Annotated in this window: 401 protein-coding genes, 2 tRNA genes, 1 other RNA gene and 8 pseudogenes (1 of these 412 only partly in view); 251 read left to right on the top strand and 161 right to left on the bottom strand. The window is 65.4% G+C overall.

Annotated features, from left to right (window positions below):
- Positions 1-41: 41 nt before the first annotated feature.
- The 4 genes from P0M04_RS04365 (at position 42) to P0M04_RS04350 (ending at position 4,773) form a co-directional block, all read left to right on the top strand.
- The gene (locus P0M04_RS04365; RefSeq protein ID WP_259448578.1) at positions 42-455 is read left to right on the top strand and encodes a bactofilin family protein; all 414 of its coding nucleotides are present in this window, start codon (positions 42-44) and stop codon (positions 453-455) included.
- Between the two features lie 54 nt (positions 456-509).
- Positions 510-881 (top strand): iron-sulfur cluster insertion protein ErpA, encoded by a 372-nt coding sequence (gene erpA, locus P0M04_RS04360; protein ID WP_056122323.1) that lies wholly within the window; start codon positions 510-512, stop codon positions 879-881.
- A gap of 195 nt (positions 882-1,076) precedes the next feature.
- Positions 1,077-2,528, top strand: a complete 1,452-nt coding sequence (locus P0M04_RS04355) for a family 8 glycosyl hydrolase (RefSeq protein ID WP_259448579.1) — start codon at positions 1,077-1,079, stop codon at positions 2,526-2,528.
- 13 nt (positions 2,529-2,541) lie between these two features.
- Positions 2,542-4,773 carry a beta-glucosidase family protein gene (locus P0M04_RS04350; RefSeq protein ID WP_259448580.1) on the top strand — a complete coding sequence of 744 codons (2,232 nt, stop codon included), beginning with the start codon at positions 2,542-2,544 and terminating at the stop codon, positions 4,771-4,773.
- 8 nt (positions 4,774-4,781) lie between these two features.
- Here the strand turns inward: P0M04_RS04350 and P0M04_RS04345 are convergent, their stop codons facing one another.
- From P0M04_RS04345 to P0M04_RS04330, 4 genes are all read right to left on the bottom strand, one after another.
- Positions 4,782-5,093, bottom strand: a complete 312-nt coding sequence (locus P0M04_RS04345) for a Dabb family protein (RefSeq protein ID WP_259448581.1) — start codon at positions 5,091-5,093, stop codon at positions 4,782-4,784.
- 50 nt (positions 5,094-5,143) lie between these two features.
- Positions 5,144-6,043: a DUF2145 domain-containing protein gene (locus P0M04_RS04340; protein WP_259448582.1), complete on the bottom strand. Its 900-nt coding sequence runs from the start codon at positions 6,041-6,043 to the stop codon at positions 5,144-5,146.
- The gene (locus tag P0M04_RS04335; protein WP_259448583.1) at positions 6,043-6,504 is read right to left on the bottom strand and encodes a hypothetical protein; all 462 of its coding nucleotides are present in this window, start codon (positions 6,502-6,504) and stop codon (positions 6,043-6,045) included. Before P0M04_RS04335 ends, P0M04_RS04340 begins: the two co-directional genes overlap by 1 nt.
- A gap of 104 nt (positions 6,505-6,608) precedes the next feature.
- Complete coding sequence (locus P0M04_RS04330; protein WP_259448584.1) at positions 6,609-7,244, bottom strand: NAD(P)H-dependent oxidoreductase; 636 nt, start codon at positions 7,242-7,244, stop codon at positions 6,609-6,611.
- 98 nt (positions 7,245-7,342) lie between these two features.
- On the opposite strand from P0M04_RS04330, the gene P0M04_RS04325 reads away from it, so the two are divergent.
- Positions 7,343-8,245 carry a LysR family transcriptional regulator gene (locus P0M04_RS04325; protein WP_259448585.1) on the top strand — a complete coding sequence of 301 codons (903 nt, stop codon included), beginning with the start codon at positions 7,343-7,345 and terminating at the stop codon, positions 8,243-8,245.
- A 3-nt stretch (positions 8,246-8,248) separates the two neighbouring features.
- On the opposite strand, the gene P0M04_RS04320 is transcribed toward P0M04_RS04325, so the two are convergent.
- Together P0M04_RS04320 and P0M04_RS04315 are read right to left on the bottom strand one after the other, a co-directional pair.
- A complete protein-coding gene (locus P0M04_RS04320) occupies positions 8,249-9,340 on the bottom strand; it encodes an anhydro-N-acetylmuramic acid kinase (RefSeq protein ID WP_259448586.1) in 1,092 nt (363 codons plus the stop codon).
- Between the two features lie 71 nt (positions 9,341-9,411).
- The gene (locus tag P0M04_RS04315; protein WP_259448587.1) at positions 9,412-10,770 is read right to left on the bottom strand and encodes a peptidoglycan DD-metalloendopeptidase family protein; all 1,359 of its coding nucleotides are present in this window, start codon (positions 10,768-10,770) and stop codon (positions 9,412-9,414) included.
- A 170-nt stretch (positions 10,771-10,940) separates the two neighbouring features.
- Between P0M04_RS04315 and tyrS the strand changes: the two genes are divergently transcribed.
- From tyrS to ruvB, 10 genes are all read left to right on the top strand, one after another.
- The gene (tyrS, locus tag P0M04_RS04310; protein ID WP_259448588.1) at positions 10,941-12,215 is read left to right on the top strand and encodes a tyrosine--tRNA ligase; all 1,275 of its coding nucleotides are present in this window, start codon (positions 10,941-10,943) and stop codon (positions 12,213-12,215) included.
- A complete protein-coding gene (dtd, locus tag P0M04_RS04305) occupies positions 12,212-12,670 on the top strand; it encodes a D-aminoacyl-tRNA deacylase (RefSeq protein WP_259448589.1) in 459 nt (152 codons plus the stop codon). The genes tyrS and dtd overlap by 4 nt, the downstream gene beginning before the upstream one ends.
- A 58-nt stretch (positions 12,671-12,728) precedes the next feature.
- Positions 12,729-13,403, top strand: coding sequence for a YbhB/YbcL family Raf kinase inhibitor-like protein (locus tag P0M04_RS04300; RefSeq protein ID WP_259448590.1), 675 nt, complete (start codon positions 12,729-12,731; stop codon positions 13,401-13,403).
- A gap of 58 nt (positions 13,404-13,461) precedes the next feature.
- Entirely contained in the window at positions 13,462-14,136 is a 675-nt protein-coding gene (locus P0M04_RS04295) for a histidine phosphatase family protein (protein WP_259448591.1), read from the top strand.
- Between the two features lie 131 nt (positions 14,137-14,267).
- Positions 14,268-15,293: a tRNA dihydrouridine synthase DusB gene (dusB, locus tag P0M04_RS04290; protein ID WP_259448592.1), complete on the top strand. Its 1,026-nt coding sequence runs from the start codon at positions 14,268-14,270 to the stop codon at positions 15,291-15,293.
- Positions 15,294-15,372: 79 nt separating this feature from the next.
- The gene (locus P0M04_RS04285) at positions 15,373-15,606 is read left to right on the top strand and encodes a helix-turn-helix domain-containing protein (RefSeq protein ID WP_056447956.1); all 234 of its coding nucleotides are present in this window, start codon (positions 15,373-15,375) and stop codon (positions 15,604-15,606) included.
- A gap of 94 nt (positions 15,607-15,700) precedes the next feature.
- The gene (purH, locus tag P0M04_RS04280; RefSeq protein WP_259448593.1) at positions 15,701-17,287 is read left to right on the top strand and encodes a bifunctional phosphoribosylaminoimidazolecarboxamide formyltransferase/IMP cyclohydrolase; all 1,587 of its coding nucleotides are present in this window, start codon (positions 15,701-15,703) and stop codon (positions 17,285-17,287) included.
- Positions 17,288-17,382: 95 nt separating this feature from the next.
- Complete coding sequence (gene ruvC / locus P0M04_RS04275; RefSeq protein WP_259448594.1) at positions 17,383-17,928, top strand: crossover junction endodeoxyribonuclease RuvC; 546 nt, start codon at positions 17,383-17,385, stop codon at positions 17,926-17,928.
- A gap of 16 nt (positions 17,929-17,944) precedes the next feature.
- Positions 17,945-18,523 carry a Holliday junction branch migration protein RuvA gene (gene ruvA, locus P0M04_RS04270; RefSeq protein WP_036235449.1) on the top strand — a complete coding sequence of 193 codons (579 nt, stop codon included), beginning with the start codon at positions 17,945-17,947 and terminating at the stop codon, positions 18,521-18,523.
- Between the two features lie 48 nt (positions 18,524-18,571).
- The gene (ruvB, locus tag P0M04_RS04265; RefSeq protein ID WP_259448595.1) at positions 18,572-19,639 is read left to right on the top strand and encodes a Holliday junction branch migration DNA helicase RuvB; all 1,068 of its coding nucleotides are present in this window, start codon (positions 18,572-18,574) and stop codon (positions 19,637-19,639) included.
- 5 nt (positions 19,640-19,644) lie between these two features.
- Here the strand turns inward: ruvB and P0M04_RS04260 are convergent, their stop codons facing one another.
- The 6 genes from P0M04_RS04260 to P0M04_RS04235 all read right to left on the bottom strand — a co-directional run bounded on the left by P0M04_RS04260 (position 19,645) and on the right by P0M04_RS04235 (position 26,270).
- Positions 19,645-20,052 (bottom strand): hypothetical protein, encoded by a 408-nt coding sequence (locus P0M04_RS04260; RefSeq protein WP_259448596.1) that lies wholly within the window; start codon positions 20,050-20,052, stop codon positions 19,645-19,647.
- Positions 20,053-20,150: 98 nt separating this feature from the next.
- Entirely contained in the window at positions 20,151-20,594 is a 444-nt protein-coding gene (locus tag P0M04_RS04255) for a DUF2147 domain-containing protein (RefSeq protein ID WP_259448597.1), read from the bottom strand.
- A gap of 81 nt (positions 20,595-20,675) precedes the next feature.
- Entirely contained in the window at positions 20,676-21,107 is a 432-nt protein-coding gene (locus P0M04_RS04250; protein ID WP_259448598.1) for a hypothetical protein, read from the bottom strand.
- Between the two features lie 67 nt (positions 21,108-21,174).
- Positions 21,175-21,708, bottom strand: a complete 534-nt coding sequence (locus tag P0M04_RS04245; protein ID WP_259448599.1) for a DinB family protein — start codon at positions 21,706-21,708, stop codon at positions 21,175-21,177.
- 70 nt (positions 21,709-21,778) lie between these two features.
- Positions 21,779-24,577 (bottom strand): valine--tRNA ligase, encoded by a 2,799-nt coding sequence (locus P0M04_RS04240; RefSeq protein ID WP_259448600.1) that lies wholly within the window; start codon positions 24,575-24,577, stop codon positions 21,779-21,781.
- A gap of 121 nt (positions 24,578-24,698) precedes the next feature.
- Entirely contained in the window at positions 24,699-26,270 is a 1,572-nt protein-coding gene (locus tag P0M04_RS04235) for a S8 family serine peptidase (protein WP_259448601.1), read from the bottom strand.
- 291 nt (positions 26,271-26,561) lie between these two features.
- Here P0M04_RS04235 and P0M04_RS04230 point away from each other — a divergent pair, with 291 nt between their 5' ends.
- The 3 genes from P0M04_RS04230 to P0M04_RS04220 all read left to right on the top strand — a co-directional run bounded on the left by P0M04_RS04230 (position 26,562) and on the right by P0M04_RS04220 (position 29,258).
- Positions 26,562-27,200 (top strand): ANTAR domain-containing response regulator, encoded by a 639-nt coding sequence (locus tag P0M04_RS04230; RefSeq protein ID WP_259448602.1) that lies wholly within the window; start codon positions 26,562-26,564, stop codon positions 27,198-27,200.
- Between the two features lie 61 nt (positions 27,201-27,261).
- Positions 27,262-28,368 (top strand): S-(hydroxymethyl)glutathione dehydrogenase/class III alcohol dehydrogenase, encoded by a 1,107-nt coding sequence (locus P0M04_RS04225; protein ID WP_259448603.1) that lies wholly within the window; start codon positions 27,262-27,264, stop codon positions 28,366-28,368.
- A gap of 116 nt (positions 28,369-28,484) precedes the next feature.
- Complete coding sequence (locus tag P0M04_RS04220; protein ID WP_259448604.1) at positions 28,485-29,258, top strand: hypothetical protein; 774 nt, start codon at positions 28,485-28,487, stop codon at positions 29,256-29,258.
- A 4-nt stretch (positions 29,259-29,262) separates the two neighbouring features.
- Here P0M04_RS04220 and P0M04_RS04215 read toward each other — a convergent pair whose 3' ends face one another.
- Entirely contained in the window at positions 29,263-30,867 is a 1,605-nt protein-coding gene (locus P0M04_RS04215) for an alpha-amylase family glycosyl hydrolase (protein ID WP_259448605.1), read from the bottom strand.
- Between the two features lie 148 nt (positions 30,868-31,015).
- Here P0M04_RS04215 and P0M04_RS04210 point away from each other — a divergent pair, with 148 nt between their 5' ends.
- The 5 genes from P0M04_RS04210 (at position 31,016) to P0M04_RS04190 (ending at position 35,832) form a co-directional block, all read left to right on the top strand.
- Positions 31,016-31,597, top strand: a complete 582-nt coding sequence (locus P0M04_RS04210) for an RNA polymerase sigma factor (protein ID WP_259448606.1) — start codon at positions 31,016-31,018, stop codon at positions 31,595-31,597.
- Positions 31,594-32,088 (top strand): hypothetical protein, encoded by a 495-nt coding sequence (locus tag P0M04_RS04205; protein ID WP_259448607.1) that lies wholly within the window; start codon positions 31,594-31,596, stop codon positions 32,086-32,088. Before P0M04_RS04210 ends, P0M04_RS04205 begins: the two co-directional genes overlap by 4 nt.
- 20 nt (positions 32,089-32,108) lie before the next feature.
- Complete coding sequence (locus P0M04_RS04200; protein WP_259448608.1) at positions 32,109-32,900, top strand: hypothetical protein; 792 nt, start codon at positions 32,109-32,111, stop codon at positions 32,898-32,900.
- A gap of 24 nt (positions 32,901-32,924) precedes the next feature.
- Complete coding sequence (locus tag P0M04_RS04195) at positions 32,925-33,677, top strand: hypothetical protein (RefSeq protein ID WP_259448609.1); 753 nt, start codon at positions 32,925-32,927, stop codon at positions 33,675-33,677.
- 82 nt (positions 33,678-33,759) lie between these two features.
- Positions 33,760-35,832 (top strand): M13 family metallopeptidase, encoded by a 2,073-nt coding sequence (locus tag P0M04_RS04190; RefSeq protein WP_259448610.1) that lies wholly within the window; start codon positions 33,760-33,762, stop codon positions 35,830-35,832.
- 98 nt (positions 35,833-35,930) lie between these two features.
- Here P0M04_RS04190 and P0M04_RS04185 read toward each other — a convergent pair whose 3' ends face one another.
- Together P0M04_RS04185 and P0M04_RS04180 are read right to left on the bottom strand one after the other, a co-directional pair.
- Positions 35,931-36,443: a hemerythrin domain-containing protein gene (locus P0M04_RS04185; protein ID WP_259448611.1), complete on the bottom strand. Its 513-nt coding sequence runs from the start codon at positions 36,441-36,443 to the stop codon at positions 35,931-35,933.
- A gap of 171 nt (positions 36,444-36,614) precedes the next feature.
- On the bottom strand, positions 36,615-37,157 hold the full coding sequence (locus P0M04_RS04180) for an SRPBCC family protein (RefSeq protein ID WP_259448612.1): 543 nt from the start codon (positions 37,155-37,157) through the stop codon (positions 36,615-36,617).
- A 235-nt stretch (positions 37,158-37,392) separates the two neighbouring features.
- On the opposite strand from P0M04_RS04180, the gene P0M04_RS04175 reads away from it, so the two are divergent.
- Complete coding sequence (locus P0M04_RS04175; RefSeq protein WP_259448613.1) at positions 37,393-39,711, top strand: UvrD-helicase domain-containing protein; 2,319 nt, start codon at positions 37,393-37,395, stop codon at positions 39,709-39,711.
- 9 nt (positions 39,712-39,720) lie between these two features.
- Here P0M04_RS04175 and P0M04_RS04170 read toward each other — a convergent pair whose 3' ends face one another.
- From P0M04_RS04170 to P0M04_RS04160, 3 genes are read right to left on the bottom strand one after another with little or no spacing between them, the layout of a single operon-like run.
- Positions 39,721-40,488 carry a BPSS1780 family membrane protein gene (locus P0M04_RS04170; protein WP_259448614.1) on the bottom strand — a complete coding sequence of 256 codons (768 nt, stop codon included), beginning with the start codon at positions 40,486-40,488 and terminating at the stop codon, positions 39,721-39,723.
- Positions 40,485-41,444, bottom strand: a complete 960-nt coding sequence (locus P0M04_RS04165; RefSeq protein ID WP_259448615.1) for a homoserine kinase — start codon at positions 41,442-41,444, stop codon at positions 40,485-40,487. Before P0M04_RS04165 ends, P0M04_RS04170 begins: the two co-directional genes overlap by 4 nt.
- Positions 41,445-41,504: 60 nt before the next feature.
- Entirely contained in the window at positions 41,505-41,948 is a 444-nt protein-coding gene (locus P0M04_RS04160; RefSeq protein WP_259448616.1) for a DUF2782 domain-containing protein, read from the bottom strand.
- A 175-nt stretch (positions 41,949-42,123) separates the two neighbouring features.
- On the opposite strand from P0M04_RS04160, the gene polA reads away from it, so the two are divergent.
- Positions 42,124-44,883 (top strand): DNA polymerase I, encoded by a 2,760-nt coding sequence (gene polA, locus P0M04_RS04155; protein ID WP_259448617.1) that lies wholly within the window; start codon positions 42,124-42,126, stop codon positions 44,881-44,883.
- Here the strand turns inward: polA and P0M04_RS04150 are convergent.
- Positions 44,877-45,656 (bottom strand): alpha/beta fold hydrolase, encoded by a 780-nt coding sequence (locus tag P0M04_RS04150; protein ID WP_259448618.1) that lies wholly within the window; start codon positions 45,654-45,656, stop codon positions 44,877-44,879. The genes polA and P0M04_RS04150 overlap by 7 nt on opposite strands.
- 211 nt (positions 45,657-45,867) lie before the next feature.
- On the opposite strand from P0M04_RS04150, the gene P0M04_RS04145 reads away from it, so the two are divergent.
- The 5 genes from P0M04_RS04145 (at position 45,868) to P0M04_RS04125 (ending at position 49,505) form a co-directional block, all read left to right on the top strand.
- On the top strand, positions 45,868-47,073 hold the full coding sequence (locus P0M04_RS04145; protein WP_259448619.1) for a DUF4382 domain-containing protein: 1,206 nt from the start codon (positions 45,868-45,870) through the stop codon (positions 47,071-47,073).
- Positions 47,074-47,137: 64 nt separating this feature from the next.
- Positions 47,138-47,953, top strand: coding sequence for a dienelactone hydrolase family protein (locus P0M04_RS04140; RefSeq protein ID WP_259448620.1), 816 nt, complete (start codon positions 47,138-47,140; stop codon positions 47,951-47,953).
- Between the two features lie 159 nt (positions 47,954-48,112).
- On the top strand, positions 48,113-48,814 hold the full coding sequence (locus P0M04_RS04135) for a ZIP family metal transporter (RefSeq protein ID WP_259449137.1): 702 nt from the start codon (positions 48,113-48,115) through the stop codon (positions 48,812-48,814).
- 101 nt (positions 48,815-48,915) lie between these two features.
- On the top strand, positions 48,916-49,047 hold the full coding sequence (locus P0M04_RS04130) for a hypothetical protein (protein WP_259448621.1): 132 nt from the start codon (positions 48,916-48,918) through the stop codon (positions 49,045-49,047).
- Positions 49,047-49,505: a hypothetical protein gene (locus P0M04_RS04125; RefSeq protein ID WP_259448622.1), complete on the top strand. Its 459-nt coding sequence runs from the start codon at positions 49,047-49,049 to the stop codon at positions 49,503-49,505. Before P0M04_RS04130 ends, P0M04_RS04125 begins: the two co-directional genes overlap by 1 nt.
- Positions 49,506-49,513: 8 nt before the next feature.
- Here the strand turns inward: P0M04_RS04125 and P0M04_RS04120 are convergent, their stop codons facing one another.
- The 3 genes from P0M04_RS04120 to P0M04_RS04110 are packed head-to-tail and all read right to left on the bottom strand — an operon-like array spanning position 49,514 to position 52,427.
- Complete coding sequence (locus tag P0M04_RS04120) at positions 49,514-50,377, bottom strand: sulfurtransferase (protein ID WP_259448623.1); 864 nt, start codon at positions 50,375-50,377, stop codon at positions 49,514-49,516.
- Between the two features lie 9 nt (positions 50,378-50,386).
- Positions 50,387-51,298, bottom strand: a complete 912-nt coding sequence (locus P0M04_RS04115) for a DMT family transporter (protein ID WP_259448624.1) — start codon at positions 51,296-51,298, stop codon at positions 50,387-50,389.
- Positions 51,299-51,311: 13 nt separating this feature from the next.
- The gene (locus P0M04_RS04110) at positions 51,312-52,427 is read right to left on the bottom strand and encodes an aromatic ring-hydroxylating oxygenase subunit alpha (RefSeq protein ID WP_259448625.1); all 1,116 of its coding nucleotides are present in this window, start codon (positions 52,425-52,427) and stop codon (positions 51,312-51,314) included.
- 466 nt (positions 52,428-52,893) lie between these two features.
- Here P0M04_RS04110 and P0M04_RS04105 point away from each other — a divergent pair, with 466 nt between their 5' ends.
- The 4 genes from P0M04_RS04105 (at position 52,894) to P0M04_RS04090 (ending at position 57,976) form a co-directional block, all read left to right on the top strand.
- Positions 52,894-53,166, top strand: a complete 273-nt coding sequence (locus P0M04_RS04105) for an exodeoxyribonuclease VII small subunit (RefSeq protein ID WP_259448626.1) — start codon at positions 52,894-52,896, stop codon at positions 53,164-53,166.
- A complete protein-coding gene (locus P0M04_RS04100) occupies positions 53,163-54,059 on the top strand; it encodes a polyprenyl synthetase family protein (RefSeq protein WP_259448627.1) in 897 nt (298 codons plus the stop codon). The genes P0M04_RS04105 and P0M04_RS04100 overlap by 4 nt, the downstream gene beginning before the upstream one ends.
- Complete coding sequence (gene dxs / locus P0M04_RS04095; protein ID WP_259448628.1) at positions 54,060-55,928, top strand: 1-deoxy-D-xylulose-5-phosphate synthase; 1,869 nt, start codon at positions 54,060-54,062, stop codon at positions 55,926-55,928.
- Between the two features lie 131 nt (positions 55,929-56,059).
- Complete coding sequence (locus P0M04_RS04090; RefSeq protein ID WP_259448629.1) at positions 56,060-57,976, top strand: PAS domain-containing hybrid sensor histidine kinase/response regulator; 1,917 nt, start codon at positions 56,060-56,062, stop codon at positions 57,974-57,976.
- Here the strand turns inward: P0M04_RS04090 and P0M04_RS04085 are convergent.
- Genes P0M04_RS04085 through P0M04_RS04075 form a run of 3 tightly spaced genes read right to left on the bottom strand, consistent with a single transcriptional unit; the run spans position 57,969 to position 60,272 of the window.
- Positions 57,969-58,664, bottom strand: coding sequence for a 2OG-Fe(II) oxygenase (locus P0M04_RS04085; protein ID WP_259448630.1), 696 nt, complete (start codon positions 58,662-58,664; stop codon positions 57,969-57,971). The two genes, P0M04_RS04090 and P0M04_RS04085, sit on opposite strands and share 8 nt — an antisense overlap.
- Positions 58,661-59,707 carry a rhomboid family intramembrane serine protease gene (locus P0M04_RS04080; protein WP_259448631.1) on the bottom strand — a complete coding sequence of 349 codons (1,047 nt, stop codon included), beginning with the start codon at positions 59,705-59,707 and terminating at the stop codon, positions 58,661-58,663. The genes P0M04_RS04085 and P0M04_RS04080 overlap by 4 nt, the downstream gene beginning before the upstream one ends.
- Positions 59,708-59,717: 10 nt before the next feature.
- The gene (locus tag P0M04_RS04075) at positions 59,718-60,272 is read right to left on the bottom strand and encodes a cob(I)yrinic acid a,c-diamide adenosyltransferase (protein ID WP_259448632.1); all 555 of its coding nucleotides are present in this window, start codon (positions 60,270-60,272) and stop codon (positions 59,718-59,720) included.
- 74 nt (positions 60,273-60,346) lie between these two features.
- On the opposite strand from P0M04_RS04075, the gene P0M04_RS04070 reads away from it, so the two are divergent.
- From P0M04_RS04070 to P0M04_RS04035, 8 genes are all read left to right on the top strand, one after another.
- Positions 60,347-61,828, top strand: a complete 1,482-nt coding sequence (locus P0M04_RS04070; RefSeq protein ID WP_259448633.1) for an FAD-linked oxidase C-terminal domain-containing protein — start codon at positions 60,347-60,349, stop codon at positions 61,826-61,828.
- Between the two features lie 2 nt (positions 61,829-61,830).
- On the top strand, positions 61,831-62,874 hold the full coding sequence (gene glcE, locus P0M04_RS04065; protein WP_259448634.1) for a glycolate oxidase subunit GlcE: 1,044 nt from the start codon (positions 61,831-61,833) through the stop codon (positions 62,872-62,874).
- 7 nt (positions 62,875-62,881) lie between these two features.
- Positions 62,882-64,114 carry a glycolate oxidase subunit GlcF gene (gene glcF / locus P0M04_RS04060; protein ID WP_259448635.1) on the top strand — a complete coding sequence of 411 codons (1,233 nt, stop codon included), beginning with the start codon at positions 62,882-62,884 and terminating at the stop codon, positions 64,112-64,114.
- A gap of 73 nt (positions 64,115-64,187) precedes the next feature.
- Complete coding sequence (locus P0M04_RS04055) at positions 64,188-65,702, top strand: ATPase domain-containing protein (protein ID WP_259448636.1); 1,515 nt, start codon at positions 64,188-64,190, stop codon at positions 65,700-65,702.
- Positions 65,695-67,344, top strand: a complete 1,650-nt coding sequence (locus P0M04_RS04050; protein ID WP_259448637.1) for an ATP-binding protein — start codon at positions 65,695-65,697, stop codon at positions 67,342-67,344. Before P0M04_RS04055 ends, P0M04_RS04050 begins: the two co-directional genes overlap by 8 nt.
- Before the next feature lie 97 nt (positions 67,345-67,441).
- Positions 67,442-68,254, top strand: coding sequence for an STAS domain-containing protein (locus P0M04_RS04045; RefSeq protein ID WP_259448638.1), 813 nt, complete (start codon positions 67,442-67,444; stop codon positions 68,252-68,254).
- Positions 68,255-68,310: 56 nt separating this feature from the next.
- Positions 68,311-68,625, top strand: coding sequence for a hypothetical protein (locus tag P0M04_RS04040; protein ID WP_259448639.1), 315 nt, complete (start codon positions 68,311-68,313; stop codon positions 68,623-68,625).
- A 4-nt stretch (positions 68,626-68,629) separates the two neighbouring features.
- Entirely contained in the window at positions 68,630-69,319 is a 690-nt protein-coding gene (locus P0M04_RS04035) for a pentapeptide repeat-containing protein (RefSeq protein ID WP_259448640.1), read from the top strand.
- On the opposite strand, the gene P0M04_RS04030 is transcribed toward P0M04_RS04035, so the two are convergent.
- From P0M04_RS04030 to P0M04_RS04020, 3 genes are read right to left on the bottom strand one after another with little or no spacing between them, the layout of a single operon-like run.
- The gene (locus P0M04_RS04030; RefSeq protein WP_259448641.1) at positions 69,316-69,627 is read right to left on the bottom strand and encodes a hypothetical protein; all 312 of its coding nucleotides are present in this window, start codon (positions 69,625-69,627) and stop codon (positions 69,316-69,318) included. The genes P0M04_RS04035 and P0M04_RS04030 overlap by 4 nt on opposite strands.
- Before the next feature lie 26 nt (positions 69,628-69,653).
- The gene (locus P0M04_RS04025; RefSeq protein WP_259448642.1) at positions 69,654-69,890 is read right to left on the bottom strand and encodes a hypothetical protein; all 237 of its coding nucleotides are present in this window, start codon (positions 69,888-69,890) and stop codon (positions 69,654-69,656) included.
- Between the two features lie 8 nt (positions 69,891-69,898).
- Positions 69,899-70,786: an NmrA family NAD(P)-binding protein gene (locus tag P0M04_RS04020; protein ID WP_259448643.1), complete on the bottom strand. Its 888-nt coding sequence runs from the start codon at positions 70,784-70,786 to the stop codon at positions 69,899-69,901.
- On the opposite strand from P0M04_RS04020, the gene P0M04_RS04015 reads away from it, so the two are divergent.
- From P0M04_RS04015 to P0M04_RS03995, 5 genes are all read left to right on the top strand, one after another.
- Complete coding sequence (locus P0M04_RS04015) at positions 70,785-71,771, top strand: LysR family transcriptional regulator (RefSeq protein ID WP_259448644.1); 987 nt, start codon at positions 70,785-70,787, stop codon at positions 71,769-71,771. The two genes, P0M04_RS04020 and P0M04_RS04015, sit on opposite strands and share 2 nt — an antisense overlap.
- Positions 71,772-71,876: 105 nt before the next feature.
- Positions 71,877-73,388: a DUF4331 domain-containing protein gene (locus P0M04_RS04010; protein ID WP_259448645.1), complete on the top strand. Its 1,512-nt coding sequence runs from the start codon at positions 71,877-71,879 to the stop codon at positions 73,386-73,388.
- 18 nt (positions 73,389-73,406) lie between these two features.
- Entirely contained in the window at positions 73,407-73,667 is a 261-nt protein-coding gene (locus tag P0M04_RS04005; protein WP_259448646.1) for a hypothetical protein, read from the top strand.
- Positions 73,664-74,839 carry a tetratricopeptide repeat protein gene (locus tag P0M04_RS04000; RefSeq protein ID WP_259448647.1) on the top strand — a complete coding sequence of 392 codons (1,176 nt, stop codon included), beginning with the start codon at positions 73,664-73,666 and terminating at the stop codon, positions 74,837-74,839. Before P0M04_RS04005 ends, P0M04_RS04000 begins: the two co-directional genes overlap by 4 nt.
- Positions 74,836-75,939: a HupE/UreJ family protein gene (locus P0M04_RS03995; RefSeq protein ID WP_259448648.1), complete on the top strand. Its 1,104-nt coding sequence runs from the start codon at positions 74,836-74,838 to the stop codon at positions 75,937-75,939. Before P0M04_RS04000 ends, P0M04_RS03995 begins: the two co-directional genes overlap by 4 nt.
- Before the next feature lie 3 nt (positions 75,940-75,942).
- Here P0M04_RS03995 and P0M04_RS03990 read toward each other — a convergent pair whose 3' ends face one another.
- Entirely contained in the window at positions 75,943-76,641 is a 699-nt protein-coding gene (locus tag P0M04_RS03990; RefSeq protein ID WP_259448649.1) for an anti-sigma factor, read from the bottom strand.
- Complete coding sequence (locus P0M04_RS03985; protein ID WP_259448650.1) at positions 76,638-77,222, bottom strand: sigma-70 family RNA polymerase sigma factor; 585 nt, start codon at positions 77,220-77,222, stop codon at positions 76,638-76,640. The genes P0M04_RS03990 and P0M04_RS03985 overlap by 4 nt, the downstream gene beginning before the upstream one ends.
- Positions 77,223-77,363: 141 nt before the next feature.
- Between P0M04_RS03985 and P0M04_RS03980 the strand changes: the two genes are divergently transcribed.
- From P0M04_RS03980 to P0M04_RS03970, 3 genes are all read left to right on the top strand, one after another.
- Entirely contained in the window at positions 77,364-79,370 is a 2,007-nt protein-coding gene (locus P0M04_RS03980) for a TonB-dependent receptor (RefSeq protein ID WP_259448651.1), read from the top strand.
- An 86-nt stretch (positions 79,371-79,456) separates the two neighbouring features.
- Positions 79,457-81,499, top strand: a complete 2,043-nt coding sequence (locus P0M04_RS03975; RefSeq protein ID WP_259448652.1) for a glycoside hydrolase family 97 protein — start codon at positions 79,457-79,459, stop codon at positions 81,497-81,499.
- A gap of 46 nt (positions 81,500-81,545) precedes the next feature.
- Complete coding sequence (locus P0M04_RS03970) at positions 81,546-82,556, top strand: alpha/beta hydrolase family protein (protein WP_259448653.1); 1,011 nt, start codon at positions 81,546-81,548, stop codon at positions 82,554-82,556.
- Between the two features lie 10 nt (positions 82,557-82,566).
- Here P0M04_RS03970 and P0M04_RS03965 read toward each other — a convergent pair whose 3' ends face one another.
- Positions 82,567-83,049: a glutathione peroxidase gene (locus P0M04_RS03965; protein ID WP_259448654.1), complete on the bottom strand. Its 483-nt coding sequence runs from the start codon at positions 83,047-83,049 to the stop codon at positions 82,567-82,569.
- 61 nt (positions 83,050-83,110) lie between these two features.
- On the opposite strand from P0M04_RS03965, the gene P0M04_RS03960 reads away from it, so the two are divergent.
- Positions 83,111-83,542, top strand: coding sequence for a hypothetical protein (locus P0M04_RS03960; protein ID WP_259448655.1), 432 nt, complete (start codon positions 83,111-83,113; stop codon positions 83,540-83,542).
- A gap of 110 nt (positions 83,543-83,652) precedes the next feature.
- On the opposite strand, the gene P0M04_RS03955 is transcribed toward P0M04_RS03960, so the two are convergent.
- The 3 genes from P0M04_RS03955 to P0M04_RS03945 form a co-directional block, all read right to left on the bottom strand.
- A complete protein-coding gene (locus P0M04_RS03955) occupies positions 83,653-86,526 on the bottom strand; it encodes a TonB-dependent receptor (protein ID WP_259448656.1) in 2,874 nt (957 codons plus the stop codon).
- 248 nt (positions 86,527-86,774) lie between these two features.
- Positions 86,775-87,911 (bottom strand): PilT/PilU family type 4a pilus ATPase, encoded by a 1,137-nt coding sequence (locus P0M04_RS03950; protein WP_259448657.1) that lies wholly within the window; start codon positions 87,909-87,911, stop codon positions 86,775-86,777.
- Positions 87,912-87,920: 9 nt separating this feature from the next.
- Positions 87,921-88,964, bottom strand: a complete 1,044-nt coding sequence (locus tag P0M04_RS03945; RefSeq protein WP_259448658.1) for a type IV pilus twitching motility protein PilT — start codon at positions 88,962-88,964, stop codon at positions 87,921-87,923.
- A gap of 63 nt (positions 88,965-89,027) precedes the next feature.
- Between P0M04_RS03945 and P0M04_RS03940 the strand changes: the two genes are divergently transcribed.
- Genes P0M04_RS03940 through P0M04_RS03930 form a run of 3 tightly spaced genes read left to right on the top strand, consistent with a single transcriptional unit; the run spans position 89,028 to position 91,059 of the window.
- Positions 89,028-89,729, top strand: a complete 702-nt coding sequence (locus tag P0M04_RS03940; protein ID WP_259448659.1) for a YggS family pyridoxal phosphate-dependent enzyme — start codon at positions 89,028-89,030, stop codon at positions 89,727-89,729.
- Positions 89,730-89,736: 7 nt separating this feature from the next.
- Positions 89,737-90,555 carry a pyrroline-5-carboxylate reductase gene (gene proC / locus P0M04_RS03935; RefSeq protein WP_259448660.1) on the top strand — a complete coding sequence of 273 codons (819 nt, stop codon included), beginning with the start codon at positions 89,737-89,739 and terminating at the stop codon, positions 90,553-90,555.
- Positions 90,556-90,564: 9 nt separating this feature from the next.
- On the top strand, positions 90,565-91,059 hold the full coding sequence (locus P0M04_RS03930) for a hypothetical protein (RefSeq protein ID WP_259448661.1): 495 nt from the start codon (positions 90,565-90,567) through the stop codon (positions 91,057-91,059).
- A gap of 86 nt (positions 91,060-91,145) precedes the next feature.
- Here P0M04_RS03930 and P0M04_RS03925 read toward each other — a convergent pair whose 3' ends face one another.
- Positions 91,146-92,147: a family 43 glycosylhydrolase gene (locus tag P0M04_RS03925; protein ID WP_259448662.1), complete on the bottom strand. Its 1,002-nt coding sequence runs from the start codon at positions 92,145-92,147 to the stop codon at positions 91,146-91,148.
- 18 nt (positions 92,148-92,165) lie between these two features.
- Positions 92,166-95,063: a glycoside hydrolase family 31 protein gene (locus P0M04_RS03920; RefSeq protein WP_259448663.1), complete on the bottom strand. Its 2,898-nt coding sequence runs from the start codon at positions 95,061-95,063 to the stop codon at positions 92,166-92,168.
- A gap of 173 nt (positions 95,064-95,236) precedes the next feature.
- Here P0M04_RS03920 and P0M04_RS03915 point away from each other — a divergent pair, with 173 nt between their 5' ends.
- Positions 95,237-96,127, top strand: coding sequence for an alpha/beta hydrolase (locus P0M04_RS03915; protein WP_259448664.1), 891 nt, complete (start codon positions 95,237-95,239; stop codon positions 96,125-96,127).
- Between the two features lie 8 nt (positions 96,128-96,135).
- Here the strand turns inward: P0M04_RS03915 and P0M04_RS03910 are convergent, their stop codons facing one another.
- On the bottom strand, positions 96,136-96,519 hold the full coding sequence (locus P0M04_RS03910; RefSeq protein ID WP_259448665.1) for a type II toxin-antitoxin system PemK/MazF family toxin: 384 nt from the start codon (positions 96,517-96,519) through the stop codon (positions 96,136-96,138).
- A 136-nt stretch (positions 96,520-96,655) separates the two neighbouring features.
- On the opposite strand from P0M04_RS03910, the gene P0M04_RS03905 reads away from it, so the two are divergent.
- The 10 genes from P0M04_RS03905 (at position 96,656) to P0M04_RS03860 (ending at position 111,028) form a co-directional block, all read left to right on the top strand.
- Positions 96,656-97,708: a LacI family DNA-binding transcriptional regulator gene (locus tag P0M04_RS03905; protein ID WP_259448666.1), complete on the top strand. Its 1,053-nt coding sequence runs from the start codon at positions 96,656-96,658 to the stop codon at positions 97,706-97,708.
- 1 nt (position 97,709) lies between these two features.
- Entirely contained in the window at positions 97,710-98,621 is a 912-nt protein-coding gene (locus tag P0M04_RS03900; protein WP_259448667.1) for an ABC transporter permease, read from the top strand.
- A 4-nt stretch (positions 98,622-98,625) separates the two neighbouring features.
- Positions 98,626-99,549 carry a carbohydrate ABC transporter permease gene (locus P0M04_RS03895; protein WP_259448668.1) on the top strand — a complete coding sequence of 308 codons (924 nt, stop codon included), beginning with the start codon at positions 98,626-98,628 and terminating at the stop codon, positions 99,547-99,549.
- Positions 99,546-101,159 (top strand): extracellular solute-binding protein, encoded by a 1,614-nt coding sequence (locus P0M04_RS03890; RefSeq protein ID WP_259448669.1) that lies wholly within the window; start codon positions 99,546-99,548, stop codon positions 101,157-101,159. Before P0M04_RS03895 ends, P0M04_RS03890 begins: the two co-directional genes overlap by 4 nt.
- Positions 101,160-101,209: 50 nt before the next feature.
- Positions 101,210-102,379, top strand: a complete 1,170-nt coding sequence (locus P0M04_RS03885) for a glycoside hydrolase family 88 protein (protein WP_259448670.1) — start codon at positions 101,210-101,212, stop codon at positions 102,377-102,379.
- Between the two features lie 92 nt (positions 102,380-102,471).
- Positions 102,472-105,327, top strand: coding sequence for a TonB-dependent receptor (locus tag P0M04_RS03880; protein ID WP_259448671.1), 2,856 nt, complete (start codon positions 102,472-102,474; stop codon positions 105,325-105,327).
- 10 nt (positions 105,328-105,337) lie between these two features.
- A complete protein-coding gene (locus tag P0M04_RS03875) occupies positions 105,338-107,092 on the top strand; it encodes a glycoside hydrolase family 35 protein (protein WP_259448672.1) in 1,755 nt (584 codons plus the stop codon).
- The gene (locus tag P0M04_RS03870) at positions 107,089-109,125 is read left to right on the top strand and encodes a phosphocholine-specific phospholipase C (protein WP_259448673.1); all 2,037 of its coding nucleotides are present in this window, start codon (positions 107,089-107,091) and stop codon (positions 109,123-109,125) included. The genes P0M04_RS03875 and P0M04_RS03870 overlap by 4 nt, the downstream gene beginning before the upstream one ends.
- An 11-nt stretch (positions 109,126-109,136) precedes the next feature.
- Positions 109,137-110,216, top strand: a complete 1,080-nt coding sequence (locus P0M04_RS03865; protein WP_259448674.1) for an ABC transporter ATP-binding protein — start codon at positions 109,137-109,139, stop codon at positions 110,214-110,216.
- Entirely contained in the window at positions 110,213-111,028 is an 816-nt protein-coding gene (locus P0M04_RS03860) for an NHL repeat-containing protein (protein WP_259448675.1), read from the top strand. The genes P0M04_RS03865 and P0M04_RS03860 overlap by 4 nt, the downstream gene beginning before the upstream one ends.
- Here the strand turns inward: P0M04_RS03860 and P0M04_RS03855 are convergent, their stop codons facing one another.
- The gene (locus P0M04_RS03855; RefSeq protein ID WP_259448676.1) at positions 111,029-113,965 is read right to left on the bottom strand and encodes a polysaccharide lyase family 8 super-sandwich domain-containing protein; all 2,937 of its coding nucleotides are present in this window, start codon (positions 113,963-113,965) and stop codon (positions 111,029-111,031) included.
- A gap of 165 nt (positions 113,966-114,130) precedes the next feature.
- On the opposite strand from P0M04_RS03855, the gene P0M04_RS03850 reads away from it, so the two are divergent.
- The gene (locus P0M04_RS03850) at positions 114,131-114,358 is read left to right on the top strand and encodes a hypothetical protein (protein ID WP_259448677.1); all 228 of its coding nucleotides are present in this window, start codon (positions 114,131-114,133) and stop codon (positions 114,356-114,358) included.
- A complete protein-coding gene (locus P0M04_RS03845; protein ID WP_259448678.1) occupies positions 114,358-115,695 on the top strand; it encodes an MBL fold metallo-hydrolase in 1,338 nt (445 codons plus the stop codon). The genes P0M04_RS03850 and P0M04_RS03845 overlap by 1 nt, the downstream gene beginning before the upstream one ends.
- Here P0M04_RS03845 and P0M04_RS03840 read toward each other — a convergent pair.
- Positions 115,692-116,243: a DUF488 domain-containing protein gene (locus P0M04_RS03840; RefSeq protein WP_259448679.1), complete on the bottom strand. Its 552-nt coding sequence runs from the start codon at positions 116,241-116,243 to the stop codon at positions 115,692-115,694. The two genes, P0M04_RS03845 and P0M04_RS03840, sit on opposite strands and share 4 nt — an antisense overlap.
- 137 nt (positions 116,244-116,380) lie before the next feature.
- Here P0M04_RS03840 and P0M04_RS03835 point away from each other — a divergent pair, with 137 nt between their 5' ends.
- Together P0M04_RS03835 and P0M04_RS03830 are read left to right on the top strand one after the other, a co-directional pair.
- A complete protein-coding gene (locus P0M04_RS03835; protein ID WP_259448680.1) occupies positions 116,381-116,800 on the top strand; it encodes a DnaJ-like protein C-terminal domain-containing protein in 420 nt (139 codons plus the stop codon).
- Positions 116,801-116,901: 101 nt separating this feature from the next.
- Positions 116,902-117,435 (top strand): hypothetical protein, encoded by a 534-nt coding sequence (locus tag P0M04_RS03830; protein WP_259448681.1) that lies wholly within the window; start codon positions 116,902-116,904, stop codon positions 117,433-117,435.
- Here P0M04_RS03830 and P0M04_RS03825 read toward each other — a convergent pair.
- Positions 117,432-118,193, bottom strand: coding sequence for a DeoR/GlpR family DNA-binding transcription regulator (locus P0M04_RS03825; RefSeq protein WP_259448682.1), 762 nt, complete (start codon positions 118,191-118,193; stop codon positions 117,432-117,434). The two genes, P0M04_RS03830 and P0M04_RS03825, sit on opposite strands and share 4 nt — an antisense overlap.
- A 73-nt stretch (positions 118,194-118,266) precedes the next feature.
- Between P0M04_RS03825 and P0M04_RS03820 the strand changes: the two are divergent.
- Together P0M04_RS03820 and P0M04_RS03815 are read left to right on the top strand one after the other, a co-directional pair.
- Positions 118,267-118,836: pseudogene (locus P0M04_RS03820) on the top strand (NUDIX domain-containing protein); the annotation flags it as partial.
- 371 nt (positions 118,837-119,207) lie between these two features.
- Positions 119,208-119,843, top strand: coding sequence for an SEN1982 family lipoprotein (locus P0M04_RS03815; RefSeq protein ID WP_259448683.1), 636 nt, complete (start codon positions 119,208-119,210; stop codon positions 119,841-119,843).
- A gap of 8 nt (positions 119,844-119,851) precedes the next feature.
- Here the strand turns inward: P0M04_RS03815 and P0M04_RS03810 are convergent, their stop codons facing one another.
- Genes P0M04_RS03810 through ubiA form a run of 5 tightly spaced genes read right to left on the bottom strand, consistent with a single transcriptional unit; the run spans position 119,852 to position 122,125 of the window.
- Positions 119,852-120,229 (bottom strand): hypothetical protein, encoded by a 378-nt coding sequence (locus P0M04_RS03810; protein ID WP_259448684.1) that lies wholly within the window; start codon positions 120,227-120,229, stop codon positions 119,852-119,854.
- A gap of 1 nt (position 120,230) precedes the next feature.
- Entirely contained in the window at positions 120,231-120,524 is a 294-nt protein-coding gene (locus tag P0M04_RS03805; protein ID WP_259448685.1) for a hypothetical protein, read from the bottom strand.
- The gene (locus tag P0M04_RS03800) at positions 120,511-120,912 is read right to left on the bottom strand and encodes a phage holin family protein (protein ID WP_259448686.1); all 402 of its coding nucleotides are present in this window, start codon (positions 120,910-120,912) and stop codon (positions 120,511-120,513) included. The genes P0M04_RS03805 and P0M04_RS03800 overlap by 14 nt, the downstream gene beginning before the upstream one ends.
- Positions 120,912-121,232 carry an ElaB/YgaM/YqjD family protein gene (locus P0M04_RS03795; protein ID WP_036230048.1) on the bottom strand — a complete coding sequence of 107 codons (321 nt, stop codon included), beginning with the start codon at positions 121,230-121,232 and terminating at the stop codon, positions 120,912-120,914. The genes P0M04_RS03800 and P0M04_RS03795 overlap by 1 nt, the downstream gene beginning before the upstream one ends.
- A 38-nt stretch (positions 121,233-121,270) precedes the next feature.
- Positions 121,271-122,125 carry a 4-hydroxybenzoate octaprenyltransferase gene (gene ubiA, locus P0M04_RS03790; RefSeq protein ID WP_259448687.1) on the bottom strand — a complete coding sequence of 285 codons (855 nt, stop codon included), beginning with the start codon at positions 122,123-122,125 and terminating at the stop codon, positions 121,271-121,273.
- Positions 122,126-122,292: 167 nt separating this feature from the next.
- Here ubiA and P0M04_RS03785 point away from each other — a divergent pair, with 167 nt between their 5' ends.
- Entirely contained in the window at positions 122,293-122,814 is a 522-nt protein-coding gene (locus P0M04_RS03785) for a hypothetical protein (protein WP_259448688.1), read from the top strand.
- On the opposite strand, the gene P0M04_RS03780 is transcribed toward P0M04_RS03785, so the two are convergent.
- Complete coding sequence (locus tag P0M04_RS03780) at positions 122,792-123,736, bottom strand: hydrogen peroxide-inducible genes activator (protein WP_259448689.1); 945 nt, start codon at positions 123,734-123,736, stop codon at positions 122,792-122,794. The two genes, P0M04_RS03785 and P0M04_RS03780, sit on opposite strands and share 23 nt — an antisense overlap.
- Before the next feature lie 142 nt (positions 123,737-123,878).
- Between P0M04_RS03780 and P0M04_RS03775 the strand changes: the two genes are divergently transcribed.
- Positions 123,879-125,069, top strand: coding sequence for a PilT/PilU family type 4a pilus ATPase (locus tag P0M04_RS03775; RefSeq protein ID WP_281042373.1), 1,191 nt, complete (start codon positions 123,879-123,881; stop codon positions 125,067-125,069).
- A gap of 10 nt (positions 125,070-125,079) precedes the next feature.
- Complete coding sequence (gene rfaE2 / locus P0M04_RS03770) at positions 125,080-125,559, top strand: D-glycero-beta-D-manno-heptose 1-phosphate adenylyltransferase (RefSeq protein ID WP_259448690.1); 480 nt, start codon at positions 125,080-125,082, stop codon at positions 125,557-125,559.
- A gap of 272 nt (positions 125,560-125,831) precedes the next feature.
- On the opposite strand, the pseudogene P0M04_RS03765 reads toward rfaE2, so the two are convergent.
- Positions 125,832-125,942 (bottom strand): annotated as a pseudogene (locus P0M04_RS03765) (tRNA (uridine(34)/cytosine(34)/5-carboxymethylaminomethyluridine(34)-2'-O)-methyltransferase TrmL); the annotation flags it as partial.
- Positions 125,943-127,044: 1,102 nt separating this feature from the next.
- Here P0M04_RS03765 and P0M04_RS03760 point away from each other — a divergent pair.
- The 4 genes from P0M04_RS03760 to P0M04_RS03745 are packed head-to-tail and all read left to right on the top strand — an operon-like array spanning position 127,045 to position 132,949.
- Positions 127,045-129,849 carry a type VI secretion system Vgr family protein gene (locus tag P0M04_RS03760; protein WP_259448691.1) on the top strand — a complete coding sequence of 935 codons (2,805 nt, stop codon included), beginning with the start codon at positions 127,045-127,047 and terminating at the stop codon, positions 129,847-129,849.
- A gap of 41 nt (positions 129,850-129,890) precedes the next feature.
- Positions 129,891-131,519, top strand: coding sequence for a hypothetical protein (locus tag P0M04_RS03755; RefSeq protein WP_259448692.1), 1,629 nt, complete (start codon positions 129,891-129,893; stop codon positions 131,517-131,519).
- Positions 131,516-132,640 (top strand): hypothetical protein, encoded by a 1,125-nt coding sequence (locus P0M04_RS03750; RefSeq protein ID WP_259448693.1) that lies wholly within the window; start codon positions 131,516-131,518, stop codon positions 132,638-132,640. The genes P0M04_RS03755 and P0M04_RS03750 overlap by 4 nt, the downstream gene beginning before the upstream one ends.
- Positions 132,641-132,685: 45 nt before the next feature.
- The gene (locus P0M04_RS03745) at positions 132,686-132,949 is read left to right on the top strand and encodes a PAAR domain-containing protein (RefSeq protein WP_259448694.1); all 264 of its coding nucleotides are present in this window, start codon (positions 132,686-132,688) and stop codon (positions 132,947-132,949) included.
- A gap of 10 nt (positions 132,950-132,959) precedes the next feature.
- Here the strand turns inward: P0M04_RS03745 and trmL are convergent, their stop codons facing one another.
- Both trmL and P0M04_RS03735 read right to left on the bottom strand, forming a co-directional pair.
- A complete protein-coding gene (trmL, locus tag P0M04_RS03740; protein WP_105380363.1) occupies positions 132,960-133,430 on the bottom strand; it encodes a tRNA (uridine(34)/cytosine(34)/5-carboxymethylaminomethyluridine(34)-2'-O)-methyltransferase TrmL in 471 nt (156 codons plus the stop codon).
- A 46-nt stretch (positions 133,431-133,476) separates the two neighbouring features.
- Positions 133,477-134,070, bottom strand: coding sequence for a ComF family protein (locus P0M04_RS03735; protein WP_281042372.1), 594 nt, complete (start codon positions 134,068-134,070; stop codon positions 133,477-133,479).
- Between the two features lie 297 nt (positions 134,071-134,367).
- Between P0M04_RS03735 and P0M04_RS03730 the strand changes: the two are divergent.
- From P0M04_RS03730 to P0M04_RS03700, 7 genes and pseudogenes are all read left to right on the top strand, one after another.
- Positions 134,368-135,251 (top strand): annotated as a pseudogene (locus tag P0M04_RS03730) (methyltransferase domain-containing protein).
- Positions 135,252-135,654: 403 nt separating this feature from the next.
- Positions 135,655-136,848: a cytochrome c oxidase subunit II gene (gene coxB / locus P0M04_RS03725; RefSeq protein WP_259448697.1), complete on the top strand. Its 1,194-nt coding sequence runs from the start codon at positions 135,655-135,657 to the stop codon at positions 136,846-136,848.
- A 95-nt stretch (positions 136,849-136,943) separates the two neighbouring features.
- Positions 136,944-138,539 (top strand): cytochrome c oxidase subunit I, encoded by a 1,596-nt coding sequence (ctaD, locus tag P0M04_RS03720; RefSeq protein WP_259448698.1) that lies wholly within the window; start codon positions 136,944-136,946, stop codon positions 138,537-138,539.
- A 7-nt stretch (positions 138,540-138,546) separates the two neighbouring features.
- The gene (locus P0M04_RS03715; protein WP_229481793.1) at positions 138,547-138,666 is read left to right on the top strand and encodes a cytochrome oxidase small assembly protein; all 120 of its coding nucleotides are present in this window, start codon (positions 138,547-138,549) and stop codon (positions 138,664-138,666) included.
- Positions 138,667-138,673: 7 nt separating this feature from the next.
- The gene (locus P0M04_RS03710; RefSeq protein ID WP_259448699.1) at positions 138,674-139,252 is read left to right on the top strand and encodes a cytochrome c oxidase assembly protein; all 579 of its coding nucleotides are present in this window, start codon (positions 138,674-138,676) and stop codon (positions 139,250-139,252) included.
- Between the two features lies 1 nt (position 139,253).
- Positions 139,254-139,475: a DUF2970 domain-containing protein gene (locus tag P0M04_RS03705; protein ID WP_259448700.1), complete on the top strand. Its 222-nt coding sequence runs from the start codon at positions 139,254-139,256 to the stop codon at positions 139,473-139,475.
- A gap of 73 nt (positions 139,476-139,548) precedes the next feature.
- Entirely contained in the window at positions 139,549-140,406 is an 858-nt protein-coding gene (locus P0M04_RS03700) for a cytochrome c oxidase subunit 3 (RefSeq protein ID WP_259448701.1), read from the top strand.
- Positions 140,407-140,467: 61 nt separating this feature from the next.
- On the opposite strand, the gene P0M04_RS03695 is transcribed toward P0M04_RS03700, so the two are convergent.
- Positions 140,468-140,668: a twin transmembrane helix small protein gene (locus P0M04_RS03695; protein ID WP_105380371.1), complete on the bottom strand. Its 201-nt coding sequence runs from the start codon at positions 140,666-140,668 to the stop codon at positions 140,468-140,470.
- A gap of 40 nt (positions 140,669-140,708) precedes the next feature.
- Between P0M04_RS03695 and P0M04_RS03690 the strand changes: the two genes are divergently transcribed.
- Genes P0M04_RS03690 through P0M04_RS03665 form a run of 6 tightly spaced genes read left to right on the top strand, consistent with a single transcriptional unit; the run spans position 140,709 to position 145,805 of the window.
- On the top strand, positions 140,709-141,431 hold the full coding sequence (locus P0M04_RS03690) for an SURF1 family protein (RefSeq protein WP_259448702.1): 723 nt from the start codon (positions 140,709-140,711) through the stop codon (positions 141,429-141,431).
- On the top strand, positions 141,409-142,038 hold the full coding sequence (locus P0M04_RS03685) for an SCO family protein (RefSeq protein ID WP_371877272.1): 630 nt from the start codon (positions 141,409-141,411) through the stop codon (positions 142,036-142,038). The genes P0M04_RS03690 and P0M04_RS03685 overlap by 23 nt, the downstream gene beginning before the upstream one ends.
- 6 nt (positions 142,039-142,044) lie before the next feature.
- Entirely contained in the window at positions 142,045-143,202 is a 1,158-nt protein-coding gene (locus P0M04_RS03680) for a COX15/CtaA family protein (protein ID WP_259448703.1), read from the top strand.
- Positions 143,199-144,104 carry a heme o synthase gene (gene cyoE, locus P0M04_RS03675; protein WP_259448704.1) on the top strand — a complete coding sequence of 302 codons (906 nt, stop codon included), beginning with the start codon at positions 143,199-143,201 and terminating at the stop codon, positions 144,102-144,104. Before P0M04_RS03680 ends, cyoE begins: the two co-directional genes overlap by 4 nt.
- 2 nt (positions 144,105-144,106) lie before the next feature.
- Positions 144,107-144,706 carry an SCO family protein gene (locus P0M04_RS03670; protein ID WP_259449141.1) on the top strand — a complete coding sequence of 200 codons (600 nt, stop codon included), beginning with the start codon at positions 144,107-144,109 and terminating at the stop codon, positions 144,704-144,706.
- 28 nt (positions 144,707-144,734) lie between these two features.
- Positions 144,735-145,805 (top strand): AI-2E family transporter, encoded by a 1,071-nt coding sequence (locus tag P0M04_RS03665; protein WP_259448705.1) that lies wholly within the window; start codon positions 144,735-144,737, stop codon positions 145,803-145,805.
- Here P0M04_RS03665 and P0M04_RS03660 read toward each other — a convergent pair.
- Both P0M04_RS03660 and P0M04_RS03655 read right to left on the bottom strand, forming a co-directional pair.
- Positions 145,802-147,358: a hypothetical protein gene (locus P0M04_RS03660; protein ID WP_259448706.1), complete on the bottom strand. Its 1,557-nt coding sequence runs from the start codon at positions 147,356-147,358 to the stop codon at positions 145,802-145,804. The two genes, P0M04_RS03665 and P0M04_RS03660, sit on opposite strands and share 4 nt — an antisense overlap.
- Positions 147,355-148,221 carry an ABC transporter ATP-binding protein gene (locus tag P0M04_RS03655; protein WP_259448707.1) on the bottom strand — a complete coding sequence of 289 codons (867 nt, stop codon included), beginning with the start codon at positions 148,219-148,221 and terminating at the stop codon, positions 147,355-147,357. Before P0M04_RS03655 ends, P0M04_RS03660 begins: the two co-directional genes overlap by 4 nt.
- A 147-nt stretch (positions 148,222-148,368) precedes the next feature.
- Between P0M04_RS03655 and P0M04_RS03650 the strand changes: the two genes are divergently transcribed.
- Positions 148,369-149,313 carry a LysR family transcriptional regulator gene (locus P0M04_RS03650; protein ID WP_259448708.1) on the top strand — a complete coding sequence of 315 codons (945 nt, stop codon included), beginning with the start codon at positions 148,369-148,371 and terminating at the stop codon, positions 149,311-149,313.
- Here the strand turns inward: P0M04_RS03650 and P0M04_RS03645 are convergent.
- From P0M04_RS03645 to pdxR, 7 genes are all read right to left on the bottom strand, one after another.
- Complete coding sequence (locus tag P0M04_RS03645; protein WP_259448709.1) at positions 149,243-149,908, bottom strand: peroxiredoxin-like family protein; 666 nt, start codon at positions 149,906-149,908, stop codon at positions 149,243-149,245. The genes P0M04_RS03650 and P0M04_RS03645 overlap by 71 nt on opposite strands.
- Before the next feature lie 14 nt (positions 149,909-149,922).
- Positions 149,923-150,456, bottom strand: coding sequence for a carboxymuconolactone decarboxylase family protein (locus tag P0M04_RS03640; protein ID WP_259448710.1), 534 nt, complete (start codon positions 150,454-150,456; stop codon positions 149,923-149,925).
- An 89-nt stretch (positions 150,457-150,545) separates the two neighbouring features.
- The gene (locus P0M04_RS03635; RefSeq protein WP_259448711.1) at positions 150,546-151,661 is read right to left on the bottom strand and encodes an acyltransferase family protein; all 1,116 of its coding nucleotides are present in this window, start codon (positions 151,659-151,661) and stop codon (positions 150,546-150,548) included.
- 11 nt (positions 151,662-151,672) lie between these two features.
- Entirely contained in the window at positions 151,673-152,401 is a 729-nt protein-coding gene (locus P0M04_RS03630; RefSeq protein WP_259448712.1) for a LytR/AlgR family response regulator transcription factor, read from the bottom strand.
- Positions 152,398-153,423 carry a sensor histidine kinase gene (locus P0M04_RS03625; RefSeq protein WP_259448713.1) on the bottom strand — a complete coding sequence of 342 codons (1,026 nt, stop codon included), beginning with the start codon at positions 153,421-153,423 and terminating at the stop codon, positions 152,398-152,400. The genes P0M04_RS03630 and P0M04_RS03625 overlap by 4 nt, the downstream gene beginning before the upstream one ends.
- Positions 153,424-153,464: 41 nt before the next feature.
- Positions 153,465-153,935: a nuclear transport factor 2 family protein gene (locus P0M04_RS03620; RefSeq protein WP_259448714.1), complete on the bottom strand. Its 471-nt coding sequence runs from the start codon at positions 153,933-153,935 to the stop codon at positions 153,465-153,467.
- Between the two features lie 102 nt (positions 153,936-154,037).
- Complete coding sequence (pdxR, locus tag P0M04_RS03615; protein ID WP_259448715.1) at positions 154,038-155,423, bottom strand: MocR-like pyridoxine biosynthesis transcription factor PdxR; 1,386 nt, start codon at positions 155,421-155,423, stop codon at positions 154,038-154,040.
- A gap of 65 nt (positions 155,424-155,488) precedes the next feature.
- Between pdxR and P0M04_RS03610 the strand changes: the two genes are divergently transcribed.
- Positions 155,489-156,517, top strand: a complete 1,029-nt coding sequence (locus P0M04_RS03610) for a redoxin family protein (RefSeq protein WP_259448716.1) — start codon at positions 155,489-155,491, stop codon at positions 156,515-156,517.
- A complete protein-coding gene (locus P0M04_RS03605) occupies positions 156,514-157,443 on the top strand; it encodes a DMT family transporter (RefSeq protein WP_259448717.1) in 930 nt (309 codons plus the stop codon). The genes P0M04_RS03610 and P0M04_RS03605 overlap by 4 nt, the downstream gene beginning before the upstream one ends.
- Here P0M04_RS03605 and P0M04_RS03600 read toward each other — a convergent pair.
- Entirely contained in the window at positions 157,376-157,993 is a 618-nt protein-coding gene (locus tag P0M04_RS03600; protein WP_259448718.1) for a glutathione S-transferase family protein, read from the bottom strand. The two genes, P0M04_RS03605 and P0M04_RS03600, sit on opposite strands and share 68 nt — an antisense overlap.
- An 85-nt stretch (positions 157,994-158,078) precedes the next feature.
- On the opposite strand from P0M04_RS03600, the gene P0M04_RS03595 reads away from it, so the two are divergent.
- Positions 158,079-158,918, top strand: coding sequence for a helix-turn-helix domain-containing protein (locus tag P0M04_RS03595; protein ID WP_259448719.1), 840 nt, complete (start codon positions 158,079-158,081; stop codon positions 158,916-158,918).
- A complete protein-coding gene (locus P0M04_RS03590; protein ID WP_259448720.1) occupies positions 158,915-159,178 on the top strand; it encodes a TfoX/Sxy family protein in 264 nt (87 codons plus the stop codon). Before P0M04_RS03595 ends, P0M04_RS03590 begins: the two co-directional genes overlap by 4 nt.
- Before the next feature lie 19 nt (positions 159,179-159,197).
- Here the strand turns inward: P0M04_RS03590 and P0M04_RS03585 are convergent, their stop codons facing one another.
- Together P0M04_RS03585 and P0M04_RS03580 are read right to left on the bottom strand one after the other, a co-directional pair.
- Positions 159,198-160,544, bottom strand: a complete 1,347-nt coding sequence (locus P0M04_RS03585; RefSeq protein ID WP_259448721.1) for a hemolysin family protein — start codon at positions 160,542-160,544, stop codon at positions 159,198-159,200.
- 48 nt (positions 160,545-160,592) lie between these two features.
- On the bottom strand, positions 160,593-161,504 hold the full coding sequence (locus tag P0M04_RS03580) for a LysR family transcriptional regulator (RefSeq protein ID WP_259448722.1): 912 nt from the start codon (positions 161,502-161,504) through the stop codon (positions 160,593-160,595).
- Between the two features lie 122 nt (positions 161,505-161,626).
- Between P0M04_RS03580 and P0M04_RS03575 the strand changes: the two genes are divergently transcribed.
- The 5 genes and pseudogenes from P0M04_RS03575 to P0M04_RS03555 all read left to right on the top strand — a co-directional run bounded on the left by P0M04_RS03575 (position 161,627) and on the right by P0M04_RS03555 (position 165,178).
- Entirely contained in the window at positions 161,627-162,697 is a 1,071-nt protein-coding gene (locus tag P0M04_RS03575; protein WP_259448723.1) for a DUF475 domain-containing protein, read from the top strand.
- Between the two features lie 35 nt (positions 162,698-162,732).
- Positions 162,733-163,307: pseudogene (locus tag P0M04_RS03570) on the top strand (TerD family protein).
- Between the two features lie 29 nt (positions 163,308-163,336).
- Positions 163,337-164,032, top strand: coding sequence for a TIGR00266 family protein (locus P0M04_RS03565; RefSeq protein WP_259448725.1), 696 nt, complete (start codon positions 163,337-163,339; stop codon positions 164,030-164,032).
- Positions 164,033-164,052: 20 nt separating this feature from the next.
- Entirely contained in the window at positions 164,053-164,634 is a 582-nt protein-coding gene (locus P0M04_RS03560; RefSeq protein ID WP_259448726.1) for a TerD family protein, read from the top strand.
- A gap of 259 nt (positions 164,635-164,893) precedes the next feature.
- A complete protein-coding gene (locus P0M04_RS03555; protein ID WP_259448727.1) occupies positions 164,894-165,178 on the top strand; it encodes a hypothetical protein in 285 nt (94 codons plus the stop codon).
- Between the two features lie 142 nt (positions 165,179-165,320).
- Here P0M04_RS03555 and P0M04_RS03550 read toward each other — a convergent pair whose 3' ends face one another.
- The 3 genes from P0M04_RS03550 to P0M04_RS03540 all read right to left on the bottom strand — a co-directional run bounded on the left by P0M04_RS03550 (position 165,321) and on the right by P0M04_RS03540 (position 169,064).
- Positions 165,321-166,295 carry an AbiTii domain-containing protein gene (locus P0M04_RS03550; protein WP_259448728.1) on the bottom strand — a complete coding sequence of 325 codons (975 nt, stop codon included), beginning with the start codon at positions 166,293-166,295 and terminating at the stop codon, positions 165,321-165,323.
- Positions 166,296-166,434: 139 nt separating this feature from the next.
- The gene (locus P0M04_RS03545) at positions 166,435-167,247 is read right to left on the bottom strand and encodes a hypothetical protein (RefSeq protein WP_259448729.1); all 813 of its coding nucleotides are present in this window, start codon (positions 167,245-167,247) and stop codon (positions 166,435-166,437) included.
- A gap of 1,037 nt (positions 167,248-168,284) precedes the next feature.
- The gene (locus P0M04_RS03540) at positions 168,285-169,064 is read right to left on the bottom strand and encodes a hypothetical protein (RefSeq protein ID WP_259448730.1); all 780 of its coding nucleotides are present in this window, start codon (positions 169,062-169,064) and stop codon (positions 168,285-168,287) included.
- Positions 169,065-169,760: 696 nt separating this feature from the next.
- On the opposite strand from P0M04_RS03540, the gene P0M04_RS03535 reads away from it, so the two are divergent.
- A complete protein-coding gene (locus P0M04_RS03535) occupies positions 169,761-171,131 on the top strand; it encodes a hypothetical protein (RefSeq protein WP_259448731.1) in 1,371 nt (456 codons plus the stop codon).
- A gap of 12 nt (positions 171,132-171,143) precedes the next feature.
- On the opposite strand, the gene ggt is transcribed toward P0M04_RS03535, so the two are convergent.
- The 3 genes from ggt to P0M04_RS03520 form a co-directional block, all read right to left on the bottom strand.
- A complete protein-coding gene (gene ggt / locus P0M04_RS03530) occupies positions 171,144-172,898 on the bottom strand; it encodes a gamma-glutamyltransferase (RefSeq protein WP_259448732.1) in 1,755 nt (584 codons plus the stop codon).
- Positions 172,895-173,299, bottom strand: coding sequence for a YajG family lipoprotein (locus tag P0M04_RS03525; protein WP_259448733.1), 405 nt, complete (start codon positions 173,297-173,299; stop codon positions 172,895-172,897). Before P0M04_RS03525 ends, ggt begins: the two co-directional genes overlap by 4 nt.
- Positions 173,300-173,368: 69 nt before the next feature.
- On the bottom strand, positions 173,369-173,965 hold the full coding sequence (locus P0M04_RS03520) for a glutathione S-transferase (protein ID WP_259448734.1): 597 nt from the start codon (positions 173,963-173,965) through the stop codon (positions 173,369-173,371).
- A gap of 139 nt (positions 173,966-174,104) precedes the next feature.
- Here P0M04_RS03520 and P0M04_RS03515 point away from each other — a divergent pair, with 139 nt between their 5' ends.
- Together P0M04_RS03515 and P0M04_RS03510 are read left to right on the top strand one after the other, a co-directional pair.
- Complete coding sequence (locus tag P0M04_RS03515) at positions 174,105-175,253, top strand: acyltransferase family protein (protein ID WP_259448735.1); 1,149 nt, start codon at positions 174,105-174,107, stop codon at positions 175,251-175,253.
- Positions 175,254-175,294: 41 nt separating this feature from the next.
- Positions 175,295-176,179 carry a dienelactone hydrolase family protein gene (locus P0M04_RS03510; protein ID WP_259448736.1) on the top strand — a complete coding sequence of 295 codons (885 nt, stop codon included), beginning with the start codon at positions 175,295-175,297 and terminating at the stop codon, positions 176,177-176,179.
- Positions 176,180-176,305: 126 nt separating this feature from the next.
- Here P0M04_RS03510 and rpoH read toward each other — a convergent pair whose 3' ends face one another.
- From rpoH to ftsY, 4 genes are all read right to left on the bottom strand, one after another.
- Positions 176,306-177,196 carry an RNA polymerase sigma factor RpoH gene (gene rpoH / locus P0M04_RS03505; RefSeq protein WP_259448737.1) on the bottom strand — a complete coding sequence of 297 codons (891 nt, stop codon included), beginning with the start codon at positions 177,194-177,196 and terminating at the stop codon, positions 176,306-176,308.
- A gap of 443 nt (positions 177,197-177,639) precedes the next feature.
- Positions 177,640-178,560 (bottom strand): permease-like cell division protein FtsX, encoded by a 921-nt coding sequence (ftsX, locus tag P0M04_RS03500; protein ID WP_259448738.1) that lies wholly within the window; start codon positions 178,558-178,560, stop codon positions 177,640-177,642.
- Positions 178,557-179,222, bottom strand: a complete 666-nt coding sequence (locus P0M04_RS03495; protein WP_259448739.1) for a cell division ATP-binding protein FtsE — start codon at positions 179,220-179,222, stop codon at positions 178,557-178,559. Before P0M04_RS03495 ends, ftsX begins: the two co-directional genes overlap by 4 nt.
- Positions 179,223-179,230: 8 nt before the next feature.
- Positions 179,231-180,403: a signal recognition particle-docking protein FtsY gene (gene ftsY, locus P0M04_RS03490; RefSeq protein ID WP_259448740.1), complete on the bottom strand. Its 1,173-nt coding sequence runs from the start codon at positions 180,401-180,403 to the stop codon at positions 179,231-179,233.
- A gap of 167 nt (positions 180,404-180,570) precedes the next feature.
- Between ftsY and P0M04_RS03485 the strand changes: the two genes are divergently transcribed.
- Positions 180,571-180,816 carry a hypothetical protein gene (locus P0M04_RS03485; protein ID WP_259448741.1) on the top strand — a complete coding sequence of 82 codons (246 nt, stop codon included), beginning with the start codon at positions 180,571-180,573 and terminating at the stop codon, positions 180,814-180,816.
- A gap of 54 nt (positions 180,817-180,870) precedes the next feature.
- Complete coding sequence (locus P0M04_RS03480) at positions 180,871-181,572, top strand: YjjG family noncanonical pyrimidine nucleotidase (RefSeq protein WP_259448742.1); 702 nt, start codon at positions 180,871-180,873, stop codon at positions 181,570-181,572.
- Positions 181,573-181,576: 4 nt separating this feature from the next.
- Here P0M04_RS03480 and P0M04_RS03475 read toward each other — a convergent pair whose 3' ends face one another.
- Positions 181,577-183,277 (bottom strand): thiamine pyrophosphate-binding protein, encoded by a 1,701-nt coding sequence (locus tag P0M04_RS03475; RefSeq protein ID WP_259448743.1) that lies wholly within the window; start codon positions 183,275-183,277, stop codon positions 181,577-181,579.
- Positions 183,278-183,401: 124 nt separating this feature from the next.
- Here P0M04_RS03475 and rnpB point away from each other — a divergent pair.
- The 3 genes from rnpB to P0M04_RS03460 all read left to right on the top strand — a co-directional run bounded on the left by rnpB (position 183,402) and on the right by P0M04_RS03460 (position 185,850).
- Positions 183,402-183,741: RNase P RNA component class A (rnpB, locus tag P0M04_RS03470), an RNA gene on the top strand.
- A 31-nt stretch (positions 183,742-183,772) separates the two neighbouring features.
- Positions 183,773-185,266, top strand: a complete 1,494-nt coding sequence (gene glpK / locus P0M04_RS03465; RefSeq protein WP_259448744.1) for a glycerol kinase GlpK — start codon at positions 183,773-183,775, stop codon at positions 185,264-185,266.
- Between the two features lie 80 nt (positions 185,267-185,346).
- The gene (locus tag P0M04_RS03460; RefSeq protein ID WP_259448745.1) at positions 185,347-185,850 is read left to right on the top strand and encodes a hypothetical protein; all 504 of its coding nucleotides are present in this window, start codon (positions 185,347-185,349) and stop codon (positions 185,848-185,850) included.
- Between the two features lie 3 nt (positions 185,851-185,853).
- Here P0M04_RS03460 and P0M04_RS03455 read toward each other — a convergent pair whose 3' ends face one another.
- Entirely contained in the window at positions 185,854-186,090 is a 237-nt protein-coding gene (locus P0M04_RS03455) for a hypothetical protein (protein WP_259448746.1), read from the bottom strand.
- A 194-nt stretch (positions 186,091-186,284) separates the two neighbouring features.
- Here P0M04_RS03455 and P0M04_RS03450 point away from each other — a divergent pair, with 194 nt between their 5' ends.
- Both P0M04_RS03450 and P0M04_RS03445 read left to right on the top strand, forming a co-directional pair.
- Positions 186,285-186,704: a hypothetical protein gene (locus tag P0M04_RS03450; protein ID WP_259448747.1), complete on the top strand. Its 420-nt coding sequence runs from the start codon at positions 186,285-186,287 to the stop codon at positions 186,702-186,704.
- A 76-nt stretch (positions 186,705-186,780) separates the two neighbouring features.
- Positions 186,781-188,496 carry a methyl-accepting chemotaxis protein gene (locus P0M04_RS03445; RefSeq protein ID WP_259448748.1) on the top strand — a complete coding sequence of 572 codons (1,716 nt, stop codon included), beginning with the start codon at positions 186,781-186,783 and terminating at the stop codon, positions 188,494-188,496.
- 8 nt (positions 188,497-188,504) lie between these two features.
- Here P0M04_RS03445 and P0M04_RS03440 read toward each other — a convergent pair whose 3' ends face one another.
- Together P0M04_RS03440 and P0M04_RS03435 are read right to left on the bottom strand one after the other, a co-directional pair.
- The gene (locus P0M04_RS03440) at positions 188,505-189,494 is read right to left on the bottom strand and encodes an SLAC1 anion channel family protein (RefSeq protein ID WP_259448749.1); all 990 of its coding nucleotides are present in this window, start codon (positions 189,492-189,494) and stop codon (positions 188,505-188,507) included.
- A gap of 20 nt (positions 189,495-189,514) precedes the next feature.
- Entirely contained in the window at positions 189,515-189,751 is a 237-nt protein-coding gene (locus P0M04_RS03435; RefSeq protein ID WP_307734330.1) for a DUF2783 domain-containing protein, read from the bottom strand.
- Positions 189,752-189,853: 102 nt separating this feature from the next.
- On the opposite strand from P0M04_RS03435, the gene P0M04_RS03430 reads away from it, so the two are divergent.
- Positions 189,854-190,759, top strand: a complete 906-nt coding sequence (locus tag P0M04_RS03430; protein ID WP_259448750.1) for a LysR family transcriptional regulator — start codon at positions 189,854-189,856, stop codon at positions 190,757-190,759.
- Here the strand turns inward: P0M04_RS03430 and P0M04_RS03425 are convergent.
- Positions 190,756-191,706, bottom strand: coding sequence for an AAA family ATPase (locus P0M04_RS03425; protein ID WP_259448751.1), 951 nt, complete (start codon positions 191,704-191,706; stop codon positions 190,756-190,758). The genes P0M04_RS03430 and P0M04_RS03425 overlap by 4 nt on opposite strands.
- Positions 191,707-192,183: 477 nt before the next feature.
- Here P0M04_RS03425 and mraZ point away from each other — a divergent pair, with 477 nt between their 5' ends.
- From mraZ to lpxC, 19 genes are all read left to right on the top strand, one after another.
- The gene (mraZ, locus tag P0M04_RS03420) at positions 192,184-192,612 is read left to right on the top strand and encodes a division/cell wall cluster transcriptional repressor MraZ (RefSeq protein WP_036229930.1); all 429 of its coding nucleotides are present in this window, start codon (positions 192,184-192,186) and stop codon (positions 192,610-192,612) included.
- A gap of 8 nt (positions 192,613-192,620) precedes the next feature.
- Entirely contained in the window at positions 192,621-193,580 is a 960-nt protein-coding gene (rsmH, locus tag P0M04_RS03415) for a 16S rRNA (cytosine(1402)-N(4))-methyltransferase RsmH (RefSeq protein WP_259448752.1), read from the top strand.
- Entirely contained in the window at positions 193,577-193,849 is a 273-nt protein-coding gene (gene ftsL, locus P0M04_RS03410; protein WP_259448753.1) for a cell division protein FtsL, read from the top strand. Before rsmH ends, ftsL begins: the two co-directional genes overlap by 4 nt.
- Positions 193,846-195,615 (top strand): peptidoglycan D,D-transpeptidase FtsI family protein, encoded by a 1,770-nt coding sequence (locus P0M04_RS03405; protein WP_259448754.1) that lies wholly within the window; start codon positions 193,846-193,848, stop codon positions 195,613-195,615. The genes ftsL and P0M04_RS03405 overlap by 4 nt, the downstream gene beginning before the upstream one ends.
- A complete protein-coding gene (locus P0M04_RS03400) occupies positions 195,615-197,147 on the top strand; it encodes a UDP-N-acetylmuramoyl-L-alanyl-D-glutamate--2,6-diaminopimelate ligase (RefSeq protein WP_259448755.1) in 1,533 nt (510 codons plus the stop codon). The genes P0M04_RS03405 and P0M04_RS03400 overlap by 1 nt, the downstream gene beginning before the upstream one ends.
- 2 nt (positions 197,148-197,149) lie before the next feature.
- Positions 197,150-198,520, top strand: a complete 1,371-nt coding sequence (locus P0M04_RS03395) for a UDP-N-acetylmuramoyl-tripeptide--D-alanyl-D-alanine ligase (RefSeq protein ID WP_259449143.1) — start codon at positions 197,150-197,152, stop codon at positions 198,518-198,520.
- 4 nt (positions 198,521-198,524) lie between these two features.
- The gene (mraY, locus tag P0M04_RS03390; RefSeq protein WP_259448756.1) at positions 198,525-199,694 is read left to right on the top strand and encodes a phospho-N-acetylmuramoyl-pentapeptide-transferase; all 1,170 of its coding nucleotides are present in this window, start codon (positions 198,525-198,527) and stop codon (positions 199,692-199,694) included.
- A gap of 1 nt (position 199,695) precedes the next feature.
- Entirely contained in the window at positions 199,696-201,192 is a 1,497-nt protein-coding gene (murD, locus tag P0M04_RS03385) for a UDP-N-acetylmuramoyl-L-alanine--D-glutamate ligase (protein ID WP_259448757.1), read from the top strand.
- The gene (gene ftsW, locus P0M04_RS03380) at positions 201,192-202,409 is read left to right on the top strand and encodes a putative lipid II flippase FtsW (protein ID WP_259448758.1); all 1,218 of its coding nucleotides are present in this window, start codon (positions 201,192-201,194) and stop codon (positions 202,407-202,409) included. The genes murD and ftsW overlap by 1 nt, the downstream gene beginning before the upstream one ends.
- Positions 202,406-203,488 (top strand): undecaprenyldiphospho-muramoylpentapeptide beta-N-acetylglucosaminyltransferase, encoded by a 1,083-nt coding sequence (gene murG / locus P0M04_RS03375; RefSeq protein WP_259448759.1) that lies wholly within the window; start codon positions 202,406-202,408, stop codon positions 203,486-203,488. The genes ftsW and murG overlap by 4 nt, the downstream gene beginning before the upstream one ends.
- The gene (gene murC, locus P0M04_RS03370; RefSeq protein WP_259448760.1) at positions 203,485-204,882 is read left to right on the top strand and encodes a UDP-N-acetylmuramate--L-alanine ligase; all 1,398 of its coding nucleotides are present in this window, start codon (positions 203,485-203,487) and stop codon (positions 204,880-204,882) included. The genes murG and murC overlap by 4 nt, the downstream gene beginning before the upstream one ends.
- Positions 204,879-205,853 carry a D-alanine--D-alanine ligase gene (locus tag P0M04_RS03365; RefSeq protein WP_259448761.1) on the top strand — a complete coding sequence of 325 codons (975 nt, stop codon included), beginning with the start codon at positions 204,879-204,881 and terminating at the stop codon, positions 205,851-205,853. Before murC ends, P0M04_RS03365 begins: the two co-directional genes overlap by 4 nt.
- Before the next feature lie 10 nt (positions 205,854-205,863).
- On the top strand, positions 205,864-206,685 hold the full coding sequence (locus tag P0M04_RS03360) for a cell division protein FtsQ/DivIB (protein ID WP_259448762.1): 822 nt from the start codon (positions 205,864-205,866) through the stop codon (positions 206,683-206,685).
- A 21-nt stretch (positions 206,686-206,706) separates the two neighbouring features.
- Positions 206,707-207,939 carry a cell division protein FtsA gene (gene ftsA / locus P0M04_RS03355; protein ID WP_105380921.1) on the top strand — a complete coding sequence of 411 codons (1,233 nt, stop codon included), beginning with the start codon at positions 206,707-206,709 and terminating at the stop codon, positions 207,937-207,939.
- Positions 207,940-208,155: 216 nt separating this feature from the next.
- Positions 208,156-209,358, top strand: coding sequence for a cell division protein FtsZ (gene ftsZ, locus P0M04_RS03350; protein WP_259448763.1), 1,203 nt, complete (start codon positions 208,156-208,158; stop codon positions 209,356-209,358).
- Between the two features lie 211 nt (positions 209,359-209,569).
- The gene (locus tag P0M04_RS03345) at positions 209,570-210,073 is read left to right on the top strand and encodes a peroxiredoxin (RefSeq protein WP_259448764.1); all 504 of its coding nucleotides are present in this window, start codon (positions 209,570-209,572) and stop codon (positions 210,071-210,073) included.
- 7 nt (positions 210,074-210,080) lie between these two features.
- On the top strand, positions 210,081-210,530 hold the full coding sequence (locus tag P0M04_RS03340; RefSeq protein ID WP_259448765.1) for a GNAT family N-acetyltransferase: 450 nt from the start codon (positions 210,081-210,083) through the stop codon (positions 210,528-210,530).
- Between the two features lie 50 nt (positions 210,531-210,580).
- Positions 210,581-211,423, top strand: a complete 843-nt coding sequence (locus tag P0M04_RS03335; protein WP_259449144.1) for a DMT family transporter — start codon at positions 210,581-210,583, stop codon at positions 211,421-211,423.
- A 72-nt stretch (positions 211,424-211,495) separates the two neighbouring features.
- Positions 211,496-212,431 (top strand): UDP-3-O-acyl-N-acetylglucosamine deacetylase, encoded by a 936-nt coding sequence (lpxC, locus tag P0M04_RS03330; RefSeq protein ID WP_259448766.1) that lies wholly within the window; start codon positions 211,496-211,498, stop codon positions 212,429-212,431.
- Between the two features lie 78 nt (positions 212,432-212,509).
- Here the strand turns inward: lpxC and P0M04_RS03325 are convergent, their stop codons facing one another.
- Positions 212,510-213,007: a DciA family protein gene (locus P0M04_RS03325; RefSeq protein ID WP_259448767.1), complete on the bottom strand. Its 498-nt coding sequence runs from the start codon at positions 213,005-213,007 to the stop codon at positions 212,510-212,512.
- Between the two features lie 245 nt (positions 213,008-213,252).
- Between P0M04_RS03325 and secA the strand changes: the two are divergent.
- Positions 213,253-216,035 (top strand): annotated as a pseudogene (gene secA / locus P0M04_RS03320) (preprotein translocase subunit SecA).
- A gap of 114 nt (positions 216,036-216,149) precedes the next feature.
- Here secA and P0M04_RS03315 read toward each other — a convergent pair.
- Together P0M04_RS03315 and P0M04_RS03310 are read right to left on the bottom strand one after the other, a co-directional pair.
- Positions 216,150-217,160, bottom strand: coding sequence for a MerR family transcriptional regulator (locus tag P0M04_RS03315; protein ID WP_259448769.1), 1,011 nt, complete (start codon positions 217,158-217,160; stop codon positions 216,150-216,152).
- 40 nt (positions 217,161-217,200) lie between these two features.
- Positions 217,201-218,277 (bottom strand): AI-2E family transporter, encoded by a 1,077-nt coding sequence (locus P0M04_RS03310; protein ID WP_259448770.1) that lies wholly within the window; start codon positions 218,275-218,277, stop codon positions 217,201-217,203.
- Positions 218,278-218,545: 268 nt separating this feature from the next.
- On the opposite strand from P0M04_RS03310, the gene argJ reads away from it, so the two are divergent.
- The 3 genes from argJ to P0M04_RS03295 are packed head-to-tail and all read left to right on the top strand — an operon-like array spanning position 218,546 to position 221,100.
- The gene (argJ, locus tag P0M04_RS03305) at positions 218,546-219,784 is read left to right on the top strand and encodes a bifunctional glutamate N-acetyltransferase/amino-acid acetyltransferase ArgJ (protein WP_259448771.1); all 1,239 of its coding nucleotides are present in this window, start codon (positions 218,546-218,548) and stop codon (positions 219,782-219,784) included.
- Positions 219,785-219,788: 4 nt separating this feature from the next.
- Positions 219,789-220,694: an ATP-binding protein gene (locus P0M04_RS03300; protein WP_259448772.1), complete on the top strand. Its 906-nt coding sequence runs from the start codon at positions 219,789-219,791 to the stop codon at positions 220,692-220,694.
- Positions 220,687-221,100, top strand: a complete 414-nt coding sequence (locus P0M04_RS03295) for an NUDIX domain-containing protein (protein ID WP_259448773.1) — start codon at positions 220,687-220,689, stop codon at positions 221,098-221,100. Before P0M04_RS03300 ends, P0M04_RS03295 begins: the two co-directional genes overlap by 8 nt.
- Here the strand turns inward: P0M04_RS03295 and yidD are convergent.
- The 6 genes from yidD to P0M04_RS03265 all read right to left on the bottom strand — a co-directional run bounded on the left by yidD (position 221,021) and on the right by P0M04_RS03265 (position 224,554).
- Positions 221,021-221,581, bottom strand: a complete 561-nt coding sequence (gene yidD, locus P0M04_RS03290; RefSeq protein WP_259448774.1) for a membrane protein insertion efficiency factor YidD — start codon at positions 221,579-221,581, stop codon at positions 221,021-221,023. The two genes, P0M04_RS03295 and yidD, sit on opposite strands and share 80 nt — an antisense overlap.
- The gene (locus tag P0M04_RS03285; RefSeq protein WP_259448775.1) at positions 221,578-221,958 is read right to left on the bottom strand and encodes a tautomerase family protein; all 381 of its coding nucleotides are present in this window, start codon (positions 221,956-221,958) and stop codon (positions 221,578-221,580) included. Before P0M04_RS03285 ends, yidD begins: the two co-directional genes overlap by 4 nt.
- A gap of 20 nt (positions 221,959-221,978) precedes the next feature.
- Positions 221,979-222,161: a DNA gyrase inhibitor YacG gene (gene yacG, locus P0M04_RS03280; RefSeq protein ID WP_259448776.1), complete on the bottom strand. Its 183-nt coding sequence runs from the start codon at positions 222,159-222,161 to the stop codon at positions 221,979-221,981.
- Between the two features lie 9 nt (positions 222,162-222,170).
- Positions 222,171-222,926: a cell division protein ZapD gene (zapD, locus tag P0M04_RS03275; RefSeq protein ID WP_259448777.1), complete on the bottom strand. Its 756-nt coding sequence runs from the start codon at positions 222,924-222,926 to the stop codon at positions 222,171-222,173.
- Between the two features lie 73 nt (positions 222,927-222,999).
- Positions 223,000-223,665 (bottom strand): dephospho-CoA kinase, encoded by a 666-nt coding sequence (coaE, locus tag P0M04_RS03270; protein WP_259448778.1) that lies wholly within the window; start codon positions 223,663-223,665, stop codon positions 223,000-223,002.
- Positions 223,666-223,690: 25 nt separating this feature from the next.
- On the bottom strand, positions 223,691-224,554 hold the full coding sequence (locus tag P0M04_RS03265; RefSeq protein WP_259448779.1) for a prepilin peptidase: 864 nt from the start codon (positions 224,552-224,554) through the stop codon (positions 223,691-223,693).
- Between the two features lie 197 nt (positions 224,555-224,751).
- Between P0M04_RS03265 and P0M04_RS03260 the strand changes: the two genes are divergently transcribed.
- The gene (locus P0M04_RS03260) at positions 224,752-225,210 is read left to right on the top strand and encodes a RidA family protein (protein WP_259448780.1); all 459 of its coding nucleotides are present in this window, start codon (positions 224,752-224,754) and stop codon (positions 225,208-225,210) included.
- 21 nt (positions 225,211-225,231) lie between these two features.
- Here P0M04_RS03260 and P0M04_RS03255 read toward each other — a convergent pair whose 3' ends face one another.
- Both P0M04_RS03255 and P0M04_RS03250 read right to left on the bottom strand, forming a co-directional pair.
- Entirely contained in the window at positions 225,232-227,718 is a 2,487-nt protein-coding gene (locus P0M04_RS03255; RefSeq protein ID WP_259448781.1) for a chemotaxis protein CheW, read from the bottom strand.
- The gene (locus P0M04_RS03250; protein ID WP_259448782.1) at positions 227,711-229,978 is read right to left on the bottom strand and encodes a putative bifunctional diguanylate cyclase/phosphodiesterase; all 2,268 of its coding nucleotides are present in this window, start codon (positions 229,976-229,978) and stop codon (positions 227,711-227,713) included. The genes P0M04_RS03255 and P0M04_RS03250 overlap by 8 nt, the downstream gene beginning before the upstream one ends.
- 240 nt (positions 229,979-230,218) lie before the next feature.
- Here P0M04_RS03250 and P0M04_RS32850 point away from each other — a divergent pair, with 240 nt between their 5' ends.
- The gene (locus tag P0M04_RS32850) at positions 230,219-230,524 is read left to right on the top strand and encodes a hypothetical protein (protein ID WP_371877276.1); all 306 of its coding nucleotides are present in this window, start codon (positions 230,219-230,221) and stop codon (positions 230,522-230,524) included.
- Between the two features lie 24 nt (positions 230,525-230,548).
- On the opposite strand, the gene P0M04_RS03240 is transcribed toward P0M04_RS32850, so the two are convergent.
- Complete coding sequence (locus tag P0M04_RS03240; RefSeq protein WP_259448783.1) at positions 230,549-231,730, bottom strand: SGNH/GDSL hydrolase family protein; 1,182 nt, start codon at positions 231,728-231,730, stop codon at positions 230,549-230,551.
- Positions 231,731-231,823: 93 nt separating this feature from the next.
- On the opposite strand from P0M04_RS03240, the gene P0M04_RS03235 reads away from it, so the two are divergent.
- The 5 genes from P0M04_RS03235 to P0M04_RS03220 all read left to right on the top strand — a co-directional run bounded on the left by P0M04_RS03235 (position 231,824) and on the right by P0M04_RS03220 (position 238,851).
- Positions 231,824-232,621, top strand: a complete 798-nt coding sequence (locus P0M04_RS03235; protein ID WP_307727103.1) for a LysR family transcriptional regulator — start codon at positions 231,824-231,826, stop codon at positions 232,619-232,621.
- Positions 232,525-232,731, top strand: coding sequence for a LysR substrate-binding domain-containing protein (locus P0M04_RS32765; RefSeq protein ID WP_307734422.1), 207 nt, complete (start codon positions 232,525-232,527; stop codon positions 232,729-232,731). The genes P0M04_RS03235 and P0M04_RS32765 overlap by 97 nt, the downstream gene beginning before the upstream one ends.
- A 383-nt stretch (positions 232,732-233,114) precedes the next feature.
- The gene (locus P0M04_RS03230; protein WP_281042370.1) at positions 233,115-234,926 is read left to right on the top strand and encodes a sacsin N-terminal ATP-binding-like domain-containing protein; all 1,812 of its coding nucleotides are present in this window, start codon (positions 233,115-233,117) and stop codon (positions 234,924-234,926) included.
- A gap of 62 nt (positions 234,927-234,988) precedes the next feature.
- Positions 234,989-237,628 (top strand): protein NO VEIN domain-containing protein, encoded by a 2,640-nt coding sequence (locus P0M04_RS03225; protein WP_281042369.1) that lies wholly within the window; start codon positions 234,989-234,991, stop codon positions 237,626-237,628.
- Between the two features lie 35 nt (positions 237,629-237,663).
- Complete coding sequence (locus P0M04_RS03220; protein ID WP_259448785.1) at positions 237,664-238,851, top strand: phospholipase D-like domain-containing protein; 1,188 nt, start codon at positions 237,664-237,666, stop codon at positions 238,849-238,851.
- A 106-nt stretch (positions 238,852-238,957) separates the two neighbouring features.
- Here the strand turns inward: P0M04_RS03220 and P0M04_RS03215 are convergent, their stop codons facing one another.
- The 10 genes from P0M04_RS03215 to P0M04_RS03170 form a co-directional block, all read right to left on the bottom strand.
- Positions 238,958-239,830, bottom strand: coding sequence for a GIY-YIG nuclease family protein (locus tag P0M04_RS03215; RefSeq protein ID WP_259448786.1), 873 nt, complete (start codon positions 239,828-239,830; stop codon positions 238,958-238,960).
- A 70-nt stretch (positions 239,831-239,900) separates the two neighbouring features.
- Positions 239,901-240,185, bottom strand: coding sequence for a hypothetical protein (locus P0M04_RS03210; RefSeq protein ID WP_259448787.1), 285 nt, complete (start codon positions 240,183-240,185; stop codon positions 239,901-239,903).
- A 552-nt stretch (positions 240,186-240,737) separates the two neighbouring features.
- On the bottom strand, positions 240,738-241,976 hold the full coding sequence (locus tag P0M04_RS03205; protein WP_259448788.1) for a type II secretion system F family protein: 1,239 nt from the start codon (positions 241,974-241,976) through the stop codon (positions 240,738-240,740).
- 9 nt (positions 241,977-241,985) lie between these two features.
- Positions 241,986-243,719, bottom strand: coding sequence for a type IV-A pilus assembly ATPase PilB (pilB, locus tag P0M04_RS03200; protein WP_259448789.1), 1,734 nt, complete (start codon positions 243,717-243,719; stop codon positions 241,986-241,988).
- 246 nt (positions 243,720-243,965) lie between these two features.
- A complete protein-coding gene (locus P0M04_RS03195) occupies positions 243,966-245,273 on the bottom strand; it encodes an HlyC/CorC family transporter (RefSeq protein WP_259448790.1) in 1,308 nt (435 codons plus the stop codon).
- Between the two features lie 123 nt (positions 245,274-245,396).
- Entirely contained in the window at positions 245,397-246,080 is a 684-nt protein-coding gene (locus P0M04_RS03190) for a hypothetical protein (RefSeq protein WP_259448791.1), read from the bottom strand.
- A gap of 186 nt (positions 246,081-246,266) precedes the next feature.
- Positions 246,267-247,838 carry a methyl-accepting chemotaxis protein gene (locus tag P0M04_RS03185; protein WP_281042368.1) on the bottom strand — a complete coding sequence of 524 codons (1,572 nt, stop codon included), beginning with the start codon at positions 247,836-247,838 and terminating at the stop codon, positions 246,267-246,269.
- Positions 247,839-247,906: 68 nt separating this feature from the next.
- Positions 247,907-248,308, bottom strand: a complete 402-nt coding sequence (locus P0M04_RS03180) for a type 2 periplasmic-binding domain-containing protein (protein WP_259448792.1) — start codon at positions 248,306-248,308, stop codon at positions 247,907-247,909.
- 10 nt (positions 248,309-248,318) lie between these two features.
- Positions 248,319-249,560, bottom strand: a complete 1,242-nt coding sequence (locus tag P0M04_RS03175; RefSeq protein ID WP_259448793.1) for a hypothetical protein — start codon at positions 249,558-249,560, stop codon at positions 248,319-248,321.
- A 216-nt stretch (positions 249,561-249,776) separates the two neighbouring features.
- The gene (locus P0M04_RS03170; protein ID WP_281042367.1) at positions 249,777-250,262 is read right to left on the bottom strand and encodes an ATP-dependent Clp protease proteolytic subunit; all 486 of its coding nucleotides are present in this window, start codon (positions 250,260-250,262) and stop codon (positions 249,777-249,779) included.
- A gap of 242 nt (positions 250,263-250,504) precedes the next feature.
- On the opposite strand from P0M04_RS03170, the gene xdhA reads away from it, so the two are divergent.
- From xdhA to P0M04_RS03125, 9 genes are all read left to right on the top strand, one after another.
- A complete protein-coding gene (gene xdhA / locus P0M04_RS03165; RefSeq protein ID WP_259448795.1) occupies positions 250,505-251,983 on the top strand; it encodes a xanthine dehydrogenase small subunit in 1,479 nt (492 codons plus the stop codon).
- An 11-nt stretch (positions 251,984-251,994) separates the two neighbouring features.
- Positions 251,995-254,340, top strand: coding sequence for a xanthine dehydrogenase molybdopterin binding subunit (xdhB, locus tag P0M04_RS03160; RefSeq protein WP_259448796.1), 2,346 nt, complete (start codon positions 251,995-251,997; stop codon positions 254,338-254,340).
- Between the two features lies 1 nt (position 254,341).
- The gene (gene xdhC / locus P0M04_RS03155; protein WP_259448797.1) at positions 254,342-255,352 is read left to right on the top strand and encodes a xanthine dehydrogenase accessory protein XdhC; all 1,011 of its coding nucleotides are present in this window, start codon (positions 254,342-254,344) and stop codon (positions 255,350-255,352) included.
- 1 nt (position 255,353) lies between these two features.
- Positions 255,354-256,664, top strand: coding sequence for a guanine deaminase (gene guaD, locus P0M04_RS03150; RefSeq protein WP_259448798.1), 1,311 nt, complete (start codon positions 255,354-255,356; stop codon positions 256,662-256,664).
- Positions 256,665-256,819: 155 nt separating this feature from the next.
- Entirely contained in the window at positions 256,820-258,310 is a 1,491-nt protein-coding gene (locus P0M04_RS03145; RefSeq protein WP_259448799.1) for an adenosine deaminase family protein, read from the top strand.
- Between the two features lie 577 nt (positions 258,311-258,887).
- Complete coding sequence (locus tag P0M04_RS03140; RefSeq protein ID WP_259448800.1) at positions 258,888-262,301, top strand: TonB-dependent receptor; 3,414 nt, start codon at positions 258,888-258,890, stop codon at positions 262,299-262,301.
- Between the two features lie 131 nt (positions 262,302-262,432).
- Positions 262,433-264,088, top strand: a complete 1,656-nt coding sequence (locus P0M04_RS03135; protein ID WP_259448801.1) for a bifunctional metallophosphatase/5'-nucleotidase — start codon at positions 262,433-262,435, stop codon at positions 264,086-264,088.
- 30 nt (positions 264,089-264,118) lie between these two features.
- Positions 264,119-265,171, top strand: a complete 1,053-nt coding sequence (locus P0M04_RS03130) for a S1/P1 nuclease (protein ID WP_259448802.1) — start codon at positions 264,119-264,121, stop codon at positions 265,169-265,171.
- 98 nt (positions 265,172-265,269) lie between these two features.
- Positions 265,270-266,106, top strand: a complete 837-nt coding sequence (locus P0M04_RS03125) for a MipA/OmpV family protein (RefSeq protein WP_259448803.1) — start codon at positions 265,270-265,272, stop codon at positions 266,104-266,106.
- A gap of 14 nt (positions 266,107-266,120) precedes the next feature.
- Here P0M04_RS03125 and P0M04_RS03120 read toward each other — a convergent pair whose 3' ends face one another.
- The 5 genes from P0M04_RS03120 to P0M04_RS03100 all read right to left on the bottom strand — a co-directional run bounded on the left by P0M04_RS03120 (position 266,121) and on the right by P0M04_RS03100 (position 271,911).
- The gene (locus P0M04_RS03120; RefSeq protein WP_259448804.1) at positions 266,121-267,086 is read right to left on the bottom strand and encodes an ABC transporter permease; all 966 of its coding nucleotides are present in this window, start codon (positions 267,084-267,086) and stop codon (positions 266,121-266,123) included.
- Positions 267,087-268,181 (bottom strand): ABC transporter permease, encoded by a 1,095-nt coding sequence (locus tag P0M04_RS03115; RefSeq protein ID WP_259448805.1) that lies wholly within the window; start codon positions 268,179-268,181, stop codon positions 267,087-267,089. It lies immediately after the preceding gene.
- Positions 268,182-268,185: 4 nt separating this feature from the next.
- On the bottom strand, positions 268,186-269,715 hold the full coding sequence (locus tag P0M04_RS03110) for an ABC transporter ATP-binding protein (RefSeq protein WP_259448806.1): 1,530 nt from the start codon (positions 269,713-269,715) through the stop codon (positions 268,186-268,188).
- 103 nt (positions 269,716-269,818) lie between these two features.
- The gene (locus P0M04_RS03105) at positions 269,819-270,823 is read right to left on the bottom strand and encodes a BMP family lipoprotein (protein WP_259448807.1); all 1,005 of its coding nucleotides are present in this window, start codon (positions 270,821-270,823) and stop codon (positions 269,819-269,821) included.
- Positions 270,824-270,969: 146 nt separating this feature from the next.
- On the bottom strand, positions 270,970-271,911 hold the full coding sequence (locus tag P0M04_RS03100) for an alpha/beta hydrolase (protein WP_259448808.1): 942 nt from the start codon (positions 271,909-271,911) through the stop codon (positions 270,970-270,972).
- A gap of 207 nt (positions 271,912-272,118) precedes the next feature.
- On the opposite strand from P0M04_RS03100, the gene P0M04_RS03095 reads away from it, so the two are divergent.
- Together P0M04_RS03095 and P0M04_RS03090 are read left to right on the top strand one after the other, a co-directional pair.
- Positions 272,119-272,991: a hypothetical protein gene (locus P0M04_RS03095; RefSeq protein WP_259448809.1), complete on the top strand. Its 873-nt coding sequence runs from the start codon at positions 272,119-272,121 to the stop codon at positions 272,989-272,991.
- 57 nt (positions 272,992-273,048) lie between these two features.
- Positions 273,049-276,444: an arabinofuranosidase catalytic domain-containing protein gene (locus P0M04_RS03090; protein WP_259448810.1), complete on the top strand. Its 3,396-nt coding sequence runs from the start codon at positions 273,049-273,051 to the stop codon at positions 276,442-276,444.
- Here the strand turns inward: P0M04_RS03090 and P0M04_RS03085 are convergent.
- The 4 genes from P0M04_RS03085 to P0M04_RS03070 all read right to left on the bottom strand — a co-directional run bounded on the left by P0M04_RS03085 (position 276,441) and on the right by P0M04_RS03070 (position 278,811).
- Complete coding sequence (locus P0M04_RS03085; protein ID WP_259448811.1) at positions 276,441-276,983, bottom strand: DUF2231 domain-containing protein; 543 nt, start codon at positions 276,981-276,983, stop codon at positions 276,441-276,443. The genes P0M04_RS03090 and P0M04_RS03085 overlap by 4 nt on opposite strands.
- Before the next feature lie 109 nt (positions 276,984-277,092).
- Positions 277,093-277,425 carry a hypothetical protein gene (locus tag P0M04_RS03080; protein WP_259448812.1) on the bottom strand — a complete coding sequence of 111 codons (333 nt, stop codon included), beginning with the start codon at positions 277,423-277,425 and terminating at the stop codon, positions 277,093-277,095.
- A gap of 74 nt (positions 277,426-277,499) precedes the next feature.
- Positions 277,500-278,282 carry a hypothetical protein gene (locus P0M04_RS03075; protein ID WP_259448813.1) on the bottom strand — a complete coding sequence of 261 codons (783 nt, stop codon included), beginning with the start codon at positions 278,280-278,282 and terminating at the stop codon, positions 277,500-277,502.
- On the bottom strand, positions 278,272-278,811 hold the full coding sequence (locus P0M04_RS03070) for a PAAR domain-containing protein (RefSeq protein ID WP_259448814.1): 540 nt from the start codon (positions 278,809-278,811) through the stop codon (positions 278,272-278,274). The genes P0M04_RS03075 and P0M04_RS03070 overlap by 11 nt, the downstream gene beginning before the upstream one ends.
- 115 nt (positions 278,812-278,926) lie before the next feature.
- On the opposite strand from P0M04_RS03070, the gene P0M04_RS03065 reads away from it, so the two are divergent.
- The gene (locus P0M04_RS03065) at positions 278,927-279,229 is read left to right on the top strand and encodes a YciI-like protein (RefSeq protein ID WP_259448815.1); all 303 of its coding nucleotides are present in this window, start codon (positions 278,927-278,929) and stop codon (positions 279,227-279,229) included.
- On the opposite strand, the gene P0M04_RS03060 is transcribed toward P0M04_RS03065, so the two are convergent.
- Complete coding sequence (locus tag P0M04_RS03060) at positions 279,230-280,393, bottom strand: NHL repeat-containing protein (protein WP_259448816.1); 1,164 nt, start codon at positions 280,391-280,393, stop codon at positions 279,230-279,232.
- A gap of 205 nt (positions 280,394-280,598) precedes the next feature.
- Here P0M04_RS03060 and P0M04_RS03055 point away from each other — a divergent pair, with 205 nt between their 5' ends.
- From P0M04_RS03055 to pcp, 3 genes are read left to right on the top strand one after another with little or no spacing between them, the layout of a single operon-like run.
- Positions 280,599-281,288 carry a DUF969 domain-containing protein gene (locus P0M04_RS03055; protein WP_259448817.1) on the top strand — a complete coding sequence of 230 codons (690 nt, stop codon included), beginning with the start codon at positions 280,599-280,601 and terminating at the stop codon, positions 281,286-281,288.
- Positions 281,285-282,241 (top strand): DUF979 domain-containing protein, encoded by a 957-nt coding sequence (locus tag P0M04_RS03050; RefSeq protein ID WP_259448818.1) that lies wholly within the window; start codon positions 281,285-281,287, stop codon positions 282,239-282,241. The genes P0M04_RS03055 and P0M04_RS03050 overlap by 4 nt, the downstream gene beginning before the upstream one ends.
- Positions 282,242-282,248: 7 nt before the next feature.
- Positions 282,249-282,920, top strand: a complete 672-nt coding sequence (pcp, locus tag P0M04_RS03045; protein ID WP_259448819.1) for a pyroglutamyl-peptidase I — start codon at positions 282,249-282,251, stop codon at positions 282,918-282,920.
- A 3-nt stretch (positions 282,921-282,923) separates the two neighbouring features.
- Here pcp and P0M04_RS03040 read toward each other — a convergent pair whose 3' ends face one another.
- Genes P0M04_RS03040 through P0M04_RS03030 form a run of 3 tightly spaced genes read right to left on the bottom strand, consistent with a single transcriptional unit; the run spans position 282,924 to position 285,875 of the window.
- Positions 282,924-283,826 carry a LysR family transcriptional regulator gene (locus P0M04_RS03040; RefSeq protein WP_259448820.1) on the bottom strand — a complete coding sequence of 301 codons (903 nt, stop codon included), beginning with the start codon at positions 283,824-283,826 and terminating at the stop codon, positions 282,924-282,926.
- 7 nt (positions 283,827-283,833) lie between these two features.
- On the bottom strand, positions 283,834-284,754 hold the full coding sequence (locus tag P0M04_RS03035; RefSeq protein ID WP_259448821.1) for a pseudouridine-5'-phosphate glycosidase: 921 nt from the start codon (positions 284,752-284,754) through the stop codon (positions 283,834-283,836).
- A gap of 2 nt (positions 284,755-284,756) precedes the next feature.
- The gene (locus P0M04_RS03030; protein WP_259448822.1) at positions 284,757-285,875 is read right to left on the bottom strand and encodes a carbohydrate kinase; all 1,119 of its coding nucleotides are present in this window, start codon (positions 285,873-285,875) and stop codon (positions 284,757-284,759) included.
- Between the two features lie 212 nt (positions 285,876-286,087).
- Between P0M04_RS03030 and xapA the strand changes: the two genes are divergently transcribed.
- The 7 genes from xapA (at position 286,088) to P0M04_RS02995 (ending at position 294,314) form a co-directional block, all read left to right on the top strand.
- Positions 286,088-286,930, top strand: coding sequence for a xanthosine phosphorylase (gene xapA / locus P0M04_RS03025; RefSeq protein ID WP_259448823.1), 843 nt, complete (start codon positions 286,088-286,090; stop codon positions 286,928-286,930).
- Between the two features lie 29 nt (positions 286,931-286,959).
- On the top strand, positions 286,960-288,153 hold the full coding sequence (locus tag P0M04_RS03020) for a phosphopentomutase (protein WP_259448824.1): 1,194 nt from the start codon (positions 286,960-286,962) through the stop codon (positions 288,151-288,153).
- A complete protein-coding gene (deoC, locus tag P0M04_RS03015) occupies positions 288,150-289,106 on the top strand; it encodes a deoxyribose-phosphate aldolase (protein ID WP_259448825.1) in 957 nt (318 codons plus the stop codon). Before P0M04_RS03020 ends, deoC begins: the two co-directional genes overlap by 4 nt.
- 11 nt (positions 289,107-289,117) lie before the next feature.
- A complete protein-coding gene (locus P0M04_RS03010) occupies positions 289,118-291,496 on the top strand; it encodes an aldehyde dehydrogenase family protein (protein ID WP_371877277.1) in 2,379 nt (792 codons plus the stop codon).
- A gap of 147 nt (positions 291,497-291,643) precedes the next feature.
- Positions 291,644-292,948: a thymidine phosphorylase gene (gene deoA, locus P0M04_RS03005; RefSeq protein ID WP_281042446.1), complete on the top strand. Its 1,305-nt coding sequence runs from the start codon at positions 291,644-291,646 to the stop codon at positions 292,946-292,948.
- A 115-nt stretch (positions 292,949-293,063) separates the two neighbouring features.
- Positions 293,064-293,468 (top strand): cytidine deaminase, encoded by a 405-nt coding sequence (locus P0M04_RS03000; protein ID WP_259448827.1) that lies wholly within the window; start codon positions 293,064-293,066, stop codon positions 293,466-293,468.
- Positions 293,469-293,582: 114 nt separating this feature from the next.
- A complete protein-coding gene (locus tag P0M04_RS02995) occupies positions 293,583-294,314 on the top strand; it encodes a DUF2076 domain-containing protein (RefSeq protein ID WP_259448828.1) in 732 nt (243 codons plus the stop codon).
- Here P0M04_RS02995 and P0M04_RS02990 read toward each other — a convergent pair whose 3' ends face one another.
- Genes P0M04_RS02990 through P0M04_RS02975 form a run of 4 tightly spaced genes read right to left on the bottom strand, consistent with a single transcriptional unit; the run spans position 294,315 to position 296,755 of the window.
- Positions 294,315-294,749: a VOC family protein gene (locus P0M04_RS02990; protein ID WP_259448829.1), complete on the bottom strand. Its 435-nt coding sequence runs from the start codon at positions 294,747-294,749 to the stop codon at positions 294,315-294,317.
- Between the two features lie 50 nt (positions 294,750-294,799).
- On the bottom strand, positions 294,800-295,588 hold the full coding sequence (locus P0M04_RS02985) for a LytR/AlgR family response regulator transcription factor (protein WP_259448830.1): 789 nt from the start codon (positions 295,586-295,588) through the stop codon (positions 294,800-294,802).
- On the bottom strand, positions 295,585-296,475 hold the full coding sequence (locus tag P0M04_RS02980) for a sensor histidine kinase (protein ID WP_259448831.1): 891 nt from the start codon (positions 296,473-296,475) through the stop codon (positions 295,585-295,587). The genes P0M04_RS02985 and P0M04_RS02980 overlap by 4 nt, the downstream gene beginning before the upstream one ends.
- Before the next feature lie 13 nt (positions 296,476-296,488).
- Complete coding sequence (locus P0M04_RS02975) at positions 296,489-296,755, bottom strand: hypothetical protein (RefSeq protein WP_259448832.1); 267 nt, start codon at positions 296,753-296,755, stop codon at positions 296,489-296,491.
- 180 nt (positions 296,756-296,935) lie between these two features.
- Here P0M04_RS02975 and P0M04_RS02970 point away from each other — a divergent pair, with 180 nt between their 5' ends.
- The 3 genes from P0M04_RS02970 to P0M04_RS02960 all read left to right on the top strand — a co-directional run bounded on the left by P0M04_RS02970 (position 296,936) and on the right by P0M04_RS02960 (position 298,722).
- The gene (locus P0M04_RS02970) at positions 296,936-297,637 is read left to right on the top strand and encodes a helix-turn-helix transcriptional regulator (protein ID WP_307727104.1); all 702 of its coding nucleotides are present in this window, start codon (positions 296,936-296,938) and stop codon (positions 297,635-297,637) included.
- 61 nt (positions 297,638-297,698) lie between these two features.
- Positions 297,699-298,043: a glutathione S-transferase family protein gene (locus P0M04_RS02965; protein ID WP_259448833.1), complete on the top strand. Its 345-nt coding sequence runs from the start codon at positions 297,699-297,701 to the stop codon at positions 298,041-298,043.
- A 61-nt stretch (positions 298,044-298,104) separates the two neighbouring features.
- Positions 298,105-298,722 carry a glutathione S-transferase family protein gene (locus P0M04_RS02960; RefSeq protein WP_259448834.1) on the top strand — a complete coding sequence of 206 codons (618 nt, stop codon included), beginning with the start codon at positions 298,105-298,107 and terminating at the stop codon, positions 298,720-298,722.
- Positions 298,723-298,729: 7 nt separating this feature from the next.
- Here the strand turns inward: P0M04_RS02960 and P0M04_RS02955 are convergent, their stop codons facing one another.
- Genes P0M04_RS02955 through P0M04_RS02945 form a run of 3 tightly spaced genes read right to left on the bottom strand, consistent with a single transcriptional unit; the run spans position 298,730 to position 301,367 of the window.
- Positions 298,730-299,281: a GNAT family N-acetyltransferase gene (locus P0M04_RS02955; protein ID WP_259448835.1), complete on the bottom strand. Its 552-nt coding sequence runs from the start codon at positions 299,279-299,281 to the stop codon at positions 298,730-298,732.
- The gene (locus P0M04_RS02950) at positions 299,269-299,919 is read right to left on the bottom strand and encodes a TetR/AcrR family transcriptional regulator (RefSeq protein ID WP_259448836.1); all 651 of its coding nucleotides are present in this window, start codon (positions 299,917-299,919) and stop codon (positions 299,269-299,271) included. Before P0M04_RS02950 ends, P0M04_RS02955 begins: the two co-directional genes overlap by 13 nt.
- A complete protein-coding gene (locus P0M04_RS02945; protein WP_259448837.1) occupies positions 299,916-301,367 on the bottom strand; it encodes an aminotransferase-like domain-containing protein in 1,452 nt (483 codons plus the stop codon). The genes P0M04_RS02950 and P0M04_RS02945 overlap by 4 nt, the downstream gene beginning before the upstream one ends.
- 207 nt (positions 301,368-301,574) lie before the next feature.
- On the opposite strand from P0M04_RS02945, the gene aptA reads away from it, so the two are divergent.
- The 8 genes from aptA (at position 301,575) to P0M04_RS02905 (ending at position 313,635) form a co-directional block, all read left to right on the top strand.
- Positions 301,575-302,891 carry an omega-aminotransferase AptA gene (gene aptA / locus P0M04_RS02940; protein WP_259448838.1) on the top strand — a complete coding sequence of 439 codons (1,317 nt, stop codon included), beginning with the start codon at positions 301,575-301,577 and terminating at the stop codon, positions 302,889-302,891.
- A gap of 8 nt (positions 302,892-302,899) precedes the next feature.
- Positions 302,900-304,393 (top strand): CoA-acylating methylmalonate-semialdehyde dehydrogenase, encoded by a 1,494-nt coding sequence (locus tag P0M04_RS02935; protein WP_259448839.1) that lies wholly within the window; start codon positions 302,900-302,902, stop codon positions 304,391-304,393.
- 142 nt (positions 304,394-304,535) lie between these two features.
- The gene (locus P0M04_RS02930; RefSeq protein ID WP_259448840.1) at positions 304,536-305,912 is read left to right on the top strand and encodes an NAD(P)-dependent oxidoreductase; all 1,377 of its coding nucleotides are present in this window, start codon (positions 304,536-304,538) and stop codon (positions 305,910-305,912) included.
- Positions 305,912-307,186 carry an NAD-dependent dihydropyrimidine dehydrogenase subunit PreA gene (gene preA / locus P0M04_RS02925; protein ID WP_259448841.1) on the top strand — a complete coding sequence of 425 codons (1,275 nt, stop codon included), beginning with the start codon at positions 305,912-305,914 and terminating at the stop codon, positions 307,184-307,186. The genes P0M04_RS02930 and preA overlap by 1 nt, the downstream gene beginning before the upstream one ends.
- Before the next feature lie 92 nt (positions 307,187-307,278).
- Positions 307,279-308,766, top strand: coding sequence for an NCS1 family nucleobase:cation symporter-1 (locus P0M04_RS02920; protein WP_259448842.1), 1,488 nt, complete (start codon positions 307,279-307,281; stop codon positions 308,764-308,766).
- Between the two features lie 14 nt (positions 308,767-308,780).
- A complete protein-coding gene (gene hydA / locus P0M04_RS02915; RefSeq protein WP_259448843.1) occupies positions 308,781-310,169 on the top strand; it encodes a dihydropyrimidinase in 1,389 nt (462 codons plus the stop codon).
- Between the two features lie 126 nt (positions 310,170-310,295).
- Positions 310,296-311,567, top strand: coding sequence for a Zn-dependent hydrolase (locus P0M04_RS02910; protein WP_259448844.1), 1,272 nt, complete (start codon positions 310,296-310,298; stop codon positions 311,565-311,567).
- Between the two features lie 55 nt (positions 311,568-311,622).
- The gene (locus P0M04_RS02905) at positions 311,623-313,635 is read left to right on the top strand and encodes an MHYT domain-containing protein (RefSeq protein WP_259448845.1); all 2,013 of its coding nucleotides are present in this window, start codon (positions 311,623-311,625) and stop codon (positions 313,633-313,635) included.
- On the opposite strand, the gene P0M04_RS02900 is transcribed toward P0M04_RS02905, so the two are convergent.
- Entirely contained in the window at positions 313,636-314,841 is a 1,206-nt protein-coding gene (locus tag P0M04_RS02900) for an ammonium transporter (RefSeq protein WP_259448846.1), read from the bottom strand.
- Positions 314,842-315,061: 220 nt separating this feature from the next.
- Here P0M04_RS02900 and P0M04_RS02895 point away from each other — a divergent pair, with 220 nt between their 5' ends.
- Positions 315,062-316,873 (top strand): DUF885 domain-containing protein, encoded by a 1,812-nt coding sequence (locus P0M04_RS02895; protein ID WP_259448847.1) that lies wholly within the window; start codon positions 315,062-315,064, stop codon positions 316,871-316,873.
- A 75-nt stretch (positions 316,874-316,948) separates the two neighbouring features.
- Positions 316,949-318,238 (top strand): NRAMP family divalent metal transporter, encoded by a 1,290-nt coding sequence (locus P0M04_RS02890; protein ID WP_259448848.1) that lies wholly within the window; start codon positions 316,949-316,951, stop codon positions 318,236-318,238.
- Positions 318,239-318,242: 4 nt separating this feature from the next.
- Here the strand turns inward: P0M04_RS02890 and P0M04_RS02885 are convergent, their stop codons facing one another.
- The 5 genes from P0M04_RS02885 to P0M04_RS02865 form a co-directional block, all read right to left on the bottom strand.
- The gene (locus tag P0M04_RS02885; protein WP_259448849.1) at positions 318,243-319,340 is read right to left on the bottom strand and encodes a TIGR03118 family protein; all 1,098 of its coding nucleotides are present in this window, start codon (positions 319,338-319,340) and stop codon (positions 318,243-318,245) included.
- A gap of 71 nt (positions 319,341-319,411) precedes the next feature.
- Positions 319,412-320,122, bottom strand: a complete 711-nt coding sequence (locus P0M04_RS02880) for a TorF family putative porin (protein ID WP_259448850.1) — start codon at positions 320,120-320,122, stop codon at positions 319,412-319,414.
- Entirely contained in the window at positions 320,071-321,387 is a 1,317-nt protein-coding gene (locus tag P0M04_RS02875; protein ID WP_281042366.1) for a S8 family peptidase, read from the bottom strand. Before P0M04_RS02875 ends, P0M04_RS02880 begins: the two co-directional genes overlap by 52 nt.
- A complete protein-coding gene (locus P0M04_RS02870) occupies positions 321,384-322,016 on the bottom strand; it encodes a zf-HC2 domain-containing protein (RefSeq protein ID WP_259448851.1) in 633 nt (210 codons plus the stop codon). The genes P0M04_RS02875 and P0M04_RS02870 overlap by 4 nt, the downstream gene beginning before the upstream one ends.
- Complete coding sequence (locus P0M04_RS02865; protein ID WP_259448852.1) at positions 322,013-322,537, bottom strand: RNA polymerase sigma factor; 525 nt, start codon at positions 322,535-322,537, stop codon at positions 322,013-322,015. Before P0M04_RS02865 ends, P0M04_RS02870 begins: the two co-directional genes overlap by 4 nt.
- A gap of 205 nt (positions 322,538-322,742) precedes the next feature.
- Here P0M04_RS02865 and P0M04_RS02860 point away from each other — a divergent pair, with 205 nt between their 5' ends.
- Positions 322,743-323,168: a hypothetical protein gene (locus tag P0M04_RS02860; RefSeq protein WP_259448853.1), complete on the top strand. Its 426-nt coding sequence runs from the start codon at positions 322,743-322,745 to the stop codon at positions 323,166-323,168.
- Here P0M04_RS02860 and P0M04_RS02855 read toward each other — a convergent pair whose 3' ends face one another.
- Complete coding sequence (locus P0M04_RS02855) at positions 323,169-324,107, bottom strand: LysR substrate-binding domain-containing protein (RefSeq protein ID WP_105379922.1); 939 nt, start codon at positions 324,105-324,107, stop codon at positions 323,169-323,171.
- Between the two features lie 118 nt (positions 324,108-324,225).
- Here P0M04_RS02855 and P0M04_RS02850 point away from each other — a divergent pair, with 118 nt between their 5' ends.
- From P0M04_RS02850 to P0M04_RS02840, 3 genes are all read left to right on the top strand, one after another.
- The gene (locus P0M04_RS02850; RefSeq protein ID WP_259448854.1) at positions 324,226-325,428 is read left to right on the top strand and encodes a urate hydroxylase PuuD; all 1,203 of its coding nucleotides are present in this window, start codon (positions 324,226-324,228) and stop codon (positions 325,426-325,428) included.
- A 155-nt stretch (positions 325,429-325,583) separates the two neighbouring features.
- Positions 325,584-326,621: an acyltransferase family protein gene (locus P0M04_RS02845; protein ID WP_281042365.1), complete on the top strand. Its 1,038-nt coding sequence runs from the start codon at positions 325,584-325,586 to the stop codon at positions 326,619-326,621.
- 127 nt (positions 326,622-326,748) lie between these two features.
- Complete coding sequence (locus tag P0M04_RS02840; protein ID WP_259448856.1) at positions 326,749-327,924, top strand: acyltransferase family protein; 1,176 nt, start codon at positions 326,749-326,751, stop codon at positions 327,922-327,924.
- Positions 327,925-327,963: 39 nt separating this feature from the next.
- Here P0M04_RS02840 and P0M04_RS02835 read toward each other — a convergent pair whose 3' ends face one another.
- The 3 genes from P0M04_RS02835 to P0M04_RS02825 form a co-directional block, all read right to left on the bottom strand.
- On the bottom strand, positions 327,964-330,327 hold the full coding sequence (locus tag P0M04_RS02835) for a S9 family peptidase (protein ID WP_259449147.1): 2,364 nt from the start codon (positions 330,325-330,327) through the stop codon (positions 327,964-327,966).
- Between the two features lie 217 nt (positions 330,328-330,544).
- Entirely contained in the window at positions 330,545-330,715 is a 171-nt protein-coding gene (locus P0M04_RS02830) for a hypothetical protein (RefSeq protein WP_259448857.1), read from the bottom strand.
- A 20-nt stretch (positions 330,716-330,735) separates the two neighbouring features.
- The gene (locus P0M04_RS02825) at positions 330,736-330,993 is read right to left on the bottom strand and encodes a hypothetical protein (protein ID WP_259448858.1); all 258 of its coding nucleotides are present in this window, start codon (positions 330,991-330,993) and stop codon (positions 330,736-330,738) included.
- A gap of 196 nt (positions 330,994-331,189) precedes the next feature.
- On the opposite strand from P0M04_RS02825, the gene P0M04_RS02820 reads away from it, so the two are divergent.
- From P0M04_RS02820 to P0M04_RS02790, 7 genes are all read left to right on the top strand, one after another.
- Positions 331,190-331,831, top strand: a complete 642-nt coding sequence (locus P0M04_RS02820; RefSeq protein ID WP_259448859.1) for an ANTAR domain-containing response regulator — start codon at positions 331,190-331,192, stop codon at positions 331,829-331,831.
- Between the two features lie 12 nt (positions 331,832-331,843).
- Entirely contained in the window at positions 331,844-333,022 is a 1,179-nt protein-coding gene (locus tag P0M04_RS02815) for a CmpA/NrtA family ABC transporter substrate-binding protein (RefSeq protein ID WP_259448860.1), read from the top strand.
- Between the two features lie 272 nt (positions 333,023-333,294).
- A complete protein-coding gene (locus P0M04_RS02810; RefSeq protein ID WP_259448861.1) occupies positions 333,295-334,590 on the top strand; it encodes an MFS transporter in 1,296 nt (431 codons plus the stop codon).
- Positions 334,591-334,626: 36 nt separating this feature from the next.
- Positions 334,627-337,164, top strand: coding sequence for a nitrite reductase large subunit NirB (nirB, locus tag P0M04_RS02805; protein ID WP_259448862.1), 2,538 nt, complete (start codon positions 334,627-334,629; stop codon positions 337,162-337,164).
- Positions 337,165-337,191: 27 nt separating this feature from the next.
- Positions 337,192-337,539 (top strand): nitrite reductase small subunit NirD, encoded by a 348-nt coding sequence (gene nirD / locus P0M04_RS02800; protein ID WP_075794842.1) that lies wholly within the window; start codon positions 337,192-337,194, stop codon positions 337,537-337,539.
- Complete coding sequence (locus tag P0M04_RS02795; protein ID WP_259448863.1) at positions 337,540-338,745, top strand: NAD(P)/FAD-dependent oxidoreductase; 1,206 nt, start codon at positions 337,540-337,542, stop codon at positions 338,743-338,745.
- Between the two features lie 13 nt (positions 338,746-338,758).
- Positions 338,759-341,455 carry a nitrate reductase gene (locus tag P0M04_RS02790; protein WP_259448864.1) on the top strand — a complete coding sequence of 899 codons (2,697 nt, stop codon included), beginning with the start codon at positions 338,759-338,761 and terminating at the stop codon, positions 341,453-341,455.
- 99 nt (positions 341,456-341,554) lie between these two features.
- Here the strand turns inward: P0M04_RS02790 and P0M04_RS02785 are convergent, their stop codons facing one another.
- Complete coding sequence (locus P0M04_RS02785; RefSeq protein WP_259448865.1) at positions 341,555-342,505, bottom strand: LysR family transcriptional regulator; 951 nt, start codon at positions 342,503-342,505, stop codon at positions 341,555-341,557.
- Positions 342,506-342,604: 99 nt separating this feature from the next.
- Here P0M04_RS02785 and P0M04_RS02780 point away from each other — a divergent pair, with 99 nt between their 5' ends.
- Positions 342,605-343,819, top strand: a complete 1,215-nt coding sequence (locus tag P0M04_RS02780; RefSeq protein ID WP_259448866.1) for an MFS transporter — start codon at positions 342,605-342,607, stop codon at positions 343,817-343,819.
- A gap of 122 nt (positions 343,820-343,941) precedes the next feature.
- On the opposite strand, the gene P0M04_RS02775 is transcribed toward P0M04_RS02780, so the two are convergent.
- Positions 343,942-344,841, bottom strand: coding sequence for a LysR family transcriptional regulator (locus P0M04_RS02775; RefSeq protein ID WP_259448867.1), 900 nt, complete (start codon positions 344,839-344,841; stop codon positions 343,942-343,944).
- A 77-nt stretch (positions 344,842-344,918) separates the two neighbouring features.
- Between P0M04_RS02775 and P0M04_RS02770 the strand changes: the two genes are divergently transcribed.
- The gene (locus P0M04_RS02770; protein WP_259448868.1) at positions 344,919-345,578 is read left to right on the top strand and encodes a glutathione S-transferase family protein; all 660 of its coding nucleotides are present in this window, start codon (positions 344,919-344,921) and stop codon (positions 345,576-345,578) included.
- On the opposite strand, the gene aroQ is transcribed toward P0M04_RS02770, so the two are convergent.
- The 5 genes and pseudogenes from aroQ to ispB all read right to left on the bottom strand — a co-directional run bounded on the left by aroQ (position 345,579) and on the right by ispB (position 348,143).
- Positions 345,579-345,995, bottom strand: a complete 417-nt coding sequence (gene aroQ / locus P0M04_RS32845) for a gamma subclass chorismate mutase AroQ (protein WP_259449148.1) — start codon at positions 345,993-345,995, stop codon at positions 345,579-345,581.
- 54 nt (positions 345,996-346,049) lie between these two features.
- A pseudogene (locus P0M04_RS32840) lies at positions 346,050-346,817 on the bottom strand (transporter substrate-binding domain-containing protein); the annotation flags it as partial.
- A 96-nt stretch (positions 346,818-346,913) separates the two neighbouring features.
- Positions 346,914-346,990, bottom strand: a tRNA-Pro gene (locus P0M04_RS02760).
- Between the two features lie 34 nt (positions 346,991-347,024).
- Positions 347,025-347,101, bottom strand: a tRNA-Pro gene (locus P0M04_RS02755).
- A 52-nt stretch (positions 347,102-347,153) separates the two neighbouring features.
- On the bottom strand, positions 347,154-348,143 hold the full coding sequence (gene ispB, locus P0M04_RS02750; protein ID WP_307727105.1) for an octaprenyl diphosphate synthase: 990 nt from the start codon (positions 348,141-348,143) through the stop codon (positions 347,154-347,156).
- A gap of 241 nt (positions 348,144-348,384) precedes the next feature.
- Here ispB and rplU point away from each other — a divergent pair, with 241 nt between their 5' ends.
- From rplU to proB, 5 genes are all read left to right on the top strand, one after another.
- Entirely contained in the window at positions 348,385-348,696 is a 312-nt protein-coding gene (rplU, locus tag P0M04_RS02745) for a 50S ribosomal protein L21 (protein WP_036230184.1), read from the top strand.
- 39 nt (positions 348,697-348,735) lie between these two features.
- The gene (gene rpmA / locus P0M04_RS02740) at positions 348,736-349,008 is read left to right on the top strand and encodes a 50S ribosomal protein L27 (RefSeq protein ID WP_259448869.1); all 273 of its coding nucleotides are present in this window, start codon (positions 348,736-348,738) and stop codon (positions 349,006-349,008) included.
- Between the two features lie 201 nt (positions 349,009-349,209).
- Positions 349,210-350,322 carry an Obg family GTPase CgtA gene (cgtA, locus tag P0M04_RS02735; RefSeq protein WP_259448870.1) on the top strand — a complete coding sequence of 371 codons (1,113 nt, stop codon included), beginning with the start codon at positions 349,210-349,212 and terminating at the stop codon, positions 350,320-350,322.
- A 4-nt stretch (positions 350,323-350,326) separates the two neighbouring features.
- Entirely contained in the window at positions 350,327-350,767 is a 441-nt protein-coding gene (locus P0M04_RS02730; protein ID WP_259448871.1) for a hypothetical protein, read from the top strand.
- On the top strand, positions 350,764-351,882 hold the full coding sequence (gene proB / locus P0M04_RS02725) for a glutamate 5-kinase (protein WP_259448872.1): 1,119 nt from the start codon (positions 350,764-350,766) through the stop codon (positions 351,880-351,882). Before P0M04_RS02730 ends, proB begins: the two co-directional genes overlap by 4 nt.
- 182 nt (positions 351,883-352,064) lie before the next feature.
- On the opposite strand, the gene P0M04_RS02720 is transcribed toward proB, so the two are convergent.
- Positions 352,065-352,457 carry a VOC family protein gene (locus tag P0M04_RS02720; protein ID WP_259448873.1) on the bottom strand — a complete coding sequence of 131 codons (393 nt, stop codon included), beginning with the start codon at positions 352,455-352,457 and terminating at the stop codon, positions 352,065-352,067.
- Between the two features lie 142 nt (positions 352,458-352,599).
- Between P0M04_RS02720 and P0M04_RS02715 the strand changes: the two genes are divergently transcribed.
- From P0M04_RS02715 to P0M04_RS02665, 11 genes are all read left to right on the top strand, one after another.
- Entirely contained in the window at positions 352,600-354,066 is a 1,467-nt protein-coding gene (locus P0M04_RS02715) for a UbiA family prenyltransferase (protein WP_259448874.1), read from the top strand.
- The gene (locus P0M04_RS02710) at positions 354,060-355,355 is read left to right on the top strand and encodes an FAD-binding oxidoreductase (protein WP_259448875.1); all 1,296 of its coding nucleotides are present in this window, start codon (positions 354,060-354,062) and stop codon (positions 355,353-355,355) included. The genes P0M04_RS02715 and P0M04_RS02710 overlap by 7 nt, the downstream gene beginning before the upstream one ends.
- A 1-nt stretch (position 355,356) precedes the next feature.
- Entirely contained in the window at positions 355,357-356,118 is a 762-nt protein-coding gene (locus P0M04_RS02705) for an SDR family NAD(P)-dependent oxidoreductase (RefSeq protein WP_259448876.1), read from the top strand.
- Positions 356,119-356,122: 4 nt separating this feature from the next.
- Entirely contained in the window at positions 356,123-357,700 is a 1,578-nt protein-coding gene (locus P0M04_RS02700) for a hypothetical protein (protein ID WP_259448877.1), read from the top strand.
- Between the two features lies 1 nt (position 357,701).
- On the top strand, positions 357,702-359,699 hold the full coding sequence (locus P0M04_RS02695; protein ID WP_259448878.1) for a hypothetical protein: 1,998 nt from the start codon (positions 357,702-357,704) through the stop codon (positions 359,697-359,699).
- Positions 359,700-359,708: 9 nt separating this feature from the next.
- On the top strand, positions 359,709-360,653 hold the full coding sequence (locus P0M04_RS02690) for an NAD-dependent epimerase/dehydratase family protein (RefSeq protein WP_371877279.1): 945 nt from the start codon (positions 359,709-359,711) through the stop codon (positions 360,651-360,653).
- The gene (locus P0M04_RS02685; protein ID WP_259448879.1) at positions 360,654-361,943 is read left to right on the top strand and encodes an NAD(P)/FAD-dependent oxidoreductase; all 1,290 of its coding nucleotides are present in this window, start codon (positions 360,654-360,656) and stop codon (positions 361,941-361,943) included.
- Positions 361,940-362,350: a GtrA family protein gene (locus P0M04_RS02680; RefSeq protein ID WP_259448880.1), complete on the top strand. Its 411-nt coding sequence runs from the start codon at positions 361,940-361,942 to the stop codon at positions 362,348-362,350. The genes P0M04_RS02685 and P0M04_RS02680 overlap by 4 nt, the downstream gene beginning before the upstream one ends.
- 174 nt (positions 362,351-362,524) lie before the next feature.
- Entirely contained in the window at positions 362,525-363,226 is a 702-nt protein-coding gene (locus P0M04_RS02675; protein ID WP_259448881.1) for a MotA/TolQ/ExbB proton channel family protein, read from the top strand.
- A complete protein-coding gene (locus tag P0M04_RS02670) occupies positions 363,216-363,635 on the top strand; it encodes an ExbD/TolR family protein (RefSeq protein ID WP_259448882.1) in 420 nt (139 codons plus the stop codon). The genes P0M04_RS02675 and P0M04_RS02670 overlap by 11 nt, the downstream gene beginning before the upstream one ends.
- A gap of 2 nt (positions 363,636-363,637) precedes the next feature.
- A complete protein-coding gene (locus tag P0M04_RS02665) occupies positions 363,638-365,059 on the top strand; it encodes a cell envelope integrity TolA family protein (protein WP_259448883.1) in 1,422 nt (473 codons plus the stop codon).
- On the opposite strand, the gene P0M04_RS02660 is transcribed toward P0M04_RS02665, so the two are convergent.
- Complete coding sequence (locus P0M04_RS02660; RefSeq protein WP_259448884.1) at positions 365,049-365,858, bottom strand: AraC family transcriptional regulator; 810 nt, start codon at positions 365,856-365,858, stop codon at positions 365,049-365,051. The genes P0M04_RS02665 and P0M04_RS02660 overlap by 11 nt on opposite strands.
- A gap of 64 nt (positions 365,859-365,922) precedes the next feature.
- On the opposite strand from P0M04_RS02660, the gene P0M04_RS02655 reads away from it, so the two are divergent.
- The gene (locus tag P0M04_RS02655; protein ID WP_259448885.1) at positions 365,923-366,279 is read left to right on the top strand and encodes a cupin domain-containing protein; all 357 of its coding nucleotides are present in this window, start codon (positions 365,923-365,925) and stop codon (positions 366,277-366,279) included.
- 18 nt (positions 366,280-366,297) lie between these two features.
- Here the strand turns inward: P0M04_RS02655 and nth are convergent, their stop codons facing one another.
- Together nth and rsxB are read right to left on the bottom strand one after the other, a co-directional pair.
- Positions 366,298-366,945, bottom strand: a complete 648-nt coding sequence (gene nth / locus P0M04_RS02650) for an endonuclease III (protein WP_259448886.1) — start codon at positions 366,943-366,945, stop codon at positions 366,298-366,300.
- 7 nt (positions 366,946-366,952) lie between these two features.
- Entirely contained in the window at positions 366,953-367,639 is a 687-nt protein-coding gene (gene rsxB, locus P0M04_RS02645; protein WP_259448887.1) for an electron transport complex subunit RsxB, read from the bottom strand.
- A gap of 168 nt (positions 367,640-367,807) precedes the next feature.
- On the opposite strand from rsxB, the gene P0M04_RS02640 reads away from it, so the two are divergent.
- Together P0M04_RS02640 and P0M04_RS02635 are read left to right on the top strand one after the other, a co-directional pair.
- The gene (locus P0M04_RS02640) at positions 367,808-367,975 is read left to right on the top strand and encodes a hypothetical protein (protein ID WP_259448888.1); all 168 of its coding nucleotides are present in this window, start codon (positions 367,808-367,810) and stop codon (positions 367,973-367,975) included.
- A 200-nt stretch (positions 367,976-368,175) separates the two neighbouring features.
- Positions 368,176-368,589: a VOC family protein gene (locus tag P0M04_RS02635; protein ID WP_259448889.1), complete on the top strand. Its 414-nt coding sequence runs from the start codon at positions 368,176-368,178 to the stop codon at positions 368,587-368,589.
- Positions 368,590-368,642: 53 nt separating this feature from the next.
- On the opposite strand, the gene P0M04_RS02630 is transcribed toward P0M04_RS02635, so the two are convergent.
- The 4 genes from P0M04_RS02630 to P0M04_RS02615 form a co-directional block, all read right to left on the bottom strand.
- The gene (locus tag P0M04_RS02630; protein WP_259448890.1) at positions 368,643-369,878 is read right to left on the bottom strand and encodes a polyhydroxyalkanoate depolymerase; all 1,236 of its coding nucleotides are present in this window, start codon (positions 369,876-369,878) and stop codon (positions 368,643-368,645) included.
- Positions 369,879-370,113: 235 nt separating this feature from the next.
- Positions 370,114-371,205, bottom strand: coding sequence for an NAD(P)/FAD-dependent oxidoreductase (locus P0M04_RS02625; RefSeq protein WP_166860886.1), 1,092 nt, complete (start codon positions 371,203-371,205; stop codon positions 370,114-370,116).
- A 153-nt stretch (positions 371,206-371,358) separates the two neighbouring features.
- The gene (gene fdxA / locus P0M04_RS02620; protein ID WP_259448891.1) at positions 371,359-371,682 is read right to left on the bottom strand and encodes a ferredoxin FdxA; all 324 of its coding nucleotides are present in this window, start codon (positions 371,680-371,682) and stop codon (positions 371,359-371,361) included.
- Positions 371,683-371,854: 172 nt separating this feature from the next.
- Entirely contained in the window at positions 371,855-373,381 is a 1,527-nt protein-coding gene (locus P0M04_RS02615; RefSeq protein WP_259448892.1) for a gluzincin family metallopeptidase, read from the bottom strand.
- A 155-nt stretch (positions 373,382-373,536) separates the two neighbouring features.
- Here P0M04_RS02615 and P0M04_RS02610 point away from each other — a divergent pair, with 155 nt between their 5' ends.
- Entirely contained in the window at positions 373,537-373,815 is a 279-nt protein-coding gene (locus P0M04_RS02610; RefSeq protein ID WP_259448893.1) for a polyhydroxyalkanoic acid system family protein, read from the top strand.
- Between the two features lie 12 nt (positions 373,816-373,827).
- Here the strand turns inward: P0M04_RS02610 and P0M04_RS02605 are convergent, their stop codons facing one another.
- Positions 373,828-374,079, bottom strand: coding sequence for an acyl-CoA-binding protein (locus P0M04_RS02605; RefSeq protein ID WP_105379962.1), 252 nt, complete (start codon positions 374,077-374,079; stop codon positions 373,828-373,830).
- Between the two features lie 84 nt (positions 374,080-374,163).
- On the bottom strand, positions 374,164-374,520 hold the full coding sequence (locus P0M04_RS02600; RefSeq protein ID WP_036235195.1) for an FKBP-type peptidyl-prolyl cis-trans isomerase: 357 nt from the start codon (positions 374,518-374,520) through the stop codon (positions 374,164-374,166).
- Positions 374,521-374,706: 186 nt separating this feature from the next.
- Between P0M04_RS02600 and P0M04_RS02595 the strand changes: the two genes are divergently transcribed.
- From P0M04_RS02595 to P0M04_RS02580, 4 genes and pseudogenes are all read left to right on the top strand, one after another.
- On the top strand, positions 374,707-375,678 hold the full coding sequence (locus P0M04_RS02595) for a YVTN family beta-propeller repeat protein (RefSeq protein WP_259448894.1): 972 nt from the start codon (positions 374,707-374,709) through the stop codon (positions 375,676-375,678).
- The gene (locus P0M04_RS02590) at positions 375,678-376,436 is read left to right on the top strand and encodes a polysaccharide deacetylase family protein (RefSeq protein ID WP_259448895.1); all 759 of its coding nucleotides are present in this window, start codon (positions 375,678-375,680) and stop codon (positions 376,434-376,436) included. The genes P0M04_RS02595 and P0M04_RS02590 overlap by 1 nt, the downstream gene beginning before the upstream one ends.
- A 4-nt stretch (positions 376,437-376,440) precedes the next feature.
- Positions 376,441-377,435: pseudogene (locus P0M04_RS02585) on the top strand (sterol desaturase family protein).
- Complete coding sequence (locus tag P0M04_RS02580) at positions 377,432-378,250, top strand: EI24 domain-containing protein (protein WP_307727106.1); 819 nt, start codon at positions 377,432-377,434, stop codon at positions 378,248-378,250. Before P0M04_RS02585 ends, P0M04_RS02580 begins: the two are co-directional and overlap by 4 nt.
- A 20-nt stretch (positions 378,251-378,270) precedes the next feature.
- Here P0M04_RS02580 and P0M04_RS02575 read toward each other — a convergent pair whose 3' ends face one another.
- Complete coding sequence (locus P0M04_RS02575) at positions 378,271-379,503, bottom strand: WD40/YVTN/BNR-like repeat-containing protein (protein ID WP_259448897.1); 1,233 nt, start codon at positions 379,501-379,503, stop codon at positions 378,271-378,273.
- A gap of 177 nt (positions 379,504-379,680) precedes the next feature.
- Between P0M04_RS02575 and P0M04_RS02570 the strand changes: the two genes are divergently transcribed.
- From P0M04_RS02570 to P0M04_RS02560, 3 genes are all read left to right on the top strand, one after another.
- Positions 379,681-380,493, top strand: a complete 813-nt coding sequence (locus P0M04_RS02570; protein WP_259448898.1) for a competence/damage-inducible protein A — start codon at positions 379,681-379,683, stop codon at positions 380,491-380,493.
- Positions 380,494-380,982: 489 nt separating this feature from the next.
- Positions 380,983-384,375: a transglycosylase domain-containing protein gene (locus P0M04_RS02565; protein ID WP_259449152.1), complete on the top strand. Its 3,393-nt coding sequence runs from the start codon at positions 380,983-380,985 to the stop codon at positions 384,373-384,375.
- A 10-nt stretch (positions 384,376-384,385) separates the two neighbouring features.
- Positions 384,386-385,744: a TAXI family TRAP transporter solute-binding subunit gene (locus tag P0M04_RS02560; protein ID WP_259448899.1), complete on the top strand. Its 1,359-nt coding sequence runs from the start codon at positions 384,386-384,388 to the stop codon at positions 385,742-385,744.
- On the opposite strand, the gene P0M04_RS02555 is transcribed toward P0M04_RS02560, so the two are convergent.
- Together P0M04_RS02555 and P0M04_RS02550 are read right to left on the bottom strand one after the other, a co-directional pair.
- Positions 385,745-386,848: an NHL domain-containing protein gene (locus P0M04_RS02555; protein ID WP_259448900.1), complete on the bottom strand. Its 1,104-nt coding sequence runs from the start codon at positions 386,846-386,848 to the stop codon at positions 385,745-385,747.
- A 100-nt stretch (positions 386,849-386,948) separates the two neighbouring features.
- Entirely contained in the window at positions 386,949-387,407 is a 459-nt protein-coding gene (locus P0M04_RS02550) for a rhodanese-like domain-containing protein (protein WP_259448901.1), read from the bottom strand.
- Positions 387,408-387,724: 317 nt separating this feature from the next.
- Between P0M04_RS02550 and glnA the strand changes: the two genes are divergently transcribed.
- The 5 genes from glnA (at position 387,725) to corA (ending at position 393,564) form a co-directional block, all read left to right on the top strand.
- Positions 387,725-389,140, top strand: a complete 1,416-nt coding sequence (gene glnA / locus P0M04_RS02545) for a type I glutamate--ammonia ligase (protein ID WP_259448902.1) — start codon at positions 387,725-387,727, stop codon at positions 389,138-389,140.
- 267 nt (positions 389,141-389,407) lie between these two features.
- Positions 389,408-389,818 carry a DUF4124 domain-containing protein gene (locus P0M04_RS02540; RefSeq protein WP_371877280.1) on the top strand — a complete coding sequence of 137 codons (411 nt, stop codon included), beginning with the start codon at positions 389,408-389,410 and terminating at the stop codon, positions 389,816-389,818.
- A 4-nt stretch (positions 389,819-389,822) separates the two neighbouring features.
- The gene (gene glnL / locus P0M04_RS02535) at positions 389,823-390,908 is read left to right on the top strand and encodes a nitrogen regulation protein NR(II) (RefSeq protein ID WP_371877281.1); all 1,086 of its coding nucleotides are present in this window, start codon (positions 389,823-389,825) and stop codon (positions 390,906-390,908) included.
- A gap of 64 nt (positions 390,909-390,972) precedes the next feature.
- Entirely contained in the window at positions 390,973-392,481 is a 1,509-nt protein-coding gene (gene ntrC / locus P0M04_RS02530; RefSeq protein ID WP_259448903.1) for a nitrogen regulation protein NR(I), read from the top strand.
- 114 nt (positions 392,482-392,595) lie between these two features.
- Positions 392,596-393,564 carry a magnesium/cobalt transporter CorA gene (corA, locus tag P0M04_RS02525; protein ID WP_259448904.1) on the top strand — a complete coding sequence of 323 codons (969 nt, stop codon included), beginning with the start codon at positions 392,596-392,598 and terminating at the stop codon, positions 393,562-393,564.
- 57 nt (positions 393,565-393,621) lie between these two features.
- Here the strand turns inward: corA and P0M04_RS02520 are convergent, their stop codons facing one another.
- A complete protein-coding gene (locus P0M04_RS02520) occupies positions 393,622-396,291 on the bottom strand; it encodes a TonB-dependent receptor (protein WP_259448905.1) in 2,670 nt (889 codons plus the stop codon).
- A gap of 313 nt (positions 396,292-396,604) precedes the next feature.
- Positions 396,605-398,221 (bottom strand): NAD(P)/FAD-dependent oxidoreductase, encoded by a 1,617-nt coding sequence (locus tag P0M04_RS02515; RefSeq protein WP_259448906.1) that lies wholly within the window; start codon positions 398,219-398,221, stop codon positions 396,605-396,607.
- 805 nt (positions 398,222-399,026) lie between these two features.
- Here P0M04_RS02515 and P0M04_RS02510 point away from each other — a divergent pair.
- Positions 399,027-401,852, top strand: a complete 2,826-nt coding sequence (locus P0M04_RS02510; protein WP_259448907.1) for a TonB-dependent receptor domain-containing protein — start codon at positions 399,027-399,029, stop codon at positions 401,850-401,852.
- A 67-nt stretch (positions 401,853-401,919) separates the two neighbouring features.
- Here P0M04_RS02510 and P0M04_RS02505 read toward each other — a convergent pair whose 3' ends face one another.
- Positions 401,920-402,657: a 16S rRNA (uracil(1498)-N(3))-methyltransferase gene (locus tag P0M04_RS02505; protein ID WP_259448908.1), complete on the bottom strand. Its 738-nt coding sequence runs from the start codon at positions 402,655-402,657 to the stop codon at positions 401,920-401,922.
- A 122-nt stretch (positions 402,658-402,779) separates the two neighbouring features.
- Here P0M04_RS02505 and tkt point away from each other — a divergent pair, with 122 nt between their 5' ends.
- Positions 402,780-404,777: a transketolase gene (gene tkt / locus P0M04_RS02500; protein ID WP_259448909.1), complete on the top strand. Its 1,998-nt coding sequence runs from the start codon at positions 402,780-402,782 to the stop codon at positions 404,775-404,777.
- A gap of 90 nt (positions 404,778-404,867) precedes the next feature.
- Positions 404,868-405,878, top strand: a complete 1,011-nt coding sequence (gene gap / locus P0M04_RS02495; RefSeq protein ID WP_259448910.1) for a type I glyceraldehyde-3-phosphate dehydrogenase — start codon at positions 404,868-404,870, stop codon at positions 405,876-405,878.
- A 45-nt stretch (positions 405,879-405,923) separates the two neighbouring features.
- Here the strand turns inward: gap and map are convergent, their stop codons facing one another.
- From map to glnE, 4 genes are all read right to left on the bottom strand, one after another.
- A complete protein-coding gene (map, locus tag P0M04_RS02490; protein WP_259448911.1) occupies positions 405,924-406,691 on the bottom strand; it encodes a type I methionyl aminopeptidase in 768 nt (255 codons plus the stop codon).
- Between the two features lie 100 nt (positions 406,692-406,791).
- Positions 406,792-409,659 carry a TonB-dependent receptor plug domain-containing protein gene (locus tag P0M04_RS02485; RefSeq protein ID WP_259448912.1) on the bottom strand — a complete coding sequence of 956 codons (2,868 nt, stop codon included), beginning with the start codon at positions 409,657-409,659 and terminating at the stop codon, positions 406,792-406,794.
- A 410-nt stretch (positions 409,660-410,069) separates the two neighbouring features.
- Positions 410,070-412,925, bottom strand: coding sequence for a TonB-dependent receptor plug domain-containing protein (locus P0M04_RS02480; protein ID WP_259448913.1), 2,856 nt, complete (start codon positions 412,923-412,925; stop codon positions 410,070-410,072).
- Between the two features lie 103 nt (positions 412,926-413,028).
- The gene (glnE, locus tag P0M04_RS02475) at positions 413,029-415,770 is read right to left on the bottom strand and encodes a bifunctional [glutamate--ammonia ligase]-adenylyl-L-tyrosine phosphorylase/[glutamate--ammonia-ligase] adenylyltransferase (RefSeq protein WP_259448914.1); all 2,742 of its coding nucleotides are present in this window, start codon (positions 415,768-415,770) and stop codon (positions 413,029-413,031) included.
- A 165-nt stretch (positions 415,771-415,935) separates the two neighbouring features.
- Here glnE and P0M04_RS02470 point away from each other — a divergent pair, with 165 nt between their 5' ends.
- From P0M04_RS02470 to P0M04_RS02450, 5 genes are read left to right on the top strand one after another with little or no spacing between them, the layout of a single operon-like run.
- The gene (locus P0M04_RS02470; protein WP_259448915.1) at positions 415,936-420,183 is read left to right on the top strand and encodes a YhdP family protein; all 4,248 of its coding nucleotides are present in this window, start codon (positions 415,936-415,938) and stop codon (positions 420,181-420,183) included.
- Positions 420,180-420,980, top strand: coding sequence for a carbon-nitrogen hydrolase family protein (locus tag P0M04_RS02465; RefSeq protein WP_259448916.1), 801 nt, complete (start codon positions 420,180-420,182; stop codon positions 420,978-420,980). Before P0M04_RS02470 ends, P0M04_RS02465 begins: the two co-directional genes overlap by 4 nt.
- Before the next feature lie 43 nt (positions 420,981-421,023).
- Complete coding sequence (gene tldD / locus P0M04_RS02460; RefSeq protein WP_259448917.1) at positions 421,024-422,484, top strand: metalloprotease TldD; 1,461 nt, start codon at positions 421,024-421,026, stop codon at positions 422,482-422,484.
- A 17-nt stretch (positions 422,485-422,501) separates the two neighbouring features.
- On the top strand, positions 422,502-423,299 hold the full coding sequence (locus P0M04_RS02455) for a hypothetical protein (RefSeq protein WP_259448918.1): 798 nt from the start codon (positions 422,502-422,504) through the stop codon (positions 423,297-423,299).
- A gap of 41 nt (positions 423,300-423,340) precedes the next feature.
- A complete protein-coding gene (locus tag P0M04_RS02450; protein ID WP_259448919.1) occupies positions 423,341-423,562 on the top strand; it encodes a hypothetical protein in 222 nt (73 codons plus the stop codon).
- Positions 423,563-423,610: 48 nt separating this feature from the next.
- Here P0M04_RS02450 and P0M04_RS02445 read toward each other — a convergent pair whose 3' ends face one another.
- Positions 423,611-426,475 (bottom strand): TonB-dependent receptor, encoded by a 2,865-nt coding sequence (locus P0M04_RS02445; protein WP_259448920.1) that lies wholly within the window; start codon positions 426,473-426,475, stop codon positions 423,611-423,613.
- A gap of 439 nt (positions 426,476-426,914) precedes the next feature.
- On the opposite strand from P0M04_RS02445, the gene aroG reads away from it, so the two are divergent.
- Positions 426,915-427,976: a 3-deoxy-7-phosphoheptulonate synthase AroG gene (gene aroG / locus P0M04_RS02440; protein WP_259448921.1), complete on the top strand. Its 1,062-nt coding sequence runs from the start codon at positions 426,915-426,917 to the stop codon at positions 427,974-427,976.
- Between the two features lie 79 nt (positions 427,977-428,055).
- Positions 428,056-429,342, top strand: coding sequence for an aspartyl/asparaginyl beta-hydroxylase domain-containing protein (locus P0M04_RS02435; RefSeq protein WP_259448922.1), 1,287 nt, complete (start codon positions 428,056-428,058; stop codon positions 429,340-429,342).
- 106 nt (positions 429,343-429,448) lie between these two features.
- Here the strand turns inward: P0M04_RS02435 and P0M04_RS02430 are convergent, their stop codons facing one another.
- Positions 429,449-432,304, bottom strand: coding sequence for a TonB-dependent receptor domain-containing protein (locus tag P0M04_RS02430; RefSeq protein WP_259448923.1), 2,856 nt, complete (start codon positions 432,302-432,304; stop codon positions 429,449-429,451).
- Between the two features lie 429 nt (positions 432,305-432,733).
- A complete protein-coding gene (locus P0M04_RS02425) occupies positions 432,734-435,505 on the bottom strand; it encodes a TonB-dependent receptor (protein WP_259448924.1) in 2,772 nt (923 codons plus the stop codon).
- A 321-nt stretch (positions 435,506-435,826) separates the two neighbouring features.
- Between P0M04_RS02425 and P0M04_RS02420 the strand changes: the two genes are divergently transcribed.
- The 17 genes and pseudogenes from P0M04_RS02420 to P0M04_RS02340 all read left to right on the top strand — a co-directional run bounded on the left by P0M04_RS02420 (position 435,827) and on the right by P0M04_RS02340 (position 456,749).
- Positions 435,827-436,765, top strand: coding sequence for an ABC transporter permease (locus tag P0M04_RS02420; RefSeq protein WP_259448925.1), 939 nt, complete (start codon positions 435,827-435,829; stop codon positions 436,763-436,765).
- A complete protein-coding gene (locus tag P0M04_RS02415; RefSeq protein ID WP_371877283.1) occupies positions 436,762-437,772 on the top strand; it encodes an ABC transporter permease in 1,011 nt (336 codons plus the stop codon). Before P0M04_RS02420 ends, P0M04_RS02415 begins: the two co-directional genes overlap by 4 nt.
- On the top strand, positions 437,769-439,448 hold the full coding sequence (locus P0M04_RS02410) for an ABC transporter ATP-binding protein (protein ID WP_259448926.1): 1,680 nt from the start codon (positions 437,769-437,771) through the stop codon (positions 439,446-439,448). Before P0M04_RS02415 ends, P0M04_RS02410 begins: the two co-directional genes overlap by 4 nt.
- Positions 439,449-439,519: 71 nt before the next feature.
- Entirely contained in the window at positions 439,520-440,473 is a 954-nt protein-coding gene (locus P0M04_RS02405; protein ID WP_259448927.1) for a VTT domain-containing protein, read from the top strand.
- 210 nt (positions 440,474-440,683) lie between these two features.
- Complete coding sequence (locus tag P0M04_RS02400; protein WP_259448928.1) at positions 440,684-441,736, top strand: glucokinase; 1,053 nt, start codon at positions 440,684-440,686, stop codon at positions 441,734-441,736.
- Positions 441,737-442,123: 387 nt separating this feature from the next.
- Positions 442,124-442,717, top strand: a pseudogene (gene scpB / locus P0M04_RS02395) (SMC-Scp complex subunit ScpB); the annotation flags it as partial.
- A 99-nt stretch (positions 442,718-442,816) separates the two neighbouring features.
- On the top strand, positions 442,817-444,883 hold the full coding sequence (rluB, locus tag P0M04_RS02390; protein ID WP_259449156.1) for a 23S rRNA pseudouridine(2605) synthase RluB: 2,067 nt from the start codon (positions 442,817-442,819) through the stop codon (positions 444,881-444,883).
- Between the two features lie 270 nt (positions 444,884-445,153).
- A complete protein-coding gene (rimP, locus tag P0M04_RS02385; protein ID WP_259449157.1) occupies positions 445,154-445,642 on the top strand; it encodes a ribosome maturation factor RimP in 489 nt (162 codons plus the stop codon).
- A complete protein-coding gene (gene nusA, locus P0M04_RS02380) occupies positions 445,639-447,204 on the top strand; it encodes a transcription termination factor NusA (protein WP_259448930.1) in 1,566 nt (521 codons plus the stop codon). Before rimP ends, nusA begins: the two co-directional genes overlap by 4 nt.
- Positions 447,205-447,305: 101 nt before the next feature.
- Positions 447,306-450,194: a translation initiation factor IF-2 gene (gene infB / locus P0M04_RS02375; protein ID WP_259448931.1), complete on the top strand. Its 2,889-nt coding sequence runs from the start codon at positions 447,306-447,308 to the stop codon at positions 450,192-450,194.
- A 95-nt stretch (positions 450,195-450,289) separates the two neighbouring features.
- Complete coding sequence (gene rbfA, locus P0M04_RS02370) at positions 450,290-450,739, top strand: 30S ribosome-binding factor RbfA (protein ID WP_259448932.1); 450 nt, start codon at positions 450,290-450,292, stop codon at positions 450,737-450,739.
- Entirely contained in the window at positions 450,736-451,659 is a 924-nt protein-coding gene (truB, locus tag P0M04_RS02365; RefSeq protein ID WP_259448933.1) for a tRNA pseudouridine(55) synthase TruB, read from the top strand. Before rbfA ends, truB begins: the two co-directional genes overlap by 4 nt.
- 323 nt (positions 451,660-451,982) lie before the next feature.
- Positions 451,983-453,821 carry a translational GTPase TypA gene (gene typA / locus P0M04_RS02360; protein ID WP_056123327.1) on the top strand — a complete coding sequence of 613 codons (1,839 nt, stop codon included), beginning with the start codon at positions 451,983-451,985 and terminating at the stop codon, positions 453,819-453,821.
- Positions 453,822-454,089: 268 nt separating this feature from the next.
- The gene (locus P0M04_RS02355; RefSeq protein ID WP_105380713.1) at positions 454,090-454,599 is read left to right on the top strand and encodes a DUF6160 family protein; all 510 of its coding nucleotides are present in this window, start codon (positions 454,090-454,092) and stop codon (positions 454,597-454,599) included.
- Positions 454,600-454,678: 79 nt separating this feature from the next.
- The gene (locus P0M04_RS02350; RefSeq protein WP_259448934.1) at positions 454,679-455,446 is read left to right on the top strand and encodes a hypothetical protein; all 768 of its coding nucleotides are present in this window, start codon (positions 454,679-454,681) and stop codon (positions 455,444-455,446) included.
- A complete protein-coding gene (locus tag P0M04_RS02345) occupies positions 455,446-456,285 on the top strand; it encodes a hypothetical protein (protein ID WP_259448935.1) in 840 nt (279 codons plus the stop codon). Before P0M04_RS02350 ends, P0M04_RS02345 begins: the two co-directional genes overlap by 1 nt.
- Entirely contained in the window at positions 456,282-456,749 is a 468-nt protein-coding gene (locus P0M04_RS02340) for a hypothetical protein (protein WP_259448936.1), read from the top strand. The genes P0M04_RS02345 and P0M04_RS02340 overlap by 4 nt, the downstream gene beginning before the upstream one ends.
- Here the strand turns inward: P0M04_RS02340 and P0M04_RS02335 are convergent.
- Together P0M04_RS02335 and P0M04_RS02330 are read right to left on the bottom strand one after the other, a co-directional pair.
- Positions 456,694-457,851, bottom strand: coding sequence for an AraC family transcriptional regulator (locus P0M04_RS02335; RefSeq protein WP_259448937.1), 1,158 nt, complete (start codon positions 457,849-457,851; stop codon positions 456,694-456,696). The two genes, P0M04_RS02340 and P0M04_RS02335, sit on opposite strands and share 56 nt — an antisense overlap.
- Before the next feature lie 163 nt (positions 457,852-458,014).
- The gene (locus P0M04_RS02330) at positions 458,015-458,866 is read right to left on the bottom strand and encodes a helix-turn-helix domain-containing protein (protein ID WP_259448938.1); all 852 of its coding nucleotides are present in this window, start codon (positions 458,864-458,866) and stop codon (positions 458,015-458,017) included.
- A 209-nt stretch (positions 458,867-459,075) separates the two neighbouring features.
- Here P0M04_RS02330 and P0M04_RS02325 point away from each other — a divergent pair, with 209 nt between their 5' ends.
- Positions 459,076-459,837, top strand: coding sequence for a C39 family peptidase (locus tag P0M04_RS02325; protein ID WP_259448939.1), 762 nt, complete (start codon positions 459,076-459,078; stop codon positions 459,835-459,837).
- A 20-nt stretch (positions 459,838-459,857) separates the two neighbouring features.
- Positions 459,858-460,220, top strand: partial view of a transporter gene (locus P0M04_RS02320; RefSeq protein ID WP_259448940.1) — the 5' end (the start) only. 693 nt of this gene lie beyond the right edge of the window; 363 of the gene's 1,056 nt are visible here — the first part of the coding sequence; it begins with the start codon at positions 459,858-459,860; the stop codon falls past the right edge of the window.

Raw genomic sequence — 460,220 nt, 5'->3', positions numbered from 1 at the left:
TGACCGTTGGACAGAACCAACGCCAAGCACAGGGGACAATCATGTTCGGTCGTAACGCAAAAAGCGAAATCGATAGCCTGATCGGCATTTCGGCACGCATCGAAGGGGATCTCGTATTCACCGGCGGGCTGCGCATCGACGGCGAGGTGCACGGCAACGTGGTGGCTGCGGACGGCAACGACAGCGTGCTGATCGTTTCCGAACACGCGCGCATCGAAGGCGAGGTGCGCTGTTCCAACCTGGTCGTCAACGGGTATATCGCGGGGACGGTGTATTCGTCCGAACTCCTTGAATTGCAGCCGAAAGGCCGCATACATGGGGATGTCCATTACCGCCTGCTGGAAATGCACGGCGGCGCCCTCGTCACCGGCAAGCTGACCCACCATGCCGAGGCGGTGGCGGCCGCCGAACCCGTCTTCCACCTCGGCGTGGCGGCCGAAGGGGCTTCAGCATGACTGGCGCCAACGGTCTATAATGGACGAAATCCGAATCCAATCAGGAGTTTATCCATGAATGCAGTCGCCGAAGTGCAAAACGCACAAGACACGATCCCCACGCCCATCAATTTCACCGACAGCGCTGCCCAGAAGGTTGCTCAACTGATCGAGGAAGAAGGCAATCCCGACCTGAAACTGCGCGTGTTCGTGCAGGGCGGCGGTTGCTCGGGCTTCCAGTACGGCTTCACGTTCGACGAAATCGTGAACGAAGACGACACGACGATGGAAAAGAACGGCGTTCAGCTGTTGATCGACTCGATGAGCTACCAGTACCTGGTCGGCGCCGAGATCGACTACAAGGACGACCTCGAAGGCGCCCAGTTCGTCATCAAGAACCCGAATGCCCAGTCGACCTGCGGTTGCGGTTCGTCGTTCTCGATGTAAGCGATACCAGCCTCGACATCGAAACCGCCTCGGCATTGCCGGGGCGGTTTTTTTTCGCCTATACGAAGTGTTGGATGCCGCCGTAATGACAAGCCATTAACAATTGCTAACAGTCACGTGCGTAGTACACTGATCCACGCCGTGCTGATGTGGCGGCAAGGAGACATACAAACCCAATAAATCGAGAGAAAAACAATGTCGAGGGCACCAACTCTACTTTGCGGTGTTACCGCTATCATTCTCGCCTGGGCCGGTGCCGCCCAAGCGCAAGCACCATCCACCAACAAAGCTGCCACCACCACGGCGGCGACCGACGACGGCACCGGTGCCTACCGCACGCAGCGCTACCGCAACCTGTTCGCCGAACGCCTGGGCCGCAGCTCGCAAGAGACGCACGCGAAGATCGAGCAAGCCTTCCAGCGGCTGTTCCACGGCGACGGCCAGGAGGAGCGCGTCTATTTCGAAACGGGCGCCAACGCCAACGGCACGCTCGCGTACATCACCGACTGGGCCAACAACGACGCCCGCACGGAAGGCATGAGCTACGGCATGATGATCGCCGTCCAGCTCGGCAAGAAGCGCGAGTTCGACGCGTTGTGGAACTGGTCGAAGACGTACATGCTGACGACCGATCCCGCCAATCCGTCGCGCGGCTATTTCGCGTGGTCGATGGGGACCGACGGCACGCCGCGCGCCACCGGGGCCGCGCCGGACGGCGAGGAATACTATGCGATGGCGCTGTACTTCGCGGCACGGCGCTGGGGCAACGGGAAGGGCATCTACGATTACCAGAAGGAAGCGGATACCATCCTACGCGGCATGCGGCACCACCCCGTCGTGACGGCCACGCCGCCGTTCCGCATCCATCCCGGCGACAAACCGTTCGTCGAGCCGGACACGCCCTGGCCCAGCCCCAATAACCGTCACGAACAGGAACAGGCGCAGAAGGCCGGCAAGCCGTGGCCGCCGCAGCGTCCGCACCGCGAGCCGCGCGCCGTCACCGTGGGGCCGATGGTGGACGAGGCCCATGCGATGGTCCGCTTCGTGCCCGAGACGTTCATCCCCGGCACCGACCCGTCCTACCACCTGCCCGCGTTCTACGAACTGTGGGCGCGCTGGGGCCCGCGCGAAGACCGCGCGTTCTGGGCGCGAGCCGCCGCCGTCAGCCGCGACTTTTTCGTGAAGACGGCCGACCCCGCGACGGGCCTTGGTCCCGACCGCGCCGACTTCGACGGCACGCCGCTGAAGAACTGGGACGGCAGCCCGGGCTCGTTCAGCTACGACAGCTGGCGCACGATCAGCAACTGGTCCGTCGACCGCAGCTGGTGGAACAAGGACCCGCGCCAGCAGGCACTTTCCGACCGCGTCCAGACCTTCCTCGCGGGCCAGGGCATCGATCGTTTCGCCGACCGCTACACGCTGGACGGCAAGCCGCTGTCCGACCGCCACTCGACCGGCATGCTGGCGGCGGCCGCCGTCGGCAGTCTGGCGGCCACGCCGGGGCAGGTATCCGACGATTTCCTGCGCGCGCTGTGGGACACGCCCGTGCCCAGCGGCGAACAGCGCTACTTCGACGGCATGTTGTACTTGATGAGCATGATGCACGTGGGCGGCGAGTTCCGCGTGATCGACGCAAAGAACAAATAACAAGGAGACCAGCATGATGAAACAGACGACCGTTGCCGTCCTTCTCGCCTGCGCGGCGCTGGGCGCACAGGCGCAGGAGCGCGCGTGGCTCGACAAATCGAAATCCGCCGACGAGCGCGCCCGCGCCGCCGTCGCCGCCATGACGCTCGACGAAAAGCTGCTGCTGATCGTCAGCTACACGGACAAGAAAGACCTGGCGAAGCAGCCGGACGACATCGTGCCGCCGGCGGTCAAGGCCGACGTCGCGGCACACCATATCGAGGGCTCGGCCGGCTACGTGCCCGGTATTCCGCGCCTGGGGATCCCGCCGCAGTGGCAGACCGACGCGTCCATCGGCGTGCGCGTGGGCGGCATGGAGCGCACGGCGTTGCCGTCCTCGCTGGCGACGGCGGCGAGCTTCGATCCGGCCGTCTCCGAGGCAGGCGGCCGCATGATCGCGGACGAGGCGCGCGCATCCGGCTTCAACACGTTCCTGGCCGGCGGCGCGAACCTCGCACGCGAGCCGCGCAACGGCCGCAATTTCGAATACGTGGGCGAGGATCCGCTGCTGGCCGGCCGCATGGCCGCGGGCCTGATCAACGGCATCCAGGCGCGCCACGTGGTCTCGACGATGAAGCACTTCGCCGTCAACGACCACGAAAGCCAGCGCACGACGGTCGACGTCACGATCTCGCCCGAGGCGATGCGCCAGTCGGACCTGCTCGCGTTCGAGTTCGTCGACGAGCTGTCGAAGCCGGGCTCCGTCATGTGCTCGTACAACCTCGTGAACGGCCGCTGGGCGTGCGAGAACGAGTACCTGCTGAACAAGACCCTGAAGCAGGACTGGAAGTTCAAGGGTTATGTGATGGCCGACTGGGGCGCCGTCCACTCGACGGCGGACGCCGCCAACTATGGCCTCGACCAGTTCACCGGCTACCCGTGCTGCAACCACCACGGCCCGTTCTACTCGGCCAAGAACTTCAAGGAGGCGATGAACAAGGGCGACGTTTCCATGCGCCGCCTCGACGACATGGCGCAGCGCATCCTGTGGCCGCTGTTCCAGACCGGCGTGTTCGACGATCCGCCGAAGGTCGGCAAGATCGACTTCGCGGCGAACGCGAACATCGCGCAGCGCGCCGCCGAGGAATCGCTCGTGCTGCTGAAGAACGAGGGCAACCTGCTGCCGCTCGCGAACGTGAAGTCGGTGGCCGTCATCGGCGGCCATGCGGACAAGGGCGTGCTGGCGGGCGGCGGTTCGTCCGGTGTGACGCCGGTCGGCGGCAACGCGGTGCCGAACCTGGAGCCGACCAAGTGGCCCGGCCCCGTCATCTACATGCCATCCTCGCCGCTGGCTGCATTGAAAGCCGAGCTGCCGAAATCGAAGATCGGCTACGCGAGCGGCAAGGACATCGACGCCGCCGTCGCGCTGGCGAAGCAGTCCGAGGTCGCCGTCGTGTTCGTGACGCAGTGGATGGGCGAAGGCTTCGACGGCAGGCTGGAACTGGACGGCAACCAGGATGCGCTGGTCGCCGCCGTCGCGCGCGCGAATCCGAAGACAATCGTCGTCGTGGAATCGGGCGGGGCGATCCTGATGCCGTGGCTGCCGCAGGTGCCGGCCGTGCTGGAAGCGTTCTATCCGGGCATCCGCGGCGGCCAGGCGATCGCGCGCATCCTGACCGGTAAAGTGAATCCGTCGGGCCACCTGCCGATCAGCTTCCCCGCGTCGAATCTACAACTTGCCCATGCGCAGATTCCAGGCTTCGGCAAGCCGGACGGCATCCCTGTCCACATCACGTACCACGAAGGCGCCGCGATCGGCTACAAGTGGTACGACGCGAAAGGGTATAAACCGTTATTCGCGTTCGGCCATGGCCTCAGTTATACGAGCTTCGCCGTCGCCGACCCGAAGGCGAGCGTCGCGAATGGCGCGCTGACGGTCGGTGCCGCGCTGCGCAACACGGGCAAGCTGGCGGGCAAAGGTGTCGTGCAGGTGTACGTCGCGCCGGCGGACCTGAAGGCATCGGGCTGGGAAGCGCCGAAGCGCCTCGTCGCCTTCCACAAGCTCGATCTGCAGGCGGGGAACGCCAACGCGTTCACGCAGGCTGTCGATCCGCGCCTGCTGGCGACGTACGAGGTCGCGGACAACAGCTGGCGCGTCCGCGCGGGCACGTACCGCGTGCTGTTCGGGCAGGCGGCGGACGACCTGCCGCTTTCGGTGGACGTGACGCTGCCGGACATGACGTGGAGCGCCGTCCACAAGGAGTAAAGCCCTCGTTACTTCGCCCAGTAGTCCAGCACCAGCGATTTGGCGAGACTCGGCTTGAGCATCTCGACGAAGCGCTGGTGCGCCGGATGCACGAGGTAGGCGTCGCGGTCTTCGGCTTCAGCGAACGTCAGCGTAAAACAGTGCGTGAAGCCGTCGTTCAGGCCTTCCGGGCTCACGTTCGTGCCCCATTCGTAGGCCGTGATGCCGGGGATGGCCGAGGGCAGGGCGGCGAAGCCGGTCACGATGGCGTCGACGTCGTCGTACGAAGCGTCGTCCTTGAACGAGAACAGGACGACGTGGCGGAGCAGTTGGTTGGACATGGGACGGTCGGTGTAAGTTGGCGAGACGTCATCTTACACGGCCGCCGGATTCAAGGCGCGAGGGCGATCACGTCGTCGCCGGGCAGCGGTTCGCAGCCCGGCCCGAGCAGTTCCCAGCCGCGGTGCACGACGATGTGGCGCTCGTCGTGGCACAGTTCCACGCGGCGCGTTTGCGGCGCTTCTCTCCGCACGAACGACTCGATCGTCGTGGGCACGCTGATGTGCAGCGCGAGCGCGTGGATGTCGTCGAGCGGATGGTCGCCCACGTGCACGAGCGGCACGAACTGGCCCGCGAACATCAGCCAGTGCGACGGGATGCGGACGGGCGTGTCCGCGTAGCCTTGCGCGCGCAACCACGCCTGCGCACGGGCGCGCGCGGGATCGGCCGGATCGAGCCGGCCCCACGCGAATGCGATCAGCTCCGCCACCCATTGATTGCAGTTCTGGTAGCGGGTGCCGAAGGCGTAGGCGTTGGCGCTGTATGTTGTGCCCAGCAGGGCGAGGGCCAGCGGTTTGTCGAGCGCCGCCTGTTCCAGCAGCGCGCTGTCCTGCTCGGGTGGGAACAGCAGGGCGACGTGGCCGTGCGTGGGGGCGTCGGCGCCGAGCACGAAGCCGGACATGCCCTGGTCGAACAGGCGCGGACGCGATTCGTCGCACGCGTAGTACAACTGGCGCACGGCCCACGGGCCGCCGGGATTGTTTTTCAGCGCGATGCCCGCGTGCGAATACAGCAGGCCGAAGCGGGAGAGGTCCAGGCCCGCGCGCGCGACGAGGGCGAGATTGCTGCCCGAGCGCGCCAGCTCGTCCTTGACGGCGGCGGCGAAGCGCAGCACGCGGTCCTGGTCCGCGGCCGTGACCTTGTCGGCACGGTCGCAGAAGGTCGGGATGCCGGCGGATGCCCCCGCGCTCGCGCACAGCAGCAGCGCGGCCGCGAGGAACCGCTGCAGCATCAGATCGTCACTTTGCGCGACGCGAGGTCGCGGTACCAGTCGTCCTGCAGCGCGAGGAAGAACGGCTTCTTGGTGTCGCCGTACGCGAATTCGTAGCCGTACACGCGCTCGTTCACCTGCACGACTTCATTCCTGGTGACGTGGCGGTCGGCCAGCGCGCGGTCGGGGACGTCGATCCAGAACTCGGTAGCCGCATTGCCCGCGACGGCGCGCAGCGTGATGCGCGTGACACCTGCCTTGGCCGGCGCCTGGGCAACGTCCATCACGCGGTACGGGCCGGTCTCCGCGCGCTTGTTGTCGCCGCTCGAGCTGTTGCTGGAACCGCCGATCGAATCGGAAATGCTGCCCGACGACGCGGAACCCGCGCTGGAGGCCGAGGAGGCGAAGCTGTCGGCGTGGGCGGGCAGGGTGGATGCGGCGGCGGCCAGCGCAACGGCGAGCGCGAAGGTCTTGAAGGTCATTGCGAAATCTTTCTTAAGCGTATCGGATAACGCAATGGTACAAGTGCCGCGTGCCGCTGAGAAGGCCAACGTGGTTTTGTTACAAACGGCCCGCCGCCGCGGGATCAGTTGACTTCGGTGACGAACTGGTCGAGCGGACGGCGCACCTTCGGCAGGTTGACCAGCCAGTCCTGCTCGGCCTTGCGGTAGCCCAGCGGCAGCATGACGACACTGCGCAGGTTCTGTTCGCGCAGCTTCAGGATGGCGTCGACGGCGGCCGGGTCGAAGCCTTCCATCGGGGTCGCGTCGACTTCCTCGAACGCGGCCGCGATGACGGCCGCACCGAAGCCGATATAGGCCTGGCGTGCGGCATGCTCGAAGTTCACCTGCGCGCCGCGGCCCGGATACGTCGACAGCAGCTGCTGGCGGTACGCTTCCCAGCCTTCGTTGCGGAAGCCGCGCACCTCATTGGTCAGGTCGAACATGTGGTTGATGCGTTCCGGCGTGTAGTCGTCCCAGGCGGCGAACACCAGCAGGTGCGACGCATCCGTGACCTGTGCCTGGTTCCACGCCACTTCACGGATCTGCGCGCGCAGTGCCGGATTCTTCACGACCAGGATCTCGTACGGCTGCAGGCCGGACGAGGTCGGCGCCAGGCGGGCGGCCTCGATGATGCGGTCGATCTTGTCCTGTGCGACCGGACGGGTCGGATCCATTGCCTTGGTGGCGTAGCGCCATTGCAGTTTATTCAGTAAGTCCATGAGTGACCTTATGTGTGGTGGATGGGTCACATTGTATTTTCTCCTCGCCGTGCAATAAACTAGGCGATCAGCAAATGATTTGTTCCTGAAAGGTGAAGATGGCCCGCAAGTTCGACCACTTGTCGGATGTGGAAGTGTTGCTCAGCGTGATCGAACACGGGTCGTTCAGCGCGGCGGCCGTGGTGCTGTCGACCACGGCGTCGGTGCTGAGCCGTGCCATTTCGCGGCTGGAAACCCGCCTGGGTGCGCAGTTACTGCGGCGCAGCACGCGCAGCCTGAGCCTCACCGATGCCGGACGCCGCTACGCCGAGGAGGTGCGCGGCGCGTTTGCACAGATCGAGCAGGCGGAACGCACGATCCGCAGCACGACGGTGCAACTGAGCGGCAAGGTCCGCATGAGCGTGCCCACCAGCTATGGCCGGCAACGCCTGCCCGCGCTGCTGGCCGCCTATGCGCGTGCCTATCCGCTGGTCGAGCTCGAAGTCGACATCAGCAATCGCAACGTGGACCTCGTGGCGGAAGGTTTTGATCTTGCCATCCGGTCCGGCCCGATCCCGAGCAGCAGCATGGTGGCGCGTCCGCTCGAAGTGTCGCCGCTGTGCCTGGTCGCCGCGCCGGATTACCTGGAGGCGGCGGGACCGCTATGCGGCCTGGCCGACCTGGCACGCCAGCGTTGCATCGCCTTCATCCGTCCCAGCACCGGCCGCGTGATCCCCTGGCACTTGCGCGACGACGGGCGCGACATCGACTGGGTGCCGCCAGCCGCCGTCACCGTGTCGACGGATGTCATGGGTGTCATCTGGCTGGCGGAGCAGGGAATGGGCATTGCGCTGTGCCCGCGCATCTTCGCCGAAGAGAGCCTGGATGCGGGCCGCCTGACGGAGATACTGCCCGGCCTGGGCGGGCGCACGCGCACGTTTTCCGTGATCTACCCGGCCCACCGCAACCTGTCGGCCGCGTCGCGCGCGCTGATCGAGATACTGGTGGCGGGCGCCGCCTGAGGTTCAGGCCGGATACAGCGCGCCGAGGATGCGCGGCCCTGCGGCCCCCGTCACGGCCGGCAGATTGCCCGGCTGGCGGCGCAGGAAGCGGTAGCCCAGCCACGCGAAGGCGAGGGCCTCGACGCGGTTCGGCGCGACACCCAGCGTGTCCGTCGACGCGACCGGAATGTTGCCGCCGAGCGCGTCGGCGAGGTCGCGCAGCAGCATGCCGTTGTAGGCGCCGCCGCCGCACACGTAGACGGCTTGCGCATTTGCCTCCGCCTGGATGGCGCGGGCGATCGTCACGGCCGTCAGCCGTGTCAGGGTCGCCTGCACGTCGGCCGGATCGAGGCCCGGGTGCTGCGCCAGCTTCGCATCGAGCCAGTCCGCGTGGAACAGGTCGCGGCCCGTGCTCTTGGGCGGCGGCTGGCGGAAATACGGTTCGTCGAGCATGAGGTCGAGCAGGGATGCGTCGACGGTGCCCGTGGCCGCCCAGGCACCGTCCTCGTCGTACGCCTGGCCCTGGTGGCGCGCGATCCACAGATCCATCAGCACGTTGCCGGGGCCGGTGTCGTAGCCGCTCACGCGGCCGTCGCCATACAGCACGCTGATGTTGCCGATGCCGCCGATATTGACGACGACGCGCACCTGGTTCCGCTTGCCGAAGCGGGCTTCGTGGAACGCGGGGACGAGCGGGGCGCCCTGGCCGCCGGCGGCGACGTCGCGGCTGCGGAAGTCGGCGATGACGTCGATGCCGGTCAGCTCGGCCAGCAGCGCCGGATTATTGGTCTGACGCGTAAAACCCAGTTCGGGGCGGTGGCGGATGGTCTGGCCGTGCACGGCGACGGCGCGGACCGGGCCCGGCGCCGCGGTGGCCAGCGTCTTGACGCACTCGGCGTAGCAGCGCGCCAGCGCGTTGGCGGCCAGCGCTTCGCGTTCCAGCTCGTTGGCGCTGGCGGCCTGCAGGGCCATCAGTTCGGCGCGCAGGCCGGCGGGGAAGGGCGTGAACGCGGCCTCCAGCGTGCGGATGCCGCGGCCGGAAAAGTCGGCCAGCACGCCGTCGACGCCGTCCAGGCTGGTGCCGGACATCAGGCCGATGTACAAAGTGGATGCCATTATTGATTCCTAAAAGCAAAACGCCTTGCAGGCAAGCCGTGCAAGGCGTTCATATCAGCGACGCTGAAGGATCAGCGTGCAGCCATCGCGTTACCGGCCGGCGACAGCAGCGAGAAGCGGTGCGACATCTCGGCCGCGGCCATCCTGAAGCGGGTCATTTCGCCCGCCGTCAGCGGCTGCTGCTGCAGGTTCTTCAGTGCCATCGGGTCGGTGGCGTGGCCGCCGATGCGGAATTCGTAGTGCAGGTGCGGGCCCGTTGCCCAGCCCGTCGTCCCCACGTAGCCGATCACGTCGCCCTGGGACACTTTCTGGCCGCGGCGCAGGCCGCTGGCGAAGCGGCTCATGTGGCCGTACGCGGTGCTGTAGTTGGACCAGTGCTTGAGCACGACAAAGTTGCCGTAGCCGTTCTGGGTGCCGACGAAGTCGACGACGCCGTCGCCCGATGCCTTGATCGGGGTGCCCAGCGGCGCGGCCATGTCGACGCCTTCGTGCTTCTTCCAGGTGCCGAACACCGGATGCACGCGCATCGAGAAGCCCGACGAGATGCGGTTGAACGCCACCGGCGACTTCAGGAATGCCTTCTTCAGCGACTTGCCGTCCAGGCTGTAGTAACCGCCCTGGTGGGTGACCGGGTCTTCGTACCAGACGGACTGGTAGGCGACGCCACGGTTGACGAATTCGCCGGCCAGGATGCGGCCCGTGCGCACCATCTCGCCATCCAGCCAGAAGGTTTCGTAGACGACGTTGAAACGGTCGCCGCGCTTCAGGTCCGCGCGGAAGTCGATGCTCGTCGAGAACATCTCGATGATCTGGTTGACGACGGAATCCGGGATCTGGCTGCCATCGACGGCATCGTCGGTGGCGGCGTACAGCGAGCTGTTGATGTTGCGCGAACGCATCTCGACACGGCGCTCGAGTTGGGCCGGTGCCGCGTTCGACACGAATTTGTCGCCCTTGCGGGTGATGGTGACGGTCTTGAACTGGTCCTTGTCGGCGATCGTCGCGTGCAGGGTCAGCAGCAGGCCGTTCTCGTCCGTCTCGGCCTGGATGCGCTTGCCGGTCTTGAGGGAGAGGATGGAGCGGGCGGTCTTGTCGCTGCGGACGAAGGCTTGCGCTTGCTGGTCTTCGATGCCGAGGCGGTTGAACACGGAACCCAGCGAGTCACCCGGACGGATGCGTTCTTCGTGGATGAATTGCTGCTGGTCTTGCTGGAGGGCGGCGATCTGGTCTGCCAGGTTCGGCAGTTGCAGGTCTTGCGCGACTGATTTGACCGGCATGTCCGAAGCGTCCGGAGCGATCGGGGCGACTGCGGTGGCGCCGAAGGCGCACAGTGCCAGGGCTGCAGTACCCCCGGCTACGATGCGGGTTTTGCGGCTCGTTTCAGCCAGACCAAACCAGCGCTTGCCGGCGATTTTCTGTAATGGGTTCATGCAATCAGTTAAAATTTACCGCTTGAACAGCCCAAGACACCGTGATTTTTTTGTCGTTGTTATTACTTGTTGTCGTTGAAACTTTTCGTGCGGCAAGATTGACGGGATCGCGAATTATATCAAAATACCGGGTCTTACAACCGCTTTAGTCCTTTTCCTACAAATTTTTTATGACTTCTCCAGAAATTTCTGGTAATGCAAAAATTGCAACGCCAGCGGCCGGTCCGGCTTCTCTCCCTCTGAGCGACGCCGTCCAGGAAGCCCTTGCCATCACCAAGCGCGGTGTGGACGAGCTGCTGATCGAGAGCGAATTTGCCCAGAAACTGGCCCGTTCGGAACAGAGCGGCACGCCGCTGCGCATCAAGCTGGGCCTGGACCCGACGGCGCCCGACCTGCACCTGGGCCACACCGTGGTGCTGAACAAGCTGCGCCAGCTGCAGGACCTGGGTCACCAGGTGATCTTCCTGATCGGCGATTTCACGTCGATGATCGGCGACCCGTCGGGCCGCAACGCGACCCGTCCGCCGCTGACCCGCGAGCAGATCGAAGCGAACGCCACGACCTATTTCAAGCAGGCGTCGCTCGTGCTCGACCCGGCGCGCACGGAAATCCGCTACAACTCCGAATGGTGCGACGCCCTGGGCGCGCGCGGCATGATCCAGCTCGCCTCGCGCTACACGGTGGCCCGCATGATGGAGCGCGACGACTTTACCAAGCGCTACAAGAATGGGACTCCCATTTCCGTCCACGAGTTCCTCTATCCGTTAATGCAGGGCTACGATTCGGTCGCTTTGAAAGCGGATCTTGAGCTAGGTGGAACGGACCAGAAATTTAATCTGCTGGTTGGCCGTGAACTGCAGAAAGATTACGGCCAGGAACCGCAGTGCATTCTGACGATGCCGCTGCTGGAAGGCCTGGACGGCGTCGAGAAGATGTCCAAGTCCAAGAACAACTATATCGGCATCACGGAACCGGCGAACACGATGTTCGGCAAGCTGATGAGCATCTCGGACGTGATGATGTGGAAGTACTACGAGCTGCTGTCGTTCCGTTCGATCCAGGACCTGGCCGCTTTGAAAGCGGAGGTCGAAGGCGGCCGCAACCCGCGCGATGCGAAGGTGGCGCTGGCCCAGGAAATCGTCGCCCGCTTCCATTCGCAGCAGGCGGCCGAGGATGCGCTGGCCGACTTCGTCAACCGCTCCAAGGGCGGCATCCCGGACGACGTGCCGGAAGTGGCAGTGACCGGTGCGCCGCTGGGCCTGCCGCAACTGCTGCGCCAGACGGCCTTGTGCGCCTCCAGCTCGGAAGCCATGCGCATGATCGACCAGGGCGGCGTGCGCATCGACGGTACCGTCGTCTCCGACAAGGCCTTGCAGGTCCAGGCCGGTACGTTCGTGCTGCAGGTCGGCAAGCGCAAGTTCGCCCGCGTGACCCTCACGGCATGATCGGCCTGCTGCAACGGGTCAGCGAAGCCAGCGTCACGGTCGACGGCGACGTCACGGGTGCCATCGGCCGCGGCCTGATGGTGCTCGTGTGCGCGGAAAAGGGCGACACGGAGCGGGAAGCCGACGCGCTGCTCGCCAAGCTGCTGACCTACCGCGTCTTCTCGGACGACGCCGGCAAGATGAACCGCAGCGTGACGGACGTGGCGGGCGGCCTGCTGCTCGTGCCGCAGTTCACGCTGGCGGCGGACACCCGCTCCGGCACGCGCCCGTCGTTTTCGCCCGCCGCCCCGCCCGAGGACGGGCGTCGGCTGTTCGACCATGTCGTGCGCCGGGCGCGCGAGCGTCACGGTATCGTCGAAACGGGTCGCTTCGGTGCCGACATGAAGGTGATGCTGATCAATGATGGACCCGTGACGTTCTGGCTGCATATTGATCCACCCCGTATCGCCGCTTGAAAGTGGAAACCGCGCGCCACGGCGAGAGTCAGAGGGTAAGGATGCAGGGAGAGAGAACATGAAGATCTGGAGCGATTCCTTTATCGAGGGCGACATGATCCCGCCCAAATGCGCGTTCGCTGAGATGGATCCCGGCGACCACATCAAGCTGTCGACCAACCGCAGCCCGCACATCGCCTGGGACGACGTGCCGGCCGGGACGCAGTCGCTGGTCCTGCTCGTGCACGACATCGACGTGCCGACGGATGGCACGGACGTGAACAAGGAGGGCCGGACGGTACCCGATACGCTGCCACGTACGGATTTCTACCACTGGTCCCTCGTCGACATTCCCGTGTGTTTGAAATCCTTCGCCGAAGGCAAGTTTTCCGACATGGTCACGCCGGGCGGCAAGAGCGGGCCGCTGGTGCCGTTCACCATCAAGAACGGCACGGAACACCAGTTGCGCCACGGCATCAACGATTACACGGGCTGGTTCGCGAACGATCCCGACATGGCCGGCGAATACTACGGCTACGACGGCCCGTGCCCGCCCTGGAACGACGAACGCGTGCATACCTACGTCTTTACGCTGTATGCCCTCGACATTCCGCGCCTGCCGCTGGCAGGAAGGTTCACCGGCAAGGAAGTGCGCCTGGCCATCACGGGGCATATCCTGGACGAGGCGAAGATCTTCGGCGTGTATTCGCTGAATCCGGACGTGACGGGCAACCTGATCGGCCAGCCTTCCTGATTTTTTTGACAAGCTACGCCTTGAACGATCGCCCCGCGGTGCGGGGCGGCGCACCCGCATGACGACAACGAACGCATCCGCAGCACCTACCGATATCCTCCTCATCCGCCACGGCGAAACGGCCTGGAACGCCGAACGCCGCCTGCAAGGCCACCTGGACATTCCACTGAACGACGAAGGCGAGCGCCAGGCCGCGCTGCTGGCGGGTGCGCTCGCGGGCGAGCCCCTCGACCTCATCATCGCGAGCGACCTGCGCCGGGCCCATCAGACGGCGCAGGCCGTCGCCGACCGCCGCGGACTGACGGTGGCCATCGACCCGGCGCTGCGCGAGCGCGGCTATGGCGGCTTCGAAGGCTTGCTGTACAGCGAGATCGAGGAGCGTTTCCCGCGCGAATTCGCCGCCTGGCAGGCGCGCGATGTCGATGCGCAACTGCCGCCGGGCCGCAACGTGGGCGAAAGTTTTCGGTCGTTCTTCGACCGCGCCACCGGCGCCATCCTCGCGCTGGCGGTGGAGAATCCAGGCAAGACGATCGCCCTCGTTGCCCATGGCGGCGTGCTGGAGTGCGCCTACCGGCTCGCGCGCGGGCTGCCGCTGGAGACGCCGCGCGACTTCAAGGTCTATAACGCCAGCATCAACCGTTTCCGCTTCGACCCGGCCGATCGCAGCCTCGTCCTGGGCAGCTGGGGCGAGGTCGACCACCTGCGTCCGGCCGTGCTCGACGAGCTTCCTTAAAAGGCATGCTGGTGGGATTGGCAAGCCTTTTCTGGCGTGTGCGCAACAATCCCGTAAAAAAATGTGCTGATAAATTGAGCAGCGCTTCGGGTAAAATAGCGAGTTCCCATCGCTTCCCGTGATTTTCTGCCGTGCAAATTGGTCCATATACGCTGCGTAACAATGTCTTCGTCGCCCCGATGGCCGGGGTGACCGACCGTCCGTTCCGCCAGTTGTGCAAGAAGCTGGGAGCAGGCTATGCGGTGTCCGAGATGGCAGCGTCGAATCCGCGCCTGTGGGCCAGCGAGAAATCGTCGCGGCGCACGGATCACGCGGGCGAAATGGAGCCGAAAGCCGTGCAGATCGCCGGCGCCGACCCGCACGACCTGGCTGAATGCGCCAAGTTCAACGTCGAGCGCGGCGCCCAGATCATCGACATCAATATGGGGTGCCCGGTCAAGAAGGTGTGCAACAACTGGTGCGGCTCGGCGCTGCTGCAGCACGAAGACCTCGTGCAGCGCATCCTGGACGCCGTCGTGAACGCCGTCGACGTGCCCGTCACGCTGAAATTCCGCACCGGCTGGGATCGCCAAAACAAGAATGCGCTGACGATCGCGCGCATGGCCGAGGAAGCCGGCATCGCGATGCTGACCCTGCACGGCCGCACCCGCGCCGACGGCTACAAGGGCGACGCCGAGTACGACACCATCGCCGCCGTCAAGGCCGCCGTCAGGATTCCCGTTGTGGCCAACGGCGACATCACGACGCCGGACAAGGCGAAGTTCGTGCTCGACTACACGGGCGCCGATGCGGTAATGATCGGCCGCGCCGCCCAGGGCCGTCCCTGGATCTGTCGCGAAATCGATTACTTCCTGCGCACCGGGGAATACCTGCCGCCGCCGCTGGTCGAAGAAGTGCGCGAACTGATGAACGAGCACCTGCCGGCCCATTACGCCTTCTATGGCGAATACCTGGGCGTGCGCACGGCGCGCAAGCACATCGGCTGGTATGTCGAAGACCTGCCCGGCGGCGAGGAATTCCGCCAGGACATGAACCGTTTGGAATCGACGGCCGAGCAATTGGCTGCCGTCGATGCGTTCTTTAAATCACAACACCGGTATGGCGACCGGTTACAATACCGGCCCGCGCATCCTGACGATGACGCGATTGCCGCCTAAGTAATAGAAGAAAAATAACAAGAACGTCGGAGACAAACGCTGCCAAAAGCAGCATTTAACCAGGATGAAGCTGTAAACCATGAGCAAAGAAAGTATCCAGGAAGTCGTTCAAAAAAGCCTCGAAGACTATTTCAACGACCTGGGCGAGCAGAAACCGTCGAACATCTACGACATGATGCTCCTGACCGTCGAAAAACCGATCCTGCAAGTGGTGATGACGCGGGCGGAGGGTAATCAGTCGCATGCCGCCCAGATGCTGGGTATTAATCGCAATACATTGCGCAAGAAGTTGCAGGAGCACGGGCTGCTGTAAGCGCCGGCGGAGGGGGCCGGGCGTGCAGGCGTGCGTCGGGCCCTCTGTCCGGCGTGCGCGAGCCCGTCCAGATTTTTTTCAACAGGCCACTCCCATGATCAAACAAGCACTCATCTCCGTTTCCGACAAAACCGGCGTCCTCGATTTCGCACGTGCGCTGTCCGCCCTCGGCGTGAACATCCTGTCCACCGGCGGCACCGCCAAACTGCTGCAGGACAATGGCGTGCCGGTCACCGAAGTCGCCGACTACACCGGCTTCCCGGAAATGCTCGATGGCCGCGTCAAGACGCTGCATCCGAAGGTCCACGGCGGCATCCTGGCCCGCCGCGACTTCCCGGAACACGTTGCCAAGCTGGAAGAGCACGGCATTCCGCAGATCGACATGGTGGTGGTCAACCTGTACCCGTTCCAGGCCACCGTCGCCAAGGAGCAATGCTCGCTGGAAGATGCGATCGAGAACATCGACATCGGCGGCCCGACCATGCTGCGCTCGGCGGCCAAGAACCACCGCGACGTCGTCGTCATCGTCGACCCGGCCGACTACGGTCCTGTGCTGGCCGAGATGAAAGGTACCGGCGAAGCGGCCGGCAGCGTCGGTTACGAGACGAAATTCCGCCTGGCGAAGAAAGTGTTCGCGCACACGGCGCAATACGACGCCGCCATTACGAACTACCTGACGAGCCTCGGCCCGGACAAGGACCACACCAACCGCGCCGCTTACCCGCAGACGCTGAACCTGCACTTCGAAAAAGTCCAGGACATGCGCTACGGCGAAAACCCGCACCAGACGGCCGCGTTCTACCGCGACCTGGTGCCGGCCGCTGGCAGCCTGGCCAACTACCGCCAGCTGCAGGGCAAGGAACTGTCGTACAACAATATCGCTGATGCGGACGCGGCCTGGGAGTGCGTCAAGTCGATGAAAGGCTTCGACATGCCGGCCGGCTGCGTGATCATCAAGCACGCGAACCCGTGCGGCGTCGCGATCGGCGCCGACGCGCTGGACGCCTACCAGCGCGCCCTCAAGACGGACCCGACCTCGGCCTTCGGCGGCATCATTGCCTTCAACGTGCCGGTCGACGGCCCGGCGGCGGAAGCCATCGCCAAGCTGTTCGTGGAAGTCGTGATCGCACCGGCATTCACGGCCGAAGCGCTGCAGATCATGTCGGCCAAGCAGAACGTGCGCCTGCTGGAAATCGCGCTCGGCGACGGCCAGAACGTGTATGACGTCAAGCGCGTGGGCGGCGGCCTGCTCGTGCAATCGCCGGACGCGAAGAACGTGGGTCTCGGCGACCTGCGCGTCGTGTCGAAAAAACAGCCGACCCCGCAACAGATGCAGGACCTGATGTTCGCGTGGCGCGTGGCCAAGTACGTGAAATCGAACGCGATCGTGTTCTGCGCCGGCGGCATGACCCTCGGCGTGGGCGCGGGCCAGATGAGCCGCATCGACTCCGCGCGCATCGCGTCGATCAAGGCGCAGAACGCCGGCCTGTCGCTGGTGGGCTCGGCCGTGGCGTCGGATGCGTTCTTCCCGTTCCGTGACGGCCTCGACGTCGTCGTCGACGCGGGCGCGACCTGCGTCATCCACCCGGGCGGCTCGATGCGCGACCAGGAAGTGATCGACGCGGCGGATGAACGCGGCGTGGTCATGCTGTACACTGGCACGCGTCACTTCCGTCACTGATCGGGGGTGAAGGTCGTGGTGACAAAGTCGCCACGACCTGTGTTTTTGCACAGTATTTTTCCCACGAAACACCCGCGCCGGTATAACATTCGATAATGATTATTCTCGGCATCGACCCGGGCCTGCGTACGACAGGGTTCGGCGTCATTGAAAAGCAAGGCAACCGGTTGCGCTACATCGCGTCCGGCACCATCAAGACGGGCTCTGAAGGCGCGCTGCCACCGCGGCTGAAAGTCATCCTGACCGGCGTCAGCGAGATCGTCGCCACCTACCAGCCGGCCTGTGCGGCCATCGAAAAAGTCTTCGTCAACGTCAATCCGCAGTCGACCCTGCTGCTCGGCCAGGCGCGCGGCGCCGCGATCACGGCCCTCGTCGGCGCCGACCTCGATGTGGCGGAATACACGCCCACGCAAGTGAAACAGGCCGTCGTCGGCACCGGCAAGGCCGTCAAGGCGCAGGTGCAGGACATGGTCGCGCGCCTGCTCAAGCTGCCGGGCCTGCCCGGCACGGACGCGGCCGATGCGCTCGGCATTGCCATCTGCCACGCCAACAGCCAGGATGCGCTGGCATTGATCGGCACGCTCGCACCGACCAATCCGAAAAAGCCGACGCTGCACATGAAGCGCGGCCGCCTCGTCTAATTATTGAAAGGTCACCATGATCGGTCGTCTCTCCGGAGTCCTGCTGGAAAAGAACCCGCCGCAAGTGCTCGTCGATTGCCAGGGCGTCGGCTATGAAGTGGACGTGCCGATGAGCACGTTCTACAACCTGCCGCACACGGGCGAAAAGGTTACCCTGTTCACGCACTACGTCGTGCGCGAGGATGCCCACCTGCTGTTCGGCTTCGGGTCGGCGAACGAGCGCGCCGTGTTCCGCCAGCTGATCAAGATCACCGGCGTCGGCGCGCGCACGGCATTGTCCATCCTGTCCGGCATGACTGTGAACGACCTCGCCCAGGCCGTGACGTTGCAGGAAGCGGGGCGCCTGGTCAAGGTGCCGGGAATCGGCAAGAAGACGGCCGAGCGCCTGCTGCTGGAACTGAAGGGCAAACTGGGCGCGGACATCGGCGTCGCGGCCGGCACGCCGCACGACGATGCGCAGGCAGACGTGCTCAATGCGCTGCTGGCTTTGGGGTATTCTGACAAGGAAGCCCTCATCGCCATCAAGAACATGCCGGCCGGGACCAGTGTGTCCGATGGCATCAAGCTGGCGCTGAAGGCGTTGTCCAAGGCGTAATTTGTAGGGTGGGCACCCCGTGCCCACGCGGACATTCAAGATAATGTAATGAGCATCCAGACCGACAATTTCACCGAGCAGCGCATTATCGATGCCGCGCCGGCCTCGCCCAACGAGGAGGCGATCGAGCGCGCGTTGCGCCCCAAGCATCTGGACGAATACGTCGGCCAGGAAAAGATCCGCGACCAGCTCGAAATCTTCATCCACGCGGCCAGGAAGCGCCGCGAAGCGCTCGACCACACGCTGCTGTTCGGCCCGCCGGGCCTGGGCAAGACGACGCTCGCGCACATCATCGCGCGCGAGATGGGCGTGAACCTGCGCCAGACGTCCGGTCCCGTGCTGGAGCGCCCCGGCGACCTGGCCGCGTTGCTCACGAACCTGGAAGCGAACGACGTCCTGTTCATCGACGAGATCCACCGTTTGTCGCCGGTCGTCGAGGAGATCCTGTACCCGGCGCTGGAAGACTACCAGATCGACATCATGATCGGCGAAGGCCCGGCCGCGCGTTCCGTGAAGCTCGACCTGCAGCCGTTCACGCTCGTCGGCGCCACCACGCGCGCCGGCATGCTGACGAATCCGCTGCGCGACCGTTTCGGCATCGTCGCCCGGCTGGAGTTCTACAACGTCGAGGAATTGACGAAGATCGTCGCGCGCAGCGCCGCGCTGCTGGAAGCGCCGATCGACGAGGAGGGCGCGCGCGAAGTCGCCAGGCGCGCCCGCGGCACGCCCCGTATCGCCAACCGCCTGCTGCGCCGCGTGCGCGATTATGCGGAAGTGAAGGGGAATGGCGAGATCACGAAGGAGATGGCCGACCGCGCGCTGCGCATGCTGGATGTCGATACGGTCGGCTTCGACGTGATGGACAGGAAGCTGCTGGAAGCGGTGCTGTTCAAGTTCGCCGGCGGCCCGGTCGGCATCGGCAACCTGGCCGCCGCCATCGGCGAAGCGGCGGACACCATCGAGGACGTGCTGGAACCGTTCCTGATCCAGCAGGGTTATCTGCAGCGCACGCCGCGCGGGCGCATTGCCACGCCGCTGGCCTACCGGCATTTCGGCGTCGCCGCGCCGCGCATCAGCCCGACCGGCGACCTGTGGGACAACCTCCCGCCTGCCTAGTTCATTCAGGACAGCGCCGGCTCCTGCCGCTCGCGCTTGCGCATGGGGCGCTGGCGCCCGTCGGGGATACCGGGGAAGACGAAGCTGATGAACATCAGCACGGACACCGCGAGCAGCAGGCCGCTGGCCCACAACATTTCTTCCTGGTCGCGCGTCCACAACACGGCCAGGCTGGCGGCCATCGGCAGCAGCAACACCACACCACCCAGGACGCGCAGGATGATGGACCGGCGCATGCGCGGCGCCAGCAGGGCGATGTACAGGAAGCTGCCGGAGACGAGGCTCATGCCGAACAGCCCGCCCAGTACGGGCCAGCCGGGCATGCCGCGGGTGCTGACGTCGGACAGCACGAGCGGCAACGCCATCGGAATGCCGATGCCGATCAGGAACGACAGGAGCCGTAAGAAGATCATATGAATGCCGTATATGGTGAGTGCAACACTCGCCAGATTAGCATAGCGGCCCCACCGATGTCGCGCACGGCGCGCAAATTTTGTATTTACGAGAGTCGTTATTCCTGGCGCAACCAGACCTGCGACCGCCCGAACATCGGCACGCCGACATAACCCCGCACTTCGAGCTTCCTGCCGCCTTCGTGGACGCTCAGCTTGCTCTTGTAAACTTTACCGTTCTTCGGGTCGAGGATCTCGCCGCCCGTGTACTCGTCGCCGTTCTTGCGCAGGCCCGAGACGATGGTCATGCCGACGATCGGCTGGTCCTTGCGCGCGCCCTGGCACAGTGCGCATTTCGGATTCTGGTCTTCGTCCGGCGTGCGGAACAGTTTTTCGATCCTGCCCTGCAGTTCGCCCTGGTTGTCCGTAATGCGGATCAGGGCGGACGGCTTGCCGGAGGCGTCGTCGATGGTTTTCCACAGCCCGACCGGCGAGGCGTCCTGGGCCCAGGCGAGTGGGGCGGCGAGGGTGGCGGCGAGAGTGAGGATGGCGAGAGGGCGCATGGGGTCTCCTGTTGGATTTATAAGGGCGTGTCCGGCCAGTGTAGCAAATTGCACGGTCGTTCAGTAAACGCCAGGCTGGCCTCAGGAGCCGTTCTGCTGTGCTTTCAGGCCTGCGATCGTCGACGTGGCTTCGGCCGGCAAGGTCGCGCCGAGGCGGTGCAGGACGAACGGCGTCTTGTCCGGACCCGTGCACGTGAAGGCGGGCGCGGCAGCGTCGTAGCGGCAGGTCATGGCGACGTTTTCCACCGGTGCGCCGTTCGGCAGGGATGGCCGCAGCAGCAGCGTGTCGCCGTCCAGCGTCGCGTGGACCGGAAAGCCGATGATGGGGCGCGCGTTGTCTGCCTCATTGGCCGGCGGTGCGGAACCGGCCATCAGGCCATCGCCGTCGGCCTGCAGGTACATGACGGTTTGCGCCGAGCCCCAGCTGCCGGCAACGTGGGCGGGGAGGGGGCCGGCCGCGTGGGCAGCCAGGTGGCATGCGCCGGCAAGCAGCAGCGGGATCAGGCGTTTCATAGGTTCTCTCGTTGGATGAAGTCCGGACGAGTATAGCGAAGCGCCCCTACTGTATTTACTCACATTGTCACGCGACCTCGGGCAGCAACAGCAGCAGATCCGTCGGCCCGACGTCGACGCCCAGTTGCGAGAACAGGGTCGTCGCCTGGCCCCGGTGATGCGTCTGGTGGTTGAACACGTGCAGCAGGACGTCGCCCAGCCGCTTGGTGCTGGCGATGCCTTTCATGGAGGTCCACGTGAACGCGCCGTCAAGCTGGGCGGGCTGCACCTCGGCGCTGAAGGCGAGGATAACTGCGTCCAGCTTCAGACGCAGCGCGTCCAGCTCGGGCAGCGTCGCGCACAGGCGTTGGTCCAGGGACGCCGGCCGGGGCAGCTCGTCCAGGCACTGCAGCGATGCGAGGCCGGGCACCCCTGCGGCGATGCGCTTGAACCAGATGAGGTCCGCGATCACGAGGTGGTTGAGCGTGCCGAAGATCGACCCGAAGAACGCGCCCCGGTCCTCGTGCAGGCGCTCCGCCGGCAGCGCGGCGGCCGCGCCGTACAGCTTCCGGTTCATCCATTCGTTGTAGGCGGCCAGGTGTGCGAAGTGGGAAGTCGTCATGAATGTGATCCGATAAAAAAAAACGCGCCGGTGTCGAGCCGGCGCGTCGTTCATGGGAGAACGTGCGGCATCAGGCCGGCGGCAGCTTGGCGAACTGCTCGTTCAGCTTGGCCAGGGTGGCGCTGAAGTTGTCCAGGCGCTCGCGTTCCTGCGCGACGACGGCCGCCGGTGCACGGGCGACGAAGCTTTCGCTCGACAGCTTGCCGTTCGCCTTGGCGATCTCGCCTTCGATGCGGGCGATCTCCTTCTTGAGGCGCTCGCGCTCGGCGGCGACGTCGATCTCGACCTTCAGCATCAGCTTGGTCGTGCCGACGATGGCGACGGCGGCCGGCGAATCCGGCAGCGCGTCGACGATCTGCACTTCCGACAGCTTGGCCAGCAGCGCGACGTACGGCGCGAAGCCCTGGGCGGCCGCGCGGTCGGCGTCGTTCGCCGGCTCGACGATCAGCGGCACGCGCACGGACGGCGACAGCTTCATTTCGCCGCGCAGGTTGCGGGTCGCGTCGGTCACCTTCTTGAACTGGTCCATCCACGCTTCCGCATCCGCGTCGATCAGCGACTCGTTGGCGATCGGGTACGGCTGCAGCATGATGGTGTCACCGGTCTTGCCGGCCAGCGGCGCGACGGCCTGCCACAGCGCTTCGGTGACGAACGGGATGATCGGATGCGCGAGGCGCAGCACGACTTCCAGCACGCGCAGCAGGGTGTGGCGGGTGGCGCGCTGCTGCGCTTCCGTGCCTTGCTGGACCTGGACCTTCGCGAGTTCCAGGTACCAGTCGCAGTACTCGTCCCACACGAAGCTGTAGATGCTGTTCGCGATGTTGTCGAAGCGGTAGTCCTCGAAACCCTTCGCCACGTCCAGCTCGACGCGGTTCAGGCGCGAGATGATCCAGCGGTCGGCTTGCGAATAGTCGGCGGCGTCCGGCTTGCCGCAATCCTTACCCTCCGTGTTCATCAGCACGAAGCGGGTGGCGTTCCACAGCTTGTTGCAGAAGTTGCGGTAGCCTTCGCAACGGCCCAGGTCGAAGTTGATGTTGCGGCCGAGGGACGCGTAGCTCGCCATCGTGAAGCGCACGGCGTCCGTGCCGAATGCCGGGATCCCGTCCGGGAATTCCTTGCGCGTCGCCTTGGCGATTTTTTCCGCGGCCTTCGGATTCATCAGGCCCGTCGTGCGCTTGGCGACGAGCGATTCCACGTCGATGCCGTCGATCAGGTCGATCGGGTCGAGCGTGTTGCCCTTCGATTTCGACATCTTCTGGCCCGACGAATCGCGCACGAGGCCGTGCACGTACACGGTCTTGAACGGGACCTTGCCGGTGAAGTGCGCCGTCATCATGACCATGCGCGCGACCCAGAAGAAGATGATGTCGAAGCCGGTGACGAGCACGGAGGAGGGCAGGAACATCTCCATGTCCTTCGTCTGCTCCGGCCAGCCGACCGTCGAGAACGGGACGAGCGCGGACGAGAACCACGTGTCGAGCACGTCGTCGTCGCGCTTCAGTTCACCCGTGATGCCAGCGGCCGCCGCCTTCTGCTGCGCTTCCTCGTCGGTGCGGGCCACGACGACTTCGCCGTTCGGACCGTACCAGGCCGGGATGCGGTGGCCCCACCACAGCTGGCGCGAGATGCACCAGTCCTGGATGTTGTTCAGCCACTGGTTGTACGTGGTCGTCCAGTTCTCCGGGACGAACTTGATTTCGCCGCTCGCGACTTTTTCCAGCGCCACGTCGGTGATCGACTTGCCCGGATTGTGCGTGCCTTCCGGCGCCGCCTTGCTCATCGCGACGAACCACTGGTCCGTCAGCATCGGCTCGATGACGACGCCCGTGCGGTCGCCGCGCGGCACCTGCAGCTTGTGCGGTTTGACTTGTTCCAGCAGGCCTTGCGCTTCCAGGTCGGCGACGATCTTCTTGCGCGCCTCGAAGCGGTCGAGGCCGCGGTAGGCTTCCGGCGCGTCGTCCGTGATCTTCGCGTCGAGCGTCATGATCGACGGCATCGGCAGGTTGTGGCGCTGGCCGACCGCGTAGTCGTTGAAGTCGTGCGCCGGCGTGATCTTCACGCAGCCGGTGCCGAACGCCTTGTCGACATAGCTGTCGGCGATGACCGGGATCTCGCGGCCGACGAGCGGCAGCTTCAGCATCTTGCCATGCAGGTGCGTGTAGCGTTCGTCGGTCGGGTCGACGGCGACGGCGACGTCGCCCAGCATCGTTTCCGGACGCGTCGTCGCGACGGTCAGGTGGCCGCTGCCGTCGGCCAGCGGGTACTGGATGTACCACATCGAACCGTCTTCTTCTTCCGACACCACTTCGAGGTCGGAGACGGCCGTGCCCAGCACCGGGTCCCAGTTGACGAGGCGCTTGCCGCGGTAGATCAGGCCCTGTTCGAACAGGCGCACGAACACTTCGGTGACGGTCTTCGAGCGCGGCTCGTCCATCGTGAAGTATTCGCGGTTCCAGTCGGCCGAGGCGCCCAGGCGGCGCATCTGGCCCGTGATCGTGCTGCCCGATTTTTCCTTCCACTCCCAGACCTTCTCGACGAAGGCTTCGCGGCCCAGGTCGTGGCGCGAGATCTTCTGCGCGTCGAGCTGGCGCTCCACGACGATCTGGGTGGCGATGCCGGCGTGGTCGGTGCCCGGGATCCACGCGGTGTTAAAGCCACGCATGCGGTAGTAGCGGGTCAGGCCATCCATGACGGTCTGGTTGAAGGCGTGCCCCATGTGCAGGGTGCCCGTCACGTTCGGCGGCGGCAGCTGGATGCTGAACGACGGCTTGCCGTCGTCCATCGACGCGGCGAAGTAACCGCGCTGTTCCCATTCCGTGCGCCAGAATTGTTCGATGTCGACTGGCTCGAAAGACTTGGCTAATTCCATGATGTGGCTGTGGTGGCTGTATTGGCTGAGATTCGAAAACGACCATTATAGATGGATTACGCGGCCGTAAATGAAAAAGGGGCGCTCGTGGCGCCCCTTTGTCGTGCCGTTAAGCGACGGATTATTTACCGCAGCCCAGCGCCTTGATGCGATCGTACGCCGCCTTGGCCTGCACCAGACCGTAGCCGTACTTGGTGTCGCGGCCGGCCGTGCCCAGGTCGAGCGCGCTGTTGTCCAGCGACGTACGGATCTGGGCGCCCGTGCAGGTCGGGAAGTAGCTCCACACGAGCGCGGCGACGGCCGACACGTGCGGCGTGGCCATCGAGGTGCCGTCGAAGTAGGCGTAGTTCGATGCCGTCACGGCCACCGTCGCGCTCTGGCCCAGCTGGGTCTTCATCGCGGCGCCGTCCGTGTCGGATGCGGTCAGCGACGGGATCGAGGTGACGGTCGTGCCCAGCGTGCCGCCGAAGCCGCCGGCCACGTTGTTGTACACGATCGCGCCCACGCCGCCGCTGCTCTGGCAGTTGGAGACCTTCGTGGCGAAGTCGATGGTGCCGCGCTGGATCAGGCAGACCTTGCCGGAGACGGCCGTGTTGACCTTGTCGCCGATGCCGAAATCGGCCAGCGGCGCGGTGGCGGTCTTGACGGGCGAGCCTTCCATCGCCGACGACGCGTAGTTCGTCGAGCCGACGGTGAGCGCGGTGTCGACGCCGGTGCCCATCGGGACGGTCGACAGCACGGCCACGCCCGGACCGGCGATCTCGACGTCCTTGTTGTATTGCGAGAACGAGGCGACGACCTTGTTTTCATCCACGGCCGCCACCGACATCACGCTGGCGTAACCGGCCGGGTAGGACGTCGTCGAATTGCCGTCGTTGCCCGCTGCCGCGATCGACAGGACGCCCTTGGTCTGCAGGTTGTCGAAGACGCGCTGTTCGGTGACGCTGCGCGCGCCGCCGCCCAGCGACATCGTGATGACGTTCGCGCCCGCGGCATCGCACTTGTTGGCCGCGTTGGCCAGGGTCGACGAATAGGTCCACGCGCCATCCTTGCCGAACACCTTCACGATGTGCAGCTTGAGCTGCTTGTTCGGGTTCACGCCGACGACGCCCAGGCCGTTGTTGACGGCCGCGATGGAGCCGAACACGTGGGTGCCGTGGTGGGTCTCGTCCGTGTACCACCAGCCGGTGCCGGAATCGTATTCGCCGGTGACGTTGGTGCCGTTGTCCTTCAGGTCTTCATGGCTGAAATCGACGCCCGAGTCGATGATGCAGATCTTGCGGTTGCTCGTGTTCGCATCCGACAGCTGGTCGGCCTGCACTTGCTTGATGCCGTACGGCACCACCTGGGCGGTCGACGATGCGCCAATCGAGGCCTGCTTCAGCGCGAACGGTTTGCGGACCACGTCTTCCTCGACGTACTCGACGTTCGGATTGCGCTGCAGGCCCTGCAGTGCGGCCGTCGGTACTTCGATAGCCATCGCGTTCGTATTGAAGATTTCCAGCTTGACCGTGCCCCTTGCGGCCGCGACGGCAGACTTGATGTTGGCTGCCGAGCCCGGTTTGAAGGCGACGATCACGCGGGTCGTGTCGGGCGCGGCCGACACACTGCCCGAGAACGCGACGGCCAGGGCCGCCACGCACAGCCCGAGGGCCGGGACCATCTTCGATGCGCGAGTGTATTTCTGATTCATCGGTGTTTTCTCCGTCTAAGAAATATCGTTATGGCAGCCGGCCTTGTGGACCGCATGCTTATTGGTTGTCCGCTACCCGTATTGGGCAGCGAAAATCAGTTTATTTTGAGAAGTTATACATATGCAACCGGATTTCAATCGTGCGCAACAGTTGTTGCGTAAGCGCAGACATTGTGAATTTCTTTGACGAGAGCGCTTGTCAACGTGCTATATTTTTGGCGCGCCGCAGGCGCCCATGCGACCGCGCGCCGCAACGGTCGCGTGCAACCTCACGCTGCGAGAACCATAACAATGAGCGCGTCCGCACCTTCCCGCCGACTGATCCTGCTGGTCGACGACGATCCCCTCCTGCTCGACTACCTGAAGACCGTACTGGACCATTCCGGTTACGACACGATGACGGCCGCATCCGCCGCCGAAGCGCTGCAGCGCGTGGCCGAACGCGAAGCCGACATCGCCCTGGCGTTGCTCGACATCAGCATGCCCGGCATGTCCGGCCTCGACCTGGCGCGCCGCCTGAAGGACCACACGTCAGTCGCGTTCATGTTCCTGTCGTCGGTGGACGATGCCGAGACGGCCCGCCAGGCCGCCAGCCATGGCGCCGTCGGCTTCGTCGTCAAGCCGGTCGACGCCGCGCGGCTCATGCCCGCGTTCGAATCCGCGCTCGCCCGCGCCGACGAGATCCGCCAGCTGCGCCGCACCGAAGCGAACCTGAACGCCGCGCTGGCGGCGGGCCGCGAGACGAGCCTGGCCGTGGGCCTCTTGATGGCGCGCTACCAGACGGACCGCAATACGGCGTTCGAAGTGCTGCGCGACCATGCGCGCTCGAGCCGGCGCAAGATCAACGAAGTGGCCGAGCAGCTTGTGTCGGCTGAGGAATTACTAAACAGCTTGCACGGGGCGTTCGCGGGACGGTTGAAGGGTAAGTAGGTTTTTTGCCGGCTTGGTATCATGCCGAACTTTCTTTCATCATCTTCCAGGGACCGTAAACATGAAAACCAGGGCCGCGATTGCATGGCAGGCAGGGAAACCGCTGACGATCGAAGAGGTCGAGCTCGAAGGCCCGAAGGCGGGCGAGGTGCTCGTCGAGGTCAAGGCGACTGGCATCTGTCATACCGACTACTACACGCTGTCCGGGGCCGACCCGGAAGGCATCTTTCCGGCGATCCTGGGCCATGAAGGCGCCGGTGTCGTCGTCGACGTCGGCCCCGGTGTGACGAGCCTGCGCAAGGACGACCACGTCATCCCGCTGTACACGCCGGAATGCCGCCAGTGCAAATTCTGCCTGTCGCAGAAGACCAACCTGTGCCAGGCGATCCGCTCGACGCAGGGCCGCGGCCTGATGCCGGATGCGACGTCGCGCTTCTCGCTGGACGGCAAGCCGATCTACCACTACATGGGCACGTCCACCTTCTCGAACTACATCGTGGTGCCGGAAATCGCGCTGGCGAAAGTCCGTTCGGACGCGCCGTTCGACAAGATCTGCTACATCGGCTGCGGCGTCACGACCGGCATCGGTGCCGTGATCTTCACGGCGAAGGTCGAGGCGGGCGCGAACGTCGTCGTGTTCGGCCTGGGCGGCATCGGCCTGAACGTGATCCAGGCGGCCAAGATGGTCGGCGCGGATAAGATCATCGGCGTGGACATCAACCCGGGCCGCGAAGAGATGGCGCGCAAGTTCGGCATGACCCACTTCGTCAACCCGAAGGAAGTCGAGAACGTCGTCGACACCATCGTCCAGCTGACGGACGGCGGCGCGGACTACTCGTTCGAATGCATCGGCAACGTCACGACGATGCGCCAGGCGCTGGAGTGCTGCCACAAGGGCTGGGGCCAGTCGATCATCATCGGCGTGGCGGAAGCGGGCAAGGAAATCGCGACGCGTCCGTTCCAGCTCGTCACGGGCCGCGTATGGAAGGGTTCCGCGTTCGGCGGCGCGCGCGGCCGTACGGACGTGCCGAAGATCGTCGACTGGTACATGGAGAACAAGATCAACATCGACGATCTCATCACCCACCACCTGACGCTCGACCAGATCAACGATGGCTTCGACCTCATGAAGAAGGGCGAGTCGATCCGTTCCGTCGTGGTGTTTTAACAGGCTTTTCCTCCGTCTGTTCCGCGTTTCGTGCAGTTCATCGCACGCACGTCGCGGCGCAGCGTCCCCGACGCTATCGTGCTGTCATCGCAACGCGCGTCCACACGGAGGAAAACATGTCTCGTATTAAGCATCTCGTCGCGGTCGCCGGCCTGGCGCTGGCAGCCGCACTTCCCACCCACGCCGCCGACCGCGGCGAGCCCTATGCACTCGTGCGCGACGGCGAACGCGGCACAAGCATGACAGGCGACAGCGCCGACTGGTCCAGCGTCAAGCGCTTGCGCAAGCAGATCAGCGGCGACTTCTTATGGTTCCGCGACGGCGGCAAGCAGTACGTCGTGCAGGATCCGACCGTGCTGGCGCGGGCGCGCGCGGCATGGGAACCCGTCGACAAGCTCGGCAAGGAGATGGACGTCTACGGCCGCGAGATGGACAAGCACGGCAAGGTGATGGACGCCCTCGGCAAGGACATGGAACGCGCTGGCGCGGGCATGAAGCCGGACGAGTCGAAGATCCGCTCGATCGAGCGCCGCATGAACGACGTCGGCGGCAAGATGGGCGACGTCGGCAGCCGCATGGCCGGCGCCGACGAAGCCGGCCAGGCGCGCCTGAACCGCGAGATGGCCGACCTGAACCGGCAGATGGCGGACCTGAACCGGCAGATGGCCGCGGCGACGCAATCCGACAGCCAGCGCGCCGCGCAGCATTCGATGGACGACATCGGCCGCCGCATGAACGATGCCGGCAAACCGATGGATGCGCTGGGCAAGCAGATGGATGCCCTCGGCAAGCGCATGGATGCGGAAAGCCGCTCGGCCGACAAGACCGTGCGCGCCCTGATCCGCGAAGCGCTGGACAAGGGCCTGGCGCGGCCCGCGCCGCAAGCGTAAAACGTCAGCGCAGCGGCGCGACGAGGCAGCCGTGGGCATCCAGGCTGCCCGCGTCCTGGTCCCAGCCGCGGGCATACAGCGGCACACCCATCCCGTCCGGCAGGGTTGCCGTCGTCGCCAGGTTCGCGTAGACCGCGATGCGCTCGCCGTCCAGGCTGCGCACCATCCCGATCACGCCGTCCGGCAAGCCGTCGATGAAGGCGGTCGCGCCGCGGCGCAGGGCAGGGTGGCGTGCGCGCAGCTTGATCAGGGCGCTGAAGTGGGCGAATGCGGCGTGGTCGAACCTCGACCAGTCGAGGCGCCAGTCGTCGAACAGCACGGTCCAGTCGCGCCAGCCGGACTCGTCGAATTCCTGGCCCATCAGGATGTGCGGCACGCCATCCATCGTCAGCAGCACGGCCGCTGCAGCCAGGTGCGCGTCGTGGCCGAACACGGCATCGGCGCGCGGTTGCTCCTTCTCTTCCAGCCAGCGCAGGCGCAGCGCGTCGCGCGGGAAGCTGTACGTCGATTCGTTCCAGTACTGCGCGAACTCGCGCGCGCCCGCTTCCCCGTGCGCCACGCGGCGCAGCATCTCGCGCGTGCCCCCTTCGTAGGTGAGGTCGCAGGCGGCGAGGTGGTGGAACTCGTCGTAGGCCTGCGAGATCAGCGCGATGTCGGGATTGACCGCCGCCAGCGCCGCGCGGATCTCGTCGAGGAAATCCGTCGGCGTGATGTCGGAATCGTCGAAGCGCATGCCGTCCAGGCCGAAGCGTTCGACCCAGCGGCACATCGCATCGACCAGGTAGCGGCGCAGGTCACGGTTGCTGAAATCGAAGCCGGCGAAATACTCGCGCCGCGGCACCGCGTACATCACGTTGCCTTCCCGGTCGCGCTGGAACCACTCGGGGTGCGTTACCGTCAGCGGATGGTCGACGCTGCTGCGGTTGAGCGTCCAGTCGAACACGATGCGCATGCCGCGCGCGTGGACCGCATCCACCAGCCGCCGCAGGCCGTCTTCGTCGCCCAGGGCCGGGTCGATGGCTTCGAAGTCGCGCACCGCGTACGGGTCGCCCAATGTCCCGCGCCGGCCGGCCACGCCGATAGGGTGGATCGGCATCATCCAGATCGTGTTCACGCCCAGGTCGGCGAGGTGACCGAGGCGGGCGCGCACGCCGTCGAAGTCGCCGCCGAACGCGCGCACGGACAGCTGGTAAACCACGGCGTCGCGCAGCCATTCCGGACTCGGCAACGCCTGGTGATCGCGGTACAGCGCGCCCGGTGCGTCCGCGCACAGGCCGCGCCGGCGCAGGAATACGGTGCCGTCCTGGCAGACGGTGAGGCAGGAATTGCCCTGGCCATCTTCGGACATCCACGGGTTGGCCGGATCGGCGATCCAGTCGGTGTCGTCGAGCACGAACTTGTACAGGTGGCGGCCGGGCGGCAGCGGCAGGGTGCAGGTCCAGCGGGTCGGCGTCACGCGCTCGAGCATGCAGGCATTGCCCACCCAGCTGTTGAACGTGCCGGCCAGCGCGACGGTGCGCAGGCTTTCCGGGCCGTCGAAGACGAAGCGCACGCCGCCGGCGGCGAGGTGGGGGAGCAGGAGGGGATCGGCGTCGCGGGCGATGTGCATCGGATGTCCTTGAGTGATATCGATGTTATTAAACTACAAATTTATCGCTAGGTAAACCGTAGCAATACTACATCTGCATTTCCCGTAAATATTCTGGAACTTTTCAGCTACCCCGTTCAAATAAGTAAAAAGAACGAACGAATTCATCGTGAACGAGACCGACGACAACGAACTGCTGCGCGCGATCCGACAGGGAGACCAGGCCGCATTCCAGACCCTGTACCGGCGCCACCGCAGCGGCTTGTACGGCTTCGCGCTGCTGCACAGCGGCGCGCCGGACGTGGCGGCGGACGTCGTGCAGGACGTGTTCATGGGCCTCCTGAACGACAGTTACGGCTTCGATCCGTTGAAGGGCATGCTCGCCAACTTCCTGTACGGCGTGGCCCGCAACCTCGTGCTGGGGCATGCGCGCCAGAACAGCCGCTGGGTGCAGCCCGCCGGCGACGACGACGGGGAGGACGGGCTGGAACTGGTCGATCCGGCGGCGGAACCGCTGGCCAGGATGCTGGATGAGGAAGCGGTCGAGTATCTGCGGCGCGCGCTCGCCGTCCTGGCGCCGCATTACCGCGACGTGGTGATTCTGTTCGAGCTGCACGAAAAAACGTATCAGGAAATTGCCCAGATCTGCCAGCTGGAGATCGGCACCGTGCGGTCGCGCCTGGCGCGCGGCCGCGCCGCCCTGGCACAGGCGCTCGCGCCGTACCGGGCCATTGCAAAGGACAACGCATGAACAGGTTTGATGGCGACGACGATCACGGCACCGGCCCGGCCCCGGAATGGCAGGCCGCGCGCCGCGCCCTTGCGCAGGCGGCCCCGCCCGACCGCGTGGAAGAGGCACTGCTGCGCGCGTTCGCGCAACGTCACGCGCCGCGGCCGTGGTATCGCCGCTGGAGTGCCGATGCGATCGCGTCCTGGGCCGGTATCGGCGCGGTGGCGTGTGCGCTGGCCATTGCCGGCATGAGCCTGCTGCCCGCGGCGGCGCCGTCGCCCCGCGTGGAGCGTGTGCTGGCGGCGGCCGACGTCGGGTTCGTGCCGCTCGTGCCCCAGGAGCGCATGGCGGCCGCGCCGAATCCGCAACTGCGGCAGGCGGACCTGTCGCGCGCTGCCCTCGTGCAGATGGGTATCCCGATCGTGGCGGATGCGCCGCATGAACTGGTCCACGCCGAACTGCTGGTGGCGGCAACAGGCGAATCGCTGGCGATACGGCTTGCCGTGAATTGATGTTTTTCGAAGGAGGAGTGATGAGACGGATTGTCCTGTCCGCCGGCCTCGCCTTGCTGGCGCTGGCCCCCGTGGCCCATGCGCAGCAGGGCGGGGCGGCAAATGACACGCTGGAAGTGATGCTGTTGCGGATCAGCGCCTCGACCCATTGTACCGAGGGCTGCGCGGTGCGCGGTTTGCCGTATTCCGCCGAACGCGTGACGGAATCGGTCAAGGTGCTGGCCGACGGCAACCGCATCGTCCAGCGCAATACGGAAAAGCTGTACCGCGATGGCGATGGGCGCACCCGGGTGGAATCGGAATGGAAGGGCAAGCCGCTCGTGCAGATCCAGGATCCCGACGCGGGCATGAGTTATCGCCTGTATCCGGACACGAAGACGGGCTACCGGATGGCCATTACGGCACCGAGGCCCGCCGGGACGTCCGGCGCGGCACCGGCCGGTCCGGCGGCGCCCGTGCCGGGTGCTGCGAAGGTCGCCGAGCAGCTGGCGCCGGCACTGGCCGGCGACGCCACGGCGGCGGTAACCCAGTCGCGTTCGCTCGGCACGAAACAGATCGAGGGCGTGACGGCCGAGGGGACACAAACGACCGTGACCGTCCCGGCGGGGGCGGCCGGCAACGTCAAGCCGATGGTCAGCACGACTGAAATGTGGCTGGCGCGCGACCTGTCGATTCCCCTCGAGATGAGGATGACCAACCCGTTCATGGGCGAGAGCGTGATGCGCATGCGGAACCTCTCCCGCCTCGAACCGCCGACGGCCCTGTTTGCCGTGCCGGCCGACTACACGGTGCGCGAAATCGTGCGCCGCTGAATTCATCAAACGAAAGGGAAGACCATGAAAGTTTCCGCAATCCTGTTCAGCCTGCTGCTCGCGTGCCAGGTCCTGCCGGTGACGATGCGCACCGCCGCTGCCCAGGCCGACACGACCGGCATAGCCCGGGCGGATTTTGCCGACCAGTTCGGTCCCGAGCGCCTGCGCACCGACTACCAGGCTGCCGTCGCGAGGCTCAGGATGCTCGAAGGCAAGCGGCTGGCGTACACCTACGATTACGTGACGAATGTGGCCCTGGCCCTCACCGGCGCGAACACGGTCAAAACCCAAAGCACGATCTCGTATGCCTACGACGAGAAGGGCCGCGCGCGCATCGCCTCGTCGGCGTCCGGTCTGGAGCGCATCGTCATCGCCGATCCGACGAAACAGGCTGTCTACCTCGTCTGCCCGGAGCGCAAGGAAATCCTGCGCTTGAAGGGCGCGGCGCTGGAATCGCGGTCGGCACCGAAGTTCCCAGACAAGTCCGGCGCAAAGACCGAACTCGGGGAAAAGCTGATCGCCGGCGTCAAGGCCAGCGGCACCCGGTCGGAAACCACCATTCCTGCCGGCGCCCAGGGCAACGAGAAGCCGTTGGTGCACACGTCGGAAACATGGTATGCCCCCGATCTGGCCACCATCGTCTACATGCAAATGTCCATGCCGGAACTTGGAGACTTCGTCATGCACGTGGAGAACCTCAAGTTCGGCGACGTCCCGGCATCCACGTTTGCCTTGCCGGAGGGTTACGCGATTCGCGATATCGCATTGCATGAATGACCACAGCATGGCAGCATGACGGGCCGCGCACGAGGCCGAGCACGACCCGGCCCGTTTTCTGCCATTCTTACCAGGAATATTCATGCGATTGTCTCTTCGTCTTGCCGTCTGCGCCGTCCTGGCCGGATGCGCCGCCATCGCCACCGCCCAGACGCCGGCCGAGCGTCCTGCCACGTCGTTCCCGTACACGCCGGGCCTGGACGTAAACTCGATGGACCGCAACGCCGACCCCTGCGTCGACTTTTACCAGTACGCGTGCGGCGGCTGGATCAAGAACAATCCGATCCCGGCCGACCAGGCGCGCTGGTCGGTGTACGGCAAGCTGGCGCTGGACAATCGCCGCTACCTGTGGGGCATCCTCGAAGACCTCGCGCGGCGCCAGGACGGCCGTAACGCCAACCAGCAAAAGATCGGCGATTACTTCGGCGCCTGCATGGACGAGAAGGCCATCGAAGCGCGCGGCGCCGCGCCGCTGACGCCGTACTTCGACGAGATCGCGAAGATCCAGTCGAACCGCGACCTGCCGCGCGTGCTCGCGCGCCTGCAACTGGCGCTCGCGGATCCCGGCCTGTTCTTCGGCTTCTCGTCGAGCCAGGATTTCGCGGATTCCTCGCGCGTGATCGCATTCGCCGTCGCGGGCGGCCTGGGCCTGCCGGACCGCGATTCGTACTTCAAGACGGACGCCAGGTCGAAGGAGATCCGCGCCAAATACGTCGCGCACATCGCGAACACGTTCAAGCTGCTGGGCGATGCGCCGGCCGTGGCGCAGCGCAACGCGGCACGCGTGATGCAGATGGAGACGACGCTGGCGAAGGCGTCGCTGTCGACCGTCGACAAGCGCGACCCGTATAAACTGTTCCACAAGGTCGATGCGAAGGGCCTGCAGGCGTTGACGCCGGGCTTCGACTGGCACGCTTACCTCGATGAGCTGGGCGAGGGCAGCCTGGGCACGTTCAACGTCACCGAACCCGCGTTCTTCAAGGCGCTCGGCAAGATGTGGAAGACGAACGGCCCGGAGGCCACCCGCACGTATCTGCGCTGGCACGTGGCGCGCAACCTGTCGCCGGTGCTGGCGTCGAACTTCGACAACGAGCACTTCGATTTCTTCAGCAGGACGCTGCGCGGCGTGCAGCAGCAGCAACCGCGCTGGAAGCGCTGCGTGGCGCTCGTCGACCATCAGCTGGGCGAAGCGCTGGGGCAGGAATTCGTTGGCCGCGCGTTCTCGCCCGAGCTGAAGGACAAGGCGCTGCACATGACGCGCCAGATCGAGGACGCGATGAAGAAGGATATCGACGAGCTCGACTGGATGAGCGCGGAGACGAAGCAGCAGGCGCAGAAAAAACTGGCCGCCATCGTCAACAAGATCGGCTACCCGGACAAGTGGCGCGACTACGGCGCCTACGTCGTCAAGGCGGGCGACTTCGCCGGCAACGTCGAGCGCGGCAACCGGTTCGAGGCACGCCGTCAGCTGGCCAAGATCGGCAAGCCGCTCGACCGCACCGAGTGGGGCATGACGCCGCCGACGGTGAACGCCTACTTCGATCCGCAGATGAACGACATCAACTTCCCGGCCGGCGTGCTGCAGCCGCCGCTGTTCGATCCGAAGATGGATGACGCGCCCAATTACGGCAACACGGGCGGCACCATCGGCCACGAACTGACCCACGCGTTCGACGACGAAGGCCGCCAGTTCGACGTCAACGGCAACCTGAAGGACTGGTGGACGAAGAAGGATGCCAAGGCGTTCGAGGAGCGCGCCCAGTGCATCGTCGACCAGTACGCGCAGTACACGGTCGTGGACGACATCAAGATCAACAGCAAGCTGACGCTGGGCGAGGACGTCGCCGACCTGGGTGGCCTGATCCTCGGCTGGATGGCGTGGCAGGCGGAGATAGCGGCGATGCCGCAGAAGGCGCAACCTCAGCCGTTGCGTGACGGCCTGACGCCCGAACAGCGTTTCTTCGTCGGCTACGCGCAGTGGGCCTGCGAAAACGATCGCCCGGAAAACCTGCGCGTGAGCGCGATGACGGACCCGCACTCGCCCGGGCGTTATCGCGTCAACGGGTTGATGGTGAACATGCCGCAGTTCCAGCAGGCGTTCCAGTGCAAGGCGGGGCAGCCGATGGTGAAGGAAAAGCGCTGCAGGGTGTGGTGATTTAGCTGTCGTTCCCGCGAAAGCGGGAACCCATGCTGAGCGTCCTGCTGCCTCAGTATGGATCCCCGCTTTCGCGGGATGACGTTTTAGTAGCGCATTCAGCGTCGCGACGCCTGGTCGCTCAGCTGCGCCTGCATGTGCACGAGATTGGCCTCAAAGGCCTGCATCTCCAGGCCGATCGACGTCAGGTCGAGCGCCGCCTGCTTGAGTTCGGGGAACAGCTGTTCTTCTTCCTGGCGGATATGGCTGAGGACGACATCGATGAGTTCGCGTACCAGGGGCTCCGTGCGGGCCTCGTCCATCGACATGCCTTGCAGCGTGGCCAGCAGGTCGTCGACGGCGAGGTGGTCTTCCTCGAAGCGGGCGATCAGGTTCGGGTCCACCCGGCGCACGCCGGGATAGAAGATGCCTTCCTCGAGGCGCGAGTGCATGTGGATCGCCTGGAGCAGCTGGGTTGCCGCCTGCTTCCTGACGTCGGCGCTGTGCGTGTTCCGGTAGGCGTCGGCGAGCTTGCGCACGAGGTCGTGGTCGCGCAGCAGGGCCTGGACGGGATTGTCGACGGGGAACGCGTCCTGCGTTCTCGACCGTGTGGGGTCGTCTTTCGTTGCCATGGGGATTCTCCTCAACGGTTGACCGGCATATTCCGATATGCCGTCAGGGTTTCATCCTACTCCCCGGTCATCCTGGCAGCATGTTAGGTAACGCACCGTCGGTCGTGTCCGCAACGTTCGCTGTCAAAAAAAACGCCGCCCAGTGGGCGGCGCTCATGAGAGGCGTATTGCTCAGTGCTGCGAGATGCTGCCGCGCCACGCGCCTGTTTCCTTGCCGCGCTTCTCGAGCATGTCCTTGAACTTCTGCAGGTTGCCGCGGGCTTCCAGGCGGACGGCGCCAAGGGCGTCGCCGATCTTCTCGATCGGGCCTTCCGGTTCGTAATCCATCTGCAGGGTGATGCGGGTGACGTCGTCCGAGATCTTATGGAAGGTCACCACGCCACCGTTCGGCACGCCGCTCGTGCTGCGCCAGGCGATGCGCTTGTCCGGGATCTGTTCCGTGATCTCGGCATCCCATTCCTTTTCCTCGCCGGCCACGTTGGCCTTCCAGTGCAGGCGCTTGTCGTCCAGCTGGCGGATTTCATGGACGCTGCCCATGAATTGCGGGAAGTCCTCGAACTGGGTCCATTGGTTGTAGGCGGTACGCACGGGAACGTTGACCTCGATGGTTTCGATGATCGACGAGCCCATGCCCGATTTATTGCCTTTGAGTTTTTTGGACAGCATCATGCCGCCGACGGCCAGCGCGGCGACCGTCACTACACGGTTCAGCATTTGTTACCTCCTTATGCTCTAGCTTCGCTTGCGTTACACAAAACCGGCCCACGCCCGCACAGGGGCTGGACCGCATCTGTCGTCAAAAGTACGTCAAAAGCGATCAACACGGCGCCCGCGAGCCTTGCGGAAACATTTGCAAAAGAATCTGCGTTTGTTGTGATACTGTATATATCATCAGTAAAAATCCCGCCGCGGCGATGCCGAGGGCGTCCCGACGTTTTATAATGCCCGCATGAATCTCCTCGACAATCTGAACCCCGAACAACTGGCGGCCGTCACGCTGCCGTCCCAGAGCGCCCTCATTCTCGCCGGCGCCGGGTCCGGCAAGACGCGGGTGCTGACCACCCGCATCGCCTGGCTGATCCAGACCGGGCAGGTGTCCCCGGCCGGCATCATGGCCGTGACGTTTACGAACAAGGCCGCGAAGGAGATGCTCACGCGCCTCTCGTCGATGCTGCCGGTAAACACGCGCGGCATGTGGATCGGCACGTTCCACGGCCTGTGCAACCGCCTGCTGCGCACGCACCACCGCGACGCCGCGCTGCCGCAGACGTTCCAGATCCTCGACTCGCAAGACCAGCTGTCGATGATCAAGCGCATGCTGAAAGCGCTGAACGTGGACGACGAGAAGTACCCGGCCAAGGACCTGATGTACTTCATCAACAACGCCAAGGACCGGGGCCAGCGCGCGGGCGACGTCGAGGCATACGACCACGTGCAGAAGCGCATGGCCGAGCTGTACGACGTGTACGACCAGCAATGCCAGCGCGAAGGCGTCGTCGATTTCGCCGAGCTGCTGCTGCGCGCTTATGAGCTGCTGCAGCGCAATCACCCGCTGCGCCAGCATTACCAGATGCGCTTCCGTCACATCCTCGTCGACGAGTTCCAGGACACCAACGACCTGCAATACAACCTGCTGAAACTGCTGGCCGGCCACGGCGAGCAGCGCGGCGGCGCGCTGTTCGCTGTCGGCGACGACGACCAAAGCATCTACGCGTTCCGCGGTGCGAACGTGGGCAACATGCAGGCATTCGAGCGCGACTTCGAAGTCAAGAACCTCATCAAGCTGGAGCAGAACTACCGCTCGCACGGCAACATCCTCGACAGCGCGAACCACCTCATCTCGAACAATGCGAAACGCCTCGGCAAGAACCTGCGCACGGACGCGGGACTGGGCGAGCCGGTGCGCATCTACGAAGCGTCGTCCGACCTGGAAGAGGCGCAGTGGATCATCGACGAAGCGAAGAGCCTGATGGCGGAAGGCGTGTCGAAAAGCGAGATCGCCGTGCTGTACCGTTCCAACGCGCAAAGCCGCGTGATCGAGCATGCGCTGTTCGCGGCCGGCCTGCCGTACACCGTGTACGGTGGCCTGCGCTACTTCCAGCGCGCCGAGGTCAAGCACGCCATCGCCTACCTGCAGTTGATGGACAATCCGCACAACGATTCCGCGTTCCTGCGCGTCGTGAATTTTCCGACGCGCGGCATCGGCGCCCGCTCGATCGAGCAATTGCAGATGGCGGCCGAATCGTACCGCGTGTCGCTGTACGCGGCCGTGCCTTACATGACGGGCAAGGCTGGCACGGCGCTCGGCAACTTCGTCAAGCTGATCGAGAGCGCGCGCTTCGAGACCCAGCAGCTGCCGCTGCCGGAAATGGTGCGCGTCGTGCTCGAGCGCAGCACGCTGCTCGCGCACTACGGTAACGAGAAAGAGGGCCAGGAACGCATCGAGAACTTGCAGCAGATGGTCGGTGCGGCCACGCAGTTCGTGCAGGAAGAAGGTTTCGGTACGCATGCGCCGGCTCACCTCGGCCCGCAGGCGGCCGCGGCGAGCGGCACGGCGATCGTGGACGGGGACGGCATCGACGTGCTCGACGCGGATGCGCCGCTGGCCACCGTGATGTCGCCGCTGTCCGCCTTCCTCGCGCACGCGTCGCTGGAAGCGGGCGACGCCCAGGCGCAGGCCGGGCAGGAAGCGATCCAGCTGATGACCGTGCACTCCGCGAAAGGCCTGGAATTCGACGCCGTATTCATCACGGGCCTGGAAGAGGGGCTGTTCCCGCACGAGAGCAGCGCGCGCGAGATGGATGGCGTCGACGAGGAACGCCGCCTGATGTACGTGGCGATCACGCGCGCGCGCCGGCGCCTGTACATGAGCTTTACCCAGCAGCGCATGCTGCATGGCCAGACGCGTTTCAACATGAAGTCGCGCTTCTTCGATGAGCTGCCGGAACACGCGCTGAAATGGCTGACGCCGCGCGTACAGACGAACTGGTTCGCCGGCCGCAAGTCGACGACGGCATGGGACGATGCTACGTTCCGCGAAGGCGGCAGCGATAACCACATCGCCAAGCAGATCGCGCAGAAGTCGACCAGCGGCAACGGCACCGGCTGGCGCATCGGCGAATCCGTGAGTCACGCGCGCTTCGGCGAAGGCGTGATCGTCAATATCGAGGGCGGCGCGGGCAGTGCGCGCGCGCAGATCAATTTTGGCGCGGCGGGGATGAAGGTGCTCGACCTGTCGGTGGCCAAGCTGGAGCGCATCGGCCGCTGAAGGTGAACGTCAAGCCGGCTGTGGCGCCTTGTCGGCCGGCTTGCCGAAGATGGTACGGTAGCCGGCATACATCGCGCACTGCAGCAGCAGCATGAACAGGAAGATCAGCCACATCAGCACGACGCGGCCCAGCGCCGCGTCGCCGAACACCAGCGCGGCCAGGATGCATATGCCGAAAAAGATGCCGAACCACGCCGCCAGCAGCACGAGGAACGGGCGTGCCGTGCGGATGACGGCAAAGAAGCTGTAGAACGTGGCCTTGCCCGGCCCCATGTGCTTCCAGTAGGTGAGCGGGGCGGCGAAGCACAGCGTCACCAGCACGGCCACGTCCAGCAAGAAGACGCCGAACAGGGCCAGCATGTGCGACGTCTGGATCGTCGGCGGCGTCTTGGCGTCCGGCCGCGGCATCATCTGCATGATCACCTCGGGCGGAATCGCCAGGCGCGTGATCACCATCATCAGCAGCGACACGCCCAGGTAGACGAGTCCCAGCTTGCACAGCGCGGCCAGTGCCGGCCGGCGGAAGCCCGTCAGCAGCACGGCCGGGGTGACCCGGTCGCCGTTCTCGATCATCAGGCAGGCCTGCATGAAGGCCATCGTGAACGATGGAATCAATACGACCGCAAGTACCGAACCCAGGATCGGCACGGCCGACAGGCCGATGCTGAACAGGATATTGGCGAAGAGGAGCGTCGTCAGGGCGGCAGGCTGTTTGCGGAACAGGCCGATGCCTTGTTTCAGCCACTCCCATCCGGTACGTGCGGGTAAATCGTTCATGCGGTCAGGTCAGGGGCGCCCAGTGCGATGCGCTCGCGCAGGACTCGTTCGAAGTGGGTCGGATCGTGCGGCGTGAGCATTTCGGCTTCGCGCGGACGGTAGTAATCATACAGGCGCGACAGCCAGAAGCGCAGCGCCGCTGCGCGCAGCATGGGCAGCCATGCCGCCTGGTCGGCCGCCGTGAACGGACGGACCGCGTGGTAGGCGCGCGTCAGGGCCAGTACGCGCGCCTCGTCGAGGCGGCCGTTGTCCAGGTCGATGCACCAGTCGTTGACGGTGACGGCCAGGTCGAACAGCCACGTGTCGCAGCCGGCGAAATAAAAGTCGAAGCAGCCGGACAGGCGTTCGCCGACGAACATCACGTTGTTGCGGAACAGGTCGGCGTGGACGGGGCCGCGCTCGAGTTGCGCATACGTCGTGCCGGCCGCGAAGTCGCGCTGGAACGCCAGTTCGGAGTGCAGCAGGGCAGCCGTGTCCGCGTCGAGGTAAGCCAGGACCTTGGGCACCGTCTCGATCCACCAGTCCAGCCCGCGCAGGTTCGGCTGCTGCAGCGGGAAGTCGCGCCCGGCCAGGTGCATCCTTGCCAGGACCGTGCCCACTTCGGCGCAGTGCACCGGTTGCGGGTCCATCTGCGAGCTGCCGTCGAGCTTGCTGACGATGGCGGCCGGCTTGCCATGCAATGCCACGACGAGCTCGCCGGCGTCGTTCGCCACGGGCGCCGGCACGGGAATGCCGCGCTCGGCCAGGTGGCGCATCAGCTGCACATAGAAGGGCAGTTGCTCGAAGCTGAGGTTTTCGAAGATGGTGAGAACGTACTCGCCGCGTTCCGTCGTCAGGAAGAAATTACTGTTTTCGATACCGCTCGCGATGCCCTTCAGCGCGAGTGCTTTGCCAAGAGGAAATTGCTTGATCCACTGGGAGAGGTCATCCAGCGTGACCGGGGTGAAGACTGCCATTGTGTAGGAAAGAAAAGTCGCGGTAGCGGCCACACTCGGGCGGCCGGTCGTATTGACGGCTTACTTCTTCTCAGGCTCGGCGGTAGCCGGCATGGGAGGAGGAGGCGGCGCGTCGGCCGTCGTCGGGGCGTTGGTACCGGATTCGCTCATGGCTTTCCGCTTGCCCGACAGGTCGAACTCACCCACCTTCCACTGCGGCGCGCGGATCGAATTCGTCTGCGCGTTGCCGGGCTGGGTGTTCGGTTTCATGTAGTAATGGCTGCCACCGGGCGTGGTGACTTCGACTTCGGTGACCTGGCCGCCGTCGCGCGTTTCCTTGATCTGGGTGCCGCGCTTCGGCGGGATCGTGGTCGCGGGAACGTCGCTGCCCGGCTCGATACGGTCGAGTTTCGGCGGTGCCGGGCTCGGGGTCGGCTGCGTGGCCTGCTGCTGGGCCACGGCCAATCCTGCCTGGCAAGTCAGGAACAGCGCGAGAGTGGCGAGGCGGATAGGGGTGCGCGGCATGATGATCACCTTTGTCGTTTAGTTCATTGTAACAAACAGCGCCACTTCTCTGTGAAAAGTGTGGCGTCGTCCCCATCTGGATGACATCGCCTGCCCAGCTTTTCTCTACCCCCGATTCTGCGATAATGGCGCACGTTTTGCCGTGCCGCCGCGGCCCCACTTTTGAATTCGCCCTATGGACAATACCCTGCTTCTCGTCGACGGTTCCAGCTATCTCTATCGCGCCTTTCACGCGCTGCCCGACTTGCGCAGCCCGGACGGCTACCCGACCGGCGCGATGCACGGCATGGTCAACATGCTGCGCCGCCTGCGCGCGGACTTCCCGGCCGCGTACATCGCCTGCGTGTTCGACGCCAAGGGCAAGACCTTCCGCGACGACCTGTACCCGGAATACAAGGCGACGCGCGCGTCGATGCCGGAAGACCTGGCCAAGCAGATCGAGCCGATCCACGAAGTCGTGCGCCACATGGGGTGGCCGATCCTGATGGTGGATGGCGTCGAAGCGGACGACGTCATCGGCACGCTCGCGGCGCAGGCGACGGCGCGCGGCCTGAAGACCGTCGTCTCGACGGGTGACAAGGACCTCGCCCAGCTCGTGAACGACAAGGTCATGCTGATCAATACGATGAGCAACGAAAAGCTCGACGTGGATGGCGTGCTGGCCAAGTTCGGCGTGGCGCCGAACCGCATCATCGACTACCTGACCCTGATCGGCGATACCGTCGACAACGTCCCCGGCGTGACCAAGTGCGGCCCGAAGACGGCCGTCAAATGGCTGACCCTGCACGGCTCGCTGGACGGCGTCATCGAGAACGCCCACAGTATCACGGGCGCCGTCGGCGAAAACCTGCGCGCCGCCCTGGAATGGCTGCCGAAGGGCCGCGAACTGATCACCGTGAAGACGGACTGCGACCTCGCGGGCCATATCGTGTCGATCGAGGAAACCCTCATCGGCCGGCCCGAGGACAAGGACGCGCTGCGCGACTTTTTCCAGCGCTACGGCTTTAAAACGATGCTGCGCGAAATCGGTCCCGGCAACGCGGCCAAGTACGGCGCCCCGGGCGCGCCGGCACCGGCGATGAATTCGCCGGAAGGGGCGGCGGGCACGCAGCCCGGCATGCCGATCATCAAGGGCGAATACGAGACCGTCACGACGAACGAACAGTTCGAGCGCTGGCTGGCGCTGATCGATAAGGCCGAGCTGACGTCGGTCGACACGGAGACGACGTCGCTCGATCCGATGACGGCGGAAATGGTCGGCATCTCGCTGTCGGTGGAGGCGGGCAAGGGCGCGTACATTCCGCTCGCGCACCGCTACGCCGGCGTGCCGGAGCAGCTGAACCGCGAGGAAGTCCTCGAGCGCATGAAGCCATGGCTGGAAAACCCGGACAAGCCCAAGCTGGGCCAGAACCTGAAATACGACAGCCACATCTTCGAAAACCACGGGGTGAAACTGCGTGGCATCGTGCACGACACCCTGCTGCAGTCGTACGTGTTCGAATCGCACAAGCCGCACGACATGGACACGATGGCGCTGCGCCACCTGGGCTACACGACCATTCCCTTCGTCGACGTGTGCGGCAAGGGCGTGAACCAGATCTGCTTCGACCAGGTGGAACTGGGCCGCGCGACCGAGTACGCGGCCGAGGATTCCGACATCACCCTGCGCCTGCACCAGGCGATGATCGGCCACGTGGAAAGCGACGAAGGCCTCGATTTCATCTACCGCAAGGTCGAGCTGCCGACGTCCGTCGTGCTGCAGAAGATCGAGCGCAACGGCGTGCTGGTCGACGCGGATAAACTGGCGGCGCAGTCGAACGAACTGGCCGCGCGCATCATGGAACTGGAGCAGCAGGCGTATGAACTGGCCGGCGGCCCGTTCAACCTCGGCTCGCCCAAGCAGATCGGCGAGATCTTCTTCGGCAAGCTGCAGCTGCCGGTGATTAAAAAGACCGCGACCGGTGCGCCGTCCACGGACGAAGAGGTGCTGCAAAAGCTGGCGGAAGATTATCCGCTGCCGAAGATCCTGCTGGAGCACCGCGGACTCTCCAAACTGAAGTCGACGTACACCGACAAGCTGCCGAAGATGGTCAACCCGAAGACGGGCCGCGTGCACACGAACTACGCGCAGGCCGTCGCCATCACGGGCCGCCTGGCGTCGAACGATCCGAACCTGCAGAACATCCCCGTGCGCACGAGCGAAGGCCGGCGCATCCGCGAAGCGTTCGTCGCGCCGGCGGGCAGCGTGATCGTGTCGGCCGACTATTCGCAGATCGAGCTGCGCATCATGGCCCACATCTCGGAAGACGAGGCGATGCTGCGCGCGTTCGCGGCCGGCGAGGACATCCACCGCGCCACCGCCGCCGAGATCTTCGGCGTGCCGCCGGAAGAGGTGCAGAGCGAGCAGCGGCGCTACGCGAAGGTCATCAACTTCGGCCTCATCTACGGCATGAGCGCGTTCGGCCTCGCGCAGAACCTGGGCATCGAACGGGGCGCGGCCAGCAACTACATCGAGCGCTACTTCCAGCGCTTCGCGGGCGTCAAGCGCTACATGGACGAGACCCGCCTGCTCGCGAAGGAGCGGGGCTATGTCGAGACGGTATTCGGCCGCCGCCTGTGGCTCCCCGAGATCAACTCGCCGAACGGCCCGCGCCGCGCCGGCGCCGAACGCGCCGCGATCAATGCGCCGATGCAGGGCACGGCGGCGGACCTGATCAAGCTGGCGATGATCGCCGTGCAGGACTGGCTCGAGAAGGATGGTCTGCGCACCCGCATGGTGATGCAGGTGCACGACGAACTGGTGCTGGAAGTGCCGCAGGACGAGCTGGAACTCGTCAAGCAGAAGCTGCCGGAACTGATGGGTGGCGTGGCCACGCTGAAGGTGCCGCTGGTGGCCGAAACCGGGGTTGGGACGAACTGGGAGGAAGCTCACTGAGCTTCTAAAAACTCCCCGGCCAGCCGCGCGACCGTCGTCGTCGCCAACAGGTTGTAATGCGTCGTCCCCGGCACGATCGCCAGCCGGGCGGCGGCGCGCAGTGACCCATCCAGCCCCGCATCGCGCTGGCCGCCGCCGAGAGCTTTGTAGAACTCGGCCATGTGGTCCAGCGTGATCGCATCCGCATCCGCAAACACCAGCATCGTCCGCGCCTGAATCGCGCTGACCTGCGGCATCCAGTCGTAGTCGCGGCTCTGCAATTCTCCCATCTTGCGGAAAGCCGTTTCCCAGTTCACGGCCGGATACAGCTTGCCCAGCGGCGACTGCGCCACATGCGCGCCGATCTGCGCGGCTTGCGTGTCCATGTGGTCGAAGGCCGTCCGCACTTCCGGATAAAAGCCGTCCCGTTTGGCTGCGGCCGAGACGACGATCAGCCGGTCGATGACCTCCGGATGCCGGATCGCCGTCTGCAGCGCGACGCCACCGCCGAACGAATACCCCAGCAGGTCTGCCTTGCCCAGGCCGAGTTCCCGGATCACGGCCGCGACGTCGTCCGCCAGCGTTTCGAAGCGCAGCGGGCGGTCCACGTCCGGCGTGTGGCCGTGGCCTTGCAGGTGGATGGCGATCACGCGGCGGTGTCCGGCCAGCGCGGCGATGTTCGGGCCGAATACTTCGCTGGCCATGATCCCGCCATGCAGCAGCACGAGCGGCTTGCCGGTGCCGTGTTCTTCCACGTGGATATGTACGCCGTTGACGGTGATGGGGGTCTTCATATGGGCTCCTCGTAAGTGGTGCCCTGAAGAATACGCAGCCATATTATGTTGTCAAACATATCTTGTTCAGTATGTTTTGACAGCTACCAAATGCTTCAGGTGTAAGCAGACGTTTCAATGTGCGCTGCTTAACATAAAAATTTCCATTCGGAATGTATGTTGTATGTACCGTCCGTGATGAGACGGGCATCCATAAAAGAAGGCACACACTATGAACAAGACATTCCACCAAGCCGGCCTGCTGGCAGGCAGCGCTCTGATAGTTACCACTCTCGTCGCCTGCGGCGGCGGCGGAGGAAGTTCGGGCACGCCGGGGCCGACGACGACCGCGTCCACGGGCACCCTGAGCGTCGCGCTGACCGATGCGCCGGCGTGCGGTTTCGATGCCGTCAACGTCACGGTCAGCAAGGTCCGCGTCAATGCCAGCGCCAGCGCGGGCGATACCGATACGGGCTGGACCGACATCACCCTCAACCCGGCCCGCAAGATCAACCTGCTGAACCTGACCAACGGCGTGCTCGACACCCTGGGCCAGACGCCGCTGGCGGCCGGGCACTACTCGCAGTTGCGCCTCGTGCTGGATGCGAACGCCAATACCGTCGTGCCGACGGGCGGCACCGAACAGGCGCTGGTGACGCCGAGCGCCACGCAGAGCGGCATCAAGCTGGTGAACGAGTTCGACGTCAAGGCCGGCCAGCAGGTCGACCTCGTGCTCGACTTCGATGCGTGCAAGTCGGTGGTCACGCAAGGGAAGGGCCGCTACCTGTTGAAACCCGTCGTGAAGGTCGTGCCGACGGCGGTCGTCGGTATTTCCGGCGTCGTGGCACCGGCGCTGCTGGGCAGCCACGTGACCGTGTCGGCGCAGCAGAACGGCGTCGTGATCGCCTCCACCGTGCCGAATGCGACGACGGGCGAATTCTTCCTGTCGCACCTGGCGACCGGCAACTACGACGTGGTGATCACGGCCGACGGCCATGCGGCCGGCGTGGTCGGCGCCGTGCCGGTGGCGGCCAGCGGCAGCACGGTGCTGAGCACCACGGCCGCACCGCTCGACCTGCCCGCCGGCGCGACGGGTTCGATCGCGGGCACCGTGACCCTGCCCGCGAACGCCACCGAGGCGGCCTATGTGTCCGCGAAGCAGACGTTCGCCGCCGGGCCGACGGTGACCGTCAGGTATGCCGGCGCCGACCTCGCGACCGGCGCCTACACGATCGCGAACCTGCCGGTCACGGCGCCGCAGTACGCCGTCTACAGCGCGACCTTGCCGCTGACCTTCACGGCGGCGACGACCGTGCTGCCGGGCGTGGGCAAGTACCGCGTCGAGGCGGCCGGCACGGGCTACACGACCAAGGCCATCGACATTGTCGACATCTCGACGGCCAACGCGACGAAGGTCGATTTCACGCTCACTCCGTAAGCAAGCGCGCCGCCGCCGCCGCTGCTAAGATAGCAAGCCTTTCATGACCCAACGAAGGAAGGCGATGAACGACAACGCAAGCATCGGCAGCGGCTTCGCGGCGGCGACCCAGCCCATCACGGAACACACCGTGATCCGTACCGATACCGAAGGCCTCGCCGTGGGCACCATCAGGCTCACGGTCGACGGCCAGGAATTCCCCGTCTATTACGCCCGCCCGGCCGGGCAGGACAAGCTTCCGGTGATGATCGTCGTGTCCGAGATCTTCGGCGTGCACGAACACATCGCCGACGTGGTGCGCCGCTTCGCGAAACAGGGCTACCTGGCCGTGGCGCCCGAGCTGTTCGTGCGCCAGGGCGATCCGTCCACGCTCCCCGACATGGCCACGATCATGGCGCAGATCATCCGCAAGGTGCCGGACGCGCAGGTGATGGGCGACATCGACGCCTGCGTGGCCTGGGCCGAAGCGAACGGCGGCGACGTCGACCGGCTCGGCATCAACGGCTTTTGCTGGGGCGGGCGCATCACGTGGCTGTACGCGGCGCACAACCCGCGCGTGACGGCCGCCGTGGCGTGGTACGGCAAGCTGGTGGCCGACCCGAACCCGCCGGGCCAGCCGCATCATCCCATCGACATCGCACCCACGCTCACCGTGCCCGTGCTCGGCCTGTATGGCGCCAGGGACACGGGCATCCCGGTCGCCACCGTCGAACGGATGACGGCCGCGCTGGGGGAGGGGACCAGCGATTCCGCGATCGTCGTCTACCCCGACGCCGGCCACGCCTTCTACGCCGACTACCGCCCGAGCTACAACGCGAAGGACGCCCGCGACGGCTTCGCCCGCGCGCTGGCCTGGTTCCGCGAACACGGCGCCGGCTGACGGCGCCACGCCCGTCGGGTTACAATCAGCGGTTTGCGCCCGCGGGCGTGTGCATTCGCGCGCCCCAAAACAACAAGAGGCTTCCAGATCGACCCGATTCTCATCTCCATCCTGCTGGCCACCGGCCTGGCGGGCGTGGTCAGCATCACGGCCGCCGCGGTGTTTTCCTTTACGCTGCTGGCAAAGGTCGTCGAGCGCATGGTCAGCCTGTCGGTCGGCATCATGCTCTCGACGTCGCTGCTGCACGCGCTGCCGGAGGCGTTCGAGTCGAAGGCCGACACGCATGCGCTGTTCGCCACCCTGCTGGGCGGCCTGCTCGCGTTCTTCCTGCTGGAGAAGGTGGCGCTGCTGCGCCATTCGCACCACCACGAGGGCGACGGGCACCATCACGCGCACGGCCACGATGCGCGCCAGGCCGGGCGCGCCGGCTGGATGATCCTGATCGGCGACGGCATGCACAACTTCACGGACGGCATCCTGATCGCCGCCGCCTTCCTCGCCAACCCGCAACTGGGCATCGTCACGGGCGTTGCCATCATCGCCCACGAGATCCCGCAGGAGATCGGCGACTTCATCGTGCTCCTGAACGCCGGTTTCTCGCGCGTGCGCGCCTACGTGTTCAACCTGTTGTGCAGCCTGCTGGCAGTGCTGGGCGGGATACTCGGGTATGCGACCCTGGACCGCGCCAGCGACCTGATACCCTACGTGCTGGTGTTCGCGTCGTCCGGCTTCATCTACATCGCCGTGAGCGACCTGATGCCGCAGATGCAGCGCCGGGCCACCGTGCGCGACACCATTCCGCAAGTCCTGTTGATCGGCCTCGGCGTCGTCATCGTGCTGTTCCTGACGCACGGCCATTAAGATACTAAACGCTGCGCCTGCCGGTTGACAGGGCGATTCCTTGCGACCTATGCTGGGCCGTTGGCTGAACGGAGGTCGCGGAGGTTGCTATGGCGAAGCTGGTGAGTGAACTGATTGGTGCGTTGCGCGACAAGCCGTCGCGCTTTGCCTACGTGGTCGTGGCCCTCGTGCTGTCGGTCGTGTTGTTCACGCTGGCGGACTTCTTGCCGGCACCGTACGACTTCAGTCATTGATGTTCCCGGTGCCGATTGCCCTGCGCGTCCTGTGCGCAGCCATCTGCGTATCGGGTGCCGCCGCAGCACATGCTGTCTGCCTGGACGGCAAGCCATCCATCGAGCAGGAATTCCGCGCCAGCGCCATCGTCGCCCTCGGCGTTGCTGGCGCCGGGCGTGACGTGAGCGCAACTGACGATGCCGCTGGCATCGATCGTACGACCTACACCGTCAGGCTTACGCGCATCTTCAAAGGTGCGCCGGCCGCGCGCACGATCGAACTCGTCTCCCCGAACACCAGCGCCAGGTTTCCACTGGAGCCGGGCGTTGCGTACCTGTTGTTCGTCGAGGCTGGACAGGACGGCGCGTACGTCGACAATTGCGGCTGGTCGGGCGCCGTGCGCGACAAGGAGACGGGCGTCGTGCTGCAGCGCGTGGAAGCGATCGCGGTGCACGCACGGCGCACCGGATCGCGCTGAGGTCCCGGTCAGGCGGTGCCGGTAGCGACGGCCCGCTTCGGATCCGCCGTCCACTCGCTCCACGATCCCGGATACAGCGCCGCACCCGGCATCCCGGCCACTTCCAGCGCCAACAGGTTGTGGCAGGCGGTCACGCCGGAACCGCACTGCATGATGGCGTCGCGCGGATCGCCCACCGCCACCCCCAGCTCCGCCTTCAGTTGATCCGGCGCCTTGAAGCGGCCGTCCGCCTGCAGGTTGTCCTTGAAGAAGCGGTTCTTCGCGCCCGGGATATGGCCGCCGACCGGGTCGATCGTCTCGTTCTCGCCGCGGAAGCGGTCCGGTGCGCGCGCATCGACGATGGTCTTGCCGCCGTGTTCCACGTTATGCAGGATCGCATTCACGTCGACCGTCGTCACGAGGGCAGGGCGGGAAGCGATGCTGCCGCGGGCACGCGGGGCCGGCGCGTCGGCGGTGACGGCTTGTCCCGCCGCCTGCCAGGCGGGCAGGCCGCCATCCAGCACGGCGACGGCGCCATGGCCGACCCAGCGCAGCATCCACCACAGGCGCGCGGCGTACATGCCGCCGTGCGCATCGTACGCGACGACCTGCGTGTCGTCGTCCACGCCCCAGCCGCGCAGCAGCTCGATGAACGCGTCCTGCTCCGGCAGCGGATGGCGGCCGCGGAAGTTGCCGGCGGCGTCGCGCTTGGCGCCCGAGAGTTCCGTCTCCATGTCGGCAAAGACGGCGCCCGGGATGTGGCCGGCCGCGTAGGCTTCGCGGCCGGCGGCGAGGTTCATGAGGTCGTGGCGGCAGTCGACGACGACCCATTTGGGGTCGTTCACGTGTGCAGCCAGTGCGGCGGGTTCGATCAGGGTCGTGTAGGTGGACATGGGCTCCTCTTATTCGCTGGCGATGGGGTCGGTTTCCTTGACGACGGCGCCGCGCGCCGTGCGCGTCGTATTGTAGAACGTCGCGGCGATTCCCGAGACGAGGATCACGCCCATGCCCAGCCAGACATGCCAGTCGAACACGTCGCCCCACAGCACCATGCCCCACAGGCTGGAAAAGACGATGCCCGTGTACTGCAGGTTGGCGACGACGAGCACCTTGCCGATGCGGTAGGCGCGCGTCATCGCGATCTGGGCGAACAGGCCGCTGGCGGCGATCGCCAGCAGCAGGCCCATGCCGTGCCAGGATTGCGGGCGGAACGTATTCACGCCGTTGCCGAGCAGCGAGCCGACGAGGCCCGCCAGGCCCATCGTGACGGAAAAATAGAACACGACGCGGTATTCCGGCTCGCCCATCTGGCCCAGGCGGCGCACCTGCATATAGGCCATCGCGGCGATGACGGACGAACCGATGGCGACGAGGCCGCCGACCCATTCATGGGTCTCGACGGCCGGCCGCAGCACGAGCGTCACGCCGACGAAGCTCATGGCAATGGCGAGGGCCAGCGGCCATTCGGGCAAGCCCCGGCCGCGCCACCAGCCGATGAAGAACATGTACGTGGCGAGCCAGATCGGCGCCATGTAGTTGAGGGTGACGGCGGTGGCCAGCGGCAGCTTCGCGATCGCGTAGAACCACATCCACAGCGAGACGACGCCGACGACGCTGCGCCACAGGTGTTCTTTCGGGAAGGGTGTCTTGAACGAGCCGCCCTGCAGGCGGATCATCGGGAACAGCAGCAGGGCGCCGATGAAACCCCGGTACATCACGATTTCCGAGGTCGAGTAAAGCGAGGAAGCCAGCTTCACTGTCGCGCCCATGGCGGCGAACAGGAAGCTGGCGAACAACATCCAGAGTGGTGCCATCAGCAACTAACCATCACATCCCCGGAGGAATATTGTCGATCTTGCTGCGATACCACTCGTGGAAGTGCTGCATGCCGTCTTCCATCGGCGACTGGTACGGCCCCGCCTCGGTCACGCCGCGCTCCATCAGCGCCTTGCGGCCGGCATCCATGCGCAGGGCGATCTCGTCGTCCTCGACGCACGTCTCCATGTAGGCGGCACGTTCCGCGTCGACGAATTCGCGCTCGAACAGGACGAATTCTTCCGGATAGTAGAACTCGACGACGTTGCGCGTCTTCTGCGGACCCAGCGGCCACAGGGTCGACACGACCAGCACGTTCGGATACCACTCGACCATGATGTTCGGATACAGGGTCAGCCAGATCGCGCCGTATTTCGGTGCCTGGCCGTTGTTGAACTTCAGTACCTGCTCCTGCCATTTTTTATAGGCCGGCGAACCCGACTTCTGCAGGCCGCGATGCACGCCCACGGTCTGGACGCTGTAGTCCGGACCGAATTCCCAGCGCAGGTCGTCGCAGCTGACGAAGTTGCCCAGGCCCGGGTGGAACGGCTCGACGTGGTAATCCTCCAGGTAGACCTCGATGAAGGTCTTCCAGTTATAGTCGCACTCGTGCACCTCGACGTGGTCGAACATGTAGCCCGAGAAATCCAGGTCCTTCGTCACGGACATGTGCTTCAGCTTGTCCATCACGTTGTAGCCGTTCTGTTCGAACAGCAGGCCGTTCCAGTTCTGCAGTGGCGTCCTGGACAGGTTCAGGCACGGCGTGTCCGCGAAATGCGGTGCGCCGATCAGTTCGCCCTTGAGGTCGTAGGTCCAGCGGTGCAACGGGCAGACGATGTTCTTGGCGTTGCCGCGGCCGTTGAACATCAGCGCCTGGCGGTGGCGGCAGACGTTCGACATCAGCTCGATGCCCTGCGCGTTGCGCACCAGCATGCGACCCTCGTTCTCCGATTTCAGGGTCGCGAAATCGCCCTTTTCGGGCACCATCAACTCGTGCCCGACGTAGCGGGGCCCCTTGAGAAACAATTGCTGCAATTCACGCTGCAACAGCGCGTCGTCGAAGTAGACAGTTACCGGAAGCTGGGCGAGCGAACGCGCCAGCTTGGCGTGGGTAGCCAGATCGGACATCCCAACCCCCCTTTACAGATTTCAGCCAAAGAAGAGAAAGAATCCGAGAACCAGTATTTTTAGGGGAGCATCGAGATTTCCAGGCGAGCCGCAACGTGGTCGAGCGGGCGCGCCCGAGGCGTCGCATCCCGACCAACACTGCTGCCGCTTATTCGGAGTTCTCGCTCCTTTAAAGAGCGGAATACGGTATTTCGGAGACAGAACCGGAGATTATAGCCTGTAAAAGGCCCCCCAGTCCCGGGCCCGCGCGGGATTGTGGTACGTGGGTGTTCAAAAATTGCCTAAACGGCATCGTTTTCATGAATCCCGAGGCGCTTTGCGATAAAATGTATCCTTGCTTGCAAGTTGGCGGCGACAGGCGCACCGTTCATGTCGATACAGGATTGTTTAGAATAAGCGATTAGACTGGCACGCCGCGCACGGGTTGCGCGTGGTGTCGCCCGGCCCCGAATCGATCAAACTCATTATGCCAAATAAAACAAACGCGGAGAGCGCCGCACCACCGGCCACCGCGCAGCCGCCGGAGTCCTTCGAGCAGGCGATGGCCGAACTGGCCCAACTCGTGACGCAAATGGAAAGTGGGCAATTGCCCCTGGAAGCTTCGGTGGCCGCGTATGCACGCGGTTCCGAGCTCGTGCGCTATTGCGCGGCCCAGCTGGAAAAAGTCGAGTCCCAGGTGAAGGTCCTGGAAGGCGAGATGCTCAAACCGTTCAGCGCCGACGGCGAGGACGACGTATGAGCGCACCGCAGGATTTCCAGGCCTGGATGAAGGCCGTGCAGGCCGATGCCGAAACGGCCCTCGACCGCTTCCTGCCGCCCGCAAGCCAGGTGCCGACGAAGCTGCACGAAGCGATGCGCTACACGGCGCTGGGCGGCGGCAAGCGCGTGCGCCCGCTGCTCGTGCATGCGAGCGGTGCCCTGTTCGGCGCGGATGCCGATGCGCTGGCGCGTGCCGCCAGCGCCGTCGAGATGATCCACGTGTATTCCCTCGTGCACGACGACATGCCGTGCATGGACGACGACGCCCTGCGCCGCGGCAAGCCGACGGTGCACGTCGCGTACGACGAAGCGACGGCACTGCTCGTCGGCGACGCGCTGCAGGCGCAAGCCTTCGAGGTGCTGGCCGGCACGACGACCGTACCGGCCGCGCGCACCGTGACCATGCTGCGCCTGCTGGCCGAAGCGGCCGGCAGCAAAGGCATGTGCGGCGGCCAGGCGATCGACCTGGACAGCGTCGGCATCAGCCTCACGCTCGAGCAGCTGGAGCGCATGCACCAGCTCAAGACGGGCGCCATGCTGCGCGTGTCCGTGCTGCTGGGTGCGCTGGCCGGCCGCGATCTCGCGTCGCACGAGCAGGAAGCGCTGGCCGCGTACTCGCGCGCCATCGGCCTCGCGTTCCAGGTCGTGGACGACATCCTCGATGCGACCGCCGACTCGGCCACGCTGGGCAAGACGGCCGGCAAGGACGCGGCGGACAACAAGCCGACCTATGTGTCGATTCTTGGGCTGGAGCCGTCGAAGGCGCTGGCCGAACAATTGCGGCAGCAGGCGCACGACGCGCTCGCGCCGTTCGGAGAACAAGCACTGCGGCTGCGCGAGATCGCGGACCTGATCGTGCAGCGGAAGGCATAAATGAAACTGCTAGATACCATCAACGACCCGGCCGACCTGCGCAAGCTGCCACGTACCCAGCTCACGCCGCTGGCCCATGAACTGCGCCAGTACCTGCTCGATTCCGTGTCGAAGACGGGCGGCCATCTGTCGTCCAACCTCGGCACCGTCGAGCTGACGATCGCGCTGCACTACGTGTTCAACACGCCGGAAGACCGCATCGTGTGGGACGTCGGCCACCAGACCTATTCGCACAAGATCCTCACGGGCCGGCGCGAGCGCATGCCCACCTTGCGCCAGCTGAACGGCCTGTCCGGCTTCCCCAAGCGCGACGAAAGCGTGTACGACACGTTCGGCACCGCGCACTCGTCGACGTCGATCTCGGCGGCCCTCGGCATGGCAACGGCCGCGAAGATCAAGGGCGAAAAACGCAAGGCGATCGCCGTCATCGGCGACGGCTCCATGACCGCCGGCATGGCGTTCGAAGCGCTGAACAATGCGGGCGTCGAGGACGACGTCGACCTGCTCGTCGTCCTGAACGACAACGACATGTCGATCTCGCCGCCGGTCGGCGCGTTGAACCGTTACCTGGCGCGCCTGATGTCGGGCCAGTTCTACGCGGCCGCGAAAAACGTCGGCAAGACGATGCTGCCGGCGCCGATGCTGGAACTGGCGAAGAAGCTGGAAGAGCATGCGAAAGGCATGGTCGTCCCGGCCACGATGTTCGAGGAATTCGGTTTCAATTACATCGGCCCGATCGACGGCCACGACCTGGATTCCCTGATCCCGACGCTGGAAAACATCAAGAAGCTCAAGGGCCCGCAGTTCCTGCACGTCGTGACGAAGAAGGGACAGGGCTACAAGCTGGCCGAGGCCGAGCCGATCCTGTACCACGGCACCGGCAAGTTCAATCCGAGCGAGGGCATCAAGCCCGCGAAGGCGACGAAGATCACGTACACCGAGGTGTTCGGCAACTGGCTGTGCGACATGGCGCATGTCGACAAGCGCCTGGTCGGCATCACGCCGGCGATGCGCGAAGGCTCGGGCATGGTGCGCTTCAACCAGGAATACCCGGACCGCTACTTCGACGTCGGCATCGCCGAGCAGCATTCCGTGACGTTCGCCGGTGGCCTGGCGACGGAAGGCATGAAGCCCGTCGTCGCGATCTACTCGACGTTCCTGCAGCGTGCCTACGACCAGCTGATCCACGACGTGGCGCTGCAGAACCTGGACGTGACGTTCGCGCTGGACCGCGCGGGCCTCGTCGGCGCGGACGGCGCCACGCACGCGGGCAACTACGACATCGCCTACCTGCGCTGCATCCCGAACATGGTCGTGATGGCGCCGTCGGACGAAAACGAGTGCCGCAAGATGCTGACGACGGCCTACCGCTTCGAAGGCCCGGCCGCCGTGCGCTACCCGCGCGGCGCGGGCGTGGGCGCGGCCATCGAGCCGGCGCTGGACGTCCTCGAGATCGGCAAGGGCATCGTCAGGCGCGAAGGCAAGGGCGTCGCGATCATGGCGTTCGGCTCGATGGTGGCGCCGAGCCTCGGTGCCGCCGACAGCCTGAACGCGACCGTCGCGGACATGCGCTTCGTGAAGCCGCTGGACGTCGAACTGGTCAGGCAACTGGCGCAGAACCACGACTACCTGGTGGCGGTGGAAGAGGGCTGCACGATGGGCGGAGCCGGTTCCGCCGTGGCCGAGGCGCTGGCGGAAGCGGGCATCGTCAAGCCGCTGCTGATCCTGGGCCTGCCCGACCGTTTCATCGACCATGGCGACCCGGCACTGCTGCTCGCATCCGTCGGCCTGGATGCACACGGTATCGGCGCATCGATCCGCGAGCGCTTCGGCATCGGCGAGCCGCGCCTGGTGGTCAACAACACCTGACGTTGCGCTAGAGTCCACGAAAACGCCACCCCGGCCCGGCCGGCGGTGGCGTTTTTGCTTTGGACAATCGGCCGCCGCGTTTGTCGCCGCCGCCCTATAATGCCGCGTCATTGACTCCGAAAGCACGGTCCATGCTTTCTCCCGCCCTGTTCGACGCCGTTTTCAATCAATCCCCGATCGGGCATTCTCTGCTGTCGCCTGCACCCGATGCGACCATCCTCGCCGTCAACGACGCGTTCCTGAAGGCGTCGGGTCGCACGCGCGAAGAGCTGGTCGGCGTCAGCCTGTTCGACGCTTTCCCGCGCAACCCGGACGATCCCGCCGACACGGGCGAGACGGTCCTGCGCCGTTCGCTCGCCCGCGTCCTCGCGACCGGGCAGCCGGACCGGCTGCCGGCCCAGCGCTATCCGATTCCCGTCGTGCTGCCGAACGGCGAGACCGGCTTCGAGGAACGGTTCTGGAGCGCCGTCAGCACGCCGGTCTTCGACGCCGACGGCGGCATCCTGTGCATCGCGCACACGACCATCGACGTGACGGAACAGGTGCGTTCGGAAGCCGCACTCCGCGAGAGCGAGGCGCGCTACAGGGCGCTGACGAATGCCACGGCGGACGTCGTGTACCGCATGAGTGCCGACTGGAGCCAGCTGCGCCAGCTCGACGGCCGCGGCTATCTCAAGGACACGTCCGCCGCGAGCCGCTACTGGGTCGACGAGTATATCCCGCCGGAGGACCAGGACCGCATCCACGACGCGATCGACGCGGCGATCCGCGCCAAGTCCACGTTCGAGCTGGAACACCGCGTGCACCGCCTGGACGGCAGCGTGGGCTGGACGTATTCCCGGGCCGTGCCGATGCTCGACGCGCGCGGCGAGATCGAGGAGTGGATCGGCGCCGCCAGCGACATCACGGAGCGCAAGCTGGCCGAGGAAAAGCTGCGGGAGTCGGACCGCCGCAAGGACGAGTTCCTCGCAATGCTGGCGCACGAGCTCAGGAACCCGCTGGCGCCCATCGGCGCGGCCGCCGCACTGCTGCAGCGCGCGCGCCTGGACGAAGGCCTCGTGCGCAAGACGAGCGACATCATCGGCCGCCAGGTCGGTCACATGACGGAACTGATCGACGACCTGCTGGACGTGTCGCGCGTCACCCGCGGCCAGGTCGAGCTGGACGAAGCGGCGCTGGACATGCGCGCCATCGTGGCCGACGCGGTGGAACAGGTCATGCCGCTCGTCCGTACGCGGCGCCAGCAGCTGGACGTGGACGTCCCCGCGCAGTCCATGCCGGTGATGGGCGATGCGAAACGGCTCGTGCAGATCCTCGCCAACCTGCTCAACAACGCCGCCAAGTACACGCAGGAAGGCGGCCGGCTGCGGCTCGCGGCAAAGGTGCTGGGTAACGAGGTGGCCGTGGACGTCGTCGACAACGGCATCGGCATGGCGCCGGAGCTCGTGGCGCGCGCGTTCGACCTGTTCGCCCAGGCCGAGCGCACGTCCGACCGCGCCTCTGGCGGGCTGGGACTGGGCCTGGCGCTCGTGCGCAGCCTCGTCGAGCTCCACGGCGGCACCGTCGCATGCGAGAGTGCAGGCCCCGGCCGCGGCAGCCGTTTCACAGTGACCCTGCCGCTCCTCGCGGACGCCGCCGGGCCAGACGTGCCGCGCGACGGCGCGCACGTGGTGGCCCGGGAAAGCAGCCTGACGATCATGGTCGTGGACGACAACGTCGACGCGGCCGAGACGCTCGGCCTGCTGCTGGAAGCGTCCGGCCATCGCGTGAGCATCGAGCACGATCCGCAGCGCGCGCTGGAGCGAGCCCGCACGGAGGCGCCGCAGGTATGCCTGCTCGACATCGGCCTGCCGGGCATGGATGGCTACGAACTGGCACGGCGCCTGCGCGCGCAACCGGCGACACGGCACGCGTTCCTCGTCGCCATCACCGGCTACGGCCAGGACAGCGACCGCCGGCTCGCCGCGGAGGCGGGCTTCGACAAGCACCTCGTCAAGCCGATCGATCTCGAGTCGCTGCAGAACGCGCTCGCCAGCCGTCCTACTTGAACAGATCCTCGGCGCGGCGGTACAGGATCCACGACGTGGCCACGACCTTGTCGCCGCTGGTCGCGACATGGCCCTTGTGCGTGTGGGTAAAACCGGCCGGGGCGATGATCAGCCGGCCCTGGCGCGCCTCGATCTTGCGGCCCTGGTACAGGAATTCGGTCTCGCCGCCGTCCGCCACGTCGTTCAGGTAGAACTGGAACAGCAGCACGCGGTGCAGGGTTTCGCAGCTGGCGTTCTGCGGATAGATCTCGGAATGCCAGTGATGGTAGCCGCCGCTGCCGCGCAGGTATTTTTGCAGGTTGATCGCGCCGAGGCGGTACATGGCCTGCACGAGCGCATCGAGGTGCGGGCGGCCGCATTCGTCGAAGTTGTCCAGCGAGAGCGCCACCGGCTGCCCCGTGGCGGGATGCGCCACCGTGGGCGCGAGGGCACCCAGCAGCAGCGCGCGGTAGCGGTCCATGTACTCGACCAGGTGGCGCCGCACGGCCGTCGCCATCAGGTTGCACACGTCGTGCCATTCCTTGTGCTGGCTGATGGTGATGTCCCAGCTGTCCTTCTTCGCCACGTCCACGCCCATGCCCGTGCGGCCGCGCTGGTGCTTGTCGCTCGCCTCGAAGCGTTCGAGAATTTGCGCACACTCGGCGCGCGTGAGGGCGCCGTCGTAGATGCCGATGAAGTCGTCGCTCATGTGGTTTTCTCCGCCGGCACGTGCAGCGAGCGGGCCAGCACATGGCCGGCCAGCCAGCCCCCGACCAGGCCGCCGATGTGGGCCGCGTTGTCCGTGTGAGGATACAGGAAGCCGGCCGCCAGGTTGAACACCAAAAACGGCAGCAGCGAGCCGCGCAGGTCGTTCACGACGGTGGGCGGCATGCCGCTGTTCTCGCGCCGCATGAACGCGAACAGGCCGCCGACGATGCCGAAGATCGCGCCGGACGCCCCCACGCTGTTCACGGACGAACTCCATAGCATGCTCCACATCACGCTGGCGATACTGCCGCACAGGCCGGCGAACAGGTACAGCGCGATGAAGCGCAGGCTGCCGAACAGGCGCTCGACGAGCTGGCCCACCTGCCACAGCGCGATCATGTTGAACGCCAGGTGCAGCAGGCTCCCGTGCAGGAACAGCGACGTGAACAGCCGCCACGGTTGTCCGTGCAGGGTCAGGCGGCCCGTGTTCGAGCCCCACTCAACGAGCTGGACCGAGCGCAGCATCGCGTCGTAGGTCGAATTCCAGCCCCAGCCCAGCATCGATCCCATCGCGCCGCCGGGCACGTTGCGGCGCACCAGCCACATGAGGAAGTAGATGCCGATGTTCAGGGCCAGCAAGGTCCAGATCACGGGCGTGGACGGACTCCAGTAATCGATCCGGTCGTGGAAGGCGTTGCGTTCCGCGTGGGCGACGGCGAAGGCCTCGGTCTGGCGCGCGGGCAGCAGTGCGAGGAGCTGCTGTGCCGTCGCCGCGTCCGGCGCGGAAAAGCCGACGGACAGGTTTTCGCGCACGCCCAGCACGTGGAAGTACACGTCCTCGCCTTCGCTGTGCGCATTGACGATGTCGACCATGCGCAGCCGGTGTTCCGCGCGCGCCGGGAAGCGGAACGAGCGGTGGGTACTGCCGCGCACGAGGACGAAGTCGGGTTCGACGACGACCTGGCCCTTGCCCTGGAAGTGGAACGGATTGGCCGGCCAGTTGGCCCGGCCGGCGTGGAAGCGGACGTCGAAGGTTGCCGTCATCCGCACTCCGTCAGGTGCGCTTGCGTTCGTGCTGCCACAGCACGTCGCTGCCGCCTTCGTAACGGTTCAGCACGCGCGCCAGCACGAACATCAGGTCCGACAGGCGGTTCACGTACTGGCGCGGCTGCGCGTTGATCGTGTCGGTCTTCGACAGCGCGACGATGGCGCGCTCGGCGCGGCGGCATACGGTGCGGCACACGTGCGCGAGCGACGCGGCGCGCGAGCCGGCGGGCAGGATGAATTCCTTCAGCACCGGCAGGTCGGCATTGTATTTCTCGAGCAGGGCGTCCAGGCGCGCCACCTGCTCGTCCTTGATCATCTGGTAGCCGGGGATGCACAGCTCGCCGCCCAGGTCGAACAGGTCGTGCTGGATCGTGACGAGTTCCTCGCGCAGGTCATCCGGCACGTCTTCGCACAGCAGCAGGCCGACGAAGGAATTCAGCTCGTCGACGTCGCCCAGCGCCGCGATGCGCGCGCTGTCTTTACCGGTGCGGCTGCCGTCGCCGAGGCCGGTGCTGCCGTCGTCGCCCGTGCGGGTCGCGATCTTCGAAAGTCGATTGCCCATGCTTATATCCTGCCCACGAAAAAAGATAGCCGGAGCATACGCCAAATCCTCGGGATTGTGCTTACAATCGTTCCATGATTCCCTCGATTCCAGTCGACCCCGAGCGAAGGCAGCAGGTCGCCGCCGCGCTGCGTGCCGTGCTCCCCGCGCGCGCCGTCCTCGCCGATCCCGAGGACACCCGGCCATACGAATGCGACGGCCTGGCCGCCTACCGGCAACTGCCGATGGTCGTGACCCTGCCGGACGACGAGGCGCAGGTGCTCGCGATATTGAAAGTCTGCCGCGATCTGAACGTGCCCATCGTGCCGCGCGGCGCGGGCACGGGCCTGTCCGGCGGCGCGCAGCCGCTGGCGGACGGCGTCGTGATCTCGACGGCGCGGCTCAACCGCATCCTGCGCGTGGAACCGTATGCGCGCACGGCCGTCGTGCAGCCGGGCGTGCGCAACCTCGCCATCTCGGAAGCGGCCGCGCCGTTCAACCTGTATTACGCGCCCGACCCGTCGTCGCAGATCGCCTGCACCATCGGCGGCAACGTGGCCGAGAACTCGGGCGGCGTGCACTGCCTGAAGTACGGCCTCACTGTGCACAACGTCCTGCGCGTGCGCGTCTGTACGATCGAAGGCGACGTCATCGAGCTTGGCGGAGAATCCCTGGATGCGCCCGGCCTCGACCTGCTGGCCGTGTTCATCGGCTCGGAAGGCATGCTGGGCATCGTCACGGAAGTCACGGTGAAACTCGTGCCGAAACCGGCACAGGCGCAAGTGATCATGGCCTCGTTCGACGACGTGGCGACGGGCGGCAACGCGGTTGCCAGCGTGATCGCGGCCGGTATCATCCCGGCCGGGCTGGAGATGATGGACCGGACGTCCTCGCGCATGGTCGAGCCGTTCGTGAAGGCGGGCTACGACCTCGACGCGGCCGCCATCCTGCTGTGCGAGGCGGATGGCACGGCGCTCGAAGTGGCGGAAGAAATCGCGCGCATGACGGAGGTGCTGCGCGAGGCCGGTGCCAGCGCGATCACGGTGTCGCAGAGCGAGGCTGAGCGCCTGCGCTTCTGGTCCGGCCGCAAGAACGCCTTTCCGGCCGCCGGCCGCATCTCGCCCGACTACTACTGCATGGACGGGACGATCCCGCGCAAGCAGCTCGCGCACGTGCTGGCGCGGATCGAAGAGATGGAAACGACGTTCGGCCTGCGCTGCGCGAACGTGTTTCACGCGGGCGACGGCAACATGCACCCGCTGATCCTGTTCGATGCGAACCAGCCGGGAGAACTGGATCGCGCGGAAGCCTTCGGCGCCGCCATCCTCGCGCTGTGCGTGGAAGTGGGCGGCACCATCACGGGTGAGCACGGCGTGGGCGTGGAGAAGATCGATTCGATGTGCGTGCAGTTCGGCGCGCAGGAACTCGACGCATTCTTCACGGTGAAGCGCGCGTTCGATCCGGGCATGCTCCTCAATCCCAACAAGGCCATCCCGACGCTGAACCGCTGCGCGGAACTGGGCCGCATGCGCGTGTCCGGCGGCGTGCTGCCGTTTGCCAACCTGCCGCGCTTCTGACCATGCAGAACCTCATCGAACAGTTTCAGAAACAGGTGCGCGCCGGGCGCCCCTTGCGCATCCGCGGCGGCGGCACCAAGGACTGGTATGGCCAGCGGCTCGACGGCGACATCCTCGACACGCGCGACCATGCCGGCATCGTCGACTACGAGCCGACGGAACTCGTGATCACGGCGCGCTGCGGCACGCCGCTGGCCGGGATCGAGGCGGTGCTCGCGGAGCGGGGGCAGATGCTGGCGTTCGAGCCGCCGCATTTCGGCACCGGCGCGACGATCGGTGGCGTTATCGCCTCCGGCCTGTCCGGGCCACGTCGTGCCAACGCAGGCGCCGTGCGCGACTTCGTCCTCGGCTGCAAGCTCCTCGACGGCAAGGGCGACGTGCTGTCGTTCGGCGGCCAGGTGATGAAGAACGTGGCCGGCTACGACGTGTCGCGCCTGCTCGCGGGTTCGCTCGGCACGCTGGGGCTGCTGCTGGAAGTCTCCGTAAAAGTGCTGCCGCGCGCGCCGCGCGAGGCGACGCTCGTGTTCGGGGGCGTGAACGAGATCGATGCGATCCGCAACCTGAACGAGTGGGCGGGCCAGCCGCTGCCGATCTCCGCGAGCTGCTGGCACGACGGCATGCTGGCGCTGCGGCTGTCCGGTGCGAATGCGGCCGTCGACAATGCGATCCGCACCCTGGGCGGTGAAGTGATGCCGGATTGCGCACGCTTCTGGGCGAGCCTGCGCGAACAGCAGCACGCATTCTTTGAAGGCGACATGCCGCTGTGGCGCCTGTCCGTGCCGTCGACGGTCGGCGCCATCGTGCTGGGCAGCCCGCAACTGATCGAGTGGGGCGGGGCGCAGCGCTGGCTGCGCGCACCTGGCGATGCGGCGGAACGCATCCGTGCGACCGTGGCAGCGTGCGGCGGCCACGCGACGCTGTTCCGCGGCGGCGACAAGAGCGTCGGCGTGTTCCAGCCGCTGGCGCCGGCCATCGCGCGTATCCACGCACGTTTGAAGACCGGGTTCGATCCGGCAGGCGTCTTCAACCCGGGCCGGATGTTTTAAAAAAATCATGCAAACGAATCTCGCCGATTTCATCAAGGATACGCCCGAGGGCATCGAGGCCGACGCGATCCTGCGCGCCTGCGTGCACTGCGGCTTCTGCACCGCCACGTGTCCGACCTATCAGCTGCTGGGCGACGAGCTGGATGGCCCGCGCGGCCGCATCTACCTGATCAAGCAGGTACTGGAAGGGGAGACGCCCACGCGCAAGACGCAGCTGCACCTCGACCGCTGCCTCACGTGCCGCAACTGCGAGACCACGTGCCCGTCCGGCGTGAAGTACGGGCGCCTCGTCGACATCGGCCGCAAGGTGGTCGAAGCGCGCGTGCCGCGCCCGCTCGCGGACAGGGTAAAGCGCACGACCTTGAAGGAATTCCTGCCGCGTTCTCACCTGTTCAAGCCCGCGTTCAAGGCGGGGCGGATGGTGCGTCCGCTGCTGTCGCCCACGCTGCAGGACAAGCTGCAACCGGCGCGCGCGCCCGGCCACTGGCCCGTGCGCGACCACGCGCGCAAGATGCTCGTGCTGGCAGGCTGCGTGCAGCCGGCGATGGCGCCGAACGTCAATGCGGCGACCGCGCGCGTGCTCGACGCCCTCGGTATCCAGCTCATGGAGGCGCCGAAGGCCGGCTGCTGCGGTGCCGTGCGCTTCCACCTGAACGACCAGGACGGCGGCCTCGCCGACATGCGCCGCAACGTCGACGCGTGGTGGCCGTACGTGGAGCAGGGCGGTATCGAAGCCATCGTGATGACGGCATCCGGCTGCGGCGTGACGGTCAAGGACTACGGCCACCTGCTGGCGCACGACGCGGCGTATGCTTCGAGGGCGGCGCGCATCTCGGCGCTGACGAAGGACTTGTCGGAAGTGATGTGCGACTTCGAGGGCGAGATCGCCCGTCTGCTGTCCGGCCGCATCCACGAGCGCGTCGCGTTCCACCCGCCGTGCACCCTGCAGCACGGCCAGCAGATCCGCGGCAAGGTCGAGGGCGTGCTGCGCGCGGCCGGCGTCGACGTCGTGCTGTGCGCGGAAAGCCATCTGTGCTGCGGCTCGGCCGGCACGTATGCCGTGCTGCATCCCGAGCTCGCGCACGCACTGCGCGACCGCAAGCTCGCCAACCTGGAGGCGACGGGGGCGCAGGAATACGTCTCGGCCAACGTGGGCTGCATCTCGCACCTGCAGTCGGGGACGGCGACGCCGGTGACGCACTGGATCGAGCTCGTCGACCGCGCGCTGACGAGCCGCTGATTCGTCCTATAATGGTCTTGCCGTCGCGTTCATCCAGAGTGCATGGCGCCCATCTTTACAGGACGTTTTCTGCATGGCCGAATCGCTTGTCTCCCGCCGCACTTCCCGCAAACCCGCGCACCGCGTCTCCACCGGGGTGCCTGGGCTGGACGACATCCTCGGCGGCGGCCTGACCGCGGAGCGGGTGTACCTGGTCGAAGGCACCCCCGGCACGGGCAAGACGACCCTCGGCATGCAATTCCTGCTCGACGGCGTTGCCAAGGGGGAAGCCGGGCTGTACATCACGCTGTCGGAAACCGCCGATGAGCTCGATGCCGTCGCGGAAAGCCATGGCTGGTCGCTCGACCAGCTGTCGATCTTCGAGCTGGCCAGCGACGAGGCGCTCGATCCGGAGGCACAGCAGTCGATCCTGCATCCGGCCGAGATCGAGCTGGGCGAGACGGCGCGGGGCGTGATGGAAGAGGTCGACCGGATCAATCCGGCGCGTGTCGTGTTCGATAGCCTGTCGGAAATGCGCCTGCTGGCCCAGAACCCGCTGCGCTACCGTCGCCAGATCCTTGCACTCAAACAATTTTTTGCGTCACGTGCGTGTACCGTGTTGATGCTTGACGACAAGACGAACCAGTCGGACCAGCACCTGCACAGCATCGCGCACGGCGTCATCAGCCTGGAACAGATCGCCAAGGAATTCGGCAAGGAGCGCCGCCGCGTCAATATCATGAAGATGCGAGGCATCAAGTTCCGGGGCGGCTATCACGACTATATCCTCGACACCGGCGGCATCCGGATCTTCCCCCGGCTCGTCGCGGCGGAACACACGGCGGCGTTCACGCCGGTGACGCGCTCCACGGGATCCGACGGACTCGACATGCTGCTCGGCGGCGGCCTCGTCGCCGGGACCAATACGCTGTTCGTCGGACCGTCGGGCGTCGGCAAGACGACCGTCGTGGTCCGCTGCATGCTGGCGGCGCTGGAGCGGGGCGAAAAAGCGTCGTACTACCTGTTCGACGAAGGCATGGGGACGTTCTTCACGCGTGCCGCCACCCTCGGGCTGGACCTCGCGCCGCACCTGGAGTCGGGCCTCCTGACGGTGCGCCACATCGACCCGGCCGAGCTGGCGCCGGGCCAGTTCGCCCAGATGTTGCGCGACGCCGTGGAAACCGACGGCGCCGTCTTCGTCGCCATCGACAGCCTCAACGCCTACCTGCAGGCGATGCCCGGCGAGCAGTTCCTGCTGCTGCAGATGCACGAACTGCTCGCTTACCTCAACCAGAAGGGCATCACGACGGCGCTGATCCTCGGCGAGCATGGCGTCGTCGGGGAGGCCGCGCGCGACGTCGATCTCAGCTACCTGAGCGATTCGACGATGCTGCTGCGTTACTTTGAGTCCGGCGGCAAGTTGCGCCGGGCGATCACGGTCTCCAAGAGCCGGACGGCGCACCATGCATTGACGATTCACGAGCTCCAGCTCGGTGCCGGCGGCGTGGAAGTGGGCAACCCGCTCGAGGGCTTCGAGGGTGTCCTGACGGGGTTGCCGACGTACCGCGGATCGACGCCCATGATGATCGAATCCGATGCCAATGGCTGACCATCGCGAACAGCGCGTCCTGGTCCTCGCCCCGCACGGGCGTGACGCCGACGTGATTGCCGGCGTCGTCGAGCGCGATGGCGCCGGGTGCGCTGTCGTCGCCGATGCCGACGCATTGATCGAGGCGATCGGGCAGGGCGCGGCGGCGGCCATCGTGGCGGAAGAGGCGCTGTCGGCGCGTACCCTGGCACGCATTTCGGAATGGCTGGCGCGCCAGGAACCGTGGTCGGACTTTCCGTTCGTCGTCCTGCTGGCCAAGCGCTACGGCGCCGCGCCGGCGCAACTGAAGGCGACCTTCGCCGCCCTCGGCAACGTTCTCCTGCTCGAACGGCCGTTGAGCGCGGACACGCTGGCCACGGCGGCAGGCTCCGCGCTGCGCGCACGCAAGCGCCAGTACGAGGCGCGCGAGGTGCTGGCGCAGCTCGCGTCGCTGAATGCGAACCTGGAGGCGCGCGTCGGGGAGCGCACGCGGGCGCTGGCGCAGGCCAACGACCGGCTCACGGCCGAAGTGATGGAGCGCGAGCGCGCGCAGCAGGCGATGGCGCAGGCGCAGAAGCTCGAATTCCTGGGGCGATTCACGGGCGGTGTGGCGCACGATTTCAACAACCTGTTGAACGTCATCCAGGGGAACATGGAGCTTATCGCCATGTTCTCGCGCGAAGAATCGACGCTGGCGCGCGCGAAGACGGCGCAGGCGGCGTGCCGGCGCGGCGCCAAGCTCACGGGCCAGCTGCTGACGTTCGCGCGCGACCAGTCGCTGGACCTGCGCCCGCTGCCGGTGCGCACCCTGTTCGAGAGCGTCGAGGAGCTCGCGCGGCCGGTGCTGGGGGCGGGCGTCGAGCTCGTGATGTCCGTGGACGACGACGTGGACAGCGTGCTGGCCGACGCGAGCCAGATGGAAATGGCCCTGCTCAACCTGATGATCAACGCGCGCGACGCGATGAGCGGGCGGGGGCGCATCTGGCTGCAAGCCTCGTGCGCGCGACCGCCCGCCGGGACGCTGGCGGCGGGCGACTATGTCCGCGTCGCGGTGTCCGACAACGGTCCCGGCATGTCGCCCGAAGTGGCCGCGAAAGTGTTCGAGCCGTTTTTTACCACCAAGGGCGTGGGCAAGGGCACGGGCCTGGGCCTCAGCCAGGTGTACGGCATGGCCCAGCAATCTGGCGGCGACGCGTTCGTGCACAGCGTCCCGGGCGAGGGCGCGACGATCGAGATCTGGATGCCCGCCGCGCATGACGCCACGGTGTCGGAACGGCCCGCCGCGGTGGACCGCCGCAAGCTGGCCGGCCTGCGCGTCCTGGTCGTCGAGGACGACGAATCCGTGCGCGCGGGGATCGTCGATGCCCTGTTGGCCCTCGGCTGCCACGTGTCGCAGGCGGGCGACGGCGGTGAGGGATTGGCGGCGCTGGCGGGAAACCGGCCTGGCCTGCTGTTGACGGACTACCTGATGCCGGACATGACGGGTGTCGACCTGGCGGTGCGCGCCCGCGCGATGTTCCCCAGCCTGCCCGTGCTGGTCGCGACGGGTTACGCGGACATGGGCGCGATCGAACACGCGATCGGCAGCGACGCCGTGCTGCGCAAACCGTTCCAGCTCGCCGAACTGGGCGCCGCTGTCGCCCGCGTGGCGAACCTGGGCTGACAAACGGTGGTATAGTCCAGCGACCACGCAGTTAATCTCCGATGCCTCCTCGGTCGGCGCAAGACTTCCATAGCCCGACCCCGACCAGGAGCGACCGATGATTCCCCAACCCCATGCCGTCCAGCTCGGCCAGCTGGTGCGCGACAACCATTCGGCGTTGTGCGCCGCCTGGCTGGAGCGCGCCGGTACGCCGTCGATCCCGGCGCACTGCGCACGCTTCCTGCAGGCGTTCGCCGTGGCCGTCGATGACCCGCAGGCCGGCGGCATCGAAGACCGCGCCTGGCGCGGCATGCGCGACACGCTCGACGACATCACCAGGGCGCGTGCCGGCGGCGGCTCGACGGCGGCTGCGACCGTGGCTTTCGTGTTCGCGGTCAAGCAGCCGCTGGCGGATCTGCTGCAGGCCCACCTTGCGGCCGAACCCGTCGCGCTGGCCGCAACCCTGCGGACCGTCGACGCCTGGGTGGACCAGCTGGGCATGGTCGCACTCGACGGCTTCCAGCGCAGCCGCGAGCAGATCATCGCGCGCCAGCAGCGGGAATTGCTGGAGCTGTCGACGCCGGTCATCAGCCTGTGGGAGGGCGTGCTGGCCCTGCCCCTGATCGGCACGCTCGACAGCGCCCGCGCGCAAGTGGTAATGGAAAGCCTGCTCGACCGGATCGCCGCGACCCATGTCCATACCGCCATCATCGACATCACGGGTGTTCCCACGGTGGACACGATGGTCGCGCAACACCTGATGAAGACCATCGCGGCGGCCCGCCTGATGGGGGCCGATTGCATCCTCAGCGGCATCCGGCCGCAGATCGCCCAGACCATCGTGCATCTCGGCGTGGACCTCGCCGGCGTCGTCACGAAAGCGACGCTGGCCGATGCGTTTCTCCACGCGACCAGGGCGGCGGCCGACTGAAAAACGCGGGCCGTGGTAGCATCGGCGCCCTGTTTCAGTGATCGATGGAGGACCCGGTGAGTTTCGTGTTTCGGCTGATATCCCAGGACGAGGATGCGGCGCCGTCCGTCGCCTTCCAGGACAGCATCAGCCCCGGCTACGTGCCCCTGTGGGAAGAGGTCGGCGTGTACGACGCCCTGTACAACAGCGACGGCCGCGAGGCCCGCGACATCTCGCGCGCGATCGCCTACGGCGTCGACCGCATCGCGGACGACGAATCGCTGGGCCGCATGCTTCCGTCCTCATGCCGGATCGAGGAAGCGCTGCGCTTCCTGGAAAACGTGCACCGCGGTTGCACCATCCACGCGTCGGCGCGTGTCGAGACGCGCTGATCGTATGTCCCGGACCACTGTGACCCTGAGCGGCGAGCCGGTCGACCGCGCCCGCATCGACACCCTGCTGGCGGCCGACACGCTGCTCGTCTTCGAAGACTGCGACCTCACCGGCGCGGACCTGTCGCGCCTGAACCTGCAGGATTGCGCGTTCATCCGCTGCGCCGTGGCCGAGACGTCGTTCTATGCCGCCAACCTGGCGCGTACGCGCTGGCAGCGCTGCCGTGGCGGCCATGCGGATTTCGAATCGGCCGACCTGGTCGATTCGAAGTTCGACGCCTGCGATTTGAACAATGCCGGATGGCGCCGCGCCAAGCTGGCATCGGTGGCGTTCCGCGGCTGCAAGCTGACGGGCGCGCGCTTCGAGGAAGTGAGCCAGCTGGGGTTGTCGTTCGAAGACTGCCTGCTCGTCGGCGCCGATGTGCGCCGCATGTCGTTCCGCAAGGCTGTGCTGCGCGGGCTGGATTTCGCCGATGCGGATCTGTCGGGCTGCGACTTCCGCGAGGCCGTGTTCGAAGAGGGCTGCAGCCTGCGCGAAGCCCACATCAAGGACACGCGCTTCGACGCGGCCGATTTGCGCGAGGCGGACCTCGGCGGCCTGAAGCTGTCGAATGCGAAGCAGTTTGCCGGGGCGACGATCTCCACGCGGCAGGCGGCGGAGCTGGTGCGGGGGCTGGGGCTGAACGTGGCCTAGAATAGCCGGACGAAGCGGACCAGCATGTCCGCGATCAGGCCAATACCCAGCAGTATCATCACGCCAAGCAGGATCGTGCCGTCGAGGCCAGGATGATCGGCGCGGAACTGCCGCAGGCGATTGACGAGATTGTCCTCCATGTCGCCATCGGGTTTGCGCAACGTGTATTTGCCGGGCCAGATCGCTTCGAACAGGAGCGGCGCCAGCAGGATCGTGATGATGAATGCACCGGCAGCGGCTTTGCTGTTGCCTTCGATCGCCAAAGTGAGGGCGAGGACAGCGAACACGCTGACCGTCACCAGCACCAATAATGTTAGCCAAAGACGCATTCGATTCAGGGAAAAGGCCGACCGTCCAGCGTACGGATCCAGTCCAGCCTGACGGTCGGGCCGCCACGCAGGCGCAAATATTCGACGCCGGTATCGGCATAGACATCCTCGATCACGCCCGCCAAGTTGTCGAGCGTGCCGTCGGGACGTGCCATGTCCAGCGTGCACGGGCGGCGCAAGGTGGCCAGCGCCAGAAGTTCGTCATGGCGCTCGCAGTTGATCGGGATGTAGGGCTGGTCCATGCTTTATTCTAGCGCGTCGCCAGTCCGGCGATGACCTTTTCCAGCGGCGTGGTCCCCGCCCATGCGACGGCGGCCGGATCGCTCCCGATGTCGATATGCGGGCCGTTGAGGCCCCGCGTCATCTCGATGAAGCCGGCCAGTGCGGCTGTCGAGAAGCCCGCATCGGCCAGCGCGTCGGGCCACTGCGCTTCCGGCAGGACGGCCACGTCGACCGGCTTCCCGAGCGTGGCCGCAACGCTGGCGGCGACATCGTTCGGCGCATAGTCCGCGGGGCCCGCGAGCGTGACGATGCGGTGACCCGTCCATGCTTCCTGCAGCAAGGCGGCTGCGGCGCGGCCGACGTCCGCGGTGGCCACCATCGGCATGGCGCGCTGGGGCGGCGCGAGGAACGTCGGCAGGGTGCCGCTGCGTACGGCGTGTCCGACCATGGGCGTCCAGTTCTCCATGAAATAGGCCGCGCGCAGGAAGGCGGCAGGCACGCCGGATTCTCCCAGGCGCTGCTCGAACATGCGGTTCATGCCGATCCAGCCGGTGCCGGTCTCGCGGTCGGCGCCCACCGACGACAGGGCCACGAGCCTTGGCACGCGCGCCGCGGCAGCCGCCTGCGCCGTGGTGGCGGCAATCAGGTCGGCGTGCTCGAACAGGTCCTCGCGGCCGTACTGTTGAGGACTGACGACCCAGGCGCCCCGGACGCCACTGAGCGCCGTGGTCATCGAGACCGGATCCGTCAGGTCGGCGACCGCAATCGCCGCACCGCGTTCGGCCCACTGGCAGCCTTGCGCCGGGTTGCGCACGACGACGCGGACAGACTGGCCGGCACGCAACAGTGCATCGGCCGCGGCGGCGCCGGTGCGGCCGGTGACGCCGAACACGGCGTAGGGAAGGGAAGTAGTCATGGAAATTCTCCTGTTAAGTAGAACTGGAAGCGTGCATGATTGCGGAACATGCATCAATGACATGAAAGTCATAACGACAATGCGCCAAGTGGATTTGTCCGGAGTCGACCTCAACCTGCTGAAACTGTTCGAAGCACTCGTCCGGGAGCGCAGCGTCACCCAGGCGGGTCTCCGGTTGGGCTTGAGCCAGCCGGCCGCCAGCCGCGCACTGGGACGACTGCGCACGATGCTGGGCGATCGCCTCGTTGTCCGCGGCAAGTCCGGGCTCGAATTGACGCCACGCGGCGAGGCCCTGGCAGGCCGTGTCACCCGGTTGCTGGACGACGCCCGCGGTATCGTCGCGCCTGCCGTCTTCGATCCCGCCGCCGCAACGGGGAAGATCACGATCGCCGCGCACGATCACCTGAGCCTCGTGGTCCTTGGCGACCTGGTCGCCCGCTTCGAACGACAGGCGCCCGCACTCGGTCTCCACATCGCACAACCTGCCGGGGACAACGTGCGGCTCGTCGAGCAGGGCGGCGCGGATCTGGCGCTGGGCATCTTCGGGGACCTGCCAGGCAGCCTGCATCGGCGCGGACTCCATACCGACCGTTACGTGTGCGTCGTGCGGTCCGGTCATCCCGGCGTGGCCGGTGGGCTCAGCCTGGAACGGTACGTGGCCCTGCGCCACGTTACAGTCACCATTTCCGGCCTGGGCGAGAGCGCGGTCGACGTCGCACTCTCGGCACGGGGGCTCACGCGCCACGTCGCGCTGCGTGTCCCCCATTTCATCGCGGGTGCGATGCTGGTGGCGGACAGCGACATGATCCTCACGCTGCCGGGCCGCCTGGCGCGCCGGCTGGCGGACAAGCTCCCGCTCACGGTCGTGGCGCTGCCGCTCGTGGTTGCGCCCCTGGCGCCGGCCATGATCTGGCATGAACGCGTCCATGGCGACCCCGCCCATATTTGGGTCAGGCAACAACTCGTCGACATCGTGGCCTCGTAGGTCCAAATTTTCTTCAAAAACCTGAATCCACCCGCTTCCCGCCTGCGTACAAAGAGGGCATTCGTGCTCAATCGTCAACCTTGACCAAGCAAGAGAGGGGGAATCATGTCTCAAGAAAAGAAATCCAAAACCGCCGGGGGCGTCGCGCTGCGTGTGCTGGTCGCGAGCCTGTGCGCCGGCGCCGCGATCCAGGTGCCCGTGCAGGCGTCCAGCCACCGGGAAGCGCCGTTCATCACGAAGCAGCCGAAAGTCGACGCCACCGACTTCTACATGTTCCGCAGCTACGAAGCGGGCCGCGACGGCTTCGTGACGCTGATCGCGAACTACGTGCCGCTACAGGATCCTCAGGGCGGCCCGAACTACTTCATGATGGATCCGGACGCGCTGTACGAGATCCACGTCGACAACAATGGCGACGCGAAGGAAGACATCACATTCCAGTTCCGGTTCCAGAACGCGAACAAGGACACCCAGCTGACCGTCGGCGGCAAGAAGGTGTCGATCCCGCTCGTGATCAACGGCGGCGCCATCGCCGACCCGAACGCGCCCGGTGCCAACGTGCGCGAGACCTATACCGTCAACGTGGTTCGCGGCGACCGCCGCACCGGCCAGCGCAGCCCCGTGACCAACGCCACGGGCGGTGGATCGACCTTCGATAAGCCACTCGACAACATCGGCAACAAATCGATCCCGAACTACGCGGCGTACGCGGCCAAGCACGTCTACGCGGTCAACATTCCGGGCTGCTCGACGCCGGCGCGCATGTTCGTCGGCCAGCGCAAGGACCCGTTCGTCGTGAACCTGGGCGAGACGTTCGACCTCATCAACATCAAGGCGCCGGCCACGGAGTTCGCGGCCAACGCCGAGAAGGCCGCGAAGGATGATTTGGCCGGCAAGAACGTGACCAGCATCGAGCTCGAAGTCGCCGCGTCCTGCCTCATCGCCGGCGGCGATCCGGTGATCGGCGGCTGGACGACGGCCAGCATGCGCCAGGCGCGCCTGCTGAATCCGGTGCCGGCCGGCGGCGGCGCGTCGAAGGAGGGCGGTGCGTGGACGCAGGTGTCGCGCCTGGGCATGCCGCTCGTGAACGAAGTCGTGATCGGCCTGAAGGACAAGGACCGCTTCAATGCCAGCAAGCCGATGAACGATGGCCAGTTCGCCGACTACGTCACGCATCCGACGCTGCCGGCCCTGGTCGAGATCCTGTATGGCAGCGCCGGTGCCAAGGCGCCGACCAACTTCCCGCGCAACGACCTCGTCACCGCGTTCCTGACCGGTGTGAAGGGCCTGAACCAGCCGGCCAAGGTGACGCCGTCCGAGATGCTGCGCCTGAACACGTCGATTGCCCCGGCGGCGATGGGTGCGCAGAAGCGCCTGGGCGTGATCGACGGCGACAACGCCGGCTTTCCGAACGGACGCCGTCCGGGCGACGACGTGGTCGACATCGCGCTGCGCGTCGTGATGGGCAAGCTGTGCACCTTGAACCTGGGTTGCGCGCCGTCCGACGCGCCGGCCGGCGGCCTGCACTTCACGGATGGCGCATACCTGGACGACAGCTTCTTCACGAACGGCTTCCCGTACCTGAAGACCCCGCTGCCGGGTTCGCCGCAACAATAAGTCGCGAAGGAGACGATCATGAGGAAACTCTTGCCATCCATGCTGCTGGTCGGCGCGCTGCTGGCCGCGTGCGGCGGCAGCGACCACGACGACGGCGTCGCCACGACCCCGCCGCCGCCGCCACCGCCCACGTCGGGCGGCGGCACGCCGGCGACGGACAAGTTCACCGTGCAGATCGCCAGCCTGGCCGCGAGCGCGTCGGACGATGCCGAACCGGCCGCGGTGGACGACACCGCGGCGACCATGCCGGAAGACGCCGAGCCGCAGGCGGTGCCATGACACCCCGCGCCGCCATCCGTATCCTGGTGGCGGCGCTGCTGGCCTGCGCAGCCGGGGCGGGCGCCGCCCCGCGCCTGCCGGCCAGCGGCGCCGAGGTGCTCGAGGATCTGCCGTGGCGCGCCGATCCGCAGCAGCGCGAACTGCGCGCGCTGCGGGCGCGCCTCCAGGAAGCGCCGCGCGACCTGCCGCGCGCGGTGGAGGTCGCGCGCCGCTACATCGAAGTCGGCCGGCGCGACGCCGACCCGCGCTACTACGGCTATGCGCAGGCCGCGCTGGCGCCATGGTGGAATCAGCCGGCGCCGCCGCCGCAGGTGCGCCTGCTGCGCGCGACACTCCTGCAGAGCGAGCACCGCTTTCCCGAAGCGCTGGCCGACCTCGCAGCCCTGACGGCGCAGCAGCCGGACAACGCCCAGGCCTGGCTGACCCGCGCCACCGTCGAAACCGTGCGCGCCGACTACACCGCGGCCACGCAGAGCTGCGCGCGCCTGTCCAGCCTCGCCGACGAACTCGTGACCACGGCCTGCATCGCCAACGTGGGCGCGATGAACGGCCGCCTGGCCGCGAGCGAACGCCTGCTCGCGGCCGTACGCGCGCGCGCGGGCGGCGCCGACACCCCGGCCGTCGACGCCTGGGTGCTGACGATGCTGGCCGAAATGGCCCAGCGCCGCGGCGCCGCGGACGTGGCCGAGGCGCGCTTCCGTGACGCGCTGCGCCTCGCCCCGCGCGACACGTACCTGCTGGGTGCCTATGCCGACTTCCTGCTGGACGCCGGCCGCCGCGGCGAGGCGGCCGCGCTGCTGGCGCCGCACGCCCGCGTGGACGGCCTGCTGCTGCGCCACGCGCTTGCAGCGCGCCTGGGCCCCGAACTGGCGGAGCTGGCGGCGCGCTTCGACGCGGGCGAGCGGCGCGGCGACGGCGTCCACCTGCGCGAGCAGGCCCGCTTCGAGCTGGCCCTGCGCGGCGACGCGCGCCGCGCGCTGGCGATCGCGCGCCGCAACTGGGACGTGCAAAAAGAGACGGCCGACGCCCGCATCCTGCTGGAAGCGGCGTTCGCCGCGCGCGACGTGGCCGCGGCCCGCCCGGTCCTCGACTGGATGCGCAGCGCGCGCGTGGAAGACGTCCAGCTCGCGCGTCTCGCCGCAAAATTTAACGCCAACGGAGGCAAGGCATGAAGCGCCTGTGGATCCTGTTTTCCCTGCTCCTCGCCGGCGCGACGTGGTCGCTGCCGGCGCTGGCGCACAAGCCGAGCGACGCGTACCTGCGCCTGGCCCTGGAGCAGGGCAGTGCCAATGTGCGCGGCGAGTGGGACATCGCGCTGCGCGACCTGGACTATGCCATCGGACTCGATGCCGACAACGATGGCCGGCTGACCTGGGACGAAGTCCGCCACCGCCACGACGCCATCGCCGCGTATGCGCTGGCGCGCCTGCACCTCGAGCGCGGCGGCGTCGCCTGCGACCTCGTGCCGGGCAGGCAGCTGGTCGACACGCACACGGACGGCACGTACACGGTGCTGGCGTTCGCCGCCCATTGTCCGCGCACCGGACAGCTCGCCGTCGAATACCGCCTGTTCGCCGACGTCGACCCGCAGCACAAGGGCCTCGCCAGCGTGCGTGACGGCGACGACGTGCGCACCCTGGTGCTCGGCAGCGACCATCCGCGTGCCACCGTGGGCGAAGGCGCGGACAACGGTTTCCTGGCCTATGTCCGCCACGGCATGTTGCACATCTGGATCGGCTACGACCACATCCTGTTCCTCGTGTCGCTGCTGCTGCCGGCCGTGCTGGCGGGCGGCCTGCGCGCGGCGCTGGCGGACGTATTGAAGATCGTGACGGCGTTCACCGTGGCGCACTCGATCACGCTGAGCCTCGCCGCGCTGGGTGTGGTGGCGCTGCCGTCGCGCTGGGTCGAGTCGGCGATCGCATTGTCGGTGCTGCTGGCGGCGCTGAACAACGTGCTGCCCGTCGCACGCGGCCGGCGCTGGGCCGCGGCCTTCCTGTTCGGCCTCGTGCACGGCTTCGGCTTCGCCAGCGTGCTGGCCGACCTCGGCCTGCAACCGGGAGCGCTGGCGGCGTCGCTGGTCGGTTTCAACGTCGGCGTCGAGATCGGCCAGCTGGCCATCGTCGCGGCCTTCCTGCCCCTCGCCTGGCTGTTGCGCAGCACGTGGTTCTACCGGCGCGTGGTGCTGGTGGGCGGATCGGGCGCGATCATGCTGGTGGCCGCGCTGTGGCTGGGGGAGCGCCTGTTCGACCTCAAGCTGCTCCCCGTGTAGGCCTTACAGTTTCACCCAGGCGCCCTTGTACAGCACGGGGCCCGTCGGTGCGTTCGGATTGGGCGAGCCGCCTTTCGGCTCCAGGCTGATCGCCAGCAGCATCACGTCCGGCCCGACGGCGCGCTGGTCCAGGCGCAGGCTGGCGTGGCGGTTGTCGGGCAGGATGCCCAGCGAGCGCGTCGTGCCGGCCGCCGTGATGGCCCACAGTTGCAGCGTGCGGTCGTCCGGCACCTTGACGTTGTCGGCCACGCGCACGTCGATGCGTGCGCGGCGCGCGTCGGCGGCCACCACCAGCGCGGTCTGCGCTTTCTCGTCGAGCAGCGTGGCCACCTGCTGCAGCTGTGGCTCCTGCACGCGGCCGGCCAGCACGACGGCAAGCACCACCGCGGCCGCGCCGGCGCCGACGGCGAGACTGCCCCACAGCCGCGCGCCCTCGATCCGCCAGAACTGCCACGCCGGCACCGCGCGCGCGAACCCGAGGCGGCGGTCGATGCCGTTCCACACGCGCGCCGGCGGGGACACTGCCGGGCTCCAGTCGGCCATCGGCTCGATGCGCGCGTGCCAGGCGGCGACGGCGTCGCGCAGGGCGGCGTCGGTGGCGAGCCAGCGTTCGAAGCGGCGCCGGGCGCCACCGCGCAAGGTCCCGACCACGTATTCGGCGGCCAGTTTCTCGCGCAAGGCCGGGTTGTTCTGGATGTTCATGCCGGTTCCCGTTTCGACAGGCAGGTTTTCAATTTTTCCAGGCCACGGCGAATCCACGTCTTGACCGTGCCGATCGGCAGGCTGAGCTGGGCCGCCACCTCGCTGTGCGACAGGTCGTGCAGGTAGGCCATGCCGATCGCCTGGCGCTGCCTGCCCTCCAGCACGCCCATGCAATACGCCAGGGCGCGCGCCTCGTCCCTCATCTGCACGCGGTCGTGCGGTCCTGCGGCCGGGTCCTGCATGGCCAGCAGCAGGTCCGTATCGAACTGCTGGGCGTCGAGTTCGACGGTGTCATCCTGGCGGCGCAGGATGTCCAGCGCCTTGTTGCGCACGATCGTCGTCATCCACGTCTGCGGCGCGGCGAGATGAGGCTGATAGCCGGCGGCCGCGTGCCAGATCGACACGAAAGCATCCTGCAAGGCCTCCTCGGCGAGCTCGTCCTTCCTCAATATACGCAGCGCGAAGCCGAACAGTTTCGCCGACGTCGCATCGTACAGGCGGCGGAACGCGGCGCGGTCGCCGAGCGCGACGGCGGCGACGAGGCGGCGTAACTGCTCGGGGTGGTCGAGGTCCTGGGTCACGGTTGTCCTGGCAGGTTGTCCGGCGATTGAAATTATTGAAATTGATTGTAACCCGGCAATACATCCGCGTCGTCAAGATATTGCATCCGATACGCCCGGCGTTGCGTATATGGGGAGTGCCCAACGATTTTGTCACCTCACATGAACGCCATTCGCCGCATCCTGCCGGCCGTCATCGCAGCCTTGATCCTGCCGGCCACGACGCAAATCCGGGACGTGCCGCCCGAATCCGTGGTCCGTGTAGTGGGCCACTACGACAACGCCGTCGGCACGTCGGATGCCGCCAGCCAGGGCGTCATCACGGCCGACCTGGTGGCCAACCGGCCGACGCTGCGCACCGGCGAATTACTCGAATTCGTGCCGGGCATGATCGTCACGCAGCACAGCGGCGACGGCAAGGCCAACCAGTATTTCCTGCGCGGTTTCAACCTCGACCACGGCAGCGACTTCGCCACCTTCGTCGACGGCATGCCCGTCAACATGCGCACGCACGCGCACGGCCAGGGCTACGCGGACCTGAACTTCCTCATCCCGGAACTGGTGCAGCGCATCGACTACAAGAAGGGAACGTATTTCGCGGGGGAGGGCGACTTCGCTTCGGCCGGCACCGCCCGGTTTCGCATCGGCGACAAGCTCCCGGCCGGCCTGGCCAGCCTGTCGCTGGGCAGCGGCGGCTACCGGCGGGCCTTGCTGGCCGATTCGTTCGGGGCCGGCGGCGGCACGCTGCTGGTCGGCGTGGAAACGGGTCGCAACGACGGTCCATGGGACGTGCCGGAAGGCGTGCGCAAGACGAACGCGCTGGTGCGCTACAGCCGCGGCACTGCGGACGACGGCTGGAGCCTGACCGGCATGGCCTACCGCAACCGCTGGACGTCGACGGATCAGGTGCCGCAGCGCGCGGTAGAATCCGGCCTGATCGGACGCTTCGGCAGCCTCGATCCGACCGACGGCGGCACGACGGCGCGCACCAGCCTGGCCTACGCCATGCGCCGCCGCGAGGCCGCGTCGCTGTTCGAACTGGATGCGTATCTGGTGCGGTCGCGCCTCGACCTGTTCAGCAATTTCACGTACGCGCTGGCCAACCCCGACGGCGGCGACCAGTTCCAGCAAAGCGAGCGGCGCACGCTGGCGGGCGTGAACATGGCGCAGTCCTGGGCCGCCGACTGGGGCGGGCTCGCGGTGCGCAACAAGTTGGGCCTGCAGGTGCGCCATGACCGCGTGGATCCGGTCGGTATTTACACCACGGTCGCCCGCGTGCGCACGGGCACGGTGCGCGAAGACCGCGTGCGCGAGACCAGCGCGGGCCTGTACGTCGAAAACGTCGTGCAATGGCGGCCCTGGCTGCGCAGCGTGGCCGGCCTGCGCTACGACGCCTATGCCTTCCGCGTCGACGGCGGCAGCGCGGACGCGCACATCGCCTCGCCCAAGCTGTCCCTCATCTTCGGACCGTGGCGCCGGACCGAGTTCTTCGTCAACGCGGGCCGCGGCTTTCATAGCAACGACGCACGTGGAATCACGCAGACTACTCCGGTGACGCCGCTCGTTGCCACGCGCGGCGCGGAACTGGGCTTGCGCACGGAGGCCGTGCCCGGCCTGCAAAGCTCGCTGGCCTTGTGGCGCCTGGACATAGCCTCGGAACTGGTGTTCGTCGGCGATGCGGGCGAGACGGCACCAAGCCGCGCCAGCCGCCGCCACGGCATCGAATGGAACAACCACTACGTCGCCGCGCCGGGCGTGTTGCTTGACCTCGACGTGGCCGTGTCGCACGCCCGCTATGCGGACCATGACCCGGCCGGCAACGACATTCCCGGCTCCCTGAACCGCGTCGTGTCGTTCGGCGTGACGGTGGAACGCGGCCGCTGGTCGGGCGGCGTCGACGTGCGCCATTTCGGCCCCCGGCCGCTGGTCGAGAACGCCAGAGTCCGCTCGGCGTCGACGACGCTGGCGTATGCGCGCGCCGGCTACCGCGTCGCGTCGCGCACACGCCTGACGCTGGACGTGTTCAACCTCTTCGACCGGAAGGCCAGCGACATCGATTATTACTACGCCTCGCGGCTGCCCGGCGAGCCGGCGGGCGGGGGAGACGACACCCACTTCCACCCTGTGGAACCGCGCGCCGTGCGCCTCACGCTGCAACACAATTTTTGAAGCACGCAATGGATTGATGGTGTAGTAATATTACATCCTCATTGTCGAGCCGGATTATCGGTATTCGTCCTAAAGGGAGTGTAAACATGCGTGTCCGTCCCCTCGCGCTTGCCGCGATGTTCCTGAGCTACATGGCGGCGCCGGCCGCGTGGGCGCAAACCGTCGTGGCCACGGCAAGTTCTCCGGGCGGCATCCTGACCGTCGACGTCCAGCTCGACGACATGGGCAAGCTGGCCTACGACGTCAAGCGCAAGGGCAAGGAAATCATCGCCCCGTCGCGCCTCGGCTTCAACCTCGCCAACGCACCCAAGCTGGACGGCGGCTTTACCGTGAAGGACAAGCGCGTCGGCGAGCATGACGACACGTGGGAACAGCCGTGGGGCGAGCGCCGCTACGTGCGCAACCACTACCGCGAACTGCGCGTGGGCGTCGAGCAGAAGAACCGCGCCAACCGCCGGCTCGCCATCGTCTTCCGCATCTACGACGACGGCATCGGCTTCCGCTACGAATTCCCCGACCAGCCGCAGCTGCGCGACGTCGCCATCACGGACGAGCTGACGGAATTCGCCGTCGCCCAGCCCGCGACGGCGTGGTGGATACCGGCCGGCGAGCTGTCCGGCCTCGAGCAGATCGTCGAGAAGGCGCCGCTCAAGGAAATCGGCACTGCCAACACGCCGCTGACCTTGCGCCTCGACGACGGCACGCACATCGCCCTCCATGAAGCGGCGCTGGTCGACTACGCGACGATGTGGGTCCGCAAGGTGGAAGGCCAGAAGCTGCGCGCGCAACTGGCGCCGTCGACGACCGGGCCGGCCGTCGTGCGCCACGGCGCGTTCACGACGCCGTGGCGCACGTTGCGCATCGCGGACGATGCGCCCGGCCTGTACATGTCGGACCTGGAACTGAACCTGAACGAGCCGAATAAACTGGGCGACGTGTCGTGGGTGCACCCGTCGAAATTCGTCGGCGTGTGGTGGGAGATGCACCTGAATAAGGGGACGTGGAACGCGGGCCCGAAGCATGCGGCGAACACGGCGAACGTCAGGCGCTACATCGATTTCGCTGCCGCCAACGGTTTCCGCGGCGTGCTGGTGGAAGGCTGGAACCGCGGCTGGGAAAGCGACTGGGGCCATGGCGGCGCGGACTTCAGTTTCACGCAACCGTATGCGGACTTCGATCTGCCGGCATTGGCCGCATACGCGAAAGGGAAGGGCGTGCGCCTGATCGGCCACCACGAGACGGGCGGCAACGTCGCGGCCTACGAAAAGCAGATGGACGCGGCGTATAAACTGTATGCGAAGCTGGGCGTGGACAGCGTCAAGTCGGGCTATGTGCACGAAGCGGGGACGATGCAGTTCCCCGGCCCGGGTGGCAAGATCCATTACGGGAACTACGACTCGCAGGAAGGCGTGCGCCACTTCGTGAAGGCCGTGACGGAGGCGGCGCGCTACCGCATCGCCGTCGACACGCACGAACCCGTGAAGGACACGGGCCTGCGCCGCACGTACCCCAACTGGCTCGCGCGCGAGGGCGCACGGGGCGTCGAGTACAACGCGTGGGGCGAGCCGCCGAACACCGCCGACCACGAAGCGAAGCTCGTGTTCACGCGCATGCTGAGCGGCCCGATGGATTACACGCCGGGCGTGTTGAGCCTCGTCGGCGCGGGCGGCAAGACCTTCAACTCCACGCAGGCCAAGCAGCTTGCGAACTACGTCGTGATCTATTCGCCGATCGCGATGGCGGCCGACCTGCCGGAGGCCTATGCGAAATATCCGGAGGCCTTCAAGTTCATCCGCGACGTGCCGACCGATTGGGCCGATACACGCGTGCTGAACGGCGCCGTCGGCGAGTTCGCGACCATCGCGCGCAAGGACCGCCGTTCGGACGCCTGGTACATCGGTGCCGTCACGGACGGCACGGCGCGCACGGTGGCCGTGCCGCTGGCCTTCCTCGATCCGGGCAGGCAGTACGTGGCCGAGATCTACCGCGACGGCGAGCAGGCTGATTACCGCAACGAACACCGGTTCGATCTCGTCACGGAGACGAAGACCGTGACCGCGCAGGACAAGCTGGACGTGCGGCTGGCGCCGGGCGGCGGGCTGGCGGTGCGGATCGTGCCGCGGCCGTGATTATTCGATAGCCTGTCGGGTGCCCGTTCGTGGGATCATCGCACCCATGAACAAACGCTCACTCGCATTCGTCTGCGGCATCCTGCTCGCCGCCCAGGGGGCCCACGCCGCTCAACAAGCCGTGCAGCAAGAAGCGCTGGAACTCGGCAAGGCCGCCGCCGCGCGCTTCACGCTGCACCGCGATGGCGCCCCCGACGTCCGCTACGTCATCTCGCAACCCGCGCACAAGGCGCCGCTCGTGCTGTTCGTGCAGGGTTCGGGCTGTACGCCGCCGTTCGTCGGCCTGGGCACGCCGAACCGTTATTCGACCGTCTTCAATTTCATTCCGCTGGCGCAGCGGGGCGACTACGCCGTGATGGTGGTCGACAAGCCCCATCAACCGGACGCGCCGCCGCCAAGCCAGCCGGGCGTGGCGACGGCATGCCCGGCCGCGTTCAACGCCTGGTTTTCCTACGACACCTGGCTGGACTCGCTGCGCAGCGCGCTGCGCCATGCGCTGGCGCTGCCGTGGGTCGACGGCAGCCGTGTGCTGGTGTTCGGCGTGTCGGAAGGCGCGGTGATGGCGGCGGGCCTCGCGCGTGCGTTGCCGGAGGTGACGCACGTGGCGCTGATCGGCGGCACCGGCACGAGCCAGCTGTTCGACTTTACCGCCAACGCCTATCGCGCGCGAGATCGGGAGGGAAGCGGCGACGACGACACGCTCGCGCGCCTGCGCGACATCGACGCGACCGTCGACGCGATCAATGCGGACCCGCGCAGCAGCGTGAAATTCGCGTGGGGCCACACCTATCTGCGCTGGAGTACCTTCTTCGCGCAGGCGCCCGGCGAGAACCTGGTCCAGTCGAAGGCGCGCGTCTGGCTGGCCAGCGGCATGCGGGACGACAGCGTGCCGGTCCTGTCGACGGAGGTCGCGTACGCGCGCCTGCGCGCGCTCGGGCGCGACGTCACGTTCCGGCGCGTGCCGCGCGCGGGCCACGGCCTGATGGCGGAAGGGGGCTCGATGGCGGACGTGCAGAAGGAGTATGACGCCATCATGGCGTGGTTCGACCGCCGCTGAACATTGAGGCTTACTGCTGCAACGCCTTCTCGATATCGCCCGCGATGTCTTCCGGCTTGGTCTGCGGCGCATAGCGATGCAGCACGGTGCCGTCGCGGCCGACGAGGAACTTGGTGAAGTTCCACTTGATGCCCTCGGTGCCCAGCACGCCCGGCGCCGCGTTCTTCAGGTACTTCCACAGCGGATGCGCCGCGTCGCCGTTGACGTCGACCTTGGCGAACATCGGGAACGACACGCCGTAGTTCTTTTCGCAGAAGGCGCCGATCTCTTCCTCGCTGCCCGGTTCCTGGCTGCCGAACTGGTTGCAGGGGAAGCCCAGCACTTCCAGGCCGCGCGGGTGCAGTTCGCGGTACAGGGCCTCGAGGCCCTGGTATTGCGGCGTGAAGCCGCATTTGCTGGCGGTGTTGACGACGAGGAGGACCTTGCCGCGGTACTGGGCCAGGTCGACCGGTTTGCCGTCGAGGGAAGCGGCCTGGAAGTCGAACACGTTCATCGTGGGCTCCTGTAAGCTTGCGTTGATTGGAAGGCAACAGTGTAAGGCAAAGGAGGCGTTGATGCAGACTACCGTGAACATTCCCCTGGCCGTCGGCGCGCTCCTCAGCGCCGTCGCCGCGCTGCTCCATCTGGGCATCATCGCGGGCGGTCCCGCGTGGTATCGCTTCTTCGGCGCGGGCGAACGGTTCGCGCGCGCGGCGGCGGAGGGCAGGTGGTATCCGACGGTCGTCACGCTGGGCATCGCCGCCGTGCTGTTCATCTGGTCGGCCTATGCGCTGGCGGGGGCCGGCGTCGTCACCAGGCTGCCGTTACTGAAGGCGGCGCTGGTCGGGATCACGGCCGTCTATCTCGTGCGCGGCATCGCGTTCGCGCCGCTCGTCGTCGCCAAAGGCGGCGCGATCACGCCGTTCGTCGTGTGGAGTTCTTTGATCTGCTTCGGCTACGGGGTGGTGCACCTCGTCGGCCTCGTGCAGCGCTGGACGGCGCTGTAGCCCCATGAAAAACGCCCTGCACGAGGCAGGGCGGCAAAGACTCGCACGGACCCGCGCGAGCCGGGAGACGTCCGGAGCGGCGGCCCCGGAGCATCGATCGAGAAACCGTCTTACATCTTCCAGCGGAGGCCGAGCGCGATCGAGCGTCCGATCTGGAGCGTACCGAAATTGGTCAGCTGCGCGTTACCCGCAGTGCCGAAGTGGTAATACGCCTGCTGCACTTCGTTGGTCAGGTTGACTCCACTGATATCGAGCGTCGTGTTGTCGTTGATCTTGTACGAGATCTGCATGTCCACGCTCTTTTCCGGATGACGCCAGATACCGATCGGATTGGCAAACAACGCCGCTTCGTTGGCGGCCAGGAAGCCGGAGCGCCAGACCTGCGACAGGCGCGCACTGATCGGGCCCTTTTCGTAAGCCAGGGTGGCGTTGTAGGACTTGTTGGACACGCCGAAGAACGGTGTCTCGAGCTGCGAGACGATGTCGCCGGCTCCATTGACCTCGGGCACGTTCTGCGACGAGGTGAGGCGCGTATAGCTGGCCTGGATGCCGAAACCGTCCAGCAGGCTCGGCAGCCACTTCGGGAAGTAGATCAAACCGAGCTCGGCGCCCTTCATCGTGCCGTTGGAGGCGTTGGTCGGCGAGTTGATGACGTAGTCATAGCCGTTCGTATGGTCGCCGCCCGAGGTCGAGTTGCGGTACGGGTCGTCCGCCGGATCGACGTGAACCTTGCGAAGCAGGGGCACGACCAGGCCGTCGATCTTGCGCTTGAACAGCGTGCCGTAGAGTGCACTGTCCTTCTGGAAATACCACTCGGCCGTCAGGTCGAGGTTCTTGGATTGTGTCGGTTTCAGGTCGGGATTGCCGCCGCTGCCCGAGCCATAACCGACCCTCGACACGTCGTCACCGAGTTGATAGACAGGATTCAGATCGCCGAAGTTCGGGCGGCGCAGGGTTTCGCCATAGTTCAAGCGCAGCACGACATCCTTGGATGGGTCGTAAATCAGGGTCATGCTGGGCAGCAGCTTGCTGGTCGACTTGCTGGCATTGGTCGCGGTGACCGCCTTGGTGGTGGCATCGACCTTATAGAAGGTCATGTCGGTCTTGACCTTGACATAGCGCACGCCGAAATTGCCGCGCAGGCGATGGCCGAACAACTCGTTCTGGGTATTCCCCATCAGGAACAGGTTGGTCGTCTTTTCATCGACCTCGAACGTCTTCTGCAGGCTCAGTTTGTCCGTCGTCAGGAAGTTCGCATCGACCGAGTTATACAGCTTGCGCCAGTCGTCGATATGGTCGCGGATGTAGTAGGCATTGGGTTCCACCCACGAGCGCGGAACGTCCGAGATCGCCGTGCCGAAGTTCGAGTTGACGATGGAATACTCCGGACCCAGCGAGGCGAGGTTGCGGTTCAATGCGGCCGATTGCGTCCGGTTGGCCTCCGACGCCTTGCGGTCGTCGAAACGCGCGCCGAAGTGGATCGTCTGCAGCACACCCCAGTCGGCATCGTAGACGCCCGCCAGGCTGGCCGTCGCGGCGCTGCCCTTGTTGCGGTTGGCGTTATCGAAGAACTGCGCAACATTCCACTTGGTCGGGTCGGCCAGGTCGGCATCGTTGTTGAAATGGAACGCCGTGTTGTTGTTGCCGTCATTGAAGTTGACGTTGATGGACGGTGCAACGCGATCGATCCGGGTGGCCGTGAATTCCGAGTGATAGGTACTCGTCTGGTACGACAGGTCACCCTCGAGCTTGAGGCGGTCGCCAAGATCCCACTTGCCGTTCAGGGCATACACGTAGGAATCGGTTGCCGACGTGGTGTAGTCGCCGCTGTTGAAGCCATAGACGTTATTGACGGTACGGCTCTTGATGACGTTCGTTCCCGGGAACGTCGTGATCGACCCCGCGGGGTTGCTGCCGAGATCCCCCCACCAGTCGACGAAGCTGAACAGCAGCTTGTTGAAGGCCTTGTTACGATAACCGTTGTACATCGATTCGAAGGTGTAGACCGAATCGCTGTTCGGTTTCCACTGCAAGGCGACATTGGCGGAAGGACGTTCCCGCTCGCCCTGCAGGTCGCTCTGGAAAATAGCGTCACGCGACAGGTAATACGGATACGCCTTGCCGTTGAAATTCAGCGTCGAACCCGCTGCCATCGGCAAGCCGGTACGGGTACCAGGCGTCCAGATATTGTTGTCGAAGATGCGCTGCAAGGGCGTATAGCCTGCCGGATCTTCGGCGGCATTGGGGCTGACGAACGGCACCATCGCACCCGGCGCTACGCTTTCGTTGCGGTACTTGGTCTTGGTCTGCGACAGATTGATCAGGGCACCGAATTCGCCGGCGCTGGTGTCCCAGCGGTTGCTCAACATGCCGCTGAGCTGCGGGTTCGCCTTTTTCGCGGGATCGAGATAGGTTTCACGCGCCGACAGCGACACTTTCGAACCCTTGAAATCGAACGGCCGCAGCGACTTGACGTCGACCTGGCCTGCAATGCCGGTTTCCAGCTGGCTGGCGTCGCGCGTCTTGTAGACGTCGATCTGGCGCACCAGGGTCGACGGAATGTCCTGGAGCGCGACCTGCGTGCCGGACGCGGTAAAAATGGTGCGGCCGTTCCAGGTGGTCTGGACATCGGGCATACCGCGGATGGACAGGGTGCCGACTTCGCCGCCGGCGCGGTCGGTCACCTGGATGCCCGTCACGCGCTGCAGCGCTTCGACCACATTGTTATCTGGCAACTTGCCGATGTCGTCGGCAACGACCGACTCCACGACCTGGTCGTTGGTGCGCTTGATCGCGAGGCTCTTGATCAGCGAGGCCTTGACGCCCGTGACGACCACGGTCTCGACCGGCTCCGTCTTGTCGGCGGTCGCTTGCGCCCACACCGAGGCGCTGCTGAGCAGACCGGCGCCGGCGAGGGCGAGGACGCTCAGTTTCAGTTGGGGAAGGGGCGTGTTCCGACGACCCAGCGGGGTACGATTCTGCATGTTGTCTCCTGTGAAAATTATTGTTATGCCTGGCATCGATTTCATCTTATTGATGAGGAGCCAGAACAATCCAATGACTTTTTCCCGGAGTTCGATATCGTTTTTTGTATGTAAAGCGCAAACATTTTTCGCATTCCCAGTGCATATGGGCATTTTTGCATGTTGAGAAAACGCAAAAATGTTATGGAATGTGGTTGCCTAACAGAGACAGATGTGGCAAGCCGTTGTAGGCTTGCCACGTATGCAGATCAGATGAGACCGAGCGTCTCGGTGCCCGCGGAGAAGTCGCGGTTCTTGGCGTTTTTGCTGTTGAGCTTGATGTTCAGGCGCAGGTCGTTCACGGAGTCCGCATTGCGCAGCGCATCCTCGTACGTGATCTTGTCGGCCTCGTACAGGTCGAACAGGGCCTGGTCGAAGGTCTGCATGCCCAGCTCGCGCGACTTCTTCATGATCTCCTTGATCTCGTGGACTTCGCCCTTGAAGATCAGGTCGGAGATCAGCGGCGAATTCAGCATGATCTCCATCGCGACGACGCGTCCCTTCGCTTCCTTCTTCGGAATCAGGCGCTGCGAGATCAGGCCCTTCATGTTCAGCGACAGGTCCATCAGGAGCTGCTGGCGGCGCTCTTCCGGGAAGAAGTTGATGATGCGGTCCAGCGCCTGGTTCGAGCTGTTCGCGTGCAGGGTCGCCAGGCAGAGGTGGCCCGTCTCGGCGAACGCGATCGCGTGTTCCATCGTCTCGCGGTCGCGGATTTCTCCGATCTGGATCACGTCCGGCGCCTGGCGCAGGGAGTTCTTCAGCGCGGCCTCGAAGCTGTCCGTGTCGACGCCGACCTCGCGCTGCGTGATCACGCAGTTCTTGTGCGGGTGGACGAATTCGACGGGGTCCTCGATCGTGATGATGTGGCCGTAGCTGTTCTCGTTGCGGTAGCCGACCATCGTCGCAAGCGTCGTCGATTTACCGGAGCCGGTGGCGCCGACCATGATCACGAGACCGCGCTTGGTCATGATCACGTCCTTCAGGATCTCCGGCAGGTCGAGGTCCTCGAACTTCGGGATCGTCGTCGTGATCACGCGCAGCACCATGCCCACGGCGCCCATCTGCATGAAGGCGGAGACGCGGAAGCGTCCCAGGTCGCCCGGGCTGATGGCGAAGTTGGCTTCCTTCGACAGCTCGAAGCCGGCGGCCTGCTTGTCGTTCATGATGGCGCGCGCCAGGTCGGCCGTGTGCGAGGCCGTGAGGGCCTGGCTGGACACGGGCGTCATGCGGCCATCGATCTTCATCGCGGGCGGGAAGCCGGACGTGATGAACAGGTCGGAACCGCCCTTGCTGACCATCAGGCGCAGCAGGTCGAACATGAATTTGGAGGCCTGGTCGCGTTCCATCGTCACTCCTTAACCCGGAAAGTTCTCGGGGATCTTGGCGGCCGAGCGTGCGGCCGCGGACGAGATCACGTTGCGGCGCACGAGGTCCGTCAGGTTCTGGTCCAGGGTCTGCATGCCGACGTTGGAGCCGGTCTGGATCGCGGAATACATCTGCGCGATCTTCGCTTCGCGGATCAGGTTGCGGATGGCCGGCGTGCCGATCATGATCTCGTGCGCGGCCACGCGGCCGGAGCCGTCCTTCGTTTTCAGCAGCGTTTGCGAGATCACGGCCTGCAGCGATTCCGACAGCATCGCGCGCACCATCTCTTTTTCCTCGGCCGGGAACACGTCGACGATACGGTCGATGGTCTTCGCGGCCGACGAGGTGTGCAGGGTGCCGAACACCAGGTGGCCCGTCTCGGCGGCGGACAGCGCGAGGCGGATCGTCTCCAGGTCGCGCAGCTCGCCGACGAGGATCGCGTCCGGGTCTTCGCGCAGCGCCGAACGCAGCGCGTTGTTGAACGACAGCGTGTGCGGGCCGACTTCGCGCTGGTTGATCAGGCACTTCTTCGATTCGTGCACGAACTCGATCGGGTCCTCGATGGTGAGGATGTGGCCGTACTCGTTCTCGTTCAGGTGGTTGACCATCGCCGCCAGGGTCGTCGACTTGCCGGAGCCCGTCGGACCCGTCACGAGCACGAGGCCGCGCGGCTTAAGCGCGAGGTCGCCGAAGATCTTCGGCGCGTTCAGTTCTTCCAGCGACAGGATCTTCGACGGAATCGTCCGCATCACGGCGGACGCGCCGCGTTCCTGGTTGTACGCGTTGACGCGGAAGCGTGCGAGGCCGGGGATCGCGAACGAGAAGTCGCACTCCAGCATCTCTTCGTACTGCTTGCGCTGGCCGTCGTTCATGATGTCATAGATCATGCCGTGCACGTCCTTGTGTTCCAGCGGCGGCAGGTTGATGCGGCGTACGTCGCCATGCACGCGGATCATCGGCGGCAGGCCGGCCGACAGGTGCAGGTCCGAGGCTTTGTTCTTAACGGAGAACGCCAGGAGTTCCGAGATGTCCATTTATAATCCTTGGGCTTTTGAAGTCCCTGTGTAACCGAAAAATATTTCCTGTAGAAAACCATTATGTCCACAATCGCAGCCAACTTGCAAGCTGTCGAAGCGACAATCCAGGCCGCTTGCGACGCCGCAAAACGGCCCCGTTCAACGGTCCAGTTGCTGGCCGTTTCGAAGACGTTTCCGGCAGAAGCCGTGCTGGAAGCGATCGAAGCGGGCCAGCGCGCGTTCGGCGAAAACTATGTGCAGGAAGGCGTCGACAAGATCGCCGCTGTGGCAAAAGCGCGACCCGACCTGGTATTGGAATGGCATTTCATTGGCCCGATCCAGAGCAACAAGACGCGGCCCATCGCCACCAGCTTCCAGTGGGTGCACACGGTCGAGCGATTGAAAATCGCGCAGCGCCTGTCCGAACAGCGGCCAGTCGAACTGGGCCCGCTGGACATCTGTTTGCAAGTGAACATCAGCGGCGAGGCCACCAAAAGTGGCGCCAAGCCGGAGGAGCTGCTCGACCTGGCGAAGGCCGTCGTCCAGCTGCCGAACCTGCGCCTGCGCGGGCTGATGGCGATCCCGGAGCCGCAGGCCGATCCGGCTCTGCAGCGCGCGCCGTTCGCACGCCTGCGCGCGCTCGCGCAGGACATCATCAAAGCCGGCATCCACCTCGACACGCTGTCGATGGGCATGTCCGGCGACCTGCAATCGGCCGTGCTGGAAGGCGCGACCATCGTACGCATCGGCAGCGCGATCTTCGGCGCGCGCCACTATGAATAAGGCATCTATGAAGATCAGTTTCATCGGCGGCGGCAACATGGCCACCGCCCTCATCGCCGGCCTGGCCGGCAAGGTCGCGCAGGCGGCGGACATCCACGTCGTCGACCCGAACGCGGACGCGCTCGAACGCCTGCGCACGCAATATGGCGTGACCACGTCGCCGGACATCGGCGCGGCCGTCGCCGCCAGCGACGTCATCGTGCTCGCGGTGAAGCCGCAGCAGATGCGCGACGTGGCGGTGCATGTGCAATCGCAGCTCGCGAACCAGCCGCTGCTGCTGTCGATCGCGGCGGGCATCCGCGGCGCCGACCTGTCGCGCTGGCTCGGCGGCTACGGCGCCATCGTGCGCACGATGCCGAACACGCCCGCGCTGATCGGGCAGGGCATCACGGGCATGGTGGCAATGGCCGGCGTCAGCGCCGCGCAAAAGGATGCCGCCGACAGCATCATGCGCGCCGTCGGCCAGACCGTGTGGCTGGACGAAGAGAGCCTGATCGATCCGGTGACGGCGGTGTCGGGCAGCGGTCCGGCCTACGTGTTCTACTTCCTCGAAGCGATGCAGCAGGCGGCCGCGGAGATGGGCCTGTCGGCGGAGCAGGGCAAGGCGCTCGCGCTGGCCACGTTCACCGGCGCGGCCCAGCTGGCGGCGCAGTCGGACGAACCCGTCGACGTGCTGCGCCAGCGCGTGACCTCCAAAGGCGGCACGACGCATGCGGCCATCACGAGCATGGAAGCGGCGGGCGTGAAGAAGGCGATCGTCGAGGCGATGAAGGCGGCGGCGGCGCGCGGGCGGGAGCTCGGCGAAGAGATGGGCAAGGACGCCTGAAGACCGACGATGATGCCAGCGATCCCGCGCCTGTCGCTCGTGCTGATGCTTGCCGTAAGCCTGATGGCGAGCGTGCCGATGTCGTGCATGGCCCAGTCGCGGCCGGCGGTCGATGGGATCGTCCTGGAGGGCGGAAAACCGATCGCTGGCGTGGAGCTCTTTCTTGGCAAATTCCCGGGCAAGAATGAGCCCTGCACCGACGTGGGTGAACTCATTCCGGTGTCGGCGGACGGCAGCTTTTCATGGACGCCCGCCCGGGAGCGCGAGCGCACGGATGCGCCAACCGATCCGGGGGCGGTGATCGCCAAGCTGACGGCCTTGTGCATCCGTCATCCCGCGAAGGGCGTGCTGATCGGGGTGATGTTGTTCATGAGGCGGTATGACCCCGTCGCGATCCGCCTCGATTGCGACGTGGCGCGCCCGCACCGCGGCGGCAACGGACCGAATACGGTGTCGTCCATGCTCGGGCAGCCCCAGTACTGCGAGGCTGCGGCGGCGAACTAGCGGTTTTCCCACATCCACTTCAAGCCGCGATATACCCTTTATGCAGTGCGGCGGTTATGCGGGTGTGGATGTCCATGGCGTTCCCGTCAGGGCGATGGCGCCTTCAACCGGAACGCGACATCCCGGTCGCGATCGACCTCGAGCCTGCCGTCCTTGAACACCAGCTCCGCCACCTGGATGACCGTGCGCTGGTTCCAGCGATCATCGGTGGCCGCTTCCGTCTCGTTCACTTGATGGACGAAGTAGTAGATGAACGCGCGGTCGCCGTCGACGACGACGTCCGCGTGCTGCCCCTTGGCCCGGTCGGTGGCCTTGTGGCCCGGTTCGCCGAGGATGTAGCCTTTCTGCTCGGTCCACGTGCGCGCATCGTCGGACCGCAGCACCATCAGGCCCTTCCACACGTCGACGACCATCCAGTAATACCCCTTGAAGCGGAATACCTTCGGACCCTCGCCCATGGTCGGATTGACCGGCTCGTCGCTCACCTTCTTCCACGTGCGCAGGTCCTGGCTGTCGGCGGCCAGGATGCGGCTGCCGGCGCGCTCGTCCTTGTACCACATCCGATAACCCTGTCCGAGCTTGATGATGGCCGGGTCGATCATGCGGCCGGTGTCCAGCTTCACGGTGCCTTCGCACTTCCATTTGGACAGGTCGGTGCTGGTCAGGTGCTCGATGCGGCCATCCGCGCCCGGACCGCCCCACCGGTGGAAGATGCCCGGCACGATCGTGAGCCACATGTGATACGTGCCGTTCTCATAGTAGATCTCGGGCGCCCAGAGCGTCACGTCCGTGCACGCCTTGGGAAAATCGGCCGTGCCCTGGTAGCGCCAGTGCACGCCGTCGTCGGAAGCGGCGATGCCGATGGCCGTGCCGTGCACCCACTCGACGTCCTTCGGGTCGGGCAGCTTCATCGTCGCCCGGCGATTGGTATAAAACATCTTCCACAGTCTGGCGGCGCGGTCGTACACGATGGACACATCCGCCGCGCCGTCGAACACGGGGTCGCGGAACACCGGTTTCGGTGCGACGTCGGCGGCGCTGGCCGCCAGCGGCAGCGCAAGGGCCAGGGTGGCGAGGAAGGATTTCATGCGGTCTCCGGTGAAGGTTCAGAACTTGATCGATACCGGCTTGCCGGCATACGTGACCGACTTCGTCGCGCCGGCCGGTTCGATGGCGGTCGCGTTCGCGCGGCCGACGACGACGACGTTCAGCTTGCGCGTCCCGACCAGCCCCTTGAACGTCCCCTTGCGGGCGCCGATGGTCAGGGTCCTGGCGGCGTCGTTCCACACCAGGTCGTAGGTCGCGTACTTGCCCTTTTCGTAGTCGTACGTTTCGTTGTCGTCCTCGTAGACCGTGAACTTGCCGTCGGCGCCTGGATAGACGCGGATCTCGTAGGGCGCATCCGGCCGCTCCGTGGCGTACTGGACGACGGGGCCCATCGGCACGATGGCGCCGGCGCGCACGTACAGCGGGAAGACGTCGAGCGGCACGTCCCGGGCGACGGTCGTACCGCCCTGGAAGCGCTCGTGCGTCCAGAAGTCGTACCAGTCGGTGCCGGCAGGCAGGTAGGTCTGCATCGTCGTGTCCGGCTTGCCGGACGTTTGCGACTGGGCGGCCAACTGCGAGGGCGTGCGCCATGCCAGGCGCAGGTTGCGCTCCGACGTGGCGTTGTAATACTCGAGCGTGATGGGGAGGCTCTGGCCCTTTTTCAGGACGACCTTGGTGCCGGCGTAGCGCCGGCCGCCGTTTTTCCAGTCCTCGACGGCGAGCTTGCCGTCGACGTACAGGCGATAACCGTCGTCGCCTTCCGCGCCCAGTTCATACTCGCCGTCTTCCGGGGCCACAACGGCGCCCGTCCAACGTGCCGAGAAGTTATCGAGACTCGTCAGGCCGGCCGGCATGTCGGCCAGCGGCGGCCCGGGCCACACGAAGTCGATGGCGGCGTCGACGGTCTTGCCCTGCGGCGTCTCGAAGTTGGTGCCGGCGAAGTATTGCCCGGCCAGTCCGGGCTTGCCGTCGGGCGTGCGCAGGGCGGTCGCCGGGATGGTGGCGGGCGGCGGCGGCTGGAAGCGGTACATCTGGCGCGTGACCGGATGGACGAGGAAGGACGGGCCGAACTGGAAGGCGTCGTTGATGTCGCGCACGCGCGGGTCGTCCGGGAAATCCATCGGCAGGGCGCGCATCAGCGTGTAGCCGTCGCGCGTGACTTTTCCGGCCAGGCTATACGTGTAGGGCAGCAGGCGGTAGCGCAGGCGGACGGCGTCCAGCAATGCCTTGTACATCTCGGGATCCGTCTGCTTGAAGAGGTAAGGCTCGCGCTCGATGTCGGTGCCGTGGATGCGCATCAGCGGATTGAAGGCGGCGTATTGCAGCCAGCGGGCGTACAGTTCGCGGTACGACGCATTCTTTTCGCCGCCCGGGAATCCGCCCCCGATGAAGAAGCCCGCGGTATCCTGCGTCCAGTACGGGTTGCCGGTGATGGTGACGTTGACGCCGCCGTTGATCTGCTCGAGCAGGGTTTGCCAGCTGGCCCGCGTGTCGCCCGACCAGGACGCCGCCGCGGTTCTTTGCGCGCCCGCCCAGGCGGAGCGCGTGAGGGTGAACACGCGCTTGTTGCTGGTCGCGCGTTGGCCCTCGTACGTGCCGAGCGTCGTCATCAGCGAGTACGGATTCAGGTAGCGGGCGAAGTCGCCCATCGCGTTGTTGCCGAGTCCCTTGATGTCGCGCTCGTTGTCGGCGGCGCTGTGCGCGGCCGTGCCGACTTCGACTTCGGTGCCGTCCATCCACAGCGCGTCCACGCCCACGTCGAGCAGGCCCTGCTTGACGTGCTTGAAGTAGATCTTCCGGCCCTCGGGGCTGAAGGCGTCGTAGATGCGCGCCTTTTTCGAAATCCAGTGCAGGGGTTCGAAGCGCAGCTTGTGTTCGTCCAGCTCGTGCGCCAGCGCGGTGTCGTTGCCGATCGACGGCCAGATCGACACCATCAGCTTCAGGTGCATGTCGTGGATGGCCTTCGTCATGCCCTTCGGATCCGGGAAGCGCTCGCGGTTCCACGTCATGCCGCTCCAGCTGCCGTCCTTGTCGCTGCCCCAGTACTGCCAGTCCTGCACGATGTAGTCGAGCGGGAACTGCTCCTTGCGGAACGTGCGTGCCACCTCGACGAGGCGGTCCTGCGTCTGGTAGCGTTCCTTGCTCATGAACAGGCCGAATGCCTGCTTCGGCACCATCGGCGCGGCGCCGGTGAGGTCGCGGTAGCGGGCCACCACGTCGTCCGGCGTGGCGCCGGCCATGAAGTAGTAATCGACGCCGCCCGGCGCGCTTTCCGCCCACAGCGACGCGCCCCCGGGCGTATCCGTGAAGCGCATCTTCGAATACGTGTCCCACAGGATGCCGTAGCGTTCCGTCGACATCATGACGGGGATGATGATCCCGATGTTCGTCTGCACCAGCAGCAGATCCTTGTTGCGGCGGTTGATGTCGCCTTCGCCCACGAACCCGAACCCGTAGATGCCCTCGCCGGGCTTGAGCGTGAACGTGTTGCGCGCTTCATACGTCGGCGCGCCGGCCAGCTCGATTTTCTTCAGGGACTGCGGCGCGCTGCGGTTTTCCTGCGTATAGACCTTACCGTGCGCATCCTGGAACGTGATGGCGCCGGTCGACTTGTCGATGACGATGCGCAGTTGTTTGCTCTCGAGCGTGAGTGCGTCCGCCCCGTCGCGCGTCGTGAAGGCGACGGCCGCGGGCGGGTGCGTCACGACGATGCTCGGATGGCGCCAGTAGTTTTCGCCGAGCGTCGTGTTCACGCGGACCGTCGCCGGGCCGTAGAAGATCACATTCTTGGTCACGCCGGCGACGCGGACCTGCACACCGTGCGCGATCGGCGCATACGAGAAGGACAACGTCGCGGCGGCGACCGGGAGCAGATGGCCGTTGGCGTCGAGGCCGGACAGCGGGGCCGCATGCGCGCCCGCGGCGAGGAGGGCAAGCAGCGCGATGTGTTTTTTCATGGGATTCCTGAACGTTGGTGACGATGCTGGCCGGACGTTAGCAGAATAATTTGTGCGGCGATATTACAAATTTTCGCGAAAACTATAACGATATCGGCTAGCTCGTATATGTACCCTAACCCGTCGAGATAGCGCTATCATCGGGTAATCCCTATAACAACAAGGAGACTTCGATGAAAACGCTGTTGGCAGCATGCGCCGTCGCGCTCAGTGTCGGCATCCCGGCCTGGGCACAGCAGCCCGCCACCCAGGCGGCCGAACGCCACTTCGTGCTGGAGAATACGCAGATCATCCCCGTGCAATCGCAATCCACGGGCAGGGCGCACGAGCTGGTCGTCGTGCTGCCTTCCAGTTACGCGGCGCATCCGGAAAAGCGCTACCCCGTGCTGTACTTCCTCGACGCGTACTGGGACACGCCGCTGCTCACCGCCACCTACGGCAACCTGATCTACGATAACCAGGTCCCCGAGTTCATCATGGTGGGCCTGTCGTATCCATCCGGCGCCAACTACGACGTCGAACGCCGCCGCGACTACACGATCACCGCGACGGACGCGGATTCCGGCAAGGCCGACGCCTTCCTCGGCTTCATCACGAAGGAGGTCGCGCCGCTGATCGAGAGCCGCTTCCGCGCCGAGAAGACGGACCGCGTGATCTCCGGCAGCTCGCTGGGCGGCCTGTTCGCCATCGCGGCCGCGTACAAGGCGCCGGGCTTCTTTGCGGGCCACATCGCGATCAGTCCCGCAGCCGGCTGGGACCACGGCGCGCTCGGCAAGCTCGATGCCGCCTACGCGCGCGACCACAAGGCGCTGCCCGCGCGCGTGTTCATCTCGCACGGCAGCATCGAGTATCCCGCGTTCCAGCAACCCATCGTCGCGTTCCAGAAGCAGCTGGGCAAGCGCAACTACCAGGGCCTGGCGCTGCAGACGTGGACGATGGAAGGGCTCGACCACACGGGCGTGAAAGGCGACGGCTACGTGCGCGGCCTGACGTGGGTGTGGAAGCCGAAGAAACCGGCCGGGCCGAGCGGCCTGACGAAGGCCATGCAGCAGCAGGGCGAGTAGGGCGCCGGTCAGCGTCCGCGGAAGTGCGACGCCTGCAGGAAGCGCAGGCCGGCGAGGACCTCGTCCACGCGTTCGTGGGACAGCCGGCCGATGCGTGCTCCCAGCCGTGCTTTCGGGATCGCGCTGATCTGCGACGGCAGGACGACGCTGCGTTTTTCGAGTCCGCCCTCGCCGGGCTCCAGGAGCACACAACCGGGTTCGCTCGCCCGCCTGAGATTCGTCGTCAGGGCGCAGACGATCACGGTGTCGATGCGCGAATGGTTGAACAGGTCGTCCTGCACCACGAGGTGCGGATGCGGATAGCCGGGCACCGAGCCGCGCGTGTCGTCGGGCGCGACCCAGTAGAGCTCACCTCTGTCGATGCGCCGCGCGGGCGTGTGGTCGTTGTCCATGTGGTTTCCAGTTTGCTGAACGCCAGCATAGCGCTTTTTTGATGCTCAAAAAATCCGTTGCGCTTCCGACCAAATGTGGTAACGTTAACGGACTCGAACACAAAACACGACGGAAAGCACAAGGGAGATTCGGAGAATGCCGGAGACGAAAAGCAGCGGCGGCACCGCGCACGTCACGTCGCACGACGTCGCGCGCAAGGCCGGCGTGTCGGTCATGACGGTGTCGCGCGCGATGAGCGGGGAGGGCTATGTGGCCGAGAAGACGCGCGCCAAGGTGCTGGCCGCCGCGCGCGAACTGGGCTACACACCGAACCTGTCGGCGCGCATGATGAAGGGCAGCCGCACGAACGTGATCGGGGTGCTGGTCAACGACCTGCTGTCGACGGTGATCAACGAGATCGTCGGCGCCGTCAGCGTCAACCTGCGCAAGTGCGGCATGGACCTGATCATCTATAACTCCATCGAGGACCTCGGCGCGTCGGCCCGCAGCGGCGTGCAGCAGATGATCCGCAACCACTGCGACGGCCTGCTGTTCGTGCTGCCGCGCCTGTCGGAAGGCTATATCGAATTCCTCGAGGCGAGCAGCCAGCCGACCGTCCTCGTCAACTACTGCCGCACCGATACGACCTTGCCTGTCGTGGGCGGCGCCAACTACGCGGGCGGCGTGGCCGCGGCCGAGCACCTGCTGGGACTCGGCCACCGCCGCATCGGTTTCATCGCCGGTTCGCAGCACACGGGCCAGAGCCAGGAGCGCGAGCGCGGCTACAAGGCGGCGCTGCGCAAGGCCGGCATCCGCAGCGACCGCACGCTCGTCGCGCACGGCGACTTCGGCCAGCGCTCCGGTTTCGAAGCCGCCGAAAAGCTGTTGCGTCTCCCCGATCCGCCGACGGCCATCTTCGCCGCCAACGACGACATGGCGATCGGTGCGATCAATGCGGCGCACTCGCTCGGCCTCTCCGTGCCGCACGACGTGTCGATCGTGGGTTTCGACGACATTCCGAGCGCCTCGCTGCTGCACCCGCGCCTGACCACCCTGCGCCAGCCGCTGGCCGACATCAGCGAGGCCGCGGTGGCTGAACTGATCCGCCGCATCAACAACGCGGAAGGGCAGCAGCACCGCATCGACTTCCCCTGCGAGCTGGTGGTGCGCGAGTCCACCGCCGCCGCACCCCTGCGCAACGCGGCCTGACATGGACAAGCTCACTCGAATCCAGCGCGAACTGGCGCGCAACCGCAGCGTGTACCTGATGCTGGCGCCCGTGCTCGCGTACTTCATCGTGTTCCAGTACGTGCCGATGCTCGGCGCCGTCATCGCGTTCAAGGATTTCAATCCGGCGACGGGCATCCACGGCAGCCCGTGGGTCGGCCTGGACTGGTTCCGCCAGTTCTTCGACAGCCTGTTCGTCGGCCGCGTGATCTCGAACACCATCCTCATCAACGTGTACGACGTTCTCGTCGGCTTTCCCGCGCCGATCGTGCTGGCGCTGCTGCTCAACGAACTCACGAGCACGCGCTTCCGCCAGTTCGTCCAGACCGTCACATACCTGCCGCACTTCATCTCCGTCGTCGTCGTCAGCGGCATGCTGCTGGATTTCCTGGCGCGCGACGGCGTCGTCGGCCAGATCGTCGCCAGCCTCGGTGGCACGCCGACCGCCGTGATGAACGATCCGGACTGGTTCCGCACCGTGTACGTCGGTTCCGAGATCTGGCAGAGTGTGGGCTGGGGCTCGATCATCTACCTGGCCGCGCTGGCGGGCATCAACCCCACGCTGTACGAGGCCGCGCGCATCGACGGCGCCAACCGCTGGCAGCGCCTGCGCCACATCACGCTGCCGGGGATCCTGCCGATTATCGCCACCCTGCTCGTGCTGCGCCTCGGGCAGATGATGACGGTGGGCTTCGAGAAGATCATCCTGCTCTACAACCCGGCCACGTACGAAACGGCCGACGTGATCTCGACCTATGTGTACCGCCACGGCATCCTCGATGCGAACTACAGCTATGCGGCCGCCGTGGGCCTGTTCAACTCCGCCGTCGCCATGGTCCTGCTGGTGGTGGCCAACAAGCTGAGCCGGCGCTGGTCCGGCACCAGCATCTGGTGATGCCATGACGACCCGTGTCCTGACCCGTCCCGAACCCGACGTCCGTGCCTGGCGCCCGCGCCAGGGCTGGGGCTCCGCCGCCTTCGATGCCGCCAACGCGGCCGTGCTGCTGGCGCTGTGCTTCATCACGTTCTACCCGTTCTATTATGTGCTGATCGCGTCGCTGTCCGATCCCGTCGCCCTGATGGCCAACCGCGGCTTCATGCTGCTGCCGCGCGGCTTTTCGCTGGAAGCGTTCCAGCGCGTGTGGGACAACCCGATGGTGCGCAGCGGCTTTTTCAACACGCTCGTGATCGTCGTCGGCGGCACCGCGCTCAACCTCGGGCTGACCTGCTGCGGCGCCTACGCGCTGTCGCGCCAGCGCCTGCCGCTGGAAAAGACGTTCATGGTGCTGATCGTGTTCACCATGTTCTTCTCCGGCGGCCTCGTGCCGAACTACCTGCTCGTGCGCGACCTGGGCCTGCTGAATTCGCGCTGGGCCATCGTCCTGCCGTTCGCGGTCAGCGCATGGAATCTGATCATCCTGCGCGCCGCGTTCAACGCCGTGCCCAAGGACTACGAGGAAGCGGCGCGCATCGACGGTGCCGGCGACTTCACGATCCTGCTGCGCGTGTACGTCCCGCTGTGCACGCCGACCATCGCCGTCGTCGGCCTGTTCTACGCCGTCAGCCATTGGAACGGCTACTTCTATTCGATGATCTACCTGTCCGACCGCGACCTGTTTCCGATCCAGCTCGTGCTGCGCGAGATTCTTGTCTCCGGCAGCACGGATTCGATGATGACGGGGGAGGCCATCGGCCGCGAAGCGCTGTCGAACACGATCAAGTACGCCACCGTCGTCGTGGCCACGATTCCCGTGCTGGCCGTGTACCCGTTCCTGCAGCGCTGGTTCGTAAAAGGCGTTCTCACGGGAGGGATCAAGGAATGAAACACGCCGCTCTTCTTGCGCTGATGCTGGTAACGTTAACGGACTCGGTGGCGGCACCGGAGCCGATCACGCTGCCGATCGTGAAGCAGCCGCTGCACCTGACGTGGTTCGCCAACTTCAACGGCAAGGCGGCCGTCTCGCTGAAGTCGTACGGCGAGCAGAGCGCCTACCACGTGCTGGCCGAGCGCACGGGCATCACGGTCGACTTCCAGCATCCGCCGCTCGGCGCGGAGCGTGAACGCTTCAACCTGCTGCTCGTGTCGGGCAACTACCCGGACGTCATCGAGGCCGACTGGTTCGGCTATCCGGGCGGGTCGAGCAAGGCGTTGAAGGACCGCGTCGTCATCCCGCTGAACGACCTGATCCGCCGCTACGCGCCGAACCTGCAGGCGCTGCTCGACAAACACCCCGACGTCTATCGCCAGATCAGCACGGACGACGGCACGATCTACGCCTTCCCGATGTTGCGCATCGACCCGCAGGTGCGCAGCGTGTGGGGTCCGCAGGTGCGCCAGGACTGGCTGGATAAACTGGGCCTCCGGCAGCCGTCCACCATCGCCGGCTGGTACCGCGTGCTGAAGGCTTTTAAAACACGCGACCCGAACGGCAACGGCATCGCCGACGAGATCCCGTTCTCCGCGCTGACGATCCCCGGCGAAAAGACCGTGCCCGGCCTGCCGCCGCCGCTGTGGGTGTTCCTCGGCGGCTTCGGCCTTGCGCCCGAGTTCTATCGCTGCGGGACCAAGGTGTGCTACAGCCCCGCGCAGCCGGCGTACCGCGACTTCCTCGCGACGATGCGCCAGTGGTATCGCGAAGGCCTGCTCGATCCGGACTACCTCGCGCAGACGGAGCGCCAGTTCGACGCCAAGATGACCAATGGCCTCGTCGGCGCCTATGCGGGCTATAACGGCAGCGGCCTCGCGCGCTTCACGGCGATGAACCGCGGGCGCTTCCCCGGCTTCAAACTGGTCGCGACACGGTACCCGCAGGGCCCCGGCGGCAAGCGCTACGTCACCTGGCCGGAAGCGGGCCAGGAATACATGGGCGTAGGCGCCGCGATCACGCCGAACAACCGCCACGTCGTGGAGACCGTGAAATTCCTCGACTACGGTTATTCGGAGGCGGGCGGCCTGACCTTGAGCTTCGGCCGCGAGGGCGTCAGCTACACGATGGTGAACGGCGAGCCGCGCTACACGGACGTTGTCATGAAGAACCCGAAGCTGTCCGTGGCCGAGGCGATCTTCACCCACGCCCGCCCGCAACAAGGTCCGCTCGTGCAGGACGTGCGCTACCTGCGCCAGTTCTACTCGATGCCCGAGCAGCTGGACGCGGTACGCACATGGTCGGACGCGTCGACGGAACTGCTGCTGCCGCCGCTGGAAGTGGCGAGTGGCGATGCGCGCAAGTTCAACGCGATCATGAGCGACATGAAGATCTACGTGGCCGAGATGACGACGCGTTTCATCACGGGCCGCGAGCCGCTCGAACACTTCGATGCGTACCGGCGCAAGCTCGACCAGGCCGGATTACCGTTCGTCGTCGAAGCGATGCAGCGCGCGCTGGACCGCTACGACAGCAAGGCAGTTGAGCCCGGGGTGGCACGGCCATGACGGCATTTTTTCACGCACCGACCTGTTAACGTTAACGGATCATCACCTACATGACGACACTCCAACTCGACGCCACCGACCGGGACCTGTTCCGCGGCGCGCTGGACCAGGCCCTGGCCCAGCTGGAAGGCACGCTGGCCGAATTCGGCCAGCGCTTCCCCGACGATACGGCACCGGATGACCGCTACCGGCCGCGCCGCTGGCTCGATTATCCGGACGGCGCCAACTCCGGCTGGACCACGGGCTTCTGGACCGGCATGCTGTGGCTCGCCCACGAGCTGACCGGCCGGTCGGCCTTCCGCACGGTGGCCCACGCGCACCTGGCCGGCTTCGAGGCGCGCCTGGAAAAGCGCATCCAGATCGATCACCACGATCTCGGCTTTTTATACATGCCGTCGTGCGTGGCCGCGTGGCGCATTCGCGGCGACGCACACGCGCGCACCGTCGCGCTGGGAGCCGCCGACTACCTGATGCGGCGCTACCTGCCGCGCGCCGGCATCATCCAGGCCTGGGGCGACCTCGACGACCCGGCCCAGCGCGGCCGCATGATCATCGACTGCCTGATGAACCTGCCGCTGCTGCACTGGGCCGCGGCGGCGAACGGCGCAGCGCGTTACCGCGACGCCGCAATGACCCACCTGGAGCGCTCGCGCGACTTCCTCGTGCGCCCCGACGACTCGAGTTTTCATACGTACCACTTCGATCCTGAGACGGGCGCGCCGCTGTACGGCAGCACGGCGCAGGGCCTGGCCGACGATTCCTGCTGGGCGCGTGGCCAGGCGTGGGGCATGTACGGCTTCGCGCTGAACCATGGCTACGCGCCGGGCCTGGGCCTGCTGGATGTCGCCATGCGCCAGGCCGACTACTTCATCGCGCACCTGCCGCCGAACGGTATCGCGTATTGGGATCTCGCATTCGGCCCGGGCAGCGGCGAACCGTGGGACAGCTCGGCCAGCGCGATCGCCGCGTGCGGCCTGCTCGAACTGGCCGGTCACCTGGACGACGAAACAGGGCGGCGCTACCGCGACGCGGCGCTGCACATGCTGCGCGGCCTCGTCACGCATTGCGCGGCGCGCGCGCCGGCCAGCAATGCGCTGCTGCTGCACGGCGTGTACAGCAAGCCGCACGGGCAGGGCGTCGACGAACCGAGTTTGTGGGGCGATTACTTCTACCTGGAGGCATTGGCGCGCGTTCTGCACGGCGCGACCGGCTATTGGTAGTTATACAAAAAGCGGCATGGCCGCAAGGGCGGGCGCGATATACCGCGCCCTGAACAGCAGTGATATCGTGGAACCGGAGACAGGAGTTGAAGATGGCAACGAATAACAAGACTCACAATGTGCACCACCCGTTGAACCCCATGGCGATCGCCGTCGCCTGCGCCATCCTCGGCGCACCCATCGCCGCATCGGCGCAGGCCGCGCACGACGGGCCGGCTGTCCAGCAGGTTGAAGTGACGGGCATCCGCGCGTCGAAGCAGAAATCGCTGGAAAAGAAGCGCAACAACGACACGATGAGCGAAGTCGTGACGGCGGAAGACGTGGGCAAGATGCCCGACAAGAACGTGGCCGACGCGCTGCAGAAGCTCCCTGGCGTGAACACGCTGGCCGGCAGTGGCGGGCAGGGCGGCTACGACGAGAACGACCGCGTGAGCATGCGCGGCACGAGCCCCAGCCTGTCGCTCACGACGATCAACGGCCACTCCGTCGCGACGGCCGACTGGGACGCGAGCGACCAGTTGGCGGGCGGCGCCGGTTCCAGCGGCTCGGGCGCGGCGCGCAGCGTCAGCTTCCTGCTGTTGCCTTCCGAAATCGTCAGCCAGGTCGTCGTGCACAAGAGCGCGGAAGCCGACCAGCTCGAGGGCGGCGTCGCTGGCGCCGTCGACATCATCACGCGCCGCCCGCTCGACAGCAAAAAGCCGTTCACCGCCGAGGCGAGCGTGCAGGGCGTGTACTCCGATCTCGCAGGCAAGACGAATCCGCAGCTGGCCGCGTTCCTCAACTGGACGAACGCGAACCGCACGGCCGGCGTCATGCTGCAGGTGTTCGACCAGAAGCGCAACGTGCGCCGTGACAGCCAGCAGATCACGTGGGGCCGCATCGGCGCCGCGACCAGTGCCGGCAAGGCAAACAACGGCGCATTGGCCGGCACGCCGTTTGTGTCGGAAGTGATCGAGAGCCTGTTCCAGCAGGAGCGCAAGCGCACCGGCGGCTCGCTCGGCGTCGAATTCAAGGTGACGGACGACTTCACGATCAATGCCGACATCTTCCGCTCCAAGCTGGCCGCCAGTTATTCGAACAACCGCTTCGTCGTACGGCCGACGAACTCCATCAGCGGCGGTATCATCCCGACGAACGTGACGGTCGCGAACGGCGCCGTCACCTCCGCGCAATTCGACAACACCGGCGCGGCCACGGGCACGCAGCTGGAATCGCAGGTGAACCCGAGCGCCGCGTCGCGCACGGGCTATGAGAACGTCGACTTCAAATGGCGCGTGAACGACGCCCTGCGCGTGACGGGCCGCGGCGGCAGCACGAAGGCCGAGGGCGACACTTACCTGTACTGGAACTATGCGTTCCTGCCGAATACCGCGACCGGCTATGTCTACAATGGCCCGAACGATCCGGTGACGGTGCTGCTGCCGAACGGCGTGTCGGCCGCGAACCTGACGTCGAACCCGGGTAACTCGGGCGCGGACCAGAGCTACAGCCTGCAGCACAGCGAAGACCGCGAGCACTACGGCCAGCTCGACGCCGAATACAGCTTCGAGAGCGGCTTCGTGAACAGTATCAAAGTCGGGGTGCGCGCTTCCGATCACAAGCGCTCGGGTACGCGTCCGCTGAAGGCGGGCCTGCCCGAGAACGCGACGCAGAACGGCCAGGTGCCGGCCGCGTCGCTGCCTGTCATCGGCTGGGGCGGCGCGATGTTCCCGTCCGACTTCGGCAGCAACCTGGGTGCGACCGGCGCCACCGGACCGTACATCTCGCCGGATGCCGTCGTCGCCTGGTCGCAGGCGAACCTGAACGCCAACGAAGCGTTCAACAAGCCGGTGTCCGGCGTGTTCACCGTGAAGGAAAAAGTGAAGGCCGCGTACGTCATGGCGCGCTTCGGCGGCGAGCGGTGGCGCGGCAATGCGGGCGTCCGCCTCGTGCGGACGGAAACGAGCGTGACGACGAATACCGGCCTGCCTTGCGGCGTGCCGTCGGCCACGAACGGCATCACGTACGGCAGCCCGGCCCAGGCGACGGCCTGCGCCGGCTTCGTGCCGCCGGGCGGGACGCTCACGACCGGTTCGCGCTTCGGGAACTTCTACACGCTGACGACGGATTCCAGCTACACGAAGGCGCTGCCCAGCCTTAACCTCGTCTACGACGCGACGAAGGACCTCGTGCTGCGCACGGCGGCGGCGCGCGTGATGTCGCGTCCGGACTACAGCGCGCTCGGCGCCAGCATCAGCAGCTTCGCCTACAACCCGGCGGTGAACCCCGTGTCGACCGCGTCGGGCGGCAACGCAAAGCTCGGACCCGTCCTCGCGAACAACTACAACCTCGGCATCGAGTGGTACTTCCAGCCGCGCAGCCTGTTGTCGGCGCAGCTGTTCTTCATCGACTTCGACGCGCTGGTCGGCTCGGGCACGTCGACGCAGCAGCTGCTCAACACGGCCGTGCCGGCGTCGCTGGGCGGGCCACAGGTCGTGAGCACGGTGGTCAGTTCGCCAACGATGACGACGGGCCGCTCGAAGGGCATCGAATTCGGCTACGAGCAGCCGGTGTGGGGCGGCTTCGGCATCCAGGCCAACTACACGTACGTCGACGCCAAGGAGGCGAGCGGCCTGCCGATGCTGGGCGCGTCGCGCAACTCGTACACGGCGGGCGGCTTCTACGAGAACGACAAGTTCAGCGCGCGCCTCGTGTACTCGTGGCGCGGTGCCGCGCGCACCGGCCTGTACGGCCTGTCGCAGAACTATGCGGCGTCGTCGGGCACAGTGGCGGCCTCGCTCAACTACACGCTGACGGAATCGATCACGCTGACGTTCGAGGGCCTGAACCTGAACAACCCGACGCTGCGTTACTACAACGCCGCCGACGCGAACATCCCGTTCGCCGCGACGACGGCCCTGCACAGCAGCGGACGCCAGTACTACGTCGGCGCGCGCTTCAAGTATTGAAAGGCCGGACATGGGTGATTTTCGTATCGAGGGCAGCGGCTTCCTGCTGGACGGGCGGCCATTCCGGATCCTGTCCGGCGCGTTGCACTACTTCCGCATCCCGCCCGCGTACTGGGAGGACCGGCTGCGCAAGCTGCGGGCGATGGGCCTGAACACCGTCGAGACCTACGTTGCGTGGAACGTGCACGAGCCGCGGCCGGGCGCATTCGACTTCGACGGCATGGCGGACCTGGTCCGCTTCGTCGAGACGGCGCAGGCGCTCGGCCTGTACGTGATCGTGCGTCCGGGTCCGTTCATCTGCGCGGAATGGGAATTCGGCGGCCTGCCCGCGTGGCTGCTGGCCGATCCGGACATGGAGGTGCGCTGCTGTTATCCGCCTTACCTGGCGGCCGTGCGGCGGTTCTACGAGGCGCTGCTGCCACGGCTGCTGCCGCTGCAGATCCAGCGCGGCGGCCCCGTGATCGCGATGCAGGTCGAGAACGAGTACGGCAGCTACGGCAGCGACCAGGCATATCTGGCCTGGCTGCGCGACCTGATGGTGGAACTGGGCGTCGAGACGCTGCTGTTCACGTCCGACGGCGCGACGGACCACATGCTCACGCACGGCACGCTGGACGGCGTGTGGAAGACGGCGAACTTCGGTTCGCGTGCGACGGAGGAGTTCGCGACACTGCGCCGCTACCAGCCGGATGCGCCGCTGATGTGCATGGAGTTCTGGAACGGCTGGTTCGACCACTGGGGCGAGCCGCACCACACGCGCGATGCGATTGACGCCGCGGCCGCGCTGGACGAGATCATGGCGGCGGGCGCCTCCGTCAACGTCTACATGTTCCACGGCGGGACGAGCTTCGGCTTCATGAACGGCGCGAACACGGACCTGGAGACGCGCCGCTATCAGCCGACGGTGCACTCGTACGACTACGACGCGCCGCTGAGCGAGAACGGCGAGCCGACGGCGAAGTACCACGGGTTCCGCAAGGTGATCGGCAAGTACGTCGACCTGCCGCCGCTGGCGTTGCCGGCGCCAGTGCCGCGGCTCGACCTTGGTCCCATCCGCTTCACGGCCTACGCGGCGCTGGCGGACAACGTCGCCCGGCTGGGCACGATCGTCGAAGCGGCCGCGCCGCGGTCGATGGAAGCGCTGGGCCAGTCGTATGGCTACACGTTGTACCGCACACGGACGCGCCATCCGACCGGCCTTGTCCGGCTGTCGGCCGAGCGTGTGCACGACCGCGCGCAGGTGTTCGTCGACGGCGTTCCCGTCGGCGTGCTCGAACGCGACGGGCCGTTCGCCATCGACGTCGACCTGCCGGGCGGCCCCTGCATCATCGAACTGCTCGTCGAGAACCAGGGGCGCGTGAACTACGGCCCGGACCTGCAGGACCGCAAGGGCTTGCTGGGCTGGGTCAGGCTCGGCATCAACAAGCTGTATCACTGGGAGATGGTCCCGCTGCCGCTGCGCGACCTGGACGTGCTGGAGTTCGGTGCGTACGACGGCCGGCCGACGGACCGGCCGGGCTTTCACCGCGCGGCATTCGACGTGGCGGCACCGGGCGACTGCTTCCTCGACCTGTCCGGCTGGACGAAGGGCGTCGCGTGGTTGAACGGCTTCAATCTTGGCCGCTACTGGGAACGCGGCCCGCAGCGCCGCCTGTACGTGCCGGCGCCGCTGCTCAGGCAGGGCAGCAACGAATTGATCGTGTTCGAACAGCATGGCAGCGTGTGCCGCACGGCGGCGCTGCATGCGGACAGGGGAGACGCATGACCAGTCTTTCACGCCGCCGCTTCCTCGGGAGCGCTACCGCCGCGAGCGTCCTGAGTGCGATGCCGCCGCTGCTGCGTGAGGCGCTGGCTGTTCCGGCGCAGCGCAAGAGCGGCAGCATCGCGGACGTGCGCCACGTCGTCATCCTGATGCAGGAAAACCGCTCGTTCGACCATTACTTCGGCACGCTGGCGGGCGTGCGCGGCTTCGGCGACCGCATGACGATTCCCGTGCGCGACGGGCGCACGGTCTGGCAGCAGCACAACGGCCGCCGCATCGTGATGCCGTATCGGCTCGATGCCGGCGCCGGCAACGCCCAGCCCGTGCTCGACCTGCCACACACGTGGCCGGACGCGCAGGCCGCGTGGGACGACGGCCGCCTGAACGCATGGCCGCGCGCCAAGACGGATGCGTCGATGGCCTATTACACGCGCGCCGAGCTGCCCGTGCAGTTCGCGCTGGCCGACGCGTTCACGCTGTGCGACGCCTACCATTGCTCGCTGCAGGGCGGCACGAATCCCAACCGTCTGTTCATGATGACGGGGACGAATGGCTCGGCCATCGACAACCGCATGGAAGGCTTCGGTCCCGTCGAGCAGGGTTTTACCTGGAGCACGTACGCGGAGCGCCTGGAAGCGGCGGGCGTGAGCTGGAGGGTCTACAACGACATGGCGGACAACTACGGCTGCAACATGCTGGAGACGTTCAAGGCCTTCCGCGCGGCGCATGCGGCACGCCCGCATCCGCTGGCGGACAAGGGGCTGTCGACGACCCTGCGCGACGCCACGCTGGACGCGCTGCGCGACGACGTGGTGAACGGCCGCCTGCCGCAGGTCAGCTGGATCATCCCGCCGCGCCTGTACTGCGAGCATCCCGGACCGTCCACGCCCGTGCAGGGCGGCGCCTACACCCTGCAGGTGCTGGAAGCGCTGCTCGCGGACCCGGACGTCTGGAGCGGCACCGTGTTCCTGCAGATGTACGACGAGAACGACGCCTTCTTCGACCACGTGCCGCCGCCGGCGCCGCCCGCGTTCGCGCAGGACGGTACGCGCGCCGGCAAATCGACCGTCGACTGCGGCGCCGAGTGTCACCGCGACGGCAAGCTTTACGGCCTCGGCCCGCGCGTGCCGATGCTCGTGATGTCCCCGTGGAGCAAGGGCGGCTGGGTGAACTCGCAGGTGTTCGACCACACGTCGATCCTGCGCTTCCTCGAGTCCCGCTTCGGCGTCATGGAGCCGAACATCAGCGCCTGGCGCCGTGCCGTGTGCGGCGACCTGACGAGCTGCTTCGACTTCGCGTCGCCCGATGCGTCCACCCCGCGCCTGCCGGTCTACGGCAAGGCGCAGGCCGACGCGGAACGGCTGCGCCAGCGCGCCACGCCCGCGATCGAGGTGCCGGCGGAGACCGCGCAGGCGGCGCCGCGCCAGGAACCGGGCACGCGGCCGTCGCGTGCGCTGCCTTACTACCTCGAAGTGCTGGCCGAACCGCGCGCGGACGGCATCGCGCTCGCTTTCGCCAACGCGGGCGCGGCCGGCGCCGTGTTCCACGTCTACGACCGTTTGCGGCTCGGCCGCATCCCGCGCCGCTACACGGTGGAGGCGGGCAAGCAGCTGGCCGACGTGTGGACCGCGCCGCCGGTCGTCGCGAGTGCCGTCCCGGTGAAAGCGCCGCCGGCCGGGGCCTACGACCTGTGGATCCTCGGCCCGAACGGCTTTCATCGTGGCCTGCGCGGCAGCGGCGTGCCGGCCATCGCCGTGCGTGCGATGCGCGACGGCGACCGCCTCGTACTCGAACTGCGCAACGGCACCGATGTCCCGCACGAAGCGACGCTGGCGATGCTCGCGTATGCCGATCCGTCGCCCCGTGCCTTTCGTCTTGCGCCTGGCGCCGTCGAACGCGTCGCGCTGCCCGGCCCGTGGTACGACGCCGTCGTGCGCAGCGGCGACGCCGCCTGGCGCTTCGCCGGCCGCATCGAGACGGGCTACGACGGCACCAGCGATCCCGCGATGACGCTCGCATCCACTCAACCCTGGTAGCAGGAGCCAGCATGGCCGACATCCAATTGCAACACGTACGCAAGTTCTACGACAACGGCTACCACGCCGTGAAGGATTTCAACCTGCACATCCGCGACGGCGAATTCGTCGTCTTTGTCGGCCCGTCCGGCTGCGGCAAGTCGACCACCTTGCGCATGATCGCGGGCCTGGAAGAGATTTCCGACGGCAGCCTGCAGATCGGCGGGCGCGTCGTCAACGACCTGCAGCCGAAGGAGCGCGACATCGCGATGGTCTTCCAGAACTATGCGCTGTACCCGCACATGACGGTGCGCGAAAACATGGGGTTCGCCTTAAAGCTCGACAAGGTGCCGAAAGGGCAGATCGCCGAGCGCGTCGACGAGGCAGCGCGCATGCTGCACCTCGACGCACTGCTGGACCGCAAGCCGAAGGAACTGTCCGGCGGCCAGCGCCAGCGCGTGGCGCTGGGCCGCGCCATCGTGCGCAAGCCGCATGCGTTCCTGATGGACGAACCGCTGTCCAACCTGGACGCCAAGCTGCGCGTGGAGATGCGCGCATCGATCACGCGGCTGCACCGCAAGCTCGGCGTGACGACGGTCTATGTCACGCACGACCAGGTCGAAGCGATGACGATGGGCGACCGCATCGTCGTCATGAAAGATGGCGACATCCAGCAGGTGGCCAGTCCGCTCGAACTGTACGAGCATCCGGCCAACCGCTTCGTCGCCAGCTTCATCGGCTCGCCCGCGATGGGCTTCCTCGAAGGCCGGCTGTCCGACCGGACGCTGGTCGGCGACGGCTTCGCGTTGCCGCTGCCGGCCGCGCTGGCCGCCCATGCAGCGGCGTTCGAGGGCAAGCTGGTGGCCGCCGGCATCCGGCCCGAGCACCTGGCGCTCGCGGGCCACGGCATCGAGGCGGTCGTCGACGTCGTCGAGGCGCTCGGCGCGGACACGATGGTCGGCCTGCAGGTCGGCAGCCAGGCCATCGTCGCGCGCCTGGCGCCGCACGTGCAGGTGGCGCCGGGGCAGCGCGTGAAGGTGGCGCCGGAACCTGCGCGCATCCACCTGTTCGACATGGACAGCGGAGCCAACATCGGAGGGTCGGCACCATGACGCTCGCCTTGCGCTTCCTCGCCATCGACGAAGGCCGCCAGCGCCTGCACCTGGTCGACACGCAAGACCCGGCCTTCGGCTGGCAGCGCGACCTCGCCGACTTTCCGCTGGCCCGCGATCTGCAGCGTATCGGACCGGGCCGCGTCCTCGTCGGCTTCGAACGCGGCTTTTTCGAGATCGACACCGGCAGCGGAGAGATCGTCCGCACGTGCGACCGCTGGACGGGCGTGACGGCCGTGCGCCGGCTCGACGACGGCACGACGCTCGTCACGGGCATGAACCTGGACGGCGGCGACAACAGCATCGACGTGCTGACGCTGGACGCCGACCTGCGCGTGATCGCGACCGCCCGCCGTGACGGCGACTATGTCCGCCTGATGCGGCCCGCGGGCGATGGCTACCTGCTGTGCACCAACGACCACATTCTCGAAACGGATGCGGCGCTGCGGCCGCGGCGCCGGCTGGCCGCGCCGGGGTTCGAACATGCGTGGAAGGCGGAGCGGCTGGCCGACGGGGCGACACTCGTCGCCGCGGGCTACGGTGCGTTCATGGCGCGCTTCGACGCGGACGGACGTCTCGTGCACACGTTCGGCGGCAGGGACGCGGTGACGGAGACCGTCGCGCCGTTCTTCTACGCGACGTTCCAGGTGCTGGACGACGGCCGCATCGCCGTGGCCAACTGGCAGGGACATGGGCCGGACAATGGGCACAAGGGGCGGCAGCTGCTCGTGTTCGATGCGGACGGCACACTGCTGGACACGTGGTCGGATCCCATGCGCATCTCGTCGTTGCAGGGGATCCTCGTGCTCTGATCAGTGGACCACGACGTACAACACCGGCCGGTTCGCCGCTGCCTCGCGCGAGCCGTAATTCACCCACCCGTTCGCGCCGACGTTCGTTGGTGAATCGACCTTCAGCGACACCAGTTTATCGCCGCCCGCAGCAAGCGTGACGGCCGACGTCACGTCCAGCATGACAGCTTGCCCAGCCGCGCCGACGACCCACGTGCCGAGCACGGACGACACGGCCGGCATCGTGTTCCACGTGAGCCCCGTCTCCGTCCAGGTATCCGAGGCGAGCAGCGACACGCGGTTGCTGAACGTGTTCACGGCACCCACGCTCGTCGGCACCATCGCCAGGGTCGCGCCCGCGATCGTGCCGGTGATGCCGGACACGTCGAACTTCAGCGCGGCCTGGCGCGCGTAGCCCACGCCATCGTTCTTGACGACGAGCGTGTTCGCCGTGCCGAAGCTGGTGCCGGCCGAGGCGCCGTCCTGCACGTAGGCGTCGGCGACGGGCGCCAGCGCCACCGTCGTGCCTTCCGCCAGCCGCACGGCGTAGGTGCGGCCGGCCGACGCGTTGACATTCACGATCAGCTTGATCGTCGGGTACAGCTGCGTCACCGTCACGGCCGGGTCCTTGCTGATCACCTGCCACGCGCTGCGATTGAGCTCGAGGTTGATCGTGCCCGTGTTGGCCTGTGTCGGATCGGCAACGCCGATGTGCAGCTCCGACCCCGTGTCGCGCACGGTGACGGAGGCCTTGCGGTTGCTCGTCAGGTAAGCGCCGGCCGCGTCGTTGACGGTCTTCGTCGCATCGTTCCAGAAGTTGACGCCCGTGACGCCGGCTGCCGTGTCGCGGGCGGCATGCGCGTCAAGGCTGTTCTCGAGGATGGCGACCGTCGGGCTGGCGGCGAACGATGCCGTGCGCGCCGCCGTGTAGTTGGGCAGGATCACGTACGCGTACGAGGCGTTCGTCGGGCCCGCGCCATGGTTCAGCGCGAGGCTGAGGAAGGTGTTCGTCACCGTCGTGGCGGCGCCGCCCGTGTTGACCTGCTGCCAGCTGCCGCTGCGGGTCTCGCGCAGGCCGGACAGGTTCACAGGAGCGGGGAACCAGTAGCCGATGTCGGCACCGCTCACGTTGCCCGCCAGGTGCGCCCATTGCACGCTGGTCGTCGTGGCGGACCAGCCGCTCGTCGTCGGCATCGACAGGCCGTTCACCGTCAATGCGTTGTTGCCGGCCGCGGTCAGCTTGCGGTTCTCGACGATGGTCTCGACCGTGCGGCCATCCGTGTTCCCGATGCCGGAGCCCAGTGCGATGATCTTGTCGCCGAACAGGAACCACGACTTCTTGCCCTGCAAGGTGGAGCCGGTCACCTTGGACATCGAGAACTGCAGGCCGGCTGTCGCGTGCAGGTTGTCGACTTCCGAACCGCCCGCCCAGCTGTACGTGTTCGGGTAGTTGCCGAAGCTGGCCGGCGTGCCGCTGCCCGAGCCGTCCGTCGTCGTGCCGGGCAGGCGTGCCTGATTCACCGTGGGCCAGTAATCGCCGGAGAACTGTTTGAGGTCGTTGTTGTACACATAGGTCATGCCGGCGCCCGTCCACCAGCCCTTGAGGTTCTCGCCGTTGCCGTATTCGAAGGCCGCGACACGCGTCGAGAACAGCGACACCATGCTCGAATAGCCGGCGTAGCTGTGCAGCGCGCGGTCCATGCTGGCGAAGACGTGCGTCTGGATCTGCTCCGGATCGGGCGTGATGCCGCTGTCCGCCACGATGCCTTTCAGATTGGCGATGTCGTAGAGACTAAGGCCCGTGTAGTAGTTCGCGAACGTGGTGTCGCGCTGCATCCAGTGCTTGACCGTGCTGTTGATCGCGGCGGCGTTGGCGGCCGGCGCGCCTTTCGCGAGGCGGGACAGCGACACCGTCAGCGAGCGGCCCGCGTCATGGTCCGTCGACGCCTGGCGCGAGATCGCGCGCCCGCGCATCGCATCCATCATGGCGCCCTGGTAGACCAGCGGCTTGTAGCCGTTCGCATACCAGTCGTAGACATTGCCGGCGTTGGCATCGGTGACCGCCCACGTGGAGCCGTTCAGCAGGTAGTACAGGCGCGCGATGTCGGCCACCAGCACGAGGCCGTAGCTGCCGGTGTAGGCGACGTTCGTGTGCTGGATGAACGAACCGTCCGCATAAAAGCCGTCGCCGCTCGTGACATAGAGGAGGGCCTGGCTGATGGCGTCGCGGCCCTGCGCGATCTTCGTGGTCGACTTGCCGACCACGCCGCGCAGCGCGACGACCGCCGCCTTGTCCAGCCGGTTGGCGCCCGTCTCGACGAGTGTCGTGCCGGTGCGCTTCGTCGGATCGGGCACGTAGTAATCGACGGCGGCGACGTGGTTGGCGATCTGCGTGGCGGAGAGCTGGCCGTACATCAGCACCGTGATGTCGTTCAGCGCCTGGGGCGAGCCGATCTCCCAGTCCCACCAGTTGTCGTATTTCGCGATGCCGCTGCCGTAGTGGTTCGCGTTCATCCAGTCCAGTCCCGACAGGATCGCCGCGCGCAGCGAAGCGTTCCCCTGCAGCGAGGAGCCCGTCGTCGAATATGCCAGCGCCATCGCGAGCAGGCGGCTATAGGTCTGCGTGACCGTCGTCGACTTCGTCCACGTGGCGAGGTCGCTCCACAGGTAAGTGCGGCCAGATGCCGTCTGCAGCGTGTCCCAATAGCCCTGGGCCGTGTTTGTGAGGGTCGCGATCTGCGCGGCGATGTCGGGATCCGCCGTGTTCACGGTGCTGCCGCCGGTCAGTTGCAGGCTCCATTTGGCGCGCAGCGTGTCGTATTCGTCGGCGGTGGCGGCTTCCAGGTGGCCGCCGCCGGACATCGACAGTTGCGCGGGTGCGGCGGCGTCGTCCTGCGTGGCGCCGCCGCAGGCGCTCAGGGCAGCGGCCAGCAGCAGGAGGGGAACTCGGGTTGGCATGGCGTGGTCTCCATCGTTTGTGTTAACGTTAACGGAATGTCGCCCTCAAATGATAGCCGAGCGGTATGCGTGCCCGGCCATGATTTTTTTAAATCGGACGTGGATGTGTTATGGCGTGATACGGCGGAATGGTAGGATAGCGGTCTGCATCAACCGGAGGACACCATGACCATATTCGCCACGCCAGTTTTCGACGCCACCGTCATCTACGAAGGCAATGAACTGTTCAAGGGCCAGGGTGCCGCGCGCGGCTGGGCCGAGAAGCTGGCCAAGGAAATCGAGACCCCCGTCACGGTCGAGAAGATCGGCACGGGCTGGGCGCTGTGCGCGCAGCTGGACGGCGTCGATTGCCGCTGGGGTATCCTGGGGCAGCGCCTGAAGCGGTTGGATTAATGGCCGCGCTGACGGTATCGCGGATCCTGCATGCGGGCTACGTGTTCGCATGCGAAGGCACCCGCATCGCTTTCGACACCATCTTCGAAAACCCGTTCAGCCGCAACTGCCACGCGTTCCCGGACGTGCGCTTCGACGAAGCGCTGATCCGGCGCCAGCGCTTCGACGCCGTCTTCATCTCGCACTTCCACGACGACCACTGCTCGCTCGAGAGCCTGGACCTGCTGGACCGCGCGACGCCGCTGTACATCTACTGCCTGTTCGACGAGCTGTTCGACATGGTGCGCGAGCTGGGTTTCACGAACGTGCACGCGCTGCAGCTGAACGTGCCGGTGGACGTCGGCCCGTTCCAGGTCGTGCCGCGCGAAGCGATGGATGCCGAGGTCGATTCGATGTTCCAGGTTCGCGCCGCCGGGCTGAACGTCCTGAACGTGGTCGACTCGTGGATAGACGATGCGGCGCTCGCGCGCCTCGTTGCCGAGAAGCCGTGGGACCTCGTGCTGTTTCCGTTCCAGCCCATGCGCGAGATCGAGGTGCTGGCCCCATCGCGGGCCACGCCCGCGCCGCCCGCGCTGCCGGAGGAGTGGCTGGATCAGTTGCAAGCGCTGGACCCGCGCTTCGTCGTGCCGAGTTCCTGCCAGTTCCAGCTCGAACCCTGGTCGTGGTACAACCGCGCCTTCTTTCCGATCTCGTATGCCCGTTTCACGGACGAGGTGGGGGCGGTGCTGCCGCACGCGCAGGTCGTGCGCATGGATCCGTCGGTGTCGATGGTGCTGGATGCGGACGGGTTCCGTCCCGCGCCGCCGCTGGACTGGGTCATCCCCGTCGGCGCACAGGACGTCGACTACGTCTACGAAGGCAATGCGGATGCACCGCCCACGGCCGACATCGCGCGCCATTTCCCCGCGCTGACCACGGACCAGTGGACGCGCGTGCTGGACTTCTGCCGCATCGATCTGGCCGACCGCTACGCCGCGCTCGATGACGAAAGCGAGTATTTCGACAGCCCGCGCGTCTGGCAGTTGTCGATCTACGATCACGTGGGCGAGGTGACGCGCTTCCGCTACCGGCTGTCGCCGGGCAGCGCGGACCCTGTCGAAGACGGGCCACTGGGCTGGACCACCGACATCCCGGCCGTGAAGCTGTACGCGGCGCTGGAACTGGGCGAGTCGCTGACGTCGCTGTACATGCGCATCAACGATGCGGTGTTCGATGCGGACACGGAGCGCGATCTGGCGCAGGCCGACGTGGTCGAGGATCCGCTGGTCCGCTGCCTGTTCAGCGAGGGTTTCGGCGCCTACCAGCGGGCGCAGTTGCGGCGATTGCAGGCCCGCTAGGCTGGCCCGAAGTCCAGTTCCGGTTGTTCCGGCGGATACGTGATGCGCAGGCCCTCGACGTGGGCGAAGCGCGTCAGCTTGTGCGGCTTGCGCTGGCGCGCATCGATGATGTCGTCGACGGGCACACCGCGCACCAGCAGCGCATCGGCGACGAGCGAGCGGTGGCAGCGCCACGGCACCGCTTCCGCGCACATCAGCGCGCAGGTGCGGGTCTGCGCGAGCTCGATGACCGCGTCGACGTTGGCCGCGAATTCGTCGGTCTGCATGTAGTCCGCGTAGCCGCGGAACGACGTGTTGCGCCAGGCGGCATTCGGCGAATCCTTGAGCGGCCGGCGCAGGCCGCCGAGGCCTTTCAGGTACCGATATTCGATGCCCGCATCGGCCAGCGACGCCGCGAGTTCATCCTGCCCGAACTGCGGATTGTGGCGCGACTTCGGCACCGTGCGGATGTCGAGCAGGCAGGCGATGCCGTTCTGCCAGAGCAGTCCGATAAACTCCTCGATCGTGCGGTTCGAATGGCCGATGGTGCAGACGGGGGCGGGTGTCATGGCTCCATTCTGGCACGGCCGTGCAGGGCGGGGTGCTCGCTTCCTTACAGACTGAAACGTCTCTTACAGCGACCGAACAGAGCGTTTCTGGCGTGCGCGCTAGCATGAAGTCATCCACTTCATTCGGGAGAATAAAAATGACGTTCAAAATGATGGGCACCAAGCGCCCCCTCCTGCGCATCGCTGCCATCCTGGCCCTGAGCGCCGCCACCACGTCCGCGTTCGCGCAGAGCGCCGAATACCGCCGCGGCTATGACGACGGTTACGCCGCCGGCCTGCGCGAAGCCGGCGGCGGCCGCGGAGAAGGCCGCGGCTGGCGCGTATTTGTCGAAGACGCCGAATACGGCACGCATTTCGCGTCCTGCGACGCACGCCGCGCCGTGCGCTATCAGGTCGAGCGCAATCGCGGCACCGTCCGCGCAGACAATCAGCTGTGCGGCGATCCGGCGCGCGGGGAACCGAAGCGGCTGCGCATCGTGTATCGGTGCGGTGACAGCGAGGCAGTCCGCATCGTTGCGCGCGAAAATGAGTCGGTGCGGTTGAGCTGCCGGCGGTAAGTAAAGGTTGCCGTGCCTGAGTGGTGTCCCGATTTGGCGCTGCTCAGGCGCCCATTGCCATGGTGTAGAATGTTGCAACATTGACATGATAACGTGCCACCATGATGACGATTTTCCGGCCTCTTGCCCTGTCCCTGCTGCTGGCCTCCTCAATCGTGAGCGCGGCCGACGCCCCGTTCTATTTCATCGACATTGCCGATACAGGCAAGGCCGTCCTGTACAGCGAGTCCCAAAGAGCACCGAAGGGCGACCTGTCGTACGCGCTCGTCGACCGGGTCAGCATGGGGTGCTGCGTCAAGGCCACGGCCCGCAAGCCCGCGCGCAAAACAGATGACGATACGGTCAAGTTCGTGGCGGACGAAGTCAAACCCATCTTCAGCCACACCGTCCAGTTCAGCGGAGCAAGGAAACCCGAGCCGGATCAGGCTTACGGCTTCGAAGGCATGCAAACGGTGACGAAGAAAGGCCGCGGCACGTATCAGGTCACCCTGCAGGCCGGCGACCCGGTCTTCGTACGCACCTGCTACTCGGGCGAAGGAATGCGGGTACGGCTCTACCACCGGCTGGCCGACAGGAAGCCCTACGCGAGCTATTACTATTATCTCGGGTACGACGTGGAGCCGACCTGCCGCTAGTGCGCCGCCAGCGTCAACGCAATCCCCATCTCCCGATACGGCCGCAACACCTCCTCACCGGTCGCCGCCGGCACCACCATCCCACTGATCTCGGACAGCCCGACAATGCGATACGGCGACGCGGTGGCCAGCTTCTCCGACGACGCCAGCACGACGGTCTCCGCCGCCGCATGGCATAGCGCCCGCTTGATGCAGGCCTCTTCGTAATCGCCGGTCGACAGCCCGCTCTCCGGATGCACGCTGGTCACCCCCATGAAATAGGTATCGGCGCGGATCTGTGCGATGGCTTCCAGCGTCGCCGCACCCACGCCGACGGCCGAGTGGCGGAACAGGCGGCCGCCGAGCATGATGACCTCGATGTCCGGATGGTCCATCAGCTCCATCGCGATGGAGGGGCTGTGCGTGACGACCGTCGCGCCCAGGCGCCGCGGCAGCGCGCGCACGAGTTGCGCGCATGTGGTGCCGCCGTCGACGAACACGACCTGGCCCGGCTGCACGAGCGCGGCGGCGGCGCGGCCGATGGCGGCCTTGTCGTCGGTGGCGATGCCGTGGCGCGTGGCGAAGTCCGCCAGCGCCGGGCTGGCGGGCAGGGCGCCGCCGTGCACGCGCTGCAGCAGGCCTTCCTTCGCCAGCTCGCGCAGGTCGCGCCGGACCGTGTCTTCCGAAACCCCGAGTTCCGCGCTCATCTTCGTGGCGACGATCTGGCCGTCGCGCCGCAATACGTCCATCAGATACTGTTTTCGCTGGCTCGTCAGCATGCTGTCCTTTCGCCGTGCTTGACTTTGCACGATATTGCACGATAGTTTACACGAACTTCAATGACGGGAGAATATCGTGCAGGATCGTGTGGAAATCAGGCAGGTCGAGCTGCTGTCGGACGACTGGGGCATCCTGAACAAGACGACGTTCGCGCTGCGTACGGAGGACGGCGGCTGGGATGTGCAGACCCGGGAAACCTATGACCGGGGCAATGGCGCGACCTTACTGCTCTACAATCGCGCACGCCGCACCGTCGTGCTGACGCGTCAGTTCCGCCTGCCGGCCTATGTGAACGGCCACGACGGCTACCTCGTCGAGGCGGCCGCCGGCCTGCTCGATGGCGCGAGTCCGGAAGCACGCATCCGGGCCGAGGTCGAAGAAGAGACGGGCTACCGCGTCGGCACCGTGCAGCGCCTGTGGGATGCGTTCATGAGTCCGGGCAGCGTGACGGAGCGCCTGCACTTCTTCGTGGCCGAGTACGAGGCGCGCGACCGCGTGGGACCCGGCGGCGGCGTGGCGGAAGAGGGCGAGCGCCTGGACGTGCTGGAACTGGACATCGACGCGGCGCTGGCCATGATCGGCAGGGGCATCGTCGACGGCAAGACGATCATGCTGCTGCAGTACGCGCAGGCGCACCTGTTCGCGCCGCGCGGCATGATGATCCTGATCGCGGGCCCGTACCGGTCCGGCACGGAAGGCGATCCCGATCGTATCGCGGCCAACGTCGCGGCGATGGAGGCGTGCGTGATGCCGCTCTACGAGGCTGGGCACCTGCCCGTGCTGGGCGAATGGCTCGCGCTGCCGACGGTGCGGCTGGCCGGCTCGAAGGCGCCGGGGGATGCGGTGTACGACGCCGTGTTTCACCCGCACGCACAGCGCCTGCTGGAGCGGTGCGACGCGGTGCTGCGCATCGGCGGCGCGTCGGAAGGGGCGGACCTGATGGTGGCGACGGCGAGGAAGCTGGGCAAGCGCGTGTACGCGGCATTGGAAGAGATTGGTACAATCGCATCACCATGAACAAGACCGCCATCTCCATCGTGCTGGGCGCGACGCTAGTCGCAGCGCTGTCCGCCTGCGACAGCAAGACCTCCGCCAACGAAAAAAACTTCGGCATCGCCGTCACCCAGTATTTCGACAAGAAGGGCGAGCAGTGCCTGGACCCCGTCAAGTGGCCGGTCGACGTGTACGAGATCGACGTGCGCCAGCAGAAGCTGTACCCGGACAACGCGGCCGGCACAATGTCGGCGCTGGAATCCGTCGGCCTGGCCAAGGGCGAAGACATGGAATTGCCCGGTGCCGTCGTCAACGGCAAGACAAGCGCGGTGAAGGTCCGGCGCTACACGATGACGGACGCCGTCAAGCCCTATCTGCACGAGAGACCGGGCAAGCTGCAGCGCATCTGCTGGGGCCGCAAGTCGCTGAGCAAGGTGATCCGCTGGGCGGATCCGGCCAAGGTGGGCGACCATGAGGAATCCGCCGTGATCTACACGTACAAGCTGTCGAACGTGGCGGACTGGGCTCGCAAGCCCAAGGTCAAGGAAGCGTTCCCCGAGCTGGGGCGGAACATCGACGGCGAGCGCTCGCAGAAGGAAAAACTGTACGTCAAGCTGACGCCCAATGGCTGGGAAGCGCTCGGCCTGAACAACTGAGCGCGGCGTTACAGCGGGACGTAGTCGGCTTCCGCGGCGTTGTAGACGAGGACCTTGCCCGCCGCGTCCAACCGGTAGCGGTCGCGCACCGGCGACACGCCCGGATCGCCGCCGCAGCGCTCGTTGTGGATTTCATGGGCAGCGAAGTCCCACTGGTCCGCCTTGCCATTCGCCGGGTGGTCGCTCTCGTCCATGAAGCTCAGACAGTCCAGATCTGCGACCCGGTGCGCCTTCAGTTGCTTGACGAGGAGGTCCAGTGCCTGCTGTTCCGAGACCTGTTCTGGCGCGGCGGCATGCCGGGCAGGCGGGCTGTCCGGCGACGAGCGCGAACACCCGGCCGCCAGGACAGCCAGCACGATGATGGATGCGAAGCGGGCGTACCGCATATCAGCGGCGCAGCTGCGCCAGCACGCCCAACGCGCCCCGCGCCATCTTCCACGCCGACAGGGCCGACGTGGCAAGACCGGCCAGGCGCTTGCGGCGCATGAGGACGAGCCCCAGCACGGCACCGGCCGCACCGAGCACGAGCTTGCGGTTGGCGGCGACGTAGCCCACGACGGGATGTCCGGCCAGCGCATTCGACGGGCGCAGCGCCTTCAGCTCGTAGGCGAGGCCCACGCGCTGTTCGGCGCATTGCTCGATCAGGGCCGCGCGGCGGGTGGCAAGATCAGGCTTGTTCATCGGTCGCCTCCGCATGATGTTGGGCCAGGCCGTGGCGCAGGTAGTCGACATCGTTGCGCAGTTCGGCCAGCGTGGCCGAGAGCAGCGGCGCTTCCGTGTTCATGCTGGCGCGGACTTTCATGAGGATGATGCCGGCCAGCGCGCCGAACAGGACGGCCATGCCGCCGACGGCCTGCAGGCGGTACGTATCCCAGAAGATGGCGATGACGAACAGCGCCGCCAGCAGCAGGGCGCCGGCCGCGAGGAACACGGCCAGCAGGGTCCACGCGAGGTGGCCCAGCAGGCGGCGCGCATCTTCCTGGAACTCGACCGCGGCCAGTTCCAGCCGCGTGCCCGCCATCGCGACGAGCGTCGCACCGATCCGGCCTGCCGCCGCGAAGACTCCCATTACTTACGCGCGATCAGCATGCCGATCACGACACCGACGGCGGTGCCCAGGCCGACGGCCTTCCACGGATTCTCCTTGACGTATTCGTCGGTGGCCTTGGCGGCGACCTTGGCTTTTTCGACCGCGGCTTCTTCCAGGCGGACGATGTCTTCCTTGGCCTTGACCAGGGTGCGCTCGAACTTCACCTTGGCGGCCTTGAATTCTTCGCCGGTCAGGTGGCCGCTGTGGCGCAGCCACGCTTCCGCGTCCTGGATGACGGTCTTCAGGTCGGACAGCAGCTGGTCACGGGCGCCGGTCTGGGTCGGGATTTTTTCCATCATGGGTGAACCTCTCGTTATAGATTGATATGTGGACAATATTATCCTAATGCATAGTCTAGCGCGACGCCAGCAAACACGGCCGCACCCAACCAGTTGTTATGGTTGAAAGCGGCAAAACACTTCATGCGGTCGCGTCCGCGGATCAGGGTGTAGTGGTAGACGGCCATCCCGGCCGCGACGGCAATGCCCGCCACGAACCACCAGCGCAGGCCCAGCGACCAGCCGCACACGAGGTCGATGCCCAGCGTCGCCGCATAGCACACCATGATCGCGGCCACGTCGTAGCGGCCGAAGGTGATGGCGGACGTGCGGATGCCGATGATGAGGTCGTCGTCGCGGTCGACCATCGCATATTCGGTGTCGTAGGCCAGCGACCAGAACACGTTGGCGACCAGCAGCCACCACGCTACGGCCGGCACGTGGTCCTGCACGGCCGCGAACGCCATCGGGATGCCGAAGCCGAACGCGATGCCGAGGTAGGCCTGCGGCAGCGCGAAGAAGCGCTTGAAATACGGGTAGCTGCCCGCGACGATCACGGCCACGACGGACAGTTGCTTCGTCAGCGTGTTCAGCGGCAGGATCAGCAGGAACGAGACGATCGCGAGCACGGCCGCTACCATCAGCGCTTCCCAGCCCTTGATGCGGCCGCTGGTCAGCGGACGGTCGACCGTGCGCTTCACATGGCGGTCGAAGTCGCGGTCCGCGTAGTCGTTGATCGCGCAGCCGCTTGATCGCATCAGTGCTGTTCCAACGATGAAGATGAGGAGGATAATCGGATCGGGATGGCCGTTCGATGCCATCCACAGGGCCCACAGCGTGGGCCACAGCAGCAGCAGGATGCCGATGGGCTTGTGGCCCCGGACCAGGCGGAAATACAGCGCCAGCTTGTTCATGATTCGTTCGAATTGAAAATCTGCAAGGTCAGGATTGTAGCCTGTCGGGGCGCGCCCGGCTGTACGGCGCAGGACGATACGACGCGATCATGCGCACGTCGACGATGCACAAGGCATGACGCACGTGCGCGCTCTACGATGCCGGCTTCGGATCAAGGAGAATGCATATGCGGTTCGTAACCATGGTGGTGGTCGGAATCGGACTCGGAAGTGGCGTGCTCGCGCAAGCCGGTGGCCAGGAGCAGGGGGCGTGGACGGAAGCGCGGTCGCTGCGCGAGCTCCCGGCCGGCATCCAGGCGCTGCTGGGCGTGGGCCTCGGTCTCGCGGGCATCGCCGACCGGGACGGCGACTTCAACGAGACCGACGCCATCGACGACATCACGCCGCGCCGCCGCTTCGTGCTCGGGATCGTGAACGGCGGCACCGCGCTGGTCGCGCTGGAGCAGGGCGGCCGCGTGTATTCCGTGCGCGCCATCGAATTCAAACAGGCCGGCACGACGTGGGACGCGGTACGGTGCGTGCCGCTGGACACGGTGCCGCGCCGGAGCACCGAACTGGTCGGCGCCCTGGCCGGGAAGCATGCGGGATCCTGCGGCGGTGTCGGGATCCGGACGGACGACGCGGACGCAGCGCCCACCGTGGCCGCGCCGGTCCTGCCCGTACGCGTCAGGCAGCGGCCTGGAGCGTGACCATCTCGACGCCGGGCAGGCCGCAATCGGCGACGGCCTTCACCACCGCGTCGATGGCCGCGCGGCGCGTAAAGCTCTTGCGCCATACGATCACGACGCGGCGCGACGGGACTGGATCCTGGAACGGGACGAAGGTCAGCATGCCGTTCGGATCCTTCATGTCCGGCACGGAGGCGCGCGGCAGCACGGTCAGGCCGATGCCGCTCGCGACCATGTGCCGGATCGTCTCCAGCGACGAGCCCTCGAACGTGCGCTGCATGCCGTTGCCCGGCGACGAAGAGAAGCGCGCCATCTCTGGGCAGACTTCCAGCACCTGGTCGCGGAAGCAGTGGCCGGCGCCCAGCAGCAGCATCGTCTCGCTCTTGAGGTCCTCGGCCGCGATCTCGGTGCGCGTCGCCCACGGGTGGTTCTTCGGCATCGCGACGACGAACGGTTCGTCGTACAGCGCCTGCACGGCCATGCCGTGTTCCGGCAGCGGCAGGGCCATGATCGCGGCGTCCAGCTCGCCCTGGCGCAGCAGGTCGAGCAGTTTCACCGTGAAGTTCTCCTGCAGCACGAGCGGCATCTGCGGCACGTTCGCAATCAGGTTTTTCACGAGCGGCGGCAGCAGGTAAGGGCCAATGGTGTAGATCACACCGAGGCGCAGCGGGCCGGACAGCGGGTCCTTGTTCTGCTTGGCCAATTCCTTGATGGCAGCCGTCTGCTCGAGCACGCGCTCGGCCTGGGCCACGATCTGCGCGCCGAGCGGCGTGACGGACACTTCCGAGCCGCCCCGTTCGAACAGCGTAACGCCGAGTTCGTCCTCGAGTTTCTTGATGGCGACGGACAGCGTGGGCTGGGCGACGAAGCAGGCTTCGGCCGCATGCCCGAAATGGCGGGCGCGTGCGACGGCGACGATGTATTTCAGTTCGGTCAGTGTCATGGGATCCGCGTGTTATTTACCGGCCGTGTTCTCTAAGACACGTTTGCCTGCCTTTTAAGCAGTCTGTCACTATTTTACCGGTAAAGCCATGGATATAATGGCCGGGCAGGCGATGTTGCCTTGCGTTAATAGGAAGACACCCATGTCCTCGACCTTCGGCCCGGCGGAAGCCCAGGCCTATATGCACAAGCTGCTCACGGTCATGCACCAGCAGGGCGGCTCCGACCTGTTCATCTCGGCCGATTTCCCGCCCAGCATGAAGCACCAGGGCGCCATGAAACCCCTGAGCCAACAGCGCCTGACGGGCGACATTACGCGCGCGCTGTCGCTCTCGCTGATGAACGAGCGCCAGCGCGCCGAGTTCGAGGCCGAGATGGAGTGCAATTTCGCGATCTCCCTGCCGGGCGTGTGCCGCTTCCGTGTGAACGTGTTCGTGCAACAGCAGAGTGTGAGCATGGTCGTGCGAACCATTGCATCGGAAATCCCGAATTTCGAAAAGCTCGACCTGCCCGAGGTGCTGAAGGACGTCGTGATGACGAAGCGCGGGCTCGTCCTCGTCGTCGGCGGTACCGGCTCCGGCAAGTCGACGACGCTGGCTGCGATGATCGATTACCGCAACAGCAACTCGGCCGGCCACATCATCACGGTCGAGGACCCTGTCGAATACGTCCACAAGAACAAGAGCTGCCTCATCACGCACCGCGAGGTAGGCGTCGACACGCTGTCGTGGCACAACGCGCTGAAGAACACGCTGCGCCAGGCACCGGACGTGATCCTGATCGGTGAGATCCGCGACACGGAAACGATGGAACATGCGATCGCGTTCGCCGAAACAGGGCACTTATGCCTGGGCACACTGCACGCGAACAATGCGAACCAGACGATGGACCGCATCATCAACTTCTTCCCGGAAGAGCGGCGGAACCAGCTGTTGATGGACTTGTCGTCGAACCTGCGCGCCATCGTCTCGCAGCGGCTGGTCCGCACGGAAGATGGGAAAGGGCGCAAGGCTGCCATCGAGATCTTGCTGAACACACCGACGATCGGCGAGATGATCCTGAAAGGCAATTTCCACAGTATCAAGGAGATCATGCACAAGTCGCGCGAGCTGGGCATGTGCACGTTCGACCAGGCGTTGTTCGAGCTCTACAACAAGGGCTTCATCAGCTACGACGAAGCCATCCGCAACGCCGATTCCGCGAACGGCCTGCGTCTGCAGATCAAGCTGTCGGGAGAACGCAAGGCGCCGGACGAGGGCGGCGGTGCTGCGAAGCCGGCCGAGCTGTCGATGCTGGTGGACGAGCCGGAAGAGGAACCGCCGGCGGCAAGTTAAAATGCACGCCATGGCTACCTTCGAACAAAAACTCTGCACCCGCACCACGTTGCCGCAACGCATCGCCGACCTGCCGAAACCCGTCGTGCTGACGAACGGCGTGTTCGACATCCTGCACCGCGGCCACGTGACGTATCTCGCCCAGGCCCGCGAACTGGGCGCGTCGCTCGTCGTCGCCGTCAACACGGACGCGTCCGTGAAACGCCTGGGTAAAGGCGATGACCGCCCGCTGAACACGCTGGCCGACCGCATGGCCGTGCTGGCCGCACTGGAATCCGTCAGCCTCGTCGTGGAATTCGACGAGGACACGGCCCTGGAAGTCGTCCAGGAAGCCCGCCCCGACATCTATGCCAAGGGCGGCGACTACGTCATGAGCGCCATCCCGGAAGGGAAGGAAGTGATCGCCTACGGCGGCAAGGCCGTCGCGATCGATTTCGCGCACGACCGCTCGACGACGAAGCTGGTCGCGAAGATCCGGCAATACGGTTGATCGAGAACCGGCCGGCACATGGCCTAGTCGAACGATGCGTATTCCGACCGGAGACGCTCATGAAGGTAGGCTCGTCCTTGTAGCAGCGCTATTAACCGCTTGCCAATCATGGCAGGCACATGCGCCAGAACACCCGCCGCCCCATCGCGGCGCGGGAATAGGTGCGGGAACGAGTGGCAGCGCGGGGGCGGGCACGGCGTCCGGCAGCGGCGAGCACGATGGGTGCGAGCGGCATATGGAGATGCAGTGGCAGGCGTGTCATTGAGGGATTGTCAGCCCCCGCCGGCGTACCCATTCTGGCGCCACGCCTCGTAGACGACAGCCACCGTGTTCGACAGGTTCAGGCTGCGGTTGCCGGGCATCATCGGCAGGCGGATGCGCTGGATTGTTGCGCCCATGGGCATTATCTGTAGCGCCGAGAAACGGCCAGACAATTTCCAGCTAAACCAATAAATCAACTACATCCGCCGGGCCGTGGGCGGCGCGGCAATGGATTGAGAGACGGAACCCTACGGGCTACAAGTCTGCTCGACGTCATCTATCTCCCTGCGAATCACCCTATTAGTTCTAGCGCCTCCTTGGCATTCCCTATCTGGGCTCTCCTGCGCATCATTAATTTGATCCCGTAATAGGCGTTCGTTTGTTATTGATCGGTGCCAAGCATTAAAAAAGATTGATAATTTCCGCCCTCGATTTCTAACGCAATGTAACTGCTTGATCGCTCTTTCGTCAAGATTTTATGCTGATGTTTATCATGTGCTACTAGACAAGAAAGAGCCGCAGTTGTTAAAATTTTCGGCGTCGAATTTATCTGACCTGAACGAATCTAATTGCGCGAACCGATAGTGCCTGATTACAGACTGGTTGAAATTGTCGGCGCTTGGGTGGCATGCGTTTTCAATGTGCAACAAATAAAGAAATTTTGCAACATTTGTTCGGATTACTTTAATGCGAAAACGCAGCACGTGACGTCTCGGCAGGAATATGAGGTCCTGTTCGACTCCCTTGACCTCACCACAGTATTCAGTTGCCGAAGGAAACACGCATAAGCAACACCGTCCGGTTATTTATGTTGCCGATCGCCAACATAACTGCATTTTCCCTTTGAGTGCTCCTCATGACGACGGCCCAAAAGCTCAATGCTGCCCAATAAGCATGACGCCACACAATAGCTGTCACGCGACGTCGAGTGCGTGTCGAGCTACTGTCTGACGATCCTGATATTGCGCTAAAGGAGATGCAGAGCAAGCTGCTGAATATTGCGCTTATTAGCAGAATGATTGAGATATCGCCAATTCCCTCCCTGCAACATGACTAGGCTGTTCGGAGGTTTCTTGCACCTACGCTCGTCTCCGGGGATTTTATTCCTACAACAATCGAGACCGATACCGATTGATTGATAATTTCAAGTCCAAAGCCAATCGATGCTGACCTTTGTGCGTTCTACCTGCGTTGCCTCTCACACTACCAATCGATACCCTTGACATGAACTCGCGTGATCTCGCCGGTGCTTTCCTAAGTGCGCTTACCCAAACCAACCGCCCCATTCGTCTTCGTCTAGCAGGCGAACGACGGCTCCGGGATGAAGTACTACTCGTCAAGCGCGTCGTCGGGAACGAGACCATGTGCGGGGGCTTCGAATATCGCCTGCAATGCGTATCAGCCCAGTCCGGACTGGCATTAAAGGATTTCATCGCACTGCCGATTGAACTTCAACTGGTCACTGACCGGGGCGAATTGCGCTCTGTCTGCGGCATTGTCACGCATGCGTTCGCGGGACAAAGCGACGGCGGGTTGGCCACGTACCAGTTGGTTGCGCGTGATGCGCTCGCAATCATGGAACAACGCGTCAACACGCGAGTTTTCCGAAACAAGAACGAAGTGGACGTTTCACTGATGATTCTCGACGAATGGAGGCAGACGAACGGCGTCCTCGCGAACGCATTTGATGTTGACACGGTCCAGTTACAGGGGACTTACCCGGCCCGCGAATTCATCATGCAGCACAACGAATCGGATGCCGCCTTTCTGCGCCGTTTGTGGAAACGCCAAGGAATCGCCTGGTTCATGCGCCCAGGGCGGGCGAGCAAGGACGACAGAAGCGACACGCCAGCCCATACGCTGGTGTTATTCGACGACGTAATGGGGCTGGCTCAGAATTCTGCGGGCATCGTGCGCTACCACCGCGATCACGCTACCGAGTTACGTGACAGTATCACTACCTGGACCGCCGTGCGTAGCCTGAAACCCGGAGGCATTACACGCCACAGCTGGGACTACGCAAGCGTCCGCCTCATGGAAACGCAGGCGCTGACCACCATGCAGCAAGGGGCGATGGGAGACCAGCTCGCTGCCGGCATCGACGAATACGTGGTCGACGTGCCCCACGCTGGCGACGACATGAAAGATTATCGCCGTTTGGGCGACCTTCGCGTGCGTCGACACGAGTACGAAGCGAAGTGCTTCCACGGCGAAAGCGGCGTACGTGACCTGTGCGTCGGCGAATGGATTGGACTGTCCGGCCACCCGGAAATCGACACGCATCCGAGCGATGAGAGACAGTTCGTGATCACCGAGCTCTCGGTCCTGGCTGACAGTAACTTGCCGAAAGCGGTCGACGAGAAAATCCAACGGCTGTTCTCAGCCAATGGATGGCAAACGGAACTGGCAACCTCTAGTCTGCTCCAGTCCAACGCAGAACGCGAAGTACGCTACAGCAATCGGTTCACGTGCGTACGTCGCGGCATTCCGATTGTGCCGTCGTTCGATCCTCGAACCGATCTGCCTGTCGCAACGTTACAAAGCGCGTTGGTTGTCGGCCCGGAAGGCGAGGAAGTGCATTGCGATGCAATGGGGCGGGTCAAGATCCGTTTTCCGGCAACCCGGCAACAAGACCACGCAGGTGCGGGCGCGAGTGACACCGACACCGATTCCGCCTGGGTGCGGGTCGTCAGCACGTGGGCGGGTGGTCAGCGCGGTGCATTTACACTGCCACGAGTTGGCGATGAGGTAATAGTCGATTTCCTCGGTGGCGACCCTGACAAGCCTCTTATTGTTGGCCAGGTCTATAACGGCGCAGCATCGCCGCCCAAATTCAACCATACCGGCACCCTGCCAGAGAACAAATATCTCTCCGGGATCAAGAGCAAGGAAGTGCAAGGCGGCCGCCTGAACCAGCTTCGTCTGGACGATACACCGGAGCAAATCAGCGCACAGCTTGCAAGTGAGCACGGCTATAGTGAATTGAACTTGGGCTGGCTGACACACCCACGGCAGGGCGGCAAGGCCCGTCCCCGAGGTGAAGGAGCAGAACTGCGCAGTGACAACTCGGTTGTCATCCGCTCGGCCCAAATGTTGCTGTTGACGACCCAGGCCATGCTGCGAGCACAGGGTAATCAATTGGAACGCGGCATGCTTCAAGGACTGCTTGAGAGTTCACAGGCACTCCTGAAGGAATTAGGCGAGTTTGCTGAACAGAATCAGGCCATGGCCGTGGATCTCGAACCGCACAAGGACCTGAACGAGAACCTGCGGAATGCCGAGAAAGGCACCAATACGCAGAGCGGCGGGGAGGTCGACACCACTTCACCGCTCATCGCGCAATATGCGCATGGCGGTTTCCTCAGCGCAACCCCTTATTCTTCCGTTAGCTATAGCGGCCAACAGCACAATGTGATCGCACAACAGAACATCCAGGCGGTCGCGGGTGAGCGCGTCAACATTAATGCTCGACAGGGTATCTCTCTTTTCTCGCAGAAGAACGGAATGAAGTACATCGCGCACACTGGAAAAGTCGACATCCAGGCACAACACGACAGTATTGGCATTGCCGCAGGCAAAGACATGACGATTACCGCCAGTGAAGGCGAGATTACGATTGCCGCCCAAAAGAGCATCAGCCTGATTTGTGGCGGCGCATACGTCAAAATCGCGGATGGAAAAATCGAACTGGGTTGCAGTGGAGATTTCACTGTCAAGGCAAGCACGCACAAATGGGATGGCCCGGGCCGAATGTCGTTCGATCTGCCGCACTTCTCCGGTGAAGGAAAACCGCCGGCACAATGGATTGGTCTGGACTATCGAGATGCCGACACTGGAGAGGCAATCGATGGGGCAAAATACGAAATTCATTTCGACAAGGGGCCCGTTTTGAATGGAGCGCTGGATGCAAACGGCAAGGTTCGACGGGAAAACGTCGCGAACAAACCCGTGAAAAAAGTAATTTATAAACCGCGCACGCCTGAAAAGGATAAGCCAGCAGCACCGTTGAGCGATTTGTTGCAAGAATAAAGCTTAACGAATACCGACTATATTGATAGCGAGCATACTGAATGGCTGAAGTCAATACGACACAAATGCGCGACGCCTTGGCATGGGCTACGAATGATATGGAAAAAGCCAAGGAGCCGAGTACGAATCCAATTGTTTGGTTCTGGGAAGCGATCGAGGGCGATTTCAACGAAGATCGATCAACCGCCCAGCTACTCACCGATGCGGCAATTTCGATGATTCCGTTAGTCGATCAAATTTGCGACCTACGCGATCTCATAGCAAATTGCAAAAAGCTAAGTCATGATTGCAAGGACAAAGCAGCATGGCTGGCTTTGGTCCTGACCCTTATTGGCCTGTTTCCGACACTTGGCTCCTTACTCAAGGGTGTACTTAAAATCATCTTTGCACACGTCAGGCGTCTTGGAGTTGATCAGGTGGTAAAAGCCGTCGACAGAGGAATGTCGTGGGTGATCGTATATTTGCGAAGGGAAGAGGTTCAAAAATACATCAAGGCTCAGAAAGTCGATCGTGTGTTTGCATGGCTCGCTACCGGCGTTAAAGAAGTTCGCGGCCGAGTGAATACCAAGGCACTGCTCGCTGCATTTGATACGGCAATTTCTGCACTTGAGGGAATGGTTAACAAGGTCAGGCTTGTACCGACCATCTACCGCAAAGCCAAGGCCGCGTTGGAGCAGGCTAAAGCGATACGGTTGGCGGCGAATCAGCACATGGAAGAGACGCTTAAGCCCGTTCATGATATATTGACCACGATTATATTGAACCTGGAGCGCCGAACTCTCGAGAGAGAGCATGCGATCCTAAACGCGAGCAATATTCACTTCTGTGGTGCGCTTCCGGAAGCTGATGCGATTACCTTGATGTTGAAACATCAGCCAACATGGCTAAGTAAAACCGGCGATAAGTTTATTGATCCTGCAGACGTCGCGCCTATTCGACCTGAAGTAGACAGGCTCTCTGCAAAATTTGACGCAGCTGGCAATCCTCGGCCTCAAAAAGAGATTTTTCCATACTTAACCGATCAAAATATCCAGTCCTTCCATACTCTACAGGCGCATACAATCAAAGGTCCTGCTCGTCTTTACCGAATCCTCGCCCCGAACAGCCGTGGTATGAGCGATTGTTGGGTAACAGAAGAAATATTCAATAAGTTGCAGAACTCTCCTAATCCGAAAGAAGCCTGGCGCAGATATTTGGCGGTCTGGCCGGATTGGAACGTCGATGGACAATTCGTAATTTACGATGTGAAAGCAGGCGAGTCATTGAATGTCTGGCGCGGCCCGGCATCCAGTCAGACGAAAAATACACTTCCAAACAACTTTCTCGAAGGCGGTTGGGAACAGATTGTTTTTAATATCGAACGTAGCGATCCGCGCGGCGATACGTTGATATATTATAAGTTACAGAAAAGTCCCAAAGGAACAACGCTGGGCCCACCGCTGACCCAAGCTCACGTCGACCACGTTACGGCATCCATGGATAAGTCTGAAAAGGCGACTTTTTTTGCCGAACATATTGGGCTGCGTCAACAAATTAACCATCCAAAAATTAGTGGGCCGTTTGATACCGGATGGGGTTACACAGAATTTGACGGAGTCTGGACGGCAGACAAAATAGGCCTGCCTGCTCTTCCTGGGCAGGCAACTGCAATTGCTAAGGGAGCGATATGAGTACACCAGGAGATCAATTTTCTTTATCGGCATGGCGCAAGGCTCAGGCGGCCATGCTTTATCATTACGCTTCGCTGGACTACTTGAAGGGCTTGCATCAAATGGTGAGCGAACTGATGGATGGTGAGATTGATCCGTTAATAGATCTAGCGAGGGCGCAGGGTCGGGATGCCGTACTGAAGGATGCGCGGTGGGGCGACAGGAATACCGTGCAGAACTGGGCAAACAGCGCATGGCCTTTTTTAAGTGATTTTCGACAATCACTCACGAGAGACATCGCCTTGCGCGCTATGGAGCAATATGAAGTCACTAGCGCTAATGAGTGCCTGCGTGGCTTGAATGAATTCTCAATGAATTGGGCGACGCCGGACGAGGAAAGGAAAATTCAGGCGGTATTAAAAGAAATAAGTAATTACGCCAGAAACATAGACGATACGATGAATGATCGGTCGCGCAGTCGGTGGACTGATTTTAACTTTGCATATAACTATCCTGAATTTTCAGCACAGTTTCCACGCATCTCGAAATTTCGCGTGCGTACTGATGTGAAGGCAGAAAGTTCCAAAGTCCCGCCCCGTACTGGAGTTTACGTCTCTTCGGATGATCCTAATGCCGCTTTGCAATTTGCATGGACTGGCGGTGGCGGTGGCAAACTTCGTCCCGCATCCACGTTCAACGAGATCGGCCTCGATGCCCTCCAGCAGGTTGGTCGAAAGGACCTATGGTTTGATGGCGCAAAAATGTTTGCGTTTGTCCAATCGCCGAAATATGCATCTTTCTTCGCGCACAAGATGTTGGGTCCTGGTAAGCCTGATCCATTCCTCGCGCCCTCGCTTGTGGCACGTTCTGCCTTTGTTGAAATTCCTTCGAATTGGTATTTCGTCGAAATCATCAATGATGAATTCGAAGACATCGCCGTTGTCAGCGAAGACGACAGTCGCACCATAAATACCCAAGAACGTTTGCGCGTCGAAGGAGGCCATGCCTGTGTCCGTGCAGGATATTGGTTCACGCCAGCAAAACCAGGATCGCGTCGCTACTTTAAGGACGGTGAAATGATGCCAGCCTTCGGCACTGATTACGGTGTTACATTCTGGCAGTGGGACGAGGATCAGCTGTAAAGTCGTTTACCGCTAGGGTCTACTAAACTGCACAGGAGAACGTCCATGAAAGGTGTGATTCGATTGGGCGATCTGACCAGTCACGGTGGCAAGGTTGTCGTCGCGTCCGCCACCTCTTCGGTCAATGGTCTTGCCGTTGCACGGCAAGGTGACGCATGTGTCTGCCCCATGCCCGGGCATTCGATATGCGTGATCGTTGAGGGTGACCCGTCCGTGTTGATCGGCGGGATCCCGGTTGCCTTTCATGGCCATAAGACGTCATGCGGTGCAAGCCTTATCTCGTCCGCCTTAACGTCGGGAACACCGTAATCACGTCGCCTCAACCCCCGCCCGCGTAGCCGTTCTGGCGCCACGCCTCGTAGACGACGACGGCCACCGTGTTCGACAGGTTCAGGCTGCGGTTGCCCGGCATCATCGGCAGGCGGATGCGCTGGGCCGGCGGGAACGACTCGCGCAGGGCCGGATCCAGGCCGCGCGACTCGGCGCCGAACACGAACACGTCGCCCGGACGGAATGCCGCATCGGCGAACGGCGACGAGCCGTGCGTCGTCATGGCGAACATGCGCGTGGGGTCCGGCTGCGTGTCGGCCAGGAAGGCGTCCCAGTTCTTGTGGACCTTCATCGTGGCGTAATCGTGGTAGTCGAGACCGGCGCGGCGCATCTTGGCATCGTCCAGCGGGAAGCCGAGCGGCTCGACCAGGTGCAGCTGCGCCCCCGTGTTCGCGCACAGGCGGATGACGTTGCCCGTGTTGGGCGGGATCTCGGGTTCGACCAGTACGACGTGAAACAAAATTAATCTCCTGAAAACGTCTTCCCCGCGCAGGCGGGGATCCAAGTTATCTATTCGGCGGCGTGCGCGCAAATACAAAATTCGTCACGCGCGCCGCGCCGAACCGTTTAAAAGTGGCGGCCAGTTCGCCCAGCGTATGGCCGCTCGTCATGACGTCGTCGACGAGGCCGACATGGCGTCCTTCGACGAGGTCCGGGTCCTCCACGGCAAACGCGCCGCGCACGTTTCTCGCCCGCACGCTCGGGGCCACGCCCGACTGGGCCGGCGTGTCGAGCGTGCGCAGCGCCAGCGCCGGATGACATGCTACCCCGAGCGCTGCCGCGAGGGGCCGCGCGATTTCCAGCGCCTGGTTGAAGCCGCGCTCCACGAGCCGGCCCGGCCCCAGCGGGACCGGGCACAGCAAATCGGGCAGCGGCAGGCCGGGGCGGGCCAGCACGGCATCGCGGATCTGGCGCGCAAACCACGGCGCGAGCGCGAGGCGGGCGCCGAATTTTAATTGAAGCACGAGCTGGTCGAGCGGAATCGCGTAATCGACGGCGGCGATGGTGGCGTCGAAGGCGGGCGGATCGCGCAGGCACGTACCACAGATATGACCAACGTCGTCCCCGCGCAGGCGGGGATCCAATTTCTCATGCGTCATCGGCAGTGCTAAATTGGGCTCCCGCCTGCGCGGGAGCGACGGTATTTCTGCTAGCGGGTTTGCACACTGCCCGCAACGCATCTGTCGCACCTCCGCATACGCCTCCTTACACGCGTCACAGACGACATCGTCGCACCCGCCCCGCACAGGGCGCACATCGACGGCATCAGCATGCGCAGCCAGTGCCGCAGGGACAAATAACGGGTCGTCATCGTGATTTCAGCCCATCATGTACACTCCCGCCATTATCCCATTCGCCCGCAGTCGACCATGGTTTCACCCCAAGCCCCCTCCAAGATGAGCGCCCCGATCGATCCGGTCCGCGTGCGCCAGCTGTTCGCCGACCCGGCCCGGGTCGCCCCGTCCGATTTCCTGCGGCGCGAGATCGCCAGCCGCATGTTCGACCGTCTCACGCTCGTCAAGACGGCGCCGCGCCAGGTCCTCGACGCCGGCTGCGGCACCGGTGTCGACATCGCAGAACTGCAGAAGCGCTACCCGGCCGCGCAGGTGCTCGGCCTGGACGCCGTGCCGGCGATGCTCGAGACCGCTGTGGCCGCCACGTCGGCGCCCCGGTCCCTGTTGAGCCGTTTGCTCCCGGCCAAAGCCGGCATCGATCTCGTTTGCGGCGACTTCGGTAACCTGCCGTTCGGTCCGAACTCGCTCGACCTGGTCTGGTCGAACCTGGCATTGCACTGGCATCCCCAGCCCGACCGCGTGTTCGCCGAGTGGCGTCGCGTGCTGCGCGTGGATGGCCTGCTGATGTTCTCGAATTTCGGTCCGGACACGTTCCGCGAACTGCGTGCCGCGTTCGCGGCGATGGACGAGACCCCGCACACGCTGCCGTTCGTCGACATGCACGACTTCGGCGACCAGCTCGTGGAAGCGGGGTTCACGACGCCCGTCATGGACATGGAACAGATCACGGTGACATACGACACGGCCGACAAGCTGCTGGCCGACGTGCGCGCGTTCGGGGTAACCCGCTCGCCACGCGCCGCCGCGGCCTCGTCGGCCGGGCGGCGTGGCAACGCATGCGCGACGCGCTGGAAGCAGGGCGCCGCGCGGACGGCAAGCTGGGCCTGACGTTCGAGGTCATCTACGGCCACGCGTTCCGGCCGGCACCGAAGACGACGGCCGCGGGCGAGGCGATCGTACGGTTCCAGCCACCCAAGCCGCGGTAAGCGGCCATGCATCCTGTATACGATCGCGGTAATTTTCCTTGAATAAAAATTACCGCTTTCAGTATAATCAAACACACTTTTTTCGACTGGATCAAAAAAGCGCTAAAAAATTAAGCATAAAGGCGTGAAGTCGAGGGTTGGAGCATCACCCGGGGATATCGGACAGCGTATTTGATGTCCCCCGCAAGCAAGGTTTGAAGGCATCGTTCATCGAGGGTCCCAGACGGTTCCCGGCTGGACGGTGTCGAGTCCCGAAGCGCCCGCCGGCGCGACGGGAAGTGGTTGCGTTTAGTTTAAAAAGGATTTCAGAACGGAAGTTGTCTTCCGTGGTTCCTCCATGGCGAGCCATAGGAGGGTCGCTTCCGTTCTAGAAATTTCTCTTCTAAAGGTGGTTGGGGACAACATGACATATGCAAAACGATTCAAAGCGTTGATGCTCGGTCTCGCAGTAGCGGCCAGCATCCCGGCGATGGCGGCTACCGAGCCCGTCATTACCGGTCGTCCATTGGAACATCAGCTCAACATGCAGGCGCCCGTGACGGGCATTGCAGCCTATATTTATAGTCTGCACAACTGGATGATGGTGGTCTGCCTGGTCATTTTCATCGGCGTGTTCGGCGTCATGTTTTACTCGGTGTTCAAGCACCGCAAATCCCTCGGCCACAAACCGGCCACCTTCCACGAATCCACCACGGTCGAGATCGCCTGGACCATCGTACCGTTCCTGATCGTCATCGGCATGGCCCTGCCGGCCACGCACGCCGTCGTGCAGATGAAGGACACCTCCAACCCGGACCTGACCATCAAGGTCACCGGCATGCAGTGGAAATGGGGCTATGACTATCTGAAGGGCGAGGGCGAAGGCATTTCGTTCCTGTCGAACCTGGCCACGCCGCGCACGCAAGTGGGCGAGCCGGGCATCGCACCGACCGAGAAGCGCACCGAGAACTACCTGCTCGAGGTCGACAACCCCGTCGTCGTCCCGGTCGGCAAGAAGGTCCGCCTCGTACTGACCGCCAACGACGTGATCCACTCGTGGACCATTCCGGCGTTCGCCGTCAAGCAGGATGCCATCCCCGGCTTCGTGCGCGACGCGTGGTTCAAGGCCGAGCAGGTGGGCACCTACCGCGGCAACTGCGTCGAGCTGTGCGGCAAGGAACACGCGTTCATGCCGATCGTCGTGAAAGTCGTCTCGGCCGAAGACTACACCGCGTGGGTCAACGGCGAGAAGACCCGCATGGCCGCGCTGGCCGACGACCCGAACAAGGTCTGGACCATCGACGAACTCAAGACGAAGGGCGACAAAGTCTACGCGGCCAACTGCGTGGCCTGCCACCAGGCCAACGGCCAGGGCGTGCCGAGCGCATTTGCCTCGCTGGTCGGTTCGCCTGTCGTCACCGGCCCCAAGGCCGAACAGATCGCCGTGCTGCTGAATGGCAAGCACAGCGGTAAGTATCCGTCGGCGATGCCGGCGTGGAAGCAGCTGTCGGATTCCGAGATCGCTTCCGTCATCACTTATACCCGCAACAGCTGGACCAACAAGGCAGACGAGAACATCGTCCAGCCTTCCGAAGTCCTGGCTGCCCGCGGCAAATAAGACAAGACAAGCAACAAGCGTTTGGATTACAGGGACCGGGCCACCCGGGTCACCGCACCCACGGCCTTGCTGTCCCGCACGACTAGGATACTGACATGACTTCCAGCACTATCGATCACACCCACGATCACGGCCACGACCACGCGCACGACCACCCGGTCGGCGCGCGCCGCTGGCTCTTTGCCACCAACCACAAGGACATCGGTACGCTGTACATGTGGTTCGCGTTCATCATGCTGCTCTCGGGCGGCGTGCTGGCGCTGATGATCCGCACCGAGCTGTTCCAGCCCGGCCTGCAGTTCTTCCGCCCCGAATTCTTCAACCAGCTGACCACCATGCACGGCATCGTGATGGTGTTCGGCGCGATCATGCCGGCCTTCGTCGGCTTCGCCAACTGGATGATCCCGCTGCAGATCGGCGCCTCCGACATGGCGTTCGCGCGCATGAACAACTTCTCGTTCTGGCTGCTGCCGCCGGCCGCGATCCTGCTGGCCGCGTCGTTCTTCGTCCCGGGCGGTGCCACCGCCGCCGGCTGGACGCTGTACGCGCCGCTGTCGACGCAGATGGGACCGGGCATGGACATGGCGATCTTCGCCCTGCACATCATGGGCGCGTCGTCGATCATGGGTTCCATTAACATCATCGTCACGATCCTGAACATGCGCGCACCGGGCCTGACCCTGATGAAGATGCCGATGTTCTGCTGGACCTGGCTGATCACCGCCTACCTGCTGATCGCCGTGATGCCCGTCCTCGCCGGCGCCATCACGATGACCCTGACCGACCGTCACTTCGGCACCTCGTTCTTCAACGCGGCCGGCGGCGGCGACCCGGTCATGTACCAGCACATCTTCTGGTTCTTCGGCCACCCCGAGGTCTACATCATGATCCTGCCGGCTTTCGGCATCGTCTCGCAGATCATCCCGGCCTTCGCCCGCAAGCCGCTGTTCGGCTACGCATCGATGGTGTACGCAACGGCTTCCATCGCGATCCTGTCGTTCATCGTGTGGGCGCACCACATGTTCACCACCGGCATGCCGGTGACGAGCCAGCTGTTCTTCATGTACGCGACGATGCTGATCGCGGTCCCGACCGGCGTGAAAGTGTTCAACTGGGTCGCCACGATGTGGAAGGGCTCGATGACGTTCGAGACCCCGATGCTGTTCGCCGTCGGCTTCATCTTCGTGTTCACGATGGGCGGCTTCACGGGCCTGATCCTGGCCGTGACCCCGATCGACATCCAGGTGCAGGACACGTATTACGTCGTCGCCCACTTCCACTACGTGCTGGTCGCCGGCTCGCTGTTCGCCCTGTTCGCCGGCTTCTACTACTGGGCACCGAAGTGGACCGGCCACATGTATCCGGAAGGCCGCGGCAAGACGCACTTCTGGCTGTCGCTGATCACCTTCAACGTCACGTTCTTCCCGATGCACTTCCTGGGCCTGGCCGGCATGCCGCGTCGTTACGCCGACTACGCCGTGCAGTTCACGGACTTCAACCAGATCGTGTCGATCGGCGCGTTCGGCTTCGGCCTGTCGCAGGTGTACTTCCTGTTCTTCGTCGTGCTGCCGACCATCCGTGGCGGCAAGCCGGCCGAAGCGAAACCGTGGGAAGGCGCGGAGGGCCTGGAGTGGACCGTGCCGAGCCCGGCACCGTTCCACACCTTCGAAACGCCGCCGCTGGTGAAGTGAGATCGCGATGGACGTCGACCGTTCGCAGCAGATCAGGAAGAACAACCGGCGCACGGCCCTGTGGCTGGCCGGGCTCGCGCTGTTCTTCTTCGTCGTGCTGTTCGTCAAGCGCCTGTGGCTGAACTGAGGTTGTCATGCAAGCGGAAACGAATGCAGGCCGCCACGAGGACAGTGGCCGCCTGCGTCTGAATCGCACGACCTTGATCAAGCTGATCGTCGTTGCGGGCATTATGTTCGGCTTCGGCTACGCACTGGTGCCGATCTACCGCCAGGTGTGCGAGGCGCTCGGCATCAACGTGCTCACGCAGAAGGACGGCACGGTGGCGCCGCCGACCAATAGCCAGGTGGACCTGGCGCGCACGATCACGGTGGAACTGGACGGCAACGCCCAAGGCCCGTGGCGCTTCCGCCCGACGCAGCGCAGCATCGACGTGCACCCGGGCGAGATGGCGACCGTCGTCTACGAAGTGGTGAACACGCAGGACCGCACGGTGAAGGCGCAAGCCATCCCGAGCTACGCGCCGCAGTCCGCGACGCCGCATTTTAAAAAGGTCGAATGCTTCTGCTTCAAGGAGCAGGTGCTGAAACCGCACGAGGCGCGCCAGATGCCGGTCGTGTTCTTCATCGACCCGAAGCTGCCGCGTGAAGTGAAGAACATCACGCTGTCGTACACGTTCTTTGAAATCGGTGGCGCCGTGACGGCGCAGAAATGACATGGCCAACGACGAGCAACGCGAACCTGAAAAAACCGCGTCGTTCGGCGCCACGATGAAGGCCGTGTTCTGGTCGTTCTTCGGCGTACGCAAGCGCCGCGACTACGAGCACGACGCGGCCAACCTGAACCCGATCCACGTGATCGTGGGCGGGCTGATCGGGGTGGCGCTGTTCATCGGCATCCTGGTGTTCGTCGTGCGCATGGTCGTCGCAAAAAGTTAAAACACACAGCAAAACGAAAGCAGGGAAGCGCAGTACCCGAAATTCGAAACAATGCTTGATTGAGGAGATATACATGAGTTCGCCCCATTCCGCGCCGTACTACTTCATCCCAGGCCCATCGCGCTGGCCGATGGCAGCCGGCATCTCGATGCTGGTCACGATGGCCGGCGCTTCCGGCTGGGTCAACGGCACCGCCTGGGGACCCGGCGTGTGCACCGCCGGCATCGTCGCGATGCTGATCGTGCTGTATAACTGGTTCGGCGACGCCATCGGCGAGTCCGAATCCGGCAAGTACGGCGAGCGCATCGACCTGTCCTACCGCTGGTCGATGAGCTGGTTCATCTTTTCCGAGGTGATGTTCTTCGGCGCCTTCTTCGGCGCGCTGTTCTACGCACGGGCGATCTCGATGCCGTGGCTGTCCGACCTGGACCACAAGGTCATCTGGCCGGACTATTCGGGCCACTGGGGCAACATCGGCCCGGCCGGCACCGTGGAGCAGTTCAGCACGATGGGCCCGTTCCCGATCCCGACCATCAACACGGCACTGCTGCTGACGTCGGGCGTGACCCTGACGATCGCCCACCACGCACTGCGCGCCGGCCACCGTGCCCGCACGGCGCTGTTCCTGTTCGCGACGATCCTGCTGGGCGCCATCTTCATGGGCTTCCAGGCCTATGAATACCACCACGCGTACAGCGAACTGAACCTGAAGCTGACCTCGGGCATCTACGGCTCGACGTTCTTCATGCTCACGGGCTTCCACGGCTTCCACGTGACGATGGGTGCGATCATGCTGTCGGTCGTGCTGTACCGCGTGCTGCGCGGTCACTTCACGCCGGAACACCATTTCGGGTTCGAAGGCGCGGCGTGGTACTGGCACTTCGTCGACGTCGTGTGGCTGGGCTTGTACGTCGTCGTGTACTGGCTGTAAGGCGAGCCATCAGGAACCACAAGAGACCGTCGTTCCCGCCCGCGCGGGAACGACGTTTCTTTTAGTGGAGTCCCTTCGGCTGGATCCACCCCATCTTGTACGAGAACAGCACGAACAGGAACAGCGTGATCGACAGCCCGACCCGCATCGCCAGCGCCTGCACGGTGCGGTTGCTGCGGCCCTTGTCGCGCATCAGGAAGAAGAGGGCGGAGGCGAGGCTGCCGATGATGAGCACGAAGGCGATGGCGACGACGGTTTTCATGGGCGGCCGGTAGAAGTTGTTTGGGTTGTACGATCATTGTATGCGACTGAGCTTCCGTTTCAGAACCATTCCTTTCCTCGCGACGCTCGTGCTGGTCGCGGTCGGCATCCTGCTCGGCAACTGGCAGGTGCGCCGCGCCGCGGAGAAGACCACGCTGCAGACCCGGCTCACGCAGCGCGCCGCGTTGCCGCCGCTCGTGCTGGACGGGAAGCCGGTCGATCCCGCTGCCGTCGAATATCGTCGTGTCATTGTGACCGGGGAATTCGTCCCCAACTGGCCGCTGTTCCTCGACAATCGCCCGCTCGAAGGCCGCACCGGATTCATTGTGCTGATGCCGTTTAGAATAGCGGGTGGCGATGACGTCGTCCTCGTCGCGCGCGGCTGGGTCCCGCGCGACCCGGCCGTGCACGATCGCGTGCCCCAGGTGGCGACGCCGAGCGGCCGTACGACCATCGAAGGCCTGGCTGTTCTGCATCCGGCGCGTGTGATGGAACTCGGCAAGGCGCCGCCGCCCCGGCCCGGCTCCATCGTCCAGAACGTCGACCCGGCCGGCTTCGCCCAGGCGAGCAGCCTGCGCACGTTGCCCGTGCTGGTCGAGCAAACGAATGCGGACGGCTCCGACCTCATCCGCAAATGGCCGGCCCCCGCGGTCGACGTCGACCGCAACAAGGGCTATGCATTCCAGTGGTATGCGCTGGCCGCGATGGCCTTTCTATTTTTTGTAATGACAGGATTTCGAAGTGGAACCAAACAAGCTGGCTGAACCGGCAATCGACCCGAAGCGCGCCCGCAAGCGCGGCCGCTGGATGCTGTGGCTGGTGCTGCTCGTGTGCGCATCGCCGATGATCGCGTCGTACTTCACCTATTACGTCATCAAGCCCGAAAAGCGCAATAACTACGGCACCCTGATCGACCAGCGCGCCCACCCGGTGCCCGCGCTGGCGACGACCACGCTGGACGGCCGGCCGCAGGCGCTGGAACAGTTCAAGGGCAAGTGGGTCATGCTGATGGTCGGCTCGGGCGCGTGCCCGGAGGTGTGCCAGAAGCAGTTGTTCGCGCTGCGCCAACTGCGCCTGATGCAGGGGAAGGAAGCCGACCGCATCGAACGCGTCTGGCTCATCACCGACCAGGAACCGCTGGACACGCTGATCATCCGCGAATACGACGGCACGCACATGCTGCGCGCCGACGCCGCGACGGTGACGCAGTGGCTGCCGGTCGATAGCGGCACGACGCCGGCCGACCACATCTACCTGATCGACCCGCTGGGCCACCTGATGATGCGCTTCCCGAAGGATCCGCAGCTGCAGGAAGTGCGCAAGGTGTACAAGGACATCTACAAGCTGTTGAAGGCCTCGGCCGTCGGGTAAAGCGTTATGGACGTTTCGAATTTCATCCTGCTGGCCCTGACCGGCATCCTGGCGGCCAGCGTGCCGCTCGCGCTCGTGTGGACGGCCACCGGCACGCACAAATACCGCAAGCTGGCGTGGGTGATCGCGTTCTTCACGTTCGACCTGATCGTGTTCGGCGGTTTTACGCGCCTGACGGATTCCGGCCTCGGCTGCCCGGACTGGCCCGGCTGCTACGGCGAAGCGAACCCGTTCCTCGCGCACGAACACATCGCCGCGGCCGAGGCGCTGATGCCCACCGGTCCCGTGACGAAAGTGAAAGCGTGGATCGAGATGATCCACCGCTTCCTCGCCATGGGCATCGGCTTCCTGATCATCGGGTTGATGGTCGCGTCGTGGCTGGAATGGCGGCGCGCCCGCTCGCGTGGCACGCGCCCCACGCACGGGCCCGCGCTCCCTACCGTGCTATTCCTGTGGGTGTGCGTGCAGGGCGCGTTCGGCGCCTGGACCGTCACCCTGAAACTGCAGCCGATCATCGTGACCCTGCACCTGCTGTTCGGCCTGACCCTGCTGGCGCTGGCCGTGTGGCTGGCCGGGCGCGAGGACAACCTGCTGGCCCCGCCGCCGGCTGCCCCGGCGCCTGTGTTGCGCAAGCTGCGACCGCTGGCCTGGCTGTCCGGTGCCGTGCTGCTTGTGCAATTGGCATTGGGCGGATGGGTGAGTACCAATTACGCGACACTGGCGTGCAGCGATTTCCCGCTTTGTAATGGACAAATTGTCCCAGAGATGGATTGGCAACATGGCTTCACCTTGTGGCGCGAGCTGGGCAAGACGGCGGCCGGGCATTACTTACCGTTTTCCGCGCTGACGGCGATTCACTGGGTGCACCGCAACTTCGCGCTCGTCGTCGTCCTCGTACTGGGCTATACGGCGTGGCGTGCATGGCGTCTGCCGGGCCTGCACGGCACGGCGCGCAACCTCGTGCTGGTGCTTGTCGCCCAGGCAACGACGGGCATCGCGACGGTGTTTTTGAACTTCCCGTTGCCGATTGCGGTGCTCCACAACGCGGGGGCGGCTGGCCTCGTCCTTCTGGTGACCATGTTAAACTACAAGGTACAGTATCAACTCGAGCTGGCGCTGCGCAGTCCACGACGTGAGGCGGCGACGTCCGCGAGCCACCCATGATTACGCAAACCGCCATCCACAAACCGCCCAGCCGCGTCTCGCAGTACTGGGCGCTGACCAAGCCGCGCGTCACGCAGCTGGCCGTCTTCTGCGCCGTGATCGGCATGTTCCTCGCCACCGACGGTTTCCCGGGCTGGCACGTGCTCGTCTGGGGCACGATCGGCATCTGGCTGCTGGCCGGCGCCGCGTTCGCCGTGAACTGCCTGATCGAGGCGGAAGTCGACGCCCGCATGGCCCGCACGGCGCGCCGCGCCACCGCGATGGGCGAGCTGTCGACCACGCAGGTCCTGATCTTTTCCGCGATCATCGGCGGTGCCGGCATGGGCATCCTGTACACGATGATCAATCCGCTGACGATGTGGCTGACGTTCGTCACCTTCGTCGGCTATGCGCTGATCTACACGATCCTGCTGAAACCGAACACGCCGCAGAACATCGTCATCGGCGGTCTTTCCGGCGCGATGCCGCCGGCCCTCGGCTGGGCCGCCGTCGCGAATACGGTGCCGATGGAAGCCTGGCTGCTCGTACTCATCATCTTCGTCTGGACCCCGCCGCATTTCTGGGCGCTCGCGATGTACCGCCGCGACGACTACGTGCGTTCCGGCCTGCCGATGCTGCCCGTCACGCACGGCATGCAGTACACGGGCCAGCAGGTGTGGCTGTACTCCGTCGCGCTGGCGGCGTGCACCCTGTTCCCGTTCGCCGTCGGCATGAGCGGCGTCGTCTACCTCGCGGCGGCCGTCGTCCTGAACGCGATCTTCCTGCGCTACGGCTGGATGATCCACAAGCACTACAGCGACCAGGTCGCGCGCAAGGCCTTCGCCTGGTCCATCGTCTACCTGTCGCTGCTGTTCGCGGCGCTGCTCGTCGACCACTACGTGAAACACTACCTGCCGATCTGATGATGAAAAAACTGCTGCCCCTGCTTGTCGCCGCCTGCGCGCTGACCGTTTCCCTCGCCGCATGCGACAAGCTGCCGGGCAAGCAGAAGGAATCCTTCCAGAACACCGACGTCACGGGCCTCGATTACGCGAAAGGCTTTACGCTGACCGACCACACGGGCAAGGCGCGCACCCTGGCCGACTTCAAGGGCAAGGCCGTCGTCGTCTTCTTCGGCTACACGCAATGTCCGGACGTGTGCCCGACCACGATGGCGGAAATGGCCACCGTGATGCAGAAACTGGGACCGCTGGCCGACCAGGTGCAGGTGCTGTTCATCACCCTCGACCCCGAGCGCGACACGCAGGAACTGCTGGCCAACTACGTGCCCGCGTTCGACAAGCGCTTCATCGGCCTGCGCGGCACGCCCGAGCAGACGGCGAAGACGGCCAAGGAATTCAAGGTGTTCTACTCGAAGGTGCCGGGCACGGACCCGGGCAGCTACACGATCGACCACACGGCCGGCAGCTACGTCTTCGACCGTGACGGCCGCCTGCGCCTGTTCATCCGCCATGGCCAGGGCCCCGATCCTATCGTGCACGATCTGCGTGAGTTATTATCCTGACATCGTAATCACCCGATGATCAGGTTGAATGGACAAGCGACCAGGTAGGAACTACACGCGCGCCGGCGTGGTCATTTTACTGACGCTCGGCTGCCTCTACGTTCTGCAACCCTTCCTGGCCGCGATCCTGTTCGCGGCCGCCGTCGTCATCTCGTCCTGGCCCCTGTACCAGCGGCTGCTGGTGCGCCTGCGCGGCCGGCGCACGCTCACCGCGTTGACGATGACACTGAGTCTCACACTGCTGGTGATCATCCCGCTGGCGCTCGTCGCGTACAACCTCGCGGACAACGTGGCGTCGTCGTTCGACCAGATCCGCGCCGCGCTGAACCATGGCGAGCTGCTGCCGCCCGCATGGATCCGCGACATCCCGCTCGTCGGCGACCAGCTCGACAACTACCTGCGCCAACTGGTCGCCAGCCGCGACCGCATGATGGAACTCGCGCGCCGCATGGTCGAACCGGCGCGGCATGCGCTGCTGTCCGGGGGAATCATGCTGGGCACGGGCGTCGCGCAGATGAGCCTCGCCGCGTTCGTCAGCTTCTTCTTTTATCGCGACGGCGAAGCGCTGATGGCCGTCATCAAGGCCGCCATGCACCGCATCATGGACGAGGAGGCGGAATCCGTCGCGGAGATCGTCAGCCAGACCGTACGCGGCGTGATGTACGGCCTGCTCGGCACGGCGCTCGCGCAGGCGCTCGTCGCGGCGCTGGGCTTTTTCATCGCGGGCGTGCCCGCGGTGCCGCTGCTGTCGGTGCTCGTGTTCGTGTCTTCCCTGATTCCCGTCGGGCCGCCGATCGTGTGGGGCGGCGCGGCCGTCTGGCTGTTCGCGCAGGGCGAGACGGGGTGGGCCATCTTCATGCTCGTGTGGGGCTTCTTCCTGATCAGCGGCGTCGACAACGTCGTGCGCCCGATGCTGATCAGCCGCGGATCGAGCCTGCCGTTCCTGCTGACCTTACTGGGCGTGCTGGGCGGCGTGATCGCGTTCGGCTTCGTCGGCATGTTCATCGGGCCGACCCTGCTGGCGGTGGGCTACTCGCTGATGAGCGGATGGACCCATACGAAGGATCCGATCGTCAGGCAGAACGGCAACGGCGTCTAGCGCCGGTTCCACACGTGCCCGCCCAGCACCGCGAGCACGCCGAGGCCCGCCCACGCAAGGCTCGATGCGATCGTCGCATTGCCGTGGAAGCCGACGATGTCCGCCCACGCGCCGCGGCTTACGTTGACGCTCACATACAGCCCGAACAGGAACAGCGCGAGGAAGGTGCGCGACGTGCCGCTCGTGCGACCCGCGAAGCTCGCGAATGCGGCCAGCGCGAACACGCCGCAGAAGAGGGCGCCGGCGCGCAGCGGGTCCGCCACGGCCAGGTGCAGCACGGCGACGCCGGTGAACATCAGCCCCAGCACGAGGCTGGCCAGGAACTGGCGCCAGTAGCGGCGCGCGGCACCGCCCGGGACGGCCGCGCCCATGCCCGCCAGCGCGGCGTCGCCGTCGCGCGTGGACAGGTCGCTCACGAGGATGCCCCAGTACGCGACGCATACGAGCGTGAACGGTGCCAGCGCTTCCACGCCGAGCACCAGCGCGGGCACCTGGACCGCCAGCAGCAGCGCGATCGCGGACGGCGATGCGGCCAAGGTCAGCGCGACGTCGGCCAGCGCCTGGCCCGCGATACCGGGCACGCGGGCGGCGAGGCCGAACAGCGGATCGACGAGGCGGGCGAGGGGACGCAGCCAGCCGTCGACGACGGCCAGCGGCGAACGCCTGGCGCGTCCTTTGCCGGGCTTGACGCGGTCCGGTGAAAAGCGGTGAAACAGCGGCAGCGCGAGCAGCAGCGGGATCAGCGCCAGCAGCGCCGCGAGGCAGCGCGCGCCGGCGATGGGTGTCGTCCACACCCACGTCGGCAGCGTCAACGCCGCCTTGTGCGGATCGTAATTCGCGATGCCGAGCATCAGGCCGTCCTTGACGTCGACGTGGGCCGCGAGGGCTGCGATGACGGCACTCGTCCCCGTGAAGTCGGCCGGAATGGCGGCCGGATGCAAGCCCTCCGCCACGGCGGGCAGCAGGGCCATCTGGCCGACCCACACGAAGAAGTACAGCACATCGCCCTTCTTGCCCATCAGCGGCGCCCAGGCGTCGAACAGGGTCGCGCAGCCGGCCGTGAACAGGATCATCGGCCCCAGCACGAGCGCATAGGTCTGCAGGTAGACCAGCGGTTCGATGGGGCCGTCGCCGCGAATGGCGTGGCACAGCAGCACCGTGGCCATGAAGGCACCGGTGAGCGCCGTCAGGTACAGCACGCCGCCGCACCAGCGCGCGACGACGAACAGTGCGCCGCCGTTGCCGCTCGCGCCGATGACGGACCCGGCGCCGCTGCGCAGGTCTTCCGCGACGCGTCCGCGCAGCAGGAAGAAGCCGGCGAGCGCCAGCACCAGGGTCGCCAGCGCCGCGCTGCCGAGCGCCAGCGCGGAACTCGTGTACAGCACGCGCGCGCCGCTGACCGCGATGAGCGTCAGGCCGTCGGCCGGGTCGGAGATCATCATCCAGCTGAGCGCGACGACGGCGAGCAGGGTGACGAGCGTGGACAGCCGGCGCAGCCGCACGCGTGCTTCCAGCAGCGCCAGCGTGCGGATGGTATGGAGCGACGCGTTCATGCCGCTTCCTTCACGGCGTAACGTTGCGCCATCAGCGCTTCTTCCAGGCTCGGCTCGCAGGGCTGCGCGCCGGCGCAGGGCGGCGTCGGATGGGCGATGCGCAGGCTGACCCGTTCGCCCTGGCGCAGCGCGTGCAGCACGTGCGTCGTCGAGCGCAGCATCTCGTATTCGTCGGCATCCACGCTGGCCGACCACACCTGGCCGCGCGCGCGGCCGAGGATGGCGTCCGGCGTGTCGCACGCGACGAGCCGGCTGCTGCGCATGATCGCCAGCTGGCCCGCGATGCTTTCGACGTCGGACACGATGTGTGTCGAGATGATCACGAGTTTATTGAAACCCAGGTCGGCCAGCAGGTTGCGGAAGCGCAGGCGCTCTTCCGGATCGAGGCCGGCGGTCGGCTCGTCGACGACGAGAATGTCCGGATCGTTCAGCAGCGCCTGCGCGATGCCCAGGCGGCGCAGCATGCCGCCCGAGAACGTGCTGGCCATGCGGTGCGCCTGGTCGTGCAGGTTGACGAGTTCCAGCAGGCGGCGGATGCGGGCCGGGTCGCGCACGCCCTTGAGGGCTGCGAAATAGCGCATGAATTCGAGCGCCGTCACGTTGCGGTAGACGCCGAAGTCCTGCGGCAGGTAGCCCAGCCGGTTGCGGATCGCATCGGGTTGCGCCACGACGTCGGTGCCGTCGAACAGGATGCGGCCGCCGCTCGGCTTCGTCAGCGTGGCGATCATCTGCATCAACGTCGTCTTGCCGGCGCCGTTATGGCCGATCAGGCCGACGACGCCCGGTTCGAGGCGCAGCGAGACGTCGGCGACGGCCGTGACGTGCTTGCCGAAGGTCTTGGTGACGTTGTGCAGTTCCAGCATGGCGGGCTTTCTACGGTGGCGATGATGCCAATGTAGACTTGCCCGGATCGGCGTGCCCGCACCGTGCGATGGAATGCGTATTCGGCGGTATGAGCGGTGCCGTGGCCTTCTATAATGAAGGTCCCGAACCTTTTGCGAAACGTGCCGATGGACCGACTGGCGCTGATGGAAACCTTTGTCCGTACCGTGGAAACCGGTTCGTTTTCCGGCGCGGCGCGGCGGCTGGGTGTCGGCCAGCCGGCCGTGTCGAAAGCGGTCGCGCAACTGGAAGACCATTTGCAGACACGATTGCTGTTGCGCTCCACGCGCGGCCTGACGCCGACGGAAGCCGGCCAGGCGTATTACGAGGCGGCCTTGCGCGCCATCGCCCTGGCCGACGAAGCCGACAGCGCGGCGCGCGGCGCGGGCGCCGAACTCGCCGGCCGGCTGCGCGTATGCGCCGCAGTGACGTTCGCGCGCCTGCACGTGATCCCGCACCTGAAGCGCTTCCTGGACGCGCATCCGGCGCTCGACGTCGACGTCGTGCTGGACGACCGCAACATCGACCTGCTGGAGCACGGCATCGACGTCGCCCTGCGCATGGGCGACCTGGGCGACTCGTCGATGACGGCGCGCCGCCTCGCTACTGGCCGCCGCGTCGTCGTGGCGACCCCGCGCTACCTGGCCGAACGCGGCGTTCCCGCGACCCCGGCCGACCTCGCGCGGCACGACACCGTGACGTATTTGCAGGACATCGGCGCGGGCGGCAGCTGGTCGTTCCGGCGCGGCGACACGGAACTGTCGGTCGCGGTCGGCGGCCGGCTGCGCGTGAGCGCGGCGGAAGGCGTGCGCGCGGCCGTGTGCGCGGACATGGGCATCGCCGTCGCGTCCGAGTGGATGTTCGGGCCCGAACTGGCGCGCGGCGACGTGACCGCCATCCTCACCGACTGGACCCTGCCCACGATAGCCCTGTGGGCGGTGTATCCGTCGGGCCGCCTGTCCAGCGCGAAGGCGCGCGCGTTCGCCGCCTTCGTCCAGGACATCATGCAGACAGACGCTCCAGTACCGGCAGCAGATTCTCCGGCTCCGGCCGCTGCGTATAGTCCGGATTGACCTCGGCGTAGGCGATGATCCCGTCGCGGCCGATCACGTAGCGGGCCGGCATGGGCAGCGTCCATCCCGGGTCGCCGTTGAACGCGGGCAGGTCGTTCTTGAGCTGCCTGTACAACTCGACGAGATAGTCCGGCAGCGCGAAGCGCAGGCCGAACGCGGCCGCGACCTCGTTGCCGCCGTCGCTCAAAATCGGAAACGACAGCCCGTTCTGGCGCAGCGACTTGCGACTGTTGGCGGCCGTCTGCGGCGAGATGGCGACGAGCGATGCGCCCAGTTCCCGGAACCGCGGCAGCGTTTCTTCCAGTGCCTGCAGTTCGAGATTGCAGTACGGGCACCACACGCCGCGATAGAAGCTCATGACCAGGGGACCGGCGGCCAGCAGGTCGGCCGACGATACCGGCTTGCCGTCCGGGTCGGGGAGGGTGAATGCGGGCGCGCGGTCGCCCGCCTTGAGCGCCCGGCCGGCCTGGCCGGAGGCGATCAGTTCGGCAGTGGCGCGTTCCATGATCGGGTGGATCTCCGGCGGGGCGAAGTACGGCGCCTTGCCGGCCTTGAAGTCGGCCTTGAAGGCATCGAGTCTGGCTTGCAGCGTCATGACGGTCTCCTCGCTCACAGTGCCGGCGCGGCCGGGAAATCGACGGGCACGTTCGTCAGCGCATGCAGGTAGTTCGTGATGATCTTGTCGCCGACGACCATCACGACGTCCACCAGATGGCCCGCGTCGTAGCCGGCCGCGATGAACGCGTCCACGGCGGCGGGTGCGGCGCGGCCGCGGTTGCGCGTGATGTCGGCGGCCAGACGGGCCAGCGCATCGAGCCGCTCGTCGAACGACGCGCCGCCCTTGCGGATCTCGATGATCTGGTCGGAGGTGAAGCCGACCATGCCGCCGATGACGGTGTGGGCCGCGAGGCAGTAGGCGCACTCGTTGACCTGGCTGACGACCAGGTTGACGACTTCACGCTCCTTCGCGCTCAGCGAGCTTTTGCCGTTTTGCAGAGTGAGGTAGTTGCCGAGCGCATGGTCGGAATGGGCGAGCGTGGCATACAGGTTGGGCACCATGCCCAGCTTTTTCTCGAGCTGTTCGAAGATGGCGCGGTTGGCCGGGGAAACGGATGCTGCGGTGGGAACGGTAAAGGTTGTCATGGTCTATCCTCGTTGTGGTTGAGTGGTGCAACGGGATCGACTATGCGCGTTGCGCCCGGCGCGCAGTAGCCGCCGGGCGGGCATACCATTTATTCCGCGGACAGGGGAACCAGCCGCGCCGGACGGGCGCCCGCCGTCCACCGTGCCCGCAGCCACATGAACGGCGTCTCCACGCAGCGGTACAGCACCCAGCCGCCGGCGATGCCCGCCCCCATGACGGCGACGACGGCCGCGGGCGCGCCCGCATCGATGTGCAGGCGCTCGATGTGCGGCCGCAGCGCCATGAACACGGGCTTGTGCACGAGGTAGACGGCGTACGACCACAGCGCGAGCTGCGACGCGCCGGGGATGTCGATGCGGTTCAGGATGCAGGCCGGGGACAGCGCCGCGCAGGTCAGCAGCGCAAAGCCGATCGACAGCAGCGAAAAGCCGAACGTGGACGTGACGGGCGTCGTCGGCCAGTCGAGGTGGATGCAGGTCAGGATGCCGACGCTCAGCGCGAGGCCCGCCGCGCATAACGCGTTCGCGTGGCGCAGCAGGCGCTCGAACGCGTGCGGATGGAAGTTGCGCAGCAGGGCGATGGCGACGCCGGGCAGCAGTTCGTCGGCGCGGCAGAAGCTCGAGTAATAGACCTCGGCCGAGAAGGCGTCGTGCCCGTTCAGCGCGTATGCCGCGGCGCGTGTGGCCATGCCCGCGACGATACCGCCCACCAGCAGGCCCCAGGCCAGCCGCACGGGAAAGCCGAGGCGCGCCAGCGCCAGCACGACGAGGGGCAGCAGCAGATAAAACTGCTCCTCGATGCACAGCGACCAGGAATGCGTGAACGTCTGGCCGTAGGCGAGCCCGAAGTTCTGCGTGAACGTCAGGAAGCGCCACGGCTCCGCCATGCTCGAACCGCCGAGCGGCGGACCGGGGAACAGCCAGTACACGGCCAGCACGACGTAGTAATTGGGCAGCGTGCGCAGCAGCCGACGTACGAAGAAGGCCTTCAGCGACAGCGGTTCGCCCCGAGCGGCGGGCGCCAGCAGCTGGTTGCCGATCAGGTAGCCGCTCAGCACGAAGAACAGGTCGACGCCGGCCCAGCCGACCTTGCCGACGACGCCGAACGTGGGTGCGTGGCTGACGAAGCCCATGTAATGGCTCATCAGGACGAGGAGGATGGCGGCGGCGCGCAGCAGGTCGAGGCCGCGCAGGCGGGAAGTCAAGGCAGAGTGGATCATGGATGCGTATGAAGGGTCAGCGCCTGCGTCAGCGCAGGCATGTAGGTGCGGCTCGCGCGCAGCAAGGTGCCGTCGCGCAGGCGCAGCAAGGCGTCGCGGTTCGTCAGTGCGCGCAGTTCGGCGACGACGTCCAGGCGCACGATGCTGGATCGGTGCACACGCTGGAACCGGGCCGGGTCGAGCCGCCGGGCCAATGCCTGCAGCGGCTCGCGCACGAGGTACGTCCTGCCGCCCGCGTGCAGGGTGGCGTAGTCGCCGTCGGCCTCGATGCGCTCGACGTCGGCCGCGTCGACGATGACCGTGCGGCTGCCCACGCGCACCGTGAAGCTGCGCGTCCACGCGGCCGGCGCGGCGGGGCGCAGGTGCGCGAAGGCCGTGCGGGCGCGGTCCAGCGCGTCGTCCAGGCGGTCGTCGTCGACGGGTTTCAGCAGGTAGTCGAGGGCGGCGAGGTCGAACGCGCGCACGGCGAAGCTGTCGTGGGCCGTGAGCAGGATCGCCAGCGGGCGCTCGGGGCGGGGCAGGGACGCCAGCATGTCGAGGCCGTTCTTGCCGGGCATCTCGACGTCCACGAACACGAGGTCGGGCCGGATGGCGGCGAGGCCCGCGGCGGCCGTGTCGCCGTCGCCGTATTCCGCCACCAGTTCCAGGTCCGCGTGGCGCGCCAGTCTCGCCTTCACGGCGAGCCGGGCCAGCGGTTCGTCGTCGACGATCGCGACGCGCATCATGCCGCCACCCGCAAAGGCAACGTCAGCGACACGTGGAAGCGGCCGTCATCGCGCCAGCCCGCGTCGACCCGCTGGGCGTCGCCGTACAGATGGCGCAGCCGGTTCGCCACGTTGGCCAGGCCGATGCCGCCGCCGGCTTGCGACGGCCGCGCGCCGTCGTTGCGCACGTCCACGCACAGGCGGTCGTCGGCGCGGTCGACGCGGATGTCGATACGGCCCGGGGCGGCCATGGGCGCGATGCCGTGGCGGACGGCGTTCTCGACGAGCGGTTGCAGCATCAGGTAGGGCACGGCGGCATCGAGCAGGTCGGGTCCCGCGTGCATCGCCAGCTGCAGGCGTTCGCCGAGGCGGGCCTTTTCGATGTCGAGATAGGCTTCCGTCAGCGCCAGTTCCTCGGCCAGCGTGTGCTCGTGACGGCCGTCGTGCGCCAGCGTCGCGCGCAGAAAATCGGACACGCGGGCGAGCATGCGGTTCGCGTCGCGGTTCGCGCCGGCCGCGACGAGGGCCGAAACGGCGTTCAGCGTATTGAAGAGGAAGTGCGGATTGACCTGCAGGCGCAGCGCGCGCAGTTCCGCGTCGCGCGCGTCGGCGAGCGCCTGCGCGAGGCGCAGCCGGGTGCGCTGCAGCGACAGGTAGTACACGGCCACCGCATGCATCGCGCAGAACGCGACCAGCGCGAGCCAGCAGCCGTCCAGGCCCCGTACGAGCTCACCCCAGTGGTAGCCCGTCTCCAGCCCGAGCGCGATCGACAGCCACTGGCCCAGCAGCGAGTTCACGACCGCCATCGCGTAAGACGCGGCGAGCAGGACGAGCGTCATCGTCCACCACGCGCGGCCCTGGCGCCACAGGGCGCGCTGCAGCAGGACCAGCGGCATCGTCCAGGCGGCGCACGCGACGAAGAACAGCGCGCGAAACATGGGCGCGTAACCGTGGCCCAGCGCGGGCAGGCCGAGGATCACCATGCACGCGAACACCGGCAGGGCGGCGAGGACGGGGACGAGGAGCGGGGTGTCTTCTTTCACGGCGGCGTGGTGTGTTGACGGATCGGCCATTCTAGCCCGCGTCACTGGTGGACGGAATACAGCATCGCGACAATTTTCCAGCCGTCGTCCGTGCGCACGAGCTGCCACGTTTCGCTGCCGCGGTTCGTGACCTTGCCGTCGGCGAGGAAGTCGAAATCGAACCACACGGAGGCGACGGTGCCGTTCGCGCGGACGCGTACGTCGTAGAAGCGTTCCTCGACCGGCCTGGCGCTGTGCGTGACGAATTCGGAGAACTCCTGCCATGTCGACGACTGCAGGCGCTGCGCGGCCGGATTGCGCGCTTTTGCCGCCGCATACGTCGGTTCGTCCAGCACGGACCACCAGCTGCCGCCTTCCTGCACGAACAGCGAACCGAGCGTCTTGCCGTCGTGCGCGACGATGGCGGTCTGGAATTGCTGCACGAGCTGGCGGATGGCCGCGTCTTCGGCATTGGCCGCATGTGCAGGAGCGGCGAGGCAGAGGGCAAGGAGGAGAGAGAACAAGGCGCGCATGGCGGCTCCCGATATGGAAAGACACTACGATAGGAGTGTCCGCACGCGCGGGCCAGCACGTTGCGCCGGACCGTGCGCGCCGTGCGGCAAACCGGTGACCGCTCAGCGCAGCAGCGCGACAAGTGCCGCGCACGCGGCTTGGGCACGCTCGGGCGGCACGTTGGTCACGCCCAGCAGCAGGCCGCCGGGCGCATCATCCTTGCGCGCGCGCCACCACGACAGGGCGGATGGCGCGAGGCCCGCCGTGCGCGCCCGCGCGGCCAGCTCGGCATCGTCGACGCCCTCCGCCAGCGGCAGCAGCACGGACAGGCCGGCCTCCGCGTGTGCCAGGCCGAGATCGCGCAGGCAGGCGCACAGCGCGGCGCGACGCTCCGCATACACGCGCTTCATGTGGCGCAGGTGGCGCAGGTAGTGGCCGCCGCGCAGGAATTCCTCGATGGCGAACTGGATCGCGGGTGCGGGCGCCGCCGCGGCGGCATCGGCCACGTCGGCGACGGCCGGCGCCAGCGCGGGCGGGACGACGAGGAAGGCGACGCGCAGCGCCGGGGCGATCGTCTTGCTGAAGGTCCCGATGTGCAGCACGCGGCCGGCATGGTCGTGCGCCGCCAGCGCGGGCGTCGCACGGGCTTGCAGTTGCAGCTCGCCGAGGTAGTCGTCCTCGACGATCCAGGCGCCGCGCGCCGCGGCCCAGTCGAGCAGCGCATGCCGGCGCGCCAGCGACAACGTCATGCCCAGCGGCGCCTGCTGCCCCGGCGTGACGACGGCCAGCGCCGCGTCGGGTGCCGACGCGATGCCCGCCGCCACATCGAGCCCCTCCGCATCGACGGGCACCGGAGACGGCGTCACGCTATATTGCGCGAGCACGGCGCGCGCCGATGCATAGCCGGGATCCTCGACCCACGCGGTGCGTCCTTCCAGCCGCAGCGCGCGCAGCGCGAGGCCGAGCGCGGCGGCATGGCCGTTCGCGACGAACACCTGCGACGGGTGACACGCGATGCCGCGCGCGATGCCGAGGTAGGCCGCGATGGCGGCGCGCAGCACGGGTTCGCCGCGCGGATCGGGATACCTCAGAGGCTGCGCGGCCGCCGCGCGCGCGGCGCGTCCCATGATGCGCGACCACGTCTTGAACGGGAACACGTCCTGGCCCGGCACGCCGACCTGGAACGGGACCGGTGCGGCGAGGCGCCGCATAGCAACATCCTGCGGCGCTGCCGGGCGTTCCGGCGCGGTGCCCGCACGCACTGCCTGCCGCGCCACGCGCGTGCCGGCCGCGCCGGCAGTGACGATGAGCTGCTGGTCGCGCAGGCTGTCGTAGGCGGCGCGCACCGTGCCGCGCGCGACGCCCAACTGCACGGCCAGGTCGTGCCAGGACGGCAGCCGGGCACCGGGAGACAGGCGGCCGTCGTGGATGGCGGCGCCGATCGCGGCGGCGATCTGGCCGGCGACGGGCGTGCGCGCGGCACGGTCGATGTTTATCGAAAGGTCCATGCGCTGAATGGTACAGGGATTCATGCAATTCTTGCGTCTTTTGCCTGATCCAAACGGTAACTACGATGAAAGCCTCATCCACCGTCACCCTGAAGGATCCCATGACCCTCATCCACCTCATCGCCGCCTTCGCGACCGCGCTGTTCACCTGCGCGACCTGCGGTGCCGCGGACGACGGCGCCACCCGCGCCGCGCACGCCGGCCAGCCGCTGATCGGCCAGCCGGCACCCGCCGCCGTCCTGCGCACGCTCGACGGCGGCACCTTCGACCTCGCCAGCCGCTACGGCCGGAAGCCCGTCTATTTGAAATTCTGGGCCACGTGGTGTGCACCGTGCCTGCAGCAGATGCCGGGTTTCGAACGCATCCACCGGCAGTACGGCAAGCGCATCGACGTCATAGGAGTCAATGCGGGCTTCAGCGACACCGAGGCCGACGTGCGCGCCTACCGCACGCGCCACGGCCTCACGATGCCGATCGCGCTCGACGACGGCAGCCTGGGACGTCGCCTGAACCTGCGCGTGACGCCACAGCATGTGCTGATCGGCGCCGATGGCCGCATCGCGTACGTGGGCCATCTCGACGATGCGGCGCTGCATGCAGCACTCGACAAGGCCGCGGCGGCGCCGGCGCAACCGGTCGCGCTGGCGCCGCAAGCGCAGGCTGCGCGCGTGTTCCGTGTCGGCGACAAGGTGGCGGGCCTCGATCTCCCTGCCGGCGCGGCCGGCAAGCCGCGCGCGCTCGTGTTCTTTTCGCCGTGGTGCGAGACCTACCTGCGCGAGAGCCGTCCCGCCACCGCGCGGGCCTGCCGGCGTGTGCGCGAGGACGCCACGCGGCTCATGAAGGAGGGCGGCGTGGACTGGCTGGCCGTGGCCGCGCCGTTGTGGACGTCGGCCGCCGAACTGGCGGCCTACGCCAGGGCGCATCCCGGCACGCCGCCACTGGCGCTCGACCGCGACGGCGCCGCGTTCGCCGCCTTCGGCATCCGCGCGATCCCGAGCATCGTGCTGCTCGATGCGGATGGCCGCGTGGCGCGCGTGCTGGGGCCGGAGGAGCGCGGGCTCGACGCCGCGCTGCACGCGGTGAGGGGGCGATGATGAAGAAGAGCGATCTTGCCTGCCTGACGATGCTGGCCGCGCTGTGGGGCGCATCGTATTTGTTCATGCGCGTCTGCGCCGGCGAATTCGGCGCCATGACGCTGGCGGGTGCCCGCGCCGCCATCGCCGCCGCGCTGTTGCTGCCGCTGCTCGCTGGCGACTGGCGTGTACTGTGCCGGCACTGGAAGCCGGTGCTGCTCGTGGGCCTGACGAATTCCGCGCTGCCGTTCGTGCTGTTCGCGCTGGCGGCGCTGGGCATCAACGCGAGCCTGTCCGCCATCTTCAACGCGGCCACGCCGCTGTATGCGGCCGTCATCGGGCGTGTGTGGCTGGGCGAGGCGATCGGCCGCACGCGCGCCGCCGGGCTCGCGCTCGGCTTCTGCGGGGTAGTGTGGCTCGCAGCGGAAAACGCTGGCTTCAAGTCCGGCGCAGGCGATGTCAAGACCGGATGGGCGGTGCTGGCATGCGTGGCGGCGACGATGCTGTATGCGTTTTCCGCCCACTTCAGCAAGCGTTATCTGACAGGAGTGCCGCCGCTGGCCGTCGCCGCGGGCAGCCAGCTGGCCGCCGCGCTCATGCTGGCACCGGCCGCGCTGGCGCTGCATCCGGCGACGTTCCCGTCGGCGCGGGCGTGGGGCGCGCTGCTGTGCCTCGGCGCGCTCTGCACGGCGCTTGCGTACGTGCTGTTCTTCCGCCTGATCGCCCGCGTGGGCGCGGCGAAGACGATGGCCGTGCCGTTCCTCGTGCCCGCGTTCGGCGTGCTGTGGGGCGTGCTGTTCCTCGGCGAGACGTTGACGAACGCGATGGCGGCCGGCAGCGTCCTGATCGTGCTGGGGACGGCGCTGGCCACTAGCCTGATCAACCCTGCGCGGCCGCGAGCAGCGCATCCGCTTCCGCAGCGCGGCGCGCGGCCGGACGCGAACTGACGCGGTCCATGTAGGCCATGATCTCGGGCAGCTCGGGCACCAGCTTGAACATCGTGGCCCAGCCGAGCGAGATGCCCCACAGGACGTCGGCGGCGGAGAAGCGTTCGCCCAGCAGGTACGGCCCCGCACGCAACTGGGCCGTCAGGGTGGCGAGCATCGTGTCGAAGTCGCCGTACGGGCACATCATCGGCGGCGTGGGCTCGCGCTTCATGGCGAGGTCGGTGATCGCCGGCTCGAACGCCGAGCCGTAGAACGCGAGCCAGCGCAGGTAAGGACCGCGCAGCGGATCGGCCAGCGCAGGCGCGAGGCCGGCTTCCGGGAACAGGTCGGCCAGGTAGATGAAGACGGCCGGCTGCTCCGTGACGAGGGCGTCACCGTGGCGGATGGCGGGGACCTTGCCCATCGGGTTGACGGCCAGGTAGTCCGGCGCGCGCTGCTCGTTCTTCTTGAGGTTCAGCACATGCAGGTCGTAGGGCGCGCCGAGTTCTTCGAGCAGGATGCGGGCGGCGCCGGAGCGCGAATTCGGAGCGTGGAACAGGGTCAGGTTCATGGGGTCCTCGTGATGGCGGTGAGACGACAGAGTAGGCGCACGGGCCTTCGCGGTCTTGGAAAAACGCGAATGCTAGAATCCTCCGATGAGCAATCTTCCCACCGTCACGGACCGCGCCAAGGGCGTGGTCGCGCCGGCCCTCGCCGGCAAGATGTTCCGGCTCGGCCGCTACCTGCCGCCGCCCGATCTGGCGCCGTTCCTCGACCATTACTGGATCGTCGAGTGGGATCTGCAGGGACGCCCGCCGCACACGCAACGCACCTTGCCTTACCCGTGCGTGCACGTCGTGTTCGACCGCGCCCGCACGGGCATCTGGGGCCTGACGACGGGCTCGTTCGATTACGAATTGAAGGACGCGGGCAAGGTATGCGGCCTGCGTTTCCGCGCCGGCGCCTTCCGCGGTTTGCTGGGCCGGCCGCTGCACACGATCACGGACAAGGTGCTGTCCTTGTCCGACGTCTTTCCGTGGGACGAGGCAGCGGCGCAAGACGCCGTGCTGGATACGGCGGACGATGCCGCGATGGTCGAGGCGGCGGGGGCGCTGCTGCGTTCCGTGCTGCCTGCGCCCGATCCTCAGGTCGACCGGATCGCCGCCATCCTGCGTGCGGTGGAATCGACGCCCGGGCTGACGCAGGTGGAGGAGCTGGCCGCGACGGCCCAGATGGGCGTGCGCAGCCTGCAGCAGCTGTTCAGCGAGTACGTGGGTGTGAGTCCGAAATGGGTGATCCGGCGGTTTCGGTTGCACGAAGCGGCGGATCGCTTGGCGCAAGGCGCCGACGTCGACCTGGCTGCGCTGGCGCAGGGGCTCGGGTATTTCGACCAGGCGCACTTCACGTCGGACTTCCGGCGGCTCGTGGGCAAGTCGCCGGGACGGTATCGGGAGGAAGCGCGGCAGGCGGGAGGGCCGGCAGGAGTCACGGAATGATGCGACTACAAGACTTGGCGGGCCTTGGGCCAAAATCCGTGGACATGCTCGCGTGTGCGGGCATCACGACCGTAGAGCACTTGCGAGCAGCCGGCTCGGTGCAAGCGTTTATAGCCGTGAAGCGAGTTGGCCAGCCGGCCAGCCTGAATCTGCTGTGGGCCTTGGAAGGCGCGCTGACTGGCCGACATTGGAAAGACGTTGCCAAAGTCGACAGAGCGCGCTTATTGATCGCTCTCGATCAAGCCGAGTCGATCGGTTAGCAAATATTGTTGGACATTCTCAGTCCAGGTCATCCTCATCCGCCCCGCGCTCCAGCTGCGGAATGACTTTCACGAGCAGGATGCGTGGCCCGTTCGTCTTCTTGACGACGACGTCGAACTTCGGAAACTCGATCCGCTGCCCCTGCTTGGGAATATCCCCCAGCTTGGCCATCAACAACCCGCCGACGGATTCGACCTCGTCCAGCCCCATCTCTTCGTTGTTGATGTCGATGCCGAGCACGCGTTCGAGCGAGACGATCGGCAGGCTCGCCTTGCCGATAAACGTGCCGTCGCCCTGCGGCAGCCAGTCGTTTTCGTTGAGGCGGAATTCGTCGCGGATCTCGCCCACGATGGCGCCCAGCAGGTTGTCCAGCGTGATGAAGCCGACGGGGCGCTTGCCCTTTTCGCCGATCAGCGCGAAGTGCGGGGCGCCGCCGCGGAAGCGGCGGAACAGTTCGATCGCAGGCGTGCGTGCCGAGATCAGATCGACGGGGCGCAGGTATTCCGTCAGGTCGTCGACGTCCTTGCCCGACTGCTCCGCGAAGAACAGGTCCTTCAGGTGGATCACGCCCAGCACTTCCTCGCCGTCCTCGTCGAAATACGGATAGCGCGAAAAGCGGTTGCGGCGCATCGTGTCGAGATTCTGCTCGAGCGAGCGGCTCGCGTACAGCGCGCTCACCTCGTTAATCGGGCGCATCAGGTCCGCGACCGTGTGCTGGGCAAACTCCAGCGACTGCGCGAGGATGTGGCGCTCGTCGTGCGTGAAGCGCTCGCCCGGCGTGCCCGTGTTCGTGCGCAGGATCAATTTGAGTTCGTCGTTCGAGTAGTGCGTCTCGTGGCCGCCCACGCCGGACAGGCCCGCGACGCGCAGCACGAGGTTGGCGCTTTCGTTGAGGAGCCAGATGGCCGGGTACATCGCCCAGTAGAAGCCGTACAGCGGCACGGCGCTCCACAGGCCCACCGCTTCCGGCACGCGGATCGCCAGCGACTTCGGCGCCAGCTCGCCCACGACGATGTGCAGGAACGAGATCACGCTGAACGCGACGACGAACGACACGCCGTGGATGATCTGCGGGCTCGTGACGCCGACCAGCGAGAATACGGGTTCCAGCAGGTTCGCGAACGCCGGTTCGCCGACCCAGCCCAGGCCCAGCGACGCGAGCGTGATGCCCAGCTGGCAGGCCGACAGATAAGCGTCGAGCTGGCTGTGGACCTTGTAGAGGATGCGTCCGCGCAGGCCGCCCGTTTTGGCGATGGCGCGCACGCGGGTCTTGCGCAGGGTGACGATGCCGAATTCGGCCGCCACGAAGAAGCCGTTCAGCACCACCAGCAGCAGCGCGAGAACGACGAGCAATACGTTTTGCATAGAAGGTATGTTTACTCGAAAGGCAAAAGCCGAGCTGCATTGTAACGGTCAGGCCGCCGGGTGCGTCGATTTTCGCGATCCCGCCAGGATGGCCTCGACCGCCGGGTGCATGATCTTGCGGTCGCTCGAGATCATGTAGAACTGCTCGCGCACCGTCGGCACCGATCCGACCCGCACCGCGCCGAACTGCTCGGCGACGTCGTCCGCCAGCGCGGCCGGCGCGAAGAACAGGCCCAGGCCGCGGCGGCCGAACGTGTTGAGCAGGGCGTTGTCCTCGAACTCCCCGACCACGTCGGGCCGCACGTGGTGCTGCACGAACCATTCGTCGATCTTGCCGCGCAGGGCATTATTACGTGCCGGCAGCAGGAATGGCGCGCCGTTCAGGTTCTGCGGGAACTCGTCGCCCGCGCCGTAGCGCTGCGCGAGCGCGGGCGTGCCGACGACGACCATCTCGCTGTCGAATAGCTGGTGGCTGAACACTTTCAGGGTCGCGCCGGCGCGCACTTCGCGGTCCGTCAGCACGACGTCGAGCTTGTGCAGCGCAAGGTCGGCCAGCAGCGCCTCGAACTGGTCTTCGTAGCACACGATGCGCACGGGCCGGTCCATGCGCGTGACGGCTTCCAGCATGCGGTAGGCGGACAGCTTCGGCAGCGAGTCGGAGATGCCCACCGTGAGGCGCGTGCGGCCGCTGTCGAACTCGTTCAGCGCTTCCTGCATCTGCTCGCCCAGCAAGAAGATCTGGTCGGCATAACCCAGCGCCAGCCGGCCCGCTTCCGTCAGCACGAGGCGCCGGCCCTGCTGCGCGAACAGCGTCTTGCCCAGCGACTGCTCCAGCAGCGTCAACTGCGAACTGACCGTCTGCACGGCGAGTCCAAGGCGCTCGGCGGCGCGCGTGATGCCCCCTTCGTTGGCGACGACCCAGAAGTAGTACAGGTGGCGGAAATTGATGTCGGATTTCATTATCACGTGAATAACGCAGGTTTTTTCGAAGTGATTCTCTTGTTATCTTCGCTTTTTCAATTGGATCATCACCCCTACACTGCGCCTTGTCAACAACATACATCCCGAAAGGGGAGAAGAGAATGAAGCATTTTAGGGTGTCATTCATCGTCACGGCGCTGTGCCTGCTGGGCTCGGCCTGGTGGGGCTACGAGCATGCCGGTGTGGCCGGCGCGCTGACGGCGATGGGTATCGCCGCGATTCTCGCGGTGATGGAAGTCTCGCTGTCCTTCGACAATGCGGTGGTCAACGCCTCCGTGCTGAAAACGTGGGACGAGTTCTGGAAAAAGCTGTTCCTGGGCGTCGGCATCATCATCGCCGTGTTCGGCATGCGCCTGCTGTTCCCGCTCGTGATCGTCGCCGTCGCGGCCGACCTGGGCCTGATGGACGTGTGGAACATGGCCTTGCAGGATCCGAAGCAGTACTCGATGCACCTGACGAACCACCACGCGGAAGTGGCGGCATTCGGCGGCATGTTCCTGCTGCTGGTCTTCCTGAACTTCCTGTTCGATGAAGAGAAGGAACACCACTGGCTCGGCCACTTCGAAGAGAAGCTCGGCTCGCTCGGCAAGGTGTCGTCGATCGCCGTGATGATCGCGATCGGTGCCCTGATGGCCAGCCTGTCGCTGGTGCCGGAAGCCCAGAAGATGGTCGTGCTGATCTCGGGCCTGTGGGGCATCCTGATCTACGTCGGCGTGGATGTGCTGTCGAACCTGCTCGAGAAGTCGGAAGAGGGCGGCGGCGATGTCGGCGAGATGGTCAAGCGCGGCGGTATCGGCGGCTTCCTGTACCTGGAAGTGCTGGATGCATCGTTCAGCTTCGACGGCGTGATCGGCGCGTTCGCCATCACCAACGACGTCGTGATCATCATGCTGGGCCTGGCGATCGGTGCGATGTTTGTGCGTTCGCTCACGGTGTACCTGGTGGAAAAGGGCACGCTCGACCAGTTCGTGTACCTGGAGCACGGCGCTCACTACGCGATCGGCATCCTGGCCTTCATCATGCTGGCGAGTATGAAGTTCCACGTGCCGGAGTTGGTCACGGGTCTGGCGGGTGTCGCCTTCATCGGTGCCTCGGTGTGGTCGTCGATCCGGTATCGCAAGAAGCAGGAAGCGTTGGGTGTGGGCGGCAAAGAGCTTGCTCACGTCGAATGAACGAAGAAGTACTTTTAACCTGAAGGAGAATCATCATGGCAATCAGCTTGCAAAAAGGCGGTAACGTCAACCTGTCGAAGGAAGCACCGGGCCTGTCCAGCCTGAAACTGGGCCTCGGCTGGGACGTGCGCGCCACCGATGGCGCCGCGTTCGACCTGGACGGCGTCGCGTTCCTGCTGAACCAGTCGGGCAAAGTCCGCTCGGATGCCGACTTCATCTTCTACAACAACGCCAAGTCGGCCGACGGCTCGGTGCAGCACTCCGGCGACAACCGCACCGGTGCCGGCGAGGGCGATGACGAGACGCTCAGCATCGACCTCTCCAAGGTCCCGGCCGACGTCGACCGCATCGTGCTGGCCGTGACCATCCACGAAGGCGATACGCGCCGCCAGAACTTCGGCATGGTCGGCAAGGCGTTCATCCGCTGCATCAACGCGGCCAACAACAGCGAGATCGCCCGCTACGACCTGTCCGAAGACGGTTCGACCGAATCGGCCATGATCTTCGGCGAGGTGTATCGTAACGGCGCGGACTGGAAGTTCCGCGCAGTGGGCCAGGGTTTCAACGGCGGCCTCGGCCCCTCGCCAAGAACTATGGCGTGAGCGTCTAATTTAAAACGCCGGCCTGAAAGGAAGCCAAATGCCAGTGTTTACCGTGACCGGGGACGTCGATCCCTTCCTGCATGTGTCAATGAAGCGCGGGGAAACCATCTACTGCGAATCGGATGCGATGGTCATGATGGAATCGACGCTCGACCTCAAGGGCAAGATGAAGGGGGGCCTGGGCAGCGCGTTGATGCGCACCTTCGCCAATGGCGAGTCGTTCTTCCAGCAGCATATCGAAGCGACCCGCGGCGACGGCGACTGCCTGCTGTCTCCCACGCTGCCGGGCGCGATGCAGGTGGTCGACTGCGGTCCGAACCAGTTCATCATCAGCGACGGCGCGTTCGTCGCGGCCAGTTCCAGCGTCGACCTGCGCGTGCGCACCCAGAGCCTCGGCAACGCGCTGTTCGCCCAGAGCGGCGGCTTTTTCGTGACCGAGACATCGGGCAGCGGCCAGGTGGTCGTCTCCGGCTTCGGCTCGATGAACGTGCTGGACGTGGAACCGGGCAAGGACGCGATCATCGACAACTCGCACGTCGTCGCCTGGGACAGCACCCTGCACTACGAGGTCTCGATCACGACCGGCACCAGCGGAGGCTTCCTGGGTAACCTGATCAACAGCCAGACCAGCGGCGAGGGCCTCGTCCTGCGCTTCTCCGGTCGCGGCAAGATTTATGTCTGTTCGCGCAACCGCGCCACGTTCAAAGCGTGGATGCAGGCGCCCGGACGCTGACAATCAAAGGAGTAATTCAAATGGCAGTCAATCTGCAGAAGGGCCAGAAGATCTCGCTGGAGAAGGAAGCCGGCGGCGCCCTGTCCCGTGTGACGATGGGTCTCGGCTGGGACGTCGCGAAGTCCGGCGGTTTCTTCGGCTTCGGCGCGAAGAGCCAGTCGGTCGACCTGGACGCCTCCGTCGTGCTGTTCGACGAAGCGAACCGCCCGGTCGACGTGGTCTGGTTCCGCCAGCTGAAAAGCCGCGACGGCAGCATCACGCACACCGGCGATAACCGCACGGGTGCCGGCGATGGCGACGACGAGCAGATCGTCGTCGACCTGCGCACGGTGCCGGAGAGCGTGAAGTCGCTCGTCTTCACCGTCAACAGCTTCACGGGCCAGAATTTTTCGACGGTCCAGAACGCGTTCTGCCGCCTGTTCGATACGAGCAACGGCAAGGAGATCGCGCGCTACGACCTGTCGGTGCAAGGCTCGCACACGGCCCAGATCATGGCCAAGCTGTACCGCCATAACGGCGAGTGGAAGATGCATGCGATCGGCGAGAACGGCACCGGCCGTACGTTCGACGACCTCATGCCGCTGATCGTCCCGCACCTCTGATGTAACGTTTTTTGTCGTCCCTGCGGACCAGTCTCCGTCCGCAGATCCAACGTGGGCGGCTTGGCGCCCACGCCCTTTAACGGCCTCCTTGCGAGGCCGTCTTTTTTTGTAATATTGCTTGACCTTGGGCGCTTTTCGGTCTACTGATTTTGGCGCCTGGTGTTACTTGAAGCGCTCGGGTAAGCGGAGGTTTAACGGGATAGGCCGGCACGTTGCTATCGACTCTCTTTGGCCAGTTCGAACCGAGCAAGTAGCAAGGTTGATAACGCAATTGGTTGAGTTATCAGCTAGTGGACAGTTTGCGCCCTTCACCTTAAAAAGCCGCTATAAAGACTTCGAAAAGTTCCTTTTCTGGTGTGACGCGAACGAACGATCTGATGTGCCGCACGACGTATCATCTGCACGTCGCGCCATCCACGCTTATATTTTTGATCTGCAACATGAAATAATTGCTGGGACCATCGCAAATAATGCCGCCGTAACGATGCAAACTGCGGCCATCCGTATTCTTCAAGAGCACCATGGTGTCTCGATCAATGACTAAACCTGATTCGAGAAAACCGCAAATGCTACGTGGACAGCTTGCAGCCACATTCTGTCGTGCACCCTTCAATCGCGACCGGTATCCATTGACGGCAAAAGACTTGCCGTCGGTCTAGATTTGGCGAAAGCTAGAGCAATTTATGCTATTTTCGAATATCTAAATGGAGGATCTCGCCTAACAAAAGATAAGTATTTAGAAATAGTGCCCGAGCCTCTTCCGCAGTTGATTCAGAATGCACAGCAGACGAAACACGGTCGAAAAGATTGCTCAAGTTTTGGCGGAGTCTTTGCTTGCGGGACTGACTGTTCGTTCGCTGGTGTATAAATGCATTGATTCTATTCTGGTGCTTCGACGCATCAAGCTTAAGTTTATTTCCGCCAATCTCAATTATCTCATCAGATGCCGGGAAAATAGAGTCTGCGAAAGATTCGATTATTCGTCGACAAGTTGTCATTGCGTGGGTGATGGACTCGACGTCGCCGTCACTCAACCTATCCATCACAGCAGGCAATTTTTCTAAGACATCGCCACAATGTTGAGAAATCAGCAAATCCACTTCTTTTTTGTAATTTTCAAAAATAGATTCGGCAAGACTATCAAATTCTTTCTCGTAATAGACATTGCTAACAAATTCATGCAACAATGCAAGAACTCGAGTGCGAATTCCACTAAGAGTCGCAATGTAAGTAGCGGTTGACGACATCGACTTTGTAACACTGGAAATGGCAGCCAGCGCATAATCACTACTGGAATCAGGAGTGCGCATCGAACTAAGTTTTGACTTCTCAGCCAATATTGCAGCTTCATGCTGAGCCAATGGACCCCAATAACCCCTTTTGTTTTCCTTGTCGGTCCATCGACCAGTTAGACTCATGTATTTAAGTGAAGTTTCACAATTAACATAGTAACCGCCCATTTCCCTTTTTAACCATAAGCGAATCTCATCATTGCCAACCCACCTGGCAAGTCTTGATGCTTTCAAAATTAGATTCTCCGGTGGAGTCCTTGAAAGTTCGATATCGTCTAGAAGTTCTCGAGCCAACTCAAGCACGTGTTGGGAACGAGATTGCTTCCTCACTCCTTGAGATTGCGGCGTGATATTGGATACTTGGCTCATTGATTATCTATATAGAATATTCCTAAACTCTGAATCAGAGTAAATGTTTTATAACCGGTCTTGGCTGACTGCTACCGGATAGTGTACATCAACTGTCGATGTTCGATCTCAGCAGCTGTTCGTCTACCTGTTAGAGGAACTAAGCGCCTGACATGCTTGCTTCTCTGGCAATCTCTGCCGCTGTCGTCTCTTGAGCATGTTTTCGATCTATGTCTAATGCAGCAAGTGCCAGCTTGGTTTTTGCTGTCATCGCTTGTGAGACGTCGCGATTTGCACGGTCAAGTTGATTTTTTAATAAGGCTTGGGCTTGAGGTGCGGGCACATTTGCAAGCCTACGCATTGCAAAATACGCTGCCTTAAGATCCTCGCTGAAACTCTGAATTACTCTCCAGTTCGAATGAAAGAAATCAGCCGTCGCCCAACCTAGGTCTTTTCTATAAGCAGAATCATCGTCCCCAAGTTCCTTAATAAAGCGTAACATCGTTTGGAAATTCGAAAGAGAACGAACAAATTGGACGTAGGTTGCGACGCCTTCTTCCGGTAGTTTTGATAGTTGATCTGGAGTGAGCATCGATCCTGATAAGAACTCGATCTGAGTGTCAACAACGATATTCAACATGCCTGCCATGGAGAAGCTCTTTAAGCTTTGCTTAAATTCATCCTTTTGTACTTCAATCGCGATTGCTGCACATGCTGCGTGCGACAGATCAAATTCTTTGTCTTTTAACTCCTCAGTCAAACTTTTAGGCAGAAAAATTTTTAAGATCGATGTTACCGCAATCTCTGTGGCGATAAAAGCGGAAAGATGGACAAAATGGACGTGCGCAAGACGCTGTTCAGTTTTTTCGATGCTTCTTCTATCTAATGTTTTTCTAACATAAAAGCTCAGCGCTGCCGCAATTAGGGCGCCTAACAGTGCTGTCAACAACGTTTTCCAAAACATAAAATCCATATTATTGAGCTCCAAGAATCATTTTGGTTTGTATTTATTTGGGGAATGTCAAGGGGCCCAGTAACTTCCTGGGGAAATGTCGCGTCCTAAATGGCGACACCATATGCAGCAGCCTGCACTATTGCATGGGAGCCTTGTGTACCGCAAGTCGGCTATTGGTTTCCTTTTTTGTGAACGAGTGTGACCGTTGGGATAGCGTACCAGTTCGCAGTAAGGACTTTCGTTATCCTTTATATCCATGGGTTTCTTACTGGGGGCGCTCCGAATGCGAGCTTCCAAAGGGAATGAATTAACTTTGTCCTGAGTGACGTGTACTGTCAGAACTGACGCATCTTTCGGGTCTCGTTTGATCGAGACTACAGCCAGCTGGACTTCTTTGCCCCGAATGTAATCGTATGCCACGCCCTCAATACCCTCTCCATTCACTGAGCCTCTGAAGAGCACGCCGTCTGTTGCAAACGGTAGAGCCTCACAAAGTTTGCGTGTTGCAATTGTGCCGTCGACTGCACCTTGTGCCGTCAGAAGCTGAAGATATACATCATTTGTGGACAGCTGCACATCGCCTGAACCGGCATAGCCTTCAGGATTGTTGGACCACACACCTGTCCATGACGAGTCATCGTAGTAGCCGGAGAGGATTGAATCGCGAGTCTTAGCAAGTGCACTAGGCAGCTGCTCTGCGTTTTGTAGTGCGGTCACTCCGTTCAAGAGCACCCAACCGATCAACCCTATGAGCGCAACACCAACCCCCTGCGCTCTGGTGATCGCCTTCTTAGTCCAAGGTTGTTTTTCATTCAGACTATTTTTTGACCGAGTTTCGTTTCTACGCCTGCGCCAAGGGATCTCATTTTTTGGCTTCATACATGGGGTGCTAGTTCATTCACGTTATTGAGCAATTGCCTTTTGGCAGGCTATCACAAGCAGCAATCTAGAAGTACCCTGCTTTGCTAGTGCAGGCGTCCCCACTAGCAAGTAGCCGCTTCGACCCAAAGCGGCCACGTTCTTAATTCCCGAACTCTTGGTTAACTAGATTGCTATCAGCAAACCAGTCGCTTTCTAGTCAACAGAATGAATTCGCGATGTAATTCGGCAAACTCCGTGCCAAGGCTATTTGCTTTATCGACCTCCTCTTGAAGCTGTTTCGACCATGCGAAATCATTGGTTCCGGGAGGGACGATACTCTGTCGATTTAATCCTATCGGCTCGCTTTTGTGGGCGAGGAACCTGAGAAACTCGTTTGCCTTATTATATAGTTCAAGCTTTTTGCTCTCTAATTCCGGATCGAGAAACACAAACTCCGGATGTCGCCATTTAAGGAGGAATTCCTCTAGTCTATCTGTGGGACGGTCATCGAAGCTATGCCCAAAGTCATGGTGGCGCGCTAACTCTACTATTCCCGAATCGCTAGGCAAATCGGATAGTAGTAATCCGAAAAGTTTGCGATCTACCGCCGCTGCATTTTCTTTCGCTAGGCGCGAAAAGTGATCTGAATAAAATTGAAAAATTCTTGATGTGACGTTGTATATAATGCCGAGCAGAATTAAAGCTAGGCCTATCCAGTAGTCTGCATAGCCACTACTCATCTCCGAAATGGTTATCGGAGCTCCGGAATTGATATTGAACGTAGAAATCAGAACATTGTAAAATAAAACTTTCAGCGGAGTGGGAAATAATAATATCGAAGCCCCAGTACCGATGACAACGAAAGTTAGCTTCCAAACTAGGTCTGGCAAGAAGAACCTTCGAATTGCACCTTTTAAAACATCCTTAAGTTCAAGTTCACTTGCTAGTTTTTGTAAATCGCTTAACTTTGGCATTTTACTGCTTTTATCTGTAGATATTTCTTGATTGCTATATGGAGATTGATCTACGTGGCCTCGATTTAGATGGTTAGTCTAATTGCGGCACCAGATGATTCATCTTCCCTCTTGGTCGACAGCAGACGTGAAGAATGGCTTAGTGTACGAGGTTGTTGTCCTTGCAGCAAGTAAGGAGTTATGTTAGGCGTACGTAAGCCGGTTAATGAAATGGACACGTTTTCTCACTTGTGTCCATTTTTTATGTACGAACATGGACAAGTGAAAGTGAAGTTGTGTGGTCGTTTCCCTATGAACGGGGCCTGTCCATTATCATATAGTTTGCGCATGCGGCGCACATCCTGTCCGACCTGGAGCGCGTCGCGTTCGATCTCGCGTTTTTGAAGGATGGCCGTATCGCGCTGTAGGGCCAGACGGATGCGCTGCTGGAAGGCGCGCGCCGCGTCGTCGGTCCCGCCGCCACGTTGCCTGGCACGCCGCTGGCGGGCGAGTTGCGGCGGCGCCAGGAGGGCGCGATGACGAGCGTGATCGTGCAGGCGCCGGGCGACGACGTCGCGCGCCTCGCGCGCGAGCCGGGCGTGCGCGTGGAACCGTTGACGCTGGAAGACCTGTTCATCGAGGTGACGCAATGAACGCCGCGCTGCAGGATTTCCGCCTGATCTGGCGCGCAGCCGCGGCGCAGCGCGAGGGCAGGGCATGCGCATCATGGGCATGGGGTTGGGCGCGGCGGGGATCTGCGCGGCCATCCTCATGGCATCCGCCGCGGCAATGGGCACGCTGGGGACAGTACAGGGCGTGCGCCTGCTGGCCGGCTTCGCCTCGCTGGCGCTAGCGCTCGTCTGGAGCTTCCTGTTCGTGCCCGGCTCCATCCGCATGAATTCGCCCGCCAACGCGTGGCTGCTGCCCCGCCAGCGCCGGCGCATGCTGCAGATGACGACGGTGTACTGGCTGCTCGTCACCGCAGGCATGGCGTTCGGCATCGGCCATTGGATCGCGTTGCCGGCCGTCGCCTTGTCCGTGCTCGGCCTCGCGCTGCTCTGCGCCGGTAACAAGCATGTCGTGATCCTGCTCGTCCTGGGCGGCAACTGGCCGTGGCTGTCGCGCGTCGTGCTGCCGCCGGCATGGGGCGATGCGGCCACGGGCGGCGCCGCCGCGCTCGTGCTGGGGCTCTTCGTCGTTCCCGCCGCGATGTGGGGCTTGCGCTGGCTGTACCCGGCCCGCGGCGACGCGTACATCGCGCGGCGCGCCGACCAGATCAGGCGCGTCAGCCACTTCGACCAGTGCGGCGTGGACAAGCAACCCGCACCCGACGGCATGGCGTGGCACGGCAATCTCGCGTTCTACCTCGTCGCCTTGCGCTGCAACCTGCGCAGGGCCGATCCGGGCGCCATGCTGCTGCACGCGCTGGGCCCGTCCGCGCACTGGACCGCGTGGATCGGCGGCCTCGTCACCCTCCTGATCGCCGGCGGCGTCATTCGACTCGTGCTGGTGTGGACGCACGCGGCGGGCGTGCAATCGCTCGTCGGCTGGATGATGAGCGTCGGCCCGGCCCTGCTCGCGTTGACCATCGCGTTCAGCACGGCGCAGTACGGCCAGCAGTTGCGGCGTACGCAGGGCGAGCAGGCGCTGTTGCGTCTGACGCCGCTGGCCGGCGATGCCGCGGTCCTGAACCGGCGCCTCGCCGGACGCGTGCTGCGCCAGGCGCTGGGCTGCTGGGCCGCGCTGACCGTGGCCATGCTGGCCGTGTCGCTGCTCATCGATGCCGGGCCGGACGCGCTGCTGCGCCAGCTCGGCCTGTGCAGCCTGGCCGGCCAGGTGGCGATGATGGGACTGCTGGGCGATTACGCGAACGGCACCGGCGGCTGGCACCTGATGCTGGGGCTGCGCGCCGGCGCACTGGCCGGCGTGCAGGCGCTCGTTGCGGTCGGGCTGGGCCGGCTCACCGGCACGACGCCCTGGCCGTGGCTGATCGAAATCTCGCTGGCCGTCTACCTCGTGCAATTGCGACTCGACTGGAAGCGCATGCTGGCCGCGCCGCCGGCGTTCCCGGCGGGCCGCATGGCGTGATCAGGCGTAGACTCAGTGCGCGCGCTTCTGCACGAGCGCCGTGCCGATGCCGTGGCGCCGGCCTTCGCTGACGGCCGTTACGGTGCCGTCCGGATTGAACACGATGGCATTCGCGGCGCCGATCTCCTCGGGCTTTGCTTCCCACTTGTGGCCGAACTGTTCCAGCGCCTGGGCCTGCGGGGTGCCCGCAAAACCCGGTTCGATCGACGTCTCTTTCGCGTTGCGCTGCGACAGCCGCGGCGCGTCGATCGCCTGGTCCATCGTCATGCCGAGGTCGATGTAGTTGACGATCGTTTGCAGCACCGTCGTGATGATCGTCGCGCCGCCCGGGCTGCCGATGGTGAAGGCGGGCTTGCCGTCCTTGAACGCGATCGTCGGCGCCATGCTGCTGCGCGGGCGTTTGCCGGCTTCGGGGATGTTCGGCGCCGGACCGGTGAAATCGAAGTCCGTCATTTCGTTATTCAACAGGAAGCCATAGCCCGGCACGACGATGCCGCTGCCGCCCCACGATTCGATCGTGAACGTGTAGGCCACGACGTTGCCCCATTTGTCGGACACCGTCAGGTGGGTCGTGTGCGTGCCTTCTTTCATGATCAGGTTCTGCTGCGGGCGTAGCGGGAAGCTCTGGTCGTTCTCGTACAGGAAGGCGTCGCCTGCCGGGACGACGCCGGCCGCGCGGTCCGGCCGGATCAGCGAGCGGCGCTGCGCCGCGAACTGCTTCGACAGCATGCCTTCGATGGGCGCGTCGACGTATTCCGGGTCGCCGAGGAAGGCGTTGCGGTCGGCGAAGGCGAGGCGGCTCGCTTCGAGGTACAGGTGCTCGACGTTCGCGCGCGGCATCGCCTTCAGGTCGAAGCCTTCCAGGATGTTCAGCGCCTCGGCCACCGTCGCGCCGCCGCTGCTGGGCGGCGGCATGCCGTAGATGTCGTAGCCGCGGTAGGTGGAACGGATCGGCTGGCGGATGCGCGCCTCGTAGTTGGCGAGGTCCGCGAGGCTCATCGTGCCGGGGCGGACCTGGACGCCGGCCGTGACGGGCGGACGGTTGACGGCCGCGACGACGGCCTGCGCCAGCGGTCCTTCGTAGAACACCTTGTAGCCTTTCGCCGCCAGTTCGCGGTAGGCCTTGGCGAGGTCCGGATTCTTGACGATCGTACCCGTCGGCAGGGCCGTGCCGTTCTTGAGATACAGCTTGCTCGTCGTCTCGAACATCCCGAACTTCTTCTCGTTTTCGACGATCAGGCCGTGCATGGTCTCGCTGACGGGAAAACCTTTCGTCGCGACCTGGATCGCGGGCGCCAGCACCTGCTTGAACGACATCGTGCCGTAGCGCTCCAGCGCCTCGTGCCAGCCGCGCACGGTGCCCGGCACGCCGACCGACGCACCGCTGGCGACGGCCGTGTCGAAATCGATGGCCTTGCCGTTTTCCTGGAAAACGGACGGGCTGAACGACGCGGGCGCCGTCTCGCGGTGGTCGATGGTGACGACGCGCTTGTCCTTGGCAACGTACACGACCATGAAGCCGCCGCCGCCGATGCCGCAGCTGAACGGATCGGTCACGCCCAGCGTGGCCGCCGCCGCGACGGCCGCGTCGATGGCATTGCCGCCCTTGTTGAGGATCGCGAGCGCGGAGGCCGACGCCTTTTCGCTGATCGTGGCGACGGCGCCGCCGGTGCCCGTCGCGACCGGGGTCTTGGCGAGCGCGAGCGGCGGTGTCAGGACGATGGAGAGGATCAGCCCGCAGGCGATGGTATTGACGGGATGGGTCATTTGGCGGAGATCTTGAGCGTGACGGGAATGATGTCGCTGGGGCGCAGCGTGCCGGCCGCGCGCGCGGGCGGGATCGCGGACGTGTCGAGCGTGATGCGGGCGCCGTGCAGCGAGGCGGGCGTCGCCGTCGGCTGGTCGGGGCCGAGCGTGAATTCTTCGGCGCCGTTCGGGCCGTCGATCAGGAAGCGGAAGATCAGCCGCCCGGCCCAGACGCAGCGCGTGTTCGCGGGGCAGCGGCTGTCGCTGTAACTGTCGTACGTGAGGACGGTGCCGCGCGCCAGGACGACGCTCTGCTCGGGCCGGAGCGGATACACGGCGTCCTGCGGCGGAGGGGCGGCGCAGCCGGCCAGGATTGGCATCGACACGGCCGCCACGACGGCGGCTAGGGACGGCAGTTTCATGGAACGTCCGGTTGTTTATGTGAAACCAATCATAGCAAAACCGCCAGCCTGGGCCGGCGCGCTTGCCGTTCAGTCGAGTGGATAGCGCAGGAAAACCGGCAGCGCTTCCGCGAGCGCGGTCCAGGCGGCCAAGCGCGGGAAGTCATCCGGCGACACGATCCGCGCCAAGTTCAATTGGACGAACGACCACGTGACGGCGGCCGTGACTGAGGCCTGGTCCAGGGCGGCGATGTCGAACGCGCCCGTCTCGGCCTCCAGCAGCCTGAGCGCCGCCAGCAATTGCTGCTGCACGCGATCAAGCCATGGCTGGTGCTGCTTTTCCTGCGGCCGTAGCGAATGTTCGTAGACGATCTGCGCCGTCTTTTCGCACGCCGCCAGCGCCGGGCCGATGGCACGCAGCGCCTTGGCCCGCGCGGCCGGGGCGGCCGGCAGCAGGGAGCGGCCCGCCAGAGCATCGCCGTACTCGAGGATCAGCGTGGAATCGATCAGGAAGGAACCGTCGTCCAGCACGAGCGTCGGCGCCTTGACCGTCGGATTGATTTTGGAGAATTCGTCGAAGTTGCGGAACACGGACAGTGCCTTGTGTTCGAACGGAATGGCTTGCAGGTCGAACGAGATGGCGACGCGGCGGACGAAGGGCGAATCGAGCATGCCGATGAGTTGCATGGAATCTCCTGTGGATGAGGGGTCTTCCATTCTATTGTCTTTGCGGCAATTCTGCTGCCGAGGGTGTATTTATGCATCATGACTTGACGGCGGCGGGCCTGCCGGCGCATATTTGAAATCGATTTCATAACCTCCTCCCATGATGGGCAAATCGGACCTTTCCACACCGCGTGTGATCGCCATCGACCTGCTGCGCGGCCTTGCCGTGATGGGCATGATCATGGTCGCGTACGCGGGCGGCTGGGAGCGGCGCTTCACGTTCCTGACGCATGCCGACTGGCGCGGCTTTGCCATTGCCGACATGATCTTCCCGGCCTTCCTGTTCTGCGCGGGGGCATCCCTGCCGTATGCGCTCGCACGGCGCGTGGGGCAGGGCAGGGCGGCCCTTGTCGGCCACGTCCTGCGCCGCTCGGCCGTGCTCGTCGCGCTTGGCGTCCTGTTGAACCTGCTGCCGGGCTTCGACGTCGCGCACGTGCGCCTGCCGGGCATCCTGCAGCGTATCGGGCTGTGCTATGCCATCGTGGGTACCGGTTGCGTGCTGGCGTTGCGGCGCGATGGTTTGCGCTTGGGCGTGCCGGTGGCGGCCGGCGTCGCGCTGCTGGTGGGCTATGCGGCGCTGCTGCTCGCGTGGGATGCGCCCGGCTGCGGGCGCGCCTGCTTCGATTCCATGCATTCGCTGCCGGCCGTCGTCGACCGCGCCGTGTTCGGCGTCGCGCACCTGTGGCCGTGGGGGAAGACCGGCGACATTGTCACCTTCGATCCGGAAGGCCTCGTGTCCACGCTGGGCGCGCTCGTCAACGTGCTGTTCGGCGTGACCGCCTCCCTGCTGCTGATGCGGTCGCGTCGGCCGGCCACGTTGACCGTCCTTGCCATCGCCGGCGTGGCCTGCCTGCTGGCCGGCTTCCTGCTCGATCCGCTCGTCCCGGTCGTGAAAAAGCTGTGGACGCCCAGCTTTGCCCTGGTGTCCGGCGGCTTCACGCTGCTGTCGCTGCTCGTCCTGATGCGCCTCGTGCCGCCCGGCGAGGAGGCGCCCGCGTGGACGCGGCCGGTGCTCGCGTTCGGCACCAACGCGACCTTGGCCTTCGTCGGCATCACGCTGATCGATACGGTGATGCAGCTGCAGCTGTGGGCGGGCGCGGGCAGCGGGCACGACCTGCTGGCCGCGTGGCTGGCGGACGCGATTCCGGAGGCGCGGGTGGCGTCGGCCGCGTATTCGGCCTTGCTGCTGCTCGTGCTGGGGGCGGGGCTGTGGCAGCTGTTCAAGAGGCGCATCGTCATCCGGATCTGAAGTATGCTAGCGCTTATTTCGTTCGGACTGGAGACGGCACGATGGCGCGTTTGACCGCAGCGGATTTCGACCCCGAAGTACTGAAACTGTTCGATGGCTATGTGCACGGCCGCGTATCGCGCCGCGATTTCCTGTCGCGTGCCGGCCGCTATGCCGCCGGCGGCACGACGGCCGCCACGTTGCTGGCGCAGTTGTCGCCATCGTTCGCGGCGCCGCTCATCGCCCCCGCGGATGCGCGCCTGAAGACGAGCCGCGTCGACTTCCCGTCGCCGCAAGGCTACGGCAAGGTGCATGGCTACCTCGCCGAGCCGGCCAACGCGAAGGGCAAGCTGCCGACGATCCTCGTCGTGCACGAAAACCGCGGCCTGAACCCGCACATCGAGGACATCACCCGCCGCGTCGCGCTCGACGGTTACGTCGCGTTCGCGCCAGATGCGCTGTACCCGCTGGGCGGTTATCCGGGCGACGAGGACAAGGCGCGCGAACTGTTTCCCAAGCTGGACCAGGCGAAGACGCGCGCCGACTTCATCGCCGCCGCCCACGCGCTGGCTTCGCTGCCGCAGGGCACGGGCAAGGTCGGCGTGGTGGGCTTCTGCTACGGCGGCGGCATCGCCAACTACCTCGCGACGCAATTGCCGGACCTGGCTGCCGCCGTGCCGTTCTACGGCATGCAGCCATCGGCGGCGGACGTCGCCCGCATCCGCGCGCCGCTCATGATCCACGACGCCGGGAAGGACGAACGCATCCTGGCCGGCTGGCTCGCGTACGAGGCCGCGCTGAAGGCGAACCACGTCGATTATCAACACTTCGTCTACCCGGGCGTGGAGCACGGATTTAATAACGACACGACGCCGCGCTACGACGAAGCCGCGGCGAAGCTGGCGTGGGGCAGGACGATGGCGTTCTTCAAGACAAAGCTGGCATAACACCGGGGTCAGAGCCCGGTTTTGGGAAATTTCCTGAAACCGGGCTCTGACCCCGGTTCTTGTGTGTGTGTTCAGATAAAACAAAAGGCACCCGAAGATGCCTTTGTTGGTGGCTGACAGGATGGCTTACACGTAAGCCGCCAGCGAAGTTTTCATCTTTTTCAGCGCGGCCGATTCGATCTGGCGGATGCGCTCGGCCGACACGCCGAATTCTTCGGCCAGCGTGTGCAGCGTGGCGCCCGAGCCGTCGTCGTTGGCCAGCCAGCGCGCTTCCACGATGCGGCGCGAGCGTGGGTCCAGTTTCGACAGGGCCGTTTCCAGACCTTCCGATTGCAGGCGCACCACTTCTTCGGCTTCCAGGACCTTGGTCGGTTCCTGCTGGTCCGAGGACAGGTAGGCGATCGGCGAGAACTTGTCGTCTTCGTCGTCGGTCGGCGCTTCCAGGGCGATGTCGCGGCCGGACAGGCGCGTTTCCATCTCGATCACTTCTTCGCGCTTCACGTCGAGCATCTTGGCCAAGTCATCGACTTGCTGCGGCGACATGGCATCCAGGCCCTGCTTGTTGCTGCGCAGGTTGAAGAACAGCTTGCGCTGCGCCTTGGTCGTTGCAACCTTGACCAGACGCCAGTTCTTCAGGATGTATTCGTGCATCTCGGCCTTGATCCAGTGCATGGCGTAGGACACCAGGCGGACGCCCTGGTTCGGGTCGAAACGCTTGACTGCCTTCATCAGGCCGATATTGCCTTCCTGGATCAGGTCGGCGTGCGGCAGGCCATAGCCCAGGTAGCCGCGCGCGATCGATACGACCAGGCGCAAGTGCGACATCACGAGTTTCTGGGCCGCGTCCAGGTCATTCTTTTCTTGCAGGCTCTTAGCCAGCGAAACCTCTTCCTCGTGGGACAGCATCGGCAGGCGGTTCACTGCCGAGATATAGGCGTCGATATTACCGAGATTGCCACTGAAACCCAGTCCCAGTGCACGACTGCCGGCCGGAACCATTGCGGATTGTGCGGACATAGTCACTCCCTCGTAGATAAACTGCTGCATCGTCTCGCCATCTCCAGAGCCCCGAAGGCGCAGCTGGCTGGCTTGTAGTCGGGATGCTGACGGTGCTATCAAAACCATTTCCCGCGATAGTCTGACGTTATATTAGCACTCTCTTGAGGTGAGTGCTAGGCGCCACCATATCCCTTACGATGGGTTTAAGTTTCATTAAAGTATTGCCCGCAGGAATCAGAAAAACGGGTTCGATTCAACTGTAGAGCAGGTACGAGCGGTTCAGTTGATGCGGCTCAAAAGTGGCACTCGTATCGTTTGAAATCGGTAGAGGACAGATTAGGCGACGCGTGCTGCGCTTTCTGTTGGTTGGCGCACGTTGCCATGTAGGTGGATGCCTCGCGTCCGCTGCCGGATTTGACTGGCCTGCAGCGGACGGGTTCACGGGACGCAAGAAAAAATGCTTACCTGAGCCGCGCCAGATGCCGCTGCACCGACAACATCGCCCCAACGAGCCCCAGCCCGGCACTGATCGCCAGCAAGGCCGCCATGCCCAGCGGCGCCAGCGGCGTCAGCTGGAATTCCGACGCATACAGGCGGGCAAACTCGGCGATGGCCGTGTTCAGCGGACGCAGCGCCAGCGCCACGGCCCCCAGCGCCACCGCGCCCGCGCACAGGCCCAGCAGGGCGCCCGTATAGTAGAACGGGCGGTGGATGAAGTTGTCGGTCGCGCCCAGCAGTTTCGACACGGCGATTTCTTCGCGCTGCGTCAGCACCTGCAGGCGGATCGTGTTGAACACGACGGCGATCACGACGACGCCTAGGGTGATCGCGAGCAGCAGCAACGCCAGGCGCAGCACGCCCAGCAGCGCAGCGAGACGCTTGACCCAGGCCGAGTCGACCTGCACCGAATCGACGCCCGGCAGGGCGCGCATCTGCTCGGCCAGGCCGTCCACGCGCGTGGCGTCGGCGCCGCTGGCGAAGCCTTCCAGCTTCATCACATAGCTGTCCGGCAACGGGTTGTCGCCCAGCGTCTCGATCACGTCCGTGAGACCGCTCTTGTCCTTCAGGCTGGCCAGCGCCTGCTCGCGCGGCACGAAGCTGACTTTCGCATGGCTGCCGCGCAGGATCTGCTGCAGCTGCGGCGCGAGGGCCTGGGCCTGGTCGCGCGGGGTGTCGGTCTTGAGGAACAGGCTGATCTCCGGATCGACGGAGAGTTCTTCCGATAAAGGACGCACGTTGTCGAGCAGGGTGACGCCGGCGAAGGGCAGGGCCAGCGCGACGGCGACGACGAGCACGTTGAACAGGAAGCTGCCCGGCGCCTTGCGCAGGTGGGACAGCGCGGCGCCGAGGGCGAAGCGGTGCTGGCGGAACCAGATGTTCATGCGCCACCCCCCGAGACATGGCCGTGTTCGAGGCGGATCACGCGCGCGGCGTTGTCCAGGACTTGCTCGTCATGGGTCGAGATGACGCACGTGACGCCCACGGCGTGGAACGCGTGCAGCGCGTCGATGACCTTGTCGGCCGCGGCGCGGTCGAGGTTCGCGGTCGGTTCGTCGGCCAGGATGATCTGCGGACGGTTGACGATGGCGCGGGCGATCGCCACGCGCTGCTGTTCGCCGCCGGAAAGTTCCATCGGCAGGGCCGGCGCGCGGTCGAGCAGGCCGACCTTGTCCAGTGCCGCGCGGGCACGCTGTTCGGCCTGGGCCTTCGTCGCGCCGGTGACGATCAGCGGCAGCATCACGTTGGCCAGGATGTGGCGGTCGTTCAGCAGGCGCTGGTTCTGGAAGATCAGGCCGAGGTTGCGGCGCAGGAACGGGATGCCGGCCTTGCGGATGCGGCCGACGTCCTGCCCGTTCACGATCACGCGGCCGGACGTCGGACGCTCGATCGCGGCCACCATCTTCATCAGGGTGGACTTGCCGGCGCCGGACGGACCGGCCAGATAGACCAGCTCGCCCTTGGCGATGTTCAGGGATACGTCGGACAGCGCGAGGGTGTCGGCGGAATCCGAGTACTTCTTGGAGACGGACTGGAATTCGATCATCGTGCGTGTTATCCCAGCAGCGCCTCGGCGAATTCGTCGGCGCTGAAGGGTTGCAGGTCCTCCAGCTTTTCGCCCACGCCGATGAAGTACACCGGCACCGGACGGGTGCGTGCGATGGCGGCCAGGATGCCGCCCTTGGCCGTGCCGTCCAGCTTCGTGATCACGAGGCCGGTCAGCTCGAGCGCGTCGTCGAACGCCTTCACTTGCGCCAGCGCGTTCTGGCCCGTGTTGCCGTCGATGACGAGCAGGACTTCGTGCGGCGCGTCTTCCATGCCCTTGCCGATCACGCGCTTGATCTTCTTGAGCTCTTCCATCAGGTGCAGCTGGGTCGGCAGGCGGCCGGCCGTGTCGACCATGACGACGTCGACGCCGCGCGCCTTGCCCGACTGGACGGCGTCGAACGCGACGGCGGCCGGGTCGCCCGACTGCTGCGAGATCACGGTGACGTTGTTCCGCTGGCCCCAGACCATCAGCTGCTCGCGCGCGGCGGCGCGGAACGTGTCGCCGGCGGCCAGCAGCACGGATTGTTCGTGGTGCTGCATGTGCTTGGCGAGCTTGCCGATGGTCGTCGTCTTGCCGGCGCCGTTGACGCCCGCGATCATCATCACGAGCGGCTCGTGGCGGCCCAGTTCGAGCGGCTTTTCCAGCGGGCGCAGCAGATCGACCAGCAGGCCCTTCAGCGCCACCTTGACGGCGGCCGCGTCAAGCAGCTTGTCTTCCTTCACCTTGCGGCGCAGGTTGTCCAGCAGGAATTGCGTGGCATCCATGCCGGCGTCGGACATCAGCAGCGCGGATTCGAGTTCCTCGTACAGGTCCTCGTCGATGCGCGCGCCGACGAACAGCAGCGACAGGTTGCTCGACGTCTTGGCCAGGCCGGCCTTCAGGCGCGACATCCAGGAGCGTTTCGCTTCCGCTTCGCTGACGGGGCGTTCGGCCGTTTCGGGGAACAACTGGCCTTCGTAGGCTGTCGAAGCGCCTGGTATAACTTCCTCGGGCGCGGCCGGTGCTTCATCGCCGCCGCCAAACAGGCGGCGCAGGAAACCCGGCTGCTCGGCAGGCGTAGCGACGCCCGCAGGCTCAGGCTCGGGCTGCGCGTCGGCCACCGGAGGTGCCTGCACTGCGGGTTCGACCGCAGCCGGCGTCTCGGCTTCAGGCTTTTTCTTTTTAAAGAAACTAAACATTGTGTATTCGGGAGGGCGGCAGTATGCCGGATAGGGTCGCGCGTATTCTACCAGAGCGCACCTCGTTCTCTGATGTGCGGCGACTCTGCCATATTGTGGCTAGAATGCAGCTCAACAATAGCAATCCGATCAGCGTGCTGGAATTTAGTACGTAATGGGAGTAGATTGTGAACATCGATAAGAAGACGCGTCACCAGGGAATGAACGTGAACGTATCCAGGTTTCTCAAGAGACTCGTCGCCGGCGATCACGTGGTCGATAGCTCGGCGGCATCGCTGCGCAATGTCATCGTCTGGCTCTTCATTGCGCTCGTCGCCCTGTTCCTGACCCATCCTTCCAGTCCCGCCAGCGCTTTCGACGCGCCCGTGCCGTGGCCGGCCGAGCTGGGAATCGACACCAACCTCGGCATGTAATCTGCTCTGCTGGTATGCTGTCAATCCGAAGGACAGCATTGCCGTGGCAGCGCCATGAAACACCGACTTTTTCTTTTCGATCTCGACGACACGCTCCTCGACTTCAAAGCTTCCGAACAATTGTCGTTCGACCGCACGATGCGCGCGCTGGGCCTGGACGCGCTTCCCGACGGCCTGTTTAGCCGCTACCAGGCCATCAACATCGCACTCTGGAAAAGTTTTGAGACGGGCACCGTCTCCAAGGATTTCCTGAAGGTGGAACGCTTCCGCCGGACCTTTGCCGCCAGCGGCCTCGACATCGACCCGGAAGCGGCCAGCCGCCTGTACCTCGAATCGCTGTCGGACACGGTCGTCCTCATCGACGGCGCGCGCGAACTGTGCGAAACGCTGGCCGGCATTGGCGAGGTGGGGATCATCACGAACGGCGTCGAGCAGATCCAGCACCGCCGCATCGTGAGTGCGGGCCTGCGCGACCACGTGTCGTTCGTGGCGACGTCGGAAGCGTGCGGCCATGCGAAGCCGGACAGCCGCTTCTTCGACTACACCGTCAAGATGGCGCGCGCGTTCGCGCACGCGGAAACGGTCATCGTCGGCGACCGCCTCGATGCCGACATCCTCGGCGCCAACCGCTTTGGCATCGAAAGCTGCTGGTTCAATCCCGGCGGCCTCGCCAACGACAGCGAGGCGCTGCCCACCCTCGAAGTGGCGCGCCTGCACGACGTCGTCCCGGCCCTGCGCGGCCTCGTCGCCGCCTGAAACGTCAGCCCGCCTTGGCCACCTGCGCGTTACGGCGGATGGTGTCCAGGGTAGCGCCCGGCGTGATCAGGTTGCCGTCGTAGCGCAGCTCGATCAGCGCCGGCAGCTTGTGCGTGCGCGTGAACTCGATGGCGCGCTCGAGGGCCGGGCCGAAACCGGCCGTCGTCTCGACCGCCTCGCCGTGGCCGCCGTAAGCCTTCGCCAGCGCGGCGAAGTCCGGATTGTGCAGCTGCGTGCCCGACACGCGGCCCGGATACTCGCGTTCCTGGTGCATGCGGATCGTACCGAACATGCCATTGTTAAAGACGAGGAAGATGACGCCGGCGCCGTATTGCACGGCCGTCGCCAGTTCCTGGCCCGTCATCATGAATTCGCCGTCGCCCGCGAAGGTGACGACGGTGCGCTCCGGCCGCACGATCTTGGCGGCGACGCCGGCCGGTACCGCATAGCCCATCGCGCCGCTCGTCGGCGCCAGCTGCGTGCGCATGGCGCCGTAGCGCCAGAAGCGGTGCGCCCACGTCGCGTAGTTGCCGGCGCCGTTCGTGATGATCGTATCGCGCGGGAGCGCGGCCTGCAGGTCCTGCACCATCTGCCACAGGTCCAGCGGCGCGGTGCCGTCCTTGAAGATCGGCGGCTGTTCCTGCCACGCGCGCAGCTCGGCCTTCGCTTCCTCGACCGTGTGGCGCCATGCGGAAGCGTCGACCGGTTCCATCGCGGCCAGCATAGCCGCCGCCTGCGGCGCGCCGCTCGCGATCATCAATTCGGCCTGGTAGACACTGCCCAGTTCTTCCGGATCCGGGTGGATGTGCACGAGGCGCTGGCGCGGCACGGGAGATTGCAGCAGCGAGTAGCCGCTCGTCGTCATCTCGCCCAGGCGCGGGCCGAACGCGATCAGCACGTCGGCTTCCTTCACGCGCGTGGCCAGCTTCGGATTGATGCCGATGCCGACGTCGCCCACGTAGTGCGGGTGCTCGTTGTCCAGCAGGTCCTGGAAACGGAACGCGCACGCGACGGGCAGGGCGTTCGCTTCGGCGAATTGTTGTACGTCGGCGCAGGCCGCATCCGTCCACGTGCCGCCGCCCAGCAGCAGCAGCGGCTTTTTCGCCTGTGCGAGCATGGTCCGGAGTTGCTCGATTTGCGCGGCCGATGGGGCACCCTGCGTCGGCTGGTAGCGGCGCGTATCCGCCACTTCCGCGCGGGCCACGAGCATGTCTTCCGGCAGCGCGAGGACGACGGGGCCCGGACGGCCGCTCGTCGCCACCTGGAACGCGCGCGCCATGTATTCGGGGATGCGTTCGGCGCGGTCGATCTGCGCGACCCACTTCGCCATCTGGCCGTACATGCGGCGGTAGTCGATTTCCTGGAACGCTTCGCGGTCCATGAAGTCGGTGCCGACCTGGCCGATGAACAGGATCATCGGCGTGGAATCCTGGTACGCGGTGTGCACGCCGATGGAGGCATTGGTCGCGCCGGGGCCGCGCGTGACGAAGCAGATGCCGGGCTTGCCCGTCAGCTTGCCGTAGGCCTCGGCCATGAACGCCGCGCCGCCTTCCTGCCGGTTGATGACGAAGCGGATGTCCGAGTCGTGCAGTGCGTCGAGCACGTCGAGATAGCTTTCGCCGGGCACGCCGAAGGCGGTGTCCACGCCGTGGACCTGGAGCGCATCGACCAGGATCTGGCCGCCGCTGCGGGAGGGGTGCGTCATGGTGAGGTCATCCTTATCAAGATGGAATCCGGGCATTCTATGCAACTCACTCGACGCTGGCTTTTCAAATAGCGACACGACCTTTCACAAAAGGCAGCGGCGTATCCTGTACAATGCAGCCCGTGAAGCAGGCCAGACAGCCGCTGGTCCACGCCGCAAGGTCGTGGGCGGGAGGAAGGTCCGGACTCCACAGAGCGGGGTGACGGTTAACGGCCGTCCGCCGAAAGCCCGGCGCAAGCCGGGTATAAGGCGAGGAATAGGGCCACAGAGACGAGCGTATTAAGTTACGGTGAAACGCGGTAACCTCCACCTGGAGCAATTCCAAATAGGCACGCGTTGAGGTTGCTCGCGGAGCGTGCGGGTAGGAAGCTTGAGCGCCGGAGTAATTCGGCGCCTAGAGGAATGGCTGTCATAGCGTCCGCAAGGGCGTTACACAGAATCCGGCCTATCGGCCTGCTTTACACATTATTCATGGCCCCGGGGAGCTCGACGACGATGCGTTACATCCTCGCCCTCGACCAGGGCACCACCAGTTCGCGCGCCATCCTGTTCGACCGCCAGGGCCAGGTCGTGCGCATCGCCCAGCAGGAATATCCCCAGCATTTCCCGCAGCCCGGCTGGGTCGAGCACGACCCGCTCGATATCTGGAAAAGCCAGCTCGCGTGCGCGCGCCGGGTCCTCGCGGACGGTGGCATCGATGCCGGCGAAGTGGCCGCCATCGGCATCACCAACCAGAGAGAGACGACGGTCGTGTGGGACCGCCGTACGGGCGAACCGCTGTGCCACGCCATCGTCTGGCAGGACCGGCGCACGGCCGAGATGTGCGACGACCTGCGCGCGGCGGGCAAGGCGCCCCTTATCCAGCGCAAGACGGGTCTCGAACTGGATGCCTATTTTTCCGCGACCAAGCTGCAATGGCTGCTCACGCACGTGCCGGGCGCGCGCACGCGCGCGGAGCGGGGCGAGCTCGCATTCGGCACCGTCGACAGCTGGCTCACCTATAAACTGACGGGACGCCACGTCACGGACGCGAGCAATGCGGCGCGCACGATGCTCTTCAATATCAACAGCCTGCGCTGGGACCCGGAACTGTTGTCCCTGTTCGGCGTGCCGGCGGCTATGCTGCCGGAAGTCGTGCCCAGTTCCGGCATCGTCGCCGAGGCCGACGCGGCCTGGTTCGGCCGCGCGATCCCGATCGCGGGCATCGCCGGCGACCAGCAGGCGGCCACGTTCGGCCAGGCGTGCCACCGGCGCGGCATGGTCAAGAACACCTATGGCACCGGCTGTTTCATGCTGATGCACGCGGGCGACACGCCGCCGCAGTCGTACAACCGCCTGCTGGCCACCGTCGGCTGGACCGTCGGCAACCACACCGACTACCTGCTCGAAGGCAGCGTGTTCATGGGCGGCGCCACCGTGCAATGGCTGCGCGACGGACTCGGGATCATCAAGCAGTCGGCCGACGTCGAGGCGCTCGCCTTGTCCGTGCCGGACAGCGGCGGGGTGATGCTGGTGCCGGCCTTCGTCGGCCTCGGCGCGCCGCACTGGGACGCGTACGCGCGCGGCACCATCGTCGGCATGACGCGCGGGACGACCGCCGCCCACATCGCCCGCGCCGCCGTCGAAGCCATCGCCTACCAGAGCGCGGAACTCCTGGCCGCCATGCAGAAGGACGCCGACTGCGTCGTGCACGAAGTGCGCGCGGACGGCGGCGCATCCCGCAACGACCTCCTGATGCAGTTCCAGGCCGACCTCCTGGGCGTGCCCGTCGTGCGGCCGCGGGTGACGGAGACGACGGCCCTTGGCGCCGCCTATCTCGCCGGTCTCGCCGTCGGCTTCTGGTCGTCGCGCGACGAAATCGCGGCCCAGTGGAAGAGCGAGCGCCGGTTCGAGCCGCAGCTGCCGGCCGCGCGGCGCGACGAGATGATGGCGCGCTGGTCGCGCGCGGTGGCGCATGCGCGCGCGTGGGCGGTGCCCGACCACCCTTGAGCGTCTCGTGCGGCCGCGTTGGCGCGGTTCGGGCACAATCCGTTCGACATCGTTATCGAATCGTTAAGGGCGGAGGCGTCTTGAAATTCCTGAAGGTCTTCTTTTCGACCGCGCACGCACTGCTCGGGCTCCTGTTCGTGTTCGTGTCCGTGCTGATCACGGTGCTGGCCGTGCAGACCGGCTGGAAAGCGGTCGGCGCCGAGGTCGGGGAGAGCGCCGAGATGGCCATCGAAGCGATCGGCCTGCTGGCCATCGCCGTCGTCTCGCTGCAGATCGCGCAGACCATCACCGAGGAAGAAGTCGTGCGCGACGCCCACATCAGCGCACCCACGCGCGTGCGCCGCTACCTGTCGCGCTTCATGGTCGTCGTCGTGGTCGCGCTGTCGATCGAAGGGCTGGTCGGCACCTTCAAGGCCCTGCACGAGGAACCGGAACTGCTGCCGCACGCGGCGTCGGTCCTGGTCGCGGCGGGCCTGCTGATGGCCGGCTGGGGCGTGTTCATCCGCATGAACAAGTCGGCGGAAGTGCTCGAGCCGGAAGCGATGGAAGCCGCCAAGAGCGAGGATGCGAAGGTGGACGAGTAGGTTCTAGCGATCGCGCAGGCGTGCGAGGTTCTCGATCATCCTGGCGTGCAGCGTCGCGGCCCGTAAAACCGAAGCGAATCGCATCGCCGAGGACGGCGTCGCGCGCAATGCGAAGCGCCCCCTGGACAGTTGCATGACCAGGCGGTGCGGCGTCTCGGCCGGATTCGGCACGACGTCGAGCGCCGACGCGAGACGCCAGCCTTTGCGGCCTTGCCCATGGACGATCGCGTGGTTGCGCACATGCTTGTCGTCGTTGCCGCAAACGGGTTTCTTATGGAAATACCCTCATAAATAACGCTTTATGGCTTATAAAGCCTTATCTATGATGGGATGCACACTGTTCTACAGTGCAATTCGTTCCAATGTGAAATTGTGAGAGCTTTTCGTTCACTTTCATCGATATACTGCCCGGTAATATTTCTTACCTTTCTTTTATGTTTGATGGGCAAATCACCCTTCCCGACCATGCCGATTTCGACTGCCTGCTGAACCAGGTATTGGCTTGGTGGCCGGAGGAACTGGCGGGCGATGCCGGCGACGATGTCGGGGCGCGGCAATCGTCGGTCGCCCGCCTTTACGAAACGAGCATCGCGCCGCGGGCGATCCAGTCGACCAGCATGTTGCTGGTACAGCTCGACTGGATCCTGTTCGGGATCGTCATGGATTTGTCGCGCAAGGTGTCGCGGGTGCGCGTCCGGGATATCCGGCCGCAACTCATCAAGGATAAATTCCACGCATTGCTGACCCACAGCGCATTGCCGCAACTGCTCGGCGAAAAACAGTGGGATGGTTCGTTCGAGCGCGATGAACTCGTGAATTACCTGCGCGTCGAGGAAATGGGCGTCGTTTCCTGAGCGAATGGATAAGCGTCAAACAATGCTTTAGTGCAATCACGTAAGCTGCCCGCTGGTTCCGACGAATGGAGGCTGCATGAACATCAAACACTGGAAAATCGGTACGCGGCTGGGTGGCGCGTTTGCGCTGCTGCTCGCGTTGCTGGCGGCATGCATCTGGTTCGGCATCGCCAGCCTGCATCTGCTGAATGAAGGAACGTCGAAGATCGTCAACGAGGATTATCCGAAAACGGTCCTCGCCTACGAAAGCCTCGATGTCGTGAACCGCAATGCCCGCGCGATGCGCAATATGCTGTTGTGGGATAAACCCGAAGAAGTGGCGCGGGAACGGCAGACCGTGCTTCAGAACAGGCAGGAAAACACCGCCAATCTCGACAAGCTGGCGGCACTGATCAAATCCGACGAAGGCAAGATCAAGCTGAAAGCCGTGCAGGATGCGAGGGAGGTGTACCGCACGTCGCAGCAGGCCTTTCTCGACATGATGGATGCCGGTAAAAAACCGGAAGCCGCGACTTTTCTGTTGACCCAGGTGCGCAAGGACCAGCGCAGCTATTTCGACGCCGTGCGCGAATTGATCAAGCTGCAGGATGCGCGCGTGCTCGACAGCGGCCGTCGTGCCGAGGACACCTATCGCACGGCCAGCACCTGGCTGATGGGCCTGGCGGCACTGGCCCTCGCGCTGGGTGCGTCTGTCGCCATCTGGATCACGCGTTCGATCACGGGGCCGCTGCGGCAGGCGGTGGGCGTGGCGCGCACCGTGGCCACCGGCGACCTGAGCGCACGGATCGACGTCCATTCGGCGGACGAAACCGGCCAGCTGCTGCAAGCCCTGCGCGACATGAACGAAGCGCTGGTCAACATCGTCGGCGAAGTGCGCAGCGGCACCGAGACCATCGCGTCCGCATCGCAGCAGATCGCGTCCGGCAACGCCGACCTGTCCTCGCGCACCGAGGAGCAGGCATCGTCGCTGGAAGAGACGGCGTCGTCGATGGAAGAGCTGACGTCGACGGTGAAACAGAATGCGGACAATGCGCGCCAGGCCAACCAGTTCGCCGTGTCCGCATCGGAAGTGGCGGAGAAGGGCGGCGCGGTGATGGCGGAAGTGGTCGACACCATGGGCGCGATCAACGAATCCGCGCGCAAGATCGTCGACATCATCGCGGTCATCGACGGCATCGCCTTCCAGACCAATATCCTGGCGCTGAACGCAGCCGTCGAGGCGGCGCGCGCCGGCGAGCAGGGACGGGGTTTCGCGGTGGTGGCGTCGGAAGTGCGCAGCCTTGCGCAGCGCAGCGCGGCGGCCGCGAAGGAAATCAAGGCGCTGATCGACAACTCCGTCCAGAAGGCGGACGCCGGCAGCAGGCTGGTCGACCAGGCCGGAACGACGATGCGCGACGTGGTCGAGAGCATCCGCCGCGTGGCCGATATCATGGGCGAGATCAGCGCGGCCAGCCAGGAGCAGACCGACGGCATCGGGCAGGTGCAGCTTGCCATTTCGCAGATGGACCAGACCACGCAGCAGAATGCCGCGCTGGTCGAGGAAGCGGCCGCGGCGTCCGAGCAGCTGCGCGAGCAGGCGGCCAAGCTGTCGCAGACCGTTTCCGTGTTCAGGCTGGGCGGTGCACACGACCGGCCCGTGCCGGTGCCCGCCGTGCAGCCCAGGCAGGCCGCGCCGGCGATCGCGCCGCCGGTGCGGAAGAAACCTGTTGCGCCGGCCAAGACGTCGACAGAGCGGCCGCGCGCCAGGCATCTGGCCAGTGCCGGCGCGGACGAGGAGTGGGAAGAGTTCTGACTGGTCTTTCAACCGCCCAGCAGTTTGCCATTCATCAGAATGCGAAGCGTACGGACGAACAGCACGACAATGGTGATCGTCACGATGACCAGGAGCGCACCCGCCAGGACATCCAGGACGATCGTCTGTCGTGCCGCCGCGTATTTCAACGCCGCGTTCGACAGCGCAGCCATGGGGAAGCTGATGGCCCACCACCCGGTCGCGAACGCGATCGAACGCCGGAATATCCGGGTGGCCAGAATCGCGAAGAAGAACAGGCCGACATAGAACAGCAAGGCCGCGAATGCGTCGATGCGTTGTACGACGTTGACATAAGCGAGGAACCCGACCTCGAACGGTGCGATGAGGATCATCATCGACGGCATCATGCCGGATGCGAGTGGCGCCTGGTGGACGAGCCGGGAAAAGATCATCGTGAAAAATACGATGGCCACGACTCCACCGACGCTTGCGGCGAAGAGATTGATTTCATGTGCCCAGGCCATCGGCAAGGTCCCGCCCGCTACCGCAATATCGAGTGTGGCGACGCCGGAGATCAGCAAGGATGGCGTCGCGTGGTCGGCATCCATATTTCCCTTGAGAAGTCGAGTCAGACTGATAAAGCTCAGTGCGATTGTCGAGATCGTGCCTATCGTCCAAACGATCTCCTGTAGCAATTTGCTGTAGGTTGCCACCACGGTTGATAGCAGCAAAATGCCGATCGTAATCGTGCCAAAGAAATTGCCGGCGATTGGATGAGTGAATTCATCTTTCACGGCGGATGGATATTTTGCCCACTTTGCGCCATAGCCAAGCGCAAGCGCAATGAACACGACGATTGCCGTCAACCCGACGGCGTCGGCAATCATCGTCCCGGCGCCAAACACATTCGAAGCGACCCGCCAGGCCAGCGAAAGGCCTGCCAGGCCCATCACGGCGCCGAACAGATTGACGGGCAGGTGCTTGACCGAACCCCATGACGCGGTCAGCGCCGGCTGTTTGTCGATACTGGTTTCCATTCGGTTATCTCGGTAAGTGGTTAACCAGCGTTTTCCGGGGCCGGCCGTATCACGTCGAGCTTGACGCGGGCCAGCGCGAAGGCTTCCCGCAGCACCGACATATCGCCGATATGGTTTGCGAGCAGTAGTACGAGCTGGCTATCGAGAATTCGGCTCCGGGTCGGGTCGAGCCCGGCGTGGGAATCGTCCAGCATGCTGTAGAAAGCCTCGAAGTCGTCCAGGTTCTGATGTAGCCGCATCAGGGGCAGGGTGCTCACAAACTCTCCTTCAGGAATGATGAAATGAGAGTCTATGGAGTTGCAGCCATAAAGAGAATCCCATACTATTGAAAGTCATTCTTTCAATAATTGAGAGTATCGATGGATCGCCTCGAGGCCATGTCCATTCTGCTGGCCGTGGTCGATGCCGGTAGCCTGTCGGCCGCGGCACGCCGTCTCGGCATGCCGCTCCCTACGGTCAGCCGCAAGGTCGCGGAGCTGGAAGCGCATCTGCGCGCGCGCCTGCTGCACCGGACGACCCGGCAGCTATCGCTGACCGAAGCGGGCGCTGCCTACGTCGCGGCGTGCCGGCGCATCCTCGACGACGTCGGCGAAGCCGAGCGTATCGCGACCGGCGAGTACGGTGCACCCAAGGGAGAGCTCGCGGTAACTGCACCGATCGTTTTTGGACGGCTGCACATCGTCCCGGTGGTTGCGGAATTCCTCGCGCAGTATCCGGAGATCAGGATCAAGCTGCTGCTCACGGACCGCGTCGTTCACTTGATGGAAGAGCAGATCGATGTCGCGCTACGCATCGGCAAGCTTCCCGACAGTACCCTGATGGCGAGCCAGGTAGGCGCGGTCCGCACGGTCGTCTGCGCGAGCCCTGCCTATCTGGCGCAACGCGGCGTGCCGGCCGGGCCCGCGGCACTGACGGCGCACGATTGCATCGGTTTCGATGTGCTGGAATCGCGGCGCGCCTGGGTGTTCGGCGATGGCAGGTCGACAGTGTCGGTGCCGGTCATCCCGCGTCTGGAGGTCAACACGGCGGAGGCGGCGATCGCCGCGGCGACATTGGGCGTGGGATTGATACGGGTGCTGTCCTACCAGGTGGCGGAAGCCGTCGGCAACGGCGCGCTCGACGTCGTCCTGCAGGACGACGAGCCGGCGCCGTTGCCGGTCAGCCTGGTACACAAGGGGCAGACGCCGCTGCCGCGCAAGCTTCGGGTCTTCCTCGATTTCGCGGCGCCGCGCCTGCGCGCCCGTATCACGCCGGTGCCCGGCTAGAACCCGATCCGCCCCTTGCCCGGCGTGGGCTTGAGGCGGATATCGTCGGCTTTGACGTGCACCCTCCCGTCCGCCACCGCATAGCCAAGCCCATCCAGCAAGGTCTTGCGCAAGTCGCGCGGCGACACGCCCGCAAGCCTGTCCAGCACGACGTCGCCCAGCATCGGATCGAACGCCGCCAGGTTCAGCTCGCGCAACAGCCCGGCATACATGCGCTGGGCGATGCCGGCCGCCTGTTCCGGGGTCGGCGCCGGCACTTCGTAGACGGCCATCCGGTTCAGCAGCGGGTGCGGGATGCCTTCGGTGGAGTTCGCGGTGAGCACCCAGAAAATCTGCGAGGCGTCGATGTCGACGTCGATGAATTCGTCGCGGAACGCGCTGGCCGTTTCCGGTTCCAGTAATTGATAGAGCGCCGCGAGCGGGTCGGATTGCGAGGAGCCCGTCGCCTTTTCCACCTCGTCCAGCACGATCACCGGGTTTGCGAACTGGCCGCGCACGAGGCGTTCGGCCACCTTGCCGCACTTGGCGCCGCGCCAGCTGGCCGAACTGCCCGTGATGACGAAGCCGGCCGACAGGGCGTTCATGCTGATCAGCTCGTAGTCCGTCTGCATGACCTTCGCCAAGCGCTTGGCGAAATGGGTCTTTCCCACGCCCGGGCCGCCCAGCAGCAGGATCGGCATGACGTTGAACCCTTTATCGCCGGCATGGGCCAACCGCAGATAGCGCGCGAGGTCGTCCAGCACGTCGTCGAAATTGGGACATTCCTCGAACAGCGGATCGAGGGCGTCGATGGAAGAGGGGGTAGTGACGAAACGTTCGGCGCCGGTCTCGAGCATGCGTTCATAGAACGCTTCGAGCTCGGGCGAACGTCCGCGGCTACGGTCGAGCGCGCCCTGTACTTCATTGAGATCGTAGACGGCACGGCTGCGGGCCAACGTAATGCTCATGGCAAAACTCCTGCGCGATAGTACGGACTCACTTATACTACGAGGCTCCCCGAAACAACCGCCAAGCGAGCCGGAAACGGCCGGGTGATCGCCTCGCCTTCATTCTAACGCGCACGGGATCGAATCACGGTTCCTGTCGTGCTGAGCACGTTGCCATAAGGCAACCTACCGACAGTCAAGACTTGTCCTTTATCAAGGGTAAAACACATGTGTGCAGATGAGGTGGCACATGCATTGTTTTACCTAAGTGCCTAATTTTGCTCAACATTTTTACTTGAGGTTCCGTCAAGTAAGTTCGCTAAGTCATTGGTTTCATTGGCAATTTCGCCGTTTTCTAAACGTGAATTCGCTTGACCACAGACAACGCTTCCTCTAAAGTGGGAAACGGTGGCAAAAAGTGCAGTTTTGTGGGAGATCGGTGTATCTCCCGGCGCCTAAAAATAATCAGACTGATAACTCTCCAAAACTAGGTACAACGTGTTTCAGGGCGCGTCAGCGATCAATCTCGATGCCAAAGGACGGATGTCAATACCGGCCAAGCATCGCGACGCCTTGATGCAGCAATGTGAAGGCCGTATGACGCTCACGAAACACCCGCATGGTTGCCTGTTGTTCTTCCCGCGCCCGGTGTGGGAAGAGCATCGCGAACAGATCGCCGCCTGGCCGATGTCGGCGCGGGCGTGGCAACGCATTTTCCTGGGGAACGCCTGCGATGTCGAGATGGACGGCGCGGGTCGGGTGCTCATTTCGCCCGAGCTGCGCAATGCAGTTGGTTTGGAGAAGGAAGTGATGATGCTCGGGATGGGGACCCATTTCGAGATCTGGGACGCCGCCAAGCTGGCAGAAAACGAGGCCCAAGCCGTCGCGGGTGGCATGCCCGATGTCCTTTCCAATTTCTCCTTCTAAGGCGCCGCATGAATGTGACTCAGCCGGTGCCCGGTTTGCAGCATCGTACGGTGCTGTTGGATGAAGCAGTCGATGCACTCGCCCTCGAAGGCGATCGCACGGCAGGCATTTATATAGATGGCACGTTCGGCCGCGGCGGTCATAGCCGGCTGATCCTGTCGAAACTGGCGCCCGAGGGGCGCCTGATCGGTTTCGACAAGGATCTCCAGGCGATCGCGACGGCCGAACAGATGAACGATCCGCGCTTTTCGATCGTGCACGACAGCTTCGCGACGATGCGCGAAGCGCTGGCGGCGCGGGGCGTGCACCAGGTCGACGGCATCCTGCTGGACCTGGGCATCTCCTCGCCCCAGGTCGACGATGCGAGCCGCGGGTTCAGCTTCCGCAACGATGGTCCCCTGGACATGCGGATGGATACGACACGGGGTATTTCCGCCGCCGCCTGGCTGGCCGAAGTGCCGGAGAAACAACTGGAAAAGGTGATTCGGGATTATGGGGAAGAACGGTTTGCTTTTCAGATTGCAAAGGCGATTGTTGCTGGCCGGGCAATCGAACCAATTTCAAGCACACGACAGCTTGCCGCAATCGTGGCAAACGCGGTCAAAACCCGGGAGAAAGGCAAGGATCCGGCAACCCGCACCTTTCAGGCTATCCGGATTTTCATCAATCAAGAGCTTGAGGACCTTGAAGCAGGTCTGAACGCCGCCTTCGAACTGCTGGCGCCCGGCGGGCGCCTGTCCGTGATCAGCTTCCACTCGCTGGAAGACCGCATGGTCAAGCAGTTCCTGGCGTCGAAGGCCAAGGTCGAGCAACCGGACCGCCGGTTGCCGATCCGCGCCGTCGATTTGCCCAAGCCCTTGATGAAGTTGATCAGCAAGACGAAACCCTCCGGCGTGGAAGTCGACGCCAATCCGCGCGCCCGTTCGGCGGTGCTGCGCGTGGCCGAACGGCTGGGAGCGGACGCATGACGGGCAAGCTGAACGTCGTGCTGACCGTGCTCCTCGTCGGCTGCGCGCTGTCGGTCGTGAACGCGCGCTACCAGGCGCGCCACCTGTTCATCGACCAGGAAAAGCTGGTACAGCAGCAGCGCCAGCTCGAGATCGACTGGGCACAGCTCCAGCTCGACCAGTCCACCCTCGGCAAGAACGAACGCATCGAGCAGATCGCGCGCAAGCAGCTGGACATGGCACCGCTGTCTCCGGCGCGTACCCAATACCTGATGGAAGGTGGTAAATGAAGGCCGGCACGAACGGATCCCGCGTCGCCGCCGCCAAGGGCGTGGCGTTTTCCAAGAGCCCCGTGCTGGCCGTGCGGCTGCCGGACTGGCGCTCGCGCGTCGTCCTGTTCGTGCTGTTCGCCGCGTTCTTCGCGCTGGCCGGACGCGCGATGTGGCTGCAGGGCGTCTCCAACCGCTTCCTGCAGAAGCAGGGCGCGAGCCGCTACGAGCGCACGCTCGAACTGCCGGCCACGCGCGGCAAGATCTTCGACCGCAACGGCATCGTGCTCGCGTCGTCGCTGCCGGTGAAGGCCGTGTGGGCGATCCCCGAGGACGTGCTGGATTCGCCGCGTCCCAAGCTGCGCGAACTGGCGCAACTGCTCGACCTGCCCGAGGCCGACCTGCTGAAGAAGCTCGACTCGGACCGCACCTTCGTCTACCTGAAGCGCCAGGTGGAGATGGACGTCATCGCCAAGATCGAGAAGCTCGGCATCGACGGCATCGACACGCGCAAGGAATACAAGCGCTATTACCCGCAAGGCGAGGTGATGGCGCACATCGTCGGCTTCACGAACGTCGAGGACGTGGGACAGGAAGGCATCGAGCTCGCGCAGCAGAAGAACCTCGTGGGCCAGACGGGCAGCCGGCGCGTGATCAAGGACCGCCTGGGCCGCATCGTCGAGGACGTGGGCCTGTCGCGCGAGCCGCACGACGGCAAGGACATCACGCTGTCGGTCGATTCCAAGCTGCAGTACATCGCCTTCAACAGCATCAAGGAGGCCGTCGAGAAGTTCCACGCCAAGGCCGGCGCCGCCGTCGTGCTGGACGTGCACACGGGCGAGGTGCTGGCGCTGACCAACTGGCCGACGTACAACCCGAACGACCGCTCGCGCCTGACGGGCGAGCAGCTGCGCAACCGCGTCATCACCGACACGTTCGAGCCGGGTTCCACCCTGAAGCCGTTCACCGTCGCGCTGGCGCTGGACAAGGGCCTGATCAAGCCGACCACGCTGTTCGACACTGGCAACGGCCGTTACCAGACCGGCGGCCACACGATCCGCGATACCCACCCGCACGGCGTCATCGACGTCGGCACCATCATCCAGAAATCGTCCAACATCGGCACGACCAAGATCTCCGAGCTGCTGTCGGCCCAGGAGATGTGGGAGATGTTCACCAAGGTCGGCTTCGGCCAGGCACCGCGCTACGGTTTCCCGGGCGCCGCGGCCGGCCGCGTGCGTCCCTACAAATCGTGGCCGATCGTCGCCAAGGCCAACATGTCGTTCGGCCAGGGCATCTCGATGTCGCTGCTGCAGCTGGCGCATGCGTGGCTGATCTTCGCGCGCGACGGCGACGTCATTCCGCTGTCGTTCCAGAAGGTGACCGACAAGCCGGTCGGCCAGCAGATCATCTCGCCGAAGGCGGCCGCGCAGATGCGCACGATGGTGGAATCGGTGGTGAGCCCGCAGGGTACGGCATCGCAGGCGCAGGTGGCCGGTTACCGCGTCGGCGGCAAGACCGGTACGGCGCAGAAAGTCATCAACGGCCGCTATTCGCAGACGCACTACGTCGGCAACTTCGTCGGCATCGCGCCGATGTCGAACCCGCGTTTCGTCATCGCGGTGATGATCGACGATCCATCCGGACCGTTCCACACCGGCGGCGCGGTCGCGGCGCCGACGTTCGCGGCGCTGGCCGCGAATGCACTACGGGCCGCCAACGTGCCGCCCGACTCCACGGTCACCGACATCATCATTCCGGAACATCCGCTCGAGGAGAGTAATTGATGGCCGAGACGCCGAACATCATCGACTGGATGAAGGCCGCCGCACCAGGCGGCCGTCTCGTTTCCGACTCGCGCCGCGTGCGCAGCGGCGACGTGTTCTTCGCCTATCCGGGCGAGGCCGCCGACGGCCGCCGCTTCATCCGCTCCGCCATCGAGAACGGCGCCGCCGCCGTCGTGTACGACGACCGCGAATTCACCTGGGACGCCGCTTTGACGGTGCCCCATCTGGCTACGCAGGACCTGAAAAAGAACGCCGGCCCGATCGCGCACGCGTACTACGGCGCGCCCGATGCCGCCATGTTCACCGTCGGCGTCACGGGCACCAACGGCAAGACCTCGTGCGCGCTGTGGATCGCGCAGGCACTGGCCCATTTGAACGAGACCGCCGCCGTCATCGGCACCCTCGGCGTGGGCCTCGTGCGCGGCCGCGCGGAGCCGGAATTCGACGCGACCGGCTACACGACGCCGGACGCCGTGCTGCTCGCGACGGAACTCGCGAGGCTACGCGACGCGGGCGCGACGTCGCTCGCGATCGAGGTGTCGTCGATCGGCCTCGTCGAGCACCGCACGGCCGGCATGCACTTCGACGTGGCCGTGTTCACGAACCTCACGCGCGACCACCTCGACTACCACGGCGACATGGCGGCGTACGAAGCGGCGAAGCGCCAGCTGTTCGACTGGCCGGGCCTGAAAACGGCCGTCGTCAACCTGGACGACGAAGCGGGCGTGCGCATCGCGCGGCACCTGCGCAGCGAACGACCGGAAGTGGCCGTCCTCGGCTACACCTTGCGTGCGGTCCACGAGCAACCGGTGCTGGACGGCGTCGCCGTGCTGCGCGCATCGAACCTGCGCAGCCGTCCAAACGGCAGCGAATTCCACATCGAGTCGCCGTACGGCAGCGCGGTCGCGCGCACGCACATGGTCGGCCACTTCAACGCGAGCAACGTGCTGGCGGTGCTGGGCGCGCTGCTGGCGAAAGGCGTCGAACTGCGCGCCGCGCTCGACGCCGTCGAGGCGCTCGTCCCCGCGCCGGGCCGCATGCAGCAGCTCGGCGGCCACGACGCGCCGATGGTCGTGATCGACTACGCGCACACGCCGGACGCGCTGGAAAAGACGCTCGAAGCGCTGCGCCAGGTCGCGCAGGAGCGCGGCGGCCAGCTGTGGTGCGTGTTCGGCTGCGGCGGCGACCGCGATCCGGGCAAGCGTCCGCAAATGGGCCGCATCTCCCAGATGGCGGAGCACGTGCTCGTGACGAGCGACAACCCGCGCAGCGAGGAACCGCGCGCCATCATCGAGCAGATCGTGGCCGGCATGGACCCGCACCATCCGACGTCGACGCACCAGGCCATCGAGGACCGTGCCGCCGCGATCCTGTCGGCCGTGAAGCATGCCGCCAGGCCGGACGTGATCCTGCTGGCGGGGAAGGGCCATGAGCCTTACCAGGAAATCAAGGGCCGGAAGATTCCGTTTTCCGACGCCGACCACGCCGCGCTGGCGCTGACCGCGCGGCTCACCATGATGAGGACTGTCTGATGATTCGTGGCTCGATCGAGCAAGTGCTGGCAACCATCGAAGGCGCGCGCGTCACGCGCGACGCGTACTTCCAGGGGGTGTCGACCGACAGCCGGCAGGTGATGCCGGGGTCGCTGTTCGTCGCCCTGCGCGGCGAACGCTTCGATGCGCACGACTTCCTCGGCCAGCTGGTGGACAAGCCGATAGCAGCCGTCGTCGTCGAGAAGCTCCCCGACCACTATCCGCTGCCGGCCATCGTCGTGCCGGACACGCTCGTCGCGCTGGGCCGCATCGGCAACTTCTGGCGCCGCCGCTTCGCCATTCCCGTCATCGGTGTCACGGGCAGCAACGGCAAGACGACGGTCAAGGAAATGATCTCGGCCATCCTCGTCGCCGCCTTCGGCGCGGAAGGACGCCTGGCCACGCAGGGCAACCTGAACAACGAGATCGGCGTGCCGCTGACCGTGACGCGCCTGACCGACGCGCACAAGGCCGCCGTCGTGGAACTGGGCATGAACCACCCGGGCGAGATCGCGCGCCTGGCCGCCATCGCCGAGCCGACCGTCGCCGTCGTCAACAACGCCCAGCGCGAGCACCAGGAATTCATGCACACCGTGGAAGCGGTGGCGCGCGAGAACGGCGCCGTGCTGCAGGCGCTGCCGGCGGACGGCGTGGCCGTGTTCCCGGGCGATGACGAATACACCGATCTGTGGCGCGGACTGGCGGGCGAGCGCAAGGTGCTGACGTTCGGCCTGACCGATGCATGCGACGTGCGCGCGACGTACACCGTGACCGAATTCGGCAGCGAACTCGCCGTCGCCGCGGGTGTCGAACGCTTCACGATCCAACTGAACGCCGCCGGGTCGCACAACGTCCGCAACGCGCTGGCCGCCACCGCCTGCGCCCTTGCGGCGGGCATCCCCGTCGACGCCGTCGTGCGCGGCCTGGAAGCGTTCGCGCCGGTCAGCGGCCGCCTGCAGCGCAAGCAGGCCTCGAACGGCGCCACCGTCATCGACGATACGTACAACGCCAACCCCGACTCCGTGCGCGCCGCCATCGACGTGCTCGCGCAATACCCGTCGCCGCGCGTCCTCGTGCTGGGCGACATGGGCGAGGTTGGCACGCAAGGACCTGAGTTTCACCAGGAAATCGGTGCGTATGCCGCAAGCCGCGGCATCGACACCGTGCTCGCGACCGGCGACCTGGCTCGCCACATGGCCGGATCGGGAGCGCAACACTACGAGCAGTTCGACGAATTATTGGCAGCACTGGATCAAAAACTGGGCAGCAAATCTGACGCAACTGTGTTGGTGAAGGGCTCGCGCTTCATGAAGATGGAACGCGTGGTCCAACACCTGACCGCATCAACCAACACCGGCAAGGAAGCCCACTAGACTTATGCTGCTTTGGCTCGCACAATATTTTCAGGACTATCTCGGTCCGCTGCGCGTTTTTAACTACATCACGTTCCGTGCCGTGTTCGCGACCATCACCGCCATCAGCATCGGCATGCTGTGCGGCCCGGCCGTGATCCGCAAGCTCACCGAGATGAAGGTCGGCCAGGCCGTGCGCACGTACGGTCCGCAGACGCACCTGTCCAAGCACGGCACCCCGACCATGGGCGGCGTGCTCGTGCTGATCGCCATCGGCGTCTCGACCTTGCTGTGGTGCGACCTGTCGAACCGCCTGATCTGGCCCGTGCTCGTCGTTACGCTGGGCTTCGGCGCCATCGGCTGGGTCGACGATTACCGCAAGGTCGTCTACAAGGACCCCGAGGGCATGCGCTCGGGCGAAAAATACTTCTGGATGTCGCTGATCGGCATTACCTCGTCGCTGTACCTCGCGTTCTCCGTGTCCGCCGCGACGCCGTGGGAAGTGTGGCAGCTGTTCTTCGCGTGGGTGCAGTCCGGCTTCTCGATGGACCTGCCGCCGAAGGCCGACCTGATCGTCCCGTTCTTCAAGACCATCAGCTATCCGCTGGGCGTGTGGGGCTTCATCGCGCTCACGTACTGCGTGATCGTGGGGGCTTCCAACGCCGTCAACTTCACGGATGGCCTGGACGGTCTCGCCATCATGCCGACCGTGATGGTGGGCGGCGCCCTGGGCCTGTTCGCCTATCTCACCGGTAACGCGACGTATTCGAAATACCTGTTCATCCCGCACATCCCGGGCGCCGGCGAACTCCTGATTTTCTGCGGCGCGATGGCCGGCGCGGGCCTGGCCTTCCTCTGGTATAACGCGCACCCCGCGCAGATGTTCATGGGCGACGTGGGCGCGCTGGCGCTGGGCGGCGCGCTCGGCACCATCGCCGTCATCGTGCGCCAGGAGATCGTCCTGTTCATCATGGGCGGCGTGTTCGTCGCCGAGACGCTGTCCGTGATCATCCAGGTCAGCTGGTTCAAGTACACGAAAAAGAAGTATGGCCAGGGACGCCGCGTGTTTTTGATGGCGCCTTTGCACCACCACTTCGAACAGAAGGGCTGGAAGGAGACCAAGGTCGTCGTCCGTTTCTGGATCGTGACGATGATCCTGGTCCTGATCGGTTTCTCCACCCTCAAACTGCGCTGATATGAACTACGACGGCAAAACCGCACTGGTACTGGGGCTCGGCGAATCGGGCCTGGCGATCGCGCTGTGGCTCGCGCGCTCGGGCGCCCGCGTGCGCGTGGCCGACACGCGCGCCGAGCCGGCACGCCTGCCCGCGCTGCGCGCTGCCGTAGCGGATGCCGAATTCGTCGCCGGCCCGTTCACGGCGAACCTGCTGGACGGCGTGGACTTCGTCGCCGTCAGCCCCGGCCTGGCGCCGGACCGTGAACTGGCCGAGATCGCGCCGGCAGCCGCCGCACGCCACGTGCCGCTGTGGGGCGAGATCGAGCTGTTCGCGCAGGCGCTGTCGAACCTGAAGGCGGAGCAGGGGTACTCCCCGAAAGTCATCGCCATCACGGGTACGAACGGCAAGACGACGGTGACGAGCCTCACCGGCTTGTTGTGCCGCCGCGCCGGTCTCACGACGAAGGTCGCCGGCAACATCAGCCCCGCCGCGCTGGACGTGCTGCGCGAGGTGATCGATGCGAACGAGCTGCCGCAAGCCTGGGTGCTGGAACTCTCCAGCTTCCAGCTGCACACGACGTACAGCCTGAACCCGGACGCCGCGACCGTCCTGAACATCACGCAGGACCACCTCGACTGGCACGGCAGCATGGCCGCCTATGCCGCCGACAAGGCCCGCATCTTCGGCGCCGACACCGTCCGTGTGCTGAACCGCGACGACAGCGTCGTGATGGGCATGACGGCGCCGGGCGCTGCGATCACCACGTTCGGCACCGGCGAACCGGATGCGCCGGGCAGCTTCGGCCTCGTGAACGAGCGTGGCGTGCTGTGGTTGGCGAATGCGAACCCGGGCGAAGAACCCGAGAAGAAGAAAAAGAAAAACGAGCCGGCCGAACCCGTCGAAGTCGTCATCAACCGGTTGATGCCTGCCGACGCGCTGCACATCCGCGGCCTGCACAACGCCTCGAACGCGCTGGCCGCGCTGGCGCTGTGCCGGTCCGTCGGCCTGCCGCTGGCGCCGCTGCTGCACGGCCTGCGCGAATACCAGGGCGAGCCGCACCGCGTGGAGCTCATCACCAGCATCGACAACGTCGAGTACTACGACGATTCCAAGGGCACGAACGTCGGCGCCACCGTCGCCGCGCTGGAAGGCCTCGGTAAAACGTTCGGCGAGACGGACCGCCAGATCCTGCTCATCGCGGGCGGCGACGGCAAGGGCCAGGATTTCAGCCCGCTGGCCGGCCCGTGCGCGCGCTACGTACGCGCCGTGCTGCTGATCGGCCGCGACGGCCCCGCCATCGGCGCCGCCCTGGAGCCCACCGGCGTGCCGTGCTTCGAGCTTCCGGGCCTGCCGGAAGCCGTGCGCCGCGCGAACGGTCTGGCGAAGTCGGGTGACGTCGTGCTGCTGTCGCCCGCCTGCGCGAGCCTGGATATGTTCACGAACTACGCGCACCGCGCCCAGGTCTTCGTGGACGCCGTGCGCGACATCGCGCTCGAGAAGGGACAGGAGATCTGATGCCTTTCCAGATTCCCTTCAAGTTCGGCGGCAGCGCCAGCGACGCGCCGATCGCGACGCGCGCACGGCCGTCGCGCATGATGGAATACGACCAGCCGCTCGTGTGGGTCGTGGTGCTCCTGATGCTGTTCGGGATGGTGATGGTGTACTCGGCGTCGGTCGCGCTGCCGGACTCCCCCAAGTTCGCCTACCTGGCCGGCAAGAATAATTACTTCCTGGTGCGCCAGGCCATGTTCATCACGATCTCGATGGTGGCGGGCCTGTTCGTCTTCCGCATCCCCGTCGCGACGTGGCAGCGCTTTGCGCCGCTGATGTTCGTTGCCACGCTGGTCCTGCTGTCGCTCGTGCTCATCCCCGGCGTCGGCGTGGTCGTGAACGGCGCCCGGCGCTGGCTGTCGCTGAAGATTTTCAATTTGCAGCCGTCCGAGATCATGAAGGTGGTGTCCGTGCTGTACGCGGCCGACTTCACGGTGCGCAAGCAGCAGTACATGCACAAGCTGACGAAGGGCTTCATGCCGATGGCCGCCGCGATGGCGCTCGTCGGCGCGCTGCTGATGCTGGAGCCCGACCTCGGCGCGTTCGGCGTCGTCGTCTGCATCTCGATGGGCATCCTGTTCCTCGGCGGCTTCAACATGATCTGGTTCGGCGGGATCGGCGCCGTCCTGGTGCTCGTGTTCTCGACCATCATCGCGCTGTCGCCGTTCCGGCGTGCGCGCATGTTCGCGTACATGAACCCGTGGGAAGAGGGCAATGCGTTGGACAAGGCATACCAGCTGACCCATTCGCTGATCGCATTCGGCCGCGGCGAGTTCTTCGGCGTGGGCCTGGGCGGCAGCGTGGAGAAGCTGCACTACCTGCCGGAAGCGCACACGGACTTCATCATGGCCGTCATCGGCGAGGAGCTCGGTCTCGTCGGCGTTCTCGTCGTGATCGGCCTGTTCTACTGGCTCGTCAAGCGCGCCTTCGACATCGGCCGCCAGGCCATCGCGCTGGAACAACACTTCGCCGGCCTCGCCGCGAAAGGCATCGGCATCTGGATCGGCGTGCAGGTGTTCATCAACATGGGCGTGAACCTGGGCCTGCTGCCCACCAAGGGCCTGACCCTGCCGCTGATGAGCTACGGCGGTTCCGGCGTGCTGTTCAACTGCGTCGGTCTCGCGATCCTGCTGCGCATCGATTACGAAAACCGGGTACGGATGCGGGGAGGCCGGCAATGACAAGACGCTTGATGATCATGGCCGCCGGTACGGGCGGCCACATCTTCCCCGGCATCGCCATCGCGCAATCGATGCGCGAGCGCGGCTGGGAAGTGTCGTGGCTGGGCACGCAGCACGGCATGGAAAAGGACATCGTGCCGAAGCACGGCATCCCGATGGATTCCATCGACTTCGCCGGCATGCGCGGCAAGGGCATCGCGCACACGGTGTCCGGCGCGTTCAAGCTGGTCGCCAGCTTTGCCTCGTGCCGCAAGTACCTGGCCCTGCGCAAGCCGGACGTCGTGCTGGGCATGGGCGGCTACGTGACGGTGCCGGGCGGGATGATGGCGCGTTCGCGCGGCATTCCGCTGGCGCTCGTGAATGCGGATGCGGCCCTGCTCCTGTCGAACAAGACCCTGACGCCGCTCGCACAGCGCGTGCTGTTCGGCTTCCCGGCCGATTTCGGCAAGGCCGCCGGTAAAGCCGTCGTCACCGGTAATCCAGTGCGCAAGGAGATCCTCGAGATGCCGTCGCCGGGCCACCGTTTCGCCGGCCGCAGCGGACCGCTGAATATCCTCGTCGTGGGCGGCAGCCTCGGTGCGAAGGTGCTCAATGACAGCGTGCCGGCCGCGCTGGCACTGATCCCGGAAGGCCTGCGGCCGACGGTCACCCACCAGTCGGGCAAGAAGAACATCGACGCGCTGCGTGCGGCATATGCGCAGGCGGGCGTGCAGGCGAACGTCGTCGACTTCATCGACGACATGGCGGCGGAATATGCGAACGCGGACCTCGTGATCTGCCGCGCCGGCGCGATCACCGTGTCGGAACTGACGGCGGCGGGCGTGGCGAGCGTGCTCGTGCCGTTCGTCGCCAGCACGACGAGCCACCAGCGCGACAACGCGACCTGGATGGCGGGGCAGAAGGCGGCCGTGCACCTGCCGCAGGGCGAACTGAATCCGCAGCAGCTGGCAAAGCTGCTGCAAACCACCACGCGCGACGACTGCCTGGCGATGGCCGAGGCGGCGCAGGCGGTGGGACGGCGCGACGCCAATGCGGCGATCGCGCGCGTACTTGAAGAACTGGCGAACGGCGGACAATGAAACACAAGATCAAACACATTCACTTCGTCGGCATCGGCGGCAGCGGCATGAGCGGCATCGCGGAAGTGCTGCTGAACCTCGGCTATAAAGTATCGGGCTCGGACCTCGCGTCGAACGCGGCCAGCCAGCGCCTGCAGCAACTGGGCGCGGACGTGCGCATCGGCCACGCGGCCGGCAACATCGCCGGCGCGGACGCCGTCGTCACGTCGACCGCCGTCAACGAGGCGAATCCGGAAGTCGTCGCCGCGCGCGCCGCGAAAGTCCCCATCGTCCCGCGCGCCATCATGCTGGGTGAGCTGATGCGCCTGAAGCGCGGCATCGCCATCGCCGGCACGCACGGCAAGACGACGACGACGAGCCTCGTCGCCTCCGTGCTCGCGCAGGGCGGCCTGGACCCGACCTTCGTCATTGGCGGCCGCCTGAACAGCGCCGGCGCCAACGCGAAGCTGGGTACCGGCGATTACATCGTGGCCGAGGCGGACGAATCGGATGCGTCGTTCCTGAACCTGTCGCCGATGATCGAGGTGATCACCAACATCGACGCCGACCACATGGAAACGTACGAGCACGACTTCGAAAAGCTGAAGGCGGCGTTCGTCAACTTCACGCACCGCCTGCCGTTCTACGGCCGCGCCATGATGTGCATCGACGACGCCAACGTGCGTTCCATCCTGCCGCAGGTGACGAAGCCGGTGACGACCTACGGCTTCTCGGAAGAGGCCGAAGTGCGCGCCCTGAACGCGCGCGCCGTCGGCATCCAGATGCATTTCACCGTGCGCCAGCAAGGCTATCCGGACACGGACTTCGTGCTGAACCAGCCGGGCATGCACAACGTGCTGAACGCGTGCTCCGCGATCGCGATCGCACGCGAGATCGGCGTGCCCGACGAAGCGACGGCGCAGGGCCTGCGCGAATTCAACGGCGTGGGCCGCCGCTTCACGCGCTACGGCGAGATCGAACTGCCGCAGGGCGGCAGCTTCACGCTCGTCGACGACTACGGCCACCACCCGGTGGAAGCGCAGGTGACCCTGGCCGCCGCGCGCGCCGCGTACCCGGGCCGCCGCCTCGTGCTGGCGTTCCAGCCGCACCGCTATTCGCGCACCCGTGACCTGTTCGAGGACTTCGTCAAGGTGCTGGCGGCGCCGGACGTGCTGCTGCTGGCGGAAGTGTATCCGGCCGGCGAGGCGCCGATCGTGGCGGCGGACGGCCGCGCGCTCGCGCGTGCGCTGCGCGCGGGCGGCGCGGTCGAACCGGTGTTCGTGGAAGCCATCGCCGACATGCCGGCGACGATCCTCAAGGTGGCGCGCGACGGCGACGTCGTGCTCACCATGGGCGCCGGCTCCATCGGCGGCGTTCCCCATCAACTGACATCGAATCAAAAGGTAGCATCGTGAGCATTCCTGAAACCGACGCAAAAGCCCTGGGCAAGGTCGGGGTATTGTTCGGCGGCCGGTCCGCCGAGCGCGAGATTTCGCTGATCTCGGGCAGCGGCGTGCTGCAGGCATTGAAATCGAAGGGCATCGACGCGCACCCGTTCGACCCGGCCGAGCGCTCGCTGGCCGAACTGGCCGCGGAAAAATTCGACCGCGTGTTCATCGCACTGCACGGCCGCTACGGCGAGGACGGCACGCTGCAGGGCGCGCTGGAACTGCTGGGCATCCCGTACACGGGCAGCGGCGTGATGGCGTCCTCCGTCGGCATGGACAAGGTCACGACCAAGATCGTGTGGCTGGCGGCCGGTGTGCCGACGCCGCGCTACGTCACCATCGCCGCCGGCGCGGATGTCGACGCGAATGCCATCGTGGCCGAACTGGGCCTGCCGCTGATCGTCAAGCCGCCGCTCGAAGGCTCCACCATCGGCATCACCAAAGTGACCGATGCGGCTGCGCTGCAGGCCGCCGTCGACCTGGCGCGCCAGTACGACAAGGTGGTGCTGGTCGAGCAGTTCATCCAGGGCAGGGAGTTTTCCGTGCCGGTGCTGGGCAGCGGCCCCACCGCGCGCGCGCTGCCGATCGTGGAGATCGTCGCGCCCGAGGGCAATTACGACTACCAGAACAAGTACTTCACGGACGACACGAAATATCACTGCCCGGCGCCGCTCGATGCGGCGACGACCGCCGCGATCCAGGCCCACGTCGTGAACGCGTACCGCGCGCTCGGCTGCGAAGGCTGGAGCCGCATCGACGTGCTGCTGCGCGAGTCGGACAATGCACCGTTCCTGCTGGAGGTGAACACGTCGCCGGGCATGACGACGCACTCGCTCGTGCCGATGGCGGCGCGCGCCGAGGGCACGAGTTACGAAGACCTGTGCGTGGATATTCTGCGCTCCGCCAGCCTGAAAGCTGGACAGGCGAAGAAGGGATAAGGAAACAAAGATGTGGCATGACGTGCGAGCTCTGAACGCAACCGCCAGCGCGCTGACCGCGCTGGTGGTGCTCGCGTGCGTGGCGTCGGGAGTGTGGTGGCTGTCGCAGCGCCCGATGTTCACGTTGCGCGCGGTGCGGGTCGAGAGCATGTACGGGCTGGACCTGCAGCACGTGAACGAGCTGACGGTGCGTAACGGGGTGCTCGGGAAGATCAGCGGTAACTTCTTCACGAGCGACCTCGAACAGGTGCGCACCACCTTCGAGGCCGTGCCGTGGGTGCGCAAGGCCAGCGTGCGCCGCGAGTGGCCGAACCAGCTGATCGTGCAGGTCGAAGAGCACGAGGCGCTGGGCACGTGGGGCGAGGACGGCAAGCTGTTGTCGGTGAAGGGCGACGTGTTCACGGCCAACCTGGCCGAGGCCGATGAGGACCACGCACTGCCTGCGTTCGATGGTCCCACCGGCAGCGAGAAGGAAGTGCTCACGCGCTTCGCGGAACTGCGCGGCTGGTTCGCGCCGATCCGCCTGACGCCGGAGTCGATCAGCCTGTCGAACCGCTACGCCTGGACGGTGAGGCTGAACAACGGCATGAGCGTGGAGCTGGGACGCGAGAAGGACAAGGACACACTGCACGGACGCGTGCAGCGGCTGGTGAGCATTTACCCCCAGCTGGTGGCTAGACTGCAGGAAGGGCGCATCGATACCATCGACATGCGCTATCCGAACGGTCTCGCATTGTCCTCGGCGGCATTGACCGTGCCGGCGGATGCGTCCAAGCCCGTGAAGGCGGCAGTCAAGAAAAAAACAAATACCAAAACTACAAAGCAGATCTAATTTAAGCAGGCGACAGCAAACATGACAAAAGACGCGAAGAACCTGATCGTCGGCCTCGACATCGGTACCTCGAAGGTGGTGGCGGTGGTGGCCGAGGTGATGGCCGATGGGCGCCACGAGGTGATCGGACTGGGCCAGCACGAGTCCAAGGGTTTGAAGAAAGGCGTTGTCGTCAACATCGAAGCGACCGTCGAATCCATCCAGCGCGCGCTCGAAGAAGCCGAGCTGATGGCCGACTGCAAGATCCGCAACGTGTACGCGGGGATCGCCGGCAGCCATATCCGCTCGTTCAACTCGAGCGGCATGGTCGCCATCAAGGACAAGGAAGTGACGGCCACGGACGTGGCGCGCGTGATCGAGACGGCGAAGGCCGTGAACATCCCGACCGACCAGCAGCTGCTGCACACGGTGCCGCAGGAATTCATCGTCGACAACCAGGAAGACGTGCGCGAGCCGATCGGCATGAGCGGCATCCGCCTCGAGGTGCGCGTGCACATCGTCACCGGTGCGGTGTCCGCGGTCCAGAATATTGTAAAGTGCGTGCGCCGCTGCGGCCTCGAGGTGTCGGACCTGATCCTGCAGCCGATGGCGTCGGCCGATTCCGTGCTGACGAACGACGAGAAGGAACTGGGCGTCGTGCTGATCGACATCGGCGGCGGCACCACCGACATCGCGGTCTTCAGCGATGGCGCGATCCGCCACACGGCCGTGATCCCCATCGCCGGCGACCAGATCACGAGCGACATCGCGATGGCGCTGCGCACGCCGACGGGCGAGGCGGAAGAGATCAAGATCCGCTACGGCGTGGCCAAGCAGGTGTTGGCCGATCCGGGCGAGTCGCTGGAAGTGCCGGGCCTCGGCGACCGCGGTCCGCGTGCGCTGTCGCGCCAGGCGCTGGCGGCCGTGATCGAGCCGCGCGTGGAAGAACTGTTCGCGATGGTGCACCAGGTCGTGCGCGAGTCCGGCTACGAAGGCGTGCTCTCGTCGGGCATCGTGCTGACGGGCGGCTCGTCGATCATGCCGGGCATGATCGAAATGGCGGAAGACATCTTCCTGAAACCGGCGCGCCTCGGCACGCCGGAATACCGGGGGCAACTGGCGGACGTCGTGCGCAGCCCGCGCTACGCGACGGTCCTCGGTCTGCTGCTGGAAGCGAAAAAACAGTACCTGCGCGGTCACATCGTCACGCGTCAGGATGGATCGGTGAAGGCAGTGTGGCAACGAATGAAAGAGTGGTTCCTCGGGAATTTCTGAGGCGGCGGAGGACCGCGGCGCGCGTGAGCCAGGATGGGAACAACGTAAACGCAACGCGTGGCGGGTTTTTCGAGGTTTAGTAACAGCTAGTAGCAGATTTGCTTGGTAACGGACACGAAACATTTTTAAAATAGTGGCGCGTTTCCAATCTCGAGTCCTGGCGATGTCCGCGAGGATTCGGGCTTGGAAACGGCTCATCGAGATTAGGAGTTCATCATGGAGTTCGATATGGTCGATAACGCAGCATTGGGCACCGTCATCAAGGTCGTCGGCGTTGGCGGCGCGGGTGGCAATGCGGTCCAGCATATGATCAACAAGGGCGTGGCCGGCGTGGAGTTCATCGCGGCGAATACCGACGCCCAGGCGCTGGCCGCATCCAGCGCCCACAACATCATCCAGATCGGCGAGTCCGGCCTGGGTGCGGGCATGCGTCCGGAAATCGGCCGCCAGCTGGCCGAGCAATCGCGCATGCGCATCGAAGACGCGTTGCGCGGTGCGCACATGGTCTTCATCGCCGCCGGCATGGGCGGCGGCACGGGCACCGGCGCCGCGCCGATCGTCGCGGAAGTCGCCAAGAGCCTGGGCGCGCTGACCGTGGCCGTCGTCTCGAAGCCGTTCTCGTACGAAGGCCAGAAGTGCATGGACGTCGCCGAAAACGGCCTGAACGAACTGACCAAGCACGTCGACTCGCTGATCGTCATCCTGAACGAAAAACTGGAAGACATCTACGAAGACGAATCGATGCTGGACTGGATGAAGCATGCGGACGATGTGCTGAACAACGCCGTCGCCGGTATCGCCGAGATCATCAACGTCCCGGGCCACATCAATGTCGACTTCAACGACGTGAAGACCATCATGAGCGAGCAGGGCAAGGCCATGATGGGCACCGCGACCGCGTCGGGCGTCGACCGCGCGCGCATCGCCGCCGAACAGGCCGTCGCTTCGCCGCTGCTGGACGGCATCGACCTGTCGGGCGCGAAGGGCGTGCTGGTAAACGTCACCGCGTCGCGCGGCCTGAAAGGTAAGGAGATCAAGGAAGTCATGGCCGCCGTGCGCGCCTTCGCTGCGCCGGACGCCGCGATCGCACAAGGCATCGCCTACGACGACGAGATGGGCGACGAACTGCGCGTGACCGTCGTCGCGACGGGCCTGGGCAAGAACAAGGCCAACATCTCGCTGGTGCAGCCGCAGCAGGTCCTGCGCACCGGCACGTACGGCGCGCCGATGATGTCCGGCACCCCGGGCGTGACGGCCGGCGTGACCATGGGTACGGCGACCGGCGCCGGCGCGATGGACGGCATGAAGCAGCCGGCCGTGTGGCGCCGCGAGCAGGCCTCCGAGCAGGTGCGCGCGATGCAGAACAACGGTGTCGAGACCTACGACATCCCGGCGTTCCTGCGCAAGCAAGCCGACTAAGTAGCAGACTCCAACGCCGGCTGACCACCGGCGCTCCATGATGCGGGGCCAGGCTGTTCCAAGCAGCCTGGCCTTTCGTTTTTCAACACCGGGGTCAGAGCCCGATTTTTGGAAATAGCTTGCGGGCAGTTGCCAAAATAAGGGCTCTGACCCCGGTTTGGGCTGGATCAGGCATACTTGCGGGTTCTTGAAACTTGAAAGGAATACCACCATGACGATCCAGATCGGCGACCGCCTGCCCGAAGGCTCCCTGCAGGAATTCATCGACGTCGAAACCGAAGGCTGCGCGCTCGGCCCGAACACGTTCAACGTGGCCGACCTCGTGAAAGGCAAGACCATCGCCATCTTCGGCCTACCCGGCGCCTTCACCCCGACCTGCTCGGCCCAGCACCTGCCCGGCTACATCCAGCTGGCCGACCGGCTGAAAGCCAAGGGTGTCGACGAGATCTGGTGCATCTCCGTCAACGACGCATTCGTGATGGGCGCGTGGGGCCGCGACCAGAAGGCCACCGGCATCGTGCGCATGATGGCCGACGGCAGCGCCGCGTTCACCAAGGCCCTCGGCCTGGAATTCGACCTCGTCGCCAAGGGCTTCGGCGTGCGCTCGAAGCGCTACTCGATGCTCGTGCAGGACGGCGTCGTCAAGCAGCTGAACGTCGAGAGCGGTGGCTTCGACGTGTCGTCGGCCGAGACGCTGCTCAAGCAACTGGGCTGATCGACGCTTGATCATCAACACCGAATCGCCGGACCAGCCCGAGGTGCGCGACATGCTCGCGCGTCTCGACGCGTACTGCGCCGCGCTGTATCCGGCCGAGAGCAACCACCTGATGGACATCGCGTCGCTCATGCAGGGCGACGTGCTGTTCCTCGTGGCGCGCGACGTGGACGGCGCGGCGGTGGGCTGCGCGGCGCTCGTCAACAAGCAGGAATATGGCGAAGTCAAACGCATGTTCGTCGACGAGCGCAGGCGCGGACTGGGGACGGGCCGCAAGCTGCTCGAACACCTCGTGATGTTCGCGCGGATGTCCGGCCTGTCGGTGCTGCGGCTGGAGACCGGCATTCATCAGCCGGAAGCCATCGGTTTGTACGAGCGCCTCGGCTTCGAGCGCCGGGCACCGTTCGGCGACCACCGGGAGGATCCGCTGTCGCTGTTCATGGAGCTGCGGCTGTGAGAGATGCGCCCGTGAGCCGGCTTGCCGGGAACATGCGCAGCATCCGCGCGATGCTGGTCTGCGTCGCCATGTTCTCCATCATGGACATGACGATGAAGCTCCTGTCCGCGCATTTCCCGGCGCTGCAGGTGGCGGCGATCCGCGCGCTGTCCGCGCTGCCGCTCGTCGGCGCGTACCTGTTCTGGCGCGGCGGGCAGCGCTCGCTGCTGCGCATCCGCTGGCCGCTGCACCTGCTGCGCGGCGCGATCGGCATCGCGATGCTGGCCCTGTTCACGTACGGCCTCAAGACGCTGTCGCTGGCCGAAGCGTATTCGATTTTCTTCGTCGGTCCGATCCTGATCACGGCGCTGTCCGTGTTCGTGCTGGGCGAGCGCGTAAACGGTGCGCGCTGGATCGCGATCGGCGTCGGCATGGCCGGCGTGCTCGTCGTGCTGCGGCCGACCGGCGCCGGCTTTTTCTCGCTGGGCGGCCTCGCGGTGCTGATCGCGGCCGTATGCTATGCCGTCTCGGCCGTGGCCGGACGCGTACTCGCGCGCACGGATCGGGGCGAGCACATGATGTTCTGGCTGATGGTGCTGATGGCCACCGGCGCGACGCCCATGGCCGCGCCTGCATGGGTGCCCGTGCAGGCGGAGCACCTGCTGCTGATCCTGATGCTGGCCGTCAGCGGCTTCTTCGGCCAGCTGGCGCTGACGGAAGCGTTCAGCCATGGCGAGGCGTCCGTGGTGGCGCCGTTCGAGTATACGGCCCTCGCGTGGGGCGTGGCGATCGACTGGCTCATGTGGAAAACCTTGCCAGATGAATACACTTTATTGGGTGCCGCCATCATCATCGGCAGTGGCCTGTACCTGATCCGCCACGAAACCACCCACGCGGAGGCCGAGCATCCGTGAAAACGTGGTGTTCCAGCCACCGCCGGGTGGGGGCCTCCGGCAGGCGCGAAAGCCCTACGATATAATCGAACGATGCTCAAACAACGAACCATCAAACAATTGGTCCGCACGACAGGTGTCGGCCTGCACTCCGGAACCAAGGTCGAGCTGACCCTGCGTCCGGCGGCCGCCGATACGGGCATCGTGTTCCGCCGCGTCGATCTCGACCCTATCGTCGAGTTCCCGTCGAATGCCGATATCGTGGGCGATACCCGCATGGCGTCGGTGCTCACGCAGGGCAATGCGCGCGTCTCGACCGTCGAGCACCTGATGTCGGCCTGCGCCGGCCTCGGCATCGACAACCTGTACGTCGACGTCACGGCCGAAGAAATCCCGATCATGGACGGTTCCGCGTCGTCGTTCGTCTTCCTGCTGCAGCAGGCGGGCGTGCAGGAGCAGGCCGTGCCCAAGAAATTCATCCGCGTGCTGAAACCCGTGGAAGTCCGCCAGGGCAGCGGCGCCAACGAGAAATGGGCGCGCCTCACGCCATACGACGGCTTCAAGCTCGACTTCTTCATCGAATTCAACCACCCGGCCGTGGACGGCACGACGCAGCGCGCCGTCGTCGACTTCGGCAAGGTCTCGTACGTGCACGACGTGGCGCGTGCCCGCACGTTCGGCTTCATGCAGGACGTGGAAAGCCTGCGCGGCATGGGCCTGGCGCGCGGCGGTTCGCTGGAAAACGCGATCGTGATGGACGAATACCGGATCCTGAATGCGGACGGCCTGCGCTACGACGACGAGTTCGTGCGTCATAAAATCCTCGACGCGATCGGCGACCTGTACCTCGTCGGCTCGCCGCTTCTGGCCAGCTACGAGGCGCACAAGTCGGGCCATGGCCTGAACAACCTGCTGCTGCGCGAGTTGCTGGCGCATCCGGAATCCTACGAGATCGTCACGTTCGAGGCGCAGGAGCGGGCGCCGGTGTCCTACGGCGCGCAGATGGAGCGGGAGTGGGCGCTGACCTGATGGTGCGCCGACGCTGCATGAACGCGTGGACGGCGGATACGCCACGTCACAGCACATCGCCGGGTGGAGCTGTCCACCCTACTTGCGTCGCTCCGCCAGCCTTCTGATTGCCGCGATCAGCGCCGCGTTCTGCGGCGTTTCCGGCAACGTCTCTCCCAACTGCTCGAACGCATCCACCGCCGTCGGCGGCAAGGTCAGCGAGGACGGCTTCGCCTCCTCGCGCACGGGCACGTTAGGCCGCATCTGGATCTTGATGCGCACGTTCTCCACCTGCCATCCCTTTTTCTGCAAACCCGCCTGCAGCTTGGGCAGCTGCTGCTTGAGCTTGGCCGCGACGGCGGAAGAGGGCACGGCGAGGGTCAGCACGGCATCCTGGAACGACAGCACGTCGCAGCCGGCGTACATCGGCGGCAGGATGACCTTGACGTCACGCTGCAGATTGCCCACGCGCAGGGCGGTCGGCATCAGGGCCGCGAGGCGGTCGTTGGCGCGCAGGAAGTCGGTGGCGCCGAAGGCCGTCTTGCGGTCGCGGGTGCCGTAGATATGGAATGGACGCTGCTGATTAGAAGACTGCATGCTTGGAACATACCACAGCCGCGCACCCTGCCGCCAAGAATCGTGCGCGTTGTGTGAAATCGAATGCAGTTTGATAACATTTTTTGCCAGCCGCACTTGTGATCCGCCGGGCGACCCCCAAGTGTGGCCGGATCGCATGATAAAATCGGTGGCTTTTTGCCATTGGTGCTCTCGGGTAGATATGTTTTTGCTATCATCCTGGGCTCCTCGGACCTTTTTCGCGGCGTACTTTTGAAGAACACAGCATGTCATTCCTGACCAAGATTTTCGGCAGCCGTAACCAGCGTCTGCTCAAGCAATACCAAAAATCCGTACGCGAGATCAACGCGCTCGAGCCGCAGATGGAAGCGCTGTCCGATGCCGATCTCCAGGCAAAGACAAACGAATTCAAGCAACGCCTGGCCGGGGCGCCACGCTGGACGACATCCTCGTGGAAGCCTTCGCCGTCTGCCGCGAAGCTGCCAAGCGCGTCATGAAGATGCGCCACTTCGACGTGCAGCTGATCGGCGGCATGGTCCTCCACTACGGCAAGATCGCCGAGATGGGCACCGGCGAAGGTAAAACGCTGATGGCGACCCTGCCCGTGTACCTGAACGCGCTGTCCGGCAAGGGCGTGCACGTCGTGACGGTCAACGATTACCTGGCCCAGCGCGACGCCGAACAGATGGGCCGCCTGTACGGCTGGCTCGGCCTGAGCACCGGCGTGAACCTGTCGCAGATGGATCACGACAGCAAGCAGAAAGCCTACGGCTCCGACATCACCTACGGCACCAACAACGAGTACGGCTTCGACTACCTGCGCGACAACATGGTCTACGAGATGCGCGAGCGCGTGCAGCGTGGCCTGAACTTCGCCGTGGTCGACGAGGTGGACTCGATCCTGATCGACGAAGCGCGCACCCCGCTGATCATCTCCGGCCAGGCCGAGAACCACACGGAGCTGTACCACAAGATCAACGAAGTCCCGCCGCTGCTGACCCTGCAGATCGGCGAGGAGACCCCGGACGGCAAGGGCAACATCGAAGTCCCGGGCGACTACACGAAGGACGAGAAGGCGCACACCGTGCTGCTGACCGAGGCCGGCCACGAGAAGGCCGAGGCCATCCTCACGAAGATGGGCCTGCTGCCGGAAGGCGCCTCGCTGTACGACGCCGCCAACATCACGCTGATCCACCACCTGTACGCCGCCCTGCGCGCGCACGTGCTGTACCACAAGGACCAGCACTACGTCGTGCAGAACAACGAAGTCGTGATCGTCGACGAATTCACCGGCCGCCTGATGACGGGGCGCCGCTGGTCCGACGGCCTGCACCAGGCCGTGGAAGCGAAAGAGGGTGTGCGCATCCAGAACGAGAACCAGACGCTGGCCTCGATCACCTTCCAGAACTACTTCCGCATGTACGGCAAGCTGTCCGGCATGACCGGTACGGCGGATACGGAAGCGTACGAATTCCAGGAGATCTACGGCCTGGAAACCGTCGTCGTCCCGCCGAACCGTCCGTCGCAGCGCAAGGACCGCCAGGACCAGGTGTACAAGACGGCGCAGGAAAAATACCAGGCGATGCTGAACGACATCCGCGACTGCTACGAGCGCGGCCAGCCGGTCCTCGTCGGCACGACGTCGATCGAGAACTCGGAACTGCTGTCGGGTATCCTGGACCAGGCCAAGCTGCCGCACAACGTGCTGAACGCGAAGCAGCACGCACGCGAGGCGGAGATCATCGCGCAGGCTGGTCGTCCGAAGATGATCACCATCGCCACCAACATGGCGGGCCGCGGTACCGACATCGTCCTGGGCGGCAACGTCGAGAAGCAGATCCAGTTCATCGAGGCCGACGAGGCGCTGACGCCGGAACAGAAGGCCGAGCAATCGGCCAAGCTGCGCGAGGAATGGCAGTCGCTGCACGACCACGTCGTCGCGCAGGGCGGCCTGCACATCATCGGCACCGAACGCCACGAGTCGCGCCGCGTCGACAACCAGCTGCGCGGCCGTTCCGGTCGCCAGGGCGACCCGGGTTCGTCGCGCTTCTACCTGTCGCTGGACGACCCGTTGCTGCGCATCTTCGCGGGCGACCGCGTGCGCGCCGTGATGGACCGCCTCAAGATGCCGGAAGGCGAACCGATCGAGGCCGGCATGGTCACGCGCTCGATCGAAGGCGCGCAGCGCAAGGTCGAGGCCCGCAACTTCGACATCCGCAAGCAGCTGCTGGAATACGACGACGTCGCCAACGACCAGCGCAAGGTGATCTACACTCAGCGTAACGAACTGCTGGAAGCGGCCGACATCTCCGAGCTGATCGCATCGCTGCGTATCGGCGTGTTCACCGACGTCGTGCGCACCTGGGTGCCGGCGGAGTCGGTGGAAGAGCAGTGGGACATCCCGTCGCTGGAGCGCGTGCTGGCCGACGAATGGGCGCTCCCGGTGCCGCTGGCGAAGATGCTGGAGGACGAGCCGAACCTGAACGACGACGACATCCTCGAGCGCGTGCTGGCCGCTGCGGAAAGCTCGTACGAAGCGAAGGTCGGCATCGTCGGCAAGGAAGCGTTCGGCGGCTTCGAGCGCAATGTCATGCTGCAGAACATCGACACGCACTGGCGCGAGCACCTGGCCGCGCTGGACCACCTGCGCCAGGGCATCCACCTGCGCGGCTATGCGCAGAAGAACCCGAAGCAGGAGTACAAGCGCGAAGCGTTCGAACTGTTCGGCACGATGCTGGACCAGATCAAGAACGAGGTCATCCGCACCATCATGACCGTCCGCATCCAGACCCGCGAGGAAGTCGAGGCGGCGGAAGCGGCGATGCAGGCGGCCGCGGCGCATCTGGAAAACGTCAACTACCAGCACGCCGACTTCGACCCGACGGCAGCGCCGGAAGAACTGATGGCGCCGCTCGCAGTCACTCCAGGCACGACGGCGATGGCGGACGATCCGGCCACCACCTACATGGGCGTGAAGGTCGGCCGCAACGACCCGTGCCCGTGCGGCAGCGGCAAGAAGTTCAAGGCTTGCCACGGCAAGCTGGCGTGATGCCGTAACCCCAACAAAAAGGCACCCGCGGGTGCCTTTTTTGTTGCCAAAAACCGGGGCCAGAGCCCGGTTTGGAGAAATTGCCAAAAATCGGGCTCTGACCCCGGTGTTACTTCAAGCGGTCAGCGCCTTGCGCAGCCAGGCCAGCGTCGCGTCGCCGATGCCCGGTCCCATGCGCAGCAGGGGTTCCGTCGCGGTGGCCTTGCGGAAGGCGTCGACGTCCTGCGGGTCGGTGCCGACCATGTCGTGGAACAGCGCCATCCACTGGCGCCCCAGGTCGCGCGCCCGCGGGCCCGTCGCTTCCGGATCGGCCTTGATCTCGGCCTGTACCTGCGCGATCAGGGGCGTCCACTCCTGGCCGCGCGTGGCGACGTGGCGGCGCATGCGGTCGAGCACTTCCGGCCGCAGGTATTTCGCCCACGTGTCGGATTTCAGTTCGCCGACGGCGGCCTTCACGTAGTCGAAAATCTGCGCCGGCATGCCGACGGCGTCCTTTTCGCGCTCGACCATCGCGTTCAGCTTCGCCTGCAGCGCCGCGTCGCCGCCCGTGTCGCGCTCGAACGTCTGTAGCCAGCGCAGGGCGAACGCCTTGGCGGCGTCCGAGTTTGGCGGGACCTGCGATTCGATCAGGCCGCGCACCTGTTCGACCATCGCCTGCCATTGCGCCTGCGCGGCATCGCTGCGGACCATCGGCAGGCGCTCCAGTTCCTCCTTGGTGAAATAGCGTTCGTATACGTTGATCATGTCCATGGTGTTCTCCAGTGTGGTGAGCCACGTGGACAGGTCCGGCGCGCTGCCTTGCACGAGTTGGGCGCGCACGCGCAGCAGCTGGTCGCGCAGGCGCCTGGCTTCCGCCATCCGCACTTCGAGCGCTTCCAGCTGGCGGTCGACGATCGCCAGCGGCGAGCCGGCCGGACTGTCCAGCGTGAGGGCGATGTCGGCGAGACTCAGGCCGAACGCACGCAGGGCCTGGATGCGGTGCAGGCGGGCCACGTCGTCGCGGTCGTAGAGCCGGTAGCCGGCATCGGAACGCGCGGAAGGGCGGAGCAGGCCGATGCTGTCGTAGTGGTGCAGGGTGCGCACCGTCAGGTTGGCCAATGCGGCCAGCTCTCCTACCTTCAGCATTGTTCGTCTCCGTTCTTCAGCGTGGGACCATGGTCAGGCCTCACGTGACGTGAGGGTCAAGCGGTTTCGACTCGCGCAAGGCACGTGCCTCGTGCCACAAGGTGACGAACAAGGTCATCACGACGGGTCCGACGAACAGGCCGATGAGCCCCAGCGTCTCGACGCCGCCGAGGATGCCCAGCAGGACGGCGACGAACGGCAGCTGCGTCGCATTGCCGATCATCGCCGGCCGCACGAAGTGGTCCGCGATGAACAGGATGATCGCGCCCCACACGAGGATCCCGATCGCCGCGATCGTCGCGCCCTGGAACGCGAGCAGCGCGGCGGCGGCGCCGAAGGCGAGCGGGGCGCCGAACGGGATGATGGCGAGGATGCCCGTCGCGGCGGCCCACAGCACGGCCGACGGCAGGCCCGCGACCTGGTAGCCGATGCCGAGCAGGACGCCTTCCGCGAGGCCGACGAGCACGAGCCCGTTGACGGTGGCGCGCACGGCGACAGGCACCTTCAGCGAGAACAGCGTCCAGCGCGCCGTGCCGATCAGGTGGGCACCGATGGCGTTCGTCTGGCGCTGCAGCGCGGCGCCGTCCTTGTAGAAGAAGAACAGACACAGGAAGGCGAACAGCATGTCGACGAGGCGGTGCATCACGCCGCTGCCGACGCGCTTCAGGACTTCGCTGGCGGTCTGCATGCGGCCGACGGAACCGTCCTGCAGCAGGTGCGCGAGGCCGTGCGGCTGGCCGAGCGTGGCCAGCCACCAGTTGTAGATGGCGTCGCCGGCGAACGGAATGCGGTGCAGCCATTCCGGCGCCGCGAGGCCTTCCGTGTTGGCGCTCGCGACCAACTGCGCCAGCGCCGGCGCCTGGCGCGCGGCCTGCGTGACGCCCAGCGCGAGCGGCGCGATGAACACGATGGCGACGATGACCGTGACAAGGGCCGCCGCGGGGAGTGTCCGCCCGCCCAGCGCCGTCCGGACGCGCACGTACAACGGCCACGTGGCGATGCACAGGATCGCGGCCCACAGCAGCGGCAGGATGAAGCGCTGCGTCACGAACAGGGCGCACAGGACGATCGCCAGCGAAAAGCCGGCACTGAGTACATCGCGTTGGTTGTCGGTCATTACGCCTCCGGTGGATGGGCCATCTTACCAAGGCTGCATCGCCGGGTAAGTAGTGTTGCCGATTATTAAGTGGTCAACTTAAGCGTGTATTAACAGCTCGAAAACGTCGTCCCCGCGCAGGCGGGGACCCAAGTTCATTTGCGCCGCTGCTGCGCACGCAAAATTGGACCCCCGCCTTCGCGGGGGCGACGTATGGAGCGGACCGTGCACGTCCGCTCAAGGCGTTACAATACCGGACCTTCTTTCCATCTTTTCATTAGAGAACGCCATGGCCGTCAATTCCCCCCTGCCCGTCGCCGCCGAACTGAAACCCGTCGCCGGCATCGAACTCGGTTACGCCGAAGCCGGCATCAAGAAGCCGAACCGCAAGGATGTGCTGGTGATGAAGCTCGCCGAAGGCGCGACCGTCGCCGGCGTGTTCACGAAGAACCGCTTCTGCGCGGCGCCGGTCCAGGTCAGCAAGGCGAACCTCGAGGCAGTGAAGGGCGGCGGCAAAGCGATCCGCGCGCTGGTCGTCAACACGGGCAACGCGAACGCCGGTACGGGCGAGCCGGGCCTGCAGAACGCGCAGGCCACGTGTGCCGAAGTGGCGCGCCTGCTCGGCCTCGACGCGCAGCAGGTGCTGCCGTTCTCCACCGGCGTGATCCTGGAACCGCTGCCGGTGCAAAAGATCGTCGCGGGCCTGCCGGCCGCCATCGCGAACCTGAAGGCGGATAACTGGTTCAACGCGGCGGAAGCCATCATGACGACGGACACGCAGCCGAAAGCGGCGTCGCTGACGACGACGATCGGCGGCCACGTGGTCACGATGACCGGCATCAGCAAGGGTGCCGGCATGATCAAGCCGAACATGGCGACGATGCTGGGCTATCTCGCATTCGACGCGAAGGTCGCGCAGCCCGTGCTGGACGAACTGGTGAAGTACGCGGCCGACCGCTCCTTCAACAGCATCACCATCGACGGCGACACGTCGACCAACGACTCGTTCATCCTCGTCGCCACGGGCGCCGGTTCGCTCGTCGTCGATTCGACCGACAGCGCGGACTACGCCGCACTGCGCGACGCCGTCACCGGCATCTCGCGCCACCTGGCGCAGCAGATCATCCGCGACGGCGAAGGCGCCACCAAGTTCATCACGATCAGCGTGGAGCAGGGCCGCGACATGGAAGAGTGCCGCAAGATCGCCTACGCCATCGCCCACTCGCCGCTCGTGAAGACCGCGTTCTTCGCCTCCGACCCGAACCTGGGCCGCATCCTGGCCGCCATCGGCTACGCGGGCGTGGACGACCTGGATACGTCCAGGCTCGACCTGTACCTGGACGACGTGCTGGTGGCGAAGGCCGGCGGCCGCAATCCGGAGTACAAGGAAGAAGATGGCCAGCGCGTGATGAAGAAGGCCGAGATCCTCGTGCGCGTCGTGCTCGCGCGCGGCGAGGCGGATGCGACCGTGTGGACGTGCGACCTGTCGCACGACTACGTCTCGATCAACGCCGACTACCGTTCCTGAACCGATGAACCAGCTGGACAACTTCCTGCACCGCGCCGAAGCCCTGCTGGCGCGCGTGGAGGCTTTATTGCCGCCCGCGGCGCCGCGCGATCCGGATTTCCGCCACGGCTATGCCTACCGCTGGCGCAAGCGTCCGGGCGCGGGCAGCGTCAAGTACCTGCAGGCGGTCAATCACGCGTCGAGCATCCGCCTGGACGACCTGCAGCACATCGGTCCGCAGAAAGAGCAGATCGAGCAGAACACGCGCCAGTTCGTGACGAAGCGCCCCGCCAACAACGTGCTGCTGACGGGCGCGCGCGGCACGGGTAAATCGTCGCTGATCAAGGCGTGCCTGAACCAGTTCGCGCCGCAAGGCCTGCGCCTGATCGAAGTGGACAAGGCCGACCTGGCCGACCTGCCGGACATCGTCGACCTCGTCGCGGGCCGGCCGGAGCGCTTCGTGATCTTTTGCGACGACCTCAGTTTCGAAGAGGGCGAAGCGGGCTACAAGGCGCTGAAGGTCGCGCTCGATGGCAGCATCGCGGCGCAGTCGGACAATGTGCTGATCTACGCGACCTCGAACCGCCGCCACCTGATGCCGGAAAAATTCTCGGACAACGACGGCTACAAGCACGTGGCCGACGACGACCTGCACCCGGCCGAGACGGTCGAGGAAAAGATCTCGCTGTCCGAGCGCTTCGGCCTGTGGCTGTCGTTCTATCCGTTCAGGCAGGACGATTACCTGGACATCGTCGGCCACTGGCTGACGAGCTTCGGCTGCACGCCGGAGCAGATCGCGGCCGCGCGCGGCGACGCGCTGCGCTGGGCGCTGGGCCGCGGCTCGCGCTCGGGCCGCGTGGCGTGGCAGTTCGCCAAGGACTACGCGGGCAAGCTGCCGCCCGCGCCGGTACAGGAACAGGTCGATGTCTGAGAAGCCGGTGGATGTTGCGGTGGGCGTGCTGATGCGCCCGAACGGCGACGTGCTGCTGGGCCAGCGCCCAGACGGCAAGCCGTATGCCGGCTACTGGGAATTCCCCGGCGGGAAAGTCGAGCCGGGGGAAGACATCTTCCATGCGCTGCAGCGCGAGTTCGTCGAAGAGCTGGGCGTGAAGGTGATCTCGGCCGAGCCCTGGTGCTGCGTCGAACACGTATATGAGCACGCGCACGTGCGCCTGTACTTCTACATCAGCCGCGAGTGGGAAGGCGAACCGCAAAGCCTGGAAGGACAGGCGTTCGCGTGGCAGGGCGCGTATGCCGTCAGTCCTCTGCTGCCCGCGACGATTCCGTTGCTGGAATGGCTGGATCAGGTGAGGTATGCCGGGCGCGCTGGCGCCTGATCCGCTCCGCCGCCGCGTCCAGGTCGCGCGTGTCCTGCCTGCGCCGGCGCTCGCGCCAGCGTTTCCACGCATCGCAGCCGTCGCAGACATCGCACAGATCGAACGCGTCGCAGGGTAGATGCCGCGGCACGCCGCCGCAGTGGTGGTGGCCGTCGCACGGAAAATGGCAGTGGCCGGGACCGTCGCAGGGCAGGTCGCACGGCGCGTCGCAAAATCCCTGCTGGCGCCGCACGCGCGGATGGAGCACGGGCGCGGACGGACGCGGCATCTGCCGGTGCACGTGGCCGCACAGGGAGAGGCGGCGGTCGAGCAGCCCAAGGCCGCGCCTGAGCCCGAAGCGTGCGATGACGGCATGGCCGTAGGCCGAGCAGCTGTCACCGCCGGTCGCCACGCGCAGCGCGCAGGAAAAGCCTTTATAGGGCGAGATAAAACGCTGGTAGCAGCGGATCGCGGCCAGCGCCAGTGCGGCGGCAAGCTTCACGTATGCAGCAAGCGGCCGCCCGCGAACGACCAGTTCTCCCAGGTCGTCTCCTTGAACACGACCATCACGTTCTCCGGATCGAAGCCGCTCGCGCGCAGCTGGTCCATCAGCTCGCCCAGCAGCTTCTTCTTGACCTTCACGCTGCGTCCGACGGACCAGAGGATCTCGATCAGCACGAAGTCGTCCGTACGCGTCGTCTGGACGTCGGGGTAGTGCGTGTCGTAGCGGAAGTCGGCCGCGTCGAGTTCCAGCACGCGCTGGAATTTGTCCGTGTCGGGGACGCCGGTCGCGACGAGCGCGGCGTGCACGGCGGCGAACACCTTGTCCTTGAACCCGGTGCTCTTCGGCTTGCGGACGGTGAGCGTGACGAACGGCATGCAAGACCCCTTGTGAACGGTTATTCCTTCGAGACGCTATCCTCGTCGGCGTCGCCCGGCGGCGCGCCGGGGATCGTGTACTTTTCTTCGGCCCAGGCGCCCAGGTCGATTTGCTTGCAGCGTTCGGAACAGAATGGACGGAATTTGTTTTCCGGCGTCCATTCGACCTTCTTGCCGCAGGTGGGGCAGGATACGACGGTCATGGTGTGCTTCTAGAAATTGCAGAGCGTGAGTTCGAACGGGACGTCTTCTTCCAGCGGCTTCGGTTTCAGGTCGCCGCCCTGGGTCGTGAAGCGTACCCACAGCATGTACTTGTTGGCGGAGATCTCGGGGATCGCGCCGATGGACTCGTCCAGCGACAGGCGCAGCATCTGGTACACCTTACCCTGCAGCATCTGCTGATAGCTGCCGGATGAGGCGATCATCTTGACGGGGCCGCCGGAATTGCGCAGCAGGCGCAGCACGAGGGCCAGCGCCTCGAACAGCGGGGCCAGCGGGGCGAACCAGTTCATGATGTCGGCGTAGCGCTGTTCGGTCGGACGCCGCTGCCAGGCGTGGTAGGACGGCAGGTCGAATTCGCAGGCGCCGCCGGGGATGATCGTGCGGCCGCGGATGCTCATCAGCCATTCGTTGTCGCGCACGTTCTGGCCCGTCTTGCCCTGGGCGTTGACGAGGGCGTTGCTGACCGTGTCGAGCTCGGCCAGCACGGCGTCGAGCATGTCCCTGGCGACGGCGGGATTGCTGCGGTAGCCCAGCAGGCTCTGTTTCTGGCGTTCGAGTTCCTGCAGCAGGTCGGACTTCAGGTCCGCGCGGCCCGCCACTTCCAGCATGTCGAAGATCGTCGCGAGCGCGACATGGTGCTGCAGAGGATGTTCCTGGGCTACAAAGAATTTGAACTTCTCGTACAGGTCCTCCAGCCGCAACAACGTGCGAATCCGCTCGTTGAACGGGTATTCGTAGACGATCAAAATGTCATTCCTCTCATTCCCCTGAATGTAGGCTGGCGAGTAACCACGTGATTCTGAACCATGATGCACAAAATTACAAACGCTGGCTTTGCTGCTCTGCCAATCTTGCCGCTTCGTCAAGATAAAAGCGGTGCAGGCGTTCCACCTGCGGCAACAAGGCGTCGATGCCGGCGTCGTTCAGGATCACGTCGTCCGCTTCTTCCAGCCGGCGCGCGCGCGTCACCTGCGCCGCCATGATGGCACGGACCTGGTCTTCCGTCAGGCCGTTACGCGCCATCACGCGCGCGACCTGCGTCGCTTCGGCACAGTCGATCGCGAGCACGCGCGCGACGCGCTCGCGCCAGGTGCCCGATTCGATCAGCAGGGGCACGACGAAGATCGTGTAGGGGCCGTCCGCGATCAGGGCGGCGGCGGCCGTCGCTTCGCGGATTCTCGGGTGCAGGATGCCTTCCAGGCGCGCGCGGGCGGACGGGTCGGAGAACACGAGGGCGCGCATCTTCGCGCGGTCGAGGGCGCCGTCCGGGGTGGCGTAGTCGGGACCGAATTCGGCGACCAGCGCGGGCATCGCGGCGCCGTGCGGGGCCGTCAGGCTGTGGGCGATCTGGTCGGTGTCGATGACGGCGGCGCCGCGCGCGGCGAACAGGTCGGCCACGGTCGTCTTGCCGCAGCCGATGCCGCCGGTGAGGCCTACCGCAAAGCGGAAGAGAGAGGGTGAAACGGTCGGGCCAGATGTCTGCATGCGATCCTCGGGCCCGGCCGCGAGGCTAGACCAGGAAACCCTGCGCGTAGCGGGTGAGTGGTATTCCGTACAAGAGTGCGATCATACCAGCCGCGGCGAGATAAGGTCCGAAGGGAATCGGATTATTGCGGTCGCGGCGGGCGAACACGATCAGCGAGATGCCAACGATGGCGCCGACGACGGACGACAGGATGATAATGGTCGGCAGCATCGCCCAGCCCATCCACGCGCCCAGCGCGGCGAGCAGCTTGAAGTCGCCGTAGCCCATGCCTTCCTTGCCGGTGGCGAGCTTGAACAGCCAGTACACGGCCCACAACGCCAGGTAGCCGGCCATGGCGCCGATCACGGCGTCGCGCAGCGGGACGATGGTGCCGTTCAGGTTGACGAGCAGGCCCAGCCACAGGAGCGGGTAGGTGAGATCGTCCGGCAGCGTTTTCGTGTCGTAATCGATCAAGGTCATCGCGATGAGGAAGTACGCGAACGCGAGGCTCGCGAGACCCAGCCAGCCGCTGCCCAAATGCCAGATCACGACGGCCGACAGCAGGCCCGTGACGGCTTCCACGATCGGATAACGGGGAGAAATCGGCGCCTTGCACGCGCTGCATTTGCCGCGCAGGACCAGCCAGCTGACGATCGGGATGTTTTCCAACGCCGTGATCTGGTGGCCGCAGTGCGGGCAGGCGGAGCGGGGCACCATCAGGTTGAAGCGGTCGGGGTGCGGCAGGTCCTTGCCGGCTTCGTGCGCGATGTAGTTGTCGAGTTCGCGCTGCGCCATCACGGGCAGGCGGTACACGACCACGTTCAGGAAGCTGCCGATCAACAGGCCGAACAGCAAGGCGGCAAGGGTCGCGGCGAGGGTCGCCGGGGCGGCGAAGAGCAGGGTTTCCATGAGTAGGATGATCCGATCGATGGCTGATTCCGTGGATCAACTATTCTAGGGGTTTTCCGGTCCTTTGGGCAGCATGGTGAGGCGTCTCCGCCACGTGTGGTGTCCCTGGCCCTATCCGTTCTGTGGTTTGACGGTGTACATACGGCCGCTAGACTGGGCTGGCATTGCCGTCCTGTCCACAACACGAAAGGAACATCATGAACACCAAGCACTGCCTCGGTATTGCCTTTGCTGCATTGCTGCCGCTCGGCGCGGCCCATGGCGCCGCGTCGGCGCCCCAGAAGGAAGTCGTCGCGAGCAAGGACGCGCCGGCCGCGGTGGGTCCGTATTCGCAGGCGATACGGTCCGGCAGCATGGTGTTTCTCGCGGGGCAGATCCCCATCGATCCGAAGACGGGACAGACCAACACCGGCACGATCGAGGAACAGACCGCGCAGGTGTTCGAAAATTTGAAGGCGGTCCTTGCCGCCGCCGGGATGACGCTCGATAACGTCGTCTCGACCACCGTGTACGTGAAGGACCTGAACGACTTCGCGAAGCTGAACGCGGTCTACGCGACGTATTTCAAGGACAAGCCGCCGGCCCGCGCCACCGTGCAGGTCCAGCGCCTGCCGAAGGATGCCGCGGTGGAGATCTCGGCCATCGCCGTGCATTGACGCGGGGCGGCCGTCCTCCCGTCAGGCGGTCTGCGGCTGCCCGAGCAGGTCGAACAGGCGGCGCGTGTCCAGTACCTGGACCAGCGCCGTGCCGCCGTTCGCCCGGATGACTTGCTGGACCAGTCCGCTGCTGCCGGCGCCGAAGGGGGAGGGCAGGACGTCTGCGGGGTCGAACCGGGCCACGCCGTGCAGGCCGTCGACCGCCAGGCCGAGCGCCCGGCCGCCATGCCTGACCACCACCACGTCGCCGGCGGCGTCGGGCGGCACCGTGCCGGCCAGCACCGTACGCAGGTCGAACACCCAGACATGGTCCGGTGCGCCGTCGCGGTCGTCGAGCGCCAGCACGCCGCTGCGTCCACCCCACGCGCCCATCGAGACCTGCGCCACCCGCGTCGCGGGCAGGGCCTCGCACACGTCGGCGGCGGGCAGTGCGAACAGTTCGCCGCCCGCCAGGAACGTGGCGTAGGCGGCGCCGTGCGTCGCACCGCGCAGCGGCACGGGGGCGGTCCCGGCATGGCCGCGCACCGCGCCGAACGACTCGACGACGACGGCGACCACGTCGCACCGGTAGCCGTCGGCGTTCTTGAATTCGCGGTAGCCGCTCGACATCGTGCTGCCCATGACCGCGTAGCGGCCATCGTGCACGAGAACGGCGGTGGCGTCGGCGCCGTTCGCCTGTGCGAGCAGGGCGGGGGCGACGTCCAGCCGGGTGCCCACCGGCCGTGCCGGGTCGGTGCCGGCGACGATAGTGCCGTCGCGCTCGACGAAGAATGCCTGCCGGCCGGGGACGCCCTCCAGCACGCCGTCCAGCATGGCGCGGAATTCGACGGCGGCGTCGAACACGATGCCGATGCCGCCGACGATCGCGCCGCCATCGCCCGGCGCGCGCACGGCGGCGTGGTACACGTAGGTCGGCCGGTCGCCGTAGTGCGCCGACGGCGCGAACGGCGTCACGTGATAATCCTGTTCGCCGCGCAGCGCGAGCACGCGGGCCAGCGTGGTCGCGTCGACGGCGGGCTGCGCGGCGTCGCCGCTGGCCGCCACGATGGTCCCGGCACGGTCGTACACGAACAGCGACGTGTAGACCGTGTACAGGCTGTTGATGTGGCGGAGCATGCGCCCGATGCGCGCGCCGCGCTCCGGCAGGCTGGACGCCAGCAGTGCGCGCAGGTCCGGCGCCAGGGCCCACCAGCGGCAGTCGTTGGCGCGTTCGTACAGATTGCGGTCGTGCAGGTCGACGAGCAGGCGCGACGCGAAGCCGGCCGCCTCCAGGCTGGCCGCCAGCGCCGTCGCCAGCAGGTCGCGTACCGAACGCGCGAACAGGTCGTCGCTGCGCCGCCCCGTCTCGCCCACCTGCTCGAGGATGTGTTCGAGGCGCGCCGCGTCGGCGCCGCTCCCGGCCGTCATCACCTGCACGTTCCACACCACGCGCCGGATCATCGCCGTCGCGGCCAGGATCTCGAACAGGGGCGGGCAGAAGGAGCGCGCGTGGCCGAGCAGGCCGTCACTCCACGCGCGGTCGACCGCGGCCGGCAGCGCGGCGCCAAGGCCTCCGAACGCGACGTCGAGCGGGATCATGACCTGCGCCTGCCAGCCCGGCGGCCCGGGGTAGCCCTGGTAGCCGCTCGAGGCCACCGTGCGGGCGAGGTAGGCGCGGCCGGCGAACATCACCGGCGCCGTGCTGCCGTCGCGGTTCACGGGCACCGCCGCACCCGGCGGCATCCACAGCGGATCCGCGCTGGCGACGATGCGGTTGGCGCCGTCCAGCAACAGCAGGTTGGCACGGCCGGTCGCCGCCGCCACGCCGCCGTGATGGCGGAAGATGCCCGCCATCTCGTCGTCGAACGCGAAGCACAGGCACAGCACGCCCGCGACGGCGCCGGTGTCCGGACGGTGGACGCGGCGCGAGTACACGAGCGCGGCGCGCCGGCCCGGACGCAGGTCGGTGGCGCGGAAGGTCTCGATGTAGCCGTCGGCGGCGAGGGTGGCGGCGACGAGCGGATCGCTGCTGCGCACGACCGGATTCGCGTCGTCGATGCGGGCCAGCACGTTGCCGGCCGTGTCGAGCAGCAGGATGTCCTCGTAGACCGTGTACTTGTCGCGGTACGCGCGCAGGCGCTTTTCGATCGCCGCGCGGTCGTGCGCGAGACCGGCGACGAAGGCGCACAGATCGCCGTCGGTGGCGAGGAAACTGACGTCGGCCGTGCGCTCGTAGAGGTTGCGCACGACGACGTCGATGACGGTGTGCGCCTTCGCCGCCAGCTCGGCCTGGACGCCGCCCGTCTTTTCGCGCACGAGACTGTCGACGAGCGCGGTCTCGAAGTCGGCGAAGCTGCTGCGCGTGGCCGCCATCGCGGGCAGGATCGCGCGCGCCTCGTCCGGGCAGTTCATCTTCGCCGACGATTCGATGGTCCGCCACATCAGGTTCAGATCGCGCAGCGATTGTTCGCAGCGTGCGACGTCGCGCATGTACGGAAGGAAGGCGTCGACGGGTAAGGCCTCATGCATGTTCATACGGTCCTCGCTGCGGTTGGAATGGGGCCAGTGCAAGCAGGCGCTCCAGGGGCACGGGCCGGCCGGGCAGCCAGCCCTGCACGAGGGGGCAGCCGAACTGGCGCAGGTAGCCCAGCTGGGCGTCGGTCTCGACGCCTTCCGCGACCACGGTCAGCTTCATGTGCCGGCCAAGGTCGAGGATCGAGCGCACGATCGCGCAATCGTTCCGGTCGTACGGCACGCCGGCCATGAACAGCCGGTCGATCTTGAGCGAGCCGATCGGCAGGTTCTTCAGCAGCGACAGCGACGAATAGCCCATGCCGAAGTCGTCGAGGCCGATGCCGAAGCCGCGCCGGCGCAGTTCGCGCATGATGGCGATCGATTTATCGGCATGCTGCATCACGACACCTTCGGTCAGTTCAAGGCAGATGCTGCGCGGGTCGACGCCGGTGGCCGCGGCCAGTGCCGCCAGCCGGTCCGGCAGGCCGTCGTCGATGAATTCGGGGGCCGCCATGTTGACGTGCATGCGTACGCGTTCGAGGCCGGCCGCGTGCAGGCGCGCGAGATCCTGGCAGGCCTGGCGGACGACCCAGCGGCCGATGTCGACGATGAGGCGGCTCTCTTCCGCCAGCGGAATGAACACGTTCGGCGGCACGATCTCGCCGTTCGGCCGGCGCCAGCGGATCAGCGCTTCGACGGCTTCGATCTCCATGTCGCCGCTGGTGCAGATCGGCTGGTACTCCAGGAAGAATTCGCCGCGCCGTATCGCGGAATGCAGGTCGGTCAGCAGGCTGATCCGGTGCCCCGCGTCGGCCGGCGCGCCGTCGCCGTCGAAGCGGCTGGCCAGGTTGCGGCCCTTGCGCTTGCTGGCGTACATGGCGGCATCGGCCGCGTGCAGCAGTTCGCGCGTGCAGACGCCGTGCTCGGGATACGTGCTGATGCCGATGCTGGCCGACACCGCGAGCCGGTGTTCGCCGTACACGAAGCGGCGCCGCGCCGCGTCCAGCACGGCGTCCGCCACATGTTCGAGCTCGTCCGCCGTGGCGCCGGGCGCCGACAGCAGCGCGAACTCGTCGCCGCCCAGGCGACCGATGCGCCAGCCGGGCGGCACCAGCGCGCGCAGGCGTTCCGCGAACATCGTCAGCACGACGTTGCCCGCTTCGTGGCCGAAGGCGTCGTTGATGGGCTTGAACTGGTCGAGGTCGACGAACAGCACCCCGAACGTCCGCCCGGCCGGCGCGTCGCGGCACAGGCGGTCGAGATGGTCGTAGAAATGGGCGCGGTTGGCCAGGCCCGTCATCTCGTCCGTCTGTGCGCGCACGCGGATCCGCTCCTGCTGCGTCATGCGCTCGATCGCCTGGGCGATCATCGCGGAGATCGACTTGGCCAGGCCCGGCAACTGGGCGTCGGGCTGGCGCTGCTGCACGCTGAAGAACTCGAGGACGCCGGGCCGCATCAGGCTGGCGTCCGACCCGACGAAGGTCACGGGGAAGAAGTAGGCCGACTGCAGGCCGCACGCGCGCGCGGCGTCCGCGCGCAACAGGTCGGCCGTGCCGCTCGCGCCCTCGATCCAGCGGGCCTCGCCGCTGGCCCAGACGGTGCCGACGAGGCCTTCTCCGGGCGCCATTGCAAGGAGGCTGCTGGCCCGGCGGAACGGTGCCAGCGCCTGCCGCGGCGAATGCCATGCATAGCGGCAGCGCAGCCCGGCCGGGGCGCCGGCATGGTCCTCGAACGCCCAGAATGCGCCCCATTCCCAGCCCAGCTCCTCGCACACGAGCTGCAGGATACCGGCGACGGCGTCGTCGATGCTGTCGGTGCCCACAAGGTATTGCGTGAGCGCGAAATTGAAACGCTCGCGCACGGCGGCCTGCTTGGCGGCCGTCACGTCGACGAGGATGCCGCCCGCGACCGTGCCGTCCTCCGCGGCCGCGAGCTGCCGCAGGCGCAGCCAGCGCAGCCCGTACCCGTCCGTGCGGACGCGGAACTCGCATTCGGCGTCGTTACCGCCGGCCTCGACATGGTCGAGCATGACGCGCACGGCGTGCCGGTCTTCCGTTTCGATCTGCGCCAGGCAGACGTCGGGTGTTGGCTGGCGTTCGGTGCCGAAGAATCGGGCCGCGATGGCCGACAGCGCAATCCGTCCGCCGGCCCGGTCGAGCCACCACCGCCCGAGTCCGGCCGCTTCGTCGCCGGCGTCGAATTGCGCCGCTGCCGCCAGTGCGCGACGCCACGGGCCGGCCGCGGAGGCATTGACATGGATGTGCTGGATGTTCATGAGTCTCACGCAAAAGTCGATCGTCCGCACCAAAACCGGGCGGGTAGTCCCGGGTTGCACCAGGAGAGAGGGTCCGTGTGGGACGATCCCGTTACGTTCGTATGCGGAGTGCCCGGAACGCCTTGGTTGCCATGTATTGTTGGTTACAGGAAGCAATGCAAGTTGCGTGCCGGTTATCTTCGGCGGGTGAAACCGGATGACGGCGCTCGGCGATATGATGGAACTTTTTCAGGAGTCGCCATGAAACGACAGCTCACAGTATTGTTGACCGCCCTGGCGGCCGCCACCGCGTTCGCCCAGACGACCGTGCCGAACCCGCTGGCGCCGGACAAGGGCGCCCCGACCGTGCCCGCCGCCGCCAAGCCGGCGCCCAGGAAAGAGGCGGCCGGCGGCGGCGCGGGCAAGGTGTGGGCGAACAGTGCCAGCAAGGTCTACCACTGCGAAGGCAGCAAGTACTACGGCAAGACGAAGAAGGGCGAGTACATGACGGAAGCGGACGCCAAGGCGAAGGGTTATCACGGCGTCGGCGGCAAGGCTTGCGGTTAATCTTTTGCAGCTAGTCTTTTGCGGCTAGTCGCGGGCTAGCAGCCGCGCGATGTCGATCGCCCCGGCCATGGCACGATAGCCCGCATCGCCCGGATGCAGGTGATCGCCCGAATCGAAATCGGCCCGCATGCGACCCGGCCGGGCGGGGTCGTGCAGGACGGCGTCGAAGTCGACGACGGCATCGAACGCGCCGGCCGTGCGGATCCAGTCATTCAGTTGCCGGCGCAGGCATTCCTTGTCGGGACTGTAGTGGCCGGCGTACGGCGTGCCGGCGAGGGCGCCTTCGAACGGCGGCAAGGTCCCCGCCGTCACGCGCACGCCCCGGACGTGGCTTGCCGCGACCAGGTCCCGGTACGCGGCCGTGAGTTCCTCCAGCGTGGCGGGGCGCTCGCCCGGCGCGAACGGACTGCCGGGCCAGCCGATGTCGTTAATGCCGAGCAGCACGATGACGTCGGACACGCCGGGCTGGCTCAACACGTCCTGCTCGAGGCGGGCGAGGGCGCTCACGCCCATGCCGTCGCGCGCCAGCCGTCCGCCCGAGATGCCGGCATTGGCGACGGCGATGCCGTGCGGCGCCAGCCTTTCGGCAAGGATGTCGGGCCAGCGGCGGTCCGCATCGGGTGTCGAGCCGTTGCCGTCCGTGATCGAATCGCCGAGCGCGACGACGGTGCGGGCCGGTTTCGCGGACTCGACCAGGACGGCGCTCAGGAACAGGCGGCCGCCGACTTTGGCGCTGTCGATGTGCATGGTCTGCTGCGCGCCCCAGTGGAACGACGCGATCGTCGTCGGCGCGGGCAGCGACGTCGTCACGGCCAGCCGGGACAGCGGCCGGACGGGGAGAGCGACGGGATCGCTCGTCACCGTGGCGCCCGGCAGGATGGCGGCACCAGGCTGTCCGGAAAACGTCAGCGCCCGGGTGGCACGCGGATCGTCGGCCGGGCCGACGCGCACGGCGCCGAGCGTCACCGGTGCGTGGCCGTAGCGGTTCGAGAACACGAGCCGGATGCGCTGGCCGCCCGCGCTCAGGCGGACGGTTTCGCGCACGGTCGCGTTGTCGAGTGCGGTGGGTACGTTCATCGGCAAGGCGAACGTGGCGTCCCAGGCGGGTTGCGGGGCCGCGTACCAGGAGGTGGTCCAGTTTTCCTGCGCCAGCGCGTGTGCGGAGAGAAGCAGGGAGAGGGTGAGTGCTGCGATCGATTTGGGCATGGTGGCTCCTTGATTGAAGGCTCCACGTTAGGCCATTCTGAACCGGCAATGAAGATGGTAGGATGTGAGATCACTCATTCCAATTTCGAATAGATGGATACGCTCCACGCGATGCGCGTCTTCGTGCGCACCCTCGAACTGGGCAGCCTGTCGGCGGCGGCGCGCGAATTCGGCACGACGCAGCCCACCGTCAGCAAATGGCTGGCCCAGCTGGAGCGGCAGTTGCGCGTGCGCCTGGTCGAACGCAGCACGCGCGGCCTGTCGCCCACGGAGCAGGGCCAGCGCTTTTACGCCGACGCCAAACGCATCGTCGAGCAATTCGACACGGCCGTGGGCGACGTGCAGGGCATGACGGGGCAGGCGGCGGGACTCTTGCGCATCAATGCGCCGGTCGCGCTGGGCCAGTTCCGCATCAATGCGATGGTCCAGCGGTTCATGGCGGACCACCCCGCCATCGACGTCGAACTGATCCTCAACGACCGCTTCGTCGACCTCGTCGAGGAAGGCGTCGACGTCGCGTTCCGGCTGGGCGGGACCTTGCCGCCGGATGCCATCGGCCGGCACCTGGCGACCGTGCCCCGTTTCCTGGTGGCGGCCCCGGCGTATCTCGCGCGGCGGGGCGTGCCGGCCGTGCCGGACGACTTGTCGACGCACGATGTCGTCCGCTTCGCCTGGACGCCGGGCAATACGGTGGAATTGTTCCGTGGCGACGAGCAGGCGCGCGTGCCGACGTCGAGCCGCTTCCGCGTGAACAATGCGCTGGCGATACGGGAGGCCTGGTGCTGGGCAGCGGGATCGGCATATGTCCGGACTGGCTGGTACGGGATCTGCTGGACGGCGGGGAACTGGTGCGGGTGCTGGAGGGGTGGGCCGCGCGGCCGCAGGATTTAACCCTGCTGTATCCGTCGCGGCAGTTTCAGCCGCTGCGGACGCGGCTGTTCATCGACTTCGCGGTCGGGCAGTTCAGTGGGATTGCTGGCTTTGCAGGCGGGCCAGGATGAACCGCGCGGTTCGGCTCGATGCACGGTGTTTTGCGGCCAGTGTCATGAGCTTCGGGAAGACGAGGGAGCGTTCGCCGCAATCGCCGCACAGGATGTGCTTGCTGCTCCACAAGATACGCATGAGGGGCGTACGCGGGATGCGGCGTACGTAGGAGGAACCACATTCGGGGCAAGGGACCATGGGAATACCGGTAAGTGTTGAAGAATCGTCAACGAAAATACCAGTTATGGGTGAACTGGACGGTGCGGTAGCGCACAAAACGCGAGTTCGACAAAGCCGCCTCCTCGACTACGTCGACTCGACGCATAAGAGCCAATCAGGCATTCTTATGAATAGTTGCTCAAGGTAAATGCGGAGACTCAAGGTAAATGCGGAGAAATACATGAAAGACAAACTGGCCAAGCTGGTCGAAATCCAGCTGAGGAATTACCGTGAGCAGGAATCGCGCATGGTGAGCGACTATAATCGGGAACGGCAGCTTGTCGGAGAATACAACGGACGGCAAATCCTTGAAATGCTCCAGAACGCCGACGATGAGGGCTCGGATGCGGTACGGATCAGGCTCGACGAGGAAAATGGCGTACTAACAATCGCCAATCAGGGACACCCGTTCACGGTAGATGGTTTCGAGTCCCTGATGCTTGCGAACTTGAGTACAAAGACAAAACTTAAATACATCGGCAACAAGGGGCTGGGCTTTCGCTCGATCGTAAACTGGGCTCACCGGGTCACCATCGACAGTGGAACCGTCAGCGTCACCTTTTCGGAATCCATCGCCCGTCGGACATTCGAAAATCTGTTCGACGACACCGAACGCGCCCGTATCCTGCAGCGCAGGAACATGAGTGAGCAAGCGGTACCTGTGGCTTTCCTCGCAGTCCCCGAGTTCACCGACCGTACACGCAGCGGCTGGGCGACCGAGATTTCGATTCATTACCGGTCGGAGTTCCTGGACGGGATCAAGGAACAGCTGACGAATGTGGAAGCGAAGTGCCTGCTGTTCCTCAATCATATCCACGACATTATCATCGTGCGCGCGAGCGGGGAAACGCGTCTGCAGAAGAAGCAGGCTGGCAATACAGTGAGTATTGACGGGGAAACGTGGACGATGAAGTCGGATGAAGGTCCGCTTCCCGCGCAGTATCAAAGCGCCGACATGGCCGAGCAGGAGCGCTACAGCCTGAAACTGGCCTTGTCGCCCAGTCTGAGGAAGGGGGCCGAGACGCTGTACACGTTCTTCCCGACGAAGGTGAACATTGACCTGCCGATGGTCATCCATGGCACGTTTGACCTCGACAGTTCACGCAACCAGCTGATCGATTCACTGCGCAACCGGTTCCTTCTTGCGAAGCTGGTCGATCTGATCGTCGACACGGCCCAATCGCTGCGCGAGCAAGGAAGCGATCCGTGGATACAGGTGCGCGCATTGCGCTACCGTGACAGCAATCCGGTACTGAAGGAACTGGGTTTCTACCAGCATATCGAGCAGAGCGTACGCCAGCTCGAGATTTTCCCGTGTGTCGATGGGCGCTATCGGCGGGCTTCCGAAGTGTATTACCTGGGTGATGTGTTCTCCCAGATTGTACTTCTGGCTGGATGCGGCGCGGCGTTTCCGGGACTTGGTTACCCTGGAGAAGAGAACCTCCTTCATACAAACAAGTATCGGCGGGTTGCCAACGTTGCGGGATTCACCGAGGCCGTGAATCGGCTCAGCACATGCCTTCTGGACCATGATCTGCAACACCGCGTCACGTTGATCAGCATTCTCTCCAGTGAGAAAGAGCTCGTGGGCAGTTACTCACTTCTGGTCAACGATCGTAACGAGCTGATCAATGCCGCCACCGATGCCTACACGCCGCTGACCGCAGGCGTGGACTCGTTCATCATCCCCAGCTTCGTGAACATCGATTTCATGAGTGCTGCCCTGTTCGAGCAATTGGTCGCTCGGCTCGGTGCCGACTTGGGTGAAAAAGCACGCGATATTCAACGCCGGCTCAAGTCGGTCACCACCATCCACAGCTATGAGCCGGCGCAGGTTATTCGCTCGATCATCAGGGGCGCCACCGCCGCACAGGGACGGCAGGATGCCAATGCACAGCAAATCATCGGCGAAATGGTCTCGGCGTTGCTCGCGAACTTCTCCGCGCTTGGCGAGCCGGCCGCGCTGCCCCCGACGTCAGCGTCAGGCTTCTGAATGCCGATCTCGAGGTTGTCGACGCGCGCGAACTGTTCCTCTCGCGCGAGTATCCGACCGGCGTGCACACCGAGCGGCTCTTCGCGCAGGTCTATGAATCCGGCCAGTTTCTGGCGACGCCATCCGCTTTTGGCCCCGCCGTGTCGCTTGCCGATCCTGCGGTGCTGGAACGCCTGTTCCTGTGGCTCGGCGTTAACCGTTTTGTCCGGTACGTACCGGTCAAGTCGGATGCGCGTCTCCAAGAGTATGCCGCTCATGTTTTCAGCGTGGTGGGGGAGCCTGCTTCGTATCGCGACGCGAGCATCGGATGTCTGGCGATCGACGATTCGGCCCTTGCCGCAATGCTCGACGGGACGATGAAGACGGAAGAGCTGGTGGAATGGCTCATCCGCGATCCTGATGCTCGGAAACGTCTGGAGTCGGACAATCCCGACATCTTCGACTATTCGAAAGTAAACGAAAACAGGGGCACGCATTATCACCGGCTGGCGTACAAGCCGTCGTATCTACAGTTTCAACTGCGCAGGGCAGCGTTGTTCGATGGATTCCTGTTGGACGAAGACGTACCGGCGGCAGATCTCGTCAACCCGTTCACGTTCGATTTTGCCGCTCCAGGGTTGAGGGAAAGCGGCGCGGGGCGCCGCGAAATCGAGACCGTGATGTCGCGGCTCGGCGCGAAAGACCGGTTCGACCAACTGCCGCTGGCAGCCGTGGCAGGAATATTGCGCAGGCTGCCGGAGTCCGATCCCGAAGGCACGCGAACTCAGCGGATCTACCGTCTGGCACTGACGCACTTCGACCGCCACACGCAAGCCCTTCCGCCGGACGTGCCACTGTTCGCTTACATGGGACGCGAGGGCAAATATCATCCACAAAACAAGGTCTACTACAGCGACAACATCCGTCTGCCCCGCAAGATCGTAAACCGGTATCCCGTCTTCGATTTCCCGCGGCGGGGAGGCGGAGACAAGGTGGCGGCGTTTTTCGGTGTCAACAGCCTCAACGAGATTTCAATTCGCGTGCACGAGCGCATACCTGCGCCCGAACTCACCGACGCATTGGCGGCGATGCTCAAGGACAAGCTGCCCTTCGTGTTGGCCTACCGTATTCACGGCTTGCAAAGCAATAGGAAAGCCGAGGCGGCACGTCTGGCGAGACTCGACATCGTGCTGTGCTCGGACATTACGTGCGAGGTAGGTGGGGAATCCTTTCCACTCGCCGTCAACGATTACGTGAAAGAGGGCGCAACATTCCTCATCAAGGTGGCCCTTTCGCATACGCTAGCTGACCTCACGCGCGACCCATTGTTTTGCGATACCTTCGCAGACATTATCGCCTCGGTCTTCGCCGTCAACGAGCATCGCGCCGAGATCCGGGGCGTGTTCAAGGATCCCTTATTCGAGGTTGAGCATCTGGCTCGTAACGAGCTCGGCGAAGAAACCGTGCGCGAAGCCCGCCAGCTCCTCGGCATGGCAGACCCGGCGACGGCTTTCTGGACAACGCTTTGGACAACGATACATGGCGCCGCGCCTGAAAACTTTCAGCCCGGCCATATCGACATCCTGCTCGACCAACTTCGCCAAGCCGGCATCGATCTCGCAGGTCTCGACTTTGAACGGATTTCGGCACACGAGAACCTGCCCCGGATCGCTGCAATTCTCAAGGCCCTGGACGTTCGGGTGGACGCGTTCAACCGGTCGGCTTTCTACAAGCTGGACTTTGAAGACCAGCATCGGAAACAGCTCAGGGACAGGCTCTACCAGCTTTTCGGCGCTTTCAAGCACGCTTTGTGGCAAAGGCTCGCCGGCAACGACTGGCCCGCACGCGGCCGCTTCCTGGGCCTTGTGGCCACCTATGAACATACCGCGTGGATTGACGATGTCGCCGCACGACAGCGCGAGAATCCGGAGCTCGATTGCGCTGTGACGATCGATGAACGCATCCAATCGGATTTCGACGATCTGGTGCTCGTGCCCGCGCAAGACCATGAAACGCTCTTCAGACAGCAAAGCCAGGCATTTTCGCCCGACGAACTGGCGTCGCTCTCGAGAGAGGCAAGGAGCTTTCTGTATTTTGAAGGCGGACTTGAGCGAGTACAGGCGCAGCGTGCTCAGGAGAGCTCCGCGGCACCATCGCAACAGGGCGACACACCCGCGGCTAGGAAACTGCCGGCCCGGAGTGCAAACCCGGTTGCTGTCCACGACACGTTCAACCCGAGGGCAAGGCCGGGCGGTTCGCACAAGCACAGTTCGGTCCAGGACATGAAGAATCGGGCCAGCGGCGAGGACGCTGAAAAGGTCGTCATCGCTAGCCTGGCCGCCGTCTACGGCGACAAGAATGTCGTGCATGTGGCGCAGCGGCATGACGGGGCGGGCTACGACATCCGCTATTCGCCCGACCAGGGCGCGACCTGGCGGTACGTCGAGGTAAAACGGTACACGCAGAACTGCATTCATCTCAGCATCAACGAATACAACTTCGCTGCCGAGCATCGCGATAACTACGAGCTGTTCCTTGTCACCGCGGAAGATGAGATCCACTGTGTGCGCGACATCGACTTCGAGGATAAAGACCGGTTTTGCGCCGTGCCGAGCGAGTTCATCGTGTCTTTCAGGCTCGCAGTAGACGATACCGACGCCGGTCGCGCGATGACCGAATGGGAGGACGCGACGGCAGCCGAAGAAGCGGTGCCGGCCCTTTAGGCAGCCATTCCGCAAACACTCGACCAAAGAGAATCATGACGAATCACGTTAAATTACTGTTAAACGGAGAAACCAGCGGACACCTGGATCGTTTTCTGGAACTGATCCAGACATCGACACGGTTCGAGTGCGTCGTCGCCTTTGCTAGGATGTCTGGCTGGGCGAGTATCGCTGTCCCGCTGACGGCCGCCCTGAAGCGGGGACTCCATGTCCGGTTTACGGCCGGCTTGTCGTTTTGCTACACAGAACCTGCAGTCCTGCAAGCACTCATCAAGCTCAAGCAGAAGCACGACAATCTTCAGGTCTATATTGGCGATACACCTGAAACCTTTCACCCAAAGCTCTATGCCTTTGGAAACGGCAGCAATGGCACCGTGATCGTGGGCTCGGCTAATTTGACGTCTGGCGGGTTCACCGTCAATTATGAGGCATCGGTCGAGATTGACGATGTCGGCGGCAAACTCATGGCCGAGATCGTCGACCATGTGGATTCGCTGATCGAAGGGAAGGTGCTGCAGGAGGTGACGCCGTTTCTCATTGACGATTATGCACGGAAATTTGAGATCAACCGAATTCACCAGGCTGTCGCGAGAAGGAGGACGGCGAAAGCGATCGCCAGGACAGAAGTCGACACGGATACCCTGCAGGCGGTGCTGAATGTGCTGCGTGACGACAAGACCGAGAACGGATTTGATGCCATGGTGGCGCTGCGCAAGGAGCGGCGCCGGCAGGCGAACCTGGCGATGCAGCGGCTCATCGGAACGCCGCCTTCCACGCGGGACGCGTTCATTGCAGGCTACGAGGACTTGATCCGACACTTCAGTTCCGGCGGTCTCCAGCGCGGTAAAACACGAATCGCGAACAATTACAGACATTTTCTAGCCGCGTTGAACGAAGCGCAGGAACTCAAGCACGCGTCGCCCGGCACCGCATACACAGTACTTGCAGATTACTTCGATGACGTCATTGGCGCAGGTGTGAACATCCTGACCGAGATCTTGCTGGCCATCAACAGCAAGCGCTTCGCGAACATGAACAAGAATGCCGTCGCCGGCATGGCGCGGGCAAACGTCACGCGCTTCCCCGAACGCCCGCTCAAGACCAATGTCGACGCCGAGCTCTACGCTGAATATTGCGAAGAGGCGGACCGACTGCGGGAACAGCTCAGTCTTCGCGACTTTATTGAACTCGATACGCTGTTCAACCACCTCTATTGGAACTAGGCGGCGCCGGCCCGGAGAACCGTTCGGTGAGGCTCGCTATGCGAGGTTTGTCGCGCTTAAGCGAGCAGCATGTCCTGCTAGGCGATCTGGGACCATGAGACAACTCTCATATCAGGATGGCTGACGTGGGACCAAGCACTGTTATCTTGAGAGTGTCATCGAGCTGGAATCGGCGCTGAAACCAGCAAGCCAATTCGCTCTTGCCATAAATTCGCGGCGTTCCGCTTTGCTGATTAGCTTTCCGGTCTAGGACAGCGTGCAAACAGGCGCGCTCATCACCACAATAAAGTTCAACAGTCGCGCCATGTGCACCGAAAAGCTGGGAGAAGGCGACCGGGACGTTAAAGAAGCCGCGCTCATAGTAAGTCTTGCCAAGCTTTACCTTAAAGCTAGAAGTGCTGGTGTTGGAGGGAGCGCTCAATATGGCCGGGTTTGATAGTAATGTGGTTGGAGCAACCTGTGCATTAACGATTAAGGGTGCTACAGCCTGTGCTAATGGGGCCGGAGTTGATGCGATTGGAGTCAACGAAGCCGGGGGCGCCTGAAGAGCTTGCGACAGCATGTCGGGCGAAATAACGCGAAGCGCGGTTGTACTGGTTCCGTTCCAAGGCGGCGCCAGCAGCGCAATGATACTGTCTTCAAGACCTGCCGCCATGTTCAGGTCAAACGGCCCAATGCGGTGCAGTCCGGGATCAATCCAGCCAAGAATACGAACTTTTGTTCCCGTGCTCAACAAATCACACAAGGCCGCATGATTTCGAACATTGGTCCGCTGGCTCTGATGGGGAGCAATATAACCCTTCAACCGCATAGGCAACGAGCCTGCGGTCTTTCCGACATACAGTACGGCTGATTCGGTTGCAAACGCATATAACGCGCGACGATGCGTCGGTAGCGTATCTAACTGTAACTGTAGGGTGTCTCCTGCCAAGGTCCAACAACCGATATCGCGAAATCCGATCTGAAGCAAGCGGTCCATGTCGTCTTAGTCTTCGAATAGTGGTTCTTCAATAGCCTTTGCACTGCCACTGAGAATGGGCGCCAGCGAGTTACTTTTCGAGTAGATCGATCTCTCGACGGACGGCTGTAACAACGTCATCAAAAGTGGTCGGCAGCGGAAGGGTAGTTACCACCTTGGTACGAAGTGATGTTACGGGTAACTTAATCTCTGTGATAAATCCGGAGATATCTTCATGGACTCGCAATACTCGTGTCGAGTTCGAGCCCAATCTTTGCTCTTGCCAGAAGAACGCCTGACCTTTTGCAATTTCCTTTGGCTTCAGTTCAGAGCCGATAACTTTTTTAAGATGCGTGTACAGTTCTACAGCTTTCATACTAACTCCAAGTCAGGATGCTGAAATCATAACATTAGCAGCCCCTAAGATCATGCCATGCCAAGTGACACTTTCGGCGGGCGTAGAGCCCTCAGGGAAAGCAATGGAAGAACCGTCAGAACGCAGTGGACTGAACAAGTTCAACAAATGCGGTGCTGCGTCTTCAGAGGCTTCATTGGTTCAAGCATTCGAATGGTCAACCACATCCCGGTGCATGCTGCTGACACAAGTTTTACTTGGGCCCGGCAGTGAGACGAACATTCAGGGTGTCTTGGCGCGTAAGGCGCGCGCATCGATGATGCGTTAGGCATGCCACGGTCGAGACTCTCCATGCTTGCTAGTCTGCAAGCATGGCAGCCCCGGTATCCGATCGAAAACTCTACGCGATGAAACGCATGTCGCTCGCGCTGCAGCGCGCGGCGGCGGCGCGGCCGCTTGGGCCGGCTACCGATCGCGCATTGCGCTGGTCCGCGGCGTGGGGCGTCGTGGCCGGCATCCGGACGCCGCGTACGCGGATCCGGTTGCGGCGGACGACGCTGGTCGGCACCCCCGTCAGACCACCGACCCCAGCTTGAAGATCGGCAGATACATGGCCACGACAAGGCCACCGATCAGCACGCCCAGGATGACCATGATCATGGGCTCCATCAGCGACGACAGCGCCTTGACGGCCTCGTCCACTTCTTCCTCGTAGAAGTCGGCCACCTTGCCCAGCATGCCGTCCAGGGCGCCTGATTCCTCGCCGATGGAGACCATTTGCGTGACCATGTTCGGGAAGACATTGGCGTTCTGCATCGCGACCGTCAGGCTCGTGCCCGTGCTGACTTCCGTCTGGATCTTTTTCGTGGCTTCCAGGTAGACGTTGTTGCCGGACGCGCCGCCCACGGAGTCCAGCGCTTCCACGAGGGGCACGCCGGCCGCGAACATCGTCGACAGCGTGCGGGTCCAGCGGGCGATCGTGGCCTTGCGGACCACTTCGCCGAACACGGGAACGCGCAGCAGGATGCGGTCCATGGCCTGCTGCACTTTGAGTGACCGGCGCCACGACTGGAAGAAGAAGTACAGGGCACCGAAGATCGAGCCGAAGATGATATACCACCATTGCACCACGAAATCCGAGATGGACATCACGATCAGGGTCGGGGCCGGCAGGTCCGCGCCGAAGCTGGAGAACACGGATTTGAACGCGGGCACCACCCAGATCATGATCACGGCGGTGACGATGAAGGCGATGGCGATGATCGCGCACGGGTACATCAGCGCGCCCTTGATCTTGCTCTTCAGCGCGAGCGTCTTTTCCTTGTAGATCGCCAGGCGTGTTAATAAGTCTTCGAGAATGCCGGCCTGCTCGCCGGCGCCCACGAGGTTGCAGAACAGCGGGTCGAAATACAGCGGGTATTTGCGGAAGGCGTTGTTCAGGCTGGTACCCGTCTCGATGTCGGCGCGCAAGTCCATGATCAGCTTGGACATCGACGGATTCGCATGGCCCTTGCCGACGATGTCGAACGATTGCAGCAACGGCACGCCGGCCTTCATCATCGTGGCCAGCTGGCGCGTGAACAGCGTGAGGTCCTTGTCCTGGATCTTCTTGCCGCTGCGGTACACCTTCTTCTTGACCTTGGTGACCATGATGCCCTGGCGGCGCAGGGTCACGTTCACGATGGTCTCGCCGCCGGCGCGCATTTCGCCGCGCACGGTCTTGCCCGTCTTGTCCTTGCCTTCCCAGGCGAAGATGTGTTCCTTGACCTGCGCGCTCTGCGCGCGGCGTGCCGGGGCGGATGTCGTTGCCATGGTGAGTCCTTATTCGTTCGTACAGCCGAGCACTTCTTCGAGACTGGTGAGGCCTTGTTTCACTTTCAGCAGGCCGGAACGGCGCAGCGAGTTCACGCCCTCGGCCTCGGCCTGGGCGGCGATCTCCATCGCGTTGCCGTGCCCGAGGATCAGCGCTTCGATCGCGGGCGTGATCGGCATGATCTGGTAGATGCCCACGCGGCCCTTGTAGCCGGAGCCGAGGCAGCGCTCGCAGCCGACGGGGCCGTACGGTTTCCAGTCGCCGTCGAAATCGGTGTCGCGGAAGCCCGCGGCCTTCAGCGTGTCGCGGCCGATATCGAGCGGTTGCTTGCACGTGCACAGGCGGCGCGCGAGACGTTGCGCGGTAATCAAAATGACGGACGAGGCGATGTTGAACGGCGCCACGCCCATGTTCATCAAACGCGTCAGGGTCGACGGCGCATCGTTCGTGTGCAGGGTGGAAAACACCATGTGGCCCGTCTGCGCCGCCTTGATGGCGATGTCGGCCGTTTCCAGGTCGCGGATCTCGCCGACCATGATGATGTCCGGGTCCTGGCGCAGGAAGGCTTTCAGCGCGATGGGGAACGTGAGGCCCGCTTTTTCGTTGACGTTGACCTGGTTCACGCCGGGCAGGTTGATCTCGGCCGGGTCTTCCGCTGTGGAGATATTGATCCCGGGCTTGTTCAACAGGTTCAGGCAGCTGTACAGCGACACGGTTTTACCGGAACCCGTCGGGCCCGTCACGAGCACCATGCCGTACGGCCGCGTGATGGCGTCGATCAAGAGGGCCTTCTGGTCGGGATCGTAGCCGAGCGAGTCGATGCCCATCTGGGCCTGTGTCGCGTCGAGGATACGCATGACCGTCTTTTCGCCGAACAAGGTCGGCAAGGTGCTCACGCGGAAATCGATCGTCTTCGTGGGCGACAGCACGAGGCGCATGCGGCCGTCCTGCGGCACGCGCTTTTCCGAGATGTCGAGCTTGGCGAGCACCTTGATGCGCGAGACGAGCTTGTCGCGGATCGACAGCGGCGGCGCCAGATGGTCGCGCAGCACGCCGTCCACGCGCAGGCGGATACGGTACTGCTTTTCGTAGGGCTCGAAGTGGATGTCCGACGCGCCCAAGGTAATTGCATCCATCAGGACCTTGTTCAGGAAGCGGACGATCGGCGCGTCCTCGACTTCCGCCGCAGCCGCGGCCACTTCCGCCGCCTGCGTCTGCGGTTCGTCCTCGGCGAATTCGATGTCGCCTTCCTCGCCGGCCAGCTCGCTCAAGTCCTGTTCGGCGCTCTTGGCGATGGTCGCCAGCAGTGCCAGCAGGGTGTCGTGCGCGACGATGACCGGCTCGACGGTCGACTCGCTCTGGAACTTGATCTGGTCGAGCGCCTGCGTATTCGTCGGGTCGGACAGTGCCACCGACAACTTGTTGCCCCTGCGTGCCAGCGCGACGACGCGCTGGGCCTGCATCAGCTTCGGGTCGATCGCGTTGACGGGCAGGGCGTCGGGGCTGAACGTGCCGAGGTCGAGCAGGGGGTAGCCGAACGTCTCGGCGCAGAAGGCTGCCAGGGACTTTGCATCGATGGAGCTGCTGCCGAGCAAGGTGTCGATGAAACCGGCCTTGTCGGCGGACGCCTTCTTTTGCAAGGTGTCCGCTTGAGGCAAGGTCAGCCGTCCGGCCTGCACCAGGGCACGCGCCAGCCCGGGCAGCGCAGTGCCAGGGGTGGTGTTGGGAAGGACTGCTGCCATATGGTTAGGGTCGGAAGGACGACAGGAAGCCGGGCAGGATGGACGGCCCCGGCGGATCGTCTCGATGATGCCCGCAGGCATCAAATCGGTCAAGACTTTGTCGTAGGGAAAGATGCGTGCATACCACGTGGATGAAATGGCATGTAACCGGCTCGCAATGTCGTGTGAGCAACATCGTTATTCCTCGTGCAAGAACAAGGGCTTACCGCTGGATTGTGTCTGGCGGCGCTCGGCCGGCGAAGCCGATCAGGCTGCCAGCCAGCGTTTGACCGCGACCGGCCGCAACAGTTTCACGACCTTGATGGCCTGGTTTTGCACTTGCACAACTTCGATCACACAGTTGCCGATCTTGAGGGCGATGGGGAATTCCGGAATCTCCTGCAACTGTTCCAGCAGCAGGCCGTTGACGGTCTTCGGACCGTCGAGGGGCAGGTTCAGATCCAGTTTTTTATTGATGTCGCGCAGCGGCGTCGTACCTTCCAGCAGCACCTCGCCCTGGGCATTCCACGCCATCGCATCGCTGCGGGCGGCGCCCGGCGTGGACGTCGTGAAGTCGCCGATCATTTCCTCGATGATGTCCTCCAGGGTGACGAGGCCTTGCACTTCGCCATATTCGTCGACGATGATGCCCAGGCGCTCCTTGTTTTCCTGGAAATACTGGAGCTGCGTGAAGACACCCGTGTCCTGCGGGATAAAGTAGGGTTCCGTCAACAGTTCGCGGAAGTGCTCGATGGTGAGGTCGTCTTCCTCGTTCAGCAGCGCGACGGCCTTGCGCACGTGCAGGATGCCGACGATGCGGTTGATCTCGCCCTCGTACACGGGCAGCTTGTTGTGGTAGCAGGTGGTCAGCTCGGCCTTGAGATCGTCGACCGGCAGCGCGAGGTTCAGCGCCTCGATCTGGCTGCGCGGCGTCATGATGTCCTCGACCGAGATCTTTTCCAGTTCGAACAGGTTCAGCAGGATGCTTTTATGTTTTTGCGGGATGTAGCTGCCCGCTTCCAGCACGACGGAGCGCAATTCTTCTGGCGACAGTCTTTGCTGGGCATCCGCATGGCCCACGCCCACGCCGCGGATGCGCAGCACGCGCAACAGGCCGTTGACGAACAGGTTGACGAACCAGATCGCGGGCTTCGCGACCTTCATCAGCGCACGCAGCACATAGCTGGAACCGAGCGAGATGCGCTCCGGGTACGTGGCGCCGATGATCTTGGGAGAGATCTCCGCGAACACGATCAGCAGGAAGGCGACGACGGCGGTCGCGATCGTGATCACGCTTTCCTCGTGGCCGAAGAACAGGATGGCGATCGCGGTGACGAGTGCAGTCGCCATCGCGTTGATCAGCGTATTGGCGATGAGGACCAGCGACAGCAGTTTATCCGTGCGATCCAGCAGCCACAGCGTGGTGATGGCGGCGCGGTTGCCCCGCTTGGCAAGATGGCGCAGCCGATATTTGTTGGCCGCCATCAGGGCGGTTTCCGCCATCGCGAAGAAGGCCGAGCAGAGGATCAGGAGGGCGAGTGCGAGAATGAGCACCCAAATTGGTACGGTTTCCAAGGATCACCGTGAAGAATCGTCGGGAAACTGGCGAAGCCAGCGCAGAGGCCGATTCTAAGACAAGGGGAGGGGGCTTGCAAGTTTGGCTAGATGCTCGTCCGCCCCCTCGCGCTCGTTATGGTGTCAGTGATGCATCCGTTCCCAGCCATGGCGCATGGCCAGCTTGACCTTGTCCCAGGCGGATGCCTCGCTGCCGGCGTGCCTTTGCTCCCAGTCGCGCTTCAGCGCGGGTTCGACGTCTTCCCAGGTCTGGTCGGACCGCGGCGCCTTGTCGCCGGCAGGCGCGGCCCACGTGGCGTCCTCGTCCGGGTTGTCCCACCGCGCGATACTGCCCATCGTTTCCCTGAACGTGTTGCCGGCAGGCGGTGCGTCGGCGTCCTGGGTGCCGAAATAATGGCTGTCTTCGTGGGGGTGGTGCTGCAGGGCGCCTGGCGCGGTGCCCGGCGGGTAGTCGTGGCGTGGGGCGACGGTTCCGGTCCGGACGGCGGGATCACCCTCGTCAGGAATGTCTTCGAGGCCGGCCGGGTGGTACTGGCCCATGATGCCGGCGGCGCGCGCCGCTTCCGGATCGGTTCCTGTCGTGAGCGTGACGATGTGGCGTTCGCGCATGTCACCCGGCTGCGCGCGCCGGTGATACAGGGTGCCGAGCAGTCGTGCGGCAGTATGCCGGAGCGAGGTGTCCGGTTCCGTCGCGGGCGTGTTCGAGAGCGCCATGTCGGCGCGCGGATAGCCGGATGCCAGCAATGCGTCCAGGGCGTGCTGGGCATCGCCGGGTTGGTCGAAGACGGCTTTCAAGGTATGGCGCATGATGATCTCCCCGTTGTCTCATGGAGAGCGTCGTGCCGGCGAGTGGCCGCCGCTGGCGGCCGGGATCCGTGCGTTGCCGTTGATTCGCGCGACCAGGTCGGTCACTTCATGCAGTACGGCGCTTGTGATCCAAGCATACTCCCAATCGGGACATGGCGCACGCCATGGCCCGATCCCGGATCGGCGTCAGCCGCGTGCCAGTGCCAGCCGTGCCTGGCCGGCGGGTGCGCCCAGCGTGTGGCCGGCCGCCAGCTTGAACTGCGCCAGCGCGCCCGACAACTGCTCGGTCTGCTCCGCCAGCGATTCCGCCGCGGCCGACGCTTCCTCGACGAGCGCCGAGTTCTGCTGCGTCATCTGGTCCATGTCGTCGATCGCGCGGCCGATCTGTTCGATGCCTTCGGCCTGGCGCTGGCCCGCGACACTGATCTCGGCCATGATGTCGTGCACCTTGCGCACGGACGCGACGATCTGTTCCATCGTGGTGCCCGCTTCGTCGACGAGCGCGCTGCCCGCGTCGACCTTGGCGACAGAATCGCCGATCAATTGCTTGATTTCCTTGGCGGCGGCAGCCGAGCGCTGCGCCAGGTTGCGCACCTCGCCCGCGACGACGGCGAAGCCGCGGCCCTGTTCGCCGGCCCTGGCCGCTTCCACCGCGGCGTTCAGCGCGAGGATATTGGTCTGGAAGGCGATGCCGTCGATCACGGAAATGATCTCGACGATCTGCTTCGCGGACGCGTTGATCGCGCCCATGGTCGAGACCACGTTGCCGACCACTTCGCCGCCGCGGGTGGCGATGTCGGTGGCGGAGAGGACGAGTGCGTTCGCCTGGTTGGTATTGGCGGCGTTCGTCTTGACGGTGTCGGTCAGCGATTCGACGGCGCGCGTCGTGTGCTCCAGGCTGCCGGCCTGCGATTCCGTGCGGCTGGCCAGGTCGGCGTTGCCGCTGGCGATTTCGGCGCTGGCCGTGGCGATGGTCTCGGCCGACGTCTTGATGCCGGACACCATCGTCGCCAGGCGCGTGCGCATTTCCTGCAGCGCGGCCAGCAGGCTGTGCTGGTCGCCGGCGTCGAGGCGGATTTCCATCGACAGGTCGCCGGCCGCGACGGCGCGCGTGATCTCGCGTGCGTATTCCGGTTCGCCGCCCAGCTGCTGCCAGATGGTGCGGATGACGAACCACGACACGCCGATGAGCGTGGCGATCACGATCAGCGCCGTGATGATGGTGATCGACAGCACGCGGCGCACGCTCGATGCACTGCGCGCGATGCCGTCCTTGAATTGTTGCTGGGCCTGTTCGTTGAACTTGGCGACGTCGGCATTGAGCACCGTCAGCGCGCCCTGCATGCGTTGTACGGTCGCCTGCGGATCGCCCTGCTCGAGTTCGAGCATGATCTTGGCGGCGGAGACGGCCGGCGCATAGTAATCCTCGAATTCCTTCGTGAGGCGCTTGCCGGTGGCATCCATGCCTGGGATCTTCGTCACGTCGGCCAGCTTGGCGCGGACCTTGTTGGCCTGGTCGCCGATCTGGGCGATGCGGGCCTTGTCGCCTTCGGAGACGGCATCGCGCAAGCCGTCCGTGATGCCCTGCAGGTCCGCCGTCAACGCCTTCGCCGTACCCAGTGCCGGGTAATCCACCGCTTCGGTCGTGTGGATCGAGTCCAGGGCGCCGCTCGCGATGCTGGCGGAGACCGCCACGCCGAGGCCGAAGATGATGGTCGAGATGACCGGGAGTGCCCAGATCTTGCGCTTGATGCTCATTGCCGTTTCCTTAAGTTCAACAGCCCGCCGCCGGATAAAACCGGGGGCGGGCGGGTGGTTGGGGATGCTTACGGTGTGTAGATCACTTTGACCGAGGCATCGACCGCGCTCTTTTCGATGTAGCCGATGGCCTTCGGGTCGCTGGCCACCATCTTCTTGACGGCGGCGCTGTCGGCGGCTTCCTTCGGCATCGTGGCCTTGCCGGTGAACACCAGCTTCGACCACAAGGCCTTGACCTGGGACGCATCCTTGTCCGTCACCTTTTTATAAAACTCGGCGCGGACTGGGGCGCTTTCCGGCTGGTCGATCGGGCTCATCGCGCTCGATTTGCCAAGGAAGAATTGCGCGACCTGGTCTTTCGTCATCGACGCCTCGGCGGCCTTCGGGTTCACGACCACCACCACGTCCGCCATGGCGGGCAGGGCGAGGAACAGTGCGGCGGCGAGACCGGTCTTGATCAGTTGTTTCATCGTCGTCCCCTTAGAACACGAAGTCGAGCGCGACGGCGCCGACGGTCACCGGACCCTTGTAGCCCGGCTGCGCATTGATCAGCAGGCCCGCTGCCTTGTTCGGACGCACGCGGTCGAACTGCACCTTCAGGGCCACGGAGGAGCGGAAGTCCCAGCGCAGGCCGATCGTATCGGTCTGCTGCTCACCCTGGCTCACGCCGGTGTAGCGCAGGTTCGCCACGACGCCGTTCAGCGCGGCCAGGGTCGGGGTGCAGGCGGCCGGGTAGCCGGCCGGGCAGGCCGCCGGCATGCCGTTGTGGACATTGCCGTCGATCGACAGCTTGGCGTGACTGTAGTACGGCAGGAACTTGCTGATGCGATAGCCGCCCATCACGTACCACGACGTGGTGTCGTTGATGTAGCTGTCGGTCTTGCGCTTCGCGTACTCGCTCTGCATGACGATGTTGTTCCAGTCGAGCGTCGCGCCGAGGGACGTGAACGAGGCCTTCTTGTCGCGCACGTCGATGTCGGTCGCGAGCTGGGCCGCTTGCGGGAGCTTGTAGCCGGCAGCGACCGTGTTCAGCGTGTTCAGCAGCGTCGTCAGCGACGCCGAGTGGTTCAGCGTCAGGCGGCCATCGACGCGGCCGAAGCGCACCGTCAGCGGGCCGTGTTCGGCCACGAGGTTCAGTGCGGTCAGGCGGCGGCCTTCCAGGCTCGGGCCGCCGGCAATGTCGACCTTGCTCTTGCCGACAGCGAATTGGGCGGTGTACGTCGTGTCGCCATAGCTGTGCTGCCAGATGACGTCGGCGCCGTCGACCGTGTTGAACAGCATCTGCGAATACACTTCCGCCGGCGGACGCAGCATCGTGTTGGCGTAGCCGACGTTACGGTAGTCCGAAATCATGAACGCCGGCACACCCATGCGGCCGACACGGATCGCGACGTCGTCCGACACCTTCGCCTTGGCGAATGCCCAGGCCAGTTCGGCGCCGAAGTCGTCCTGCGCATCCTTGCGCACGAGGCCCTGGCCCGTCACGGACAGCCAGCTGTTGACGGCGTAGTCAGCCTGCACGCCGAAGTTCGAGTCGACGCCGGTGGTGACGTCCTTCTTGGCGCCGCTGGCCTGGTTCGGGCGGGCGAACTCGGCTTTGTCGGTATTGGTCCAGGTGAGGGCGCCGGTGCCGAAACCGCTGATGCGGACGGCGTCCTGCGCGAATGCGCAAGGCGCGGCCAAAGACAACGCGAGCGCACTCGCGATGATGCGTTTTTTCATGGGATTTACCTGCTGAAGACTGCGGGTGGACGGTTCTTGTTATAGAAACACTGTGACGGCAAGGCTGAGGCCGTGTAACGAATCTGTGAGAAATTGTAGAGTTGCAGTAAAAATTGCGGCAAGGAAAATATCGCGAATAGTCACTCTATTCAGTTGTGACCGCTATCTTTGTTGTACTGATCCGACAGCGCGTCCTGTCAGAATTGGATGATGTGTTTAATTCCACCAGTGGGAGGTCGTGCCCGCTTCCGGCAGGCGTGCCTGCTTTGCCGCGTGCACGATACCGGCCTCGACGGCCTGCTCGGCCGTGTAGAGACGGGCGCTGCCCGTCAAGCAGGAACGGATGTCGAGGGCGTCCGGCGCGCCGCGGGTGGCTTCGTCGTAGATGGCGGCGTAGCGCTCGGCATCGAAGTCGAGGCAATCGCGCCATTCGGAGATGCGGGCGTGGTCCGCCGCGACGAGGTTGCCGAAGCCCCAGTGCAGCGGATGGATGAGGAAGCGCGTGCCGGGACAGGCATAGCGTTGCTGCCCGGCCAGGAAGATGGGGACGCCGACAGATTCCACGCTGCCCACATTCCACGTCGTGAGTGGCAGCGGCAGCGATTTGAGGAAGTAATACAGGGCGAAGCCGGCCGTCATGTTGCCGCCTTCGGTCGACATGTGCAGTTCGATCTCGCTCGCGCCGCTTTGCAGTGCCTGCAAGCAAAGGTTGCGCACGGTACAGGCGGAATTTGCGTTGATCGGTCCGATGAAATGTACGATGTGCAAAGCCATGACGCCTCCATTGACGGCTCAAGCATAGCAAGTTTCACAAGCCCGCGTCGCGCTATTGGAAATATCTGATATTCAAAATCGATATTCCAATATATCTTGCGGGACCCCCGGTGCTACTCTTGCATCCAGTTAGTCCCAATATCACAAGCTGTTTCCAATTCGAGGCGATGATGTCTACACCGATCCGATTTTTCTACCGCGGCGCCGTCCATGAAGTGAACGACGTCGCGCCGACGCAGACCATCCTGCAGCACCTGCGCGAGGACCTGCACTGCACCGGCACCAAGGAAGGCTGCGCCGAGGGCGATTGCGGCGCGTGCACCGTCGTCGTCGGATCGCTGGAAAACGGCGAGCTGCAGATGCGCTCCGTGAATTCCTGCATCCAGTTCACGCCCACGCTGGACGGCAAGGCCCTGTTCACCGTCGAAGACCTGGCCCAGAAGGATGGCAGCCTGCACCCCGTGCAACAGGCTATCGTGGAATGCCATGGCTCGCAATGCGGCTTCTGCACGCCGGGATTCGCGATGTCGCTGTGGGGCATGTACCTGAAGCAGGAAGGCCGCGAGCCGAGCCGCTGCGAGATCGACGACGCCCTGTCCGGCAACCTGTGCCGCTGCACGGGCTACCGTCCCATCATCGATGCCGCCAAGCGCATGGTCACCCTGCCGCGCGTCGATTTCGACCGCGCCGCCGTCACCGAACAACTGCAGGCGCTGCAGCGCGACGCCGGCGCCACCTATGAATACGACGGCCAGACGTTCCACGCGCCGCGTACGCTGGACGAACTGGTCGCCGTGCGCGCCGCGCATCCGAAGGCGACGATCCTCGCCGGCTCGACCGACGTCGGCCTGTGGGTCACGAAGCAGATGCGCGAACTCACGGACATCATCTACCTGGGCCACGTGACGGAACTGAAGACCGTGCGCGAGCAGGACGGTTTCCTCGAGATCGGCGCGGGCATCTCCCTCGAGGACGCGTACGCCGCCATTTGCCGGCACTACGAGGCGGAGCTGGGCGAATTGTGGCAGCGCTTCGCATCGCTCCCGATCCGCAACGCGGGCACCCTGGGCGGCAACGTGGCGAACGGTTCCCCGATCGGCGACTCGATGCCGTGGCTGATCGCCATCGGCAGCGAACTGGTGTTGCGGGGTCCGGAAGGCGAACGCACCATGCCGCTCGAGCAGTTCTACCTCGGCTACCAGGTCAAGGACTGGCGCGACGGCGAATTCGTGCAGGCCGTGCGCGTGCCGCTGCCGCGCCAGGACGTGGCGTTCCGCACCTATAAACTGGCCAAGCGCTTCGACCAGGACATCTCCGCTGTCTGCGCCGCCTTCGCCTTCACGCTGGAAGACGGCATCGTGCGCGACGCACGCATCGCGTTCGGCGGCATGGCCGCGACGCCGAAGCGTGCCGCGCAAGCCGAGGCCTTGCTGAACGGCCGCGCATGGGACGAAGCGGCCGTGACGGAAGCGATGGCCGCGCTGGCGCAAGACTACGCACCGCTGTCCGACATGCGCGCATCGAGCGCCTACCGCATGAAGACGGCGCAGAACCTGCTGCGCCGCTACTGGCTCGAGACCCGCAAGGACAACCCGCTGCCGTCCAGCGCAGTCAATCCGTTTGCCAATAAACCGACCGCCCTGGCTTGAGGAGATACACCATGAACGACGCAGGATCCCCCGCTCTGACCAAGGCCGAATGGAAGCAGGTCGGCCTCGGCAAGACCCATGAATCGGCCCGGCTGCACGTGCTGGGCCAGGCCGACTACACCGACGACGTCGCCGAAGTGCGCGGCACCTTGCACGCGGCGCTCGGCCTGTCGGGCAAGGCGCACGCCCGCATCCTCGACATCGACTTTTCCGACGTGCTGGCCAGCCGCGGCGTGCGCGCCGTGCTCACCGCGAAGGACATCCCCGGCACCAACGATTGCGGCCCGATCATCCACGACGACCCGATCCTCGCGGACGGCCTCGTGCAATACATCGGCCAGCCGATCTTCGTGGTCGTCGCCGACAGCCACGACCTGGCCCGCCGCGCTGCGAAGAAGGCGAAGGTCAGCTACGAAGAACTGCCCGCGATCCTGACCCCGCAGGCCGCGCGCGCCGCCGGCTCGTACGTGCTGCCGCCGATGCGCCTGACGCGCGGCGATGCCGAAACCGCATTCGAACGCGCCCCGCTGCGCGTGAAGGGCGAGCTGTACGTGGGCGGCCAGGAGCAGTTTTATCTCGAAGGCCAGATTTCGTACGCGATCCCGCAGGAAAACGACGGCATGCTCGTGCTGTGCTCCACGCAGCACCCGAGCGAGATGCAGCACGTCGTGGCGCATGCGCTCGGCCTGCATTCACATAACGTGGTCGTCGAGTGCCGCCGCATGGGCGGCGGCTTCGGCGGCAAGGAATCGCAGTCGGCGCTGTGGGCGGCCGCCGCATCCATCGCCGCGAAACGCCTGGGCCGCGCGGTAAAACTGCGTGCGGACCGCGACGACGACATGATGGTGACCGGCAAGCGCCACTGCTTCCACTACCTGTACGAAGTAGGCTACGACGACGCGGGCCGCATCCTCGCGGCGAAGGTCGACATGGTGAGCCGTGCGGGCTACTCGGCGGACCTGTCCGGCCCTGTCGCCACGCGCGCCATCTGCCACTTCGACAATACGTATTACCTGTCCGACTGCGACATCCGCGCGGCAGCCGGCAAGACGAACACGCAGTCGAACACGGCATTCCGCGGCTTCGGCGGTCCGCAGGGTGCCATCGCGATCGAGTACATCATCGACGAGATCGCGCGCAACCTCGGCAAGGATTCGCTCGACATCCGCAAGCTGAATTTCTACGACAAGATCGACCGCAACGTGACGCCGTACGGCCAGCCCGTCGTCGACAACGTGATCCACGAACTGGTGGGCGAGCTGGAACAGACGAGCGAATACCGCGCGCGCCGCCAGGCCATCAATGAGTACAACGCGACGAGCCCCGTGCTGAAGAAGGGCCTCGCGCTGACGCCCGTGAAATTCGGCATCGCGTTCAACGTGACACACCTGAACCAGGCCGGCGCCCTCGTGCATGTGTACGTGGACGGTTCCATCCTCGTCAACCACGGCGGCACGGAGATGGGGCAGGGCGTCAACACGAAGGTGATGCAGGTGGTCGCGCACGAACTGGGCGTCGACCTGAGCCGCGTGCGCATCGCCGCGACGAACACGAGCAAGGTCGCCAACACGTCGGCGACGGCCGCATCGACGGGCGCTGACCTGAACGGTAAAGCTGCACAGGATGCCGCGCGCCAGATCCGCGAACGTCTGGCCGCCTTCGCCGCCAGGCAGTACGGCGGTGCCGTGGAAGACGTGCGCTTCGTCGCGGACACCGTGTTCGCGAACGGCCACGAAGTCCCGTTTAGCGAACTGGTCGCCAAGGCCTATTTGTCGCGCGTCCAGCTGTGGTCGGACGGCTTCTATGCGACGCCGAACCTGCACTGGGATCCGAAGACGATGACGGGCAACCCGTTCTTCTACTTCGCATATGGCGCCGCGGTGGCGGAAGTCGTCATCGATACGCTGACCGGTGAATGGAAGCTGCTGCGCGCGGACGCGCTGTACGACGCCGGCAATTCGCTGAACCCCGCCATCGACATCGGCCAGGTGGAAGGCGCGTTCATCCAGGGCATGGGCTGGCTGACGACGGAAGAACTGTGGTGGAATGCGCAGGGCAAGCTCATGACGCATGCGCCGTCCACGTACAAGATCCCGGGCGTATCGGATTGCCCGGATGCGTTCACGGTGAAGCTTTTCAATAACCGCAACGTGGCGGATTCGATTCACCGCTCGAAGGCCGTCGGCGAACCGCCGCTGCTGCTGCCGTTCTCCGTGTTCCTCGCGATCCGCGACGCCATCTCGGCCGTCGGCGACCACAAGGTGAACCCGCCGCTGCGCGCGCCGGCGACGAGCGAGGCGATCCTCGACGCCGTGTCCTTCGTCGAACAAGCCGTGCGGGAATCGAAGGCAGCCTGACATGGACGACTGGCTCATCCCCACCGCGCAACCGGCCGTCTTGATCACGGTCGCGAAGGTCGATGGTTCCGTACCCCGCGAACCGGGCGCGCGCATGCTGGTCGATGCGACCTCGCAGTGGGGCACCGTCGGCGGCGGCCACCTCGAGCTGCGCGGCATCGAGACGGCGCGCGCCATGCTGCAAAGCGGAGACGTGCGCCGCATCGAACGCTTCCCGCTCGGCCCGAGCCTGGGCCAGTGCTGCGGCGGCGTCGTGCACCTCGCGTTCGAACTGGTCGACCGCAACCAGTGCGCCGAGCTGGCCACGCGCCGCCACGAAGACTGCTGGCGCGTCGTCGCGCTGGACGGCGAGCCTGACCTCGCGCTCGTCGACGCGCTGGGCCACAACATCCAGCGCAAGGGCGGCCGCTATCCGGCGTTCGAGCGCAGCGGCGGCACCCGCGTGCTGCTCGACGACGCGGGACGGCGCTGGCTCGTCGACCACGTCCCGGCCCCGCGCGCGCACGTGATGCTGTTCGGCGCAGGCCACGTGGGCGCCGCCATCGTGCGCCTGCTGGCCGACCTGCCGTGCAAGGTGACTTGGGTCGACGAACGGGAAGACATGTTCCCGGCCGCCGTCGCCCCCAACGTGGTCGTGGAAGCGACCGACCTGCCGGAAGCGCTCGTGCGCACGGCGCCCGCCGGCACGAGCTTCCTCGTCATGACGCACAATCATGCGCTGGACCAGCGCCTGACCGAAGCGATCCTTCGACGGCCCGCGAACCAGGACTGGTTCGGCCTGATCGGATCGGATACCAAACGCAAGCAGTTTGAACACCGCCTGCGCGACCGCGGGATTTCCCGCGCCCGCCTGGACGACATGGTGTGCCCGATCGGCGTCCCCGGCATCAAGGGCAAGGAACCCGCCGTGATCGCCGTCGCCGTCGTCGCGCAACTGCTGATGGTCTGGGAAGCGGCGGCCATCGCCGCAACTTCCCCGACCGCAACCGAAGTCCCACTGGAACAAGACTGAGATGTCCAACGATACCCGTACCGTGCAGGCCTACCGAGCGAGCCTGCTGCACTTCCACGCCGATCCGGCCTTCGCCGAGAACGCCCACGCCTGGCACCAGGACGGCCTGCTCGTCGTCGAGAACGGCCGCGTGCTCGCCGCCGGTGACTACGACAAGTTGATTTCAACGCTGCCTGCCGGCACCGACGTCGTCGACTACCGCGGCCAGATCATCACGCCCGGCTTCATCGACACGCACCTGCACTTCCCGCAGACCGACATGATCGGCTCGCCCGCGCCGGACCTGCTGCCCTGGCTGGAGAACTACACGTTCCCGACCGAGCGCCAGTTCTCCGATCCGGTACATGCCCGCACCGTCGCCGAATTCTTCCTCGACGAGTTGCTGCGCAACGGCACGACGACGGCGCTCGTCTACTGCACGGTGCACAAGGAATCCGTCGACGCGTTCTTCGAGGCGAGCGCCGCGCGCAACCTGCGCATGGCCGGCGGCAAGGTGCTGATGGACCGGAACTGCCCGGACTTCCTGCAAGACACGGCCGACCTGCGCGAGAGCGAGGCGCTGATCCGCCGCTGGCACAACCACGGCCGCGCCATGTACGCGATCACGCCGCGCTTCGCGCCCACGTCGACCCCGGCCCAGCTGGGCGCGGCGGGCGAACTGGCGCGCGCGTTCCCGACCACGTACATCCAGACGCACGTGTCGGAAAGCCGCGACGAATGCGCGTGGGTGAAAAGCCTGTACCCGGACAACCGCAGCTACCTGCAGGTGTACGAGCACTATGGCCTGATGCGCCCGCGCGCCATGTTCGGCCACTGCATCTGGCTGGACGACGTCGACTTCGCGCTGATGGCCGATACGGGCGCCGCGATCTCGCACTGCCCGACGTCGAACCTGTTCCTCGGCAGCGGCCTGTTCGACGTGGCCAAGGCGGACAGCGTGCATGCCCATGTGTCGCTGGGGACGGACGTCGGCGCGGGCACGTCGTTCTCGATGTTGCAAACAATGAATGAAGCGTATAAAGTTGCGCGGTTAAAAGGCAGCTATCTCCCAGCCCTGCGCATGTTCTATCTCGCCACGCTGGGCGCCGCGCGCAGCATGCAGCTCGAAGGGACGATCGGCAATTTTGCCGCCGGCACCGAGGCGGACTTCATCGTCCTCGACCCGAAGGCGACGCCGCTGCTGGCGCGCCGCACGGCGAACGGCGACTCGCTCGAGGAAACCCTGTTCGCGCTGGCGCTGCTGGGCGACGACCGCGCGATCCGTGCCACGTATGCGGCGGGCAAGCGGGTGCATGAGCGGATGCAGTCGTAAGAAGACCGTCGTTCCCGGACTGGCCGTCCGCCTTGTCGGGAACCCAAGGTTTGCATGCGTAGTCGCGCAAACAAAATTGGGCCCCCGCCTGCGCGGGGGCGACGGTTTTTCGGCTGGAGGATTGCTGCCATAACCCTTCACCAGCCGAGACGACTATGACAAAAACCCTGAGCAGCAGCCTGCTGATCACCCTGGCGGCCCTCGCGGCCGCCGCTTCCGCGCGCACCCCGGCGTCCGGCCCCAACGAAGCGGCCACCGCGCGCCACTATGCCTCCCTGATCGCGGGCGCCGAGCCGAAGACGGCGGAGCTGGTCCTGTTCTTCTCGCAGATGCCCAAGGGCGGCGACCTGCACCATCACTACTCCGGCGCGATCTATGCCGAGACCTATGTCGACTGGCTCGACAAGCAGGGCTATTGCGTCAACAAGCAGTCGTACCGCATCGAAACGGACAAGAGCGTGGTCGAGCACGAACGCGCGAAGCAGCCGAAGGAGCGCGCCTGCCTGGCGTCGTCCGACGTGTATGCGGACGACGCCACGTGGCGCGAGCTGCTGCAACGCTGGTCGAGCAAGGATTTCAATAACCACGGCGCCATCCAGCCGCCGCCGGACCGCCAGTTCTTCCAGACGTTCGGCTACTTCGGTCCCATCTCCGACCGCAACTTCCACGAAGGCCTCGTCGAGCTGAAGAACCGCGCGCTCGCCGAGAACGTGGCGTACATCGAGACGATGTTCAAGAGCCCGGACACGGTGTCCGATCCCGAATTCGACAAGCGCGCGTGGGACAGCGCACGCGACGAGGCGAAGTTCGTCCAGCTGCTGGAGTCCGCGCGCCAGAAGCTCTCCACCACGCCGGCGTTCCGGACCTCGGTCGACAACTTCGTCCGCACCGTCAACGAGGCGGCCCTGGGCATCGACGACGACAACTTCACGATGCGCTACCAGACCTATGTCGTGCGCCTGTTCTCGCCGTCGCGCGTGTTTTCCTCGATGCTGGCGGCGTTCGAATCGGCGGCGCGGGGCGGCAAGATCGTCGGCGTGAACATCGTGGGCCAGGAAAGCCAGATGGTCTCCATGCGCGACTACACGCTGCACATGCAGATGTTCCGCTACCTGAAGAAGGTGTACCCGAAGGTCAACGTCGCGATGCACGCGGGCGAGCTGGCGCTGGGCGACGTGCCGCCGGAAGACCTGAAGTACCACATCGACCAGGCCCTGAACGTGGCGGGCGCGCAGCGCATCGGCCACGGCATCGACCTCGCGCACGAGACGAACGCCGTCGGCATCATGAAGACCATGCGCGCGAAGGACATCCCGGTCGAGATCAACCTGACGTCGAACGCGTTCATCGAGGGCGTGAAGGGCGAGAACCACCCGATCACGCTGTACCGCAAGTATGGCGTGCCGTACGTGATCTCGACGGACGACGCCGGCGTCACGCGCCACAACCTGGCGAATGAATACGTGCTGTTCGCCAGCCGCTACAAGCCGAGCTACGCGGAAGTCAAAAAAGCGTCGTACAACAGTATCCGCTACAGCTTCCTGCCGGAACCCGACAAGCAGCGCCTGACGCGCCTGCTCGACGCACGCTTCGCGCGCTTCGAGTCGGACGTCGCCGCGCTCGAACGCACCGCCGTGAAGCACTGAGTCTTGCACTCCCGCCGGCGGCGGTTCCGTCGCCGGCATCCTCCCTCCCTCTGGCGTTGCCCTCCCGACTACGTGGAACAGGTATATGCATATGCCGTCCGTGTGGCCAACTCGCGACAGTGTGCATTAATTCTTACGCGATTTGCTTAAAAACTAAGCGAAACAATTTCATTCAAGAACGCCCCATTTATAATCCCGCCGTGTCTTATTCTGAGGGAAAAGGCAACCTACACGCGACCTTATGCCCGTTTTTTAAGCGACTTATACGTGCAAGCTATAAATTCCCAAGTGAAAACGTATTTGTCTCGAAAATCGGCTTCATGCATATTGGCCTTTTATTAAGCCAACGTCCGAGAAAATGAGCGGTTTTCGGGTGTAATAGCCTGGAAACAATTAGCCGCTAGACTCGCGTGCGCTGCTTTTTGTTGGTGCATTGTCAACCACATCCGCACCATCAAACAGCAGGCAGAACGAACAAGAGACCGTCCGTCATGAGCGGCCGGTCCGGGATTGCAGTACTAAGAGGGGGGAACTCAGTTCCCAACCATAACTATCAAGTCTATTTGGGGTTAATCCAATGATCTATCAAAAACGGATCCAGCTGACGAAGCTGGCGCTGGCTCTGTCGATTGCGCTCGCGGGGGCGCCGGCCCTGGCGCAGAACACGACGTCGGCTGTCGGCGGTCGTATCTCGAGCGCTGACGGCCGACCGGCTGCCGGCGCCGCGGTGCAAATCATTCACACCGAATCCGGTTCGGTCAGCAATGTCGTCACCGATGCGGAAGGCCGCTACATCGCGCGCGGCCTGCGTACCGGCGGTCCGTACACGATCATTATCACCAAGGACGGCGTTACCGAAAAACGCGAAGGCATCTTCCTGCAGCTGGCGGAAACCGCCACCGTCGACGCGACCGTCGGCGCACCGATGCAGACCGTGACCATCGCCGGCAACCGCGCCCGTTCCGACATCTTCAACCGCTCCAACATGGGCGCGGGCACCGCGATCAGCAACGCGCAGCTGCAGATCCAGGCGTCGGTCAACCGCAACCTGCAGGACTACGCCCGTGCCGACCCGCGCGTCTCGCAGACCGACAAGGAACGCGGCGAACTGTCCGTCGCCGGCCAGAACTCGCGCTACAACTCGATCACCATCGACGGCGTGAACGTGAACGACACGTTCGGCCTGGAAGCGAACGGCAGCCCGACCTCGCGCCAGCCGATCTCGATCGAAGCGATCCAGTCGACCCAGGTGAATGTCGCCAACTACGACGTCACGCAGAAGGGCTACACCGGCGGCAACATCAACGCCGTCACCAAGTCCGGCACGAACCAGTGGAAGGGCGGCGTGTACTACGTGTACCGCGACGACCGCCTGGCCGGCCAGCGCTACAACCCGTCGACCGACGTGTATTCCGACCCGGTGCCGTTCAAGGAAACGACCAAGGGCGTGTGGGCGAGCGGCCCGCTCGTCGAGGACAAGCTGTTCCTGTACGCGCTGTCGGAAGAGACCAACTCGTCGCGCAGCGCGCCGGACTACGGCCCGGTGGGCTCGAACAACGGCACGACGGTCGCCATCACCCCGGCGGAAATCGCCGCGGTGCAGAACATCATGAAGAACCAGTACGGCGTCAACGCCGGCGGCCTGGCACAGGGCGGCGGCAACTTCGTGTCGCGCGAGCAGATGCTGAAGGTCGACTGGAACATCAGCGACAACCACCGCGCCAACATCCGCTACCAGCGCACCACGCAGGCCGAGCCGCAATACTCGACCTTCAGCGCCACCGCGCTGAGCCTGGATTCGGCGTATTACACGCAGGGCAAGCAGATCGAGACCACCGTGGCCCAGCTGTTCTCGGACTGGACCCCGACCTTCTCGACCGAACTGAAGGCGTCGTCGCGCAACTACGACTCCGTCCCGACCAACAACACGACGCTGCCGACCATCGGCGTGCAGTTCACCGGCGCCACGCCGGCCGGTACCCCGAGCAACGTCTCGACCGGTTCGCGCACGATCAACCTGGGCACCGACAACTCGCGTCACATGAACCTGCTGCGCACCCGCACGCAGGACTTCTACGCGGGCGCCAACTGGACCGTGGGCGACCATGAGATCAAGTTCGGTGCGGACTACCAGAAGAACAAGATCTACAACGCGTTCCTGCAGAACGTGTACGGCAACTACACCTTCGGTTGCGACAACAACCTGACCTACTCGTTCGGCAGCATCAACTGCACGACCGCGTCCCAGGCCCAGGTCGAAGCCGCCGTGCTGGAAAACCTGCGCACCGGCCGCTACACGTCGTACACGCTGCAGGTCCCGGCGCCGGGCTTCACGCTGAACGACGCCGTCGCGCAGTTCAACATGACGAACACCGGCCTGTTCCTGCAGGATACCTGGAACGTCAACCGCCAGCTGACCCTGAACTACGGCTTCCGCGTGGACCAGGTGGGCGTGGGCGGCACGCCGGTCGCCAACGCGAAAGTGGCCCAGGCTGCCGTGCTGAACCCGAATGCGCGCCAGACCGGCGGCTTCGGTTACAACAACCAGCAGACGATCGACGGCACCAAGCTGTTCCAGCCGCGCTTCGGCTTCAACTACAACTTCGACACCGCGCGCCGCATGCAGCTGCGCGGTGGTTTCGGCCTGTTCCAGGGCGCCGCGATGTCCGTCTGGCTCGCGAACCCGTTCCAGAACACCGGCATGACGACGCAGCAGATCACCTGCTCGGCCACGGGTAACACCAAGTGCCCGCCGGTCGCCGGCACCGCGAACGGCGCGTTCAGCACGAACGTCAACAACCAGCCGACGCTGGGCGGCTCGACCCCGCCGATCGCCAACGTCGACCTGATCGACCCGAACGTGAAGCAGCCGTCCGTGTGGAAAGCCAACCTGGCCTTCGAAACGGAACTGCCGTGGTACGGCCTCGTCGCCGGCGCCGAAGTCCTGTACGCGCACACCAAGGACGGTATCTTCTTCCAGAACCTGAACCTGGGCCAGCCGACGAAGATCGGCGCGGACGGCCGCCAGCTGTTCTGGAACGCGAACGGCCTGTCGCAGAACTGCTGGAGCGTGGGTAACAACGCCGTCAGCACCGCCAAGGGCTGCACCAACACGACCAAGTCGCTGTCGAACTCCGCGTTCGGCAACGTGATCAAGGTCACCGGCACCGACAAGGGCGAGAACCGCGTCTCGACGCTGTCGCTGTCGTACCCGATGACCAAGGGCTTCGGCTGGTCGGTCGCGGCAAGCCACACCTACGCGACGGAAGTGTCGAACCTGACGTCGTCGACGTCGGGCTCGAACTACGGCGCCCGTTCGGCCCTGAACCCGAACGACAACGTGGCCGCCAACTCGGCGTACCTGGTCAAGAACCGCATCAACGCGCTGATGAACTTCGAGAAGGCATTCTTCGGCAAGTACAAGACCCGCTTCGGCGTGTTCTACGAAGGCCGTACCGGCAAGCCGTACAGCTGGACCTTCAAGAACGACATGAACGGCGACGGCATCGGCAGCAACGACCTGATGTACATCCCGAAAGCCTTCGGTTCGGGTGAAGTCGTGTTCGCGGGCGATACGGACACCAACCACGCCGCCGAGCAGCGTTTCTGGGACGTCGTCAACGCCAACAAGTCCCTGCGCCAGGCGGCCGGCCGCACCGTGGCCCGCTACGGCGACTTCTCGCCGTGGACGAACAGCTTCGACCTGCGCATCAGCCAGGAAATCCCGGGCCTGTTCGCACGTAACAAGGCATCGGTCTCGTTCGACATCCTGAACTTCGGCAACCTGCTGAACAAGAAGTGGGGCCAGATCTACGAAGCACCGTTCTTCTCGAACGGCGGCCAGACCCGCGGCTTCGTCGACTACGCCGGCATGGACGCGAACGGCCGCTACGTGTACGCGGTCCGCTCGGCCGTCGATCCGCTGCAGATCCGTCAGGTCAAGGGCGAGTCGCAGTGGTCGGCACAGGTCACCGTCAAGTACGAATTCTGATTCGTACTGGTGTGACGTAAAGGACACGGCCGGTGGCGACACCGGCCGTTTTTTCTTCCGTTGTAAAGACCAGGACAGCGAACGCGCGTGCCATAATCGATGGCTGCTGTTCGCATCGTAAAAGACTTCATATGATCGTATCCCGTCCGTTCGCGCTGGCCCTGGGCGCCGCGTTGCTGCTGTCCGGCTGCGCCTCCGCGCCGGTCCGTCCGCTCGAGATCAATCTCGTCGCGCTGAACGACTTCCACGGCAACCTCGAGCCCAGCAAGTACACGTACACGCCGCCGGGCACGACGCAACCGCGCACGATCCAGGCGGGCGGCATCGACGTGCTGAAAGGCGCGCTGGACACGTTCCGCAAGGACGACCCGGACCTGCTGTTCGTCGCGGCCGGCGACCTCGTCGGCGCGAGCCCCGCCGCGTCGTCGATGTTCGCGGACGAACCGAGCATCGAAGCGCTGAACCGCATGGGCCTCGTCGCCAGCTCGCTCGGCAACCACGAATTCGACCAGGGACCGAAGGAACTGCTGCGCCAGCAGCACGGCGGCTGCGATTCGCCGCGTCCCGCGAAAGCGTGCCGCTTCTCGCCCGATTTCAAGGGCGCCGGTTTTACTTACCTCGCTTCCAACGTCGTCGACGCGCAGACGGGCAAGAACCTCGTGCCGGGCTGGCGCATCGTCGACGTCAAGGGCGTCAAGGTGGGCCTGATCGGCGCCGTGCTGCACGACCTCGCGTCCGTGACGATCGCCTCGTCGATCCGGGGCCTGGCGATCAACGATGAAGCGGCATCGATCAACGCCGTGCTGCCCGCCATGCGCGCGCAGGGGGCGCAGGTGTTCGTCGTGCTGATCCACGAAGGCGGCTTCGCCGACCAGCCGTACGACAAGACCGATTGCGACACCCTGCACGGTCCCATCGTCGCCATCACGAAGAAACTCGACCCGGCCATCCGCCTCGTCATCAGCGGCCATTCGCACACGGGCTATCTGTGCAAGGTCGACGGCAAGGTCGTCACGCAGGCGGACGCGTACGGCCACCTGCTGTCGCGCATCAAGCTGACGCTCGATCCGGCCACGAAGGCCGTCCAGGACATCCAGGTGCGCAACGTCGTGATGGCGCCGGATGCATTCAGGCCCGACGCCGGATTGTCCGCGTATCTGGCCGACGTGCGCGCGAAGAGCCGCGCCGAACTGGCCAAGCCGGTGGCGCGCGTGCAGGGCGCCTTGTCGCGCAAGGAGAACCCGTCCGGCGAATCGGTGCTGGGCGGCGTGATCGCCGACGCGGCCGTCGCCGCCACGCGCGACCAGGGTGCGCAGATCGGCTTCATGAACCCGGGCGGCATCCGCAAGGACCTGGAAACGGGAGAAGGCGGCGTCGTTAGCTTCGGCCAGGCGCAGGCCGTGCTCCCGTTCGGGAACACGCTCGTCGTGATGGACCTCACCGGCGCGCAACTGCGCCGCGTGCTCGAACAGCAGTGGGACCGGCCGGCGTCGTCCGACCCGTCGGTCCTCGCCGTGTCCAGCAATCTCACGTACGACTGGGACGGCACGCAGCCCGTCGGCCGCCGCACGGCGAACGTGAAGGTGGATGGCAAGGCGCTCGACGACGGCAAGGTGTATCGCGTGGTGGCCAACAACTTCCTGGCCGAGGGCGGCGACAACATCCCGACGTTCGCCAAGGGCACGCGCCGCGTGGAGACGGGCCTGCGCGACCTCGATGCGTTGATCGCGTACCTGCAAAAGCATCCGGAAGCCGGTGGCGTGCCGCGCATCCGCAAGGTGCGCTAACGATATAAACCGTATTAACGAGACCATCTCATGAAGAAAATCGCATGTGTCGTGGCGCTGGCCGGCGCCTTCGTGTCGCTGGACGCGGCCGCATGGGGCACGGACGGCCACCGCGCCGTGGGCGCCATCGCCGACAAGCTGATCAAGGGCACGCACGCCGAGGCGCAGGTGAAAGCGCTGCTGCTGCCGGGCGAATCGCTGGAAGCCGTGTCGACCTGGCCCGACTGCGTGAAGGGCAACTGGTGCGGTCCGCAGACGCCGGAAATGATCGAGTACGTGAACGCGAATCCGAAGCACAGCGAGTACCACTACACGGACGTTCCGTTTCAGCTCGACCATTACCACGACGGTGCCGCCGGCACGGCCGACGACGACATCGTGCAGACCCTGAAGGAAGCCATCGCCGTCCTGCAGGGCAAGGACACGCCCGCGACCAATCCGCACAAGTTCACGAAGCGCCAGGCGCTGATCCTGATCACCCACCTGGCCGGTGACATCGTCCAGCCGCTGCACGTGGGCGCCGCCTTCGTCGACAAGAACGGCAAGTTCATCGTGCCGAAGACGAAGGCCGAGATCGACGAGACCGTCGTCTTCGATTCGCGTGGCGGCAACAACTTCCTGATGGACGACGCGAAGATCGAGCAGATGTCCGCCAACCTCATTCCGCCGGGCGAACCGAAGCCGGAAAAGCCGGGCGTGCCGAAGGCGCTGACGAAGCCGTTCCACTCGTACTGGGACAGCACGACGGTCGACTACGCGTTCCGCCGCATCCGCACGAAGACGCCGGAACAGTTCGCGCAAGCCGCCATCGACGGCAAGCCGAACGTGGCGCAGAACAGCGGCGACCCGGTCACCTGGCCGTACCAGTGGGCGGACGATACGCTGGCCGTCTCGAAGATCGCGTTCGCGGGCGTCAGCGCGGGCAAGATCGTGCCGCAGGTGAGCAAGAAGGGCGAGACCTATTACACGTGGACCCTGGAAGTGCCGAATGACTATCCGGTGCCCAGCTCCGCGCTCGCAAAGACACAGATGATCAAGGGCGGCTACAACCTGGCCGCACTGCTGAAGGCGATCTGGCCGTAATCCCGGCGCCAACCTTCCGCAAGCCGCCGCGCGCCCACAAGGCCGCGGCGGTTTTTTTTCGTAGGTTAGAATCCCGGCATCTCATTCGGACCCTCACCATGCCCACGATTCTTCGTTTCATCGCCCCCGCCTCCGCGCTGCTGGCGCTCGCGCCCGCCATGGCCGCCGAACCCGACGCACGTAATCTACCGCTGTGGGAAGCCGGCATCGGCGCCGCCGTGTTCAACACGCCCGCGTACCCGGGCGCATCCGACCGCAGCAATCGCAACCTCGTGCTGCCTTTCCTGCTGTATCGCGGCAAGGTGCTGCGCGCCGACCAGCAGGGCATCGGCGCGCGCCTGCTGGACACGGACAAGGTCGAGTTCGACGTCGGCCTCGCGGGCGCACTGCCGTCCCGTTCGGACGACGTGGAAGCGCGCCGCGGCATGCCCGACCTTGGCACGCTCGTCGAATTCGGCCCGCGCGTGAAATATAAATTCGCCGACCTGGGCGGGGCGGGGCGCCTGCGCTTCGAACTGCCCGTGCGTGCCGTCATCGAGGCCCGCGGCGGCCTGCGCCGCCAGGGCTGGACGACGGAACCGCGTTTCGTGTGGGAGCACCGCGGCGACGCGGGCCGCTGGACGATGGAGGCGCAAGTGGGCGCGGTGTTCGGCGACCGGCGCATCCACGGTTATTTCTACGACGTCGCGCCGCAGTATGCGACGGCGGACCGGCCGGCGTACCGGGCCGACAGCGGGTTGATGCTGGTGCGGACGGGCTTCGGCGGCACGCTGCGGGTCAATCCGGACGTGCGCGTGTTCGCGTTCGTGCGCCTGGACAGTTATGCGGGGAATGCGAACCGGGACAGTCCGCTGTTCAGGAAGGATACCGGCGCGTCGGCCGGGGTGGGCTTTGCGTGGACGTTGGCGCGCTCGAGCAAGCGCGCCAACGACTGACTCCAGCGAGTGACTCAGCGCGATTTCACGAACGGCTTGCCGATGGCCTTCGGTGCAACCGACTTGGCCATCAGGCCGGCCAGCACGACGACGGTGACGATGTACGGAATCGCCTGGATCAGGGAACCCGGCAGGCGGCCGACGACGGGCAGGTCGACGCCTTCGAGCTGGATCTGGATCGCGCCGAACAGGCCGAACATCAAACAGCCCAGCACCGTGTGCAGCGGGCGCCAGTTGCCGAAGACGAGCGCCGTCAGCGCCAGGTAGCCGGCACCGGCCGACATGTCGCGCAGGAAGAAGCCGCTCTGGACCAAGGTCAGGTACGCACCCGAGAACGAGCACAGGACACCGGCCACGAACATCGCGAGATAGCGGGTGCGCTCGACCGAGACGCCGGCCGCGTCGGCCGCATGCGGATTCTCGCCGCAGGCGCGCAGGCGCAGGCCGAAGCGGCTGTGGTACACGACCCAGTGCACGACGGGCAGCAGCAGGAACGCGACGTAGACCAGCACCGACTGGCCGCCGATCAGGTGGCCGTACAGCCAGCCGATGACGGGGATATTTTCGACGGCGGCTGTGCCGGGCAGGACGACGTCGAACAGGCGCGCGTTGCGCAGGTCCGGCGTGCGGCCGCCCTGCTGGAAGAAGAATTGCGCGAGCACGAACGTCAGGCCGCTCATGGCGATGTTGATCGCGATGCCGGCCACGAGCTGGTTGCCCTTCTGCGTGATCGACACGAATGCCTGCACCATCGCGAGGGCGACCGACACGGCCATGCCGGCGAGGATGCCGTACCACGGGTTCTGCGTGGCATAGGCAACGGCGGCCGACGCGAACGCCGACGCGAGGATCTTGCCTTCGAGGCCGATGTCGACGACGCCCGAGCGCTCGGCGAACAGGCCGGCCAGCGCGGCGAACATCAGCACGGGCGCGTTGCGGACCGTGGAGACGATGATGCTGGCGAGTTGAAAGTCTTCCATTCAAATCCCCTTATTCGTACGGGTGGCGTTGAGCAGTTTCAGGATGGCCGGGGCGTAGAAGTTTTCCATCGCGCCGCAGAACAGGATGATCAGGCCCTGGATGAAGATGAACGTCTCCTGCGGGATGTTCGGTTTTTCCAGCGAGAGGTCGAAGCCGCCCTGGATCAGCGCGCCGAACAGCACGGACGACAGGAAGATGCCGACCGGATGCTGGCGGCCCATCAGCGCGATGGCGATGCCTACGAAGCCCGCGCCGGCGGGGAAGTTCAGCGACAGGTAGTGCGTCGAGCCCATCACCGAGTTGACGGCGCCGAGGCCCGCGAGCGCGCCCGACACGAGCATCGTCACGATGATCGTGCGGCTGATTTTTACGCCCGCATAGTGCGCGGCATGCGCGTTCAGGCCCGTCGCGCGCAGCTGGTAGCCCCAGCTTGAACGCCATACGACGACACCGTAGATCACGAGCGCGAGGATGGCAAGAATAAAACTGATGTTCAGCGGCGTGTCGCCGAACACGGGCAGGACCTTGTTCAGCAGGGACAGGGCGGCGCTGTCGGCGAACACGCGCGAGGCCGGGTTCTGCTGGCCTTCGGGGATCAGGTATTTCACGATCACGAAGTTCATCAGGCTCGCGGCGATGAAGTTGAACATGATCGTCGTGACGACGACGTGGCTGCCCCGTTTGGCCTGCAGATAGCCCGGAATGAAGGCCCACAGCGCGCCGAAGACGGCCGCGCCGATCATCGCGAGCGGAATCACGAGGATGCCGGGCAGGTGCGCGTCGAGCGCGAGCACGACCCAAGTCAGGCCCAGGCCGCCCACGTACATCTGGCCTTCCGCGCCGATGTTGAAGAGGCCCGCCTGCATCGCGATCGACACGGCCAGGCCCGCGAAGATGAAGGTGCTCGCGTAGAACAGCGTGTACCCGAGGCCTTCCGGATCGAGGATCGCGCTGTCGATGAGGATGCGCAGGGATTCCGACGGACTCTCGCCCAGCAGGTGGATCACGAGCCCCGCGACGAGCAGCGCCGACATCAGGTTCAGGATGGGCAGGACGAAACCGGTGGCCCAGCGTGGCAATTCAGTCTTTGTCATGATGTCAGTGCTTGTGCATGCCGCCCATTAGCAGGCCGATGCGGGTGGTGTCGAATTCGTCGATGGGAAGGATGCCGGTGATGCGGCCGCCGGACATCACGATGATGCGGTCCGCAAGCGCGCGCACCTCTTCCAGTTCCACCGACGACAGCAGGATCGCCACGCCTTCGTCGCGCAGGCGCAGCAGCTGCGTGTGGATGCTTTCGATGGTGCCGATGTCCACGCCGCGCGTCGGCTGGCCGACCAGCATCAGCTTCGGCTTCGCGGCCACTTCGCGCGCGATGACGACCTTCTGCTGGTTGCCGCCCGAGAGCAGGCCGATACGCAGGTCCGGATTGTTCGGACGGACGTCGAACGCCGTCATCAGGTGCGCGCAGCGCTGCGCGATCTTCCTGTAGTCGAACAGGCCCCAGCGATTCTTCACTTTGTCCTGGTAGCCGAACACCGTGTTCTGCATGACGGAGAAATCCTTGATCACGCCGTCGCGCAGGCGGTCTTCCGGCACGTGGCCGATGCCCAGCTCGCGGAACTCTGCCGGCAAGCCGTCCGCGTTCGTGCGGCCCGTGTATGGCAAGTCCTTGCCGACGAATTCGACCTTGCCCGACGTGGGCAGGCGCATGCCGGACAGGATCTCCAGCAGCTCGCTCTGGCCATTGCCCGACACGCCCGCGATGGCGACCACTTCGCCCGCACGCAGGGTGAAGTCGATGTCGGAGAGGAGAGAAACGCCGTTCGCATCCTGCAGCTGCAGGTTCGATACCTTCAGCACTTCCGCGCCCGGGTTGTACGGCGCGCGCGGCAGCTCGCTCTGGATCGGGCGGCCGACCATCATGTTGGCCAGCTGCTCCTTCGACGTCTCCGCCGTTTTCACCGCGCCGACGACGCGGCCCGCGCGCATCACCGTCACTTCGTCCGTGATCTCCATGATCTCCTGGAGTTTATGGGTGATCAGGATGATGGTCTTGCCCTGTTCCTTGAACAGCCGCAGGATCTCGAACAGCGACGCCGTCTCCTGCGCGGTCAGCACGGCCGTCGGCTCGTCGAGGATCAGGATGTTGGCGCTGCGGTAGATCTGCTTGAGGATCTCCACGCGCTGCTGCGCGCCGACGGACAAATCGTGGATCGTCGCGAGCGGATCGACGTCGAGGCGATAGCGATCGCAGATCTCGCGCAGCTTCGCTTCCACGGCGCCACGCTTGGCGGCCAGCTTGAAGCCGCCCTCGTTGCCCAGCATGACGTTGTCGAGGACCGTCATGTTCTCGACGAGCATGAAGTGCTGGTGCACCATGCCGATGCCGAGGGCGATCGCCTCGTGACTGGTGCGGATGTCCTGGGGCTGGCCGTCGATCAGGACCTGGCCGCTGTCGGCATTGTAGTAGCCGTACAGGATGCTCATCAGGGTCGACTTGCCGGCGCCGTTTTCGCCGATCACGCCATGGATCGAGCCCTTGGCGATCGCGAAGCTGACGTCGGCATTCGCCTGCACCGCCCCGAAGGCTTTGCTAATGTTGCGAAATTCTACGGCTGGCTGCATAGCGGTCCGTTTTAGGTGAAGGGATGCATTCATTAAAAGCGCGCCGCGCCGGCATGGAAACCGGCGCGGCGCGCTTCACTGTACAACTGTGTTCGATTCCGTGTTACTGCACCGGGCACGAGTTGGCCGCGCGATAGTCGACCACCTTGATCTTGCCGGAGATAATGTCGGCCCGGGCGCTCATCACGCGCTTTTCCATCTCGGGCGTGACGACCATGCGGTTGTCCTTGTCGAGCACCCAATCGACGCCGCCTTCCTTCAGGCCTTCGTACGTGATGCCCGACGTGAACTGGCCGTTGCGCGCCTTCATGAATGCTTCGTACGCGGCGTTGTCGACGCGCTTGACCATCGACGTCAGCATCGTGCCCGGGTACAGGTAGTTCTGGTTGGAGTCCACGCCGATCGCGAGCTTGCCCTTTTCCTTGGCCATCTGCAGGGTGCCCATGCCGGAACCGCCGGCGACGGCGAAGACGACGTCGGAGCCGCGGTCGAATTGCGCGCGTGCCAGGTCGCCTCCCTTGGCCGGGTCGTTCCAGGCCGCGGCCGTCGTGCCGACCATGTTCTGCAGGACCTGTACCTTCGGGTTGATCGCGCGCGCGCCCTGCACGTAGCCGCAGGCGAAGGCGCGGATCAGCGGGATGTCCATGCCGCCGACGAAGCTGATCGTCTTCGTCTTCGACGCCATCGCGGCGGCGACGCCGACGAGGTACGAGCCTTCTTCTTCCTTGAACAGCACGGAGTTGACGTTCTTGCCCTGCGCATTGCCGTCGATGATGACGAAGTGCACATTCGGGTATTCGGCGGCGATCTTTTGCACGGGCTGCGTCTGCGAGAAGCCGATCGAGACGATCAGTTGCAGCTTTTTGCGGGCGAGGGCGCGCAGGACCTGCTCGGCCTGGGTGTCGTAGTTGGCCTGGGCTTCAAACACCTTGACGCCGGTTTCCTTCGTGAACCGCGCGACGCCTTCGGCGGCGGACTGGTTGAAGGATTTGTCGAACTTGCCGCCGGCATCGTAGACGATCGCCAGCTTCGCGCCCGCCATGTCGGCGCTGGCGCTGGCGCTGATGCACAGCGCCGCGATCATCGTACAAAGTTGCTTGAATTTCATCGATTTGGGCTCCTGAATCCCGTATTTTACCGGCGCAACGGCTGTGCAGGGAGGGGGATTCTCGGAACTATGCATCAGCCAGTTTATTCGTGGCAAATACGATTTTACTTTGCCATTTATTTTGTTGGCATATAAATAGCGCCGTTTCAGTCGGCAAGCGGGAGCGCGGGCGGAATGGCGATTGCGGCGACGGCCGGGGCAGCGGCTGGCGTCGCTGCCGGGATGACGATGTCCGGGGCCGGTGCCGGGATCGGTGCGGAGGATGCGAGGTCGGCGACCTCGATCGGCCTGGCGAACTGCGACGTGAGGAAGCGCGCGATGCGGGCCTGCGTGTCTTCCAGGTAGGGGATATTCAAATGGTCCGAGTCGGGCACGGTCTCGTCCCCGATCAGCTGGGCCAGCTTGGCGACGAGCTGGTCGGTGTGCGAATGGGGCACGACGTCGTCGCTCGACGCGCGCAGCACGAAGGTCGGCGCCTTCAATGTGGGCGCGTACTTGATCGACTCGAAGCGGTGGCGCAGCATGTATTCGATCGGCATCACGCGGAACTTGCGCTTGGCGAGGGCCAGGATCGAATCGTAGGGCGTGATCAGCACGACGGCCTTTACGGGCCGCTCTTTCGCGACCTGCACGGCCACGCCGGACCCGAGGCTGCGGCCGACGACGGCGATGCGTTTCGGATCCACATGGTGGTGCGCCGCCATCCAGTCGAACAGCATGCAGGCGTCGTCGATCATGTGCGCCTCGGCCGGATCGCCGTGGGAGTCGCCGTAGCCGCGGTAGTTCACGGCCAGCACGGCCATCCCGGGAAACAGCTTGCCGGCATCGCGCACGACCCAGGACACTTCCTCCGAGCGGCCGCCGAAATAGACGACGGCGGGACGCAAGCCGGGCATCTTCGGCATCATCAGCCAGCCGGACAGCCGCGTGCCATCCTTGGCGCGCAGCACGACGGGGCGGGTGCGGTGGCCGCTGCTGCGCGGATGTTCCACTTCGCGCTCGACGGTGGGATTGAACACGAGGCGGCGCTGGTTCGCCGCGACCGCGGCCGTCAGGCCCAGCCACAACATGCTGGCAAAGCCAGCCATACCTGCCGCCAATTTTTTATGTGTGCTCATGTATACAGTCTACCTCTGGCTAAGGATGAAGTCTGTGCGCTGCCCATCAAATACGTCTTCATTATGGTACGAAATCACGAAGAGTAGCTTTGCTGCAACATCCTGTTACAGCGCCGGCGTTGTATGCGCGCTGAAGGCTTTGTTAGGCTGTCTATGAAGACAGGATGCGGAGCGTACATGAAGTGGAAAACGGTCGTGCCGGCATGTGCCGGGCTGGGCCTGGTGGCGGTGCTGGTGGTGCCGGCGTGGCGGTCGACGCCGCCGGCCGCTTTGCCCGCCACCTTGCCCGCGCCGGCCGCGTCGACACCCGGCACGCCTGGCCCGGCCTGGCTGTCCGACCTGGGCGCGCCGCCGCCGGCCCCGCAGCCTGCGCCTGCCGAACCGCTGGCGCAGCGCATCGAGCGCCTCGTCGCCAGTGGCGATCCGCGCGATGCGTATCGCGCATGGTGGCTGCTGCACGCCTGCGTCGTGTTCGGACGTACGGGGCATCTGCCCGAGCATGACGGGACCGAGCCGGACACCATCGCCGATCCGGCGCATGCCTGCGCGACCGTCAACGAACGGATGAAGATGGCGCGCATCGACTATCTGGAACGCGCCGCGCGCGGAGGCGTGGACGGCGCGCTGGCGGAACTGGTCGAAGAGGGCCCGTTCGGCGACCCGACCGCCCTCACGACGCGCCCCGACGATCCGCTCGTGAAGGAGTGGAAGGAGCGGATCAACGGGATGCTGAACGAGCAGGCCGAGCAGGGCTACTGGGCCAGCCTGTACCAGCTGTTCACCGGTTTCTGGTTCGGCCATCCGGCCATCGCGGCGGACCGCCAGAGCGCGCTGGCCTACGGCATGGCGCTGCGCGACATCATGGTCAAGCTGGACGGCGTGCCCGAGCAGCAGGCCATCCCGTTCAATGGCCCCTTCCTGGACGAGATCGGCACCGGCCTCACGCCGGACCAGAAGGCGCGTGCGCAGGCGCATGCCGATGCAATCGTTGCCCGCGCGGCCGATCAGCGTGGGATTGCAAAACCGATATCGATCAAGGAAAAAAAGTAATTGGTTCAGGTCATGTGATCGACTCTACGATGGAAGGATCTTGGAGAGATCGATAACATGAATATCCTGAAACTGTTCTTCAGCTTGGCGCTGCTGTTGACCGGACTGCCGGCCTGGGCATCGACCCAGGCGGCCCGGCCGGAAGGCCCCTGCGACATCTACGCGAAGGCGGGCGCGCCCTGCGTGGCCGCGCACAGCACCACGCGCGCGCTGTATGCCGCATACGACGGCCCGCTGTACCAGGTCATGCGCCAGTCGGACGGCAAAACGCGCGACATCGGCGTCGTGCGAGGCGCCGGCTATGCGAACGCGGCGGCCCAGGACGCCTTTTGTGCCGACACCTATTGCTGGATCACGATCCTGTACGACCAGTCGGGCAAGCGCAATCATCTCGTGCAGGCGCCGCGCGGCACGTGGACGGGCCCCGCGCTGGGCGGCATGGACAACCTGCCGCTCGCCGACCTGGCGCCCGTCACCGTCATGGGCCACAAGGTCTATGGCGTGTACATCGCGCCGGGCATGGGCCTGCGCCTGAACGATACGCACGGCGTGCCGGTCGATGACCAAGCGGGCGGGCAATATGCCGTCATCAATGGCTATCACTATAACGGTGCCTGCTGCTTCGACTATGGCAACGGCGAGATCGACAGCATCGACGACGACAACGGCACGATGGAGGCCATCTATTTCGGCAATGCGAAAGGGTGGTATCGCGGCAGCGGGGCGGGGCCGTGGGTGATGGCCGACCACGAAAACAATCTCGTCGGCTGCGTGAACGACGACAAATCGAAGCTGTGCGCCAACCTGCCGACTCTCGCTACGCGTTTCATTACCGCCGTCACGAAAGGCAAGCCCGGGCATTGGGCGACACTGGGCGGCGATGCCCAGCGGGGAGCACTGGCGGTCATGTACGAAGGCCGCCGGATCGATGCGTCCTATGATCCCATGCGCAAGCAGGGCGCTGTGATTCTCGGCAATGGCGGCGACAACAGTACCGCGTCGCAGGGCACGTTCTACGAAGGCGCGATGACGGCGCCGCGGACCTATCCGTCCAATGAGACGGACCAGCTGGTCGCGCAGAATGTGGCGGCGGCCCGCTACGAGGTGGCGGCCGTGAGCATCGGGACCGCAGCGGTAGCCGACGTCCCAGGCAGCCTGCACACGTTCGCTCCGCGGGAGTCCAAAGACCTGACGGTCACGTTCACGAATACGACGGGCCAACCTGTCCCGGGCGTCGTCTTGTCGATGGCGGTGCCGAAGGGCTGGAACGTCAACGTGCCCGCGAAAACCATCCTTGATGCGATCGCGCCCGGTCAAAGCGTGCATGCCGTCTTCACGGTGAAGTCCGGCGCGGCGCCGTTCAATGGCGACCTGAAAGGCGTCGCAACGTGGGCAGGCCGCACCGAATCGGCCGCCGCGAAGGTGCGCAATGTGGCGCCGGTAAAAATCAACGAATTCCGCCTGAGCGACGGCGCACGCACTAACGCGACCAATGCCTTCATCGAGCTGGTCAACGCGAGCGGGAAAGAGGTCGATATCTCGAACTGGACGTTCGCGCAACACGCGACGCGCGAACCGCTGTTTTCCACGGTGAAGATTCCTGCCGGGACCCGGCTGGCGCCGAAGGGCTTTTATGTACTGGGCTTGTCCAATTCGGGCCTGGTGCTGCCTGCCGGACCGGGCGACGCGACCATCCACGTGCGGAACGTCGATGGCATCAAGCCGGGCGACACCATCGTGGTCGGCGACGAAACCCGCAAGGTCGTCCGCGTCGGCACGGCGGCCGGCCAGGCGACGCCGCTGTGGCAGCCGCTGCCCGACGGCCCCATCATCACCATCCCCGCCGGTTCGACGAGCGTGCCCGTGACCACCACCGAAGGTTTTGCCGTCGGCGATACCCTCGCGCTCGGCTACGGCACCACGTATCCGGTCGACGGGCGCGCGACCGAACACTACGAGAAAGTGACCGTCACCGGCGTCGGCACGGCGGGCAGCCAGGCGTGGCTGGGTCTCGATGCGGCGGCAGGGGCGACCAATATCCAGGTGACGTCGACCGACGGCATTGCCGCCGGCGACAAGATCCGGCTCGACATCGACAGCGCCGACCATGGCATCGATATGGTCACCGTCAAGCGCGTGGGCACGGCCGCCCGCCGCACGAGCCTGGCCCGTGATGCCGCTGCGGGCGCCACGACGATCGTCGTGCATGGCGCGATCGGCTTCCCCACGAAGAAGAATGTCGATTACACGCCGAGCAAAGCCGTGATCGGCGCGCCCGGCAAACTCGAGACCGTGGACATCGTCCGCGTCGAGGGCACGCCTGGCGGCCATCTCACGCTGACGATTTCGCCGGCGCTCGCAAAGGATCACGTGGCCAACGAACCGTTCGTGGAGCCGGGCACGGGCCTCGACCTGGCGGCGCCATTGAAATACGACCATGCCGCCAACCTGCCGTTCAGCGTGCGCGGCACGGGCATCAGTTTCACGCCCGCCACCCGCCATGCGCACTCGAGCAACGAGCCGGTGCGCCCGGCGGGCAGCGGAATCGTGCTGGACCGTGCGCTGACGCGCGCCCACGGCACGGATGCCGTCGTGCGCGTGGACACCGTGACCACCGCCGGATTCCAGGGCACACCGAACCAGTGGTTCGGCGGCCCGGTGCTGTCCCGGGAAGCGGGCAGCATGGTGCTGCGCGATGCGGCGGGCCTTGTGGTCGACAGCCTGAACTACGGCGATCTCGTCGATCCCTGGGCATCCGGCGGATTCCGCGGGGCCGCCGGCAAGGCCGCCACCTGTCACGCGGCAGCGCCGGGCATCCCGAACGAGCCGACGTGGGACCGCGCACTCCCGGGCATCCCGTTCAGCGGCGCGGTCGCGCAAGTCGATGCGGCCCAGGGCAGCACGGGACGCTATCCCGACGGCCAGGACAGCGACAGCGATTGCGCGGATTTCGTGACGTCCGTCTCGGTCCGGACCGGCGCGGCGGCCGCGGGATCGACGAGCGTCAAGGCCGCCACGGTCGGGCACTTTGCGCCCGGCCAGTCCGTCGTCGTCGATGCGGGCGACCATGCGGAAACCCTGACGGTCGCAACAGTCGGTTCGTCCGGGCTCACGCGCGCATCGGCACCCGCCGACAAGGGCGCGACGGTCGTCCGCGTCGACGACGCGCGCCAGTTCACGGTCGGCCAGGCGGTGATCGTCGGCAGCGGCGCGGATGAAGAGCAGGGCGTCGTCGCCGCGGTGGAGACGGGGTGGAGATCGGGCAAGCTGACGCTCCAGGCGCCGTTGGCGCGCGCCCATGATGCGGGCGCCAGCGTGTCGGGTACCGGCCTCGTCTTCACCCGCCCCCTCGCCAAAGCCCATCCGGCAGGTACGGTGATGACGGCGGCGGACGACGTGGCGACGCCGGGCGCGGCCAACAACCCTGTCCGCCGTAGAGCTGCCCAGCTCTAGTGCAGCATGGGGCCGGACGAGGGCGCGTAACGTTCCACGTCGTGCAGCGCCTGCACGACGCGCTCGTCGCCCGGCAGCATCTTCGCCTCGGGCGCATGCTCGACGGGGCTGACGCCTTTTACGCGCATCCCATGTTCGTAGACCATGCGGCCACCGAACCAGCCGGACACGACCACGCCGATGGCCGCGATTGCGGACAGCGCCAGCGACCCGCCCGTGTGCTTGTAGCCGTTACGCCGCAGCGCAAGATTGGCGGCCGTCACCGCAAGCGCGCCGCCATTCAACATCGCGTGCACGTTGGCTGTCTGCTTGACCTCGGTCTCGTTCTCGATTTCCAGGTAATCCATCGCCCCGGCGACCCCGGCCGCGAGACCGCCGATGAGCCCGCCGGTCAGGCTGTAGAAGGCGGCGTTCGCATAGTCGTCGTTGTCCGTCGCGCGGTGCATGGCGTCGAGGATGAAACCGAACGGAATCAGGGCGGCCGGCGCCACGATCAGCATCGGGTGCAGCGGGTGGCCGGCAATCGTCGATTTGGGCATGGTTCCTCCAGAAAAGGTCGTGCCGGCAGAGGGGACGAGCGGGCCGGCGGGAGAAGTCAAGTGTGGCATAAGGCTGGCTGCCGGCTACGCACGGTACCGTAGGGCACGGTCAGACCCGTGTCGCGGTCAGGCGCGGATGAATGAAGGGAATGCCGGACTGTCGGATGGTGAACCGCCAGCGTTCGGCAGGGCCGGTTAGGATGGCCAGGAAATGCTCGTCGTCTTCCCAGACCACGTCTTCCAGCGTCCGCACCTGGGTACCGGGAACGAACGAGAAGGCGGCACCCAGGCTGCGGTGCGCGCGGATGTGCAAATCGTGATCGAGCAGGACGAAATGAAATGTCTCTTCGAACGGGCAATCCTGATCGGTCACGAGCAGGTAGCCGGCGGAGGTCTCGAATTGATCGAGGATGGCGATGCCGGGTACATGTACCGATGTCACTTGCCCGTCCGAGACCAATTGGGAAGAGTCTGACGTGCTTCCGGGTGGCACCAAAGTGAATCGCTGGATACGCCTCATCGCTCGGGCCAAAAATAATCGAACAGTTCGCTTGACCCTATCCCAGCACCCATCGCGCCAACGAACATGGCCACTCCGACAACCCATCCAGCCGGATTACTGACTAGCGCGAGCGCGGCTACCGAGCCAATCGCACCGCCAATTGCCCCGCCAGCGATGTTCACGCCTTCCTTGACGGCCTGACGCTCGTGATCGGGTGCTGTTGTGACGTTGTACACAGCAAAAGCTAGTGACGTCACGAGAAATGTTCGTCCAGCCATGCCGAACCACTTCACCCGTAAATTGACGGCAGGATTCGAGCGCCCCGCAGCGTGGACGATATCGATCCATACCAGATCGCGCTCTGCCTGCGTCAAACTAGAAAACACTCGGCCAAAACGCTTGCTGGAATATTTCGCTTCCAATAATGATAGTGGATACCCATTCGCCTTCATGTTGGTCGATAGGGCGGCACCGAAGTCCGAGAGCCGGGACCGGGCCAGCATCATGATCTGGTTACGCATTGCGTTGGCCGTGCATGCTGCCTCATGAGGCGTAATCTTGCGTTGCCTGACCAGTTCGATAAGTTCAGCAACTGCTGCCTTTGTCTTGTTTGTATATTCCATCCGCGCCGCTGGATCGACGACGATGGTTTTCGCGAACGCGGCGGCTTCGGTTTCCAATAAGTGAAGCGCTGTTTCCAGTTCGTTGCCGCGCGCTTGAACCGCTCTGGTATCCGAAGTCGGAGTAGATGCCACACCGCCACTGGAGAATACCCGGATTGCCGAGCTATTTGCCATGAGGGTTCTCGCCAAGGATATACCACTCGACGGTATCGCTATTCGCCCCCGTCGGGATGGGAACCGTGTACCCGTCCTCGTCGGTCACCCCTTCGACGATCGTCGAGCCGTGCTTCAGACGGTACGGCTGTCGTGCCAGTGGAACGTGCGTCAGGTGATCAAGGAGCTGGAAACGCTGGTCATAAGCGGCGCCATGCTTTCCTTCCTCAAGGTTTTTTGGTGCTACCCATCGCGTATTGCCATCATCAATGAACTGCACCTTGTGCGTCTGGTTCGCAACCAGCCTGGGCGGCCTCGGGCAGTTGCAGATGCACAAGTCGTTCTCCAGCGCGACCTGCTTGCCGTTGTAGCGCTCCGGAATGCGCGGGCCGACGCAGCGGATCACGCCTGTGCTGCCGCACGTCCGGCAATCGACTGTGTCGCCCTCCAGCGCAATCCGGACGCCGTTGATCGAGACCAGCGCGCTCGCCGAGGTCACGGTGCCGCCGGCCGTGGTAGACGCACCCAGTGTGATGTGATGTCGTTTCATCGCACCATCCTGTCATGCGGCGCCGTGGTCGACGTTGTGCAAACCGCCTTGACACGCCGCCGCCGCGCCGAAGCGATTACCATGTCCGCACACCGCATTTTTACGGAGACATACTGTGCACTTTCTGCTGATCTATGACCTGGCCCCGGACTACCTGGAGCGCCGCGGCGAATTCCGCAACGACCACCTGAAGCTGGCCTGGGAAGCCCAGCAGCGCGGCGAGATCGTCATCGCCGGCGCGCTGGCCGACCCGGCCGACAAGGCCGTGCTGCTGTTCAGCGGCGAATCGTCGGACGCCGCCGAGCGCTTCGCCCGTGCCGATCCGTACGTGGTCCACGGGCTCGTCACGCAGTGGCATGTGCGGCCGTGGATCACAGTTGTTGGCCAGGACGCCAGCACGCCGATCCGCCCAGAGTAATCATTTCGCCGGCAACAGCTTCACGACGATATTGTGCGTCGTGAGCGCGATCGAGCGGTCGGGCGCCAGCGCCACGCCGATCGGCCGGTCCAGGCTGCCGGGCAGGGCGCCGAGGGTAATGCCGGCGTGGCCGGGCACGCCGGCCACCGTGCTCGTCACGTTGTCCAGGTTGATGCGGCGGATCGTCGAGTTGCCCGTGTCGGCGATATATAAATCGTTGCCGTCGACCGCGATGCCGCCCGGTGCGCACAGGCGCGAGACGCCCGGGCTGCCGTCCACGGCGTCGCAGCGTCCCGGCTGGCCGGCCAAGGTGGACACGATACCCTTGTCGTTCACCATGCGGATCGTCGAATTGCCTGTGTCGACGACGTAGACGTTGTTCCAGTTGTCGACGCCCACATCCTGCGGTTCGCAGAACTGCGCCTGGCCGCCGTTGCCGTCGCGGCTGCCGCACACGCCCGGGGAGCCGGCCACCGTCGTGACGTTGCCGTTCGTGTCGATGCGGCGCAGCATGTGGTTGCCGGTGTCGGCCACCCACAGGTTGCCCAGGCGGTCCAGCGCGATGCCGCGCGGCCTGCAGAAGCGCGCACCCACGCCCCGGCCATCCGCGCTGCCGCACGTGCCGTCGCCGGCGATGGTCGTCGTCGTGCCGTCCGGTGCCACGCGGCGGATGACGGAGTTGCCGCTGTCCGTCACGTACACATTGCCCTTGCCGTCCGCGACGAGCCGGCTCGGATCGTTGAAGCGGGCCGCCGCGCCGGTGCCGTCCGCATAACCGACGGCGCCGCGCGTGCCCGCCAGCGTCGTCACCGCACCGTCGGGAGAAATCTTGCGCACGGTAGCGCTGGCGCTTTCCGCCACGTACAGATTGCCCGCCGCGTCCGCCGTGATGCCCTGCGGGCCGTTGAAGCGCGCCCTGGACCCGGTGCCATCCTGGGAGCCGGTGCATTGCCCGCAGATGTCGCCCGCGATCGGAAACAGGCCCGTGGCGCCCTGCGGCCGGTCGGGCCAGCTGGGCCAGTCGGGATGGTCGGGCCATGGGTGGTCGGGCTCGTGGTACCAGCCGATCCCGATGCCGATGCCCACGTCGCCACCGCAGCTGGACAAGCCCAGCAGCAGGCAGCCGACGACAACCCAGCGTAGCGCGCGTTCGAAGACAGTCATGGCCGAACCTCCGATGGAAACGGCATCGAGCTTAGCGCGCATCGTCCCGTAGGCCATGCGTGCGCGCAAAGCATGCCGGCCGCTTGTGTGCAGGTGGGCCGTGCGTCGTGGGGAAGCGACGGCACCATTGAATGCACGAAGCGCGAGAAGCGCAGAGCTAGCTGTACGGTAAGATTCTGCACGCAACCACAACCGCTGGAGGATCATGCAATCTGCCGTCAACCTGTGGCCGCTGCTCGGCATCGCGGCCGTCGCCGCCGGATTCGTGTTGCGGGCCAATCCGGTGCTCGTCGTGATCGTGGCCTGCGGCGTGACCGGCTGGGCCGCGCACCTGCCGCTGCCGCACCTGCTGGAATCGCTCGGCACGGCGTTCATCAAGACCCGCAACCTGCCGCTGATCCTGTTGCTGCCGCTGGCCGCGATCGGCCTGCTGGAACGCTTCGGCCTCAAGGAACATGCGCAGGCCAGCATCGCGCGCATCCGCTCGGCCACGACGGGCCGTTTGCTGACCGTGTACCTGCTGGCGCGCGAAGTGGCGGCCGCGTTCGGTCTCACGAGCCTGGGCGGCCATCCGAACATGGTGCGCCCGCTCGTCGCGCCGATGGCCGAGGCGGCGGCCGAGGCGCGCCACGGGACGCTCTCCGAACCGCTGCGCCAGCGCATCCGGGCGATGAGCGCGGCCACGGACAATGTCGGCCTGTTCTTCGGCGAGGATGTGTTCGTCGCGTTCGGTGCCATCGTGCTGATGCAGACGATCCTGAAAGCCGAAGGCCTGGACGTCGATCCCATCCACATGGCGCTGTGGGGCATCCCGACGGCGGTGACGGCGTTCGTGATCCATGCGTGGAACCTGCGCCGGCTCGACGCCCGCATCCGCCGCGAGACCGCAAGATGATCGTGTCGCTCGATTTTTTCTACCTGCTCGTCGGCCTGCTGTTCGCGGCCTGCGCGCTCATGACGCTGCGCGACGAAACAAACCCGCGCCGCTTCACGACAGCGCTGTTCTGGGGCCTGTACGCACTCGTCTACCTGCTGGGCGAGCGCCTGCCGCCGGCCGTGGCGGGCGTGCTGATGATCGTGATGGCGCTGGTCGCCGGGTTCGGTTTCGTGCGGCCGGGGAAGGCGGACGTCCTGCCGGAAGAGCAACGAAAAACCACCGCGGCGCGGCTGGGCAACCGCCTGCTCGTGCCGGCGCTGGCGATTCCCGTCGTGACCATGCTCGGTTCCGTCGTGCTGAAGGACGTCCGCATCGGCACGAGCTTCCTGCTGGACCCGAAGAACCTGACGCTCGTGAGCATGGGCTGCGGCAGCATCGCCGCGCTGGCGCTCGCCTGCTGGCTCACGCGCGCGACGCCGCTGCAGGGCGTGCGCGAGGCGCGGCGCCTGATCGACGCGATGAGCTGGGCCGTCGTGCTGCCGCACATGCTGGCCGTGCTCGGGCTGCTGTTTTCCGAGGCCGGCGTGGGCAAGGCCGTGGCCCACGTCGCGACGAGTTATATTCCGCTCGATTCGCGCCTGCTGGCCTGCGCCGCGTTCTGCGTGGGCATGGCATTATTTACCGTCGTGATGGGCAACGGCTTTGCCGCGTTCCCCGTCATCGCGGGCGGCATCGGGATTCCGGTGCTGGTCGGGGTGTACCATGCGAATCCGGCCGTGATGGCCGCGATCGGCATGTTCAGCGCATATTGCGGCACCCTGATGACGCCGATGGCGGCGAATTTCAACATCGTGCCGGCGGCACTGCTCGAACTGCCCGACAAGAATGCCGTGATCAAGGCCCAGCTGCCGACCGCGTTGCCGCTGCTGGGCGCGAATATCGTCCTGCTGTACTTTCTGATGTATCGATGAGCCGACCATGACCGCATCCACTACCGAAACCCCCACGAAGACCGTCCTGCTGACCGGATTCGAACCCTTCAACGGCGCCGCCATCAACCCGTCGTTGGAAGCCGTGCGCGCGCTGGACGGCTGGTCCGGGCCGGGCTTTACGGTCGTCGCGCGCCAACTGCCGTGCGTGTTCGGCACCGCCCTCGACGTGCTGCGCGAATCCATCGCGGGCGTCAAGCCCGACATCGTGATCGCCGTCGGCCAGGCCGGCGGCCGCTCCGAGATTTCGCTGGAGCGCGTGGCCATCAACGTCGACGACGCGTCGATCCGCGACAACGCGGGCAACCAGCCTGTCGACACGCCCATCGCGGCCGATGGCCCGGCCGCCTATTTCACCACCTTGCCCGTCAAGGCCATCGTGAAGGCGCTGCGCCTGCGCGGCTTTCCTTCCGGCGTGTCGCAGACGGCCGGCACGTTCGTGTGCAACCACGTGTTCTATGGATTGATGCACCACGCGGTTGGGCAGCCGCTGAAGGCGGGCTTCATCCACGTGCCGTTCCTGCCCGAGCAGGCGGCAGACCGGCCGGAGCGGCCGCCGTCGATGGCGCTGCGCGATATCGTCGATGCGCTCAGGATCGCGGTGGAAGTGGCGGTGGTGACGGAGACCGATACCCAGGAGGCGGGCGGCGCGACGCATTAAGCGTCATTCGCCCGCCGGATTCAGGATCTTCAAAAACGCCCGCACCACCGGCGCATCGTCCTGTGTCGGATAGGTGATGTACAGATTGGCCGACGGCGGATTGGTGCGGACCGGCAGGAACCGCACGCCCGGCCAGCCGATGCGGCTCGTCGTCGACGGCATCAGCGCCACGCCCAGCCCCGCGCCGACCATTGCGAGCAGCGTCTGCGGCTCCGCGGCTTCCTGGAAGATCGTCGGCTGGAAGCCCGCGTTGACGCAGCACTGGATCAGGTAGCGCGGCTCGGCCGACTGGTCCAGGTGCAGGGTCAGCATCGGCTCGTCGGCGATGGCTATCAGCTCGATGGCGTCCTGCTGCGCAAGCGGGTGCTGGGCGTTGATCGCGACGCACACGTCTTCGCGGAAAGCCAGTTCCTGGCGCAGGCCGGCGTTCCTCAGCATGTCTTCGTCGATCTTCGGCTCGCGCCAGAAACCGACGTCGATCTGCTTGCCGCGCAAGGCGTCCCACTGGTCGTTCGGGCCGAGTTCGTGGATGGTCCACGTCACGCGCGGGAACTGGCTCTGGAACTGCTCCAGCAGGCCGGGGATCGGGCCCCACATCGCCGAACCAACGATGCCCACGCGCAGGCGGCCCACTTCGCCGCGGTCGATCTGGCGGATCGTGTCGATGGTCATGCGCATGCGGCCCAGCAGGTCGGCCGCTTCGTGCATCAGCGCCTTGCCGGCGACCGTCAGCTCGAAGCTGCGCGTCGTGCGCGCGAACAGGCGCACGCCAAGCTCGCTCTCCAGCTTCATGATCTGCTGCGACAGCGGCGGCTGCGAGATGTGCAGGCGCTCGGCGGCGCGGCTGAAGCTTTTTTCTTCGGCCACCGCCAGGAAGTATTTCAGTTGCTTCAGGTCGATCGACATGATGGTTTCAAGCGTGGGCCGCCGCGTGCAGCGCCACCGCGAGGCGGGCGCCCACGAGGGCATTGTGTTTGACCAGCGCGATGTTCGTCGCAAGACTCCTGCCGCCCGTCAGGTCCTTGATGCGAGCCAGCAGGAACGGCGTGACGGCCTTGCCTTTCACGCCCTGGTCGCCGGCCTCGCGCAGCGCCTGCGCGATGATGCCGTCGATCTCCTCGTTCCTCATCGCGGATGCCGGCGGCACCGGATTGCTGACGATGACGCCGCCCGTCAAGCCCAGCTGCCACTTGGTGCGGATGAAGCGCGCCTGCTGCTCCGGCGTGTCGAGCTGGAAGTCCGCGTTGAAGCCCGATTCGCGCGTGAAGAACGCGGGGAAGCCGGGCTGGCCGACGCTCACTACCGGCACGCCGTGCGTTTCCAGGTATTCCAGGGTGAGGCCGATGTCGAGGATGGATTTCACGCCCGCGCACACGACGGCGACGTTGGTGCGCGCCAGTTCCTGCAGGTCGGCGGAGATGTCGAAGCTCGTTTCCGCGCCGCGGTGCACGCCGCCGATGCCGCCCGTGACGAACACTTCGATGCCGGCCAGCGCCGCGCAGATCATCGTCGCGGCGACCGTCGTCGCGCCCAGCTTCTTCTCGGCCAGCACGTACGCGAGGTCGCGCCGGCTCACTTTCAGCGCATCCTGCGCGTTGCCCAGTTGTTCGAGCTGGTCGTCGGACAGGCCTACGCAGATGCGGCCGTCGATGAGGGCGATGGTGGCCGGTATCGCGCCCGCATCGCGGATCACCTGCTCGACCTCGCGCGCCGTCTGCACGTTCTGCGGGTACGGCATGCCGTGCGAGATGATCGTCGATTCGAGCGCGACGACGGGCTTGCCGGCCGCGCGCGCGGCCTGCACTTCGGGGGAAAACTGGAGGAAGGCTTGCATGTTCAGTCCTGTGAAAGCGGAGGATGTTCGGTGGCGAGGCTGTCCGGCCCCAGGCCGGGGTGCACGGTCTCGGGGACGCCCAGCGTGAGGGCCGACAAATGCAGGCCGCGCCGGCACGCGAGCACGAGGTCTTCGGTCCCATCGTCCTGCACGAGCGACCAGCAGACGGCCGCGGCGAACGCGTCGCCCGCGCCTGTCACGTCGACGACATCGACAGGCAGCGCGGGCAGGTCGACGATGCCGTCGCCCGCGGTGACGAGGACGCCGCGCGCGCCGCGCGTGACGATCACGTCTTGCGCGCCCTGCGCCCGGACTTCGCGGATGGCTTCGGCGAGTGCGTCGTCGTCGTCGGGCAGGGGACGCTGGACGCGGGCCGCCAGCTCGCCGGCGTTGAGGATCAGCAGGCGCACGCCGGACAGGTCGTCGGGCAGGCGCGCCATCTTCGGTTCGGACACGGCGACGAGCACGAGCGGCGTGTCCGTGCGGCGGGCCTGCCGGGCGAGGGCGGCGACGGTGTCGCGCGGCAGGTTCAGGTCGGCCACGACGAGGGCCGCGCCCGCGAGCTGGGCCTGGCGCGCGTCGACGAAGGCGGGCTCCATGCGGTCATAAAGCGCCATGTCGGCCAGCGCGACGACCATCTCGCCGTCGCGGTCCAGCACCGCCGTGTACGTGCCGCTGCAGCAGCCATCGAGACGCAGCGCGCCGCGCACGTCGATGCCGAGGCTGTCCGCATGGTCGAGCAGGGCGGCGCCGGAGGAATCGGCCCCGATCGCCGTCAGCAGCGCGACCGTCGTGCCCAGCCGGGCGAGGTTCTCGGCGATGTTGCGTGCCACGCCGCCGAACGATTCGCTCTGGCTGGCCGGGTTCGACGTGCGCAGGGCGATCGCATCCGTCGAGCGCAGCTTCCGGTCGAGGTTCGCCGCGCCCACGCACACGACGGGACGATGGTCCGGCAGGACGTAGGCGCGCCCCAGCAGCTTGCGCTCGCGGATCAGGCCCGCAATATAGCCGGCGACTGCGGAGCGCGACAGCCCCAGCTGGTTGGCGAGCTCCTGCTGCGAAATGAAAGGGTTCGCGCGGATGGCCTCGTAAAGCTGTTGTTTCTTCGACGGTTCTGTCACGATGACGGATGGATTAAACTTTTGTTTTTCATCTTAAACATATGTTTGCATGAGGTCAACGCGGACATATGCATCGTTGCAGTCTAGCGTGAATTTATTGCGTGAAGATATAAATACCCCAGAAAAATGGTATTTGCCAACACAATCGGGGTTCATGCATAGTTGACATATTTTGGTGCATCCGCCGCCCCATCCTCGACCAGACCGCGACAATGACTACTCACTCCTTCAGCAACACTCCCTTCGAAGCCGCCGACGTCATCCGCGCCCGCAAACCGGGCTTCACGCCGCGCGTGGCCCTGATCCTCGGTTCCGGTCTCGGCGTGCTGGCCGAACAGATGGAGGATGCGGTCTCGATCAGCTATGCCGACCTGCCGGGCTTCCCGATCAGCACCGTGCATGGCCACGCGGGCGAACTGGTACTGGGAACCTTGGCCGGCGTGCCGGTCGTGTGCATGAAAGGCCGCGGCCACTTCTATGAAGGCTACGGCCCGGCCGTGATGACCTCGGCCGTGCGCACGTTTAAACTGATCGGCTGCGAACTGTTGTTCGTGACGAACGCCGCTGGCTCGCTGCGTCCGGAAGTGGACGCGGGCAGCGTCGTCGTGCTGACGGACCACATCAACCTGCTGCCGGGCAGCCCGATGGCCGGCCCGAACGACGACCGCTTCGGCCCCCGCTTCTTCAGCATGGCCAATGCGTACGATGCCGACATGCGCGACCTGATCAAGGCCACGGCGGCAGAAAAGAACATTACCGTGAACGAAGGCGTGTACCTTGCCTGCCCGGGCCCGAACTTCGAGACGGCCGCCGAGATCCGCGCATTCAAGGCGCTGGGCGCGGACGTCGTCGGCATGTCGGTCGTGCCGGAAGTGATCTCGGCCCGTCATTGCGGCCTGAAGGTCGCGGGCATGTCCGCCATCACGAACCTGGCCGAGGGGCTGACCCCGTTCCCGCTGTCGCACGAGCAGACGCTGAAGTATGCTGCGGTTGCGGCCAAGGATATGGTCACGCTGATCCACGGCTTCATCGAACGTCTGGGCAAGACCGCCTGATAACGGAACGGGAATAAGGAAGGGATCACATGTCACGCGCATTCATCCTCCTGCTGGACTCCTTCGGCCTGGGCGCCTTGCCCGACGCCGACAAATACGGCGACGCGGGCGCCAATACCCTCGGCCACATCGCGAAATGGGCCGCGGATGCGGGCAAGCCGATGTCGCTGCCGAATCTGGAACAGATCGGCCTCGGCGCCGCCGCGCACAAAGCCAGCGGCGAATGGCCTGCGGGCTTCGAGAAACGCGATGGTTTCACCGGCGCCTGGAGCGTCGCGCGCGAGCGTTCGACCGGCAAGGACACGCAGAGCGGCCACTGGGAAATCGCCGGCGTGCCCGTGCTGTTCGACTGGGGCTACTTCCCGAAGACGGTGCCCACGTTTCCGCAAGAGTTGACGGATAAACTGGCCGAGATCACGAACGTGCCGGGCTGGCTGGGCAACTGCCACGCGTCCGGCACGACCATCATCACGGAACTGGGCGACGAGCACGTCGCAACCGGCAAACCGATCATCTACACGTCGGCCGACTCCGTGATGCAGATCGCCGCCCACGAAGAGCACTTCGGCCTCGAGCGCCTGTACCAGGTGTGCGAAGCCGCGTATGAACTGGTCAAGCCGTACAACATCGGCCGCGTGATCGCGCGTCCGTTCACGGGCAGCAACGGCAACTACAAGCGCACGAGCAACCGCCACGACTACGCCGTGCCGCCCGTCGCGCCGACCTTGCTGGACCACGTGAAGGATGCCGGCGGCGAAGTCATCGCGCTGGGCAAGATCAGCGACATCTTTGCCGGCCAGGGCGTCACGCAACTCATCAAGGGCGCCGACAACATGGCGCTGTTCGACCGCCTGCTGGAAGTGGCCGACACCGCGCCGGACAAGTCCCTCACGTTCGTGAACTTCGTCGACTTCGACATGCACTTCGGTCACCGCCGCGACGTTGCGGGCTACTCGAACGCGCTGCACGAGCTGGATGCGCGCCTGCCGGACTTCATCGCCAAGCTGAAGGAGGGCGACCTCGTCGTCGTCACGGCGGACCACGGCTGCGACCCGACGTGGCCCGGTTCCGACCACACGCGCGAACACATCCCGATGCTGTTCTTCGGCCCGGCCGCGCCCGCGCGCGAGCTGCCCGTGTCCGACACGTTCTCCGACATCGGCGCCACCCTGGCGCACCACCTCGGCGTCAAACCTACTGCCAACGGAACTGCTTTGCTATGAGCCCGAACCTCGATTTCAAACGTAACACCGCGATCGACCTCGATCTGGGCTGGATCAACCACCTGAAGGTCAACCGCAACGCCGCCGACCGCCGCGCCGCCAGCCTGGCGAACCGCCGCACGGTCAAGAAGGAATACCAGGCCGCGTGGCTGATCCGCGCCATCGAGTGCATCGACCTGACGACCTTGTCCGGCGACGACACCCCGGGCCGCGTCGAGCGCCTGTGCCGCAAGGCGATGCGTCCGCTGCGCGCGGACCTGATGCAGGCGCTGGGCCTGGACTCGCTGACGACCGGCGCCGTGTGCGTGTACCACGAGATGATCCGTCCGGCGGGCGAGATCCTGCAGGGCCGCCTGCCCATCGCGGCCGTGTCGACCGCATTCCCGGCCGGCCTCTCGAGCATGGAAACGAAGGTCCGCGAGATCGAACTGTCCGTGGCCGCCGGCGCCACCGAGATCGACATCGTGATCACGCGCCAGCACGTCCTGACGGGCAACTGGCAGGCGCTGTACGACGAGATGGTCGCGTACCGCCAGGCGTGCGGCGAGGCGCACGTGAAGGCGATCCTCGCGACGGGCGATCTCGTCACGTTAGAGAACGTAGCAAAAGCATCGTGGGTCTGCATGATGGCAGGCGCCGATTTCATCAAGACATCGACCGGCAAGGAAGGTGTGAACGCGACCATTCCCGTGTCGCTGGTGATGGTACGCGCGATCCGCGAGTACTATGAACGCACCGGCTACAAGGTCGGCTACAAGCCGGCCGGGGGTGTGTCCTCCGCCAAGACCGCATTGCAATACCTGACCGTGATGAAGGAAGAGCTGGGCAACGAATGGCTGCAACCGCGCCTGTTCCGCATCGGTGCCTCCAGCCTCCTGACCGACATCGAGCGCCAGCTCGAGCATTACGTCACCGGCAGCTATTCCGCTGCCCATCGTCACGCGCAACCTTGATCGGACCTGTCATGCCCACTATTAAAGAGATTCTGCAAACTATGGATTACGGCCCCGCACCCGAGAGCACCAAGGAAGCGCAAGCGTGGCTGGAATCGCATGGCCGCCGTTTCGGCCTGTTCGTCGACGGTAACTGGACCGATGCGGTCGAGACCTTTGGGTCGTTCAACCCGGCCGACGGCAGCGAACTGGCGCAGGTGACGCAGGCGAGCCAGGCCGACATCGACCGCGCCGTGGACGCCGCGCGCCGCGCGCAGCCGGGCTGGGTCGCCCTCGGCGGCCACGGCCGCGCAAAAGTCCTGTATTCGCTGGCGCGCCTGCTGCAAAAGCACGCGCGCCTGTTCGCCGTGCTCGAGACGCTGGACAATGGCAAGACGATCCGCGAAACGCGCGACGCCGACCTGCCGCTGGCCGCACGTCATTTCTATCACCACGCCGGCTGGGCCCAGCTGCAGTCGGAAGAATTCGCGGACTACCGCGCCGTCGGTGTCGTCGGCCAGATCGTGCCGTGGAACTTCCCGCTGCTGATGCTGGCGTGGAAAATCGCGCCGGCGCTCGCCGCCGGCAACACCGTCGTGTTCAAGCCGGCCGAGTACACGTCGCTGACCGCCTTGCTGTTCGCCGAGATCTGCCAGCAGGCGGGCGTGCCGGCGGGTGTCGTCAACATCGTCACGGGCGATGGCCGCGTGGGCGAGGCGATCGTGAATCACCCGGGCATCGACAAGCTGGCGTTCACCGGCTCGACGGAAGTGGGCCGCATCATCCGCAAGGCCACGGCCGGTACCGGTAAAAAACTGTCGCTGGAACTGGGCGGCAAGTCGCCGTTCATCGTGTTCGACGACGCCGACCTGGATGCGGCCGTCGAAGGCCTCGTCGACTCGATCTGGTTCAACCAGGGCCAGGTCTGCTGCGCCGGTTCGCGCCTGCTCGTGCAGGAAAGCGTGTACCCGCGCTTCATCGAGAAGGTCAAGGCGCGCATGCAGAACCTGCGCGTCGGTTCGCCGCTCGATAAATCGAACGACATCGGCGCCCTCGTCGACCCGGTGCAGCAGCAGCGCATCCACGGCCTCGTGGAAGCCGCGCGTGCCGAAGGCTGCGAGATCTGGCAACCTGCCGGCGAGACGCCGGTCGCCGGCTCGTGGTATCTGCCGACCCTGATCACGGGCGCGTCGACGTCGGCCACCGTGGCGCAGACCGAGATCTTCGGCCCCGTGCTCGTCGCATCGAGCTTCCGCACGCCGGGCGAAGCCGTCCAGCTCGCGAACAACACCGTGTACGGCCTCGCGGCCTGCGTGTGGAGCGAATCGATCAGCCTCGCGCTGGACGTCGCCCCGCAGATCAAGGCCGGCGTCGTGTGGATCAACACGGCGAACCAGTTCGATGCCGCATGCGGCTTCGGCGGCTACAAGGAATCCGGCTTCGGCCGTGAGGGCGGCAAGGAGGGCATGACGGAATACCTGACGCCGCTGGCGGAAGATGCGCGTCCGGCCGCACCAATCGTCGCCGAAAAAGGTAAAGTGAAACTGGCGGGCGGCGACAGCCCGTTCGCGGTCGACCGCACGGCAAAGCTGTACATCGGCGGCAAGCAGGCGCGCCCTGACGGCGCGTACAGCCGCGCGATCCACGGCACCAATGGCGAGTTCCTGGCCGACGTGGGCGAGGGCAACCGCAAGGACATCCGCAACGCCGTCGAGGCCGCGCACAAGGCGTCCGGCTGGGCGAAGGCGACCGCGCACAACCGCGCGCAGGTGCTGTACTACATCGCCGAGAACCTGGCGATCCGCGCCGACGAATTTACGGCACGCATCGCCGCGCAGACCGGATCGAAAGATGCGGCACGCGAAGTGCAGGCATCGATCGAGCGCCTGTTCTACTGGGCCGCATGGGCCGACAAGTACGACGGCCTTGCGCACCAGCCGCCGATGCACGGCATCACCGTCGCGCTGAACGAACCGGTGGGCGTGATCGGCATCGTGTGCCCGAACGAGAACCCGCTGCTGGGCTTCATCTCGCTCGTGGCGCCGGCGCTGGCGCTGGGCAACCGCGTCGTCGCGGTGCCGTCGGAAGCGCATCCGCTGTCCGCGCTGGACCTGTACCAGGTGCTCGATACGTCCGACCTGCCGGGCGGCGCGCTGAACATCGTCACGGGCAGCCACGACGAACTGGCGCGCACCCTGGCATCGCACTTCGACGTGGATGCCGTGTGGCGCCACGACGGGTCGGCGGAAGGCTGCGCGGAAGTCGAGCGCCTGTCGGCGGAATCGCTGAAGCGCACGTGGACCGGCGGCGCGAAAGGGCGCGACTGGTTCGATGCGAAGCAGGCGGGTGGGCGTGCGGTGCTGCAGCATGCGAGCCAAGTAAAAAATGTGTGGATTCCCTACGGCGTTTAAGGCCCGGAACCCAAACCCGTCATTCCCGCGCAGGCGGGAATCCAAGTTTTTAGCGCTGTGCAAGCGTAATTGGGTTCCCGCCTGCGCGGGAACGACGTTTTGAAGACAGTATCCAAAACGGGATAAACCTATGTTCCTCCCCAAGAAATCGTCCGTAAAAAACGCGATGGCGGCACCCTGAGCGCAGAAGAGATCCGCTTCTTCGTGCGCGGCATTCCGGACGGCAGCGTCACCGAAGGCCAGATCGCCGCACTCGCGATGGCCGTCTACTTCAACGACATGACGATGGACGAGCGCGTCGCGTTCACGCTCGCGATGCGCGATTCCGGCCAGGTCATGGAGTGGAAGTCGCTGAACCTGCCCGGCCCCGTGGTCGACAAGCACTCGACGGGTGGCGTCGGCGACGTCGTGTCGCTGATGCTCGGCCCGATGATCGCCGCATGCGGCGGCTTCGTGCCGATGATCTCCGGCCGCGGCCTGGGCCACACGGGCGGTACGCTCGATAAATTCGATTCGATTCCCGGCTATTGCACCGTGCCGGATCCGGAACTGTTCCGCAAGGTCGTCAAGGACATCGGCGTCGCCATCATCGGCCAGACCGCGCAGCTGGCGCCGGCCGACAAGCGTTTCTACAGCATCCGCGACACGACGGCGACCGTGGAATCCGTCGCCATGATCACGGGCTCGATCCTGTCGAAGAAGCTGGCGGCGGGCCTGGATGCCCTCGTCATGGACGTCAAGGCCGGCAGCGGCGCGTTCATGCCGACGTATGAAAAATCCGTCGAGCTGGCGGAGTCCATCGTCCACGTCGGCAACGGCGCGGGCACGCGCACGTCGGCGATCCTTACCGGCATGAACGAGTCGCTGTGCCCGGCGGCCGGCAATGCCGTCGAGGTGCGCGTGGCGATCGACTACCTGACGGGTAAATCGCGCCCGGCACGCCTGCACGAAGTGACGATGGCGCTGTGCGCCGAGATGCTCGTCATCTCCGGCCTCGCAGCCACCGACGAGGCAGCGCGCGCAAAACTGCAGCATGCGCTGGATTCGGGCGAAGCGGCCGAGCGGTTCGCGCGCATGGTCAAGGCACTGGGCGGTCCGGCCGACCTGATGGACAATCCGGACGCGCACCTTGTCAAGGCACCGATCGTCGTACCCGTACCGGCACTGGAATCGGGTTATGCGTACGCGACGGATTGCCGCGGCCTGGGCCTGGCCGTCGTCGGCCTGGGCGGCGGTCGCATCCGTCCGCAGGACCCGATCGACTTCGCCGTCGGCCTCACGGACCTCGTCGAGCTGGGCACGAAGCTGGACGCGGGCCAGCCGCTGGCGCTCGTCCACGCGCGTACGCAGGACGCCGCGGAACGTGCCGTGCGGGAAGTGCAGGCGGCGTACCGCATCGCTTCGGAACAGCCGGCTGCGCAGCCGATGATCTACAAAACCATTCGCCCTTAATCGACGGCATTTGCGCGTCGCTCCCGCGCAGGCGGGAGCCTAATTTTCTGGCGTCTCGACAGCGCAAGCAAAGTGGGTCCCCGCCTTCGCGGGGACGACGTTCCTGGGAGTCCCCATGAAATACGAAAAATTGATCGACGAGGCCCGCGCCGCGCGCGACGTGGCCTACACGCCGTACTCGCGCTTCAAGGTCGGGGCCGCGCTCGAGACGAAGGACGGCCGCGTGTTCCGCGGCTGTAACGTCGAAAACGCGTCCTACGGCCTGTGCAACTGCGCCGAGCGCACGGCGTTCTTTTCCGCGATCGCCCACGGCTACGTGCCGGGCGACTTCGCGGCGCTGGCCGTGATCGGCGACACGGACGGCCCCATCGCCCCATGCGGCGCCTGCCGCCAGGTGATCCTGGAACTGGGCGGCAACGACCTGGCCGTCGTGCTGACGAACCTGAGGGGCGACGTGATGGAGACGACCGCGGCCGCGCAGTTGCCGAACGCGTTCGGCGGGCGCGACCTCCAGAAGTAAGGCGCCGCACGGTTCAGCGCCGTTTAAGGCAATCTTGCCCGGATGCTGTCAAACTTGAATTCAAGGACAGGCCCACAACATGTGGGCTATCCGACATTTCAAGGAGCAGACGTCATGAGCCCGCAAGATTCGCAGATGTTGCACGATTTCCTGAGCCAGTTGACCCAGGCCCGCGGCATCCAGAAAGACCCGGAAGCGGATGCCCTGATCCAGCGCGCCGTGGCCCAGCAGCCCGATGCCGCCTACCTGCTGGTGCAAAGGGCGTTGCTGCTCGAACAGGCGCTGAACAATGCCAAGGACCGCATCGCCGGGCTGGAAAGCCAGGTACGTTCCGGTCAGCAAGGTGGTGACGGCGGTAAATTCCTCGACGCAAATTCCTGGGGCAATAGCGGCAGGACGCAGCCGGCCCAGTCGTACCAGCGCGATACCCAGCAGCCGTACCAATCCCAACCGCAAAATCAGCCGCAGTATCAGCAGCCGCAGTATCAGTCGGCACCGTCGTCGGGCTTCCTGCGCGGCGGCTTCGGCGGCACGCTCGGCTCGATCGCCGCGACGGCAGCCGGTGTCGCGGCCGGCGGCTTCCTCTTCCAGGGCCTGGAAAACATGTTCGGCCATCACGACCACGGCGGCAACCACTTGCTGAACAGCGATGATCCGAGCAACAACCTATTCAGCGACCAGTCCGGCAGCTCGCTGGCCGACCAGGCGGGGCTGGGCGACGTGGACAAGGTGCTGGACAATGGCTCGTCGGAAGGGTTGTTCGACAGCAGTGTCGACAACGGGAGTATCGACGGCGGGCAGGGCTTTTTCGACGGGGACGGGTCGGACGAAGGCCTGTTCAGCTGATCAGGAATTCGTCAGGAACAAGTCTTCCGGCTTCCACGGATCGTACGTCCCCACGTTCCACACATGGCCTTCGGGGTCGCGGCACATGAAGCCGCGGCTCCCGAATTCCGTGTCGGCCGGTTCCTGCAGGATGATGGCGCCGGCATTGCGCGCACGCTCGCACACGCGGTCGGCGTCGTTCACCTGCAGGTAGACGGTCTGCGTCTGGCGGCCCTTGATCTCGTCCGGCTGTACGAGCACCTTGCCGTACTCTCCCTCGTCGCTGACCGAGCCCAGCATGATCATGCCGTCGCCCAAGGTCAGTTGCGCGTGGGCGATGGCGCCGTCGTTTCCCGGCACCGCGACCTGGCAGGCGAAGCCGAAGACTTCGCACAGCCAGTCGATGGCGGCCGGGGTGTCGCGGTAGCGCAGGCAGGGGATGGCGCTCGAGGGCATGATGGGCTCCTGTCGGGTGGAGCCCTCATGCTAACAGGCGCACGATTGAATCACATCTGCTGGAACAGATAGCTATGGTTGCGGCTGACCTCCAGCTCGCCCGGGTAGCCGCGCACCTTCAGCATCTGGCGCCCGCGCAAATCGCGCTTGACCTCGGCGATGGCGTCCACGCGCACGAGCGTCGAGCGGTGGATGCGCCAGAACTCGTCCGGGTCCAGCTCGTCCAGTAATTCCTTCAATGTCTTGCGGATCAGAAATTCGGCGGCGGCCGTCTGCACCCGCGTGTATTTTTCGTCCGACTGGAAGAACAGGATCTCGCGCGTGCTCACCATGCGCAGGCTGGCGCCGACCTGGGCCTGGATCCAGCGCAGATAGGTCGGCTTTTCCGGCTTGCCCTTGTTCTCCAGCAGGGAGGTCAGTTTCGCCAGTTGCTGCCCGATGTCCTGCGGCGGCGCCGCCTCCGCGGTCGCATTCTTGCGCATCCGCGCCTGCAGCCGCGCGCACGTGGTCGCGAGGCGTTCCGCCGACACGGGTTTCAGCAGGTAGTCGAGGGCGCCCTGTTCGAAGGCGTCCAGCGCGTACTGGTCGTAGGCTGTCGCGAACACGATGTGCGACCGTTCGTACAGCCGCCGCGCCGCCTCGATGCCGGACAGGCCCGGCATGCGGATGTCGAGGAAGACGATGTCGGGCCGGAATTTCTCTCCCAGTTCGACGGCTTCCACGCCGTTCGCCGCCTCGGCGACGATCTGCAGGTCCGGCCACGCCTGCTGCAGGCGCGAACGCAGCAGGTCGCGCATCGGGGCTTCGTCGTCGGCGATCAGTGCAGTCAGCGGTTTCACGCGTCCTCCATCATCTTGTAAGGCAGCCGGATCGTGGCGCAGGCGCCGCCGCCCGGCGGGGTCGAGATGTCCAGCGCGGCCTCGGCGCCGTACAGCAGTTGCAGGCGCTCGCGGATGTTTGCGAGGCCGACGCCGTCGTCCGCGTGCGGGTCGATGCCGACGCCATCGTCGCACACTTCCACGTGCAGGTCAGCCCCCACCACGAGGGCACGCACGGCGACGGTGCCGCCTTCGATCTTCGGTTCCAGGCCGTGCTTGATGGCGTTCTCGATCAGGGTCTGCAGCATCATCGGCGGGAAGGGGGTGCTGCCGAGGAAGTCGGGCACGTCGAAGCGCACCTGCAGCCGTTCCTTCATCCGCGCCTGCATGATGGCCAGATAGGCGCGCGACAGCTCGACCTGCTTCCCGAGCGTGGCGCCGCCGCGCTGGCGCATCTGCGGCAGCGTCGAGCGCAGGTAGTCGATCAGGTGGGCGTGCACGCGCGCCGCTTCCTTCGGGTCCGTCTCGATCAGCTGGCCGATCAGGGCGAGCGTGTTGAACAGGAAGTGCGGTTCCACCTGGGCCTGCAGCGCGGCCATCTGCGCCTCCATCAGGCGCCGTTCCAGGGTCGCGACATTGGCCTGCGTGGTCGCTTCGCGCGCCATCAGCTCGGCCTTGCGCTTGCCGCCCGCCAGCACCTTGACGGCGAACGAGATGAAGATGTACCAGACCCCCGGTTCGGGCGTGTGCACCATCCCGAAGAAGATCATCACGAAGAACCACGTGAGGAACAGCTGGCGCCATTCGACGACGGCGAGCCAGTCGAAGAAGCGCCACCACACCTTGCTGGCTTCTTGGAGGGCGTCGCGTACGAAATCGAGTACGCGGTTGATGTCGCTGGCGCGCATGATGCTCTCCTGCTTATTGCTTGCCGTAGTGCTCGCGGTGTGTGCGGCGGTGGTCGACGACGAAGGCGCCGACGATCACCTTGATGCCCATGAACAGGACGAACAGGAACAACGCGAGCGGCAGCACGCTGATCACGAAGGCGAGGGCGATGCAGCAGGCCAGCATCGCGGGCCACGGCATCACGGCGATGGCGCGCACGGCGCGGCGGCAGGCGGCGACGATGTCGCGGGCGAAGTCTTCCAGCGTGGCGCCGAAACTGCGGTGGTAGGTCCTGGTCATGATGACTCCTTGCGGTGGGAACTTGTTTCGATGGAGTCACTCTACATCCCTGCAGGCATCGTGACCACGGGGTGCCGACGAACTGCCGAAAATGCGGGATGACTGGTCGTGCGGCCGGATGGACGGGGGCGTCTGGACCCCGCCGGTCCGGCGTAATATGATGTCGCCCATGAAACTTTTATGCCTGCCATGAGCCGCACCGGACGCCTGTTCCAGCTGATGGACGCCCTGCGCGGCCACCGCCGCCCCGTGACGGCCAGCGCCCTGGCCGAACGCCTCGGCGTGTCGGAACGCACCATCTACCGCGACATCCAGACGCTCGTGCAATTGGGCGCGCCCGTCGACGGCTCGGCGGGCGTCGGCTACGTCCTGCGCACGGGGTTTTTCCTGCCGCCGCTGATGTTCGACGCCGACGAGCTGGAAGCCCTCGTGCTGGGCGCGCGCTGGGTGCGCCAGCAGGGCGATCCGGCGCTGTCCGACGCGGCCGACCGCTCGCTGGCCAAGATCGCGACGGCCACGCCGCGCGACCTGCGCGACCACATGGCCGAGACGAGCCTGTGGGTGCCGGCGTTTCCGGAAGCGGTGCCGGTCGAGGTGTTCATCCAGCCGGCGCGCGAGGCGATCCGGCGCCAGTGCAAGCTGCGCATCGCCTACCGCGACGAGCGCGACACGGCGACCGAGCGCATCGTGTGGCCGTTCGCGCTCGCGTTCTTCGAGGGCAAGCGGGTGATGGCGGCATGGTGCGAACTGCGCGACGCGATCCGCCACTTCCGCGTCGACCGCATCGTCCGGGCCGAACCGATCACGGAGCGCTATCCGTCGCCGCGCCACCAGTTGCTGCGGCAGTGGCGCAAGCTGTACGACATTCCCGAATACTCCTGACAAAACCTGTCACTACCCGGCCTTAGCATTGTCACATCGACCACCCAGCCAGGAGACGGCAATGCAGCTCTACCACCACCCCTTTTCACCCAGCGCGCGCCGCGTGCGGATGGCCGCGGACCACCTCGGCGTCGCGCTCGACCTCGTCGAGATCAACCTGGCCAGCCAGGACGACCGGCGCCGCCTGGAGGAACTCAACGCCAACAGCAGGGTGCCCGTGCTGGTCGACGGCGCCCTCGTCCTGTCGGAGTCGTGCGCGATCATGCAATACCTGGCCGACCGCACGCCGGGCCAGGCCGTGTATTCGCAGGACTGGGCGGCGCGGGCCGACGTGAACCGCTCGACGACTATCCCCACCTGCTGGCGTGGTTCGCGCGCGTGCGGGAACTGCCGGCGTGGCTCCTGACAGAATCTGTCAGTGCCCGGTTTTAACATTGTTACATCAACCAACCCACCAGGAGACGGCCATGCAGCTCTACTACAACCACTACTCGTCCAACACCCGCCGCGTGCTGCTGGCGGCCGACCATCTCGGCATCGACTTCGATCTCATCCAGATCAACCTGGCCAGCCAGGACGACCGCCGCCGCCTCGGCGAAGTCAATCCGAACGCCAAGCTGCCCGTGCTGATCGACGGCGACTTCATCCTGTGGGAATCGTGCGCGATCATGCAATACCTGGCCGAGGGTACGCCCGGCCAGACCGTGTGGCCGCAGGAGCGCCGGGCACGGGCGGACGTGAGCCGCTGGATGTTCTGGGCGTGCCAGCATTTTGCCCCGGCCATCGGCGTGTTCACGTGGGAATACCTCTGGAAGAAATTTGTCACGGGCCAGGACGCCGATCCGAAGGAAGTGGCGCGCGGCGAAGCCGACCTGGCCGAGGCGGCCCGCGTGCTGGACCAGCACCTCGCGACGCGCCGCTGGCTCGCCGGCGACGGCGTGACCCTGGCCGACTACGCCGTCGCGGCGCCGCTCATGTACAAGGACCGGGCGCACCTGCCGCTGGATGCGTATCCGCACCTGCTGGCCTGGTTCGAGCGCATCCAGGCGTTGCCGGCGTGGCAGCGCACGGCGCACGAGTGGTGATCGCCTCTCAACCCTTCCAGTGCCGGCGCAGCAGGCCGTAGTACACCGTATCGGCCGGCTCGCCCTGCACGATCCAGCGCTCGGGCATATAGCCTTCCTTTTGAAACCCGAGCTTTTCCAGCACCCGCGCGGACGCCCCGTTGCGCGGGTCGACGTCGGCCTCGATGCGGTTCAGGTCGAGCGTGGCAAACCCGTAGGCCAGCAGCGCGCGCAGCGCCTCGCTGACGTAGCCGCCGCCCCAGTGGGCGCGCGCCAGCGCGTAGCCCATTTCGCAGCGCCGGCTCGTGTCGACGAAGCGGTGCAGGCTCACGTTGCCGATCAGTTCTCCCGTGTCGATCAATTCGACGCCCAGGCGCATGCCGCTGCCGTCCGCATACGCGGCCTGCGTGGCGGCGATGTGCTCGCGCGACTGCTCCAGCGACGTCCACGGACCGCTGCTCCAGAAGCGCGCCACTTCCGGATCGGAGAATACGGCGTAGTGCGCGTCGGCGTCGCGCTCAGTCATCCAGCGCAGTTTCAGGCGGGGCGTGAACAGTTCGATGGGGCTCAGGGTGGGCATGTGTTCTCCTGGAGGCCGACGGCGGCGAGGACCATGCCCGTGATCAGGCGCTCGGCGTCGTCGAAGTCGGATGGTTGCAGTTGTTCGCGGTCGAGCACGAGGGTCATCTGGGCGGCGAAGTCGGCGTACGACTGCGTCATCGCCCAGACGGCGAACAGCAGATGGGTGGCGTTGACGGGCGCGATCTTTCCTTCCGCGATCCAGCGCTCGAACACGGCGATGTCGGCGCGCAGCAGCGGGATCACGCGGCGGCGGATCTGGTCGGCGTACAGCTTGGCGCCGCCGATCACTTCCATCGCATACACGCGCGACGCGAGCGGCTGCTCGCGCGAGAACGTCAGTTTCGCGCGCACGTAGGCGCGCAGGACGTCGCCCGGGTCCTTGCCCGGATCGGCCAGGCTGGCCATGCGCGCGAGCCAGTCGTCCAGCACGTTGTCGAGCACGCGCTGGTACAAGGCCTGCTTGGTCGGGAAGTAGTACATCAGGTTCTGCTTCGACAGGCCCGCGCGCTCGGCGACGGTGGCGATCGACGTGCCTTCGTAGCCGCATTCGGCGAACTGGCGCACGGCTTCGCCGAGGATGGCCGTTTCCACCTTGTCGCGGTGGCTCACGCGGTGTTTGGAGGGGACGGTGGTCATGATTGTTCTCCTCGGATCGAACGCAGGAAGTCGAGCAGGGCCCGCTCGTGGGCATAGGCGACGTTGAAGCGGAACCAGGCGGTATCGGGCGGGCGCAGCGCGAAGAATTCGCCCGGCGCCAGCAGGATGCTCGCGCGCAGCGCCCGCTCGGCGATGGCGCGGCCGCTCGGTCCCTTGTCGGGCAACCCCGCGCTGACGAACATGCCGCCGCGCGGCCGGGCCAGCGGCACGAGGCCCGCGTCGCCGAGGCGCTCCAGCGCCAGCTCGCGCGCGTCGTCCAGTTGCAGCACGAGGCGCTCGACCTGCTTGCGGTACGCGCGGCTGCTGACGGCATCGTATACGGCGCGCTCGTTCACCTCGGACGTCGTCAGGCCCGTGAGCATCTTGACCCGCACCAGTTCCGGCATCAACGAGCCCGACGCGCAGATCGACCCCACGCGCAGCACGGGCGACAGGGTCTTGGAAAAGCTGCCGATGCGGATCACGCGGCGCAGCCCGTCCATCGCCGCCAGCGACGAGTCGCCGCGCGCCGCGAGTTCGCGGTAGATGTCGTCTTCGACGAGCCAGAAATCGTATTGTTCGGACAGCGCCAGCAGCCGGTGCGCCTGCGCCTGCGACAGCGACGTGCCGAGGGGATTCTGCAGCACCGTGTTGACGAACATGAGCTTCGGCTGGCGTGCCTGGGCTTCGCGGGCGAGGACTTCCATGTCCAGGCCGTGCGCACCGCGCGGGATGCCGACGGGGACGCAACCGTGATGGCGCACGAGCGCGAGCAGGTTGCCGTAGCCGGGATCCTCGACGAACACGACGTCGCCCGGCCGCGTGAGCGTGCGCAGCACGAGGTCGAACGCATGCGTGGCGCCGTGCGTGAGCAGGATCTGTTCCGGTTCAACCGCGAACAGGTCGGCCGACAGCGTCGTGGCGAGATGCTGGCGCAGGCTGGGAAAGCCGAGCGGGTGGCCGTAGCCGCGCAGGCGGCCGGCCGGGATCTTCATCGCATGGCGCACGGCGTCCAAGATCGTCGATTCGCCATACCACTCGGGCGGCAGCCAGCCGGCGCCGACGGGCAGCGCGTCCGTCTGGCCGGAATAGAGGTCGGGCGTGAGCGTGTCGACGACGAGGGCGGCCGCCGGCAGATACGTGGGCAAATACGTCTGCTGCGCCGGTGCCTCCGCGCCGCGCGCGACGAAAAAGCCCGAGCCGCGCCGCGACGACAGCAGGCCCAGGTGCAGCAGGCGGTCGTACGACTCGACGACCGTGAAGGTGCTGACGCCGTTCGTTTTTGCGAATTGTCGAACGGACGGCATCTTGGTCCCGGCGGGCAGCGTGCGCCGATTTACCATCTCGGCGATGGCCGCGACGATCTGGTCGACCAGGCTGCCGCGGCGCTGGCGGTCGATCGCCAGCACCGGCCATCCCTCGCTTTCGCTCTTTTCGGTTGGTTCCATGCCACTCCATTGCTGCGACGCCGGCAACTGTACAGGCTATGCTACCTATACGGTTGGCCATTTTCGCAGATTGTGTATATGTGCCACTGTTGTACTGCTGTCTATTATTGCATCATTGTTTTTGCCAGTTGGTAAATTTGTAGGGTGGGCGGCCTCCGCCCACGCGTAACGCCAACATGACGCGGACGTCTATATAAGGGGAGTCGCATGAACGAGTCCAGACCCGAATCGATGTCATCCTTCTGGATGCCATTCACCAACAACCGTGACTTCAAGGCACACCCGCGCCTCCTCGTCTCGGCACAAGGAATGTATTACAAGGACGTCGACGGCAATGCCGTGCTCGACGGCACCGCCGGCCTGTGGTGCGTCCCGTGCGGCCATGCGCAGCCGAAGATCGTCGCCGCCGTCAGCGAGATGGTCGGCCAGCTCGACTTCGCACCCACGTTCCAGATGGGCCATCCGGCCGCCTTCGACCTGGCCGAACGCCTGATGGACTACACGAACCACAAGTTCGGCCACGTGTTCTACACGAATTCCGGCTCGGAAGCGGTGGACACCGCGCTCAAGATCGCCCTCGCGTACCACAAGGCCCGCGGCGACGCGGGACGCACGCGGCTGATCGGGCGCGAGCGGGGCTATCACGGCGTCGGCTTCGGCGGCCTGTCCGTCGGCGGCATCGGCCCCAATCGCAAGGCGTTCGGACCGCTGCTGCCGGGTGTCGATCACCTGCCGCACACGCACAACCTCGGCAAGAATGCGTTCTCGCGCGGCGAACCGCAACACGGCGCGGAACTGGCCGATGAACTGGAACGCATCGTCGCGCTGCACGATGCGTCGACCATCGCCGCCGTGATCGTCGAACCCGTGGCCGGATCGACGGGCGTCCTGATCCCGCCGCAGGGTTATTTGAAGCGCCTGCGCGAACTCTGCACCAAGCACGGCATCCTGCTGATCTTCGACGAAGTGATCACGGGCTTCGGCCGCCTGACGACGCCGTTCGCCGTCGATTACTTCGACGTCGAGCCGGACATGATGACCACGGCGAAAGGCATCACGAACGGCACCGTGCCGATGGGCGCCGTGTTCTCGAAAAAATTCATCCACGACGCCTTCATGGAAGCGCCGGCCGGCATCGAACTGTTCCACGGCTACACGTACTCCGGCCACCCGCTCGCGTGCGCCGCGTCGATCGCCACGCTGGAAGTCTTCAAGGAGCAGGGCATCCTCGAGAACGCCCGTGCGATGCAGCCGTACTGGGAAGACGCCGTGCACAGCCTGCGCGGCCTGCCGCACGTGATCGACATCCGCACCATCGGCCTCGTCGCCGGCATCGAACTGGAAAGCATCCCCGGCAAGGTGGGGGCGCGTGCCTTCGCCGCGTTCAAGCAGGCCTTCGCGGACGGCATCCTGATCCGCACGACGGGCGACATCATCGCGCTGTCGCCGCCGCTCGTGCTGGAGAAAAAACACATCGACGAATTGTTCGGCAAGCTGGCCGCCGTCCTGAAGAACCTCGACTGAAAGAGAATATGGAGACGATCAATCACTACATCGGCGGCAGCGTCGCCGAGGGGACCGGCGGACGCTTTGCGGACGTCTACAATCCCGCGCTGGGCGAGCCCTGTGCGCGCGTGGCGCTGGCGAGCAATGACGACGTCGCGGCCGCCGTCGCCGCGGCCAGCGCCGCGTTCCCCGCCTGGGCCGCGACGCCGCCGCTGGCCCGTGCCCGCGTGCTGTTCAACTACCTGCAACTGTGCCAGCGCCACACGGACGAATTCGCGGCGCTGGTCGTGCGCGAACACGGCAAGACCTTTGCGGACGCGCGCGGCGAAGTCGCCCGCGGCATCGAGGTCGTGGAATTCGCAGTGGGCATCCCGCAGATGCTCAAGGGCGAATTCACGGACCAGATCGCCCGCGGCATCGACGCATGGTCGATGCGCCAGCCGCTGGGCGTCGTCGCCGGCATCACCCCGTTCAACTTCCCCGTGATGGTGCCGATGTGGATGTTCCCCGTCGCCATCGCCTGCGGCAACACGTTCATCCTGAAACCGTCCGAGCGCGATCCGTCGCCATCGCTGCTGCATGCGCGGTTGCTCAAGGAAGCGGGGCTGCCGGACGGCGTGTTCAACGTCGTGCAGGGCGACAAGGCGGCCGTCGACGCGCTGCTGGACCACCCGGACATCCAGGCCCTCAGCTTCGTCGGCTCGACCCCGATCGCGGAATACATCTATGCGCGCGGCAGCGCAGCCGGCAAGCGCGTGCAGGCGCTGGGCGGCGCGAAGAACCACATGGTCGTGATGCCGGATGCCGACATGGACATGGCCGTCGATGCGCTGATCGGCGCCGCGTACGGTTCGGCCGGCGAGCGCTGCATGGCGATCTCGGTGGCGGTGGCCGTCGGCGATGCGGGCGATGCGCTGGTCGACCGGCTGGCCGAACGCACGCGCGCATTGAAAATCGCGGACGGCATGGCGGACGGCGCGGAGATGGGACCCGTCGTCACGCTGGCGGCCAAGCAGCGCATCGAAAAACTGATCGGCGAAGGCGTGGAGCAGGGCGCGACGCTCGTCGTCGACGGCCGCGGCTTCCAGGTGCCGGAGCGCGCCAACGGCTTCTTCGTGGGCGGCACCCTGTTCGACCATGTGACGCCTGCCATGTCGATCTACCAGCAGGAAATCTTCGGGCCCGTGCTGTGCGTCGTGCGCCTGCCCGACGTGGGCAGCGCACTGGAACTCATCAACCGCAACGAGTACGGCAACGGCGTGGCCGTGTTCACCCGCGACGGCGGCGTGGCGCGCGAGTTCGTCCGCCAGGTCCAGGTGGGCATGGTCGGCGTGAACGTGCCGCTGCCGGTGCCGATGGCGTTCAACAGCTTCGGCGGCTGGAAGAAAAGCCTGTTCGGCGACCACCACGCGTACGGGCCGGAGGGCGTGCGGTTTTATACGCGGCACAAGGCTGTGATGCAAAGGTGGCCGAATACGGCCAGCAGCGGGGTGGAGTTCGCGTTCCCGCAGATGAAATGACGGACACGATCCGTTGATACGTCGTCCCTGCGAAGGCAGGGACCCAATTTCTCAAGCATCTCGACAGCGCACGCAAAATTGGGCCCCCGCCTGCGCGGGGGCGACGTTGGTTGAGTCACCACGTTACAAGAAGGGATGCCAAATGATCGAGTCACTCCACCACCTGCCGCTCCCCACCGGCACGCACGGGGCCCTGTCCGAGCGCTTCACGGACCTGGCCCCGGCGCTGACGGCCCGCCAGGCCGCCATCGAAAGCGCGCGCTGCCTGTACTGTTATGACGCGCCCTGTACCCGCGCGTGCCCGACTGGCATCGACGTCGCGAGCTTCATCCGCAACATCCACGACGGCAATGTGGAAGGCGCCGCCGTCAACATCCTCAGGCAGAACATCTTCGGCGGCAGCTGTTCGCGCGTGTGTCCGACGGAGATCCTGTGCGAGGACGCCTGCGTGCGCAATAACGATGCCGAAGGCCAGCCCGTGAAGATCGGCCTGCTGCAGCGCCACGCCATCGACAACGCGCATTTCGCCGATCACCCGTTCCAGCGCGCGCCTTCGACCGGCAGGACGATCGCCGTTGTCGGCGCCGGCCCGGCCGGTCTGTCGTGCGCGCACCGGCTCGCGATGCTGGGCCATGACGTCGTCGTGTTCGAGGCGCGCGAGAAGGCCGGTGGGCTGAACGAATACGGCATCGCCAAGTACAAGCTGCCGGGCGACTTCGCCCAGCGCGAGGTGGACTTCCTGCTGTCCATCGGCGGTATCGAGATCCAGTACGGCCGCATCCTGGGCGGCAACCTGCACCTGCAGGACCTGCACACGCGCTACGACGCCGTGTTCCTCGGCCTCGGCCTCGGCGCGAGCCGCCGCCTCGGCCTCACGGGCGAGGATGCGCCGGGCCTCGCGGCCGCCGTCGACTACATCGCGACGTTGCGCCAGGCGGCGGACCTTGCGGCGCTGCCGGTGCCGAAGCGCGCCGTCGTGATCGGCGCCGGCAACACGGCCGTCGACATGGCCGTGCAGATCGGACGACTCGGCGCGGACGAGGTCACGCTCGTGTACCGCCGCGGTGTCGAGGCCATGAGCGCCACCGGCCACGAGATCGAGATCGCGAAGACGAACGGTGTGCGCATCCGCACGTGGGCGGCGCCGCACGAGATCCTGCTGGACGATGCGGGCCGCGTGCGCGGCATGCGCTTCGAAGAAACGCGGCTGGAAGACGGCCGCCTTGCCGGCACGGGCGCCTTCGTCGACATCGCGGCCGATGCCGTGTTCAAGGCCATCGGCCAGCACATGGACAACGATGCATTGTCCGACCCGCTTGCCCTCGAACTGGAACGCAGCGGCAAGGCGGGAGAAATGAAGATCAACGTCGATGCCCGGTTCCGCACGAAGCTGCCGGGCGTGTACGCCGGGGGCGACTGCGTGGCGCCGGGGCAGGACCTGACGGTGCAGGCCGTCCAGCACGGCAAGCTGGCCGCGCTGGCGATCCATGACGACATCCTTTCCAAAGCGGAGGCATGATGGCCGACCTGAGCATCGATTTCTGCGGCATCAAGTCGCCGAACCCTTTCTGGCTGGCGTCCGCACCGCCGACCGACAAGGCCTATAACGTCGTGCGCGCCTTCGAGGCGGGGTGGGGCGGCGTCGTGTGGAAGACGCTGGGCGAGGATCCGCCGGCCGTCAACGTGTCGTCGCGCTACTCCGCGCTGCATGGGAAGAACCGCGAAGTCATCGGCTTCAACAACATCGAACTGATCACCGACCGGAGCCTCGAGATCAACCTGCGCGAGATCACGGCCGTCAAGAAGGCGTGGCCGGACCGGGCGCTGGTCGTGTCGATGATGCTGCCGTGCGAGGAAGCGCCGTGGCGCGAGATCCTGCCGCTCGTCGAGGCGACGGGCGCGGACGGCATCGAACTGAACTTCGGCTGCCCGCACGGCATGCCCGAGCGCGGCATGGGCGCGGCGGTGGGCCAGCAGCCCGACCTGATCGAACAGGTCACGCGCTGGTGCAAGATGTACACGCGGCTGCCGGTGATCGTCAAGCTGACGCCCAACATCACCGACGTGCGTGCCCCTGCGCGCGCGGCGCTGGCGGGCGGGGCGGATGCCGTCTCGCTGATCAACACCATCAATTCGATCACGCACCTCGACCTGGACCGCATGGTCGCGTTCCCGGCCGTCGGCAACGCGAGCACGCACGGCGGTTATTGCGGCACGGCCGTGAAACCCATCGCGCTGAACATGGTGGCCGAGATCGCGCGCGATCCGGTGACGAAGGGCCTGCCGATCTCCGGCATCGGCGGCATCGGCAACTGGCGCGACGCGGCCGAGTTCATCGCACTGGGCGCCGGTTCGGTGCAGGTGTGCACCGCCGCGATGCTCCACGGCTTCCGCATCGTCGAGGAGATGAAGGACGGGCTGTCGCGTTGGATGGACAGTAAAGGCTATGAAAACATCGCCGCGTTCTCGCGCAAGGCCGTGCCGAACACGACGGACTGGAAATACCTGGACATGAATTACCAGGTCATCGCGCACATCGACCAGGACAAGTGCATCCAGTGCGGCCGCTGCCACGTGGCGTGCGAGGACACGTCGCACCAGGCGATCGCGCGGCTCGTCGACGGCAATGCGCGCAAGTACGAGGTGATCGACCAGGAATGCGTCGGGTGCAACCTGTGCGAGATCACCTGTCCGGTCGAGGGCTGCATCACGATGGTGCCGCAGCAGACGGGCAAGCCCTACATGAACTGGACGGAGGATCCGCGGAACCCGAGGGCGGAAGTCCTGGTGTAGGAGTGGGCACTCCGTGCCCATGCCGACCCATTTGCCTGGCATCGGTCTTGCTGCTAATGTCGCATTGACCGCCAACCTTGGAGACCGCCCCGATGAGCCCAGACCCAGCAACGAACCAGGACCTCTGGAACGAAGACCTCGCACCGACGAGCGCCGCGCAGCGCACGTGGCGCTGGTATCACTTCGCCGCCCTGTGGGTCGGCATGGTGATGTGCATCCCGGCCTATACGCTGTCGGCCAGCCTGATCGAGGCCGGCATGTCCGCGTACCAGGCCGTGTTCACCGTGTTCCTCGCGAACGCCATCGTGCTGCTGCCGATGCTGCTGATCGGCCACGCCGGCACCAAGTACGGCATCCCGTACGCCGTGCTGGCGCGCGCCGCGTTCGGTACGCGCGGCGCGCGGCTGCCCGCCTTGATGCGCGCCATCGTCGCGTGCGGCTGGTACGGCATCCAGACGTGGTTCGGCGGCAGCATGATCTACACGCTGCTGGGCGTGCTGGCCGGGCACGAGATCGGCGGCGCGAAGCTGGCCGGCCTGGGCATCAACGGTGCCCAGCTGCTGTGCTTCCTCGCGTTCTGGACGATCCAGTTCTATTTCATCGTGCACGGCATGGATTCGATCCGCAAGCTGGAGACGTACACGGCGCCGCTGAAGATCGCGATCTGTTTCGTGCTGCTCGGCTGGGTGTACCAGAAAGCGGGCGGGTTCGGCCCGCTGCTGGACGCGCCGTCGCAATTCGTCGAAGGCGGCAAGAAGGCCGGCCAGTTCTGGCCCACGTTCTGGCCGTCGCTGACGGCGATGGTCGGGTTCTGGGCCACGCTCGCGCTGAACATCCCCGACTTCACCCGCTTCGCGCGCACGCAGCGCGACCAGATCCTGGGGCAGTCCGTCGGCCTGCCCGTGCCGATGGGTTTATTGGCCGCGCTCGCGGTCATCGTCACGTCGGCCACCGTCGTCCTGTACGGCAAGGCGTTGTGGGACCCGGTCGACCTGGCCAGCCGCATGACGGGCGCCGCCGTGCTGATCGCGCTGATCGTACTGCTCGTCGACACGGTGAGCGTCAACCTGGCGGCCAACCTCGTCGGCCCGGCCTACGACTTTTCCGCGCTGGCGCCGCGCCACATCTCGTACCGCACGGGCGGCTACATCACGGCCGGCATCGCGCTGGCGATGATGCCGTGGAAGATCCTGGAGTCGACGCAGGGCTATATCTTCACGTGGCTGATCGGCTATTCCGCGCTGCTTGGGCCCATCGCGGGCGTGCTGATCATCGACTACTACCTGATCCGCCGCACGGAACTGGCCGTCGACCATCTCTACAAGGACGACGGTATCTACAGCTATCGCGGCGGCTGGAACCTGGCCGCGATCGTCGCCTTCGTCGCCGGCGTGGTGCCGAACATCCCGGGGTTCATGAACGCGGCCTTTCCGGAATCGTTCCCGGACGTGGGCGCCGCGTTCAAAACCCTGTACACCTATGCGTGGTTCGTCGGGATCGCGATTTCCGCGGTCGTGTACGGCCTCATGATGAAGGGCAGGGCGGCGCCGGCGCTGCATCCGGCCCGCTCGCTCGACTGAAAAAAGGGGAAGAGATGACCATCCTGATCCGTGGCGGTACCGTCGTGAACGCGGACCGCGCGTTCCGTGCCGATGTGCTCACCGAAGGCGACAGGATCGTCGCCGTGGGCGAGAACCTGGAAGCGCCCGCGCACGCGGAGGTGATCGATGCCGGCGGCCAGTACGTGATGCCCGGCGGGATCGACCCGCACACGCACATGCAGCTGCCGTTCATGGGCACGGTCACCGCCGACGATTTCTATACCGGCACGGCGGCGGGCCTCGCGGGCGGCACGACGACGATCATCGATTTCGTCATCCCCGACCCAAAACAGCGCCTGATGGACGCGTTCCAGACATGGCGCGGCTGGGCCGAGAAGGCCGCGGCCGACTACACGTTCCACGTGGCGGTCACGTGGTGGGACGACACGGTGCACGAAGACATGGGCACGCTCGTCAAGCGCCATGGCGTGAACAGCTTCAAGCACTTCATGGCGTACAAGAACGCCATCATGGCCGACGACGAGACGCTGGTGAAAAGCTTCCGCCGCGCGCTCGAACTGGGCGCGATCCCGACCGTGCACGCGGAGAATGGCGAGCTGGTCTACCAGTTGCAGCGCGAACTGCTGGCGAAGGGTATCCGCGGGCCGGAAGCGCATCCGCTGTCGCGCCCACCGGAAGTGGAAGCCGAAGCGGCCAACCGCGCGATCGCCATCGCGGGCGTCCTCGGCACGCCCGTCTACATCGTGCACGTGTCGTGCGCCGAATCGCTGGAGGCCATCGCGCGCGCCCGCGCGCGCGGCCAGCGCGTGTACGGCGAGGCGCTGGCGGGCCACCTCGTCATCGACGACAGCGTGTACCGCCACGCCGACCCGGAGGTCGCGCGCGCCTACGTGATGAGTCCCCCGTTCCGCTCCAGCCACCACCAGACGGCGCTGTGGCAGGGTCTCCAGGGCGGCAACCTGCACACGACGGCGACTGACCACTGCACGTTCTGCGCCGGCCAGAAAGGGATGGGCGCGGACGATTTCACTCGCATCCCGAACGGTTGCGGCGGCGTCGAGGAACGCATGGCCGTCGTGTGGGATGCGGGCGTGAACACGGGACGTTTGACGCCGTCCGAATTCGTGCGCGTGACGTCGACGAATGCGGCCCAGATCTTCAATATCTATCCGCGCAAGGGCTCTGTGTCCGTGGGCGCGGATGCGGACGTCGTCGTGTGGGACCCGCAGGGGACGCGCACGCTGTCGGCCGCCACGCAGCATTCGAAGGGCGACTTCAACGTGTTCGAAGGGCGCACGGTGCGGGGGATTGCCACGCACACGGTGGCGGCCGGGAAGCTCGTGTATGCGGATGGGGACCTGCGTGCGGAACGTGGGGCGGGGCGATATGTCGAAAGGCCGGCATTCACCAATAACGTATGAACGTCGTCCCCGCGAAGGCGGGGACCCAAGTTGCACGCGTTATCGAAACGCATACGAAATTAGGTTCCCGCCAAGGCGGCCGGCCAGGCCGGGAACGACGCGGCTTATTCAACTGGAGATCACACGATGAACGACCTGCGCATCAACGGCACCCGCCTGTGGCACTCCCTGATGGAACTGGCCCGCATCGGCGCCACCGAGAAGGGCGGCGTGAAGCGCCTCGCCCTGACGGACCTCGACCGCCAGGGCCGCGACCTCGTCGTCCAATGGGCCAAAGCGGAAGGCCTCGCCGTCACCATCGATAAAATCGGCAACGTCTTCATGCGCCGCGAGGGCACGAACCCGAGCCTGCCCCCGGTCGTCACGGGCAGCCACATCGACACCCAGCCGACCGGCGGCAAGTTCGACGGCAACTACGGCGTGCTGGCCGGCCTGGAGGTCGTACGTACCCTGAACGAGCGGGGCATCCGCACGGAGGCGCCGATCGAAGTCGCGTTCTGGACGAACGAGGAAGGCTCGCGCTTCGTGCCCGTGATGATGGGCTCCGGCGTATTCTGCGGCGCTTTCAGCCTGGAGACCGCGTATGCGGCGCGCGACGTCGACGGCAAATCCGTCGGCGACGAGCTGAAAAGGATCGGCTACGCGGGCGAGCAGGTGCCGGGCGATCACCCGATCGGCGCCTACTTCGAGGCGCACATCGAACAGGGACCGGTCCTGGAAGACGCGAACACGGTGATCGGCGTCGTGCCCGCCGTGATGGGCCTGTCGTGGTACGACTGCACGGTCACGGGCATGGAAGCGCACGCGGGTCCCACGCCGATGCACCTGCGCCGCGACGCGCTGCAGGTCGCGACGACCATCATGCAGGAGACGGTGGCCATCGCCAACCGCTACCCGCCTTACGGCCGCGGCACCGTGGGCATGGTCCAGGTGTTCCCCAACAGCCGCAACGTGATCCCCGGCCAGGTCAAGTTCAGCATCGACCTGCGCAACGTCACCGACGACCTGCTGAATACGATGCATGGCGAGATCGAGGCATTCGTCGAGCGTACGCGGCGCGAGACGGGCCTGGCCATCGACCTGCAGCGCGTGTCGTACTATCCGCCTTGCCCGTTCCACCCGGATTGCGTGGGTGCCGTCCGCGCGGCGACGGAGAAGCTGGGGTATTCGACGATGGACGTGGTGTCGGGGGCCGGCCACGACGCCATCTACGTGGCGCGGCTGGCCCCCGCCGGCATGATCTTCGTGCCGTGCAAGGACGGCATCAGCCACAACGAGATCGAGGATGCCCAGCCCGGCCACCTGGAAGCCGGCTGCAACGTGCTGCTGCACGCGATGCTGGAGCGGGCCGGGATCGTTTCCACGTCCGCAACCGGGGAGTTTGTTGCTCAAAAGTAACAACGTGCAATTTCTTGTTACTATTCTGGCCGATTCCGGGCGCCGGTAGCATACTGTGGACCGAAGCCGCCCGCCGGGCGGCATGCGTCTGGCCGACATGCTGACCGGATACTACGAAGCCCCACTCGTCCTCATTTCGATCCTCGTCGCGATCGTCGCGTCCTATTCCGCCCTCAGCCTGGCAGGCAGGGTCGCGGAATCCACCGGCCGCACCCGTTTTGCCTGGACCCTGGGCGGCGCGATCGCGATGGGATCCGGGATCTGGGCCATGCACTTCGTCGGGATGCTGGCGTTCCGCCTGCCGATCCCGATCGCCTTTGACATCCCCATCACCCTGGTCTCGCTGGTGCTGCCGATAGCCGCCTCCGGCCTCGCGCTGTGGCAGGTGAGCCGCACGAACCTGGGCCCGGTGCGCCTGGGCGTCAGCGCCGTCATCATGGGCGTCGGCATCAATGCGATGCATTACACGGGCATGGCCGCCATGCGCATGCAGCCGGGGATCGTGTACGACCCGCTGCTGTTCGCGCTGTCCGTCCTGATCGCCATGGGCGCGTCGGCGCTGGCGCTGTGGATCGCCTTCCGGCTGCGCCGCAGCACGCCGGACGTGTGGGTGCCGCGCATCGGCGCCGCCGTCGTGATGGGCTTTGCCATCGTCGGCATGCATTACACCGGCATGGCGGCCGCGAACTTCCCGGCCGACAGCGTGTGCATGGCCGCGCGCGTCGGCGTGCACCGCGACAGCCTCGCCACGCTCGTCGTGCTGGCGACGTTCTGCGTGCTGGGCCTGGCCCTCATCGCGTCCGTGTTCGACGCGCGGCTGGAAGCGAACGCGCGCATCCTCGCGATGTCGCAGGCGACGTCCGCCGAGCGCCAGCAGTTGCTGGAGCGCGAGCGCATCGCGCGCGACGAGGCCGAACGCCTGTCCGCGCTGAAGGACGAATTTCTCGCCACCCTGTCGCACGAGCTGCGCACGCCGCTGAACGCCATCCTCGGCTGGGCCGGCATGTTGCAGCGGGGCGTGAAGGACGAGGCGACGTTGAAACGCGCGCTGGAGACGATCGAACGCAACGCGCGCGCCCAGGGCAAGCTGATCGACGACCTGCTCGACATGAGCCGCATCATTTCCGGCACCGTGCGCCTGGACGTGCAGACGGTCGACCCGTCCCGTATCGTCGAGGCGGCGCTGGGCACCGTGCATCCGGCCGCCGCGGCGAAGATGATCGCCCTGCGCGCCGACCTGGGACGCGAGCCGGGCGTCTTGCCGCTCGAGGTCCGCGCCGATCCGGGCCGGCTGCAGCAGGTGCTGTGGAATCTGCTGGCGAACGCGGTCAAGTTCACGCCGACGGGCGGCAGCGTGCAGGTGCTGCTGGGGCGGGATGGCAACGACGCCGTGATCCGCGTGATCGATTCCGGCATCGGCATCGCGCCGGATTTTCTGCCGTACGTGTTCGACCGCTTCCGCCAGGAGGACGCGTCGATCTCGCGCCAGCACGGCGGCCTGGGACTGGGGTTGTCGATCGCGCGGCAGCTCGTCGAACTGCACGGCGGGACGATTGCCGTGGACAGCGCCGGCGCCCACACGGGCACCACGTTCACGGTGCGCCTGCCGCTGGCGCGTCCGAGCGCCGTCGCGGTAGCCGGCGCGGGCGTGCGCCCGGCAACGCAGGCGGACGACCTGGCTGACCTGTCCGGCGTGCGGGTGCTGGTGATCGACGACGCGCCGGATACGCTCGACGTGCTGGAACAGATCCTGTCGTACAGCGGCGCCGCCACGATGACGGCGCCGGGGGCGGGCGCCGCACTGGCCCTGCTGGAACGCGAGGTGCCGGACGTGATCGTCAGCGACGTGGGCATGCCCGAAGTCGACGGCTTCGAACTGATGCGGCGCATCCGCCGGCGCGCGGCCACGGCGGACATACCTGCCATCGCGCTGACGGCCTTTACGCGCCAGGACGACCGCAGCAAGGCACTGCAGGCCGGTTTTACCGATTATCTCGCCAAGCCCGTGGAGCCGGCGGCGCTGGCGGCCGCGATCCGGCGCGCGGTGGCCGCCGCGCGCGAGGCGTAGTTACTGGAACGTGGTTTCGCGTTCCGGCGTGGCGCTGATGCGGTGGATGGCCAGGTCGGCGCCATCGAATTCCTGTTCCGCGTCCAGGCGCAGCCCGACGGTCGCCTTCAACAACCCATAGACGATGATGCCGCCGATACCGGCGATGGCCACGCCCAGCAGGGTGCCGACGATCTGCGACGCGAGCGACACACCGCCCAGTCCTCCCAGCGCCTGGCTGCCGAAGATGCCGGCCGCGATGCCGCCCCACGCGCCGCACAGGCCGTGCAGGGGCCACACGCCCAGCACGTCGTCGATCTTCCAGCGGTTCTGCGCCAGTGTGAACATCACGACGAAGATCGCGCCCGCGATCGCGCCCGTCACGAGCGCGCCCATCGGGTGCATCAGGTCCGAGCCCGCGCACACGGCGACGAGGCCGGCCAACGGGCCGTTGTAGACGAAGCCCGGGTCGTTCTTGCCCAGCACGAAGGCGGTCAGGGTGCCGCCCACGAGGGCCATCAGCGAGTTGACGGCGACGAGGCCGTTCATCTTGTCCAGCGTCTGCGCGCTCATCACGTTGAAGCCGAACCAGCCGACGGTGAGGATCCACGCGCCCAGCGCGAGGAACGGGATATTCGACGGCGGGTGCGCCGAGATGCGGCCGTCCTTGGTGTAGCGGCCGCGGCGCGCGCCCAGCAGCAGCACGGCCGGCAGCGCGGCCCAGCCGCCGACGGCGTGCACGACGACGGAACCGGCGAAATCGTGGAATGACGCGCCGAAGCTGGATGCGAGCCAGTCCTGGATGCCGAAGCGGTTGTTCCAGGCGATGCCTTCGAACAGCGGATAGACGAAGCCCACGAGCAGGGCGGTGGCGGCCATCTGTGGGTGGAACTTGGCGCGTTCCGCGATGCCGCCCGAGATGATGGCGGGGATCGCGGCGGCGAACGTCAACAGGAAGAAGAACTTCACCAGTTCGTAGCCGTTCTTGGCGACCAGCGTGCTCGTGGCGCCCATGAAGTGGATGCCGTAGGCGATGCCATAGCCGACGAAGAAGTAGGCGATGGTGGAGACGGCGAAGTCGATCAGGATTTTCACCAGCGCGTTGACCTGGTTCTTGCGGCGTACCGTGCCCAGTTCCAGGAAGGCGAAGCCGGCGTGCATCGCCAGGATCATGATCCCGCCGAGCAAGATGAAGAGCGCGTCCGCTCCGCTTTTGAATGCATCCATGCGTACTCCAAAAAAGTGCAAGTTGGTTTGATTGCACTTCTGGATAGCAATAAACGTTCCAATTTGGTGAAGAGGCGCACTCCCGGTGGGCATGCGGGATGGGTTGCCCCGCAAACGTGCACAAGCACCGTTGCGGTGCGTATTTGCGCCAAAATGGGGAGGTGTGGTCGGTTCGGCAAGTCGTAGTATGCTTTCAGGAAATTCACCCACAAGGAGACCCATGAACCGTACCCTGAACGCCGCCATCCTCGCGGCTTTGCTGTCGGCCGGCGCACCTATCCTGTCCGCCCACGCCGCCGCAACCACTGCTTCCGCTTCCGCATCGTCCGCCGAACGCCAGGTCGACCGCGTCGCCGCCCGCTTCTACGATGCGCGTGCCCGGTTCGACCCGCTGCTGTATGCGACCGCGAATGGCGACGGCCGCTACGACGACCAGATCGGCATGGCGATAGCCCCGAAGGTCCGCGCGCGCTACTTCGCGCAGAACCACAAGCTGCTGGACGACCTGCAGAAGATCGACAAGACGCATCTCTCGGAGAAAGCGCGCCTGAATTACGACATCCTCGCCTTCGAGATCCGCGCCCAGCTCGACCTCGCGCGCTTTCCCGAGCACCTGCTGCCGCTGAACCACTTCGACAACATTCCGAGCAACCTGGCCAATTACGCGAGCGGCACGGGTTCGCAGCCGCTGGAGACGCCGGCCCAGTACCGCGCGTATCTCTCGCGCCTGGAGCAGCTGCCCGCATGGATCGACCAGGCCATCGCCAACATGAAGGAGGGCGTCAGGAAGGGTGTCGTGCAGCCGAAGGCGATCACGGCCAAGATGCTGCCGCAGTTCCGCCAGCTGGCCGCCAGCGACGCGGAAGCGAGCATCTTCTACACGCCGATCAAGAACCTGCCGGCCGGTTTCTCCGACGCGGATAAAAAATCGCTCACGGCCGGCTACCGCCAGGCCGCGCAAAAGATCGACGCCGCGCTCGCGCGCCTGAACACGTACCTGGAGAAGGACTACCTGCCCGCGGGCCGCACGACGGCCGGCTATGGCGCGCTGCCGGACGGCGCGGCGTGGTACCAGGCCCGCATCCGCAACAACACGAACCTCGACCTGACGCCGGCGGAGATCCACGCGCTGGGCGAGAAGGAAGTGGCGCGCATCCAGCAGCAGATGGCGACGCTGGCGCCGAAGCTGGGCTACGACGGCCCCCTGAAAACCTTCCCGCAATGGGTGGCCGCGCAATCGCGCTTCAAGCCGTTCAAGACCGAGCAGGAGGTGCTGGACCGCTACCGCGCCATCTATGCCGCCGTGGAAGCGAAGCTGCCGCAGTATTTCAGCCTGCTGCCGAAGGCGAAGCTGGACATCCAGCTGGAGCCGGAACTGACCCGCGCGACGGCGTCCGACCACTACACGCCCGTCGCCGCCGACGGTTCGCATCCGGGGGTGTTCTGGGCCGTCGTCAACGACCCGAAGGAGTACAGCACGGTCGGCATGACGAGCCTGTTGCTGCACGAGGGCGTGCCGGGCCACCACCTGCACGCGGCGCTGCTGAAGGAGCTGCCGCTGCCGGACTTCCGCAAGTTCTTCACCGAGCACCCGAGCGCCGCCGCCTATACGGAAGGCTGGGCGCTGTACTGCGAGACGCTGGGCCGCGACTTCGGCCTGTACGACGATCCGGCCGCATACTACGGCCACCTGAACGACGAACTGCTGCGCGCCGTGCGCCTCGTCGTCGACACGGGCATGCACGCGCAGGGCTGGTCGCGCGAGCAGGCGGTCAAGTACATGATGGACAACCTGGGCTACAACGAGGCACGCGCGTCGAACCAGATCGAGCGCTACATGGTGTGGCCGGGCCAGGCGCTGGCGTACAAGGTGGGCGCGCTGAAGATCCTCGATTTGCGGTCCCGGGCGCAGCAGGCGCTCGGACCGAAGTTCAGCTTCGCGAAGTTCCACGAGGTGGTGCTGGGGGATGGGACGTTGCCGTTGCCGATTTTGCAGGCGCAGGTGGAGAAGTGGATCGCGGCCGAAAAATGACCTGAGTATTACGGTTCGTGCACAGTGTGCGCAACCGTACATATTCACGCCCCACATGAGTGCATGATGGTCTTCATGAAATCCGATGAGACCACCATCGCGCCACCGTCGCCGGAAGCCTCGACCTGGCTGTCGAAGCTGGGTCCGGGCCTGATCACCGGCGCGGCCGACGACGACCCGAGCGGCATTGCCACGTATTCGCAGGCCGGCGCCCAGTTCGGGTTCAACCTGCTGTGGACACTGCTGCTGACGTATCCGCTGATGGCCGCCATCCAGGTCATCAGCGCCAATATCGGCCGCGTGACGGGGCGCGGGCTCGCCACCAACCTGCAGCGCTACGCGCCGCGCCGGGTCGTGTGGGGCATCGTGGGCCTGCTGCTCGTCGCCAACGTCATCAACATCGCGGCCGACGTGGCGGCGATGGGCGAGGCGATGTCGCTCGTCGTGCCGGGCCGGCCGCTGTGGTATGCCGTCGGCTTCGGCGTGCTGTCCGTGCTGCTGCAGGTCTTCATCCCTTACCAGCGCTACGTGAACCTGCTCAAGTGGCTCACGCTCGTGCTGCTCGCGTACGTGGCCACCGTGTTCGTCGTCCGCGTGCCGTGGGGCGTGGTGCTGAAGTCCACCGTGTGGCCGCATATCGCGTGGAACAGGGACTACCTCACCACCATCGTCGCCGTGTTCGGCACGACGATCAGTCCCTACCTGTTCTTCTGGCAGGCGTCGCAGGAAGTGGAAGAGCTGCGCGCGGACGATGCCGCCCAGCCGCTGCGGCAGGCGCCCGAGCAGGTGGAGCGCCAGTTCAGCCGCATCCGCTTCGATACGCTCGTGGGCATGGGCGTGTCGAACAGCGTCGCGTTCTTCATCATGCTCACCACCGCCGCCACCCTGCACGCGCAGGGCGTGCACGACATCCAGTCCTCGGCGCAGGCCGCATCGGCTTTGAAACCTGTCGCTGGAGAGCTCGCGTTCGTCCTGTTCGCGCTCGGCATCGTGGGCACGGGCCTGCTCGCGATCCCCGTGCTGGCCGGCTCCGCCGCGTACGCGATGGCCGGCACGTTCCACTGGAAGAGCAGCCTGGGCGCGGAGTTTTCGGCCGCGCGCAAGTTCTACGGCATCATCATCGTCGCCACCTTGGCGGGCGTCGGCATCAACTTCATGCCGATCGACCCGATCAAGGCGCTGTACTGGAGCGCGGTACTGAACGGCGTCATCGCCGTGCCCGTGATGGCGATCATGATGCTGGTGGCGTCGAGCCCGCGCATCATGGGCAACCTGACGATCGCGCCGCGCCTGCGCGCCATGGGCTGGCTGTGCACCGGCGTGATGGCGGCAGCGACGATCGCGATGTTCGCGTCCTTCCTCTGAGCGCTTACTGCATGTCGATCCGCCCATAGATGCCGTGCGACTCGTCGGCGGGCCCCGCCGTGTAGAACAGCGTGTTCGTCGGCTGGTTCTGCACGCCGTTGCCGAACGCGATGCCCCACAGGCCGTCGATGACGATCGGCGTGCGGTCGGCCTTCGACAGGGTGCCGATGAACGCGCCGTTGGACGGGTTGTAGGCGTTGATCTTGCCGTCGCCGAAGTTCGCCACGAGCACCGCATTGCTGAAATCCCCGAAGTTCGCGGGCGCCAGCGCGATACCCCACGGCGCATTCAGCGCGCCGCCCGCGGCGAGCCGGTGCAGGAACACGCCGCCCGTGTCGTACACGTCGACGACGCCCAGGCCCGCGCCCTTGACCTCGTCGTTGCCGGCGGTCTCGCGCTGCGCATAGGCCACATAGATGCGGTCGCCGATGGCCTGGATGCCGAACGGCCCGTAGCCGGCAGGCAGGTTCGGATCGGTGAAGCCGCCGGGCAGCGTGGCTTTCTGGAAGCTGGCGTTGTAGACGTCGATGCGGTTGTTGCGGAAGTCGGCCGCGTACAGGTAGTTGGCGCCCGAGAAAGCACCGATGGCGAGGCCTTTATAAACGGCGCTGCCGCCCGTGTCGACGGCCGTCACGGCGTTCGTGCGGTTCACTGCCGGCGACCAGCCCGACACGGTGCCCGTCTCGCCCACGAAGATGAAGGGGCTCGCACCCGTCACGCCGTTCTGCGTGACCTTGAAGTCCTGGCTGCCGTTGTAGACGATGCCGGTGACGCCCGCGGGCACCGCGACGACGAGCGTCTGCGGCACGCCGTTGCCGTCGTACAAGGTCGACGTCGCCGTGCCGTTGTTAGCGACCCAGACGAAGGCCGTCGGATTGAACGCGATGCCCCACGCGTTGACGAGGTGGGTGTCGGTGTGGGCCGCGCCGCTGGACTGGTCGGTGACGAGGGCCGTCGTGGTGAAGGCGCTCGTGATCGCCGGCGGCATGGTGACGGGCGGCGTCATCGGGCGGTCGTCGCCACCGCCCCCGCAGGCCGCGACGGCGGCACCGAGGACGATGCCGCACAGGAGGCGCACGGCTGGATTCGATTGCAGGTTCATGATTGCACCTTATCGGAAGGGGACGACGTTAATGCCTCCGTCGACGCCCAAGGTTCAATCGAATCGCACGTTTAAAAACGCAGGCTGGCGCCGGCGAACAGGGCGCGGGCACGCGGCAGGCCGTTGCCGGCGCCGTGCACGAGGGTTTGCCAGCCGGCCTGCAGGCGCCAGTCGCCCGTGTCGTACGCGAGCGTGGCGCGCAGGTCGGCGCGGTCCTCGTCGCCCCAGTGGTAATCGGTATCGAGCGGATGCAGCAGGCCGGCATGCAGGGCCAGCGCCACGCGCTCGCCCAGCGGGATGCCGCCGTTCAGGTCGAGGTAGACGGTGCGTCCGCCGCCGTAATAGGCGGGCGAATACGAGAGTCGAGCGTTGACGCGGTCGTACGTCAGGCCGGCATAGAACTCGTGATAGTCGACCTCGTGGTTGCGCAAATAGATCGTGCGCGTGACGCCGGCATCCCACGACAGCCTCGTCGTCAGCGGCAGCGCGCGCCCGCCGTAGACGATCAGCAGGCCCTGGCCGCGGCCGTACAGGTCGATGGGCGACGCGAAGGTGCCGGCGTACCAGCCGCCGTCGAAGTCGTGGTCCACGCGCAGCTGCACGGCGGGATTGCGGCCCAGCGAGACGCCGCGCACCGTGTATTCGGACACGACGGAGAGGTCGGCACTCGTCTGTGCCAATGCGCAGGGCGCCGCAAGGAGAGCGGCAACGACAAATGCGAACGCGCCCGTCAACGCGGGCGCGGGGAGGGAAGGCTGGCGGTCGTGGTCGTCGATGGGCATAGGCAGAAACAGGCTCCGGCGGCGCGCGCAACGGCCGCGCAGGCGTCTATGCTACCAGCTTGTCCGGTACCCGAGGCCAGCGCGGCGGGCAGTACCCGTGCGCCGCCGTCGAGATCGGCCCGCAGCGTGGCCGGTGTCGTCGCGGGACGCAGTTCCAGCACGAGCGCCGCCAGCCCCGCCACGTGGGCCGACGCGTACGACGAGCCGGACACCAGCCCGAAGCGCGCGCCCGGCAGCGACGTGGGCACGTCCGTCCCCGGCGCGCGCAGCGATCCCGGCGGCGGCGCGCGCTGCGTGTCGGACGCCACCGCGATCACACCGGGATGCGACGCGGGAAAACCGCCGTCGGGCTGCGCGGGATCGGCCGCGCCGACGAGCGTCACGCCCCGCGCCAGGGCCGCGTTGAGCAGGGCTTCCAGCAGGCGGTCGCGCGGGCCGCCGAGGCTCATGTTGATGACGCGCGCATCGCTCATCAACGCAAAATTGATCGCTTTACCCAGCGTGAAGCTGTTGCAGCGGGCGGGCGGCCCGGCCGTTTCCCAGCACGCGCGCAGGGCCAGCAGCCTGGCGCCCGGCGCGACGCCCGCGATGCCCAGGCCATTGCCTTCGCGCGCGGCGATGATGCCGGCGACGGCCGTACCGTGGGCTTCCGCGCCGTCCGGATACGCATCGACGAAATTGCGGCGCAGCTTGATCTGGCCGTCGAGGTCGGGGTGGGCCGCGTCGACGCCGCTGTCGATGACGGCCACCGTCACGCCGCGCCCCGTGCCGGCGCGGTGCAGCGACGCCAGTTGCCACGCGTGCGCGGCCGGCTGCACGGGCAGCAGCGGGTCGCCTTGCGCCAGGCCGTGGTAGTCCTGGATCGCCTGGGCCCACGCGACGCGCGGGTCGTGCGCAAGCGTGTCGAGCAGGCGGTCGACGGGGCCCGTGCCCGTGTCCTCCATCAGGAAGCAGTCGATGCCGATGGCGGGCATCGGCCAGTCGTCGACGACGCGCAAGCCGTAGGTGGCGGCGAGGTCGCGCGCGACGCGGCGGCGCGCGGCGCGGGTGCCGTCTTCCGTGTAGCCGCCGCCGTAGGCGCCGTCGGGCCGGAAGTGCGGCGACGGCATGCGCAGCATCACGAGCACCTGCCGTGCGGCGGGTGCCGGCGTCGAGACGGGGTGCGTGGCCGCCTGCGCATCCGCGCTCGCGCGCGGGACCACGCATGCGAACGCGATCAGCGCCGCACACAGGGCAAGGAGGCGGGCGAACAGGTTCGTGTTCACGGTTGTTTGTCCACCGTCAGCGGTTCGGCGAGCGTCACGGCCGGTTCCGCGCGCAGCCGGGCCAGCACCGGATCGAGCCCGCCGTCCGCGCCGACGAGCCACGCATCCGTGACGGTCGGCCCGCCGACGATGCGCGCACCGCTGGCGCGCACGATGCGGCGCAGTTCCGCTTCCGGCGTGTCGGGGCGGAAGGTCACGACGACTCTCGCCATGCCGTTCGCGCCGGCGGCGCCGAGGGCGCGGTAGCTGTCCGGCTGCGCGCCCGGGCGGGCCAGCAGCGCGGCCAGCACGGCGATCGCGCCGAATTGCAAGGCGACGGCCGCGCGCAGCCACGTGCGGTCGTTCGCCGCGACGCGGTCGCGCCAGCGTTGCAGCAGGCCCGGTTGTTCCTGCACCGGTGCCTCATCCAATTGCGGCATCAGGCGCGCAAGCGCGCGGTCCGCATCAAAGTCGAGGTCAGGACCCGGCCCGGCCGCATGCACCGTGCGCAGCAGGGCGAGGTCGGCGCGGCAGTGGGCGCAGGTTGCCACGTGCGCCTGCACGCGTTCCAGTTCGGCGCCCGCGAGGGTGCCGTTGGCGAGCCAGGGGAGGGCGTCCTGCGCGTCGAGGTGGTCGGTGTGCAGGTTCATGGCCGGACCTCCAGCTGGTCTTCCAGCAGCGTTGCCAGGCGGCGGCGCGCGTGGAACAGGCGTGTTTTGACGGTGTTGACGGGACATTCCATGATTTCTGCGATTTCTGCGTAGCCCATGTCGTGATAGAAGGTCAGCTGGAACGCGGCCCGTTGCGCCAGCGGCAAGGCGGCGAGGGCGGCGTCGACGGCGTGCGCGAGGCGCTGCTGCTCGAAGCGCCAGTCGGGCCGTCCGGCGTCGTCCGCCGCGCACTCGTCGGCCGGGGCGTCCAGCGGTTCGTCGAGGGCGTGCAGGGCCTTGCAGGCCTTGCGGTAGGCGATCGCGAACACCCAGGTCGACACCTTGCAACTGCCGTCGAACGTGGCGGCTTTCTGCCAGACGACGAGCAGGGTGTCGTTGACGATTTCCTCGATCAGCGGCACGCTGCGCGTCATCCGTTGCAGGAAGCGCGCCAGGCGCGGAAAATAGGCGCGGTACAGCATCTCGAAGGCGCGCCGGTCCCCGGCCGCGATCCGACCCACCAGGCTAGCCTCGTTCGCGGCCGCTCCTTCAATCTTTCCGTCCACGCATGCGCTCTCTGCTGTTTTGCGGTGAATACCCGCCGACCGCGCCAAGGTTCATGCGTTCCGCAAATATTTTTTGCCGCATGTGATTTTTACATGAATCGGCGTTGCCGCGACGCTCTTGGCATGTCACGATGTCGACATGCTAATTAATTCTTGCCCCATGAAACGACTTGCTCTTCCCCTCCTCGCCGCCGCACTGGTCTTTTCCGGCGCCGCCCATGCCCAGTTGAAACAGGATACGCCTCGTCCCCTCGGCTACAAGAAGGTCGCCGATGCGCTGGCCGGATTGCAAAAGAATCCGGACGCAAAGGTTTCCCATCCGAGCGGCTGGACCGTCTACACCATCCAGAAACCGGAAGTGGCCGTGTGGTCGTTCGTACCGGAGAAGCATGAAGCCTACCCGGCCGTCGTCCGGCGCCTGATCCGCAAGACGGACGAGGGCACGTTCGTCGAGATGAAAGTGCTGTGCGAAGCGAAGCAGGACGCCTGCCGCCGGCTGGCGCTGCACTTCCAGCAGATGACGGAGCAGATGCAGCAGAAACTGCAGGAAATGCAGGCGCAAAAAGGGCAGGGAGCCCAAAAGTAATTACCGGTTGACGACCACCTTCGCCGCGGCCGTCACCTGGTCGCGCAGCCACTTGTGCTCGGGCGACTGGTGCACGCGCTGGTGCCATAGTTGATAGAAGCGCATCGGCGGGAACTTGATCGGCACCGTGAAGTTTTTCAGCGGCAGCGTCTTTTCGTAGAAGCGGATGAACTGGCGGCCCGTCGTCAGCACGAGGTCCGTCTGCGTGAGCATGTACGGGATCAGGCCGAAATAGGGCGATTCCACGGCCACCTTGCGGTGCATGCCTTGCCGCTCGAGGAAGGCGTCGATCACGCCGTGGTAGCCGGGCAGCATGGCCGTCGGTGCGATGTGGGGCAGCGTGAGGTAGTCCTCGACCGTCATCGCGTCGGACGCCGTGCGCTTGGCGTAGGCGCTGTCGGCGCGCATCGTGCAGATGATCGGGTCTTCGAACAGTTTCGAGATGTGCAGGTGCGACGGCGGCTCGTCCCAGTTGGCGATGACGAGGTCCATTTCGCCGTCGGACAGCATGCGCAGGTAGTCCGTGCCCGGGCCCAGGTGGTGGATCGTCACGCGGCTGTTCGGCGCGCCGCGCCGGATCGAGGCGACGACGCCCGGCAGGAATTGCGTGTCGAGGTAGTCGGGTGCGGCGATGTGGAACGTGCGGTCGGCCTGTTCCGGCACGAACGGCGTCTTGCGGACGAACAGGCTCTCCGTCTCGTCGAGGATGCGCTTGGCCGGCTTGAGCAGGCTTTCGCCGTGCTGCGTCGGCACCATGCCGCGTGCGCCGCGTACGAGCAGCGGGTCGCCCGTCAGCTCGCGCAGCTTGCGCAGCGATGCCGAAATCGACGGTTGCGGCTGGTTCAACTTGAGGGCGACGCGCGAGACGTTCTTCTCGACGAGCAGCAGATAGAGGATGCGGATCAGGTGCAGGTCGAGGTGCTGGGGCAGGCTGGACATGGGGAAGTTTTTATATGATTGTTATATACGTAGTCTGATTTTAAATATACGATATTTTTCATGTTCTAGAAAATATATCGACGGTAGTGTCGCCTGCCGGTCACGCTGAGGAGTGCCGATGGAATACCTGGTCCCGTACGTACTTGAATGGATGAACATGCTGGTGCGCTGGCTGCACGTCATCACCGGCATCGCCTGGATCGGTGCGTCGTTCTACTTCGTCTGGCTGGACAATTCGCTGCGTCCGCCGGCCACCGGTTCCGATCTTGCGAAGAAGGGCGTGGCGGGCGAGCTGTGGGCCGTGCACGGCGGCGGGTTCTACAATCCGCAGAAATACCTCGTCGCGCCGGCCGAGCTGCCGGCGGAGCTGCACTGGTTCAAATGGGAGGCGTATTCGACGTGGCTGTCGGGCTTTGCGCTGCTCGTCATCGTGTACTGGCTGAATGCGCAGGCGATGATGGTCGACCGGTCAGTGGCCGATTTGTCGAGCTGGCAGGCGATCGGGCTCGGGCTCGGGAGCCTCGTCGTCGGCTGGATCGTGTACGACCTGCTGTGCCGCTCGAAGTTGGGCAAGCATGATCTCGCGTTCGGCGTCGTGGTATTCGCGCTGCTGGTCGGCTCGGCCTGGGTGCTGACGCATTTCCTCAGCGGCCGCGCCGCTTACATCCACGTGGGCGCGATGATCGGCACGATCATGGTCGCGAACGTCGCGATGGTGATCATTCCGGGCCAGCGCAAGATGGTGGAGGCGATGCGCGCGGGGCAACGGCCCGATCCCGTCTACGGCATCCGCGGCAAGCAGCGCAGCGTCCACAATAACTATTTCACGTTGCCGGTGCTGTTCATCATGATCAGCAACCACTTCGCGATGACCTACCGCCACCCGCAGGCGTGGGCCGTGCTGGGCACGATCATGGCGGCCGGCGTCTTCATCCGCCACTTCTTCAACCTGCGCCACAAGGGCCGCGTGGAGTGGATCTGGCCGGCGATCGGCGTGGCGCTGCTGCTGGGGCTCGCCGTGGTCCTGGCGCCGCCGCGGCCCAGTGTGTCGGCGGGGACGGTGCCGTTTGCGCGGGTGGAGACGATCCTGCGCGAGCGCTGCGTGTCGTGCCACGCGGCGCACCCGACGCAGCCCGGGTTCGCGAGCGCGCCGGCCGGCGTGATGCTGGACGACGCGCACGGCATCGCGCAGAACGCACCCCGCATCTATCAGCAGGCCGTGCAGCTCAAGGCGATGCCGCTGGCGAACATGACCAACATGACGGAGGCGGAACGGGGAGAGATCGCGGCGTGGTTCCAGGCAGGGGCAAAGACGAATTGAAATATAGACATTGACTTTTGCCAATAAGTTACCTACTCTTGCTATTCAGTACATTCCCTACGACCATGTCCACGCCCTCCGCCACGAAACCCATTGCAACCGGTCTGTCGGTGTACCTGGACCTGGTGCGGCTGGTTGCCGCATTGATGGTTTTAATGACACACGTCTGGCCCCTCATGTTTCCCGCGCGCCCGCTGCCGTGGCCGGGCCATTCGGCCGTCGTCGTCTTCTTCGTGCTGTCGGGCTTCGTCATTTCGCACGCGGCGCGGCCGGAACTCGGCCTGCGCGGCTATGCGCTGCACCGCATCGCGCGCATCTATCCCGTCCTGCTGGCGGCGGCGCTGCTGTCGCTCGTGATTGCCTGGACGGTCGGCGTCAACATCATAGGGTACGGCAGCTCGCGCGGGTCCGACCTGTTCGACATCGGCGTGAACCTGCTGTTCCTCGGCCAGTCGTGGATGGATTTGCCGATGCCGTATGTCGGGACGGTCTGGTCGCTGGATTACGAAGTCTGGTACTACGTCCTGTTCGCGCTCTGGATGTATCGCCCGAGCCCTTTGCTGCTGGTGTGTACCGCGGCGATCGCGGGGCCGAAAATCCTGTTGCTGCTGCCCGTATGGTTGCTCGGCGTACTGCTGCACCGGCGGATGACGGCGCTGCCGCCGCACCGCGCGCTGTGGCTGTTCCTCGCGTCGTCGGGCGCCGGACTGGCGTTCATCTGGTTCGGCGTGGGCATCCGGCTGCGCGAAGCACTGCGGCCGTTCGCCCCCGGCCTGATCGATTATGCCCAGGGGTCGAACCAGTTCCTCGGTGACTTCGTGCTGGGCGTGATCGTCGCGTTGAATTTCCTCGCGGCGGGGTCGCTCGGCCTGCGCCTCTTCGTCAAATGGAAGGGCGTGATCCGCTATCTGTCCGGTTTCACGTTTTCGCTCTATGTGTTCCACATGCCGCTCGCTGTCCTGATCTGGAACGGGCTGCACGTGCGCTCGCCGGCCCTGTTCATGGGCCTGTTGCTGGCGGGCGTCTGGGTGCTGGGCATGCTTACCGAGCAGCGCAATAAATGGTACCGGTCGCTGCTGGGCAAACTCTGGCCCGGCAACACGGCGATGGGATACGGCGTGGCAGCCGCACGCGCCGGCACTGCGGTCTCCGGCGGACAGGCGGCGCTGGACACGTCCGACCTCGTCGACTGACCGTGACGCAGCCCGGCCTGACGCGCGCCGGGGCCGATGGCAATACAACAGCTCTTCATTAATGTATAGCCGTAAAGCTAACGTGCACTTAGTATTGAACGATAACAATTAGCCGCGCGACCCGCCGATGAAATCTTCCCTGTCCTCCTACCTGAACCTGCTGCGCCTGCTCGCAGCGCTGGCCGTCTACATCGCGCACGGACAGAACTTCACGAAATTCCGCGTGCCCTACGTGGGCGACCTCGGGAGCGAGGCCGTGTTCGTGTTCTTCGTGCTGTCGGGGATGCTGATCACGTTCTCGGGCACCAAGCAGCCCGACGGACCCGCGTTCCTGCGCGCGCGCTTCATCCGGCTGTGGTCCGTGTGCCTGCCGGCGCTGCTGCTGACGCTGGTCGCGGACACCATCGGCCAGGCCATCTCGCTGACCGCGTATTCGCCGATGCAGCCGTATAGCCTGTTCAAATGGGTGGCGTCGATCGGCATCAATGCGCTGTTCCTGAACCAGGTCTGGCAGGCCAATATCTACCCGGGCACGAACGGGCCGTTCTGGTCACTGTCGTATGAATTCTGGTACTACATCCTGTTCGCCGCCGCCGTGTACGTGACCGGCAGGAAGAAAGTGCTGGCTGTGGCAAGCGCGGCGCTCGTCGCGGGGCCGGCGATCCTCGTCGGGTTTCCGATCTGGCTCATGGGTTCGGGCCTCCATTTCGCCGTGGCGCGCTATCGTGCTTCGACACTGGTTGGCTGGGCGTGCTGGGTCGGCTCGTTCGCGGCCGTGTACGCGTTTTCGTTCTTTGACCTGGGGCACGTGCTCGCCCAAGCATTCCCCGGCATCGCCGCGGGCGCGAAGTGGAAGGTGGATTTCTGGCCGGAGAGCTATCTGATCGGCGCGATCGTCGCGCTGAACATCTACGGTTTCGCGGTCATTGGCGACCGGTTCCAGGCCCTGCTTAAGGCATGCGCGGCGCCGATCCGGTTTGGCTCCGACATCAGCTTCGGCCTCTATCTGTTCCACTATCCGCTCATGTATCTGGTCAAGGCAGTGATGTTCGGCACGGGATTCACGGCCGGGCCGGTGCTGATCGGCGTCGTGTACACGGTCCCGATCGTCGTCGCCGCATTCCTGGCGCTGCAGTGCGAGAAGCACAAGAACCTGATCGGTGTGGCGATCGACCGCGTGACGGCGCTGGCCGGCGCGGTCGCGACGTCGCCGGCCAAGCGCGTTGTGACGCCCGAACTCGAGGATCCGCTGCAACGGTCTCCGTCGTCGGCCGCGTCCGGCGAGGACAAGCTCCTGATGTGAAGGTGCCGCGGGCCGACGTTGCACCGGCCCGCGTGACGCTTACTGTTTGAGAGTGCGCTCGAACAGCTGGTAAATCCGCCGATACTCGTCATACCACGCCTCCGGCTGCACGAACGAATGCCGCTCCAGCGGATACGGCGCCAGCTCCCAGTGGTCCTTCTTCAGCTCGATCAGCCGCTGGGCCATGCGCACGGAGTCCTGGAAGAATACGTTATCGTCGATCATGCCGTGCGCGATCAGGAGGTGGCCCTTCAGGTTCTGCGCGTATTCGATCGGCGACGACGTTTTATACGCGTCCGGATCCAGGTCCGGCGTATTCAGGATGTTGGCCGTGTACTCGTGGTTGTACGTGGTCCAGTCGGTCACGGGACGCAGCGCGGCGCCGGCCTTGAAGACGTCCGGCGCGCGCAGCATGCCCATCAGGGTCATGAAGCCGCCGTAGCTGCCGCCATAGATGCCCACGCGGGCCGCGTCGCCCTGCTGGTTCGCGATCATCCAGTTCACGCCGTCCAGGTAATCGTCCAGTTCCGGATGGCCCATCTGGCGGTAGATCGCCGTGCGCCATTTGACGCCGTAACCCTTCGACGCGCGGTAGTCCATGTCGAGCACGACGTAGCCGTTCTGCACGAGCAGGTTATGGAACATCTGCTCGCGGAAGTAGGGCGTGTAGCGCTGCGTGACGTTCTGCAGGTAGCCCGCGCCGTGCACGAACATCACTACGGGATATTTTTTACCCGGCTCCAGTTGCGCGGGGCGGTACAGCTTGGCCCAGACCGGATCGGCGCCATGCGTCGACGGGATCGTCACGAACTGCGGCTGGATCCACTCGCGCGCCTTGAAGTCCGGCGTGCGCGTGTCCGTCAGCCTGACGGCGTCGCCGCCGTGCGACGGCAGGGTCGCGAGCTGCGCCGGCAGGTACGGGCCGGAATAGTGGACGAGCAGCTTGTTCTGGTCCGGCGACAGGCGGAAGTCCTGCACGCCCGCGAGGCTGCTGACTTCGCGCGTGGCGCCGTTCGACGCGTCGACGGCGCAGACTTCGTACGTGTGCGGCGCCTTGCGGTTGCACAGCACCCAGGCGGTGCGGCCATCCGCGGACCACGCGACGTCGCCCGCTTCCCATTGTCCCTGCGTGAGCGCGCGCGTGCGGCCGCCCTCGTCGCGCACGTACAGGTGCGCGTAGCCGCTTTCCTCGGACAGGTACCACAGGGTCGAGCCGTCCGGCAGCCAGCCGAATTCATTGTTGTCGTAGTTGACCCAGGCGTCGTCCGTCAGGCGGTGCGCGGGCTGGAGCGCCGCGCGCGGCAGGTCGACGGTGGCGATCCAGCGCTCCTTGTTGTCCACCGCGCGGAACATGACGGCGACGTTGGCGCCGTTCTGGCTCCACGTGATCGCCTCGCCGTCGAAGCCGATCATCACCGGGCGGTTGCCCTTGAGCGGGTCGAGCTTGTGCTCCGCGCGCTGTCTGGCCAGCGGGTCCACCGCGATGCCGGGCAGGGCGTCCAGCGCCAGGTCCTTCACGTCGCGCGTCGCGAGGTTCACGAGTTTGAGACCGTGGCCGGCGGGGTTGTTGCGGCCCACGCGCGTGCGCTCTTCCGAGAATTCCTCGTAGCCGCTTTCCGTCACGTAGCGGGGCATCTTGCCGGCGCGGCCCTTGTCCGCGTTCTTCGGACCCGTGACGACGAGCAGCCAGCGGCCGTCCGGCGACAGCGCGCTGTTGACGATCGCGACCTTGTCGCCCAGGTAGATGGGCGCTGGCGCGCGGGTCGGGTCGGCGCGGCGCTGTTCCTCGGCCTGCATGCGGGTCGCGTCGCGCTCGTCCTTCTGGCGCTTGAGGATCGTCGACAGGCGCAGCTGCATGTCGCGCAGCGCGTCCGGTTCCGTCACGTTCGGATCCTTGGCGGCGCGCGGCAGGGCGACGGGGCCGGCCACACGGTCGTTGCGGTCCCACGCGAACCAGTCGTCGCCGATGCGGTACTGTACGCCGCGTTCGTCGGCCGTGTACTGGACGGCCTGGATCGCCACGCCATTGCCGCGCGTGATCTGCACGAGGGCGCCCGATTTGAGGTCGCGCTCGAACAGGTCGCCGTTGCGCACGACGACGGCGCGGGTGCGGGCGCGGTTGTACAGCATTTCCGGGCTGTCCAGCTTCGCCTGCTCGGCATCCGTCACCTGCGCCGCGGTGCCGGCCTTCGCCGCGTTCACGCGATACGTGTCGCGCAGCGGCGAGCCGGCGCGCTTCTGTTTATAGATGACCTGCTTGCCATCCCAGTTCCACCACGCCGCTTCCACGGGAGGACCGATCCAGTCGGGGTTGGCCATGGCCTGGTCGAGGGTCACGGGCGTCGAGGCGGCGGCGGGTAGCGCCAGCAGTGCGGCGAAAACGGTAAGGACAGGGAGTCGCATCATCAGTCGGGTGGATAAATGAAGAACAAGAATGCTTTTCTTGGTGAGAAATTGCAAAAAAGCATTCTAGCTCAGCCGACTCTGGTGCTGGGCGGATTCGCGAGCGGGGAGTGGCGCGCGTGCGTAAGTACGGTGGCGTACACAAGCAATATTGCGGCGCACAAAAAACAACGCCCGGCCAATGCCGGGCGTGTGGAGACGATGTGGTCAGCTGGTATTATGCAGCTGCTTTCGGCTTCGCGTATTCGCCCATCCACAGTTCGGTCGGCTCCTGAGCCAGCCACAGTTCGGACGGAGCGGTCAGCGACGGGTTGCGCACGAACATCACGATGCGGGTGACGACGGCGGCTGCGGCGATGGCGACGGTGAGGTATTCGATCGGGGTCATGATGTGTATCCTTGGCTTGATTAATTGTTCGGCGTTTCGCGGACGGCTTCCGGTGCCAGCGCGGCTGCGCAGAACGGGCCCAGGATGATGATGCCGGCTTGCTGCTGCATCTTGCGGCGGGCCAGGGCGCCACTGCCCGGTTGGGCGGCGTCCGGGACGATCAGGCCGCCGTGCGCTTCGTACAGTTCGATCGCAAACTTGCGGATCTTGCCCAAGGTGTCGGCAATGTGCTGGCGCAGCGTCTTGTTCTGCGCCTGGGTGATCGTTGCGGTGTTCATGGTCATCTCCGGTAAGAAATCTGTCGTGTTGCGATGCAGTATAGGGACAACCACGTCATAAATGAACTTTTGATTTGTGATGCTTCCTATGTGTTTCGTGAATATTTTCTGTGCGACAACTAATGTTGATCCGCACCCTGAAATTCGGAACATGAATATCTGAGTGGCTGGCCCGGAACTTGCATATCCAAAGGGCATGAAACCGCCGTCCAAGGTCCAGCGCACCCTGCGCATCGTCGTCGTCAACACCGCGTCCAGCGAGGCCGCGGATGCCGCCGCGCTCGCCGCGCAGGCAAGGCGCAACACGGCACTGCGCATCGGTCTGCTGGAATCGGGCTACGACATCGTCGCCTCGCTCCCCGCCGACATCTTCCTGCCCGAGCGGATCGCCCAGATCCAGCCGGACATGATCATCATCGACAGCGAATCGGACGCGCGCGACGTCCTCGAACATATCGTGATCGCCACGCGCGACGAGCCGCGGCCCATCGTCCTGTTCACGGACGACCAGACGCCGTCCAGCATGGATGCCGCGATCGAGGCGGGCGTCAGCGCGTACATCGTGGACGGGCTGCAGGCCGAGCGCGTGAAACCGGTGCTGGACGTGGCCATGAAGCGCTTCCACCGCGAGCAGAAGCTGCTGGACGAGCTGTCCGACACGCGCCGCCAGCTCGCCGACCGCAAGCTGATCGAACGGGCCAAGGGCGTGCTCATGGCGCGCAACCGGCTGACGGAGGAAGAGGCCTACCAGCGGCTGCGCAGCATGGCGATGAACAAGAAGCTCAAGCTGGCCGAAGTCGCCCAGCGCATCCTCGACGTCGAGGATCTATTAGGCTAAACAAAGGATACGATGGCTCACGCATTCATCGCCGGCTCGGACCGGCCGGAAAAGACCGTGATCAGGGCCGGCTTCATGCCCCTGACGGATTGCGCGTCCCTCGTCATGGCGTCCGTGCTCGGGCTGGACGACAAATACGGCATCAAGCTCGAACTCGCGCGCCAGCATTCGTGGTCGGGCATGCGCGACCGCCTGTTGCAGGGCGAGATCGATGCGGCGCACGTGCTCTATGGCTTGCTGTACGGCGTGGAGAACGGCATCGGCACGGCACCCACGCGGATGGCCGTGCTGATGAATCTGTCACGGAATGGCCAGGCCATTACCCTGTCGCGCGCACTGGCCAGCCAGGGCGTGACGGATCTCGGTACCTTGGCCGCCGCCATGCGCAGGGGGACCCGCCGCTTCACGTTCGCGCACACGTTCCCGACCGGGAACCACGCGATGCTTCTCTATTACTGGCTGGCGGCGGGCGGCATCGATCCCGTGCGCGACGCCCAGGTCGTGACAGTTCCGCCCAGCCAGATGGCCGTGAACCTGGCGGCCGGCCACATGGACGGCTTTTGCGCGGGCGAACCGTGGAGCGCCCGCGCCCAGCTGGACGGCAGCGGCTTCACCGTCGCGACGAGCCAGGACATCTGGCCCGACCACCCCGGCAAGGCGCTCGGCGCGACGGCTGCCTTCGTCGACGCGAATCCGCACGCGTGCCGCTCGCTGATCGCGGCCGTGCTGGAAGCGGGGCGCTGGCTCGACGCGTCGGAAGAGAACCGGGACGCGGCGGCCGAGGTCCTGGCCAGTCCCGCCTACGTGAACGCGGACCGCCGGGCCATCGCCGCGCGCCTGCATGGTGAATATGACAATGGCCTGGGACGGCGCTGGATCGATCCCGACCCCGTGCGTTTCCACGACGACGGCGAGGCGAATTTCCCGTACCTGTCCGACGCGATGTGGTTCATGACCCAGCACCGGCGCTGGGGCCTGCTGCGCGACAACGTCGATTATGCGGTCGTGGCCGGCCGCGTGAACCGCGTGGGCCTGTACCGCGAGGCGGCCGTGCTGGCCGGCGTGCCGGCGTCGTCCACCCTGATGCGCCGCTCCGTGCTCATGGACGGCAAGGTCTGGGATGGTTCCGACCCGGACACGTATATCTCATCCTTTCCCATCCGCCGCGAATATTGCGCTACGTCTAGCTGATGCTTCATTTACGTGCGTCATAAGCGTGCATGGTGCACTGCAATGAAGCGTGCAAGGCCCGGTAAATACGGTCTCCCCCCTGAAAACCATCTGGCACGGGTCTTGCAAATACGGAGGTAAAGGATCAACGGCGATCCCTGAGTAAAAAGCGCCGGTCCAACGAGGGACCGGCAACAGGACAACGGCGTCCGCTGCACCCGCTTGAACGATTTCTGGAATCGTCTTCGCGGCCAGGCAGCGGGCGCCTTTTCGTTTTCAAGAAGGGAATAATAATGGCCGGCAAAGCAAACAGTATCAAGCTATTCTCCTTTGATACGCCCCAGATGCGCGCGTTCCACCTGACCTGGGTGGCCTTCTTCGTCTGCTTCTTCGCCTGGTTCGCCTGCGCACCGCTGATGCCGGTGATCAAGGGCGAGTTCCATTTGTCGGTCAGCCAGATCGCCGACATCAACATCGCGGCCGTCGCCATCACCATCATCGTGCGCCTGATCATCGGCCCGCTGTGCGACCGCTTCGGTCCGCGCAAGGCCTACACCGGCCTGCTGGCGCTGGGCGCGATCCCCGTGCTGGGCGTCGCCATGGCCCAGAGCTATGAAAGCTTCCTGCTGTTCCGCCTCGGCATCGGTGCCGTCGGCGCCAGCTTCGTGATCACCCAGTATCACACCTCCGTCATGTTCGGCCCGAAGGTCGTCGGCACCGCCAACGCGGCATCGGCCGGCTGGGGCAACAGCGGCGGCGGCGTCGCGCAGGCCACGATGCCGCTGATCATGGGCGCCATGATCATGCTGGGCGTGAGCGAGACGATGGGCTGGCGTGCCGCCCTGGTCGTGCCGGGCGTGATGATGCTCATCATGGCCGTCGTCTACTACAAGTTCACCCAGGATTGCCCGGAAGGTAACTTCACCGAACTGCGCGCCGCCGGCGTGCCGTTCGAAGCGGGCGGCAAGGGCGGCTGGGCGAGCTTCTTCGAAGCCTGCCGCAACTACCGCGCCTGGCTGCTGTTCATCACCTACGGCGCCTGCTTCGGCATCGAACTGTTCATCCACAACGTGGCCGCCACCTATTACGTCGACCACTTCGGCCTGTCGCTGAAACAGGCCGGCATGGCCGCCGGCAGCTTCGGCCTGCTGGCCCTGTTCGCCCGTGCCCTGGGCGGCTGGATCTCGGACAAGGTCGCGGCCCGCGGCGATTTGAACAGCCGCGTGAACCTGCTGTTCGTGCTGATGCTGGGCGAGGGCCTCGGCCTGCTGTGGTTCTCGCAGACGACCAGCGTCACGCTGGCCATCGTCGCCATGCTCGCCTTCGGCCTGTGCACCCACATGGCGTGCGGCTCGACCTACGCACTGGTGCCGTTCGTGAATCCGAAAGCGCTGGGCGGCGTGGCCGGCATCGTCGGCGCGGGCGGCAACGTCGGCGCCGTGCTGGCCGGCTTCCTGATGAAGGGCACCGGCGACGTGCGCCAGACCCTCCTGATCCTCGGCGGTGCCGTGCTCGTCTCGGCGCTGTGCGCGATCGGCGTGCGCTTCACGCTGACCGTACCCGAAACGCCGGCACCCGCTGCCGCCTGAATTTAATACAAGTCGTCGCATTCCAGGAGTCGCAACATGAAACTGATCGTCATCGGCCACGGCATGGTGGGCCATAAATTCCTCGAAACCCTGTTCGCGGAAGCCAAGCAGGATGCCCATTTCCACGTCACCGTGCTGTGCGAAGAACCGCGCCCGGCCTACGACCGCGTGCACCTGTCCGCGTTCTTCTCGGGCACGACGGCCGACCAGCTGTCGCTCGTCGCCCCGGGCTTCTTCGAGCAGCACGCCGGCCAGGTCGACCTGAAGCTGAACGCGAAGGCCGTCGCCGTCGACCGCGATGCGAAAACCGTCACGCTGGCCGATGGCGCAGTGCTCTCCTACGACAAGCTGGTGTTCGCGACGGGTTCCTACCCGTTCGTGCCGCCGGTCCCGGGCAAGGAGCGCGACGACATCTTCGTCTACCGCACCATCGAAGACCTGGAAAAGATGACGGAATGCGGCGCCCGTTCGAAATCCGGCGTCGTCGTCGGCGGCGGCCTGCTGGGCCTCGAATGCGCCAAGGCGCTGCGCGACATGAACCTGGACACGCACGTCGTGGAATTCGCGCCGCGCCTGATGGCCGTGCAGGTCGACGACCTCGGTGGCCGCGTGCTGCGCAGGAAGATCGAAGAACTGGGCGTCAACGTCCACACGCAGAAGAACACGCTGCAGATCGTCGCCGGCGAGTCGGCCACGCACCGCATGGAATTCGCGGACGGCAGCTTTCTCGAAGCGGACATGATCGTGTTCTCGGCCGGCATCCGCCCGCGCGACGAACTGGCCAAGGCCGCCGGCCTGGCATTGGGCCCGCGCGGCGGCATCGCCATCGACGACGCCTGCCTCGCATCCGACCCGCACATCTACGCCATCGGCGAGTGCGCCTCGTGGGGCGGCCAGACGTTCGGCCTCGTGGCACCGGGTTACGAAATGGCCCGCATCGTCGCACGCGCGCTGATCGGCCAGGAAGCCGCCTTCGCCGGCGCCGACATGAGCACCAAGCTGAAGCTGATGGGCGTGGATGTCGCGTCGATCGGCGACGCGCACGGCAACACGCCGGGCGCACGCAGCTTCCAGTTCACGGACGAGCGCAAGCAGGTCTATAAAAAGATCGTCGTGTCCGACTGCGGCAAGAAGCTGCTGGGCGCCGTGCTGATCGGCGATGCGGCCGAATACGGCAGCCTGCTGCAGATGATGCTGAACGATATGGAACTGCCGGAATCGCCGGAATTCCTGATCCTGCCGCAGCTCGAGGGCGGCGCCCGTCCGGCGCTGGGCGTCGATGCGCTGCCCGCGGCCGCGCAGGTCTGCTCGTGCAATGCCGTCACCAAGGGCACCATCGCCGACGCGGTGGCCGGCGGCGCGTGCGACATCGGCGCGATCAAGTCGTGCACGAATGCGGGCACGTCGTGCGGCGGCTGCGTGCCGCTCGTCACGCAGATCATGAAGTCCGAGATGGCGAAGGCCGGCATGGCCGTCAACAACCACCTGTGCGAACACTTCCCGTACTCGCGCCAGGAACTGCACCACCTGATCCGCGTGGGCGGCATCAAGAGCTTCGGCGAACTGCTGCACAAGCACGGCACGGGTCTGGGCTGCGACATCTGCAAGCCGGTGGCTGCCAACATCCTCGCGTCGACGTGGAACGACTTCGTGCTGAAGCCCGAGCACGCGAGCCTGCAGGATTCGAACGACTACTTCCTCGGCAACATCCAGAAGGACGGCACGTATTCCGTCGTCCCGCGCATGCCGGGCGGCGAAGTGACGCCGGACGGCCTGATCGCCGTGGGCGCGGTCGCGAAGAAATACGGCCTGTACACCAAGATCACGGGCGGCCAGCGCGTCGACCTGTTCGGCGCCCGCGTGGACCAGCTGCCGGCGATCTGGGAAGAGCTGATCGCGGCCGGCTTCGAATCCGGCCACGCCTACGGCAAGTCGCTGCGCACGGTGAAATCGTGCGTGGGCTCGACGTGGTGCCGCTACGGCGTGGGCGATTCCGTCGGCTTCGCGATCGCGCTGGAAAACCGCTACAAGGGCCTGCGCGCGCCGCACAAGATCAAGTTCGGCGTGTCCGGCTGCACCCGCGAGTGCGCCGAAGCGCAGGGCAAGGACGTGGGCCTGATCGCCACCGAGAAGGGCTGGAACCTGTACGTATGCGGCAACGGCGGCATGAAGCCCCGTCACGCGGAACTGATCGCATCGGACCTGGATGAAGCGACCGTCGTGAAGCTGGTCGACCGCTTCCTGATGTTCTACGTGCGCACCGCCGACCGCCTGCAGCGCACCAGCACGTGGCGCGAGAACCTGGAAGGCGGCCTGGATTACCTGAAGCAGGTCGTCATCGACGACAAGCTGGGCATCGCCGCCGAACTGGAAGCCGACATGCAGCGCGTGGTCGACACGTATGCCGACGAGTGGAAGAACGCCGTCGAAGACCCGGCCGTGCGCCAGCGCTTCCGCAGCTTCGTCAACACCGACGGCACGGACGACAACATCGTGTTCATGCCGGAACGCGGCCAGATCCGTCCGGCCACGATCGAAGAACGCCGCCGCACCATTCCGATTGCCGTCGCCTGATTTATTGACCCGAACAAGGAGAACACCATGCATCGCGATATCCAACTGAATCAGTGGAATGCCGTCTGCTCGCTCGACCAGATCGTCCCCGACACGGGCGTCGCCGCCCTGCTGAACGGGCGCCAGGTGGCCGTGTTTCGCGTGGGCGCCGAGTCGCCGCGCCTGTTCGCCATCGATAACTACGATCCGAACTCGGACGCCGCCGTGCTGTCGCGCGGCCTGGTCGGCAGCATCGGCGAGCGCGTCGTCGTCGCGTCGCCGATCTACAAGCAGCACTTCGACCTGCAGACCGGCGAATGCCTGGAAGCGCCGCACCACTCGGTGTCGAGCTACCCGGTGCGCGTCGAAGACGGCAAGGTCTGGGTGGGTGCGTAAATGAAGACCCATCCGCGCCTGGTCGTCATCGGCAACGGCATGGCGGGCATGCGCACGGTCGAGGAGCTGCTGAAGCTCGCGCCCGACATGTACCGCATCACCGTGTTCGGCGCGGAGCCGCACGGGAATTACAACCGCATCCTGCTGTCGCCCGTGCTGGCGGGCGAAAAGACCGTCGACGACATCATGCTCAACACGCGTGAATGGTACGACGCCAACGGCATCACGCTGCACGCGGGCGACCCGGTCGTGCGCATCGACCGCAAGAAGCGCGTCGTGCACGCCGCGTCCGGTCTCGCGGTGCCGTACGACCGCCTGCTGATCGCCACCGGTTCGAAGCCGTTCATCGTGCCGGTGCCGGGCCACCAGCTGCCGGGCGTGATCGGTTTTCGCGACATCAGCGACGTCGACACGATGCTGGAAGCCGCGCGCGCGGGCGGGAAGGCCGTCGTCATCGGCGGCGGCCTGCTCGGCCTGGAAGCGGCCAACGGCCTGCTGCGGCAGGGGATGGAAGTCGCCGTCGTGCACGTGATGGGCAGCCTGATGAACCAGCAGCTCGACCCACCCGCCGCGGAACTGCTGCGCGCCAGCCTGGAACAGCGCGGCCTGCGCATCCTCTTGAACCGCCAGACCGTCGCCATCGAGGGCGAGGACCGTGTGCGTACCGTGCGCTTCGAGGATGGCGAGACCGTGGACGCCGATCTCGTCGTGATGGCGGCCGGCGTGCGTCCGAACGTCGAGCTGGCGAAAGCCGCCGGGCTGCACTGCGAGCGCGCGATCGTCGTCGACGACACGCTGCAGACCTACGACCCGCGCGTGTACGCCGTCGGCGAATGCGTGCAGCACCGCCGCGCCACGTTCGGCCTCGTGGCGCCGATCTGGGACCAGGCACGCGTCGCCGCCGCCCACCTCGCTGGGTCCGGCCACCGCCGCTACGTGCAGCAGGCCACCGCGACGAAGCTGAAGGTGACGGGCGTGGACCTGTACTCGGCCGGCGACATCGTGGGCGGCGAGGGCAGCGAAGACCTCGTGCTGCGCGACCGCCGCGGCGGCATCTACAAACGCCTCGTCGTCGCGGGCAACCGCCTGACGGGCGCCGTGTTGTACGGGGACGTCGCGGACGGTCCCTGGTACTTCGACCTGATTCAACAGCGGACGGACATCTCGTCCATCCGCGACCAGTTGCTGTTCGGCCGAGCGGCCTGACGAGGAGTTGCACATGAAGTTGTCCGCCATCCCCACCACTGTTAAAACGACGTGCCCGTATTGCGGCGTCGGCTGCGGCGTCAACGCCCAGGTCGGGCAGGACGGCGCAGTTGCGATCGCGGGCGACGCGGCGCACCCTGCCAGCCAGGGCCGCCTGTGCGTAAAAGGTTCCGCACTGGGCGAGACGCTGGGCAACCGCGGCCGCCTGCTCGCGCCGATGCTGCGTGAAGAGGGCACGCTGCGCGAAGCGTCGTGGGACGAGGCGCTGGACAAGGTCGCAGCCGGCTTCGCGCGCGTGATCGCGGAGCACGGTCCGGAGGCCGTCGCGCTGTACGTCTCCGGCCAGCTGCTGACCGAGGACTACTACGTCGCCAACAAGTTCATGAAGGGCTATGTCGGCAGCGCGAACATCGACACGAACTCGCGCCTCTGCATGTCGTCGGCCGTGGCCGGCCACAAGCGCGCATTCGGCGAAGACATCGTGCCGGGCTGCTATGAAGACTTCGAACAGGCCGACCTGATCGTGCTCGTCGGCTCGAACGCCGCCTGGTGCCACCCGACCTTGTACCAGCGCATCGCGCGCGCGAAGCAGGAGCGTCCGGAGCTCAAGATCGTCGTCGTCGACCCGCGCCGCACGGCCACGTGCGACATCGCCGACCTGCACCTGCCCGTGAAGCCGGGCACGGACGTATGGCTGTTCGACGGCCTGCTGGGCCACCTGGCCGCGCACGCGGCGGACGACAGCTTCATCGAAGGCCACACGACGGGCGTGGCCGATGCACTGGACGCGGCCGGCAAGGCGGGCTCGCTGGCAGAAGTGGCGAAAGCCTGCCGCCTCGACCCGCGCGACCTGGAGCGCTTCTACGACCTGTTCTCCAACACGGAGAGGGTCGTGACGGCGTTCACGATGGGCGTGAACCAATCGACCGCCGGCGCCGACAAGGTCAATGCGATCATCAACTGCCACCTGATCACGGGCCGCATCGGCCGCCCGGGGATGGGGCCGTTCTCGCTGACCGGCCAGCCGAACGCGATGGGCGGACGCGAAGTGGGCGGCCTCGCGAACATGCTGGCCGCGCACATGGACCTCGACGATGCCGCGCAACGCGCCGCGCTGCAGGAATTCTGGGGCTCGCCGCACGTCGCCGCCAAGCCCGGCCTGAAAGCCGTCGACCTGTTCCGCGCCATTGAGGACGGCAAAGTCAAGGCCGTGTGGATCATGGCGACGAACCCGCTCGTGAGCCTGCCCGATGCCGATCAGGCCCGGCGCGCGCTCGAAAAATGCGAGCTGGTCGTGGCGAGCGACATCGTGCTCGGCACCGACACGAACGAGGCGGCCCACGTACTGCTGCCGGCCCTCGGCTGGGGCGAGAAGGATGGCACCGTCACCAATTCCGAGCGCTGCATCTCGCGCCAGCGCGCGTTCCTGTCCGCGCCGGGCAGCGCCCGCGCCGACTGGGACATCATGTGCGACGTCGCCCGCCGCATGGGTTTCAAAGGCTTCGATTTCCAATCCGCGCACGAGATCTTCGACGAGCACGCGCGCCTGTCCGCGTGGAAGAACGGCACCGACGGCCAGCGCCGCCGCCTGTTCGACATCGGAGGCCTGTCCGGCATGACGCGCGCCGACTACGATGCGCTCGATCCCGTCCAGTGGCCGGTGCGTACGCCGGGCGAGCGCACGGAACGCCTGTTCGGCGACGGCCGCTTCGCGCACGGCGACGGCCGCGCGCGCTTCGTGCCGACCGTGCCCCGCGCGCCGGCGCACCTGCCGGGCGGCGAATATCCGCTCGTGCTGAACACGGGCCGCGTGCGCGACCAGTGGCACACGATGACGCGCACGGGCCGCTCGCAGAAACTGGCGGAGCACATCCCGGAACCGTACATCGACATGCACCCGCAGGATGCGCTGCTGTGCGGCGTGAAGGCGGGCGAGCTCGCGCGCGTGACGAGCGACTGGGGCGCCGTCGTGGCACGCGTGCAGCACGGCGGCGGCATCGCGCGCGGCAGCGTGTTCATGCCGATCCACTGGAGCGGCCAGACCGCGTCGGATGCGCGCGTGGGCACCGTCGTCAACCCGGCCGTCGACCCGGTGTCGGGCGAGCCGGAATTCAAGCACACGCCCGTGCGCATCGAACCGTTCGGCGTCACGTGGTTCGGCTTCATCCTGTCGCGCACGGAACTGCCGCTGCGCGAGGCGGCCAACTGGACGCGCGTGCAGGGCAAGGACTTCGTCCGCTACGAACTGGCGGGCCGCAAGCCGTTCGCCGCCGCGCACGACTGGGCGCGCCGGCTGCTGGACGTGCACGACGACGACGCGGACTGGATCGAGGTCGAGGACAAGAACGGCGGCATGTACCGCGCCGTGCACCTCGTCGACGGCCGCATCGAGGCGTGCCTGTTTGTCGCGCAGCGCACCGACCTGCCGGCCCGCACGTGGCTCGCCAGCATGTTCGACAAGGAGCAGCTGGAGCCGGCCGACCGCCTCAGCCTCCTGGCGGGCCGCGCGAAAGAGCCGGGCATCGATCCCGGACCGACCGTGTGCTCGTGCTTCGGCGTGGGGCGCAAGACGATCGAGATCGCGATCCGCGAGAATAATCTGTGCGACGCGGCGGCTGTCACGGCATGCACGAAGGCGGGCGGCAATTGCGGGTCGTGCATTCCGGAGATTCGATCGTTGTTGGCTGAGGCGCAAGTCGCGGAAGCCTGATTACGTCGTCCCCGCGAAGGCGGGGACCCAAGTTCTGCTTACATTACGATAACGCGTGCAAATTGGGTTCCCGCCTGCGCGGGAACGACGGTTTTAGGGCTAACGGCCCTTTGGCGCCACCACCCCGTACGCCTGCGGCACCGCCACCCGCATGATGTCGATGAAGCGCCGCAGCCGGGCCGGATAGAAGCGCGCCGGCGGATAGATCAGCCAGATCGGCAGCGGCGACGCCTGCCATTCCGGCACGAGCTGCACGAGCCGGCCCGCGTCCAGTTCCTCGCGCAGCGCCCAGCGCGAACCCAGCGCCGCGCCCACGCCCAGCGCGGCGGCGCTGCGCATCGCATACAGGTTGTCCGTATAGATGCGCGGCCGGACGGCCACCCGCACCGTGTCGCCGCTCTGCGCATGCGTCAAGGTCACCTCGTCGCGATAGAAATGGCTGACGGCGATCCAGGGCAGCGCCCCGAGATCGTCCGGATGGGCGGGCAGGGCGCGTCCCTGGAACAGCGCGGGTGACCCGATGACGATGCGCGGCACGTCGCCGAGCCGGATCGCCACCACCGACGGATCGGGAATCTCGCCCACGCGGATCGCGCAATCGATGCCCTCGCCGATGAAGTCGGGCGTGCGGTCGTGCAGGGTCCAGTCCACCGTCATGCGCGGATAGCGCGCCAGGTATTCCGCCAGCGGCGCGACCAGCTGCTGCTGGCCGAACGCGTGCGGCGCCACGACGCGCAGCATCCCGACCGGTTCGTCCACGGCGCCCCGGATCTCGCTCTCGAATTCCTGCCATCCCGCGATGAGCTCCTTGGCGCGCGCATAGCAGCGCATGCCGTCGTCCGTCAGCTTCATCGCGTGCGTGGACCGCTGCAGCAGGCGCACGCCCAGCGATTTCTCCAATGCCTTCAGGCGCCGGCTGATCGTCGGCTGCGTCGTCGCGAGTGCCCGCGCTGCGGCGGACAGGCTGCCGGCATCCACGATGCGGACGAAGGTTTCGACCAGCATCATACGGTCGGCAGATGGATTGATCGTCGAAAAGTCTGTACTCATACGTCTATCGTATAACAGTTCGACGTCCGCCGGTGCTACACGGCCATGTTTCGCTTCTCCATAATGCACTGCAACAACTCACCCACCATGGAGTCCAACATGAGCATCGCACACACGACGGCGACTGTCATACCGATCCGCACGAGGCTGACCTCGCCTCTGATCTTCCTGCTGGCCGCGAGCACCGGCCTGTCCGTCGCCGCCCTCTACTACAGCCAGCCCACGCTGGGCGTGCTGGCCACCGACCTGCATGCGAGCAACCAGGCCGTCGGCTGGATCCCGACGTTGACGCAGTTCGGCTACGCCCTCGGCCTGCTGTTCCTCGCGCCGCTGGGCGACCGTTTCGACCGCCGCACCATCATCGTCGTGAAATCGCTGATGCTGGCCATGGCGCTGCTGGCCATCGCCGCCGCGCCGAGCCTCGCCGTGCTGCTGGGTGCGAGCCTCGCCGTCGGCCTGCTGGCCACCGTCGCCCAGGACATCGTCCCGGCCGCCGCGACCCTGGCGCCGGCCGCGCACCGCGGCCGCATCGTCGGTACCGTCATGACCGGGCTGCTGCTGGGCATCCTGCTGTCGCGCGTCGTGGGCGGCCTGGTGGCGGAAGCCCTCGGCTGGCGTGCCGTGTTCGGCGGCGCGGCCGTCGTCGCGGCCTTCACGACGGCGATCCTCGCCCGCGGGCTGCCGAGTTTCAGGCCGACGAGCACCAGCCCGTATCCGGTCCTGCTGGGCTCGCTGTTCGCGCTGTGGAAAGAACACCGCGCGCTGCGCCTCGCCGCCATGGCCCAGGGTCTGCTGTCGATCGGTTTCTCGGCGTTCTGGTCGACCCTGGCCGTCATGCTGCACGGCGCCCCGTTCCACCTGGGTTCGGCCGCCGCCGGTTCGTTCGGCCTGGCCGGTGCTGTCGGCGCGCTGGCCGCGCCGTTCGCCGGCCGCCTGGCCGACCGCCGCGGTCCGCAGTTCGTGACCCGCCTCGGCGCCGGCCTGAGCGTCGCCTCGTTCGGGATCATGCTCGCCATGCCGCACCTGTCGACCGGCGCGCAGCTGGTGCTGCTGGCCCTGGCCACCGTCGGCTTCGACCTGGGCGTGCAGGCGACCATGATCGCCCACCAGACCATCGTCTACGGCATCGCACCCGAAGCCCGCAGCCGGCTGAACGCGATCTTCATGACCACGATGTTCGTCGGCATGGCAGCGGGCGGCGCGCTCGGTGCCCAGGCGTTGGCCGCATGGGGCTGGAACGGCATCGTGCTGCTCGCCGTCGTTTCGAGCCTGGCCGCGCTGGCGGTGCGGATCCGGGCGTCGTCGGAGAACTGACAGACTCAGGAATGACCAGCGCCAGGCCACGGCAACGCGGCCTGGCGCTGTGCTTTTCCAGGCCGAGATGCACGCGCCTGCTGCATCAGGGCCGGCGGGTTCGAGACCGCGCAGCCGTAAGGCTATTCGGGAAGCAGGCGGATTTCCTGCGCCAGGTGCTGCAGCACCGTCGCCACCCGCCTGAGATGACGGCTTTCCGGGTGCGAGAGCAGCCACAGTTGGGTGACGCATTCATCGATTTCGGGACCGATCTGGCGCAAGTCGGCGCGCGGCGCCGCGAGGAACAGCGGCAGCAGCGCGACGCCCAGGCCGAGCGCGACGCACTCCGCCGCCGACAGGATGCTGCTCACCCGGTACGCCGGCGTAATCTTCGGAAAATGCCGGCGCCGCCACAGCACCGACGGATGGTCGGGTAACGCATCGTCCGGTGCGATCCATGCCACGCCGCGCTCGATCGCGTCCTCGAGCGAGCGCAGCCGGCTCTTGCGCGAGGCAAACAGTGCGACCCGGATCGGTCCGAGGTTCCGGCCCACCAGGTGCTCGGGCGGTGCGCGCGTCGCGCGGATGGCGATGTCGGCGTCGCGCCGGCCCAGGTTGACGGGCGCGTTGCTGGCGTCGAGGTCGAACTCCAGCAGCGGATGGCGTTCGCGCAGCGCCTTGAGCGACGGCGCCACCAGCCCGTGCAGGATGGTGTCCGTCGTGGTGATGCGCACCTGTCCGGAGACCTGGTCCGGCCGGATCTGCAGCAGCGAACGCGCTGCCTCCAGCTCGCTTTCCTGGCGTTCCGCATGGCGCGCCAGGTTCAAGGCGAGTTCGCCCGGCAGATAGCCGGAGCGCGTGCGCTCGAACAGCGCCTGGCCCAGGCCGCGCTCGATGCGCTGCAGGTTGCGGAAGACCGTCGAGCCGTCGACGCCGAGACGTTCCCCGGCCTGTGCGAGGGTACCCGCGCGGACCAGCGCGAGCACGGTCTCCAGGTCGGCGCTGCCGATGCGATAGGGTGGCGATTGCGTTTTTGCAGTCATGGTTTGCAGATGCGCGTATTCCCATTGTAATCACGCAATCATAGACTGCGCTCTCCCACCCATCAAGGAGAGCCGTCATGAACCCATCGTTCGTTCTCGTCAGCCACGCCCTGTGCCCGTACGTGCAGCGCGCCGCCATTGTCCTGTACGAGAAGGGTGTGCCGTTCGAGCGGCGCGACGTCGACCTGGCGGACAAGCCGGATTGGTTTCTGCGCGTGTCCCTGCTCGGCAAGACGCCGGTGCTGCTGGCCGGCGGCGAGGCTATCTTCGAGTCCGCCGTGATCTGCGAATACCTCGACGAGACCGTGGCGCCGCGCCTGCATCCGCTTGAGCCGCTGCAACGAGCGCGCCACCGGGGCTGGATGGAATTCGGCTCGGCGCTGCTGAACGCCATCGCGGTGTTTTATAACGCGCCCGACGAAGCGGCCCTGCTGCGCGCAGCCGACGACATCCACCGGCGCTTCCGGCAGGTGGAACAGGTGCTGCACGCGCCGCCCTGGTTCGACGGCGCGCGCTTCTGCATCGTCGATGCCGTGTTTGCGCCGGTGTTCCGCTATCTCGACGTGTTCGAGCGCATCGGCGACTTCGGCATGCTGACCGGACTCGCCAGGTTGCAGGCGTGGCGCGCGGCGTTGGCGCTGCGGCCGTCGGTCCAGGCGGCGGTCAGCCAGCGCTATCCGGAATTGTTGACGGCATTCCTGGCGCGGCGCGGATCGGCGCTCAGTCTGCGCATGTAGTCAGTCGGGAGACAGGAACGGCGCCAATGCCTGCTCGGCCGCGGCCCGGTTGAGGGCGCGCGCCTGCAGCGGATGCATGGCGACGGCGACGTCGGCCTTGCGGTTGCTGTCGTGCAGCACGGCCTGATTGTCGGCCATGGCGCGCAGCAGTTGCGTGGTGAGGCGGTCCAGCCTGGGGCGGATGGTTTGGGCGAGATCGGGCGCGTCGTCGAAATGGCCGGCGTCCTCTGCCTGCCAGCGGTGGTAGAGCGCGCGCTGCACGGTCTTGGAGGCTTCGATCTGCGCCCGGAACACGCTGCGCACCCACGCCTCCGGCAAGCCCAGCGAGGCACCCTGGCGCACTGCCGCGGCGATGACGAGTTCTTCGCGCGGCAGGTCTTCGATGGGCGTCTTCGTATTCCACTTGGCGCGCGCCACATCCTGCGCCAGCAGCAGGCGTTCGTCGATGGCCTGGCGCAATGGCTCCAGCCCCCAAGGGAACGCCAGCCAGCGGTCCAGGCGCTGTTGCACGTCGCCGTTGTCCAGGCGCTGCTGCAGCCAGTGGTCGACATACGCCTTCAGCGCCTTGTCGCGCGGCAGCAGGATCGCCTTGTCCGTCATGTCGAACGGCGCGTCCGGATGCACCGCGCACAGCTGCGGATGCAGGCGCTGCTGCAAACGGGTTTCGATGGCGTCGGTCATCATCAGGTCGGCCGCGCCGCTGACGATCTGGCCGAAGATGGTCACATTGTCCGGATACACGGTCAGCTGCGCGCGCGGCGCCCGGGCGCGGGCGAAGCGTTCGTTAGTGCCGCCCGGATTGACGATCAGCCTTACGTCCGGCCGGTCGATCTGCGCCAGCGTCTGGAAGCGTGCGACGTTTTCGCAGCGCGTGATCGGCGTCTTGCCATCGTGCAGATAGGGCACCGAAAACAGCGCTTGCCGTTGCCGCTCGGCCGTCACCGACACGCCGCTCAGTGCGAGATCGAACTTGTCCGCGCCCAGGTCGGCCATCAGCGTCGGCCAGCTGGTCGGCACCAGTTGCAACTGCACGCCGAGCGCCTGCGCCAGCTCGCCGGCCAGCTCGACATCCATGCCGATGAATTCGCCACTCGCGGGCCGGTAGCTGAAGGGCTTGTAGTCGCCGGTACTGCCTACGCGCAGCACGCCGCGCGCGGCGATGTCGTCCAGGCGGTCGGCCTGCGCCGGGGCCGCTGCCAGCAGGCCTGCAAAAACGCCATACAAGATTGCTGCGCGCATGAGTTCCCTTTGTCTGTCGGTAGCGGCCGGAGCGTAGGGGACGAGACGATGCCTGTCAAGAAGACTGGAGCAGCGGAAGGAAATGACTGGGGAGGGTGGTCGGGGTGAGAGGATTCGAACCTCCGGCCTCTACGTCCCGAACGTAGCGCTCTACCGGGCTAAGCTACACCCCGACTGGTATGGATACTGCTGAGGGAGAAAAACAGATGGTCGGGGTGAGAGGATTCGAACCTCCGGCCTCTACGTCCCGAACGTAGCGCTCTACCGGGCTAAGCTACACCCCGACTGTTTGAGACTTCGTCGCCGAAATCTCGGGAAGGCATTACTATAGTTGCCTCAATGGTTTCTGTCAACAGCGAAGGTGCATAACTGCAGGAGGCTGTCCTTGTATTCGCTCGGCGGCAAATCGGCGATCGCGGCGGCCGCGCGGCGTGCCGCGGTCTCCGCTTCGCGGCGCGTGAAGTCCAGCGCGCCGCTGCTCGAGACAGCCGCCAGCACCGCGTCGAAATGGGTTTCGTCGCCCTGTTCGATGCAGGTGCGGATCAGTTCGCGCTGCTCCGGCGTGCCGTTTTCCATCACGTAGATCAGCGGCAAGGTCGGCTTGCCTTCGCGCAGGTCGTCGCCCACGTTCTTGCCGATCTCGGCGGCGTCGCCCGCGTAGTCGAGCACGTCGTCGATCAGCTGGAAGGCCGTGCCCAGCGAGCGGCCGTATTCGCCGGCCGCTTCGATCTGCGCGTCGTTCGCGCCGGCGACGAGGGCGCCCAGTTGCGCGGCCGCCTCGAACAGCTTGGCCGTTTTCGAACGGATCACGCGCAGATAGCTTTCCTGCGTGACATCCGGATCGTGCATGTTCAGGAGTTGCAGCACTTCGCCTTCCGCGATGACGGTCGTGGCGCGCGACAGGATCTGCATGATGCGCATGTTGTCCAGGCTCGTCATCATCTCGAACGACCGCGAGTACAGGTAGTCGCCGACCAGCACCGACGCGGCGTTGCCGAACATGGCGTTTGCCGTCTGGCGGCCGCGGCGCATCGAGGATTCGTCGACGACGTCGTCGTGCAGCAGGGTAGCGGTGTGGATGAATTCCACGACGGCCGCCAGCTCGTGGTGGCCGGCGCCCTTGTAGCCGTAGGCATTCGCCAGCAGCAGCACCAGCACGGGACGGATCCGCTTGCCGCCGGCACTGATGATGTACTCGGCGATCTGGTTCACCAGCGCGACTTCGGACTGCAACCGCTCGCGGATCACCGTGTTGACGGCCTCCATGTCTGCTGCGATCGTGCGGGTGATGGGGTTCTGTTGTGCGGTTTGGGTGGCGGCGGACAAGGCGGACCTGCTGACGTTGGATGCGGATAGGTTTTGTTGAGTCGCGATTATACGACATGCAAGGAAAAGGCGCCCTTTTTCCCAGTGGCGCCAGAGGCCAGCCCGCGAGGCCTGCCGCGCCACCACAACCGTTTTGACGCTGCGCACCATTCCATGTATAATCCTCTGTTCCCGAATCCCCGGCTGTTTACCTCGCCTAGATGCAGGGAATATTTCTTAACAATCAATGAGGTTTCAAATCATGTACGCGGTCATAAAAACCGGTGGCAAGCAATACAAAGTTGTCGCTGGCGAAAAACTCAAAGTAGAACAGATACCGGCAGACATTGGTTCCGAACTCACTATCGATCAGGTTCTCGCCGTCGGCGAGGGCGAGAGCATCAAGTTTGGTGCTCCGCTGGTGGAAGGTGCTTCGGTTCGCGTGACTGTTGTTTCGCATGGTCGTCACGACAAAGTGCGCATTTTCAAAATGCGTCGTCGTAAGCACTACCAGAAGCGTCAAGGCCATCGCCAGAACTACACCGAAATCCAAGTGGTTGCGATCAACGGCTAATTGCCGCGCGTCCCTATTCAGTCATCAAGGAGCATCTAAATGGCACACAAAAAAGGCGGCGGTACTACCCGCAACGGCCGTGACTCAGAAAGCAAACGCCTCGGCGTGAAAGTCTACGGCGGCCAGGCGATCAACGCCGGCGGCATCATCGTGCGTCAGCGCGGTACCCAGGTTCGTCCGGGCACCAACGTTGGCCTGGGCAAGGATCACACCCTGTTCGCCCTGATCGATGGCACGGTCAAGTTCGTCAAGCAAGGCGTCGGTTCGAAGCAGTACGTGACCGTCGTTGCTGCTGAAGCAGTCGCTGCTTAATTGCGGCATCAGCGGGGCCACGGTGCCCCGCTCGGTAAGGCGTCCAAGCCTTGCAATCGATAGGCTCTGCCCTCCGGTAGGGCCTTTTTAATTTTCGGCGTTGTCACCGTTAAGTGCGGAACGTTCCGCGGCCGTTCGTCTATCATGGACGCCTGGTCCGCTTTTAACAGTGACACAGCCTTTCGTTTTGGTGGTCTCATCATGAAGTTTATCGACGAAGCACGCATCGAAGTCATCGCCGGCGACGGCGGCAACGGCTGCGCCTCGTTCCGCCGCGAGAAATTCCGCCCGTTCGGCGGTCCGGACGGCGGCGACGGCGGCCGCGGCGGCTCGATCTACGCAGTCGCCGACCGCAACGTCAACACGCTGGTCGACTTCCGCTTTTCCAAGGTCCACACGGCGCGCAACGGCGAGCCGGGCCGCGGTTCCGATTGCTACGGCAAGGGCGCGGAAGACGTCTACCTGCGCATGCCGGTCGGCACCCTGATCGTCGACGACGTCACCGGCGAGATCATCGCCGACCTGACGGAGCACGAACAGGTCGAGCTGCTGGCCAAGGGCGGCGAGGGCGGCTGGGGCAACATCCACTTCAAGACGTCGACCAACCGCGCGCCGCGCCAGAAGACGGACGGCAAGGACGGCGAACGCCGCGAGCTGCGCCTCGAACTGAAGGTGCTGGCCGACGTGGGCCTGCTGGGCATGCCGAACGCCGGCAAGTCGACGTTCATCACGGCCGTGTCGAACGCGCGTCCGAAGATCGCGGATTATCCGTTCACGACCCTGCACCCGAACCTCGGCGTCGTGCGCGTGTCGCATGCGAAGAGCTTCGTCATCGCCGACATTCCGGGCCTGATCGAAGGCGCGGCGGAAGGCGCCGGCCTCGGGCACCAGTTCCTGCGCCACCTGAGCCGCACGGGCCTGCTGCTGCACATCGTCGACCTCGCCCCGATGGACGGCAAGACCGACCCGGTCAAGGAAGCCAAGGCGCTCGTGAAGGAACTCGAGAAGTACGACGAGGAACTCGTGAACAAGCCGCGCTGGCTCGTGCTGAACAAGCTGGACGTCGTGCCGGAAGACGAGCGCAAGAAGGTCGTCAAGGACTTCATCAAGCGCATGGCCTGGAAGGGCCCCGTCTTCGAGATCTCGGCGCTGAACCGCGAAGGCTGCGAAGACCTCGTGCACGCGATCTACAGGCATCTCGAAGAGACGCGCCACAGCGAGCAGCGCTCGGAGGAGACGCAGATGACCGAGGAAGCGCGCGGCATCTCGTCGATCGATCCGGACGATCCCCGCTTCAAGATCCTCGAAGATTAAGTCGTTGGCAGTCACCATCGTCCAGACCGCAAGCAGCAACTGGCGCGCGCGCCTGCGCGGCCAGCTGCTGTCGGTCGCGGCGTCCGCCCATTCGCTGGCCGCGCTCGCGGCCCTGCTGGATCCGGACCGCGTGGCGGATGCGATGGGACTGTTCCCCGTGGGCGTGAACGGCTACAGCCAGTTCTATGCCCTCTACGTCGGAGTGCGCCTCGCCACCGCGGGGCTGGCTCTGCTGGCGGCCAGGCAGGGCGACCAGCCCATCCTCGGCGACCTCGCAGCATTATTCATCCTGGCGCAGCCGCTTGGCCGCCTCGTCGCGGCCTTCGCGATCGGCCTGCCCCAGGGCTTATTGTTCGTCGTCAGCGGGATCGAGCTGGCGGTCGGCCTGGCGCTGATCGGCCTGCGCCCGCAAGGACGCTTCCTGTCAATCCGACCGTCGCCATGAAATCCGTCCTCCAGTCTTCCAGCCGCATCATCGTCAAAGTCGGCTCCTCGCTCGTCACCAACGAAGGCCGCGGCCTCGATCACGAGGCCATCGCGCGCTGGGCCGCGCAGATCTCGTCCCTCCGTTCGCTCGGCAAGGAAGTCGTGCTCGTGTCCTCGGGCGCCATCGCCGAAGGCATGCTGCGCCTCGGTTTTACGTCGCGCCCGACCGACATCCACGAACTGCAGGCCTGCGCCGCATGCGGCCAGATGGGCCTCGCGCAGATCTACGAGACGAGCTTCCGCAGCCACGGCGTGAAAACGGCGCAGGTGCTGCTCACGCACGCCGACCTGGCCGACCGCGAACGCTACCTGAACGCGCGCTCCACGCTGACCACGTTGCTGCGTCTCGGCGTCGTCCCGATCATCAACGAGAACGACACTGTCGTCACGGACGAGATCAAGTTCGGCGACAACGACACCCTGGGCGCGCTCGTCGCCAACCTGATCGAGGCGGATGCCCTCGTGATCCTGACCGACCAGAAGGGCCTGTACTCGGCCGATCCGCGCAAGGACCCGTCCGCGCGCCTGATCGAGGAAGCCCAGGCCGGCGACACGTCGCTGGAAGCGATGGCCGGCGGCGCGGGCAGCAGCATCGGCCGCGGCGGCATGCTGACGAAGGTACTGGCTGCCAAGCGCGCGGCGCGCTCCGGTGCGCACACCGTGATCGCGTGGGGCCGCGAAGACAACGTCCTGACGCGCCTCGCACACGGCGAAGCGATCGGCACGCAGCTGACGGCACCGACCGCGCGCCTGACCGCGCGCCGCCAGTGGATGATCGACCACCTGCACACGGCCGGCCAGCTCGTGCTGGATGCCGGCGCCGTGCAGAAGCTGGTGAAAGAAGGTAAATCGCTGCTGCCGATCGGCGTGACGGCCGTGCGCGGCGAATTCGGCCGCGGCGCCCTCGTGGGCTGCGTGGACGAAGCGGGCAACGAGATCGCGCGTGGTCTCACCAACTACACGAGCGGCGAAGTCAAACGCATCATGCGTCATTCTTCCAGCGAGATCGAAGCCATTCTCGGCTACGTCGAGGCGCCCGAGCTGGTTCACCGCGACAACCTGGTCCTGATCTGATTCAGCGCGCCTGGCTGGCCAGCAGCATGCGCACGCCCGCATATGCGAACACGCCGGCCAGCACGGCGTTCACCCAGCGCCCGCCGGCCCGGTAGGCGCGCACAGCCCCCAGCACAACGAACCGCAGACGACGCCGATCGCGAAAGCGCTGCAGGCAAGGAGTGCAGACAAGTGTCGTCCTTTCAGGCCGGATCGTGGCACACCACGCACAACTTGTTGCCGTCCGGGTCGCGCACGTACGCGCCGTAGTAATGCTCGTGGTAGTGGGGACGCAGGCCCGGCGCGCCGTCGCCGCTGCCGCCGTGCGCCAGCGCGATGTCGTAAGCCGCATCGACGGCCGCGCGGTCGCGGGCGAGCAGGGCCGTCATCTGGCCGTTGCCGGTTGCGTGCGGCTGGCCATCGTACGGGGCGCCGATGAGGAACAGGGGCCGCGGCTGACCGGGGTTTTGCCAGCCGGCCCACGGACGCGACCGGTCGCAAAAGCGCGCTTCCAGGCCCAGCGCCGCCAGCAGCGGCCCATAGAACGCGAGCGCCCGGTCGAAATCGCGGACGCCGATGAAGACATGGGAAAACATCGTCGCCTCACGGTGAAAAAGATGACAAATCGTTACAATAAAGCCAAAACACGCAAGGCTGAAATCAAGAAGCCATTCATATTGCTCGGTTATAATACTGAACTTTTGCTATTAAGTATTTCACAGTGTCTGGCGGTACCGCATGAGCTCGCCAGTCTTCCTGCAGGACATTCAATTGAACACGGCCCCTTTGATCGTCGACCTGGACGGTACGCTGATCCATACCGACATGCTGCACGAGTCCGCGCTGCGGGTCTCGCGCGACCGTCCGCTGGACGTGTTGCGCATCCCGCTGTGGCTTCTGCAAGGCAAGGCCGTCCTCAAGAGTGAGCTGGCCAGCCGCAGCAGCTTCGACGCGTCGCTGCTGCCGTATAACGAATCGCTGCTGGCCTGGCTCAAGGAAGAGCGCGCGGCCGGCCGCCGCATCGTGCTGTGCACGGCGTCCGACCGCTCGATCGCGCAAGCGGTGGCGGACCACCTGGGCGTATTCGACGACGTGCTGGCCAGCGACGGTGCCGTCAACCTGGCCGGCGACAACAAGGCGGACGCGCTGGCACAGCACTACGGCCACGGCAACTTCGACTACGTTGGCAATTCCAGCGCCGACCTGAAGGTGTGGCGCCGCGCGCGCAAGGCGATCGTCGTCAACGGCGCCCGCGGGCTCGCGCAAAAGGCGGCGGCGCTGTGCAACGTCGAGCGCGAATTCCCGCCGCAGCCGCGCGGCTTTGCGGCCTGGCGCAAGGTCCTGCGCGTGCACCAGTGGATGAAGAACCTGCTGCTGTTCGTGCCGCTGATGGCCGCGCACCGTATCGCCGACATCGACGGCTGGCTGACCCTCGTACTGGCCTTCGTCTCGTTCAGCCTGTGCGCGTCGACCGTCTACATCGCCAACGATCTGCTGGACCTGGAGAGCGACCGCGCCCACCCGCGCAAGCGCCTGCGCCCGTTCGCCTCCGGCGCCGTGCCGGCCTGGCAGGGCGTCGTGCTCGCGCCCGTGCTGCTTGCCGTCAGTCTCGCGCTCGGGGCCTTCGTCGGCGGTACGTTCCTGCCCTGGCTCCTGTTCTATTTCGTGCTCACGTGCGTGTACTCGTGGGGTTTGAAACGCGTGATCCTCCTGGACTGCATCACGCTCGCCATGCTGTACACCTTGCGCATCACGGCCGGCGCGGCCGCGCTGTCGATGCCGCTGTCGTTCTGGCTGCTGGCGTTTTCCGTGTTCCTGTTCCTCTCGCTGGCGTTCGTGAAGCGCTATGCCGAGCTGAAATCGCAGGCGCTGTCCGGCAAGCAGAAGGTGCATGGCCGCGGTTATTACACGAGCGACGAGCCGCTCGTGCTGAACCTCGGCGTCACGGCCGGCTACGCATCCGCCGTCGTGCTGGCGCTGTACCTGAACAGCGAAGTCGTGCTCGAACTGTACGAACGTCCGGAAGCCGTGTGGGGCGCCGTGCCCGTGCTGATCTTCTGGATCAGCTGGATCTGGATGCAGGCGCACCGCGGCCACATGCACGACGACCCCGTGGTGTTCGCCGTGAAGGACCGCGCCAGCCAGCTGGCCGGACTCGCATTCGGCGCCGCGCTCGTCGTCGGCGCCCTCGGGTGGCCATGGTAAAAGTTTCGTCGTGGGGCCGGCTGGACAGCCACGAACACGACCTGGTCCCGCTGTCCGACCGCGACCAGGCCGTGCGCGCCGTCGCGGGCAGCCGCGGCCTCGCGCAGGGCAATGCGCGCAGCTATGGCGACGTGTGCCTGAACCCGGACGGGCGCCTGTGGCGCATGACGGGCCTGGACCGCTTCATCGCGTTCGATCCTGCCACCGGCCGCCTGCGCTGCGAAGCGGGCGTGCTGCTGCGCAACATCCAGCGCATGAGCATCGCCCGCGGCTGGCTGCTGCCGGTCACGCCGGGCACGCAGATGATCACGGTGGGCGGCGCCATCGCCAACGACGTGCACGGCAAGAACCATCACGTGCTCGGGTCGTTCGGCGACCACGTGCTGGGCCTGCGCCTGGCGCGCACGGACGGCCGCGTGATCGATTGCGGGCCGGACATCGAGCCGGGCTGGTTCGCGGCCACCGTCGGCGGCATGGGCCTCACGGGCGTGATCGTCGAGGCCGAGCTGCAGTTGCGGCGCGTGTCCGGGCCCTGGCTCGTGACCGACACGGTCCCATACCGCAACCTCGACGAATTCTTCGCGCTGGCCGACAGCTCCGAGGCCGGCTGGGAGCAGACGGTGTCGTGGGTCGACTGCCTGTCCGGCATCGGCCGCGGCCTGTTCTTCCGCGCGAATCTCGCCGGGATTCCGGACCGCGAAGCCCAGTCCGGCCGCAAACCGAAGCGGGTGCCGTTCGTGCCGCCCGTGTCGCTCGTGAACGGCCTCTCGCTGCGCGCGTTCAACGAGACGTATTACCGCGCCAACGTGCTGAAGGCCGGCTACGCCATCGCGCACTTCGAGAAGTACACATACCCGCTGGACAACCTGCACGACTGGAACCGCATGTACGGCCCGCGCGGGTTTTACCAGTACCAGAGCGTCGTGCCGCGCGAGGCGGGACGCGTCGCGATCCAGGCGATGCTGGAAACGATCAAGGCGTCGGGGCAGGGCTCGTTCCTGGCCGTGCTGAAAACCTTCGGCGACCGCGCGAGCCGCGGCATGATGAGTTTTCCGCGGCCCGGCGTCACGTTGGCGCTGGATTTTCCGAACCGCGGCGAGCGGACGAACGCCCTGTTCGACCGCCTGGACGCCATCGTGCGCGACGCGGGCGGGCGTATCTACGCGGCCAAGGATGCGCGTATGCCGCGCGACCTGTTCGAATCGGGCTACCCGCGCCTGGCCGAATTCTTGCAATACCGCGACCCGGGCATCAGCTCGTCGATGTCGCGCCGTCTGATAGGAAGCTGATATGCCGGATTCCCTCCAACGCATCGTGATCGTCGGTGCGACTTCTTCGATCGCCGAGCATTGCGCGCGCCTGTGGGCGACCGGGCACCGCCCGGTCGAAGGGGCCCTCGCGCTGACCCTTGTCGGCCGCGACGCCGGCCGCCTGGAACGCGTGGCCGCGGACCTGCGCGTGCGCGGCGCCACCGTGCTTGTCCGCACCGTCGACTTTTCCGATCCGCGCGCGATCCGGCTGCTCACCGACGGCATCGTCGCGGACGGCATGCCGCAGCAGGTGCTGATCGCGCACGGCTCGCTGCCGGACCAGCAGCAATGCCAGCGCGACCTCGCTGCCGCGTACGAGGCGCTGGACGTGAACGGCGTGTCGCCCGTGCTGTTCGCGGAAGCGTTCGCCGGCCACATGGAACCCGTGGGCGGCGTCATCACGATCATCGGCTCCGTCGCGGGCGACCGCGGGCGCCGTTCGAACTATGTGTACGGCGCGGCCAAGGGCCTCGTCACGCGCTACGCGCAGGGCCTGCAGCACCGCCTGGCCGGCAGCGGGAGCAATTTGAAGGTCGTGCTGGTCAAACCGGGGCCGACGGCGACGCCGATGACGGCGCACCTGCCGCAAAAGGGCCTCGCGCCCGTCGAACAGGTCGCGCGCCAGATCGTCGACGGTTCCGCCGCCGGCAAGCCGGTCGTGTACGCGCCGGGCAAGTGGTTCGTGATCATGATGATCATCCGCCACCTGCCGGCGTTTGTCTTCAACAAGATGAACATTTGACGTCATGCCGGATACGCCACGTTCGCGCTTCCTGACCTGGGCACTGCTGTTCGTGCTGGTCGCCTGCGCGCTGATCGCCAGCCAGATCGGCCCTATCCTCACGGTCAACCACGAGGTCGGCGACTTCGCGGCCAACAGCCTGCTGATCCAGGATGCCAAGCGGCTGCACCTCGCCGTCGGCAACTACTCGCGCGTCGGCTTCAACCACCCCGGCCCCGCGATCCTGTACGTGCTGGCCTTCGGCGAGCTGGTCCTGCACGACTGGCTGCACCTCGTGCCGTCGCCGCTGTCCGGCCAGGTGGTCGCGGGCTGCCTGTACAACGCTGCCTGGATCGTGCTGATCGTCGCCCTGGTGCGCAGGAGCGGCGCGGCGCTCGTGCCCGCGCTGCTGTTCGCCGCCGTCGTGGTGCTCATGATCGCGCGCAGCGACCATGCGATCGTCAACGGCATCTGGTTCCCGCACCTGTACGTGCTGCCGTATGCGGCCACGCTGGTGGCGATCGCGCGCCTCGTGCACGGCCATGCGGACAGCCTCAAGGCGCTGGCCATCGCGAGCGGCTTCCTGATCAACGGCCACGTGTCGTTCGTGCCGATGCTGGGCGTGATACTGATCGTCGTGCTGGCCGTGAACCTCCTGACGACGCGCGACGACCGCGCGCTGCGCGTGCTGTCTCCCGGCTGGCTGCGCGCAAACCGCCGCGCGCTACTTACCGCCGTCGGCCTGCTGTTCCTGTTCTTCGTGCCGCTGATCGTGGCGACCGTCCGCCACTGGCCCGGACCGGTGGCCGACTACCTGCGGTTCGGCCACGACAACAAGGGCAATACGCTGGAGCAGACGGTGCGTTACGTGTCCGCCTACTGGGGCGCCGGACCGTCCGTCGCGTGCGGCCTGGCGCTGCTCGTGCTGCTGCTCGTGGATGGCGGCGGCGCCAAAGGGCGGGGCATCGGCCGCGCGGCGCGTGCGCTCGGCGCGGCGTTCGTCGCCGCGACCGTGGCCGTGCTGTTCTACGTGAAGGTCGGCGTCGACAACCTGGACTACAACTACATCGCGCTGTTCTATTACGCGGTGCCGGCGCTCGCCTGCGCGCTGCTGGCGCTGATCGTGTTCCAGGCCGGCGGCGCGGGCACGGCGAAGACCGCCGTCGCGGCCGTGCTGACCTTGTGGGCGCTGGGCGGCATCTGGCACCAGGCGAAACAGGATCCGATGTACACCGTGTTCTACAACCGTCCGGACATCCCGGCCCTGTACGACGCCTTGCGCGCCCAGCCGGGCAGCGGACGCATCGTGCTGGACCTTGAACAGAAAGACGAGACGTGGGGCGAGATCTGGGGCCACGTGCTGGGGCTGCAGGCCTATGCCAAGCGCCGCCACGTCGACCTCGTGTGCGTGAACGAGCACTGGCACATCTCGTTCACGCACGCAGGCCGCTGCACGCCGGAGGAGGTGGCGCACAACCGCCGCTACGACGTGCACCAGGCCGGCCCGCGCGATCCCGTCCAGGGCAAACCCGACGTCGAGGCCGCCCACCTTGCACTGCACCGCGCCGCGCCGGCGCCCATCGCCACCGCTGGAGGCCAATGATATGAACCGTCCTTCTTCCTTCGTCGCCGACGACCGCAAACCGTTGCTGAACGCCCGTACCCTGTCGCCGAACGTCCTGTTGTTCGTCGCGATCGCCATCGTGCTCATGGTCTTCCAGTGGCACATCGATGCCAACAAGGTGCTGCACGAAATGGGCGACTTTGGCGCCAACAGCCTCCTGATCCTCGACGCCAAGCGCCTGCACCTCCTGTACGGGAACTACTCGCGCATCGGCGTGAACCACCCGGGCCCCGCGATCCTGTACGTGCTGGCGTTCGGCGAACTGGTGTTCCACGACTGGCTGCACGTGGCGCCGTCGCCGTTCTCGGGCCAGCTGCTGGCCGTGTGCCTGTACAGCGCCGCGTGGATCGTGACCGTGTTCGCGCTGGTGCGCCGCATGGTGGGCGCCGTGCTGCCCGCGCTGATGTTCACGCTCGTGTTCACGGCCGTCCTGGGCCTGTGCGAACCATCCGTCTTCCTCGGCATCTGGTTCCCCGACCTGTACATCCTGCCGTTCGCCGTCGTCGTGCTGTCGATCGCGCGGCTGGCCTGGGGCCATACGGACGCGCTGCGTACGCTCGCCGTCTCGAGCGGCTTCGTCATCAACGGCCACGTGTCGTTCGTCCCGATGCTGGGCGTGATGCTGATCGTGATGCTGGCCGCGAACCTCCTGGTCACGCTGCGCGATCCGGAGCGGCGCATCCTGGCGCCCGGCTTCCTCGTGCGCCATCGCCGCGACATCCTGATCTCCGTCGGCATCCTGTTCCTGTTCTTCGTCCCGCTGATCATCGCGACCATCGTCGATTTTCCGGGCCCCGTCTACGGCTATATCGCCTTCGGCCGCAACGACAAGCACAACGCGCTGGCGGAGGCCCTGGCGTTCGTCGGCCTGTTCTGGAAGCCGGGCCATGCCTGGATCTGGGGTGTGGCCGTGGCGTTGCTGCTGCTGACAGGTGTGCGCGCCGCATCGAAGACGTTCCTGCGCGATGCGCGCGCGCTCGGCTTCGCGTTCGTCGCGGCGTCGGCGGCGCTGCTGTTCTATGCCAAGTTCGGCATCGACCACCTCGACCTCGTCTACGTGGGCCTGTTCTACTATTCGGTGCCGGCGCTGGCTGCGGGCCTGGGGCTTTTGTACCTGTACGAAGCCGTGCGCTGGAACGCGAAGGTCATCGCCGCCGGCATCGTGACCGTCGCGGCCGTCGTTGCCACGGGCAATGCGGTCAAGAAGCCGGCGTTCTACGACGACCTGTACGACATCCCGGGCTCCGCGCAGCTGTATGACCAGCTGCGCAAGCTGCCCGGCACGGGCCGCATCGTGCTGGACATCGAGCAGAACGGCATCGCGTGGGAATACGTGTGGGGCAACGTCGTCGCGCTGCAGCTCCATGCGCGCCGCCAGGGCGAGGACCTGTTCTGCATGAACGAGCACTGGCACATCCTGTTCACCAAGCCGGCCCGCTGCCGTCCGGAAGAGTTGAACACGCAGCGCCGCTTCTTCGTACGGCCCACGCGCACGGCGGACATGGTCGCGGAAGAGCCGGACTTCCAGGGCCAGGGCCTGCTGCTGTATCGCCACGGCCGCGTGCTCACGCCGGTCGCGTACACGAACCTCGTCGACCACAAGGATTACTTCCGCACGATCCTGGGTAAAGGCTGGGCCGACATCGAGACGGACTTCGTGTGGTCGACGGGCCCGGTCGCGGAGATCAACCTGCCCGCCGATCCCAAGCGCCAGGGCCAAGTCCACCTGGACCTGGGCAGCTTCATGCCGGTGAAGACGTTCAGCCAGCACGTCGACGTCCTCGTGAACGGCCAGCCCGCGGGCGGCTGGGATTTCAACAATTTCGAGATGCGCCGCCAGATCAAGATCCCGCTGGGCGCCGACCCGACCGCACCCCAGCATATCGAACTCAGGATCGCGCATCCTGTCTCGCCCAAGCAGTACGGCTGGTCGCCGGACGACCGTCTGCTCGGCGTCTCGCTGTACGGCATCCGATGAGGAACCAGAATGACTGATTTGAACCGCAAGATCATCCTGCCCGGCGGCGCCGGGCTGGTCGGACAAAACCTTATCGCGCGCCTGAAAGCGCGCGGCTACCGCAACATCGTCGTGCTGGACAAGCACCGCGCCAACCTCGACGTGCTCCGTGAAGTCCAGCCCGACATCACCGTCGAATACGCGGATCTCGCCGAGCCGGGCGAGTGGTCGCGCCACTTCACGGACGGTTCCACCGTCGTCATGCTGCAGGCGCAGATCGGCGGCAACGACTGGAACGACTTCGTGCGTAACAACGTCGACGCGACGCGCCTCCAGCTCGACATCATCAAGGGCCAGCCGAACACGCGCCTCGTCGCGATCAGCTCCTCGGTCGTCGTGTCCGTCGCCGACGATTTCTACACGCGTTCGAAGCGCGAGCAGGAAGCGATGGTGCTGGCGAGCGGCATCCCGTGCCCGATTTTGCGTCCGACCCTGATGTTCGGCTGGTTCGACCGCAAGCACCTGGGCTGGCTGTCGCGCTTCATGAGCAAGGTGCCCGTGTTCCCGATCCCGGGCCACGGCCGCTACATGCGCCAGCCCTTGTACGTGGGCGACTTCTGCAACGTCATCATCGGCTGCATCGAGGATCCGTCCATCACAGGCGTCTACAACATCTCGGGCCACGAGGAAGTCGACTACATCGACATCATCCGCGAGATCAAGCGCGTGACCCGTGCGAAGACGCCGATCGTCAAAATCCCGTACAGCCTGTTCTACGCGCTGCTCTGGGTGTGGGGCAAGTTCGACAGCAACCCGCCGTTCACGACGCAGCAGCTGGCGGCGCTCGTCGCGCGCGACAGCTTCGAGGTGATCGACTGGCCCGGCATGTTCAAGGTGCAGAGCACCCCGTTCGCGAAGGCCATCGACGAGACCTTCAACGATCCCAAATACAGCAACGTCGTCCTGGAGTTCTGAATGAAGCAGCGTATTGCCGTCCTCGGGGCGGGGCCGATGGGCCTGGCCGTGGCTTACCAACTGGCGCGCGACGGCCACGAGCCCGTCGTGTTCGAAGCGGACGACCGCGTGGGCGGCATGGCCGCGCACTTCGATTTTTCCGGCACCTCGATCGAGCGCTATTACCACTTCCACGCGATCTCCGACCACGCCTTTTTGAAAGTGCTGGACGAGCTGGGACTGTCGTCGAAGATGCACTGGGTCGCGACGAAGATGGGCTACTGGTTCCGCAACGAGGTGCAGGAGTGGGGCAATCCGGTCGCGCTGCTGAAGTTCCGCGGCCTGGGGTTCGCGGCAAAATTCCGCTACGGCCTGCACGCATTCCTGTCGACCAAGCGCGACGACTGGAAGCCGCTGGACCACGTGGAGGCGAGCGGCTGGATCAAGGGTGCCGTCGGCGCGGAAGCGTGGGAAGTGCTGTGGCGCCGCCTGTTCGATTATAAATTCTACGACTACAGCAACAACCTGTCCGCCGCATGGATCTGGAGCCGCATCCGCCGCATCGGCCGTTCGCGCTACAACCTGTTCAAGGAAAAGCTGGGCTACATGGACGGCGGTTCCGCGACGCTGCTGGAAGCGATGCGCGCCGACATCGAGAAGCACGGCGGCATCGTGCGCCTCAAGACGCCCGCGACGAAGGTCGTGATCGAGGACGGTAAAGTGAAGGGCGTGGAAGCGAACGGCCAGTTCGAGGCGTTCGACAAGGTGATCAGCACGATCCCGCTGCCGTACGTGCCGCGCGTGATGCCCGACCTGCCGCCCGCCACGCTCGACGCATTCCGCTCCAAGAAGAACATCGCCGTCGTGTGCGTGATCGCGAAGCTGAAGAAGCCCGTGACGGAAAACTTCTGGCTCAACACGAACGACGAGGAGATGGACATCCCCGGCCTCGTCGAATACACGAACCTGCGGCCGATGGGGGACCAGCACATCGTCTACGTGCCGTTCTACATGCCGGGCGAGCACCCGAAGTTCGCGGAACCCGACCAGGCGTTCCTCGACAAGGTCAAGCGCTACCTCATGAAGATCAATCCGTCGCTCAAGGACGCGGACTTCGTCGACATGCGCGCGAGCCGCTACCGCTACGCGCAGCCGATCTGCGAGCCGGGCTACCTGGACCGCCTGCCGCCCGCGAAGCTGCCGGTGGGCGGGCTGTGGGTCGCGGACACGTCGTACTACTATCCGGAAGACCGCGGCATCTCGGAGAGCATCGACTTCGGCCGCAAGATGGCGCGCGAGGCCGGGGCGTGAGCGGCGTCGCGTCCACCTTCGCCTCGCGCCAGTTCCTGGTGTTTTTGCTGACGGGCGGCTTCGCGGCCGCCGTCAACTTCGGCTCGCGCATCCTGTACAACCGCGCGATGCCGTTTTCGTCGGCCGTCATCTGCGCGTACATCACGGGCATGATCACGGCGTTCGTGCTGGCGAAGCTGTTCGTGTTCCGCGAGAGCCAGCAGGCCACGCACCATGCGGCCGGCTGGTTCATCCTCGTGAACGTCGTCGCCGTCGCGCAGACGTGGGCGATCAGCATGCTGCTCGTGAAATGGGTGCTGCCGGCGCTGGGCATCACGGCGTTCGCGCGCGAGATCGCGCATGGCGTTGGCGTCGTCGTGCCCGTGTTCACCAGCTATCTGGGGCACAAGCATTTCAGTTTTCGCTGAACGGGACCGCGGCGGATACCAAGGCGCTTCGGCGCCTTTTTTCATGCGCATGGCATTTTTTATTGCTACATTCTGGTAATTTTCATTGCGCTTAATGCGTAATATAGTTTCCAAACAAAGAATCACCTGTGCTACATTCGTGCATGATCCGTTGTTTCCAATGAAAGGAAGACGATGTCCCGATTGCCGCGCCTCGGCCTGTTTGGCCTGCTTCTCCCCGCGCTCCCGGCCAGCGCGCAGGGCCTGAACATCGCTTCCGAACTGCTTCACGGCGGCATGGGCATCGTCGCGATCGGCGCGCTGTCCGTGCTGGCGCTGGCCGTGACGTTCGAGCGGCTCGTCAACTTCCGCATCGCGAAGGTGGCGCCGGCGGAGTTGGCCGCGGAAGCCGAGACGCTGTGGCGCGCGGGACGCTTCGACCAGTTGCGCGAACGCGTGGCCGATGGCGACAGCAGCCTTGCGCGCATCCTCGGCTGGATGGTCGAACAGCGCCACCTGCCGGCCGAAAAACTGGCGGCGCGCGTGGCGGAGATGGCGGGCGTCGAACTGCGGCTGCAGCAGCAAAAGGCATATGCGCTGAACGTCGTTGCGACGGTCGCACCGATCGTCGGCCTGCTGGGCACCGTGATCGGCATGATCGAATCCTTCCACGTCATCGCCTTCAACGGCATGGGCGATCCAACCCTGCTGGCGGGCGGCATCTCCAAGGCCCTCGTCAACACGGCGGCCGGCCTGTCGGTGGCGCTGCCGTCGCTGGCCATGCACCACGTCTTCCGCAACCGCATGGTCGGCATCGGCATCGCGCTGGAGCGCCAGCTGAACCGCGTGCTGGACGGCATGCCGGCGCGCACGCTGGAGGTCGTCCATGCGCATTGACCTCGGCGACGACGAGCAGCCCGAGATCGGCCTGATCGCGCTGATCGACTGCATCTTCTTCCTGCTGATGTACTTCATGGTGGCGACGTCGTTCCGGCACCCGGACGGCGAAAAGCCGGAGAAGGACATGAAGATCGTGCTGCCGACGTCGCAGGTCAGCCTCGATCGGGCGACGGCCGCGCCGGCGCCGCTGGTCATCGGCGTCGATGCCGGAGGCTCGCTTTACATCGACCGCAAGGAAGTATCGACGCAAGCCCTGCACGACCTGCTCAAGCGCGAGGCGGCGCGCGATCCGACGCGGCCGGTGCGCATCGACGGCGACCAGTCCGCGCGCTACCAGGACATCGTGCACGTGCTCGAACTGTGCCAGTTCGAGGGGCTCACCCACGTGTCGATGCACACGCGCTGACGATGTTCATCGACGATGCCCCGAGGTTCGCCCCGCCGTTCGGCCTGATTCGGCGGCACCCGTTCATCGTAATGTCGCTCGTGCTGCATGCGGTGCCGCTCGTCGCGCTGTATCACCTGGGCAGCCAGCGCATCGAGCTCGCCCAGCGCGAGCGGCAGCAGCGGCAGGTCGAATCGGGCGCACGGCTGACGGCGCAGGCCCGTCTCGAAAAGCGCGTGCACGATATGGAGCGGATCAAGTCCCTGCTCGAACAAAGCGCCGCCGCGCATCCGGCCGAGAACAAGGAAGACGAGGTGCAGTTCAGCGCGCAGCCGAAGGCGCCGGAAGAATTGCTGAAGCAGGCGAAGGACTTGTCGCGCAAGATCGACGAGATCGAGCGCGACACCAAGGCCGAACAGCTCGCAAAGCTGCTCGACATCCCGAAGGACAAGGCACTGGAACAGGTTGCGGAGAAGGCAAGGGCGGAGGAACCGCCTGCCGCCGAACCGCAGACCGCTGCCGAAGCGGCGGCGCAGATCGAACAGCTCGAAGCGAAGGCGCGCGTCGCGCTGGAAGAGCGCCGCAATCAGCTGGAACAGCAGCAGAACGGCGTGCAGGTCGCGGCCGACGCGGCGAGCGGGACGCAGAGTGGTACCGGCAACGGTAAAGGCGACGGTAAAGGCAATGGCAAAGGCGACGGCGCCGGCAACGGCCGGAGCGGCCAAGGCCTGGGGAGCGGAAACACCGGCGGCGTGGGCCGCACGATGCTGGACCGGATCGCCGCGTTCAGGAATCCCGACCTGCCGGATCGCGCGACGCAGGCCTACATCGGGGGCGCGGGCACCATGTTCGGCGGCGGCGTCGCGCACATTCCCACCGTCGATGCTGCCAGCATGGTCAAGGGAACGGGCAGGATGATCGGCCCGGGCGGTACCTATGCGAACCGCGTGTGGGTCAACCGCTGGTACCTGATCGGCCCGTTCGCCGGGCGGCACGGCGCAGGGCTGTTTGCCAATTACCGCCATCCGCCCGAGCAGGGTGTCGTGCTGGACGCCGCCTATCGGGGCAAGGGCGGACGCCTCGTCAAATGGGACTACGTCGACATGGCCCGCTATCCGCTGGAGCCGCCCGTGCACGCGGAAGACGCCGTGTACTACGGCTATACGGAGTTGATGCTCGACGCGGAGCAGGACCTGACGATCTGGGTGGGCGCGGACGACGATGTGCAGCTGTGGCTGAACGACCGGCTGGTCTGGGAAGGCGGGAACGTCAATAAGGACTCGTTCTTCGGCCGCGTCTACGAGACGAGGAACACCTTTGTGCGCGACTACAACCTGAACGAAGGCAAGCGCGTGGTGCACTTCAGGAAAGGCCGCAACAAGCTGTTCTTCAAGCTGTCGAACGGGCCCACGCGCATCTTCTTTTCGCTGGTCCTCACGAAGTGAACGGGGCGGCGCGCTGCATCTTGTGCCAGGCCGACGGCGTCACGCCCACGCTGCCCTTGAAGCGCCGCGTCAAATGGCTCTGGTCCGCGAAGCCGCATTCCAGCGCGACGGCGGCGAGCGGCGTGCCGAGACGGATCAGCGCTTGCGCCTGCGCGATCCGGACGGTGTTGAGGTACACGTGGGGCGGCACGTGGTACGCGGCGGTGAACGCGCGGGTCAGGTGCGCGCGCGACAGGCCGGCGACATTGGCCAGGTCCGACACGGTGATGTCGCGCGCGTAGTACGTGCGGATGTAGTCCTTCACCCGGGCCAGCGTGGCAGCACCGGCGGCGAGCGACGGCAGGGACTGCGGCCGCGCGCCGTGCCGCGCCAGCATCGTGCCCAGGAAAGCGCGCATCAGCGATTCCGCGCGCAGCGATTCGGCCGGCGTCTGCGCCAGACTGGCGGACAATGCGCCGAATGTCTCGGCCAGCTGGCGGTCGGTCGCGTGAGGGCTGGAAAAATACCGGCTGCCGTCCAAGCAACTGGCGACGAATGCATCGGGGACGTACCACATCGTGTAGCGGAATCCGTCCGCCGTCCCGCGGCAGCCGTCATGGTCGTCGTCGGGGTTGAACAGGACCAGATCGCCGGGCCGGCTGTCGTACTGCGTGCCCTTGCAGCGGAACCGCTGGATGCCGTACGTCGTGGCGCCGATCGCGAAGCAATCGTGGCTGTGGCGCTCGGATGCGTGGTCGGAAAAGTCCGCCCGCATGAGCGTCACGCCGTTGGCGAGCTCTCCGAAGATGGCCTGGTTCATGCAACGATTGTACAAGACCCACGGTCCGGCGGCCCTTCACAATGCGGTTTTCATCGGAGACATCATGCACGCTGCAATCGATCTGGCCGCCAGGCTGGCCACCTTCACGGAAGCCTTTCAACCCCGCACGGTCGCCTTGTTCAACGGTCACGACGTGATGGTCGCGAAGCTGCGCGGCGAGTACCACTTGCATGTCCACGACGACACCGACGACTTCTTCCTCGTGCTGCAGGGTTGCGTCGAGATCGACCTCGAGGATGGTTCAACGGTGACGCTGCAGCCCGGCCAGATGTTCGTCGTCCCCAAAGGCATGCGCCACCGGCCGCGCGCGCAGGGAGAAGCGCACATCCTGCTGATCGAGCCGACGGGCACGCCGAACAGCGGCGATCCGCTGACGGCGGCGCCGCGCCGGGTCATCTGACGGGAAGACCGGCGTCGCTCACGCGTCCTTCGGCGCCGGCGTCTTGTCCTTGTACTCGCACAGGTCGTTGATGATGCAGTTCCAGCACTTGGGCGTGCGCGCCACGCACGTGTAGCGGCCGTGCAGGATCAGCCAGTGATGGGCGTCGTGCAGGAAGTCCTTCGGCACGAATTTCAGGAGCTTCATCTCCACTTCGTCGACGTTCTTGCCCGGTGCGATCTTCGTGCGGTTCGCGACGCGGAAGATGTGCGTGTCGACGGCCATCGTCGGTTCGCCGAACGCCGTGTTCAGCACGACGTTCGCCGTCTTGCGGCCCACGCCGGGCAGGGCTTCCAGCGCCTCGCGCGAGCGCGGCACTTCGCCGCCGTACTGGTTCACGAGGATCTCGCACGTGGCGATGACGTTCTTCGCCTTGTTGTTGTACAGGCCGATCGTCGAGATATAGGTCTTGAGTTCGTCCAGGCCCAGGTCGAGGATCGCCTGCGGCGTGTTCGCCACCGGGTACAGGCGGCGCGTGGCCTTGTTGACGCCGACGTCCGTCGACTGCGCGGACAGCAGCACGGCGATCAGCAGTTCGAACGGCGTCGTGTATTCGAGTTCGGTGGTGGGATGCGGATTGGCGTTGCGAAAGCGCGTGAAGATCTCGAGGCGTTTGGCGGGATTCATCGATGTTTCAGTCTTTCTTGTCCGAGGCGGCCTTCTGCTTCGCGCGCTCGATGGCGGCGGCGATGATCGCGCGCTTGCGTTCTTTTTCCGCCAGCTCTTCCGCCGTATTCGTTTGTTCCGCCGTCACCGCGCGCATCTTTTCCAGCGCCTTGGCGGCCAGGCGCGCATCGTTTTCTTCCTTCTCGCGGCGCAGGCGCTCCGTGCGGAAGTCGTGGCGCGCGCGCGCGGCGTCCGCCTGTTCCTGCGACCATGCGGCCCAGCCGGTCGGCTCGCTGGCCGGATCGTCGGTGCGCGGAATCATCGCGATGCAGTCGACGGGGCAGGGCGCCACGCACAAATCGCAGCCCGTGCACAGGCTCGGGATGATCGTGTGCATCTGCTTGGCGGCGCCGAGGATCGCATCGACGGGGCACGCCTGGATGCACAAGGTGCAGCCGATGCACAGGCTTTCGTCGATGAACGCGACGGGACGCGGACGCTCGACGCCGTTGGCCGGGTTGATCGGGATGACGGGCCGGCCGGTGACCCGTGCCAGCCGTGCGACGCCTTCCATGCCGCCGGGCGGGCACTGGTTGATCTCGGCCTCGCCGCGCGCGATCGCTTCCGCGTACGGGCGGCAGGCGGGATAGCCGCACTTGGTGCACTGGGTCTGCGGCAGCAGGTCTTCGATCTGGTCGGCGAGCGTCTTGGTCACGGCGGTGCTACTTCAAAACTGGATAGACCGTCATTATCCGCGAAAAGTCCTATCGCGTCGAAATGCTCCAGGTTAATGCCATCTGCATGCTTTCGTGATGCAACGTACGGAGTGACGGCTCAGTCCGATGGTCTACTGGAGTCCAGGCAATGACAACCAGGAGGGTCTATGAGCAAGAACCATCTCGCCATGTCCACGAAGCTTGCTGCGCTGCTGAGCGCCGCCTCCGCCGCCATCCACGAGATCCGCCGCAGCCGCAATGTGCCTGTCCGCTACCGCAACCACCATTACGGCGTGAACGCCTGGCGCGAACACAATATGCGGCCTCCGCCATGAGATGCGCGCCGGCGTCATCGCTAACCGATCACTCATCCGTGGGCTGCCTTCAAGGCGGCCCCGGCAGGTGAAATACCGGGCCGTTCCCGTTCGCGCGGGAGCGGCCTTCTGTTATTCTTGACGCGCCAACAACAAAAGAAAGGAGGACATCGTGCACTACGCATCCCTGGGCCATTCCCTTCACCGAACCAGCGACTTTTATGCAAGCGATTCCAACGATCTATTTTCCCGGCCTGTGCGCCGAAGCCATTTCCTTCTACCGTGACGTCCTCCACGCCGACGTGCTGTTCCAGCTGACGGCGATTCCCGATTCACAACCACAGTTCCTCGCGCCCGGCAGTCCCGGCAAGATCATCCGCGCCGGCCTGCGCATCGGCGAGTCGACAGTCTATTTCTCCGAAGGCCATCACCCCGATCAGGCGCCGGCGTTCGCGGGCTTCTCGATGAATCTGCACGTCGACAGCGCGGACGAGGCGGCCCGCATCCTGCAGGCGCTGGGCGAGGGCGGCGACGTGCGCGTCCCGTTGCGCCCGACGGCGTGGGCGGATGCGTTCGGTGCCGTCATCGACCGCTATGGCCTGCACTGGATGATCGAGACGCGGCACCCGCAATAAAAAAAATGCCGCGGTGCGAGCCGCGGCATTCTTCATGGGGACATCTGCAACGCTCAGGCGTTCTTGCGGATGAACTCACCGATCATCGGACAAATGATTTCGCGCCAGCGGCGGCCCGAGAAGATGCCGTAGTGGCCGCACTTCGGTGCCGTGAACTGCTGCTGCTTGTCGGCCGGGATGCCGGTGCACAGGTCGTGCGCCGCATGGGTCTGGCCGGCGCCGGAAATGTCGTCCAGCTCGCCTTCGATGGTGAACAGCGCCACGCTCTCGATGTCTTGCGGACGCACGAGCTGGCCGCCCACTTCCCACGTGCCCTTCGGCAGGCGGGTTTCCTGGAATACCGTTTTAATCGTTTCCAGGTAATACTCGGCCGGCATGTCGAGGACGGCGTTGTACTCGTCGTAGAACTTGCGGTGCGCTTCCGCCGAATCGTCGTCGCCGCGCACCAGGTGCTGGTAGAACTCGCGGTGGCTCTGGGCGTGGCGGCCCGGGTTCATCGCGATGAAGCCGGCGTGTTGCAAGAAGCCCGGATAGACCTTGCGGCCGAAGCCCGGATAATTGCCCGGCACCGCATAGATCACCGTGTTCTCGAACCACGAGTACGGCTTTTCCACCGCCAGGTCGTTGACGGCCGTCGGCGATTTGCGCGGGTCGATCGGGCCGCCCATCATGACCATCGACTTCGGCAGCTTGGCGTCCTTGTTCGTCGCCATCAGCGAGATCGCGGCGAGCACCGGCACGGTCGGCTGGCACACGGAGATCACGTGGACGTCGGGGCCCAGGTGGCGGATGAAGTCCTGGACGTAATAAATGTAGTCGTCCAGGTGGAACGCACCGTCCGACAGCGGAACCATGCGCGCGTCGACCCAGTCGGTGATGAAGACGTCCTGGTCCGGCAGCAGGGCGCGGACGGTGTCGCGCAGCAAGGTCGCGTGGTGGCCCGACAGCGGGGCCACGACGAGCACCGTCGGCTGGTTGAGCGCGGCGAAGTCCGTGTCGCTCATGTCTTTCTTGAAGTGCATCAGCTTGCAGAACGGCTTGCTGACGACCGCGCGTTCCATGATGCCGACCGTCTTCCCGTTGATGATGGTCGAGTTCAGGCCGAAAGCAGGTTTCTCATAGTCCTTGCCGAGGCGGTACATCAGCTCGTAGCCGGCAGCGATACGCTGCGAAAACGGGGTGTGCGCGAACGGTGAGACTGGATTCGAAAACAGTTTGGCAGAGGCGTCGGCCCACTGCATCAGCGGGTTCAGGAAGGAGCGTTGCATCTCGTGCAGTTGGTAAAGCATAATATTTTCCTTCATGACTCTGTGCGCAATTGCAATCGTTTGCGCTACGTGTTCGATCAATTATAGGCTCATTCGGCTTGGCGTGGGGCAACATCGAGCCTGAGTCACAATCTGTTTATTACCGCATTGCAGCATTTGTATCACAGTTGCCGGGACGCGGTTCGTTAAGTGCACTACATAAGAAAAATGCCCCGCATCGGCGGGGCATTTTCGTGGTGTGAGGCTAACGGAACGGTCAGTCGAACACAGGCGTCTCGACGCCGAGGATCTTGTGCAGCTTCGGCGAGGTCGTCGTGTATTGCATGTGGATCTTCTTGTCCGGGAAGATGTACGGCGCGGCGCCGAAGGCGGCCAGCGCGGCTTCGTGGAAGCCCGACAGGATCAGCTTCTTCTTGCCCGGGTAGGTGTTGATGTCGCCCACGGCGAAGATGCCCGGCACGTTGGTCTCGAACTTTTCCGTGTCCATGACCTTCAGCTGGCGGCGCTCGATGTCCAGGCCCCATTCGGCGATCGGGCCCAGCTTCGGCGACAGGCCGAAGAACACCATCAGCATGTCCAGCGGCACGCGGCGGGTCACGCCGTCGGCGCCGGTCACCTTGACTTCGGACAGCTGGCCATCCTTCTCATCGAAGCCGGTGACCTGGCCCGTGATCAGTTGCATTTCGTAGTCTTCGCACAGCTGCTTCATCTTGGCGACGGAAGCCGGGGCGGCGCGGAAGTCTTCGCGACGGTGGACCAGCACGACGGATTCGGCCTTGCCGACGAAGTTCAGGGCCCAGTCCAGCGCGGAGTCGCCGCCGCCGCAGATGACGAGGTTCTTGCCTTCGAACAGGCTCGGATCCTTGACGCGGTAGAACAGCTGGCTGTTCTCGAACTTCTCGATGCCGTCGACCTTGATCGTGCGCGCCTGGAACGAACCGACGCCGGCAGCGATGAAGATGGTCTTGGTGATGAAGCGGGTACCGGTCGACGTCTCGACGTTGAAGCGGTGGTCTTCACGGCGCTGGACGGTGGTGACTTCCTGGCCCAGGTGGAAGGTCGGCTCGAACGGCTCGATCTGCTTGAGCAGGTTGTCGGTCAGTTCCTGGCCGGTGCAGACGGGCACGGCAGGGATGTCGTAGATCGGCTTGTCCGGATACAGTTCCACGCACTGGCCGCCGACGGCCGGCAGCGAATCGATCACGTGGGCTTTGATCTCCAGCAGGCCCAGCTCGAACACCTGGAACAGGCCGACCGGGCCCGCGCCGATGATCACGGCATCGGCTTCGATGGCGCCGGCAAAGGAGCTGTTGGGAGCGATGGTGCCCGCTTCGGGGGTCGTAGTCATGCTAAATTTCCTATGAAGGGATCACGCCAAACCTACTGCGCGTTGCAAAAGCGGCAGCGCTTCTCGCACTGCCATGCACTGCATGCCAGTGCCTTCTGCCGCCGCTCGCTACGGTTTTGCGCGACCCTGATACTGTCTTGGGTCTAAAGTTGTTTAGCGGGCCAGTTGGTCCAGCTTGTTCTTGACGTCTTTCCACTCTTCCGCGTCGGGCAGGGCCGGCTTGGTCTTGGTGATCGACGGCCAGTTACGTGCCAGCTCGACGTTGAGCTTGATAAATTGCTGCTGGTCCGACGGCACGTCTTCTTCCGCATAGATCGCGTTGACCGGGCACTCCGCCACGCACACGGCGCAGTCGATGCACTCGTCCGGGTCAATGGCGAGGAAATTCGGGCCTTCCCGGAAACAATCTACCGGGCATACGTCCACGCAATCGGTATAGCGACAACGGATGCACGATTCGGTGACAACGTGGGTCATAACAGTCCTATCAATGAGTGGAAGCGGCGGCGTGTATTATTCGAAGAGCGTTCGCCGGACGCGGCAAAGCACTGTATTTTAGGGCAATTCTGCTTCTACGACAAATCAGGCTTATACACAATACACATAAGCAAATGTATTAGGAGTCCGCTTGCCGGGCCGCTTCCAGGGTTCACCGCAGTCTGTCGGTGGCCGCCAGATCCACCACCGCCGTCGTCGCGACGGCCGCGCCGGAACTGTCCGTCACCGTGACCGTGGTCAGCGCCACCGCCGCCGGTTGCTCGCCTGCCGGGCCCGACCGGCCGTGCTCCGCGCACCAGCGCGCGAGGGCGTCCGCTTCCGCCTGCAAGACCCGTTCGACATCGTAGTATTCGGCCAGGTTCATCGTGCCGCAGCAGGCGCGCCGGTCCTGGCGTGCGCCCGGAGCGTCGGTCACGAGCGGCGCGAGCACCAGCCCGGCCGGGTGGTCGCCCGTGAACCCGGCCGGCAGCGCGAACACCTCGCGCTGGGCGAAGCGGTCGCGGATGGCGTTGACGACGGTCTGCGGCTTGCCGTCCTCGGCCGCGAGCCGCAGCATCTCGTTGGCGACGTCGGCAAACGTGGCGGCAGTGTCCGGCGCGGCGATCAGCGCGCGCAGCACGAGCCCACGCAGCCAGCCGGCGACGCGGTGCAGGACGCCGGCGCAGTCTTCCAGAGCGGGATTGCGCTCGAGGGCGAACGCGTCGGCCAGGATGTCGTAGACGGCCCCCGTGAACACTTGCGAGATCGCGTGCACCTCGGTGCCGGCCTCGGACAGGGTGAGGTCGTTGTCGGCATTGCGCAGGCCCGTCGTGCTGCCCAGCGCGAGGCCGAACTGCTCGGCGATGTCGGCGAGGAAGGTCTTGTCGTGCAGGTGCGCCTTCGTCTGGGCGATGACGGCTTCGCACTGGTCGAGCTGGGACAGCGCGAGGAAGATCGCCGTCAGGTCGCCGAACGATTCGTGGAGGCCGCCCGTCTGCGGCGGATTGTCGGCCAGCAGCCATTGCGGCTTGAGCCCGTCCAATACGGCGTGGCCGGTCTCGTGCGAGACGATGTCGAACGAGCGGCACGTGTACACGCGCGCGGTCTCGCCGGCGGGCACGAAGTCGCCGAACTTCAGGCAGGCCTGCGAGCGGCTGTAATAGGCATTCATCACGTTCGGCAGGCCGTACGGCCAGACCTGCAGCGGCGATGTGTCCACGCTGCTGTTCCACTGCCAGGGCAGGGGCATCGCGCTGCCGGCCGTCGACAGCGCGCGCTGGTACATCGTCAACGTCTGGCGCACGACGGCGAACGTGTGGACGGCGTCGAACTGTGGCGTATCGGGCATCGTCACGAAGTCGCCGAACGCGTTCGGCTCGACGGGCGGGATGCCGCCATCGCCCGACATCGACACGATGCGCGCATCGCGCGGCCCGGCCAGCACGATGCCGGGCAGGAAGACCTTGCGCGTGCCGATCTCTTCCACCGACGGATCCTGCTTCCACATCAGCACGCGCGCGCCGGACCCGTAGGCATCACCCGGCTGGTTGTCTTCCTGGGCCGATGCGCTGCCGGGGCCGGTTTGGGGCCGCGGCCGGCCCGGCTGGTCGAGCAGTTGCGCGGCCTTGCGGTGCTGGCGGTACGAGGCGGTGGGCGTCGGCACGAAACCGACGGGGGGCTGGGTGGGCGTCGAATCCATGGCAATCCTCCTTGATGACACGAGGAATGGTCGCCCCTTGCCCAAGATGGGCCTTGAGACTCATCAATTGATTATTCTCTAGGCAAGCGCTGGCCTTTGCGCCCGTCAACTGGCATCATGGCGGGCTGTTTGCTTTGAATCAGTAAGGAAATCGAATGCCGGACATCAGCATCACCCAGCCGCACAGCCTGAGCCAGACCGACGCGCGCGCCGCCGCGCAAAAGGTCGCGGACAAGCTGGCCCGCGAATATGGCCTGACGTGCAAATGGGAAGGGGACGTGCTGCGTTTCGCCCGCAGCGGCGTGGAAGGGGCGCTCACCCTGGGCGAGCGCCAGGCCGCATTGCGCATCAAGCTGGGCTTCCTGATGAGTGCTTTCGCGTCCACCATCGAGACCAAGGTGGCGGAAAGCATGCGCAAGGTATTTAGTAACTGAGTCAGTAACTGATTACTTCAGGTCTTCGATCAGGTCGACGTACTGCTGCATGGCGTCGTCCTGCGACGTGCCTTTCAGCGCGGCCCACGCGTCGTATTTGGCGCGGCCGACCATGTCGGTGAAGCCGGGACGCTCGCCCGTGACGTCGCCGCTCGAACCCTGCTTGAACAATGCGTAGATCTTCAGCAGGGTCATGTTGTCCGGACGCTCGGGCAGGTTCTTCGAATCGAGCTGGGCCTGGGCGAACTGTTCTTGCAAACTCATGGTAACTCCTTGGACGATGTGCGGGCATCTTAGCGCATCGTCATCGGAATCATGCCTAACTCGACCGTATTTTAGAAGAGTTGCTCAAACGTCGAGGAGTTCGACGTCGAAGATCAGCGTGGCATTCGGCGGAATCACGCCGCCGGCGCCGCGCGCACCGTAGCCCAGGCTCGCCGGGATGATCAGGCGGCGCGCACCGCCCACCTTCATGCCCTGCACGCCTTCGTCCCAGCCGCGGATCACGTGACCGGCGCCCAGCGGGAACTGGAACGGGTCGTTGCGATCTTTGCTGGAATCGAACTTGACGCCGGTGCTGCCGTCGTCGTTCTGCAGCCAGCCGGTGTAGTGCACGGTCACGTAGTTGCCGGCCTTCGCTTCGGCGCCGCTGCCGACGACGGTGTCTTCGTATTGCAGGCCGGAATTCGTGGTGGTAATGGACATGGGTCTTCCCTAGTTGTTCAGAGTAAAAGGCCGATTGTAGTCCATGACCTGTCAAAGCGCTATTAACGCTCTGTCCACTGTGTTGCGGCGGCGCGCCGCTTGCGTGCGATTCCATCGTTCTACGCTTCGGAGCGTTCAAGTTTCCTCGTAGAATAAAGCCTTCCTTCACTGAGCCGGTGTCGTTCCATGCTGCGTCGCTTCCACAAGTCCCTCGTTTTCGGTTTTACGCTGTTTTCGGCCATCCAGGCTGCCCACGCGAATGTCGTGGTCGTGCTCAATTCGCGCGACGCCACCGTCCAGCTGCTCGACCAGAAGACGGGCGCCGACAACGGCACGTTCGCCGTCGGCAAGGAGCCCCATCACCTGATGGCCACGCCGGACAACAAGTCGGTCATCGTCGCCAGCTCCGTCGGCAATGAACTGATCTTCCTCGATCCTGTCTCGGGCAAGGTCCAGCGCCGCCTGGCGGACGTGCTCGACCCGTACCAGATCGGCTTCTCGCCGGACCAGAAATGGTTCGTGTCGGCGTCGCTGCGCCTGGACCGCGTCGACGTCTACAAGTACGAAGGCGGCAACCTGTTGCTCAGCAAACGCCTGCCGCTTGCGCGCATGCCCAGCCACATCGCGTTCGACGCGGCCAGCACGACGGCGTTCGTCACGCAGCAGGGCAGCGACCAGGTCAGCGCCATCGACCTGAAAACGCAGACCGTCAAGTGGACCCTCCCGGTCGGCAAGCTCCCGGCCGGTATCTCGATGACCCCGGACGACAAGTACCTGCTCGTCGGGATCATGGGCAGCGACTACGTCGAGGTGATCGACTGGCGCGCGCAAAAGACCGTCAAGCGCATCAAGACGGGCAACGGCGCGCACAACTTCCGCGCCCTCGGCGACCGTCGCCACGTGTTCGTGTCGAACCGCGTGCAGAACTCGATCAACATCATCGACCAGACCACGCTGGAAAACGTCGGCATGATCCCCGTGCCGGGCGGCCCGGACTGCATGGAACTGACGAACGACGGCAAGACGCTGTGGGTGACGCTCCGCTGGATCAAGAAGGTCGCCGTGATCGACGTCGCCAGCCGCAAGGTCATCAAGATGATCCCCGTGGGCCGCTCGCCGCACGGCGTGTTCTTCGCCAACTCGGCGCCGCGGATGTGATGGCGCGTCTCGCTGCCGCCGCGTTGCTGGCGGCCAGTTCCATCGCGCACGCCGGTGATGCTCCTGCATGCAAGGGGACCATCTACCTGACGTTCGACACGGGCAGCCAGTCGCAGGCCGACCTGATCGCCGACACGCTGCGCCGCCACCACGTCAAGGCCACGTTCTTCCTCGCCAACGAGAAGACCGTGCGCGGCGACTGGTCGCTGGATCCGTCCTGGGCCGACTACTGGAAGGCCCGCGTGGCGGAGGGCCACGCGTTCGGCACCCACACGTTCGACCACGTCTACTTCCAGCGCGACGAGGCCGATGGCCGCATCGTCGTCAAGCCGCAGTTCGGCGCGCACTCGGGGCAAAAGCTGACCTGGACGCAGCAGCAGTACTGCGATGAACTGCGCCGCGTCGACACGCGTTTCGAACAGCTCACGGGCCGCCGGCTGGACCCGATCTTCCGCACGCCGGGCGGCCACAGCTCGCCCAACATCCTCGCTGCCGCGAAGGCGTGCGGCTACCGCCACGCGGGCTGGGCGCCGGCCGGCTTCTCGGGCGACGAGACGTCCAGCGAGAAATTCCCGAATGCGCTGCTGCTGAAGCGCGCGCTGGACAACCTGAAGGACGGCGACATCTTCATGGCCCACATGGGCATCTGGTCGCGCAGGGACCCGTGGATGCCCGCGAACCTCGAGCCGCTGATCTCCGGTCTCGAGCGCAAAGGCTTCTGTTTCGCTACACTGAGAGAGCATCCGGACTACCGATAAAAACATGATCCAGCATTTCCTCGATGGATTCGCCTTCCTGCAGGGATGGCTGTTCGAGAACGCGGTGGAACCCGCGATGTTCGCCATGGGCCTCGGCGAATACATCGAAGACGCCTTCGAGGGCGTCGAATGGTTCCTCGCCGGCCTGTGCGAAGTGGCGGCCCTGTACCTCGTGCTGCGGCCACTGGAAGCCGTCATCCCGGCGCAGCAGATGACGGACCGCCGTGCGCGCTTCAACGATTTCGTCTACACGCTGATCCACCGCCTCGGCTTCTTCAGCATGGCCGTGTTCTTCACGCTCGACCCGGTCATGGACACCATCGCCGCGGCGCTGCGCATGGAAGGCGTGCATCCGTTCAACCTGGAGAACCTGATGACGGGCTTCCACCCGCTCGCCAGCTTCCTCATGTACCTCGTCGTGCTGGACTTCTTCGATTACTGGTTCCACCGCGGCCAGCATAAATTCCGCTGGTGGTGGGCCCTGCACAGCCTGCACCACAGCCAGCAGAACATGAACCTCTGGAGCGACGACCGCAACCACCTGCTGGACGATCTGCTGCGCGACGCCTACATGGCGATCCTTGCGCTGGCGATCGGCGTGGCGCCGGGCCAGTACGTGCTGCTCGTCTCCGTCTCGCGCGCGCTGCAAAGCCTGCAGCACGCAAACGTGCGCATCCACTTCGGCCGCCTGGGCGAGCGCCTGCTCGTGTCGCCGCGCTTCCACCGCACGCACCACGCCGTCGGCATCGGCCACGAGTCGCAGGGACGCGAGCTGGGCGGCTGCAATTTCGGCGTGCTGCTCCCCATCTGGGACCAGCTGTTCGGCACCGCCAACTTCGCCCCCGGCTGGCATGGCACGGGCGTACGCGACCAGTTCGCGCGCGCCAATCCGGATGGTACGGTCCGTCCCCCCGGGATTATGGACGCGGGTTCTGGCGCCAGCAGTGGCTGGGCCTCGTACGTCTGATCGAAGCCGGCAACCGGCGCAACGCGGCATGATGCGCCCCGTCGCCATCGCCTACGGCCGCGCGCTGCGCTCCCAGTTCTCGGGGCGCATGCTGCTGCTGTCCATCGTGCCGCTGCTGCTGTCGCTGGCGCTGTGGGGCGGCCTGCTGTACGCCGGCATGCAGCCGCTGCTGGACTGGCTGCGCGCGCTGTTCGCCGACTACGGCCTGTTCGAGACGAGCAGCAGCATCCTCGCCACCTTGGGCCTCGGTTTCCTGAAAACCGTCGTGATCCCGCTCGTGGCGATGCTCGTACTGCTGCCGCTGATGATCATCACGTCGCTGCTGTTCATCGGCGTGGGCGCGATGCCGGCCATCGCGCGCCACGTCAGCCGCGTGCAGTTCCCGACGCTCGAGCGCAAGGAGGGCGGCAGTTTCATGGGCAGCCTCGGCATCAACCTGTCGGGCATCGTCGTGTTTGCGCTGCTGTGGCTCGTCACGTTGCCGCTGTACGCGCTGGCGCCCGTCGCCCTCGTCGTGCAGGCCGTGCTGTGGGGCTGGCTGACGGCGCGCGTGATGAGCTACGACGCGCTCGCCATCCACGCGAGCCTGGAAGAACGCCGCACGATCGTGCACGCGCACAAGCGCTCCCTGCTGCTGATCGGTACCGTGTCCGGCCTGCTGGGCGCGCTGCCGGGCATCGCGTGGATCGGCGGCGCGCTGTTCTCCCTCGTGCTGTTCCCGTTCCTGGCCGTGCTGTCGATCTGGCTGTACCTCGTGATCTTCATTTTTACCGGCCTGTGGTTCCAGTACTTCTGCTTGCAGGCGCTGGCCGACCTGCGGGCCGGCCAGCTCATCAAAGACGTCTGAACAAGGACCTTTGAGCCGCTTCAGGGCGTCCCGGGCGTGACGAGCACGAGGCGGCCCTGCGCGCCTTTTGTCTCGTTGACGGTGACGAGCACGCGTCCCTGCGGATCCTGGGCGATGGCTGTCACTTCCGCCACCGACCCGTCGTCCAGGTTGCGCGCATAGCCGGGCAGCAGGCTTGAGAGGTCCGTCCACGCCGTGCCCCCATCGTTCGACCAGGCCAGGTACGGCTTCTGCGTCGCCTTGTCGAAGCCGCCCGCGACAAGCGTGTCCGGCTTGCCCGCCAATGCCAGCAAATGCCGGATGTACGGATAGTTCCTGCCGCCGCTGAGCGGATGCTGGATCACGAACTTGAAGGACTTGCCGCCATCCTCGCTGCGCAGCAGCCCGCCCTCGACGCCGGCGAACACGCGCTGGGCGCCTGTCGCCTGGATGAATTGCACGTTGCGGTTTTCCAGTTCCGGCAGGGTGACGGGCAGGGCGTCGCGCGACACGAGGCTCACGCCGTCCGCGGCCAGCTGGTAGGCGCGCAGGAAGGCGAAGTCCAACGGACATTCGCCGCCGACGAGCAGGCGATCGCCGACGATCTCGAACGCGGGATGGGTGCAGATGTCCTGGTCGAAGAAGCCCGTCAGCACGCGCCACCGGGCGCCGCCGTCGTTCGACGCGAGCACGTTCTGGCCGCCGCCGGCATTCGTGTACAGGCGGTTGTTCACCTGTTTCAGCTCGTCCATCGACAGGGTCGTGCACGTGCTGCCCACGCACGCTTTCAGGCCGGCGTCGCGCGGCACGAACGTGGTGCGGTCCGCGCTCAAGGCGCACAGCGCGTGTTCGGGGCGCGCGTCCGGACCCTTGTCGTACCAGGGCTGGAACAGCCACAGATCGGATCCGAGCATGCGCAACGACGGTGCACGCAGGGGCCAGGTGCCGCTGTCCTCGCGCGCGAGGCCGCATTCGCCCAGCGCCACGCTGCTCCAGTCGGAATCCGCCCGCAGCGGCAGGCTGGCGCGCACCACGGCCGTGTCCGTGGTCGCGGTATTCGACAGCGACAGCCACGCGGTGTCGCCGCTGAACGCGATGCTGTCGATGCCGCCGGCCGCCGTGGCAAGCACCTCGGCCCGTGCGGGTTGGGCGACGGGTGCCGTCGGCTGGGTGGCGACCGGTGGCGGCGCGGCCGGATCGCTTGAACCGCCGCAACCGGCCAGCAAAAGGGCCAGCGCGCACGCGCCGGCGACATGTCGTCGTGATGGAATCATCGTTCATCCTGTTCGGCGCCGCGCAGCCCGCGGCCGGCGCGCCGATTCTAGGAAAGAGACCATGTAGCGTCTTGGGGGCTTTGTCACGAACTTGTCCGCAAATGTCACACACGGTACGCGGCCACGGGCGCGGCAGGCTCCGGCGCACTGTGGCACACTGGAAGCAAGGAGGACTGCATGTCTTTTGGCCTCATCATCATCGGCGACGAGATCCTGTCCGGGAAGCGCCGCGACCAGCACCTGCCCAAGGTGATCGAGCTCCTGCGCGAGCGCGGCTTGCGCCTGGCCTGGGCCGAGATCGTCGGCGACGAGCCGGAACGCATCACGGCCCTGTTGCGGCGCACGTTCGCAAGTAGCGACACCGTGTTTTCCTGCGGCGGCATCGGCGCCACGCCGGACGACCACACGCGCCAGTGCGCGGCGGCGGCGCTCGGCGTGCCGCTCGAACTGCATCCGCAAGGGCGTGCGTTGATCGAGGAGCGCATCCGCGAGACGGCGGGGCCGGACGCCGACCTGCACGCGCCGGAGAACCTGCAGCGCTTCAGGATGGCGGAATTCCCCGCGGGGGCAAGCCTGATCCCGAATCCGTACAACCGCATCCCCGGCTTCACGGTGGCGCGGCACCACTTCGTGCCCGGGTTTCCCGTGATGGCGTGGCCGATGATCGGATGGGTGCTCGATACGCTGTACGCCGACAGGTTCCATCGCGAGGCGCATGCCGAAAAATCGCTGCTGGTGTACGAGGCGGCGGAGGCCGCGCTCACGCCGCTGATGGAGACGCTGGAAGCGCGCTACCCCGGCGTGCGCGTGTTCAGCCTGCCCAGCGTGGGCGATGCGCACACGCGGCGCCATATCGAATTGGGGGTGAAAGGCGATCCGGGCGAGGTCGAAGCGGCCTGGACCGACATGTGTGTGGAGCTGGAAAAAATGGGGGCCGAAATGCAGCCACTGAGGCAACCGTTGCGGGCCGTGGACAGCCATTCGAACTGAGCCGTTGTTTTTTTGCGAAAATATCAGGACGACGTCAAAAAACTGCGTGAGCGGTTCCTGCATGTCACATTGATGTGGTGGAATGATGTCTGTGAGCAGAGGCGATCCGGAGTGAGGTCGCCGCAGCTTTGTGAACTTTTACGACCTGGATCACTCGAACCGACCAGCAGCAGGATGGCGAGCAGGTTGACGGGATTTGCAGGCGTGTTTCAAACCGGTTGAGCCATCATGGATAGTATTCGCCGTCAACGACGGCCCCGTTTCTTCTCCCGCGCGCTGCGCCGCATCCTTGGGCAGGCTGCGCCAGGCCAGCCCGCTCTGGCCGGCATTCCCGCCGTGGCAGCCGAGCAGGATCTTCCTGTACGCAGTATCCCATCGCGCGTGGAGCCCAGTCTCGACTCCAGCCTCGAGCCCGTCGTCGAACCCGGCGGTTCGGGGCCGGATACGCCGCCCGAGCCGCCGCCGGCGCCGCCCAAGCGCCGCTGGCGCATGGTCAAGCGCACGTTCCTCGTCGTGCTGCTGCTCGCCGTCGCGGGCGCGGCCGGCCTGGCCGTCTACGAAAGCCGTACGTCGGCGATCGAGGCGCGCTTCTTCGCCGGCCTGACGAAGAAACTCAACTACCGCATGGGCAAGGGCCCGAGCGACGCGATCCGCTTCCCGCAGGCCAGCCCGTACGACGAGCGCCTCGGCTACTCGAACCTGCCGAACTACCTGGCCAAGCTGAAGACGCGCGACTACGTCGTCGCCGAGCAGGCGCGCATGTCGCCGAAGATGCTGGAACTGGCCGACATGGGCCTGTTCGCCACGTACCACGAAAAGACGCGCGCCGGCCTCGACATCCTCGACTACAGCGGCGAGCCCCTGTTCTCGGCCCGCTTCCCCGAGCGCCTGTACGACAAGTTCGACGCCGCGCCGCAGCTGCTGGTGAAGAGCCTGCTGTTCATCGAGAACCGCGAACTGCTCGACACGACGTACCCGAAGCGTAACCCGGCCGTCGAATGGGACCGCTTCTCGAAAGCCGTGTTCGACAAGACCGTGCACTCGGTCGGCCTGGGCAGCGGCGGCCGCGTCGCCGGCGGCAGCACGCTTGCCACCCAGATCGAAAAATACCGTCACTCGCCGGAAGGCCGCACGGCCTCGCTGGGCGACAAGCTGCGCCAGATGGCGTCCGCCACCCTGCGTTCCTACCTGGACGGCGAGAACACGGGCAAGGCGCGCCGCCGTATCGTGCTCGAATACCTGAACACCGTGCCGCTGTCGGCCAAGCTGGGCTACGGCGAGGTGAACGGCATCGGCGACGGCATGTGGGTCTGGTACGGCCGCGATTTCAACGACGTCAACCGTATCCTGGCCAGCAATTCCGTCACGCCGGAATACGCGCTGGTGTACAAGGAAGCGCTGTCGCTGATGATCGCGCAGCGCCGCCCCGCGTACTACCTGGGTGCCGGCGAGAAAGACCTGGAAATCCTCACGAACTCGCACCTGCGCGTGCTGGCGCAGGCGGGCGTCATCTCGCCCGCGCTGCGCGATGCGGCCATCGCCACCGTGCTGCATCCGGCACTCGGTTCCGGCGTGGCCCCGCCGCCCGCGAACACGTTCGTCACGCGCAAGGCCGCCAACGCCGTGCGCAACCACCTCGCGAACCTGCTGGGCGACTCGCGCCTGTACAACCTCGACCGCCTCGACCTGTCGGTGGTGACGACGCTGAACTCGGAAGCGCAGAAGGCCGTGACGGCCACCTTGCGCAAGCTGACCGACAACGAAGCGGCGGCCGAAGCCGGCCTCACGGGCAAGGGCATGCTGGGCAACGGCGACCCGTCCAAGGTCGTGTACAGCTTCACCTTGATGGAGCGGGGCGACAAGGTCAACTACCTGCGCGTCCAGACCGACAACTACGACCAGCCGCTCGACATCAACGAAGGCGCCAAACTGGACCTCGGTTCGACCGCGAAGCTGCGCACCCTGACGACCTACCTCGACATCGTCGACCAGTTGCATCAGCGCTACGAGCCGATGTCGAAAGCGGAACTCGCCAAGGTCAAGGTCGATCCGAAGGACCGGCTGAGCCAGTGGGCCGTCGAATACTTCCAGACCTTGCCGGAAGGCGCCGACCGCGGTCTCGTGCCGATGCTGGGCGCGGCGATGGAGCGCAAGTATTCGGGCAACCCGGGCGAAGCGTTCTTCACGGGCGGCGGCGTGCACACGTTCGGCAACTTCAGCAAGCTGGACGACAGCCGCATCCTCACCGTGCAGCAGGCGCTGCAGAATTCGACGAACCTCGTGTTCGTGCGCCTGATGCGCGACGTCGTGCGCTACTACATGTTCCAGCTGCCCGGTTCGTCCGCGCAACTGCTGGCCGACGCCGACGATCCGCGCCGCGCCGAATACCTGTCGCGCTTCGCCGATCGCGAAGGCAAGGATTTCCTGGCCCGCTTCTGGAACAAGTACCGCGGCAAGAACTGGGACGAGGTCGAGACGGCACTGATGCAGGGCGTGCGCATCCGCGCGTCGAAGGTCGCGGCCGTGCACCGCACGATCTACCCGGACGCACCGCTGGCCGAATTCGGCAAGTTCCTCCACAAGTACCTGCCGGCCGACGCCGAGGTCGACGACGAGCGCATCGCCAAGATGTACGACCAGTACGCCGTCGCCAACATGTCGCTCGCGGACCGCGGCTACGTCGCCTCCGTGCACCCGCTCGAACTGTGGCTGGTGGGCTACCTGCGCACGCATCCGAAGGCGGGCTGGGACGAAGTCGTCGGCGCGTCGACGAAGGAGCGCCAGGAAGTCTATTCGTGGCTGTTCAAGACGCACCGCAAGCATGCCCAGGACAAGCGCATCGCGGGCCTGATCGAAGTGGAAGCCTTCCTCAAGATCCACGCGCAGTGGAAGAAGATGGGTTATCCGTTCGACTCGCTCGTGCCGTCGTATGCGACGACGCTGGGCGCGTCGGCCGACCGTCCGATCGCGCTGGCCGAGCTGATGGGCATCCTCGTCAATGGCGGCGTGCGCAAGCCCACGCAGCGCATCGATTCGCTGCACTTCGCCAAGGACACGCCGTACGAGACCCTCGTCAAGCGCAGCAATGCGGAGAAGGGCGAGCAGGTGCTGAACCCCGAGGTGGCGCGCGCGCTCGTCAACGCTATCCGCGGCGTCGTGCAGGAAGGCACCGCGAAGCGCGCCAAGACGGCGTTCGTCAAGGACGACGGCAGCGTGATCGCACTGGGCGGCAAGACGGGTACCGGCGACCAGCGCTTCGACGTCTACGGCGCCGGCCACCGCCTGATCGAATCGCGCTACGTGAACCGCTCGGCGACGTTCGTGTTCAACATCGGCGAGCGCTTCTTCGGCAGCATGACGGCGTACGTGCACGGTCCGGATTCGGCGCACTACGACTTCACCAGCGCGCTGCCCGTGCAACTGCTCATGAGACTGGCGCCGAGCCTGATGCCGATGATCCAGCACCAGGACACGGTCACCATCCCGGGCCTGCACGTCGAGCGTGCCGCGCCGGCGCCTGCGGGTCCGCTTGACGCCGTCGCGCGCGACACCGAGCAGCCCGTGCCGGCCGATGCCGCGCCGCCGGTGGAAGCCCCGCCCGTCGCGGAACCGGTCGCGAAGCCGGCTGCCAAGGCGACGGAAAAGCCGGCCGAGAAGCCCGCGGTGAAGGCGGTCGAGAAGCCGGCCGACAAGCCGGCGGTGAAGAAGCCGGCCGCGGAAGATCATCCGAAGGCCGTCAGCGTCCGCAAGGCCGACGCCGACGTCCCGCCGAAGCCGGCGCCGCACAAGCCGGCGGTCAAGCGCGACGAAGACGCCCCGCCGCTGAAGGTTGAACGCGCGGCGCGTCCAAAGCCGGCCGCCGTGGAAGAAGTGCTGCAGTGAGCCGGGCCGCATGAAGCGGCTTCCGCTGCGTAAATTCAGTCTCGTCTCGTTGCGCGACCTGCTCGTGGCGGTCGCGCCGACGGCCGTGCTCGTGCTGGCCGCGTGCATCGTCGCGTATATCGTGGTGGATCCCGCGCCGCCGCGCCACGTGATCCTCGCGACGGGGCAGGAGAACAGCGCCTACGAGGAATTCGGCCGCAAGTACGCCACCATCCTCGCCCGCGACGGCATCAAGGTGGAGTCTCAGCGTTCGTTGGGATCGGAAGACAACCTGCAGCGCCTCATCGACGGCAAGGCCGACATCGCGTTCGTGCAGAGCGGATCGACGAGCGAGGCCCAGGCCGAGCGCCGCGGCCTCGTGTCGCTGGGCAGCCTGTTCACGGAACCCGTCTGGCTGTTCCTGCGCGAGCGCGATGCGCATGGCCGCAAGGTCGACGTGCAAAGCCTCGTGCAACTGAAGGGCCTGCGCATCAACCTGGGGCCGGAAGGGACGGGCGTACCGAAACTGTTCCGCCAGATCCTGGCCGTGAACGGCCTGGAGCCGCGCCAGCTCAGGATCTCCGCGCTCGAGAACACGCCCGCGACGGTGGAATTGCTGGCGGGGCGCATCGACGGTCTCGTCTTCAGTTCCGCGCCGGAAGCGCCGCTGATCCAGATGCTGCTGCAGACGCCGGGCATCCGCCTGTTCAACTTCCGCCAGGCCGAGGCGTACACGCGCCGGCTGCCGTTCCTCACGCACGTCGTGCTGCCACGGGGGATCGTCGACCTCGGGCGCGACATCCCGGCCCAGGATTTTCACCTGATCGCGCCCACGGCCACGCTGGTGGCGCGCGACGACCTGCACCCGGCGCTGATCGACCTGTTCGTGAAGGCGGCCACCGAGATCCACGGCGGCACCGGCTGGTTCCAGCAGCAGGGGCAATTCCCGTCGCCGCGCTACACCGAGATCCCGGTGGCGCGGGAGGCGGCGAAATACTACCGCGACGGTCCGCCGTTCCTGCAGCGCTACCTGTCGTTCTGGCTGGCGAACCTGTTCGACCGGCTGTGGGTCGTCGTGGTGGCGCTGGCGGCGCTGATCATCCCGCTGTCGAAGATCGTGCCGCCGCTGTACGTGTGGCGCATCCGTTCGCGCGTGTACCGCTGGTACGGCGAGTTGCGTGCCGTCGAGCAGGCGCTGGAAAACGCGAAAGACGAACACCGCGACGAAGCGCAGGCGGAGCTGCTGCGCCGCCTCGACGGCATCGAGCAGCGCGTCAACCACATCTCGATCCCGCTGGCGTACGCGGATGCCTTGTACGGCCTGCGCAGCCACATCAACTTCGTGCGCCAGCGCGTGCGGGTCACGCTGGGGCCGAAGAGCGCCGCGTAATTACGGCAACACGATCTTCACGACGGCATTGCCCGACGTCGCGTACAGGTTGCCGCTGCCGTCGATCGCGATGCCGCGCAGCTGCGCGAAGCTGCCGGGCAGCTTGCCCGTCCTGAGCGTCGTCGACTTCGACGTGCCGGCCGGTGTCGTGACGGTGCCGTCCGGCGTCGTGATCTTGCGTATCGTGTTGTTGATGGCGTCGGCGCCGTACAGGTTTCCGTTCTTGTCGATGGTGAGCGCGACCAACTGCTGGAAGCGGGCGGTCGACGCGTTGCCGTCGGCATTGCCGGCCTGGTTGCGCGAACCGACGAAAGACGTCAGGGCGGTGGCGCCGGACGTTGCGCGGCTGAGCGTCCGGGTCAGGTCGGCGACGTATGCCGTGCCGTCCGGATCGACGACCACGCCGCGCGGCACCAGCACGCCGGTGCCGTAGACGGGGAAGACGGCGCCGGTTTCCAGCGTCCTGGCGTTGCTCGGGTTCGAGATCGGAATGCGCCGCGTGTCCACGCCTGACGTGACGAACAGATTGCCGTCGCCGTCGGCCGCGATCCCCGCCGGGTAGTTCTGGACGTCGAGGCCGAAGTTCCCGAACGACAGCGTGGTGACGGTGCTGACGGTGCCGTCCATCGTGATCTTGCGGATCGAGAGATTGTCGATGACGTACAGGTCGCCGTTGCCGTCGATCGTGATGGCAGTCGGCTGCGTGAAGCGGGCGCGGTTGCCCTTGCCGTCGGTGGTGCCGCTGGAGTTGGCCACGCCGGCGAACGTGGTGACCGTGCCATCCGGCGCGATCTTGCGGATCGTCAGATTGCCTTGGTCCGCCACGTACACGTTGCCGTTCGTGTCGACCGCGAGGCCGCGCGGCGTATTGAAGCGGGCGGACGTGCCCTTGTTGTTGGCGCTGCCGCCAGTGACCGGATCGCCCGCCAGCACGCTGATCCCGGTGCTGGGGCCGCTATCGCCACCGCTGCCGCCGCTGCCGTCGTCCGTCTCGCGCTTCGGCCCGCCGGGGCCGCATGCGCACAGCAGCGCCGCGACGCTTGCGCACAGCAGGCGCACACGCAGGCGGGAAGAGTGCGTGCGAACAGCGGATTCGATTGTCATGGCTCCATCTCCAGGTCAGCAGTGAGCCCGCATGCTAGCACGCGCGCACCGCGCGGAATCTCTGCGATTCTCACGGTGCGGCCGGGAAAGGAAGTGAACCTCAGGCGCCGATCCAGGGCAGGCCGGCCTTGCACCAGCCGCCGACCGTCTTGCGATGGCCTTCCGGATCGCGGTCGCCTTCGAAGCCTTCCAGGATGTCGAATGCATTCGCATAGCCCAGCTCCGTCGCGGTGCGCGCCGCGTGGCGCGAGCGCACGCCGGAGCGGCACAGGAACAGCACGACGTCGTCCGGGGTCGCCACGTTCTGCAACTGCGTGGCGAAATCGGGGTTCGGCGCACCTCCGGGGTACAGCGTCCATTGCACCGCACCGTGCTGGGTCTCCGGGATCGCCGGGCGGCCGACCCAGTCGCGCTCCGCATTCGTGCGCACGTCGACCAGTTTCACCCTGGGGTCCGATTGCAGGAGTTCGAACGCTTCCCGGGGCGTGACGGCGCCCGCGTACGGCTGGCCGGGCGTGCGGCCCCGGGCGTTGGCGAGGATCTCGTCGGTCGTAGTCATGTCATCAATTCCCTGTAGGCTGGTTGCGCACCGTCGCGGGTCGTTGCCAAGCTTGACCTCGCACTTTTGGTGCATCGCGCATTAGTTTGGTGCATACTTAATAAATTGCACTTGTTTGGTGCGTATGCATGAGTTTGCATCAATATCGTGCACGCTTAAGGTGTCATTGATTTTAAGGGGCAAATTGAGCGGCCTCAAAGTAATCATTATTTATTTGCTCATGGAAAAATGCTGGCATAATTTCTGCTTAGAAGGTTATGCGCCTGTCGCATGCTTGGTTGGCATCGACACCCCTTTTTGACTTAGGAGATATTGGAATGGCAAGGACCGCCGCAGATGTAATGCAGATGCTGAAGGACAACGAAGTCAAGTTCGTTGATTTGCGTTTCGCCGATACCCGCGGCAAGGAACAGCACGTGACCGTTCCCATCTCGCACTTCGACGAAGACAAGTTCGAATCCGGCCACGCGTTCGACGGCTCGTCGATCGCCGGCTGGAAAGGCATCGAAGCATCGGACATGCTGCTGATCCCTGATCCGAACACCGCGAACATCGACCCGTTCTTTGAAGAGACCACCGTCTTCATGCAGTGCGACGTGATCGAGCCGTCGGACGGCAAGGGCTACGACCGTGACCCGCGTTCGATCGCCAAGCGCGCCGAAGCGTACCTGAAATCGTCGGGCATCGGCGACACCGCCTACTTCGGCCCGGAGCCGGAATTCTTCATCTTTGATTCGGTCCGTTGGAAAATCGACATGTCGGGTTCCTTCGTCAAGATCGATTCGGAAGAAGCCTCGTGGTCGACCGACAAGGAATTTGAAGGCGGCAACAGCGGCCACCGTCCGACCGTCAAGGGCGGCTACTTCCCGGTCCCGCCGGTCGACAGCTTCCAGGACATGCGTTCGGAAATCTCGCTGATCCTCGAATCGCTGGGCATCCCGGTCGAAGTGCACCACCATGAAGTGGCGGGCGCCGGCCAGATGGAGCTGGGCACCAAGTTCTCGACGCTGGTCGAGCGCGCCGACTGGACCCAGAACCTGAAGTACGTGATCTGGAACGTGGCCCACAGCTACGGTAAGACCGCCACCTTCATGCCGAAGCCGATGAACGGCGACAACGGCTCGGGCATGCACGTCCACCAGTCGATCTGGAAAGACGGCAAGAACCTGTTCGCCGGCGACGGCTATGCCGGCCTGTCGGAAACCGCGCTGTTCTACATCGGCGGCATCATCAAGCACGCCAAGGCCCTGAACGCCATCACCAACCCGGGCACGAACTCGTACAAGCGCCTGGTGCCGGGCTACGAAGCCCCGGTCAAGCTGGCTTACTCGGCCAAGAACCGTTCGGCGTCGATCCGCATTCCGCACGTGGCGAACCCGAAAGGCCGCCGCATCGAGACCCGCTTCCCGGACCCGCTGGCCAACGTCTACCTGTGCTTCGCAGCCCTGCTGATGGCCGGCCTGGACGGTATCCAGAACAAGATCCACCCGGGCGAAGCCGCGACGAAGGACCTGTACCACCTGCCGCCGGAAGAAGACAAGCTGATCCCGACGGTCTGCTCGTCGCTGGAAGAAGCGCTTGACAACCTGAACAAGGACCGCGAGTTCCTGACCCGCGGCGGCGTGTTCAGCGATGCCATGCTCGACGCCTACATCGACCTGAAGATGCAGGAAGTCCAGCGCCTGCGCATGACCCCGCACCCGGCCGAATTCGACATGTACTACTCGTCGTAATTCGTTGGCATCACCCAGTGCCGGAATGGAAACGAACGGCACTGGAGTGTATCCACACGGTAACGAAAACGCGGGGAAAGCCAGCCGGCTGCCTCGCGTTTTTTACTGGATGGGGTATAGTCGGAAGCTTCCCAACCATGCATCCAGACTGACCTGATGCGAATGACAAGCTGCTTCCTCCTGCGTCTGTTGTTGCTCGCAGGACTTGCCGCGCATGAGGCGCGGGCCGATTCCATTATTTATAAATGCGTCGCCCAGGATGGTCGGGTGGAGTTTACCGACATCAACAAGCCAGGCTGCAAGGTGCTCGACCTGCCGGGCTATGTCGCGTCGACCCCGGCACCGGCGCCACGCGCCGCACCCGCGGTGACGATGCGCCAGGGAGCAGGGCGCCCGGCGGCAAGCGCGCCCAACCCCGCGGGGTTCCCGCGGGTGGACGGTGCCACGCAAAAGGCACGCGACGACGACCGCCGCGCGATCCTCGAGGACGAATTGCGTGCCGAGGAGCGGAAGCTGGCGGACCTGAAGCGCGACTATAACAACGGCGAGCCGGAACGCCAGGGCAACGAAAAGAATTACGCGAAATACCAGGAACGCGTGGCCCAGATGCGCGACAACATCGGCCGCAGCGAAAAGAACGTCGAAGCGCTCAAGCGCGAGATCGCCAACATCAAATGACACCATGAACGGGACATCGGCCCATCCTCTCCAGCACGACCGTTTCGCAGGCCTCGACATGCTCGCCTCCGCCGTGCTGGTGGCGGATGCCGATGGGCTCGTTCGCTACGCCAACCCGGCCGCCGAGCACCTGCTCGACATGTCGGCCAAGTCGCTGTCGCGCCAGAAGCTCGTCGGCCTGTTTACCAACGGCGACGAGCTGGGCGCCCTGTGCGAACAGGCGATCGCCCACAAGTACGCCGACCTGCGCCAGGACCTCACGCTGTTCCGCCCGGCACGCGAGCCGCTGCACGTGCACAGCATCGTCAGCGCGGCCGGCGAGGCCGAGGTCGTCGTCGAGCTGCGCGAGAATGTCCAGCAGCTGAAACTCGACCGCGAGGAGCGCCTCCTCGACCAGAGCCTGGCCAACAAGGAACTCATCCGCAATCTCGCCCACGAGATCAAGAACCCGCTGGGCGGCATCCGCGGCGCGGCCCAGTTGCTGGAACTGGAGCTGCCGGATGTGCACCTGAGCTCGCTGCGCGAATACACGCAGGTGATCATCAAGGAAGCCGACCGCCTGCAGACGCTCGTCGACCGCCTGCTGGCGCCGCACCGCCGTCCGCACATCGTGGGCGACGTCAACATCCACGAAGTGTGCGAGCGCGTGCGCAGCCTCGTGCTGGCCGAGTTCCCGTCGGGCCTCGCGATCCGGCGCGACTACGACGCGTCGATTCCCGAGTTCCGCGGCGACAAGGAACAGCTGATCCAGACCGTCCTGAACATCGTCCACAACGCCGCCCAGGCCCTGCGCGCACGCATTGCGGCGGGCGACGCCGAGATCGTCCTGCGCACCCGCGTGGCACGCCAGGTCACCCTCGCGAAGGTCCGTTACGGGCTGGCATTAGACTTGCATATCATCGACAACGGACCGGGCATCGCCCCCGATATCCGCGACCGCATCTTCTATCCGCTCGTCTCCGGGCGCGAAGGCGGCAGCGGTCTCGGGCTGACCTTGGCGCAGACTTTCGTGCAACAGCACCTGGGACTGATCGAGTGCGAAAGCCGGCCTGGATTGACGGATTTCCGCATCCTGATTCCCCTGCCATAAGCGGGTGAAATCGAGGGGCGTCTCCGGCAATCCCCCCTTGAACCTTCGCGGGAAGTAGAACTACATGAAACCAATCTGGATTGTCGACGACGATGCATCGATCCGCTGGGTGCTGGAAAAGGCCCTGGCGCGCGAGAACCTCGCCACCCGGAGTTTTGCCAGCGGCCGCGAAGCGCTGACAGCATTCGAAACGGACACGCCGCAAGTGCTGGTGTCCGACATCCGCATGCCCGGCGAATCGGGCCTCGATCTGCTGGCCGCCGTCAAGGAACGCCATCCGGGCCTGCCGGTCATCGTCATCACCGCCTTTTCCGACCTCGACTCCGCCGTCGCCTCGTTCCAGGGCGGCGCCTTCGAATACCTGGCCAAGCCGTTCGACATCGACAAGGCCGTCGCCCTGATCCGCCGCGCGCTCGAGGAGAGCCTGCGCGAGGCCAGCGTCGACATCGCGCCGAGCGAGACGCCCGAGATCCTGGGCCAGGCGCCCGCGATGCAGGAAGTGTTCCGCGCGATCGGCCGCCTGTCGCAGTCGAACGTGACCGTGCTGATCACGGGCGAATCGGGCACCGGCAAGGAACTTGTCGCACGCGCGCTGCACAAGCACAGCCCGCGCGCGCAGCAGCCGTTCATCGCGCTGAACACGGCCGCGATCCCGAAGGACCTGCTGGAATCCGAACTGTTCGGCCACGAGCGCGGCGCCTTCACGGGCGCGCAGGCGATGCGGCGCGGCCGCTTCGAGCAGGCCGAGAACGGCACCTTGTTCCTGGACGAAATCGGCGACATGCCGTTCGACCTGCAGACGCGTTTGCTGCGCGTGCTGTCCGATGGCCATTTTTACCGCGTGGGCGGGCACCAGCCCGTGAAGGCGAACGTGCGCGTGATCGCGGCCACGCACCAGAACCTGGAGCAGCGCGTGCGCGACGGCCTGTTCCGCGAAGACTTGTATCACCGCCTGAACGTGATCCGCCTGCGCCTGCCCAGCCTGCGCGAACGGAGGGAAGATATCCCCATTCTGGTGCGCCACTTCCTGGTGCAGAGTGCACGCCAATTGGGCGTCGAGACCAAGCGCATGAGCGACGAAGCGCTGCGCTTCCTCACCGGCCTGGAACTCCCCGGCAACGTGCGCCAGCTGGAAAACCTGTGCAACTGGATCACGGTGATGGCGCCGGGCCAGACCGTGGAGGTGAAGGACCTGCCGCGCGACCTGACCCAGGCCCAGCCCATGCCGGCCGGCGGCAATGGGATCGCCGTCGGCATCAGTTCCGGCGTCGGCACGGTGACGCTGGCGCCGCCGTCGTCCGGCATGGCGCACCACGCCGAAGCGGGCGTGCTGCCGAATGGCGCCGACGGCTGGATCGGCCTCCTGGAACTGCAGGCCGCGCGCATGCTGTCGGACGGGCAGGTGGAAGTGATGGACGTGCTGGGCCGCCAGTTCGAATCCGCGCTGATCCGTACGGCGCTGAAGCACACGCATGGCCGCAAGAACGACGCGGCGATCCGGCTCGGCATCGGGCGCAATACCATCACGCGCAAGATTGCCGAGTTGGGCATCGACGGGGCGAAGGACGAATAACGCATACGCCGGTTGAACGCGTGGGCACCACGTGCCCACGCGAGCGTTGGCGTAATGCCGGCCTATGGGACGATGGTGTAAGCTCTGTCATCTTTGCAACAACGTTTCGATGACATGCTGATCAACTGTGTCGCCTACCAGGAAGGCAAGAAGCTGTGCGACATCCCCGTCGAAGACATCAGCGACTACCTGGATAAACCCGGCTGCTTCGTCTGGGTTGCGCTGCGCGACGCCACCGACGCCGAAATGGCGCAGATGAAGGAAGAGTTCGCGCTGCACGAACTGGCCGTCGAAGACGCCGCGCGCGGCCACCAGCGTCCCAAGATCGAGGAATACGGCGACTGCCTGTTCACCGTCGTGCACACGGTCGATCTCGTCGATGGCGACCACCTCGCCACCGGCGAGCTGGCGATCTTCGCGGGCAAGAATTACGTCCTGTCCGTCCGCCGCGATTCCGCCAAGGGTTTTCTCGGCGTCCGCGCACGCGCCGAGCGCGAACCGCATCTATTGAAAATGGGCTCGGCCTTCGTCATGTACGCGCTGATGGACGCCGTCGTCGACCGCTACTTCCCCGTCGTCGACATGCTCGAATCCGAACTCGAGACGATCGAGGACCGCATCTTCACGCACGGCGCCCAGCGCGAGAACGTCGAGCGCCTGTATCAATTGAAGAGAAAGGGCCTCGTGCTGCGCCACGCCGTGTTCCCGCTGCTGGAAGCGATCGGCCGGCTGCACGGCGGCCGCGTCCCCCCGCTCATCGTCGGCACGCAGGATTATTTCCGCGACGTGCACGACCACCTGATCCGGATCGGCGGCCGCCTCGACGCGATCCGCGACACGATCAGCACCGCGATCCAGGTGAACCTGTCGATGGTCTCCATCGACGAAAGCGAAGTCAATAAACGCCTCGCCGCGTGGGCCGCAATCTTCGCCGTGTTCACGGCCTTCGCCGGCGTATGGGGCATGAATTTCAAGTACATGCCTGAGCTGGAATGGAAGTGGGGCTATCCGATGGCGCTCGCCGTCATGATCGCGGTGTGCGTCTACCTCTATCGGCGCTTCAGGAAGGCCGGCTGGTTGTAAAGAAAAACGCCCGGTGCGCGAACACCGGGCGTTTTGATTTGCTGCGCGACTACGTGCTTAGAACGTGTAGTTCACGCGCGCGTAGAAGGTGCGGCCCAGCGGATCCGTGTAACGCGGATCGTAGCCGGCCTGGAACGTGTAATCCTGGTACGACAGCGGCGGATCGCGGTCGAGCAGGTTACGCACGCCGACGGTCAGGCCCAGGCCCTTCTTCTGCTGCCAGGCGCCGTACAGGTCGAACGTCGTGTAGGAAGCGACATGGTTGGTCGGATCCTGGTCGACGTAGCCGCTCTTGTAGCGGGCGGTCAGGCCGGCCGACAGGGCGTCGCGGCTCCACACCAGGTTGTTGGTCGACTGCCAGCGGAACACCGGACCCGTGCCCGAGTACACGCCGACATTCTGGTTCCACTCGCCGCCTTCCGTGTTCTGGTACTCGTACTTGTGGACGTAGGTCGTGTTCGACGCGAACGAGAACGTGCCGTAGCCGGCCGAGCGCCAGCGGTAGTTGGCCGACAGGTCGATACCGTTGGTGATGATGCCGCCCAGGTTCTCGTTCAGGCGCTCGATGTAGCCGCAGGTCGCCGGGTTCGGGCACTGCGAACCGTCCACCGACAGTTCGCCGGCCGGGTTGCGGTGGTACCGGGAGGCATACTTGACGTTGTCGGCGAAGATGTCGTCCAGGCTCAGCACGCTGATCTGGTGGTCCAGCTTCAGGGCCCAGATGTCGACGCCGACGCTCAGGTTCTTCAGCGGCTCGATCATGATGCCGATCGTGGCGTTCTTCGACTTCTCCGGCTGCAGCGCGGGGTTGCCGCCACCCAGCACCTGGAACTGCTGGCTGCAGTTCGCGGCGCGCGAGTGGCCCGGCAGCGGGTTGCCGCCCGGGCAGTTGACCGGGTCGTCATACGTGCCGGCGGTGTTGGTGAAGGTCTGGGCCGAGTGGATATCGTACAGCGACGGGGCGCGGAAGCCGGTCGAGTACGAACCGCGCACCAGCACCGCCTGCGTCGGCTGCCAGCGGAACGACACTTTCGGGTTGGTCGTGTTGCCGAAGTCGCTGTACTTGTCGTAGCGGACCGAGCCCGTCACGTCCAGGGTTTTCAGGATCGGGACGTTCAGTTCGCCGTAGACGGCGTACGTGTGACGCGAGCCCGAGTTGAGCGTGTTCGGGTCGATACCGGTCGAGGCGACGACCTTCTCGGCAAACTCGGTATTCGCGGCGCTCGTGAACTTGTCGTACGTCGTCGCCGCGCCCAGTGCCAGGGCGGCGCCGCGGCCGGCGTTCAGCCAGTCGCCCAGCTCGCGGCTGGCGTGGAAGTCGAGGCCCGTGGTCTGGCCGCGCGCGGTCTGGATGGTGCCCGACAGGGCGGCCGAGTTCAGCAGCGCGGTGCCTGCGGCGGACTGGTCGCCGAACGGGTTGATCACGCCGTCCCGGACGCCCTGGGTGATGAGGCCACCGTCGCTGTAGCCGAACAGCTGCTCCTGCACGCGGTTCTCGTTCCAGGTGACGGCACCGTCGTAGTCCCAGCCGGCGACGTTGCCGGCCAGCGAGACGACCAGGCGCTGCTGGCGGTTCGTGTTCTTGTCCTGGCGCACGCCGTTCGGCATGTCGCGCCATTTCACGTGCGTGAAGCCCGGCTGCACACCGTCCGGCATGAAGGCTTCGGTGTAGGTCGGATCCAGGCCGGCCGGGTAGTACGGGTTGGCCGTGCCGTCCGGACGCAGGCGGTTCATGTACAGGCCGCCGTACGGGACCGGGGCGATGGTGGTGCCGACGACGCTCTGGCTCGTCAGGTATTCGACGCCCAGTTCGTGCTGGCCCAGCTTCAGGGTGCCGCGGATCAGGCCGGAGTCGCGGATGTTGCGCGGGATGTAGTCGACGAACGACGAGGTCGTCATCAGGCAGCCGGTGCCGCCGTCCGGAATCAGGTGCACGCCGGTCGTGCAGCCCGGGCCGGCCGGGTTGACGCTGTCGCCGCCCTGGTAGTAGTTGGCCGGGAAGGTCGAGGTCGACAGGCCGCCCGGGTAGCGGGTGTTGTACGAGCGGTCGGTACCGGTCAGCGGGTACTGTTCCTGGTGGTCGATCACGGCCGAGATGTTCCAGCCCTGGGTGTCGAGGTCGCCCCAGCCCAGCGCGACGTTCGCGTTGATCGAACGGCCGCCGCCGTGCGACGCGACGTCTTCGCCGAAGGTGGCGCTGCCGCCCTGGTAATTCTTCTTCGTGATGAAGTTGATCACGCCGCCCACGGCGTCGGAGCCGTACAGCGACGACGCGCCGTCGCGCAGCACTTCGACGCGCTCGAGCGCGGCGAACGGGATCATGTTCAGGTCGGGGGCCGAGCTGTCGTAGGCGTTGTTCGCCAGGCGACGGCCGTTCAGCAGCACCAGGGTCTTGTTCTGGCCGATGCCGCGCAGGTTGGCGAACGAGGCGCCGCCCGTGCTGGAACCAACCGACTGGCTGGTGCCTTGCTGGGCCTGCGAAACGCTCAGGTTCGACATCACCTGCTCGATGGTGGTCAGACCTTCCTTCTTCAGGTCTTCGACACGGAGCACGGTGACGGGCACGGCCGTTTCAGCGTCGATACGCTTGATCGCCGAGCCGGTGATTTCGACGCGCGCGATCGGCGCCTGCTGCACTTCCTGGGTTTGTGCCAGGGCGGTGCCGGCAAAACCGAAGCCGGCTGCCAGCGTCGTGCCGGAGAATATGAGGCGCAGGGTCCGCGCCATGGTTTTTTCTGTGAGCATCTTGGTCCTGTTTTGTAGGTTACAAGTTTGAAATAGCGGATAACCAATATTTCAAGAACAGTAAACATACACCACAGAAACTAAAATTCACGCAGATTTGTGGTGTAATTACGTCAAAAACAGACAGATTTGCATTAACGCTTGTAAAAATTTGAAACAATATTTCTTTGTGAAATCAAGCGTGTATGTACGACATCTTTATGTACATATGTCTCGATCAGTGGAATCAGGTGGTTTCGGCCATGCAGGCGGGCGCCGGCCGTGAGACCGGCGCCAGGGGAGGTGAGGAAGGAACTCAGCCGACCATGGCCAGTGCGACCGCTTCCGCGACGCGGATGCCGTCGATCGCGGCCGACATGATGCCGCCCGCGTAGCCGGCGCCTTCGCCGGCCGGGTACAGGCCTGCCGTGTTCAGGCTCTGCAGGTTGTCGTCGTGGCGCTTGATGCGGATCGGCGACGACGTGCGGGTCTCGACGCCGGTCAGCACGGCGTCTTCCTTGTAGTAGCCCTTGATCTGCTTGTCGAACGCGACGAAGGCTTCGCGCAGCGCCACGGTGGCGTAGTCGGGCAGGGCCGGGGCGAGGTCGGTCAGGTGCACGGCCGGCTTGAACGACGGCGTCACGCTGCCGAATTCGGTCGACGGCACGCCGCGCACGAAGTCGCCCATCAACTGGCCCGGGGCATCGTAATTGCTGCCGCCCAGCACGAAGGCGCGCGATTCCAGTTCGCGCTGGAACGCGATGCCGGCCAGCGGGTGGCCCGGATAGTCGGACGGGGTGATCCCGACGACGATCGCGCTGTTGGCGTTGCGCTCGGCGCGCGAATACTGGCTCATGCCGTTCGTGACGACGCGCCCTTCCTCGGACGACGCGGCCACGACGGTACCACCCGGGCACATGCAGAAGCTGTACACGCTGCGGCCGTTGGAGGCGTGGTGGACGATCTTGTAGTCGGCCGCGCCGAGGATCTTGTTGCCGGCGTTCGGGCCGAAGCGGCAGACGTCGATTAGCGACTGCGGATGCTCGACGCGGAAGCCGATCGAGAACGGTTTCGCTTCGACGTACACGCCGCGCTCGTACAGCATCTCGAACGTGTCGCGCGCGCTGTGGCCGACGGCCATCACGAGGTGGCGGGTCGGGATCGTCTCGCCCGTGTGCAGCCTGACGCCCACGACTTGACGGGCGCTGCCTTCGCCTTCGATCAGCACGTCTTCCACGCGCGTCTGGAAGCGGATCTCTCCGCCCAGCGCGAGGATCTCGGCGCGCATCTGTTCCACCATTTTCACCAGGCGGAACGTGCCGATGTGCGGCTTGCTGACGTACAGGATTTCCTCCGGCGCGCCCGACTTCACGAATTCATTCAGGACCTTGCGGCCGTAGTGCTTCGGATCCTTGACCTGGCTGTACAGCTTGCCGTCCGAGAAGGTGCCGGCGCCGCCTTCGCCGAACTGCACGTTCGATTCCGTGTTGAGCTTGCGCTTGCGCCAGAAGCCGAAGGTGTCGACGGTGCGCTCGCGCACGATCTTGCCGCGTTCCAGCACGAGCGGCTTGAAGCCCATCTGGGCCAGGATCAGCGCGACGAACAGCCCGCACGGGCCCATGCCCACGACCACGGGCCGCGGCGTGCCCGGCGCGGGGAGGGCCTTCGTCACGAACTTGTAGCCGGTGTCGGGTGCCGGGACGATATGCGGATCGCGCGCCAGCCGGGCCAGCACGGCCGCCTCGTCGCGGACTTCCACGTCGAGGGCGTAGATCAGGACGATGGCGGTCTTCTTGCGCGCGTCGTAGCTGCGCTTGAAGACCGTGAAGTCGATCAGGTCTCCGCTTTCGATACCAAGCCGGCCGACGATGGCGTCGCGCAGGGCGTGGTCGGGGTGATTCAGGGGCAGTTTGAGTTCGTTAATTCGCAGCATGATGAGTGGTAGGCCGGCGCGCGGCGGCGCCGGACGGGCGCCGTGCCGGCGGCGGCAGATCGGTACAGGCGCCAGTATAAGGCATCGGCCACCCGGGCCGGCAGAAAAGGGCCCGTTACGGGGTACCGGGGAATGCCCCGTTTCCCTCGTTTTCTGTTGTAGACAAGCAACCGACGTTGGTTTCCCCCATGCATGGTGGCAACCGGAACATCAGGCGATTCCATCCAAAATGCGTGAGGTTAAGAATTTTCCTGCTGCAGTGCGTCGAGCATGTTCTGGGTCGAATTCAAGCAATATGCATGGCAAGTTCGGGTGACTCACTTCAATAGTGCAATATTTGTCCAAAAGAAAACCCTTTCTGGTGCTGCACTGCACCAGTGAAAAGCATTAATTCTTTCGTTTTCTAAATGTGTTGTTTCTACACATTTCGGCAATTGTGTTTCATTGACACTTTCGCTTTTGCTATGGTTTTATCGACAAATCAGTAACGTTTGATATCTATGAAACGTTATTTGAGAGGGTTCGTCCTACAGGGCGAATGATGAAAAAACACATCAATTAGTGTGATAGTCACCAGTAGTTTAAACGCACCAGGCCAAAAGCCTTTGCAGGCAACGGCCGTGCAAACGGGGGCGGCGCAGCTTGGCCGCCCCCGCGCATAAGCGCCGTGCCTGCATGTGGTGAACGTAAAAGACCACTTTGAGAGATTCGAGAAGGAGAAGTATTCATGACGTTTAAATTGAAGTCGATGCCATTGGCGATTTCGTTCGTAGTGGCCAGCGGCGCTCTGCTGGCAGCACCGGCAATGGCTCAGACGCAAGATGCGGTCAGTGCCCAGGCACCCGCGCGCGTGGTCGTCACCGGTTCGCTGATCAGCCGTACCGACACCGAAACCCCGACCCCCGTGCAGGTGTTGACGGCCGCGGACATCCAGAAAAGCGGCAAGACCTCCGTCGCCGAACTGCTGAACGACCTCGCCGCCAACGGCCAGGGCACGCTCGGTACCGGCTTCTCCGGCGCATTCGCGAACGGCGCTTCCGGCATTTCGCTGCGCGGCCTGACGGTCGGCGCGACCCTCGTGCTGGTCGACGGCCACCGCCTCGCCCCGTACCCGCTGTCGGATGACGCCCAGCGCGCCTTCGTCGACGTCTCCTCGATTCCGTTCGATGCCATCGACAGCATCGAAGTCCTGAAAAGCGGCGCTTCGTCGCTGTACGGTTCCGACGCCATCGCCGGCGTCGTCAACATCAAGCTGAAGAAAAACCTGAACGGCACCCGCGTGGCGGCCGAATCCGGCAACACCCAGCACGGCGGCGGCAAGACGCACCGCGCGTCGATCAGCACCGGTATCGGCGACCTGGACAACGACGGCTACAACGCCTTCATCACTGCCGAGTGGCGCCGCCAGGGTGCGATCAAGGTGGCGGACCGCGACCGTTTCGACTGGGCCAATGCCGACTGGCGTTCGCGCGGCGGCAACAACATCCGCCTGGGCGTGCCCAACGGCCTGAACTCGCGCCTGACCGCGACCAACAGCCCGTTCCTGTACAACCCGGCCGGCCCGGCTAAACCGGGGATCAATCCTGCCACGGGCAAGCCGTATGCTGCGATCGACAATTCGGCCAACTTCCAGTTCCTGGATCCGACCAAGTGTAACTACGACCTGTACATGAGCGGCGGCTGCGCCATCCGCGATGACAAGACGAACATCCAGCCGCAGACCGAGAACATCAACCTGCTGGTCGGCATGACCAAGAAGCTGAACGCGGACTGGGAACTGGCGTTCAAGGGCTCGATGTTCCAGCGTAACAGCGTGAACAACCGCGGCAGTTACCTGTCGGCCTATTCGCCGACCACCTTCGGCGGCAACAACTCGCTGAACAATGGCGTCGTGACCTCGGGCAACAGCCGTGTACCGAGCACCCTGATCCCGGCCAACGCGGCGTTCAACCAGCTGGGCGCGCCGGCCCGCCTGTACGGCTACATCCCGGGCACCGATCCATTCGCGACCCAGGACAACACCGCGACCACGACCCGCTTCGCCCTCGACCTGCACGGCAGCGCCTACGGCTGGGACGTCAACGTCGCCGGCGGCATCACCAAGGTCAAGACCGACATCGACTACAGCGGCTACATCGACCGTGCAGCCCTGTACAACGCGATCTTCAACGGCACGTGGAATCCGATCGGCGGCAACTCGCCGGCACTCCTCAACACGGTGTCGCCGCACTTCTCGAACACCCTCGAGTCGAAGCTGAACTACTTCGACGCGGTCGGTTCGCGCGAGCTGATGCAACTGGGCGCCGGTCCGCTGGCCCTGGCAGCCGGCGTGCACTACCACAAGCGCACCCAGAACTCGCCGGCGGCCAGCCTGACGGCAAACGGCCAGGTCGCACAGACCACGGCATTCGTGATCGGCGACGAGACGAACACCGCAGCCTTCGCCGAACTGCAGGCAACCCCGATCAAGAACCTGGAACTGCACGCGTCGGGCCGTTACGACCACTACAAGAACTTCAACAAGTTCACGCCGGCGGCGAGCTTCAAGTGGGCGCCGATGAGCCAGTTCGGCGTGCGCGGTACGTACGCCAAGGGCTTCCGCGCGCCGAACCCGGCCGAGGTGGGCAATGCCGGTTCGTTCTTCACCTTCAACGGTATCGACGATCCGGTCCTGTGCGCGAACGGCAACCCGAACACCGCGGGCAATGTGCCGACCGCCTGCGGCCTGAACCCGCCGTACGTCCAGCTGACCACGCCGTCGCTGTCGCCTGAGAAATCGACGTCCTACACCCTGGGCGTGATCCTGGAGCCGGTGCGTGGCCTGAACGCCACCCTCGACTACTACAACATCAAGGTCACCAACCAGATCGTGTCGGCCGCCGGTAACGATCCAAGCTACGTCCCGGCATTCGTGCGCGGCCCGGTCACCCCGCTGGACATCGCCAACGGCGACGGTACCACCTCCGTCGGCACCCCGGCGCTGGGCCCGATCATCTACGCGACCTCGCCATACGTGAACCTGGGCGGCACCAAGACCAGCGGCATCGAAGCGGACATCGGCTACCGCTGGCGCCTGCCGAACGACCTGGGCTCCCTGAAGGCGAACCTGAGCGCGGCGCACACCTTCAGCTACCTGACGGAAGCCGCCGGTGGCGTGAGCTACCAGCTGGCCGGCACGCAAGGCCCGTCGGCGATTTCCGGCGCGACCGGCAGCCCGAAGGACCGTGCACAGTTCTCGCTGGCCTGGAGCCGTGGCCCGCTGGACGTGAACACGACGGTGAACTACACCAGCGACTTCTCGACCATCGACCCGTCGCTGGGCGTGAACGACTGCTCGGGCCCTGGCGGTACCAGCTTCAACGTGGGTGGCCGCGCGTACTTCCGCAACCTGCCGCAGCCTGAGTACTACTGCCACGTTGCATCGTTCACGTCGGTCAACCTGAACCTGCAGTACAAGCTGAGCCAGAACCTGACGGTGAAGGGTTCGATCCTGAACCTGTTCGACCGCCAGCCGCCGGCTGACGTGGCGACCTACGGCAACTCGGGCGCGCAAACGTCGTACAACGCCTCGCTGCACCAGGCAGGCGCCATCGGCCGCTTCTTCAGCCTGGGCCTGGCCTACACGTTCTAAGCGAAACCAAGCGAAACCGTTTCGCACAACCCCGCACGCAGCCCCGGCTGCGGGCGGGTTTTTTTATTCAGATCCCGCCCCAGCCCGCCGCCAGGATCGCGAGCGCGGCCAATCCGGCCGTCTCCGTGCGCAGCACGCGCGGTCCCATCGACAGGGCCAGTGCGCCGGCAGCCCGCGCCGCATCTTCTTCCTGGTCCGTGAAACCGCCTTCCGGCCCGACGAGCAGGGTGATGTCCTGCGCCGGGGTCGCGCGCACCCACTGCGCGAGCGATGCGTCCGCGCGCGGGGAGAGCAGGATGCGCGTGCCGGCGCCTGCGCTGGTGCCTGATTCTGCAAGCCAGCGGTTCGCGTCCTGCACGGGCGCGACGTGTGCCAGCCGGTTGCGTCCGCATTGTTCGGACGCGCTGACGACGACGGCCTGCCAGTGTGCAAGGCGCTTGTCGGCACGGTCGCCCGAAAGCCGCACGACCGAGCGCTGCGCCGCCAGCGGGATGATGCCGGCCGCACCCAGCTCGACGGCCTTCTCGACGATCCAGTCCATCTTGCTGCCCTCCGGCAAACCTTGGGCCAGGGTGACGCGGAAGGGGAGTTCCACGTCGACGGCGTCGTGCGCAAGGATCTCGGCGCTGGCGCGGCGCTTGCCGATCTCGGCGAGGCGCGCGCGCACCTGGCCGCCCTCGCCATTGAACAGCACGAGCTCGTCGCCGCTCTGCTGGCGCACGACGTGCAGGTGGTGGGCGACCGCTTCCGGCAGGTCGACGACGCTGCCGGGGATCAGCGCCTGGGGGCAGTAAAAACGTGGCATGGATGATAATCGGAACCGTTAACGAGCCGGCATTTTAAAGCGAGGTTGTCATGCTCTGGTAAAATACCCGGTTAAGGCCAGCTTGACCGCCACCGCTTCCCTATCCTCAGACCCACACATCCATGAAATCTCTGCAAACCACCACCCTGATGGCCAACGCAATTCGTGCGCTGGCGATGGACGCCGTCCAGAAGGCGAATTCCGGCCACCCCGGCATGCCGATGGGCATGGCCGAGATCGCCGTCGCGCTGTGGGACGGCCATTATCGCCACAACCCGGCCAATCCGGGCTGGATGAATCGCGACCGTTTCCTGCTGTCGAACGGCCACGGTTCGATGCTGCACTACGCACTGCTGCACCTGTCGGGCTACGACCTGTCGATGGACGACATCCGCGACTTCCGCCAGATGCATTCGAAGACCCCGGGCCACCCGGAAGTCGGCATCACCCCGGGCGTGGAAACGACCACCGGCCCGCTGGGCCAAGGCATCGCCAACGCCGTCGGCATGGCGCTGGCCGAGTGGCTGCTCGCGAAGGAATTCAACCGTCCGGGCTTCGACATCGTCGACCACTACACGTACGCGTTCCTGGGTGACGGCTGCCTGATGGAAGGCATCTCGCACGAAGTCGCGTCGCTGGCCGGCACGCTGCGCCTGAACAAGCTGATCTGGCTGTACGACGACAACGGCATCTCGATCGACGGCAAGGTGGAAGGCTGGTTCACGGACGACACGCCGCAGCGCTTCGCAGCGTACGGCTGGAACGTGATCCCGGGCGTGGATGGCCACGACGTCGCCGCCGTGGACGCGGCCATCGCGCAGGCCAAGCAGTCGGACCGTCCGACGCTGATCTGCTGCAAGACCATCATCGGCAAGGGTTCGCCGAACCTGCAGGGCGGCGACAAGGTGCACGGCGCCGCGCTGGGCGAGAAGGAAGTCGCCGCGGTGCGCGAGCACCTGATCTGGGACGCCATCCCGTTCGACATCCCGGCCCCGATCTACGAAGCCTGGGACCAGAAGCAGAAGGGCGCCGCCGTCGAAGGCGAGTGGAACGCGCTGTTCGCCGGCTACCGCGCGCAGTACCCGGAACTGGCCGCCGAATTCGAGCGCCGCATGAAGGGTGACCTGCCGGGCAAATTCGAAGAGACGCTGGCCGCCGCCATCGCGCAGACCATCGACAAGAAGGAAACCATCGCGACCCGCAAGGCGAGCCAGAACGCGATCCAGGCGCTGGCCCCGGTGCTGCCGGAATTCCTGGGCGGCTCGGCCGACCTGACCGGCTCGAACCTGACCAACTGGAAGGAATCGGTCGCCGTCCGTTCGGGCACCCCGGGCAACCACATCAACTACGGCGTGCGCGAATTCGGCATGGCCGCGATGATGAACGGTGTCGCCCTGCACGGCGGCTTCATCCCGTTCGGCGCCACGTTCCTGACGTTCTCGGACTACAGCCGCAACGCCCTGCGCATGGCCGCGCTGATGAAGATCCGTTCGCTGTTCGTGTTCACGCACGACTCGATCGGCCTGGGCGAAGACGGCCCGACGCACCAGTCGGTCGAACACGTCTCGTCGCTGCGCCTGATCCCGAACCTGGACAACTGGCGTCCGTGCGACACGACGGAATCGACCGTCGCCTGGGGCGCTGCGGTCAAGCGCAAGGACGGTCCGTCGACCCTGATTTTCTCGCGCCAGAACCTGCCGTTCATGGAGCGTGACGCGGCAACCGTCGCGAACATCGCCAAGGGCGGCTACGTGCTGCGCGATGTGGCGAATCCGGCCGCGGTCCTGATCGCGACGGGTTCGGAAGTGGAACTGGCGGTGAAAGCCGCCGAAACCCTGGCTGGCCAGGGTATCCAGGTGCGTGTGGTGTCGATGCCGTCGACCGACGTGTTCGAGCGCCAGGACGCGGCCTACAAGGCTGCCGTGCTGGGCCGCGGCATCCCGCGCGTGGCCGTCGAGGCTGGTGTGACGGACTTCTGGTACAAGTACGTCGGCCTGGAAGGTGCCGTGGTGGGCATCGATACCTTCGGCGAATCGGCTCCGGCCCCGGTGCTGTTCAAGCACTTCGGCTTCACGGTCGAGAATGTTGTCGCCAAGGTCAAATCGGTCCTCCCGGCCTGATGGATTGCACCCGCCGGCCCTGAGACTGTCCGGCCGGCGGGTTTCACGCTATGCTTCGGTGTTACGATTTTTTTAATCAGGAGTGAATAAATGACGATCAAAGTAGCAATCAACGGTTATGGCCGTATCGGCCGCAACGTGCTGCGCGCTTTCTACGAAGGCGGCAAGAAGCAGGACATCCAGATCGTGGCGCTGAACGATCTCGGCAACGTCGAGCACAACGCCCATCTGACCCGTTACGACACGACCCACGGCAAGTTCCCGGGCACCGTCGAAGTGGACGGCGACTACATGATCGTCAACGGCGACCGCATCCGCGTGTACGCGCAGCGCAACCCGGCCGAACTGCCGTGGGGCGAGCTGGGCGTGGACGTCGTGCTGGAATGCACCGGCTTCTTCACCACCAAGGAAAAGGCATCGGCCCACCTGAAAGGCGGCGCCAAGAAGGTCATCATCTCGGCACCGGGCGGCAAGGATGTCGACGCCACCATCGTGTTCGGCGTGAACCAGGACGTGCTGAAGTCGACGGACACCGTCATCTCGAACGCATCGTGCACCACCAACTGCCTGGCCCCGCTGGTCAAGCCGCTGAACGACGCCATCGGCCTGGAAAACGGCCTGATGACCACCGTGCACGCCTACACCAACGACCAGGTGCTGACCGACGTGATGCACGAAGACCTGCGCCGCGCCCGTTCGGCCACGCAGTCGATGATCCCGACCAAGACCGGCGCCGCCGCCGCCGTCGGCCTCGTGCTGCCGGAACTGAACGGCAAGCTGGACGGCTACGCGATCCGCGTGCCGACCATCAACGTGTCGATCGTCGACCTGTCGTTCATCGCCAAGCGCGACACGACGGTCGAAGAGATCAACAAGCTGATGAAGGACGCATCGGAAGGCGCGCTGAAAGGCATCCTGACGTACAACACCGAGCCGCTGGTGTCGGTCGACTTCAACCACAACCCGGCATCGTCGAACTTCGACGCGACCCTGACCAAGGTGTCGGGCCGCCTGGTGAAGGTGTCGTCGTGGTACGACAACGAGTGGGGCTTCAGCAACCGCATGCTGGACACCACCGTGGCGCTGATGAACGCGAAATAATCGGGTTCGGCACCATGAAAAAGCGCTCCCTCGGGAGCGCTTTTTTTATTTGCTCTTCGGCCACGGGGTCAATATCTCGAACCCGTTCTTCGTCACCGCGATCATGTGTTCCCACTGCGCGGACAACGACCGGTCGCGCGTGACGACCGTCCAGCCGTCGTCGAGCTGTTCGACGTCGGCGTCGCCCAGGTTGATCATCGGTTCGACCGTGAACGTCATGCCTTCCTTGATGAGCATGCCCGTGTTCGGGCGGCCGTAGTGCAGCACTTGCGGGTCTTCGTGGTAGACCTTGCCGATGCCGTGGCCGCAGTATTCGCGCACGACGGAATAGCCCTGGGCTTCCGCCAGCTTCTGGATCGCATGGCCCACGTCGCCCAGGCGCGCGCCCGGGCGCACGGCGCGGATGCCGGCCATCATGGCGTCGTACGTCGTGTCGACGAGCTTCTTCGCCTCCGGACTCGGGGTGCCGACGAAGTACATGCGGCTCGTGTCGCCATGCCAGCCGTCCTTGATCACGGTGACGTCGATGTTGACGATGTCGCCATCCTGCAGGATCTCGGCGGGGGAGGGGATGCCGTGGCAGACGACGCTGTTCACGGACGTGCACAGGGTCTTCGGAAAGCCGTGGTAGCCGACGTTGGCGGGCGTGGCCTTCTGCACCTTGCGGATGTAGTCGTTGCAGCGCCGGTCGAGTTCTTCGGTGGAGACGCCGGGGACGACGTATTCCGCGATCATTTCCAGCACCTCGGCCGCCAGGCGGCCGGAGACGCGCATCTTGGCGATATCTTTTTCGGTCTTGAGTTTGATAGGCATGGTTCGTGACTTGTTCATCGACCGTTCATGATAGCCGCTCGGATGAAAAAATGCCCGCCAGGCGAACCTGGCGGGCATTGTTCAGGCGTTCAAACGGGGATTAGAACGACTGGTTGTAGCGCACGTAGATGAAGCGGTCGATCGGCAGGTTGGCGTCCACCGCCGACGAGGACGACGCACCCAGGATGGTGGTACGCGCTTCCTTGTCGAAGATGTTGTTGGCGCCGACCATGATCTGGCCTTTCCACGAGGTCTTGTACGCGACGCTCACGTCGTTGTAGACCATTGCACCCTTCTGGTTGTAGCCGGTACCCCAGTTGGCGAGACCTTTCGGGGTCGAGCATTCCACGGTGCTGCTGAAGCACTTGTCGCGGATACCGCCGAAGTAACGGGCCGTCCAGGTGGCGCTCCAGTTGCCCAGGCTCCAGTCCAGCGCGACGTTCGACTTGACGCGGTAGTAAGCGTAGCCGCCACCGCCGTCGTATTCGCCCAGCGAGCTTTCCCAGTCGGCCGTGTTATCGGCCTTGGTGCGGTACTTGGTCACGAAGGTCGAGTCCGAACGCAGGCCGAACGCGCCGTAGGCACCACGCGGGAAGCGGTAGGCCAGCGACAGGTCGTAGCCTTCGGTTTCCAGCGCGCCCAGGTTGGCGTTGCCGCGCGACAGGTTGGTGATCTGGCCCGTGATCGGGTCACGCTTGATCGCGTTGCAGAACGAAGCGACACCCTGCACGTAGCAGTATTCGGCGACCTGGGTGGCCGAGATGCCGCTGATCAGGTTGTCGACACGGATGTTGTACCAGTCCAGCGAGCCCGACAGACCCGGCAGGAAGGCCGGGCTGTAGACGAAGCCGAAGGTCTTCGTCTTGGCGCGTTCCGGCTGCAGCGATGCATTGCCGGCACCCGACATGAACGGGTTGGCGCTCTGTGCGCCGCCCGCGTCGCTGATCGGGGTGTTGGTCTGGTCGGTCTGGCGGAAGCCCGGACGCGCACCTGCCGCCGTGCAGCGTGCATCGACGCCCGGCGTACCGCGCTGGCCGTAGGCGCTGTCGCACGGGTCCATGTACGTGTCGTAGGTCTGCTGGCCGCCGCCGAACGTGTCGCCCACGGTCGGTGCGCGGAAGCCTTGTGCCCACGTGCCACGGACCAGCAGGTCCTTGATCGGCTTCCACATGAAGCTGGCTTTGCTGTTGTGGGTGTTGCCGAAGTTGCTGTAGTCCGAGTAGCGGGTCGCCAGGTCGACGCTCAGCAGTTCCGCGAAGCGCACACCCTTCAGGATCGGGATGTTCGTTTCGAGGTAGGCTTCACGCACCGAGTACTTGCCGATGGTCGAATTGCCTGCCAGGTCGGTCGAGTAGCCCGATTGCTCGAACTGGCCCGGGATGTCGTAGCCGCGCACTTCGCGGTGTTCGACGCCGCCTGCCACGCCCAGCATGCCGGCCGGCAGCTGCAGCAGCTCGCCGCTGATGTTGGCGGTCGCGCTGTTGATGGTCGAGCCGTAGGTTGCCTGGCCGGTCGACATGACGTAGTCCAGGGTTTCCTTGTTGGTTGCGCCCGGACCGGCGATGATGTTGAACGGCTTGCATTCCGCCAGCGGGATCGGGGCGGCAGCGGTGCCGCACTGGACGACGCCGTTGGCGTTCAGGAACGACGGACCCAGAGCCTTCTTCAGGTTCAGCAGGTTGACGTTGCCGGTGCCCATGGTCGTGCCGCGGACGGCGCTGTGGTTGTAGCCCACGTCCCAGTTCCAGGCCTTGCCCTTCCAGTCGAACGTGCCCGACAGGGTGGTGTCGACGTGGAACGTGTTGTTCGTGTTTTCCGTCACGCGCGGCACTTCGACGGTGCGGCGGATGAAGTACAGGTCTTCACCGAACGGGTTGTAGTAGTTGTCCTTGTCGATATAGACCGGGTAGCTCGGCTGCGCATCGCTGCGCAGCGGGTAGCCTGCGACCTGCGCGGACGACTGGCGCTGCGAGTACATCGCGGTCGTGCTCAGCTGCATGTTGTACGGCAGTTCCAGCGTGCCCTTGGTGAACAGCGTGTCCAGGCGATTCGGCATCTGGAACATCATCTGCGAGGCGCTGTTGAACTTGTCCTCGACGATGCTGCTCTTCCAGTCGTGGTAGTTGGCCGTGTTGCGCGGGTCCGAGCCCGTGCCGATACCGTTGCCGCCGGCGCCGCCGGTGTGGTTCAGCACGTAGTCGAACGCATCGCCGTTGGCCGGCAGGACTTCAGCCCACGGACCGGCGCCCAGGCCGGACGTCGGGTGAGCCGGGCCCTTCGGGTATTTGGTGATGTCGCGGTCGCGGGCCCACACGGTGCCCTGTTCGGTGTGCGACAGGCCGACCATCAGCGACGCCTTGTCGCTGCTCGCGCCGTAGGTCAGCGAGAAGTCCTTGGCGCGGCCGTCGGCCTTGTCGTTGGCGCCGCTGTAGAGGCTCAGCTGGCCGCCATCCATGCGCTTCTTCAGGATGATGTTGACCACGCCCGAGATCGCGTCCGAGCCGTAGATCGACGAGGCGCCGTCCTTCAGGACTTCGATGCGCTCGATCATGGCCGACGGGATGGTCGACATGTCGGTGTAGCCGTCGACGGACTGGGTCCAGCGCTTGCCGTCCACCAGGACCAGCAGGCGGTTCGAGCCCAGGTTGCGCAGGCTGATGTACTGGCCGCCGTTTTCGCGGTTCGACGTCAGCGAACCGCCGCGGTCGAAGTCCGGCGTGCCGGCGGAAGACAGTTGGTTCAGGATGTCGCCGACGGTCACGAGACCCGTCTTTTGAATCTGTTCCTGGGTCATCACCTGGATCGGTTGTGCCGTTTCCAGGTCGACCTGGCGGATGCGCGAGCCAGTCACTTCGACACGCTGCAGCGGCGCCGGTTGGGTCTCTTGCGCGTAAGCCGCGTGCATCCCGAACGCGATGCCGCTGACGCAGATCAGGCGGATCGAGCGGGACAAGACTTTTTCCATCATGGTTACAAAACTCCTAGGTTAGAGCACGGCGAACTGGGTAGCAGCAGCCGTGTGAGGCCGTCGCTGCGAAGCGACTGTCTTGAAAGCAATGTGGTTAACATTTTTTTTCAAGCTGGCAATGGAAGCATCCACCGTGGCAGCCTGTCAATGTTCGAGGGTGCATATTTGTGGGTGTTGCGGGTTTGCGTAATTACAAGTAAATCACCGAAGTTGGGCGTATTTACGGAAACAAATGTTGGGTACAGACATGAATCTATGCTGAATGCATCAGTTTGGACGTAGAACCCCCTACAGATCGCTAGAATGGGTGCAACATTCTTTTACGGCCGGAATGCACCAGATTGGGGCAAGAGAATTTGCCTGCTTTTTAGACTGTTACATTTGTACAACAGGCAAAATTTCTTGAAAGGTCAGAACGACTGGTTGTAGCGCACGTAGAACAGGCGATCGATCGGCATCTGCGGATCGACAGCCGATGACGCCGACGTGCCGTTCACGAAGGACGTGTTGGCGTCGTAGACGATGCGCGGCTTGCGGTCGAATACGTTGTTGGCGCCGACCAGCAGCTTCGCTTGCCACGGCAGGGCATACCCCAGCGACAGGTCGCTGTAGACCTGTGCGCCGAACTTCGTGTAGCCCGTGCCCCAGCTGGCCGGGTCGTTCGGGTTGCTGCATTCCTCGTTATTGGCCGCGCTCCAGCAATGGACCTTCACGCCGCTGTAGTAGCGCGACGCCAGCGTGGCGCTCCAGTTGCCGAGGTTCCAGTCGAGTGCCAGGTTCGACTTCACGCGGTTGTACGTGAACTCGCCGGCATAGTTGTCCCAGTTCGACGCCGGCGTGCTCCTGATGCGGAACGTTTCGGTATAAGTCGATTCCGAACGTACGTTGAACTGGCCAAAGGCCGTGCGCGGGAAACGGTAAGCGAGGGCCAGGTCGAAGCCCTTCGTCTGCAGTTCGCCCAGGTTGGCGTTGCGGCGCGACAGGCTCGTGATCATGCCGGTGACCGGGTCGCGCTGAATCCTGTCGCAGAACGCCTGCACGCCGCCGACATAGCACTGGTTGATCTCGTAGGCCGCGGTCACGCCCGTGATGCGGTTCTCGACGTGGATGTCGAACCAGTCCAGCGCGATCGAGGCGCCGTTCAGCCAGCCCGGGCTGTAGACGAGGCCGATGGTCTTCGTCGTCGCCGTTTCCGGCTGCAGCGCGGCGTTGCCGGCGCCCTGCTGGAACGGGAACGGCGTCTGCGCGCCGCCGGCGGGGACGGGCGTGCCGGCCTGGTTGACCTGGCGGAACCCGGCCGGAACGCCGGCGGCCGCGCAGCGGGCCGCCACGGCCGGGTTCTTCGCCGCTTCGCCATACTTGCTGTCGCACGCGTCCAGGTAGGCGTCAAAGGCCTGCGAACCGCCGCCGAAGGTGTCGTTCAGGGTCGGCGCGCGGAAGCCCTGGGCGTACGTGGCGCGCGCGAGCAGGTCGCGCACCGGCTTCCACATCACGCTGGCCTTGCTGTTCGTGGTGTTGCCGAAGTTGCTGTAGTCGGAATGGCGCGACGCGATGTCGATGCCCAGCAGTTGCGCGAACGGCTTGTTCTTCAGCAGCGGGACGTTGAATTCGATATAGGCTTCGCGCACCGTGTACCTGCCGACGGTGGCGTTGCCTGCCAGGTCGGTCGAGTAGCCCGACTGCTCGAACTGGCCCGGACGGTCGTAGCCGCAGACGGAGCGGTGCTCGAGCCCGGCCGCGATGCCGACCGCGCCGGCCGGCAGGTCGAACAGGTCGCCGGTGATGTCGGCGGTGGCGCTGTTGATGGTCGAGCCGTAGGTGGCCTGGCCGGTGGACATCACGTAGTCCAGCGCCGCGGCGGTCGACGCCGACGGGCCGCCCACGATGTCGAACGGCACGCACTCGGCCAGCGGGATCGGGTTGGCGGCCGTGCCGCACTGTACGGCACCCGCCGCGTTCAGGAACGATGGGCCGAGCGCCTTTTTGAGGTTCAGCAGGTTCAGGTGGCCTTTCGACAGGATGGCGCCCGTGATGGCGCTGTGGTTGTAGCCGACGCTCCAGCTCCACGCCTTGCCGGACAGGTCGACGGTGCCTTCCAGGCCGACGTCGATGTGGAGCGTCCGGTTCTCGTTGGTCGCCATGCGCGGCACTTCGGTCGTGCGCCGGTAAAAGAACAGGTCCTGGCCCGGGTACGGGTTGTAGTAACTGTTCTTGTCGATGTAGACGGGGAACTTGCTCTGCGTAAGGGAGCTCAGCGGGTAGCCGGCGTTCTCGCGCGCCGCCGTGCGGTCCGCGAACATCGCCGTGGTCGTGAAGCGCATCGCGTGCGGCAGGGTGATGCTGCCCCTGGTGAAGATGGACGCCAGCCGGGTCGGCGACAGATACATCATCTGGTCCGACGAGTTGAACGTATCGGCATCCGCGCCGGTATAGTCGTGGTAATTGTTCGGATCGCGCGAGCGGGTGCCGGTGCCGTCGCCCAGGTACGAACCGGTGTGGTTCAGGATCTTGTTGAAACCGGTCGCGCCGCCGCCGGCGTTCACCTGGCGGATGCGGCCCCACGGGCCCGTGCCGAGGCTGGCGTTCACGTGGCCGGGGCCGTACAGAAAGGCGGTGATGTCGCGGTCCTTCGCCCACACGGCCCCGTCCTCGGTGTACGTCAGGCCGAACATCATGTTCGCCCTGTCGCCGCCCGCACCGTACGACAGGGCATAGTCCTTCTTTCTGCCGTCGCCTTGTTCGTTGCGGCCTGCGTACACGCTGGCCAGGCCGCCCTGCATGCTCTTTTTGAGGATGATGTTGACGACACCCGCGATCGCGTCCGACCCGTAGATCGACGAAGCGCCATCCTTCAGGATGTCGATGCGCTCGATCAGCGCCGCCGGGATCGTCGACATGTCGGTGTAGCCGGCGACCGTCTGCGTCCAGCGCTTGCCGTTTACCAGCACCAGCAGCCGGTTCGCGCCGAGGTTGCGCATGTTGATGTACTGGCCGCCCTGTTCGCGGTTCGACGTCAACGTCTGCCCTTTGGAAAAGGCCGGGGTGCCGGCGGCGGACAGGTTGTTGATGATGTCGCCGACGGTGACGAGGCCGGTCTTCTGGATCTGGTCCTGGGTCAGCACCTGGATCGGCTGCGCCGTTTCCAGGTCGACCTGGCGGATGCGCGAGCCCGTCACTTCGACGCGCTGCAGTGGTTCTTGTGCAAGGGCCGACATCGTATGCGTGGCAAGGGCCACGGCCAATGCGATTCTTGTACGCTGTTGCATGAAGACTCCGGTAATAGGCTTGACGTAGATCACTACGTTGGCCCTACCGGAGTCTTACGTATTGACGAAAATCAATTCGTAAATACTTTCCTAAAGAAAATTCTTATATGTGGAAACAGTCGTGCCACAGCCGCACGACGACGTCTGCATGTTTCGCGACGAGACTGCGTTCCACGCGAGCATTTTCCTGACCCTGCAGGCGGACCTGGTGCTGCAGCTTGCGCATGGCGCGGTATGCGGCGGCGGCGCCGTCGGCCAGGCCCGTGTCGATGAGCCCCAGCGTGCCGCACAGTTTCAGCAGGGCGATGTTGCCGACGTTCGCCGTCAGCTGCGGATACGCGGCCGCATGCCGCAGCACGAGGTACTGGACGATGAACTCGATGTCGATCATGCCGCCTTCGTCGTGCTTCAGGTCGAAACGCTCGTCGCGGGGCGGGTGCGCGTCGCGCATGCGCTGGCGCATCTTGACGACTTCCTCGCGCAGTTCGGCCTCGCGGTTCGAGCGGTCCTGGCGCAGCACCTGTTCGCGGATCGTCTCGAACCGGGCACCGATGCCGGCATCGCCCGCGCAGAAGCGCGCGCGGGTGAGGGCCTGGTGCTCCCACAGCCACGCGGACGATTGCTGGTAACGCTCGAACGCGGTCACGGACGACACGAGCATGCCGGACGCGCCGTCCGGCCGCAGCGCCGTGTCGATGTCGAACAGGATGCCGGCCGGCGTATGCGTCGTCATCCACGTGATGAAGCGCTGGGCCAGCTTGGCGTAGTTCGAGGGCGCCATGTCGTCGTCGTCGTCGAACAGGAAGATCACGTCCAGGTCGGAGACATAGCCCAGTTCCTTGCCGCCCAGCTTGCCGTACGCGATGACGGCGAAGCGCGGCACCTCCACGTGACGCGACGCGATGGTGCGCCAGGCGCGGCGCACGACCTCGCACACGATCAGGTCGGCCAGCGCGGACAGGTGGTCGGCCAGGCGTTCGACGGACAGTTCTCCCGCGAGATCCAGCGCCAGCAGGCGGAACATCTGGGCGTGGTGGGCTTCGCGCAGGATGTCGAGCTGGCGCTCCGTGTCCCCCGTGGCTTCGTCGAGCTGGGCCGCGAGGCTCGTCGCCAGCGAAGGCAGATCTTCGGCGGCGTTGCCGCGGTCGTCCAGCAGCTCGTCCAGCAGGATCGGGTGCTGGGTCAGGAAGGTCGCGGCCCAGCCGGACGCGTTGATCATGCGGAGCACCCGCTCCAGTGTGTGAGGATATTCCGTCAGCAGCGACAGATACGCGGAGCGGCGCGCAATGGCTTCGAAGAAATCGAGCAGGCGGCCCAGGGTGGCCGCGTGGCTGCCGGCACCCGCTTGCGCGACGACGTCCGGGATCTGCGTCAGCGCCGTGTTGACGAGGGCGACGAGGCGGTGGCGGCTCGCTTCCGGCAACGTCTGCAGCCGGGGCGCCTGCCACGTGGCGACGAGACGGTTCGCGCCGGCCTGCGGATCGTCGAAGCCCAGGCTCGCGAGGCGGTCGGCGATGGCGTCGCGGTTGTCCGGATCGGTCAGCAGCGCATCCGGGTCGACCGGCTCGGTGCCGGCCGCCTTGTCCGCGAAGATCGCGTCGAACTGGGCGGCGACGAAGACGCGCCACGCGTCGAGCCGGGCCAGCAGCTCGGCCTCGTCGGCCATGCCCATCATGCGCGCGACCGTGTTCCGGTCTTCGGGCGCGACGGGCATCGTGTGCGTCTGGGCATCCTCCAGGTATTGCAGGCGGTGCTCCAGGTTGCGCAGGAATGTATAAGCTTCAAGCAATTGCTCGACCGTGTCGGCGGCCAGCAGTTCGCGCTCGGCCAGCAGTCGCAAGGTCTTGCGCGTGGAGCGCTCGCGCAGCGCCGGATCGCGGCCGCCGCGGATCAGCTGGAACACCTGCGCCAGGAATTCGATTTCGCGGATGCCGCCGCGGCCCAGCTTGACGTTCTGGTTGCGCTCCGGATGCAGGCGCTCCTGGCGGTTGACCTCGGCGCGGATCTGGGCGTGCATCGTGCGGATCGCGTCGATCACGCCGAAGTCGAGATAGCGCCGGAACACGAACGGCCGCACGATGGCGTCGAGCGCCGCGATGTCGGCCGGGTCGCCGGTGACCGCGCGCGCCTTGACCCAGGCATAACGTTCCCATTCGCGCCCCTGTACGATCAGGTAGTCCTCGACCATGTTCAGGCTCGCCACGAGCGGGCCCGACTTGCCGTTTGGACGCAGCGCCATGTCTACGCGGAACGTAAAACCGTCTTCGGTGATTTCGGACAGCGCGGCGATCAGCTTGCGGCCGAGGCGCCCGAAAAATTCGTGATTGGACAGCGATTTCTGGCCGGGCCCGGCGTTCGTGTCGCCGTCCTCGGGGTAGACGAAGATGAGGTCGATATCCGACGAGACGTTCAGTTCGCCGCCGCCGTGCTTGCCCATCGCCAGCACCATCATCTGCTGGGGGCGTCCGGAATCGGCGCCGACCGGTTCGCCGTGCAGCGCGGTCATTTCCGCCATCAGCTCGGCCAGGTGGGTCTGGACGGCGAAATCGGCGAAGCGGCTCATCGCCGTGACGACTTCGTCGAGGTCGGCCTGGCCGTCGAGGTCGCGCCGGATGATGGTGCAGATGAGCAGGTTGCGCAGGCGGCGCATCGCCCGGGTTGTCGGCAGGACTGTGCCGTTCGGACCCAAGGCGGCCTCGGTCTTCAGCGCTGCGCCGAAATCGAGGGAGGCCAGCGATAATGCGGACAGGGTATCGACGCGCCCGGCACGGGCCGGATCGGCGCCGAGCCAGCGTTGGTAAAAGCGCGACATCTGCGCCAGAGACTGCGGGGAAGCTTGAAGCATAGGGCGATTTCCAGACGAGTTGTGCGTTTCGGGACGCTTGCTATGGGGTAAAATTGCCCGCCATGCTGCCCTGGGTCAGCACGATGGTAAGGTAGACGCCGCGGATGTTGCAAGCGCTCTCTTATTTACAGATTATTAATACTCGGCGAGCCTTTGAGCCTTTTGATGCACAACCCGGAACCGCAGGCGCAGCGCGAACATGACGCGCACGAGCAGGCGCATCTCCAGACGCACGCGCATGAGCACGTGCCGCTGGTGGAGCGCTGGGCCCGCGCGCGTGCCTGCTACCGCTATGCGAACCTCGCGTCGCATCACGTGCTCGGCTTCACGATCAAGGCCGTCCTGCTCGTCTATTTCGCCTTCATGGCGATATTCCTGGTGCTGCGCTACGCGGTCCTGCCGAACATCGATTACTACAAACCGGACATCGAACGTGCCGCCAGCCGCGCGCTGGGCAACCAGGTGACCATCGCCCGCGTCTACGCGTCGTGGCGCGGCCTGCGGCCGAATCTCTATCTCGGCGACCTGCGCCTGCACGACCGCGAAGGACGCCAGCTGCTGGCGCTGCCGTCCGTGTCCGCCACCGTGTCGTGGTGGTCGGTGATGGCGGCCGAACCCCGGTTCGAGGCGCTGGAAATCAACCGGCCGGAACTGGACGTGCGGCGCGGGCTTGATGGCGTCATCGCCGTGGCCGGCGTACGCATCGAACCGAACAAGAAGGGAGAGGGCGGCGGCGCCGACTGGCTGCTGCGCCAGCACGAGGTCGTGATCCGCGAAGGCCGTTTGTCGTGGACGGACGAGCTGCGCGGCGCGCCCACGCTCGCGCTGTCGGACGTGACCCTCGTGCTGCAGAACCGCTGGACGGCGCACCGCTTTGCCCTGAAGGCCGCGCCGCCGCCGGGCGCCGGCGACCCGCTCGACCTGCGCGCGCGCTTCTCGCACCCGCCGTTCGGCGCCAAGCCGTCCGATGCAAGGCGGTGGAAAGGCCAGGTGTATGCCGACCTGCGCAATACGGATCTGGCCGCCTGGAAGCAGTACATCGATTACCCGTTCACCCTGCAAGAGGGCCGCGGCTCCGTGCGCGCCTGGCTCGACTTCGACCACGCGCGCCTGGCCGGGTTCACGGCCGACCTGGCGCTGGCCGGCGTCAGCGCGCGCCTCGGCCCGGACACGCCGCCGCTGGCGCTGTCGCGCGTATCGGGCCGGCTGTCGGCCAGCGAGACCATCGCGCCGAACGTGGACGATGGCAAGCCGACCTTCGGCGCGCTGGGCCACACGATCGGCCTGGAGGATTTCTCGGTCGTCACGGAAGGCGGCGTCGTGCTGCCGCCGGCCACCCTGAACGAGTCGTGGCGCCCGGCCACGCGCACCCAGCCCGAGCGCTTCGAAGTGCGCGCCGAACAACTGGACGTGGGCGCGCTGGCCGCGCTGGCCGTGCAACTGCCCATCGCGCCCGCGCATCGCCAGCTGCTGACGGAACTGGCGCCGCGCGGCCGCATCAACGACGCCGACATCGAGTGGCAGGGCCGCTTCCCGCACATCACCGGCTACCGCGTGCGCGGCGACGTCGAGAACCTCGGCATGAATCCGCTGGCGGCACGCGCCGAGCTGGCCGCGGCCGATGGCCAGCCGGCCCAGGCCGCACGGCCGGCGCTGCCGGGCTTCAGGAATCTGTCGGGCCGCATCGACGCGAGCGACCATGGCGGCAGCGTCGACATCGATTCCGACAAGCTCGTGCTGGCGCTGCCGGCCTGGTTTGCCGATCCGGAAATGCCGTTCGACCAGTTCGCCCTGCACGCACGCTGGACGCACCTGGCGGACGAGCAACTGGCCGTCGACGTCGACAGCCTGAACCTGGCCCAGGGCGCGCTGAAGGCGACCTTGACGGGCCGCCACGTGCTGCCGTTGAAAGCCGGCCAGGGGCCGGGCAATGCCGACTTCACGGGTACCGTCGACAATTTCGAGATCGCCAGCATCGGCCGCTGGCTGCCGCTCGCGACGCCGGAGGGCCTGCGCGAATGGCTGACGGGCGCGCTGCAGAGCGGCATGCTGCACGACACGCGCCTGCGCCTGCGCGGCGACCTGGCCCAGTTCCCGTTCCACGCCGAGAATGCCGTCCAGCGCGCCAAGGGCGAGTTCCGCGTCGGCGGCCGCATCGAGGACGGCAAGCTCGAGTATGCCCCGGGCCACAAGGCGACCGACGGCAAGACGCCGCTGTGGCCGCTGCTGGAAAACATCAACGGGTCCATTGTGTTCGACCGCGCGCGCATGGACATCCACGCCGACACGGCGCGCACGCAGGGCATCGCGCTGTCGAACGTGCGGGCCGTGATCCCCGAGCTGGGCATCCACGAGATGATGCTCGACATCGACGGCACGGCCGCCGGCCCGCTGCCAGACTTCCTGCACTACGTGGCGGCGAGCCCCGTGCTCGAATGGATCGGCCATTTCACCGAGGACACCAAGGGAACCGGCCCGGCGAAGCTGGGCCTGAAACTGCACCTGCCGCTCGCGAACCTGCACGATGCGAAGGTGCAGGGCGCGCTGCAGCTGCAGAACAACGAGGTCGTGCTGTTCCCCGACCTGCCGCCGATCGAGGCCGCGCTGGGCCGCATCGAGTTTTCCGAACACGGCGTGAACCTGAACGGTGTGGGCGCCAGCTTCCTGGGCGGACCGCTGCAATTGTCCGGCGGCACCCAGCGCGACGGCAGCATCCAGATCCGCATGGCCGGCAGCGCCACGGCCGAGGGCATGCGCCAGACGCGGTCCCTGCCGGCGCTGCAGCGCCTGGGCAATAAACTGTCCGGCGGCGCGCGTTTCGGCGGCACCGTCACGGTGAAGGACCGCCAAACCCAGATCATCCTCGATACCAATCTGGCCGGCCTCGGCATCGAGCTGCCCGCGCCGCTGAACAAGCCCGCGCCGGACGCGCTGCCGCTGCACTTCGTCCTGACGGGCCAGCCGACGGGGGCGGACGGCGTCGGCCACGACGACATCCGCATCCTGCTGGGCAATATCGCGGCTGCGAAATACGTGCGCGAGCGCCAGCCGCACGGCCCGTGGATCGTCAAACGGGGCGGCATCGGCGTCAACGTGCCGGCGCCCGAGCCCGACAGCGGCATGATGATCAACGTGAACATGAAGGCGCTGAACGTCGACCGCTGGCTCGCGGCGGCGGCCGACATCGCCGGGCCGGGCGAGGCCGTGCCTGCTCCGTCTGCCGCGTCTGCCGATAGCGGCGGCGGCATGGCCCAGTACGTGGTGCCGGATATCGTGGCCGCGCGTGCCGGCGAACTGGTCATTGGCGAGCGGGCGCTGCGCGACGTCGTCGTCGGCGCCACGCACCAGAACAATACGTGGCAGGCCAGCATCGATTCGCGCCAGGTGGTCGGTTACGTGACGTGGGCCGAATCGGGCCAGGGCCTGGGCAAGGTGACGGCGCGCCTGGCATCGCTCGTGATCCCGGAATCGTCCGCGAACGAAGTCAAGGACCTGCTCGAATCGAACAAGGGCGCCAGCGCCAGCATCCCGGCCCTCGACATCGTGGCCGACCGCTTCGAGCTGTTCAACAAGCAGTTCGGCCGCCTGGAACTGGTGGCCAGCAATGCGCAGGCGCTGGCCGGGCGCGAGTGGCGTATCGAGAAACTGGCGCTGACGAATCCGGACGGCCAGCTGAAGGCGAACGGCCGCTGGCTCATGCGCGACGGCAAGAGCAATACGGCGCTCAATTTCGCGCTCGACATCAGCGACGCCGGCCGCCTGCTGGACCGCCTCGGCTTCCCGGAGACACTGCGCCACGGCAAGGGTTCGCTGTCCGGCGACATCTCCTGGGCCGGCCTGCCGTACTCGCTCGACATCCCGAGCCTGTCGGGCCAGATCCAGATGAACGTCGAGGATGGCCAATTCCTCAAGCAGGACCCGGGCGCCGCGAAACTGCTGGGCGTGCTGAGCCTGCAGATGCTGCCGCGCATGCTGAAGCTCGATTTCCACGACGTGTTCTCGGAAGGCCTCGCCTTCGACGGCATCACGGCCAACGCGATGATCACGCGCGGCGTCGTGCGCACGGATAATCTCAAGATGCACGGTGTGGCGGCGACGGTGCTGATGGATGGCACGGCCGACATCGCCAACGAATCGACGAACCTGCACGTCGTCGTGATCCCGGAATTCAACCTCGGCACCAGCTCGCTCGTGTACGGCCTCGCGGTGAACCCCGTGATCGGCCTCGGCAGTTTCCTGGCCCAGCTGTTCCTGCGCGCGCCCGTCATGAAGGCGCTCACGTATCACATGCAGGTGACGGGACCGTGGAAGTCGCCGCACATCGTCAAGCTGGACAATTCGCCCGCCGTGGCCGCCGCCGCCGCGAACGCGGCCGCGCAGGACCGCAACAAGGACAAGAAGGGAGCCAAATGAAGACCACAGTTGCTGCCGTACAGATGGTGTCCACCCCTGTCGTGGAAGAAAACATTGCCACCGCGCGCCGCCTGATCGCGGACGCCGCCGCCCGCGGCGCGCAACTGGTCACGTTGCCGGAATACTGGCCCATCATGGGCATGACGGACACGGACAAGGTCGCCCACGCGGAAGAGCCGGGCCACGGCCCCATCCAGGATTTCCTGGCAGGACAGGCGCGCGAGCACGGCATCTGGCTCATCGGCGGCACCTTGCCGCTCGTGTCGGGCGATGCGGGCCGCGTGCTGAACACGACGCTCGTCTACGATCCGGCCGGGCAGCACGTCGGCCGCTACGACAAGATCCACTTGTTCGGTTTTAACAAGGGCAGCGAGTCGTACGACGAAGCGCGCACCATCGTACCGGGCGAGACGGTCGGCAGCTTCGAGGCGCCGTTCGGCAAGGTCGGCCTGGCGATCTGCTACGACCTGCGCTTCCCGGAACTGTTCCGGGCGATGGGCGATTGCGCGCTGATCATCGTGCCGGCCGCGTTCACGCACACGACGGGTCTCGCGCACTGGGAAGTGCTGCTGCGCGCCCGCGCCATCGAGAACCAGTGCTATGTGCTGGCCTCGGCCCAGGGCGGCGAGCACCCGAACCGGCGCCGCACGTTCGGCCACAGCATGCTGATCGACCCGTGGGGCGAAGTGAAGGATGTGTTGCCGGAAGGCGAGGGCGTCGTCAGCGGCGAGATCGATCCGGAATACATCGCGAAGGTGCGCGAGAGTTTGCCGGCGCTGAAACACCGCAAACTTTAAGGTATGGCACAATGCCCCATCCCTATCAGAAAGACCTGACGCAATGACTCCATTCGAACCGAATCTCTCCTCCCTCGCTGTCGCGCGCGACGTCCTGTTGACGCCATTCGGCCTCGACGAAGGCAAGCTGATCACGACGCTGGGGACCATGTTCACGCACAAGGTCGACTATGCCGACCTGTATTTCCAGTTCACCAAGAGCGAAGGTTGGAGCCTGGAAGAGGGCATCGTCAAGAGCGGCAGCTTTTCGATCGACCAGGGCGTCGGCGTACGCGCCGTGTCGGGCGACAGGACCGCCTTCGCTTACTCCGATGAAATCTCGCAGGCCGCCCTGCTGGACGCCGCCGCGGCGACGCGCACGATCGCGCGCGCGGGCGCCGGCCGCGTGAAGGTCGCGGCGAACGTCCAGCCGTCCGGCGGCCGCTCGCTGTACCTGCCGCATGACCCGCTGGCCTCGCTCGACGCCACCGCGAAAGTCGCGCTGCTGGAGCGTGTCGAAAAGATCGCGCGTGCAAAAGATCCGCGCGTCGTGCAGGTGATGGCCGGCCTGGCCGGCGAGTACGACGTCGTGCTCGTCGTGCGCAGCGATGGCGTGCTGGCGGCCGACATCCGTCCGCTCGTGCGCGTGTCCGTCACCGTCATCGCCGAGCAGAACGGCCGGCGCGAGATGGGCTCGTCGGGCGGCGGCGGGCGTTACGATTACGCCTACTTCAGCGACGAGCTGCTGGAAAAATACGCCAGCGAAGCCGTGCAGTCGGCCCTCGTGAACCTGGAAGCGCGTCCCGCGCCGGCCGGTCCGATGACCATCGTGCTCGGCCCGGGCTGGCCCGGCGTGCTGCTGCACGAAGCGGTCGGCCACGGCCTCGAAGGCGACTTCAACCGCAAGGGCTCGTCCGCGTACGCGGGCATGATCGGCCAGCGCGTCGCCGCGAAGGGCGTGACCGTCGTCGACGACGGCACCTTGCAGGACCGCCGCGGTTCGCTGAACATGGACGACGAGGGCAACCCGACCCAGTGCACCACGCTGATCGAAGACGGCATTCTGAAGGGCTATATCCAGGACACGATGAACGCGCGCCTGATGAAGATGCCGGTGACGGGCAATGCGCGTCGCGAGTCGTTCGCCCACCTGCCGATGCCGCGCATGACGAACACGTACATGCTGGCCGGCGACAAGGACCCGGCCGAGATCCTGGCCTCGGTCAAGAACGGCCTGTATGCGGTGAACTTCGGCGGCGGCCAGGTCGACATCACGAACGGCAAATTCGTGTTCTCGGCCAGCGAAGCCTACATGATCGAGGACGGTAAAGTGACGTACCCGGTGAAGGGCGCGACCTTGATCGGCAACGGCCCGGACACGATGAACCGCATCTCCATGATCGGCAACGACATGCGCCTGGACTCGGGCGTGGGCGTGTGCGGCAAGGAAGGCCAGAGCGTCCCGGTGGGCGTGGGCCAGCCGACGCTGCGCATCGACGGCGTGACCGTCGGCGGAACGGCCTGACGGCTCGCCGCATCGCGATGGCAACCGCCTTCGCCGCCATGACGCCCGCCCCGCGCGGGCGTTTGTTCTTCCGGGCCGCCATCGTTGCGTGTGTGGTCTCGATGCACCCGTGGTGCGCCGCGGCCGACGAGCACACGCATGTCGCCACGCGCTCTGGACCGGTCGAAACGCAAGCCATCGACGGCGCCGGCCGCTCCGACATCCGCTTGCGCGGCGCATCGCTTGGGCAGGTCGACGGCGCCGCGGGCCTTGTCAAGCTGTCCGTGCAGGACGATGCCGACTACGTGCTCGTCGATGCCCTGTTGCCCGATCCGCAGTGCCGGCACCGCTTCACCCTGCTGCAGATCGGGCCGGGCGATGAGGCGACGATGTCGCAGCCGTTCGGCGATTGCCTGACGGGCTTCGGGGCGCGCCGCGCCGGCGACAAACTGGTCGTCCAGCTGGCGCAGGAGGGCACGGGACAGGTGCACGAGTTCGTGTGGATGCAGGACCGCATGAAGGAACTCACCAACGTACTCACGCGCTGCGAAGCCGCCCAGCTCACGGCCGCATCGCGCTGGATCCCGGTCGAGTCCGCGCAAGCGGTACGTGTCATCAGCGGCACCGGCCGCGCCTGGTTCCACACGGCGCCGCTGGACGAGTGCAAGCTCCCGCAGCTGTTCGTGATTCCGGGCGACGTGCTGACCGTCCTGCACACGTATGGCGAGTACGCGGATGTCGCGTACCGCAATCCGCGCACGGGCCGCGAGGCCAGCGGCTGGATCAGGCTCGATCGGATCGCGCCGATGCGGACGCCATCGGAGCCGCCCTTGTGACACACTGGCTCTAACCGATCCATCGTCGCAAGGAGCACAACATGGCCAACGATCAAGCACAGTCCCCGCAGACCAACGCACAGCAGCCGGAAGCGGCGCCTTCAGCACCGCCGGGCCAGCCACCAGCACAGCAGGAGGCGCAGCAAGAAGCGCAGCAGCCCACCGACTTCGATGGCCTCGAGGGCAAGAAGCCGGAGGAGCTGACGCCGGAAGAGCTGCGGCTGATGGCCGACACCATGCCCGGTGAAGGGCCAGGTGACTAAGTAAATTGGGCCCCGGCCTTCGCCGGGGCGACGTTCCTTGGCCGCGTCTTAGAACGAGTATCTCGCCCCCAGCGTGAAATAGCGACCGCGCGCACCTTCGTAATCGAGCGGGTTGTACGCCTGCGCGCCATAGGTCAGCGGGTCGAGCGGCGCGATCTTGTCGAACAGGTTCTGGACCGAGCCGAACACTTCCCACCGCTGCTGCGGCTTCCAGCGCACCACCAGGTCGACCGTCGTGAACGACGCCAGCTCGCAACCGTTCGGCGCGTCGGCACCGTTGGCGAAGGTCACGGCGCAACCGCTCGGGTCGCCCCGGAAGAAGCGGTTTTCCAGCACGCCGCGGTAGTTCACGTTGGCCGACACGCGCAGGTTGTTGCGGTCCCAGCCGAAGCGCATGTTGACGCGGTCGGCCGGCGTGCCCGTGCAGTTCGTCACGTCGCAGTTGCCGTGCGTGCCGGCGAATTCGCGCGACGTGCCGTCCTGTTCGGTGCGCAGCCATTCGAAGATGTGCGTGTACTTCACGTCGAACGTGGCATTGCCCCACGCGTCCGGCAGGCGGTGGTTGTAGCGCGCATCCACGTCGAGGCCGCGCACCTTGCTCTGGGCGGAGTTGACGTAGCGGGTCAGCACGGCCGTGATCTGGCCCGGGTCGCCCGGGATGCCGCTCACGCTGCCCGGGTCGCGTGCCACGCTGCCGGCGGCGATGGCGGCGTCGACCTGTTCCTGGTTGATCTCGTTCTTGCGCTTGATCTTCCAATAGTCCACGGAGATGCTCGTGCGCGGCAGCGGATCCCAGATGACGCCCAGCGTGTAGCTCTTCGACCGTTCCGGCGACAGGTTCGGGTTGGGCGACGTGATCAGCGCCACCGATGCCGGGTTGCAGGCGTTCGTCACGCCCAGTGCGCAGCGCGCCGGGTCGGCCGCGGTCGAGAAGGCGGCGAGGCCGCCGACGCCGTTCTCGGCCGGACTCGGCGCGCGAAAGCCCCGCGCGAACGTGCCGCGCAGCGCGAATTCGCGCACCGGCGTCCACTTCAGGCCGAACTTCGGCGTGTACGAACTGCCGACGTCGGTGAAGTGGTCGTAGCGCAGGGCCGCCGACGCTTCCACGTTGAACGGCAGCGGCGCGAGGCCCTCGCCGTACAGCGCGAACACGTTGCGGGCACCGGAATAGGCCGAGTATCCCAGGCCGATGACATTGCCCCGCTCCGTACCGGTGGTGGGCATCAGCTCCGTCATCTCGTGGCGGAATTCGGTGCCCAGCGCCAGGCCCAGGTTGCCGGCCAGGTAGGGAATACCGCCGAATTCGCGCGTGGCCTTGAAGTCGATCTGGCCGATCTTCGTGTTGGCCCTGTTGCCGATGGTCGGCGACAGCGCGGCGTACACCGCCGGCGAATTCAGGCCCGCGTTCTCGGCGATGCGCCAGAAGGTGCCCAGCGGCAGCGCCGCATAGGCCGGGCTGTTCACCGCCGCCGCCGCGATGTTGGCGGGGGTGGGATTGAGCAGGGCGAAGGCGACGTCGCGCTGCAGGAAGCCGTTCTGATTGTTGTTGACGTGGTTGTGCGAGAACAGCAGGGAGGAGTCCCAGTCCCAGCCGTAGTTCGTGCCCCTGGCGCCGCCGAGCCAGCGCAGGAAGTTCGAGTCGATGTTCGAGACGCGCGGGCCGACGTCGGCGGCCAGGTAGCGGATCCGCGCGGCCGTGCCGAAATACGGGTTGTCCGGATGGTTCGCGCCGAGCTGGACGACGGCATTGTTCACGGGCCCGCCGGGGAAGCCCACCGAGGCGCTGACGGAGGAGGGCGTCGTGGCGGTGTCCGTCTGGCTCGTGTACCAGTTGAATTCGCTGTACAGCTGGAGCGCCGGATTCAACTGCATCGTGCCGCGCAGGAAGAAGCTCAGGTTTTCCTGCTTCGGCTCGATCTGGTTGTACTGCAGCGAGGCGTCGATCAGGCAGCCGCCGCCGGGATCGCCCTGCGGGTGGCTGGTGAAGTTGGAGCAGGCCGCGCCGGGGAAGGTGCGGGTGAAGCCGGGGCCGGCCAGGTTGCCGCGGTTGTAGTAATTGGTCGGGTCGGCCGGATTGCGCACGTTGCCGTTGATGGCATTGCCGGCCGTGCCGGTGCCGGGCAGGATGGCACCGGTACCGCCGAGCGCCTGGTCGGCCGAATAGCCCCAGCGGCGCAGGTCGTTGCGGCCGATCCAGTCGCGGTCCGCGCGGTCGCGGTACCAGATCTCGTCGAACTTCTTGTACTCGATGCTGAACAGGACATTGTAGCGGTCGGTGTCGAGGCTGCCGATGCCCTTGGTGAAGGCGACGTTCATGCGCTTGCCGTCCCAGTCGTCGCTGGCACCGCGCGAGAAGCGCACCGTATTGCCCTGGAAGTCGCGGCGCAGGATGATGTTGACGACGCCGGCGATGGCATCCGAACCGTAGATGGCCGACGCGCCGTCCTTCAGCACCTCGACGCGCTCGACGGCATCCGTCGGGATCACGTTCAGGTCCGTGAACTGCTTCTGGCCGTCGTCGGCGAGGCCGTACGGGGCCATGCGGCGGCCGTTCAGCAGCACGAGCGTGGACGCCGCGCCCAGGCCGCGCAGCGAGATGCCCGAGGCGCCGGCGGCGAAGCCGTTGCCGAACGTGGTGGGCACGGAGCCCTGGTTGTCGACGGCCAGCGTCTGCAGCAGCTCGGCCACGGTGGCCTTGCCGGACCGCTCGATGTCGGCGCGGTTCACGGTGATGACGGACGATGCCGTTTCCGCCTCGGAGCGGCGGATGTTCGAGCCGGTGATCTCGACGCGCGGGACCGGCTTGGGCGCCACTTCCTGGGCCAGCGCCGGCAGCGCCAGGATCGTGAGGCCGATGGCGCTCCCGCCTGTGAACAGGCGTCGGATCGTCCGGGATATCGGGGTTTCAGTCATGTCCAGACTCCAATGCGATTTGGGAAAACGACCCGGTGTGCATGCGTCCGGGGCTCCTTATGACTTTTGCATTTCGTCCGGGCAGACAACTGACATCTCTCAAGCGTCTCCGGTACAGCGGAAAAAGGTGTCGGGTTGACGCAACCGATCGCCTGTATAGGCAACCGTAACCGACAGATCACAGGCCAAATAAAGTCTTGCCAACGTCGATGCAATGTTGTTATAGTCAATCGACTACTTCGGAACTTCTCCATGCGCCACGCCGTTTTCTTTACCTTTTATTTTTGGTTTAGCCATTCCAGCCCAACGGCGGTGGAGTAGCGGCAGGTTCACGCAGCAACAGAACAGAGTCCGACACAAAAATCCAAAAGACCGCCGAGCTGGCGGTCTTTTTTTTTACGCACCCAGAATTTCATACAGATCAGAACGGAGAACAGCAATGCCTCGCACCGACGACTTACGCATCCGCGAAATGAAGGAACTGACGCCGCCCTCGCACCTGATCCGCGAATTCCCGGTGACCCCGGAAGCGGAACAGGTCGCGTCGCAGGCGCGCGTGGCGCTGCATCGCATCCTGCACGGCCAGGACGACCGCCTGATGGTCGTGATCGGCCCGTGCTCGATCCACGATCCGAACGCCGCGATGGAATATGCCCGCCGCCTCGTCGAGCAGCGCCACCGCTTCGCCGGCGAGCTGGAAGTGATCATGCGCGTGTACTTCGAGAAGCCGCGCACGACGGTCGGCTGGAAGGGCATGATCAACGACCCGTACATGGACAACAGCTTCCGCATCAACGACGGCCTGCGCATGGCACGCGAACTGCTGCGCGACATCAATGAACTGGGCCTGCCGGCGGGCACCGAATTCCTCGACGTGATCAGCCCGCAGTACATTGCCGACCTGATCAGCTGGGGCGCCATCGGTGCCCGCACGACGGAATCGCAGGTGCACCGCGAGCTGGCGTCCGGCCTGTCGTGCCCGGTGGGCTTCAAGAACGGCACCGACGGCAACATCAAGATCGCGGCCGATGCGATCAAGGCCGCTTCGCAGCCGCACCACTTCCTGTCCGTGACGAAGGGTGGCCACTCGGCGATCGTGTCGACCGCGGGCAACGAGGACTGCCACATCATCCTGCGCGGCGGCAAGGCACCGAACTACGACGCGGCCAGCGTCGAGGACGCCTGCAAGCAGCTCGCCGCCAACGGTCTCGCGAGCCGCCTGATGATCGACGCGTCGCACGCCAACAGCAGCAAGAACCCGCAGAACCAGGTGCCCGTGTGCGCGGACATCGGCAGCCAGATCGCGGCGGGCGATACGCGCATCGTCGGCGTGATGGTCGAATCGCACCTCGTCGGCGGCCGCCAGGACCTCGTGCCGGGGAAGGAACTGACGTACGGCCAGTCCGTCACCGACGGCTGCATCGACTGGGAGACGAGCATCGCCGTGCTGGAAAACCTCGCCGCCAGCGTGCGCGCACGCCGGTTGCGCGACGACGCATAAAGGGCATCAATAAGTTCTTGCCAACCGGAAGCGACCACTCCAGAATCGGTATGTACACGTACATACTTGAAGGAGCGGCATGGCTTCCAACGAAGGTGAAATCGCAGCCTGGGAACGCGCGGCCCAGGCGGCGCTGAAAGGCGCCAATCCGCGCCTCGCGGCGCAGCTGTGGCAGCGCATCCTCGAACAGGTGCCGACGCACGGTCCGGCGCTGCTCGGCATGGCGCAACTGCATTACCGGTCCGGCGCGCTGCCGGAGGCGCGGGCGCTGCTCGAGCGCCTCGTCGCGGCCGACGGACGCGACAAGCAGCAGTGGATCAACCTCGCCGTCGTCTGCATGGCCCAGCGCGACGAGGCGCGCGAGGAAGAGGCGATCCGGGGCGCGCTCGTGCTGGAACCGACCGACCTCGTCGCGCTGATCCTGCGTGCCGGCCTGCTCACGCGCCAGGGCAAGCGCCACGCGGCCGCGCGCGCGCATGGCGCCGTCGCCGCGGTGGCGCCGCCGCTGCAGCAACTGCCGCCCGAACTGCGCCCGGCCGTGCAGGAGGCGCTGGCGTACCGCGAACAATACGACACCGATTTCGGCCGCTTCCTCGACGACCACATGGCGCCGCACCTGCGCGACCTGCAAGGCGAGCGCGTGCAGCGTTTCACGGAATCGCTAGCCATCATGCTGGGCCGCAAACGCCGCTACGAGCCGCAACCCGCGCTGTTCCACTTCCAGGGTCTCGCGCCCATCACGTTCTTCGACCGCCAGGACTTCCCGTGGCTCGACGCCTTCGAGCGCGAGACGGACGCGATCCGCGCGGAATTCGTCGCCGCGCAGGCCGGCGCCGAAGGCTTTACGCCATATATGCAGTACAGCGAGGACCAGCCGCTGCGCCAGTGGGCCGAGTTGAACAACTCGCTGCGCTGGAGCGCCTTCCACCTCGTCGAGGCGGGCAAGGTCAACGACGCGAATGCGCAGCGCTGCCCGCGCACGATGGCATTGCTGGCCGGTGCACCGCAGCCGGACCAGCCGGGCCGCACGCCTGTCGCGATGTTTTCCGTGCTCAAGCCGAAGACGCGCATCCCGCCGCACTGCGGCGTCAGCAACGTCCGCCTCGTGACGCATGTGCCGCTCGTCGTGCCGCCGGGCTGCGGTTTCCGCGTCGGCAACGACGTGCGCGCATGGGAAGAAGGGAAGGCGTGGGTGTTCGACGATACCATCGAGCACGAGGCGTGGAACGACAGCGACCTGCCGCGCGCGATCCTGATGTTCGACATCTGGCATCCGCACCTGACCGGGCCGGAGCGCGCGCTGGTGACGGCGATGAGCGCGGGCATGAACGCGTTCTCGGCAGACGAAGGCAGCTTCGGGTTGTAGGGTGGACAGCTCGCTGTCCACCCTACGTCTGTAACGCCGTCCCAAATGAAAACCGCCGCCGGCTTCGCAGCCGGCGGCGGTTTTTTTACGGCGTCCGATCAGGCGATCAGAAACGGTAAGTCAGGTTGGCGTACATGAAGCGGCCGTACGAGTCGTAGATCTGCGGGAACGTGTTGCCGTTGCCGTAGGTACCCGTCACCGAGCTGGACGACGCGATCGGCGGATCCTTGTCCAGCAGGTTGTTGATGCCGAAGCTCAGGGCCAGCTTGCGGTTGAAGCGGTACACGCCGTTCAGGTCGAAGTAGCTGCGCGAAGCCAGGTACGCGTCACGCTGCGTGTCCAGTTCGCCGGCCAGCTGCGGGTTCGCATCGAGCATGTCGTTCTTCAGGCGGTCGATGTAGCGCCAGGTGAGCGACAGGTCGAGGTTGTACGGGCTCGACCAGGTCGTGCGCAGCTTGTGACGCCATTTCGGGGTCGGGGTGCCGCAGGTCGCGCCGTACAGGCCCGTGCAGTCGTAGCTGCCGTTGCCCGGCAGGTTTTCCACGGTGTAGCTGTGCACGTAGGTGCCGTTCAGCGTGAAGTCCAGGTTGCCGTAGCTTTGCGGCAGGCGGGTGCGGTAGCTGGCACCCACGTCCAGGCCCGAGGTGCCCTGCGAACCGATGTTCGTGGTGCCGGCCTCGACGTAGCCGTTCGGGGTCAGCCACAGCGAACCGAGCTGGTCGCGGTGGATCAGGCTGCAGTACAGCGAGTTGCCGGTCGTGAGGCACTGGGTGTACACGCTCTGGGCGTTGACGGCCTGGATCGCGTCCTTGATCTTCAGCTTGAATGCGTCCAGCGTGATGGTCAGGTTCTTGATCGGGTCGATCACGATACCCACCGTGTACGTGTTGGCGGTTTCCGGCTTGACGCCCGGGTTGCCGCCGGTACGGCCGTTGTACTGGTTGGTCGAGTTCTCCGGCACCTTGCCGTACAGCGAAGCCGGCAGGCCCGTGTTGGCGCACTGGGCTTGCGTGGCTTTCGGGGTCTCGCCGCCGCACGGGTCGTCGTTCGGACCGGCCAGCACCACGGCTTGCGGCGTGTACAGTTCATAGATGTTCGGTGCGCGGACGGCACGCTGGGCCGAACCGCGGACGCGCACCTGGTCGATCGGCTGCCAGTCGAGGCCCAGGCCGAACGTGTTGGTCTTGGCATCCGTGCTGTACTGCGAACGGCGGTACGAACCGGACAGGTCCATGTGCTTCGAGAAGGCCATGTTGTCCAGCAGCGGCAGCTTGAATTCGCCGAAGGCTTCCTTCACGTTGTACGAACCCGCGACGGCCGGCGAGGCGCCGCCGGCACCGGACAGGTCGCCGGTCTGGTTTTCGTAGTCGGGCTCGAACGCCAGTTTTTCGACGCGCTGCTCGTAGCCGAACGACACGCCGGCGCCGCTTTCGGCGGTCGGCAGCTTCAGGCCGAAGCGGGTCAGGTCGGTGCCGATGTTTAGGCCGAACACGGATTGCTGCGTGAAGCCGCCGTTCGAACCGGTGGCGTTCAGGTAGTCCAGCGCGGCCTGGGTGACGCCGCCCTGCTTGTACAGGTTGTACGGCACGCAGTTCGGATCGGAACCGTTGACGACGGAGCGGCACACGGCCTTGCCCGTGGTCGGATCGACGACGACGTCCAGCGCGTTGGCGATCAGGCGGCTCGAGAAGTAGCCGGTCGCGCGGTCGCTGTGGTTGACGCGTGCGAACTGGCCGAACACGTCGTACGACCAGTCGCCGACCATGCCCTTCACGCCCAGCACTTCGCGGAACGAGGAGTCGGTGATGCTGGTCGAACGCGGGCCGCCTTCGACGTTACGCTTGCCGACGGAGACGGTGGCGGTGTCGCCCGGTGCCTTCAGGCCCAGCGCGGCCTTCCAGGCATCGTTCAGCAGCGGGTTGTCGTAGCCGATCGTCGCCTGCTGGCCGTAGAAGATGCCGCCCGGGGCGATCTGGGCGTCGGTCTTGTAGTTGTGGAAGCTGAATTCGCTGTAGATGCGCGCGTTCTCGTTGATGTCGAGGTGCACCATCGAGTTGATGTTGTACTCGTCCGACGGACGTTGGAAGAAGTTCAGCGGGCCGAAGTTGTAGGCGTCGGTGGCCGACACGTACTTGCGCGGATTGCCGTTCGCATCCGGGGTGTACGAGCCGACGCGGGCGATCGAGGTGCCGGAACCCGAGCAGGCGAAGCCCGGATCGGACGCGCCCAGCGAGCAGGCCGAGAAGTCGCGCTGCGATTGCAGCAGGGCGTCGGCGTGGCGGTGCGAGGCGAAGAACGTCGCGTTACCCTTGTTGTCCGCGAAGTTCGAGCCCATCAGGATGCTGAAGTCGTACTTCTTGGCGTCGAACGTGTGGTTGCCCGGCAGCGGGAAACCCTTCTTGTTGACGACGCCCTGGATCTCGTCGTTGTGCTGCTTGTGGTTGGCGCCGGAGATGTTGGCTTCCAGTTCCACGCCTTCGTAGTTGTCCTTCATGATGAAGTTGACGACGCCCGACACGGCGCCCGAGCCGTACACGGCGCCGGCGCCGCCGGTCAGCACGTCGACACGGCGGATCAGTTCACTCGGGATCTGGTTCAGGTCGGCTGCGACGCTGAGCACGCTGCCGGACGGCAGGCGCTTGCCGTTGACGAGCACCAGGGTACGCTGCGAGCCCATGCCGCGCAGGTCGACGGTGGCGGTGCCGCTGGCACCGTTCGAGATGGCGGCACCCTGCGACGCGAACACCTGGGGCAGGTTGTTCAGCAGGTCTTCGGTATTGCGCACGCCATCGATCTTGATGTCCTTGGCGCTCAGGGTGGTGATGGGGCTGGAGCCTTCCGTGTTCAGCGACGGAATGCGCGAACCCGTCACTTCGACGCGCTGCATCGACGCGGTGGGCGCTGCGGCAGTGTCCTGTGCGTGAGCGACGGACGCGCCGAGCGCCATGCCGCCCGCAAACATCAGTCGTACCGACCGAGATAAAACTTTTTCCGACATCATTTGTCTTGAGTCCCTTCTGAGCTGGGCCGGGCGGACTACGCGCCGGCTCGCAGATCCTGTTATTGATCTACCCCCATCCTTTTGGGAGGGAATTTTTATTTGCTACAAGACAATGACATCATTGCTAATAAACAAAGTCAACGAGTAAATATGCATATATGCATCTGAGCTGTAAATATCAAATTTTGTTTTCCTGATAGAAAAAATACGTAAAATAAATTTTGCTTTTAATGTTGTATTTAGTTTTTTATTCGAAATTTAATTGATGCGTAATTACAACATTCTGCGCCATTTTGGTGCGGCGGTGCACCAAAAACAAACGGGACAGTGAGTGCTCACTGTCCTGTTTCTTATCGTGCCGCGATCAGCCGGCGAACCGGCTGTCTGTCATCAGAACTGGTAACGCACGCCAGCCTTGAAGAAGCGGCCGATGGCGCCGCTGGCGTCCATCGGGTTGTAGCTCATGCCGCCGTAGGTCAGCGGATCCAGCGGTGCGATCTTGTCGAACAGGTTCGTGATCGAGCCGTAGACCTGCAGTTGCTGCGTGACCTGGTAACGGGCCGACAGGTCGATCGTCGTGAACGACGCCAGGCGGCAGTTGCCCGGTGCCGGCGAGCCGTTCGCGTACTGCGAGGCACACTTGTCGCCCGCGAAGTACACGTTCTGCATGTCGGCGCGGTAGTTCGCGGTCGCCGTCACGTTCAGGTTCTGGCGGTCCCAGGACAGGGTCGTGCTGATCTTGTCCTTCGGCGTACCGGCGCAGTCCGACGTGTCGCAGTTGCCGTGCGTGCCGGCGTACTGGTAGCGCGTGCCGTTCTTCTCGGCGCGCACCCACGACGCGACGTGGGTCCAGGTCAGGCCCACCGTGGCGCGGCCGTAGTCGCCCAGGCGGAAGCGCTGCTTGACGTCCAGGTCGATACCCTTGACTTCGGTGAAGCTCGAGTTCTGGTACGGTGCCTTCGACAGCAGCAGCGTGCCCGTGTTCGGGATCGCCACGCCGTTCACGACCAGGTTGTTGTCGTTGCGGATCGCGGTCGGCAGGGCGGCGGCTTCCACGTACGACAGCGGGTTGATCTCGTTGGAGCGCTTGATCTTGAAGGCGTCCAGCGACAGCGCGGTGCCGTCGAACGGATCCCACACCATGCCCAGCGTGTAGCCCTTCGATTTTTCCGGCTGCAGGTTCGGGTTACCGACCTTGACGGCGCCGATGGTGATCGAGCAGTCGGCCTGGGTGGCACCGCCGGCGGCCGGCGTGCCGCCCGGGCAGCGGATCGGGTCACGCACGGCCGAGTTGCCGGTGCTCTGCGAGGCCGGGCTGAATTCGGCCGGACCCGGAGCGCGGAAACCTTCCGTGTAGGTCGTGCGCAGCGCGAACGTCTTCAGCGGGGTCCACTTGGCGCCGAATTTCGGCGTGGTCGACGAGAAGTCCTTGTACTTGTCGTAGCGGACGGCGGCGTTCAGCTCGACCGTCTTGATGATCGGTGCGGCCACTTCGAAGAACACGGCCGACACATTCTGGGAGCCCTGGGCAGCCACGTACGACGAGTTGATCGAACCGTCCGACGTGCCCGACAGCGACGGGTTGTCCAGCGACTGGTGGCGGTATTCGCCGCCGACCGCGAGGCCCAGCGCGCCGCCCGGCAGTTGCATCAGTTCGCGCGACGCCTTGAAGTCGAGGATGTCGAGCTTGGTCGTCGAATGCGACACGGCGTTCGTGACCATGGCGGCATACAGCGACGCCGGGTTCTTGCCCGCCTGCGTACCGATGTAGTACGGGAACAGGGCGTTCGTCGAATCGCCCAGCGCGGCCTGCAGCACCTTCATGTTGATCATGTTGCTGTAGTTCAGGTCGAGCGCCGACTGCGAGTGCGTGAGGCCGGTGTCGAAGTCCCAGCCCGCCACGGTGCCTTTCAGGCCGAACACGAAGCGCGAGAATTCGTTGTCGGCCGAGCGGGTGCTGGGGCCGACGTCGAACATCGAGTAGCGCAGGCGCACGGGAGCGCCGTACGGGTTCTGCGGGTGGCTGGCGCCCATCAGGATCGCGTTGCCGTAGTTGATGATGCCGGTCGGGTTGGCGGCATTCGGCGGGAACGCGATGGTGCCGCTGGTCGACGGCGGGGTCAGCGTGAATTCGGTGTCGCGCTTCGAGTAACCGGCTTCGGCGTAGAACTGCAGGTCGTTGTTCAGGTTCTTGGTGAAGCGGGTGTAGAAGTTCATGCCGCCGATCTTCGGCTGCATCGAACGGAACTGGTCCGAATACCACAGGCAGCCGCCGGCCGGATCCTGCGCGGTGGTGACGGAGAATTGCGAGCAGCCCGGCAGCGACACGTAGTTGCCGGTCTTCGGATCGCGCAGCGCGCCGGTCGGCGTCGGGCTCGATGCGCCCGGGGTGATGTAGCCGGCGGCGAACTGGGTGTTGGCCGGATAGCCCCACGGACGGATGTCGCCGTGGCCGATCCATTCGCGGCTGGCGCGGTCCTTGTTCAGCAGCGACTGGTTGCCGTAGAACTCGGCGTTGACCATGACGTTGTAGCCGTCTTCGTCCAGGCGGCCCTTGCCCCACGTGAGGGCGGCCTTGCCGGTGCCGGCGTCGTGGTAGCGCGATTCGCCCACTTCGGCCTTGAAGGTCGTGCCGGTGAAGTCCTTGCGCAGGATGATGTTGACCACGCCTGCGATTGCGTCGGCGCCGTAGGTCGACGAGGCGCCGTCCTTCAGGATCTCGATGCGCTCGACGGCTTCCATCGGCACGGTCGACAGGTCGGTGAAGCTCTTCTGGCCGTCGTCGGCACGCGCGAACGGTGCCATGCGGCGGCCGTTCAGCAGGACCAGGGTCGAGGTGGCGCCCAGGCCGCGCAACGAGATGGCGGTGGAACCGGCGGCGAAGCCGTTGCCGAAACCGGTCGGCAGCGAACCGGCGCCGTCCGACGTCAGCGTCTGCAGGTATTCCGCGACGGTACCCTTGCCGGACTTGGCGAGGTCTTCACGGCTGACCACCTGCACCGGCGAGGCGGTTTCGGCGGTCGCGCGCTTGATGCTCGAACCGGTGATTTCGACACGCTGGATCGGACCCTGGGCGTCTTGCGCCATGGCCGGTGCAGCGCCCAGCGCCGCATAGGCGAGGGCGAGCGTGACTGCTTGTGCGATAGCTTTCTTTTGATACATTACAACTCCAAATGGGGCTTCGATGGCGAGGCTGAGCATCGATGCATTCCAGATTCCGAACATTCATGGTATGCATATGCCGGACTGGAAAATCTAATGATGTAGGCTCTCTCTCATTGTCCAAAAACTTAGAATTCATTTTTTGGCAACGCATCAGACCACCGCAGCGTGCAATATGTCAATACGATGACAATGCATATTGCGTAAACGCCACAACAGTCCATCCTTTTGGTTATGGCCCCATGACATCTTTTCCCGGCAGGGGCGGCGCAATCTGGTCTATAGTTCCGAACGCATTCGATGACTCACCCGGGAATCCCGATGTTTGCTTATATCCTGCGGCGCCTGTGGCAGATGCTGCCGACGATGGCCGGCGTCGTCGTTCTGGTGTTCGTGCTGTTCAACTGGGTCGGCGGCGACCCGTCGTACCTGTTGGCGGGCAAGATGGCCGACGCGCGCGCCATCGCGAATATCCGCGCCCAGCTGGGGCTCGATGCGCCGTGGTACGTCCAGCTCGGCATCTTCGTGAAGCAGATCGTCACGTTCGACTTCGGCAACGCCTGGGCAACGGGCGAACCCGTGTCGCACATCATCGCCAGCCGCCTGGGGCCGTCGCTGACGGTGCTCGTGCCGCTGACGGTGCTGGAGACCGCGATCGGCATCGCGCTGGCGCTCGCCGTCGCGTTCGTGCGCGGCTCGCTGACGGACCGCGTTGTGATGGTCGCGTGCACGGTGGGCATGTCGATCTCGATCCTCGTCTACATCATCGTGTTCCAGTACGGGCTCGCCTATAAACTGGGGCTGTTCCCCGTGCAGGGCTGGGGCGAGCATTTCACCGAAAACCTGCTGCGCTACGCCACCCTGCCGATCCTGATCGGCCTCACCGTGTCGCTGGCGCCAACCCTGCGCCTGTTCCGCAGCTTCGTGCTGGATGAGGTGGGGCAGGACTACGTGCGCACGGCGCGCGCGAAAGGCTTGCCGGAGCGGCGCATCGTGTGGGTACACGTGCTGCGCAATGCCGCCATCCCCATCATCACATACGTCATGGCCAACCTGCCGGCGCTGCTGATCGGCGCCTTCCTGCTCGAGCGCTTCTTCGGCATCCCGGGCATCGGGCGCGAAGTGATCCTTGCCGTCGAACGCAGCGACTTCCCCGTCATCAAGGCGATCACGGTCTACGTCGCCGCCGCCACGATGGTGTTCAACCTGCTGGCGGACCTGATGTACCAGGCCGTCGATCCGCGCGTGCAGCTCAGATGATGCAGTCGTCGATTTCTCCCGGCCTGTGGACGCTGGCCTGGCGCCGCCTGCGCGCCGACCGCGTCGCGATGGTCTCGCTGGCCGTCGTGTGCCTGTTCCTGCTGTCGGTGGCGCTGTCCGCCACGGGCCTGGTCGCGGCCGACTGGGAAGACGAAGTGGCCGTCAATTACGCGCCGCCGACGTTCATCGGGCCCGATCCGGCGCTGGCCGCGCTCGCGCAGCCGCCGCGCCCGGCGCCGCCGAATGCGTTCGATCCGCTGGCAGCCGACATCGCCGATCTACAGGCGCAGCTGGCGCGGCAGGGCCACGCGGCGCACGCGGTCAAACGGACGACACTGCCGTTCGGCGCCGACAAATGGGGCCACGACATCGTGAGGAAGACGATCAAGGGCGGGCAGACGTCGATCGTCGTGGGCCTCGTCGCCGCGTTCGTCGCCGTCGCGCTGGGTACCCTGTTCGGCGCGCTGTCAGGCTTCTACGGCGGGCTGGTCGACGATTTGTTCAACTGGTTCTACAACGTGTTCACGGCGATTCCCTCGATCCTGATGATCCTCACCGTGGCCGCCGTGCTGCAGACGAAGGGCGTGCTGACGATCGTGCTGATCCTCGGCCTCACCGGCTGGACGGGACCGTACCGCCTGATCCGCGCCGAGTACATCAAGCACAAGGCGCGTGAGTACGTGATGGCGGCCGACGCCATCGGCGCATCAGGCTGGCGCAAGATGTTCGTGCACATCTTCCCGAACGTGTCGCACGTGGCGCTCGTGCAGATGTCGATCCTCGTCGTCGGCTTCATCAAGGCCGAAGTGATCCTGTCGTTCCTCGGCTTCGGCGTGCCGGTGGGCGTCGTCTCGTGGGGCAGCATGCTGAACGAGGCGCAGAATGAACTCATCCTCGGCAAATGGTGGCAGCTGACGGCGGCCGCCACTGCCATGGCCCTGCTCGTGACGGCGTTCTCGCTGTTCGCCGATTCGCTGCGCGATGCGCTGGATCCGAAACTGAAATGAGCACCATGAATCTTCTCGAGGTCCATGATCTGCGCGTGTCCTTCCGGACCGATAAAAAGAACACGTTCGAGGCCGTGAAAGGCATCTCGTTCAGCCTGCCGCTGGATGCGACCGTCGCGCTGGTCGGCGAATCGGGCAGCGGCAAGTCCGTCAGCTCGCTCGCCGTGATGGGCCTGCTCCCGCCGGAGACGACGATCATCCATCCCGGCTCGTCGATCCGCTTCGAAGGCCGCGAGCTGCTCGACCTGCCGATCGCGGAACGCCGGCGCCTGTGCGGCAAGGACATCGCGATGATCTTCCAGGAGCCGATGTCGTCGCTGAATCCCGTGTTCACGGTCGGCTTCCAGATCGGCGAAGTGCTGCGCCTGCACCTGGGGATGAACAAGCGCCAGGCGCGCGCCCGCACGCTCGAACTGCTGGAAGAAGTGGGCATTCCCGATCCGGCGCACAAGATCGACGCCTACCCGAGCCAGATGTCGGGCGGCCAGCAGCAGCGCGTGATGATCGCGATGGCCATCGCGTGCGAACCGAAGCTGCTGATCGCGGACGAGCCGACGACGGCGCTGGACGTGACGATCCAGAAGCAGATCATGGAACTCATCGCGACCCTGCAGCAACGGCGCCGCATGGCCGTGCTGTTCATCACGCACGACCTGGGGTTGGTGGGCGAGATCGCGGACCGCGTGATCGTCATGCGCCACGGCGAAGTGCGCGAAGAGGGACTTGCTACCCAGGTGCTGGGCGACCCGCGCGATGCCTACACGCGCGCGCTGCTGCACTGCCGCCCGGCGCTCGACGCGCGGCCCGTGCGGCTGCCCGTCATCGACGATTACATGAGCGGACGCGCCCGGCCCGGCGACACGCTGCCCCAGCGCACGCGCGGCTATGCGCCCGGCGACGAGGACATCCTCGTCGTGAACAACCTCGCCAAGAGTTTTTATATGCGCGAAGGCCTGTTCGGCAAGCGCGAATTCCAGGCCGTGAAGGACGTGTCGTTCACGCTCCCGCGCGGGAAAACGCTGGGCGTCGTCGGCGAATCGGGATCGGGCAAGACGACGGTCGGTCTCACGCTGCTGCGCCTGCACCGCGCGACGGGCGGCAGCGCGATGTTCGATGGCCGCGATCTCGTCGCGATGAGCGATGCCGAGTTCCAGGCGTATAAACGGCGCATCCAGATCGTGTTCCAGAATCCGTATGCGTCGCTGAACCCGCGCTTCACCGTCGGCCAGATCCTGCTGGAGCCGATGCGCATCCACCGCATCGGCGCGAATGATGCGGAGCGCACCGAGCATGCGCGCTATCTGCTGCAACGCGTGGGTCTCCCTGCGCAGGCGTTCGACCGCTACCCGCACGAATTCTCGGGCGGCCAGCGCCAGCGCATCGCGATCGCACGCTGCCTGACGATGAAGCCGGAGATCCTCGTGTGCGACGAATCCGTGTCCGCGCTCGACGTGTCCGTGCAGGCCCAGGTGCTGAACCTGCTGCAGGACCTGCAGGACGAGTACAGGATGAGCTACATCTTCATCTCGCACGACCTGTCCGTGGTGAAGTACATCTCCGACCGCGTGATGGTGATGCACCACGGCAGCGTCGTCGAGATGGCGGATGCGGACGAGCTCTATCGCAATCCGCAGCATCCCTACACGCGGCAATTGCTGGCCGCGATACCGGGATAAGGTGTTGCGCGCGGGCTGCGCACGTTGCCGCTTTCGCCACGCCCGCGGGTGTTTTCCGCTACCATACGAGGATGGCCCAGCTCTCCCACCTGATTCACGTCTACGGCGTCCTGATCGTGTTCGGCATCGTCCTGCTCGAACAGATCGGGCTGCCCATTCCCGCGTTTCCGGTGCTGATCATCGCGGGCGCGCTGGCCGTCGACGGCGGGGCCAACTGGCCGCTGTACCTGGCCGCGTCGGTGCTGGCTTGCCTCATCAGCGATTACTTCTGGTTCCGCGCCGGCCGCTACTATGGCAAGCGCATCCTGCGCCTGCTGTGCAAGATTTCGCTGTCGCCCGATTCGTGCGTCAGCCAGACCGAGGACAATTTCAGCCGCTGGGGCGCGAAATCCCTTGTCGTGGCCAAGTTCATCCCCGGCTTCAACACGATCGCGCCGCCGCTCGCGGGCGCCATGGGCACGACGACGGCACAGTTCGTCTGGCTGTCCGTCGCCGGCGGCCTGCTGTGGAGCGGCGTGGGCATGGGCCTCGGTGCCTGGTTCCATAACAGCGTGGACGACGTCATCGCCTGGTTCGAGACGCTGGGCAGCACGGCGCTGATGGTCGTCGGCTTCCTGCTCGCGCTGTTCGTGTTGTTCAAGTACATCGAGCGCAAGCGCAATCTCGGCGGGGCCAACCTGCCGCGCATCACGATGGACGAGCTCAAGGACCTGGTCGAGGCCGGGCACGATCCGCTGATCGTCGACGCGCGCGGCGTCACCTCGCGCCAGCTGGAAGCGGGCATTCCGGGCGCGCTGGTCTATGGCGACAACGTGCCGGAACGTCTGATGGCCACGCTCGACAAGGACCGCCACATCGTCATCTATTGCTCCTGCCCGAACGACGTTACCGCGGCCCAGGTCGCCAAGGAATTCGTCAAGAACGGTTTCCATCGCGCCCGTCCGCTGCTCGGCGGCCTCGACGCATGGAACGACCACTGCGCCGCCGCCCCGGCCAACGCCGAGCTCAAGCCCAAGCACGGCTGAGCCGCGCACACTCTCCGCCCGCGCGGCGCCGCCGCGTCTTCATGCCGTCATTACAACCTTTGCATTGGTAGCTGGACTACTCGCCAGCGTACGCGGGTTTTACGCAAATTCGCCCGCATATTGGGTCGGATGTACCTAAACTACAATAAATGCTTGCGCTGCAGCCAAGAAATCCTTAAGCTTCGAGGAATCTGTTTCTTACGGCCTGCCATGATCGTTTCGCCCGTTGCCATCGTCGATCCGTCCACCGAACCGCGCCTCGACAGCGCCCGATATGCGAGCCCGCGCCTGCTGGCCGATATCGGCGGGACCAATGCGCGCTTTGCGCTGGAGACCGGTCCCGGCACGGTGGGGCTGATCGAAGTCCTGCCCTGTGCCGCCTACGCGACCCTCGCCGACGCGCTGCGCGCCTACCTGGCGCTGCCGCACGTGGCGGCCACGGGTGCCGTCCGCCATGGCGCGATCGCGATCGCGAATCCCATCGTCGGCGATTTCGTGCGCATGACCAACCATCACTGGGAATTCTCGATCGAGGCGCTGCGCCGCGAGTGCGGATTCGACGCGCTGGCCGTCGTCAACGATTTCTACGCGCTGGCGATGGCGTTGCCGCACCTGGCGGACGGCGAGAAGCGCCAGGTCGGCGGCGGCGCGCCCGTGGCGGGCAGCCCGATCGGCCTGCTGGGCGCGGGGACGGGCCTGGGCGTGTCCGGCCTGGTGCCGGCCGAGAACCTGCCGGCCGGCGCCAAGCCGGTCTGGACGGCGCTGCGCAGCGAAGGCGGCCATGTGACGTTTTCCCCGGCCAACGAAACGGAAGTGGCGATCCTGCAATTCGCCTGGCGCGAGTTCGACCACGTGTCGGCCGAGCGCTTCCTGTCCGGTTCCGGCCTCGAACTGATCTACCGCGCGCTGGCGAACCTGCGCGGCGGTGCCGTGGAGGCGCTGGATGCGCCCGAGATCACGCGCCGCGGCCTGGCGGGCACGTGCGTCGTGTGCGACGAGGTGATCGAGGTCTTCTGTGGCATGCTGGGCACCATCGCAGCCAACCTGGCCGTGACCCTCGGCGCCCAGGGCGGCGTGTACATCGGCGGCGGCATCGTGCCCCGCCTTGGCGAGCGCTTCGACGCCTCGTGCTTCCGCGCCCGTTTCGAGCAGAAGGGCCGCTTCGCCGGCTACCTGGCGCAGGTGCCGACGTATGTGATTACCGCCGATTACCCCGCCTTCGTGGGCGTGTCGGCCATCCTGGCGGACCATCCCGGCGTGTGATCCCGACACGCGCCATCGTGTTCCGATGCATGGCAATGTTCTTTTCCCGGTTTTATCGGGTACAATGGCCGTCAGTTGGAAGAAACGATGTCGTTCGCTTAGCCCGGCGCCAGGAGCCTCGCCTCCAGAGCCCAGTCTCCCGATGGTGCCGGCAGCCCCGTTTCTCTTGAAAATCAACCGTTTGCGGTCCACTTTCCGGTGAACCGCCCCGTGGCAGGGCGCAAACCCTCACGGTATCCCGTCCGGTACGCCAATCCGGACGATGGAACCCCGTTTCAAAGCATGAAGTCTCAGTCTGGCGGCTGTCGCACAGCTGCCAGCCGGGAATGGGGTTATGTTTGATGGTTCTTAGCATCCAGAGTTGCACACTCCGCTGACGACATCGTTATGAACAATGATGAGGCCAAGAAGGTCCTCGAGACCGCTTTGCTGTGCGCGCGCGAGCCGATGACGATCCACGCCATGAAGAAGCTGTTCGTCGAGGTGGACAAGGACGGTCAGCCGCTCGGCGCAGGCGTCGGGTCGGATACGATCAAGATCCTGCTCGAAGAATTGCGCCAGGATTGGCAGGATCGCGGCATCGAGATCGTCAGCCTGGCATCGGGCTGGCGTTTCCAGAGCCGCCCGGAAATGAAGCCTTACCTGGACCGGATCGCGCCGGAAAAACCGCCGAAATACTCGCGCGCGACCCTGGAAACCCTGGCGATCATCGCCTACCGCCAGCCGGTGACGCGCGGCGACATCGAGGAAATCCGCGGCGTGGCGGTGAATTCGCAGACGATCAAGATGCTGGAAGACCGCGGCTGGATCGACGTGGTGGGCCACCGCGAAGTGCCCGGGCGCCCGGCGCTGCTGGGAACGACGAAGCAGTTTCTCGACGACCTGGGGCTTGCCGCGCTGTCCCAGTTGCCGCCGCTGCAGCAGGTGGCCGACATCGGCGCCGGGCGCAGCCTGGAAGCGTTGGAAGCGGCCCTGCAACAATTTGACGACACTTCACCCGTTGAAGTCCCGATACACGACCAAGCGCTCGCGTCCAACGACTGATCGTCGCGCCAGGTCAGCAAAACCAAGAAACGAATGATGAATCCAACTGACATGAACGAGACGATCCCTGCCGAGGCAGGACAGGAGCCGGCCGCCAAGCCGAAGCGCCGCACCAAGCCGAAGGCGGAGGCGGCGCCCGCACCCGCACCCGAGGGCGCGCAGCCGGAGGCCGTGGAAAAACCGAAACGCACGCGCAAGACCGCGGCCCAGAAGGCAGCCGAGGCAGCCGAAAGCGCGGCCCCGGCAGCAGCCGCACCGGCCGCCGCGGCACCGCCCGCTGAACCGGCGCCGCGCAAGCCGCGTACCCGCAAGGCCGCCGTGGCCGAGGCTGCGCCTGCAGCGGCCGAGCCGGCACCCGCACCGATCGCCGTTGCACCCGCCCCGGCACCCGCGCCGGTCGCAGGCGCTCCGGCGGACGACGGTGCCGCCAGCGAGCGCAAGCCGCGCGGCCCGCGCCAGATGCGCGAGCAGCGCCAGCAGCGCGAAGCCCGTCAACCCCGCGTCGAAGCCGAAGCGCCGGCGGCGGAAGCTGTCGCAGCCGAGTCGGCACCGCTTGACGCCGGCCGCAACGAGCAGCGCCGCGACCAGCGTGGCGGCAAGCAGCAGAAGAAGAAAGGCCAGCAGGGCCAGCAACGCGGCCAGCAGGCGCAGAATGCCCAGGCCGGCCAGAACGGCCAGCCGGCCCAGAACCAGGGCCAGAACCAGGGCCAGAAGCAGCAGCAGGGCAAGGGCAGGAACGCGAAGCATGCCAACAAGCCGGCCAAGGGCGGCAAGGGCAGCGATGCCGACGCCGTGTTCTCGTTCGTCACGTCGGACGCGTTCGACGCCAACGAGGGCGGTCGCGGCCAGTCGCAGGCGACGAAGGCGCGCCGCGACCTGACGGCCGAGGACGACGCACCGAAGCTGCACAAGGTGCTGGCGGAAGCGGGTCTCGGTTCGCGCCGCGACATGGAAGAGCTGATCATCGCCGGCCGCGTGTCGGTGAACGGCGAGCCGGCCCACATCGGCCAGCGCATCCTGCCGACGGACGCCGTGCGCATCAACGGCAAGCTGCTGCAGCGCCGCGTGAACAACAACAAGCCGCCGCGCGTGCTCGTGTACCACAAGCCGGCCGGCGAAATCGTCAGCGCGGACGATCCGGAAGGCCGTCCGTCCGTGTTCGACCGCCTGCCGACCATGAAGACCGGCAAGTGGCTCGCCGTGGGCCGCCTCGACTTCAACACCGAGGGCCTGCTGCTGTTCACGAATTCCGGCGACCTGGCGAACCGCCTGATGCACCCGCGCTACAACATCGACCGCGAATACGCCGTGCGTACGCTGGGCGAGCTGGAAGAAGGCATGCGCCAGAAGCTGCTGGCCGGCGTCGAGCTGGACGACGGCACGGCCTCGTTCACCAAGATCGCCGATGGCGGCGGCGAAGGCGTCAACCGCTGGTACCGCGTGGTGATCGGCGAAGGCCGCAACCGCGAGGTGCGCCGCATGTTCGAGGCGGTGGGTCTCACCGTCTCGCGCCTGATCCGCACGCGCTACGGCGCCATGACCCTGCCGTCGGGCCTCAAGCGCGGCCGCTGGGAAGAGCTGGAAGAGAACGACGTCCGCAACTTCCTCGACGCCTTCGGCATCGAGAAGAAGGGCGGCGCCCAGGGCAAGGGCGCCGTCGGCGCCAAGGGTCAGGGCAAAGGCCAGGGGCAGGGCGGCGCCAAGGGGCGCGGCGATGAGGATTACCGCTCGAACGGCAACCGCATCGATCGCGCCGACGCCAATCGCAACGTCGATCCGTTCGGTCCGCCGGTGGTGCGCGTCGGCACGGGCCGCGAAGAGGGCGGCATCCTGGGCGGCCGCGGCGGTCAGGGACAAGGCCCGCGCCAGGGCCAGGGCCAGGGTGGCCGCGGCGTCGGCGGTGGCCAGGCGCGCGGCAACAGCCAGCCGCGTGGCAATAACCAGGCGCGTGGCGGCGGCGGTGGCGGTGGCGGCGGCAAGGGTCCGCGCCAGCCGGATCCGCTGCAGACGACGTTCGGCTTCGCCGGCGCCGGCCAGAACCGCCGCAGCCAGGGTCCGCGCGTGAGCGACCACGGCATGCCGCGTCGCGGCCGCCGGGGTTAAATCGGCGCATCGCGCGGGTCATGCCGCGCGAAAATGAACCGCTCGCAGCGTCGCATTCTCCAATGGAGTAAACTGTTGCATAGCTGTTCATTTTGCAGTGCGGCGATTGCGGCCGACCCTGTATCGGGTTATAATGCGTGTCTAACCCGAGTGCTTCCCAATATTGTTTTGGCGAACAAGCTCCAGTTGGGAATACAAAAGATGGGCAGTTGCCCATTTTTTTTTTGTTGAATCGTTTTAAGGGTCCGGCACCGGACCGTGGAGAAACCTGTGCAGTTGTTTGATTTGATTGCCACGACAGTCAGCGGACTGGGCTACGAACTCGTCGATATCGAGCGTGCCGAACGAGGCATCCTGCGCGTGTTTATCGACTTCCCGGCGGCAGTGGCGGACGAAAAGGGACCGATCTCGGTCGAGGATTGCGCCACGGTGAGCCACCAGCTGTCGCACGTGCTGATGGTCGAAAATATCGACTACGAGCGCCTGGAAGTGTCGTCGCCCGGACTGGACCGTCCGGTGCGCACCCTGGCCGACTTCGAACGCTTTGCCGGCAGCGAATGCACCGTCAAGCTGCGCGTCGCGATGCCCGGCACCGCGAACCGCAAGACCTGGACGGGCATCCTGCATGCGCCGCAGGGCGACAAGATCGGGTTGGAATTTGAAGGCAAGGATGGTCCGGCGTTGCTGGAATTTACGCTGGCCGAACTGGACAAGGCACGCCTGGTGCCAAAGGTGGATTTTAGGAGTCGCAAAGCATGAGTCGCGAAATTTTGTTATTGGTTGATGCGCTCGCGCGCGAAAAGAACGTCGATAAGGAAGTGGTCTTCGGGGCGCTCGAGTTCGCCCTGGCGCAAGCTACGAAAAAGCGCTATGAAGGCGAGGTCGACATTCGCGTGTCCATCGACCGCGACACTGGCGAATTCGAAACGTTCCGCCGCTGGCACGTCGTGCCGGACGAAGCGGGCCTGCAACTGCCCGACCAGGAAATCCTGCACTTCGAAGCGAAGGAACAGATTCCCGACATCGAAGTGGACGAGTACATCGAAGAGCCGATCGAGTCGGTCGAGTTCGGCCGCCGCTTCGCCCAGGATACGAAACAGGTCGTGTTGCAGCGCGTCCGCGACGCCGAGCGCGAGCAGATCCTGCAGGACTTCCTGGAGCGCGGCGACGCGCTGGTCACCGGGACCATCAAGCGCATGGAGCGCGGCGATGCGATCGTCGAATCGGGCAAGATCGAGGCGCGCCTGCCGCGCGACCAGATGATCCCGAAGGAAAACCTGCGCATCGGCGACCGCGTCCGCGCCTACATCCTGCGCGTGGACCGCAATATGCGCGGTCCGCAGGTGATCCTGTCGCGCACGGCACCGGAATTCATCATGAAACTGTTCGAACTCGAAGTGCCGGAGATCGAGCAGGGCCTGCTGCAGATCAAGTCGGCCGCCCGCGACCCGGGCGTGCGTGCGAAGATCGCTGTCTTTACCGCGGACAAGCGCATCGACCCGATCGGTACCTGCGTCGGCATGCGCGGTTCGCGCGTGCAGGCCGTGACCGGCGAGCTGGGCGGCGAGCGCGTGGACATCGTGCTGTGGTCGGAAGATCCGGCCCAGTTCGTGATCGGCGCGCTGGCGCCAGCCAACGTGTCGTCGATCATGGTGGATGAAGAGAAGCACGCGATGGACGTCGTCGTCGACGAGGAAAACCTCGCGATCGCGATCGGCCGTTCGGGCCAGAACGTACGCCTGGCGTCCGAGCTGACCGGCTGGAAGATCAACATCATGACCGCCGAGGAATCGGCCAACAAGGCTGCCCAGGAAACCGCCACCGTGCGTGCGCTGTTCATGGAAAAGCTGGACGTGGACGAGGAAGTGGCGAACATCCTGGTCGAGGAAGGCTTTGCAAGCCTTGAAGAAGTCGCATACGTGCCCATCTCCGAAATGCTGGAGATCGAATCGTTCGACGAGGACACCGTCAACGAACTGCGCACCCGCGCACGCGATGCACTGGTGACCGAGGCAATCGCTTCGGAAGAAGGTCTCGAGGGTATGGAAGAGGCGCTGGCCAACCTGGAAGGGATGGACCGCACCACTGCCGGCAAGCTGGGCCTGGCCGGTATCAAGACCCTGGAGCAATTCGCGGGTCTGGCCTACGACGAGTTCAGCGCCATCCTGGCGCTCCCGACCGATCGTGCCCGTGAACTGATCAAGAATGAATTTAATGATGTGACCGACGATGAGATGAAACTGGTCGACGCCAAGTACGACGACCGGGCCAAGGCCCTGCAGGCGAAAGCCTGGAGCCAGGTAGAAACGGCCAAGGCATAAATGAGACGCGAAAGACCGGAGCGTAACGCGATCCGGTCTTCGCGCTTTATTAAGCTAGCAAATTTCTTTATCATCTCGCGACACATAGAAAAGAGGACTGAATGGCGAGTAACAACGTAGCCCAATTTGCCACCGAACTGAAGATGCCTGCAGATTTGCTGCTGACGCAGCTGCGTTCTGCCGGCGTCGAGAAAAGTTCGACGTCAGATCCCTTGTCCAAGGATGATAAGGATAAGCTGCTGAACCATCTGCGCCGTACCCATGGCGCCGCCGAATCGGGCGAAAAGAAGAAGATCACGGTGACCCGCAAGGAAACTTCCGAGATCAAGCAGGCTGACGCGAGCGGCAAGTCGCGCACGATCCAGGTCGAAGTGCGCAAGAAGCGCACCTTCGTGCAGCGTGACGACCTCGTCACGCCGAAGGCGGCTGCCGAACAGGCGCCGGTGATCGACGCTGCCGAACAGGCACGTCGCGAAGAAGAGGCGCGCCGTCAGGCAGAGCTGATCGCGCGTCAGGAAGCGGAACTGCGCGAGAAGCAGGAACGCCTGGCCAAGCTCGAATCCGAAAAGGCCGAGCAGGCCAAGGCGGCCGAAGAGCTGGCCAAGCGCGACGCGGAAGAGCGCACCAGGCGCGAAGCCGCGGAAGCCGAGGCAGCGCGTGCCAACGAGGCGCAGAAAGCGTCGCAGGCGTCGGCCGGCGCTGCGAGCGCCGCCGAGGAAGCGAAGCGCGCCGCCGCCGAGGAAGCCAAGAAAGCGGCTGCCGAGGAAGCGAAGCGCAAGGCCGAAGAGGCCGCCAAGGAAGCCGCCGAACGCGCTGCCGCCACCGAGCGCGCACGCAAGGCCGTGGCCGATGAAGTCGCCCAGATCAAGGCGATGATGGCCCAGCCGCGCCGCGTGATCAAGGCGCCGGAAGTGGTGCCGGCTGCGAAGCCAAAAGCGGCCGAACCGAGCACGCTGCACAAGCCGGCAACGACGGCGAAACCGGCCGAAGCCAAGCCGGCCGACGGTGCCGGCGGCCGTGCCAAGCCGGGCGACAAGAAATCGATCAAGTCGGCCAACGTGGCCTCGACCTGGTCGGACGACAAGAAGCGCGGCGGTCCGAGCAGCGGTACGAAGGGTCGCGGCAACGCGGCGCCGACCGGCCGTGACGGCTGGCGTGCAGGCGGCGGCCGTGGCGGCCGTCGTGGCGGTCACGACGATCGCGAATCGAACTTCCAGGCGCCGACCGAGGCGATCGTCAAGGACGTCCACGTGCCGGAAACCATCACCGTGGCCGAACTGGCGCACAAGATGTCGGTCAAGGCATCCGAGGTCATCAAGCAGCTGATGAAGCTGGGCCAGATGTGCACCATCAACCAGGTGCTGGACCAGGAAACCGCGATGATCGTGGTGGAAGAAATGGGTCACAAGGCCTTCGCCGCCGCCGAGGACGATCCGGAAGCGCTGCTGGCCGACCAGGGCGAGCACGCCGAGTTCGAAGCCAAGCCGCGTGCACCGGTCGTGACCGTCATGGGCCACGTCGACCACGGTAAAACGTCGCTGCTGGACTACATCCGCCGTGCGAAAGTGGCTGCTGGCGAAGCCGGCGGCATTACCCAGCACATCGGTGCGTACCACGTGGACACCCCGCGCGGCATGGTCACCTTCCTGGATACCCCGGGCCACGAGGCGTTCACCGCCATGCGTGCCCGCGGTGCCAAAGCGACCGACATCGTCATCCTCGTGGTGGCGGCGGACGACGGCGTGATGCCGCAGACGAAGGAAGCGATCGCCCACGCGAAAGCGGCCGGCGTGCCCCTCGTCGTGGCGATCAACAAGATCGACAAGCAGGGTGCGAACACCGACCGCGTGACGCAGGAACTGGTCGCGGAAGGCGTCGTGCCGGAAGAATACGGCGGCGATTCGCCGTTCGTCCCGGTGTCGGCCAAGACCGGCCAGGGCATCGACGACTTGCTGGAGCAAGTGCTGCTGCAAGCCGAAGTGCTGGAACTGAAGGCGCCGGTGGAATCGCTGGCCCGTGGCCTGGTGGTCGAAGCCCGTCTGGACAAGGGCCGCGGCCCGGTCGCGACGATCCTCGTGCAGTCCGGCACCCTGAAGCGCGGCGACGTCGTGCTGGCGGGTTCGTCCTTCGGCCGCGTCCGTGCGATGCTGGACGAGAACGGCAAGTCGGTGACCGAAGCGGGTCCGTCCTTCCCGGTCGAGATCCAGGGCCTGACCGAAGTGCCGAGCGCCGGCGAAGAAGTCATGGTCATGGCGGACGAGCGCAAGGCGCGCGAGATCGCACTGTTCCGTCAAGGTAAGTTCCGCGACGTGAAGCTGGCCAAGCAGCAGGCAGCGAAGCTGGAAAACATGTTCGACCAGATGGCCGAAGGCGAAGTCAAGAACCTGCCGCTCATCATCAAGACGGACGTGCAGGGTTCGCAGGAAGCGCTGGTCGGCTCGCTGCAGAAGCTGTCGACGTCGGAAGTGCGTGTGCAGATCGTGCACGCGGCCGTCGGCGGCATCACCGAGTCGGACGTCAACCTCGCGACCGCGTCGAAGGCAGTCATCATCGGCTTCAACGCCCGTGCCGACGCCCAGGCGCGCAAGCTGGCCGAGACGAACGGCGTCGACATCCGTTACTACAGCATCATTTACGATGCGATCGACGAGATCAAGACGGCACTGTCGGGCATGCTGGCACCGGAGAAGCGCGAGCACGTCACCGGCCAGGTGGAAATCCGCCAGGTCATCCTCGTGTCGAAAGTCGGCGCGATCGCGGGCTGCCTGGTCACGGACGGCGTCGTCAAGCGTACCTCGTCGGTCCGCCTGCTGCGCAACAACATCGTCGTGTGGACGGGCGAGATCGACTCGCTCAAGCGCTTCAAGGACGATGCGAAGGAAGTGCGCGCCGGTCTGGAGTGCGGTCTGTCGCTGAAGAACTACAACGAGATCCAGGTGGGCGACACGCTGGAAGTGTTCGAAGTTCAGGAAGTGGCGCGTACGCTGTAATCGGACTCTCCTTCGATAGGAGTAGCATTGGGGCTGGCAAGCCTGCGCCGTGGCGCGGGCCGCTGGCCCCAAGTTTTTTATAAGTCGTAAACAACATGGCAAAACACAGCAAAAGCATTCCCCAGCGCGGCCTGCGTGTCGCCGACCAGATCCAGAAGGACCTGTCGGAACTGATCGCCTTCGAACTGAAGGATCCGCGCGTCGGCATGGTCACCATCAGCGAGGTCAAGCTGACCCCGGACTACGCGCACGCGAAGATCTATTTCACGCTGCTCAAGGACAGCCCGGAAGAGATCAAGCAGACCCTGGAAGGCCTGACCAAGGCGTCCGGCTACCTGCGCAACCTGCTCGGCAAGCGCCTGCACATCCACACGCTGCCGCAGCTTCACTTCGTGCACGACACGTCGACCAGCCGCGGCCTCGCGCTGTCGGCGCTGATCGACCAGGCGAACGCGACGCGGGCAAAAGACGATGTGGCCGACACCGGCCACATCGAAACTGATCGAGGGGTTACCGGCAACGACGTTGCCGAGGATTCCGAGTGAACGCGCGTCCTCCGAAAAAGCCCCGCGACCTCGTCGACGGGGTGCTCCTCATCGACAAGCCGGTCGGCCTGTCGTCCAACGATGCGCTGATCAAGGCGAAACGCGTCGTCAACGCGAAGAAGGCCGGCCACACCGGCACGCTGGACCCGTTCGCCACCGGCCTGCTGCCGCTGTGCTTCGGAGAAGCGACCAAGTTTTCGCAAGACCTGCTGGAAGCGGACAAGACGTATGACGCCGTCGTCCACCTGGGCATCACGACGACCACCGGCGATACCGAAGGCGACGCTGTCCAGACGCGCCCGGTCGATGTGACGGTCGAGCAGATCGAGGCCGCACTGGCCAAGTTCCGCGGCCCCATCCTGCAGATCCCGCCGATGTACTCGGCCCTGAAGCGCGACGGCAAGGCGTTGTACGAATACGCGCGCGAAGGGATCACCCTGGAGCGCGAGGCCCGTCCCGTCACGATCCACAAGCTCGAGATGCTTGCGTACGACGCGCCGATGCTCACCATCCGCGTCACGTGCAGCAAGGGCACGTACGTGCGCGTGCTGGGCGAGGACATCGGTGCCGAGCTCGGCTGCGGCGCGCACCTGAATGCGCTGCGCCGGATCCAGGTGGGCAGCCTGACGGTCGACGGCATGGTGACCCTGGAACAGTTGCAGGCGCACGACAATCCGCTGTCGCTGCTGGCACCCGTGGATGCGCTGCTGTCGAGCTTCCCGCGCGTCGATCTCACGCAAGAGCTGGCCGCCCGCTTCCTCAACGGCCAGCGCCTCGCACTGAACCGCGAACCGGTGACACTGCCGGAGACGCAGGGCAGGGTGCGCGTGTACCACGACGACAAGCTGCTGGGTACGGCGATCCTGCAGGAGTATGGCGTGCTCGCGCCGGAACGGCTGATCGCCAGACCGCAGGGCTGAAGTGCTTGCTTTGATGGCAACATTGCGCCATCATCAAGGGATGCAATCGACCGACTCCATCCGCACCGAAGCGCAACTGGCCGGCCGGACCACCGGCGCGATGTTCTTTTTCGTATCCGGCGCCGGACTCATCCTGTGGCGCAGTGCCGCCTGAGCACTGCGCGCCTGACGTCATCGTCATTCAACATTTCGCCGTTATTCTGGCGATGCAGGCCGCTGCGGTGCAGCAGGGGCCTGTAAGCGTGCTATACTAGTGGGTTCCGGAAGTCCAAAGTCTCGAGCTCTTCCGCCCATCACGCAACATTTCACTGTTGAAAACGCATATGTCAGACACCAAACGCGCGATTCGTAATATCGCAATCATCGCCCACGTTGACCACGGCAAGACCACCCTGGTGGACCAGCTGCTGCGCCAATCCGGCACTTTCCGTGAAAACCAGGCGGTCGACACCCGCGTGATGGACTCGAACGACCTCGAGAAGGAACGCGGCATTACGATTCTGTCGAAGAACTGCGCCGTCGAATACGAAGGTACGCACATCAACATCGTCGACACCCCGGGCCACGCCGACTTCGGCGGCGAGGTCGAGCGCGTGCTGTCGATGGTCGACTCCGTGCTGCTGCTGGTCGACGCCCAGGAAGGCCCGATGCCGCAGACCCGCTTCGTCACGCGCAAGGCGCTGGCGCTGGGCCTGAAGCCGATCGTCGTCGTCAACAAGATCGACCGTCCGGGCGCACGCGCCGACTGGGCGATCAACCAGACGTTCGAACTGTTCGACAAGCTGGGCGCCAACGACGAGCAGCTGGACTTCCCGATCGTCTACGCCTCGGGCCTGAACGGCTACGCCGGCATGGATGAAAGCGTGCGCGGCGGCGACATGAAGCCGCTGTTCGACGCCATCCTGAAATACGTGCCGGTGCGTGACGACAACCCGGACGGCCCGCTGCAGATGCAGATCACCTCGCTGGACTACTCGTCCTACGTGGGCAAGATCGGTATCGGCCGTGTCAACCGCGGCCGCGTCAAGCCGGGCATGGACGTGCTGGTCGTGAACGGCCAGGACGACAAGAACCCGATCAAGGGCCGCATCAACCAGGTGCTGAACTTCAAGGGCCTGGAGCGCGTGCTGGTCGATGAAGCCGTCGCCGGCGACATCGTGCTGATCAACGGTATCGAAGACATCGGCATCGGCGTGACCGTGACCGCCGTCGATACCCCGGAAGCGCTGCCGATGCTGACCGTCGACGAGCCGACCCTGACGATGAACTTCATGGTCAACAACTCGCCGCTGGCCGGCCGCGAAGGCAAGTTCGTCACCAGCCGCCAGCTGCGCGACCGCCTGGACCGCGAACTGAAGTCGAACGTGGCGCTGCGCGTGCTGCCGACCCCGGACGACACCGTGTTCGAAGTGTCGGGCCGTGGCGAGCTGCACCTGACCATCCTGCTGGAAAACATGCGTCGCGAAGGCTTCGAGCTGGCCGTGTCGCGTCCGCGCGTCGTCTTCAAGGAGATCGACGGCGTCAAGTGCGAGCCGTACGAAAACCTGACCGTCGACGTCGAGGAAGTCAACCAGGGCGGCGTGATGGAAGAACTGGGCCGCCGTCGTGGCGACCTGCAGAACATGGAATCGGACGGCAAAGGCCGCGTCCGTCTGGAATACCGCATCCCGGCCCGTGGCCTGATCGGCTTCCAGGGCGACTTCATGACCCTGACCCGCGGCACCGGCCTGATGAGCCACGTGTTCGACGCCTACTCCCCGGTCGACAACGGCAAGGGCGAACTGGCCGGCCGCCGCAACGGCGTGCTGATCTCGCAGGATGACGGCCAGGCCGTCGCCTACGCACTGTGGAAGCTGCAGGACCGCGGCCGCATGTTCGTCGAGCACAACACCCCGGTGTACGAAGGCATGATCATCGGCATCCACTCGCGTGACAACGACCTGGTCGTCAACCCGATCAAGGGCAAGCAGCTGACCAACGTGCGCGCGTCGGGTACCGACGAAGCCGTGCGCCTGGTACCGCCGATCCAGATGTCGCTGGAATACGCCGTCGAGTTCATCGAGGACGACGAGCTGGTCGAGATCACGCCGAAGAGCATCCGCCTGCGCAAGCGCCACCTGAAAGAGCACGAGCGCAAGAAGGCCAGCCGCGAAGCCGCATAAGCCTTCGCCGCACCCACGAAAACCCGCTGCTTGCAGCGGGTTTTTTTATGGCTCAGGAATCCATCGATTTGGCTCGGCGGGCAAGGACAAAACGATGTGGTTATTGCATGGGAAGGAATAACATTATTTCCACTTAATTGACTTCCAATTAAGGCAAAAGCGGTCCCGACGCTGCCGTCCCGATTGGCCACAAGCTGCAGAGGATCCGAAGCGGACGCGCGGGGAAGCCCGAAGAGATTCCGTCGATCACAATAACACTGGAGATACCATGAAACTGCTGAAACAACTGACCGTCGTTGCTGCCCTGTCCTCGATCGCTTCGTACGCATCGGCCCTGACCCCGATCGCCGACGCCGAACTGTCCAAGGTCTCGGGCCGTGACGGTGTGTCGATCGCCGCTGACCTGCATGTGAACATCGGTTCGTTCGTCTACACGGACACCGATACCGCAGGTGGTTCGGTGAGCTTCAACAACATCAAGATCGCCGGTGCAATCGCTGCAACCATCGACATCATCAACAACGCCACGTTCCAGGCCGACGCCAGCGCAGCGTCGGGCGCATCGAGCGTCCTGGGCGTGACCGGCGGCACGGGCCTGGCTGCCTTCATGCCGGCTGGCGACGTCGTCAAGATCGCCATCCCGCTGATCGACACCAACAAGAACCTGAGCATGTCGGTTGACTCGATCAAGATGGGCAACTCGAGCGCTTCCTACGGTTCGTTCGCCGCCAACGACATCAAGCTGCAAGGCACCACCGTCTACATCTGGGCGCACTAAGCGGCTCGGGTTGGGTGATGGACGGCCCGCGGGCTTGCCCCGGGCCGTTTTTTTGACCTCGTTTTTTCGGGTTCGATCAATGCGCACCACGCTCGCCGCTTCGTTGTTGGCACTCTCGCTGTTGCCCTGCGCGGCATCGGCCCAGATGCGCCCGATGTCCGACACCGAACTGTCCACAGTCAGCGGCCAGGGCCTGTTCACGGTCAGTAATTCCAGCTACAGCGGTTTCGATTTCACCCGCATCAGCCTCGATGCCGACGTCACGCTGAACGCCAACCTCTACAACATGCGCCTGGGCGAGTATACGTACGCGCCGCGCAACGGGTCCGGCGCCGACCTCGACATCAGCGCGCTGCAGTTCGGCCGCACCGACGCTTCCGCGGCGCAGCGGCTCGTGCAGATCACCAATCCCTATTTCGAATTCGTTTATAAAAACACCGGCACCGGCAGCCAGCGCGAGATCGTCGGCATGCGCCTCGGCTTCGACGGCATCTCCGGCGACATCGGCACGAAGATCGCCACACTGTCCGGCTCCGTGCGCATCGACGCGGGCGCAGCCGGCATCATCGACAGCATGAACGACGCCGGCGGCGGCAAGCGCTGGGACGGCACGTGCACGGGCTGCACGCCGCTGGCCAACGTGGGCGGCGTCACGGCGGGCGACGCGAACGGACCGAGCCGCGATTTCTGGATCGCGATCCTCAAGCAACCCGTGCAATTCCAGGCCGCGGCCGGCATGCCCGCACTGACTGAGGCGCAGGCCGGCATCTGGCTGAACTGGCGCGACAAGCTGACCGCGCTGAACCTCACCGGCACCGTGCCGGTCAATAACGCGGCGGGGCATTGATGCGCGCCGTCGCCGCCATCCTCTTGTCCGCACCGGCGCTGGTCGCCGCGCTCGAGCCGCTGCCGGACAGCGCGCTCGCCAAGGTCGCAGGCCGCGACGGCATGAGTTTCAACCTGTCGAATTTCGCCATGTCGGGCAACGCCGAGCTGCGCTATTACGCGCCGGGTGGCGGCAGCATCGGCATCGGCAACGTGGCCGCGTCGCGATCCGACAACACGGATGCGCCGTTCGCCGATCCGTACCGGCTCGATATCATCGCGGGCGGTGCGGGCCGCGCCGACATCATCAACATCGCCTTTCCGGAGAACGCGGCCGGACGCGAAGTCTGGCAGGTCGCCTACGACTTCGGCGTGAATGCCGGCGGCTTCGACGTGAAGAACGGCAGCGTGATCCTGAAGGATCTCGTGTACTACGGCGGCGGCCTGCAGTGGTCGACGCCGGCCGTGGGCGACGGTCTCGCCTTCGGCCTCGCCGCGCGCATCGACCTCGGCAGCCTGACGCTCGCGCCGAACGGCCGCGAGGCGACGGGCGAGGCGATGGTGCTGTCCAACGTGAAGATCGGCGCCGCGACGGCGGATGGTGCCGCGCCGACGGCGCCGTGGCGCATCGCCGACGTGACGAACCAGGCCGGCATCTTCAATGCGCGCACGGATGCGGCAGGCAATTCCAGCCTGCACATCGGCGTCAACTGGCCCGACGCGGACCAGGCGGCACCGAGCGGCACGCTGCAGATCGGGAACATCAGCTTCCGCAGCGACGCGGGCGCGAACATGGACCTGGGCAGCTCGCGCATCGGGTCCATCCAGTTGCAGTACCTCGACGTCAAGTTCCGCCAGTGAGCCCGCGCCGACTCGTCCTCCTTGCCATCCTGTTGCTCTGCACGGCGCGATGTGCGCTGGCGGAACCGCAGCCTTTGGCCGACGAAGAACTCGCGCAGGTGCGCGGCGCCGACGGCATCAGCTTCGCCGTGCGCCTGCAGCTCAATCGGCCGGGCGACGGCAGCACAGGCGACAGCCGTCTTACCATCGGCCAGACAGTCGACGGCCGCACGACGTACACGGTCTTGAAAAACATCGGCGGCGTGATCCAGATGGTGGGCCTGAACATCAGCCCGCAGACGGCCGCGGACGGCACGAACTATCTCGCCTTGACGCTGCCGGCGTGGACGAAGTTCACGGACACCGGCTTCGATTCGCTCAGCGTGCAGGCCGATCCGCGCGGGCCCGTCACGCAGAGCCTCGGCCAGGTCACCCTGAACGGCGAGTTGCAGATGCAGGGCCAGTTGCGCCTGTGGTCCCATTGACGGCCTGCTGTCCATGGGCGTTCAGCCGGTCCTGCTGGAATTCGCCGGGCGCCTTGCCGAACCAGCGCAGGCAGGCGCGGTGGAAGGCGCTGGGGTCGGCGAAACCCAGCTTGTAGCTGAGGTTCTTGACGCTGATGCGGTCGCTGCCCAGGTATTGCTGCGCGATCGTGCGGCGCACCTCGTCGACGAGCGTGGAAAAGTCAGTGCCCTCGTCCGCGAGGCGGCGCTGCAGGGTGCGCTCGCTGATCGCGAGGCGCCGCGCGACGGCATCGCGCAGCGCGCCGCCCTGGTCGATCATCGCCGGCAGCAGCTCGCGCACGCGCGCGGCCACGCTCGTCCGCTCGGCCTGCGCGAGGCGTTCGTCGAGCAGGCGGAACAAGCCTTCCGCCGCGAGCGGGTTCGCGGTGGGGATGGGGGCCGTGATGTCGGCATTGGCGAATTCGAGCGCGTTGGCGGGCGCGCCGAAACGCACGGGGCAGCCGAACCACCGCGCGTACGGCGCCGTGTCGAGCGGGGCCGGATACGCGTATTCAACGAGGGCCGGCTTCAGGTCGGGCTTGCTGCCGACGAAGCGCATCGTGGCCAGCAGCAGGTTCCAGGTGAAGTCGTAGCGCGCCTGCGGCACGGAGCGCGCGCCGCCGACGAGGTTCAGGCCCACGCGCACGCGGTCGGCCTTCGGCTCGATCGTGGCGCGCACGACGGGCGACACGAGCGGCATGTAGCGCGTCAGGCTGTCCGCGGCCTGGCGCAGAGTGGGGGAGGCGAGCATCAGGTGGCCCAGTACACCGAGCCAACTGAGCGGGTCCGGGGCGAACACGCGAAATCCGATCAGGGGATCGCCGCTGGCGGCCGCGAGGCTTTCCCACAAGGTGCTGAACTGGTCGGACAACGCGAGCAGGTCGGCCGCGCGCTGTCCTTGCGCGCCGTGCTCGAACCATTCGAGGTTGGCCTTGGCGAACAGGGCGTCCACGTCCATGCCCTCGGCGCCGAGGCAGGCCTTGATGCGTTGCACCACGTCCGTGGCGGACAGGTACTTCACGCTGGCGACCGCGTACGTGCGGACGCGTCCTGCGCTGGTCTCATGCTTGGTCTCCTTACTCATTTATCGAGTGGCCCCGGGTTCTTGTGCTCGGGTGCTTTTTTATTATGTGTGCATGCGAAATCGCAACGCTGCGGAAAATGATCTCGTCTTTATCAAAAAGCGATCATTTTCGGCAAGCAAGATTTTCAAATTGATGCAACGCAAACCCGGTGGTTTGCGAAGGTCAGGCGCGTGCCTGCTGGCGTGCCCGGGCGGGCGTGATGCCGTACGCGGCCGCGAAACAGGCCGTCATGTGACTCTGGCTGTTGAACCCGCATTGCGCCGCAACACGGGCGATCGAGAAGCTGGTGCGGGTTAACAATTCATGGACCCGTTCGAGGCGTAAACGCAACACATAGCGGTGCGGCGTCATCCCCATCGCTTCCTGGAAGATGCGGCGGAAGTGCGATTCCGACACGCCCGCGCGCTCGGCCAGTTCGGCGTTGGACAGCTCGCTCGACAGGTTTTGCCCGATCCATTCCAGTACGCCCTGCAGGCGGCCGAGCTGGAGGGCGTCCGGCGGCAGGTGCCGGCCCGTCTTGCCCTCCAGCACGCGGCACGTCTGCTCGATCATCAGGGAGCAGGCCCTTTCGACGAAGCCCGTGTTGGGCGTGCTGCTGCGGGCGACCTCGGCCAGCAGCTGCTGGGCGGCCGCATGCACGAGCGGGTCGGAAAAGGTGGGCGACTTGGCGCGCGCGGCCAGCAGGCGCTGCAGGTGGCGCACCATCTCGTGGTCCGGGTCGAGGAAGTGGAACATCGCCATGTCGATCGCGCCGAAGAACGTCCAGCGGCTGGCGAAGCCGGGCTGGAACACCGTCGCGGCGCCGGCCAGGAAGTCGAACGAACGGCCAGGACTGCGCCCGGCCGTGGCCCGCGCGCCGCCCAGGTGGCAGGCCAGCACCAGTGAATCGAGCGGCGGTACCTGGCAACCGCCCAGCTGGAAGATGTAGCGTTCGGCCCGCAGCGGAACACCGCCGATCTCCACGCTGGTGACCGGCTCGCCCAATGCATTGCTGATCCTGTCCCAAGTGTGCACGGTGCCCCAATCGAATGAGCGGTTTTTTATAAAAACGATAGCGTTTTATAACATCCGCCAGCCGTGCCTGCATCCAAAATATAGAAAAAGTGCAATAACCGTGGCCAAAACACCACGTTGGGATGCATGAAAAATCCGCCATCCGGACGCCACGAAAGCGTACGGAGCCGGGACACAAGGGGCTGCATGAAGCGCCCCAGGGAGACATCATGTACACATTCCTGCTGGGGATCCTCGCGGTCCTCGTGGGCGGCGGCGGCGTGCTGGCCAAGCACGACGTGGAGGACCGTCCGCTCGACCATTTCGACCTGCCGACGACCATGTCCGTGGCCGCGGCCGGCATTCCGAACGTGTCGATGGAGCCGTTCTCCGAGCTCAAGTACAAGAACATCGTCCACCAGGCCTACGACTACAGCTGCGGCTCCGCGGCGCTCGTCACGATCCTCAAGTACCACCTGGGCATCGATGTCACCGAGCAGCAGTCGATGGAGGGCATGATGGCCTTCGGCGAGAAGGACAAGATCATCGAGCGGCGCGGCTTTTCCCTGCTCGACATGAAGCGCTACCTCGCCTCGATCGATGTGCAGAGCGCGGGCTTCCACGCCGAGATGTCGGACCTGCTCACGCTCGATTCGCCGGGCATCGTGCCGATCGATTACGCCGGCTTCAAGCACTTCGTCGTGCTGCGCGGCGTGCGCGGGGGCCTCGTGTTCCTGGCCGACCCGTCGGCCGGCAACATCACGTTCTCGGTCGAGGAATTCGCCACGCTGTGGGACCGCAACACGCTGTTCATCGCCTACCCGCCGAAGAACCGGCCGCCCGCCTTGAAGCTCGCGCTGGCCGACGACGAACTGGGCGTGGTCGACATGGACCGCATCCGCGACCGCGGCCTGCAGCGTCCCATCGACACGCAGGTGGCGAACGAACGCCTGCTGAACGGTTTCGGCGGCATCTCGATCCGCAAACAATAGACCCATCACGAAGGACCACCATGAAGATTTCCACTATGTCGGCATCGGCATCGGCGCTGGCTTGCACCTTCCTGCTCGCCCAGCTGCCGGCGCAGGCCCAGGACACGGCCAGTTCCTCGACGCTGAACTCCGCGACGACGGGTACGCCGCCCGCGACCTCGGAAGCCGTGCGCGACGCGCTGGCGAAGAAGGAGGGCGATGCCGACAACACGTCGCTGCTGAAGGAAACGCTGACCGCGGTCGACAAGCAGTACTCGCTGATCCGCAAGGGCAAGGTCCAGGTGAACTACGAGCTGGGCTACACGTACATCGGCCAGGAAAAGATCAACACCGACCTGTCGTCCGGCACCGCCACGCTGTTCTCGATCGAAAACACGAACTCG

It is taken from the genome of Telluria mixta, assembly GCF_029223865.1.
Classification (GTDB): Bacteria; Pseudomonadota; Gammaproteobacteria; order Burkholderiales; family Burkholderiaceae_D; genus Telluria; species Telluria mixta.
This window is presented reverse-complemented; position numbering and strand designations above follow the sequence as displayed.

Bases quoted from the DNA above. Each gene is read 5' to 3' on its own strand.
- erpA (WP_056122323.1), top strand. From the start codon at position 510: ATGAATGCAGTCGCCGAAGTGCAAAACGCACAAGACACGATCCCCACG.
- P0M04_RS02565 (WP_259449152.1), top strand. From the start codon at position 380,983: ATGGTCAAGCGCACGTTCCTCGTCGTGCTGCTGCTCGCCGTCGCGGGC.
- P0M04_RS04235 (WP_259448601.1), bottom strand. From the start codon at position 26,270: ATGAATCAGAAATACACTCGCGCATCGAAGATGGTCCCGGCCCTCGGG.
- P0M04_RS03605 (WP_259448717.1), top strand. From the start codon at position 156,514: ATGATGAAGAAGAGCGATCTTGCCTGCCTGACGATGCTGGCCGCGCTG.
- P0M04_RS04085 (WP_259448630.1), bottom strand. From the start codon at position 58,664: ATGAGCGACGACTTCATCGGCATCTACGACGGCGCCCTCACGCGCGCC.
- yacG (WP_259448776.1), bottom strand. From the start codon at position 222,161: ATGACCGTCGTATCCTGCCCCACCTGCGGCAAGAAGGTCGAATGGACG.
- rbfA (WP_259448932.1), top strand. From the start codon at position 450,290: ATGGCAAAACACAGCAAAAGCATTCCCCAGCGCGGCCTGCGTGTCGCC.
- ftsW (WP_259448758.1), top strand. From the start codon at position 201,192: ATGCCTTTCCAGATTCCCTTCAAGTTCGGCGGCAGCGCCAGCGACGCG.
- ggt (WP_259448732.1), bottom strand. From the start codon at position 172,898: ATGACCCATCCCGTCAATACCATCGCCTGCGGGCTGATCCTCTCCATC.
- P0M04_RS03445 (WP_259448748.1), top strand. From the start codon at position 186,781: ATGAACATCAAACACTGGAAAATCGGTACGCGGCTGGGTGGCGCGTTT.
- P0M04_RS03315 (WP_259448769.1), bottom strand. From the start codon at position 217,160: ATGCTGAAGGTAGGAGAGCTGGCCGCATTGGCCAACCTGACGGTGCGC.
- P0M04_RS04345 (WP_259448581.1), bottom strand. From the start codon at position 5,093: ATGTCCAACCAACTGCTCCGCCACGTCGTCCTGTTCTCGTTCAAGGAC.
- P0M04_RS02955 (WP_259448835.1), bottom strand. From the start codon at position 299,281: ATGCCCACCCTGAGCCCCATCGAACTGTTCACGCCCCGCCTGAAACTG.
- P0M04_RS03300 (WP_259448772.1), top strand. From the start codon at position 219,789: ATGAACCAGCTGGACAACTTCCTGCACCGCGCCGAAGCCCTGCTGGCG.
- P0M04_RS02770 (WP_259448868.1), top strand. From the start codon at position 344,919: ATGAACCCATCGTTCGTTCTCGTCAGCCACGCCCTGTGCCCGTACGTG.
- P0M04_RS02660 (WP_259448884.1), bottom strand. From the start codon at position 365,858: ATGAACCAGGCCATCTTCGGAGAGCTCGCCAACGGCGTGACGCTCATG.
- P0M04_RS02960 (WP_259448834.1), top strand. From the start codon at position 298,105: ATGCAGCTCTACTACAACCACTACTCGTCCAACACCCGCCGCGTGCTG.
- P0M04_RS03525 (WP_259448733.1), bottom strand. From the start codon at position 173,299: ATGAAACTGCCGTCCCTAGCCGCCGTCGTGGCGGCCGTGTCGATGCCA.
- P0M04_RS03970 (WP_259448653.1), top strand. From the start codon at position 81,546: ATGAACAAACGCTCACTCGCATTCGTCTGCGGCATCCTGCTCGCCGCC.
- P0M04_RS04335 (WP_259448583.1), bottom strand. From the start codon at position 6,504: ATGACCTTCAAGACCTTCGCGCTCGCCGTTGCGCTGGCCGCCGCCGCA.
- P0M04_RS04180 (WP_259448612.1), bottom strand. From the start codon at position 37,157: ATGCTGAACCGTGTAGTGACGGTCGCCGCGCTGGCCGTCGGCGGCATG.
- P0M04_RS03090 (WP_259448810.1), top strand. From the start codon at position 273,049: ATGAATATCCTGAAACTGTTCTTCAGCTTGGCGCTGCTGTTGACCGGA.
- P0M04_RS04215 (WP_259448605.1), bottom strand. From the start codon at position 30,867: ATGCACATCGCCCGCGACGCCGATCCCCTCCTGCTCCCCCACCTCGCC.
- P0M04_RS04250 (WP_259448598.1), bottom strand. From the start codon at position 21,107: ATGAAACGCCTGATCCCGCTGCTGCTTGCCGGCGCATGCCACCTGGCT.
- P0M04_RS02700 (WP_259448877.1), top strand. From the start codon at position 356,123: ATGCCGGATACGCCACGTTCGCGCTTCCTGACCTGGGCACTGCTGTTC.
- murG (WP_259448759.1), top strand. From the start codon at position 202,406: ATGACAAGACGCTTGATGATCATGGCCGCCGGTACGGGCGGCCACATC.
- P0M04_RS03785 (WP_259448688.1), top strand. From the start codon at position 122,293: ATGCGGTTCGTAACCATGGTGGTGGTCGGAATCGGACTCGGAAGTGGC.
- P0M04_RS02795 (WP_259448863.1), top strand. From the start codon at position 337,540: ATGAAGACCCATCCGCGCCTGGTCGTCATCGGCAACGGCATGGCGGGC.
- P0M04_RS04365 (WP_259448578.1), top strand. From the start codon at position 42: ATGTTCGGTCGTAACGCAAAAAGCGAAATCGATAGCCTGATCGGCATT.
- P0M04_RS02610 (WP_259448893.1), top strand. From the start codon at position 373,537: ATGCCGGACATCAGCATCACCCAGCCGCACAGCCTGAGCCAGACCGAC.
- ftsY (WP_259448740.1), bottom strand. From the start codon at position 180,403: ATGTTTAGTTTCTTTAAAAAGAAAAAGCCTGAAGCCGAGACGCCGGCT.
- nusA (WP_259448930.1), top strand. From the start codon at position 445,639: ATGAGTCGCGAAATTTTGTTATTGGTTGATGCGCTCGCGCGCGAAAAG.
- P0M04_RS03515 (WP_259448735.1), top strand. From the start codon at position 174,105: ATGATGGGCAAATCGGACCTTTCCACACCGCGTGTGATCGCCATCGAC.
- P0M04_RS03735 (WP_281042372.1), bottom strand. From the start codon at position 134,070: ATGACGCATGAGAAATTGGATCCCCGCCTGCGCGGGGACGACGTTGGT.
- P0M04_RS04300 (WP_259448590.1), top strand. From the start codon at position 12,729: ATGAAGATCTGGAGCGATTCCTTTATCGAGGGCGACATGATCCCGCCC.
- P0M04_RS04220 (WP_259448604.1), top strand. From the start codon at position 28,485: ATGTCTCGTATTAAGCATCTCGTCGCGGTCGCCGGCCTGGCGCTGGCA.
- P0M04_RS03130 (WP_259448802.1), top strand. From the start codon at position 264,119: ATGAAGAAAATCGCATGTGTCGTGGCGCTGGCCGGCGCCTTCGTGTCG.
- P0M04_RS02670 (WP_259448882.1), top strand. From the start codon at position 363,216: ATGCGCATTGACCTCGGCGACGACGAGCAGCCCGAGATCGGCCTGATC.
- P0M04_RS02855 (WP_105379922.1), bottom strand. From the start codon at position 324,107: ATGTCCAGCCTGCCCCAGCACCTCGACCTGCACCTGATCCGCATCCTC.
- P0M04_RS03055 (WP_259448817.1), top strand. From the start codon at position 280,599: ATGCAATCTGCCGTCAACCTGTGGCCGCTGCTCGGCATCGCGGCCGTC.
- P0M04_RS03285 (WP_259448775.1), bottom strand. From the start codon at position 221,958: ATGCCGTTCGTCACGCTCACCGTCCGCAAGCCGAAGAGCACCGGGTTC.
- xdhC (WP_259448797.1), top strand. From the start codon at position 254,342: ATGGACGACTGGCTCATCCCCACCGCGCAACCGGCCGTCTTGATCACG.
- P0M04_RS03645 (WP_259448709.1), bottom strand. From the start codon at position 149,908: ATGACGCTGCAAGCCAGACTCGATGCCTTCAAGGCCGACTTCAAGGCC.
- P0M04_RS04075 (WP_259448632.1), bottom strand. From the start codon at position 60,272: ATGGGCAATCGACTTTCGAAGATCGCGACCCGCACGGGCGACGACGGC.
- P0M04_RS03075 (WP_259448813.1), bottom strand. From the start codon at position 278,282: ATGGCAAATAGCTCGGCAATCCGGGTATTCTCCAGTGGCGGTGTGGCA.
- P0M04_RS03715 (WP_229481793.1), top strand. From the start codon at position 138,547: ATGGACGTCGACCGTTCGCAGCAGATCAGGAAGAACAACCGGCGCACG.
- P0M04_RS03825 (WP_259448682.1), bottom strand. From the start codon at position 118,193: ATGCTGACGAGCCAGCGAAAACAGTATCTGATGGACGTATTGCGGCGC.
- P0M04_RS02935 (WP_259448839.1), top strand. From the start codon at position 302,900: ATGGAGACGATCAATCACTACATCGGCGGCAGCGTCGCCGAGGGGACC.
- P0M04_RS03695 (WP_105380371.1), bottom strand. From the start codon at position 140,668: ATGAAAACCGTCGTCGCCATCGCCTTCGTGCTCATCATCGGCAGCCTC.
- P0M04_RS03000 (WP_259448827.1), top strand. From the start codon at position 293,064: ATGAAATACGAAAAATTGATCGACGAGGCCCGCGCCGCGCGCGACGTG.
- P0M04_RS03710 (WP_259448699.1), top strand. From the start codon at position 138,674: ATGCAAGCGGAAACGAATGCAGGCCGCCACGAGGACAGTGGCCGCCTG.
- P0M04_RS02555 (WP_259448900.1), bottom strand. From the start codon at position 386,848: ATGACAATCGAATCCGCTGTTCGCACGCACTCTTCCCGCCTGCGTGTG.
- P0M04_RS03360 (WP_259448762.1), top strand. From the start codon at position 205,864: ATGTGGCATGACGTGCGAGCTCTGAACGCAACCGCCAGCGCGCTGACC.
- P0M04_RS03310 (WP_259448770.1), bottom strand. From the start codon at position 218,277: ATGACCGACAACCAACGCGATGTACTCAGTGCCGGCTTTTCGCTGGCG.
- P0M04_RS03870 (WP_259448673.1), top strand. From the start codon at position 107,089: ATGACCAGTCTTTCACGCCGCCGCTTCCTCGGGAGCGCTACCGCCGCG.
- glcF (WP_259448635.1), top strand. From the start codon at position 62,882: ATGCAAACGAATCTCGCCGATTTCATCAAGGATACGCCCGAGGGCATC.
- P0M04_RS03520 (WP_259448734.1), bottom strand. From the start codon at position 173,965: ATGCAACTCATCGGCATGCTCGATTCGCCCTTCGTCCGCCGCGTCGCC.
- P0M04_RS03590 (WP_259448720.1), top strand. From the start codon at position 158,915: ATGATGCGACTACAAGACTTGGCGGGCCTTGGGCCAAAATCCGTGGAC.
- glnA (WP_259448902.1), top strand. From the start codon at position 387,725: ATGGCAAGGACCGCCGCAGATGTAATGCAGATGCTGAAGGACAACGAA.
- P0M04_RS03755 (WP_259448692.1), top strand. From the start codon at position 129,891: ATGGCTGAAGTCAATACGACACAAATGCGCGACGCCTTGGCATGGGCT.
- P0M04_RS03215 (WP_259448786.1), bottom strand. From the start codon at position 239,830: ATGGACCGCTTGCTTCAGATCGGATTTCGCGATATCGGTTGTTGGACC.
- P0M04_RS02900 (WP_259448846.1), bottom strand. From the start codon at position 314,841: ATGGATGCATTCAAAAGCGGAGCGGACGCGCTCTTCATCTTGCTCGGC.
- P0M04_RS02715 (WP_259448874.1), top strand. From the start codon at position 352,600: ATGAGCTCGCCAGTCTTCCTGCAGGACATTCAATTGAACACGGCCCCT.
- P0M04_RS03895 (WP_259448668.1), top strand. From the start codon at position 98,626: ATGACGACCCGTGTCCTGACCCGTCCCGAACCCGACGTCCGTGCCTGG.
- P0M04_RS03020 (WP_259448824.1), top strand. From the start codon at position 286,960: ATGTCACGCGCATTCATCCTCCTGCTGGACTCCTTCGGCCTGGGCGCC.
- P0M04_RS03925 (WP_259448662.1), bottom strand. From the start codon at position 92,147: ATGAAATCCTTCCTCGCCACCCTGGCCCTTGCGCTGCCGCTGGCGGCC.
- P0M04_RS03010 (WP_371877277.1), top strand. From the start codon at position 289,118: ATGCCCACTATTAAAGAGATTCTGCAAACTATGGATTACGGCCCCGCA.
- P0M04_RS04315 (WP_259448587.1), bottom strand. From the start codon at position 10,770: ATGAACCCATTACAGAAAATCGCCGGCAAGCGCTGGTTTGGTCTGGCT.
- P0M04_RS03750 (WP_259448693.1), top strand. From the start codon at position 131,516: ATGAGTACACCAGGAGATCAATTTTCTTTATCGGCATGGCGCAAGGCT.
- P0M04_RS03905 (WP_259448666.1), top strand. From the start codon at position 96,656: ATGCCGGAGACGAAAAGCAGCGGCGGCACCGCGCACGTCACGTCGCAC.
- P0M04_RS04015 (WP_259448644.1), top strand. From the start codon at position 70,785: ATGGAAATTCTCCTGTTAAGTAGAACTGGAAGCGTGCATGATTGCGGA.
- pilB (WP_259448789.1), bottom strand. From the start codon at position 243,719: ATGGCAGCAGTCCTTCCCAACACCACCCCTGGCACTGCGCTGCCCGGG.
- P0M04_RS03400 (WP_259448755.1), top strand. From the start codon at position 195,615: ATGGCCGAGACGCCGAACATCATCGACTGGATGAAGGCCGCCGCACCA.
- deoC (WP_259448825.1), top strand. From the start codon at position 288,150: ATGAGCCCGAACCTCGATTTCAAACGTAACACCGCGATCGACCTCGAT.
- P0M04_RS04285 (WP_056447956.1), top strand. From the start codon at position 15,373: ATGAGCAAAGAAAGTATCCAGGAAGTCGTTCAAAAAAGCCTCGAAGAC.
- dxs (WP_259448628.1), top strand. From the start codon at position 54,060: ATGAAACTGCTAGATACCATCAACGACCCGGCCGACCTGCGCAAGCTG.
- P0M04_RS04260 (WP_259448596.1), bottom strand. From the start codon at position 20,052: ATGATCTTCTTACGGCTCCTGTCGTTCCTGATCGGCATCGGCATTCCG.
- P0M04_RS03795 (WP_036230048.1), bottom strand. From the start codon at position 121,232: ATGATGGAAAAAATCCCGACCCAGACCGGCGCCCGTGACCAGCTGCTG.
- P0M04_RS03265 (WP_259448779.1), bottom strand. From the start codon at position 224,554: ATGGAAACCCTGCTCTTCGCCGCCCCGGCGACCCTCGCCGCGACCCTT.
- P0M04_RS02550 (WP_259448901.1), bottom strand. From the start codon at position 387,407: ATGACTACGACCGACGAGATCCTCGCCAACGCCCGGGGCCGCACGCCC.
- P0M04_RS03960 (WP_259448655.1), top strand. From the start codon at position 83,111: ATGCAGACTACCGTGAACATTCCCCTGGCCGTCGGCGCGCTCCTCAGC.
- P0M04_RS02980 (WP_259448831.1), bottom strand. From the start codon at position 296,475: ATGCGCGCCAGCGACATCAACCGCGTACTCGATTTCGTACGCGACGCC.
- P0M04_RS03950 (WP_259448657.1), bottom strand. From the start codon at position 87,911: ATGGAACGCGACCAGGCCTCCAAATTCATGTTCGACCTGCTGCGCCTG.
- P0M04_RS04005 (WP_259448646.1), top strand. From the start codon at position 73,407: ATGAGGAAACTCTTGCCATCCATGCTGCTGGTCGGCGCGCTGCTGGCC.
- P0M04_RS03890 (WP_259448669.1), top strand. From the start codon at position 99,546: ATGAAACACGCCGCTCTTCTTGCGCTGATGCTGGTAACGTTAACGGAC.
- nirB (WP_259448862.1), top strand. From the start codon at position 334,627: ATGAAACTGATCGTCATCGGCCACGGCATGGTGGGCCATAAATTCCTC.
- P0M04_RS03835 (WP_259448680.1), top strand. From the start codon at position 116,381: ATGACGTTCAAAATGATGGGCACCAAGCGCCCCCTCCTGCGCATCGCT.
- P0M04_RS04170 (WP_259448614.1), bottom strand. From the start codon at position 40,488: ATGAACGATTTACCCGCACGTACCGGATGGGAGTGGCTGAAACAAGGC.
- P0M04_RS03885 (WP_259448670.1), top strand. From the start codon at position 101,210: ATGACGACACTCCAACTCGACGCCACCGACCGGGACCTGTTCCGCGGC.
- P0M04_RS03980 (WP_259448651.1), top strand. From the start codon at position 77,364: ATGAACGCCATTCGCCGCATCCTGCCGGCCGTCATCGCAGCCTTGATC.
- P0M04_RS04160 (WP_259448616.1), bottom strand. From the start codon at position 41,948: ATGCCGCGCACCCCTATCCGCCTCGCCACTCTCGCGCTGTTCCTGACT.
- P0M04_RS03260 (WP_259448780.1), top strand. From the start codon at position 224,752: ATGAACACCAAGCACTGCCTCGGTATTGCCTTTGCTGCATTGCTGCCG.
- P0M04_RS04255 (WP_259448597.1), bottom strand. From the start codon at position 20,594: ATGCGCCCTCTCGCCATCCTCACTCTCGCCGCCACCCTCGCCGCCCCA.
- P0M04_RS02630 (WP_259448890.1), bottom strand. From the start codon at position 369,878: ATGCTTTACCAACTGCACGAGATGCAACGCTCCTTCCTGAACCCGCTG.
- P0M04_RS02930 (WP_259448840.1), top strand. From the start codon at position 304,536: ATGATCGAGTCACTCCACCACCTGCCGCTCCCCACCGGCACGCACGGG.
- P0M04_RS03145 (WP_259448799.1), top strand. From the start codon at position 256,820: ATGACAAAAACCCTGAGCAGCAGCCTGCTGATCACCCTGGCGGCCCTC.
- P0M04_RS03655 (WP_259448707.1), bottom strand. From the start codon at position 148,221: ATGCTGGAACTGCACAACGTCACCAAGACCTTCGGCAAGCACGTCACG.
- P0M04_RS02575 (WP_259448897.1), bottom strand. From the start codon at position 379,503: ATGATTCCATCACGACGACATGTCGCCGGCGCGTGCGCGCTGGCCCTT.
- P0M04_RS03220 (WP_259448785.1), top strand. From the start codon at position 237,664: ATGACGAATCACGTTAAATTACTGTTAAACGGAGAAACCAGCGGACAC.
- P0M04_RS03845 (WP_259448678.1), top strand. From the start codon at position 114,358: ATGGCCGCGCTGACGGTATCGCGGATCCTGCATGCGGGCTACGTGTTC.
- P0M04_RS02695 (WP_259448878.1), top strand. From the start codon at position 357,702: ATGAACCGTCCTTCTTCCTTCGTCGCCGACGACCGCAAACCGTTGCTG.
- P0M04_RS03990 (WP_259448649.1), bottom strand. From the start codon at position 76,641: ATGAACATCCAGAACAACCCGGCCTTGCGCGAGAAACTGGCCGCCGAA.
- ftsA (WP_105380921.1), top strand. From the start codon at position 206,707: ATGACAAAAGACGCGAAGAACCTGATCGTCGGCCTCGACATCGGTACC.
- cgtA (WP_259448870.1), top strand. From the start codon at position 349,210: ATGAAGTTTATCGACGAAGCACGCATCGAAGTCATCGCCGGCGACGGC.
- P0M04_RS04080 (WP_259448631.1), bottom strand. From the start codon at position 59,707: ATGACGGCAACCTTCGACGTCCGCTTCCACGCCGGCCGGGCCAACTGG.
- ftsX (WP_259448738.1), bottom strand. From the start codon at position 178,560: ATGAACATCTGGTTCCGCCAGCACCGCTTCGCCCTCGGCGCCGCGCTG.
- P0M04_RS02840 (WP_259448856.1), top strand. From the start codon at position 326,749: ATGAAATCTTCCCTGTCCTCCTACCTGAACCTGCTGCGCCTGCTCGCA.
- dtd (WP_259448589.1), top strand. From the start codon at position 12,212: ATGATCGGCCTGCTGCAACGGGTCAGCGAAGCCAGCGTCACGGTCGAC.
- P0M04_RS03745 (WP_259448694.1), top strand. From the start codon at position 132,686: ATGAAAGGTGTGATTCGATTGGGCGATCTGACCAGTCACGGTGGCAAG.
- P0M04_RS03595 (WP_259448719.1), top strand. From the start codon at position 158,079: ATGAGCAATCTTCCCACCGTCACGGACCGCGCCAAGGGCGTGGTCGCG.
- P0M04_RS03630 (WP_259448712.1), bottom strand. From the start codon at position 152,401: ATGATGCGCGTCGCGATCGTCGACGACGAACCGCTGGCCCGGCTCGCC.
- ctaD (WP_259448698.1), top strand. From the start codon at position 136,944: ATGACTTCCAGCACTATCGATCACACCCACGATCACGGCCACGACCAC.
- ubiA (WP_259448687.1), bottom strand. From the start codon at position 122,125: ATGAACAAGCTGGCGCTGTATTTCCGCCTGGTCCGGGGCCACAAGCCC.
- P0M04_RS03135 (WP_259448801.1), top strand. From the start codon at position 262,433: ATGATCGTATCCCGTCCGTTCGCGCTGGCCCTGGGCGCCGCGTTGCTG.
- P0M04_RS03780 (WP_259448689.1), bottom strand. From the start codon at position 123,736: ATGACACTGACCGAACTGAAATACATCGTCGCCGTCGCACGCGCCCGC.
- P0M04_RS03480 (WP_259448742.1), top strand. From the start codon at position 180,871: ATGAAACACCGACTTTTTCTTTTCGATCTCGACGACACGCTCCTCGAC.
- polA (WP_259448617.1), top strand. From the start codon at position 42,124: ATGGACAATACCCTGCTTCTCGTCGACGGTTCCAGCTATCTCTATCGC.
- P0M04_RS03860 (WP_259448675.1), top strand. From the start codon at position 110,213: ATGACGCTCGCCTTGCGCTTCCTCGCCATCGACGAAGGCCGCCAGCGC.
- P0M04_RS02780 (WP_259448866.1), top strand. From the start codon at position 342,605: ATGAGCATCGCACACACGACGGCGACTGTCATACCGATCCGCACGAGG.
- P0M04_RS02655 (WP_259448885.1), top strand. From the start codon at position 365,923: ATGCACGCTGCAATCGATCTGGCCGCCAGGCTGGCCACCTTCACGGAA.
- P0M04_RS03680 (WP_259448703.1), top strand. From the start codon at position 142,045: ATGGACGTTTCGAATTTCATCCTGCTGGCCCTGACCGGCATCCTGGCG.
- ntrC (WP_259448903.1), top strand. From the start codon at position 390,973: ATGAAACCAATCTGGATTGTCGACGACGATGCATCGATCCGCTGGGTG.
- P0M04_RS03175 (WP_259448793.1), bottom strand. From the start codon at position 249,560: ATGAAAAAACGCATCATCGCGAGTGCGCTCGCGTTGTCTTTGGCCGCG.
- P0M04_RS02910 (WP_259448844.1), top strand. From the start codon at position 310,296: ATGAACGACCTGCGCATCAACGGCACCCGCCTGTGGCACTCCCTGATG.
- P0M04_RS03070 (WP_259448814.1), bottom strand. From the start codon at position 278,811: ATGAAACGACATCACATCACACTGGGTGCGTCTACCACGGCCGGCGGC.
- P0M04_RS02520 (WP_259448905.1), bottom strand. From the start codon at position 396,291: ATGGCGCGGACCCTGCGCCTCATATTCTCCGGCACGACGCTGGCAGCC.
- P0M04_RS04100 (WP_259448627.1), top strand. From the start codon at position 53,163: ATGAGCGCACCGCAGGATTTCCAGGCCTGGATGAAGGCCGTGCAGGCC.
- P0M04_RS02675 (WP_259448881.1), top strand. From the start codon at position 362,525: ATGTCCCGATTGCCGCGCCTCGGCCTGTTTGGCCTGCTTCTCCCCGCG.
- P0M04_RS02510 (WP_259448907.1), top strand. From the start codon at position 399,027: ATGGCTCAGACGCAAGATGCGGTCAGTGCCCAGGCACCCGCGCGCGTG.
- mraY (WP_259448756.1), top strand. From the start codon at position 198,525: ATGCTGCTTTGGCTCGCACAATATTTTCAGGACTATCTCGGTCCGCTG.
- P0M04_RS03230 (WP_281042370.1), top strand. From the start codon at position 233,115: ATGAAAGACAAACTGGCCAAGCTGGTCGAAATCCAGCTGAGGAATTAC.
- P0M04_RS02920 (WP_259448842.1), top strand. From the start codon at position 307,279: ATGAGCCCAGACCCAGCAACGAACCAGGACCTCTGGAACGAAGACCTC.
- P0M04_RS03110 (WP_259448806.1), bottom strand. From the start codon at position 269,715: ATGCAGCCAGCCGTAGAATTTCGCAACATTAGCAAAGCCTTCGGGGCG.
- P0M04_RS02600 (WP_036235195.1), bottom strand. From the start codon at position 374,520: ATGTCCATTACCACCACGAATTCCGGCCTGCAATACGAAGACACCGTC.
- P0M04_RS03425 (WP_259448751.1), bottom strand. From the start codon at position 191,706: ATGAGCATTACGTTGGCCCGCAGCCGTGCCGTCTACGATCTCAATGAA.
- P0M04_RS32850 (WP_371877276.1), top strand. From the start codon at position 230,219: ATGAAACGACAGCTCACAGTATTGTTGACCGCCCTGGCGGCCGCCACC.
- P0M04_RS03185 (WP_281042368.1), bottom strand. From the start codon at position 247,838: ATGAGCATCAAGCGCAAGATCTGGGCACTCCCGGTCATCTCGACCATC.
- P0M04_RS03940 (WP_259448659.1), top strand. From the start codon at position 89,028: ATGTCCACAATCGCAGCCAACTTGCAAGCTGTCGAAGCGACAATCCAG.
- P0M04_RS02820 (WP_259448859.1), top strand. From the start codon at position 331,190: ATGAAACCGCCGTCCAAGGTCCAGCGCACCCTGCGCATCGTCGTCGTC.
- P0M04_RS02970 (WP_307727104.1), top strand. From the start codon at position 296,936: ATGCCTGCCATGAGCCGCACCGGACGCCTGTTCCAGCTGATGGACGCC.
- P0M04_RS03430 (WP_259448750.1), top strand. From the start codon at position 189,854: ATGGATCGCCTCGAGGCCATGTCCATTCTGCTGGCCGTGGTCGATGCC.
- P0M04_RS02435 (WP_259448922.1), top strand. From the start codon at position 428,056: ATGGCTTCCAACGAAGGTGAAATCGCAGCCTGGGAACGCGCGGCCCAG.
- P0M04_RS02885 (WP_259448849.1), bottom strand. From the start codon at position 319,340: ATGAACCTGCAATCGAATCCAGCCGTGCGCCTCCTGTGCGGCATCGTC.
- P0M04_RS02625 (WP_166860886.1), bottom strand. From the start codon at position 371,205: ATGACTACGACCCCCGAAGCGGGCACCATCGCTCCCAACAGCTCCTTT.
- preA (WP_259448841.1), top strand. From the start codon at position 305,912: ATGGCCGACCTGAGCATCGATTTCTGCGGCATCAAGTCGCCGAACCCT.
- ftsL (WP_259448753.1), top strand. From the start codon at position 193,577: ATGACGGGCAAGCTGAACGTCGTGCTGACCGTGCTCCTCGTCGGCTGC.
- P0M04_RS03815 (WP_259448683.1), top strand. From the start codon at position 119,208: ATGAACAAGACCGCCATCTCCATCGTGCTGGGCGCGACGCTAGTCGCA.
- P0M04_RS03660 (WP_259448706.1), bottom strand. From the start codon at position 147,358: ATGAACGCGTCGCTCCATACCATCCGCACGCTGGCGCTGCTGGAAGCA.
- P0M04_RS03540 (WP_259448730.1), bottom strand. From the start codon at position 169,064: ATGCCAAAGTTAAGCGATTTACAAAAACTAGCAAGTGAACTTGAACTT.
- ruvA (WP_036235449.1), top strand. From the start codon at position 17,945: ATGATCGGTCGTCTCTCCGGAGTCCTGCTGGAAAAGAACCCGCCGCAA.
- P0M04_RS02450 (WP_259448919.1), top strand. From the start codon at position 423,341: ATGGCCAACGATCAAGCACAGTCCCCGCAGACCAACGCACAGCAGCCG.
- P0M04_RS04020 (WP_259448643.1), bottom strand. From the start codon at position 70,786: ATGACTACTTCCCTTCCCTACGCCGTGTTCGGCGTCACCGGCCGCACC.
- P0M04_RS02685 (WP_259448879.1), top strand. From the start codon at position 360,654: ATGAAGCAGCGTATTGCCGTCCTCGGGGCGGGGCCGATGGGCCTGGCC.
- P0M04_RS03105 (WP_259448807.1), bottom strand. From the start codon at position 270,823: ATGAAATTCAAGCAACTTTGTACGATGATCGCGGCGCTGTGCATCAGC.
- P0M04_RS02890 (WP_259448848.1), top strand. From the start codon at position 316,949: ATGAAATCCGATGAGACCACCATCGCGCCACCGTCGCCGGAAGCCTCG.
- xdhB (WP_259448796.1), top strand. From the start codon at position 251,995: ATGAACGACGCAGGATCCCCCGCTCTGACCAAGGCCGAATGGAAGCAG.
- P0M04_RS02350 (WP_259448934.1), top strand. From the start codon at position 454,679: ATGCGCACCACGCTCGCCGCTTCGTTGTTGGCACTCTCGCTGTTGCCC.
- P0M04_RS04195 (WP_259448609.1), top strand. From the start codon at position 32,925: ATGAAAGTTTCCGCAATCCTGTTCAGCCTGCTGCTCGCGTGCCAGGTC.
- P0M04_RS03760 (WP_259448691.1), top strand. From the start codon at position 127,045: ATGAACTCGCGTGATCTCGCCGGTGCTTTCCTAAGTGCGCTTACCCAA.
- P0M04_RS03035 (WP_259448821.1), bottom strand. From the start codon at position 284,754: ATGCAAGCCTTCCTCCAGTTTTCCCCCGAAGTGCAGGCCGCGCGCGCG.
- P0M04_RS02465 (WP_259448916.1), top strand. From the start codon at position 420,180: ATGAAGACCACAGTTGCTGCCGTACAGATGGTGTCCACCCCTGTCGTG.
- P0M04_RS03050 (WP_259448818.1), top strand. From the start codon at position 281,285: ATGATCGTGTCGCTCGATTTTTTCTACCTGCTCGTCGGCCTGCTGTTC.
- P0M04_RS02710 (WP_259448875.1), top strand. From the start codon at position 354,060: ATGGTAAAAGTTTCGTCGTGGGGCCGGCTGGACAGCCACGAACACGAC.
- P0M04_RS03915 (WP_259448664.1), top strand. From the start codon at position 95,237: ATGAAAACGCTGTTGGCAGCATGCGCCGTCGCGCTCAGTGTCGGCATC.
- P0M04_RS04350 (WP_259448580.1), top strand. From the start codon at position 2,542: ATGATGAAACAGACGACCGTTGCCGTCCTTCTCGCCTGCGCGGCGCTG.
- ruvB (WP_259448595.1), top strand. From the start codon at position 18,572: ATGAGCATCCAGACCGACAATTTCACCGAGCAGCGCATTATCGATGCC.
- P0M04_RS03565 (WP_259448725.1), top strand. From the start codon at position 163,337: ATGCCAGTGTTTACCGTGACCGGGGACGTCGATCCCTTCCTGCATGTG.
- P0M04_RS03805 (WP_259448685.1), bottom strand. From the start codon at position 120,524: ATGAACAAGCCTGATCTTGCCACCCGCCGCGCGGCCCTGATCGAGCAA.
- P0M04_RS03115 (WP_259448805.1), bottom strand. From the start codon at position 268,181: ATGACAAAGACTGAATTGCCACGCTGGGCCACCGGTTTCGTCCTGCCC.
- P0M04_RS02635 (WP_259448889.1), top strand. From the start codon at position 368,176: ATGCAAGCGATTCCAACGATCTATTTTCCCGGCCTGTGCGCCGAAGCC.
- P0M04_RS03700 (WP_259448701.1), top strand. From the start codon at position 139,549: ATGAGTTCGCCCCATTCCGCGCCGTACTACTTCATCCCAGGCCCATCG.
- P0M04_RS02580 (WP_307727106.1), top strand. From the start codon at position 377,432: ATGATGCGCCCCGTCGCCATCGCCTACGGCCGCGCGCTGCGCTCCCAG.
- P0M04_RS03955 (WP_259448656.1), bottom strand. From the start codon at position 86,526: ATGCAGAATCGTACCCCGCTGGGTCGTCGGAACACGCCCCTTCCCCAA.
- P0M04_RS02445 (WP_259448920.1), bottom strand. From the start codon at position 426,475: ATGACTGAAACCCCGATATCCCGGACGATCCGACGCCTGTTCACAGGC.
- P0M04_RS02775 (WP_259448867.1), bottom strand. From the start codon at position 344,841: ATGACTGCAAAAACGCAATCGCCACCCTATCGCATCGGCAGCGCCGAC.
- P0M04_RS03800 (WP_259448686.1), bottom strand. From the start codon at position 120,912: ATGGGAGTCTTCGCGGCGGCAGGCCGGATCGGTGCGACGCTCGTCGCG.
- proB (WP_259448872.1), top strand. From the start codon at position 350,764: ATGAAATCCGTCCTCCAGTCTTCCAGCCGCATCATCGTCAAAGTCGGC.
- P0M04_RS03880 (WP_259448671.1), top strand. From the start codon at position 102,472: ATGGCAACGAATAACAAGACTCACAATGTGCACCACCCGTTGAACCCC.
- P0M04_RS04295 (WP_259448591.1), top strand. From the start codon at position 13,462: ATGACGACAACGAACGCATCCGCAGCACCTACCGATATCCTCCTCATC.
- tldD (WP_259448917.1), top strand. From the start codon at position 421,024: ATGACTCCATTCGAACCGAATCTCTCCTCCCTCGCTGTCGCGCGCGAC.
- tyrS (WP_259448588.1), top strand. From the start codon at position 10,941: ATGACTTCTCCAGAAATTTCTGGTAATGCAAAAATTGCAACGCCAGCG.
- xdhA (WP_259448795.1), top strand. From the start codon at position 250,505: ATGTCTACACCGATCCGATTTTTCTACCGCGGCGCCGTCCATGAAGTG.
- P0M04_RS02595 (WP_259448894.1), top strand. From the start codon at position 374,707: ATGCTGCGTCGCTTCCACAAGTCCCTCGTTTTCGGTTTTACGCTGTTT.
- P0M04_RS04190 (WP_259448610.1), top strand. From the start codon at position 33,760: ATGCGATTGTCTCTTCGTCTTGCCGTCTGCGCCGTCCTGGCCGGATGC.
- P0M04_RS02965 (WP_259448833.1), top strand. From the start codon at position 297,699: ATGCAGCTCTACCACCACCCCTTTTCACCCAGCGCGCGCCGCGTGCGG.
- P0M04_RS04240 (WP_259448600.1), bottom strand. From the start codon at position 24,577: ATGGAATTAGCCAAGTCTTTCGAGCCAGTCGACATCGAACAATTCTGG.
- P0M04_RS04035 (WP_259448640.1), top strand. From the start codon at position 68,630: ATGTCCCGGACCACTGTGACCCTGAGCGGCGAGCCGGTCGACCGCGCC.
- P0M04_RS03830 (WP_259448681.1), top strand. From the start codon at position 116,902: ATGATGACGATTTTCCGGCCTCTTGCCCTGTCCCTGCTGCTGGCCTCC.
- P0M04_RS02355 (WP_105380713.1), top strand. From the start codon at position 454,090: ATGAAACTGCTGAAACAACTGACCGTCGTTGCTGCCCTGTCCTCGATC.
- P0M04_RS03210 (WP_259448787.1), bottom strand. From the start codon at position 240,185: ATGAAAGCTGTAGAACTGTACACGCATCTTAAAAAAGTTATCGGCTCT.
- P0M04_RS03235 (WP_307727103.1), top strand. From the start codon at position 231,824: ATGGATACGCTCCACGCGATGCGCGTCTTCGTGCGCACCCTCGAACTG.
- P0M04_RS03335 (WP_259449144.1), top strand. From the start codon at position 210,581: ATGCTGGTCTGCGTCGCCATGTTCTCCATCATGGACATGACGATGAAG.
- P0M04_RS03610 (WP_259448716.1), top strand. From the start codon at position 155,489: ATGAAAGCCTCATCCACCGTCACCCTGAAGGATCCCATGACCCTCATC.
- tkt (WP_259448909.1), top strand. From the start codon at position 402,780: ATGAAATCTCTGCAAACCACCACCCTGATGGCCAACGCAATTCGTGCG.
- nirD (WP_075794842.1), top strand. From the start codon at position 337,192: ATGCATCGCGATATCCAACTGAATCAGTGGAATGCCGTCTGCTCGCTC.
- P0M04_RS03580 (WP_259448722.1), bottom strand. From the start codon at position 161,504: ATGAAATCCGACATCAATTTCCGCCACCTGTACTACTTCTGGGTCGTC.
- P0M04_RS02615 (WP_259448892.1), bottom strand. From the start codon at position 373,381: ATGGATTCGACGCCCACCCAGCCCCCCGTCGGTTTCGTGCCGACGCCC.
- rfaE2 (WP_259448690.1), top strand. From the start codon at position 125,080: ATGGCTACCTTCGAACAAAAACTCTGCACCCGCACCACGTTGCCGCAA.
- P0M04_RS03345 (WP_259448764.1), top strand. From the start codon at position 209,570: ATGACGATCCAGATCGGCGACCGCCTGCCCGAAGGCTCCCTGCAGGAA.
- P0M04_RS02560 (WP_259448899.1), top strand. From the start codon at position 384,386: ATGAAGCGGCTTCCGCTGCGTAAATTCAGTCTCGTCTCGTTGCGCGAC.
- P0M04_RS02570 (WP_259448898.1), top strand. From the start codon at position 379,681: ATGTCTTTTGGCCTCATCATCATCGGCGACGAGATCCTGTCCGGGAAG.
- P0M04_RS03945 (WP_259448658.1), bottom strand. From the start codon at position 88,964: ATGGACATCTCGGAACTCCTGGCGTTCTCCGTTAAGAACAAAGCCTCG.
- P0M04_RS04010 (WP_259448645.1), top strand. From the start codon at position 71,877: ATGTCTCAAGAAAAGAAATCCAAAACCGCCGGGGGCGTCGCGCTGCGT.
- P0M04_RS04140 (WP_259448620.1), top strand. From the start codon at position 47,138: ATGAACGACAACGCAAGCATCGGCAGCGGCTTCGCGGCGGCGACCCAG.
- P0M04_RS03255 (WP_259448781.1), bottom strand. From the start codon at position 227,718: ATGCATGAGGCCTTACCCGTCGACGCCTTCCTTCCGTACATGCGCGAC.
- P0M04_RS03440 (WP_259448749.1), bottom strand. From the start codon at position 189,494: ATGGAAACCAGTATCGACAAACAGCCGGCGCTGACCGCGTCATGGGGT.
- P0M04_RS03550 (WP_259448728.1), bottom strand. From the start codon at position 166,295: ATGAGCCAAGTATCCAATATCACGCCGCAATCTCAAGGAGTGAGGAAG.
- P0M04_RS02785 (WP_259448865.1), bottom strand. From the start codon at position 342,505: ATGAGTACAGACTTTTCGACGATCAATCCATCTGCCGACCGTATGATG.
- P0M04_RS03040 (WP_259448820.1), bottom strand. From the start codon at position 283,826: ATGTCGATCGACCTGAAGCAACTGAAATACTTCCTGGCGGTGGCCGAA.
- P0M04_RS03640 (WP_259448710.1), bottom strand. From the start codon at position 150,456: ATGACAACCTTTACCGTTCCCACCGCAGCATCCGTTTCCCCGGCCAAC.
- P0M04_RS02515 (WP_259448906.1), bottom strand. From the start codon at position 398,221: ATGCTGCGAATTAACGAACTCAAACTGCCCCTGAATCACCCCGACCAC.
- P0M04_RS04145 (WP_259448619.1), top strand. From the start codon at position 45,868: ATGAACAAGACATTCCACCAAGCCGGCCTGCTGGCAGGCAGCGCTCTG.
- P0M04_RS02405 (WP_259448927.1), top strand. From the start codon at position 439,520: ATGGCCCAGCTCTCCCACCTGATTCACGTCTACGGCGTCCTGATCGTG.
- P0M04_RS02415 (WP_371877283.1), top strand. From the start codon at position 436,762: ATGATGCAGTCGTCGATTTCTCCCGGCCTGTGGACGCTGGCCTGGCGC.
- P0M04_RS04330 (WP_259448584.1), bottom strand. From the start codon at position 7,244: ATGGACTTACTGAATAAACTGCAATGGCGCTACGCCACCAAGGCAATG.
- aroG (WP_259448921.1), top strand. From the start codon at position 426,915: ATGCCTCGCACCGACGACTTACGCATCCGCGAAATGAAGGAACTGACG.
- P0M04_RS02995 (WP_259448828.1), top strand. From the start codon at position 293,583: ATGAGCCCGCAAGATTCGCAGATGTTGCACGATTTCCTGAGCCAGTTG.
- P0M04_RS02325 (WP_259448939.1), top strand. From the start codon at position 459,076: ATGTACACATTCCTGCTGGGGATCCTCGCGGTCCTCGTGGGCGGCGGC.
- ftsZ (WP_259448763.1), top strand. From the start codon at position 208,156: ATGGAGTTCGATATGGTCGATAACGCAGCATTGGGCACCGTCATCAAG.
- rpmA (WP_259448869.1), top strand. From the start codon at position 348,736: ATGGCACACAAAAAAGGCGGCGGTACTACCCGCAACGGCCGTGACTCA.
- P0M04_RS02400 (WP_259448928.1), top strand. From the start codon at position 440,684: ATGATCGTTTCGCCCGTTGCCATCGTCGATCCGTCCACCGAACCGCGC.
- P0M04_RS03620 (WP_259448714.1), bottom strand. From the start codon at position 153,935: ATGCGCGCCTTGTTCTCTCTCCTCCTTGCCCTCTGCCTCGCCGCTCCT.
- P0M04_RS02665 (WP_259448883.1), top strand. From the start codon at position 363,638: ATGTTCATCGACGATGCCCCGAGGTTCGCCCCGCCGTTCGGCCTGATT.
- P0M04_RS02425 (WP_259448924.1), bottom strand. From the start codon at position 435,505: ATGTATCAAAAGAAAGCTATCGCACAAGCAGTCACGCTCGCCCTCGCC.
- P0M04_RS03240 (WP_259448783.1), bottom strand. From the start codon at position 231,730: ATGCCCAAATCGATCGCAGCACTCACCCTCTCCCTGCTTCTCTCCGCA.
- P0M04_RS03650 (WP_259448708.1), top strand. From the start codon at position 148,369: ATGGACCGACTGGCGCTGATGGAAACCTTTGTCCGTACCGTGGAAACC.
- P0M04_RS02410 (WP_259448926.1), top strand. From the start codon at position 437,769: ATGAGCACCATGAATCTTCTCGAGGTCCATGATCTGCGCGTGTCCTTC.
- P0M04_RS03140 (WP_259448800.1), top strand. From the start codon at position 258,888: ATGATCTATCAAAAACGGATCCAGCTGACGAAGCTGGCGCTGGCTCTG.
- P0M04_RS02345 (WP_259448935.1), top strand. From the start codon at position 455,446: ATGCGCGCCGTCGCCGCCATCCTCTTGTCCGCACCGGCGCTGGTCGCC.
- purH (WP_259448593.1), top strand. From the start codon at position 15,701: ATGATCAAACAAGCACTCATCTCCGTTTCCGACAAAACCGGCGTCCTC.
- P0M04_RS03120 (WP_259448804.1), bottom strand. From the start codon at position 267,086: ATGGAAGACTTTCAACTCGCCAGCATCATCGTCTCCACGGTCCGCAAC.
- guaD (WP_259448798.1), top strand. From the start codon at position 255,354: ATGTCCAACGATACCCGTACCGTGCAGGCCTACCGAGCGAGCCTGCTG.
- P0M04_RS03875 (WP_259448672.1), top strand. From the start codon at position 105,338: ATGGGTGATTTTCGTATCGAGGGCAGCGGCTTCCTGCTGGACGGGCGG.
- P0M04_RS03900 (WP_259448667.1), top strand. From the start codon at position 97,710: ATGGACAAGCTCACTCGAATCCAGCGCGAACTGGCGCGCAACCGCAGC.
- P0M04_RS03510 (WP_259448736.1), top strand. From the start codon at position 175,295: ATGGCGCGTTTGACCGCAGCGGATTTCGACCCCGAAGTACTGAAACTG.
- P0M04_RS04245 (WP_259448599.1), bottom strand. From the start codon at position 21,708: ATGACGACTTCCCACTTCGCACACCTGGCCGCCTACAACGAATGGATG.
- P0M04_RS02720 (WP_259448873.1), bottom strand. From the start codon at position 352,457: ATGTTTTCCCATGTCTTCATCGGCGTCCGCGATTTCGACCGGGCGCTC.
- coxB (WP_259448697.1), top strand. From the start codon at position 135,655: ATGACATATGCAAAACGATTCAAAGCGTTGATGCTCGGTCTCGCAGTA.
- P0M04_RS04115 (WP_259448624.1), bottom strand. From the start codon at position 51,298: ATGGCACCACTCTGGATGTTGTTCGCCAGCTTCCTGTTCGCCGCCATG.
- P0M04_RS04205 (WP_259448607.1), top strand. From the start codon at position 31,594: ATGAACAGGTTTGATGGCGACGACGATCACGGCACCGGCCCGGCCCCG.
- P0M04_RS04165 (WP_259448615.1), bottom strand. From the start codon at position 41,444: ATGGCAGTCTTCACCCCGGTCACGCTGGATGACCTCTCCCAGTGGATC.
- P0M04_RS02845 (WP_281042365.1), top strand. From the start codon at position 325,584: ATGACACACGTCTGGCCCCTCATGTTTCCCGCGCGCCCGCTGCCGTGG.
- P0M04_RS02705 (WP_259448876.1), top strand. From the start codon at position 355,357: ATGCCGGATTCCCTCCAACGCATCGTGATCGTCGGTGCGACTTCTTCG.
- P0M04_RS03995 (WP_259448648.1), top strand. From the start codon at position 74,836: ATGAAGCGCCTGTGGATCCTGTTTTCCCTGCTCCTCGCCGGCGCGACG.
- P0M04_RS04225 (WP_259448603.1), top strand. From the start codon at position 27,262: ATGAAAACCAGGGCCGCGATTGCATGGCAGGCAGGGAAACCGCTGACG.
- P0M04_RS04355 (WP_259448579.1), top strand. From the start codon at position 1,077: ATGTCGAGGGCACCAACTCTACTTTGCGGTGTTACCGCTATCATTCTC.
- P0M04_RS03085 (WP_259448811.1), bottom strand. From the start codon at position 276,983: ATGCCCAAATCGACGATTGCCGGCCACCCGCTGCACCCGATGCTGATC.
- P0M04_RS04045 (WP_259448638.1), top strand. From the start codon at position 67,442: ATGATTCCCCAACCCCATGCCGTCCAGCTCGGCCAGCTGGTGCGCGAC.
- P0M04_RS03585 (WP_259448721.1), bottom strand. From the start codon at position 160,544: ATGCAAAACGTATTGCTCGTCGTTCTCGCGCTGCTGCTGGTGGTGCTG.
- P0M04_RS02945 (WP_259448837.1), bottom strand. From the start codon at position 301,367: ATGGAACCAACCGAAAAGAGCGAAAGCGAGGGATGGCCGGTGCTGGCG.
- P0M04_RS03690 (WP_259448702.1), top strand. From the start codon at position 140,709: ATGCGACTGAGCTTCCGTTTCAGAACCATTCCTTTCCTCGCGACGCTC.
- P0M04_RS02485 (WP_259448912.1), bottom strand. From the start codon at position 409,659: ATGATGGAAAAAGTCTTGTCCCGCTCGATCCGCCTGATCTGCGTCAGC.
- P0M04_RS02640 (WP_259448888.1), top strand. From the start codon at position 367,808: ATGAGCAAGAACCATCTCGCCATGTCCACGAAGCTTGCTGCGCTGCTG.
- P0M04_RS02850 (WP_259448854.1), top strand. From the start codon at position 324,226: ATGGAATACCTGGTCCCGTACGTACTTGAATGGATGAACATGCTGGTG.
- P0M04_RS03495 (WP_259448739.1), bottom strand. From the start codon at position 179,222: ATGATCGAATTCCAGTCCGTCTCCAAGAAGTACTCGGATTCCGCCGAC.
- P0M04_RS02430 (WP_259448923.1), bottom strand. From the start codon at position 432,304: ATGTTTGCGGGCGGCATGGCGCTCGGCGCGTCCGTCGCTCACGCACAG.
- P0M04_RS02825 (WP_259448858.1), bottom strand. From the start codon at position 330,993: ATGAACACCGCAACGATCACCCAGGCGCAGAACAAGACGCTGCGCCAG.
- rsmH (WP_259448752.1), top strand. From the start codon at position 192,621: ATGAATGTGACTCAGCCGGTGCCCGGTTTGCAGCATCGTACGGTGCTG.
- P0M04_RS03325 (WP_259448767.1), bottom strand. From the start codon at position 213,007: ATGCAGTCTTCTAATCAGCAGCGTCCATTCCATATCTACGGCACCCGC.
- P0M04_RS04175 (WP_259448613.1), top strand. From the start codon at position 37,393: ATGAATCTCCTCGACAATCTGAACCCCGAACAACTGGCGGCCGTCACG.
- gap (WP_259448910.1), top strand. From the start codon at position 404,868: ATGACGATCAAAGTAGCAATCAACGGTTATGGCCGTATCGGCCGCAAC.
- P0M04_RS03665 (WP_259448705.1), top strand. From the start codon at position 144,735: ATGGACAAGCGACCAGGTAGGAACTACACGCGCGCCGGCGTGGTCATT.
- coaE (WP_259448778.1), bottom strand. From the start codon at position 223,665: ATGCAGACATCTGGCCCGACCGTTTCACCCTCTCTCTTCCGCTTTGCG.
- glnE (WP_259448914.1), bottom strand. From the start codon at position 415,770: ATGCTTCAAGCTTCCCCGCAGTCTCTGGCGCAGATGTCGCGCTTTTAC.
- P0M04_RS04150 (WP_259448618.1), bottom strand. From the start codon at position 45,656: ATGAAGACCCCCATCACCGTCAACGGCGTACATATCCACGTGGAAGAA.
- argJ (WP_259448771.1), top strand. From the start codon at position 218,546: ATGGCCGTCAATTCCCCCCTGCCCGTCGCCGCCGAACTGAAACCCGTC.
- P0M04_RS02455 (WP_259448918.1), top strand. From the start codon at position 422,502: ATGGCAACCGCCTTCGCCGCCATGACGCCCGCCCCGCGCGGGCGTTTG.
- P0M04_RS04120 (WP_259448623.1), bottom strand. From the start codon at position 50,377: ATGTCCACCTACACGACCCTGATCGAACCCGCCGCACTGGCTGCACAC.
- P0M04_RS02505 (WP_259448908.1), bottom strand. From the start codon at position 402,657: ATGCCACGTTTTTACTGCCCCCAGGCGCTGATCCCCGGCAGCGTCGTC.
- P0M04_RS03250 (WP_259448782.1), bottom strand. From the start codon at position 229,978: ATGAACATCCAGCACATCCATGTCAATGCCTCCGCGGCCGGCCCGTGG.
- pcp (WP_259448819.1), top strand. From the start codon at position 282,249: ATGACCGCATCCACTACCGAAACCCCCACGAAGACCGTCCTGCTGACC.
- P0M04_RS02860 (WP_259448853.1), top strand. From the start codon at position 322,743: ATGAAACGACTTGCTCTTCCCCTCCTCGCCGCCGCACTGGTCTTTTCC.
- P0M04_RS04185 (WP_259448611.1), bottom strand. From the start codon at position 36,443: ATGGCAACGAAAGACGACCCCACACGGTCGAGAACGCAGGACGCGTTC.
- glpK (WP_259448744.1), top strand. From the start codon at position 183,773: ATGCGTTACATCCTCGCCCTCGACCAGGGCACCACCAGTTCGCGCGCC.
- P0M04_RS02835 (WP_259449147.1), bottom strand. From the start codon at position 330,327: ATGCGACTCCCTGTCCTTACCGTTTTCGCCGCACTGCTGGCGCTACCC.
- P0M04_RS02420 (WP_259448925.1), top strand. From the start codon at position 435,827: ATGTTTGCTTATATCCTGCGGCGCCTGTGGCAGATGCTGCCGACGATG.
- P0M04_RS02870 (WP_259448851.1), bottom strand. From the start codon at position 322,016: ATGAACCTGCACACCGACCACCTCGACGCGCAGGACGCCCTCCCCTGG.
- P0M04_RS03670 (WP_259449141.1), top strand. From the start codon at position 144,107: ATGAAAAAACTGCTGCCCCTGCTTGTCGCCGCCTGCGCGCTGACCGTT.
- P0M04_RS04125 (WP_259448622.1), top strand. From the start codon at position 49,047: ATGTTCCCGGTGCCGATTGCCCTGCGCGTCCTGTGCGCAGCCATCTGC.
- P0M04_RS03405 (WP_259448754.1), top strand. From the start codon at position 193,846: ATGAAGGCCGGCACGAACGGATCCCGCGTCGCCGCCGCCAAGGGCGTG.
- map (WP_259448911.1), bottom strand. From the start codon at position 406,691: ATGCCTATCAAACTCAAGACCGAAAAAGATATCGCCAAGATGCGCGTC.
- P0M04_RS04110 (WP_259448625.1), bottom strand. From the start codon at position 52,427: ATGTCCGATCTGGCTACCCACGCCAAGCTGGCGCGTTCGCTCGCCCAG.
- P0M04_RS02815 (WP_259448860.1), top strand. From the start codon at position 331,844: ATGGCTCACGCATTCATCGCCGGCTCGGACCGGCCGGAAAAGACCGTG.
- P0M04_RS04320 (WP_259448586.1), bottom strand. From the start codon at position 9,340: ATGGCATCCACTTTGTACATCGGCCTGATGTCCGGCACCAGCCTGGAC.
- P0M04_RS02790 (WP_259448864.1), top strand. From the start codon at position 338,759: ATGAAGTTGTCCGCCATCCCCACCACTGTTAAAACGACGTGCCCGTAT.
- P0M04_RS03560 (WP_259448726.1), top strand. From the start codon at position 164,053: ATGGCAGTCAATCTGCAGAAGGGCCAGAAGATCTCGCTGGAGAAGGAA.
- P0M04_RS03810 (WP_259448684.1), bottom strand. From the start codon at position 120,229: ATGCGGTACGCCCGCTTCGCATCCATCATCGTGCTGGCTGTCCTGGCG.
- P0M04_RS03545 (WP_259448729.1), bottom strand. From the start codon at position 167,247: ATGGATTTTATGTTTTGGAAAACGTTGTTGACAGCACTGTTAGGCGCC.
- P0M04_RS04230 (WP_259448602.1), top strand. From the start codon at position 26,562: ATGAGCGCGTCCGCACCTTCCCGCCGACTGATCCTGCTGGTCGACGAC.
- cyoE (WP_259448704.1), top strand. From the start codon at position 143,199: ATGATTACGCAAACCGCCATCCACAAACCGCCCAGCCGCGTCTCGCAG.
- P0M04_RS03100 (WP_259448808.1), bottom strand. From the start codon at position 271,911: ATGGCTGGCTTTGCCAGCATGTTGTGGCTGGGCCTGACGGCCGCGGTC.
- typA (WP_056123327.1), top strand. From the start codon at position 451,983: ATGTCAGACACCAAACGCGCGATTCGTAATATCGCAATCATCGCCCAC.
- P0M04_RS03705 (WP_259448700.1), top strand. From the start codon at position 139,254: ATGGCCAACGACGAGCAACGCGAACCTGAAAAAACCGCGTCGTTCGGC.
- P0M04_RS02605 (WP_105379962.1), bottom strand. From the start codon at position 374,079: ATGAGTTTGCAAGAACAGTTCGCCCAGGCCCAGCTCGATTCGAAGAAC.
- P0M04_RS02830 (WP_259448857.1), bottom strand. From the start codon at position 330,715: ATGACCCCGATCGAATACCTCACCGTCGCCATCGCCGCAGCCGCCGTC.
- murC (WP_259448760.1), top strand. From the start codon at position 203,485: ATGAAACACAAGATCAAACACATTCACTTCGTCGGCATCGGCGGCAGC.
- P0M04_RS04025 (WP_259448642.1), bottom strand. From the start codon at position 69,890: ATGGACCAGCCCTACATCCCGATCAACTGCGAGCGCCATGACGAACTT.
- P0M04_RS03450 (WP_259448747.1), top strand. From the start codon at position 186,285: ATGTTTGATGGGCAAATCACCCTTCCCGACCATGCCGATTTCGACTGC.
- glnL (WP_371877281.1), top strand. From the start codon at position 389,823: ATGAACGGGACATCGGCCCATCCTCTCCAGCACGACCGTTTCGCAGGC.
- P0M04_RS02335 (WP_259448937.1), bottom strand. From the start codon at position 457,851: ATGAGTAAGGAGACCAAGCATGAGACCAGCGCAGGACGCGTCCGCACG.
- aptA (WP_259448838.1), top strand. From the start codon at position 301,575: ATGAACGAGTCCAGACCCGAATCGATGTCATCCTTCTGGATGCCATTC.
- P0M04_RS03190 (WP_259448791.1), bottom strand. From the start codon at position 246,080: ATGCGCCATACCTTGAAAGCCGTCTTCGACCAACCCGGCGATGCCCAG.
- P0M04_RS02690 (WP_371877279.1), top strand. From the start codon at position 359,709: ATGACTGATTTGAACCGCAAGATCATCCTGCCCGGCGGCGCCGGGCTG.
- P0M04_RS04325 (WP_259448585.1), top strand. From the start codon at position 7,343: ATGGCCCGCAAGTTCGACCACTTGTCGGATGTGGAAGTGTTGCTCAGC.
- fdxA (WP_259448891.1), bottom strand. From the start codon at position 371,682: ATGACCCACGTTGTCACCGAATCGTGCATCCGTTGTCGCTATACCGAT.
- lpxC (WP_259448766.1), top strand. From the start codon at position 211,496: ATGCTCAAACAACGAACCATCAAACAATTGGTCCGCACGACAGGTGTC.
- P0M04_RS03840 (WP_259448679.1), bottom strand. From the start codon at position 116,243: ATGACACCCGCCCCCGTCTGCACCATCGGCCATTCGAACCGCACGATC.
- P0M04_RS04000 (WP_259448647.1), top strand. From the start codon at position 73,664: ATGACACCCCGCGCCGCCATCCGTATCCTGGTGGCGGCGCTGCTGGCC.
- P0M04_RS02895 (WP_259448847.1), top strand. From the start codon at position 315,062: ATGAACCGTACCCTGAACGCCGCCATCCTCGCGGCTTTGCTGTCGGCC.
- P0M04_RS04070 (WP_259448633.1), top strand. From the start codon at position 60,347: ATGATTCCCTCGATTCCAGTCGACCCCGAGCGAAGGCAGCAGGTCGCC.
- P0M04_RS02470 (WP_259448915.1), top strand. From the start codon at position 415,936: ATGCACAACCCGGAACCGCAGGCGCAGCGCGAACATGACGCGCACGAG.
- P0M04_RS03535 (WP_259448731.1), top strand. From the start codon at position 169,761: ATGCGCATCATGGGCATGGGGTTGGGCGCGGCGGGGATCTGCGCGGCC.
- infB (WP_259448931.1), top strand. From the start codon at position 447,306: ATGGCGAGTAACAACGTAGCCCAATTTGCCACCGAACTGAAGATGCCT.
- P0M04_RS03775 (WP_281042373.1), top strand. From the start codon at position 123,879: ATGTCCTCGACCTTCGGCCCGGCGGAAGCCCAGGCCTATATGCACAAG.
- murD (WP_259448757.1), top strand. From the start codon at position 199,696: ATGAACTACGACGGCAAAACCGCACTGGTACTGGGGCTCGGCGAATCG.
- nth (WP_259448886.1), bottom strand. From the start codon at position 366,945: ATGAATCCCGCCAAACGCCTCGAGATCTTCACGCGCTTTCGCAACGCC.
- P0M04_RS03850 (WP_259448677.1), top strand. From the start codon at position 114,131: ATGACCATATTCGCCACGCCAGTTTTCGACGCCACCGTCATCTACGAA.
- xapA (WP_259448823.1), top strand. From the start codon at position 286,088: ATGACTACTCACTCCTTCAGCAACACTCCCTTCGAAGCCGCCGACGTC.
- P0M04_RS03910 (WP_259448665.1), bottom strand. From the start codon at position 96,519: ATGGACAACGACCACACGCCCGCGCGGCGCATCGACAGAGGTGAGCTC.
- pdxR (WP_259448715.1), bottom strand. From the start codon at position 155,423: ATGGACCTTTCGATAAACATCGACCGTGCCGCGCGCACGCCCGTCGCC.
- P0M04_RS03575 (WP_259448723.1), top strand. From the start codon at position 161,627: ATGAAGCATTTTAGGGTGTCATTCATCGTCACGGCGCTGTGCCTGCTG.
- ruvC (WP_259448594.1), top strand. From the start codon at position 17,383: ATGATTATTCTCGGCATCGACCCGGGCCTGCGTACGACAGGGTTCGGC.
- P0M04_RS02975 (WP_259448832.1), bottom strand. From the start codon at position 296,755: ATGACCAGGACCTACCACCGCAGTTTCGGCGCCACGCTGGAAGACTTC.
- glcE (WP_259448634.1), top strand. From the start codon at position 61,831: ATGCAGAACCTCATCGAACAGTTTCAGAAACAGGTGCGCGCCGGGCGC.
- rluB (WP_259449156.1), top strand. From the start codon at position 442,817: ATGAATCCAACTGACATGAACGAGACGATCCCTGCCGAGGCAGGACAG.
- P0M04_RS02810 (WP_259448861.1), top strand. From the start codon at position 333,295: ATGGCCGGCAAAGCAAACAGTATCAAGCTATTCTCCTTTGATACGCCC.
- P0M04_RS03205 (WP_259448788.1), bottom strand. From the start codon at position 241,976: ATGGCAACGACATCCGCCCCGGCACGCCGCGCGCAGAGCGCGCAGGTC.
- rpoH (WP_259448737.1), bottom strand. From the start codon at position 177,196: ATGTCCGCACAATCCGCAATGGTTCCGGCCGGCAGTCGTGCACTGGGA.
- proC (WP_259448660.1), top strand. From the start codon at position 89,737: ATGAAGATCAGTTTCATCGGCGGCGGCAACATGGCCACCGCCCTCATC.
- P0M04_RS03600 (WP_259448718.1), bottom strand. From the start codon at position 157,993: ATGAACCTGACCCTGTTCCACGCTCCGAATTCGCGCTCCGGCGCCGCC.
- P0M04_RS03295 (WP_259448773.1), top strand. From the start codon at position 220,687: ATGTCTGAGAAGCCGGTGGATGTTGCGGTGGGCGTGCTGATGCGCCCG.
- corA (WP_259448904.1), top strand. From the start codon at position 392,596: ATGCTGATCAACTGTGTCGCCTACCAGGAAGGCAAGAAGCTGTGCGAC.
- P0M04_RS03475 (WP_259448743.1), bottom strand. From the start codon at position 183,277: ATGACGCACCCCTCCCGCAGCGGCGGCCAGATCCTGGTCGATGCGCTC.
- P0M04_RS03180 (WP_259448792.1), bottom strand. From the start codon at position 248,308: ATGAAACAACTGATCAAGACCGGTCTCGCCGCCGCACTGTTCCTCGCC.
- P0M04_RS04200 (WP_259448608.1), top strand. From the start codon at position 32,109: ATGAGACGGATTGTCCTGTCCGCCGGCCTCGCCTTGCTGGCGCTGGCC.
- P0M04_RS03125 (WP_259448803.1), top strand. From the start codon at position 265,270: ATGCCCACGATTCTTCGTTTCATCGCCCCCGCCTCCGCGCTGCTGGCG.
- hydA (WP_259448843.1), top strand. From the start codon at position 308,781: ATGACCATCCTGATCCGTGGCGGTACCGTCGTGAACGCGGACCGCGCG.
- P0M04_RS02590 (WP_259448895.1), top strand. From the start codon at position 375,678: ATGGCGCGTCTCGCTGCCGCCGCGTTGCTGGCGGCCAGTTCCATCGCG.
- P0M04_RS04055 (WP_259448636.1), top strand. From the start codon at position 64,188: ATGGCCGAATCGCTTGTCTCCCGCCGCACTTCCCGCAAACCCGCGCAC.
- P0M04_RS03865 (WP_259448674.1), top strand. From the start codon at position 109,137: ATGGCCGACATCCAATTGCAACACGTACGCAAGTTCTACGACAACGGC.
- P0M04_RS03095 (WP_259448809.1), top strand. From the start codon at position 272,119: ATGAAGTGGAAAACGGTCGTGCCGGCATGTGCCGGGCTGGGCCTGGTG.
- P0M04_RS02990 (WP_259448829.1), bottom strand. From the start codon at position 294,749: ATGCCCTCGAGCGCCATCCCCTGCCTGCGCTACCGCGACACCCCGGCC.
- P0M04_RS03965 (WP_259448654.1), bottom strand. From the start codon at position 83,049: ATGAACGTGTTCGACTTCCAGGCCGCTTCCCTCGACGGCAAACCGGTC.
- P0M04_RS03930 (WP_259448661.1), top strand. From the start codon at position 90,565: ATGATGCCAGCGATCCCGCGCCTGTCGCTCGTGCTGATGCTTGCCGTA.
- P0M04_RS02950 (WP_259448836.1), bottom strand. From the start codon at position 299,919: ATGACCACCGTCCCCTCCAAACACCGCGTGAGCCACCGCGACAAGGTG.
- P0M04_RS02480 (WP_259448913.1), bottom strand. From the start codon at position 412,925: ATGCAACAGCGTACAAGAATCGCATTGGCCGTGGCCCTTGCCACGCAT.
- rplU (WP_036230184.1), top strand. From the start codon at position 348,385: ATGTACGCGGTCATAAAAACCGGTGGCAAGCAATACAAAGTTGTCGCT.
- P0M04_RS04340 (WP_259448582.1), bottom strand. From the start codon at position 6,043: ATGCTGCAGCGGTTCCTCGCGGCCGCGCTGCTGCTGTGCGCGAGCGCG.
- P0M04_RS02880 (WP_259448850.1), bottom strand. From the start codon at position 320,122: ATGCCCATCGACGACCACGACCGCCAGCCTTCCCTCCCCGCGCCCGCG.
- P0M04_RS03920 (WP_259448663.1), bottom strand. From the start codon at position 95,063: ATGAAAAAACACATCGCGCTGCTTGCCCTCCTCGCCGCGGGCGCGCAT.
- P0M04_RS04050 (WP_259448637.1), top strand. From the start codon at position 65,695: ATGGCTGACCATCGCGAACAGCGCGTCCTGGTCCTCGCCCCGCACGGG.
- P0M04_RS04105 (WP_259448626.1), top strand. From the start codon at position 52,894: ATGCCAAATAAAACAAACGCGGAGAGCGCCGCACCACCGGCCACCGCG.
- P0M04_RS03060 (WP_259448816.1), bottom strand. From the start codon at position 280,393: ATGACTGTCTTCGAACGCGCGCTACGCTGGGTTGTCGTCGGCTGCCTG.
- P0M04_RS03855 (WP_259448676.1), bottom strand. From the start codon at position 113,965: ATGCCAACCCGAGTTCCCCTCCTGCTGCTGGCCGCTGCCCTGAGCGCC.
- P0M04_RS03975 (WP_259448652.1), top strand. From the start codon at position 79,457: ATGCGTGTCCGTCCCCTCGCGCTTGCCGCGATGTTCCTGAGCTACATG.
- P0M04_RS04090 (WP_259448629.1), top strand. From the start codon at position 56,060: ATGCTTTCTCCCGCCCTGTTCGACGCCGTTTTCAATCAATCCCCGATC.